Annotated in this window: 386 protein-coding genes, 1 tRNA gene, 5 pseudogenes and 4 riboswitches (2 of these 396 running past the window's edge); of the genes and pseudogenes, 153 read left to right on the forward strand and 239 right to left on the reverse strand. The window is 60.5% G+C overall.

All coding sequences use genetic code 11. The annotated features are described in order from the left end of the window. Both ACSQ36_RS27070 and ACSQ36_RS27075 read right to left on the reverse strand, forming a co-directional pair. Positions 1–1,166, reverse strand: the 5' portion of a protein-coding gene (locus ACSQ36_RS27070) for a sigma 54-interacting transcriptional regulator (RefSeq protein ID WP_436184339.1). It extends 217 nt beyond the left edge of the window; the window shows 1,166 of its 1,383 coding nt (coding positions 1–1,166); its start codon is at positions 1,164–1,166; its stop codon lies off the left edge, out of view. 416 nt (positions 1,167–1,582) lie between these two features. Next, positions 1,583–2,410, reverse strand: a complete 828-nt coding sequence (locus ACSQ36_RS27075) for an NAD(P)H-binding protein (protein WP_436184340.1) — start codon at positions 2,408–2,410, stop codon at positions 1,583–1,585. 155 nt (positions 2,411–2,565) lie between these two features. On the opposite strand from ACSQ36_RS27075, the gene ACSQ36_RS27080 reads away from it, so the two are divergent. The 5 genes from ACSQ36_RS27080 (at position 2,566) to ACSQ36_RS27100 (ending at position 7,151) form a co-directional block, all read left to right on the forward strand. Beyond that, positions 2,566–3,558: an AraC family transcriptional regulator gene (locus ACSQ36_RS27080; protein ID WP_436184341.1), complete on the forward strand. Its 993-nt coding sequence runs from the start codon at positions 2,566–2,568 to the stop codon at positions 3,556–3,558. Between the two features lie 196 nt (positions 3,559–3,754). After that, the gene (locus ACSQ36_RS27085; protein WP_436184342.1) at positions 3,755–4,180 is read left to right on the forward strand and encodes a phasin family protein; all 426 of its coding nucleotides are present in this window, start codon (positions 3,755–3,757) and stop codon (positions 4,178–4,180) included. Between the two features lie 252 nt (positions 4,181–4,432). Next, complete coding sequence (locus ACSQ36_RS27090) at positions 4,433–5,032, forward strand: carboxymuconolactone decarboxylase family protein (protein WP_436184343.1); 600 nt, start codon at positions 4,433–4,435, stop codon at positions 5,030–5,032. 234 nt (positions 5,033–5,266) lie between these two features. Continuing rightward, complete coding sequence (locus ACSQ36_RS27095) at positions 5,267–6,118, forward strand: helix-turn-helix domain-containing protein (RefSeq protein ID WP_436184344.1); 852 nt, start codon at positions 5,267–5,269, stop codon at positions 6,116–6,118. A 55-nt stretch (positions 6,119–6,173) separates the two neighbouring features. Next, on the forward strand, positions 6,174–7,151 hold the full coding sequence (locus ACSQ36_RS27100; RefSeq protein WP_436184345.1) for an aldo/keto reductase: 978 nt from the start codon (positions 6,174–6,176) through the stop codon (positions 7,149–7,151). A gap of 195 nt (positions 7,152–7,346) precedes the next feature. Here ACSQ36_RS27100 and ACSQ36_RS27105 read toward each other — a convergent pair whose 3' ends face one another. The 5 genes from ACSQ36_RS27105 to ACSQ36_RS27125 all read right to left on the reverse strand — a co-directional run bounded on the left by ACSQ36_RS27105 (position 7,347) and on the right by ACSQ36_RS27125 (position 9,105). Then, positions 7,347–7,895 carry a hypothetical protein gene (locus ACSQ36_RS27105; protein WP_436184346.1) on the reverse strand — a complete coding sequence of 183 codons (549 nt, stop codon included), beginning with the start codon at positions 7,893–7,895 and terminating at the stop codon, positions 7,347–7,349. Positions 7,896–8,111: 216 nt separating this feature from the next. Next, the gene (locus ACSQ36_RS27110) at positions 8,112–8,375 is read right to left on the reverse strand and encodes a glycosyl hydrolase family 65 protein (RefSeq protein ID WP_436184347.1); all 264 of its coding nucleotides are present in this window, start codon (positions 8,373–8,375) and stop codon (positions 8,112–8,114) included. Next, a complete protein-coding gene (locus tag ACSQ36_RS27115) occupies positions 8,299–8,550 on the reverse strand; it encodes a GH36-type glycosyl hydrolase domain-containing protein (RefSeq protein WP_436184348.1) in 252 nt (83 codons plus the stop codon). The genes ACSQ36_RS27110 and ACSQ36_RS27115 overlap by 77 nt, the downstream gene beginning before the upstream one ends. Beyond that, a complete protein-coding gene (locus ACSQ36_RS27120) occupies positions 8,547–8,723 on the reverse strand; it encodes a hypothetical protein (protein WP_436184349.1) in 177 nt (58 codons plus the stop codon). Before ACSQ36_RS27120 ends, ACSQ36_RS27115 begins: the two co-directional genes overlap by 4 nt. A gap of 61 nt (positions 8,724–8,784) precedes the next feature. Further along, positions 8,785–9,105, reverse strand: a complete 321-nt coding sequence (locus ACSQ36_RS27125; RefSeq protein ID WP_213765318.1) for a hypothetical protein — start codon at positions 9,103–9,105, stop codon at positions 8,785–8,787. Between the two features lie 462 nt (positions 9,106–9,567). Here ACSQ36_RS27125 and ACSQ36_RS27130 point away from each other — a divergent pair, with 462 nt between their 5' ends. After that, positions 9,568–9,804, forward strand: coding sequence for a hypothetical protein (locus tag ACSQ36_RS27130; RefSeq protein ID WP_436184350.1), 237 nt, complete (start codon positions 9,568–9,570; stop codon positions 9,802–9,804). A 176-nt stretch (positions 9,805–9,980) separates the two neighbouring features. After that, positions 9,981–10,889 (forward strand): cation diffusion facilitator family transporter, encoded by a 909-nt coding sequence (locus ACSQ36_RS27135; RefSeq protein ID WP_436184351.1) that lies wholly within the window; start codon positions 9,981–9,983, stop codon positions 10,887–10,889. An 85-nt stretch (positions 10,890–10,974) separates the two neighbouring features. Here the strand turns inward: ACSQ36_RS27135 and ACSQ36_RS27140 are convergent, their stop codons facing one another. The 4 genes from ACSQ36_RS27140 to ACSQ36_RS27155 form a co-directional block, all read right to left on the reverse strand. Continuing rightward, positions 10,975–11,445, reverse strand: coding sequence for a hypothetical protein (locus ACSQ36_RS27140; RefSeq protein WP_436184352.1), 471 nt, complete (start codon positions 11,443–11,445; stop codon positions 10,975–10,977). Positions 11,446–11,791: 346 nt separating this feature from the next. Next, positions 11,792–11,893 (reverse strand): DUF3077 domain-containing protein, encoded by a 102-nt coding sequence (locus ACSQ36_RS27145; RefSeq protein ID WP_436184353.1) that lies wholly within the window; start codon positions 11,891–11,893, stop codon positions 11,792–11,794. Positions 11,894–11,984: 91 nt separating this feature from the next. Beyond that, positions 11,985–12,107 (reverse strand): hypothetical protein, encoded by a 123-nt coding sequence (locus tag ACSQ36_RS27150; RefSeq protein ID WP_436184354.1) that lies wholly within the window; start codon positions 12,105–12,107, stop codon positions 11,985–11,987. Further along, the gene (locus ACSQ36_RS27155; protein WP_436184355.1) at positions 12,104–12,778 is read right to left on the reverse strand and encodes an HAD family hydrolase; all 675 of its coding nucleotides are present in this window, start codon (positions 12,776–12,778) and stop codon (positions 12,104–12,106) included. Before ACSQ36_RS27155 ends, ACSQ36_RS27150 begins: the two co-directional genes overlap by 4 nt. Before the next feature lie 509 nt (positions 12,779–13,287). Here ACSQ36_RS27155 and ACSQ36_RS27160 point away from each other — a divergent pair. Further along, positions 13,288–13,947 (forward strand): BON domain-containing protein, encoded by a 660-nt coding sequence (locus ACSQ36_RS27160; RefSeq protein ID WP_436184356.1) that lies wholly within the window; start codon positions 13,288–13,290, stop codon positions 13,945–13,947. A 108-nt stretch (positions 13,948–14,055) separates the two neighbouring features. Beyond that, positions 14,056–14,829 (forward strand): Crp/Fnr family transcriptional regulator, encoded by a 774-nt coding sequence (locus tag ACSQ36_RS27165; protein WP_436184357.1) that lies wholly within the window; start codon positions 14,056–14,058, stop codon positions 14,827–14,829. A gap of 78 nt (positions 14,830–14,907) precedes the next feature. On the opposite strand, the gene ACSQ36_RS27170 is transcribed toward ACSQ36_RS27165, so the two are convergent. From ACSQ36_RS27170 to ACSQ36_RS27195, 6 genes are all read right to left on the reverse strand, one after another. After that, positions 14,908–18,120, reverse strand: coding sequence for an HAD family hydrolase (locus ACSQ36_RS27170; protein ID WP_436184358.1), 3,213 nt, complete (start codon positions 18,118–18,120; stop codon positions 14,908–14,910). 171 nt (positions 18,121–18,291) lie between these two features. Then, a complete protein-coding gene (locus ACSQ36_RS27175) occupies positions 18,292–19,089 on the reverse strand; it encodes a PRC-barrel domain-containing protein (protein WP_436184359.1) in 798 nt (265 codons plus the stop codon). A 164-nt stretch (positions 19,090–19,253) separates the two neighbouring features. Beyond that, complete coding sequence (locus ACSQ36_RS27180) at positions 19,254–19,688, reverse strand: thioredoxin family protein (protein WP_436184360.1); 435 nt, start codon at positions 19,686–19,688, stop codon at positions 19,254–19,256. Positions 19,689–19,959: 271 nt separating this feature from the next. Next, positions 19,960–20,943, reverse strand: coding sequence for a zinc-dependent alcohol dehydrogenase family protein (locus ACSQ36_RS27185; RefSeq protein WP_436184361.1), 984 nt, complete (start codon positions 20,941–20,943; stop codon positions 19,960–19,962). A gap of 346 nt (positions 20,944–21,289) precedes the next feature. Beyond that, positions 21,290–21,571, reverse strand: coding sequence for a hypothetical protein (locus ACSQ36_RS27190; protein WP_436184362.1), 282 nt, complete (start codon positions 21,569–21,571; stop codon positions 21,290–21,292). Between the two features lie 613 nt (positions 21,572–22,184). After that, positions 22,185–26,618, reverse strand: a complete 4,434-nt coding sequence (locus ACSQ36_RS27195) for a chemotaxis protein CheB (protein ID WP_436184363.1) — start codon at positions 26,616–26,618, stop codon at positions 22,185–22,187. 560 nt (positions 26,619–27,178) lie between these two features. On the opposite strand from ACSQ36_RS27195, the gene ACSQ36_RS27200 reads away from it, so the two are divergent. Then, positions 27,179–27,685: a universal stress protein gene (locus tag ACSQ36_RS27200; protein ID WP_436184364.1), complete on the forward strand. Its 507-nt coding sequence runs from the start codon at positions 27,179–27,181 to the stop codon at positions 27,683–27,685. 40 nt (positions 27,686–27,725) lie between these two features. Beyond that, a complete protein-coding gene (locus tag ACSQ36_RS27205) occupies positions 27,726–28,598 on the forward strand; it encodes a slipin family protein (protein WP_436184365.1) in 873 nt (290 codons plus the stop codon). On the opposite strand, the gene ACSQ36_RS27210 is transcribed toward ACSQ36_RS27205, so the two are convergent. Genes ACSQ36_RS27210 through ACSQ36_RS27230 form a run of 5 tightly spaced genes read right to left on the reverse strand, consistent with a single transcriptional unit; the run spans position 28,582 to position 35,703 of the window. After that, positions 28,582–29,511, reverse strand: coding sequence for a carbamate kinase (locus tag ACSQ36_RS27210; RefSeq protein WP_436184366.1), 930 nt, complete (start codon positions 29,509–29,511; stop codon positions 28,582–28,584). The genes ACSQ36_RS27205 and ACSQ36_RS27210 overlap by 17 nt on opposite strands. Before the next feature lie 10 nt (positions 29,512–29,521). Next, the gene (locus tag ACSQ36_RS27215; RefSeq protein WP_213765454.1) at positions 29,522–30,526 is read right to left on the reverse strand and encodes an ornithine carbamoyltransferase; all 1,005 of its coding nucleotides are present in this window, start codon (positions 30,524–30,526) and stop codon (positions 29,522–29,524) included. A 29-nt stretch (positions 30,527–30,555) separates the two neighbouring features. After that, positions 30,556–31,779, reverse strand: a complete 1,224-nt coding sequence (locus ACSQ36_RS27220) for an arginine deiminase (RefSeq protein WP_436184367.1) — start codon at positions 31,777–31,779, stop codon at positions 30,556–30,558. Between the two features lie 30 nt (positions 31,780–31,809). Beyond that, a complete protein-coding gene (gene speC, locus ACSQ36_RS27225) occupies positions 31,810–34,146 on the reverse strand; it encodes an ornithine decarboxylase (protein ID WP_436184368.1) in 2,337 nt (778 codons plus the stop codon). A gap of 42 nt (positions 34,147–34,188) precedes the next feature. Further along, a complete protein-coding gene (locus ACSQ36_RS27230; RefSeq protein WP_436184369.1) occupies positions 34,189–35,703 on the reverse strand; it encodes a basic amino acid/polyamine antiporter in 1,515 nt (504 codons plus the stop codon). A gap of 205 nt (positions 35,704–35,908) precedes the next feature. Between ACSQ36_RS27230 and ACSQ36_RS27235 the strand changes: the two genes are divergently transcribed. From ACSQ36_RS27235 to ACSQ36_RS27245, 3 genes are all read left to right on the forward strand, one after another. Then, the gene (locus ACSQ36_RS27235; RefSeq protein WP_436184370.1) at positions 35,909–37,537 is read left to right on the forward strand and encodes an oleate hydratase; all 1,629 of its coding nucleotides are present in this window, start codon (positions 35,909–35,911) and stop codon (positions 37,535–37,537) included. Between the two features lie 167 nt (positions 37,538–37,704). Continuing rightward, the gene (locus ACSQ36_RS27240; protein WP_436184371.1) at positions 37,705–38,259 is read left to right on the forward strand and encodes a general stress protein; all 555 of its coding nucleotides are present in this window, start codon (positions 37,705–37,707) and stop codon (positions 38,257–38,259) included. Between the two features lie 84 nt (positions 38,260–38,343). Then, a complete protein-coding gene (locus ACSQ36_RS27245; protein WP_436184372.1) occupies positions 38,344–40,779 on the forward strand; it encodes an HAD-IC family P-type ATPase in 2,436 nt (811 codons plus the stop codon). 90 nt (positions 40,780–40,869) lie between these two features. Here ACSQ36_RS27245 and ACSQ36_RS27250 read toward each other — a convergent pair whose 3' ends face one another. Together ACSQ36_RS27250 and ACSQ36_RS27255 are read right to left on the reverse strand one after the other, a co-directional pair. Further along, entirely contained in the window at positions 40,870–44,646 is a 3,777-nt protein-coding gene (locus ACSQ36_RS27250; protein ID WP_436184373.1) for a chemotaxis protein CheB, read from the reverse strand. Between the two features lie 240 nt (positions 44,647–44,886). Continuing rightward, positions 44,887–46,434: a methyl-accepting chemotaxis protein gene (locus ACSQ36_RS27255; RefSeq protein ID WP_436184374.1), complete on the reverse strand. Its 1,548-nt coding sequence runs from the start codon at positions 46,432–46,434 to the stop codon at positions 44,887–44,889. A gap of 867 nt (positions 46,435–47,301) precedes the next feature. Between ACSQ36_RS27255 and nadC the strand changes: the two genes are divergently transcribed. The 3 genes from nadC to ACSQ36_RS27270 all read left to right on the forward strand — a co-directional run bounded on the left by nadC (position 47,302) and on the right by ACSQ36_RS27270 (position 51,438). Beyond that, the gene (nadC, locus tag ACSQ36_RS27260; RefSeq protein ID WP_436184375.1) at positions 47,302–48,138 is read left to right on the forward strand and encodes a carboxylating nicotinate-nucleotide diphosphorylase; all 837 of its coding nucleotides are present in this window, start codon (positions 47,302–47,304) and stop codon (positions 48,136–48,138) included. A 7-nt stretch (positions 48,139–48,145) separates the two neighbouring features. Continuing rightward, the gene (gene phnN, locus ACSQ36_RS27265; RefSeq protein WP_436184376.1) at positions 48,146–49,951 is read left to right on the forward strand and encodes a phosphonate metabolism protein/1,5-bisphosphokinase (PRPP-forming) PhnN; all 1,806 of its coding nucleotides are present in this window, start codon (positions 48,146–48,148) and stop codon (positions 49,949–49,951) included. 125 nt (positions 49,952–50,076) lie between these two features. After that, positions 50,077–51,438 carry an MFS transporter gene (locus tag ACSQ36_RS27270; protein ID WP_436184377.1) on the forward strand — a complete coding sequence of 454 codons (1,362 nt, stop codon included), beginning with the start codon at positions 50,077–50,079 and terminating at the stop codon, positions 51,436–51,438. Between the two features lie 92 nt (positions 51,439–51,530). Here ACSQ36_RS27270 and ACSQ36_RS27275 read toward each other — a convergent pair whose 3' ends face one another. Further along, positions 51,531–53,012, reverse strand: coding sequence for an HD domain-containing phosphohydrolase (locus ACSQ36_RS27275; RefSeq protein WP_436184378.1), 1,482 nt, complete (start codon positions 53,010–53,012; stop codon positions 51,531–51,533). A 185-nt stretch (positions 53,013–53,197) separates the two neighbouring features. Then, entirely contained in the window at positions 53,198–54,295 is a 1,098-nt protein-coding gene (locus ACSQ36_RS27280) for an IS5 family transposase (protein ID WP_436182245.1), read from the reverse strand. 211 nt (positions 54,296–54,506) lie between these two features. On the opposite strand from ACSQ36_RS27280, the gene ACSQ36_RS27285 reads away from it, so the two are divergent. The 4 genes from ACSQ36_RS27285 to ACSQ36_RS27300 all read left to right on the forward strand — a co-directional run bounded on the left by ACSQ36_RS27285 (position 54,507) and on the right by ACSQ36_RS27300 (position 63,857). Continuing rightward, a complete protein-coding gene (locus tag ACSQ36_RS27285) occupies positions 54,507–55,298 on the forward strand; it encodes an alpha/beta fold hydrolase (RefSeq protein ID WP_213765347.1) in 792 nt (263 codons plus the stop codon). A gap of 1,054 nt (positions 55,299–56,352) precedes the next feature. After that, positions 56,353–61,455 (forward strand): autotransporter outer membrane beta-barrel domain-containing protein, encoded by a 5,103-nt coding sequence (locus ACSQ36_RS27290; protein ID WP_436184379.1) that lies wholly within the window; start codon positions 56,353–56,355, stop codon positions 61,453–61,455. A 106-nt stretch (positions 61,456–61,561) separates the two neighbouring features. Continuing rightward, positions 61,562–62,491 (forward strand): LysR family transcriptional regulator, encoded by a 930-nt coding sequence (locus ACSQ36_RS27295; protein WP_436184380.1) that lies wholly within the window; start codon positions 61,562–61,564, stop codon positions 62,489–62,491. A 115-nt stretch (positions 62,492–62,606) separates the two neighbouring features. After that, entirely contained in the window at positions 62,607–63,857 is a 1,251-nt protein-coding gene (locus ACSQ36_RS27300) for a D-amino acid dehydrogenase (RefSeq protein WP_436184381.1), read from the forward strand. A 17-nt stretch (positions 63,858–63,874) separates the two neighbouring features. Here ACSQ36_RS27300 and ACSQ36_RS27305 read toward each other — a convergent pair whose 3' ends face one another. The 33 genes from ACSQ36_RS27305 to ACSQ36_RS27465 all read right to left on the reverse strand — a co-directional run bounded on the left by ACSQ36_RS27305 (position 63,875) and on the right by ACSQ36_RS27465 (position 99,081). Next, positions 63,875–65,275 carry an FAD-binding oxidoreductase gene (locus ACSQ36_RS27305; protein WP_436184382.1) on the reverse strand — a complete coding sequence of 467 codons (1,401 nt, stop codon included), beginning with the start codon at positions 65,273–65,275 and terminating at the stop codon, positions 63,875–63,877. A 163-nt stretch (positions 65,276–65,438) separates the two neighbouring features. Next, entirely contained in the window at positions 65,439–65,894 is a 456-nt protein-coding gene (locus tag ACSQ36_RS27310) for a GNAT family N-acetyltransferase (RefSeq protein ID WP_436184383.1), read from the reverse strand. Positions 65,895–66,095: 201 nt separating this feature from the next. Continuing rightward, complete coding sequence (locus ACSQ36_RS27315) at positions 66,096–66,995, reverse strand: NAD(P)-dependent oxidoreductase (protein ID WP_436184384.1); 900 nt, start codon at positions 66,993–66,995, stop codon at positions 66,096–66,098. A 54-nt stretch (positions 66,996–67,049) separates the two neighbouring features. Then, positions 67,050–68,393, reverse strand: coding sequence for an MmgE/PrpD family protein (locus tag ACSQ36_RS27320; protein WP_436184385.1), 1,344 nt, complete (start codon positions 68,391–68,393; stop codon positions 67,050–67,052). 34 nt (positions 68,394–68,427) lie between these two features. After that, entirely contained in the window at positions 68,428–69,207 is a 780-nt protein-coding gene (locus tag ACSQ36_RS27325) for a 3-hydroxybutyrate dehydrogenase (RefSeq protein WP_436184386.1), read from the reverse strand. 81 nt (positions 69,208–69,288) lie between these two features. Further along, positions 69,289–69,963: a GntR family transcriptional regulator gene (locus ACSQ36_RS27330; protein WP_436184387.1), complete on the reverse strand. Its 675-nt coding sequence runs from the start codon at positions 69,961–69,963 to the stop codon at positions 69,289–69,291. 97 nt (positions 69,964–70,060) lie between these two features. Continuing rightward, positions 70,061–70,834 carry a carboxymuconolactone decarboxylase family protein gene (locus ACSQ36_RS27335; RefSeq protein ID WP_436184388.1) on the reverse strand — a complete coding sequence of 258 codons (774 nt, stop codon included), beginning with the start codon at positions 70,832–70,834 and terminating at the stop codon, positions 70,061–70,063. Between the two features lie 4 nt (positions 70,835–70,838). Then, positions 70,839–71,228 (reverse strand): cupin domain-containing protein, encoded by a 390-nt coding sequence (locus ACSQ36_RS27340; protein WP_436184389.1) that lies wholly within the window; start codon positions 71,226–71,228, stop codon positions 70,839–70,841. Further along, positions 71,228–72,145 carry an NAD(P)-dependent oxidoreductase gene (locus ACSQ36_RS27345; protein ID WP_436184390.1) on the reverse strand — a complete coding sequence of 306 codons (918 nt, stop codon included), beginning with the start codon at positions 72,143–72,145 and terminating at the stop codon, positions 71,228–71,230. The genes ACSQ36_RS27340 and ACSQ36_RS27345 overlap by 1 nt, the downstream gene beginning before the upstream one ends. Positions 72,146–72,162: 17 nt before the next feature. After that, on the reverse strand, positions 72,163–73,506 hold the full coding sequence (locus tag ACSQ36_RS27350; RefSeq protein WP_213765361.1) for an MFS transporter: 1,344 nt from the start codon (positions 73,504–73,506) through the stop codon (positions 72,163–72,165). A gap of 74 nt (positions 73,507–73,580) precedes the next feature. After that, entirely contained in the window at positions 73,581–73,976 is a 396-nt protein-coding gene (locus ACSQ36_RS27355) for a carboxymuconolactone decarboxylase family protein (RefSeq protein WP_213765362.1), read from the reverse strand. A gap of 39 nt (positions 73,977–74,015) precedes the next feature. After that, complete coding sequence (locus ACSQ36_RS27360; protein WP_213765363.1) at positions 74,016–75,446, reverse strand: aldehyde dehydrogenase family protein; 1,431 nt, start codon at positions 75,444–75,446, stop codon at positions 74,016–74,018. 23 nt (positions 75,447–75,469) lie between these two features. Further along, the gene (locus ACSQ36_RS27365) at positions 75,470–76,354 is read right to left on the reverse strand and encodes an NAD(P)-dependent oxidoreductase (RefSeq protein ID WP_436184391.1); all 885 of its coding nucleotides are present in this window, start codon (positions 76,352–76,354) and stop codon (positions 75,470–75,472) included. Between the two features lie 124 nt (positions 76,355–76,478). Further along, positions 76,479–76,805 (reverse strand): NIPSNAP family protein, encoded by a 327-nt coding sequence (locus ACSQ36_RS27370; protein WP_436184392.1) that lies wholly within the window; start codon positions 76,803–76,805, stop codon positions 76,479–76,481. Between the two features lie 41 nt (positions 76,806–76,846). After that, positions 76,847–77,644 carry an N-acyl homoserine lactonase family protein gene (locus tag ACSQ36_RS27375; RefSeq protein ID WP_436184393.1) on the reverse strand — a complete coding sequence of 266 codons (798 nt, stop codon included), beginning with the start codon at positions 77,642–77,644 and terminating at the stop codon, positions 76,847–76,849. Positions 77,645–77,686: 42 nt separating this feature from the next. Next, on the reverse strand, positions 77,687–79,099 hold the full coding sequence (locus ACSQ36_RS27380; protein ID WP_436184957.1) for an MFS transporter: 1,413 nt from the start codon (positions 79,097–79,099) through the stop codon (positions 77,687–77,689). A gap of 1,206 nt (positions 79,100–80,305) precedes the next feature. Next, positions 80,306–80,887 (reverse strand): DUF3501 family protein, encoded by a 582-nt coding sequence (locus ACSQ36_RS27385; RefSeq protein WP_436184394.1) that lies wholly within the window; start codon positions 80,885–80,887, stop codon positions 80,306–80,308. Positions 80,888–80,911: 24 nt separating this feature from the next. Continuing rightward, on the reverse strand, positions 80,912–82,255 hold the full coding sequence (locus ACSQ36_RS27390) for a heterodisulfide reductase-related iron-sulfur binding cluster (protein ID WP_436184395.1): 1,344 nt from the start codon (positions 82,253–82,255) through the stop codon (positions 80,912–80,914). 209 nt (positions 82,256–82,464) lie between these two features. After that, positions 82,465–82,887 carry a rubrerythrin family protein gene (locus tag ACSQ36_RS27395; protein WP_047897154.1) on the reverse strand — a complete coding sequence of 141 codons (423 nt, stop codon included), beginning with the start codon at positions 82,885–82,887 and terminating at the stop codon, positions 82,465–82,467. Positions 82,888–83,083: 196 nt separating this feature from the next. After that, positions 83,084–85,150 (reverse strand): sigma-54-dependent Fis family transcriptional regulator, encoded by a 2,067-nt coding sequence (locus tag ACSQ36_RS27400; protein WP_436184396.1) that lies wholly within the window; start codon positions 85,148–85,150, stop codon positions 83,084–83,086. Positions 85,151–85,640: 490 nt separating this feature from the next. Beyond that, complete coding sequence (locus ACSQ36_RS27405; protein ID WP_436184397.1) at positions 85,641–87,278, reverse strand: molecular chaperone GroEL; 1,638 nt, start codon at positions 87,276–87,278, stop codon at positions 85,641–85,643. A 44-nt stretch (positions 87,279–87,322) separates the two neighbouring features. After that, positions 87,323–88,105 carry a metal-sulfur cluster assembly factor gene (locus tag ACSQ36_RS27410; protein ID WP_436184398.1) on the reverse strand — a complete coding sequence of 261 codons (783 nt, stop codon included), beginning with the start codon at positions 88,103–88,105 and terminating at the stop codon, positions 87,323–87,325. Further along, positions 88,102–89,121 (reverse strand): amidohydrolase family protein, encoded by a 1,020-nt coding sequence (locus ACSQ36_RS27415; RefSeq protein WP_436184399.1) that lies wholly within the window; start codon positions 89,119–89,121, stop codon positions 88,102–88,104. Before ACSQ36_RS27415 ends, ACSQ36_RS27410 begins: the two co-directional genes overlap by 4 nt. A 97-nt stretch (positions 89,122–89,218) precedes the next feature. Beyond that, positions 89,219–89,572 (reverse strand): MmoB/DmpM family protein, encoded by a 354-nt coding sequence (locus ACSQ36_RS27420; protein ID WP_213765373.1) that lies wholly within the window; start codon positions 89,570–89,572, stop codon positions 89,219–89,221. Positions 89,573–89,638: 66 nt separating this feature from the next. Further along, positions 89,639–90,724 carry a toluene hydroxylase gene (locus ACSQ36_RS27425; protein WP_213765374.1) on the reverse strand — a complete coding sequence of 362 codons (1,086 nt, stop codon included), beginning with the start codon at positions 90,722–90,724 and terminating at the stop codon, positions 89,639–89,641. A gap of 62 nt (positions 90,725–90,786) precedes the next feature. After that, on the reverse strand, positions 90,787–91,848 hold the full coding sequence (locus ACSQ36_RS27430) for an FAD-binding oxidoreductase (protein WP_436184958.1): 1,062 nt from the start codon (positions 91,846–91,848) through the stop codon (positions 90,787–90,789). A 102-nt stretch (positions 91,849–91,950) separates the two neighbouring features. Continuing rightward, the gene (locus ACSQ36_RS27435; protein WP_436184400.1) at positions 91,951–93,621 is read right to left on the reverse strand and encodes an aromatic/alkene/methane monooxygenase hydroxylase/oxygenase subunit alpha; all 1,671 of its coding nucleotides are present in this window, start codon (positions 93,619–93,621) and stop codon (positions 91,951–91,953) included. 605 nt (positions 93,622–94,226) lie between these two features. Then, entirely contained in the window at positions 94,227–94,430 is a 204-nt protein-coding gene (locus ACSQ36_RS27440; protein ID WP_436184401.1) for a hypothetical protein, read from the reverse strand. 40 nt (positions 94,431–94,470) lie between these two features. Beyond that, positions 94,471–95,562 (reverse strand): WD40 repeat domain-containing protein, encoded by a 1,092-nt coding sequence (locus ACSQ36_RS27445; protein WP_436184402.1) that lies wholly within the window; start codon positions 95,560–95,562, stop codon positions 94,471–94,473. Continuing rightward, positions 95,559–96,563: a CobW family GTP-binding protein gene (locus ACSQ36_RS27450; protein WP_436184403.1), complete on the reverse strand. Its 1,005-nt coding sequence runs from the start codon at positions 96,561–96,563 to the stop codon at positions 95,559–95,561. Before ACSQ36_RS27450 ends, ACSQ36_RS27445 begins: the two co-directional genes overlap by 4 nt. Then, positions 96,560–96,877 (reverse strand): hypothetical protein, encoded by a 318-nt coding sequence (locus ACSQ36_RS27455; RefSeq protein ID WP_436184404.1) that lies wholly within the window; start codon positions 96,875–96,877, stop codon positions 96,560–96,562. The genes ACSQ36_RS27450 and ACSQ36_RS27455 overlap by 4 nt, the downstream gene beginning before the upstream one ends. Before the next feature lie 26 nt (positions 96,878–96,903). Further along, on the reverse strand, positions 96,904–97,947 hold the full coding sequence (locus ACSQ36_RS27460; RefSeq protein WP_213765380.1) for an NAD(P)-dependent alcohol dehydrogenase: 1,044 nt from the start codon (positions 97,945–97,947) through the stop codon (positions 96,904–96,906). 630 nt (positions 97,948–98,577) lie between these two features. After that, the gene (locus tag ACSQ36_RS27465) at positions 98,578–99,081 is read right to left on the reverse strand and encodes a hypothetical protein (RefSeq protein WP_436184405.1); all 504 of its coding nucleotides are present in this window, start codon (positions 99,079–99,081) and stop codon (positions 98,578–98,580) included. A 284-nt stretch (positions 99,082–99,365) separates the two neighbouring features. Between ACSQ36_RS27465 and ACSQ36_RS27470 the strand changes: the two genes are divergently transcribed. Further along, positions 99,366–99,527, forward strand: a complete 162-nt coding sequence (locus ACSQ36_RS27470) for an IS4/Tn5 family transposase DNA-binding protein (RefSeq protein ID WP_213765382.1) — start codon at positions 99,366–99,368, stop codon at positions 99,525–99,527. A gap of 94 nt (positions 99,528–99,621) precedes the next feature. Here the strand turns inward: ACSQ36_RS27470 and ACSQ36_RS27475 are convergent, their stop codons facing one another. From ACSQ36_RS27475 to ACSQ36_RS27520, 10 genes are all read right to left on the reverse strand, one after another. After that, positions 99,622–101,265, reverse strand: coding sequence for an FGGY-family carbohydrate kinase (locus ACSQ36_RS27475; RefSeq protein WP_436184406.1), 1,644 nt, complete (start codon positions 101,263–101,265; stop codon positions 99,622–99,624). Between the two features lie 93 nt (positions 101,266–101,358). After that, positions 101,359–102,087, reverse strand: a complete 729-nt coding sequence (locus ACSQ36_RS27480) for an SDR family oxidoreductase (RefSeq protein WP_436184407.1) — start codon at positions 102,085–102,087, stop codon at positions 101,359–101,361. Positions 102,088–102,111: 24 nt separating this feature from the next. Beyond that, positions 102,112–103,392, reverse strand: a complete 1,281-nt coding sequence (locus ACSQ36_RS27485; RefSeq protein ID WP_436184408.1) for a sugar ABC transporter permease — start codon at positions 103,390–103,392, stop codon at positions 102,112–102,114. A gap of 15 nt (positions 103,393–103,407) precedes the next feature. Next, positions 103,408–104,211 carry an ATP-binding cassette domain-containing protein gene (locus ACSQ36_RS27490; protein WP_436184409.1) on the reverse strand — a complete coding sequence of 268 codons (804 nt, stop codon included), beginning with the start codon at positions 104,209–104,211 and terminating at the stop codon, positions 103,408–103,410. Positions 104,212–104,295: 84 nt separating this feature from the next. After that, complete coding sequence (locus ACSQ36_RS27495; RefSeq protein ID WP_213765387.1) at positions 104,296–105,360, reverse strand: ABC transporter substrate-binding protein; 1,065 nt, start codon at positions 105,358–105,360, stop codon at positions 104,296–104,298. A gap of 299 nt (positions 105,361–105,659) precedes the next feature. Beyond that, on the reverse strand, positions 105,660–106,664 hold the full coding sequence (locus tag ACSQ36_RS27500; RefSeq protein WP_436184410.1) for a helix-turn-helix domain-containing protein: 1,005 nt from the start codon (positions 106,662–106,664) through the stop codon (positions 105,660–105,662). 664 nt (positions 106,665–107,328) lie between these two features. Next, entirely contained in the window at positions 107,329–108,429 is a 1,101-nt protein-coding gene (locus tag ACSQ36_RS27505; protein WP_436184411.1) for a LysR family transcriptional regulator, read from the reverse strand. Positions 108,430–108,525: 96 nt separating this feature from the next. Further along, positions 108,526–108,666, reverse strand: a complete 141-nt coding sequence (locus tag ACSQ36_RS27510; protein ID WP_436184412.1) for a hypothetical protein — start codon at positions 108,664–108,666, stop codon at positions 108,526–108,528. A gap of 147 nt (positions 108,667–108,813) precedes the next feature. Beyond that, complete coding sequence (locus tag ACSQ36_RS27515) at positions 108,814–109,758, reverse strand: cupin (protein ID WP_436184413.1); 945 nt, start codon at positions 109,756–109,758, stop codon at positions 108,814–108,816. Between the two features lie 657 nt (positions 109,759–110,415). Further along, positions 110,416–111,189 (reverse strand): SDR family oxidoreductase, encoded by a 774-nt coding sequence (locus ACSQ36_RS27520; protein WP_436184414.1) that lies wholly within the window; start codon positions 111,187–111,189, stop codon positions 110,416–110,418. Between the two features lie 170 nt (positions 111,190–111,359). On the opposite strand from ACSQ36_RS27520, the gene ACSQ36_RS27525 reads away from it, so the two are divergent. The 4 genes from ACSQ36_RS27525 to ACSQ36_RS27540 all read left to right on the forward strand — a co-directional run bounded on the left by ACSQ36_RS27525 (position 111,360) and on the right by ACSQ36_RS27540 (position 118,542). Then, positions 111,360–112,268, forward strand: a complete 909-nt coding sequence (locus tag ACSQ36_RS27525) for a LysR family transcriptional regulator (RefSeq protein WP_436184959.1) — start codon at positions 111,360–111,362, stop codon at positions 112,266–112,268. A gap of 551 nt (positions 112,269–112,819) precedes the next feature. Beyond that, positions 112,820–115,384: a bifunctional diguanylate cyclase/phosphodiesterase gene (locus ACSQ36_RS27530; protein WP_436184415.1), complete on the forward strand. Its 2,565-nt coding sequence runs from the start codon at positions 112,820–112,822 to the stop codon at positions 115,382–115,384. Between the two features lie 1,297 nt (positions 115,385–116,681). After that, the gene (locus tag ACSQ36_RS27535; RefSeq protein WP_436184960.1) at positions 116,682–117,746 is read left to right on the forward strand and encodes a Dyp-type peroxidase; all 1,065 of its coding nucleotides are present in this window, start codon (positions 116,682–116,684) and stop codon (positions 117,744–117,746) included. Continuing rightward, a complete protein-coding gene (locus tag ACSQ36_RS27540) occupies positions 117,739–118,542 on the forward strand; it encodes a family 1 encapsulin nanocompartment shell protein (protein ID WP_213765393.1) in 804 nt (267 codons plus the stop codon). Before ACSQ36_RS27535 ends, ACSQ36_RS27540 begins: the two co-directional genes overlap by 8 nt. A 230-nt stretch (positions 118,543–118,772) precedes the next feature. On the opposite strand, the gene ACSQ36_RS27545 is transcribed toward ACSQ36_RS27540, so the two are convergent. Continuing rightward, a complete protein-coding gene (locus tag ACSQ36_RS27545; RefSeq protein WP_436184416.1) occupies positions 118,773–119,765 on the reverse strand; it encodes a LysR family transcriptional regulator in 993 nt (330 codons plus the stop codon). Between the two features lie 333 nt (positions 119,766–120,098). Between ACSQ36_RS27545 and ACSQ36_RS27550 the strand changes: the two genes are divergently transcribed. Next, positions 120,099–121,526, forward strand: coding sequence for a PLP-dependent aminotransferase family protein (locus tag ACSQ36_RS27550; RefSeq protein ID WP_436184417.1), 1,428 nt, complete (start codon positions 120,099–120,101; stop codon positions 121,524–121,526). A gap of 79 nt (positions 121,527–121,605) precedes the next feature. Here ACSQ36_RS27550 and ACSQ36_RS27555 read toward each other — a convergent pair. The 10 genes and pseudogenes from ACSQ36_RS27555 to ACSQ36_RS27600 form a co-directional block, all read right to left on the reverse strand. Beyond that, positions 121,606–121,805, reverse strand: a pseudogene (locus tag ACSQ36_RS27555) (MoaD/ThiS family protein). Between the two features lie 74 nt (positions 121,806–121,879). Next, a complete protein-coding gene (locus tag ACSQ36_RS27560; RefSeq protein ID WP_436184418.1) occupies positions 121,880–122,791 on the reverse strand; it encodes a bestrophin family protein in 912 nt (303 codons plus the stop codon). 37 nt (positions 122,792–122,828) lie between these two features. Beyond that, positions 122,829–123,836: a cytochrome d ubiquinol oxidase subunit II gene (gene cydB, locus ACSQ36_RS27565; RefSeq protein WP_213765398.1), complete on the reverse strand. Its 1,008-nt coding sequence runs from the start codon at positions 123,834–123,836 to the stop codon at positions 122,829–122,831. A 4-nt stretch (positions 123,837–123,840) separates the two neighbouring features. Then, the gene (locus ACSQ36_RS27570) at positions 123,841–125,229 is read right to left on the reverse strand and encodes a cytochrome ubiquinol oxidase subunit I (RefSeq protein WP_213765399.1); all 1,389 of its coding nucleotides are present in this window, start codon (positions 125,227–125,229) and stop codon (positions 123,841–123,843) included. Between the two features lie 254 nt (positions 125,230–125,483). Beyond that, positions 125,484–127,769: an FdhF/YdeP family oxidoreductase gene (locus ACSQ36_RS27575; protein ID WP_436184419.1), complete on the reverse strand. Its 2,286-nt coding sequence runs from the start codon at positions 127,767–127,769 to the stop codon at positions 125,484–125,486. A 95-nt stretch (positions 127,770–127,864) separates the two neighbouring features. Further along, a pseudogene (locus ACSQ36_RS27580) lies at positions 127,865–127,948 on the reverse strand (encapsulin); the annotation flags it as partial. Between the two features lie 713 nt (positions 127,949–128,661). Then, positions 128,662–129,399, reverse strand: a complete 738-nt coding sequence (locus ACSQ36_RS27585; RefSeq protein ID WP_436184420.1) for a TSUP family transporter — start codon at positions 129,397–129,399, stop codon at positions 128,662–128,664. A gap of 283 nt (positions 129,400–129,682) precedes the next feature. Beyond that, the gene (locus ACSQ36_RS27590; protein WP_213765402.1) at positions 129,683–130,192 is read right to left on the reverse strand and encodes a hypothetical protein; all 510 of its coding nucleotides are present in this window, start codon (positions 130,190–130,192) and stop codon (positions 129,683–129,685) included. A gap of 185 nt (positions 130,193–130,377) precedes the next feature. Then, positions 130,378–131,577 (reverse strand): porin, encoded by a 1,200-nt coding sequence (locus ACSQ36_RS27595; RefSeq protein ID WP_436184421.1) that lies wholly within the window; start codon positions 131,575–131,577, stop codon positions 130,378–130,380. A 356-nt stretch (positions 131,578–131,933) separates the two neighbouring features. Further along, entirely contained in the window at positions 131,934–132,638 is a 705-nt protein-coding gene (locus tag ACSQ36_RS27600; RefSeq protein ID WP_436184422.1) for an SDR family NAD(P)-dependent oxidoreductase, read from the reverse strand. A 183-nt stretch (positions 132,639–132,821) separates the two neighbouring features. On the opposite strand from ACSQ36_RS27600, the gene ACSQ36_RS27605 reads away from it, so the two are divergent. Beyond that, positions 132,822–133,751 (forward strand): LysR family transcriptional regulator, encoded by a 930-nt coding sequence (locus ACSQ36_RS27605; RefSeq protein WP_436184423.1) that lies wholly within the window; start codon positions 132,822–132,824, stop codon positions 133,749–133,751. 177 nt (positions 133,752–133,928) lie between these two features. Here ACSQ36_RS27605 and ACSQ36_RS27610 read toward each other — a convergent pair whose 3' ends face one another. After that, complete coding sequence (locus ACSQ36_RS27610; protein ID WP_213765406.1) at positions 133,929–134,318, reverse strand: surface-adhesin E family protein; 390 nt, start codon at positions 134,316–134,318, stop codon at positions 133,929–133,931. A gap of 426 nt (positions 134,319–134,744) precedes the next feature. Between ACSQ36_RS27610 and ACSQ36_RS27615 the strand changes: the two genes are divergently transcribed. Next, positions 134,745–135,338, forward strand: coding sequence for a hypothetical protein (locus ACSQ36_RS27615; RefSeq protein WP_436184424.1), 594 nt, complete (start codon positions 134,745–134,747; stop codon positions 135,336–135,338). 102 nt (positions 135,339–135,440) lie between these two features. Here the strand turns inward: ACSQ36_RS27615 and ACSQ36_RS27620 are convergent, their stop codons facing one another. Both ACSQ36_RS27620 and ACSQ36_RS27625 read right to left on the reverse strand, forming a co-directional pair. Continuing rightward, the gene (locus ACSQ36_RS27620) at positions 135,441–135,767 is read right to left on the reverse strand and encodes a DUF4148 domain-containing protein (protein ID WP_436184425.1); all 327 of its coding nucleotides are present in this window, start codon (positions 135,765–135,767) and stop codon (positions 135,441–135,443) included. Between the two features lie 192 nt (positions 135,768–135,959). After that, entirely contained in the window at positions 135,960–136,175 is a 216-nt protein-coding gene (locus ACSQ36_RS27625; protein WP_436184426.1) for a hypothetical protein, read from the reverse strand. Between the two features lie 208 nt (positions 136,176–136,383). On the opposite strand from ACSQ36_RS27625, the gene ACSQ36_RS27630 reads away from it, so the two are divergent. After that, on the forward strand, positions 136,384–137,214 hold the full coding sequence (locus ACSQ36_RS27630) for a glutathione S-transferase family protein (RefSeq protein WP_436184427.1): 831 nt from the start codon (positions 136,384–136,386) through the stop codon (positions 137,212–137,214). Between the two features lie 173 nt (positions 137,215–137,387). On the opposite strand, the gene ACSQ36_RS27635 is transcribed toward ACSQ36_RS27630, so the two are convergent. Together ACSQ36_RS27635 and ACSQ36_RS27640 are read right to left on the reverse strand one after the other, a co-directional pair. Continuing rightward, positions 137,388–138,137, reverse strand: a complete 750-nt coding sequence (locus tag ACSQ36_RS27635) for a YqcI/YcgG family protein (RefSeq protein WP_436184428.1) — start codon at positions 138,135–138,137, stop codon at positions 137,388–137,390. A 108-nt stretch (positions 138,138–138,245) separates the two neighbouring features. Continuing rightward, on the reverse strand, positions 138,246–139,184 hold the full coding sequence (locus tag ACSQ36_RS27640; protein ID WP_436184429.1) for a sterol desaturase family protein: 939 nt from the start codon (positions 139,182–139,184) through the stop codon (positions 138,246–138,248). 440 nt (positions 139,185–139,624) lie between these two features. Here ACSQ36_RS27640 and ACSQ36_RS27645 point away from each other — a divergent pair, with 440 nt between their 5' ends. Together ACSQ36_RS27645 and ACSQ36_RS27650 are read left to right on the forward strand one after the other, a co-directional pair. Further along, complete coding sequence (locus ACSQ36_RS27645; protein WP_213765410.1) at positions 139,625–140,068, forward strand: DUF2231 domain-containing protein; 444 nt, start codon at positions 139,625–139,627, stop codon at positions 140,066–140,068. Then, positions 140,061–141,380 carry a PQQ-dependent sugar dehydrogenase gene (locus tag ACSQ36_RS27650; RefSeq protein ID WP_436184430.1) on the forward strand — a complete coding sequence of 440 codons (1,320 nt, stop codon included), beginning with the start codon at positions 140,061–140,063 and terminating at the stop codon, positions 141,378–141,380. The genes ACSQ36_RS27645 and ACSQ36_RS27650 overlap by 8 nt, the downstream gene beginning before the upstream one ends. A 172-nt stretch (positions 141,381–141,552) precedes the next feature. Here ACSQ36_RS27650 and ACSQ36_RS27655 read toward each other — a convergent pair whose 3' ends face one another. Beyond that, positions 141,553–143,457, reverse strand: coding sequence for a thiamine pyrophosphate-dependent enzyme (locus tag ACSQ36_RS27655; RefSeq protein WP_436184431.1), 1,905 nt, complete (start codon positions 143,455–143,457; stop codon positions 141,553–141,555). 12 nt (positions 143,458–143,469) lie between these two features. On the opposite strand from ACSQ36_RS27655, the gene ACSQ36_RS27660 reads away from it, so the two are divergent. Beyond that, positions 143,470–143,637, forward strand: coding sequence for a hypothetical protein (locus ACSQ36_RS27660; protein ID WP_436184432.1), 168 nt, complete (start codon positions 143,470–143,472; stop codon positions 143,635–143,637). Between the two features lie 529 nt (positions 143,638–144,166). On the opposite strand, the gene ACSQ36_RS27665 is transcribed toward ACSQ36_RS27660, so the two are convergent. Together ACSQ36_RS27665 and ACSQ36_RS27670 are read right to left on the reverse strand one after the other, a co-directional pair. Next, a complete protein-coding gene (locus tag ACSQ36_RS27665) occupies positions 144,167–145,120 on the reverse strand; it encodes a DUF3298 domain-containing protein (RefSeq protein ID WP_436184433.1) in 954 nt (317 codons plus the stop codon). A gap of 246 nt (positions 145,121–145,366) precedes the next feature. Continuing rightward, on the reverse strand, positions 145,367–146,104 hold the full coding sequence (locus ACSQ36_RS27670; protein WP_436184434.1) for a hypothetical protein: 738 nt from the start codon (positions 146,102–146,104) through the stop codon (positions 145,367–145,369). Positions 146,105–146,423: 319 nt separating this feature from the next. Here ACSQ36_RS27670 and ACSQ36_RS27675 point away from each other — a divergent pair, with 319 nt between their 5' ends. Further along, positions 146,424–147,515, forward strand: a complete 1,092-nt coding sequence (locus tag ACSQ36_RS27675) for an alpha/beta fold hydrolase (protein WP_436184435.1) — start codon at positions 146,424–146,426, stop codon at positions 147,513–147,515. A 249-nt stretch (positions 147,516–147,764) separates the two neighbouring features. Further along, positions 147,765–149,315 (forward strand): methyl-accepting chemotaxis protein, encoded by a 1,551-nt coding sequence (locus ACSQ36_RS27680; protein WP_436184436.1) that lies wholly within the window; start codon positions 147,765–147,767, stop codon positions 149,313–149,315. 141 nt (positions 149,316–149,456) lie between these two features. Here the strand turns inward: ACSQ36_RS27680 and ACSQ36_RS27685 are convergent, their stop codons facing one another. After that, entirely contained in the window at positions 149,457–150,443 is a 987-nt protein-coding gene (locus ACSQ36_RS27685) for a DnaJ C-terminal domain-containing protein (RefSeq protein ID WP_436184437.1), read from the reverse strand. A 332-nt stretch (positions 150,444–150,775) separates the two neighbouring features. Here ACSQ36_RS27685 and ACSQ36_RS27690 point away from each other — a divergent pair, with 332 nt between their 5' ends. Further along, positions 150,776–151,921, forward strand: coding sequence for a fatty acid desaturase (locus tag ACSQ36_RS27690; protein ID WP_436184438.1), 1,146 nt, complete (start codon positions 150,776–150,778; stop codon positions 151,919–151,921). Positions 151,922–152,239: 318 nt separating this feature from the next. Next, positions 152,240–152,638 (forward strand): hypothetical protein, encoded by a 399-nt coding sequence (locus ACSQ36_RS27695; RefSeq protein ID WP_436184439.1) that lies wholly within the window; start codon positions 152,240–152,242, stop codon positions 152,636–152,638. 10 nt (positions 152,639–152,648) lie between these two features. Here the strand turns inward: ACSQ36_RS27695 and ACSQ36_RS27700 are convergent. From ACSQ36_RS27700 to ACSQ36_RS27710, 3 genes and pseudogenes are all read right to left on the reverse strand, one after another. Continuing rightward, positions 152,649–152,843: pseudogene (locus ACSQ36_RS27700) on the reverse strand (DNA-binding response regulator); the annotation flags it as partial. 31 nt (positions 152,844–152,874) lie between these two features. Then, positions 152,875–154,197: an ATP-binding protein gene (locus ACSQ36_RS27705; protein ID WP_436184440.1), complete on the reverse strand. Its 1,323-nt coding sequence runs from the start codon at positions 154,195–154,197 to the stop codon at positions 152,875–152,877. Positions 154,198–154,403: 206 nt separating this feature from the next. Beyond that, positions 154,404–154,718, reverse strand: coding sequence for a DUF4148 domain-containing protein (locus ACSQ36_RS27710; RefSeq protein ID WP_436184441.1), 315 nt, complete (start codon positions 154,716–154,718; stop codon positions 154,404–154,406). 417 nt (positions 154,719–155,135) lie between these two features. Here ACSQ36_RS27710 and ACSQ36_RS27715 point away from each other — a divergent pair, with 417 nt between their 5' ends. Continuing rightward, positions 155,136–155,321: a DUF3563 family protein gene (locus ACSQ36_RS27715; RefSeq protein ID WP_213765422.1), complete on the forward strand. Its 186-nt coding sequence runs from the start codon at positions 155,136–155,138 to the stop codon at positions 155,319–155,321. Positions 155,322–155,347: 26 nt separating this feature from the next. Next, positions 155,348–155,797: a TerB family tellurite resistance protein gene (locus ACSQ36_RS27720; RefSeq protein WP_213765423.1), complete on the forward strand. Its 450-nt coding sequence runs from the start codon at positions 155,348–155,350 to the stop codon at positions 155,795–155,797. A 325-nt stretch (positions 155,798–156,122) separates the two neighbouring features. Here ACSQ36_RS27720 and ACSQ36_RS27725 read toward each other — a convergent pair whose 3' ends face one another. The 14 genes and pseudogenes from ACSQ36_RS27725 to ACSQ36_RS27790 form a co-directional block, all read right to left on the reverse strand. Then, positions 156,123–156,818, reverse strand: coding sequence for a 4'-phosphopantetheinyl transferase family protein (locus ACSQ36_RS27725; RefSeq protein WP_436184442.1), 696 nt, complete (start codon positions 156,816–156,818; stop codon positions 156,123–156,125). 102 nt (positions 156,819–156,920) lie between these two features. Beyond that, positions 156,921–157,387: pseudogene (locus ACSQ36_RS27730) on the reverse strand (DDE-type integrase/transposase/recombinase); the annotation flags it as partial. A 42-nt stretch (positions 157,388–157,429) separates the two neighbouring features. After that, positions 157,430–157,762 carry an ExbD/TolR family protein gene (locus ACSQ36_RS27735; RefSeq protein ID WP_436184443.1) on the reverse strand — a complete coding sequence of 111 codons (333 nt, stop codon included), beginning with the start codon at positions 157,760–157,762 and terminating at the stop codon, positions 157,430–157,432. Between the two features lie 113 nt (positions 157,763–157,875). Next, complete coding sequence (locus ACSQ36_RS27740; RefSeq protein WP_213765425.1) at positions 157,876–158,697, reverse strand: class I SAM-dependent methyltransferase; 822 nt, start codon at positions 158,695–158,697, stop codon at positions 157,876–157,878. Positions 158,698–159,145: 448 nt separating this feature from the next. Then, positions 159,146–160,510, reverse strand: coding sequence for a DEAD/DEAH box helicase (locus tag ACSQ36_RS27745; RefSeq protein ID WP_436184444.1), 1,365 nt, complete (start codon positions 160,508–160,510; stop codon positions 159,146–159,148). Positions 160,511–160,652: 142 nt separating this feature from the next. Continuing rightward, positions 160,653–160,979: a DUF4387 domain-containing protein gene (locus ACSQ36_RS27750; protein WP_436184445.1), complete on the reverse strand. Its 327-nt coding sequence runs from the start codon at positions 160,977–160,979 to the stop codon at positions 160,653–160,655. Further along, positions 160,976–162,331, reverse strand: a complete 1,356-nt coding sequence (locus tag ACSQ36_RS27755; RefSeq protein ID WP_436184446.1) for an acyclic terpene utilization AtuA family protein — start codon at positions 162,329–162,331, stop codon at positions 160,976–160,978. The genes ACSQ36_RS27750 and ACSQ36_RS27755 overlap by 4 nt, the downstream gene beginning before the upstream one ends. A 69-nt stretch (positions 162,332–162,400) precedes the next feature. After that, positions 162,401–163,675, reverse strand: coding sequence for an alpha-hydroxy acid oxidase (locus tag ACSQ36_RS27760; protein ID WP_436184447.1), 1,275 nt, complete (start codon positions 163,673–163,675; stop codon positions 162,401–162,403). Continuing rightward, positions 163,588–164,262: an RraA family protein gene (locus ACSQ36_RS27765; RefSeq protein WP_436184448.1), complete on the reverse strand. Its 675-nt coding sequence runs from the start codon at positions 164,260–164,262 to the stop codon at positions 163,588–163,590. Before ACSQ36_RS27765 ends, ACSQ36_RS27760 begins: the two co-directional genes overlap by 88 nt. Before the next feature lie 10 nt (positions 164,263–164,272). Further along, complete coding sequence (locus tag ACSQ36_RS27770; protein WP_436184449.1) at positions 164,273–165,307, reverse strand: C-terminal binding protein; 1,035 nt, start codon at positions 165,305–165,307, stop codon at positions 164,273–164,275. Between the two features lie 16 nt (positions 165,308–165,323). Continuing rightward, positions 165,324–166,094, reverse strand: coding sequence for an amino acid ABC transporter ATP-binding protein (locus ACSQ36_RS27775; protein WP_436184450.1), 771 nt, complete (start codon positions 166,092–166,094; stop codon positions 165,324–165,326). Then, positions 166,091–166,900: an ABC transporter permease subunit gene (locus tag ACSQ36_RS27780; RefSeq protein ID WP_436184451.1), complete on the reverse strand. Its 810-nt coding sequence runs from the start codon at positions 166,898–166,900 to the stop codon at positions 166,091–166,093. The genes ACSQ36_RS27775 and ACSQ36_RS27780 overlap by 4 nt, the downstream gene beginning before the upstream one ends. Continuing rightward, positions 166,897–167,604 carry an amino acid ABC transporter permease gene (locus tag ACSQ36_RS27785; protein WP_436184452.1) on the reverse strand — a complete coding sequence of 236 codons (708 nt, stop codon included), beginning with the start codon at positions 167,602–167,604 and terminating at the stop codon, positions 166,897–166,899. The genes ACSQ36_RS27780 and ACSQ36_RS27785 overlap by 4 nt, the downstream gene beginning before the upstream one ends. A 39-nt stretch (positions 167,605–167,643) precedes the next feature. After that, positions 167,644–168,471 carry a transporter substrate-binding domain-containing protein gene (locus tag ACSQ36_RS27790; RefSeq protein ID WP_213765434.1) on the reverse strand — a complete coding sequence of 276 codons (828 nt, stop codon included), beginning with the start codon at positions 168,469–168,471 and terminating at the stop codon, positions 167,644–167,646. A 146-nt stretch (positions 168,472–168,617) separates the two neighbouring features. Here ACSQ36_RS27790 and ACSQ36_RS27795 point away from each other — a divergent pair, with 146 nt between their 5' ends. Continuing rightward, the gene (locus ACSQ36_RS27795) at positions 168,618–169,538 is read left to right on the forward strand and encodes a LysR substrate-binding domain-containing protein (protein ID WP_213765435.1); all 921 of its coding nucleotides are present in this window, start codon (positions 168,618–168,620) and stop codon (positions 169,536–169,538) included. A 145-nt stretch (positions 169,539–169,683) separates the two neighbouring features. On the opposite strand, the pseudogene ACSQ36_RS27800 reads toward ACSQ36_RS27795, so the two are convergent. The 6 genes and pseudogenes from ACSQ36_RS27800 to ACSQ36_RS27825 all read right to left on the reverse strand — a co-directional run bounded on the left by ACSQ36_RS27800 (position 169,684) and on the right by ACSQ36_RS27825 (position 175,387). After that, positions 169,684–170,658: pseudogene (locus ACSQ36_RS27800) on the reverse strand (LysR family transcriptional regulator). Between the two features lie 110 nt (positions 170,659–170,768). Beyond that, positions 170,769–171,083: a carboxymuconolactone decarboxylase family protein gene (locus tag ACSQ36_RS27805; RefSeq protein ID WP_436184961.1), complete on the reverse strand. Its 315-nt coding sequence runs from the start codon at positions 171,081–171,083 to the stop codon at positions 170,769–170,771. 103 nt (positions 171,084–171,186) lie between these two features. Further along, positions 171,187–171,957 carry a hypothetical protein gene (locus ACSQ36_RS27810; protein WP_436184453.1) on the reverse strand — a complete coding sequence of 257 codons (771 nt, stop codon included), beginning with the start codon at positions 171,955–171,957 and terminating at the stop codon, positions 171,187–171,189. A gap of 14 nt (positions 171,958–171,971) precedes the next feature. Then, positions 171,972–172,895 (reverse strand): substrate-binding domain-containing protein, encoded by a 924-nt coding sequence (locus ACSQ36_RS27815; protein ID WP_436184454.1) that lies wholly within the window; start codon positions 172,893–172,895, stop codon positions 171,972–171,974. A gap of 75 nt (positions 172,896–172,970) precedes the next feature. Then, the gene (locus tag ACSQ36_RS27820) at positions 172,971–173,384 is read right to left on the reverse strand and encodes a c-type cytochrome (protein WP_213765439.1); all 414 of its coding nucleotides are present in this window, start codon (positions 173,382–173,384) and stop codon (positions 172,971–172,973) included. A gap of 194 nt (positions 173,385–173,578) precedes the next feature. Then, on the reverse strand, positions 173,579–175,387 hold the full coding sequence (locus ACSQ36_RS27825; RefSeq protein WP_436184455.1) for a methanol/ethanol family PQQ-dependent dehydrogenase: 1,809 nt from the start codon (positions 175,385–175,387) through the stop codon (positions 173,579–173,581). 563 nt (positions 175,388–175,950) lie between these two features. Here ACSQ36_RS27825 and ACSQ36_RS27830 point away from each other — a divergent pair. From ACSQ36_RS27830 to ACSQ36_RS27870, 9 genes are all read left to right on the forward strand, one after another. After that, positions 175,951–176,343, forward strand: a complete 393-nt coding sequence (locus tag ACSQ36_RS27830; RefSeq protein WP_213765441.1) for a 4a-hydroxytetrahydrobiopterin dehydratase — start codon at positions 175,951–175,953, stop codon at positions 176,341–176,343. A 102-nt stretch (positions 176,344–176,445) separates the two neighbouring features. After that, the gene (locus tag ACSQ36_RS27835; RefSeq protein ID WP_436184456.1) at positions 176,446–177,561 is read left to right on the forward strand and encodes a beta-ribofuranosylaminobenzene 5'-phosphate synthase family protein; all 1,116 of its coding nucleotides are present in this window, start codon (positions 176,446–176,448) and stop codon (positions 177,559–177,561) included. A gap of 78 nt (positions 177,562–177,639) precedes the next feature. Continuing rightward, positions 177,640–178,566: an NAD(P)-dependent methylenetetrahydromethanopterin dehydrogenase gene (locus ACSQ36_RS27840; RefSeq protein ID WP_436184457.1), complete on the forward strand. Its 927-nt coding sequence runs from the start codon at positions 177,640–177,642 to the stop codon at positions 178,564–178,566. A gap of 14 nt (positions 178,567–178,580) precedes the next feature. After that, the gene (locus ACSQ36_RS27845) at positions 178,581–179,792 is read left to right on the forward strand and encodes an ATP-grasp domain-containing protein (protein WP_436184962.1); all 1,212 of its coding nucleotides are present in this window, start codon (positions 178,581–178,583) and stop codon (positions 179,790–179,792) included. Further along, on the forward strand, positions 179,755–180,795 hold the full coding sequence (mch, locus tag ACSQ36_RS27850) for a methenyltetrahydromethanopterin cyclohydrolase (RefSeq protein WP_436184458.1): 1,041 nt from the start codon (positions 179,755–179,757) through the stop codon (positions 180,793–180,795). Before ACSQ36_RS27845 ends, mch begins: the two co-directional genes overlap by 38 nt. Next, complete coding sequence (locus tag ACSQ36_RS27855) at positions 180,792–181,772, forward strand: ATP-grasp domain-containing protein (RefSeq protein WP_436184459.1); 981 nt, start codon at positions 180,792–180,794, stop codon at positions 181,770–181,772. Before mch ends, ACSQ36_RS27855 begins: the two co-directional genes overlap by 4 nt. Then, positions 181,759–182,673 carry a triphosphoribosyl-dephospho-CoA synthase gene (locus ACSQ36_RS27860; RefSeq protein WP_436184460.1) on the forward strand — a complete coding sequence of 305 codons (915 nt, stop codon included), beginning with the start codon at positions 181,759–181,761 and terminating at the stop codon, positions 182,671–182,673. The genes ACSQ36_RS27855 and ACSQ36_RS27860 overlap by 14 nt, the downstream gene beginning before the upstream one ends. Positions 182,674–182,856: 183 nt before the next feature. Beyond that, entirely contained in the window at positions 182,857–183,366 is a 510-nt protein-coding gene (gene fae, locus ACSQ36_RS27865; protein ID WP_213765447.1) for a formaldehyde-activating enzyme, read from the forward strand. A gap of 133 nt (positions 183,367–183,499) precedes the next feature. Continuing rightward, positions 183,500–183,919, forward strand: a complete 420-nt coding sequence (locus ACSQ36_RS27870; RefSeq protein WP_436184461.1) for a hypothetical protein — start codon at positions 183,500–183,502, stop codon at positions 183,917–183,919. Between the two features lie 66 nt (positions 183,920–183,985). Here ACSQ36_RS27870 and ACSQ36_RS27875 read toward each other — a convergent pair whose 3' ends face one another. Continuing rightward, entirely contained in the window at positions 183,986–184,522 is a 537-nt protein-coding gene (locus ACSQ36_RS27875) for a dihydroneopterin aldolase (RefSeq protein ID WP_436184462.1), read from the reverse strand. Between the two features lie 66 nt (positions 184,523–184,588). Beyond that, entirely contained in the window at positions 184,589–185,836 is a 1,248-nt protein-coding gene (locus ACSQ36_RS27880; RefSeq protein ID WP_436181453.1) for an ISL3 family transposase, read from the reverse strand. Between ACSQ36_RS27880 and ACSQ36_RS27885 the strand changes: the two genes are divergently transcribed. From ACSQ36_RS27885 to ACSQ36_RS27900, 4 genes are all read left to right on the forward strand, one after another. Then, entirely contained in the window at positions 185,835–186,257 is a 423-nt protein-coding gene (locus ACSQ36_RS27885) for a hypothetical protein (RefSeq protein WP_436181452.1), read from the forward strand. The two genes, ACSQ36_RS27880 and ACSQ36_RS27885, sit on opposite strands and share 2 nt — an antisense overlap. A 392-nt stretch (positions 186,258–186,649) precedes the next feature. Beyond that, on the forward strand, positions 186,650–188,737 hold the full coding sequence (locus tag ACSQ36_RS27890; RefSeq protein WP_436184463.1) for a sigma-54-dependent Fis family transcriptional regulator: 2,088 nt from the start codon (positions 186,650–186,652) through the stop codon (positions 188,735–188,737). Next, positions 188,734–189,387: a flavoprotein gene (locus ACSQ36_RS27895; RefSeq protein ID WP_436184464.1), complete on the forward strand. Its 654-nt coding sequence runs from the start codon at positions 188,734–188,736 to the stop codon at positions 189,385–189,387. Before ACSQ36_RS27890 ends, ACSQ36_RS27895 begins: the two co-directional genes overlap by 4 nt. After that, entirely contained in the window at positions 189,366–190,754 is a 1,389-nt protein-coding gene (locus ACSQ36_RS27900; RefSeq protein WP_436184465.1) for a DUF6513 domain-containing protein, read from the forward strand. The genes ACSQ36_RS27895 and ACSQ36_RS27900 overlap by 22 nt, the downstream gene beginning before the upstream one ends. A gap of 1,108 nt (positions 190,755–191,862) precedes the next feature. Here ACSQ36_RS27900 and fba read toward each other — a convergent pair. From fba to ACSQ36_RS27935, 7 genes are all read right to left on the reverse strand, one after another. After that, a complete protein-coding gene (fba, locus tag ACSQ36_RS27905) occupies positions 191,863–192,897 on the reverse strand; it encodes a class II fructose-bisphosphate aldolase (RefSeq protein WP_436184466.1) in 1,035 nt (344 codons plus the stop codon). A 52-nt stretch (positions 192,898–192,949) separates the two neighbouring features. Beyond that, positions 192,950–195,013: a transketolase gene (gene tkt, locus ACSQ36_RS27910; protein WP_436184467.1), complete on the reverse strand. Its 2,064-nt coding sequence runs from the start codon at positions 195,011–195,013 to the stop codon at positions 192,950–192,952. A 40-nt stretch (positions 195,014–195,053) separates the two neighbouring features. Next, on the reverse strand, positions 195,054–195,926 hold the full coding sequence (locus ACSQ36_RS27915; protein ID WP_436184468.1) for a phosphoribulokinase: 873 nt from the start codon (positions 195,924–195,926) through the stop codon (positions 195,054–195,056). Between the two features lie 46 nt (positions 195,927–195,972). Then, the gene (locus ACSQ36_RS27920; RefSeq protein WP_213765754.1) at positions 195,973–197,073 is read right to left on the reverse strand and encodes a class 1 fructose-bisphosphatase; all 1,101 of its coding nucleotides are present in this window, start codon (positions 197,071–197,073) and stop codon (positions 195,973–195,975) included. Between the two features lie 18 nt (positions 197,074–197,091). Beyond that, positions 197,092–197,985, reverse strand: coding sequence for a CbbX protein (gene cbbX / locus ACSQ36_RS27925; protein WP_436184963.1), 894 nt, complete (start codon positions 197,983–197,985; stop codon positions 197,092–197,094). A 68-nt stretch (positions 197,986–198,053) separates the two neighbouring features. After that, positions 198,054–198,491, reverse strand: coding sequence for a ribulose bisphosphate carboxylase small subunit (locus ACSQ36_RS27930; protein WP_213765752.1), 438 nt, complete (start codon positions 198,489–198,491; stop codon positions 198,054–198,056). Positions 198,492–198,532: 41 nt separating this feature from the next. Continuing rightward, positions 198,533–200,023, reverse strand: a complete 1,491-nt coding sequence (locus ACSQ36_RS27935) for a form I ribulose bisphosphate carboxylase large subunit (protein ID WP_213765751.1) — start codon at positions 200,021–200,023, stop codon at positions 198,533–198,535. Between the two features lie 418 nt (positions 200,024–200,441). Here ACSQ36_RS27935 and pqqA point away from each other — a divergent pair, with 418 nt between their 5' ends. The 3 genes from pqqA (at position 200,442) to ACSQ36_RS27950 (ending at position 201,989) form a co-directional block, all read left to right on the forward strand. After that, the gene (pqqA, locus tag ACSQ36_RS27940; protein ID WP_013342881.1) at positions 200,442–200,516 is read left to right on the forward strand and encodes a pyrroloquinoline quinone precursor peptide PqqA; all 75 of its coding nucleotides are present in this window, start codon (positions 200,442–200,444) and stop codon (positions 200,514–200,516) included. A 189-nt stretch (positions 200,517–200,705) separates the two neighbouring features. After that, on the forward strand, positions 200,706–201,272 hold the full coding sequence (locus tag ACSQ36_RS27945) for a DUF447 domain-containing protein (protein ID WP_436184469.1): 567 nt from the start codon (positions 200,706–200,708) through the stop codon (positions 201,270–201,272). An 18-nt stretch (positions 201,273–201,290) separates the two neighbouring features. After that, positions 201,291–201,989, forward strand: coding sequence for a (5-formylfuran-3-yl)methyl phosphate synthase (locus ACSQ36_RS27950; protein WP_436184470.1), 699 nt, complete (start codon positions 201,291–201,293; stop codon positions 201,987–201,989). A 75-nt stretch (positions 201,990–202,064) separates the two neighbouring features. Here ACSQ36_RS27950 and ACSQ36_RS27955 read toward each other — a convergent pair whose 3' ends face one another. The 3 genes from ACSQ36_RS27955 to ACSQ36_RS27965 form a co-directional block, all read right to left on the reverse strand. Next, positions 202,065–202,652, reverse strand: coding sequence for an amino acid kinase family protein (locus tag ACSQ36_RS27955; RefSeq protein ID WP_213765773.1), 588 nt, complete (start codon positions 202,650–202,652; stop codon positions 202,065–202,067). A 72-nt stretch (positions 202,653–202,724) separates the two neighbouring features. After that, positions 202,725–203,807: a hydantoinase/oxoprolinase family protein gene (locus tag ACSQ36_RS27960; RefSeq protein ID WP_436184471.1), complete on the reverse strand. Its 1,083-nt coding sequence runs from the start codon at positions 203,805–203,807 to the stop codon at positions 202,725–202,727. Continuing rightward, positions 203,804–204,847 (reverse strand): ATP-grasp domain-containing protein, encoded by a 1,044-nt coding sequence (locus ACSQ36_RS27965; RefSeq protein WP_436184472.1) that lies wholly within the window; start codon positions 204,845–204,847, stop codon positions 203,804–203,806. Before ACSQ36_RS27965 ends, ACSQ36_RS27960 begins: the two co-directional genes overlap by 4 nt. A 20-nt stretch (positions 204,848–204,867) precedes the next feature. On the opposite strand from ACSQ36_RS27965, the gene ACSQ36_RS27970 reads away from it, so the two are divergent. The 11 genes from ACSQ36_RS27970 (at position 204,868) to ACSQ36_RS28020 (ending at position 215,381) form a co-directional block, all read left to right on the forward strand. After that, on the forward strand, positions 204,868–205,650 hold the full coding sequence (locus ACSQ36_RS27970; protein ID WP_436184473.1) for a HisA/HisF-related TIM barrel protein: 783 nt from the start codon (positions 204,868–204,870) through the stop codon (positions 205,648–205,650). 281 nt (positions 205,651–205,931) lie between these two features. Further along, positions 205,932–207,326: a formylmethanofuran dehydrogenase gene (locus ACSQ36_RS27975; protein WP_436184474.1), complete on the forward strand. Its 1,395-nt coding sequence runs from the start codon at positions 205,932–205,934 to the stop codon at positions 207,324–207,326. Then, positions 207,323–209,020 carry a formylmethanofuran dehydrogenase subunit A gene (locus ACSQ36_RS27980; protein ID WP_436184475.1) on the forward strand — a complete coding sequence of 566 codons (1,698 nt, stop codon included), beginning with the start codon at positions 207,323–207,325 and terminating at the stop codon, positions 209,018–209,020. The genes ACSQ36_RS27975 and ACSQ36_RS27980 overlap by 4 nt, the downstream gene beginning before the upstream one ends. Positions 209,021–209,032: 12 nt before the next feature. Continuing rightward, positions 209,033–209,974 (forward strand): formylmethanofuran--tetrahydromethanopterin N-formyltransferase, encoded by a 942-nt coding sequence (gene fhcD, locus ACSQ36_RS27985; protein ID WP_436184476.1) that lies wholly within the window; start codon positions 209,033–209,035, stop codon positions 209,972–209,974. After that, positions 209,971–210,801, forward strand: coding sequence for a formylmethanofuran dehydrogenase subunit C (locus tag ACSQ36_RS27990; RefSeq protein WP_436184477.1), 831 nt, complete (start codon positions 209,971–209,973; stop codon positions 210,799–210,801). Before fhcD ends, ACSQ36_RS27990 begins: the two co-directional genes overlap by 4 nt. Positions 210,802–210,905: 104 nt before the next feature. Next, positions 210,906–211,472 carry a cytochrome b gene (locus tag ACSQ36_RS27995; RefSeq protein WP_436184478.1) on the forward strand — a complete coding sequence of 189 codons (567 nt, stop codon included), beginning with the start codon at positions 210,906–210,908 and terminating at the stop codon, positions 211,470–211,472. Between the two features lie 49 nt (positions 211,473–211,521). Beyond that, positions 211,522–212,442 carry a pyrroloquinoline quinone biosynthesis protein PqqB gene (gene pqqB, locus ACSQ36_RS28000; protein ID WP_436184479.1) on the forward strand — a complete coding sequence of 307 codons (921 nt, stop codon included), beginning with the start codon at positions 211,522–211,524 and terminating at the stop codon, positions 212,440–212,442. A 41-nt stretch (positions 212,443–212,483) separates the two neighbouring features. Then, positions 212,484–213,209 (forward strand): pyrroloquinoline-quinone synthase PqqC, encoded by a 726-nt coding sequence (pqqC, locus tag ACSQ36_RS28005; protein ID WP_436184964.1) that lies wholly within the window; start codon positions 212,484–212,486, stop codon positions 213,207–213,209. Then, on the forward strand, positions 213,206–213,481 hold the full coding sequence (gene pqqD, locus ACSQ36_RS28010) for a pyrroloquinoline quinone biosynthesis peptide chaperone PqqD (RefSeq protein ID WP_436184480.1): 276 nt from the start codon (positions 213,206–213,208) through the stop codon (positions 213,479–213,481). Before pqqC ends, pqqD begins: the two co-directional genes overlap by 4 nt. Continuing rightward, positions 213,478–214,686: a pyrroloquinoline quinone biosynthesis protein PqqE gene (gene pqqE, locus ACSQ36_RS28015; RefSeq protein WP_436184481.1), complete on the forward strand. Its 1,209-nt coding sequence runs from the start codon at positions 213,478–213,480 to the stop codon at positions 214,684–214,686. Before pqqD ends, pqqE begins: the two co-directional genes overlap by 4 nt. Further along, positions 214,683–215,381: a response regulator gene (locus ACSQ36_RS28020; protein WP_213765738.1), complete on the forward strand. Its 699-nt coding sequence runs from the start codon at positions 214,683–214,685 to the stop codon at positions 215,379–215,381. The genes pqqE and ACSQ36_RS28020 overlap by 4 nt, the downstream gene beginning before the upstream one ends. Here ACSQ36_RS28020 and ACSQ36_RS28025 read toward each other — a convergent pair. Continuing rightward, entirely contained in the window at positions 215,315–216,364 is a 1,050-nt protein-coding gene (locus ACSQ36_RS28025; RefSeq protein ID WP_436184482.1) for a histidine kinase, read from the reverse strand. The genes ACSQ36_RS28020 and ACSQ36_RS28025 overlap by 67 nt on opposite strands. 206 nt (positions 216,365–216,570) lie before the next feature. Between ACSQ36_RS28025 and ACSQ36_RS28030 the strand changes: the two genes are divergently transcribed. Further along, positions 216,571–218,880 carry a TonB-dependent receptor gene (locus tag ACSQ36_RS28030; protein ID WP_436184483.1) on the forward strand — a complete coding sequence of 770 codons (2,310 nt, stop codon included), beginning with the start codon at positions 216,571–216,573 and terminating at the stop codon, positions 218,878–218,880. A 63-nt stretch (positions 218,881–218,943) separates the two neighbouring features. Here ACSQ36_RS28030 and ACSQ36_RS28035 read toward each other — a convergent pair whose 3' ends face one another. The 8 genes from ACSQ36_RS28035 to ACSQ36_RS28070 all read right to left on the reverse strand — a co-directional run bounded on the left by ACSQ36_RS28035 (position 218,944) and on the right by ACSQ36_RS28070 (position 226,143). After that, positions 218,944–220,068: a cytochrome D1 domain-containing protein gene (locus ACSQ36_RS28035; protein WP_436184484.1), complete on the reverse strand. Its 1,125-nt coding sequence runs from the start codon at positions 220,066–220,068 to the stop codon at positions 218,944–218,946. A gap of 151 nt (positions 220,069–220,219) precedes the next feature. Then, on the reverse strand, positions 220,220–220,825 hold the full coding sequence (locus tag ACSQ36_RS28040; protein WP_436184485.1) for a DUF3280 domain-containing protein: 606 nt from the start codon (positions 220,823–220,825) through the stop codon (positions 220,220–220,222). Between the two features lie 11 nt (positions 220,826–220,836). Beyond that, positions 220,837–221,760, reverse strand: coding sequence for a vWA domain-containing protein (locus ACSQ36_RS28045; RefSeq protein WP_436184965.1), 924 nt, complete (start codon positions 221,758–221,760; stop codon positions 220,837–220,839). Positions 221,761–221,858: 98 nt separating this feature from the next. Continuing rightward, positions 221,859–222,404 carry a tetratricopeptide repeat protein gene (locus ACSQ36_RS28050; RefSeq protein ID WP_436184486.1) on the reverse strand — a complete coding sequence of 182 codons (546 nt, stop codon included), beginning with the start codon at positions 222,402–222,404 and terminating at the stop codon, positions 221,859–221,861. Beyond that, the gene (locus tag ACSQ36_RS28055) at positions 222,401–223,381 is read right to left on the reverse strand and encodes a vWA domain-containing protein (protein WP_436184487.1); all 981 of its coding nucleotides are present in this window, start codon (positions 223,379–223,381) and stop codon (positions 222,401–222,403) included. The genes ACSQ36_RS28050 and ACSQ36_RS28055 overlap by 4 nt, the downstream gene beginning before the upstream one ends. Further along, on the reverse strand, positions 223,378–224,196 hold the full coding sequence (locus ACSQ36_RS28060; RefSeq protein WP_436184488.1) for a calcium incorporation protein MxaA: 819 nt from the start codon (positions 224,194–224,196) through the stop codon (positions 223,378–223,380). The genes ACSQ36_RS28055 and ACSQ36_RS28060 overlap by 4 nt, the downstream gene beginning before the upstream one ends. Positions 224,197–224,246: 50 nt before the next feature. Beyond that, positions 224,247–225,110, reverse strand: a complete 864-nt coding sequence (locus ACSQ36_RS28065) for a DUF58 domain-containing protein (RefSeq protein ID WP_436184489.1) — start codon at positions 225,108–225,110, stop codon at positions 224,247–224,249. 13 nt (positions 225,111–225,123) lie between these two features. Continuing rightward, positions 225,124–226,143 carry an AAA family ATPase gene (locus ACSQ36_RS28070; protein ID WP_213765730.1) on the reverse strand — a complete coding sequence of 340 codons (1,020 nt, stop codon included), beginning with the start codon at positions 226,141–226,143 and terminating at the stop codon, positions 225,124–225,126. 381 nt (positions 226,144–226,524) lie between these two features. Between ACSQ36_RS28070 and ACSQ36_RS28075 the strand changes: the two genes are divergently transcribed. After that, on the forward strand, positions 226,525–226,785 hold the full coding sequence (locus tag ACSQ36_RS28075) for a hypothetical protein (RefSeq protein WP_436184490.1): 261 nt from the start codon (positions 226,525–226,527) through the stop codon (positions 226,783–226,785). Positions 226,786–227,086: 301 nt separating this feature from the next. Here ACSQ36_RS28075 and leuD read toward each other — a convergent pair whose 3' ends face one another. Both leuD and leuC read right to left on the reverse strand, forming a co-directional pair. Continuing rightward, positions 227,087–227,728 carry a 3-isopropylmalate dehydratase small subunit gene (gene leuD / locus ACSQ36_RS28080; protein ID WP_436184491.1) on the reverse strand — a complete coding sequence of 214 codons (642 nt, stop codon included), beginning with the start codon at positions 227,726–227,728 and terminating at the stop codon, positions 227,087–227,089. Next, on the reverse strand, positions 227,729–229,135 hold the full coding sequence (gene leuC, locus ACSQ36_RS28085; RefSeq protein WP_436184492.1) for a 3-isopropylmalate dehydratase large subunit: 1,407 nt from the start codon (positions 229,133–229,135) through the stop codon (positions 227,729–227,731). Between the two features lie 146 nt (positions 229,136–229,281). On the opposite strand from leuC, the gene ACSQ36_RS28090 reads away from it, so the two are divergent. Then, positions 229,282–230,199, forward strand: coding sequence for a LysR family transcriptional regulator (locus ACSQ36_RS28090; RefSeq protein WP_436184493.1), 918 nt, complete (start codon positions 229,282–229,284; stop codon positions 230,197–230,199). Positions 230,200–230,292: 93 nt separating this feature from the next. Here the strand turns inward: ACSQ36_RS28090 and ACSQ36_RS28095 are convergent, their stop codons facing one another. The 14 genes from ACSQ36_RS28095 to ACSQ36_RS28160 all read right to left on the reverse strand — a co-directional run bounded on the left by ACSQ36_RS28095 (position 230,293) and on the right by ACSQ36_RS28160 (position 246,490). Further along, positions 230,293–231,114, reverse strand: coding sequence for an IclR family transcriptional regulator domain-containing protein (locus tag ACSQ36_RS28095; protein ID WP_213765723.1), 822 nt, complete (start codon positions 231,112–231,114; stop codon positions 230,293–230,295). A gap of 92 nt (positions 231,115–231,206) precedes the next feature. After that, complete coding sequence (locus tag ACSQ36_RS28100; RefSeq protein ID WP_436184494.1) at positions 231,207–232,295, reverse strand: porin; 1,089 nt, start codon at positions 232,293–232,295, stop codon at positions 231,207–231,209. A gap of 127 nt (positions 232,296–232,422) precedes the next feature. Beyond that, positions 232,423–233,769, reverse strand: coding sequence for an MFS transporter (locus ACSQ36_RS28105; protein WP_213765721.1), 1,347 nt, complete (start codon positions 233,767–233,769; stop codon positions 232,423–232,425). A gap of 76 nt (positions 233,770–233,845) precedes the next feature. Beyond that, positions 233,846–234,979, reverse strand: a complete 1,134-nt coding sequence (locus tag ACSQ36_RS28110; RefSeq protein WP_213765769.1) for a CaiB/BaiF CoA transferase family protein — start codon at positions 234,977–234,979, stop codon at positions 233,846–233,848. 52 nt (positions 234,980–235,031) lie between these two features. Then, positions 235,032–235,808: a citryl-CoA lyase gene (locus ACSQ36_RS28115; RefSeq protein ID WP_213765720.1), complete on the reverse strand. Its 777-nt coding sequence runs from the start codon at positions 235,806–235,808 to the stop codon at positions 235,032–235,034. Between the two features lie 841 nt (positions 235,809–236,649). Then, the gene (locus tag ACSQ36_RS28120; RefSeq protein WP_213765768.1) at positions 236,650–237,705 is read right to left on the reverse strand and encodes an extracellular solute-binding protein; all 1,056 of its coding nucleotides are present in this window, start codon (positions 237,703–237,705) and stop codon (positions 236,650–236,652) included. A gap of 105 nt (positions 237,706–237,810) precedes the next feature. Then, on the reverse strand, positions 237,811–239,328 hold the full coding sequence (locus tag ACSQ36_RS28125) for an amidohydrolase family protein (RefSeq protein ID WP_213765719.1): 1,518 nt from the start codon (positions 239,326–239,328) through the stop codon (positions 237,811–237,813). Beyond that, positions 239,325–240,215 carry a phytanoyl-CoA dioxygenase family protein gene (locus tag ACSQ36_RS28130; RefSeq protein WP_436184495.1) on the reverse strand — a complete coding sequence of 297 codons (891 nt, stop codon included), beginning with the start codon at positions 240,213–240,215 and terminating at the stop codon, positions 239,325–239,327. Before ACSQ36_RS28130 ends, ACSQ36_RS28125 begins: the two co-directional genes overlap by 4 nt. Positions 240,216–240,240: 25 nt before the next feature. Beyond that, a complete protein-coding gene (locus ACSQ36_RS28135; protein WP_436184496.1) occupies positions 240,241–241,320 on the reverse strand; it encodes a ring-opening amidohydrolase in 1,080 nt (359 codons plus the stop codon). Further along, positions 241,317–242,180 carry an ABC transporter permease gene (locus ACSQ36_RS28140; protein WP_436184497.1) on the reverse strand — a complete coding sequence of 288 codons (864 nt, stop codon included), beginning with the start codon at positions 242,178–242,180 and terminating at the stop codon, positions 241,317–241,319. The genes ACSQ36_RS28135 and ACSQ36_RS28140 overlap by 4 nt, the downstream gene beginning before the upstream one ends. Beyond that, the gene (locus ACSQ36_RS28145; RefSeq protein WP_436184498.1) at positions 242,173–243,063 is read right to left on the reverse strand and encodes an ABC transporter permease; all 891 of its coding nucleotides are present in this window, start codon (positions 243,061–243,063) and stop codon (positions 242,173–242,175) included. The genes ACSQ36_RS28140 and ACSQ36_RS28145 overlap by 8 nt, the downstream gene beginning before the upstream one ends. 11 nt (positions 243,064–243,074) lie before the next feature. Beyond that, on the reverse strand, positions 243,075–244,175 hold the full coding sequence (locus ACSQ36_RS28150) for an ABC transporter ATP-binding protein (RefSeq protein WP_436184499.1): 1,101 nt from the start codon (positions 244,173–244,175) through the stop codon (positions 243,075–243,077). A 96-nt stretch (positions 244,176–244,271) separates the two neighbouring features. Beyond that, positions 244,272–245,762 carry a dihydropyrimidinase gene (hydA, locus tag ACSQ36_RS28155; protein WP_436184500.1) on the reverse strand — a complete coding sequence of 497 codons (1,491 nt, stop codon included), beginning with the start codon at positions 245,760–245,762 and terminating at the stop codon, positions 244,272–244,274. Further along, positions 245,759–246,490 (reverse strand): maleate cis-trans isomerase family protein, encoded by a 732-nt coding sequence (locus ACSQ36_RS28160; protein ID WP_436184966.1) that lies wholly within the window; start codon positions 246,488–246,490, stop codon positions 245,759–245,761. The genes hydA and ACSQ36_RS28160 overlap by 4 nt, the downstream gene beginning before the upstream one ends. Before the next feature lie 467 nt (positions 246,491–246,957). On the opposite strand from ACSQ36_RS28160, the gene ACSQ36_RS28165 reads away from it, so the two are divergent. After that, on the forward strand, positions 246,958–247,668 hold the full coding sequence (locus tag ACSQ36_RS28165) for a GntR family transcriptional regulator (protein ID WP_436184501.1): 711 nt from the start codon (positions 246,958–246,960) through the stop codon (positions 247,666–247,668). 243 nt (positions 247,669–247,911) lie between these two features. Here ACSQ36_RS28165 and ACSQ36_RS28170 read toward each other — a convergent pair whose 3' ends face one another. The 12 genes from ACSQ36_RS28170 to ACSQ36_RS28225 all read right to left on the reverse strand — a co-directional run bounded on the left by ACSQ36_RS28170 (position 247,912) and on the right by ACSQ36_RS28225 (position 260,389). Next, complete coding sequence (locus tag ACSQ36_RS28170; protein WP_436184502.1) at positions 247,912–248,259, reverse strand: DUF190 domain-containing protein; 348 nt, start codon at positions 248,257–248,259, stop codon at positions 247,912–247,914. A gap of 29 nt (positions 248,260–248,288) precedes the next feature. After that, positions 248,289–249,599, reverse strand: coding sequence for a voltage-gated chloride channel family protein (locus tag ACSQ36_RS28175; protein ID WP_436184503.1), 1,311 nt, complete (start codon positions 249,597–249,599; stop codon positions 248,289–248,291). Positions 249,600–249,675: 76 nt separating this feature from the next. Beyond that, a riboswitch (Fluoride riboswitch) is annotated at positions 249,676–249,742 on the reverse strand. A gap of 124 nt (positions 249,743–249,866) precedes the next feature. Next, positions 249,867–251,858 carry a proton-conducting transporter transmembrane domain-containing protein gene (locus ACSQ36_RS28180; RefSeq protein WP_436184504.1) on the reverse strand — a complete coding sequence of 664 codons (1,992 nt, stop codon included), beginning with the start codon at positions 251,856–251,858 and terminating at the stop codon, positions 249,867–249,869. After that, positions 251,848–252,669: an NADH-quinone oxidoreductase subunit NuoB gene (nuoB, locus tag ACSQ36_RS28185; RefSeq protein WP_436184505.1), complete on the reverse strand. Its 822-nt coding sequence runs from the start codon at positions 252,667–252,669 to the stop codon at positions 251,848–251,850. The genes ACSQ36_RS28180 and nuoB overlap by 11 nt, the downstream gene beginning before the upstream one ends. A 12-nt stretch (positions 252,670–252,681) precedes the next feature. Next, complete coding sequence (locus tag ACSQ36_RS28190) at positions 252,682–254,169, reverse strand: NADH-quinone oxidoreductase subunit C (RefSeq protein WP_436184506.1); 1,488 nt, start codon at positions 254,167–254,169, stop codon at positions 252,682–252,684. Beyond that, positions 254,166–255,641 (reverse strand): hydrogenase 4 subunit F, encoded by a 1,476-nt coding sequence (locus ACSQ36_RS28195; protein WP_436184507.1) that lies wholly within the window; start codon positions 255,639–255,641, stop codon positions 254,166–254,168. Before ACSQ36_RS28195 ends, ACSQ36_RS28190 begins: the two co-directional genes overlap by 4 nt. Before the next feature lie 2 nt (positions 255,642–255,643). Next, the gene (locus ACSQ36_RS28200; RefSeq protein ID WP_213765706.1) at positions 255,644–256,324 is read right to left on the reverse strand and encodes a hydrogenase; all 681 of its coding nucleotides are present in this window, start codon (positions 256,322–256,324) and stop codon (positions 255,644–255,646) included. Between the two features lie 19 nt (positions 256,325–256,343). Next, positions 256,344–257,291 (reverse strand): respiratory chain complex I subunit 1 family protein, encoded by a 948-nt coding sequence (locus ACSQ36_RS28205; protein ID WP_213765705.1) that lies wholly within the window; start codon positions 257,289–257,291, stop codon positions 256,344–256,346. 237 nt (positions 257,292–257,528) lie between these two features. Further along, a riboswitch (Fluoride riboswitch) is annotated at positions 257,529–257,599 on the reverse strand. Positions 257,600–257,647: 48 nt separating this feature from the next. Further along, on the reverse strand, positions 257,648–258,016 hold the full coding sequence (locus ACSQ36_RS28210) for a DUF190 domain-containing protein (protein ID WP_213765704.1): 369 nt from the start codon (positions 258,014–258,016) through the stop codon (positions 257,648–257,650). A 491-nt stretch (positions 258,017–258,507) separates the two neighbouring features. Continuing rightward, a complete protein-coding gene (locus ACSQ36_RS28215; RefSeq protein WP_213765703.1) occupies positions 258,508–259,185 on the reverse strand; it encodes an MgtC/SapB family protein in 678 nt (225 codons plus the stop codon). A gap of 25 nt (positions 259,186–259,210) precedes the next feature. Next, positions 259,211–259,660 carry an NUDIX hydrolase gene (locus ACSQ36_RS28220; RefSeq protein ID WP_436184967.1) on the reverse strand — a complete coding sequence of 150 codons (450 nt, stop codon included), beginning with the start codon at positions 259,658–259,660 and terminating at the stop codon, positions 259,211–259,213. Positions 259,661–259,966: 306 nt separating this feature from the next. Then, positions 259,967–260,389, reverse strand: coding sequence for a hypothetical protein (locus ACSQ36_RS28225; RefSeq protein WP_436181452.1), 423 nt, complete (start codon positions 260,387–260,389; stop codon positions 259,967–259,969). Here ACSQ36_RS28225 and ACSQ36_RS28230 point away from each other — a divergent pair. Further along, positions 260,388–261,635: an ISL3 family transposase gene (locus ACSQ36_RS28230; protein WP_436181453.1), complete on the forward strand. Its 1,248-nt coding sequence runs from the start codon at positions 260,388–260,390 to the stop codon at positions 261,633–261,635. The two genes, ACSQ36_RS28225 and ACSQ36_RS28230, sit on opposite strands and share 2 nt — an antisense overlap. Positions 261,636–261,660: 25 nt before the next feature. Beyond that, on the forward strand, positions 261,661–262,464 hold the full coding sequence (locus ACSQ36_RS28235; RefSeq protein WP_213765702.1) for an HAD-IIB family hydrolase: 804 nt from the start codon (positions 261,661–261,663) through the stop codon (positions 262,462–262,464). A gap of 135 nt (positions 262,465–262,599) precedes the next feature. Here the strand turns inward: ACSQ36_RS28235 and ACSQ36_RS28240 are convergent, their stop codons facing one another. The 11 genes from ACSQ36_RS28240 to ACSQ36_RS28290 all read right to left on the reverse strand — a co-directional run bounded on the left by ACSQ36_RS28240 (position 262,600) and on the right by ACSQ36_RS28290 (position 277,003). After that, positions 262,600–262,929, reverse strand: a complete 330-nt coding sequence (locus ACSQ36_RS28240; protein WP_436184508.1) for a DUF190 domain-containing protein — start codon at positions 262,927–262,929, stop codon at positions 262,600–262,602. 377 nt (positions 262,930–263,306) lie between these two features. Continuing rightward, positions 263,307–263,373, reverse strand: a riboswitch (Fluoride riboswitch). A 43-nt stretch (positions 263,374–263,416) separates the two neighbouring features. Further along, the gene (locus tag ACSQ36_RS28245) at positions 263,417–264,979 is read right to left on the reverse strand and encodes a MutS-related protein (RefSeq protein WP_436184509.1); all 1,563 of its coding nucleotides are present in this window, start codon (positions 264,977–264,979) and stop codon (positions 263,417–263,419) included. After that, complete coding sequence (locus ACSQ36_RS28250) at positions 264,976–266,511, reverse strand: MutS-related protein (protein WP_436184510.1); 1,536 nt, start codon at positions 266,509–266,511, stop codon at positions 264,976–264,978. Before ACSQ36_RS28250 ends, ACSQ36_RS28245 begins: the two co-directional genes overlap by 4 nt. Before the next feature lie 300 nt (positions 266,512–266,811). Then, positions 266,812–266,875, reverse strand: a riboswitch (Fluoride riboswitch). Positions 266,876–267,472: 597 nt separating this feature from the next. Continuing rightward, a tRNA-Sec gene (locus tag ACSQ36_RS28255) sits at positions 267,473–267,568 on the reverse strand. Between the two features lie 37 nt (positions 267,569–267,605). After that, entirely contained in the window at positions 267,606–269,519 is a 1,914-nt protein-coding gene (selB, locus tag ACSQ36_RS28260) for a selenocysteine-specific translation elongation factor (RefSeq protein WP_436184511.1), read from the reverse strand. After that, a complete protein-coding gene (gene selA, locus ACSQ36_RS28265; RefSeq protein WP_436184512.1) occupies positions 269,516–270,952 on the reverse strand; it encodes an L-seryl-tRNA(Sec) selenium transferase in 1,437 nt (478 codons plus the stop codon). Before selA ends, selB begins: the two co-directional genes overlap by 4 nt. A 13-nt stretch (positions 270,953–270,965) precedes the next feature. Next, positions 270,966–271,961, reverse strand: a complete 996-nt coding sequence (fdhE, locus tag ACSQ36_RS28270) for a formate dehydrogenase accessory protein FdhE (protein WP_436184513.1) — start codon at positions 271,959–271,961, stop codon at positions 270,966–270,968. 78 nt (positions 271,962–272,039) lie between these two features. Next, positions 272,040–272,696, reverse strand: coding sequence for a formate dehydrogenase subunit gamma (locus ACSQ36_RS28275; RefSeq protein WP_213765695.1), 657 nt, complete (start codon positions 272,694–272,696; stop codon positions 272,040–272,042). Continuing rightward, positions 272,683–273,615 carry a formate dehydrogenase subunit beta gene (gene fdxH / locus ACSQ36_RS28280; protein WP_436184514.1) on the reverse strand — a complete coding sequence of 311 codons (933 nt, stop codon included), beginning with the start codon at positions 273,613–273,615 and terminating at the stop codon, positions 272,683–272,685. Before fdxH ends, ACSQ36_RS28275 begins: the two co-directional genes overlap by 14 nt. Positions 273,616–273,624: 9 nt before the next feature. After that, complete coding sequence (fdnG, locus tag ACSQ36_RS28285) at positions 273,625–276,693, reverse strand: formate dehydrogenase-N subunit alpha (protein WP_436184515.1); 3,069 nt, start codon at positions 276,691–276,693, stop codon at positions 273,625–273,627. An 88-nt stretch (positions 276,694–276,781) separates the two neighbouring features. After that, positions 276,782–277,003, reverse strand: a complete 222-nt coding sequence (locus ACSQ36_RS28290) for a hypothetical protein (protein WP_436184516.1) — start codon at positions 277,001–277,003, stop codon at positions 276,782–276,784. Between ACSQ36_RS28290 and ACSQ36_RS28295 the strand changes: the two genes are divergently transcribed. Beyond that, positions 277,002–277,247 carry a beta-xylosidase gene (locus ACSQ36_RS28295; RefSeq protein ID WP_255631485.1) on the forward strand — a complete coding sequence of 82 codons (246 nt, stop codon included), beginning with the start codon at positions 277,002–277,004 and terminating at the stop codon, positions 277,245–277,247. The genes ACSQ36_RS28290 and ACSQ36_RS28295 overlap by 2 nt on opposite strands. 26 nt (positions 277,248–277,273) lie before the next feature. Here ACSQ36_RS28295 and ACSQ36_RS28300 read toward each other — a convergent pair whose 3' ends face one another. After that, entirely contained in the window at positions 277,274–278,401 is a 1,128-nt protein-coding gene (locus ACSQ36_RS28300; protein ID WP_436184517.1) for an aminotransferase, read from the reverse strand. Positions 278,402–278,576: 175 nt separating this feature from the next. On the opposite strand from ACSQ36_RS28300, the gene ACSQ36_RS28305 reads away from it, so the two are divergent. The 5 genes from ACSQ36_RS28305 to ACSQ36_RS28325 all read left to right on the forward strand — a co-directional run bounded on the left by ACSQ36_RS28305 (position 278,577) and on the right by ACSQ36_RS28325 (position 283,384). After that, complete coding sequence (locus tag ACSQ36_RS28305) at positions 278,577–279,737, forward strand: succinylglutamate desuccinylase/aspartoacylase family protein (protein WP_436184518.1); 1,161 nt, start codon at positions 278,577–278,579, stop codon at positions 279,735–279,737. Between the two features lie 90 nt (positions 279,738–279,827). Beyond that, entirely contained in the window at positions 279,828–280,628 is an 801-nt protein-coding gene (locus ACSQ36_RS28310; RefSeq protein WP_436184519.1) for an ABC transporter substrate-binding protein, read from the forward strand. 52 nt (positions 280,629–280,680) lie between these two features. Further along, the gene (locus ACSQ36_RS28315; protein ID WP_436184520.1) at positions 280,681–281,409 is read left to right on the forward strand and encodes a helix-turn-helix transcriptional regulator; all 729 of its coding nucleotides are present in this window, start codon (positions 280,681–280,683) and stop codon (positions 281,407–281,409) included. Beyond that, the gene (locus ACSQ36_RS28320; RefSeq protein ID WP_436184521.1) at positions 281,409–282,365 is read left to right on the forward strand and encodes a threonine/serine dehydratase; all 957 of its coding nucleotides are present in this window, start codon (positions 281,409–281,411) and stop codon (positions 282,363–282,365) included. The genes ACSQ36_RS28315 and ACSQ36_RS28320 overlap by 1 nt, the downstream gene beginning before the upstream one ends. Then, positions 282,362–283,384 carry an ornithine cyclodeaminase family protein gene (locus tag ACSQ36_RS28325; RefSeq protein ID WP_436184522.1) on the forward strand — a complete coding sequence of 341 codons (1,023 nt, stop codon included), beginning with the start codon at positions 282,362–282,364 and terminating at the stop codon, positions 283,382–283,384. The genes ACSQ36_RS28320 and ACSQ36_RS28325 overlap by 4 nt, the downstream gene beginning before the upstream one ends. Here the strand turns inward: ACSQ36_RS28325 and ACSQ36_RS28330 are convergent. From ACSQ36_RS28330 to iaaH, 6 genes are all read right to left on the reverse strand, one after another. Further along, positions 283,354–284,133, reverse strand: a complete 780-nt coding sequence (locus ACSQ36_RS28330) for an IclR family transcriptional regulator (protein ID WP_436184523.1) — start codon at positions 284,131–284,133, stop codon at positions 283,354–283,356. The genes ACSQ36_RS28325 and ACSQ36_RS28330 overlap by 31 nt on opposite strands. 88 nt (positions 284,134–284,221) lie before the next feature. Next, positions 284,222–284,986: an amino acid ABC transporter ATP-binding protein gene (locus ACSQ36_RS28335; RefSeq protein ID WP_436184524.1), complete on the reverse strand. Its 765-nt coding sequence runs from the start codon at positions 284,984–284,986 to the stop codon at positions 284,222–284,224. Next, complete coding sequence (locus tag ACSQ36_RS28340) at positions 284,983–285,633, reverse strand: amino acid ABC transporter permease (RefSeq protein ID WP_213765685.1); 651 nt, start codon at positions 285,631–285,633, stop codon at positions 284,983–284,985. Before ACSQ36_RS28340 ends, ACSQ36_RS28335 begins: the two co-directional genes overlap by 4 nt. 2 nt (positions 285,634–285,635) lie before the next feature. Further along, complete coding sequence (locus ACSQ36_RS28345; protein ID WP_436184525.1) at positions 285,636–286,361, reverse strand: amino acid ABC transporter permease; 726 nt, start codon at positions 286,359–286,361, stop codon at positions 285,636–285,638. Between the two features lie 60 nt (positions 286,362–286,421). After that, positions 286,422–287,255, reverse strand: a complete 834-nt coding sequence (locus ACSQ36_RS28350; protein WP_213765683.1) for a transporter substrate-binding domain-containing protein — start codon at positions 287,253–287,255, stop codon at positions 286,422–286,424. A gap of 676 nt (positions 287,256–287,931) precedes the next feature. After that, complete coding sequence (iaaH, locus tag ACSQ36_RS28355; protein ID WP_436184526.1) at positions 287,932–289,383, reverse strand: indoleacetamide hydrolase; 1,452 nt, start codon at positions 289,381–289,383, stop codon at positions 287,932–287,934. 358 nt (positions 289,384–289,741) lie between these two features. On the opposite strand from iaaH, the gene ACSQ36_RS28360 reads away from it, so the two are divergent. The 5 genes from ACSQ36_RS28360 to ACSQ36_RS28380 all read left to right on the forward strand — a co-directional run bounded on the left by ACSQ36_RS28360 (position 289,742) and on the right by ACSQ36_RS28380 (position 296,728). Continuing rightward, positions 289,742–290,656: a LysR family transcriptional regulator gene (locus tag ACSQ36_RS28360; protein ID WP_436184527.1), complete on the forward strand. Its 915-nt coding sequence runs from the start codon at positions 289,742–289,744 to the stop codon at positions 290,654–290,656. Between the two features lie 548 nt (positions 290,657–291,204). Then, complete coding sequence (locus ACSQ36_RS28365; RefSeq protein ID WP_213765680.1) at positions 291,205–292,533, forward strand: MFS transporter; 1,329 nt, start codon at positions 291,205–291,207, stop codon at positions 292,531–292,533. Between the two features lie 21 nt (positions 292,534–292,554). Beyond that, positions 292,555–293,577, forward strand: a complete 1,023-nt coding sequence (locus ACSQ36_RS28370; RefSeq protein WP_436184528.1) for an amidohydrolase family protein — start codon at positions 292,555–292,557, stop codon at positions 293,575–293,577. 11 nt (positions 293,578–293,588) lie between these two features. Then, positions 293,589–294,260: an RraA family protein gene (locus tag ACSQ36_RS28375; protein WP_436184529.1), complete on the forward strand. Its 672-nt coding sequence runs from the start codon at positions 293,589–293,591 to the stop codon at positions 294,258–294,260. Positions 294,261–295,550: 1,290 nt separating this feature from the next. Further along, positions 295,551–296,728, forward strand: a protein-coding gene (locus ACSQ36_RS28380) for an IS3 family transposase (protein ID WP_436182871.1) whose coding sequence is annotated in 2 segments (ribosomal slippage) — positions 295,551–295,818 and positions 295,818–296,728 — 1,179 coding nt in all. Because the reading frame shifts where the segments join, the coding sequence is not laid out codon by codon here. A 359-nt stretch (positions 296,729–297,087) separates the two neighbouring features. On the opposite strand, the gene ACSQ36_RS28385 is transcribed toward ACSQ36_RS28380, so the two are convergent. Beyond that, positions 297,088–298,083 (reverse strand): helix-turn-helix domain-containing protein, encoded by a 996-nt coding sequence (locus tag ACSQ36_RS28385; RefSeq protein ID WP_436184530.1) that lies wholly within the window; start codon positions 298,081–298,083, stop codon positions 297,088–297,090. 287 nt (positions 298,084–298,370) lie between these two features. On the opposite strand from ACSQ36_RS28385, the gene ACSQ36_RS28390 reads away from it, so the two are divergent. Together ACSQ36_RS28390 and ACSQ36_RS28395 are read left to right on the forward strand one after the other, a co-directional pair. After that, positions 298,371–299,156 carry an SDR family NAD(P)-dependent oxidoreductase gene (locus ACSQ36_RS28390; RefSeq protein ID WP_436184531.1) on the forward strand — a complete coding sequence of 262 codons (786 nt, stop codon included), beginning with the start codon at positions 298,371–298,373 and terminating at the stop codon, positions 299,154–299,156. A 56-nt stretch (positions 299,157–299,212) separates the two neighbouring features. Continuing rightward, positions 299,213–300,754, forward strand: a complete 1,542-nt coding sequence (locus ACSQ36_RS28395; RefSeq protein ID WP_436184532.1) for an amino acid permease — start codon at positions 299,213–299,215, stop codon at positions 300,752–300,754. Between the two features lie 50 nt (positions 300,755–300,804). Here the strand turns inward: ACSQ36_RS28395 and hisC are convergent, their stop codons facing one another. From hisC to ACSQ36_RS28410, 3 genes are read right to left on the reverse strand one after another with little or no spacing between them, the layout of a single operon-like run. Then, complete coding sequence (hisC, locus tag ACSQ36_RS28400; protein ID WP_436184533.1) at positions 300,805–301,929, reverse strand: histidinol-phosphate transaminase; 1,125 nt, start codon at positions 301,927–301,929, stop codon at positions 300,805–300,807. Between the two features lie 26 nt (positions 301,930–301,955). Then, complete coding sequence (locus tag ACSQ36_RS28405) at positions 301,956–303,347, reverse strand: FAD-binding oxidoreductase (RefSeq protein WP_436184534.1); 1,392 nt, start codon at positions 303,345–303,347, stop codon at positions 301,956–301,958. Continuing rightward, the gene (locus tag ACSQ36_RS28410) at positions 303,344–304,336 is read right to left on the reverse strand and encodes an isopenicillin N synthase family dioxygenase (protein WP_436184535.1); all 993 of its coding nucleotides are present in this window, start codon (positions 304,334–304,336) and stop codon (positions 303,344–303,346) included. The genes ACSQ36_RS28405 and ACSQ36_RS28410 overlap by 4 nt, the downstream gene beginning before the upstream one ends. 434 nt (positions 304,337–304,770) lie before the next feature. On the opposite strand from ACSQ36_RS28410, the gene ACSQ36_RS28415 reads away from it, so the two are divergent. From ACSQ36_RS28415 to hutC, 5 genes are all read left to right on the forward strand, one after another. Continuing rightward, the gene (locus ACSQ36_RS28415) at positions 304,771–305,598 is read left to right on the forward strand and encodes a transporter substrate-binding domain-containing protein (RefSeq protein ID WP_436184536.1); all 828 of its coding nucleotides are present in this window, start codon (positions 304,771–304,773) and stop codon (positions 305,596–305,598) included. 69 nt (positions 305,599–305,667) lie between these two features. Then, the gene (locus ACSQ36_RS28420) at positions 305,668–306,318 is read left to right on the forward strand and encodes an amino acid ABC transporter permease (RefSeq protein ID WP_436184537.1); all 651 of its coding nucleotides are present in this window, start codon (positions 305,668–305,670) and stop codon (positions 306,316–306,318) included. A gap of 4 nt (positions 306,319–306,322) precedes the next feature. Continuing rightward, a complete protein-coding gene (locus tag ACSQ36_RS28425; protein ID WP_089161660.1) occupies positions 306,323–306,991 on the forward strand; it encodes an amino acid ABC transporter permease in 669 nt (222 codons plus the stop codon). A gap of 36 nt (positions 306,992–307,027) precedes the next feature. Then, the gene (locus tag ACSQ36_RS28430; RefSeq protein WP_436184538.1) at positions 307,028–307,915 is read left to right on the forward strand and encodes an amino acid ABC transporter ATP-binding protein; all 888 of its coding nucleotides are present in this window, start codon (positions 307,028–307,030) and stop codon (positions 307,913–307,915) included. Between the two features lie 55 nt (positions 307,916–307,970). Then, the gene (gene hutC / locus ACSQ36_RS28435; RefSeq protein WP_436184539.1) at positions 307,971–308,732 is read left to right on the forward strand and encodes a histidine utilization repressor; all 762 of its coding nucleotides are present in this window, start codon (positions 307,971–307,973) and stop codon (positions 308,730–308,732) included. 36 nt (positions 308,733–308,768) lie between these two features. Here the strand turns inward: hutC and hutH are convergent, their stop codons facing one another. The 3 genes from hutH to ACSQ36_RS28450 all read right to left on the reverse strand — a co-directional run bounded on the left by hutH (position 308,769) and on the right by ACSQ36_RS28450 (position 312,191). Then, positions 308,769–310,298: a histidine ammonia-lyase gene (hutH, locus tag ACSQ36_RS28440; RefSeq protein WP_436184540.1), complete on the reverse strand. Its 1,530-nt coding sequence runs from the start codon at positions 310,296–310,298 to the stop codon at positions 308,769–308,771. A gap of 340 nt (positions 310,299–310,638) precedes the next feature. Further along, positions 310,639–311,277, reverse strand: coding sequence for a LysE family translocator (locus tag ACSQ36_RS28445; RefSeq protein WP_436184541.1), 639 nt, complete (start codon positions 311,275–311,277; stop codon positions 310,639–310,641). Between the two features lie 218 nt (positions 311,278–311,495). Continuing rightward, positions 311,496–312,191, reverse strand: coding sequence for a helix-turn-helix transcriptional regulator (locus tag ACSQ36_RS28450; protein WP_213765663.1), 696 nt, complete (start codon positions 312,189–312,191; stop codon positions 311,496–311,498). Positions 312,192–312,280: 89 nt separating this feature from the next. Here ACSQ36_RS28450 and ACSQ36_RS28455 point away from each other — a divergent pair, with 89 nt between their 5' ends. Next, entirely contained in the window at positions 312,281–312,445 is a 165-nt protein-coding gene (locus ACSQ36_RS28455) for a hypothetical protein (RefSeq protein WP_436184542.1), read from the forward strand. Further along, positions 312,442–312,567 (forward strand): DUF1330 domain-containing protein, encoded by a 126-nt coding sequence (locus ACSQ36_RS28460; protein ID WP_436184543.1) that lies wholly within the window; start codon positions 312,442–312,444, stop codon positions 312,565–312,567. Before ACSQ36_RS28455 ends, ACSQ36_RS28460 begins: the two co-directional genes overlap by 4 nt. On the opposite strand, the gene ACSQ36_RS28465 is transcribed toward ACSQ36_RS28460, so the two are convergent. Further along, positions 312,568–312,795, reverse strand: a complete 228-nt coding sequence (locus ACSQ36_RS28465; protein ID WP_436184544.1) for a hypothetical protein — start codon at positions 312,793–312,795, stop codon at positions 312,568–312,570. It abuts the gene before it with no gap. 343 nt (positions 312,796–313,138) lie between these two features. On the opposite strand from ACSQ36_RS28465, the gene ACSQ36_RS28470 reads away from it, so the two are divergent. Then, on the forward strand, positions 313,139–314,626 hold the full coding sequence (locus tag ACSQ36_RS28470; RefSeq protein WP_436184545.1) for a SulP family inorganic anion transporter: 1,488 nt from the start codon (positions 313,139–313,141) through the stop codon (positions 314,624–314,626). A 264-nt stretch (positions 314,627–314,890) separates the two neighbouring features. Next, positions 314,891–316,570 (forward strand): ABC-F family ATP-binding cassette domain-containing protein, encoded by a 1,680-nt coding sequence (locus ACSQ36_RS28475; RefSeq protein ID WP_436184546.1) that lies wholly within the window; start codon positions 314,891–314,893, stop codon positions 316,568–316,570. A 90-nt stretch (positions 316,571–316,660) separates the two neighbouring features. Here the strand turns inward: ACSQ36_RS28475 and ACSQ36_RS28480 are convergent, their stop codons facing one another. Genes ACSQ36_RS28480 through ACSQ36_RS28490 form a run of 3 tightly spaced genes read right to left on the reverse strand, consistent with a single transcriptional unit; the run spans position 316,661 to position 320,434 of the window. After that, a complete protein-coding gene (locus tag ACSQ36_RS28480) occupies positions 316,661–317,725 on the reverse strand; it encodes a serine hydrolase domain-containing protein (RefSeq protein WP_436184547.1) in 1,065 nt (354 codons plus the stop codon). Between the two features lie 22 nt (positions 317,726–317,747). Beyond that, on the reverse strand, positions 317,748–319,031 hold the full coding sequence (locus ACSQ36_RS28485) for an MFS transporter (protein WP_436184548.1): 1,284 nt from the start codon (positions 319,029–319,031) through the stop codon (positions 317,748–317,750). Further along, complete coding sequence (locus ACSQ36_RS28490) at positions 319,028–320,434, reverse strand: M20 family metallopeptidase (protein WP_436184549.1); 1,407 nt, start codon at positions 320,432–320,434, stop codon at positions 319,028–319,030. The genes ACSQ36_RS28485 and ACSQ36_RS28490 overlap by 4 nt, the downstream gene beginning before the upstream one ends. A gap of 152 nt (positions 320,435–320,586) precedes the next feature. Here ACSQ36_RS28490 and ACSQ36_RS28495 point away from each other — a divergent pair, with 152 nt between their 5' ends. Next, positions 320,587–321,492 (forward strand): LysR family transcriptional regulator, encoded by a 906-nt coding sequence (locus ACSQ36_RS28495; RefSeq protein WP_436184550.1) that lies wholly within the window; start codon positions 320,587–320,589, stop codon positions 321,490–321,492. Between the two features lie 8 nt (positions 321,493–321,500). Here the strand turns inward: ACSQ36_RS28495 and ACSQ36_RS28500 are convergent, their stop codons facing one another. From ACSQ36_RS28500 to glnT, 4 genes are read right to left on the reverse strand one after another with little or no spacing between them, the layout of a single operon-like run. Then, a complete protein-coding gene (locus tag ACSQ36_RS28500; RefSeq protein ID WP_213765657.1) occupies positions 321,501–322,859 on the reverse strand; it encodes an FMN-binding glutamate synthase family protein in 1,359 nt (452 codons plus the stop codon). Positions 322,860–322,886: 27 nt separating this feature from the next. Continuing rightward, complete coding sequence (locus ACSQ36_RS28505; RefSeq protein WP_414952990.1) at positions 322,887–323,576, reverse strand: protein glxC; 690 nt, start codon at positions 323,574–323,576, stop codon at positions 322,887–322,889. Beyond that, the gene (locus ACSQ36_RS28510; protein ID WP_213765655.1) at positions 323,564–324,472 is read right to left on the reverse strand and encodes a class II glutamine amidotransferase; all 909 of its coding nucleotides are present in this window, start codon (positions 324,470–324,472) and stop codon (positions 323,564–323,566) included. Before ACSQ36_RS28510 ends, ACSQ36_RS28505 begins: the two co-directional genes overlap by 13 nt. Positions 324,473–324,483: 11 nt before the next feature. Continuing rightward, complete coding sequence (glnT, locus tag ACSQ36_RS28515) at positions 324,484–325,884, reverse strand: type III glutamate--ammonia ligase (protein WP_436184551.1); 1,401 nt, start codon at positions 325,882–325,884, stop codon at positions 324,484–324,486. Positions 325,885–326,107: 223 nt separating this feature from the next. On the opposite strand from glnT, the gene ACSQ36_RS28520 reads away from it, so the two are divergent. From ACSQ36_RS28520 to ACSQ36_RS28545, 6 genes are all read left to right on the forward strand, one after another. Beyond that, on the forward strand, positions 326,108–326,710 hold the full coding sequence (locus ACSQ36_RS28520) for a helix-turn-helix domain-containing protein (RefSeq protein ID WP_436184552.1): 603 nt from the start codon (positions 326,108–326,110) through the stop codon (positions 326,708–326,710). Positions 326,711–327,101: 391 nt separating this feature from the next. Then, positions 327,102–328,289, forward strand: a complete 1,188-nt coding sequence (locus ACSQ36_RS28525; RefSeq protein WP_436184553.1) for an NAD(P)/FAD-dependent oxidoreductase — start codon at positions 327,102–327,104, stop codon at positions 328,287–328,289. A 28-nt stretch (positions 328,290–328,317) separates the two neighbouring features. Further along, a complete protein-coding gene (locus tag ACSQ36_RS28530; protein ID WP_436184554.1) occupies positions 328,318–329,097 on the forward strand; it encodes an electron transfer flavoprotein subunit beta/FixA family protein in 780 nt (259 codons plus the stop codon). A gap of 2 nt (positions 329,098–329,099) precedes the next feature. Further along, complete coding sequence (locus ACSQ36_RS28535; protein WP_436184555.1) at positions 329,100–330,032, forward strand: electron transfer flavoprotein subunit alpha/FixB family protein; 933 nt, start codon at positions 329,100–329,102, stop codon at positions 330,030–330,032. Then, entirely contained in the window at positions 330,029–330,634 is a 606-nt protein-coding gene (locus ACSQ36_RS28540; protein ID WP_436184556.1) for a HutD/Ves family protein, read from the forward strand. Before ACSQ36_RS28535 ends, ACSQ36_RS28540 begins: the two co-directional genes overlap by 4 nt. Beyond that, a complete protein-coding gene (locus tag ACSQ36_RS28545; protein WP_436184557.1) occupies positions 330,627–332,300 on the forward strand; it encodes an electron transfer flavoprotein-ubiquinone oxidoreductase in 1,674 nt (557 codons plus the stop codon). The genes ACSQ36_RS28540 and ACSQ36_RS28545 overlap by 8 nt, the downstream gene beginning before the upstream one ends. A 67-nt stretch (positions 332,301–332,367) precedes the next feature. Here ACSQ36_RS28545 and ACSQ36_RS28550 read toward each other — a convergent pair whose 3' ends face one another. Together ACSQ36_RS28550 and ACSQ36_RS28555 are read right to left on the reverse strand one after the other, a co-directional pair. After that, a complete protein-coding gene (locus ACSQ36_RS28550) occupies positions 332,368–332,730 on the reverse strand; it encodes a response regulator transcription factor (RefSeq protein ID WP_436184558.1) in 363 nt (120 codons plus the stop codon). A 174-nt stretch (positions 332,731–332,904) separates the two neighbouring features. Further along, positions 332,905–334,749: an ATP-binding protein gene (locus ACSQ36_RS28555; protein WP_436184559.1), complete on the reverse strand. Its 1,845-nt coding sequence runs from the start codon at positions 334,747–334,749 to the stop codon at positions 332,905–332,907. A gap of 865 nt (positions 334,750–335,614) precedes the next feature. Between ACSQ36_RS28555 and ACSQ36_RS28560 the strand changes: the two genes are divergently transcribed. The 8 genes from ACSQ36_RS28560 (at position 335,615) to ACSQ36_RS28595 (ending at position 345,540) form a co-directional block, all read left to right on the forward strand. Next, complete coding sequence (locus ACSQ36_RS28560; protein WP_346730541.1) at positions 335,615–336,079, forward strand: DUF3331 domain-containing protein; 465 nt, start codon at positions 335,615–335,617, stop codon at positions 336,077–336,079. Positions 336,080–336,280: 201 nt separating this feature from the next. Next, positions 336,281–336,967 (forward strand): gamma-glutamylcyclotransferase, encoded by a 687-nt coding sequence (locus ACSQ36_RS28565; RefSeq protein ID WP_436184560.1) that lies wholly within the window; start codon positions 336,281–336,283, stop codon positions 336,965–336,967. 48 nt (positions 336,968–337,015) lie between these two features. Further along, positions 337,016–338,014, forward strand: coding sequence for a LysR family transcriptional regulator (locus tag ACSQ36_RS28570; RefSeq protein ID WP_436184561.1), 999 nt, complete (start codon positions 337,016–337,018; stop codon positions 338,012–338,014). 272 nt (positions 338,015–338,286) lie between these two features. Beyond that, positions 338,287–339,075 (forward strand): alpha/beta hydrolase, encoded by a 789-nt coding sequence (locus ACSQ36_RS28575; RefSeq protein ID WP_436184562.1) that lies wholly within the window; start codon positions 338,287–338,289, stop codon positions 339,073–339,075. 193 nt (positions 339,076–339,268) lie between these two features. Next, the gene (locus ACSQ36_RS28580; RefSeq protein WP_436184563.1) at positions 339,269–340,456 is read left to right on the forward strand and encodes an efflux RND transporter periplasmic adaptor subunit; all 1,188 of its coding nucleotides are present in this window, start codon (positions 339,269–339,271) and stop codon (positions 340,454–340,456) included. A 21-nt stretch (positions 340,457–340,477) separates the two neighbouring features. Next, complete coding sequence (locus tag ACSQ36_RS28585; RefSeq protein WP_436184564.1) at positions 340,478–343,750, forward strand: efflux RND transporter permease subunit; 3,273 nt, start codon at positions 340,478–340,480, stop codon at positions 343,748–343,750. A gap of 10 nt (positions 343,751–343,760) precedes the next feature. After that, positions 343,761–345,272: an efflux transporter outer membrane subunit gene (locus ACSQ36_RS28590; protein ID WP_436184565.1), complete on the forward strand. Its 1,512-nt coding sequence runs from the start codon at positions 343,761–343,763 to the stop codon at positions 345,270–345,272. 88 nt (positions 345,273–345,360) lie between these two features. After that, positions 345,361–345,540 carry a hypothetical protein gene (locus tag ACSQ36_RS28595; RefSeq protein WP_436184566.1) on the forward strand — a complete coding sequence of 60 codons (180 nt, stop codon included), beginning with the start codon at positions 345,361–345,363 and terminating at the stop codon, positions 345,538–345,540. Positions 345,541–345,807: 267 nt separating this feature from the next. On the opposite strand, the gene ACSQ36_RS28600 is transcribed toward ACSQ36_RS28595, so the two are convergent. Next, positions 345,808–346,719, reverse strand: coding sequence for a LysR family transcriptional regulator (locus ACSQ36_RS28600; protein ID WP_436184567.1), 912 nt, complete (start codon positions 346,717–346,719; stop codon positions 345,808–345,810). Between the two features lie 342 nt (positions 346,720–347,061). On the opposite strand from ACSQ36_RS28600, the gene ACSQ36_RS28605 reads away from it, so the two are divergent. After that, on the forward strand, positions 347,062–347,523 hold the full coding sequence (locus tag ACSQ36_RS28605) for a hypothetical protein (protein WP_436184568.1): 462 nt from the start codon (positions 347,062–347,064) through the stop codon (positions 347,521–347,523). 140 nt (positions 347,524–347,663) lie between these two features. Here ACSQ36_RS28605 and rhaS read toward each other — a convergent pair whose 3' ends face one another. From rhaS to rhaM, 6 genes are all read right to left on the reverse strand, one after another. Further along, entirely contained in the window at positions 347,664–348,689 is a 1,026-nt protein-coding gene (gene rhaS, locus ACSQ36_RS28610) for a rhamnose ABC transporter substrate-binding protein (RefSeq protein WP_436184569.1), read from the reverse strand. Between the two features lie 80 nt (positions 348,690–348,769). Then, entirely contained in the window at positions 348,770–349,774 is a 1,005-nt protein-coding gene (locus ACSQ36_RS28615) for an ABC transporter permease (protein ID WP_213765636.1), read from the reverse strand. After that, entirely contained in the window at positions 349,767–350,807 is a 1,041-nt protein-coding gene (locus ACSQ36_RS28620) for an ABC transporter permease (RefSeq protein WP_213765759.1), read from the reverse strand. Before ACSQ36_RS28620 ends, ACSQ36_RS28615 begins: the two co-directional genes overlap by 8 nt. Then, positions 350,807–352,330 (reverse strand): sugar ABC transporter ATP-binding protein, encoded by a 1,524-nt coding sequence (locus ACSQ36_RS28625; protein ID WP_436184570.1) that lies wholly within the window; start codon positions 352,328–352,330, stop codon positions 350,807–350,809. Before ACSQ36_RS28625 ends, ACSQ36_RS28620 begins: the two co-directional genes overlap by 1 nt. Before the next feature lie 10 nt (positions 352,331–352,340). Beyond that, a complete protein-coding gene (locus ACSQ36_RS28630) occupies positions 352,341–353,231 on the reverse strand; it encodes an amidohydrolase family protein (RefSeq protein ID WP_213765634.1) in 891 nt (296 codons plus the stop codon). Between the two features lie 38 nt (positions 353,232–353,269). After that, on the reverse strand, positions 353,270–353,584 hold the full coding sequence (gene rhaM, locus ACSQ36_RS28635; protein WP_436184571.1) for an L-rhamnose mutarotase: 315 nt from the start codon (positions 353,582–353,584) through the stop codon (positions 353,270–353,272). A 147-nt stretch (positions 353,585–353,731) separates the two neighbouring features. On the opposite strand from rhaM, the gene ACSQ36_RS28640 reads away from it, so the two are divergent. Then, positions 353,732–354,682, forward strand: a complete 951-nt coding sequence (locus ACSQ36_RS28640; RefSeq protein ID WP_213765632.1) for a LysR family transcriptional regulator — start codon at positions 353,732–353,734, stop codon at positions 354,680–354,682. On the opposite strand, the gene ACSQ36_RS28645 is transcribed toward ACSQ36_RS28640, so the two are convergent. From ACSQ36_RS28645 to ACSQ36_RS28660, 4 genes are all read right to left on the reverse strand, one after another. Continuing rightward, positions 354,669–355,451: an SDR family NAD(P)-dependent oxidoreductase gene (locus ACSQ36_RS28645; protein WP_436184572.1), complete on the reverse strand. Its 783-nt coding sequence runs from the start codon at positions 355,449–355,451 to the stop codon at positions 354,669–354,671. The two genes, ACSQ36_RS28640 and ACSQ36_RS28645, sit on opposite strands and share 14 nt — an antisense overlap. Positions 355,452–355,476: 25 nt before the next feature. Then, entirely contained in the window at positions 355,477–356,655 is a 1,179-nt protein-coding gene (gene rhmD / locus ACSQ36_RS28650; RefSeq protein WP_165103356.1) for an L-rhamnonate dehydratase, read from the reverse strand. 61 nt (positions 356,656–356,716) lie between these two features. Next, on the reverse strand, positions 356,717–358,024 hold the full coding sequence (locus ACSQ36_RS28655; protein ID WP_436184573.1) for an MFS transporter: 1,308 nt from the start codon (positions 358,022–358,024) through the stop codon (positions 356,717–356,719). A 59-nt stretch (positions 358,025–358,083) separates the two neighbouring features. Further along, positions 358,084–358,836 (reverse strand): SDR family NAD(P)-dependent oxidoreductase, encoded by a 753-nt coding sequence (locus ACSQ36_RS28660; RefSeq protein ID WP_213765629.1) that lies wholly within the window; start codon positions 358,834–358,836, stop codon positions 358,084–358,086. A gap of 386 nt (positions 358,837–359,222) precedes the next feature. Between ACSQ36_RS28660 and ACSQ36_RS28665 the strand changes: the two genes are divergently transcribed. Beyond that, positions 359,223–359,492 carry a GlsB/YeaQ/YmgE family stress response membrane protein gene (locus ACSQ36_RS28665; protein ID WP_213765758.1) on the forward strand — a complete coding sequence of 90 codons (270 nt, stop codon included), beginning with the start codon at positions 359,223–359,225 and terminating at the stop codon, positions 359,490–359,492. Positions 359,493–359,845: 353 nt separating this feature from the next. Here ACSQ36_RS28665 and ACSQ36_RS28670 read toward each other — a convergent pair whose 3' ends face one another. The 4 genes from ACSQ36_RS28670 to ACSQ36_RS28685 form a co-directional block, all read right to left on the reverse strand. Beyond that, on the reverse strand, positions 359,846–360,889 hold the full coding sequence (locus tag ACSQ36_RS28670; RefSeq protein ID WP_213765628.1) for a substrate-binding domain-containing protein: 1,044 nt from the start codon (positions 360,887–360,889) through the stop codon (positions 359,846–359,848). A 144-nt stretch (positions 360,890–361,033) separates the two neighbouring features. Next, a complete protein-coding gene (locus ACSQ36_RS28675) occupies positions 361,034–362,305 on the reverse strand; it encodes an SfnB family sulfur acquisition oxidoreductase (RefSeq protein WP_436184574.1) in 1,272 nt (423 codons plus the stop codon). Between the two features lie 1,095 nt (positions 362,306–363,400). Next, positions 363,401–365,233, reverse strand: a complete 1,833-nt coding sequence (locus ACSQ36_RS28680; RefSeq protein ID WP_436184575.1) for an FUSC family protein — start codon at positions 365,231–365,233, stop codon at positions 363,401–363,403. Between the two features lie 208 nt (positions 365,234–365,441). Continuing rightward, the gene (locus ACSQ36_RS28685; RefSeq protein ID WP_436184576.1) at positions 365,442–365,879 is read right to left on the reverse strand and encodes a hypothetical protein; all 438 of its coding nucleotides are present in this window, start codon (positions 365,877–365,879) and stop codon (positions 365,442–365,444) included. Between the two features lie 883 nt (positions 365,880–366,762). On the opposite strand from ACSQ36_RS28685, the gene ACSQ36_RS28690 reads away from it, so the two are divergent. Continuing rightward, complete coding sequence (locus ACSQ36_RS28690; RefSeq protein WP_436184577.1) at positions 366,763–368,868, forward strand: phosphocholine-specific phospholipase C; 2,106 nt, start codon at positions 366,763–366,765, stop codon at positions 368,866–368,868. Between the two features lie 77 nt (positions 368,869–368,945). Here ACSQ36_RS28690 and ACSQ36_RS28695 read toward each other — a convergent pair whose 3' ends face one another. Continuing rightward, on the reverse strand, positions 368,946–370,613 hold the full coding sequence (locus ACSQ36_RS28695; protein ID WP_436184578.1) for a hypothetical protein: 1,668 nt from the start codon (positions 370,611–370,613) through the stop codon (positions 368,946–368,948). Between ACSQ36_RS28695 and ACSQ36_RS28700 the strand changes: the two genes are divergently transcribed. The 3 genes from ACSQ36_RS28700 to ACSQ36_RS28710 all read left to right on the forward strand — a co-directional run bounded on the left by ACSQ36_RS28700 (position 370,612) and on the right by ACSQ36_RS28710 (position 374,945). Next, positions 370,612–370,962, forward strand: a complete 351-nt coding sequence (locus ACSQ36_RS28700; RefSeq protein ID WP_436184579.1) for a hypothetical protein — start codon at positions 370,612–370,614, stop codon at positions 370,960–370,962. The two genes, ACSQ36_RS28695 and ACSQ36_RS28700, sit on opposite strands and share 2 nt — an antisense overlap. A 1,027-nt stretch (positions 370,963–371,989) precedes the next feature. Next, a complete protein-coding gene (locus ACSQ36_RS28705; protein WP_436184580.1) occupies positions 371,990–372,841 on the forward strand; it encodes a PA4780 family RIO1-like protein kinase in 852 nt (283 codons plus the stop codon). A 973-nt stretch (positions 372,842–373,814) separates the two neighbouring features. Further along, positions 373,815–374,945 (forward strand): IS110 family transposase, encoded by a 1,131-nt coding sequence (locus ACSQ36_RS28710; protein WP_436183738.1) that lies wholly within the window; start codon positions 373,815–373,817, stop codon positions 374,943–374,945. A 493-nt stretch (positions 374,946–375,438) separates the two neighbouring features. Here the strand turns inward: ACSQ36_RS28710 and ACSQ36_RS28715 are convergent, their stop codons facing one another. From ACSQ36_RS28715 to ACSQ36_RS28725, 3 genes are all read right to left on the reverse strand, one after another. Continuing rightward, a complete protein-coding gene (locus ACSQ36_RS28715; RefSeq protein WP_436184968.1) occupies positions 375,439–376,293 on the reverse strand; it encodes an NAD-dependent protein deacetylase in 855 nt (284 codons plus the stop codon). Positions 376,294–376,491: 198 nt separating this feature from the next. Continuing rightward, positions 376,492–376,821 carry a hypothetical protein gene (locus ACSQ36_RS28720; protein WP_436184581.1) on the reverse strand — a complete coding sequence of 110 codons (330 nt, stop codon included), beginning with the start codon at positions 376,819–376,821 and terminating at the stop codon, positions 376,492–376,494. A 128-nt stretch (positions 376,822–376,949) separates the two neighbouring features. Then, positions 376,950–378,260 carry an MFS transporter gene (locus ACSQ36_RS28725; protein ID WP_436184582.1) on the reverse strand — a complete coding sequence of 437 codons (1,311 nt, stop codon included), beginning with the start codon at positions 378,258–378,260 and terminating at the stop codon, positions 376,950–376,952. Positions 378,261–378,367: 107 nt separating this feature from the next. Here ACSQ36_RS28725 and ACSQ36_RS28730 point away from each other — a divergent pair, with 107 nt between their 5' ends. From ACSQ36_RS28730 to ACSQ36_RS28785, 12 genes are all read left to right on the forward strand, one after another. Next, positions 378,368–379,288: a LysR substrate-binding domain-containing protein gene (locus ACSQ36_RS28730; protein ID WP_436184583.1), complete on the forward strand. Its 921-nt coding sequence runs from the start codon at positions 378,368–378,370 to the stop codon at positions 379,286–379,288. Between the two features lie 118 nt (positions 379,289–379,406). After that, positions 379,407–380,942, forward strand: coding sequence for an FAD-dependent oxidoreductase (locus tag ACSQ36_RS28735; protein ID WP_436184584.1), 1,536 nt, complete (start codon positions 379,407–379,409; stop codon positions 380,940–380,942). Positions 380,943–380,949: 7 nt separating this feature from the next. After that, a complete protein-coding gene (locus ACSQ36_RS28740) occupies positions 380,950–381,567 on the forward strand; it encodes a UdgX family uracil-DNA binding protein (RefSeq protein WP_436184585.1) in 618 nt (205 codons plus the stop codon). A 15-nt stretch (positions 381,568–381,582) separates the two neighbouring features. After that, positions 381,583–381,954, forward strand: a complete 372-nt coding sequence (locus tag ACSQ36_RS28745) for a DUF3175 domain-containing protein (protein WP_213768796.1) — start codon at positions 381,583–381,585, stop codon at positions 381,952–381,954. A 182-nt stretch (positions 381,955–382,136) separates the two neighbouring features. Next, complete coding sequence (locus tag ACSQ36_RS28750; protein WP_436184586.1) at positions 382,137–382,607, forward strand: hypothetical protein; 471 nt, start codon at positions 382,137–382,139, stop codon at positions 382,605–382,607. A 172-nt stretch (positions 382,608–382,779) separates the two neighbouring features. Beyond that, a complete protein-coding gene (locus ACSQ36_RS28755) occupies positions 382,780–385,167 on the forward strand; it encodes a phosphoketolase family protein (protein WP_213768794.1) in 2,388 nt (795 codons plus the stop codon). A gap of 4 nt (positions 385,168–385,171) precedes the next feature. After that, entirely contained in the window at positions 385,172–386,314 is a 1,143-nt protein-coding gene (locus ACSQ36_RS28760) for an acetate/propionate family kinase (RefSeq protein WP_436184587.1), read from the forward strand. A 160-nt stretch (positions 386,315–386,474) separates the two neighbouring features. Beyond that, positions 386,475–387,464, forward strand: coding sequence for a cytochrome c oxidase subunit II (gene coxB / locus ACSQ36_RS28765; protein ID WP_436184588.1), 990 nt, complete (start codon positions 386,475–386,477; stop codon positions 387,462–387,464). A gap of 20 nt (positions 387,465–387,484) precedes the next feature. Beyond that, the gene (ctaD, locus tag ACSQ36_RS28770) at positions 387,485–389,455 is read left to right on the forward strand and encodes a cytochrome c oxidase subunit I (protein WP_436184589.1); all 1,971 of its coding nucleotides are present in this window, start codon (positions 387,485–387,487) and stop codon (positions 389,453–389,455) included. Then, positions 389,448–390,047 carry a cytochrome c oxidase subunit 3 gene (locus ACSQ36_RS28775; RefSeq protein WP_436184590.1) on the forward strand — a complete coding sequence of 200 codons (600 nt, stop codon included), beginning with the start codon at positions 389,448–389,450 and terminating at the stop codon, positions 390,045–390,047. The genes ctaD and ACSQ36_RS28775 overlap by 8 nt, the downstream gene beginning before the upstream one ends. Before the next feature lie 10 nt (positions 390,048–390,057). Next, positions 390,058–390,453: a hypothetical protein gene (locus ACSQ36_RS28780; RefSeq protein WP_436184591.1), complete on the forward strand. Its 396-nt coding sequence runs from the start codon at positions 390,058–390,060 to the stop codon at positions 390,451–390,453. 5 nt (positions 390,454–390,458) lie between these two features. After that, entirely contained in the window at positions 390,459–391,757 is a 1,299-nt protein-coding gene (locus tag ACSQ36_RS28785) for a c-type cytochrome (RefSeq protein ID WP_436184592.1), read from the forward strand. 34 nt (positions 391,758–391,791) lie between these two features. Here ACSQ36_RS28785 and ACSQ36_RS28790 read toward each other — a convergent pair whose 3' ends face one another. Further along, on the reverse strand, positions 391,792–395,979 hold the full coding sequence (locus tag ACSQ36_RS28790) for a CheR family methyltransferase (protein ID WP_436184593.1): 4,188 nt from the start codon (positions 395,977–395,979) through the stop codon (positions 391,792–391,794). Positions 395,980–396,333: 354 nt separating this feature from the next. Here ACSQ36_RS28790 and ACSQ36_RS28795 point away from each other — a divergent pair, with 354 nt between their 5' ends. The 3 genes from ACSQ36_RS28795 (at position 396,334) to ACSQ36_RS28805 (ending at position 400,210) form a co-directional block, all read left to right on the forward strand. Next, positions 396,334–398,652, forward strand: a complete 2,319-nt coding sequence (locus tag ACSQ36_RS28795; RefSeq protein ID WP_436184594.1) for an ATP-dependent DNA helicase — start codon at positions 396,334–396,336, stop codon at positions 398,650–398,652. Between the two features lie 82 nt (positions 398,653–398,734). Continuing rightward, positions 398,735–399,349: a recombinase family protein gene (locus ACSQ36_RS28800; RefSeq protein WP_436184595.1), complete on the forward strand. Its 615-nt coding sequence runs from the start codon at positions 398,735–398,737 to the stop codon at positions 399,347–399,349. Positions 399,350–399,472: 123 nt separating this feature from the next. After that, complete coding sequence (locus ACSQ36_RS28805) at positions 399,473–400,210, forward strand: 2OG-Fe(II) oxygenase (RefSeq protein ID WP_436184596.1); 738 nt, start codon at positions 399,473–399,475, stop codon at positions 400,208–400,210. Positions 400,211–400,243: 33 nt separating this feature from the next. Here the strand turns inward: ACSQ36_RS28805 and ribA are convergent, their stop codons facing one another. After that, positions 400,244–400,894, reverse strand: a complete 651-nt coding sequence (gene ribA / locus ACSQ36_RS28810; protein ID WP_213768786.1) for a GTP cyclohydrolase II — start codon at positions 400,892–400,894, stop codon at positions 400,244–400,246. Between the two features lie 319 nt (positions 400,895–401,213). Between ribA and ACSQ36_RS28815 the strand changes: the two genes are divergently transcribed. Beyond that, entirely contained in the window at positions 401,214–402,860 is a 1,647-nt protein-coding gene (locus ACSQ36_RS28815; protein WP_436184597.1) for an ABC transporter substrate-binding protein, read from the forward strand. A gap of 61 nt (positions 402,861–402,921) precedes the next feature. On the opposite strand, the gene ACSQ36_RS28820 is transcribed toward ACSQ36_RS28815, so the two are convergent. Next, positions 402,922–403,617 (reverse strand): NADPH-dependent F420 reductase, encoded by a 696-nt coding sequence (locus ACSQ36_RS28820; RefSeq protein WP_436184598.1) that lies wholly within the window; start codon positions 403,615–403,617, stop codon positions 402,922–402,924. A 294-nt stretch (positions 403,618–403,911) separates the two neighbouring features. On the opposite strand from ACSQ36_RS28820, the gene ahpC reads away from it, so the two are divergent. The 8 genes from ahpC to ACSQ36_RS28860 all read left to right on the forward strand — a co-directional run bounded on the left by ahpC (position 403,912) and on the right by ACSQ36_RS28860 (position 412,849). Beyond that, complete coding sequence (gene ahpC, locus ACSQ36_RS28825; RefSeq protein ID WP_213768783.1) at positions 403,912–404,475, forward strand: alkyl hydroperoxide reductase subunit C; 564 nt, start codon at positions 403,912–403,914, stop codon at positions 404,473–404,475. Positions 404,476–404,620: 145 nt separating this feature from the next. Continuing rightward, positions 404,621–406,210, forward strand: a complete 1,590-nt coding sequence (gene ahpF / locus ACSQ36_RS28830) for an alkyl hydroperoxide reductase subunit F (RefSeq protein ID WP_436184599.1) — start codon at positions 404,621–404,623, stop codon at positions 406,208–406,210. 272 nt (positions 406,211–406,482) lie between these two features. Further along, on the forward strand, positions 406,483–406,965 hold the full coding sequence (locus tag ACSQ36_RS28835; protein ID WP_213768781.1) for a hypothetical protein: 483 nt from the start codon (positions 406,483–406,485) through the stop codon (positions 406,963–406,965). 288 nt (positions 406,966–407,253) lie between these two features. Then, positions 407,254–408,330 (forward strand): LLM class flavin-dependent oxidoreductase, encoded by a 1,077-nt coding sequence (locus tag ACSQ36_RS28840; protein WP_436184600.1) that lies wholly within the window; start codon positions 407,254–407,256, stop codon positions 408,328–408,330. A 14-nt stretch (positions 408,331–408,344) separates the two neighbouring features. Beyond that, positions 408,345–408,941 (forward strand): cysteine dioxygenase, encoded by a 597-nt coding sequence (locus tag ACSQ36_RS28845; RefSeq protein WP_213768779.1) that lies wholly within the window; start codon positions 408,345–408,347, stop codon positions 408,939–408,941. After that, a complete protein-coding gene (locus ACSQ36_RS28850; RefSeq protein ID WP_436184601.1) occupies positions 408,938–410,539 on the forward strand; it encodes a rhodanese homology domain-containing protein in 1,602 nt (533 codons plus the stop codon). Before ACSQ36_RS28845 ends, ACSQ36_RS28850 begins: the two co-directional genes overlap by 4 nt. 131 nt (positions 410,540–410,670) lie before the next feature. Next, entirely contained in the window at positions 410,671–411,606 is a 936-nt protein-coding gene (locus ACSQ36_RS28855) for an ABC transporter substrate-binding protein (protein ID WP_436184602.1), read from the forward strand. A 25-nt stretch (positions 411,607–411,631) separates the two neighbouring features. After that, entirely contained in the window at positions 411,632–412,849 is a 1,218-nt protein-coding gene (locus tag ACSQ36_RS28860) for an acyl-CoA dehydrogenase family protein (RefSeq protein WP_436184603.1), read from the forward strand. Between the two features lie 780 nt (positions 412,850–413,629). Here ACSQ36_RS28860 and ACSQ36_RS28865 read toward each other — a convergent pair. Further along, positions 413,630–414,441, reverse strand: a protein-coding gene (locus ACSQ36_RS28865) for an IS5 family transposase (RefSeq protein ID WP_436180705.1) whose coding sequence is annotated in 2 segments (ribosomal slippage) — positions 413,630–414,093 and positions 414,093–414,441 — 813 coding nt in all. Because the reading frame shifts where the segments join, the coding sequence is not laid out codon by codon here. A 378-nt stretch (positions 414,442–414,819) separates the two neighbouring features. Here ACSQ36_RS28865 and ACSQ36_RS28870 point away from each other — a divergent pair. Continuing rightward, the gene (locus tag ACSQ36_RS28870) at positions 414,820–415,938 is read left to right on the forward strand and encodes an LLM class flavin-dependent oxidoreductase (RefSeq protein ID WP_436184604.1); all 1,119 of its coding nucleotides are present in this window, start codon (positions 414,820–414,822) and stop codon (positions 415,936–415,938) included. Positions 415,939–416,766: 828 nt separating this feature from the next. Here the strand turns inward: ACSQ36_RS28870 and ACSQ36_RS28875 are convergent. The 8 genes from ACSQ36_RS28875 to ACSQ36_RS28910 form a co-directional block, all read right to left on the reverse strand. After that, positions 416,767–417,261, reverse strand: coding sequence for an Lrp/AsnC family transcriptional regulator (locus ACSQ36_RS28875; protein WP_436184605.1), 495 nt, complete (start codon positions 417,259–417,261; stop codon positions 416,767–416,769). 44 nt (positions 417,262–417,305) lie between these two features. Next, the gene (locus ACSQ36_RS28880; protein ID WP_436184606.1) at positions 417,306–418,031 is read right to left on the reverse strand and encodes a haloacid dehalogenase type II; all 726 of its coding nucleotides are present in this window, start codon (positions 418,029–418,031) and stop codon (positions 417,306–417,308) included. 115 nt (positions 418,032–418,146) lie between these two features. Continuing rightward, positions 418,147–418,872, reverse strand: a complete 726-nt coding sequence (locus ACSQ36_RS28885) for a haloacid dehalogenase type II (protein ID WP_436184607.1) — start codon at positions 418,870–418,872, stop codon at positions 418,147–418,149. Between the two features lie 297 nt (positions 418,873–419,169). Beyond that, positions 419,170–420,156, reverse strand: a complete 987-nt coding sequence (locus ACSQ36_RS28890) for an NrtA/SsuA/CpmA family ABC transporter substrate-binding protein (RefSeq protein ID WP_213768963.1) — start codon at positions 420,154–420,156, stop codon at positions 419,170–419,172. Positions 420,157–420,249: 93 nt separating this feature from the next. Next, positions 420,250–420,960 carry an ABC transporter ATP-binding protein gene (locus tag ACSQ36_RS28895; RefSeq protein WP_436184608.1) on the reverse strand — a complete coding sequence of 237 codons (711 nt, stop codon included), beginning with the start codon at positions 420,958–420,960 and terminating at the stop codon, positions 420,250–420,252. Beyond that, complete coding sequence (locus tag ACSQ36_RS28900) at positions 420,960–421,829, reverse strand: ABC transporter permease subunit (RefSeq protein WP_255631835.1); 870 nt, start codon at positions 421,827–421,829, stop codon at positions 420,960–420,962. Before ACSQ36_RS28900 ends, ACSQ36_RS28895 begins: the two co-directional genes overlap by 1 nt. 169 nt (positions 421,830–421,998) lie before the next feature. Continuing rightward, positions 421,999–423,231 (reverse strand): sensor histidine kinase, encoded by a 1,233-nt coding sequence (locus ACSQ36_RS28905; RefSeq protein WP_436184609.1) that lies wholly within the window; start codon positions 423,229–423,231, stop codon positions 421,999–422,001. A 199-nt stretch (positions 423,232–423,430) separates the two neighbouring features. After that, a complete protein-coding gene (locus ACSQ36_RS28910) occupies positions 423,431–424,390 on the reverse strand; it encodes a LysR family transcriptional regulator (protein WP_213768966.1) in 960 nt (319 codons plus the stop codon). Positions 424,391–424,532: 142 nt separating this feature from the next. Here ACSQ36_RS28910 and ACSQ36_RS28915 point away from each other — a divergent pair, with 142 nt between their 5' ends. Both ACSQ36_RS28915 and ACSQ36_RS28920 read left to right on the forward strand, forming a co-directional pair. Next, positions 424,533–425,465: a dihydrodipicolinate synthase family protein gene (locus tag ACSQ36_RS28915; RefSeq protein WP_436184610.1), complete on the forward strand. Its 933-nt coding sequence runs from the start codon at positions 424,533–424,535 to the stop codon at positions 425,463–425,465. A gap of 81 nt (positions 425,466–425,546) precedes the next feature. Continuing rightward, entirely contained in the window at positions 425,547–427,130 is a 1,584-nt protein-coding gene (locus tag ACSQ36_RS28920) for an aldehyde dehydrogenase (NADP(+)) (protein ID WP_436184611.1), read from the forward strand. Between the two features lie 20 nt (positions 427,131–427,150). Here the strand turns inward: ACSQ36_RS28920 and ACSQ36_RS28925 are convergent, their stop codons facing one another. Together ACSQ36_RS28925 and ACSQ36_RS28930 are read right to left on the reverse strand one after the other, a co-directional pair. After that, positions 427,151–427,789: a TenA family transcriptional regulator gene (locus ACSQ36_RS28925; RefSeq protein ID WP_436184612.1), complete on the reverse strand. Its 639-nt coding sequence runs from the start codon at positions 427,787–427,789 to the stop codon at positions 427,151–427,153. Between the two features lie 101 nt (positions 427,790–427,890). Further along, positions 427,891–430,350, reverse strand: a complete 2,460-nt coding sequence (locus ACSQ36_RS28930; RefSeq protein ID WP_436184613.1) for a putative bifunctional diguanylate cyclase/phosphodiesterase — start codon at positions 430,348–430,350, stop codon at positions 427,891–427,893. 563 nt (positions 430,351–430,913) lie between these two features. On the opposite strand from ACSQ36_RS28930, the gene ACSQ36_RS28935 reads away from it, so the two are divergent. Both ACSQ36_RS28935 and ACSQ36_RS28940 read left to right on the forward strand, forming a co-directional pair. Continuing rightward, on the forward strand, positions 430,914–432,641 hold the full coding sequence (locus ACSQ36_RS28935; protein WP_436184614.1) for a hypothetical protein: 1,728 nt from the start codon (positions 430,914–430,916) through the stop codon (positions 432,639–432,641). Positions 432,642–432,784: 143 nt separating this feature from the next. Beyond that, entirely contained in the window at positions 432,785–433,867 is a 1,083-nt protein-coding gene (locus ACSQ36_RS28940; RefSeq protein ID WP_213768972.1) for a TAXI family TRAP transporter solute-binding subunit, read from the forward strand. Positions 433,868–433,939: 72 nt separating this feature from the next. Here ACSQ36_RS28940 and ACSQ36_RS28945 read toward each other — a convergent pair whose 3' ends face one another. From ACSQ36_RS28945 to ACSQ36_RS28960, 4 genes are read right to left on the reverse strand one after another with little or no spacing between them, the layout of a single operon-like run. Beyond that, the gene (locus ACSQ36_RS28945) at positions 433,940–436,672 is read right to left on the reverse strand and encodes an MGH1-like glycoside hydrolase domain-containing protein (RefSeq protein WP_436184615.1); all 2,733 of its coding nucleotides are present in this window, start codon (positions 436,670–436,672) and stop codon (positions 433,940–433,942) included. Positions 436,673–436,713: 41 nt separating this feature from the next. Next, positions 436,714–438,681, reverse strand: a complete 1,968-nt coding sequence (locus ACSQ36_RS28950) for an amylo-alpha-1,6-glucosidase (protein ID WP_436184616.1) — start codon at positions 438,679–438,681, stop codon at positions 436,714–436,716. Then, positions 438,678–439,154, reverse strand: coding sequence for a nuclear transport factor 2 family protein (locus tag ACSQ36_RS28955; RefSeq protein WP_213768975.1), 477 nt, complete (start codon positions 439,152–439,154; stop codon positions 438,678–438,680). Before ACSQ36_RS28955 ends, ACSQ36_RS28950 begins: the two co-directional genes overlap by 4 nt. Before the next feature lie 60 nt (positions 439,155–439,214). Beyond that, positions 439,215–440,495, reverse strand: a complete 1,281-nt coding sequence (locus ACSQ36_RS28960) for a DUF445 domain-containing protein (RefSeq protein WP_436184617.1) — start codon at positions 440,493–440,495, stop codon at positions 439,215–439,217. Positions 440,496–441,563: 1,068 nt separating this feature from the next. On the opposite strand from ACSQ36_RS28960, the gene ACSQ36_RS28965 reads away from it, so the two are divergent. Further along, positions 441,564–442,694, forward strand: coding sequence for an IS110 family transposase (locus ACSQ36_RS28965; RefSeq protein WP_436181324.1), 1,131 nt, complete (start codon positions 441,564–441,566; stop codon positions 442,692–442,694). Between the two features lie 608 nt (positions 442,695–443,302). Continuing rightward, positions 443,303–443,752 (forward strand): cyanase, encoded by a 450-nt coding sequence (gene cynS / locus ACSQ36_RS28970; RefSeq protein WP_436184618.1) that lies wholly within the window; start codon positions 443,303–443,305, stop codon positions 443,750–443,752. 6 nt (positions 443,753–443,758) lie between these two features. Here the strand turns inward: cynS and uvrA are convergent, their stop codons facing one another. Continuing rightward, positions 443,759–449,596 carry an excinuclease ABC subunit UvrA gene (gene uvrA, locus ACSQ36_RS28975; protein ID WP_436184619.1) on the reverse strand — a complete coding sequence of 1,946 codons (5,838 nt, stop codon included), beginning with the start codon at positions 449,594–449,596 and terminating at the stop codon, positions 443,759–443,761. Positions 449,597–450,072: 476 nt separating this feature from the next. Beyond that, positions 450,073–450,435 (reverse strand): translation initiation factor Sui1, encoded by a 363-nt coding sequence (locus ACSQ36_RS28980; RefSeq protein WP_436184620.1) that lies wholly within the window; start codon positions 450,433–450,435, stop codon positions 450,073–450,075. 343 nt (positions 450,436–450,778) lie between these two features. On the opposite strand from ACSQ36_RS28980, the gene ACSQ36_RS28985 reads away from it, so the two are divergent. The 3 genes from ACSQ36_RS28985 (at position 450,779) to ACSQ36_RS28995 (ending at position 454,959) form a co-directional block, all read left to right on the forward strand. Continuing rightward, positions 450,779–451,525 (forward strand): SDR family NAD(P)-dependent oxidoreductase, encoded by a 747-nt coding sequence (locus ACSQ36_RS28985; protein WP_436184621.1) that lies wholly within the window; start codon positions 450,779–450,781, stop codon positions 451,523–451,525. Positions 451,526–451,887: 362 nt separating this feature from the next. Next, on the forward strand, positions 451,888–452,742 hold the full coding sequence (locus ACSQ36_RS28990; RefSeq protein WP_436184622.1) for an SDR family NAD(P)-dependent oxidoreductase: 855 nt from the start codon (positions 451,888–451,890) through the stop codon (positions 452,740–452,742). Positions 452,743–453,345: 603 nt separating this feature from the next. Further along, positions 453,346–454,959, forward strand: coding sequence for an MFS transporter (locus ACSQ36_RS28995; protein ID WP_436184623.1), 1,614 nt, complete (start codon positions 453,346–453,348; stop codon positions 454,957–454,959). A gap of 105 nt (positions 454,960–455,064) precedes the next feature. Here the strand turns inward: ACSQ36_RS28995 and ACSQ36_RS29000 are convergent, their stop codons facing one another. Beyond that, positions 455,065–455,958: an alpha/beta fold hydrolase gene (locus ACSQ36_RS29000; protein ID WP_436184624.1), complete on the reverse strand. Its 894-nt coding sequence runs from the start codon at positions 455,956–455,958 to the stop codon at positions 455,065–455,067. Between the two features lie 273 nt (positions 455,959–456,231). On the opposite strand from ACSQ36_RS29000, the gene ACSQ36_RS29005 reads away from it, so the two are divergent. Together ACSQ36_RS29005 and ACSQ36_RS29010 are read left to right on the forward strand one after the other, a co-directional pair. Further along, a complete protein-coding gene (locus ACSQ36_RS29005; RefSeq protein ID WP_436184625.1) occupies positions 456,232–456,594 on the forward strand; it encodes a hypothetical protein in 363 nt (120 codons plus the stop codon). A 166-nt stretch (positions 456,595–456,760) separates the two neighbouring features. Then, positions 456,761–457,774, forward strand: a complete 1,014-nt coding sequence (locus tag ACSQ36_RS29010; RefSeq protein WP_436184626.1) for a GlxA family transcriptional regulator — start codon at positions 456,761–456,763, stop codon at positions 457,772–457,774. Here ACSQ36_RS29010 and ACSQ36_RS29015 read toward each other — a convergent pair. The 3 genes from ACSQ36_RS29015 to ACSQ36_RS29025 all read right to left on the reverse strand — a co-directional run. After that, positions 457,763–459,025 carry an NAD(P)/FAD-dependent oxidoreductase gene (locus ACSQ36_RS29015; protein ID WP_436184627.1) on the reverse strand — a complete coding sequence of 421 codons (1,263 nt, stop codon included), beginning with the start codon at positions 459,023–459,025 and terminating at the stop codon, positions 457,763–457,765. The two genes, ACSQ36_RS29010 and ACSQ36_RS29015, sit on opposite strands and share 12 nt — an antisense overlap. A 36-nt stretch (positions 459,026–459,061) precedes the next feature. Beyond that, positions 459,062–460,753: an NAD(P)/FAD-dependent oxidoreductase gene (locus tag ACSQ36_RS29020; RefSeq protein ID WP_436184628.1), complete on the reverse strand. Its 1,692-nt coding sequence runs from the start codon at positions 460,751–460,753 to the stop codon at positions 459,062–459,064. 61 nt (positions 460,754–460,814) lie between these two features. Continuing rightward, positions 460,815–461,373: the end of an MmgE/PrpD family protein gene (locus ACSQ36_RS29025; protein WP_436184629.1), read on the reverse strand. Its footprint extends 809 nt past the window's final position; 559 of the gene's 1,368 nt are visible here — the last part of the coding sequence; its start codon lies beyond the right edge, outside the window; its stop codon occupies positions 460,815–460,817.

Below are 461,373 nucleotides of genomic sequence, written 5' to 3' on the forward strand. Positions count from 1 at the left end.
GCGACATGCTCCGCCAGTTCAAGGTCGTGAGCGGTGATGAACTTGCCTTCGGACAAAACGATCGCGCGGCGGACGCGATTGATCAGTTCCCGAACGTTCCCGGGCCAGCCGTAGTTATGCAACGCTGCAATTGCGTCCGGAGCAAAGCCATGTATCCTGCGTGCGCGTTCACCTTTAAACCGTTCAAGTGCGTGCGTTGCAAGCGCGGTGATGTCTTTGCCTCTCACGCGAAGAGGCGGCTCCTTCACCTGAAGCACGCAAAGCCGGAAGAAAAGGTCTGCCCTGAACCTGCCCTCCTCCACGGCAGCTTGCATGTCCTGGTGCGTTGCCGTGATCACCCGGACGTTCACGTCGATAGACTCAAGGCCACCCAGGCGTTCGATCTTGCGTTCCTGGATAAAGCGCAGCAACGCGGCCTGACTCTCATGCGGCAGGTCGCCGATTTCGTCGAGGAATAGCGTTCCGCCATGCGCCTGCTCGACTCGCCCTATCTTGCGCTGCGTGGCACCTGTGAACGCTCCGCGTTCGTAGCCGAACAATTCCGAATGCAGGAGATCCGGTGGAACGGCGCCGCAGTTTACCGCCACGAAGGGCATATCACGGCGCGCCGATCGCGCATGAATCATCTGCGCGGTCAACTCCTTGCCGGTTCCTGACTCGCCTGAAATGAACACCGTTGCATCGGTAGCGGCCACCTTTCGAATGGCCCAATGAAGTTCCAGCATGGCCTCGGAAGAACCTAGCATGCCGCTGCTTGCCGCATCGTCAAGATCCGGCGGTTCCACCTCGGAACGAAGAACCTCCATACCAATGGCCTGCCCAACTACATTCACGATCCGCTCATGCGATGTCGGCAGCGTTACAAAGTCGAAGCAATGTGCCGCAATGACGTCTCGAACGGCCGTCCACTTTCGCGTCTCTTGCGACACCAGCGCAACCCATGCAACCAGTACGGATCGCGAGAGTTGTTCGACCCTTGCAATCCGGCCCTCGTGGACACCGTCTGTTAAATCGAGCAGCCCGGCCATGGGCCCACGCGCCAGCTTCGCCGCCGTGTTGGCACCCATGGCCGGTACGACAAGCCAGGCGCGCTCACCGAGGCGCCTTAGAAGTGATTCGTTTGGCTTACCTCCAATATATAGAAGCGTGCGATGTGCGCTGTCCATGTCGTAGGCGATTCTCTGGTAGACCCTTCTTTACATCTTTAGTGTCGACGGCTTTCAACACTCACCATCGATCGGCGGCATTTATCATCTGGATCGGTTGTCGACGAAAAGGGAGAACCCATAGCAACACGCGTGCCCCGTAGCAAAGCGCATGCGCGCTGGCAGGTAACAATTTGATCCACTGGATTTGTCGTCTTGTTGCCATCCTAGCGGGGCGAATTCACGACAGGTGAAACCAAAAGTTAAGTTGCGTTTCCGTCGATGAGAAAACGTCGCTATATGTAACCAGAGCACCTGGACATTAGATGAGCGTTAGACACGATGTAGACGCGGGCATCATCACGCCCATGAAGGTGTTGGGGAATTGTTCTAATGGATTTTCGCTCGCACCGGTGGACGGGACGAGTCAATTAACCTTACCCATTACCCCAGATTCCCGTTGCCGCCGTTTCTCGCACGTAGTCGCTGAAATCGCGCGGAGCGCGTCCGAGCGCGCGGATGATACCGTCCGTCACGGAGGCGTTTCGGCCGTCGAGTACATCCGTGAAGAGATAGCAGATGAGCTCGACAATTTGCGCCGGAAGCCGGGCTTCTTCAAGCGCAGCGGCGTACTCCGTCATGGACACCCGCGTGAAGCGGATCGGCCGCCCGGATGCTTGCGCAATCTGCGCGATCGCTTCAGCGAACGTCACCAGGCGCGGACCCGTGAGTTCGTAAAGTTGCCCTGCATGACCCTCCTGCGTCAGCGCGGCTATCGCAACATCGGCTATGTCCTCAACATCGACAAACGGCTCGCCAATATCCGCGACGGGCAATGCGAACTCGCCGTCGCGTATCGGCTCCAGGAAATGCGCCTCGCTGAAGTTCTGAGCGAACCAGCTCGCGCGCAGCAGCGTCCACTCGACGCCGGAACTGCGCACGATGTCTTCACAGCGTTGCGCTTCCGGCTCGCCCCGCCCGGAGAGCAGCACAAGGCGCCGCACGCCGCTTGACACCGCCAGGTCGGTGAATGACTGGATCGCGTTCGTTGCGCCAGCGACCGACAGATCCGGGTAGTAGCAAACGTAGACGGCCTTGATGCCTTCGAGCACCGGCACCCACGTTGACGGATCATTCCAGTCAAAGGGCCGCGTGGCGGACCGGGAACCGTGCCGCACGGGCAGATTGCGAGCCGCAAGACGCTCCGCTATCCGACGACCGGTCTTGCCTGTGCTTCCGAGCACCAGGATAGGTTCTGTATTCATGGACCACTCCTCCAGATAAACGCCGCATCGTGCGGTAACCGTGAATCCAGAGTAATGTCATAAAGTGCGACGAACAATGGCATTACGTCTTTGTTTCATGCTCATTCGTCCATTGGAATGGACGTGCCGATATCCCGCTGAATGACACTAATCCGATGATCGACCTGCCCGCACCCGAAGATCCGCTCGGCGAAGCGCTGCACTTCCTGCGCATGAGCGGCACCTTTTATTGCCGGTCCGAGTTCACCGCGCCGTGGGCCCTGGAACTGCCGGCGTTCGAGCAATGCCTGATGTTTCATGTCGTCACGGCAGGAGAGTGCCTGCTGGAAGTGGACGGTATCGAACCTCGCCTGCTGCGTCCCGGGCATCTCGCCCTTGTTTCCCACGGTGCGGGGCATCGCCTGATGAGCGGCGCGGGCGTCCCGGCGGGAAAACTCTTCGACCTGCCGCGCGACGCAATCAGCAACCGGTACGAAGTTCTCCGCCACGGAGAAGGCGGCGCGGCCACGACCATGATCTGCGCCGTCGTCCGTTTCGATCACCCGGCGGCGCATCAACTGATTCGTCTGTTGCCGCGGCTGATTTGCGTCGACACGTGGAAATCGCCGGAAACGGAATGGATCCAGAGCACGCTGCGATTCATCGCAGCGGAGGCGCAGCACCAGAACCCCGGAGGGGAAACGGTCATCACGCGGCTCGCCGACATTCTCGTGATCCAGGCTATCCGGTCCTGGATCGCCAACGACCGCCAGGCACAGACAGGATGGCTCGGCGCAATGCGCGACAAGCAGATCGGGCGAGCTATCGCGATGATTCATCGTGATCTGGCAAGCAACTGGACGGTGGCGTCGCTGGCAGACGCAGTCGGCATGTCACGCTCGGCGTTCTCCGCACGCTTCACGCAACTCGTCGGCGAACCGGCCATGCATTACGCCGCGCGATGGAAAATGCAGACGGCGCTCACGCGGCTGCGAGAGACGGATTCATCGCTGGCAGAATTGGCAAACGCCCTTGGATATGACTCTGAAGCCGCCTTCAACCGGGCATTCAAGCGAATCATGGGTGTTTCGCCCGGGGCGGCGCGACGCATTGCGCGAAACGGCGTCGCGCTTGCGGTACATGACGCCGTGAACCTTGCGATTGGCTAAGACCGTGCCGAATAGTGCCTGCCGCATGATCCTTTCTGACAGTCAGATAAGCCGAGACTGTCGTCCTGTGCGCGTTTTCCCTTGGATTCAGTAAAGATCGTTAGCCTGTACTATCGAAAGAGCGTTGGGCGCCACCCTCCACGCCTGAGGAGCGCTGACGTTTCCGCGAACGTGAACATATCTTAGGGAGAGGCACATGACGAAGCCCGAGTACAGCGACCCGTTCAGTCAGTTTTCCGCGATGTTCCAGCAGTACAAACTTCCGGGATTCGACGTACAGGCAATTCTGGATGCGCGCAGAAAAGACGTCGAAGCCCTGGCGGCCGCGAACCGCGTTGCATTCGGCGGCATGGAAGCCCTTCGAGATAAACAGATCGAGATCCTGCGCCGGGCCCTCAATGACTTCCAGGGTATCGCGCAGCAGTTTGCCACCTCTCCGGCCAAAGCATCGTCCAATCCGACCGAAGTCGTTCAAAAGGCACTGCACCAGGCGCTCGCCGATATGCAGGAAATCGCTCAGAAAACGCAGCAGGCTCAGACCGAAGCGTATGCGATTGTGACAAAGCGAATTGAAGAGGCGGCCAAGGAATTGAAGTCGTCGCTGGAGCAACCTAAGGAGTAGCCCAAGCGAGGTGCCAAGCCGGGCCTCACCGGGAACGTGACCGCCGTTCCCGGTTTTCTTCACTCTATCCGCTTCATTCGAGCTTCATTCAAGCTTCATTCAAGCTTCATTCCCCCTTCGAAAGAACTCCGCTGCTGGCCAACCGCGGACGTAGACCCGTCTTTATTACATCCGAGGTAATTGAACGTATTCGTGCGATCGCTAAGATGGCAGTCATCTGCTTGCGGTATCAGCGGTGAAAAAAAGCATCGCATGGAGATACGCACAGAGTCTCGTTCAACCAATGGAAAGGAGTTAGGAATGCATAGCTTTACACTTCACACGATCGAATCGGCGCCGGAAAAATCCAAACCGACATTGCATGCGCTGGAACAGAAGTTCGGCTTTTTGCCAAACGTGATGGCAACCATGGCGGGCAACCCCGTTCTCCTCAACGGCTTTGCCGGCAGCTTCGGAAGCTTTCACGGAGGAAGCCTCGACGAGTGCGAGAAGCAGGTCCTGCTGCTCACAAACGCGGTCACGATCAAGTGCCCGTGGACCGTTGCGGCTCACTCCACGTTCGCCCTTGAGGACGGCATGAGGGAGTCCGACGTCAAGGCGATCCGCGAGGGAAGACTGCCGGACGCCCCGAAATACGCGGCGCTGTCGGGCATGACCAAAGCCCTGATCGAAAAGCGAGGAAATGTGGCCGATGAAGATATCGAAAGGTTTACTTCCGCCGGATATTCGCCGCTTCAGATCTTCGAGGTAATCACCAGCATTGGTGTGTCCACCATGGCCGCCACTACGACAAATATGGCCGGTACGCCTGTCGAAGAGCGCTTTAAGGCTCAGGCATGGACACCTGCCTGACGAGAGGACCGTCACTGAGCGGAAACGATCGCGCAGGGTTCGGTTCGCACCGAACCCTGCGCGATTGCTTTAATTGCCGCAACCGCCGGCACGACCGGGTGCCGGCCTGTCGATTTGGCGAGTTAAGAGTATTCTTGTCTGCTGGATCGAGAGAGCGCGAACGTTGGCGATAGCCTTATGCCCCCGCGGTCGATCACGACTCATCACCTGAACCCTGTTGCGAACGAGAGACCAATGAATTCTGCGCGCCTCAACACCAGGCCGCCTGCCAACGAACTCGGTTTGCTGCTGCGCCAATGGCGCGATATGCGCGGCAGAAGTCAGTTTGAGTTATCTCTTGATGCGGGCGTGTCGCAACGGCACATCAGCTTTATTGAAAGCGGGCGCAGCGTTCCGAGTCGCCAGATGCTAATGGATATTGCCCAGGCGCTGGACATTCCCCTTCGTGAACGCAATACATTATTACTGGCAGCCGGCTACGCTCCCATCTATCAGGAAAGCGGGTGGGACGCGCTCGAAATGCAGAGTGTGACCAGTGCGCTAGGGCGCATTTTGCGTCAGCATGAACCTTTTCCCGCGGTGGTAATGGACCGCTATTGGAACGTGCTCATGACCAATGACTCTGCGCCACGGTTCTTCAATTGCTTCATCAACCTGTCTGCGCGCCAAGTCCCTCGCAACATGCTGCATCTCATGTTCGATCCTGCAGGCATGCGCCCGTTTATTGCCAATTGGGAAGACGTTGCGAAAAGCCTGATCCAGCGCGTTTATCGTGAATCCGTTGGACGCGTTGTCGACGAAAAAACCCAGGAATTACTCGCTGCGCTGCTCGCCTACCCCGACGTGCAGACCGGGTGGAAATCCCTTCGGTCCCTGAGCGGATCCGCCTCTACGCCCACCCTGCCCGTCATCCCCATCAGCTTCGTCAAAGATGACGAAGTGCTGAGTTATTTTTCCATGGTCACTACTGTTGGAACCCCGCAGACCGTCGCCGCGCAGGAATTGCGTATTGAATGTATGTTTCCGGCAGACGATCTCACAGAAACTCACCACGTCGCAATGCTTGGCAAGGTTGCAGCGGAGTAACGAAAGAATTACGTTCGCCATGCAAGACCCACTCGTTCATAGGAAGATATCTGCGATGAATTATCGAAAATTCGGTTCAACTGGCCTCGATGTTTCGCCACTCTGTCTCGGCTGCATGACCTATGGCACGCCCGATCGCGGCAATCACGCCTGGACACTCGACGAAGACAAAAGCCGTCCGCTGATCAAGCAGGCGCTGGATGCCGGCATCAATTTCTTCGATACCGCCAATGCCTATTCCGATGGAACATCGGAGGAAATTGTTGGCCGTGCGCTCAAGGAATTCGCCCACCGCGATGAGATCGTGATCGCCACCAAGGTCTTCAACCGCATGCGTCCCGGGCCAAACGGCGCGGGATTGTCACGCAAGGCGATCTTCGCTGAAATCGACAACAGCCTGCGGCGCCTGGGCACCGATTACGTCGACTTGTATCAGATACATCGTTGGGATAACACCGTGCCTATCGAGGAAACGCTTGAAGCACTGCACGACGTCGTCAAGATGGGGAAGGCGCGGTATATCGGCGCCTCGTCCATGCATGCATGGCAGTTTTATAAGGCGCTTCATGTGTCGCGGGAGCACGGCTGGGTCGAGTTCGTCAGCATGCAGAATCACGTGAACTTGCTGTACCGCGAGGAGGAGCGCGAGATGTTGCCGCTATGCGCCGATCAGGGCAAGGCCGTGATTCCGTGGAGCCCGCTCGCGCGCGGTCGACTCACGCGCGACTGGAACGAAACCACCGAGCGGCAAAACACGGACAATTACGGCGAAACCCTCTATAAAGCGACACTCGACGCCGATCGTAAAGTGATCGACGCGGTAGCAAATGTTGCCACGGCGCGGGGGGTATCGCGTGCCGTCGTGGCGCTGGCATGGGTCGCGCAGAAGAGCCCGATAACGGCACCGATCATTGGTGCATCGAAACCGAATCATCTGACTGACGCCGTCGCGGCATTGTCGCTGACGTTGACGACAGATGAGATTGCGGCGCTGGAAGCGCCGTATGTGCCGCATCGGGTCGCGGGGATCTGAAACGCGGCATGGGCATAGACCGGGTAGCATTTGCAGGCCGGTCCGTGCCATGCGGGACTGAAGGTCAAGTTCGCGACGAACGATTGATCATAAGGAGACCGCATGTTTTCGGGCAACCTGCCCCTCCCAATACGCCGGCGGCCGTGATCTTCAATCTCTCGCTTTGGTGAACCCGGGCCGCAGCGGGCAACCCATTTATTGCGGATAAACGCTCGCCAGAAATTCTCCAAACGTATCGAATACTGGCCTGTTTTCGAGCACTACGTCGACTGTGGGCAATTCTGCATTTTCCTCTTCGACAACCATAAAGCAGAACTCGGGTGCCGCTGACGACAGCGCTGACCGGGCATCGGCCAGGTTCCGCTCCGCATCGAGAAGCAAGCTTGCCTCTTCCGCGGCCAAGGGCCGTCCAGACGAAGGCGGACCTTTACGAATCATATGCACGGTCAGCTTTGCTTCGTTGAGCAATGCAGGGGGCACCAGGTGGAACTCGCAAAGTGAAAGCGTCCCCCGTGTCTCTGCAATCTCCAGCAAAAATTGCACGCCCTCATAACTCGCTGTATATCGTTTCGCTTCGCCCGCCGCCGTGAACCCGCTTTTCGTAAAGTGGTTCTTGAATTCGGTGACCGCCGTACTTTTAGCCTGGACGACGGCTGCGTTCAACCGCTCGGCGAATTGCCTTTGCAACGGCCCGACCTGAGCCTTCAATTTTGCGATTTCTTTAACGGTTCGAAGATCCATCATTTTTCTCTGTGGGTTGCCAGGCGGGTGTGCCGTTCTGGCGAAAGGCCATTGGAACGGGGTGCGGTTGCACCCGTTGCGTCAGGCCGGAAGTTCGACGTATCAGATACGCAAAACAGACTCATTCCATAAATTACGTAATGTACTCTTTGATCCCGAGAGCGATGGCCTTGACGCATTTGAGCGGCCAGAGCCTCCTCCGAATCATCGAGCGAATCATCAGGCGGGAGTCAGCGAAATCGCACTCGCGACCCGTGGCATCTCGATCTCGACGCTGTGCTCGCGCCCGTTGTCGATCAGGTGTATCTCTGCGTTGGCTTGCGACACGTCATCGATCGAGGACTGGTTGACTGAAATACGAAAGCGCGTCTTGCCGAAGCAGTAGCTCAACTCAAACGACTCCCAGCTAGCCGACAGCAGCGGCGTGACGCTCAAGCGGTCGCCCCTGACGTGCAGCCCAAGCACGCCGATACCATTCGCCATCCCAGCCATGCGCTTCAAGGTCGGTTCGCAGCACGGCCGCGTGGTCCTGGCAACGGCTTGCGAAGCCGGTATCGTTGTGAGCCCGTGCCGTTTCGGCGAATCTGAGCAGTACGTCGTGGAGGAAGAAGCCAAGCCACACGCCTTCACCGCAGCCCTGCGCCCCCACGCGGTTCATGCCGTCATCCAGTCGCCGCAGCCGATCAGCGGCAGCCCATGCGCGCCCTGTGTCAGACCATGTTCGATCGCTCGCACGCAATGTTCGTAGAAAGCTACGGCGAACTGACGCGCCGTGCGCTCGGTGTTCACCGGCGCACGGCGCGCATCGCCACGGGGTCTGGCGGAGACCAAGCAGGGGTTCTCCAGCAGGTTCCCCTATATGAACGGAAGCCCGATGAAACGGGGCGGCTATTTAGTCGAATGGACGGAAGAACACATCCCGCCGGGTTGGATCGGAGACAAACTTAAACAATGACATTCCGGCAGGTTTGGCTCGCAGGTCGCCATTTATGGCGGTGTGCACGGCCGTAAAGGTCTGCGCGACGGCATCGCTCAGTCCGTTTGTACCGGCGAGGATAGGCGCCCGGGCACAATAATCCCGGACAAACGTATTTCCCGATGCTTGCAACAGTGAAACCATGACTTCGAAGTCATTGCCGTGTATGCGATGGCTTAAAAGCAATTTCCCTTCCCCGTGCCCAGCTAGCAACTCTTCAACGATCTGGCGATTCATTTCTACTGACTTCTCCTTTGGCCGTCATACAGCGACGCTGCAAGACCGGCACCCGCGACTGATGCTGACGCAGTAGGTGCCTTCCTTAGGGGAACACAAATCGGGCGAACAAAGGCAATTCTTTTTAAGGACTTTATTCTTGCGCTAGTCACGTGTTCGTCATGGAAGTGCCAAAACGCGCCGGTTTTCGCATTTCAGAGGCATTTTAAGTACGAAAAAACGAAAAACAATGCGAATGGGCCGATCAGGAGGCGCTCTTGGCAAGTGTCTGCGCGGACCGGCTTTTTTGCCCGGTGCGCCAGACATGTGGGCCTGTATCAAACCTGAGTGACGCTGCGAGCTCTCCTGGCCGGAAATGGAAATTTCGCTTGTTGAACCCTCGTGCGCGCTCGTTGCAAGCTCTTGATAGAATTGATTCCGTCAATGGTTGTTTAACGATTGATCACACCATTGGAGTTCAATTTGGCAACGTACGAAGTCGATTTTTTCTATAGTTCGGCCGAAGCGCCGGAAACTTACAACCAGCACATGACTCACCACACGGTCTCCGGCGTGCCGGATTATCTTCTCGGTGAAGCCGCAGTGGCGCATATTACTGCCCGCTTGCTGCATGACAACCCTACCTTCAGGCGGATCCGCAATCTGAGAATCCTGAACACAGGCGTTGCGCCGAATTCAAGCAAGCCGACCGGCGAGTGACTCAAGTTGCTCAGTCAAGTGGCTCAGTCAAGCGGCTCAATCAATCGGCTCAGTCAAGCGCTCTTCCATCAAACGCTAAAACACGCTCTCCACCTGCACACTGACCAAGCCGCGCATTTTTAACGCTTGCATGCGACTGTCGTAGCATGATGGCTTACGAAGCGAGACGTGTGCCCATGTCCGAAAACCTGTCGAATCAAAAGCTGCGCCGGTTCGCCTCGATCGTGGCGCTCGCGGTCGCCCTCGCCCTGGTCGGTGTAAAGGCCTGGGCATGGCTTGCGACGGGCTCGATCTCGTTACTCACATCCGCGGCCGATGGTCTGGTCGATGTCGTCGCGTCCCTCGTCACCTTTGTGGGCGTGCGGTATGCGGGGCGTCCTGTCGACCGGGGTCATCGCTATGGACATGGCAAAGCGGAAGCCGTGGCGGCGCTCGTGCAAGCGTTGTTGCTCACGGGCGCGGCCGTGGGACTTGGGATTGAATCGGTCGAGCGCCTGTTCGTCCCGCAACCGCTCACCGACATGGGCTTCGGCTTGTGGGTGATCATTGCCAGCCTGGTTGCTGCAAGCGGGCTCGTCGCATTGCAAACCTACGTTGTCAAACGAACGGGGTCGACGGCCATCGCTGCAGACCGGGCGCACTACGTCACCGACGTCGCGGTGAATATTGCAGTGCTGGCCGCGCTGGCACTTGAACGGTTCCTTGCGTGGAACCGGGCCGACGCAGTAGGCGCGCTGGCCATATCCTGCTACATGCTATGGAATGCACGGGACATGGCCCTGCAAGCGTTGAACCAGTTACTCGATCGGGAACTCGATACGTCTGACCGGGAGCGGGTCCGGTCCGCTGTGCTCGGTTGCGAAGGTGTTCGGGGCGTTCATGACATCCGGACCCGAAATGGCGGAGACCGGGTGTTCGTGGAATTCCACGTTGAAGTGGATGGCGCAATGTCGGTTGAACAGGGTCACAGCATCGGTGACCACGCGGAGGACGCCGTGAGATCGATATTCCAGGCAGCAGATGTGGTTGCGCATCTGGAACCCGCCGGTATCGATGATCGGCGCCTGGACGATTTGATCAAGTGATCAAGTAATCAAGCGGGCAGTGCGCGACGTGAGACGTCAACCCGCGATCCGCGACCCATTGCAGTACGCTCTCGCCTTCCAGGTACTACTCAGGGGCTGTTCCCTTCCCTGGGGCAGCGCCAGCAGCAAATTGTCGAAACTCCCTTTCTGCGCTCATGATCAAAGCGGCGCATGGGACATACATCCATGCGGGATCCCCGTCGGTCGTGTACATCCCGCGGCACAGGCCTTTGACGCGAATCGTCGAGCTGCCGATGCCATCGCCTATCGGGGTACGCGACGCCCATAAATAAAGAACACCTGATTCATGCGGCTCCGCTGTTTCAATGACGGTTTTGTTCGATCGAGTAATGTTCGTCACCGAGTGCTGCGTAACGAATTCCAGCGTCCTTTGCCACATTGCGTCGCATGCCGCCTGCCCCACGCAGTCTATTGATGCGTCATCGCGAGCCTCATCTAAAGCAATCTCGTAACGATGACTGTCCATGGGTGATCCGCTCATCGTGCAAGCTTCGAGACTCGCGACTGCCATCACCGATAAAAGTCTTCGTTTCATAGTCTTCCCGGGCATTGTCGAGCCAATCGTTAAACGCCAGGTCTCAAATCTTCGTAGCAGATACCGCTGAATCCATTCATTGGTTTACGCCTGTTGAGCCGGGTCGCTTGAAACATCGATTCGTCCAGATCAAGAACGGAACCGGCACCGGTGACGATGGTCTGCCGATAAGCCGGCGGCTCCGGCAGCAAGACGGTTAGCGCTGTTATGTTCGAGCCAGGAGTCGCAGCAGTTCATGCAGCCGTATTTCAATAAGTAGTTCAAAATAATCTGCCACGCATTTTTTAGAACGACGCGTATTTCTCTTTCGGTTCCAATTCCCGTTGCGGCGCGAAACCCCGCTCGGTTAGAAACCGCTCGCTTTTTTCATTGCATCACGCACTGGCACCCGAGCGTTGATCTGTATCAACTTTGTCGGGTGTTTGCCGTCTTGCGGCAGGAAGATCATCGACTATCGGAATTCATTGCAACCAAAAGCGCCCGTACACGGCTTAGCTCGAAGGCCTTATATGCTCGGGCAAAGCCCCGTGTCCGACACATCAAGGGCGACGTTGAGTCGTGATCCCTCCTTCGCGTAGCGGATCGTATCCGGCTTCCTGGATGATCCAGTCGCAGTCGTCCGTTGAAGTCAACACGCCCGCGAGGGTTGCAGCGGCGGTCATGGCGCGCGCCGGCAAAGCCGCCCACGCGCAAGTTCTTCAACGGAAATTTCGTCGAGGCTGGTCACAACCAGGCTCGCCCCTGCAGCCCGGAGCGAGGCTGCATCATGAAGCCGGGCAACGCCTAGCCCTGTCATTCCACCGGCACACGCGGCTTCGATACCCGCTGGCGAATCCTCCACCACGAAGCAGTTTCCAGGTGCGGCCGGCAAATCCGCAGCGGCCAGGAGGAAGATTTCCGGGTTTGGCTTGCCTTGCTTTAAATCCCGGCCGCAGACATTCGATGCGAAGACATCGAGGAGGTTATGGTCCGCGTCCAGTCGAACGCGCTTCATCATCTCATTAGCGTTCTTCGACGACGACGCAACGGCCATGGGCCACCCTAACGCCATGACGGCCCGAACGAAGCGCAGCGCATCGGGGAACGCCTTCACTGCCCCGGCGTGTATCAGTTCCTCCAGTCGTCTTTGCTTGCGCTCAGCGTAGCCTGCGGCCTGCTGATCAGCATCGGGCCGCCCCAGCGCCTGCAAGGCCGCGAGAGCGCCGGCGAAGCGAGGTTTGCCAGCGACCTGGGACTGGTACATAGCCGTGGTGAACCGAGCTTCATCGGCCGGGTCTCCCAGCGCTTCACGCCACGCGCGTTCATGAGGCGAGGCAAGCAGGACCCCGTCCACGTCAAAGATTCCCGCCGATAAGATCCGGGGCCCTGGTGAGGCGGAGATCGGCTGTGTGCTATGGGTCATGCTCGAACCATGCCGAAGGCGCACGTGGCGGAATCCGATGCGTTGTCAGCGCCAACCGTATCGTGACTAACATACCGAGTTGAACGCATATCCAAGCTCCATAAGATCGGCTCAAAAATCCCAGTATCCGACGTAAACGCCAACGAAGGCAGATTCGGAAAATACTCAGAGCGAGTCAATCGCCTTCGGAAAAATAGTGATGGAAAAAATCTGTGCGTCCGGGCAATCACCGCCATCGACAGACGCACATCGCGCACATCAAGCTGAGTAGTTTCCGAGTCTATCGGACCCGCTTTCAACCTCCTATCATCGGAAGCATCAAGATCAAACCATCTATCGTTGCGCAAGGGCCTGCCCGGAAGAGCGTGTCCGCCGGCAGGACGCGCTTCCCGCCTGCCGTTCTCCTTGCGCACCTATTGCTTGCTCATCCCGGAGACATCATGGCAGTCATTTATAACGACAGCGAATTACAACAGGCCGTTCTTTCCGAGCTTGCCTGGGAACCCAGCGTGATCGCTGCACATATTGGTGTCACGGCGATCGCGGGCATCGTGACGTTGATGGGGCATGTAGAAACATTCGCGGAAAAACACGCTGCCGAGGCCGCTGCCCTACGCGTCAAGGGAGTCGAGGCGGTGGTGGATAATGTCGAGGTGCGGCTTGCCTTCGATGCAAAGCGCAGCGACGACGACATAGCAGCGGCAATCGTGAATAGGCTTGCATGGGATGTCTCGGTTCCGCGAGACACGGTTGGGGTGAAGGTGGAGGACGGCTGGATCACGCTTAGCGGGAAAGTGGACTGGCACTTCCAGAGAGAGGCTGCCGTGCAGGACGTTCGACGGCTACTCGGCGTAACCGGCGTGACGAACCAGATTACGCTCAGGGCCCCCATCAACGTCTTACAGGTGCGTGGCGACCTCATGCACGCGCTGAATCGTTCGTGGTCCGACGCACGCAACATTACGGTAACGGCAAACGGCGCAACAGTGCGACTGACCGGGACCGTGCGCACGCCGCACGACCGGGATCTGGCAGTCGCAATCGCCTGGTCCGCTCCCGGCGCATCCGCCGTGGAGAACGACCTGACCATTGCACTGTAAAGAAGTCGCCGGCTGCATGCGAACCGGGAATATCGCGTAAAAATATATCGTATTCCTAACTGTATAGAAGTTTCTTGCGGATATTCTATCCGGGATCAGGAGCCGATCATGCTTGCCGTTCAACTCAACCCTGCAACACATCCCGCACCGGCCGCGTCGGGCCAGCAGTCCCGCAGCCAATCAGCCGCTTTTCCGCACTACCTGCCGAGCCGCGTCGACCACGCGGCTCCTGCTGTTCCGGTAGCGAAGGGCGCTACTCTGCTGGATCTCACGCGTTTGCAATCGATCCTATGCACGACGCGCAAGGTCAAGCGCGGGAGTGCACTGTACCGTACGCATGATCCATTCGATAGTATCTATACGGTGCGCACCGGTTGCTTCAAGACTGTTATCACTCACCGCGACGGCAAGGAACAGGTAACCGGATTTCAGTTCATGGGGGAGGTGCTTGGCCTTGACGGCCTCTGCACCGAGCGCCACAACTGCGACGCAATTGCGCTCGAAGACAGCGAAGTATCGGTCATCCGTTTTGCGCTTCTGGCTTCGCTGTGTCACCAGGTCAGTTCAATCCAGCACCACTTTTACAGCGTGCTGAGCGGCGAAATTGTCCGGGAGTCCGCTCACATGATGATGCTTGGAACAATGTCCGCGGAACAGCGCGTAGCAGCGTTTCTTCTCGACCTGTCGGACCGGATGAAGGCGCGAGGGTACTCGCCGGTCGACTTTAACCTCCGCATGACGCGGGAAGAAATGGGCAACTACATGGGAATCAAACTGGAAACGGTGAGCCGGATGTTCTCGAAGTTGAAAAAACAAGGTCTCGTCGATACCCACGGCAAGCAGATCAGAATCGTCAACCGTCTCGGTCTGTCACGCGTATAGCACCTTACCGGATACGAGATTCCGCCGGCCGAGTTTGCGTGAACCGGAAACTGCGAGCGGGCTTTTCCATCTGGAAGCTCACTGGGCCGCCTCCGCCGTTGCACAGTCCGTTGCCGCTGCGGTCAATGGAAACTCCCGCGTCGTGCCGCTTTGCAGCTCATACTTTTCTTCTCCAACGAGCAGAGCGATAGGGGCAGCAACGCTGGTATGGACATGCAGCGTCAGCGTCTCGTGGTCGAGCCTTAGATCGATCGAGTGCCCCCGGTAGCGAATGCGCAACTCCAGGTACTCAATATCAAGCGGCAATTGCGGTTTGAACCGCAAGAGGTCATCCTTGATCTCGATACCGGTCCAGACGCGCTGCACGATATCGACCGTTCCGGCCATTGCCCCGAGGTGAACGCCTTCGGCGGTGGTGCCATCCTGGATGTCACCCACGTCGCTTTGCAGCGCCTGAGCGAAGAATTGCATGGATCGTGGCCGATCCGATCTCGCGAGCACCCATGCGTTGACGACCCGGCTCAACGTAGAGCCATCCGATGACCGGTCCGTATAGTAGTCGACGTTCCGCGGAATAGTGATGCTCGGAAACGGGTATCCAAGGCGCAGGAATAGTTCAGTGAGCTCTTCGGCGGAAAACAGGTAGAACAGCATCAGCGTATCGGGCTGTTTCGAAAGCTTGTAGCCGTTGGCGCTGTCACCCTCGCCTTCAAGGATCAAGTCGAGCCGCTGAATATTCGAATAACGAACACGGTAGGCATCCCAGTCAAGTTCGCGTAATTTTTCATAGCCCTCAAACTGGCTGATGATCCCTTCATCATGAAATGGAATGAGCATTTTCCGGCTGATGTCGTCCCAGCGGTCTATTTCGCTGGCCGTCAAGTCAAGGTCGATCATCAGCTCGGCGCGAAGCATCTCGGGCAACAGATCGAGCACGTCCCGGGCTCGCCGCAGCACCCATACCGCCATGACGTTCGTGTAGGCATTGTTGTTGACGCCGGGCGCCGTGGACCCAGGATAACCATCGTGGAACTCGTCCGGCCCAAGCACACCGTGGATCTCGAAACGCCCACGCGCCGGGTTGAACTTCGCGATGCTCGACCAGAACCTGGCAATATCGAGGATCAATTCCGCGCCGTGTGCATAGAGGAATTCGACGTCGTGCGTCACCTGGAAGTATTGCCAGACGTTATACGCAATTGCACTGCCTACATGACGCTGCAAGTAAGAGTTGTCAGGCACCCAATGCTGCGAGCGCGGGTTGAGATTGAAAGCCTGGGTTTCCTCGCTGCCATCGCTTCCGCTCTGCCAGGGGAACATGGCGCCCGCATAGCCAGCCGCGGAGGCAGCCGCGCGAGCCTCCCCAAGGCGTCGGTAGCGGTACATGAGCAGCGACCGCGTGATTTCCGGCAAGCGATAGTTGAAGAACGGAAAAATGAATAACTCGTCCCAAAAGATATGCCCCTGGTACCCTTCTCCCGTCCAACCCCTCGCCGGTACGCCGATATCAAGGCCGATGGAATTCGGCGACACGGCCTGCAAAAGATGAAACATGTTCAAGCGCAACAACATGGACACGTTCAACTTGAAGCTTGGGTCCGCCGGCTCAATGCGCACGTCGAAACGCCGCCACAGGTGCTTCCACGTCAACGCGTGACCGGCCGCGAGTTCATCGAAAGATCCTGCTCTCGCAATCGCCTTGCGCGCTTCAAATCCGCACTCCGAAATAGCCGGGTCGCGCGACGAATAGAGCGCGGCAATTTTATTGACGACAAGCGACTCGCCCTGGGCCAGATCCACGCAAAATTCCTGGCCAATGTACCCCGACTCTTCGATCACTCGCCGTGGCAGGTCCAACACCTTGCCGTGGTGCACCGCCCGAGTACGCGACGCTTGAGTCACATTCACATGCGACTGACTCGTGCGTATGGTCATGGCGATGCCATCCATCCCGACGACTTCCGCCGTTAGCGGTTCGATATGCTTGTTGCTGAAATTGCGGTATAGCTTGGCACCGCTGTTGACAACGCGTGCGTCGATGGCCGAGCGCACGGTGACCGGCGCCGACCAATCGTGGGCGGTCAGCGTAAGCTCCAGCGCTCCCAGGTGCATATCCCTCATTGAGATAAAGCGACGCTCGTCAAGCGTGCTCCTGCGCCCTTTGGCGTCCTCGAATGATATCGACCTCAAGAGCATGCCGCGACGAAGATCAAGCTCCTGACGGTAGGACGAGACTGTCACGGCTCGTATGTCGAACCAGTCCTCTGCGCCAATGCGAAACTTGAGTTCCAGCCAGTTGGGGAGATTAACGAGGTCTTCGTTTTCAACCACTCTTCCGGCAATGCCGGTGTGCAACCGGTTATACCCGCACGCGAGGTACGTCCCCGGATAATGCACGTCGTCGGCCATGCTCCATGGCGCGGCCGCACGAGTTGCGAAGTAGCCGTTGCCCAAGGTACACAAAGTTTCCCTGACGCCTTCATGAGCGGGCTCGAAACCCGTGAATACCAGTGACCATTCGGGAGGCGGCGCAGCCGTTGCCTGAACCTGAGACGAGTCAGTGACAACGACATCAGCACCCGCGTCGCGCAGTTCCTGCGTGCGCCCACCTCGATCAACGCCGATGACGCACCCGAACCGGGCAGCATGACCAGCATTTATTCCTTCGATCCACTGACTGACTACGGCCACTCTTGAAATGTCTGCGCCAAGGCGTCGCACTGCATCTCGCCAGGGATCTGGTTCCGGCGTGGAATTCGGGGCGCCGCCATCAGCTTCCAGGCAGTCCACCTGCACGTCGAAAAGCTGGGTAATACCCGCCGCTTCCAGCACTGCCGAGCAATTGCCGGCAAAGGATACGACGGCGGTCCTGATACTCAGCGCGCGCAGTTTGCGCACCAACTCGATAGAGGCGTCGTAAAGCTCGACGCCGTCTGCTTTCAAATTCTGACGGAAGTAATGGCTTTCCAGCGGACCCAATGAGCGCTTGCTTTCGACTTCGGGCCCGTCATCCGGTGAGCCGATCGGCAAATGGATCTCGTGCGCCGCAAGGAACCCCGCAATGCCGTCCTCTTGCGACTTGCCCTCCACATAGCGCGCGTAGTCCGCATCAATGTCAAAGGGAATGGACGGCACACCCGCATGGGCCTCCTGCTGCGCAAGCACGTCCTCCAGAACCTGCTTCCACGCACAAGCATGCAAGTGTGCTGTCTTTGCCAGTACACCATCCAGATCGAACAGGACGGCGTCGTAATCCCGCGGCGACAGCGTGACGACCGGATAGGAAATCATACGGATCCGATGACGCAAATCGCCGACGGTCCCGGCGATTTCACCGGACCGCTAGCCTTGTGCCGCACCGAACCTGTTCCCTGAAACGAATGATCGCTCAACATTTTCACGAGATCGAGTCTCATCCGTCGTTCGTAGGAAGTCATGTCAGGCGTCGCGTCAAGGGTCACCTCACCGCGAAGCACTGTTGCCTTTCGTCCAGTATCCGTCTTTGCTATGAAACGTGTGCAGCGCCGTTTCGTAGGTACGGCTCAGCGGCACCAGATCATCGTAGTCCGGGCACTTCTTGATCGCTTCACGTGTGAGGTCGGTGACAATGCTGGACCCGAACCAATCGACAGAATCAACCCACTCAGTCGCCAAAAGCACGGTCTTTCCTCCGGGCCACCAGTTTCGAGTGTCCACTGTCAGATAGCGAATGATCCACGACTCGTCATCGAAGATAAAACCCGACACGTGACCTATGCTCCCGTCACGCGCCTCGATGTGGTAACCCGTCACAGCCTCGGTACTTCGCAGATGCACATCCTTCGATAGCGCGTCGGCCTCAAGTTCGTCCGGCTCGAATGGTTCCGGCTGGGTACCCGGGCCAATCTGCATTGGACCGAGCACCGGGAAACCGCCCATGCCCCACGAGTCGCGCCCGCCCCAGTACTCCGGATAGCCGTAGTAGCGGAGATAGTCCTGCTCATGCCGGCGAGACACGGGTTGATGCGTATTGATGCCCGGACTGTTCTTCACCTGCTCGCGCGTCAGATCCACCGACACGCTGCCCGCGCCCGGGTCGGTATGTTTGACGGAATAGGGTGAGATCAATACGCGATGACCCTTGAGCCAGGTTCCCGTATCGACAACGAGATATCGGACGCCCCATGCCTCGTCATCAAAATAGACTTCATCGACGCTACCCAACACGCCATCGCTTGCAGCGACCTCGCTACCTTTAAGACTTTCTATGCTTCTCAACATGTTCAATACTCCCCATATTTAGAGCTGGCAACAAGCCTGGTCCCAGGTTGCCGAAACGATCAGAATAAGCTTCGCGCGTCCCCGACACTTCGTGGATCGTCTACCGCCGAGCCTCGATGATCTTCAGACAACAGTAATCTTCCAGGGCCGGCAGGACACTTTTTCTAGGTCGTCTTCCGGAGATGCGGCTGCAGCCAAAGATCGAGCTGTCCCGCGGTCATCGCGCCGCAGTGGCGTTCTATCTCTCTTCCATTCCTGAGGAGCACAAGCGTGGGGACACATTCAATTCCGTAGCGTCGAGCGAGCGATGTTTCCTGGTCCGTTTCCACTCTCGCGAACAATGCCCGCCCGGCGAGCTTACGCGCGCCGGCGGAAAAATGGGGCGACATCGTCTTCGATACGCTGCACCATCGCGCCCAGAAATGAATGACGACAGGCAGGTCGGACGCACCAACATATTGATCGAACGTGGCCGCGGTGAGTGAAATCAGTCCACCGCCTGAGGATCGTTTGTGGACTGCGATTTGTGCAGGGGCACCCACGATCGATTGGGTTGAAAACCCTTTCGGAACGGGGCCATTTCCATAAAGCCTGTTCATATTCCACTCCGCAATTCATCATTACGACGGCTCGCCCCTGGTCGCTCGCACTCGGGCGGCGTTCCCGGTTGCTGGTCCCGGGTTGATGTCAGTTCGTCTTAACAACAATATTCCGAACACGCACGTTCGGCTTGCGTCAGATCAAGGTCACTTGCGGTTAATTTGTTCGACTAATGCGCTCTCGCAGGCTTAGGCCTTATTAGCCAAGGCGGTTTCAAGGGTCAAATTGAGCTGAGTAGTACCCGCCGTTTAATGTCTTGAGACACTCCGCTCAGGGGACGAGAACCGCGGCGCCTTCAAAGCGGCCTGCGCGTAGATCGGCTAGTGCCTGGTTAGCCTCTTGCAATCGATATCGAGTGGTCTTGGTGACAATGCCGATCTGTGGCGCCAGACGCAGGAAATCGATCCCGTCCTGGCGCGTCAGGTTGGCAACCGATAGCAACTGCCGCTCTTCCCATAGCAAGCTATAGGGGAACGCGGGAATGTCGCTCATATGAATGCCCGCGCACACCACGCGTCCGCCTTTGCGGACGGCTTTCAAGGCGCACGGCACCAAGCCGCCTATGGGTGCAAAGATGATGGCGGCGTCGAGCGCTTGTGGCGGCGTTTCGTCCGATCCACCCGCCCAGGTTGCACCAAGGCTACGGGCGAACGCTTGTGTCGCCAGGTCTCCGGGACGCGTGAAAGCAAAAATCGAACGGCCCTGCCATTCAGCGACCTGGGCCAGAATGTGCGCAGCCGCCCCGAAGCCGTAAAGGCCCAGGTTCTTGCCGTCGCCCGCAATGGTCAACGAGCGCCAGCCAATGAGTCCCGCACAGAGCAAAGGGGCAATCGACTCGTCGGTGCCGGACTCGCCGAGTGGAAACGCAAAGCGTGAGTCCGCAATCGTCGCGGTGGCGAAACCGCCGTCGCGCGTGTACCCGGTGAATAATGGCTGGTCGCACAGGTTCTCCCGGTGCGCGATGCAGAACGGGCAGACACCACAGGTGTGACCCAACCAAGGAATACCGACTCTCTCACCCAGTTGCAGACCTTCGACGTCTACCCCGAGAGCATCGATGCGCCCAACAATCTCGTGGCCGGGAATGATGGGAACTTGTGGATGCGCCAACTCACCGTCGACAACATGAAGGTCCGTGCGGCAAACACCGCACGCGCCCACCTTCACGCGAATCTGGTTCGGACCAGGTTCCCGGTCGGCGAACTCGGTCCATTCAAGCGCACCACCAATCTTGTTCAGCACCATTGCATGCATCGATCTCTCCGTTTGCATGACCTTGAGCAACGTGGCCTGGTTGCATGTTTGACGGCTATTTAAAGCCTGAGGCTGGCAATGCGCAGCACTTAACGACTCGTGAAATCCAGCACCAGCGGCTCCAATTATTCTCAGGGAGATCTGATAATCATCTACGTTATTCTAATGATTAAATCCAGGCACCCTGATTTCCGGCTCAGGTCAGCCACACCGCGTATTCTGCGCAGGCCCCCCCCCCCGGAGCGTCGCTCGACGCCATTGAAAATGCGCGGATAGCGCTAAGCGCACCGCTTTTAAGCCGTCAGGTCTCTTCGATCTTCTCGATGTGACCGGTAAAATTCCTGCCTCAACCATGAGCAAAAGAGTCTCCCAGTATCTCGTCGCGCTCGGCGGAATCCGATAACAAAAAATCGCGTCGTGCTTCATCAATTACCCGACGAACGTAGCCGGTGCGCGGGTCTTGACCTTCGTGCTTTATATCCCAGTTCCGCTCCTCAGCATCGGGCAAATGGGCTATCGGCAACGGAACGGACGTCTCCGAATGCTCTCCGGGCACGGGCGCTCTTTGATTCAAGCGTCCAAGCACCTCCTGACGAATTTGTTCCGCGGTAAAAGTTTGCTTTTCCATGACAGCCTCCTGAGATCCACACGCCGCGCTATGTTGTGCCTCAGCCGCTCGGCGTAAATCTGAGAAATCACGCCCCCGCGAACTTCTACGCGCTCATGTTCACAATAGCGCCGAGCACACGGCAAAGGCAGACTCGGAAACTACTCAGGCAGATGTTCCAAGTCGCTCGTGGATGAACGGTTTTCGAGTGCAGATTTGACTGCTGAATAATTCTTTGGAGGAAGGGGTGAATAAAACGCCTTGCGTGGGTGGGTGGTTTTCACACGATTTGGTCTTCACTAACTGAGTAGTTTCCGATCCTGCCAGGCAATGTTTTACGGAGTACATTGACTAGATGAAACTGATCCGATCATCACGGATAATTTTCGCCCCTTTCGTCGACGGACGTGCTGCCTCATAGCGTACGAACGCGTCACCCTATAGTCATAACACTAGGAGTATTGCCATGGCACTACCAATCTGGGGCGTTTTGGGTGGCATGACAGCGCTATTCTTTGCAGCACTTTTTTTGCGTGGGCAGAAAATGCTGGAACCTCGGAGAGTAGCGCTTAAGCGTAGCGGCCCGAAATAAGACCGGCAGACGGGTTTTCGCTCGCGCCGGAGGCGAGCCTTTCTATCCGGTGGAAGGCGGTTCATCGACACCATTGGTCTGCGCCAGTTGCGCCGCAAGCGCGAGGCGCGTCAACGCCGGCAATGACCTCGAGCCTGTTTTTTTCATGATCAACGCCCGGTGATTCTCGACCGTACGCTGACTAATGCCGAGGTCCGCCGCAATGATTTTGCTAGGGCATCCCGCAAGCACGAGATCCATTATCTGGTGTTGTCTTGGCGTCAGGCCCGAGATGTGATTCGCCGCCGCCTCACGCCAGGCAAGCAGTTTTTGCGAGTTCACCGACTGTTCAAACGCGCGTCCCACGCTTTCGAGCAACTCGGCTGTGCCTATCGGCTTTTCAATGAAATCCGAGGCGCCTTCCTTCATGGCCTGTACCGCCACGCTAACGTCACTATTGCCCGTGATCATGATGGCCGGCAAGCGGTCGCCCCTGCCATGCAATAGCTTGAGCAGATCGACTCCTTTCATACCGGGCAAATAGGCATCGACCAGAAGACATGCCTCCCTCCCCGGTTTATAGGCTTCCAGAAAAGCCTCACAAGACCCGTAATCCTCAACGGTGCGGCCGTCGTCTTCAAGGGTCTGACGAATTTCCGTGCGGATATGCGGGTCGTCATCGACTATGTACACGACGGACGACGCCTGTCCCGCCGGCCGCGCCACGGGCACTAAAGCCTGCGGCGCCACTGAATGGAGCGAAGTGTCCATGAGACCTTCGATCGCCTTGATGAGATCATTAACCTTCACCGGCTTGTTCAGGTGCAGGCATTTACCCTGGGCAACGTCGCGCAGTGTCTCCAGCGATATGTCACCCGTCAAGATGATCGCCGGGACTTCCCAACGAGCGATTTTTCGAACGCTGGCAACAACCTGGAGGCCGTTCATGCCGCCCGGCAGGTTGTAGTCCGCCAGGATAAGGTTGGGTTGAATGACGTGCTGAAACACGAGTTCCAATCCCTCGACACCGTCCGATGCTGTCCTTACGTTATAACCCTCTGCCTTGAGTATTAATCCGATCAGGTCGCGTACTTCAGGGTCGTCCTCTATAACGAGTATCGAGCCGTTGCGCGCGTGCGACTCGGGCCTTGAAACTTCGGTTATACGCTCATCATCGTGCTTCGGAGGCGCACTCGTTTCGAGCGGTCCAAGCATGACTTCTATCGCGAACACGGAGCCCTTGCCGGGCTGAGAACGTACCGTAATTTGATCGCCAAGAAGATCGGCCAGACGATTCGCTATTGACAGACCAAGACCCAAGCCCCGGCTGCGCTCACGCGCTGCGTTGTTCAACTGATGGTACTCGTCGAATATTGCCTTTAGCTCATCGTTCGGAATGCCAATGCCTGTGTCCCAGATTTCGATGCGCAGTTTATCGCCTCGGCGGCGGCAACCTAACAACACGCGCCCCCGCTTGGTGTACTTGAAGGCATTGGACAGCAGGTTACGAATCACCTGCATCAGCAAATGCGGATCGCTTCTAATCAAGAGACGACAGGGAGCAACCCGGAAGGTGAGGTCCGACGGCAACGTACGATCGTTAAACTCGTCCCTCATTTGATCAAGGAGCTCGCCAATCGGAAAACTGACCAGCTCCGCATGAACGGTTCCGGCTTCGATCTGGTTGATGTCCAGCAATGCGTTCAACATGCCGGACATTGAGCTCAGGATATGCTCGAGACGTTCGACCATCTTCTTCGCGACGTCGCTTTCAACCGCATTCGCGAGGGAACCTTGCAGCAGCACAAGCGCTTGCAGGGGCTGGCGCAAGTCGTGACTCGCCGCAGCCAGGAATCGTGACTTCGCATTATTGGCCTGGTCTGCAAGCTGTTTGGCTTTCCTCAACGAGGTCTTTACCAACTTGCGTTCGGTGATGTCCGTAAATGTAATGACAACGCCCTCCACGCGGTTGTCCTCGGTTCTGTACGGCAAGATCCGACGAATAAACCAGATACCGGTTTGCGCCTGAATTTCACGTTCGGACGGAACAGACGTCGCCTGTACGGTTCGTGTGTCGGCAATAAGATCATCATCCGCGGCCAGTGAACTGAGATCCCGCAGGGGACGGCCTATGTCACCTGGGAGAACGTTGAACAGCGATCTCGTCGCAGGGGTAAAGAAGCGGATATTGAGCTGCATATCCAGGAAAAGCGTTGCTACCTCGGTGCTATACAAGACATTCTGAAGATCGTTGGACGTCGTGCGCTGCCGTTCCAGCGTCTCCTGTAGCTGGCTGTTGAGTGCCGTCAGCTCCTCGTTCAACGCTTGCAATTCCTCTTTTGACGTCAGCAGTTCTTCGTTAGTCGATTGGTATTCTTCGTTAACCGACAACGCCTCCTCGTTGACCACCTTATGGTCCTCGCTGATTATCTCGAGGCTTCGAATCGCATTGGCGAGTTCCGCTTTCGTCGCATCGAGCTCGCTCTCGAGCTCTGCAACTCGAGGCACGTCCTCAGGCGCGATAGCAATGGCCTTCCTGTCATGGTGATCCTGATGCGGGTCGTCGACAAAGGAAACCAGGAACATTTCCTCGCCATCACTCGAGACAGGCTGGACGTCCAGCTTGAAACCCACCACGCTGCCGTTTTGCATCGTCGTGCCCCCCGCCACCACAACACGTGTATTTCCCTGCTTCGCACGCTGAATGGCGAGCCTGAGCCTGCTGCGCACATCCTGCGGGGCCATTGCGAGGATGTCCTGAGTAGGAGGACCTGACGCGACGTGCAGATACCGGTCGGTGGGTCCGACGGAATAGATGCACTCATGATCCTTGCTGATCAGGACGGTGGCAGGCGCATGCGACTGTATGACCAGCCGCCTGCATAACTCTGCCATTGCGGATTGGCGCGAAACGGCGTGGCCCTGCTCTTGCCGGGACGCAATGCGAACAGCGTTGGCCGAGTTCATCGAAAAGCCGACGTCGTGCGACCTGCCGTGACCGGTATGCCGATAAATGCGCTCTGACTTCGAAAGAATCTCGAAGCGGCCGTCGGGTTTTCCAACCGTCTCAGCACTTCCTAGCAGGAGAATTCCGCCGTCGCGTAATGCGAAGTGGAAAAGGGACACGGCCTTTATCTGTGCTTCGGGATTCAGGTAAATAAGCAGGTTGCGGCACGAGACCATGTCAAGCCGGGAAAATGGCGGGTCCACAAGCACATCATGGACAGTGAACACCACCATCGAGCGCAGATCGGGCGATACCCTGTAGTTGCTGCCTTCCTTGAGGAAAAAATTGCCAAGTCGAATGGGCGAAACATCTGCCTCGATGGTTTCTGGATATAGACCTTCGCGAGCCTTCGCAAGCGCATCGGGGTCGGCATCCGAGGCAAAGACCTGCAGCTTGATGCTGCGCCTCGAGGCCGCAATCTCCTCGCGAAAAAGCATGGCAAGCGAATAGGTTTCCTCTCCTGTGCTGCACCCCGCGATCCAGATGCGGATATCCTGACCCGGTGCTTGGAGGCGGACGAGCTCGGGCACAACGGTTTTCGCGAGCAGATCAAAAACCTTTGGATCGCGAAAAAATTGGGTGACGTTAATGAGAATGTCTTTAGCGAGAAGTTCGAGTTCGACAGGGTCGTTAGCAAGAACCTCAGTGTAGGCAGCCATGTTGCGCGTCTCGACTGCAGCCATTGCGCGGCGGCGCTCTATTCGACGCTCCAGCGTACCGCGCTTGTAAAGCGTGAAATCGTGATCGGTTCTCGCGCGCAACAACTCAATAATCGCAGCCAGCCAGACCGGCCCGGCGCCTTGGCTCGAACTCTTGTCAACCGCGTCGCGGCCTGGAATTCGTCGCCGGTGTTCAATGAGCGCTTCCGGAATTTTTGCTAGCGGCAGCACCAGGTCCACTGCGCCAGTGGCAATCGCGCTCAGTGGCATTCCGTCAGATCCCGCTTCGTGCGGATCCTGGGCAATGATCATTCCGCCTTGCTCCTTGATCGCCTTCAGACCGAGACTGCCATCCGCGCCAGTTCCGGACAGGACAACGCACGCTGCCTGTGGGCCGTACTCTTTCGCGAGTGAATGAAGCAGGAAGTCAAAGGGTAACCTCGCGCCGTGACGTGCTTGTGGAATGGAACTGCGTAACATTCCGCCGGCAACGGATAAATAGGTACCCGGGGCAATAATATAAAGGTGCTCCCGCTCGATCAACATACCGTCTGCCGCTTGCACGACGGTCATCCGTGTATGACCGGCAAGCAAACTCACTAATAAGCTTTCGTGAGCCGGATCGAGGTGCTGGACGAAGATCCATGCTGCGGCGGTGGTTGGCGGCAACGCTTCGACAAGCTTACGGCATGCGTCGAGTCCGCCCGCCGATGCGCCGACACCGACGACAAAAAGGCCGTCGCCTGGAGAGGCGGAATCAACGTCTGAAAGTGGCTTGCGCTTCGACCTGGGTCGAGAGAGGCCAGCCTGACGGACGAGACTTGCAGGCATTTTGTGTATCCGGAGAGAATTGCATCGAAGCGGCCAGCGCTCCTCGAGTCTTCCCGGCTTACAAATGCAAGCCGGTCAGCGGGCGTAGTGGGTAGATGCAGGGCATTCGACGGTTGCCCCAGAGGCACGCCGCAGCAGGTTCGCTTGTAAGTAGCGGTTAATGCGTTCTTTAGTATGAAGATCGAAGAATAATGAGGCCAATGGGGAAATTAATCGGGTTCCCCACGAGTTTCCCTTTAGTTTCCCTTTAGCTAGCGCACGAATCAGGCCCGAACGGTTTATTCAGGGAATTTATGCGCGTTTTATCCACGTAACAGCGTGTGCATTCGATTTAACAATCGTACTCGCCTATCTAAGCGCTGTCGCGTTTTCGGACCTCAAAGGAGAATTCCCGTTAAACGAATCCAGTGCACCGCCGCCGCTCCGAAAGGCGTCTTCTGAGTAGTTTCCGAGGCTGGCGCTGCGGCGCATGAAAGCGCTACCCTCGCCTAAGGAAACATCAGCGCAATGCCCGCATTCATTGAACGCCGCGGCTTGTGTACTACTCAAGTGAGAACACCGTGTATAAGCGCATCCTGGTCGCAATCGATGGAAGCGAGACGTCCGTCCTGGCGCTCGACGCAGCCCTGGCAATCGCGCGTGAAGTCGATGCCGAATTGCAGCCCGTCTATATCATCGACGCACCTTTGATGGCTTACGACGCCCCCGGCTACGACCCTTCGCTCCTGCGCAATGCGTTGATCAAAGAAGGAACCCGGGTAACGAATGAGGCGCTCGCGAAAATGCATCTGCAAAAGACCCGCGGCGTCGCGCGGATCGCCGAAGTCGACCTGTATGGCGACGGCATTGCACAACGCCTGCTGGTTGCAGCGGACGAGCTGAAAGCCGATCTTGTGGTGATGGGTACCCACGGGCGCCGAGGTTTCCAGCGGCTCTTGCTGGGAAGCGTTGCAGAGCGTTTCGTCCGAATGGCGACGTGTCCGGTCCTGCTGGTTCCTGCTCCCCATCCGGCTACCCTCACCGCCGCAGCGCCTGCCGCAGCAGAATCCATCGACAATCCGGCCTGATCGAGTAGACCTGGCCGACAGCCTTTCAGGAAGTGCCATCATGAATCCCATCACCCTTTTCCTTGCGTTGGTACTGGTACTTGCCGGGCTGGCTACCGGTGAATTTGTGAGCGTGTGGCTGGCTCCGCTGTTCTTTATCGCAGCCGTGCTGGTGTTCCTGTCCGTGAAGGTCGCGAACGTCTGGGAAAAATTCGTGGTGCTACGCGTTGGCAAGTTGCAGGGAGTCAGGGGACCCGGGTTCTTCATGATCATCCCGGTTATCGACAACGTAGTTGCGGTCATCGATGAACGGATCCAGACCACCTCGTTCAATGCCGAGCAAGCGCTCACGAAAGACACGGTACCCGTGAACGTCGACGCGATCATCTTCTGGCACATCCACGACGCACAAAAGGCGGCATTGGCTATCACGGACTATCGGCAGGCGATTGATCGGGTAGCACAAACGTCGCTACGGGAAATGATCGGGTCATCCATGCTCGCGGCACTGCTGTCGGACCGGCGAGCAGCGGACGCCCAACTGCGTGACGAGATCGGCGCCAAGACGGCGGAATGGGGCGTGACGGTCGGCTCCGTCGAGATTCGCGATGTGGCAATCCCGGTGGCATTGCAGGATGCGATGTCGCGCCAGGCGCAGGCCGAACGCGAAAAACAAGCCCGCGTTATCCTGGGTTCGGCAGAAGCGGAAATTGCGGCCAAGTTCGTCGAGGCGGCAAAGGTGTACGAGTCGCAACCGGGTGCGCTGCAGTTGCGCGCGATGAATATCATCTATGAAACGACCAAGGAGCGCGGGGCGACCATCCTCATGCCGACCTCGATGGTCGACAGCCTGAATCCGCCGCTCGCGCTTGCGATTGCCGGACGTGATCTGCCCGGTGCCGAGGTCAAGCCGCTCATCAAGACGGCTGCGTAGCTACTGCTTCTTCAATGCCGGTCGCCGTTGCATCGATCGATGTCCCGGCATTGCCGGCGATCATCGCTTCGATGTCGCTCAACGCACCGATGACCGCCCGGCGACCCGTGCGGTTGGCGAAGTCGCAAGCCGCCTCCACCTTTGGCGCCATGGATCCAGCCGAGAACGCCAGCTCGCCAAGCGCTCCAGGATTCGCCCGCGCGACCAAGCGTAACGACGGCTTGCCCCAGTCGAGATAAACCCCTTGCACGTCGGTCGCGATCACGAACAGATCCGCCTTCAGTTCCGCTGCAAGCAACGCTGCGCTGCGGTCCTTGTCGACTACTGCCTCTACGCCCTGATGCCGTCCTTCTGCGTCAGCGACTACCGGAATCCCGCCGCCCCCGGCGCAGATCACCACGCAACTGTGTTCGAGCAACCAGCGCACAGGCTCTATCTCGAGCATGCGCACCGGCTTTGGACTCGGTACGACACGCTGCAACTTGTCGCCTTGCGCCGCCACGGTCCAGCCCTTTCCCTGCGATGCCACCGCCGCGTCGGCGACCGTGTACCTGGGTCCGATCGGTTTGTCGGGGTGTTCGAAAGCCGGGTCGGACGCGCTCACTTCGACCATGGTCAGCAAGGTCACGCAAGCCCGCCCCGCAGGCAGCAGGTTGCGCATTTCCTGCTCGATCATGTAACCGATCATGCCTTCCGTTTCCGCATCGAGCACGTCCAGCGGGAAGCTCCCCGCCTGCAGCGCGAGCATGCCAACCTGCGGTCCGTTGCCATGCACGATCACGAGATCGTTGCCGGCTGCGGCCTTCGCGAGTTGTGTGGCTGCTATCCGCACGTTGTTGCGCTGCGCTTCGGCGCTGATCGCCTCACCGTGCTTGAGCAGCGCGTTGCCGCCCAATGCGATTACCATCAGCATTGCGTTCTCCTCACTCGGCCAGCGTGGCGACGAGAACAGCCTTGATCGTATGAAGGCGGTTTTCTGCCTGCTCGAAAACAATCGATGCGTCCGACTCGAATACGTCGTCTGTCACTTCCACCCCATTCAGCAAGCCGTATTTATCGCCGATCTGCTTGCCGATCTCCGTCTTGGTGTCGTGAAGCGCGGGCAGGCAATGCATGAACTTCACGCGCGGATTGCCGCTGGCCGCAAGCAAGGCCGCATTCACCTGGAAGGGCAGTAACTCCTCGATCCGTTCGCCCCACTTTTCGAACGGCTCACCCATCGATACCCAGACGTCGGTATAGATGAAATCGACACCCTTCACCGCTTCCGCCGGTGTTTCCGTCAGCGTCAAACGCCCTCCGCTAGCCGCCGCGAACGTGCGGCATTGCGCGATCAGGTCATCGTGCGGCCACAACCGGCGCGGCGCACACAGGCGTACGTCCATGCCGAGTTTCGTGCCCACGATCATCAACGAATTGCCCGTGTTGTTATGGGCATCGCCTATATAGCAATAGCTGATTTCGTGGATCGGCTTGTCGCTGAATTCATGCATGGTCAGCACGTCGGCTAGCATTTGCGTCGGGTGGAACTCGTCAGTGAGCCCGTTATACACCGGCACTCCCGCGTACTTGGCGAGTTCGTCCACAATCTCCTGACCGTAGCCCCGGTATTCGATCGCGTCGTACATGCGGCCAAGTACGCGGGCGGTATCTTTCATCGACTCTTTATGCCCGATCTGGGACGCGCCCGGATCGATATAGGTGACATGAGCGCCCTGATCGTGAGCCGCGACTTCGAATGCGCAACGCGTGCGCGTCGAGGTCTTTTCGAAGATCAGCGCAATGTTCTTGCCCACCAGACGCGCGATTTCCGTGCCGGCATATTTGGCGCGTTTAAGATCCCGCGACAGATCGAGCAGGTAGCGAATCTGACGCGGCGTGTATTCGATCAGCGTCAGGAAACTGCGGTTATGTACATTGAACACGATGAGATCCGGTAGAGAATTGGGTGAGTGATTCAGGCGTCGATCGCGTCACGCTCGACCGGGCAACTGAGGCAATGCGTACCGCCACGCCCGCGTCCAAGTTCACCGCCCGGGATCTCGATGACCTCGACGCCCGCCTGCCGCATCTTGCGATTGGTATAAGTGTTACGGTCATACGCGACCACCACGCGCCGGTCGAGCGCCAGCACGTTGTTGCCGTCATCCCATTGTTCACGCTGGGTTTCATACGCATCGCCGCCGGTTGTCAGGATGCGCAGTGACCCCACCCCGAGGGCATTGCTCACGACCGTCAGGAACTTGGCGTCATGGCGCTCGTAGTGGATCTCACTGGGTGCGTCACCCGGATACAGGCTGGTGCAACGGATTTCATCGGCGACCTCGGGATAGATGCTGACGAAGTCGATATCGAGAAACGAGAACACCGTGTCCAGGTGCATCGAAGCGCGCCGCTTCGGGAACTCGCACGCGATCACCCGCTTGGCGCCACCGCCCGCAAACAGATGCCGCGCGACCTGAGTGACCGCTTGCGGACTCGAGCGCTCGCCCATGCCGATCAGCACCACGCCATTGCCAATGGACATGACGTCACCGCCTTCCATTGTCTCCACGCCGAAGTTGCGATCCGGGTCGCCCCACCACGTATTCACCTGGCCGGCGAAGCGCGGATGAAAGCGGTACACGGCGGCGACCAGCAATGCTTCCTTGCGGCGCGCCGGCCAGTACATGGGGTGAACCGTGACACCGCCGTAGATCCACGCGCTGGTGTCGCGCTGGAAGATCAGGTTGACGAGCGGCTGGATCACAAAGTCCGATTGCTCCAGATAGCCGCCAAAAAGGCCGCGGGCGTCGAAAGGCATCTCGGCTTTTGCCACGCCACCGACCAGCACCTCGGCCAGTTGTTGCGCCGGCATCTGTTCGAGCCAAGCGCGCAATTCTTTCAGCATCCCGGTGCCGACTTCTTCTTCCACAATACGTCGATCGAGAATCCAGTCGCGCGCGACCGGGTCGCCGCATATTGTTGCAAGCAGATCGTGAAACTCCAGTACTTCGATACCCCGCTCGCGCATCACTCCCGTGAAAACGTCGTGGTCTTCGATCGCCTTGTCGACCCAGATGACATCGTCGAACAAAAGGGCTGCCGCGTTGGCGGGAGTCAACCGCCGGTGTGCAAGACCAGGACGGCAGACCATCACCGTGCGCAGCTTGCCCGCTTCCGAGTGAACGCCCAGAGCCATCAGTGATTCCCCCTCATGTCTTCACGCTCTTTATGAATTAACGACGTAGGTATAGAGTCGCACGCTGCCGTCGGCTTCCTTCTTTCGATAAATTCCCTGGATCTCATTCTCGAAACCAGGGAAACGGTTCCCGCCTTCCTCGAACATCCGGAAGTAATCGAGCGTCGGCATCGCGCGCTCGGTGTAGCGCTCGCCGGATACGACCACCGCGATGCCCGGCGGATAGACAAGGCCGAGTGTTGCCGCGATTCGTCCCTCGATCTGGTCGATCGGCAACAACTCCACGTTGTTGCGCACGAGTTCGTGCATGGCGGCTTGCGGGGTCATCGCCATCTCGGGAAAGTGCGCTGCGCGGAACTGCTCGCGTTGCAGGCGGCTCGCATCGCGCTCACGATAGAACGCATGCATGTCGACGCAAAGATCACGCAGGCCGATTCCCGCGTAACGCTCGCTATGCGCGGCGACAAAGGTGGGAATGACATCGTCGAGAAGCGCGTTCTCGTCGTGCAATTGCTTGAAGCGCACCAGTGCCGAAAGGAGCGTGCCCGCCTTGCTCGACTCAAGCCCCGGGGTCAGCAGGAACAGGATGCTGTTGAGGTCATTCTTCTCCGGCACGATGCGCCGTTCGCGCAGGAACTCGGCGAGCACCGCCGCCGGAACGCCGTGTTCCGCGTACTCACCGGTGCTTCGATCGAACCCGGGCGTGATGAGCGTCAGCTTGTTCGGGTCCGTCATCGCATAGCCCGGAGCGAGGTGGCCGAAGCCATGCCATTTTGCGTCCGGCGCAAGCTCCCAGTAACGCGGGTTGCTCGCGAGTTCGTCCGTCGACAGGTCTTCCCAGCGTTGCATGCCGTTCGTTGCCGCCACCTTGTCCGGTACGAACGGATCGAAGAACCAGCGCCGCGCGGGGGCCGTCTCCGTTGCTTCGTAGTCGTGTTTCAGCGCGCGGATCTTCTTGCGCATCTCGATCCCGAGCTTGATCGTGTCGTCCCACAGCACTTCGCCGGAGCGGCCCTTCATCATTTGCGCGCCTACATCGAGCGAGGCGAACAACGGATAGAACGGCGACGTGGACGAGTGCTGCATGAAGGTCTCGTTGAAACGCCGGTGACTGACCTGGCGGCGCTGGCCGTCAAGGTGCGCGTCCTTCACGTGGATCTGCGACGCCTGCGAGAAGCCAGCGAGTTGCTTGTGCGTCGACTGCGTGGCAAGGATGCCGGGCGCGTTGGCATCCAGTCCTTCGATGCCCATCGCGAAACGTCCCTTGAACAACGGATGGAACTTCATGAAGCCGGCCCAGGCTTCGTCGAAGAGAATGTATTCGCACAGGTGCCCGATCTTCTCGATCAGCATTTGCGCGTTGTAGATCGTGCCGTCGTAGGTGCATTGCTCGATCACCGCAACGCGAAACGGCCGCTCGCGCTGCCACGCCTTGGGGTCGGTGACGAGCTTGTTATAACGAATGCCGTCGCGGATGCGGTCCTCGTCGAGTGCGTCGAAATCGATTGGGCCGATCATCCCGTGCGCATTGCGTTGCGTCTGCAAATAGACGGGGATGCCCCCGCCGAGGAGCAGCGCGCCGTGATGCGCCGCCTTGTGGTTGTTGCGGTCGAAGAGCACCAGGTCACCCGGCGTCACGAGCGCGGTCAATGCGATCTTGTTGGACGTGGACGTACCGTTCAACACGAAGTAAGTCCGCTCCGCGCCGAAGATCCGCGCCGCCGCTTTTTGCGCAGCGAGCGCGGGGCCTTCATGAACCAGCAGGTCCCCCAGTTCGACGACAGAGTTATCCAGGTCGTTACGGAAGACCGCTTCGCCCAGATGCTTGACGAACGCGCGGCCGATCGGACTCTTCTGGTAAAACACGCCGCCGTTGTGGCCCGGACAGGTCCACATCTGGTTCGCCTGCTCCGCATAGTCGACCATCGCGCCGAAGAACGGCGTCTTGAGCGAGTCCGCGTACGTCCGCAAATGGCTCACCAGATTACGGGCAACGAACTCGGGCGTATCCTCTTCGATGAACACATAACCCGTCACATGCCCGAGCACCGTAACCGGAATTTCCGCGAGCAGATGACGCTCGACCAGGATGAAGATGGGTACGTCGAGACCCCGCTCTCGTACAAAGCGCACGAAAGCCTCAACATCCGTCTCCGACTCGGTCAGCGACCATTCCACGATCACGCAGCCAACTGCGGCCTCGCTGCGGATAGCGGAGGACGCTTCCGCCACCGTGACGGTAACCGTGGTGACGTACCCCAGGCGTTCGAGTTCATCGACGAGCCGCTGAAAGCGTGAGGACGGCAACGCGGGTGGCAAGGGCAACGCACAGCAAAACAGGAAGCCGAACATCTGGTCATACAGCATCTTGATCCTTGTATTGGGAATCGTATCGAGTCGTTCGCGACCTCAACTGATCTTCACCATGCCCCGGCTGAACAAGACGACAGCCACACCTGCCACTATGACCAGCACGCCCGCGACCGATGCCTCACGTCCCGTGAACACCCGCTCGCCGGCCGCATGTTCGCGCCGTGCCCACCAGAAAACGGGAAAGCCGAGTGCAAAGAGAATGGTGGACATCAGGAGGAACTGCAGTCCCGCGGCATAGACGAGCCAGAGGGAATAGACCGTCGCAAGCACGCCGGTCCAGATCGATTCTTTCGAGGTCTCGCCGGTGGTCGGTGCGAACTTCGACTGCGTCGCGAAGCGCCACAGGAAAACGGTGCTGGCCAGATACGGCGGCAGAATCATGATTCCGGTGATCGAGATCAGCCACATCCAGGCGTCGTTGGCGAACAGCACCACGAAGATCACGAGCTGCATGACCGCACTCGATACCCATAGCGACGGCGCGGCGGCATGGTGACGGTTTTCTTCAGCGAGAAACTTCGGGAATACACCGTCTTTCGCGCCTTCGAACGGCAACTCTGCGACAAGGATGGTCCAGGCAAGCCAGCAGCTCAAAAGCGACACGAGCAGCGAGACGACGATAAACACCGCGCCCCAGTCGCCCACCGCCGCCTTCAGCACATAAGCTGCCGACGGTGAAGCGAGCCCCGCCAGCTGCGCCTGATGCATCACGCCGAACGGCAGCGCCGACAACAGGAAATAGAGGATCGTGCAGACCGTCAGGCCGAGAAAAGTCGCGATCCCCACTTGCGAGGTTTTGCTGGCGCGGTCCGACACCACCACCGCACCCTCGATGCCGATGAACACCCATAAGGTAACCAGCATGGTGCTCTTGACTTGCGCGAGGAGGCTGCCCAAATGCTCCTGGGCGCCCCAGAAGTCGTAGAAGAACATGCCGCCCTTGATCGCCACCGCCATCGCACACAAGGCCACTGTGATGGTGCCAATATTCAAGACACTCGATATCACGCTCAGGACTGCTGCACGCTTTACGCCATAGAGCACGACAAAATGCATGACCCAGATCAGCAGCGACGCGCCGACAATCGACGGCCAGGTGTTACCCGCTGCGAACACAGGAAAGAAATAGCCGACCGTCTTCATGATCAGCACGGCGAATGCAACGTTGCCGAAAGCGGCGGACAGCCAGTAGCCCCAGGCCATCTCGAAGCCCGCTAAGGAGCCGAAGCCTTCTTTCGCATACGAGTAGATGCCCGCCTTCAGATCGGGGCGTTTATCGGCTAGCGTGCGGAACGTATTCGACAGAAAGAACATGCCGACAAGCGTGATCATCCATGCAATCACGATTGCCGCCAGTCCTGCGCCCTGGGCCATGTTCTGCGGCAGATTGAAGGCACCGCCGCCAATCATCGAGGCGATCACAACACCCGTGAGAAGCGGCAAGCTGAGCTTGCGGCTACCGGGCTGGGTGGTGGGCTGAATGGCGGATTGACCAACGACCGCATCGGCGGAAACGGGCTTGAGCGGCAAACTGCTGTGCGTCTGGTCCATGAGGCGTTTTCTCCCTGCTGCTTGTGTGCCGTCGGTGTTGCGTCTGTGCGCCCTTGCAAGGCTTTTCGACGTTTGACCTGATTCAGCATAGGGACTGCATGGCCCCGCTCGTTGATCTGTATCAACCCCGGTTTAAGTGGGAAGGCTACCTTGCAAAGCAGTGCTTTCGTGCCCATCGCTTAACAAATCCAACCCGGGTGATCCCATGCAACGTGCAGATACGGATACGGATACGGATACGGACCCTGCCATGCCGTTCTCCTCCGAAGACAGCAAGTTTTATCTGGTGGGAGGCGGCATTGCATCGCTGGCCGCGGCCGCCTTCCTGATTCGCGATGCCGACGTTCCGGGTCGCAATATCACGATACTCGAAGCGCTTGGCGTAGCAGGCGGAAGTCTGGACGCAGCGGGCTCGGCCCAGGACGGTTATGTCCTGCGCGGCGGCCGCATGCTCGAGAGCAAGTACGTGTGTACGTTTGACCTGTTCTCATCGATCCCTACGCTCGATGAAAGCAAGACGGTCACGCAGGAAATCGTGGACTGGAATGAAACGATGAAGACGGCGTCGAAGTCTCGTCTGGTGCGCGACGGTCATCGGATTGACAAGCCCGAGTTCGGGCTCACTGAAAGAGACATCCTCACGCTCGAACGCCTCGCGATCGAACCAGAGCGCATGCTCGGCCGCAGCCGCGTAGCGGACCACTTCGCCCCGGCCTTCTTCAAGACCCACTTCTGGCTGATGTGGTGCACGACCTTCGCGTTCCAGCCATGGCATAGCGCGGTTGAATTCAAGCGCTACCTGCTGCGCTTCGTGCACATGGTGTCGGGGTTCAACCAGTTGCACGGAATCATGCGCACGGTTTACAACCAATACGACTCGATGGTCCGGCCGCTGAGCAAATGGCTCGACGAGCGCGGCGTCCAGTTCCAGTTCGGCACGCGTGTGAGCAATCTGGTGCTCAACGAAGCCAATGGTGAAACGCGCGTGGAGGGAATCGTCTGCGAGCGCGAGGGGCGCAGTGAATCAATCCCGGTTGGGCCGCGCGATGCGGTGATTGTCACGCTAGGTTCAATGACCGAAGGCTCGACCCTCGGCGGTATGGATCGCGCGGCCGTGCTGGACGGCAGCAGCGCCGGCACCGGTTCCTGGGCGCTCTGGAACAGAATCGCGCTGAACCGCCCCGCTTTCGGCCGCCCGACAACCTTCGCCGATCACGTCGATGAATCGAAGTGGCTGTCGTTCACGACCACCTTGCATGATCCTGCGTTCTTCAACCTGGTCCGGGATTTCACCGGCAATGTCCCTGGAGAAGGTGGGCTCATCACCTTCGCGGATTCGAACTGGCTCATGTCGATCGTCCTGCCGCATCAACCGCATTTTATCGGCCAGCCGAACGACGTGCAGGTGTTCTGGGGATACGGCCTCTATATCGATCGCCCCGGCGACTTCGTGAAGAAACCGATGGCCGAGTGCACTGGCCGCGAGATCATGACCGAGGTACTAGGGCATCTGCGCGCTGACAACACTGCTTCTGTTCTCGATCACGCCGTGTGCATCCCCTGCCTGATGCCCTTCATTACCAGTCAGTTCATGCCGCGCGAACACGGCGACCGACCGGAAGTCGTGCCGCAGGGATCGGTGAATCTGGCTTTTACCGGCCAGTTTTGCGAATTGCCGGATGACGTTGTCTTCACCGTCGAGTATTCGATTCGCTCGGCGCAGGCAGCGGTCTATCGCCTGCTTGACGTCGAGCGGACGCCGCCGGCCGTCTACCAGGGCAAGTTCGATCCGCGCGTCCTGTTCAAGGCGTTCGAGGCCCTTCACGACCTGTAGAGGTCAGGCAACGCGTTTATCACCGTACCCCGCACGGCACGCACTGAGTAGTTTCCGAGCCTGCGCATGCACGGGCTATGTAGGTACCATCGAAACACACTGGCGCAGAAGGGTTTGCACCCGCGAACCTTTTTGCGCCTTGTTCAACGCGTTAAAAGGAGAAGCAAATGACCGGCAACGACGTTCTGATCGCCACGTTCAATGACCACACCGAAGCCGATGCGGCTGTCCGAAAGCTCATTGAAAACGGCTTCGACATGAAACATTTCAGTGTGGTCGGCAAGGGCTATCACACTGAAGAAAAAGTGGTCGGTTTCTACAATACCGGCGACCGCATGAAGATATGGGGCAAGTACGGTGCGTTCTGGGGAGCGCTATGGGGCGCCCTGTTCGGCGGCGTCTTCCTGACGTTGCCGATCATCGGGCCGGTCGTCGTAGTCGGCTATCTTGCGTCCATCGTGGTATCCGCTCTCGAAGGCGCGGTGGTGGTAGGCGGTGTCAGTGCCCTGGGCGCCGCGCTCTTCAACGCGGGCGTTCCGAAGGATCACGTGATCCATTACGAGACCGCGCTCCAGGCCAATGGATTTATTGTCATGGCGAACGGCCCGGCCGAAGAAATGGCGCGCGCCCGTGCAATCCTGCAAGCGCATCAGCCTGCACGGTTGGACCTTCACGAAGGCGCTGCACCTGCCAACGAAGCGCCGGCCACGGCAGCCCTCTGATCTAACTCGACCGCGTAATTCGATCCGCATCGGCACGCCGACCTGACATAGTCCGCATTCGCTCGCGGACGCTTGGAGCATCTAATGATTCAGTCGTCGACCAACTCGCAAGCCGGCGACAATCCCGGTCCTTCGGAGGGACATGACTCAAGCGCGGTGGTCGACGACCACCGCCCGGTCCCGCCGCCCGGGCCCGAGGACCATGCCGCCGCCGTGCCATCCGGCCTCACGACTGAGGAGGCCGAGCGTCGTCTGAAGACCGAAGGCGCGAATGCGATTGCCGATGTTCGCCAGAGTCCCCTCTGGATGGCGGCCAAGAAATTATGGGCGCCCGTGCCCTGGATGCTTGAAGTCGCCATTGTTTTTCAAGTGGCGCTGAAAGACTATGTTGGAGCGAGCATTGTCCTGTTGCTCCTGCTCTTCAACGCGGGGCTTGGCCTCTTTCAGGAGAGCCAGGCTCAAGCGACGGTCGACGCGCTCCGCTCGCGTCTTGCGTTGCTGGCCGCAGTCCGTCGCGACGGCAAATGGAAGACCGTGCCCGCTGCCGGCCTGGTGACTAACGATATCGTCAAGCTTTCGCTCGGGACGGTTGTCCCAGCCGACGTCGATCTGATCGACGGTTCCGTGTTGCTGGACCAGTCGATGCTGACCGGCGAGTCGGTGGCAATCGAATCGGGCGCGGGTGCTCATGCGTTCGCGGGCGCACTCGTGCGACGTGGCGAAGCCCTTGGAAAGGTGGTTGCAACAGGCGAACGCACCAAGTTTGGACGGACGGCGGAACTCGTTCGCACCGCCACGGCGGAGAGCTCGCAACAGAAAACCGTATTGCGAGTCGTGCGTAACCTTGTACTGTTCAACGGAGCCGTGACCGTTCTGCTGGGCGTGTATTCGTTCTTCGTCTCCATGCCGATCAGTGAGATGGTGCCTCTGCTTCTGGTCGCGATCCTGTCTTCAATTCCTGTCGCGTTGCCGTCGATGTTCACCTTGGCCGCGGCTGTCGGCGCCCGGTCTCTCGCGAGCAGGGGTGTTCTCTCAACGCGCCTCTCGGCAGTTGACGAAGCAGCCGGTATCGACGTTCTCTGCTCCGATAAAACCGGTACCCTGACGCGCAACGAACTTGCGGTCATATCGATCAGCCCGATGCCTCCATTCGACGAAGCTCACGTGCTCGCCCTCGCCGCGCTTGCGAGCTCGGACGGTGGCCAGGACGCGGTCGACGCCGCCATTCGCGGCGCGTCCTCAGCCAAGGCGATCCCGGACGCGCCGGCGTTGGTCAAGTTCGTGCCGTTCGATCCGGCCTTGAAGCGCTCCGAGGCCACGCTGCGCACGCCGGACGGCGCGCCGCTGCACGTTGTAAAGGGAGCCTTTGCGACCATCTCTTCGTTGACACCTTCTTGTGCGGCCGCTGCAACGGAAGCGGAGAAACTTGAGGCGAAGGGATTACGGGTGTTGGCCGTGGCCTCGGGCCCACCCGGAGCCCTCGTCATGGCTGGAATAATCGGGCTCAGCGACCCGCCGCGCGACGACTCTGCCGCGCTGATCACTCAGCTCGGCGGGCTCGGTGTGAGAACGGTCATGGTGACGGGCGACGCTCGCAAGACTGCCGAAACCGTCGCAGCCCTGGTCGGCATTACCGGGAAAACCTGGGCCACTACACCGTTGCCCGAAGACATCGATGCAGAGTCTTACTCGATCTACACAGGTGTCCTGCCAGAAGACAAATACCAGCTCGTCAAAGTGCTGCAGAAGCACGGCCATATCGTCGGGATGTGCGGCGACGGAGCGAACGACGCGCCGGCGCTGCGCCAGGCGCAAATGGGTATCGCGGTGTTGAGCGCCACCGACGTGGCGAAGTCGGCGGCAGGTGTCGTGCTGACCGAGGCGGGTCTGGGTGGCATCGTCGCCCTGATCGAAGAAGGCCGCACCACCTTCCAGCGCATCCTGACCTATACGTTACGCTCGATCATCCACAAGATCGTGCAGGTTCTCTTTCTCGCGGCCGGCCTGCTCATGACCGGTCACGCGATACTGACGCCCGCACTCATGGTGCTCATGATGGTGACGGGCGACTTTCTCGCCATGTCGTCATCCACCGATAATGTGCGGCCCTCGCCGCGCCCGAACATCTGGCACATCCGCAACCTGACGCTGGCGGGCATTGCAATGGGCATGATCGATCTGCTCTTCTGCGTAGGAACCCTCGCGACCGGCAAGTTCGTACTGGGTCTCGATACAGACGCACTGCGAACCGTTGCCGTCGTCACGTTGGTGTTCAGCGGACAGGCCGTGTTTTACGTCGCACGGGAACGACAGCGTATGTGGAGCTCCGCGCCCGGACGATGGCTGGTCGCGTCCTCGGTCGCAGACGTGGCGATCATTACGGCGCTTGCGTCAAATGGACTGCTCATGACGGCGTTGCCGCTGCAGCTCATTGCCGGCGTGTTAGGCGCCGCTGTCGTGCTGGCCGTCGTTCTGGATAGCGCAAAGATTGTGCTCTTTCGCCGCTTGGCCGTTACTTGATCCTTGAACGCGGGCAAGTCGTTGCTGCGTACGTTCCTTGCTTCAACGCGCTCGCCGCCAGCGCACCAGGAGCTGCGCGGCGGCGGCTACTCAGCGACTGCGTCTATCGCGGCACAACGCGACCAGGGCGCTCAACTGGCTGAGGTCGGCCGGCTTGATCAGGTGGTGGTCGAAACCCGCTTGCGTAGCTCGCTGAAGATGCTCCTCCTCACCGTACCCGCTATGGGCAATCAGCAAGGTGTCGTGTTGACCCGGCATCGAACGTATCCGGCGAGCGACCTCGTAGCCATCCATTTCAGGCAGGCCGATATCGAGCAACACCACCTCAGGTTTGAATTGTTCGACACAGAGAAGCGCGGATGGACCGTCGCGCGCGGTCTGCACCTCGTGTCCGTCGATCCTTAGCAAAGCAGCGCTGCTCTCCAGCGCATCAAGGTTGTCGTCCACCACAAGCACGCGCATCGCGCCGAGCGACGGTGCGCAATGAAGCGCCACATGCACCGGCTCCTCAGCCACCGTGCCGCGCGGCATGGCGGGCAGGCGCACCACGAACTTGCTGCCCCGGTCGGGCCCTTCGCTGTATGCGCGCACATCGCCGCCATGCAATCCGACCAGACGATGCACCAGCGCGAGGCCAAGACCGAGACCCGCGGCCTTGCGATCCAGCGAGCGTTCGGCCTGCACAAAGATATCGAAGATGGTCGGAATGAGTTCGGCCGTCATGCCAATGCCGCTGTCGACCACGGTCAGGACCGCGTCGTCGAGATAGCGCTCAATCGAAATCCGGATATGACCGCCGTGCGGCGTGTATTTGATCGCGTTGCCCAGCAGGTTGGTCACGACCTGCTCGACCCGCATCGCGTCACCGTTGATGGGTAGCACGCCGGTTGGAAAAGCCAACGTGATTTCATGCGCATAAGCCTCGAATTCCGGACGCATGGCCTCGATCGCTCGACGCACCGTCTCGACGAGATCAATCGACTCGGTCTTGAGAATGATGATGCCCCGCGTGATTCGCGACACATCCAGCAGATCCTCGACCAGACGGATCTCGTGGTCGAGTTGCCGCTGTGCGCCCAAGCGTGCAACCTTCTGCGTTTCCTTGTCGGCGCTGTCCCGCTCCCAGACCTGCAGGCCGTTGCGAATGGCTGCGAGCGGATTGCGCAACTCATGCGCGAGCATCGCGAGGAACTCGTCTTTTTGTTGGTCCGCCGATTGCAAGCGGCCGAATGCCTGGTGCTGCTGGGTTACATCGGAGATGGTAAGCAGGATCAACGCCTGCGCGGGCCATGCAATGCGCATGGCGTTCAGTTGCATTGTCCTTAGCCCGATGCCCGGGAATTCGTGCGTGATCTGATAGTCGCGAACGCTGGTCCTTTGCGGCACGAGTTCCTCAAGCAGCTCACGCAGCGCCGGAATATTCCACTGCTCATTACCCAGGTCATACAGCTTCGTTCCGATGGTCTTGTCGGGCGATGTCTGGAAGGTCTGGTAAAACGCGCGGTTCGCCAAAGTGATCTTCAGGTCCGCCTCGAGCACGAGCAAGGGTTCGGACATGGTCTCGACAATTGCTTGCGAGAAGTCGCGCGCGCGTTCGACCTCGTCGTTCGCGGTCTTGAGCTCATGGTTGCGATACCGCAGCTCGTCATTGGTCGTCGTCAACTCTTCGTTGACGGACTGCAGCTCTTCCTTGGCGGTCTCGAGTTCTTCGTTGGTGCTCTGGAATTCCTCATTGCTCGACAGCAGTTCCTCTTCGCTTGCCCGCAGGTCCTCCCGTGCTCGCTCATGTTCCTCGAGTATTGCCAGTAAATGCCGGTGGCTGCCCTCGAGTTCGGCGTCCAGCCTCGCGATTTCAAGGTCTTTCTCGCTTTGGGCTTCGCGCTCGGGCTGCCCCTTGACTTGCCGCAAAGCCTGCGCCACAAAGTTTGTCAGCGGTGCGCGCCCCGGCTTGGGCGATAGTCTTACGCCTTCGGCAGGCGCTTCGAAGAAGATCAGATACCAACGTCCCGGCACGCCGGCGATCTGTACCGGATGCACCTCGAGCGTCACGCTTGCAGCGGTGTTCAAACGCAGACTCGCCTTGCGGATAACGGTGGCCTCGCGGCGTGCCCGTCTGACTGCCTCGTCGATCGCGAGGAAAATTTCCGGCCGTGCGAGCCGCTTGAGACTGCTGCTGGGCGGTCCGTTCGGATTGGCCAGATACGCCGAGGTATCGCCGCGAAACTCGAGAACATTCAGTTCATCGTCGCATAGCACGCTCGGCGGCGTGTACCGTTCCAAAGTCATGCGATTGACCTCGTTACGCAGCAACTCGGCACGCGTCGGGACCTCGCGACCGCCGTTCGAGGGTCTGGTGGAAACAAACGATTGCGGCATTACCGTCGACGCAGGCAGGCCCATCCTCGGACGTCCGGGACTGGGGTTCTTGCTATAGAGCTTGCTCGACACGCTGGGAATCACGCTGAATAGCTCAGAGGACGCACCCACCGATTCCGACGGTCCCAGCATAAGTACGCCATCGGGCGCCAGCGCGTAATGAAACAGCGGCATGACCGTCCGCTGCAGCACGGGATCCAGGTAGATCAGCAGGTTGCGGCAGCTGATCAGGTCGATCCTCGAAAACGGCGGATCGGTCGCCACGTTGTGGCGGGCGAACGTGCAGAGGCTCCTGACCGACTTGCTGACACAGTAGTGGTCACCATCGCGCACAAAGAACCGCTCAAGCCGCTCGGGAGACACATTGCGTGCGATGTTCTCGATATAGCGGCCCGCGCGTGCAGTTTCCAGCGCATCGACGCTGACATCGGAACCGAAGACCTGAATCTTGGTATCGGCGAGACGATCGCCCAGATACTCCACGAGGCAGATGGCGATCGAGTACGCCTCCTCTCCACTCGCGCAACCGGGTACCCAGATGCGGATGCCTGGCGGTGCATCATGGTCGCTGATCAGGCGCGGAAAGACGGTTCGGAGCAGGTCGTCGAAGGTTGCCGGATCGCGGAAAAATTCGGTCACGCGAATCAGCAGGTCACGGCCCAGTGCGAGCGTTTCAGCGGCATCGGACCCGAGCAGGGCAACATAGTCCGAGACCGAGGTCATTTCGCGCAATGCCATCCGGCGCGATAACCTGCGTTGGACCGTGCCGCGCTTGTAGTAGGTGAAGTCGATGTTGCAGGCGTTGCGCAACAGGCGAAACAGAGGGCGCAGGCTCTGGTCCCCGGGGTCCGTTGCCGGCCCCATGGATTCGAGCTCGTCCAGTGCGCGGCTGGAAAAGCGCCCGACGCGCGCGATTTCGCGTGCGATCTCACGCGGTGCAAGCACGCTGTCGACACAACCGAGTCCCATGGCCGCGAGCGGCATGCTGCTGTGGCGCGCCGACGCCGTGTCCTGTGCGAACGTAATGCCGCCCCCGCCTTGAATAGCCTGTAGGCCGAGCGCGCCATCCGAGCCGTTACCGGAAAGAATCACGCCGATCGCATTGACGCCCAGGTCGCTCGCGAGCGAATCGAACAGGTCGTCGATCGGCATGGGCGGGCCCAGGGTCTCTCCCCGCGGTTGCAGCCTGATACGGCGCTGCGCGATCGACATGCTCTTGTTGGGCGGGATCACGTAGACATGGTCTGTTTCAATGGCCATGCCGTCGGTCGCTTCAATGACCGGCATTGAAGTGTGTTTCGACAGGATTTCCGGAAGCAGGCTGGGCCGAAACGGTGCGAGATGCTGGACGACCAGGAAGGCCATTCCGCACGACGGCGCGATTGCACCGAGCAACTCCGAGATGGCCTCGAGTCCGCCTGCGGAAGCGCCAATTCCCACCACCGTGAACGATTGAGTGGTTGCTTCGTCTGCTGTGGCACGGGTTGTCACTGTTACTCCTGTGACGAAGTGCGGTCGAATTCCATTCGCCGGCTCTTGTCGCGTGACAAGGAGCGAAAAACGAAGCTGGCCATCCAACGTAATTTTTTGAAGGGCGAAGAAGCTGATCCGGCGATTCACAGGGCGTGAACCGCCGCAAAGCGAAGACTGGCTGGCCGTTCCCCAATTATGCACCAGTCTGCTTAACCGGGCGCTTATGGGGCCATTGTTTACGGAGCGCGGAGGATAAACTCAGTCGACCTGAAAAGCAGCCACGCTCTCTACAAGTCCATGAGCTTGCTCGCGCATTGACACTGCAGCCGCTGCCGCCTGCTCCACAAGCGCCGCGTTTCGCTGCGTTACTTCGTCCATCTGGGTAACGGCCCGATTGACTTGTTCGATCCCGTCGCTTTGCTCCTCGGAGGCCGACGCGATCTCCTTCATGATCGCGGTGACGCGTTGAACCGAAACCAGTATCTCTTTCATGCACTGGCCGGCGTTATCGACGAGCGTGGCGCCGCTCTGAACGCGACCATTCGAATGCTCGATCAATCTCTTGATGTCTTTGGAGGCGGTCGATGAACGCTGCGCGAGATTCCGGACTTCGGATGCAACAACCGCGAATCCCCTGCCATGTTCACCGGCCCGCGCGGCCTCGACAGCCGCGTTGAGTGCGAGGATATTGGTTTGGAACGCGATCCCTTCGATCATCCCAAGGATCTCCCCAATCTGTTTCGTACTGCTGGTGATCTCATCCATGGTCGCGACGACTTCCGAAACGACGTCGTTACCGCGATTTGCGATGGAAAAGGCATCGCCGGCGAGCACCGAAGCTTGTCGCGCGTTGTCGGCATTCTGTCTCACCGCCGACGTAAGCTCCTCCATGCTTGCAGCAGTTTCCTCCAACGACGCGGCCTGCTCCTCGGTTCTTCTTGACAGGTCAGCGTTGCCCGACGATATCTCATCTGTTGACGTTCCAATGGAATTCGCCGCGCCGATAATCGCGACCACCGCCTGACGCAGTTGCGCCTGCATCTCTTGAAGCTTGAACAGAAGGCTGCCCCGATCGCCGGCTTGCAGGTCTATGTGCTGCGCGAGGTTACCCCCTGCTGTAGCGCCCACGACCTGCGCTGCATACTCCGGCGAGCCACCTAGCGAACGGTTTAGCCTTCGGTTCACAAGGTACACAACACCAGACAGCATGGCCGCGATGATGGCGACGAGCACGACCAACTGGCGCAGCGATGCGTTGAATGCCTCGTCGATGTCATCCAGGTAAGCACCCGTCACGAACGACCAATCCCAGGGCTTAAAGGTGGCGATGTGGCTGCGCTTTCGAACGGGTTCTTTCGAACCGAGCCGGGGCGTAGCATAGTCAACGAACCCATCGCCAGACCCCTTCGCAATCGCAGCCATCGCGCGGTACACGTACTTCCCGTTGGAATCCTGATAGTCGCCAAAGTACTTGCCCTCGGTTTCCGGCTTGGAAGGGTTCATGACGGCATGACAGTCTGAATCGACGATGGATACGTATCCATCAGCGCCATAACGGATCGCTCGCAATTGAGCGAGTGCCTGCTTCTTCGCTTCAGGCGTCGACAAGGTTCCGTCAGCGGCCAGCGCCGCATAACGGCGCGTGATGCTCATTGCAATATCTCCAGCGTCCTTCAACGAATGCTGTCTTTCTTCCAGACGGACCTCGCGAGTCTGGTAAGCCCCGAAACCCGCCACGGAGATGAGGCAAATCAGGGAGAGCGCCAAAGGAATCCACAACTGTTGCTGAAATGTAAGGCGTTTCATGAGGTCTTTATAGAGTCGTGTACTAAGCGTTGTACGGCACGAAACCCGGATACTTGATAGTTCTCGCCGAGTTCTTCGATGTTTTGCAGATTCCCGCCCTGCTGCAGAGCGCGCTTCACCCCCTCCATGTCCTGCGCTCGCCGACAGTCCGTTGTCCAGGTTGGTTGAATAAAGTCATATCGAGTGTACACATTGAATTTTTCCTGAAGAAGATCATTTCCATGCGCGCAACTTCAAATGGGGTATTCCCTTAAATGAGGCATTTAATAAGGGTTTTCACCAAACTAAAGCACACATGCACCAACAAAAATATACTTAGATATCTTGCCAAATTATAATGTGAACACTAGACTTTCAGAAATCAAACGCAACCTGATGCCGCGCTTCGGAGGAGTCGACCAGATGACAAAGACCTTGCGTATCGGGCAGATCCTTCCGCCGCTGTTACGGCCTGCCCATGCTGCGCGAATGGAACCTCGAACGCCTGGCGCCGGGCGCGTTGCTCGCCGGTCCTTACTGATAGCTATCGACACAAACGCGACACCGGACCAGCAAGCTTTGAGTTCGTCACGGCCGCCGCCGTCGGTTCAACCTGCCCAGTGTCCGGGCCGGGCATAGCTTTTGAGCGTGGACGTTGTAATCGCAGGCGGAAACGACAGGTACATCAACGCCAGTAAGACTGACTGACCACGCTGCCATGCTAGCGTTTTAAATCTTATCTATTTCGTAGTCCGATATTTTTTGTGTTCGATTTAAGGGGCATCCCTTTCCGACGCCCTTGTCGATCAAAAAAGAAAAAGCCGTGAGTCCTGACGCCCGGACCGATACAGCAGCAACAATTGTTTTTTCATACACTAGGAGATGGACATGTACGACGTATTTCAAACGGATCGCCTGATTGACACGTGGCTGACCGAGGACATTGGGTATTGTGACCTCACCGCACAGGTCATGATTGAAGCGAACGAAACGGGAGCATTCTTCATGAATGCACGCGAGGATCTGATCGTGGCGGGTATCGACGTCGCAGCACGGGTGTTCAAGCGCTACGATTCAACGCTCGACGTAGTCGTACGCGTCAAGGACGGTGACCACGTAAAGAAAGGGGCTGTGCTTCTTGACGTACGGGGAAATGCGCGAAGCGTACTGACCGCTGAGCGAACGGCGCTTAACATCCTGCAGCGTATGTCGGGCATTGCCAACCTCACCGCGGAGTATGTCAAGGCAGTCGCGGGAACGCGCGCACGATTGATCGACACACGCAAGACCACACCCGGTTTGCGCATGCTGGAGAAGCATGCGGTGACCTGCGGCGGGGGCTTGAACCACCGCCTCGGACTTGATAACGGCGTGATGATTAAAGACAATCACATTGCGGTTTGTGGCGGAATCATGAAGGCTGTGCAACGTGCGCGCCGCCAATTGCCGGTGTTGACGAAGCTCGAAGTGGAATGCGACCGCATCGAGCAAGTCGAGGAAGCGCTGGAAGCCGGCGTTGACGTGATCATGCTCGACAACATGTCCGTCGAGGAAATGACGAAGGCCGTGAAGCTGGTCAATGGCCGTACGAAGCTTGAAGCGTCTGGCGGTATCAGCCTCGCAACCATCGGGGAAATATCGAAAACGGGCGTCGACTATATCTCCACGAGCAAGATAAACCAGGCTTCGGTGTGCGTTGACATCGGTCTGGACGAGGCGGAGTAATAACCTCATGTCCGACGGAATTTTCTTTTTTGTGGTCGGCCCGAGTGGCGCCGGCAAAGACTCTCTCATTGACGGCGCGCGTGAAGTTCTCAGCGATTTCGTCTTTGCGCGTCGGGTAGTCACCCGGCCTCACGGCTCGCCGGGTGAAGATCACGAAGCGCTTAATGAAACCGAGTTCGCGCGTCTCGACTGCCAAGGAGAATTCCTTATTACCTGGTCGGCACACGGACTGAGGTACGGGTTGCGTCGTGATCTCCTCAATGCACTTTCGCAGGGGCATCACGTCATCGCGAATGGGTCACGAGCAATGATCGACGCGCTTTCAACTCGCGTGCCGCGGCTGGTGGTAGTCGAAGTGAGCGCGCCCGCTTCCGTGCTCGCCGCAAGAATTCTTGCGCGAGGCAGGGAAACCCCAGAGGAGGTTTTAAAACGCGTGGCTCGTCAGGTCGAACCAACCTCTGCTGACGTTGAAACATTGAAGGTATTAAATGACGGAACGCTTGAGCAGGGGATAGAACGTTTCGTCGCAGCGCTTGGCCGTGCCACGCAACCTGCTCCGCCCAGCATGCGCGCCCTGAAGGCAAAGATCGCAGGCGAAGCACTGAACGAAGCTCAATATAGCGCTGTGCTCGACGACATTCTTGCACTGCGTTATTCGGACCGGGATATCAACGCGTTCCTTTTACACGCGTCGCAAAACCTGTCTGACGCCGAAGTACTCGCGTTGGCAAAGGTGCGTTGCAAGCTGACGCCGCGCATCGTTTGGGACGAGCCAATGCTCGTTGACAAGCATTCAATGGGAGGCGTCCCGGGTAGCCGGATCACCTTGATCGTAGTCCCTATTGTGGCGGCGTTCGGGCTTGCAATGCCAAAGACGTCATCGAGAGCAATCACCTCCGCCGCAGGTACTGCCGACGCAATGGAAACCGTCGCCCGTGTCGATCTCACCAGCGCAGAGGTACGTCGTTGCGTCAGTGAAGCGCGCGCTTGCATTGCATGGAACGGACGGTTGAATCACTCGTTGATTGACGATCGGATCAATGCATTTACCCGACCACTGGGCCTCGATTCAAACCGCTGGTCCGTTGCATCAATTCTATCCAAGAAGTGGTCGGCAGGATCCACGCACGTCATCATCGATCTTCCTTACGGTCCGCACGCCAAGCTAAAGGACGAACTCGAAGCACGCGCGTTAGGTGAGCTTTTCGAGTATGTCGCAGCGGGCCTGGGGTTGCACGTCAAGGCCATGGTCACCGATGGCAGCAGCCCGATCGGGCGTGGCATCGGACCTGCGCTCGAGGTACGGGACGTCAAGCTGGTGCTGGACAACGACCCCGATGCACCCGCCGACCTGCGCGAAAAAGCCCTTCGTTTCGCGGCAGAGATTCTTGCTTGGGCACCGGCCGTAGGCACCGTTTCAAAGGGCCGGCAGATCGCGGAGACGCTGCTTTCTTCCGGCCAGGCTCGAAGTGCGTTCGAACGCATTGTCGATAGCCAGGGCCGGCGAGTACCGCCGGTTTTGCCGGCCAGGTTTGCACAAACGGTTGTGGCGCAGCAGGGCGGCGTCGTCTCCAGCATTGATGGCTGGGCCATCGCGGGAATTGCGCGAACAGCCGGCGCTCCGACGGATCCGGGTGCCGGCGTAGATCTTCTTGCCGCGGTGGGTCAGCAAGTCGAGCCCGGGGACGGACTATTTCGTATTCATGGCGCTGACGAAGGGCTTGTCTCGGCAGCAGCTTTGTTGGCCCAAACAACGTGCACGCATGACATCTGCGTTGACAGCATGAATAGCACGCCCCTTCCCTCCGCTTGAGGCATGACGACCGGAAGGCGATTGGGGAAGAGATTGGGGAATCGATTGAAAAGCAATTGGCAAGACCGCATCGGTAGCAGTGATTCCATAACAGCGCGTGGTTAATTATCCTTGGAGCAGTGAGAATGCCAAAAAGAAACGGCAATTTGCGGTGGGGGATTGTTTCGTTGCTGATCGCTCCCATCACCTTCGTCATGACGCTGGACCGCGCCGCGATGACGATCGCCGCCCCCACGATCCAGAAAGAGCTCGGACTGTCACTTGTCGAGATGTCAGTGATCCTGACTATCTATTTCTGGACGTACGCATTGGGACAGATCCCTGCGGGAAGGCTGGCCGAGCGTCATGGATCGAGGAAGGTCCTGTTTGGAACGAGCGCTCTTTGGTCCTTGATGATGATAGTGACGCCGTTCGGCGTGGGCTTTAACTGGCTGGTCGGCTGCCGCGCTCTGCTCGGAGGTGCGCAATCCGCTGACTGGTCAAGCGGCGTGCTCGCGGTGAAACGCTGGTTCCCCAAGAATGAACGCGCGAAGGGTAACTCCTTTCTCCTGGCGGGGCTCTATCTTGGACCCATCATTTCCGCACCACTTACTGCCTGGATGATCTTGCAGTTCGGCTGGCACTCCGTCTTTTATGTGTTCGGTGCAATAGGCCTCGTACTGGGAATCGCGTGGTGGTTCGGTTATCGCGATGTGCCCGCGCGGCATCCCCTGATTACCGCTGAGGAAGCAACCTATATTGCTGCGGGACAGTCGGAACCGGAGGCTGTCGCCAAAGGATTATTTCTGAAGTGTCTCCGGCATCCGCGGTTCTGGCTTTTCGGTATCCAGTACTTTTTGTTGGTCCTGATCCAGAGTTTCTACACGACCTGGCTACCAACCTATCTCATGCGCGCACGTGGACTCTCGCTTAAGTCCATGGGGTTTGCGGCGTCGCTTCCATGGATCGCCGTATTCGTGGCGGTGTTCGTGGCGGGGATCGTATGCGACAAAATATTGAAGCGTACTCAATCGGTCTGGGCCGCTCGCGCTCCGGTCGCCATGGTGGGATTTCTTGTTAGCGCTATCGCCCTCTGTCTGGCTTCATATGCCGTGAACATTGCGGCCGTCGTTGGTTTCCTGTGCTTATCATTCGCTGCGGTGGGTTTTGTGCAAGTCGTCGTCTGGTCGGCAGCCCAGGACCTGGCGCGGGATTTTACCGGCGTGATGTCTGGCTGGACTAATCTGTGGGGAGCCGCATCGAACGTCGCGGGACCCGTTACCGTCGCTTTCATGGTGAAGCTCACCGGTAACTGGGGTAGCGCCTTGATAGTCATCGCACTGGCGGCCGCGTTAGGCACGGTGCTCTGGTTGTTTGTGCATCCTGAGAAGCCGCTGTTTGACACCCAGCAAGTCCCGGTTGCAGAGCCGTCTAAAGAGCTCATCAAGCAGGTGGCAAGCAGCAGCGACTTGAACCGTGATTTGACTTCGGATGAAGTGCGTCCCTGATGTCTGTTGCCCCCGGGTTGCAAGTCAGCTGCTTCCCGGGGCGATACTCGTTGACCGGCACCGACGTCAGCGCGGTCGAAGAAGTCGCCTAATCAAATCAAATTAAGCGTCGACGCCTTCAAGGTAGCCGCCGCACGCGTCGAGCAATCGAGCTTGCGGAACACGCTTTCGACGTGCGTGCGCACCGTACTGGGACTTAGCTCAAGCGCCTTTGCCACCTCCTTGTTACTGGCGCCCAGGCTAATGTGACGAAGCACCTCCGATTCCCGAGGCGACAGAAGCGGTGCCTGGGCCGAGCGGGGTTTACTGCAAATTACGCCGCCGTCATACGCGTCATATTCATTCGAGATTAGCGCACTGACAATATCGGCATTGAATCGCCCTGCCAACGCCTGCTCGCGGAGCAAGGTTGCGGCATCTTCAGCGGAGTGTGCCTCCCGCCAGGGACGCTTCGAGCGCAACGCGACCCAGGCGGCGGCCGCACCGAGCACCTGGCCTTCACGCGCAATGCCACCGCCTTCTGCGCCCCGGAAATAGCCTGAACCGTCCAGCCGCTCATAGGCAAGCGAAGCAATCTCCGATTCGCGAGCGAGGGCACCGATCTGCTTGCCTGCGCGTGCGGTCCAGTAGGGGACCAGCCGCACTTTCTCCCAGGCTCCCGTGGGCAAACGGCCCGGTGTGTTCCATACCGAGTTCGGCACCGCCGCGCGTCCCATGCCGTGAATCAAGCCTGCGAGATACACGCGGCGCTGTGTCTCCTCGTCAAGGCCCAGGCGCGCGCAGCAAACCGCTGACGCGTTCGCCACGCGCCGTGAATAGCCCGCCATCCAGGGCAGCTTCAGGTCGATCACGTCAGCAATGATTTCCGGCGCGCTCGTTTGCTGCATCGGTTGAGTGTTCAAGGGTTCATCGCGCGCCGACGTACTCCACTGGTCAAGCTCGTTCAGCCATTTTGGCGCGCGAGACAATGCCAGTTGCGCAAGCGCTTGCGGATACTGATGACCGGCCTTCCGGGTTATCAGCACCTTTGCCTGCTCCACCCCGTAGATACGGCTGAAAATCTCGATATCGCCAGCCAGCGCGACGAGAAACACGGCGTCGGGCACGTTGCCGCCCTGCGTCTGATGCGGGAAACCGCAGCCATCCCAACTTTCGAAAATGTGCCGCAGCGCCACCTGGGTTGCTCCCGCTAGCCCGAGCATGCGCGCGACTTCGCCCGATACTTCGCAGTGAATCTGCGCCAGCGGCGTAATGGCCGCACCGAGCCGTCCCGATGCTTCGTCGTCGCCGGCCCATCCGGGCCGCATCGCAAGCATGTCCGCCCTGCTGCCGACGTCGTCGCCCAGCCACTCCGAGAAACCCGCTGCGTTTGCCGTGCAGCCCGACCACCGCAGCAGCGACACCTCCATGGCAACACCGCACTGCGTCTCGTCGTGGCCGGCGTCGGCGGCGAGCCGTCCCGCAATCCAGCCGGTACGCATCGAATGATCGGTTGGCTGCCCCATGCTGAGGTCGCCGATAAACGCAAGCGCCTTGATGGCGTCCAGCACCCGGATAGCAGAGTCGTCTTGCATCAGTTTCGCCTCATTTTTCTCTTTTCTCTTTTCGCTTAGCAGGCTGCGGAAATACAGGCCGACTTTACTGAGCCATGAGCGTGATCAGAATTTTCAGCGGGGGATTTCTCATAGTTTGGAATATGGACCGGTTAATTTCGGTTTTCGGACTTGTTTATGACGTTCTCTTGCGCATTTTTGGTTCACTACGGCTGCAACGCACGGAGTTGTCCCAAGGTGCGCATGCGCACGAGGTTGTACGCGGCCATCGTCAGCACGAACATCTGATCGACCTTCTTCAAGCCGCGCACCATCACCTGGCGCATACCGCCGATGCTCTTGGCCCAGCCGAAACCCTGTTCGATGAGCTTGCGCTTTTGCTGTGACACCGCATAGCCCGCACTCCCGGCGATTGACTCGGGCACTGCCGACTGGCGGCCTGACTTGTTTTGTGCCACGTGAGGCGTGATGTTCATTTCCTGGCAAGCCTTGATGAACTCTGCGGCGTCATAGCCTTTGTCTGCCCCCAGCGTGATCTCGCGCGTTGGATCGCCAAGCGCCTGGCGGGCATCGTTGATCAGTACTTTGGCCGCTTCGCGCTCGGCATAGCCATCGGCCAGCGTCACCACGGCACTGGCGATCAGCCCATGGCGGTTGTCGCTCAACGTGTGGCCCATGTAGCGTAGCTCGCTTGCCGTTTTGCCCTTGCGATACAGCCGCGAATCCGGGTCGCTCTTCGATTCATGCGTCTCGTTGCTACGCGTCTCGCCCTTGAAGTTCCCACCGTCTTCGCTATCCTGATCATCGTCTTTACGCACAAAGCTTTTATGGCCGGCCCATGCTTGAATTAACGTGCCATCGACGCTGAAGTGCTCACCGGAAAGCCAGCACTTCTTCTCGGCAATGCCCACAACCTCGTTGAAGAACTCAATGACCGCGTCATGCTTGATCAGGCGCTCGCGGTTCTTGGTGAAGACGGTGGGCACCCACACGGCATCGTCCATCGACAGCCCGATAAACCAACGAAACAGCAGGTTATATTGAACCTGCTCCATCAACTGGCGCTCCGAGCGAATGCTATAGAGCACTTGCAACAGCATCGCGCGCAGCAGCTTCTCCGGGGCAATGCTGGGCCGCCCACCTTTGATATCAGCCTCGTACATCCCGGCAAACAAGCGGTCCATCTTGGCCAACGCTGCGTTGGCCATCTTGCGAATCGAGCGCAGCGGATGATCTGCTGGAACAAAGTCCTCCAGCTTACGCAAGGTGAATAGATTCTCGGTAAAGGTATCGGCGCCGCGCATCGCTTCTCTCAGTTGGGGGGCTTTACTAACAACGTTTGAACTGACCTTTTGGGTGACTTCGGAGTGAGGTATTTCCGCAGCCTGTTAGTGCGCTCGTTGGATCGGCGCAGGCTCGGTCATTTGACCGATACAAGAGATCACCCAATCAGCGCATTCTCCAATCCGCAACTGATTTCCTTCCTAACCCGATTTCTTCAAGAGGATTCACATTATGAACACCCTGCTCAAAAAATGCCTGGCCGCTTCGCTGCTGCTTGGAGGCCTGTTGTCGCTTACCGCGTTCACCCCAGCCAGCGCCGCGTCTTCATCTGATGACCTGAAGGGCAAAAACGTGGTGCTGGTGCACGGCGCGTTCGCCGATGGATCGAGCTGGGATAAGGTTATCCCGATTCTTCAGGCAAAAGGCTTGCACGTGGTGGCGGTGCAAAATTCGCTCAGGTCGCTCGATGACGATGCAGCGGCGACGAAGCGGGTGATCGAACAACAGGACGGCCCCGTCATACTGGTCGGCCATTCCTGGGCCGGTTCAGTCATTACGCAAGCCGGCAATGACGACAAGGTGAAAGCGCTGGTGTACGTTGCCGCTTTTGCGCCCGACAAGGACCAGTCGATCAACGACATCTTGAAGGGGAAACCGGCGCCATCGTGGGCGTCCGCGCTGCAGAAAGATTCCGCCGGATATCTGACACTTTCTACCGATGCAATCATTCACGACTTCGCCCAGGATCTGCCTGTTGCACAAGCCCGTCTCGTAGCCGCGACTCAAGGTCCCTGGTTCGCGGGCTGCACCGATGACAAGGTGTCGGAGGCCGCCTGGCATAACAAGCCATCGTGGTTCGTATTGACGGAAAAGGACCGCATGATTCCGCCGGCTTTGCAGGCCGCAATGGCGCAGCAGATCGGTGCGACTGTTGTCAAGGTTGATGCGAGCCATGTCGCGATGCTGTCAAAGCCAGCGGAGGTTGCTGCGGCGATTATTGCTGCGGCGCGGGCGGTGCAGTAAGTTGGTGTGGGAGGGTTTTGGGGTAGTGGTCGGGGGTTATGGCGGGGTGCTGCTTTCGGTGTTAGTGGTCGGGGTCGATGCCGGGTTACTGCTTTCAGTGTTAGCGGTCTGCAAGAGTCGGATTTTCTCTTTATCACTATTAGCCACTGTGCGTGGCGGCACGTCATTTCTTTGTCCAAAGCGACAAAGAAACGAAGCAAAGAAAGCGCTTTAACCGCTCTACCCTAAGTGTCCACAGCGTGCAGTTTCTATTCATAGGTGCCCCAAAAGCACGGTGCTCGCCAGAGCCACCGATGTGTGAAACCCTCCTTCTCCGAACACCGATACCCACACGCTTCGCCACCAGTGATTGAACCTGCAGAAGGTTCACCCCGCGCTATCCGCGTAAGACCTCCCTCCAAATATGTATCCATGTCGAACTTCACCGCTCCCCGGAAACAGGAGCGGTGAAGTTCCCTCGATATTTCGTCTTCCAGGAAGTGGATTTTATGCAACCCGCTCCTCCTGATTTTGTTCGCTGATCCGGCGGTCGAGATACTGGATTGGTGAGCTTTAGTCCAAGCGTCAAATGCAGCCGTTTTCGATTATCCCGTAAGAGGACTTCCTTCGGGAGCGTAAAAGACTTCAATATAGTCAAAACTCGCCGCCTTTATTTCGGCATGCGTGACGTAACGCATGCCATCAAATCGCTCGTTTTTGAAACTGTTAAACCAGATTTCAGTAGGGCGTTGACAAATTTATGCAAAAACTGGCAACTGTTTCATGCGAGCTAACGGCAATGCTCATTGCCTCGCCTTTCTCGTCATGATGCAGTACATTTGAAAAACTATTTTTTCTTGAAGGTAGGCCAGCCTGACTGTTTGCGCTTGACTTAACACTCTATGACCAGCGGCACGAGGTAGGTTTTATTTCGCATAACGAATAAATATGTTTCCGTGGAAAAGCGCTGAAATATAAAAATACTTACTTTCCCTGATTGCTTCGTAGTGCCGGAATATTCTGAACAGTGGCCGCTTTGATCTATGAAGGTGTAGTGGTTTTACATGGGGCGGAAATGAAAAAAACGAATTCCTCAAGAAAAATATTAGTTCTTCGGTTACGTTATCCATTGATAAAAGCGGCGATCAAAGCGCTGCTTATCGGAGTTCCGTTTGTATTAGGCTCAACTGCCTCAAGAAGTCTCTACGCCACCACCATCAATAGTTCAACCAATCCTGTTGTCTTACAAACGCTCGACCCCACCACCGCTATCTTCGTTGCACCAGTAACAACCACGGTCACCGTTAGCGGCACCGCTATTTCCGGTGATACTTCGAAAGACTGGCAATTGACCAACAACGGCTCGATTACAGCAAACGGTAATGGCAATACGGCGGGGATTTTGCTCAGCTCGGCTACGGTCAATGCAGCCCTGATAGATAACTTCGGCACCATCAAAGGTGCCGGTCCGAACTCGGCTGGCATCTTTCTGCCGAATGGCGGTACGGTTACCAACCACAACGGAGCGAATATTGGCTCTGCGGGCTTCTATGGCATCTCTTACAGTGGAGGCCCTGCCACTGCATTGATCAACGTGGTAAACGATGGCGCTATTTCTGGCTCTTCAGGTGGGTTGGTACTTGCTGGCGGGTCTGTCACGCAAAGTGCCACCGGGACCATTAGTAGCACCAGCGGCGTTGGTATTTTGAATAACAGCGGGTCAATCACCATTAACAATGCCGGCGCTATCAGCGGCTCTGCCTATGGTGCACTGTTACGCGGTACAGGGGTCGAGACCCTGGTGAACAGCGGCACCATTTCAGGCGGCAGCAGCGGCGTCGCACTGCAAAGCAGCGGAGGAGGAACGCTGACCAATTCCGGAACAATTACTGGTACAGGCGGCACTGCCATCAGTATTAGTGGTAGTAACACCCAGGTTATTTTGCAAACCGGCAGCGTGTTGAACGGCGCGGTTACCAGCACAGGCGCGGGCAACACGCTCGTGTTACAAGGCAATGGTACCGCGAGCAACGCGTTTAGCGGCTTTACCACCGTCTCTGCCCTGAACAGTGGCACCTGGACATTGAGCGGTAACGTGGGAACAACGGCCCCCAGTGCAGCGGCGTTAAACGTGCAAAACGGTACGCTGGTCATTACGGGTCAAGTGACGAATGCCGGGGCGGGAGCCGGGTCGAGCATTTCAAGCGGCGGCACGTTACAGATTGGTAACGGCGGCACCACGGGTAGTGTCAGTGGCAATGTGCTGGTCGATAGCAGCGGTCAATTGCGTTTTAACCGTTCCGATAACCTGACTTATGGCAACGTTATCAGTGGTTCCGGCGGCCTTACCCAAGCCGGATCTGGCACATTGATCCTGACTGGCAACAACACCTATACGGGTGTCACCACATTGAATGGGGCGCTGCAAATCGGCAATGGTGGTACCAGCGGCAGTATTACTGGAGACGTGAGCAATCAAGGTCAAAGCCTGACCTTTAATCGTTCAGACACGCTAGTTTACGGCGGAGCGATCTCCGGGACAGGACGGCTAATACAATCCGGTACCGGCACGCTTATCGTGACTGGCAACAGCGCCTATTCAGGCTCTTTGGCAATAACTTCAGGTACATTGCAAATAGGCAATGGCGGCACCAGCGGTAGCGTCACCCCTTCAGGCGGTGTCGGCAATAGTGGCATTCTGGCCTTTGATCGCTCGGATGCATTGAGCTTTGGTAGCAGCATCAGCGGTACAGGGTCACTGAAGCAAAATGGCAGTGGCACCACAACCCTCACCGGCAACAATACCTACACCGGTGGCACTACGATCAGCGCAGGCGCCTTGCAACTGGGCAATGGTGGCACCGCCGGTTCGATTCTCGGCAATATCACCAACAACGCAGCGTTAGCGTTTAACCGCTCGGATGCGGTGACTTATGCGGGCGTAGTCAGCGGCATCGGTTCGCTCACGCAAGCCGGCACCGGCACCACCACCCTCACGGGCAACAATACCTACACCGGCGGCACCACCGTCAACGCGGGCACGCTCCAACTGACCGGCACCGGCGCTATCGGCAGTGGTGCAGTCAATATCGCCAGTGTCGGCATGCTCGCTTTAACCCCCGTCAGTGGCAACTACGCGTTCAATAACGCGCTTACCGGCACTGGCTTGCTCGCCGTGTCGCTTGGCAGCGCCACCAATACGTTCGACTTCGGCACTGGCGCGGGCAGCACCTTTACCGGCAATGTCACGCTCAATCAAAGCACCTTTAATCTCTCTGCCAATAACACCGCCGCTCTCACGAACGCCACCCTGCAACTGAATACTGGCAACACCACGACAGTGGGCGCGGGCGTGCAAACCATTGGCAACCTGGCGCTTAACGGTAATACGCTCGCCTTCGCAAACCTGCTCTCCGGCACCATCCGCACCGGCGCACTCACTTTAAATAGCGGCACCGTGCGCATCGATCCAGGCAGTGCGGTCGACCCCACCGGGAACCTGCTCACGCAAGACGATGGCGCCAACACGCAACTGATTAGCGCAACCAGTGTCACCGGTAGTACCGCAGGATTGACGCTCACCGATCTGGCGGGCAACCCGCTCGCCACCTCGGCCGAGAATATTACCCAAGGCGGCAACACGGTTGCTGTCGGCACTTACAGTTTTACGCTCAGTACCGGCGCCAACACTGGCTTGTATGCGGGTTACGGCCTTAGCCAGCTTGCTTTGCAAGCCGGCCAGACCCTCACGCTCGCTGGCGACACCCCCAACCCCGCCGGGGGCGCCGACATGAAGGCGCAGATCACCGGTAGCGGCAATCTCACAATCGATGCCACAAACAGCATCACTCTGATCAATGCCGCCAATGACTACACCGGCACCACCACTGTTAGCGGCGGCACGCTGGTGCTTGGCAGCGACAACGCACTGGGCAACACATCTTTACTCGCCCTCAATGCGGGCACGACGGCTGATATCAATGGCAAGACGCAGACGATCGGCGCGCTCGGTGGCGCAGGCACGCTTAACATCGATGCCGGTAATCTGACGATTAACAATGGCGGCGTCTTCAGCGGCGCCATCAGCGGCAGCAGTGGCGCATTGAATGCGAACGGTGGCACGCTGATTCTCACCGGTGACAATACTTTTACCGGTGGCACGACGATCAGCGCCGGGACCTTGCAGATTGGCAATGGTGGAACCACGGGCAGCTATGTTGGTGACATCACGGACAACGCAGCACTCACGTTTAACCGCAGTGATACTACGACCTATGCCGGAGCGGTCAGCGGCACCGGTTCAGTGACTCAAGCGGGCAATGGCACGACTATCCTGACCGGCGCCAACACCTACACCGGTGGCACCACTATCAGCGCCGGTACCCTGCAACTGGGCAACGGCGGCACCACCGGCTCAGTCTCGGGCGACATCACCGATAACGCCGCCTTGATCTTCAATCATTCGGATAGCTTAATTTTCGATTCCGTCATCAGCGGCACCGGATCAGTCACCCAGGACGGCACCGGCAAACTGGTCTTCAATGGCATCCAGACTTACAGTGGCAATACCAACGTCAATACTGGCACGCTCGCCATCGGCGACGCTGCGCACACCAACGCCAATTTAGCGGGCAGCGGCCTGGTCACGGTCGGCGCAGCGGGTGCGTTGGGCGGCTATGGCACGGTCACCGGGTCGGTGATTAATGATGGTTTGATTGGCGTAGGCAATGCGCTGCCCGCTTTCGCCAATGGCCCCGATGCGAGCTTTACGGTTGCCGGCAACCTCGACAATCATGGCATCGTGACGATGGCTAATGGCACAGCGGGCGACCGCATGACGGTAGGCGGCACGTATACCTCCAACGGCGGCAAGCTCATGATCGATACTGTGTTGAACGAAGGCGGCGCCGCATCGAACTCCGATTTACTGATTGCTGGCGCCACTGCCGTCGGTGCCAAGGGCGCCACGCAACTCACGGTGAACAATATCGGCGGTGCCGGAGCGGCGGGCGTCGATAACGGCATCATGGTGGTTCAGGTTCAGGATCCCACGCACTCGGCCGCTGGCGCGTTCATGCTGAGTGGACGGGTAGTGGCAGGTCCGTATGAATATCAGCTCTTTCAGGGGGGTGAGCAAAGTGCGGACGGCAACTGGTATCTGCGCTCTGAAGCTCCCACGCCGCCCACACCGCCTTCGCCTCCAACGCCCCCTAGCCCACCGCAACCGCTCTTCCGCCCCGAAGTGGCCGCTTATCTGGCGAACCAGCATGTGGCCGGGGAAATGTTCGTGCATAGTCTGGATGACCGCGCGAGCGGAACCTCGCAAAGCGCGGTGAACGGCGATGGCTCAGGTCGTCCCGGTTCAGTCTGGCTGCACATGGAGGGGCGTAACGAAGGCAGCGATAGCAGTGACGGCACCTTCCACGTGAACACCGATTCGTTCCTGATGCAAGGCGGTGCAGAAGTCGCCCAGAAAAAGCTCACACCCGGCGCTGATCTGCTTCATCTCGGGCTGATGGCAACTTACGAGACCGCCCAAAGCAACGCAGAAGCCGCTGGCAACCCGGCGACTGCGCGCGGCAACGTCGCGGGCTATAGCGTTGGCGCCTATGCCACCTGGTATCAGAACGATGAAAGTCGGCTTGGCGTTTATGCTGATACGTCGTTGCAATACGGCTGGTTTAACAATAGCGTTTCAGGCGAAGACTTGCCCACGGTGAATTACAACGCGCGCGGCTGGGCGATCTCGGGTGAGTTGGGTTATGCGTTTACGCCGCTCAACAACTGGGTGCTCGAACCCCAAGGCCAGTTGATCTACGTCGACTATCAGGAAGACTCACTGACCGAGCCCAATGGCACGCATGTGAATGGCGCCGATTCCAGCGGTGTGATTACCCGGCTTGGACTGCGGCTGCAACGCACCTTCCAGCGCAGCGCCAACAAGAAAATGCAGTTCTACGCCACGGCGAACTGGTGGCACACGAGTACCGATAGCTCGATCTCGTTTAATCAGATACCGGCAGGTAGTCTTTATCCAGCGAATCGCTATGAGGTAAAGCTCGGGCTCAATGGCGATCTTGGCAAGGACTGGAGCGCCTGGAGCAACGTGAGTGGCGCATGGGGCGCGCAGAATTATCACGCGTATGTCGTGCGCGCAGGGGTCAAGTATGCGTGGTGATAAGGGCGGCTTATATAACTCGCAGGCGGCTCTGCCCGAGGGCCTTGTTCCAAACGATCAGTATGTGTCGTAAGCTGCATGGCGATGTCAATCCAGGGAGACTCAGGTGCGTTTGCGACATATCGAAATCTTCAGTGCGATCATGCTCACCGGCTCGACAAACGGCGCGGCCCAGCTTCTGCACATCTCGCAGCCCGCCGTCAGCAAAATGCTGCAGCACGCCGAGCAGTCCGCCGGTTTCGCGCTGTTCCTGCGCAGCAAAGGCAAACTTGTACCCACCCCCGAGGCGCTGCGGCTGCGCGAAGAACTCGGCCCGTTCGATGAACAACTCAAGCGGATCCGGCGTCTTGTCACGAGCTTGGCGCACGGCGCTGACCGACCGTTGCGGGTAGCAGCTACGCCGGCGCTTGCACACTACGCGTTGCCGCAGGTCATGGCGCGCTGGTGCCGCGCGTTCCCGCAGTCCAAGTGCGAACTGAGCGTCGCACACACCCGCGAGATCGAACACGCGCTGCTGTTCGACGAGATCGAACTCGGGCTGACCATGCGGCCCGTCTCCCATCCCAACCTGGTTGCCACGCCCGTGTGCGAAAGTACGCTGTGCGCCATTGCACCGGCCGGCTGGTGGGCGGACACCCTGCTCGACCAGCCGCTGACAGCAGACGATCTGGCAGGGCAACCGCTGATCACCATCGATCCAGACGACTACCTTGGGGCGATCCTCTCCGCGTGGCTCGATGTGGCGGCCCAGCCCCCAGTCAGCAATTTGTCGGTGCAGACTTATCCGCTTGCGAAGTCGCTGGTGCAGCAGCGCATCGGCATCGCGATAGTCGATTCGTTCACGGCGAGTTATCCCCAGCCTCATCCGGACATCCAGATCCGGCCGCTCGCGATTAACGAAACCCTGCAGGTGTACGCAGTGACCGAACACTCGCGACCGCCGCCGCAATCAGCGGAGCGGCTCATCCAGTTCCTGCGTGACGACGCGCCCGGTGCATCGACCAGGACATCGACCGGCGAGTCGTCGCGGAGTTAGATGCCGTCGCGAGCGCTATAACCGGCGGCTATAGCGCGAGCGCTGGTCGGTATTGGACGCCGTTTGCGAGCCGCAGAACAATGTCCTCCAGCTCAACCAACCATCGACCTATCCCATGCATGTGCTCGTACTTGGAGCCGGCGTCACCGGTCTGGCCACGGCCTGGTATCTGCGGGAGGACGGCCACACCGTCACCGTCGTAGAACGCAATGAGGACGTTGCACTCGAATCCAGCTTTGCTAACGGCGGACAGCTTTCGTACAGCTATGTCGCACCGCTCGCCGGTCCGGGGGTACTGTCAAAGCTGCCGTCCTGGCTGTTGCGCCGTGACTCGCCGATCCGCTTTCGACCGCGCCTCGACCCGGACCAGTGGCGTTGGCTTGCGCAGTTTGTCTGTGCTTGCACGCAGCGTAAAAGCGAGTTGTCTACCCGGAGATTGTTGGCGCTCTCGTTCCTGAGCCGTGACTTGATGCAGCAACTTCGGGCCAGCGAGCCAGGCTTGCACTTCAGCCATTCGAATGCCGGCAAGCTGGTGGTGCACCGCAAGCGCGCCTCGTTCGACGCCGCATTGCGCCTGCTCGATTACCAACGCTCGCTCGGCTGCGAACAGCAAGCGCTCGATACCCACGAGTGTGTGCAGAAAGAACCGGCACTGGCGCATCTCGCCGCGCAGTTGCAAGGAGGCATTTTCACGCCCAGCGAAGACAGCGGCGACTGCTATCAGTTTTGTGTCGAGATGAGCCGTCTGCTCCGAGCACGCGGCGTGGAATTCCGGCTCGGTACGACGGTCACGGCCTTGCGTCGCGCGAAGGCTCGCGCCCAACGGGTCGAGGCAGTGGCCAACGACAAGACCATCGATGCTGATCAAATCGTGCTGGCAGCCGGCATCGCCAGTGCCGCGCTGCTCAAGCCGCTAGGTCTGCGAGTTCCGCTTTATCCGTTGAAGGGCTATAGCCTGACCACCCAGGTCGACCCGCACGGCCACGCGCCGCACATCAGCATCACCGACTTTGAACGCAAGATCGTCTATGCCCGGCTCGGCGACCGGCTGAGGATCGCCGGCATGGCGGACGTCACCGGTCGTCAAGCGGATGTCGATCCGTCTCGCGTCGCGACGCTACGCGCTGAATCGGCTGCGGCGTTTCCGAGCGCCGGTAATTTCGATGAAGCCACCGTCTGGTGCGGCCTTCGGCCCGCCACGCCGCACAGCACCCCGATCATCGATTCAACGCAATACGAAAACCTCTGGCTCAACCTCGGACAAGGTGCACTTGGTTTTACACTCGCGCTCGCAAGCGGCCGATCGATTGCAGATCTGATCGCACGGCGCCCTCCGGCAGTGCCGCTCGACGGTTTTACGCTGTAAGCGCTCTCATTGCCACGCTAAAAAATCTTGCCGGGGTTCAGGATGCGCGCGGGGTCCAGTGCATGCTTTATCGCGCGCATCGACGCTACATCCGCCTCCGAACGCGTCAGGTGCAGGAAGTGTTTCTTCTTGATGCCGATCCCATGCTCTGCGGAAATGGATCCCCGGAAGTTTCTCGTCACGTCGTAGATGACCTGGTCGATTGCATCGTGATCGTGCTTCGGCAGGCGAGGCACGTCCACCACGATATGGATATTCCCATCGCCAAGATGGCCGTAGATCATGATCGTGGCGTCCGGCCATTGGGCGCGCAGTTGCGCCTCGCAGCGTGACGCGGCCTCGCCCACTTGCGCAATGGAAAAGCTCACGTCGTAAGCCGCGTGATTCGGGATGAAGCGCTGATATTCGCCGGGTGCATCGCGGATTGCCCAGAACGCCTGCGCATGCGCCTCGGTCGAAGCCAGCGCGGCGTCGGTCACTACGCCCTCCTCCAGCATCGCCGCCAGGAACTCTTCGAACGCGTCACCGTGCCGGACGGGATCGGTTCCAACACTTTCCAGCAACACATAGAACGGATGCGGCGAGTCAAGCGGGGCACGCAAATTGTCCAGGTTGGCAAGCACGGTATCGTGATAACCCGCCCACATGACCTCGAACGCCGATACACCTGGAGCCAGCCCTGCCTGAGCGCGCCGCAGCAGCGTGGTGACGGCGTCGAAACTGGGCAGTCCACACCACGCTGTGGCCGTTGCCGTGGGCTTTGGACGCAGACGCAGCACCGCGCGGGTGATGACCGCGAGCGTCCCTTCGCTGCCGATCAGCAAGTTGCGCAGATCGTAGCCGCCGTTGTCCTTGATCATCTTGTTGAGGCCGCCCACGACCGCGCCGCTCGCCAGCACGGCCTCTATGCCCAGCACCTGGTCGCGCATCATGCCGTACTTGATGACCCGATTGCCGCCCGCGTTGGTGGCGAGGTTGCCGCCAATGGAACAACTGCCGCGCGCGCCGAGGTCAAGAGGGAAATAGAAGCCGGCCGCGCTGGCCGCGTCCTGAACCCCTTGCAGCGGCGTGCCGGCCTGAACCGTCATGGTGCCCGACACCGCGTCGATCTCCACGATCTGGTTCATGCGATCAAGACTTAGCGCGACCTCGTCGCCGCGTAGATTGGCGCCGCCTACCAATCCTGTCAGTCCGCCTTGCGTGACGACCGGCTGCGAGTAGCGAGTACAAATCTCGAGCGCAGCCACGACCTCGCGGGTGTCGCGCGGCCTGATGAGCGCCAGCGGCACCGCGCTCGGCAGTCCGCTCCAGTCCTCGACACGGCGATCGCCAAACTCACTCGGCAACGCCACAACCTGTGCGCCGAGCGCTTCCCGTAACGCGCTGACTGCTTCGCCTGGTGTTGCGTTTGCTTCCATCTCCTGTCTCCTCGATGCACGGCTTCAATCGCGCCGCCGCACTCTATATTCTGATCACCCAATCGTATAACCGCCAAGGAACACTACACCGCCGATTTTAGTTTGATGCACAGTTCCGGCCGAGATGAAGTTGATAGGGCGAATTGACTCACGAAACCAAGCCTCAGGCCGCGATGTGTTTCTGCATGAACACACTCAGTGGGTCGTTCGTGTAATCGCCAAACGGTCCCCGGCGCTCATAGCCGGCTGAGGCATAGAAAGCCAGCGCCTCATGTTGGTACGGCCCGGTTTCAAGCTTGAGTAACTTGCAGCCAGAGCCTGTTGCCCCTGACTCGAGCAGAGCCAGGAGGTTTTTGGCGACGCCTTGCCCCCGGCCGCGAGGACTGACATACATGCGTTTGAGTTCGCCAAATTCAGGGCAGAGGACAATCGCCCCACAGCCGATTGCCTGGCCCGTACTATCCCTCGCAACGGCAAACAAGACGTCGGGTTGCTTCAACGACGTCAAGTCCAGGGCGTGCCTGCTCTCTGGCGGGTACAGGGTATCCTGGTAAGCGTCCAGCTCGGCAATGAGGGCGATTACGTCAGGCTGATCGGGTGATTCGAAGGCTATAGCCATGGCTGAAGAAGGGGAAATTTGACGAAAAGGAAGTTAAAGTACGCCACGCTTCGGAAATTTGTTTTAAGTGAGCATACAGGGCATCATCGGCCCGTTAGCCGACATACTCAGCTTCCCCGCAGTCCTCGACCAAGCAAGAGCCCCGCGTTGCGAAGGCGCAAACGGCTCTTCCAATGCACGCAAGAATATCTACGGCACCGTCTAACCAGCGATACCCTTGCCATCCGACCAGCTCTCGACATACTTGACGAGTTCAGTCATGTCGCGAGCCTTGCCGTCCTGCATTGCCGCGTAATTCCATACCTGACGTGCGGTGTTACCTAACCACATCGGCACGCCGAGCGCCTGGCACTCTTCCACCGCGAGTCCGATGTCCTTGCAGACGCTGCCGATCGGAAAGCCGAAATCGAACGTGCGCGGCAACACCTGCTTCGGGAATTTATCGAGCGTCGCGCCGTTCTTGCCGCTGCCCGCATTGAACACTGACATCATCACGTCCGGGTCGAGCCCGCCCTTCACCCCGGCTACGAACGCTTCAGAGGTAATCGCAAACGCCGTCGACGAAAGCATGTTGTTCAGCAGCTTGAGCAATTGTGCCTGACCTGCCTTTTCCCCTACGATGAACACCTTCCCGAAGATATTGAATAGTTCGCTTACCTGAGCAATCGCTTCCGGCTTGCCCGCGGCCATGACGGCGAGTGTGCCTTTTTGCGCGCCGGCCGCGCCGCCGCTGATGGGGGCATCGACGGTTTCGATGCCTTTTTCAAGCAGTCCCGCCGCCACTTCCTGTTCCGTGCGTGAGCCGACGGTGGACAGGTCTACCAGGATCCTGATCGTCTTGCCCTCTACCAAACCGTCCGCACCCAATGCGACTTCCTTGAAGATAGCGGGCGTAGGCAGGCTGGTGAAAACGACGTGCGCGCTATCGGCCACTTCGCGCGCGCTACTCGCCACCTGCGCGCCGATCGCTGACAACTCCGCCAGGGCGCGCTCGTCGCGATCGTAGATCACCAGGGAATGACCGTGCTCGATCAAGCGACGCGCCATGGGACGCCCCATGACGCCGACACCCACAAAGCCCAACTTCATATGTTCCGACATGATGCTTCCTTGACAGTGATGAATGGTGTACTTGCCACATGCGCGCTTATAGACTTACAAACAGGCGAGTTGCATGGGCAAGGACGAATCAGGTGCGCTTTCCAGCGACCATAGGGCGTCGATCAATGGGTTCGGCTTGCAACCAGAGCCGCCGTATTCAGCTAGCTCCTTGAGCTTGTTTTCCAGGTCAGTGTCCGCGAGCGGTGCTTGCAGGCTGCCGCGCGCTGCATCGATACGGCGCGACATCGTCTCGCCCGAGCGCAACGTGAGCGTCACCTGCGCTGCTTCGACGGAATACGCGGGGTCATCGACGAAATCCAGACGGCTGGCGAAGGCCCGCAACAGTGGATCAGCTACAGCGGCATCGGTAAATTCAGCGAGACCTGCGCGACCTCGGGCAAGCGCGACCGCGACGCTGTGTTGCGCGCTGACCTGGGCTTCGCGGCCAAGCGTGATGTTCGGCCGGTCGGTTCGTGCGCGCAGCAGCGGGTGACCTCTCAGCGTGACGCGCTCGACATCGGCGAAAGAGAAGTCCGGTCTCGCCGATAACCCCAGGCACGCCTCAATCACCGGATTAAGCACGACGCCGCACGGGTAAGGCTTGTACGTATTCGATAAGAGCGCCCATTCGCGGCCGATTGTGGCGAATGCTGCGTCCACGCTGGCGTCGGTGGCTTCGCTCAGCACGCGCAGGAAACCGCGCTCGCCTTCGATAGGCCGCTCGGGTCCGGCCAACCCCTCTTGCGCGAGCAGCGCCGAGAGCAGGCCGTTACGGGCGGCATTGCCCACGCTGATGCTCTTCGACATGCTGCCCAGCGTTTCAACCAGCCCGGACGATTGCGCCGATGCATGGCCAAAGGCCCAGCCGATTTTCGCAGCGTCCAGATTCAGGACTTTCGCAATGGCCGCCGCCGCGCCGAACACACCGCAGGTGGAGGTGATGTGCCAGCCTCGCTGATAATGCCCCGGCGACACCGCATTGCCCAACCGGCACTCGATTTCCACGCCGAGTACGAACGCCAGCAACCATTGCCGGCCGCTCAGCAGTGACTCCTGAGCGAGCGCGAACAACGGCGCGGCCACCGGCGCAGTAGGGTGAATGATGGTGAGCAAGTGGGTATCGTCGAAATCGAAGACGTTCGCGCTCATCGCGTTCAGCGCGGCCGCATTCAGGATGTCGGTCTTCTCCCCGCGTCCGACGAGCCCCGCTTCATGCCCCGAACTGAAACGGCCGTACACGTTCACGGCTTTACTGATGCCCGGGTCCGAGCACCCCGCAAGCGCCACTGCGAAGTAATTCACCAGCGCGCGCTTCGCCTCGTGGCGCACCTTCGGCGGAACGTCTTCCCACTGCGTCTGCGCGACGAACGAGGCCAGCGTACGCGTGATGTCTTTCATGAATGTCTCCTCCCTCCGTACCGAGACGGGGCGTTCAGCCGGCGAGCCAGCCGCCTTCCATCGGCATCATGGCCCCTGTTATCTGACTGCCCGCGTCTGAACAAAGGAACACGACCAGTTCTGCTACATGTGACGCGCTGACGAATTCGCCGGTGGGTTGCTTGCCGGCGAGGAACTGCTTCACAGCGTCACTATGGCCAAGCCCTTTCTCCTCCATCAACTGCGCAATCCTGCTTTCGATATTCGGCGTTTTCACGGTGCCCGGGCAGATCGCATTGCACGTAATACCCTGATGAACCGTCTCGACTGCCACCGCGCGCGTCAACCCGAGCAGCGCTGTCTTGGTCGTCACATAGTCCACACGGTTCGGCGTGGCGCGCGACCCATACACCGACGTCATGTTGAAAATTCGACCCCAGCCACGTGCACGCATGCCGGGCAGGACCAGCTGAATAGCTTGAAACGCGGCCGTCAGGTTGACTGCCAGCGCTTGGTTCCATCGGTCCGCGGGAAAATCCTCGATCGACGCAAAGTGCCGGACAACTGCGTTATTGATCAATATATCGATACCGCCCATACGTTCGCACGCCGTGTCCATCAGGGTCGAGACAGCGTGAGGATCGGTCAGGTCCGCTTGAACATAGGTAGCCTTGACGCCGTAATCCTGCTCGATCCGGGCTATGGAATCGCGTACGCTCTCCGGCGCTTCAAGCCCATGCAGAACGACGTTACAACCCGAACGGGCGAGACCTTCAGCCATCGCAAATCCGAGCCCATTTGACGACCCGGTGACCAGTGCGGACTTTCCTTTCATAAAAAGTAATCCTAATCAAATGAGAACCTTCCCGCCTGAGCTTTGCGACGACGACCCGGGCGCGAACGCCCGGGCAAACGCCTAGGCGCTCGCGGTTTCCTCCAGCATCCGCCTGGCCGCCTTCTCTGCATTCGCCACATGCAAGCGCGCGGCGGCCTCGGCCGCCTGCGCATCTCGCGCCTTCAGCGCCTTGAACAGCTTGTCGATTTCCTTGAGACTCGACGGCAGCCGGTCGGGGTGCATCAGCGACGTCGCGCGGAGCAGGTTCACCCGCGAATAAAGACTGGTCAGGATTTCTTTCACCAGAGCGTTGCCGCAATTGTCGAGCAACACGTCATACAGATCCGTCTTCGCTGCCAGCACGCCGGCCTGGTCGCCCGTCATGGCCTTCACCTTCAGCGCCTTCACCGCTTCACCAAACTGCACGATCGCGGCATCGCTCGCTATCCGCGCAAACTCACCCGCCGCAAACCCTTCAAGGAGACCGCGTATGGCATACAACTCCGACGCTTCGCTCTTAGAAATGACCGCGACCATAGGTCCTTTGTGCGGCACGCTGCAAACCAGCTTCTCGGCTTCGAGCCTGCGCAATGCTTCCCGAATCGACGTGCGGCTCACACCAAGTGTCTCGCACAACTCGCGTTCCACCAGACGCGCGCCCGGTGCAAAACGCCCGGACATGATGGCCTGGCGAAGGACAGTCTCGACCTGATGCCGTAATGTTTCCGGTCGTATCAAATCCATATCGGATGGCATGATTGTATTCCCGTCGGACGATTTACCAGTGAGCCATGATACTCGAAGTCCCAACTGAAACCGCCATTACGCAAGACTTTGCGCGGTCGGACGTTACCTACGCGTTGTTGTGTTCGAACTCATCCAAAGCAGCTTCAAGGATCGGCGCGGTCAGTACGGCGCCGTGTATGCCGATGGTGCTTACAATTTCCAGCACTTCCATGATCTCCTCGGCCGTCGCGCCGTAACGAAGTGCGTTGCGCATGTGAAGTTTCAGGCCCGGCACGTAGAGGTGTGTCGCGGCGGCATCGAATGCGCAGTACATGAACTCCTTGACCTTGGGTTCCAGTACGCCCTCACGCCACGGCACGGAAGAAAATGCCACGTAGGTTTCAAACAGATCAGGATCGAGTTCGAGGAAACCTTCCCACGATGAATGCCAATACCCGCGATTCTCGATGAAGCTTTCCTTCAGCGCGGCACGGCGGGCATCGAGCGGCGCCGGACCCTGGCGTTTGCCCTCTTCTTCGAGCACTTCGATCAGCACGGGGACGCCCACGTTCGCAGCGTGGATACCCACGGTGCTCGCGAGCTGGATCACTTCGACCAATTCCGCACGCGTTGCACCCGCGCGAAGTGCCGCGCGCACGTGCTGCGCCACGCCCGGCGCGTAAAGGTGAGTCGCAGCCGCGCAGGCGGTAATCGCGACAAACGCTTTCACCTTGTCCTCAAGATGATTCTTCTTCGACGGCACAGCCGAGAACGCCACGTAAGCCTCGAAGAAGCTGGCGTCGAGGCGCAACAGGCTCTCCCAGCCATCGCTCCATGTGCCGTGCACCTGCATGAAGGCATCCTTCGCTTGCTGCTGCCGCTGTGTCAGGGGAACGGTCATGACGTCAGCCCACCGCGTTCTGGTACACCGCTTCGGCAACCTCTTCTTCCCAGATCGTCTTCCCGAGCGAGGTCGCCGTATGAACCATGTAGCTGTTGCGTCCTGCGCCGTGCCAATGACGCTCATTAGCGGGGATCCACACCACGTCGCCTGTGCGGATCGCCTGCGGCTCACCGCCATCGACGCACACGAACCCGCTGCCCGATGTCACCTGCAGGATCTGCCCCTGCTCATGCGTGTGCCAGAAGGTACGCGCGCCCGGCGAGAAGAATACGTTCGCGATGGTGACTTTGTCGGTCGTCGGCATGATCGAATCTGCCCACACGACGCCGCTGAACGTAGCCGAGCGTTGCTCCGATACCGCACCTTCGGCCCTGCCGCGAAACACTTTCATTACTGTTCTCCTGTTGAAGAATTTTTGGCATCCTTGAGACGTACGCCGCCCGACACGTCGCCGATCGCATCGACTACTCGGTTGCTGATCACGTCGCCGTAACCCAGCGCGGTGGCCAGCCCGAAACTCGCCAGCGGACCCGACGAATTCAGCGAGGACACGCCCAGCTCGCGCACGCGGTCGATATAAAGCACGACGTCCTTCGTCATTAGCCTGCTGGTCAAACCGCCCTCCAGGTAGTCACCATCAACAATCTTCGGAAAGCGGTTCTGAGTGGCGAAGTTCACGCCGCTGCTGCTGTTGAGGACGTCGAGCAAACGATGGAGATCGAGCCCCGCCTTCTTGCCCGCGACCATCACCTCGGCGGTCGCCGACAAACTCACCGCGTTCAGGAAGTTGTTGAGCAGCTTGGTCGTATGGCCCGCGCCGCTCTCGCCCATGGTGATTGTCTTGGTGGCGATCGGCTTGAAGACCCACTGGATTGCTTCGATCGCGGCGGCGTCGCCGCCAACCATCAGCGTGAGCGTGCCCTTCTCCGCTGCAGCGGCGCCACCGGAAATACCGGCATCGATGTACTGCACGCCACGCTGCTTGAACAGCGCGTTAAGTCGAATAGTAGAGCTTGCAGCGGCCGTGCTCAGGTCGACCACGGTCTGTCCTTCGCGGCACGAGGCGAGAATGCCGTCCGGTCCCTCCACCACCGCTTCAACCACTTTGCTATCCGGCAGCGACAGCAGCACGACGTCGGCGAACCGGGTCACTTCCGCGATCGACGTCGCCGCCCGTGCGCCAGCTGCCAAAGCGCGTTCGGGGGCGGTATCGAAGCCCAGCACTTCAATGCCCGCCCCGACCAGACGGCGAGTCATGCGGCCGCCCATGTTGCCCAAACCGATGAAGCCAATGCGTTGTGTATTCATGAGTCTCTACCGTAAGTTCAAAAGTCGACGTGCTTCGTTTCCGGTCCCATCAGCGCGCCGACCGTCCCAATCACGCCGCCAATGCACAGCAGGACCACTGGCGTGAGCCGCAACGGCATGAACGCACCCAGCCAGTTCATATAAAACGCATAAAACGACGGGATGATCACCGAGAGGCTGAAGCCCACGCCAAAACCAGTGGCGCGAACATCGGTGACGAACCGCTCGTTGATGTAAGTCACGATCACGCCCCATGGCGAAGTGACCAGCACCGAGAGCAGCATGACCAGCAGCATGATGACCGGCAAAGACAGGCCGTCCACATTGGAAAGCACATAGAGAATGACGGCGCCCACAGTCGCGATCAGCGGACCCACCACCACGAAAAACGTGCGCCGCCCGATTTTCTGGCCGAGCATGCCCGAGCCGATATAGCTGAAAAACAGCACGAAATAGGACAGCAGCAACGTAAGCGACATCTGGAAACCGGACAGGTGCAGCGTGTGCACAAGCAGCCCCGTCGGCATGAAGATCGTAATGATGTTCTGCGTGAGCCAGAAGCCCGACATCATCAGCAGGACCTGCAGCAGGTTGCGTCCGCTCTTGCCGCGAAGCAGATCGGAAAGCGGCAGTTTCTCCGGCTTCTTTTCGCCGGTCTCGCTCTCCCAGATCTCCGACTCCGAGACTTTATGAACGTAGTACAGCGCGAGAACGCCCGCCAATACCGAGCCAATGACGAACGGAATGCGCCAGCCCCACTGCACATACGGCGAATGCAGGCCGTTGAGCGGAAACACGGCGAACATCACCATGGCAACCAGGTTGATCGTCACGTAGGCCGCGGGGAAACCGGCAATGATCAGTCCGCCGACGAAGCCGCGCTGCTCCTTCTTCGAGTATTCGATGGCAAGCGGCATCGCACCCGTGTAGCCACCGCCGAGGAAAATACCGTCGATAAACCGCAGGATCACGAGCAGCCAGTAGGAGCCGATGCCAAGCGTTTCATAGCCCGGCAGCAGCGCGATCAGCAACGTGACGACGCCAAATCCGGAGACCGAGAGAATCGACGCCCGGCGACGCCCTACCCGGTCCGCGACCATGCCGAACAGCAGCGCGCCAATCGGGCGGCCCAACAAGGTGGTGATGAAAACGAGGGAAGCGAGGATTGCCTCCATGCCGGGCGCGAGATGCGGCGGCTGGAAGAAGAACAGCACCGGGGCGAGCACGACGACCGGCAGGTAAATGTCGAACATGTCGATGAATTCGGAGAAGAACGCGCCCTTGATGGCGTTCCTGCGTTTCTCATCGACGGACTGCCCGGTAGCCGCCCTTGCTGCGCCGTGTGTCGTGACTGCTTCCATGCTCGTCTCCATTGATGTCGTGTTGCATCGCTCGCGGATGCTTATTGAACGTTGGCCCCCGGGAATGCCGGACCTCAGCCTTTGGCGGCGTCGGCTTCGTAGGCCTTGATCGCATCGGTCGCGACCCGGAAGGCCGCGAGCGCGAGGGGTGCGCCGCAGTACACGGCGGCCTGCATCAGCACCGCGCGAATCTCCTCCTTCGTGACGCCGTTCTTGAGCGCGCCTTTCACGTGCACGGACAGCTCGTGATGCTGGCTCATGGCGGTCAGCATGCCGATGTTGAGCATGCTCCGGGTCTTGAACGTCAAGGTCGGATCGCCCCAGATCTCGCCCCATGCGTATTCAGTGACGAGCTTTTGCATCGGCCGGTTGAAGTCGTCCGCGTTCGCCCAGGACTTCTCGACATGCGGTGCGCCGAGCACTTCCTTGCGGTTCTCGAAGCCCTTGTCAAACAGTGCGTTATTTTCCATTGCTTGTCATCCTCTGGTGTTACGTCATTTCCGGGTGCGTCAGGCGTGACCGTAGCCGACCATCGCCTTGATCTCAAGGTATTCGCGCAGGCCCGCTTCGCCCCATTCGCGGCCATTTCCCGAGCGCTTGTAGCCACCGAAGGGCGCGTTAAAGTCGGCTGCGGGATAGTTCAGGTGAACGCCGCCCGCGCGGAGCTGGCGGCCGATTTTCCGGGCGCGTTCAATATCGCCGGACTGGACATACGCCGCCAAACCGTACTCCGTTCCATTAGCAATCCTGACCGCTTCGTCCTCGGTGTCATAACCCATGATGGACAACACCGGTCCGAAGATCTCCTCGCGCGCAATGGTCATGTCGGGCGTGACGTCCGCGAAGATTGTCGGTTTGACGTAGTACCCCTTCGATAACCCGTCCGGCCGCCCCGTTCCTCCGGTAACGAGCCGCGCGCCTTCGTCAATACCCTTCTGGATCAGCACCTGCACGCGCTCGAACTGGTTGCGGTTGACAAGCGGTCCGAGCTGCGTGGTCTCGCTGTCCGTTGCACCCACGCTATAGCCCGATGCCGCGGCTTTCGCGATCTGTGCTGCGTCGTTCATCATGTGACGCGGCACGAGCATGCGGGTGGGGATCGAACAGGATTGTCCGGAATTGGTGAAGCACGCGGCCACGCCGCGCGTGACGGCATCGTCCAGGTTCACGTCATCGAGCAGGATGTTCGCGGACTTGCCACCGAGCTCCTGCGCCACACGCTTGACCGTCTCCGCCGCCATCTTTGCGACCAGAATTCCGGCGCGTGTCGAGCCGGTGAACGACACCATGTCGATATCCGGATGCGACGCGATCGCTGCGCCCACCCCCGGTCCGTCGCCATTCACCACGTTGAGCACGCCCGGAGGAACCCCGGCTTCATGCGCGACTTCGGCGAACAACAGCGCGCTCAGCGGCGAGTATTCGCTCGGCTTGAGCACCATCGTGCAACCTGCAGCCAGTGCAGGCGCGATCTTCACCACGATCTGGTTGATCGGCCAGTTCCAGGGCGTGATGAGTCCGCAAACACCTATGGGTTCGAGACGCACGCGCGTGGTGCCGCGCTGTTCCTCGAACTCAAAATTCTCCAGCACGCCGATCAATGCATTCAGATGCGCGGGACCGCGCGCTGCCTGACCTTTCCGCGCAAACGCGATCGGTGAGCCCATCTCGATGCGCATTGCTTCGGCGAATTCATCGTATCGCCGCTCATAGACCTGAACGATCCGCCTGAGCAAGTCGATACGCTCTTGCACCGACGTTGCCGAGTAAGCGGCAAATGCTTTACGAGCGGCAGCGACTGCACGATCAACATCGACCGCATTGCCCAACGCCAGCCGATCGATCCTGCTTTCAGTTGCCGGATCGATCAGGTCGAACCAGGCCGGCGAGACCGGATCAGTCCATTGTCCATCGATATAAAACTGAGCCGCACGAGACATGTTCGTCCTCTCCGTTTGCGGGTTCATTCGTCGTTCACCAGCAGCCGATACATCTCGGTGTGATCCGTGACGGGCGTCGAACGTTGCGACACCTCGTCCCAAACCGACGTGCATGTCATGCCGAGCTTCATCGGATAGCCCACTGCTTCGGACAATGCGCGTGCGATTTTCAGGTCCTTGTTCATCAACTGCAACGCAAAACCGGATGCATAGGAGCCCGACAACATGAACTGCTTGACCTTGTTTTCCGAGGTATTGCTGCGTCCCGTCGATGCATTCAACACGTCTGTCATGGAAGCCGGGTCAATCCCGAAACGCTCTGCAATATGCAGCGCCTCCACCGTCGCCATCAATCCGGCCGCCGAGACGTAATTGTTCAGCGCCTTAGCTGCGTGTCCCGAGCCTGCCGTGCCGATATGCAGCACGCTCTTGCCCATGGCCTCGAGCACCGGCCGGCAAGTGTCCAGCACGGCTGCGTCGCCACCGGCGAGGATCGCGAGCGTGCCCTCCTTCGCCTTCTTCACACCGCCGGAAACGGGCGCATCGAGATAGTCGAGTCCCATCTTCTCCAGCGTCGCGCCCAGCTTGCGCGAGCGCTCCGGCTCCGATGAACTCATGTCGATTACAACCGCGCCTTTGGGCAGGAGACGCGCCCACGCCTTCGCGTCGCCATCGAGCAGCACGCTCTCCACGATTGCCGAATTCGGCAGCATGGTGATCAGTGCATCGAGCGATGCGGCGTTGCCGGCATCCAGCCGCGCCGCGCCAACTTCCTTCGCCAGCGCATCGGCACGGGACACGTCAGCATCGGCGAGAAAGAGTTCAAAGCCGGCCTTCGCCAGACACTGCACCATGGGCGTGCCCATCATTCCCAGTCCGATAAAACCAATTCGTTGCGGTCGCATCATCTGTCCTGCCTTCGTGACTAAAGCTCAAATCCGACGAGCGGCGATCCCCGCCGCGTCCATGGAATAAGTCTATACGATTGTATGACAATCAGTCGATAGACAATTAATCCGGGTTTTCCCTGCCTCACTTCAATGCCGAGAAAGCCGTGGGCGTGAGAAACACGTTCTCGATTCGCTCGACGATCATCTTCTCCGCCTCGCTCGCCGCGCGCCTGGCGATCCAGTCCGCGTCGGCCTGGAATGCGTTCCACTTGGTCTCACGTTCGGCGAGGCTTTGCCACTTCAGCAGGTAGGTAAGCGCATGATTGCTGGGCCCGATCAGCGTGGTCCAGAAGCCGATCTGTTCGATGCCATATTTTTCGAAAAAGCCCAGCGTCGTGGTGCTGAACCGTTCCTGAAGCGCCGGCAGACGGCCCGGCAGGCAGTGATAAACGCGCATCTCTACAATCATGGTCTTGCTCTCCGTCAGGTAAGAATCAGAGTGAGGGCTATTCAACGCGGCGCCACATCCAGGCGTGCGATCCAGCCTTCGGTTTCGCGGTCATGCGGTGCATAGACCTTGAGTACTTCGGGATCGTGACCCGGCACGACATGATCGGGCGAGTCCGCCAGGTGCATGACGGTCTTGAAACCCTCCAGCATGTCGCCAACGTTATAGACGATCGGGTACGGCCGGTTTTCGCGTATGTTTGCGTAGAAATGAGAGGCGTCGGAGGCGAGCACGACCCAGCCGCGCTCCGTGTGAACGCGTACCACCTGCAGGCCGTTTGAATGACCGCCGACCCAGTGCACGCTCAAGCCGGGCGTGAGTTGCGAATCGCCGTCGTGAAACTCCACGCGACCCTCGAACACCCGGCCGACCATCGCCTTGACGTCTTCCGGTTCGAATGGATGACTCAGTGCGTGATGACACATGCAGCGACCCGTGCAATAAGCCATCTCCTTGTCCTGCACGTGATAACGCGCCTTCGGAAAGAGCGCACGGTTGCCCGCGTGGTCGTAGTGCATGTGCGTGAGGATGACGTCGTCTACCGATTCCGGCCTGATGCCAATCCGTTTCAGACCGGCTTCAACCGGGTTGGTGATGGTGCGTCCGCGCTGTTGCGCCATGCTGGTGTCGAACCCCGTATCCACGATGAATGTGCGGGACTCGCCAACGACCGCCCATACGAAATAATCGAGTGGCATGGGGACGTCGTGCGGATCGCCGCCAATGAAGTTCTCGGTGGAACGGCGCGCGTGGTGCGCGTACTTCACGGCGAAGATGCGATAGTTTTCAGGCGTTGACATGAGCGGGGATTCCTTTCTTTGCGGATGGCTTTCGAACGGAGGCTATTTGAGCGCGCTGGCCGGGCTCGTGTCCGCTTCGGGCGGGGTTTCGACTGTCGCTGCCCCCGCAATCTCTTCGAGCGAACGATTCTTGGTTTCCGGGCCAATGGCCGCCACGATCACCGCTTGCAGCAGCAAGGTGCCGGCAATCATGGACACCACGCCGACTATGCCGAACGATGCAAACGCCATGGCGACGAGATAGGGAACCAGGATGTTGAAGCCGCGGCCGATCGTGTTGCACAGCCCCGAGCCGCGCAAGCGGACTTCCGTGGGGAAGAGTTCGGGCACATAGCTCGCCACGCTGAATGACGACAGCACGTAGATGCACGCGGTTATTGCAAAGCCGCAGGCCGTGATCATCGTCTGCGTTTGCGCGAACGGATATGCAACGGCGAATGCGATTCCGATCAGGGAGAACGCGACAATGCCCCACTTCCTGCCCAGGCGTTCGGCGAGTCCGAAGGCGATCAGCGAGCCCAACGGGCCGCCCGCGAACATCAATGTGGTCAGGCCCAGCGAGTTGGAGACGCTATGTCCCTGTTTCACCAGGAAGGTCGGAATCCAGCTGACGAATGCGTAATTGACCGTGAACAGTCCGATCAGCACGGTGATGCCGGTGATCGTGCGTTTGATCAGCCGGCGTGAAAAGAGATCGGCCAGACGCGCCGGCGTCTCGGGCGCGGTGTCACGCGAAAGAAGGTCCACGGACACGTGCGGATAGTCCGGTGAGCCCGCGCTCACCCCGCAAGCGGTCTCGATCCGTGTCACGATCTCCTCGGCTTCCGTGGTGCGTCCACGCGATGCCAGCCAGCGCGGCGACTCCATCATCGACTTGCGCAGGAACCAGACGATCAGTGCGCCGACGCCTGCAATGGCGAACATCCACCGCCAGCCGTAATGGGGAATGATCAGCCATCCGATGAACGTGGAGAAGAACAGCGACGTATTGATGATCAGGTTCAGAATAGTGCCGAAGCGTCCGCGCCATGTGGCTGGTATGAATTCGCTGAGCGTGCCGTAGCCCACCACGATCTCCGCGCCCATGCCAAGGCCCATTACCAGTCTGAAGAAGATAAGCCAGTAGATATTCGGCGACAAAGCTGCGGCGATCGATGCAAAGCCGTACACGCCGAGGTTGAACTGGTAGGAGAAGCGCCGTCCGAAACGGTCGCCGAGCAGGCCCGACAGCCAGGCGCCTGCCATCATGCCGATGAAGGTTGCGGAGACGAAACCTGCGTTGAGTTGCAGTGTTGATTCGCCGCTGTGGATCATCGCGGCGAGCACCGAGCCGGCGATGTAGATGTCGAACGAATCGAAGAACATGCCAGCGGCAACGAGGCCGAGCAGCCGCCAGTGAAAGCGCGAGAGCGGCAATCGGTCGAGACGATATCCAATACTGGCTTCGGCTAGCATCAACGTTTGTCTCCTGGGGTTTGCTGCGGAGCAGCCCACTTTTTTGGATTCGGGTTTTTAACTTATTATATGTCTATCATACAATCCGTCAAGAATATGATCAGGGGTGGGGGCTGCGCTTGGGCGGGGGTGGGGCCGCGCTTGGTCGGGGGTGGGGCCGCGCTTGGTCGGGGGTGGGTTGCAGGGGTGGTGGTCGGAGTCTATGCCGGGTTGCTAGGTTCTGGGGTTAGCGATTCTGGGTCTATGCCGGGTTGCTGCTTTCAGCGTTAGTGGTCTGCGAGAGTTGGATTTTCTCTTTATCACTGTTAGCCACTGTGCGTGGCGGCACGTCATTTCTTTGTCCAAAGCGACAAAGAAACGAAGCAAAGAAAACGCTTTTAAACCACGCTACCCTAAGTGTCCACAGCGTGCAGTTTTCATTCATGGGTGCCCCAAAAGCACGGTGCTCGCCAGAGCCACGGATGTGTGAACCCCTCCTTCTCGCGAATCCTGACACGAACACGCTTCGCCCCGTACGCTCTCGGGCAAGCACGAATTGCCGAGGAACCCGCACGGCCTCACGCGTATTCGCTGCCGCGTTTCTTGGAGCGTTGGCCAAGCGTGCACTGTTTTTTTTGGTGGGCTATACGGCCGAACGCATACTTACGGCTTCATGTTTGGTGGGCTATTGCGCAGCATGCACAATTCTTTTCGCCGGCTAAGACCTCATACATCCGCGCGGCCCCGTTTCTTGGTGGGTTACCGACATGGTTCGTCATGCGTACAATTGGTGGGTGGTCGTCCGCGGATAGCGCGGGGTGCCCCTTGGGCAGGTTCAATCACTGGTGGCGAAGCGTGTGGGTATCGGTGTTCGGAGAAGGAGGGGTTCACACATCCGTGGCTCTGGCGAGCACCGTGCTTTTGGGGCACCTATGAATCAAAACTGCACGCTGTGGACACTTAGGGTAGCGTGGTTGAAAGCGTTTTCTTTGCTTCGTTTCTTTGTCGCTTTGGACAAAGAAATGACGTGCCGCCACGCACAGTGGCTAATAGTGATAAAGAGAATATCCGACTCTCGCAGACCGCTAACGCTGAAAGCACCAACCCGGCATAGACCCTGACCACTAACCCCAGAACCGACACACCCCGGCATAGACCCCGGACCACTACCACCGCAACCACCGCCCCACCATCAACCCCGCCCCTAAGCGCGCACACCCCTCCCTTTCATGTCAAATCCTTCAACAACGAAGCCCGCGCCCGCGACTCTATCGTCTGCGTAGGCACCATATAATTCGGATGATCGCATCCAATCTGCAATGCGGCTCCGTCCCGCAAACGCGCCTTCATCGCGGGCGTGAATTCAAACCTGACAAAATGCACCGCCGAGGTCTTCTCTTCATTCTCCCGTTCCAGATCCTCATCAGCAATTGCATACACCGGCGGTTCACCCGCGACCTGAATAAACACATGATCCTCAATGCCAATCAACCGCGCCAACGCCGCATGCCGCTCGATTTCGTTCGCATATTCAATCTGCATCGTCGCTTTCAGATTGCTGCCGTCCGGCACAAGCGGCAGATAGGCATCCAGTTCAGCCTGAATACCCTCCTCTTCGAAGATCTTTTCAATGTGAAGCATTTCCTGGATCTGATAGCGGATCGTCAACTCATCTTCGAACAGGAACGTGACATGATTGCCTAGCGGCACAGTGCGCTCTTTCTTATGCTCAATCACCTGATTGCGCATCGTAATGCGCGACTTCGAATAGTTCTCGAGCGACAACAGCGAATGGCGAGTGATGCTCATCGGATGTCCTTGCAGTGCGAAATATCAGAGACCATAGGCCTTGCGCAACAGCGTCAGCGGATGCGCAAGCTCCGCCTTCGGCAAGCCATTTTCATCAAGCCCCTGTTCGATATGATGGCCGGCCAGCGCACAATCCGACGAAATGTAGTCGGGCTGCGACTGTGCCATCGCCTTGAATACCGGCGTGCCAATCTGCATCGCCGTGCGATGAAACTCCTTTTTCACGCCGAACGTGCCGGCATGCCCGGAACAGCGCTCGACTACGTTCACCTGCGTATCCGGCACCAGCCCCAAGGTTTCTGCTGTCTTGCGGCCAATATTCTGCACCCGCGCATGGCACGGCACGTGATACGACACCCGGCCCAACCCGGTCTTGAAGTCAGTCTTCAGGAGTCCATCCCGATGACGCGACACAAAGTATTCGAACGGGTCCCAAAAGGCTGCGCTGACGGCGCGCACATCGGCATCGTCGGGAAACATCAGCGGCAGTTCGTGCTTATACATCAGCACGCAGCTCGGAATCGCGCCGATGATCGCATAACCCTCGCGCGCATATTTCGCGAGCACCGGCAGGTTCTTTTCTTTCTTGTCAGCGACGCCCTGCAGGTTGCCCTGCTCCAGCAGCGGCATGCCGCAACACGCTTCACTGGCAACGAGTTCGTAAGGCACTTCATTGTGAGCGAGCACGGCAAGCAGATCGTGACCGATGCCCGGTTCGTTGAAATTCACATAACACGTGGCGTAAATCGCGACCTTACCGGGCGTACGCTCTCCAGTGACCGCCTGTGACTGTGACACCTTCGATTTTTTCGCTGCACTGCGGAATTTACGCGCCGCAAAATCAGGCAACCATGCGTCCTTGTCTACGCCAAGCGCCTTTTCCATCAGGCCGCGCGCTGCGGCAGTGTGATTGACCGCATTCACCGTCTGCGTAATGACAGGAATGCCCGCGAAATGACCTAGCGCATCGGTATTCGACAGAAACTTGTCGCGTAGCTTCACGTCACCGCGTTTGTAGTCGACCGCTTTGGCGCGCAGCATCAAATGCGGAAAATCGACATTCCACGGATGCGGAGGCACGTAGGGACACTTCGTCATATAGCACAGGTCGCACAGGTAACACTGGTCGACCACCTTGCCGAATTCGTGTTTGTCGACTTCGTGTGCTTCGCCTGTATCGGTTGCATCAACCAGGTCGAATAGCGTGGGAAACGCACCGCACAACGACACACAACGCCGGCACCCCGCACAGATATCGAAGACGCGCGCCAGTTCCTGATCGAGCGCGTCCTGGTCGTAGAACCCGTCCGAGAGCCAGTCGAGCGGATACCGCGTGGGCGCTTCGAGACTGCCTTCTTTATGGGGCATGACATCATGCTCCTGTTGTGATTTTCTACTTTTGTGCGTTGACGTCGGATAGGTGCGAGAGGTGCCGCGGGGATGCAGACCCGCGGCGCCATGCCCTACGCATCGCGCAGGCACGAGCGGCAACCTGCGAAACGACATCGCATGCCTGGCCACACCCGCGAGCGCGATAGGTACCAGGAACGCCGGCGCTGCCGCCGACGCGCCTCTCGTCAGTCGACTAGCGCATCGAGCGCTTTGGTATAGCGATTTGCGTGGCTACGCTCCGCCTTGGCCAGCGTTTCGAACCAGTTGGCGATTTCATCGAAACCTTCTTCGCGCGCCGTCTTCGCCATGCCCGGATACATATCGGTGTATTCGTGCGTTTCACCGGCAACCGCCGCTTGCAGGTTCAGACGCGACGACCCGAACGGCAAGCCGGTGGCAGGATCTCCCACCGCCTCCAGATATTCGAGGTGGCCGTGCGCATGACCCGTTTCACCTTCCGCTGTCGAGCGGAATAGCGCTGCCACATCGTTCTGACCCTCGACATCCGCTTTGCCCGCGAAATATAGATAACGACGATTCGCCTGAGATTCGCCAGCGAACGCTGCTTTCAGATTTTCTTCAGTCTTCGAACCCTTCAGTTGCGACATCTGAGCCTCCTTGCAAGCCTGTATTGGGGATGCGCGGTTGTAATATAGGTCGTCTCGATGACTCGCCATGCAGTCGCGCGAAGCTGCACGGTCCCATTTAAATCTAGCAGGTGAATCGGGGTTCCCGATTGGAGTTTTCAATCCCGCCGATAGCCATTTGCCGCCCGTTAGCCGTCCGTTTACAACCCGGGAGCCGTCATTCCATGGCTGGTTTGAAAATGCTTTCCAATTGATAGATTTCCAGCTTTCTATACAACGTGCTGCGGGAAACGCCGAGCGAACGGGCAGCCTGGGCGAGATTGCCATGAGCGCCATGCACTGCACGAGCAATGGCTGCGCGCTCTGTTTCTTCCAGACTGGTTGACTGAAGCGGCACCGGTTCCTCCATGCCGACGGTCACCGTTTCGGCAAGCAGTTCCGCAGGCAATTCGTCGAGCCCTACCTCCTCTTCGCGTGACGTCAACAGTAAGTTTTCAATGATGTTTCGCATCTCCCTGACGTTGCCCGGCCAGGAATAAGCGCGCAGCACAGCCATGACTTCGGGGTTCAGCCGCCGTAACGGAACCGCGTGGCGGAGCGCCAGTCGCCGGTTGAAATGTTCGACCAGGAGATCAATGTCGATATCCCGCTCGCGCAGCGGCGGGATTCGTATGCGGGTGACGCTGATGCGGTAGTAGAGGTCACCACGGAATCGGCCGGATTTTACTTCGTCATGCAGATTACGATTGGTCATCGCCAACAGGCGTACATCGACACGCCGTGGCTGCGTGTCTCCTAATCGATAGACAACGCCCTCCTCAAGCGCGCGCAACAGGACGGGTTGCAGTTCGAGCGGCAACTCGCCGATTTCATCGAGACACAGGGTGCCGCCGTGGGCCAGTTCGAACCGGCCGGGTCGCCCCTCTGCAGTCGCTCCCGTAAATGCGCCATGCACGTGGCCAAATAACTCGCTGCCAATCAGCTCCTTCGACGCCGCCCCGCAGTTGTACGCGACGAAAGATCCGCCACCACCTTCCTCTCCGTGGATTGCGCGCGCGAACAGTTCCTTGCCGACTCCGGTCTCGCCCTCGATCAACACCGGTACGCGTCTGCGGGCAAGCTGGCGGCCTCGATTGACGGCGGCGAGCATGACAGCGCTCTGCCCGAGTATCTGGGCGAAACAATTGCGTTGCGGGTCCGCCTCGCTTCCGGCCTCACTACCCGTCTCACCGCCAGCCGTTGCGCTTCCTGGCACGTTGATGCGCTCGGCTGTCCGCTTGCCGGGGGAGCGCGACCGGATCGCGGGAACAACGAGCATTGCGCCGATCGTGCTGCCTTCAACGACAACCGGGTTGAACCATTCGGCACGCAAGCCTTGCGGGAGGTGCCGGGCCCAGTCTGCCACCGCGGAACTTTCGTCCATGCCGGGGAACCGCTCTCCTATGCCGACGGGAAGCGGCACGCGGCCGGTAGTGTGTACGAGCCGGCCGCGCCGGTCGATGGCGATCATCCCCGCTGCGTCGGACGATGAGAGCCGTTGCAGGCAAAAGGCCAATAGGCGCATATGCTGACGGGCGGACTGCTCGGCCAGCACCATTTCAATCTGCCGCGCCGCCGTAATCGCCAATGTCAGGTTATTGATCTGATAAGTCGAAGGCGGACCGGAAATATCGAGTACACCTATGATCGCACCGGTTCCGGGTTCGCAAATCGGCGCCGCCGCGCAACTCCAGGACTTGATCCCTTCGCAGAAGTGTTCCGAACCATGAATATAGGTTGGCTCACCGGTAGCGAGCGCGGTGCCGATGCCGTTGGTGCCCGCCATCGCTTCACGCCAGTCGCCGCCCGTCGTCAAGTGAATCTTCTCCCCGGCCGTCAATGTGCGCAGGTCACCTGCCGCCTTGAGAATTACACCGTCCTGGTTGCTCAGAAGCAGTATGGAGTGTGAATCCGCGAACAGATCCCCGGTCGCGGCGAAAAGGCGATCGGCGGCCGCCAGCAACTCCCGATGACGCCAACGCAAAGCGTCGACAGCGTCGCCGTGTACCGCGAACGGCGCGAGGCTCGCAGAAGGATTAACGCCGGACGCGAGACTACGTTGCCAGGATGCAATAAGAGCCGAGGGAACCGCTACTGATGACTCGCCCGCCAGAAAACGCTCCCATGCGCGCATGGTGTCGCGGTCAGAGTGGAGGACGTCGGCGCGCTGCGCCTGAGCCATCAGTCCATGCATCACAGACTGATCGCCAGGACTCGATGCATTCTCAATTTGGTGTCTCGCCACAAGTCTCCTCCGATGCGATTGGTCAACGCGAAACCCTTCTAAGGCGGGCTTCGTCGCGACTCGCTTTTCTGGTATTGCGGCTGGCGCTTCTCGCTATTCAATTCTGTAAGCTGGCAGCAACACCACGGACTAGTATATGCCTAGCTTTTGATCAGGTCCGCTCGGGAAAACACGGCCCGGCCAACATGACCAACTATTCTTTTGCAGGACACATAGCAGGCACAGACTGAGACCTCGCAGCGCTATTCTTGGCGGAAATGACTCAACGGTCATCGACGTAATAGCCCGCTATTACAAAGCGTGCTCAGTCCCGCCACGCGCTCACATAAAGCGGACTTGATGCGTTGTAAGCCAGTCCAAGCCGGAAACCGGGCCAACCAGCAATGCGCGTTTGCCAAATTATTTTAAGTTAATTTCGCGATCTGATTCGCATTCCGAATTATTTTAAATTCTGTACCCGGTATCCGCATGGCAACCGGGTACAGAACGATTATTTCCGGCCGAACAATTCGGCGCCACCGCCAAGCGCAGGGCCAGCCGTGGGATCGATCGTCTCCGGCTTCTTGGCAATCAAGGTCTGGGTGGTCAGGATCAATCCCGCAACCGATGCGGCATTGCGCACCGCGCTATAGCTGACCTTCACCGGATCGATAATGCCCGCCTCTATCAGGTTCACGAAGGCGCCCGTGCGTGCGTCGAGTCCCATGCCCGGTCTCGATCGCACCGCCTCGGCCACGATCGCCTCGCCGTTCAGGCCGCAGTTCGTCGCGATGTGAAACAGCGGTTTCGTCAGGGCCCGCTGCAGCAGTCTCGCGCCCTGCTGGACACTGCCCTGGGTTCGTGAAACGATCCCTTCAAGTTCGGACGACACCCGCAGCAACGCCATTCCTCCTCCGGGTACCACTCCCTCGGCAATAGCCGCGCGCGCCGCGTTGATCGCATCCTCGATCAAATGAAGCCGGCGCTTCTGTTCAACCGGTGTGGCCCCGCCGGCGAGGATCATTGCGGTACCCCCGGATAGCTTGGCGAGGCGCACCTGGAACTTGTCCCGTTCAACATTTTCCGGCGCCATCTCGTACTGGCGTGCCACCTGCTGGCGACGCGCAACGACGCCGACCGGATCGCCGCCACCGGCCGTAATGATGGTCTGGTTTGCTGAAATGCGTACTTGCCGGGCGCTGCCGAGATCCCGCAGTTCCGCGGTCTCGAGTTTTCCACCGAGGTCGCGGGCGATCACCCGGCCTCCCGTAACGATAGCGATATCCTCCAGCATCGCCTTGCGCCAATGCCCGTATTCAGGCGGATGGATAGCCGCCACGGGGACCCCGCCGTTGTCTCGCCAGGCGAGCAGGCTCACCACACAGGCGGGCGCAACCTCTTCGGCAATGATCAACAGCGGGCGCTTGCTGTCGGCTATGAGCGCCTGGATGGCCGCCACCTCTTCCACCGACTGCAGCCGCTGATCGGTCATCAGAATGAGCGGGTTATCGAGCACCACCTGCATTCTTTCGAGGTCCGTGACCATGTGATGAGACAGGTAGCCACGATCGAAGGCCATGCCATCGACCACTTCCAGGCGCGTTTCGACCGTCGTTCCATATTCGACGTCGACGATGCCATCAGGACCGACCCGCTCCAGCGCTTCGGCCACCATTGCGCCCGTGACCTCGTCGTTGGCGGCCACGATGGCAACGGCACGCACCTCCTCGCTTCCGCGCAGCGGAGTTGCTGTGCGTTTGAGCGCCGCGATTACTTCGGTCACAGCGGCCTCCAGGCCCTGGACCAGCTCGACCGGGTTGGCCCCGTCCGCGAGACAGGCAAGGCCGTCCTGCACCAGTGCATCGGCCAGGACGGTCGCCGTCGTGGTGCCGTCGCCGGCGACTTCATTGGTCTGCTTCGATACCTCCCTGACGACCTGCGCGCCGATGTTTTCGAACACGTCCTCCAGTTCGATCTCATTGGCGATGCTCACGCCGTCGCGGGAGATGATCGGCGTGCCGATCGGCCGGTCGATGATCGCATTCATCCCACGGGGGCCGAGCGTGCCGCGTACCGCCTTGGCAAGCTTGGCTACTCCGCGGCCGAGCGCCATGCGGGCCTCATCGTCGTGCAACATGATATTCGGCATGATTGCGTGTCTCCTTTTATGATTGGTTCGGATGACAAACCATTTTAAGTTGATCTGGCCACACCGATGGAACGAACGAAATGCACCGGTTTGACCTCGACTTGAGGTACGCATTCCGCGCCGTATCGGGTGGCCAGCAAACCGCGGCACAGCGCACTGTTGAATTCGGCGTTGACGCCAACCCGTCGCAAGGCGCGCAGGTAAGCATGGATCTGGCCGGCATCGAGCAATTCGCCATCGTGGTCGACGAAGGCCAGTTCATCAGCATGCGATCCAACGACCGGGCGTCGTTCCAGATAGCGAACGACCAGGCGATGGCCCGCGGCATCGCAAGGCAGCGCGGCAAGTTCCGCCACGCTCAGGCGCAGCAGCACCGCTGACTCATGCCCGTGATCCAGCAGATACGTCAGGAGCGCTTCCTGCCTTCGCTGGAAGGCCTTGACCATGAAGGTCCGGCGAACTTCCTCCAGTTCACCGCTGGCCTCACTGCCGAAAGTAGCCTGGAACGACAGCCCGGCCGCGACTCCGCGATTGATCTCGTCGGCATACATGTGCTCGCCGAGCCCCACCGTGACCTTCTTGACCCACGGCAAGGCCGCGACGGCAATACGCATGTCGTCAGCCATCAGGAACGCGAAATTCGCGGCGCACCAATAGGTCGGCAATCTGAAATCGATGCGAACCTCTCCGCCGTTATCGACCTCTACGCGGGTGACGAACCCCAGTTCCGTCACCGATTCGTCGAGCTCGGGGTCGATAACAGATCCGAGCCGCGCCCACACCTCCGCGGCCCGCTCAATCGTCGCTTCGGCTCGCATGATGGTCATACCGTGGCCGTCTGACGCGTGTCAGCCAGCAGCTTCTTCTGCGCTTCTATATCGACTCCATACAACCGCGCCGCGTTGAGTCCAAGGATTTTCTTCTTCGCTGTCAGGGACAGTTGAACGCCGGTCTCCTTGCTGACGGATTCAGGCAGCTCAAACGCCATGAACTTCTCGATCAGCCACTTCGGCGACCAGATACCGTAGTCGCTGCCATACAGGATCTTGTCTTCGCCGATCCAGAAAAGCAGCTCCGAAATCACATGAGCGAAATATTCCGGGCGCGTGTGAATGAACGGCAGCACCACCGCGAGGCCGCCATACACGTTGGTTTCCTGGGTCGCGATCCAGCAGAAATCGTCCAGGCGCGGCAAGCCGCAGTGCTCGACAATGAAGTTCAGGTTCTGGAAGCTCGTCGCTGCATCGTCGACGTCAGCAACATCGAAGGCGTCGCGGTTGAGCGGCAGGATTGTCGGGCCCTTATGGACGTGGATGTTCTTGATGCCCAGCTTTTCGCAGCGTTCGAAGTATCTCTGTACGCCCGGGTCCGACAGTTTGTAACCCTTGCTGTCGCCGCGCCATTCAGCGGTATAGAGCTTGACGCCCTGGATCTTGTAGCGCTCGGACAACTCGTCCAGGCGATCGAGCCCGGCCTCGCCGTCGCGTGGGTCGAACGCGCCGTTGACGATAAACCGATGCGGGTATTTCCCCTTCAACACATAGTTGGATTCGGTGGTGTTGAAGCCGTTCTTGTAGAAGTCCGTCAGGTACGTCGGCTGACAGATCGCCATGTCGTCGTACCCTGTGACGAACAGGTCGTTGTACATGGCTTCCTCGCCGTACTTGTCGAACTTCTCCTTGGGCCACAAATACTCTTTGGGACTCAGGTTTGAATGATAGGCATAGAAGCAGTCGATGAACTGCTGGCCATGCACATTCTTCAGGTTGGCCTTGCTGCCGTCCCAAAGATGAACGTGCCCGTCGATAATGAAGATCTCTTCACCGTCCGTGGTTCGATACATGACATTGTCTCCATGGTTGTGCGAAAAGCGACCGGCAACATGTCACGCAAAGGTCATGCAATGCCGGTCGCGAGTGGCGGTACGGTAGGGCCAGGGGTCACTCATAAGCCATGGCGTCATCCATATTGCCGAACAGCACGACGGTGTCGTCATCGACCATCACCATCCGCCCGTAATGGGTCGAGGTGGAAATCTCGAACAGATGCGGGGTCATTTCGCGGCCAAGCGATTCACTGATCTCACTCATCTTGAACTCGATCTTCCCCTGCCCGTCTATACGGATCATCGCGGGCAGGTAGGTCACCTTGATGCCGGGCTTTTGCGCCATTAAATCCGCAATAGCGCGTGCCTCGACGCTATCGTTCATGGTGACGCCGCACTGATGAGAAATGGTCTGCTCGAAACGAACGTCCTTCATCGACTTGAAGATGTTGTCGGTATGCACTGACATCGTGTACTCCTCTTCCCGGTTAGCTCGGATTACAAACTGATTGACAAAGGATCACCAAGGGATGATTCAGGCCCGGATCGACAGTGGAAAATGAATGCCGATCTCGCGAGCGATCATTTCGGCACGCTCTATCGAACTATTCAGGCTGTCGTTGAATTGCACCACCTTCACATGCGGAATCGACCAGATCGGTTGCAGGTGCTTCGCCGCTTCGGATGCCAGGGCGCCGTGCTTTTCCAGCCACTCGCCGAACAATTTTCGATTGGCGTCCCCATGCTTCGGGTCGTTGGCAAGCATGTGAAACAGCTCGACCGCGTTAGCCAGGTTGCGCTCATAGTCGCCCTCGGCCGCGGAAACTACCGTCGGCGTCAGGAAGTCGTTTTGCGACGCGGCCATCTGCATGATGAAACCGCTGCGAAACAGGTCTGCCACCAGAGGCTCGAAGACCACGTTCACCGCGAAGTACTTTTCGAGGAAGTCGGTTGCGCCGCCAATAGCCTCCACTGCCCGGCGCGTTTCCTGCCAGATCGGATCGTTCAGCCAGTGTGACTTGCCGGCGTCGAGGTCGAGATTCGGCGCGTCCAGTGCGACTTCTCCCAGGTACAGCGTCAGGTCCTGCGCAAAGCGCAGCTTGTACGATGCATTCGTGAGGATGGCGCTGTTGATCATCTGCGTCACGCCGTAGCGCTGCGCGTGCATAGTCGCGGTACCCAGACCAAACTCTGCATGCTTGTAGGCGCCAAGATGCTGCTCCAGCACCTTGAGCCACGCCTTGTCGAAACGCTTTACCGCCCCCGAGCGCCGGGCATTGCTGATAGCGCTGCTGATCATGCCGATGATCGTCGACTGGCGTTGATAATGAGTACGCTCCCATTCCTCATCGACCGCGCGGAACTTGTGCCAGTCCGTGCATTTGGCGGCGGTCCATGTTTCGGAATAGGTCGGCGTGCCGTCGGCGAACGAGATGATCCAGTCCTGCAGCAAGTAGCGCTTCGGGTCCGGCTGAACGTCGACGGTCATGTCCTCGTAGTGGGACGCCTTGCGGCCCTTGGGCTCGAAGTAGTTGTACTTGCGACTGTCCCAGCCAGCGAACTGGGCCGCGCCGGCCGCGCCTGATGCAAGCGGTGCCGGTTGCTCTATCGTGGTGCTCATGTCGATCCTCCTTCGTCTTTCAGTTATCGGAACTTCGGGTCTGCAGCCCTGCGACGGGCCGGTCAGCGGACGGCCTGGGTAAATTTGTCGAAATAAAGCCGCTCGGGTGAAACGCCGGCCATTTGCAGTACGGGCATCACCGCGTCGATCATGGGTGTCGGACCACATGTATAAGCGTCGATCTCGCCGGCAAGCGCTTCCTCGCGCAAGGTCCGTCCGAGCACCTCGTGAATGAAGCCGGTCTCGCCGGTCCAGTCGTCGCCGGCTTCAGCATGCGAAAGCGCCGGGATAAAGCGGAAGTCCGGTAGTTTCGCTCCGAGCTCGGCGAAGTCGTCGAGATAAAACAAGTCGCCACGGGTACGGGCGCCGTAGAAGAAACGTACCGGCCTTTGCTCGCCGCTCTGGACAAGATCGTTGAGGATCGACCACAAGGGAGACATTCCAGAACCGCCGCCCACCAGCACCATGGGCCCCGGCTGCTCCTCTCGCCGGAAACAGGTGCCGTACGGCCCCTTCGCCACCAGCCGGTCACCGGGCTTGAGGCCGTCGTCGAGCTGAGAAGAGAAAGCACCAGTGGGGTATTTCTTGATAATGAACGCGAGGCTCGTCTGGCCCCCTGGCTCGCTTGGTACGCTCGCCATGGAGAACGACCGCGTGATGTCCAGTCCCGGAATGGTCAGGTCAACGTACTGGCCGGCCCAGAACCGCAGGGGCTGGTCCAGTTCCACTTCGAGCAGCCTGATGTCGTGCGTCAGCGCGCTGATCTTCGTCAGCGTTGCCCCGAATTCCTTCACCGCAATTGAGCGGCGCATCAGGTCTTCGTCGTAGTTCAGCAGTTCCACCGTCAGGTCACTGAAGGCGAGCGTCCTGCACAGCAAGATGTGATTCGTCTCACGCTCATAGTCGGGCAGCGCGAAGGTTGAGTACTTCTTCAACTCGACGTCGCCCTCGATCAACAGGGACTTGCAACTGCTGCATTGTCCTTCCTTGCATCCGTGCATCACCGAGATGCCCTGGCGGAACGCGGCATCCAGCACGGTCTCACCCTCCGCGACCTCCATCTCGACGCCGACAGGCTCGAATCGCACTATATGAACCGTCTGGTAGTCGATTGTTTCCGGCATGGCATCCCTCTTCCATTGCGTATCGGTCGTGCTGCTCATCGTGCCCTCCTGATTCGTCCGGGAGCTTTATTCACTCAATGACTCCCGGACGACATCGCTTCGTCAGTTCACCGGATTGATCTTGAATCCAGCTCGATACTCAGCGATGTGCTTCTCGCGCTGCTCCGCCGTCATTCCCCGCAGCAGAACGATCGGGCTCTGGATGATGTTGCCGCGAACATGGTCGAGCGTCCACATGTTGCGGTCGTCGAACCGCAGATGCGGTTGCGGCACCAGCGTCTTGCCGTCGCTGCGCACAAAACCGAGATCCTTGATGCAATCGGCCAGATCCCAGCCGTGGTAGCACTCCTCCCACTCGCGGCGTCCGCTGAAGCGCCCCATGGCCGGCGTCGGCCGCCCTTCGTATTCCGAGGCGAACGCTACCTTGTGGGTCCAGTGGCACAACTCCGAGCAATAGGTGTACAGCTGCCCGTCCACTTCGTCGACCACGAAGTCTTCCCGGATCAGGCACGGCACCAGGCAACTCCAGCAGCGGTGCGGGTACACATAACCGTTCTCCTGGTCGAACAGCATGTTGGTTTCGCCAGGCACGCTCTTCTTCGCGTACCACTTCCAGTAGTCGCCGAACTCGGCGTACCAGCCCGGGTACTTGTGCTCGAACCACTCGAAGTCCTTTTCGGTCTGCGCCTCGATACGCCAGAAGTTGACCGGCCAGCCCACGGAGAAGAACTGTGCGACCTTATGGACGTAATTCTTCTTGACCAGCCGGTCCCAGGCAGCCGCAACGTCATCGTGGTGAATCTTGATGCCGTATTTCTCCAGCGGCAGCATGTACGTACGGTAGTAATCCTCATAGATCCACCGGTGCCACAACTCGGCGTACGATTCCTTGTTCTTGTCCCGGTCGGTGGTGCCGTATTCAATGAATGTACCGATTGCCGCATCGACAATGGCGTGGTTTTGCCAGAAGGCGTAGCGAAGGTCACGCTCCAGCAAAAGATGATTGTCCGGATCATTGATGACCGACATCACCAGCGAATGGCCATTGCCGATATGCCGGCTTTCGTCGGACTGCACCGAGAGGAACACGGTCGGCAACGCATAGTCGCCGTTGCGCGCGGCTTCCGACGGCATGGCGACAAACAGCGTGTTGGTGAACGCCGTTTCCGCGACCACTTGCAGGAACACGTTCGCCGCGGTGACGGCGTCACCCGTGAGGAACCCTTCGGCAAACTGACGACCGATAGTGGTCGCATAGCACTTGCCGAATGCCGCCTCCGTTATATCGAACCCGGCCGGGTCGATATAGTTCTCCATGTACCACTTCTTGAGGTTCATCTGGATGGTCGAGTGGCGGAACTCGTCGACCATCTGCATGGTGAAGCCTGTGCGCAGTTCTTCACCGGGTGCGAGGCGGCCGAGCATCGCCATCGAACGCGCCGCCGAGATTTCCGGGAACGGAATGATCGCGAGGAACAACTTCATCCACTCGACCCAACGCGGCTGGACGTTGCGGAACATGTCGCCGCGCAACGCCGCGTCAAGCGCACCGTAGACGCGGTTATCCTTCTCCTCCTGCATCGGAAAATAGGAGCGCAGCACCTGTTTCATCGGGTCGCGTGGCGCCTTGCTGATCTTGTAGTCCGTCGGGAAGGTCATCGCTTCCTGAACGTAACTGGGCGTCCAGCCGAGATCGGCGACACGGCGTGCCGCCTCGCCGATGCTGATCCCGCGCTGAGACGTGATCTTGTTGAGGGTTAATCCATCAGACATTGAGCTCTCCTTTTTCATTTCACGAGTCACCGTCGTATTTCAACGTCGTGTTTCATCGTCATAGGGCGGCGTTACGGGCAGGGGCCGATTGATGCCACGGCCAGAGTCAACAATCAACAACACGGGCCAGAGGTCACGGTCGCGAACAAAAATTGGTGCGTGAATGCTGAACAGACTGGTGTTCCGGTCTAGTCTTCACGATCCATGCCTCCTGTCTTTTTTCTTGTACTTCGGATCATCGACACTTGGGTCTTGATCTGTACTCGTAGAGCGATTAGCGTGCCAACGAGGCTCATGTTCCGCCTCATAAGGCTGTGCGGTACATAGAGTCATTTGCGCAAGACGCCGGCGCCGAATTCTGTTTTGTTATGCGACATTCGCATTCAGCGGATCTGTCCGATATTGGGACGCTGCTGGCCGCCACGTGCTGGTGTTCAAAAGATGTCCGGCAACGAAGCAGAAGCACTGTGCAATCCTCCTATCAATCAGGATGCCGAATCATTTATATGAATACAGAAAAGACGGTCTTGGTTGCAGCCTTCGCCATTCACCTGCCGCGACATCGACGCCAGATCGACTACCCTTGAGCCTCGATACACGACCACCTACAACCCCAGGCCTCCACGCTTGTCGCCCGTATAGATCACGCTCTGCGTTTCATCACCATTAGGCTTCCTTTCGGCGATGAAACGCGCGGCGAGGACCAGGGCCCCCATCGCAAAGTCCTTGCCGTAAGCTGCGATCATTTCGTCGCCGATCGCTCCAAGCCGCTCGAAGAACTGATCCTTTGAGAGGTGTTCACTGGTCATGGTTGTCTCCGTCTTTATGTAATGAGTGTTGCCCGCCCCTTCACAGCGGACTGCCAAAATGAAACAGCGCCTCCGGCAACGACACCAGGCCAATCTCACCGGCCTCCGTGCCCATTGCCAGCCGTCCACCATCGGGCGACCAGGCGATGGCACTGACAGGACTGCCGTCAGCCCCTTTGACGAATAGAACATCAGTGCCGCCCGGCTGGCACAGCAGTACCGCGCCATTGTGGTAACCAACGGCAATCAACGGATGGGTGGGATGGCAAGCCACCTGAGTGACCGGGGTCTTGCCCGCAATGCCGCATTCCCGCGGCTGGCCGTCGCTGCCGGGCGGGTCGAATCGCCAGCAAACGGCCCGCAAACCACCGCTCGTGACCAACACCCGGCCGTCCACCGAAAACGATAGCGACCGGGGTTGCCCGGGATAACCGCCCATCTCTATGTCGTCGCCGTCCGGCAACCGCCATCCGTGCAGAGCGTTCTCCTCCATGCCGCTCACGACATAGCGGCCGTCGCGACTCCATGCAACGCTTCGGTGATAGCCGGGCCATCCCAACAAGCGGGGAACATGGGTGTCCATCGGCCATAACGTGACTCCGCCGTGATGTGCGATCGCCAACTGATCGCCGGTGGTGTTGAAAGCAAGAGCGGTTGCCGAACCCGCTAGCGCGAGGCTCGCCGGCTTGGCTCCCATCCAGTGAACCCGGCGGCCGGTTGCATAGGCCCGACCGCCCGCGCTCGTTGCCACGAGATCGATCCACTCACCGTTGACATCGACGAGGATATCGCTCGTGCCGTCCGCCTTCAGATGGACCAGCCGGCCGTCGTCCCCACCGCTGAGAAAACCTCCTTCAGGATCGGCGGCAAGTGCCAGGCAGGTGCCGTCATGCACACTGAAGCGAGCCACTGGCGCCGGGGGTTCCCGCGCCTGCACGAACTCGACGCCACCACTCTGCCGTGGCTTGAGCGCCGGCCCGCCGGGCCACTCACCCACCGCGAGCGCCACCGTGCCGTCACCCAGCGCAAAGCCCGCATGGCGTCCCGCAACGTCCCACGCAAGCGCGACAACGGGAGCCTCCGTCACCCAACGGGCCCCAAGCAATTCGATCAAAGACGGCGGCGCATTCATGGGTCGGTCTTGCAGTGCCCGATACTCTCCCGCAATCCACGCCTGTCGAGATTGCGGCCGATAAACACCAGCCTGCTATCGCGTACTTCGTCCAGTCGCCACGGCCGGTCGAAATCCGTATCCATGGTCATATGTACCCCCTGGAACACGAAGCGGCGATCCGATCCCGCCAGGTCAACGATCCCCTTGGCTCTCAACAGATCCTGGCCTTGCTCGACCACCAGTTGCTGCAGCCACGAAAGGAAGCGGCTGCGTTCCAGAGGCTTCTCGACGCGCAGCGACACGCAATCTATGCCATGGCTATGACGTCCGGGACCAACGGATATATGGCGAAAGGGCCGTTCATCAGGGGCCGGCTCATCTGTATCCTCGACTGAGTTGGCGAGATGCAGGCGCTTGAGATCGAACGCACCTCGATCGAGTAGTGAAGCCAATGGCACCGCGCAGCGGACACTGCGCACCAACTCCGCTGTCGGGTTGATTCCGCATATGGCCGCCTCTGCCGAGGCCAGACCCGTTGCATCGACAAGATCGGTCTTGTTAAGCAGTACGATATCTGCCTGCGCCAGTTGCTCCGCGGCCTCACGGCTGTCGGCGAGACACGCTTTCAGGTGCAACGCATCGGCCACGCAGATCACGCTGTCGAGCCGGGTGCGCTGACGGATGAGATCGTCGACAAAGAATGTCTGAACCACCGGTGCGGGGTCCGCCAATCCCGACATCTCGATCAGGATCCCGTCGAAGCCGCCCTTGCGCTTGATTAGTCCCGAGACTACGCGAATCAGGTCGCCGCGCACCTTGCAGCATACGCAGCCGTTATTGAGCTCGATTACCTCGTCTTCAGCGCCCACCACCAGGCCACCGTCGATACCGAGTTCGCCGTATTCGTTGACGATCACCGCGTAACGCCGGCCGTGCTGCTCGCGCAGTATGCGATTGAGCAGCGTGGTTTTGCCTGCGCCGAGAAACCCGGTAAGAACAGCGACCGGAATTCGATTCATTGAAGATCTCCGGGTTTCCTGCCGGACTCGGTTGTGTCGAAATTCGCCAGCTCGTTCTCAAGCCAGTCACGCTCGGCTTCAATAGCCAGCAACTCGTTTTCCGATGCGTCCAGCCGCGCCCGCAATTGCACAATGTCGTGCGTCCGCTCGGGCGTGGCGCCTTCGCGCTTCTCGCACGCCAGCGCGCATGCCAACTCGATCTCGGCGCCCGCGCAGCGATTTTCGCCGCGCAAGTAACGGGAATTCACCTCGGTCAATGCAATGACCAGGCGCACGCGTTCGGGAATCGGCATTGGATTTTGCTGCGGCGCCACGGCGCTCTCCCTGGTCGGATCCATCGTTATGGAATCAGCACCGCGCGGCCCCTTACCTTGCCATGATGCAGGTCCTTGAGCGCCTGGTTCGCCTCGCTCAAACGGTATTCCTTCGTCGCCAGATGAACGAGTCCGCGATCGGCCAGCGCCATCAACTCGACCAGCTCGGGATAGGTGCCCACCAGATTGCCGACAATGGTTTTCTCGCTGGTGATCATGTCGATAGTCGGCAACTCGATCTTCCCGCCATAACCGACGATGTAATAGAACCCCGCGTTGCGCGTCATGGCAAGGCCGTTGGCGACCGCGTCGCCTTCGCCGACAAAGTCGATGACTGCCTCCGCGCCATTACCGCTGGTCAACTCGAGCACGCTTTGCACTTCGTCGCCGCCGCCCTTGACCGTATGATCCGCACCGCATTCCTTAGCCAGTTGCAACGCGGTTTCCGAGCGGTCGACCACGATGATTTCGGCAGCGCAAAGGGCCTTCAATACCTGGATGCCGATATGCCCCAGGCCTCCGGCGCCAATCACGACGGCGAACTGGCCGGGTAGCAAGTGGCGCGACGCCTTCTTGGCAGCACGGTAAGCGGTTAATCCGGCATCGGTATAGGGCGCGACATCCTTGGGCGCCAGCGACTTGGGCAGCTTGATCAGCGACCGTTCGCCGGTCAGGAGGTATTCGGCATAACCGCCATTGGCATTGATGCCCGGGAAACTGCTGTCGGTTGAATGCATGTCGTCGCCGCGCCGGCACGCCAGGCAGTAACCGCTTGTCACGAGCGGATGGCAGATCACCGCGTCGCCCACCTTGACGCTCTCGACGGCGGAGCCGACTGCCTCGACCCAGCCGGCGTTTTCGTGGCCCATGATGTAGGGCAAGACCACGTCGACCTTGCTGCGCCAAATGCCTTCGACAACGTGCAGGTCCGTGCGGCAGACACCCGCACCGCCAATCCGCACGATCACGTCGGTGGGCCGCCCGATCTTCGGATCAGGGACCTCCTCATAACGCACGAACTCGTCACGGCTCAATGATTCATCGTACTGATGCAGCACGGCAGCTTTCACGTTTCGTCTCCTTATCGTGGCTTGCATGGGAACTTGCCGGCCTTGGATGTTGCGGGCAGGCATGCCAGTTCTTCCAACGCGTTTTTATCGCTTTCGTTTATGCAATCTCCATGCCGATGAGACGCACTCCTTCAGAACGGGCCCTTGGCGCCTGACAGACAAAAGGAATTGGGTGGATTGGTAGCGGCCCCGGCCGATTTGGGAATTCGACCACTGTCGCAGAATCGGACGCTTGATCGCGCGGCGGCGACCGTACCTGTCGCGAAATGAGACATATGCACTGCGAGGATTTTCTCCGGCCTCTCGTCGACTGGCATCCTCGCGGGAGGGTTTAGCGCATTGCGTTATACACAAGCCAACTGAGTCTTGAAGAATCAATGATTTATGAACGGCCGTTTTGGAGACCTTCAGCCTGGCTTCTGTCCGACCTTTGCACGGAACGCCTTTGGTTATGGGCTTCCCAGCGCGTTGCTCAATGAATAGGCGAAAGTTGTGTATAACGCAGTGAGCCCTCCGGAACCATCGTAAAGACCGTGGACCCTGGGCTCCAAATCCCAGGCGGCGAGCGGAATCAGAAACCCTTGCGCAGCAAAAGAACCCCACACGCCACGTTTCACGCAATTGCCCTGCTTATTGAGCTGCCGGAGCAGCGCTGATCAGGTCGACCAAAACGCGTGTGCCCGGAATGACCGAAGCGGACGCCTCAGGCGGATTTGTCTGTACGATAAACGAGGCGCCGGTTGTATCGACCAAAGTGATAAAGCCGTTTTGGTTATCGACGTGCGCTACGCGCGCGATGGTCTGGTCGCCGTTGGGCGAAGGCGGAACAACAGGCGGGGATGAATCCAGTACAGTGAGACGAACCGTTCGGTTTGCACTGCCGACTACTTTGGTACCGGCCTTCAGTTTATCGAGGCCCTGCACATTCGCGCCGACCTGGAATGACTCCCTGATCCCCGCGTCGTTAATAACGGTAACGGTACGCGTATTTGTGTTTACTGACTGAACCTTGCCGCTAACTTGAACCGTAGTGGTTGCATTGAAAATGGTAGCCGAAAAAGCATTCGATAACGCCATCGTATAAGCGATTGCAACAATGGCTTGCTTAAGGATTTTTATAGAAATGAACTTCATAATGACGCTCCTGCTGGACAAATGAGAACGGCTCGTGCGATGCACGTTGTAACCGCATAAGCGCTTTAAAATGCTTGCCGAGTTTGTCTTTGGAGAGGTTCCCTGTCAACCCATCTCGTTACACAGAAGTCGCAAACTCGTACCGAAGCACGTAAGACAGGTACGTTGCAGGAATTGCGATGCCAGGGGTTGTGAAAACGATGACGGACTCGCATTTACTCTCGAATTTCGGGTACACGTAAACGACAAGTCGGGGGTCTAGGGTAGAAGAGGAATTTGAAGCGTTGGATCTAGGCGATCCGAGACTGGATCAACGAGCGAAGGCATTGTTGAAGCGCCTGGCGGCGAAGCCGAGCAAGAGCATTCGGGGCGCTTGCGATAGCTGGGGTGAAACGTCGGAGCCTATTGTTTTCCGGGCAATCCGAAAATTGATTGGAGCGAGGTAATGGCGCCGCATTGGCAATGCACGGCGGCCCAGATGCGAAGCTGCGAGGTGGTGCTATGCATTGCCGGCACGAATCGTGGGTCTAACGCGTGAGCCTATCGGATTTCCCTGGCCACGCTCTGCAACTGCTTGAAAGCGCGATACCGCGCCTCGTGCAGTGCCGCTATGTTGCCTGCGTCCGGCTCGTAGGTCTTGCTGATGTGCGACATCGTGGTCATCGCCGAGCGCACGTTGTCGAACAGGCCGCCGGCCACGCCGCCCAGCATCGCGGCGCCCAGCAGGACGGGCTCTTCCGCCTGCGTGGCAAGCACGGGCTTTCCCGTTGCGTCGGCGAGCAGTTGCCGAACGAGATCGAGCCGCCCCGCGCCGCCGCTGATGACCACCCGCTCGATCGGGGCGCCGGCCAGGGTCTGCGCTTCGATGATCTGGCGAAGGCCGTAACCGATACTGCAAATGCCCGCAACGTAAAGCGCGACCAGGCTATTCAGGTCATTCTCCATTCCAAGGCCCGCAATCACGGCTCGCGCCTGGGGGTCGGCCAGCGGCGCACGGTTGCCCAGGAACTCCGGAACAATATGCAAGCCCTTGGCCAGCAACACGGCCCCCGACAAACTGTCTGCCGTCTCCACCGCGAGACCGGCGAGCATGACGGCCAGGGATTGGCCCGCTTGCTCCGCTTGTTCTCGGGCATCGGGCGTCGCGGGATGCATCGAAAGGAGTTGTTCGATCGCGGCGCCCGCCACCGATTGCCCACCCTCGTTGAGCCATGCATCCGGCACCATCGCCGAAAAATAAGGTCCCCACACGCCGGGTACGAAGACCGGACTCCGGGTCGTGGTCATCGTGCACGATGAGGTGCCGAAGACGTACGCGAGGTTGGACTCGGGGTCACCATCGGCGCCAACCGTGCCTATTCCGCCGGCATGGGCATCGATCACGCCTGTTGCGACCGGCGTACCGGCTCGCAGGCCGAGCTCGGCGGCCGCATGCGCTGTTAGCCCGCTCCCCAACGGCGTTCCCGGGTCGACAACAGACTGGCCGATGCGCGCAAACGCCTCGTCCGCCAGCACACCGAGACCGACGCTGCGGAAGTAACTTTCGTCCCAGCGCCGTTCGTGCGCCAGATAGGTCCATTTGCAGGTGACCGTGCAGGTGGAGCGGGACAGATCCCCGGTCGCGCGCCAGGTCAGGAAGTCGGTCAGATCGAAGAACTGCCATGCCGCCGCGAAGACGCTCGGCTTGTTCTCAAGGAGCCACAGCAGTTTCGGTGTCTCCATTTCCGGCGAGATCTTGCCGCCGACAAATTTCAGCACCTCGTGGCCCGTGGCGTTGATGCGCTCCGCCTGCGCCACGGCGCGGTGATCCATCCAGACGATGATGTCGCGTTCGGCCTGGTCGGAGGGCCCCACGGGCAACGGCTGCCCGCCCTCACCCAGCACGACGAGCGAGCAGGTGGCGTCGAACCCGATACCCGCGACCTGATCGGGCGATACCGCGGCCTGCGACAGCGCGTCCTTCACGGATTGGCAGACGGCGTTCCAGATCTCGCTGCTCGACTGTTCGACGATGGAGCCGGTTGCGTGGAACAAGGTGATGTCACGTTTTGCCGAGGCCATCATGCGGCCGGCAAGGTCGAAGATTCCGGCCCGGGCGCTCCCCGTGCCCACGTCCACGCCGACGACATAACGCACACCACGCGTGCTATCTGTCGCTAGGGAAGTCGGGGTTTCTAAGGTCATAGCTCACTGCCTGCTCAATGCCGTTATGGAAGGCGTTTCTGATAGAAGGCGAACTGCATCGGGTACAAACCGGACTCGCCCCTGTCACGCGTTTCAGAGATCAACGCTGTTTGGAAGGATCACGAGATCGCGGATGGTCACGTTGCGCGGCCGCGTCAACATGAAGAGTACCGCGTCGGCGACCTCCTTGGGCTGCATCAGGCTGCCCGAGGCGAGCGCTTCGTCCATCTTCGCCTTCGGCCAGTCGTCAAGCAGCGCTGTTACGACCGGGCCTGGGGCCACTGCGCCCACCCGCACGCCATGTTTGGAGAGCTGGCGCCGGATCGTGTGGACGAAGGCCTGCACCGCGAATTTGGAGGCGGTGTAGACCGGCTCCCACACGACGGGGACGATGCCCGCGATGGAACTGGTGAAAATAATGTCGCCCGATTTCTGCGCGACCATGTGCGGCAGCACGGCGTGGACCGATCGGAACGCGGCGTTGATGTTGAGGTTCAACATGCGATCCCACTCGTCCGGATTTCCGTCCAGCACGTCACCGCCCACGTACGCGCCGGCATTGGCATGGAAGATATCGAGGCCGCCGGCGAGGTCGAGGATCTTTGGCAACAGTGCGGAAACTTCCGCCGGCTGCAACAAATCCACGGTCAGTGGCAACGCGTTTGGCCCCAGTTCCGTGCAGAGTTGGGCGAGCCTGTCCTCGGCGCGGTCGATCAGAACGACCTTCGCACCTTCCGCCAGCAGTGTGCGCGCGCACTCAAGGCCGATACCCGATGCTGCGCCCGTGATGGCGGCGACCTTTCCCTTCATCATGTCAGTCATTTTGTAATCCTAAGTTACTGTAAATTACGCACGGCCATGCGAGACGCGAGACTGCCGGGCGAGCGAGTCGACGATCACCGCGATCGCCAGCACCGCGCCGGTAATCATGAAGCGCAGCGACGACGACAGGTTCAGCAGCGTCAGGCCGCTGGCAATCGACTGGATCACGATAATCCCCAGCACCGCCGAATACGCACTGCCGCGGCCGCCGAAGAGGCTGGTCCCGCCGATCACCGCCGCTGCAATGGCGTTCAGGTTCACGTCGCCGCTGCCGGCCTGCTGGCTGGCCGAGGCAAGGCGTGCCGCAGTCAGCACGCCGCCGAGCGCGGCGAAACTGGCGCACAGCACAAAGGCGCTGGTGTAGATGGCACTGACATTGATGCCTGCGCGCCGCGCGGCCTCGTGATTGCCACCGACCGCGTTCATCGACCGGCCCCATCGCGTCCTCTTGAGCGCATAGTCCATCGCGACCGCGAGGCCAAGGAATACACCGAACATCAGAGGCACGCCTCGTCCCTGGTTAAGGTAGGCAACTACAAGCTCCAAAAGCACGGTGATGGCAAGGCTGCGCACGAGCAAGCTACCCACCGAGGGCGCAGAGAGATTGGACGCCCGGCGGCGCTCACGCGTGCGCAACCCGAGCAGCATCATCACGGCGCCCGGCGCCAGCGCGAGGAGATATGAAACGGCGGCGGGGATGATGATGAGTTGGCCGAGGTTCACCAGCGTCGAGTCGTAGGGCAAGTTGATCGACCCGGTGGCGCCCAGGACGTATAACTGCATCCCTAGAATCGCGAGCAGCCCTGCCAGCGTCGCGACGAAGCTCGGCATGCCGAGCCGGTTGAGCAGCAGCGCGTATAGGGCGCCGACCAGCGCGCCCACCGCGATGGCGACGACAATGGCGAGCAACACCGGCCAGCCGTGATTGACCCAGAGCATACCTACCAGGGCCGACGCGAAGCCGCTCATCGAACCCACTGACAGGTCGATCTGCCCGACCATCAGCACGCAGACAATGCCCAGCGAGATCACGCCGACCGTCGAGCAGTCGAACAGCAAATTCACCAGGTTGTTGGCCGAGAGGAACACCGGGTTCAGGCTGGTGAACACGGTCCAGATGATGATCAGGCCCGCGATGACCGGCAAAGATCCCAGGTCGCCCGAGCGCACCCGTTCGACGAAGGCGGAAACGGCGCCGCCGACTCCGGCGGCGTGCTTGACGCGGACATCGCCCCGGTCGAGCAGCGTGGACGGCGGCGGGTCTTGCGTTTCGCGTTGCGGGGCGCCTTGCATTTCATTGCTCATGATCGTTCCTTGGGTCTAGGCGCTCTGTTCGGCCTGGCGGCGGCCGGCGCGGCGCGACACCGCGTTCTCGGTGGCGCCGGTGATCGCCGCGACCAGCTCTTGATTCGAGGAGTCGGGATAGAAAACGCCGTTATTGCGGCCGAGCCGCAGCACTACGATCCGGTCCGCCACGGCGCGCACGTCCTCCATGTTGTGGCTGATCATGATCACCGCGTGACCGCGGTCGCGCACCCGCTCGATCAGGTTCAGCACCTCGGCGGTCTGGGCCACGCCCAGCGCCGCCGTCGGCTCATCGAGCATGATCAGCTTTGGGTCGAGCAGCAGCGAGCGGGCGATCGCCACGGTCTGGCGCTGGCCGCCCGATAACGAGGCGACCACGTCGCGCACGCTCGGAATGCGGGCTGACAGCTCGTTCAGCAGCGTCCAGGCCTTGACCTCCATGGCGACCTCGTCGAGACGCAGCGGATTCAGCTCGCGCCCGAGGTAGATGTTCGCGACGACATCGAGGTTTTCGCACAGAGCAAGGTCCTGGAACACCGTGGCAATGCCGAGATCGAGCGCCGCGGCCGGATTGGACAGCGTGACCTCCTTGCCGCCGAAAGTGATCGTGCCGGTGCTGGGTTGATGGACGCCGGCGAGCACCTTCACCAGCGTCGATTTCCCCGCCCCGTTGTCGCCCACCAGGGCGACCACTTCGCCGGCGTGCACGTCGAGCTCGATGTCCGTCAGGGCTGAGACCGCTCCGAAGTGCTTCGAGACGCCGCGCAGGCTCAGCACCAGTTCGCCGCGCGTGGACCGGGTTGTGGAGTTGTCAGTCATGGGACGGATACCTCGTTAAAAGTGGATGGACTCGGCACGAGCCGGATCCCGTCCAGCATCGCTGCCGGACCAGTTCGCGCGCGTTCAGTTCGTGATGCCCAGTTTCTTGCACCCGTCGGCGTAGCGGTCGGTGCACAGCTCCTTGGCGCTCGCGAACCCCTTGTCGACGACCTCCGCCTTGAGGTTCTTCGCCGTGATGACCGCCGGCTTGAAGAGCTGCGACGGCGTGTTGAAGAGCGTCGTTTCAGCCTTCGGGGATTGGCCCGACAGGAAGCCGACAGCCACCTTCGCCGCTGCGGCCGCGACGATCTCGCTCGGCTTCAGGATCGTGTTGTACTCGTCGCCTGCGATGATCAACTGGAGTCCCGCGAGCGTCGCGTCATTGCCGGTCACTGGCGGCACCGGGTTGACGCCGGCTGCCTTGAAGGCCGCGACGGCCCCGCCGCCCGTGCCGTCGTTGGCGGCCACGACACCGACAATCTGCGACCCGAAGCGTGTGATCTGCCCGCTGACCCACTGCTGGGCCTTCGGCGGCGCCCAGTCCGGCGTGTCGTACTCAGCCAGCGTCTTGTAGCCGCTGCCCGCCAAGCCGGCGTGGATGCCCTTCTTGATCAGCCCCGCAGCCGCGTCGGTCGGCGAACCGTTGACCTCGAGCACACCGCCCTTGGCTGTCGGTACGCCCGTGTCTTTCAGGTGCTGGACGAGCGACTGCGCGATGGACTTGCCAATGCCTTCGTTGTCGAACGACACGTAGTAGTTGGCCGGCGTTGAAGGCACGGGCCGGTCATAGGCGATCACCTTGATACCCTGGCCCTGCGCCATATGAACCAAAGACGCGGCAGCAGTGGAGTCCACCGGGTCGAGGACGATCACCTTCGCACCTTGCGCGATCACCGAGTTGAACTGCTGCTGCTGCGTCGCGACGTCGGCATTGGCGTTCTGGTAGAGCACCTTGCAGTCGGGACAGAGCTTGGCCATCTCGGCCTTGAAGCCGGGAAAGTCGTGCTGTTCATAGCGCGTCGATGCCTGGTCAGGCATCAGAAAGGCGACCGTGCCACTGGGTGCGGCCAGCGCCGCCGTGCTGCTTATCAAGTTCAAGCTCAGGCTCAGCACGCTGGCGCCGATCAGTTGGTTCGAAAGTCTGGTCATCGAATGTCTCCGTTTTTTTAAAAAATTCCGGCGCAGATGCTGCCGTGCTTGGGCTTCGGGTGAGGCTTCTAAGTGCAGAGCGTGCGCGTGCGCTTCTACTTCCTTAGCGCAGATACAGGGCACTCGTTGCGTGGTAATTAATATACTTGGTACTACACAATACATCCGTTCAGTCCACGCAAAAACGTTGGCTACGTCATGGAAGAACCTGTTAAATCCTTGGCAAACTACAAAGACGAGCTTGCGTCGCGCGATGCTGCGTTGGCGCCGCTTTCAGCGATCACCGGCGAAAACACGCGCTAGCCGAACGCTTCCAGGGCGTGCTCAGCGTCAGGCGATTCAGTCGCGCTGGCAGCGTTGAGCTGTTGATATGCCCTCCATCGCGACGGCGACATGTCCTTGAGCAACAGGAACTGGCGATTAAAATTCGAGAGATTATTAAAGCCGACCTGATAGCAGATATCGGTGATAGTCAGTTCGCCCGACATCAGCAATTGGCATGCGAGGTTAATGCGCAGCCGGTTTACGTACTGCACAAATGGCACGCCGGTATGGCGGCGGAAATATCGCGAAAAGGCGCTGGCGCTTTGTCCCGCGAGTTCGGCCAGCTCCGTTTCGCGCAACTCCTGCGACAGGTTCTTGCCAATATAAGAAAGCACATGATTGATGCGCGTCTCGGCATAGCGAGCCGGGTCCGCACGATAAGCGGCGCTCGCGAGCTTGACTTGTTCTGCGCTGTGCACGAGCAAGTCGAGCAACTCAAGAAACAACGTGACGCGCCGCATGCCTTGCGCGCCCAGCATCTCGCGCATGATCGGTTCGGCGGCTGCGCCCGTTTTCGGTGTGAACAGCACACCCCAACGCGATGCATCGAGTAAGGACTCCACGCACTTGAGTTCCGGGAAGACCTTGATGGCGTTAGCGACGACCTCGGCATCGAATTGGAGGATAAGACAGCGTTCATCCACACGCTCGCCCGGCGACACATTGCTGACCCAGTTATGCGGCAGATTCGTCCCTGTCATCACGAGATTGCCGGGCGCGAAATTGCCGATGTAATCGCCTACGAAGTATTTGCCCGTCGTCGATGTAATGACCTGAATTTCGTATTCGGGATGGAAGTGCCAGCGCACCGTGCGATACGGATAACCATGCGACCAGACCTTGAACGACTCATCGCGCGGGACGGCGACCAGTTCCAGGTCCGGCTGGACAATGTTGGCGCGTCGGGCGTCCGTGCGCGCCGCGCGGCAATAGCCGCAGGTTCCGCATCGACACGCCGTGGCACTCGGAATGGTGTCCATCTGTCCTCCTCCTGACCCGCTTTTTTTTGGAGCGTTCGCATAAACCGCATTGCGCCACGCCATGTGTGCAAGTTAGCCCTGTCGCCGATATTTCACCACTGAAATTGAAACCGAAAACTGATACTAATTTGCATTCGGGTAAGTCCGTAGGGCGTCGAGAGTCAACTTTTGTGCAACGCAGCAGCTTGACGAGCGGTTCGCGTTGTCCCGGTCGATGGGGTGTTGGAGTGTGTTCGGTGGGTCTGTTGCCGGCACTCATGGCCGCGCAAAATAAGGCGCATACGCTTGAGGCGGCAACGCCTGCGAGCGTCGCGCGAACGCGCGCCGACTGCGCGAGAGCGGGCATGGAAACTCATGTTGATGATCGTGCGGTGAATGACCCGACACCCTGGCTGACTCAAGTTCGGCCTAAGCCGGCAGGCAGTCGCTCATTGACCTTTGGGGTGGCCGCCATGCTCTGCTGAACTGCCATTCACCACGCATCGTCCGCGAGCGTCTGGTTCCCGCTTCAACGAAGGTCCTCCGCCCCCGAAGAGCCATCGGCCAAGTCCGTTTTAACGACGGCCTCCGAGCATGCAACGGTCGCTCAAGCAACGGACAAGTGCCGAATCAACAGAGATAATCACCTTCTTCGAGACGTGAATACACGAGGCGTTCGCCCGACTCACGTCCGTGGAATCCCGGAAGAGACGGCGCCCCGTGCATCCCAGTACGGCAGCTCGCCGAACTTCTCGGCAAAGAAATCTATGAACGAGCGGACTTTCGACGAAACGGTCTTCTTCCTGGGATAGACGGCCCATATGGAGGCTTCTTGCGGCGTGGGTTGAACGTCCCAAGCCGGGCACACGTTCGTGAGACGACCCTCATCGAGTGGTTCATACGCGAGCCATGTGGGCAAGACAGCGACGCCAAGGCCACTCTCTGTTGCCGACATCAGCGCATCAATATCGTTGAGGGTGAGGCGTCCAGTGACCAAGGTCTTTTGCCAATCCGCAGGCGGACCGCCCCGCTCCCTGGCATACCAGGAATGACTCGCGGATCGCGAGAACAGTAAGCATGTGTGGGCCTTTAATGCAGCAGGAGCGGTCGGCATTCCGTTTGCTTTAATGTATGCAGGCGCCGCACACGCCACGTGCCTCTGCGCGGCAAGGCGGCGACCCATCAATGACGAGTCTTCCAGTTCACCTATCCGAATGCCGAGATCGATCTGCGACTCGATAAGATTGAGTACATCGTCGGTGAGGATTGCATCCACGTCGATATCTCTAAACCGCTCCATGAATTCGCCAAGGTGAGGCATCACATGCTTTCGACCGAAAGACAACGGCATTGTCACGCGCAATACGCCAGAGGGACTGAGATTGAGCGACGAAGTCGCCTCTCTCGCATCTTTCAATTGCGTCAACACCTCTGAAATTTTCGCATAGAAGACCTTGCCCCCTTCGGTTAGAGACAAACCTCTGGTCGATCTGTTGAACAGCGCAATTCGGAGATCCGCCTCAAGTTCGCCAAGGTGTCGTGAAGCGGTTGATGTCTTGATGGATAGTTCCTGGGCAGCACGGGTAAGACTGCCCAACTCGGCCGCACGCACGAATGTCCGAACCGCTGCAAAATAATCCATTGAAGAAATCCAAGGTAAGGATACGGGGACGAGCGACGCCTTCACTGCGGCGAAACCTTCTTGCCGATGAGGGCATGCGACCCAATGATATCCGTATCCCTTACCAGGACTAAAGCTCGATGCGGCCGCCCCCCGATCGCTCATTGCGTTGCTCGTCGCTGCATGGCGATGAATGACCGGGAATAATCAGCAAGGCAGATAAGCAAAACAAGAAGGATGTTCCGCACCCTTTGAACCCGATCACGCCTGCTGCGCCCCGGCGCAAAACGCGACCACCGTGAGCATATGAAGTCTCGACGTCGACAGATCGGCACCGTTCACAGCCGATTTATCGATGATGTTGTTGTACAACGGCGTTCCGAGCCCGATGCTGATCCCCACGCGGCGTCTTCCAAAGCAAGTGCCGAACGCACGTCGGTTCTACTGTGAACCATCCCGCCAGCGCACTGCGGCCCGCCGCGGCTTGGGCGCGCGGGCGAGCCTTCATGCCCCCCAGCAACGAGGGGTCCAATGCGACTGCGAGCCGCGTTACTTCGCGAAGCGGATGTCAAGAGCACGGAGATAGGTTTGCAGGCCGGCATCCTGGATAGGAATCAGTCTTGCGTCCTCTCCGGACTCGTTGATGTGTGCGTGCCAATACCCGGGCGGCGTAACGAAGGCCAGGCCCGGAGCCCAGTCAACGCGCGTGGCATCGGCGATGTTGCCCTCGGTGTCCAACTCCGTGCCGACGAGCGAGTAGCATCCTTTAGGGCAGTCGATAATGAAATCGAGCGCAATTGACTGATGGCGGTGTGGCTTTTGAATCGAATTCCCTGGCAGCAGACCGAACATGGCCCAAAGAACGTGCGTCACGGTGCGGGTTTGGGGAAAGTGCACATTGGCCAGCAGCACGGATATCCGGCTGCGAAGGCCCGCATTAGCTTCATTCGCAATTTTTTGAAGCTCGGCCTCGGCGCGATCAGCGGGATACAAAGTCGGTTCAAATCGCGGAGAAACGGAGTCAACGCCCAAATAGGTCATCAACGGTGCGTCGCTCACGTAGTACATCGCCACGTCTTCGCTGGCGGTAATGGCGGATTCGAGACCACCGGGCAAGGAAAAAAAGGCGCCTTTCGTGAATGGAATCTTGTGCTCGCCTTGTACAGCCGAGCCCGACCCGCGAATAACATAGAAAATTTGCGAGGTAGCCAATGGGTCGAGACGAAGACAGTCCCCTGCGAGGACTCGCACAAAGTTCGCGATAAGTCCGGGGCCCGTTGCGGGCGCCGGGCACCCGAGTTCGCCAGAGAGGTCCAAAGGCACGATGCGCGTCGGCCCATCCGAATAGAGTTCAGCCGGAAATGTTTTGAATGGGACGCGCGAAATCAGTTTCGCGCCAATCGGATTCGCTGCCTTCGTGTATTCAAAGTATTGCGCATCGGCGGTGACGCTCGTGTCGTCCGCCAGGGTCGCCGCATCAGTATGATCAAGCATGGTCTGCTCCTGTGAAGTGACTGGATTCGCTTCGCTGTGTTGTTTAAGTCGCGAAGCAGTGACCGAAATTTACGGCTGGAGCCGCCGCTTCGGTAGACCCGTTGGCGCAAATGAGTTTTCAGGTTTGGGGGGCAACCCGGACCCGAGAGTTGTGCTTTCAGAAAGAACGCGGCAAACGACCGACAACGAAAAAGCATGCGAACGATCGCCCTTCTCGTTGAGGCGTGCTGACACATTGCCAAGGGACTTTCTCAGTCCTTCCAGTTGTTTAAGCACGGATCGCGGAAACGAGCGAACGACTCGTCACCGTGGAGGAGCGGACGTTCAATCACTAGGGGATGAGCAGCGGAAAGTGGCCGACGGCTACCTGCGGGCACTGATGCCGGAAAGCTGCCCTTCACCGACATGCGCGGCCTGAAAGGCGCGCGCTTTTGGCGAACGTTGGGAACCGCGGCTCTCGTTCATTCGTCGGGCCATCGATTACCATAATTGAATGGCGTATTCTCCAGTTGCAGCGGACATCCGGACGCATTCGCAACGCTCGACTTAAGACTATCGGGACTAGTACCGAGCGGACGCCCGCAAACAAAAAGACAGTTGAGCGGCTTGAGGCGCGGGACAGCGCCCGGCTCGCGCACTGGTGGAATTACCGCGCGTTCATTTCGTCGTATAGCCGCCGTTGACCAAGATGGTCTGCCCAGTGATCCACCATCCATCGCTCACCAGATGACGAATGAAGGGCACCACGTCTTCGATATCGGTGAGACCCGTGTTAGAGAATTTCGACAGCGCCGCGGCCGTCCTGTGATACGCCACGGCATCGGCACCTTCCGCGGGATAAAAGAAAGGCGTATCCATGGGACCCGGCCCAACGGCCGTCACCGATATGCCGCGTTCGCCGAACTCCTTTGCCGCTGCGCGAGTGAAGTGCTCGACGGGCGCCTTGGTGCCCGCGTACGCTGCATAGAAGGGCGTGAACGCGCCAAGCAGTGAGGTTACAAGCGTCACGACCTTACCGTTGTCGTTGACGTGCTTGCCAGCCTCGCGCAGGAAAAAGAACGCGGCTTTAGAATTTACGGCACTCATCGCATCGTATTCGGCTTCGCTGATTTCCGTGAACGGCTTCTTCAGAACCTTGCCCACCGTGTTGATCGCGATATCCGGCCGTCCCACGGCGGCAACGACCTCAGAAAACAACTGTTCCATCGCCTTCGCCTGCGTGAGATCCGCTTGGAACGCGACGCCTTCCGCGCCGGCTGCCTTGATCGCGGCGATCGTGTTGTCCGCGTCGGACTTGGAGTTTGCGCTGTTGTAGTGAATCGCTACCGCTCTTGCGCCGTGCCTGGCCAGATCGCGCGCGACCAACCCGCCAAGATTCTTTGCCCCACCCGCAATCAGAACAGTTTTGCCCGCAATGCTGTGGTCTGCCATGACATTTCTCCGTTCTCGCGGTTGCGAATTGCAGCCGCGTCTTCAGCTAATGGTACAGTGCAGAAAAATCGTATAAAGCACCTTATCCTGACAGCACTAGACAGAATTCCCGACTAATTCACGAGCGACGGTTGCGCATCATTGCGCATGAGCGCCTGGGCTGTTCGAGCATGGACCGTATCGATCTCTTTCGAATCTTCGCGCGGGTTGTCGAGTGCGCCAACTTCACGCGCGCCGCGGATACCTTAGGCATGCCGCGCTCCTCGGTGTCAGCCGCGGTCCAGGAACTCGAGGGCCGACTCGGCACGCGCTTGCTACACCGGACGACACGGAAGGTCTCGACCACGCATGACGGCTCTGCACTCTACGAACGCTGCTTGCCTCTGATCGCGGATATGGAGGACACCGAGAACCTTTTTCGCCTTGCAAGCGGTACGCCTGGCGGCAAACTACGGGTCGACATGCCCGGTCGCATCGGCCGCTTGATCGTCGCGCCCGCGTTGCCCGATTTTCTGGACCGCTATCCCCAGATAGATATCGAGATCGGCGTGACGGATCGGGCCGTTGATCTTGTCGAGGAGCGTGTCGACTGCGCGTTACGCGTGGGTGCGCTAAGCGACTCGGAGTTGTTTGCGCGGGCGGTGGGGGATTTGCCTCTCATCAACGTGGCCAGCCCGGCATATCTCGCACGCCATGGCGTGCCGCAGAGCCCCGGCGACCTTGATGATCACTGGATGGTCGGCTATACGTCGCCGTCCAACGCACGGGTTGCTCCATGGGAATGGATGGAAAACGGCGCGCGGCAAACGATGCCGCTCAAGAAACGGGTGGGCGTGAATAACGTGGAGGCGTACATCGCGTGCTGTCTCTCGGGCATCGGCCTGATTCAGATTCCCGCCTATGACGTGCAAGCGTATCTGCGCGCGGGTGAACTTGTCGAGGTCTTGCCTTTATATCGGGCGGCGTCCATGCCGATGACGCTGCTTTATCCTCATCGGCAGCATCTGTCCCGGCGCTTCCACGTGTTCGCCGATTGGCTCGAAGCGTTGCTCAAGGCGACTTGTATCCGATCCGCCTAGATATCGGGCAACGGCGGCGCAAGCGCGTCGGCATCCGCGATCACCACGCTACGACGCGCAACGCACTGCTGGCTTGTTCCTGTGACCGTTGTAGCTTGATTGCGGTGGTGCAGGGTTGATGACCCAAAGTAGGTCATGAAGAGGCAGTCGTACCTGCCTGAGCGCCGCCGTTCGCATGGACTGCAATGAACGCCGGTCCAACGCCCCCCGGTAACGAGCGTTCGACAATCGTGCTATTGCGAGAACTCGTCTTGGCCCTCTCAGGCTGAGTCACAGACTGACCGGTCTCCTTCATGGCTGCTATTAAGCCCGCTCTTCAGCGGTTAAAAAATTTAAATTTGTTTCTGCTGCCGATATGCTGAACTAAAGTTCAGGAATCTTCATACCCCGTACGAACCGGTCCAGGCGTCCTGCCGGCCATGCAGGCAAATCGCAAGAAATGTGAAGCAACTACATACCTGTGCCCCAATTTATCGAAAATATTGGCGTTAATCCGGCATATCTGTGAGCGAAGCAATAGCGATCATGGACTCAAAACGAGGGGCAAAGTGATGTCAGCACAACCATCGAATATGCCGGAATTGACGGAAGCCCTGTCGCGCACACTTGCGGTGGCCGAGTTTTCTCCCGACGGTATCCTGGTGGCAGCGAACGGCAATTATCGAACGCTCCTTGGATACGAAGATGACGCGATACTCGGGCGTACTCACCGCTCGTTCTGTGACCCGTCATACGCCGCCTCGAACGCATACACCGAATTCTGGCAATCTCTGGTGAACGGTCACCCGCTGATCGGCGCCATTTGCGAGCGTCAGCGGCGTGACGGCAGCCCATGCTGGCTCGGCGCGACATTTACGCCCCTATTCGATTCACAGCAGCGAGTGCATCGCATCGTCAAGGTCGCACTCGACATAACTGAACGCCAGCAACAATGGCTTAGCCAGAACGAGCATGCGCGGCAACTCGCCCTGGTCGCCGATACGACTGACTCAGGCGTCGTCATCGTCGACAACGACGGGAGCATCCACTACGTCAATGCCGGGTTCATCAGGATGTTCGGCTGGGGCCCGGATGAAATCGCCGGCCGTACACCGGCTGCTCTGCTGGGATCACGCCTTTCTGAAGCGTTTATCCAGCCATTCCGGGCAGAACTGATGGCGGGAACCACGGTACGCCGCGAGGAGATCCTGACGGGCAAGAACGGCCAGCGATCCTGGGTAAATGTCGTGGTAAATCCGATCCGGGATCTGGACGGGAACCTGAGCAAGACCATTTCAGTTCTTACCGACATCACTCACGTCAAGATGTATGAAGTATTACAGCAGCGCGCCCTGGAGGCGATGGCCCGCGAAGAGCCATTGCAGCAGGTGCTCAACATGGTGTGCCTCGAAATCGAGCGCATTCTGCCGGACGTAACAGCATCAATTCAGATGCTCGATGATCAAGGCCATCTGCAGCCGTTGGCCAGCCCCAGTCTCCCGCCTGAATATTGGCAACTGTTCGAGAACTGCAAAATAGGACCCGAAGCGGGATCTTGCGGGACCGCTGCATACCGGGGAGAACCGGTCTGGACCCCCGACATTGCAACCGATCCGCTATGGGACGAGTGGCGGCATATGGTGTTGCCAATGGGCTACACGGCCTGCTGGTCAACGCCTATCCTGTCGAGCGATCGCCAGGTCATGGGCACCTTCGCTTTCTACTATCGGAAGGCCGTGGAGCCCGATTCCTTCCAGCAGCAAGTCATTACGGCTTGCGTTCATCTGTGCATGGTGGCGTTCGAGCGGGAGCGCGCGCGACAGCGCATTCAGCAACTGGCCTTTTACGACAGCCTGACCGGCCTGCCTAATCGCCGGATGTTGTTAGAAAGATCCAACCACGAAATTACCAAGTCGATCGGAAAATCCGAGCAGTTAGCGGTCCTCTTCATTGACCTGGATCGCTTCAAGCAGATCAATGATTCGATGGGACGCGCGGCAGGAGACGAACTCCTGCGGGAAATGGCGAATCGAATCCGAACGCAGTTTCCGGCTTCAGATCTCATCAGCAGGCTCTCGGGCGATGAATTCGTGGCCGTGCTACCCAGGTGTAGTGACGGGGTACTCCTGGCAGCGGTAACGCAATTGCAGGAAACGCTATCGCAACCGTGCAGGCTGGCCGAGACACGCCTGATGCCGTCTGCCACGATCGGAATTGCCGTCTTCCCGGCCGATGGCCGCAATATGGAAGCTCTTCTGCAGTGTGCCGAAATGGCGATGTACCAGGCAAAGACTGCCGGGAGAGGTCAATATGGTTTTTTCAATGGTCAAATGAGCCTGCTTGCTCAGAAGAAAATTTCACTTGAAGCGGCACTACGCGACGCTATTCGGACCGGAAGCCTGTGCTTGCACTATCAACCGCAGGTCAGCCTCGAAGATCGGCACCTCTACGGCGTAGAGGCGCTTGCCCGATGGTTTCACCCCGAACTGGGCATGATCCCACCTTCTCAATTTATACCGCTTGCGGAGGAATGCGGCCTGACCGCGGAACTGGGGCGCTGGGTCTTGCATGAAGCTTGCCGGCAGTTGGGCGAGTGGCAATCTCGGGGGCTGACGGTACCATCGGTATCGATCAACCTCTCCCCGACCAGTTTTCGCGACCTGGATTTACCACAAACAATTGCACGAACCCTCGAGGATCACGCTCTCCCCGCTGAGAAACTCACTTTGGAAGTGACCGAGGGCGTGCTGCTTGAGGCCAACTCCGGGGTGCTCAAAACCATCAAGGAAGTGACTGCCTTGGGAGTACGGTTGTCCGTGGATGATTTCGGCACGGGCTACTCCAGCCTCAGCTACCTACGCCGTCTCCCCGTCAGCGAACTCAAGCTGGACCGCAGTTTTGTCGCGGACCTGGCACACGACAAGGCAGCCAGCGCATTGAGCGCCGCAATCATGGGAATCGGCCAAAGCCTTAACCTGACCTTGATAGCCGAAGGCGTAGAAACAGAGGAGCAGTCCCGGATTCTGGCGGAGCAAGGATATGGCATTGCTCAAGGCTATCTATTCTCACCGGCTCTGCCACCAAAGGAATTCGAGCACTGGCTTGAACAAGTGACCGGGTCGATCACAGCAGCATGATACTTGCCATGTCCGCTGGCAAGCGTGGACCCATGTCGGTAGATGGCTGAACTGAGACGGTTCCAAGACCTGTGGCTACAATAAGAGCAATGACAAAGTCGATCACTCGAGCACCCTTCGCAGGGCAGTTGACTCAGACATGCACTCGTTGACAATCCTCGTGCGTTCGTCGTCCGCCTATGCCGGTGAATACCGAAAGATACTGAGCTACCATGAGATACCGCCCTCTCCCATTGCGAAAGACGAACTCTTTGTCTCAGGGAACCGTCACCGGTTGAGGTCGAGAACGTCGTACTCGATCATGGCGGCAAGATGTTTCGCCAAACGCTTCTCCGGTGACACGCGCGGCTTGTCGACGAATGATCAGAAGAAGAAAATCAACGCCGGAGCCAGTATCACTAGCCTATAGGAGGGATGCCGTGTCGCCAAAAAGCAGTGAGCCCGATAAAACGTTTTTCAAAGGCCTGTTATGGTTCGTTGCATTGTGGTTGCTTGGATTCGCCGGGACAGCGCTACTCGTGCTCCCGTTCCATCTTATGGTCGCGGCAGCAATGCATCACTAGCTTGAGCACCTTTTGAGCGCCATGATCCGGGCGCCATGAAATAAACGAACCAGCGTGTTGGTAGCGGCAAGAGCAAGCTTAAACGATGTGCGAACGCAATCGGTCGGGGATCATCCTTCTTTCGGAACCAGATTTCCTTCCTAAATTAATTCGGCATGCGAATTATTTACTTGAAAACATTTCATCTTCCAATAAATAGGCTCGAAGAATTTTTGGGTCTACCGGATGCCACGAGCCGCCGAGTACACCGCCGCGCGAAAGAAAGCCCGCCAATCATAGGGCGACCAATCAAGGGAGACCGCTGAGTAAGCCGATGGTAACGATGTAGCACGAGAATAAAAAGCCGCCAAACCCGATATAAAGTATCGGCGGAGCTCTGGCGATGCACCCTTTCACCCTTTCGCAGGGTGTCGTTTGACACGTTGTGGACCGGCGCGAACGTGACACGAGCATGTCGTCGGGGCGACTGACTGCCAAAGCAGCCCTGTCCCGCGAACCGGATGTATGCTTCTATAGGCTCGATGAGTTTCTAGCGGCGGCCCCTTTCCATAAGGTGACTGCGCGGTATAACATCCGTGAACGCAGCAGCACACCGGCTTCATTTATTCGGATAAAAGCTTTGCGCCCGCGTTAAGCCGGGACCGCAGAGGCGGAAAGAGGTTCGTTCCGCTGTTGCCGGAATCCGTAACGGCTTATCAATATTCAATCCGATGCCTAAAGACATTCCAGCAGACATTCCGGCAGACATTCCAGAACCACAAACCGTTTGTAATGCCGTCACCCGTAGTGCAATTTTCATCGTCGCGACATTCGCGGGTGGCCACGACCCGGCAGACACAGTGCGAGCGTGGTGCGCGGATATCGCCGCCCTCGTGCGCTCGGTCGGCAAGCGTGTCCCTTCCGGCAACCTGTCGTGCGTGTGCGGCTTCGGCTCCGACGCCTGGGACACGCTGTTCGGCGCCCCGCGCCCCGCAGGGCTGCACCCGTTTCGCGAATTCGGCGAGGGCGAACGCCGCGCCGTGGGTACGCCCGGGGATATCCTGCTCCACATCCGAGCAGACCAGATGGATCTCTGCTTCGAGCTCGCCACGCAGCTGGTAGGACGGCTCGGCGACGCGGTCTCGGTCGTGGATGAAGTGCACGGTTTTCGCTACTTCGACATGCGCAGCATGGTGGGCTTCGTCGACGGTACCGAAAATCCGACGGGCCGCGAGGCCGTCGATTTCACGCTGATCCGCGACGAGGATCCGGAGTTCACGGGCGGCAGTTATGTCCTCGTGCAGAAGTACCTGCACGACATGACCGGCTGGAACGCGCTTTCCGTCGAGACCCAGGAGCGCATTATCGGCCGCACGAAATTATCCGATATCGAGCTCGACGCCGCGGTCAAACCATCGTCGTCGCACAGCTCGCTGACCACGATCGTAGAGAACGGCGAGGAAGTGAAAATCCTTCGCGACAACATGCCCTTCGGCCGGCCCGGCGCCGGCGAGTTCGGCACCTACTTCATCGGTTATGCCCGTTCGCCCGAGCCGATCGAGCAAATGCTCGAGAACATGTTTGTCGGACGGCCGCCGGGCAACTACGACCGGCTGCTCGACTATAGCCGCGCGGTCACGGGTGGCCTCTTCTTCGTTCCGTCGGCTACCCTGCTTGAGGCGCTGGCAGAACGCGATCCAGAGTCCGCTGCCGCTGCCGTTGCCGAACAGCAGCAACCCGATACGTCTTCCTCCGCCGAGCCGCGCCATGACGGCTCACTGAATATTGGCTCTCTCAAGGGAATCTCCCAACATGAATAACCTGCATCGCGAGCTTGCCCCAATTTCCCGTGCCGCCTGGTCGCAAATCGAAGAGGAAGTGGCCCGCACTTTCAGGCGCAGCGTCGCCGGCCGTCGTGTGGTCGACGTCAAGGGTCCCGGCGGCACGGAACTCTCCGGCGTCGGCACGGGGCATCAGATCGCGATCAGCGCGCCGCAGCAAGGTGTCGTGGCGAAACTGTCCGAGGTGAAGGCCCTCGTTCAGTTGACCGTGCCGTTCGAGCTGCAGCGCGATGCGATCGACAGTGTCGTGCGCGGCGCAAAAGATGCCGACTGGCAGCCCGCGAAGGACGCGGCAAAGGAGCTCGCTTATGCAGAGGATCGTGCGATCTTCGACGGGTATCAGGCTGCGGGTATTGGCGGGATTCGCGAAGGTTCGTCAAATCCAGCGCTCGCGCTACCGGCCGACGTCAGCGATTATCCCAACACGATCAGCAACGCGCTCGAACAGCTGCGGCTTGCCGGCGTCGACGGCCCCTACTCCGTGCTGCTCGGCGCCGACGCATACACCGCGCTCGGGGAGGCACGCGATCAGGGTTATCCGGTTATCGAGCACATCAAGCGGATCGTGAACGGCGAGATCATCTGGGCGCCCGCACTCGCAGGCGGCAGCGTGCTGTCCATGCGCGGCGGCGACTTCGAGTTGCATCTTGGCGAAGACGTGTCAATAGGCTACACGAGCCATACCGACACGGTAGTGCGCCTCTATCTATGCGAAACACTGACATTTTTAATGCTGACGAGCGAGGCGTCGGTGTCAGTAACGCAAGCGGAATAAGTGGAAAGCAGCCGGATGCCCTGGTAACGGCCTGGCTCTTCCCCACGGGCATTGCAAACGAGATTGCCCAGCTCGCGTTCGGACTCGTACCCGGCGCGATCGCAGTGGCGGTTGCGCCGTCGTTCGGCCTCGACGCTCGCGAGGCGGCCGGCCAATTGCTCAAGCGCGGGCTCAACGGCCGGGAAGACAAAGCCTGACACGCTCCCGGCGCCACGGCCATCGTTACGGGTTCAGGCCCGCAACGATGGCTTCAGCAGTACGGAAACATCATCGTCGGGAAGTACTTCATCAAAGCGGCTTGTCACTCCGCCACAGTCGACGTGTACTCTCTCCAGGATTTCCGAAGCGCACTTTTTCAGCATCGCCACGATCATCCGTACACGTGGCGGCACCGGACGTTGCGCCTGGATCAGCACATTCAGATCGAAGGGCAGCACCTCGAATTGCGGCAGTATGCGCACCAGCCGGCCGTCTGCGAGCGCGTCGACGCAAGCAGGCTCCTCCAGGACACCGATGCCCGCACCCGAGAGGATCATTTCATACATGGGCCGCCAATGACTGGTCTTGACCGCGGTATGGATCGGCACGCTTTCCACGATGGTTGCCACTTGCCGGAGCGGCAACTGGTCCGTGCCGAACATGCCCTGGACCCGAATGAACGGGTGTTTTACCAGGTCAGACGGCTCGGAGATGGGACCGTGCTGGCTCAGACAGCCCGGCGCAGCAACCACGATACGTCCAACCTGACCGAGCTGACGGGCGATGAACGCTCCTTCTCCGAGCGGCCCAAGACGAAAGGAAATGTCTACACCCTCCGTCACGAGATCGACGATCCTGTCGTTCAGGACCAGTTCCAGATTCAGTTGAGGATAGGCTGCGCGCACAAGCGTCAACGCCTGCGGCACGACCGTCTCGCCGAAGCAGTGGGGCGCCGCGATACGAATCGTGCCCCTGAGGACCTGCTCGTCGTTCGACACTTCGGCAAGCGCCTGTTCCACGGCGTGCAGGATCCTCTTGCTACGCTCGTAGAAGGTGAGGCCGTCGGGTGTGCAATTGAAAGCGCGTGCACTACGGAGCAACAACCGGCAGCCGAGGTACTTCTCGAGTCGCTCAATGCGTTCGCTCGCGGCAGGCTGCCCCATATTGAGGTCTCTCGCTGCACCGGAGATACTGCCGCGCTCAACCACCCTGACGTAAATGCGCATGGCTTCTAGCAGATTCATCGCGCCCAACCTGCCTTTGCGCCGAACGCGCCTGATTCGAGCGCCGAACGCGGCTGCTGGTACACGCTTGCGCTTCCCTTCGGTCTTGCCTCTTGCATGCTTTGGCTCCAATGATTGCGCATCGCCACATCCCTGCATTGGGACTTGGCACTGCGCATTCCATGGAGGAAAGAGTAAGACCGGAGCATCGGTCCCAGAGTGCACAGATCGGGTCGGCTCGCGTCAGTACAGTTCTGCTACGGTCCCGGCACCGGGCGGGCGGCCGGTACACTGGCCCAAGCGACACTTACCTAAGCGACACTTACCCAAGCGAAGCGCCACGGGAATCGTCCGATGAATCTCTATGAGAAGCTTGCAGACGACATCGAGAGGTCGATCCGGCAAGGCGTATACCGTCATGGCGAACGCCTCCCGTCGGTCAGGCAGACCAGCCAGCAGCATCGAATCAGCGTCACGACAGCGATCCACGCGTATTTGCTGCTCGAAAGCCGTGGCCTGGTGACGAGCCGGCCCCAATCCGGCTACTTCGTTAACTTCCGCAACGACGAGGGCGAGCGGAAGACGCTCGAGCTCCGGCCGTCGAAACCGATCCCGATTTCGTCGCCGGTTGACGTCAGCCGCCTGGTGCTCTCGACGCTGCGCTCGATCGGTGTCGACGATGCGGTGCCGCTTGGTTCGCCCTATCCCGACCCCTGCCTGTTTCCATTCGAAAAACTCAACCGCTACGCCTACGACGCGGGCCGGGGTAAGGCGCTGTGGGGCGTGACGGACGCGCTGCCGCCCGGCAATGCGAAGCTCGTGCGCCAGATCGCGCGCCGCTACCTGGAGAACGGCATGGCGGTTGATCCGAACGAGATCATCATCACGGTCGGCGCGACCGAGGCCATCAATCTCTGCCTTCAGGCAGTCGCGAAGCCCGGCGACGTGATCGCCGTCGAGTCACCAACGTTCTACGCGATGCTCCATGCGATCGAACGGATGGGCATGAGGGCCATCGAGGTATCGACTCATCCGGAGCACGGCATCGATATTGACGCGCTCGCGGCTATCGTGGAGTCGCAGACTGTCACTGCCTGCATGGTCATGCCGAACTTCCAGAATCCGCTGGGCTTCAAGATGCCCGACGAACGCAAGCGCGAACTGGTCCAGTTCTTGACGAAGCGGGACATTCCGGTCATCGAGAACGGTGTCTACAATGAGCTGCACTATGACGGCACACACCCGAGCACGCTGAAGTCCTTCGACACGAAGGGGCTGGTACTTCACTGCGCTTCGTTCTCAAAGAGCCTGACGTCAGCCTACCGGATTGGCTGGGCGTTGCCGGGGCGTTATCGCGATCAGGTCGAGAAACTCAAGTTCCTGAACACGTTGACCTCTCCGTCGATTCCGCAGTTGGCGATTGCGGAATTCCTCGAACGCGATGGTTTCGAGCACCACTTGCGAAGGGTACGCAAGGCGTATGCGCTGCAGGCCAATCTCATGAAGGCGATCGTTTCGCGTTTCTTTCCCGAGGGTACGCGCATGTCCAACCCCGCGGGCGGATACGTGCTGTGGGTCGAATTGCCGCCTAAAGTCGACGCCATGCGGCTCTATAAGCTTGCGCTCGAGCAAGGCATCACCATCGGACCGGGATACATGTTCTCGGTCTCGGAGACGACCTATCGGAATTTCATCCGCCTCAATTACAGCAGCCCCTGGTCGAGCGAAATCGAGCAGGCGGTGATTACCGTCGGCAAGCTCGTGACGATGTGCGCCCGCTAGCGGCACGCTCGCCGCTGCCTGAGCGGTGCGAGCGTGCGGACGTGTGAACCCGTATGAACACGCGTGCTTCAGGTCAACCTCAGCCTCCCGTGACGGGCGCAAAGAACGCGATTTCGCTGTCCTCGCGCACGACAAACGTCTCGTTGACCATCTCATGGTTGACGGCTGTACGGAGCGGCCGGTCTACGCGCGGTGCCTCGAAGCATCGATGTCCACAATCTCCTGCGAGACGCCGAATTGTTCGCGAGCGCCGGCGAACTACCTGATGGTGAGTTTCATTCGTGTGTTCCTGTCGCCGTAAGCGCTGCGGCGGCTTTGTGGCGAATCTCGCCGGATACATCCAGGGAGAAACCTTACGTCAGTTGATACGGGCGCACCGGTACGACCTCATCTGGAATTTCACATCCACACAGCTCGAGAATCGATCGTTCGATGGTGCAAGTCATTGCGTCCAGTGCCAGCGCATTAGGCGCGACGGTGAACGGCTCGGCAACTTCACTGGCAATCGCTTCGAGCGCAATAAGCGTATAAGAAATGAAAACGCAGAGAAGCGGCGTAAAGAACTCCGTCGAATCGACGAGACCGAACGGCAGCAACACGCAATAGGCATAGACGGTGCGGTGAAGCAACACACTGTAGGCAAACGGAATAGGCGTGGATGCAATCCGTTCGCAGCTTCCAATCGCGCGTCCCAATTCATTGATCTGCGCGTCGAACATCCAGAGCTTCGTGTCCGTTGCCAATGCTTGATCCTGCAGATCGGCGAAGTCGCGACGGATGTCATTGAGAAGCGCAATCGGCTTGTAGCAAGTGTGCTGCAATGCCCGGGTTCGCGTGCGGCCGACAAAGCGAAGGAGATCCGGAGTCGGGTCGGTCCCGCGCAGTTGATGTTTCAACGCATAGACGCACGCAATCAGCGTATGGGCCATATGAAGCTTGTCAGCGCCGCACGGGACGTAACACAGCATCTGCGACGTCAGCGCGCGCGTGGAGATCAACAGGTTGCCCCACAGATGCCGCGCCTCGTTGAAGCGCTCGTAGCTCGCGTTATTCCGGAACGCAAGGAAGATGGCGAGAGCAAGACCGAATAGCGTGAAGGGTGCTGTATTGAGCGGAATTTTCTCGCCGAAAATTCGGCCTTGCGTCAGCACGGCGAGGCTGCTGACAGCCCCCATGAACACCAGTTGGGGAATGATCGACTGCAATACGGAACCGTTCCAGACAAATAGCAACCGGAACCAATTTTCCCCTGGCCTCACGATCATGATGTGCTCTTGTAGTGTGCTGACTGCGCCGTCACCATCAGTGATAACCTGCGTCCCCTTCCCTCACCTTGCCCCGGAATACGCGGTACTGCATGACGTTGTAGACAAGGATGACCGGCAGCACGATCACAGTGCCGACCAGCGTAAATAGCTGGCTCGAGTGGCTCGACGACGCCTGCCAGATTGTCAGGGATGGCGGAACGATGTTCGGCCAGATGCTGATGAGCAAGCCGCTGAAGCCGAGAAAACAGAGCGCGAGGGTGAGAATGAAGGGGGTCGCTTCGTGCTGCAACCGAAGCGAGCGGAAGATGCCCCATACACAAGCTATGACAAGGATTGGCACCGGCAGGAACCAGCCGAGATTGCCGCTTCCAAACCAGCGAAGCGCAACCGCAGGCAATCCGATCACCGTCCAGAGACTCACGATGACAATCGCTCCGAGCAGCACGCTCACGAGCGGCCTCATGACCTGCCGCATTTTGCGCTGCAGTTCACCGTCCGTCTTCAGGATGAGCCAGCCGCAGCCGAGCGTCGCATAGGTGAAGAGCACGCCGATTCCGCAGAACAGGCTGAACGGCGAGAGCCAGTCGAACGGACCGCCGGCGAAACGGCTATCGACAATCTTGATGCCTTGCAGCAGCGAGCCCAGCACGATTCCCTGGCAGAGCGCCGCGAGCGCGGAACCACCCATGAAAGCGAGATCCCACGCGTGCTGGGTCCTGACGGCCTTGGTACGCAACTCGAAGGCAGCGCCGCGGAAGATCAGGCCCACGACCATCAGGATGAGCGGGAGATAGTTCGCCGGCAGGAGCGTCGAATAGACCACCGGGAACGCCCCGTAAAGCCCGGCGCCGCCGAGCACGAGGAACGTCTCGTTACCGTCCCAGACCGGTGCGATGGTATTAAGCATTACTTGACGATCGCCTTTCTCCTCGAAGAACGGAAACAGCAGCCCGATGCCGAGATCGAATCCGTCGAGCATCACATAGATGAAAACGCCCAGTCCGATGATCGCGGCCCACACGACAGGAAGATCGATTTGCATGGCGTTACTCTCCTTCGAGTGCTTCGAGCGCTCGATTGAGCAATATCGGATGCTTGCCGGCCTTGCGGCCGTCAATATGCTCCTCCGGCCCGCGTTTCATCATCTTCAACATGTAGTAGACGCCCATGCCGAACACGAGGAAATACACCAGCACAAAGATCAGCAATGAAACGCCGGCTTGCTGGGCACTGATGGGTGAGAGGGAGTCCGCGGTACGCAGAACGCCGTAAACCGTCCAGGGCTGGCGGCCGACCTCCGTCGTTATCCACCCGGCCAATAGCGCCACGATTCCAGAAGGCCCCATGCACAGCACGAAACGCTGATACCACCGCGTTTCGTAGAGACGGCCGCGCACTCTGAGCAGTAGCCCGAGCAGCGCAGTCAATAGCATCAACATGCCGAGACCCGCCATGATGCGAAACGTCCAGAACACGATCGGCGAATACGGGCGATCCCCCGGCGGAAACTCTTTCAGGCCGCGAATCTCGCCGTCCCAACTGTGGGTCAGGATCAGGCTGCCCAGATGGGGTATCTGGATCGTGTATCGCGTCACTTCCGCGTTCATGTCGGGCAGGCCGACCAGATTGAGTGCGGTGCCGCCGTGCTCGGTTTCCCACAGGCCTTCGATTGCCGCGATCTTGGCCGGCTGGTATTTTCGCGTGTTGAGTCCGTGTGCATCGCCAACAAAAATCTGTATGGGCGTCAGCAAAAGCAGGATCCACAGCGCCATCGAAAAACTACGCTTGACGGGTTTGTCGCGCCGGCCATGCAACAGATGCCACGCACCGCAAGCGGCGACAATGAAGGCCGCGACGATGAATGCGGCGATCGTCATATGCGCGAGTCGATACGGAAACGACGGGTTGAAAATAACTTTCATCCAGTCGACCGGTACGATACGACCATTCTCGATGGCGAATCCTTGCGGCGTCTGCATGAAGCTGTTCGACGCGAGAATCCAGAAAGTGGAAATGAGCGTGCCCACCGCAACCATCAGCGTGGCGAAGAAGTGCGCGCGGGGACTGACGCGTTGCCAGCCAAACAGCATGACGCCGAGAAACCCGGCCTCAAGAAAGAACGCCGTCAGCACTTCATAGGTCAGCAGCGGCCCGGTGATGTTGCCGGCTATCGTGGAGAATCCGCTCCAGTTGGTGCCGAACTCATAGGCCATCACCACACCGGAGACCACCCCCATTCCAAAGCCGACCGCGAAGATCTTCGACCAGAACAGAAACATGTCCTTGTAGGCTGTGTCGCCGGTCAGCAACCAGCGCCATTCCAGCACGGCCAGGAAACTGGCCAAACCGATGCTGATGGCGGGGAAAATAATATGAAATGAGACCGTGAACGCAAACTGCAACCTGGCAAGGTGGAATGCATCGAAGATTTCCATGATTGATCAACGGCTCCAGGTGATAACGGAATTTGCGCAAAAACGGGCGCCCTGTGGCGGCAGGCTCACTACGCGGTTCACCCAACGCGATCACTTAACGTCTGCTGAAAATGGATTGAACGGGAATCGCAAGTGTGTGCGTCAATGATGCGCGTCAATGCCGGGCGCGACATTACCGCTGGATGCCTCTGGCAAAGGCAACGTTCAAAGGCAACGTCCAAAGACAACATTCACCCGGCATCCTGCGCCTAAAGTCACGTTTCTGCTGAGCGCAAAACATGCACCGGCACAGACTTGTACGAAGGCGTGCCACTCTCTTTGTCAAGGTAGTCGAGTGGCACCAGCACGTTGGCTTCCGGGTAGTACGCGCCGACCGAGCCCTTCGCGATGTTGTAGGCGATCGCGGTAATGTTCTCCAGGCGAAGCTGTCTGCCCGACGACGTAATCGTTTCGATGTCGACCAGATCACCGTGTTCGAGTCCTTGCTCGGCAAGATCGTCTTCGTTCATGAACAACACGTCACGCCGGCCGAACACGCCCCGGTAACGATCGTCCAAAGCGTAGATGGTGGTGTTGTACTGGTCATGGCTGCGCAGCGTGATGAGACGGAGCACGTTTTCAGCGCCGAGGACGTCGGCGTCTTCCTGCACTCCGCCGTACACTGAGAATATCGCTTTTCCTGACGGCGTGGGCCACACGCGTTCGGTCGGAGGAAGTGGCATACGGAATCCCCCTGGCGTTCTGATCCGTTCATTGAAGGCCTCGAATCCCGGCACGGTTTGTTCGATCAGGTCCCGAACCTTGTCGTAGTCGGCGATCAATTCCTTCCATGCCACCTTGCTGTCCGGCAACGTGGCCGTGGCAATGCCGGCGACGATCGCCGGCTCGGAACGCAAGTGTTCGGACGCAGGCGTCAGCTTGCCCGAAGAGGCGTGGACCATCGACATGGAATCCTCGACCGTAATGGATTGCTGGCCGCTCGCCTGGATATCCAGTTCCGTGCGGCCCAGAACAGGCAGCACGTAGGTTTCTTTGGCCACTAGCAGATGCGAACGATTGAGCTTGGTACCGAGGTGGACGCTCAGATCGAGCTTGCCCATGGCGGGAAAGGACTGCCCGGAATCGGGTAACGCGACAGCGAAGTTTCCGCCCAGGCAAATCAGGGCCTTGGCCGTGCCGGCGATCATCGCCTGCATCGCCTGGACGGCGTCGTGCCCGTGCGCTGCGGGCGGCTCGAACCCGAATACCTCTTCAATCTGTTTGAGGAAGGTGGCGGACGGTTTTTCCGTGATACCGACCGTGCGATTGCCCTGCACGTTGGAATGTCCGCGCAAAGGACAAATGCCTGCGCCGGGTTTGCCGATGTTGCCGCGCAATAACAACAGGTCAGCAATCAGACGGACGGTCGCGGTCCCTTTGTTATGCTGGGTTACGCCCATTCCGTAGGTGACAATTGTCGCATTCGATTTTGCATAGGCAATGGCAACCTGCTCCAGATCTTCACGGCTGAGTCCGCTTGCCTTTTCAATATCCGCCCATGACGTCGCGTCCAGATCGGCAGCTAACGCTTCGAAACCTTGCGTATGCGTGGCGATAAACTCGTGGTCGAGGACGGTGTTGCCCTGTTCTGCATCCATCGCCAGGAGCGCTTTCATGATGCCCTTGAGGGCGGCCGCATCTCCTCCGGCGTCGACCTGAAAATAGGTCGACGCAATCCGGGTCGATCCGAAGGTCGCCATTTCGATCATGCTCTGTGGATCAGCGAAGCGCTCAAGCGCGCGCTCGCGCAGAGGATTGAACACGATGATCGGGACGTTGCGCCGCGAGCATTCGTGGAGTGTTCCCATCATCCGCGGGTGATTCGTCCCGGGATTGTGGCCGATCGAGAGGATCAGTTCGGTCGCGTCGAAGTCATCCAGCGATACCGTGCCTTTGCCGATCCCGATCGACCGGGGCAATCCGACGCTGGTCGGCTCGTGACACATGTTCGAGCAGTCGGGGAAATTGTTCGTCCCATATTCGCGCGCGAACAACTGAAAGAGGTAGGCTGCCTCGTTCGACGCCCTGCCTGACGTATAGAACTCGGCCTCGTCGGGAGAGGACAACCCGCGAAGGACTTCACCGATGCGAGCGAACGCGTCGTCCCAGGCGACCGCCCGGAACTTGTCCGTGGTGCGGTCGTAGACGAGAGGATGCGTCAGTCGGCCGAGATCCTCCAGTTCGAAATCGGATCGTTGTAGCAGCGACGACACCGTGTTGTTTTCGAAAAACTCCGGACCCACCCGCTTGGTCGTCGCTTCCCATGTGACGGCCTTGGCGCCGTTTTCGCAGAACTGGAACGTGGATTTGTGTTCCTTGTCAGGCCAGGCGCACCCCGGGCAATCGAAGCCGTCAGGCTGATTGGTCCGCAGCAGCGTAATGGGCGCCTTTATGCTTTCCATTTGCAGCCGTACGGCTTGAGCCGTCGCCCGGAGCGCTCCCCAGCCTCCGGCGGGTCCGTCATACGGCCGGATTCCCGGAACTTCGCGTCGCGTGGTCATATGAGACTCCATGAACAGCCCCAGGAGACCTGGAGGCTGTCTTGCTTCGGGGTTACGCCGCATCACGGCGTAAGGCTTACGCTGCCGCCTGCGGGCCTGAAGGTGCGCGCCACTTCCTCTTCGATCTGCGACCAGGCGGCACGGGAGATTGGGGCGAACTCGCGGCGCAGGTTATTCACGTTGCGAGGTTCCTTTGAGAGAACCAATATTCAGCGAGGCGTCGCGGTGCGCTTCAGCCGAAGAAACTAGCGACGGAATGCGTACATGACCCACTCGAATGCAAACCGAACCTGAGCATGATCGGCATAACGAAATCCCAGATACATCGTTGGATTCTATGGATTGATCGTGAATAAGGGAACATTGGTTTTTCCGATGATAAGTATTGGCGAAATGCCACCAAGGGCGTCCCGCAAGTGACCGGCTGCGTGGGCATATCGGAGGCTGCGTGGGCATATCGGAGGCTGCGAGCCGGCTATCAATATCGATGAAGACAATGTACCGTTCATGCGGAGCGCTATGGCGGACGTGCGATTCGGCAAGTCAACGAAACGCGTGCGTCATGGGCCAGGCTCGCGGACTGTCCGTTCATGGTGCCGACAATTAAAATCAAGCGGTATAGGCCATCACGTGTCTTCGCACGAGACTCCCCCGTGGCTTGCCTCCAGACGCCTTACTATCGTGCGACCCCGCGTTTGCTTCCAGCTTGAGGTTAGGATAGTAGAAATTTGTAGAAGTCAAAATACCATCTCGACCGATACAAGGAATCATCGGGAGCGACCAACGCGCCGACGGCGCTTGGCAGATCGATCTCTCCAGGCAGACAGAACGACTGCAATGGCCGGCATTGAGACACTGGCTTCGCAGGGTAGACAGTCTCCGGACCTGGACCTTACAAAATGCCTGATTTCCAGATCATTTGAAACGCAGCGGCAAGTACAAAAAGCAGCACCAAAATCCGGAACGCGCCAGGCGGCAGTTTGTCTCGAAGCGGGCGCACAAGCATGATGCCGATAATGACAGGAACACTTGCCGCAGTCGAAATAGCGATGTCGGTCAAGCTCGTATGAGCGCCTCCGCTAAACGTGAGGATCAGGGTAAGGATCGACACAACGAGAATGATCGCGATCTGTTTCGTAAATGCCTTGCCGGTTGCCCCTGTCGCGATCAGATACATCGCAAGCAAAGGGCCGGGCACGGACGCGATACTTTCCATCACGGCCGCGCCAAATCCAAACACAAAACCAGCGGGCCTGGCCAACCCAGGCGAAAGCGTGAGCTTCGGCGCCGCGAGCAGCAACAGCGCGGCAAGCATCAGCAGACTACCGGCGGCGGCTTGCGCGCGATGCGGTGCGAGTGAAATCAGGACCGTCACGCCAACGATATTTCCCAAGACCGTGCCAATGAGCGGCGCCGCAATTCGGCGAACCGTTGGTAGCATCTCGCCGCCTTCCAGCGCTTGCGGGATATTGCCGAGAATGATCGGCATCGACAGAAGAAGTACTGCCTGCTTGATCGGCAAGAATTGACTCAATATTGGCATTGCGACAAGCGGCACGCCGATACTGACGATCCCTTTGACCATGCCGCCAAGCAAGAGCGCAACAACGACCCCGAGTATTTCGGGCATATTGAGCGCATGAAGGCTAGCGCCGAGAACGCCGTCAGTGAGATTGATTTGGACCGCCGTGAGAATGACCGCCGTGAGAATGAGACATGCCTTGGCCGCCCTGCAATATGAACGACCGAATCATAGGGTTCAGCGTTGGAGAGGCCACGCATTTCTAAGGCGGCTATTTTAGCGCCGGCTGCACGGCTTCACTGTTTGTGTGATTCAGCTCGCAATGGCGCAAACGTGTGGGATATATGACCGTGTCGCCATACACCCATGCGCTCGCTCATTTACTTCCGCCCTACGCGGAAAATCCCGTCGGCGGCCGCGGTCGAAAGCCCACAATCACGGCGTTGGCATCCTCGAAGAACACATCCGGGAAGATCGTCGAGATTTGGGCAAGCGCGACGCGGGCCGCTGTGAGCATCATCGAAAGTTGCTGATCGGATGCCGACTCGCCGAACAGCAGGCGCTGCACGAGCGCGACGCCGCCGTACCTCGCAAAGAGGCGCAAAACATAGCCAAGGGAGGAATTGGTCAGCATTTCGGCGCCGTATGTGTCGGCAAGCGCGGTGAGGATGGCGAGCTCCACCTTGTTCGGCCGGCGGGGCACACGACGCTCTGCCGGACGCGTCCCACTTGCTGGCATGCCGCCGCTAGAAGGCGAGACACGGGCGACAATCTGGCTCTCCGCATCGAGTGCTTGCACCCCCGACCTCTGCCCGGCCCTGAATGCCGAAATGGCTGCATCCATACGAAGCACGAGACGAGCGGTCTCCTGACAGGCTTGATAGGGCGTGGGTTCGGACATGGGCAAAACTCAAGTCGACGGTGCCCAACTTTACACTGGAAATGCACCGCCCGTCGCACCGCGAGGGCGAGCTTGCTCAATGATCGAGCCGATCATGTCGCGAACCGGTCCAGACCTGGAATCCGCCGCATGACCGGCTCGTGTGCGGCGCATCGCGCACATTTTCGCGCACATTTACCGCACGATCAGAACTTGTGACGGATACCGACGATCAACGCCGTCTGCACGTCGCTCGACGAATTGCTCAGGTTGGCGATTGCCGCGACTGCCGTTTTCCCGGTCGAATCCTTGCCGCTCGCGTGCTGGTAGATGCCGACCAGATACAGATCCGTACGCACGGAGAGCGCATAGTTCGCCGCGAGATTGACCTGGCTGTAGGCGGCCCCGGAAATGCTGCCGATCGAGCTGCCGCGCGTATAGGTATAGGCGGCGCCCAACTGCAAGGCCGGTGTCACCAGATAGGCCAGGTTGATTTCCCCGAGGTTGAAGGTCGCGGTGCCCGTCAGTTTCTGCGGGTTGAGCCCGGCGCCTGCCTCTGCGCCGATGTCCTTGAACTGGACGTTGCTGTACACGCCGCCAATGGTCGCATTACCGATCTTGTACGCGGCGCCCGCCGAGACGACCTGCCATGTATGCGCCGATGCAAACCCGCTATACACCGGGCTGGACATATTGGTCGCTGAGGTCGACGTCGGCGAGTTCGCGTTGGGATTCGAACCAAAGACCGAGAAGTTCGGGTCGCGCGCGTTTTCGTATGACACGCCGAGAGCCAGCGGGCCGTTGTCGTAGCCCGCGCCCAACGCATATATCTGGTCCTGCGTGAATTCGCCCGCCTTGCCGCCGAAGCTGTAGAAGCCGCCGAAGGTCAGGCCGTTATAGCTGGGACTGGCGTACTTGACCGAGTTATTGATCCGGTTGGTGTTGTCGAGGTTGTCCATGTCGCCCGGATGCGCGCCGTATATGCTGCCCCACTCTTTGAGTGTCACCAGCTTTTCGGCGTTGCCCGACTCGAAGCTGCCGACATAGTCGCCGAGCAGGTCGTACTGGCGGCCAAGCGTCACCGTGCCCATGGAACCCTTCAAACCCACGTAAGCCTTGCGGCCGAACTCCGCACCGCCCTGGCCCAGCGTGCCGTTATCCACGTTGAAGCCGCCTTCCAGGCGAAAGATCGCCTTCAATCCGCCGCCCAGGTCTTCCGAGCCGATCAAGCCCCAACGATCGCCCTGCAGATTGCCGGAACCCAACTCATACTGGCGGCTACCTTTTGAATTCGAATTGAACACGAAGCCATTGTCGAGGAGCCCATAGAGAGTCACCGAACTTTGAGCGTGTGCAACGCCGTACACGGACATGCATGCGGCAATTCCCAGGATTTGTTTCTTCATCGCCCCACCCCAAAGATGTCGTGAAATAAATAAACCAACTTGAAAACCAGGTCCTATCAGCAGGATTGCGAAGGATCGTAAGTGCGCAATTTTTGCGAAGTAAGACCAGTTTCCAAGATCACGATCGATATTGAAGATCATCATTTCGAGGACACGGATTTGTGCTACGACGGGATCAGCAACGCCCGGTCCGCGCACGAACAGTTGTCCATAGATGATTTCCGGGGTGATCGGCTGACTGGATAGCGATCGTCTGGAATGCTCTTCTCAAGCGAAATTTTTCCAGCATTGCCGCGAGCATCCCGGCCCCAGGCAAATTGGCATGGGAGTGTGCGACTTTGGAAATACGCCGCCGTTCACCAGGGAACGACTCTTCCGAGGTAGTCCAGGTAATGCAATCCGGAACGCCCTTGGTAAGCCTCGATCGTGCTCACCAAGTTCGGGATGCTTTCTTCGATACCAAGACGCGCTTCAGGACCGCCCATGTCCGTTCGTACCCATCCGGGCGCCATCAGTAACAAGGTTCTCGCGTCGCTTCGGTGGCGCGCGGCAAAGCTGCGCATCAACATGTTGAGGGCGGCCTTGCTGCCCCGGTAGACCTCATAATTTCCGTTGTCGTTGTTTGTGAGGCTGCCCTGCCCGGACGACATGACGCCAATCGTTCCGGTCGGCTGCACGAGGTCCTGAAACGTCTCGATCACTCTCATTGGACTCAACGAGTTGGTCACCATGACGCGCACAAATTCCTCTGTCGAGACATCTGCAATCGTTTCACGATCGTCGTTTTTGACACCGGCATTCACGAAAAGCACATCGAGTCGTCGACCCTCAAGACGACCGCGTAACGCGGCGACCTGCTCCGGAATCGTGATGTCGACGGTTTCAACTTCGAGTGCTCCGTCCGAAGCTTTTGCGATTTGACGAAGTTTTTCTGTGGAGCCTTCCCTTCCGGTGGCTATTACTCGCCAGCCGCGCGTGAGGTATTCCTCGACCATTGCGAATCCGAGGCCACGGGATGCACCGATAAGGAAGACGGTTTTCTGCGGTGATAAGTCTTGCATTGATAGCTCCCTGTAAGTAAAACCTGACTGAACGTGACATTGCGTGACGTTGACGAACCACGCCCTTGGACGTGAGTCAGTCCGGGGAATATATCGATGCGGGAGGCATGGCGGAAGACGCAACGATTGCACGTATAACCTGCATCAAACGCCATGCCTGAACGGTGCGTGCTACGATCGCACATGCCCGAACCCGATTTGAATCTACTCATTGCGCTTGACGTATTGCTTGCCGATGGCAGCGTGGTTGGCGCTGCGCGTCGGCTGGGATTGAGTGCCTCGGCAATGAGTCGAACGTTGACCCGGCTGCGCGAGGCGATCGGTGACCCATTACTGGTTCGCGCGGGGCGCGGTATGGTGTTGACGCCCCATGCAGAGGCACTTCGTCGACGCACACAAAACGCGGTTCACGAGGCACGTTCCGTACTGAGTCCCTCAACGACCGAGCCGGATTTCCCAACGTTGCAGCGAACCTTTACCATTCGCGCCAACGATGGCTTTGTGGAAGCCTTCGGCGCTCCGCTTATCGCTGCGGCCACGGCAATCGCGCCGCTCGTGCGTTTGCGCTTCGCGCCCAAACCTGAGAAGACAGCAGCGCATTTGCGAGAGGGTTCAGCCGACCTTGAGATCGGTGTCCTGGGCGAAATGGGGCCGGAAGTCCGCGTGCAGGCTCTATTCCGGGATCGCTTTCTCGCTGTTGTCAGAAAGGGCCATCCGCTCGAATTAGAGCGTGAGGTAACAGCAGAACGGTATGCCTCCTTCGGCCACGTTGTTGCTTCGCGCCACGGGCGCGCCAGTGGACCGGTCGATGAGGCGTTGGCTGCTTTAGGGTTGGAAAGAACGATCGTCGCCATGGTTCCCAGCTTCCACGCCGCGCTGGCGGTGGCGCGAGCCTCGGATTTGATCGCTCTCGTGCCTGGGTCTTTTCTGGGCAATCAACCTGAACATCAAGAGTCGGCCCTGTCCGGCAGCATCTACGCTTTCGAGCTTCCCGTGACGACCGAAAAAATTACGGTTTCTCAGATGTGGCATCCACGTTTAGAGGTCGACCCTGTTCATCGCTGGCTCCGGCAACTGGTGCTAACGGTATGTCGGCAAAGAGTGCCGCTGTGAAGCGGCAGCCACCAGCCGTATGCACGCCCGTTTGCGGTCGCTCGGGAACGAGCTGAACACGGATTGCCCACGCTCACACGTGAATACGGTGGCGGCTATCGAGTTCGTAAGAGCCAATTGACCGTTGACCGGGGTAGAACGGTCATTAGCCGGTTGCACCCTAGGGTCATCGAACCCTCAGCCCTTACTGCACACCGCACGCAATATGAAATCTCCGCCCGTGCCCGGGACGACAACCGCTGGAGCATCGTGCTCCGGAGGCAGAGAAGCGAGGACATTACCTTGCGCATCGTAAAAAATCAGTGCGTTCACGAGGAGTGTTCTAGCCTGACAGTCCGCAACGTATTGCGTCTTGATCGCCTTGGCGGGACGTCCGAGTTGCACGTCCGTCTCTACCGCCAAGACCGTCTGAGTCCAGGCGTTGACGGTGTCACCACTGCGAGCAACAGAGTCTTTGTCGACGCTAACGAGCTCCCCCGAGTTCGCGAAGACCTGGACCCAGTTCGATGCAATCGCCGAGGCCGACGATAAAAGCAGAAATGCGCCGAGCGCAAGCATTCTATTCATGTTTGATCTTTGTAATTTTGATAATTTTGAGTACCTGCCGGTTGGCGGCAAAAGCACTCCGCTTCCGAGGTGCACAGGTCGTTCATGCTGACGAGCCGACCGCCGTCTGCTCACCCATAGCGGCTGTTCGAGCCATTGCTGAAAGTCGTGGTTTCAAATGGCAGCTTTCGACAACATCGGGCATGCGGGATCGGGCAATGGCGGCATGACCCCCAAGCGCGTCACTGACGGCTTGGCTAAACGAAGCACGCATATTACCCGAGCATCGGCTTACGATAACCTTCGTTTGTGAACGCCCTGGCAGGCAAGGAACGGCTACTTCCGGATCGCTCGTGATCCACGCGAATCCGAATCTATGGAACGCTAACCTGCGTACCCTCCGAATATGAAGAGCGTGCGAGCTGGATTATTCTTTGAAGCCGGTTCATGCATCAGCATTCCAACGGCGGTGACCATCATGACGGTGCCTGGTGCGCGACAAAGCGTTGGACTGGTGACCCTGGCGTATCGTCGCCGCATCTCGCGGTTATCTGTCAGCGGGAGGGGGGCAGCGATCTGTATCGCGACTTCGCTCGCCCTGGCGGAGTTCGCGAGGACGGCTTCACCATCATCTGGGACAAGGGGCTCAAGAAGGGAGGAGTCCGGATCAACACCGAATTTCGCAAGGAAATTGCCAATCGGCCGGAACGCGATGAATGGTACAAGTCGACTGCCCCTGACTTGGCGCGTATCGAAGTTCCCATCCTCGTTTGCGGCAGTTTTTCTGATCATGCGCTGCACACACGAGGGTCGATCGAGGCCTTCCGCCGTGTGGATTCCGCGCTCAAATCGCTCTATACGCAGCGCGACGGAAAATGGTGTGCGTTCTATGGTCAAGAAGCCACGGCAACACGCGGGCGGTTCTTTGATCACACGCTCAAGGGCCTCGACAACGGCTGGGTGAAGGAACCCGCACTGCGTCTGGCGATCTACGGTAACGGCCCCGAACCGATAGCCGTTGTAGGTGAGCAGAACTGTTAACCCGCCGGATTCAATCCGGCAGGTGGGTATAACGGCCTGCTGTTGTATGCAAGACGCACAGCCCGGCTGCACGCCTCAAAACATGCATATCGAGCAGATAGATCAGGGATGGTCATACATCGAACGCCAGGCGGCCGGCGACACCGGCGCAATCGCCGCCCCCGATCCTGAAGTGCTCTCGGCAACACCACCGAAGCCGGCAGAAGCGGCGCCGTTTTGCGCAGACACTTTTTGCTCTGCGGTTAGCGTAGCGACCGGATATGACGCATTCGAATCGGGGAACGCGGCGTGTGATGGGGTCGCTTGTTCGAACTGCACCAATTGTCCGCTCACGTCTGCACGAGTGACCGGTTGGCTCGACTGAGCGAATGAGAAAGCCGGGAACGCGAATACCGCGGTGACGCAAACAGCTTGAATGAGCGACTTCATAATAAACCTCCAGATTTTTTCGCAGACGTGTGTCTGCCGTGAAGACAAGTGTAGTGGGCATCACGTGATTTATTAAATGTGTATGACACAATGACTCATTGCTAATTTAAGCGTTAACCCTTATTCGAAAGAAAACGATCGGGCAACCGCAAGAAAGGTCTGGAGGATGCTACTGGGTGCCCTCGTTTCGCATCACCCGGGCTGTGGCACACGATGTGGCCTGGAGATGTTTGCGCGGCGCCGATCGCTGGTCATGCCGCGTCGCAAGTCAGCATTCCAGTTCGGCCCGTGGACGCCTTCTATACCCGGGTCGCCGTAGCCGGCGTTCTGTTGCAATTGCCGCGGGTCCACGCCGCGCACTGCAAATTGGGTGCACGCGGTGGACGTGCGCGTACTCAAGCCGGTCATCGACCCCCTACTCCTTCGCCAAAGTTCCGGAAGCCTTTGCTCACTTGAAGCATGGCGCGTTCGGCAAGCTCGTCGTCCAGGTTCGCAATCAGTAAGCAACCCGGCGCGAGCACGGAAAGCGCGAAAACCCCCATGCCACATGCTCCTCGCCCGGTCCAACGCGGCGCGGTTTGCCGAAGACAGATCGCGGAACGACCCCGCTAAACGTATGCGCGACATGGCTGTCCGGGGCTATAGGCGTAGCCACGATTATCGCTTTGAAAGCGACAGAGCGACTACCCAGCCGGTGTTTATTGCGGCCAGCAATCCCGACATACTTTGTCCTAACGGCGCATCACAAAGGCACCGGCCAATCCAGCTCTATCTGATCACTTTTTTTATAAGGAAGGCTTATCAAATGAAACTCTACATCGCTGAAGCAACCTGCTCCCTGGCTGTTCAAACTGTCGCCAACGAGTTGGGCCTATCACCGGAACTCGTTCACTTCGACGTTTTCGGCAAGTCCACGACGGATGACACCCGCTTCTCGGATGTCAACTCGCTTCTCTACGTCCCGGTCCTTGTGCTCGATAACGAGCGGCGTGACCAGCTGACGGAAACCACGGTCATCTCGTCGTATCTCGCCGACCAGCATCCCGAGTCAGGGCTGATTCCTGCTCGCGGCACACTGGAACGCGTCAAGATGGACCAGTTGCTGACCTTTATCGCGACCGAGATTGCGCAGAAGCATATTCCGTTAATGCGCAAACTGATGACGGCGGAAGGCATCGAGTTTACAACCAACAAACTACTCGCGGCCTACGGCGTTCTGGACGCACGTCTGGCCGACGGCCGCGCATACCTCACGGGTGAACAGTTCACTGTTGCAGACGCATACGTATGGGCAACGATGTGGAACGAGCGCTCTGGCGTGAAGCTTGACCATCTGAAGCATCTGATGGCGTACATTGCCCGAATCGGTGCGCGCCCGTCTGCGCAGAAGGCACTGAGGGACGAAGCCGAATTGGTCGCGCGCCATAAAGAACAGCTTGCCGCGTAGTCTCTGATCCGTCGTCTTCTCAACGGGCTCGGGGCCGCGGTGACGCCTACGGAACACGGTTCCGTTCCGATTCTCGACGGTTTAGGCCGACTGACTGTATGACCGCGTAAACGCCTTTACCTCACGCGGACACTCGAACGTCGGCTTTACCATGGAGAGCCGATCGCAGCGCGTCAGCGGCTGGCGAATGGGCAACGTCCGGTCACTGGCGCGTTGTCGTCGGGCAGACAATACTGCTTCCACTCCCGATTACGTGGATCGCCGTAAAAGCCGATGTCCGGATGTACCGGCATCGCGTCGTACTCCAACATCCGCGCATGGATCTGGCGGCGGACTTCAGCGCCGATTGGCTTGCCGGTCGTCAAGTCGGTAAACAGCTCGCGCGGCTGGAACAGCAGCACGATCCCGCTACCGACCACACGGCTGCGCCGCTGGTGATAGGTCGGAGCGGTACCGACAACGAACATCTTGCGGCCACCGAACGAGAACTCCCACAACGGATCATCCGGATCGGTGGGCCGCATCGGCACGTCGTCCGCCTCGTGCAACTGCAGCAGCAGGGTCCAGAAGCGCCGCAGGAATTCGGTGTGCGACGTGAGCGCGGGGTCCGGCGCGCAGAACATCGCGAGACTATGCCGCGTGAGCGCCGCATCGTGTCCGAGTTCGACAAAACGCTGCATTGTCGCGCGCGCAATCTCAGGACGCTCGCCGTCGAACGCGTAGAACATCTCACCGCGCCGCTCGGCCGCCTGGCCGAAGAAGCACGGGTAATCCGGCTGCTCGAGCGTCTTGCGGTAGCTGTGATACGCATCGCGCCACCACGCGGGCAGAGCGCCGGAATTCGACGCTTCGATGTTCAGGATGCGTGCGGTCCACTGGGTGGACGCCGCTTTCGATTGTTCAACTGCGGGTGACATCGCCATAGGCTTGCTCCGGACGAAGTTAGGTGTGCTGGCAAGATCGTGCACGTCCGCATGACGTGCGCTGGAAGGTCGGCGGCTGCCGGACCGTCGCACAGCCGGGCCGCGCGCTCATTGGGCTGGCCGACGCCGCTTGCGCGCGAGCTGGATCATTCGATGCACGCCGGCCGCATGCTGCTGCCACCAGTTGCCGGTTGCGATGATCGGATCCGCAGTCGGGTCTCCGGTCTCGCGGGCGTCGTGGGTAAAATTCGCGGTGCCGAACAGCATGTCCCACCATGGGAACACCGTGCCGAAATTGCAGCTCTTGCGCCGCGCGATCTCCGGGCAGTGATGCGCGCGGTGGAATTGCGGCGAGATCAGCAGTCTCTCGCCCGGCCATCCGTAGCGAGCGCGCGTATTCGCGTGCGCAAAGCTGCCAACGAAACGAAAGCCGAGAATCACGAACGGAAATTGCAGCGCCGGCATCCCGATCGCTATCGCGACGACGAAAAGCCACACGTACGTGATGATGTCCTCGAGCAGGTGCGAGCGATCGTCGGACCAGAATGTCATCTGCAACTCGGCATGATGCAGAGTGTGCAACCCGTACCACCAGCCGAAACGATGCGAGATCCGATGGCGCCAGTAATCGGCACAGTCGAGTATCACGAAGCCGACCAGGAACCCGGCGAGTGGCATTCCCGCGGCATCGGCGATGCGCGTGAGCAAAGACGGCACCGGCCACCGGTGCGCGAGCAGCCAGCCATCAACTAGCGCCTTCACGAGCCCGTACTCGAAGTAAGCGGCGAGCGGGAACAGGACGATCCGGACGATGAACGTATAGACGATGTCGGTCGTCATCGGTTGACGGACCGGCCAGCGCAGCAGCGGCCAGCGCCGTTCGAGCGGGGTACAGAACAGATAGCTGAGGACGACCTGCAGCACGCCGCATCCGGCGAACAGCAGCCACGCCCAGCCAGTCGATCTCTGCGCCGCCGATCCAAACAGACCGGCGATGCACGACACCAACGCACCGGTGCCGGAGCAGGCAAACAACGCAGGCAACACGAGCAACTCCATTGCGTTCGAACTAGAGGCCCGGTGTCGATGCTTGTAGGCCGAACAGGCGCGAGACCGTCCGGCAGCGAACGACGTACGTTGCAAAAAACGGTCCGACCCCGGGACGCTATAAGGACCTTGTGTCAAACACACCGTCAAGCACACTATAGTCCGCGCTACCTGACAAGCCGGTGGCGTTCCGATGACGGCCCTGCCACAAATGGCATTCGTTCTGTATGGCCTACGACGCCGCTGCGGGGCGCATCCCGGAATCGGGCATGTCCTATGCGTAGGGCAGTTAGCTCGTGCTTCGAATGCCGAGGCTTGCGAAATACTTTCACGGCGGGCTTATCGAATCGTTCAGGACTGCATGCCGCGTGAGTCCAGGTCCGACCGGCCGCTACCATGCGCCGTTTATCGAACATTACCTTTAGAAAGGGACTTATTCCATGACTCCAGCTAGCCCGATATATCGGTCAAGATGGGCCACGGCGGTCTTCGATTTGTTCAATCCGATCCCCTATGGCCTCTTCGTCGGCACATTGATCTTCGACATCATCTACGTCATCACCGCCAATGTTTTCTGGGCAAAAGGGGCTGCGTGGCTTGTCACGGCGGGACTGTTTTTTGCAATTATTCCGCGCCTGATCAATCTCGGCCATGTATGGCTTGCGTCGCGTGACACGGTAACGCGTGCCGAGAAACTCGACTTCTGGTTGAACCTGCTGGGCATAGTCGCGGCAATAGTCAACGCGTTCGTCCATAGCCGCGATGCGTACGGAATTGTTCCGGAGAACGTGATTCTCTCGGTGATCACCGTGGCATTGCTTAGCGTCGGACAAATCGCGCTCGCGTTCGACAAGTTCGGTTTCAGGGAGACGACTCGTGAATAAATCCATCTTGAGTAGCGTTGTTGTAATTACTAGCGCGACCCTGATTGCCGGATGCAGCGAGCGGGCCAGGTATGACCCCTCGGATCAGGCCGGAGCCAATCCGCCGTTGCCAAGCGCGCAAAGTTTCTTCACGCCTCCGATGCAGGTACCGAAGTACGTGGGCTGGCAGAAGGGCGAAACGCCGAAGGTGGCGCAAGGCCTGACAATCCAGGAAATCGCCTCCGGACTCGAACATCCGCGCCAGGTCTATTGCCTCCCGAATGGCGACATTCTGGTGGCTGAATCGAATAGCCCGAATGCTGAACCCGTTACCTCGCCCAAGCAACTGATCGCCGGCATGGTGACGGGTCGCTCGGGTAAAAAAGGCAAAGGCGGCAACCGCATTACATTGCTGCGAAAGCGTACCGACGGCAGCGGGGAATGGGACAAATATGTGTTCATCGATCACCTGCATTCACCGTTCGGCATGCAGCTGATTGGCGACACACTCTATGTCGCCGACACGGACGCAATCCTGAAGTACCCGTACAAATCCGGCGAGACAAGCATGCCGGCCCAAGGCGTCGAACTCGCCGACCTTCCGGACAAGGTCAACCATCACTGGACCAAGGCGTTGCTCGCGAGCCCCGACGGCAAGAAGCTGTATGTCGGCGTCGGCTCGAACAGCAATGCCAGCGAGAACGGTCTCGATGTCGAATACCGGCGCGCAAATGTACTGGAAGTCGATGTGGCGACGGGCGCGAGCCGCATTTATGCGGCGGGGATACGCAACCCGACCGGGCTGCAATGGGAACCGAAAACGGGACAACTGTGGGCGGTTGCGAATGAGCGCGACGAGATCGGCGCGGATCTCGTGCCCGATTATCTGACCTCGGTGAAGGATGGCGGCTTTTATGGCTGGCCGTACAGCTACTACGGCCAGCATGTCGACCGGCGGGTCCAGCCGCAACGCCCCGACCTGGTCGCGAAGGCGATCAAGCCGGATTATGCAATTGGCTCCCACGTCGCTCCGCTCGGACTGCTGTTCTATACCGGCAGCAACCTGCCGGCGCAGTATCAAGGCGGGGCCTTTATCGGCGAGCATGGCAGTTGGGATCGTTCGCCGCTGAGCGGTTATGCGGTCGCGTACGTCGCGTTCGAGAATGGCAAGCCTGTAGGAGCGCCAAAGCCTGTTGTCACCGGCTTCGCATCGGACGACGAAAAGGAACTGCGTGGTGCACCGGTCGGGCTGGCCCAGGACCAGGACGGCGCGTTGATCATTGCCGACGATGTGGGCAATACCGTCTGGCGCGTGACAAAGACAGGAGGTTAAGGCGCAAGCACGTCGATGTGACGAGGGGGCACGCGCCTCCGATCGGGTCTCATACAACCCTTTCCTTCCAGGCTTCGAGGCTTCGAGGCTGACCACTTTTTACACGGCGCTACCCGCTTCGCGGTAGGGACGTTGGGTGCCGGCCACGCACGCCTGTGCTTCGCGCGCAGCGTCAAACCGCCAGATGGCTCGGCATGGTAATAGGTTCCGCAGGATCGACATGGACTTCGAGCAGCGCAGCGTGCGGCGAGCGCAGCATCGCATCGATCGCAGGTCTCAGCCCGGCGGGGCTTGTACAGCGCGTACCTTCCGCGCCGCAGGCATTCGCAATCTGCGCGTAGTCGATAGCACCGAGCTCACATCCGTAGGGAGCGTTACCCAGTTCCTTCTGTTCGAACACCACCTCCGCCAGCATGTCGTTGCGCAGAACGATCACCTTGACCGGCAGGCCGTTCTTTACGGCTGTCGACATTTCCGCCATGAGCATTGCAAATCCGCCGTCGCCGACAATCGCCACCACCTGGCGAGCGGGATTCGCAAGCTGAGCCGCGATCGCAAACGGAAGCCCTGGCGCCATCGTGGCGAGCATGCCGGTCGCGACAAGTTGCTGATTGCGACGCAAGGTCAGGAACCGCGCGGAGAAGTGCGTGTTCGCCCCGCAATCCAGACAGATGATTGCGTCGGGCGCCAAGGCATCACTGATGGCGCGAACGACGCTTTGCGGCCTCAGCGGTGTCCGTTCGGTGGCGGCCACGCGATCCAGCAAAGCATTCCACTGCACGACGCGGCCTTGCGTCTCGCGTAGAAAGGCATCGTCTTTCTGACGCAGCAGTGGAAGCAGCGCGCGCAGCGTCTCCTTCGTGTCGCCGACGAGACCCACTTCCACCGGGAAACGCAGTCCTATGCGCTCGGCCTTGATGTCCAGTTGCACACCGCGTGCGGCACCCGGCTTCGGATACGAATCCACCCATGGCATCGTCGTGCCGATAATCAGCACGGTATCGCACCCATGCATCGCTTCCTCCGACGGCACCGTGCCGAGGTGCCCGATGCCACCTGTGGAGAACGGTGAATCGTCCGGCAGCGCGGTTCGCCCGAGCAGCGCTTTGGCGACGGGCGCGTTGAGCCGGCTCGCGACCTGTTCCAGTTCGGCAGTTGCGCCAAGCGCGCCCTGACCTGCCATGATCGCCACACGGCTGCCGGCGTTGATCAGGTCGGCTGCGGCCTGCAACTCATGGCGCGACGGCGTGGGCGTCGGGCGGCTCCATGCGGTCGAGGTCCGCAGGCCGTGATTTTCGGTGGATGCCTTGTCTTCGGAGAAATGCATGTCCTGCACGTCTTTCGATACCGTCAGATGCGCGACGCCACGCGAGCCGAGCGCGGTGCGGCAGGCGATGTCGGTCACCGTCAGGGCATGGCGGGGACCGGTCACCACGGTGTTATAGAGCGCGACGTCCTGCATCAGCGCAGAGGTATCGACGCTCTGCTGAAAGCGCGTTCCGAGCAGGTCGTGGAAGGTCAGGCCAGTGAGGGCGAGAACCGGCGCGCCGTCGAAGTGAGCGTCGTAGAGCCCGTTCATCAGGTGTACCGCGCCGGGTCCGGTCGTCGCGACGCAGACGCCCAGACGCCCCGTTGACTTGGCCCATCCCGATGCCATGAACGCGGCAGCTTCTTCATGCCGCACGCCGATAAAACGGATTTTGTCCTGGCGCTTGCGCAGCGCTTCGATAATCGGATTGATGCCGTCGCCGACCATGCCGAAGACATGATCGACATCCCAGGCCAGCAAGGTTTCGACAATCACGTCGGCCGTTGTTGCGTCGCTGCCCGGCTGAAACGACGGTTGTCGCCCGAGTGTCGCGGGCTGCCCTGCGGGAGATGCCGTCGTCTGTGCCGCGACGGCCCTGGCGGCGAGCAGGCCGGCGCCACCCGCGGCAGCCGCGCGCAGCATCGCGCGGCGTTGGGGGGACTGCAGTGCCTCGTCGGTGGCGCGCCGGTGGAGGTCTTGCGAGTCGTGCTCGTCTCGCTCGGTCGTCACGCGGCCTGTTTTCGAAGCCGAAGGTGGAGTTGAAGTCACGACGTACTCCCGATGACACGCAGCCAGATCTGCACGGTCCACGCCTCGCGCACTGGTGTTGGCATCGGCGACGCGCCGGTCGCTTCACGCAACCTGACGATGGGTGAGCAAGCCGCGATCCTGATGCGTTCGGATGACTGTTACGGCATGAGGCATCGGGAATGTTCCCGCCGCATCTGATTGTGTAGTCGCGTATTCTGGATGTATCGGCGTCGGTCCTACCCCTGTTTCTAATCCTGTTTGATGGTGGGTTTTCGGGGTAGCGATGGAATCGGGTAAGCGCATTATTACCTGCTGGACGCCTATAGACGGGATTCCCGTTTTGACGCCATCAAGGCTCCGATTGCCGGCAGATTTCGGCCGAAAGTTAACCAATTAACTTCCGTGCTCTCTCCCACCCTCTTCAAGCGAAAGACGAGCATGGGACGTCCAAACTCGTAGAGATAGGTACGGCTTGCTCGGCTGGTCATCGGCCTTTGCGGTCGTTGGCGAGCTTGTCGCGGCCTTCGCGAATGTCGGCGTAGTTGAACTGGCGCTATCGGCCAAGTAGAGTCACCCGGGCAGACGTCGCGAGAGTCCGCTCGGAGGCCGACAACGGACTTCCGTCGAAATTGTTTTGATCTGCCGCATCGGGTCATTCCAGACCGTTCGTGAAGTTCATGAGCGAGCGCATCGGCCAGCGAGATCCTGCCGGGCCGCATTTAGAGCATCACCGCGGTATCGGCGCTCCTGGCGCAAGCAACCGATGCAAATCGGTCCAGGGTACGGTCACTTCGAGAATGCCGGATGCCATTGCATCTGCCTCACCTGGGTTGAACGAAATAAGAAGGCCTTCCTTGGTGAAGGACCATGCAGTCGGATCTCGCACGTCCTTGCTGATTCCGTCAGCAAAGAAGGGGGTGACGTTCAATTCCCGCGAGGCACGATCACGTAAGAATGCCTCCCATCCGCTATCCGGTGTGAACAAGTCCTCCGTCTTGAGGCGATGCAGGGCTGGCTTGAGCAAGTAGGAAATGTTGCTCATGGTCACGGAAGCCGCTCCCGCAGCGCATTGCTCAGTGTGGAACATTTCGACGTTAATGAAATCCGGCGTCGCTGACTGAACCCTGAAACCCACGAACTGATCGCTGGAAGTCTCGGTGTCTCCGAAACACCAATTTGCTCGCGCTGTCGCCGCCGATCGGACTATCGCAGCATTCCATTGTTCTGCTATCGGGGAAATCGGATGATCGATTCTTGGCAGGCCCGTGTGCTGTTCCAAAGGCTTGCCGGTGTCTTCTTGTTTCCCGATTGACGTGTAATGGTCAATTCGGCTGAACACGAAGGGACCAATGGAAGTGGCGGCGCCGCGCAGGTCATCGAGCAGGTCAGCGTATTGCCGTCGCAGACAGGAAGTGGGGCTTTCATCCCTCTTGTTATCAAGACACAGGACTTTCACGACTTTGAGCCACTGTTGCTGCCCGGTGCGCAGGATCATTTTTCCCGGGTCGGAAAGTAATGGCAGGGCCGCATCGTAGCGCTGCGCCATCGCTTCGTCTTGAGCCGATAGCTTCGGATCGGCGCAAACCGTTTTCTCGAAACGGGTTCTGGCGTTGCCGCAGTCAAAGCTTGCTGCCGCCGCGATTGATGGTGCCAAACAGGCAACGGACAGGCTGACGATCATTAAGTAACGTCCCTGCCGGGCCTGGTGTCGCTGGTTCGTGAAGCGACCTATTAATGTTTGTCGAGTGGCAATCAAGCGCCGATGGACCCATCGCTGCACTGAACAGTAAGGGCTGGAATGCGGACACTCAACACGCGACATCTGCAGCATAATGGTCGGCCGTAGGTGGATAGAGTGATGCGGCGGCCGGCAAAGTTGTGCGCCTCCGGATTATTGACACGCGTTGGCGATGTCGGCACGGCAGGACTATTGATCGTCGCTCAGACCACTCGGAACGCCATAGTGCGAACCATCGTATTCCATTGTAAAGCTGGCCCGTCTGGCGGCCTTGTCCTTGCTTGCACATTGTTCCCCGGCCACCGTCTTGGTCGTGTCGACTGTCTTTTCGCTGACAAGCAGCGTTGCATAACCGCCCTGGCCGGCTGGGCCGACCGATATTGCGCGGGACGTATCGGAGAACTGGCCGGCGCAGTTGCCGTCCCAATCTCCCTTGCTTTGTCCCGTCGTTAGATTGCTGAGCACCCGCCTAAGCTTGCCGTCGTCAATGACATAAAGACTGAGCGTCGTATCCGCGAAGGGATCCACTCGCGACGAGTTTTGAAAGCTCTTCCTTACGCCAAAGGCAAGTTCCTGAGGCGTAAGCCGCCAAGGCGCGGTATCGAGAGCAATGCTCTGCAAGCCCATCGCGTCGGACGTAATGGCGGCGGGTTCGTAACTGTGAGCGATGACCGCTCCCGTCTTGCTGTCCGCCACCAGCACCTCGAGATCATAGACCGTCTCATCGGTTGTCCCGCCTTTCTGGGGCAACGGCAACACGGCAAGCGTTTGTGCCGGATTTGCGGGCCAAACCTTGCAAGCGGCATTGTCGGCGTCGACAGCGCGACCGGGTTGCAGCGTGTGAGCCCACTCAGTAAAGCGTTCTTTGCAGTCCGCGTGTGCGAGAAGGGGCAAGCATAAGAAAGCCGATGCAACGAGAGTGCGCATGGGTATGTGGTCGGAGGTTGTGGTGAACGTGAGCGATGCGCTGCCGCGGGAATTCTACAAGATCAGGCAGACTTGGGGGCGGGATACGCCGCAGTGACGCTGCTGTTCATGGAAGCGTCAATCACGATTGACTGATTTGACTGATACCAACCCCGAACGGCCCATCGGATTGATCAACACCGGTCGTTCCACGCCGGGTTCCGATAACGCCGCGTTTTCTTTCCGCGTACCATTGCGCCTCGTCGCCGTTGAGCTATCTTCGTCGTCGCTGCCTTGCATGCTTACGATATTCTTTCCATACAATCGACAGGACCCCGCCATGATCCGATTCGCATCCCTGCTGGCCACAGCAGGAATATGCGTACTGACCGGCCTCGTGCCGGCCCGCGCTGCGACAACTGAACCTGCTTCCGAGCAGGCAGCCGATTTCACCGAGCACGACTTCCATTTCTCCGATGGCGCTACGTTGCCGGATATTCATATCCACTACGTAACCTTGGGCACGCCGCGGCGCAACGCGCACGGCGAGATCAATAATGCAGTGTTGCTGATGCACGGCACCACCGGCACCGGCCGGGCATTCCTCGCGCCGGCAATGCGCCGGGAACTCTTCGCCCCGGGCGAGCCGCTCGACACGAGCCGGTACTTTATCGTGATCCCCGACGGCCTGGGCCGGGGCGGTTCGAGCAAGCCGAGCGACGGCATGCACGCAAGATTCCCGCATTACGGCTATGGCGACGTCGTCGAGGCAAACCATCGTCTGCTCGTCGAGGGTTTGAACATCCATCATCTGCGCCTGGTGCTCGGTACGTCGATGGGAGGCATGCAGACCTGGATGTGGGGCGAGCGGTACCCCGAGATGGCGGATGCGTTGATGCCGATTGCCAGCCAACCGATCGCGATGGCCGGCCGCAATTGGCTCTGGCGGCAGATGATCGTCGGCGCTATTCGCAACGACCCGGGCTGGCAGGGTGGCGACTATAGCGTGCCGCCGACCCAGTGGACCCGCGTGATGCCAGTCTTCACGATCATCACCAACAACCCGGCACGCATGCAAAGCGAGGCCCCCAATCGCGACGCCGCCACGCAGATGTATGAAAACCTGGTCGGCACCGCCGGGAAGACCGACGCCAACGACGTGCTGTACTGGTTCGAATCGTCATGGGACTACAACCCCGCGCCTGAGTTGTCAAAGATTCGCGCACGGCTCTTTGCCGTCAATTTTGCCGACGACCTGATCAACGCCGCGGACCTCGGTGTGATGCAGCGTGAGATGAAGGCCGTGCCCAACGGAGGCTTCGTCGAAATGCCGGAGACTGCGCACTCGTACGGCCATCAGACTCTCGCTCACCCTGACGTGTGGAAGCCGTACCTGGCACAGTTGCTGAACGACACGGCCAACAAGCATTGATCCGAAGGCGCCGGCAGGACCATCCCGCGTCGTGCGGTGCCAAGCGCAATCCGGCCACCCGTTGCAGGCCCAATAATGGGCCCTGCAACGGCCTGTAATACGCCTCCACGCTGTCTCGCTCCGTCTAACGGCTCAAGTTCAAATTTCCCCCTTCATATTTCCGCTCGACTGCCGTAAACCCTATCGACCGCGCGTACTTTCCTGGTGCGACATTTTTCCCGTTCTACTTGCTGTGCCTTTGAGGCATCTATGTTCTCGACCATCACGATCCGCGCCCGCCTCGCCCTTGCGATGGGCTTCCTCGGCTTGCTCATGACGATTGGCGCCGTGCTCGGCGTGGCTGGCATTGCCTTGAGCAATGCTGATCAGAAGGAGCTGTACTCCAACGAACTCGCGTCGGCGATTGCGATCGGCAAGTTCAATTTCTTCTATGCTCGCGGTCGGCTGGTGCTTGACCGGGTCGCGGCTCAGCCTGATCGCCCGGACATTGCGACCCTTGAAGGGCATGCACGCGAGCAATTCGCGATCGGCGACAAGGCCTGGCAAAGCTACCGTGCGCTGTCCGCCGAACCGCAAGAGGAGCAGCTGGCCGAAGCGGTCGAAGCCAAGCGGGCGCTTGCGATGAACGGACCGGTCGCCGCGGTGTTCGCCGCGATCGACCGGCGTGACACCACGCAACTCGCCGATCTGATCTCGAACCAGATGACGGCGCCATTCAACGAGATCACGGACCGTTCGGGGGAACTCGAAAGGATGCAGGCGGATCAGGCGCGCAGCCGATATGAAACAGCGCAGGACCGCTTCCACACGATTCTCTCCATCGCCGCACTCGGTCTTCTGATCGGGCTGTCGATGGCCGCATTCGCGTGGCATGCACTGCGCAAGTCGATTGCCGGCCCACTCGATGAGGCCACGCGCCACTTCCGCGCCATTGCCGATGGTGACCTCAGCCGGCATATCGAGGTACGTTCGCGCGACGAAATGGGCCAGATGATGGAAGACCTGCGCATGATGCAGTCCCGCCTTCGGGACGCGATGGTCGCCGTGCGCGATGGCGCGCAATCCATTTCCACCGCAACCTCGCAGATCTCGGCAGGCAACACCGATCTGTCGCAGCGAACCGAAGAACAAGCCGCTTCGCTCGAAGAAACCGCCTCGAGCATGGCCGAGCTCACGTCGACCGTGCGCCAAAACGCCGACAACGCGCGTCAGGCGAGCGAGCTCGCGCGGGTCGCAGCAGGCGTTGCGCATGAAGGCAGCGACGTTGTCTCGAAGGTCGTCACGACGATGGGCGAAATCAACGCGAGCTCGAGGCAAATTGCCGACATCATTGGCGTGATCGAGGGCATCGCCTTCCAGACAAATATCCTCGCGTTGAACGCGGCCGTTGAAGCGGCGCGAGCGGGCGAACAAGGCCGCGGTTTTGCGGTGGTGGCGGCAGAAGTGCGCACGCTGGCCCAACGCAGTGCCTCGGCGGCCAAGGAAATCAAGACGCTGATCAGCGAATCGGTCAACCGGGTGGGTAACGGAACCGAGCTGGTCGGTCGAGCGGGAACGACCATGACGGAGATCAACGACGCGGTGCGCCGGGTGACCGACATCATGGCCGGGATTGCGGCCGCGTCCGAAGAACAGAGCGACGGGATAGAGCAGGTCAACAAGGCCGTCTCGCAGATGGATGAAGTCACGCAGCGCAACGCAGCACTTGTTGAACAGGCCGCGGCCGCAGCCGTCTCGCTCGAGGAACAGGCCACGCGCATGAGCGATGTGGTGGGGGTGTTCCAGTTGCCTGCGCACTAGGTCCATCGTTTGCTGTGTTTATTCGCGGGCTGATGCATCCATTCAGCCCGGGCGCAAACAACAAGATCCATTTTTTTGGACGGCCTTCCACTCCACCAACGTGTGTCAATCCGCTACTCGCGACCCGAAAAGATGATTGTCTTACGCGCGTGGCGGAATGGCTTGCGTTGCCCGACGCTCTGCGTCCGCAAAGATCTCGCGTAGCCTTTGCCGCTCGTTGTCGGTCAGATGTGAAACCGCTGCCGGCATCGTGAGCGTCAGTTGCAGTGTCAGGTCGCCGCGCGAGCCGTTGCGGTCCGTGAGCCCATGCCTGAGCAGACGGATCGTGCTGCCCGGGTGCGCGTTCGGCGGAATCGTCAGCCGCAGCGCGCGGCCCAGGATTTGCGCTTCGATGCTGCCGCCGAGCGTGGCCGTCACGAAATCAACCTGAACCTCGCAAGCGAGATTCAGCCCGTTGCGACGAAAGGCCGAGCCGCACGCAATCACGACCGAGAAGGTAGCGTCGCCCGGAGAACCGCCATTGGGCCCGGGATGGCCCGCGCCTTCGACGACGAGACGCTGACCGTCCCACGCACCCGGGGGAATCCTGACTGTCTCGGACTTCCGGTAGGTCGTGGCAGCCCTGCCGAGACACGTTGGACACCCTTCGCTCGCCAGTGGGCGCCCGGCCCCCATACAGGCGGTGCAGCGCGTTCCCGAGACCGACTGGCCGCTGCCGCCGCAGCGCGCGCACGGCGAGACTCTTTCCTGACATTGGGGACACGGCCCGTCTACCGGGTAGCTCACTTCGACTTCGCCACCATGGATCGCCGCTTCGAGCGGCACAAAGAGTCTGACCAGACAGTTCGCGCCGCGCGCCGGCGGGCCGCGGTATTCGCGTGACGGGGCGGCTTTGCCGCGGCTCCCGGCCGACGCCGCCATCGGGCTGGATGCCCGCGGCTCACGCTTGCCGATCAGAACCTCGAACGCCTCCTGAACGCGCTTGAATATCGGCTCAACGATTGATTCGTGCCCCTTGTTGCGGTCGGGATGGTACTTTGCCCTCAGCCGTCGGTATGCACGCGTGATGTCCGTCGGCGACGCAGTGTCCGGCAGTTCCAGTCGCCTGTAATATTCTTCGAGGCTCACGCGTTTCCCCCGGTTTCTTTTTTGAAAGCGTAAGTCTATCAAGACGGAAACGAAAGGACTGCTGTTGATGACAGGAGCGTGTCAGTGCCGACGTACTCCTCAATGCCGCGCACACCCGCTCGCTACCTATAGCGCTGCTGCCATCTGAAATCGCATCGATCAGCCGACCGGCGTAATGACCTGCCGTCAGCGTCAGCGGCGCGGCGACATGCTGAATTTTCCCCCTCGACAATTAGCGTCGAATTATCTTCTCATCAACAGGACCGGCCTAATTCCCTGCTCATAGAGACGGCCTAAATTGCCTCCGTGATCAACAGCCCCTGTTCGAGAAAATGGCCGAATACTTTGACGAAGCGCATGCGCGGGAAATCGCATCGCTGGACGCAACCTTCGCAGCGCGTACGGAATGGCCTACGTGGCTGTTGATCGTGCTGATTCATGGCGGGTGGCTCGCGGTCGTGCTGTGCGTGCATAGCGGGCTGCTGTCGATGATGGCCGCGACGCCGTTACTCATCGTGTTGTGCACGTGGCACATGTCGCTTCAGCACGAACTGCTCCACGGTCATCCGACGCGGTCCGCCCTCGTCAACAAGTTGCTCGGCAGTATCCCGCTTGCGATCTGGTATCCGTACGCGATCTATCGCGACACGCACATCGCGCATCATCGCGATGAGAGTCTCACCGAGCCGAACGTTGATCCGGAGAGCAACTACGTGCTCCCCGAACAATGGATGAATGCACCGGCATGGCAACGTGCGTTATGGCGCATGCGCAAGAGTTTCGCTGGCCGCCTGATTGCCGGTCCGCCGCTGAGCGTCGTGACATTGCTCGCGGGGGCTGTTAATGAATGGCGACGCGGCGACCGGCGTTATGCGTCTACGTGGATCATCCACGCGGCGCTCGTAACCGTGTTGCTTGCGTGGCTGCAGTTCTTCGCTGGCATAGCGTGGTGGCACTACCTGCTGGCGGTGACATGGCCTGCGCTCTCTCTGGCGATGATTCGATCGCTGTACGAGCATCGTGCCGTTCGCGAGCCGAAGCACCGGACGGTCATCAACGAAACAGGACTGCTGATGCGGCTTCTGTATCTGAACAATAACTACCACCTCGTGCATCATGATCTGCCGCATCTGCCGTGGTATCACCTGCCTCATGCGTATCGGATTCGGCGCGATGCTTACGCGACGAAGAACGGCGGCTTCGTGATCCGAGGGGGATATTGGGAACTGCTCAAACGTTTTGCGGTGCATGAAACGGATTTTCCGGTGCATCCACGACTGGTCGGTACCGTTGCAGAACGTCGCGCGCCGCAGCGCGCCGAGCCGCCTGAAGTAGTCGCGTCCGAGGGTACGAGCAAGCTCGCCGTCCCGCTTCGGCCAGACGGGGACGATGGGCTCGTTGTAGCGTTTGCCAAAGATCGTGAGCCGCCACGCAAGGCACTCCGCGGCGGCGGGATAACCACCGGCCATGCTGCCTGAATGAGGCCTGGCTAACCTGACGGTAGCTCCCAGCTCACGCTCGCAAGCTCGTTCGAACAGTCGCATAATCGAACCGCCGCCCCGGCGTCAAGCCCTTGCACTGCGATCTTCGCCAAAGACGGGGGCCCCTTCGGCCCGTAGTAAGCGCCAGCCTCAGCCGCGTGTGATCGCTTGCCGGTCAGGTTGACTTCACGCTCTGATCGGGAGTCAAATAATCAACGTATTGCGTATCCGTAATTTCCATCTAATTTTCGACTGGCATTCTGCGCACCATGCCTGAATGTTCCATATGTTCTGCCTGCCAAAAAGGGGATAGTGATGAAACTCAGATGGACCGCTATGGTGATCGCAATAAGCACGAGCATTTTGATGTCCGGATGCGCCACGCCTGTTGAACGAGCCAACGAGAAAAATGACCTGCTGGCGGCGGCGGGCTTTCATATCGTCCCCGTGACGACCGATCAACAACGCTTGCAGTTGGAGACGTTGCCACCGAATCGCGTCGTCCAGAAGACGAAGAACGGAAAGGTTATCTTTCTCTACGCGGACCCGTATGCATGCGGCTGCCTTTATATTGGCGACGAGAATGCGTGGGATAGCTACAAGCGGGAACAGCTCCAGCAAAACTTGATTAACCAGGAGCGCATGAACGCGGAGATGAATGAGAATGCGGCATGGAACTGGAGCATGTGGGGTCCGGGCTGGTGGGCGTACTGACGCGCCACTAGTCGACCGCATTGCGGTCCACTTCCTTACCCCAGCCGTATAAGCGGTCTTCCAGTTGATCGCCCGGCAGGATCATTGCGGGGCGCTCGAGAAACGCCAGCATCAACGCTAATTCCCACGCCGATAGCATCGACGTCACGCCATTGCAGCATAGCGTGCGCCTGTCGAGATCGAGATTGAGGGAATCGTCGCCGAGGCAGAAGAAAATCAGAAGCGAATGAAGTCGTTCACGAGGCCGACGATGCTGACGGAAATCCGATCGACGCGACGATTCCCGACGGCCCGTCATGGCGATTCCGAAGACTCGCCGCGCCGCCATATTTATTCGTGATCGCCTTGACGATCGACAGTCCAAGGCCGCTGCCCTCGATTTGCGTATTCGCTCGAAAGAAGCGGTCGAACACCCGTGGCAGCAGTTCTTCCGCAATCCCGGGCCCTGTGTCGGTCACCTCGATCCACACCATGTCCGCGCGTACCTGCACGCTCAGATCGACCTTGCCGCCATCCTGCGTGTAGCGGACCGCATTGCTGACCAGGTTGCGCACGGCGATGCCCACATCGGCTTCGACCGCGCACACAAACGCATGGTCCATTTCGTCAGCGCCGATGTCGATGTCGCGCTTCATCGCGATTGGCAATACTTCGGCCACTGCGTTGACGACCACGGCGGCCACGTCCACGCGCGTCAGCGCATCGGCTTGCAAGGCCGCATCGGCACGCGCAAGCCTGAGCAGTTGCGCGATCAGACCACCACTGCGTGCGATGCCACTGCGCAGTTCGCGAAAGCGCTCCCGGTTGTCGGCAACGATAAGCGGCTGCAGATTGTCCGCCTGCAATTGAAGCGCGGTGAGCGGTGTGCGCAGTTCATGCGCGGCGTCGGAAATGAACTTTCGTTCCGACTCGATCGATTGTGCGAGCCGATCGAACATCAGATTGATCGAGTCGATGAAAGGACGTATTTCGATCGGCACGCCCGATCTCGACAAGTGCTGAAAATGACTGACGTCGATCTCCTGCACTTGCGCACCCAAACGATTCAACTTGCGCAACGAGCGACGCACGACAAGCAGCACGGCAATCCACACCAGCGGCACGAGTACGATCATCGGCCAGAGCGTATTGAATGCACGTTCCTGGGCAAGCTCGCGCCGCACAGCCGAGCGTTGTGCGACCTGAATCACCATCGACGGATCACGCAGCGTGTAGATGCGCCACTCCTCGCCGCCAACGGCTGTGGTCACGAAACCCGCCGGCGCCTCGCGCGGCAGCGCCAGGGACGGTTCGGTCGACCGGTAAGGCGTGGTCTGATCGCCCTTCCAGATCGTTATGAAAATGTCGCCCTCCGGTTGCGAGCCGCGCGCGGGAATGGCCGGCAGCGAATCCGCGAAGCCGCTGCGCATGCGCACGGCGACCTGTTCGAGCCGAAGGTCGAGCAACGCGCTCATGCCCGCTTTCGACAACTGATACGAACTGACGCCCTGCACCACGCCGACGATGCTAGCCAGCACGCAAAGTGCGAGGACAAGCTGGTTTCTTAGAGACTTGATCATGGAGACGCAGAAAAAGTGTTTCGTACAACGGGTGATGCATGGACACCGGGACACTCAGTGCAAGAGACGGGCTTTTTTTGTAAAAGCGATTCTACCCCCGCGACCGGGCGCTTTCTGGCGTCGAACGACGGCAAAGGCGCGCAGCCTTTGCTGCGCGCCCACCGTTTGCAACGAGCGATAGAGAAATGCTCTGGTTTGACAATCGCTCAGTGCTTGATATAGATCGACTTCAAGCCGACGTTGTTCAACAAATAAATCCCGGTATCGCTTTGCGATGCGCCGTCGGCGACACCGCCATAACCGGCGGATGCGTCGTCTTGCTGGCCGGCGCTTGTGTCGGCAGCCTGAATTCCCGCGGTGCAATGCGTATGGTCGCCGGCGGTGTTGTAGCTGGCCTGTTCGAATGGCGCGAGTTGAGCCTGCACTTGCGCGCGAGTCATCAGCTCATTCGACTGGGCGAACGAAGCAATCGGGAATGCAAGAGAAACGGCAACGGCAACGGTTCGGATCAGCGATTTCATGATATTTCCCTCCAGATGTGTTTTTTGCTCATTCGGTGAGTCAGGTGTTCTCTGCCATGGACTTCACTTTAAAGAAGAAGAATTAGCGAAGAATGAGCAACCGTTTGAACGGGAGTCAGCGGGTCGGATGAAGGCCCACGAAATAGCCGTCACCGGCGACAGCACAGCCGAGATCAGGGAAAGTGCGACGGCGGTTGTATGAAACAGGCGGTGGATTACAACGTGATTCATTCTCGGAGTGCTGAGCATGCAGCTCATTTTTTCCTAATTCATGGCGCCTACGATTCGTTCGTCGATGCACAGGTTCAAGTTCGAACCGCCAGTCAGACGCGAAAAAACGCGTTTGGCACGCATAGGACTGAAGCGACGATGCGGACCGCCGGCCCGACATGCGTCGCGCCACTCAAGGAGCGCATCATGTTTTCTGCACTTTCCGCAAAACTGGGGTCGTTGTTCGCGCCTTCTCACTACGAGAAGTGCGAAAAGTATCTGGGGTCATCGTCCGATCTCGTGGACCTCGAACGCCGCATGCGTCATCTCGAACGCGGAGGCTATCCGTTCAATCTGCATTCGAACGTCATGCCGCGCGACAACGAACGGTGAACGATCAACCGACAAGGAGAACAGACATGCGTCACTATCAATGCGACAGCCCTGAAGCCGCAGCACGCATCGTCGCGGCCTGCTTACTGTCAGACGGACACGTAGGCGCGGACGAGATCGAAGCGCTCGATCGCCACGGCATCGAACAACGATTGTCGTTGCGCCCGCGTCAGTTCCTGGCCGTCGTGCAGACGCTGTGCGAAGACCTGACTTGCGCCGCCTACCTGAATTGGGGCGACACGTGCAGGCTCGATCCCGTCATCGTCGCGCAGCTCGCGGCCGACGTGCAGGACGGGAAAATGCGGCATGAAATCATCTGGCTATGCAAGGAAGCCATTCATGCGGACAAGCATATCTCAGAGGGAGAAGCCGGATTTCTTCGCCTGCTGCGCGCTGCGTGGGAATTGCCGGGCCACGCGGATTGGGCGCGTCCACGCGAGGTGATCAGACTCGGGCGTGCATCGCGAGTGAAATGACTGAAATTTCGCGAGATCCGCGTTCACGGTGATGGCACATCGTGAATAGAAAGAGCGAAAATATCGGCTCCACGCCGAGCCGAACTGCTCCCCCCGGGCGCGTCGTGCCACTACGCGCTGGACCAAGGCACAGGCCGCTGACGCCCGATAGTCCGGGGTCTGGCAGCGGCCGCTACATTCGCCGCTGACCGGCCGCCACGACTCCTTTACCAATGACCCTCAACTCTCGGCAGCACACCAATAACCCCTATTTAATTAGTTATCCGATACATCTACTCGCAGGCGACGAGTAACCCGAACGACTGGGCGCCACGTCCTCCTTCTATCATGCGAGGGTTTTCGCCGACCACGCCACGCATGCGGAATAAGCTTCTGGCGCGGCGATCCAGCGCGCAGCAATCTCGCGCATGTCATCCGGAATCGCATTGCGTAGCGTCACCAGCGTGCTGTCGCGCGGCAGCACCGCCAGATGCTGTAAGCCGCGCGTGATGCCCACGCCCGTCGTTTTGACGAGCGCTTCCTTGGCGACCCACGCGTCGTAAAACGCGGCGCTCTGCGCTGCGGTATCGAGGCGCTCGATCCATGCCGCTTCGCGTGCGTCGAGCGTCAATGCCGCGATCGAACGCCAGTCGAATCTATCGCTGTGATGCTCGATATCGACCCCGACACGCCGCTTGAGCGACATCGCGATGAGCCCATGTGCGCCCGCATGCGATACGTTGAAGTCAAGCATGCTGGAATCGGCCAGATGCGGGCGACGGTTTGCATCTAACGAGAACCGGACCGCGTGTGCCGCCATGCCGAGATACCGCGCAAGTTGCTCGCGCAGCGCCACGCGCACGGACGCGAACCGAAGCGCATCTTCGTGGCGGCGAAAGTTGCCGGCTCTCACGTGTTCGTCGTCGCTGAGCGCTGCAAAGGCGGCATCCTCCAGCGACGCGTCAAAAGCGAAATCGACCCGCCACAACGAAACATCGGACGGGCCGTCATGCGGTAGCGGAACAGGTTCGATGGAATGCATCGCGGGTTCGGGCCTCACACGTGAGGGTTGCAAGGAATAGGCGCGACTGGCTTTGTCAACTTGCCGAGAGTGAGACGGCACGGCGGTAGATACGTCTACTGGTCAGAAAGCGGTCGATGGATTTTGGCCGAGTTCGGCGAATTCACGCCAAGCAATGAACCGGGCGGCGAGTTGTTTGCGACAAAGTGAAGCGCGCGGCATATGCCGCTTGAGCGCGAAATGTTACCGGATCTGCCCGAAGCACGACAGAAATTTCTGCGTGCGTTTCAGGTCGCGAAAGCCGCGCATGTGCCGCTCGCGCTCGCGTGTTGGTCGGTTGGTGGCTATTCTCGGCGCGGTTGTTCAGCCGAGCTGGCGCTTTGACGAACACGTGCGTCACGTTCGCAAACTCCGGGATCTCGGCTGTAGCAGCCGGATAGCTGCGCAACTGATCGGTGACGATCTTGCGCGGCACCGGGCTCGAACGCAGCACGCTTGAAGAAGCGTTTGGCGGCGGCCTTGTCGCGCCGCTTTTGCAACAGGATGTCGAGTTCGGCGCCATGCTCGTCGACCGCACGCCACAGCAGGTACGTTCGCCGCGTAGCGCCACGCCCGCGCTCAGCGGCGCGTGCTCAAGCGACAATACCTGCCGATGCTGTGGGAGCGGAGCATGGAACGTTCTGGTCGGCCTGAAGCGACAACGCGACATCAGGATCGGCTTGCTTGAGCGCTTTCAATTGGGTTTCGACGAGAGGCAGCGCCACCGCGCGTTTATCGAAGAATACGGCGCCCCTGGCATCGATGCCGACCGTCACCGGTCGCTTCTGCTCGGGTGGCGCAGTCGCTGCAGTCTTGGGAAGATTGACGCGCACCGCATTGTTGAGCAGCGGTGCGGTGATGATGAACGTCACCAGCAACACCAGCATCACGTCGACCAATGGAGTGATGTTGATTTCACTGAGCACTTCGCTGTCGTCACTGGTCGTCGAAAAAGCGATTGTGCAATTCTCCTTTAGAACATTTGATCATGGCGCCGGCTACGTTCGAGCCGGCGCAGGTTCGCCACGCGTGGCGACGCTTACGCCGAACTGTCCGACCGTCCCGACACCTCCCGCGAACGCCGCGCGATCAAGGCATGTCCCTCGACGATTTCCTCTATCGCGCCGTCCTCACGCGCGTACCTGGCCAGCTCCGCGCGAATCTCCGCGGCCAGTTCCTGCTGCGCCTGTATCCCGCCATGCCAGGCTTTCCCGAACGAAAGCGCTCGATCGACGAAATGCTCCAGTGGCGTGATTCGCTGCTCTATCACCGCAATACGCTCCAGGTGATCGAACGCCGAATCCAGCAAGACCGTTTCGTCGGAAGCGGCCGACTTTCGTTCGGCCCGCGCAGGGTCATCATTGCCATAGCGATCAAGAATGCGCTCGAAAACCGGGTACCAGACGTTCTGAGGGACTGTCGGAACGCTGGTGTGATAAAGGGCCACCGCCCCCCCGCTCTCGATCAGCCCGTCCAGCACGCGGAGCGTCTCGACACGATCAGTCCAGTGGAACGAACGGCCGAACGTCGTGAGCCTGAAATGGCCAAGACGACGATCCAGGTCGTAGGAACTGCCTCGAACGAATTGAATGACAACGCCGGCGCGCGCGGCGTTTTCGGCCGCGACCCGGAGCATTTCCGCTGACGGGTCGAGCGCGGTCACCGCGCGCGCATACGGCGCCAAATCGATCGCGAGGAAACCTGGACCGGTGCCGAGATCGAGAACGTCGGCATTGCGGTCGAGACCGATCAGGTCGGCCACCCGCCGGCTAAGCAGCGCCGGATAGCTGGACCGGCCTGTCGTGTAGTACCGCGCCGCATTGTTGAAGCGGTCCGGATAAAAAGCTTTCTGTTCAGACATGTCGGTGAACGGTTGAGTCGTGCCGCGAACGGACGCAGGGTGTATGGCAGGCAGCGTGTCGTACTTGCGACCCGCGACGCCTGAATGGAGTATTGAGAACGTTACACAAACCCCATGCCATCCGCGACCAATGGCGTGCCGCCAGTGCGGAGGAGCGCCAATGCTTCTGTGGCGCCGACGCAGCCTCATCCGTGGTCGGCACACATATCATGCGTGGTGAGCGTGACTCCCACCTGCTTGCTGCAATCGGCGCAACCTGCTGTTGCCACACTGCTGCGATCTCAGCAAACCATGTGACGCAAGCATGCGGCCGCAGGCCGGGAGGAGCTACAAGCTGGGATTGTCGCGCTCTCCCTGCCGGTTTCACTCCTTCCCGATTCCCCGATTCCCCGATTATCAAACCCGCGCGATTGAGGCTTGGGTCGCCTTCGCCAGCGCGACCACCTCACTACCCACGTGAAGGTCGAATTCGTGGACGCAACGGGGACACGCTTGTGCCTTTACCCGCATCCACAGCGCGTTGCACCGCAGGCTTGCGTTTGTTCTCGCCACTTTGCGGGCGCGGTTGTTTGCTGAGCACCTGCATAGCGCCCGGCGCAGCTTGCGGCATTTTGGGCTTCTTAGGCTTCTTGGGTTTCTTGATTATCTGTCCCGTCGCGCTGGTTTGCGGCACGCGGTGTTCGGCTTCAAAACCCGGCTCTTCTTCACGGGGCAGCGTTTGCCGGATCAGCGCTTCGATCGCGGCCAGTTGCGGCGCTTCATCGGCACATACAAGGGACACTGCTACACCGCTGGCGCCCGCGCGGCCGGTGCGGCCAATACGATGCACATAGTCTTGCGCCACGATCGGCAGATCAACGTTGATCACCAGCGGCAGGTCGTCGATATCCAGCCCGCGCGCAGCCACATCGGTGGCTACCAGCATACGTACTTCGCCCGTCTTGAAGCGCTCCAGCGCACGCAGGCGCGCGGGTTGCGGTTTGTCGCCGTGGATGGTGTCGACCGCATAGCCCGCTTCGTCCAGCATGGCCGCCAGATAATCCACGCCATTGCGGGTTTTGACGAACACCAGCGCGTGCTCCCAGTTGTTCTGAGCCACAAGGTGCATGAAGAGCTCAGGCTTGTTCTTTTTATCCACCGGCACCACCCACTGCTTGATCTTGCTGGCCGTGGCATTGGGCAAGCCGACACTGATGTTGACCGGGCCGCGGAGAACGGCCGCCGCCATGGCGCGGATATCATCGGTAAACGTGGCAGAGAACAGCAGGGTCTGGCGCTGAGCCGGCAAGGCAGCAAAGACGGCGTTGAGTTCGCGCTCAAAGCCCAGATCCAGCATGCGGTCGGCTTCATCCAGCACGAGCGTTTGCAGTTGATCAAACTGCACTGCGTTCTGGCGATTGAGATCCAGCAAACGGCCCGGCGTGGCAACAAGCACATCCACGCCTTTGCGCAACTTCATCATCTGCGGGTTGATACTCACACCGCCGTAGGCGGCCAGAAATCGTAAGTCGAGGCCTTTGCCGTAATCGATAAAGCTTTGCAGCACTTGTTCGGCCAGTTCGCGCGTGGGCACCAGCACCAAAACGCGCGCGCGGTTGCTGGACACCGCCGGGCCGTGTTGCACCAGCCGTTGCAATAGCGGCAGCGCAAAACCCGCCGTTTTGCCAGTACCGGTCTGTGCCTCGGCCATGACGTCCTTGCCACTGAGCACAGCAGGAATCGCCTTGGCCTGCACTGGCGTAGGTGTCTGGTAATTGAGGTCCTGCAGATTACGCAGCAAGGGATCGATCAGGCCAAGCGAGGCAAAAGACATTCACGTATTCCGGGCTAAAACCGCATTTTAGCCGTGACCGCGCTGATTGCAACGCACAGACAACAGAGCTGAGAAGCGTGCGTACACTTCAGAGCGTGGTGTTGCACGCATAAAGCGGTAGTGTCGGTCCTCCAGGCGTTAATTACCGAGACAACGGAATCGCGAGGTCGAGCAGCGGCGCGTGTTGCTGGCAGCCGTACATGTCGGATTCGCCGAGACGTCCCTGGGGCAGTTGCCGGCGCATCGTCACCTTGATCGCCTGCCCACGCGGCACCGCGAAGATCGACGTGATCGCGCTTTCTGTCACGCCGAATAATTCGGCCATTGTGGCCTTGTTGAAGCGCCCTGACTTCCAGACGGTGTCGAAATGGGCCGCATCCTCGAACATCACGTCAAACGTGAGCAGAAAGGGACCGGCGTTCTTGCTGCGTATCACCGTTGCGAGTGACGAAAGCGGAACGGACGTCATGGCGTGAGCACCTCGTGTTGGATTGGAAACAGCGCTGTTGGAGATGCCGCTTTCAACAGATGGTAGGCAGAAAACTCATACACCGGCCCCGCGTCGATTTCCGACGGCGAGTGCGGAAACGCGAGGTTTCCCGCCGTGTTGTATTGCCCCGGATAGCTCACATGCAGGAGCGTACCGCTGATGAAGTGCGCCGCGGCATGCGCGAGCGACTGCTCGTGCGCGACCGCGTCTATGACGAGCCCGAGTTCATGGCTCGCCGGCTTGCGCACGGTCTCGAGGCCACGCATCACCCCATCTCGCCCGTAGACGTGAAATTGGACATCGAGGTCCGGTGCGTCGAAGTAGGCGAGCGCCGCGGACTTCGCATCGGCAAGCAGCGTGTCGATGCGCGCAATCATCGTCGGGCAGCGTACGCCCGCCACCGTGACCGTGCGATAGCCCCGCCGGCGCGCACCTTCGAGCTTGACCCAGTAGTCGTCCGAGCCGATGAAGCGCGAGCCGGTGACGCGCACTTCGCGCTCGCTGATCTGCGTGAAGTCGCACGCCGACAGATCGAGTTCATGGCCGGGACCCGCCTGCAGGAACGGATTTTCGCGCTCGTACAGGGTATGGGCCGCCACCGAGGTCAGCGATGCACGACGCCTGAGGCTCCCCGGTTCGAGCGTGAAGCCCTCGGCGTCGATGGTACCCATCATCACGTCCGTGCCGTGAGGCTCGGCGGAGAAGGCGCCGCATTCGAGGATTTTCCCCATGTGAATGGCGAGCCCCGGATCAGCGCCTTTCCAGATCGGAAACGCGGCAATCACGGAATCGTCGCAGGCGCGCCCGGCGATGATCACATCCGCGCCATGTTCGAGCGCATCGACGATCGGCTCGTGTCCCATCTGTGCGACGATCGCATCGCTTGAGCGCGCCTCGTCGGCGCTCAGTTCCCAGCCAGCCTCGAAGTCACGCACCTCGCCGCAGTCAATGGAATCCGCGACCACGCTCGTCGGGATATCCGCGTAGATCCATGCAAGCCGCACGCTCAGCGCATGCGCTGCGACGATCTCGCGCACGATCCGCACCACTTCATCCACGTGAGTGCGCGTGCCCGCACCGCCCGCGCTGCCGACGATCACCGGAATGCCCGCCTTGCGTCCCGCCAGGATCATCTGCGTGAGTTCGCGGCGGATGCTGATCTCCGACACCAAAGCCTCGCCGGAGCCAAGATAATGCGGTCCCGGATCGGTCGATCCCGCGTCGACGGCAATGACATCGGGCTGCATCGACATCGCGCGTTCGAACGCATCGTCGGCGAATCCATAACCGAGCGTGCAAGTGGGCGTAAGCACCCGGATTGGCTTGTTCATGCGTTGCCTCTTCGTAAGTGAACCAGCAGGAGCGCTGCGCCGCCTCGCCTCGCCGGCGCGCGCGGCGAATCAGTCGCGCAACAGTTCCAGGTTCCGGACTTCGTCGATCCGGTTAATGCCGAGCAACCCCATGTTCGTGCTGACTTCGCGCTTGAGCATCGCGAGTGCGTGCGCAACGCCCGCCGCGTCCGCCGCGGCGGCCGCCATCAGAAACGGGCGCCCCACGAACACGAAACGGGCACCGCAGCGGATCGCTTTCAGTACGTCCGAGCCGCGCCGCACCCCACCGTCGTACATCAGCACGAGCGTGTCGACGCGTGCAGCGATCGCTTCGAGCGCGTCGAGCGAACCGATCGCGCAATCCACCTGACGGCCGCCGTGATTCGACACGATGATGCCGTCGACACCCGCGCGCTCGGCCACCACCGCGTCCTCGGCCGACAGCACGCCCTTCAACACCAGCCGCCCCGCCCAGCGCCGCCGGATGTGATCGATATGGGCCCAGCTGAGCGCACCGCGTCGTCCGATGTCACGCACCAGCGTGCGCGAGAACACCGGCGGCCCCGCCACGGCGTCCATGTTCTCGAAACGCAGCGGCCGGTTCGTGAGCAGGCTCGGACCCAGCACGCGCCAGCACCACGATGGCCGGCTCAGCGCCTGCCATGCGAGTTGCGCGCTCGGTTTGACTGGCGAGCGGAAACCCTGCTTCTCCGCGTGTTCGTGCTGACCGTGTACGGCTGTATCGACGTTGATCACCAGCGTGTCGAAACCGGCCTTCGCAACGCGGTCGAGCATGGGATCGATACGCGCCTGATCGCCGGGGAGATACGCCTGAAACCAGCTCGCGGGTCCCGCCGCGCGCACCACTTCGAGCGGCGTCAGCGACGCGCCGCTCAGGATGAACGGCACGCCGGCGTGCGCGGCGGCGCGTGCCAGCACCTCGTCCGCGTGCGCCGCCGCCATCCGGCTGAAGCCCATCGGCGCGATGCCGAACGGGCTCGCATACTCGACGCCGAAAAGGGTCGTGCGCAAGTCGCGCCGTTCGATGTCGACCAGCACGCGCGGCAGGAACGCGCGCGTCTCGAAACCACGCAGATTGCGTCGGTGCGCGGCGCCATCCTCAGACCAGCCGGACACGTACGCATACATCGCGGCAGGCAGCCTGCGTTTCGCCACGCTCGCGAAATCGTTCAGGCACAGCACGTCGCGCAGGCACGCGGGCAGCTTCGTCGCCTCGGCCACGCGCGCATGCATCGCTACAGCGGGTCGTCCGCCGGCGCCTGCGCCTGAGGCAGCGAGAACATCTTGCTGATCGACACGCCCCTGCGAATTCCATCGATCCATTGCGCCTCCTTGAGCAAATGCGCTTGTGCCGCCTTGAGCACTTCGCCGGCGATCGCAAGCGGCACGATCACGACGCCGTCGTCGTCGCCAAGCACGATGTCGCCCGGATTGACGGGTACGCCCGCCACCGCGATCGTGGTGTCCACGTTGCCGCCAAAGCCGTGATGCGGACCCCGCGGCACGATCGAGCGGCAGAACATCGGAAATTGCAGGCGCCGCATGTCGGCCACATCGCGGATCGCGCCGTCGATCACCGCGCCGCCGAGGCCTCGCTGCATCGATTCCTCGGTCATCACGCCGCCCCACACGGCGACGTCTTCAGCGCCGCCCGCATCGACGACCAGCACCTCGCCGGGTCGCGCACTACCGATCAGATTGCAGATCGGACCGCAGTCGCCGACCATCGTCACGACCGTGCGCGCCTGGCCGCATAGCCGCGCGCCCAGAAAAATCGGCTTGATCGGCGAGACCATGACCTGCGTGCGGTTCATGCAGTCGGAGGCCACCGCCGCCGGGATCTGGCGCCAGTGCGCCAATACTTCAGGAGCCAGCAAGGGGAAACTGATTTCGATCTGGTGATAAGCCATGGAGGTCGCTTTATCGAGGGGTTGAGGACGCGGCGTCTTGCCAGCCCGGATTGACGTTGTTGCGCAGTCGGCCGTGTACCAGATAGTCGACGAGCATCTCGGCGGAAAACGTGCGCATGTCGAGGTAGCCGGCTTCCGAATAGAACGCGGCATGCGGCGTGATCACCAGCCGGCCCGCAAGCCACGGTTCATTCGCGCGCCATGCGTCGAGCAGCGGTGGCGCCGGCACCGGCGGTTCTTGCGGCAGGACGTCGAGGCCCGCTGCCGCGAGGTGTCCCGCGCGCAGCGCGCGATACACCGCGTCGACATCCACCAGCTTGCCGCGCGCGATGTTGATGAGGATGCCGCCGGGCTTCATCGCCTGCAGTTGCGCATCGCCGATCATGTTGCGCGTCTCGTCGCTCAGCGGGACGTGCAGGCTCAAGACGTCGGCGCGCGCGAGCAGCGTGTCCAGCGACTTGACGCGTTCGTAGCCAAGCCCGAGCTCATGCCCTTCCGGCACGTGGGGATCGAAATAGACCACGTGCATGTCGTGGGACGCGACCCGTCGGGCGATCGCGGTGCCGATGCGGCCCATGCCGATTGCACCGAACGTACTGCCCCGCAGACGCCGCACCACCGGCACGTTCTCGGCTACGAACCCGCGTTCGAGATCGGCCTTCAGGCGCGCCTCGTAGGTGCCGAGGCCGCGTGCGAGGAACAGCATCATGGCGATCGCGTGATCGGCCACTTCCGTCGTGCCGTAGTTCGGGACGTTCGACACCGGGATGCCGCGCTCGCGGCAAGCCTGGACATCGACGTTGTCAAAACCCACGCCCACCCGCACGATCATCCGGCAGCGCGCGAGCCGGCCGACCAGATCGCGTGTGATCTTCATGCGGTGCCACACGAGAATCGCGTCGCATGATGCCCAGGCGTCGTCCGGGATGCTGGCCGGATCGGTTTCGTCGTACACCTGATAATCGATGAGCGCGCCCGTCACGCTTCGTTCAACGTCGAGATCGCGCAGATGCGCGTCGGGTACCAGTACCTTGAGTGGCGACACATGTCCTCCGGTTGAATTACGCCGCGGTGCGCGACAGGACTTTCCCGAGAAAGCTCCTGAGACGCAGATCGCCTGGCGCATGAAAGATGTCGGCTGGCGGCCCCGACTCCACGATCGTGCCGCGGTCGGTAAAGAACACCACGTCGGCGACTTCTTCGGCGAAGCGCATCTCGTGCGTAACGAGCACGCAGGTCATGCCATCGCGGCTCAGATCGCGGATCACCGCCAGCACTTCGCTGACCATTTCCGGATCGAGCGCGGCGGTCACCTCGTCGAAGAGAATGATGGCCGGTTGCATCGCGAGCGCCCGCGCGATCGCGACGCGCTGCTGCTGGCCGCCGGAAAGCTGCGCGGGATAGGCGCTTTCCTTGCCGGTCAGATGCACCCGCGCCAGCAGTTCGAGAGCGCGCGTCCTGACCTCGTCGCGCGACTCGCGCAACACCTGAACCGGCGCCATCATGATGTTTTCCAGTACCGTGCGATGCGGGAACAGGTTGTATTGCTGGAACACCATCGACACCTGGTGGCGCAAGGGAACGAGGTCGCGCTCGCGGCGTAGCTGCTCGACGGCGAATGCGCCGACGCGAATGGTGCCGCGATCGACCGGTATCAGGCCGTTCAGGCAGCGTAGCAGCGTCGATTTTCCGGAACCCGACGGGCCGATGATGCAGGCGGTCTCCCCCTGGCGGATCGACATCGAAACCCCTTTGAGCACCTCGGTGCCGCCGAACGACTTGTGCACATCCACGAGTTCGATCAACGGGGCCTTCTGCTGGATCACGTTCATGACTTTTCTCGCATCTGGCGTTCGAGGCGGCGGCTCAGTGTCGCAATCGGAAAGGCGAACAGGAAGAACAGTAGCAGTACATAAAGTTGTACCGCCGTGGCATAGCGCGAACCGTCGCTCGCCGTGATGGTATTGGCCACCGAGAGCACGTCCGACGTACCCGTGACGACCGCGAGACTGCTGCCGATGAAAAGCATCGCGAACACCGTCATCATGTTCGGCAGGATCAACGGAATCGCCTGCGGCACCACCACGTACCGCAGGATCTGGTTCTTGCGGTAACCCAGGGCGCGCGCCGATTCCCATTGCCCGCTCGGAATGGCGTCGATACCGCCTCTCAGCACTTCGGCCACGTTCGCCGTGACCGGTAAGGAGAGGCCAACCACTGCTTTCACGAACGGCGAGAATGGAATGACGATGCCGAACACCGGTATGTAGAACGGCAGCAGATACAGCATCGCGTAGAGTGCGATCAGCCACGGCGTATTGCGCAGCAGATTGACGACGCCGACCGACAGCGCCCGCATGAACCGCACATTGGCGATCGTGCCCGCGCACAGAAGCACCCCCGTCATGAGAGACACGATGATCGCCGCCACGCTCATCAGGACGTTGGCGCTGAACCCGCCGCCGAAGCCATGAAAGCCGGGCGCGCCGGTGAGCAGCATGCCGCTGCGCGCGGCCAGCAAGCCGAACGCTTCGCCTGTCGTCCGGCCGTACGAGGCGACGAGCGCAGCCAGCAGCAATAACGGCACGCCTACCATGCCGTAGACGAACGCGCGGGTCTCGGGCTTCATCGTGTTCATATTCCGTACCCCGGAATGCGCAGCGCGTTGCCGATGCGCCCCGCCACAATCGACGCAAACGACGCCAGAAGCAGATAGATGACCCATACCGTCAGCATCACTTCGAGATTGCGGAAGTTCTCGAGCGAGATCTGTGTTGCGTAGTACATCACGTCGGCCACCGCGACGAACGCCGCCTGCGATGATGTCTTGATGAGACTGACGATATTATTCGTCATCGGGACGGTGGACAGGCGCATCGCGATTGGCAACTGGATATGCCAGAAGGTCCGCAGGCGCGTGTAGCCAAGACTGCGTGCGGCTTCCACGGTCGCGTGCGGCACCGAGTGCAGACCCGAACGCACGATCTCGACCGCAATACCGCCGTTATAGAGCGCAAGCGACAGCACCATGCACGTGAAGCCGCTGAACACCGGGATCTGTTGGCCGGTCGCGAGGTTGTGCACCGAGAGTCCCAGTTCGGAGAGCGTGAAGTACAGCACGAAGAGTTGCACGAGCGGCGGCGTGTTTCGCAACAGCTCCACGACGACCGTCGTTAGCGTTTCCAGCACCGGCACGCGGAAGAAGATCATCGCCGCGCCCACGATGCCAATGACATACATCAACGCGATCGCGCACACGCACATGGCCACCGTCGTGCCGATGCCGCGCAACAGCCACGTCTGGTAGAGCGGATCTGCGAGCCAGCTTAAATCGAGCGTCATGGATTTACCGTCGCACGCCTTCTGATCGGGCTCACCGGCTTACTTGGCCGATGCCTGCGTCTGCTGTTCGACCACGAATTTACTCGTGCCCATGTTGTAGCTCTTCTCGGCGTTGACGAGGACACCGGCGGCCTCCGCTTTCTTGATGGCGCCATTGAGCGCCGCGAGGAAGGCCGGTTCATTCTTGCGTACACCACCGACGATGGGCACAAAGTCGTAAGCGTCCAGCGCGATCTTGTCCTTGTCTTTCCAGCCCGGTTCGGACACCTTCAGCGTCAGGTTCGGGCCGTCGTAAGCGATCGCCTCGCAGCGGTCATCCTCGAAGGCCTTGTACATTTGCGCCGTGCCCGTGAAGAGCACGGTGTCCGCACCGAGCTTTTCCTGCAGCGCGCGGTTGTACATGTTGCCCTGACTGCCGCACACCTTGCGGCCCTTCAGGTCATCCCACTTCGCGATGGTGGTGTTCTTCGGCGCGAGCAGCACCATGCCCGCCATCATGTAGTACGGGTCGGTGAAGTCGATCACCTTCGCGCGGTCGGGGTTTTTCCCGAGCGTCGCGAAGATCACGTCGATGCGCCCCGCGTTCAGCAGTTCGATCCGGTTCGATGCCACCACCGGCACGAATTCGATCGCGGTGTCCGAGCCGAACAGATCCTTCGCGACGTATTTGGCGAGGTCCACCTCGAAGCCGATCTCCTGACCCTTGTTGTCGAGATAGCCGAACGGGACGTAATCGTTTCGAATGCCGACGATCAGCTTGCCGCGTGCCTTGACCGTCGCCAACTGGTCGGCGTGCGCCGCCCCCGCCAGGCAACTGCACATGACCGCGAACATCACGAGACGGACCCACCACGACGGCTTCGACATTAACTTCTCCCGGACAGATGAGGTGTATTCGGCGTCCCATGCGGCAGGCGGCATGTAGCGTGCTGCTATTTTTCATCGCGTGACTATCAGCGTCAAATAGGACAAAATTCACTTCTTATAAGCTGACCTTATCCGGAGAAGGCGCCGTGAATGTCCGTCAACTGGAGTCGTTTCAGGCCGTGATGACCGCTGGAAGCCTCACCGCGGCTGCCGGCATGCTGAGCGTTTCGCAGCCGGCAATCAGTCAACTGATCGCGCAGCTCGAGCGAAGTTGCGGATTTTCCTTGTTCACCCGGGCCGGCACGAAGATGCGGCCCACGCGCGAAGCGGACGTGCTGTTTGCTGAAGTGCAGCGCATGTTCATTGGAGTGGGACGCGTCGCGAATATCGCCAAGGCCTTGCGCGATCAAACCTGGGGCGCGCTGAGTGTCGCCTCGTTTCCGGTACTGACGCGGCGCGTGCTGCCGGACGTGGTCACGCGTTTTTGCGCGGAGCGGCCGGACGTGAAATTCAGCATCGAGAGCATGCGCTCCCGCTCGCTTGTCGACGCCGTGGCAACACAACAAGTCGATTTGGGATTCAGCGTGCTGCCAGGGGACCGGCCGGAAGTGGAAAGCACCTACCTCTGCACCATGCGCGGCGTGTGCATTCTGCCGACCGGTCACCGCCTTGCCAAGCGGCGCCTGATTCGCGCAAAAGATCTGGATGGCGAAGCATTCGTCGCCCTCGGACCGCAGGACCATTCGCGTTTCCTGATCGACAAGATTTTCGAGGAGGCGGACGTGGAGCGCCGTATCCAGATCGAGGTCGGACAGTCAGAGACCGCCTGCGCCTTCGTCGCCAACGGCGTGGGCGTGGCAGTGGTCGACCCGATCAGCGTGTACAACAATGCAGGCGGCAAGTTCGCGGTATGCGCATTTGAGCCGAAGATGGAATTCGACATCTGGTTGATTCGCTCGAAGACGGCGCGGCCGTTCGCACTGATCGAAACGTTCTCGACATACGCATGCGCGCATATCCTGAAGCTGAAGGATGAAGCAATCGACATGTTGCACAGGCGCGGTTGACGGCACGCGCTTCAGGGCACGCGCTTCAGGGCCTTCATCCGATCCGCTGTTCTGTGCATCTGTCTGCGCCGGTACGGGCCACAGAGCGTATTCCGGCAAGTGAGGGCTTCATGTCAGCCACCGCGTTTCGACGCGCGGCGCAAGATTATTTTCCCGGCAGCGCCCCGGCCGCCGTCTCCCCCGCCCGCAACGCGAATCCTGCGTATTCGCGCTCGAGAAACGGCGCGGCATGTTCGAGCAGGAAGCGCCGGAACGCGATGCAAGTCGGCGACAACCGCTTCGAACGAAGGTGAACGATTTGCCACGTGCGGTCGACTGGCGTGCCATTGACGTCGAGCAACACAAGCTCTTGCGAACGCAACTCGAGCGCGAGCGTATGCAACGAGATCAGGCTCACGCCCATGCCGGCCATCACAGCCTGCTTGATCGATTCGTTGCTGCCCAGCGTCACGCTGCGCGCCGGCGTGAACAAGTGTTGCTTGAACATTTGCTCGGACACCGCGCGCGTTCCCGACCCCGGTTCGCGCAGCAGGAACGTATCGCCCGCCAGCTCCTGCAGGTCGAACCGGCGCGCGTCCCGCAGCGGATGATCGACAGGCCCGATCAATACGTGGGGATGATAAGCCAATGGCTCCGCCGTCGTGCCGAGCTCGGGCGGCGGGCGGCCCATGATGGCAAGGTCGGTGGCATTATCCTGTAGCTGGCGCAGCAGGACCTCGCGATTTCCCACCGAAAAGCGCACGTCCACGCGCGGATACTGCCGCGAATAGGCAGCAAGTAGTTTCGGTGCGAAATAGGTGGCAGAACTTACGATACTCACTGAGATCGAACCACTGTCGGCCATCGACAGCGAAGACATCGCGTCTTCGGCGTCCTTGATTTCTCCGAGAATCCGGCTCGCATGGTGCGACAATCGTTCGCCGGCTTCGGTCAATGTGAGCTTGCGGGCAACGCGCTCGAACAGCGGCAGCCCGACAGCTTCCTCCAGTTGCCGGATCTGCATGGAGATCGCCGGCTACGTCAGGTGCAATTCCTCGGCGGCACGCGCAAAGCTCGGATACCGGCAAGCGATCACGAATATCTGCAACTGTCGCAAGGTCAGCGAGCGAATAAAGTTCACTGTAGACGGCCATCCTGCAAACCAGCTTTATGCGGCTCGCTTGACCATCGAGCTTCATCAAACCTCTGAAGCCAAGCGAGTAAACGTGTCTGGCACCCATGTGCGCAGGTTCACTTAGCCGTCTTCTGCTGCTGCCCGAATGCGTCGAATGCCCGTGCCGAATAAACTATTGCCGCACCCGCATTCAACGCGATGGCCACCGAAAGGGCAGCCGCGACCTCTTCCTTGCTGGCTCCCGCCCGCGCCGCGGCGGCACTGTGCACCGTGATGCAGCCATCGCAGCGCGTAGTGACTGCCACCGCCAGCGCGATCAGTTCGCGAGTCTTGGCGTCGAGCACGCCATCTTTTGCCGCCGCGCCGTCGAGCGCTTCGAATCCGGCCAGCATCGCGGGCGCGTTTGCGCCCAGTTCGCCTATTGCGTCCATTAGCCTGGGCGCGTAGCTTTGGGTATCGATCAACATGGACTGGCTCCAATGTGAATGGTTGTGTGGTCGGCGACCCGCAGCCATCCGCGAAGAAAGAACCGTGTCAGCGGCTCGCACGAGGAGCGTTCACGGCCTTGTCCGGTGTCTTCTTGCCGGGCAGCGGGGACAAGGCGCGCAACGCGCCCTGATAACTCAGCGTTTCACTCTGTACAGGATGCGCGAAATCATCGTTCGAACCCGGTACGTCCGTGCGGATGAGCAGCACCTGACCCGGTACCGCTTCCGACATGACAAAGGTATAGCGTTTGCCGATGTACTGAGGAAAGCGTGCGCTATTCGGATCCCCCAGATAGGGCTGGATCACGATCTGCTTCGCCCGGACCTTCTGGCCTTGCGCGTCGCCGGTCACCGGCGTGATCGGCGGGCTGGCCGCCAGCGCCAGGCGTACGCGGCGCTGGAAATAGCGGCGCTGTCCTCCCGTCAACTGCTCCATCTCCGCAATGTCACGCTCGAGGAAATACAGGATCACGGGATTGCACGGCAGGCCTTCACCGGGCACCTCGACCTTGCCGCCATGGTCGCTCACCAGCGCGTCGCCGTTGGCGTTGTCGGCGCTGACTACCAGGACCTTGACCGTATCCTTCTCCCTCGCCGGCGGTCCGGTGCGCTCGACGGCGTAGTCCAGTTCGGTTTGCGGCTGAATACCCTTCAGGTGCGTCGACAGGAAAAGAAGCCGCTCGGCCGGCGCGATCTCGGGACTGGCGCTACTTGCCGGGCTTGCCGCGCTGGAAGCATCCGCCGCAAATGCATGGCCGGAAGCAGCCAGCAAGACACTGGCCGCGGCGGCGACCCAACTTGCCCGCAGTCTTGCCATGCGCGTCCACGCTCTCATTTCGCGTTGGCCTGTGCGGCCGGGGGCTCGCTGATAGCGAGCAACGGGACCTCATAACTCGTCAGTATCTTGTCGATCTTGCCCTGGTTCGCCCCGATCCACTGGTCGACCTTCGTCTTCCACGCGCCTTCGCCATAACGCACGCCCATCGATATTTCATAGTCGAAACGTACTCCCGGCGTTGGAGGGAAGGCCACCAACCTGAGCTTGTCGCCGGCTTGCTTCGCGAAATAACCGGCAATGGGTCCCCACAAGAAAACGACATCCACGTTACCCGCCGACATGTCGCGCTGGATCATCTCGCCCGGGAATTCCGCGGGGTCGCCGCTTTGCACCTTATACGACACCGCTTGCTCGATCAGGTTGTTGCCAAGGAGCCAATCGACAGCGGGCGTATTGGAAAAGATCCCGAGACGCAGTTTATGCAACTGGTCGGGCGGTAGCTTGAGGAGATCGGACGGCGTCTTGATCGATGAAAATTCGGGGCGGTTCGGAAAGACCATCGCGTAAGTGGAGTGGAGCCAGGGACGCGTGGTCGACGTCATGTCGTATCCCTTCGGCACGCCGATCACCACGTCGCACTTGTAGTCTTCCGTGTCGGGTATCTTCTCGCGCAGCGTGTGCCGGATGAAGCCCATGCGCTGCGGAAAGTACGTGTATTCGATCTTGTAGCCGAAGTCGCTCGCCATCTGAGCCGCGATCTTGTTTTCGAAACCCTCTGCCTTGTCATTCGAGAGCGGCATGTTGTTGGGGTCCGCGCATACACGCAGCACGCCGTCGGCTCCGTCGTTGTGCGGCAGCGCGGGACCGTCGGCATGGGCGGTACCGAACCCAAGCGCGATGCAAGCTGCTGCGAGCGCTGTGCGCACGAACGCGCCAAGCCTGGAGTAAGCGACACAAGCGACATAAGCGTCAGACATCAGTCCCCTCCGGTAAAGCGTGTACAGGCGCCAACGTCAGCGACGCTCGGGCAGCGTGAATGTTCAGCGTGGATGTTATTTGGCATCGATCGCCTGCAAGTCACCCGGCTTGATCTTGCCGTCGGAACGCCCCTTCAGATACGCAAAAAGGTTCTGCCAATTCTTCTGCATCATGTTGCTGGAACTGAAGTCGGGCATACCCTTATCGAGACGTCCGCCGAACACGGTCCGGTGAAACTCCGTCGGATCGAGGGTCTTGAACGCATCGATCAGCGACGGCCCCACCATGCCCTGCTGCTGCGCGCCGTGACAACGTTCACAGTCGAGCGCCCGCCAGGTCCGCCAACCTTGCAACGTGTTGTTATCAACCTTGTTGCCATCGACAACCTGGTAAGCAACCGGCTTCATCTGCGCTGGATCGGTCTGGGCGTATGAAACGGGTAACGTCACCAGGGCTATCGCCAGCGGCAAGAGTATTCGGCCTTTCATTGCGCGTGTCTCCTTCGGTGTGAACGTGCTGCGCCATACGTCTTGCACGCATTGGTGCCGGGTTGGAACCATTGGTGCCGGATCCCGGGACCCGGCCGGCCGCCTCTGTCATGCAGGGGCGGCCGGCGCGTGTCGTCAAGCTCTCTTGATGAATCGTGACGACTGGCTGGAAGAGGCTGAAGCTCCGGCCCCTGTCAACTCGGGATGGCAAACACGAACAGCGTGCCGCCAAGCGCCGTGTACTTCGCAAGTTCGCGATAACCGCCGACCGCGCCCAGACCTTCCGTGGACTTCTCAAGGCCTGCCGCCATGCCGATACCCGCCCATCCGCCAATGCCCGAATAGACGCCGACAAACTGCTTGCCCTGATACTCATACGTGAACACGTTGCCAATGATTCCGGACGGTGTCTTGAACTTCCAAAGCTCCTTGCCATCCGAGATGCGCACGGCCTTCAGGTAGCCTTCGAGCGTGCCATAGAAGGCAATGCCGCCCGCGGTCGCCAATGCACCCGACCATACCGAGAACTTCTCCGGCTTGGACCACGCGATCCGGCCCTTGCTGGCGTCCCAGGCAATGAAGTTACCCATCGCACCCTTCTCGTTCGGACCCGGATACATCGACAACGTGGCCCCCACGTAAGGCTGGCCGGAAACGTATTCGACTTCAAACGGTTCGTAATCCATACATACGTGATTGGTCGGGACGAGGAACAGGTTGCTCTTCGGATCGTAGGCCGCCGGTTGCTGGTCCTTCGAGCCCAGCGCCGCCGGACAGATGCCCTTCACGTTGTGGTCGGGACCGGCCGCCTGAGTCGAGTAAGCCGCGTTGCGAATCGGCAAACCGCTCTTCACGTCCACGCGATCAGCCCAGTTGACTGCCGGGTCGAACTTGTCGGCAACCAGCAACTGCCCTGTTTCGCGATTGAGCGTGTAGCCGAAGCCGTTACGGTCGAAGTGGACGATTGCCGGCACTTTCTTGCCGTTCATAGGCAGGTCGGCAAGGATCATTTCGTTCACGCCGTCATAGTCCCATTCGTCGTGAGGCGTCATCTGGTAGACCCATTTCGCCTGTCCCGTGTTCAGGTCGCGGGCGAAGATGGACATCGACCATTTGTTGTCGCCGGGTCGTTGCGTCGGGTTCCAGGTGCCGGGGTTTCCCGTGCCGTAGTAGACAAGATTCAGCTTCGGGTCCCATGCATACCAGCCCCAGGTCGTGCCGCCGCCGGTCTTCCACTGGTCGCCCTTCCAGGTCTTGAGCGAGGAGTCCGCGCCAACTGGCACCATCTTGCCGTCGGCCCACGTCATGGTCTTGTCGGGGTCGATCAGCATCTCGTTGTCCGGACCCGTGCTGTAGGCAGTCCAGACCGGCTTGCCGGTCTTGATGTCGTAGGCAATGAGCCGCCCGCGTACGCCGAACTCGCCGCCTGAAATGCCGGTGAGCACCTTGTCGCCGAATACATGCGGCGCGTTGGTGTTGGTCTCGCCCGCCTTGGCGTTACCGTTCTGTGCGGTCCATTTCACGTCGCCGGTCTTTGCGTCCAGCGCAACGAGCTTCGTGTCGGCTTGCTGAAGAAAGATCTTGCCGTCACCGTAGGCAAGCCCGCGGTTTACCGTGTCGCAACACATCACCGACACCACCTGCGCGTCCTGCTTCGGTTCGTATTGCCAGATGAACGTCTGGTCCTTCAGGTTGATCGCAATGACCTTGTTGGGAAATGGCGAGTGGATATACATCGTGTCGCCGATGACAAGCGGCGAACCCTCGTGACCGCGCAACACGCCGGTCGACATGGTCCAGGCAACCTGCAGCTTCGCCACGTTGCTTTCATTGATCTGCTTGAGCGGGCTATAGCGGTGATTGGAATAATCACCCGCTTGTGCTGCCCAGTTCGATGAGTTCTTGATCAGGGCGTCGAGCTGCGAATCGGCCTGTGCAACAAAAGAGCTGAGGGCCGTTACCGCAACCACCGCCAGTCCGAGAACCAGGGTGCGTAATTTCATGTCTCCTCCAGAATGTGTTGCCGTCCGACTCAGGGATGACCCGACCACCTATGCCCCGGGCGCGCCTTCACCGGTGCGGGCAGCGAGTTGAACCTCCGCCCGGTCAATGCCGGGCTTGCTGTTTGCGAAGACGAATTGCATATTCCATGCCGGAATTACGTGTGCCGTCGAACAGGCCGGCGGAGATGGACGAAGATTGACGGGGCGCGGCACGGGTTGCGGCGGCGGCGGCGCGGAGAGAAAATCCTGAGGAGACGGATAGCGTCACGATGGCGCGAGGGTGAGACGCTTCATTCGGATTACGACACATACTGTGTCAAATCCGCGATACACGCGATACACGATACACACCCCTGTCTCCCTGTCTGAAAGGCGCTGCAGCTCAGTGTTCCCGGGGAGGCAGGCGGTGCGCTGCAGCAACGCGCGCGGCGCGCGGGGCGTTGTTCATTTGCGAGGCTGGGTCTTCGCGCGGGCTGTTACACAGGCTGGCGCGGTGTTTGCACGGCTTTGCAAGTTGAACTTCGGTTGAGGTTCTCTATGAACGAGTGTAGGGAGGTATCGCCATGGCCAGCACACAGCCCGAGAGGGTCTACTCCGACAATGAAATCCAGCAGCGTCTCACCGGCGCGCTCCAGCACTGGTACATGGAGGACGGCTGGCTGCGCCGCAAGTACAAGACGGAGGGATGGAAGGGCACGCTGATGGTGGTGAATACCGTCGGGCATCTCGCGGAAGCGGCGTGGCACCACCCGGACCTGACGGTGTCGTATGCATTCGTGGTCGTGAAACTGAAGACGCATTCGGCCAAAGGCATCACCGACAAGGATTTCGCGCTCGCGACCAAGATCGAGGAAGTGATCCAGTGGCAACCGGGACTGGAAGGGGGGCCGCTGGAGGGCACCCCTCGCGACGACCAGCGTTTCCGCTATATCAAGTACGACGCACCGAAGGCCTGAGCGGGTCCGTGAATCCGTTGGTACGGCTCTTGCCTTGAAGGCCACGCACCCGGCTTCACCGCCACGGCTTTGACCACGACATCGAACCCAGGGACACTCACGATGCAGCTTCGCCTGGATCAGCAATCGGACCATGAATCGGACCATGAATCGGACCGTGAATCGGACCATGAATCGGACCATTCGACGGATACCGCCGCGCCGCTTTCCACCGTGACGGTCGATGCCCCCGCTCGTCTGCACCTGGGTTTTCTCGACCCGAGCGGGTCGCTCGGGCGCGCATTCGGCAGCGTCGGATTGACAATAGACGCACCCGGTACGCGGATCACCGCACGCTACGCCGACGAGACGCGGGTACTCGGCGCACACACCGACGCACAGCGCGAGCGCATCACGCACTATCTGGGCTTGCTGCATGACGCCTACGGCGGACGGCCGGTCCTGATCGACGTCCGGCGCGCCCCTCGCGCGCACGCGGGCCTCGGCTCGGGCACGCAGCTCGCGCTGGCGGTCGGCACCGCGTTCGTCAGATTGCTGGGACGGCCTGTGCCCACCGCCGATCTCGCACGGCTGCTCGGACGCGGCGCGCGCTCGGGTATCGGCATGCTCGGTTTTGATCACGGCGGGTTGATCGTGGACAGCGGCCCCGGCGCCGGCCATGCATCCCACCCGCCTCGCCGCGTGCCATCGATCCTGACACGCCTGCCGTTTCCCGACGCCTGGCGCATCCTGCTCGTCGACGACACCCGTCAGGAGGGCCTTCACGGCGACGAGGAACGGCAAGCGCTCGCGACCCTCGCGCCATTCCCGGAAGAGCTTGCCGCACACCTGTGTCACCTCGTGCTCATGCTCGTGCTGCCCGGCATCGCGGAACATGATTTCGATGCGTTCGCGAGAGGTATCGGCGAATTGCAGCAGACTATCGGCGACTATTTCGCGCCCGCTCAAGGCGGTATTTTCTCGAGCCCCGCGGTGGCGGCGGCACTCGACGCGGCTGCCCTCGCCACGGAACATCGCGCGGGCATCGGCCAGACATCGTGGGGACCTACCGGTTTCGCGTTCGTGCACAGCGCCCAGGATGCCGAGCGGGCGCTCGCCGCCGCGACGGACGCCGCGCGCGGCATCCCCGGCATCGTGTGTTCGGTGGCGGCGGGGAACAATCGCGGCGCGTCCATTCATGCCGGTGGCCTGCAACGCTGCAAAAGCGATCTCCCTTAAGCGCCGCGGGTATCGATCCACGGACCCAGGGGCCAAAGGCCCATTGAACCGCCATCAACCGGAAACGAGTCCATCGCCATGTCCGAAGCCACAGAAAGGCCCTACATCCTGCACATGTTGACGGCCACGCCGCAGATGAGTCCCTTCGATGTCAACATGGCCGCCGATGCCGGTTACCAGGTCATTGTTCCCTACTGCAATGTCCGGGCGGAGAACGTCGTCACGCTGACCCAGGATGCGATTTTTTCACGCGGTCCCAAAGGCGTGTCGCGCACGGGGATGTTCATCGGCGGACGCGACGTCATGCTCGCCGCCGACATGCTCGACACCGCGCGCCATGCGATGGTCCCGCCCTTCGAAGTCTCGGTATTTGCCGATCCGAGCGGCTCGTACACGACCGCCGCCGCGCTCGTCGCGCTCGTCGAACGTCACCTGAAAGCGGGCCACGGCGCGGAACTCGGCGGCAAGCGCGTGCTGATTCTCGGGGGCACCGGCGCGGTGGGTCGCGTGGCCGCCGCCATGGCCGCGTCGCTGGGTGCGCAAGTCCTGATAGCGAGCCATTCGGACATCGCCCGCGCGACCCAGGTGAGTGACGAAGTCAACCAGCGCTTTGACATCGCGACCACCGGCGTCTCGGTTCACACGCGTGACGAATTGCATCACGCGCTCGCGGCCGCCGAGGTCGTGATGGCGACCGCGGTGGCAGGTGTTCAGGTCATGAGCGCCGCCGACGTCAGGGTCGCAAAACACTTGCTGATCGCGGCCGATGTCAATGCCGTGCCGCCCGAAGGCATCGCGGGCGTGCATGTCATGGACGATGGCAAGCCGCTCGTGGGCGCGGTGCGTGAAGACGCGCTCGCCATAGGCGCGCTTGCGATCGGCAACGTCAAATACCAGGTCGAGCATCGCCTGTTCATCCGGATGCGCACCGGCGGCAAGCCGGTCTATCTCGGCTTTCCCGAAGCCTTCGACGAAGCCCGCGCGATCGTCGGCGGCATCGCCTGATGCATCGTTCGTCCATGACGCCCGGCATCCGTTGCGCGCGAGCATCGACCATCGCCGCCGTCGGGTTGTCGGCGCGCATGCTGGCGCAGTCCGCGCGGCGCGCGGGGCTGAACGTGGCCGCGCTGGATATCTTCGGCGACCGCGACACGCGGCGTTATGCGCCGCTATGGTTCGATATCGGCGGCGAGGGTTTGTCGATCGACCCTCAACGGCTCTTCGACGCGCTTGAGCGTACGGCGCGGCTGCCACGCATGCTCGGCTTCGTGACGAGCAGCGGACTCGAGCCGCTGATGCAGGAATTGTGCAGCGCACGGCGATTGCCGCGCCTGATAGGGAACAGCGCCGAAGCAACCGCGGCCGTGCGCGAGCCGCGCCGGTTTTTTGCGCTGCTCGATCGCCTGGGCATCGCCCATCCGGAGGTCTCCCACCTACCTCCCCCGGATCCCGCCGGCTGGCTCTTCAAACGCGCCGACGGCTGCGGCGGGATGCATATTGAAGCACTTGATTCGATGTCGAACAAACCGGCGGCCGACGGCTATTTCCAGCGCCTGGCCGCAGGACGTTCGATGTCCGCGCTGTTTGTCGCCGCACGGCGAAAAGCGTCCGTCATCGGCTTTGCAGAGCAGCTCAGCCAAGCCGCGGGCAACCGGCCGTTCCTGCACACCGGGTCGATCGGTCCCGCCGAGGTCTCGCCGCCCGTCATGGACTTCGTCACGACGGCAATCGGCGCGATCGTGGCGAACACGGGCCTCGCAGGGCTGAACAGCATCGACTTCCTGCTGGACGGCGACACTGTCCAGGTCCTCGAGATCAATGCGCGCCCTTCATCGACGATGACACTCTACGAGACCGCCGCGCCCGAAGCATGGCCGCGTGGTTTGATCGCGTGTCATCTCGATGCGTGTCTAGATGGCCGCTTACCTCCGCCCTCATCCCCCTTCCCCGCTGCAACGCGCTCAAAAGCCGGTCAGCGCGTGGTGTTCGCGCCGCGCAACCTGGTTATCTCCGGTCCCTTCAGCAATGCCTGCCTGGCCGACCCTGCGTGCCATGACGTGCCGCATCCCGGCGCACAAATCGGCGCGGGCGAGCCGGTCTGCACGTTAGTCGTCACGCAGTCCTCCACCTCCGCCGTCCGCGACGAACTCGAGCGCCGCGAAGCGCTCGTTTTACAACGGATCAAAACCTGCCATGAGCACACTGATGCCGTCATCTCTTCCTCCGCCTGAGGTCAGCGTCAACGCGCTGAGCGAGCGGCTCGCCAGCCGGCTTGTCGACCATGCCGCGCGGCTGCGCCTGGCCGTTTCGCGCACGCCCGACGGCACGGTGATCGTCGACGCGGGTATCGACGCCACGGGCGGCATCGAAGCGGGCGTGCTGATCGCGCGGCTGTGCATGGGCGGTCTCGGGCGGGTTGCGGTACGCACGAGTCTCGACGCCAATCCGCTCTGGCCGAGCATGATCGAGGTCCATACGTCGTCACCCGTGCTCGCCTGCCTTGGCAGCCAATACGCGGGTTGGAGCTTGTCGGCGACGAAGGAACAAACCAGCGGCAAAAAGTTCTTCTCGCTCGGATCAGGCCCGGCGCGCGCGTTGGCGGGCAAGGAAACGCTCTTCGATGAACTCGGCTATCGCGACCGCCACGATCGCGGCGCGCTCGTGCTGGAAGTGGACCGCTTGCCGCCGCCAGTCGTGATCGACAAGATCCTGCGCGACTGCGCATTGGCGCCCGACAAACTCACGCTCATTGTCACGCCGACACACTCTGTCGCGGGAACGGTGCAGGTCGTCGCACGCGTGGTCGAGGTTGCACTGCACAAGACGCATGTGCTCGGCGTGGACCTCGGCGAGATCATCGAGGGCAGCGGCTCGGCGCCTTTACCGCCGCCCGCGCCGGACGCGATCCAGGCGATGGGCCGCACCAACGACGCCATTCTCTACGGCGGCCGTGTGCACCTGAGCGTGAAAAGCGACGCCGTCGCACAACGGCTCGCCGCGGAATTACCGTCATCGAATGCGCGCGATTACGGGCGTCCTTTCGCCGATATCTTCACATCGTTCAACTACGACTTTTATCAGATCGACCCCGCGTTGTTCGCGCCCGCCGAAGTGTGGGTCAGCAGCCTCGAAAGCGGCACGACCTATCACGGCGGCAAGCTCGACATGGCGCTGCTCGACACCCAGTGGAGCAGCACGTCAGCGCCGCAATCCGGCGCAGGGCAGCCGCCATGAGCATCGGACTTCGGGTCGCCATCATGACCGACGAAACCGGCTGGCACACCGGACGCCTGAAGAAAGCGTTCCTCGCGCGTGACGTAAACGCGCGCTGCGTGGATCTGGCGCAATGCCGGATCGACACCACGTGGGCGGCTCACGGTCTCGCGATCCCGGGCTTCGGGCACGACCTGCCCGATGCGGTATTCGTACGCGGCATCGCGGGCGGAACGTTCGAGCAGGTCACGCTGCGGCTCGGCATCCTGCACGCGCTGCGCGAATGCGGCGTGCCCGTCTACAACGACGCGCGCGCGATCGAGCGCAGCGTCGATAAATCGATGACCAGTTTTCTACTCAACCTGCATGGCGTGCCGACGCCCGCCACGTGGGCAGGTGAATCGGCAGCCTTCGCGCAGCGGGTATTGATGCGTGAGGCGGCCGCCAACCGCCGGGTCGTGCTCAAGCCGCTGTTTGGATCGCAGGGCAAGGGGTTGAGACGGCTAGGAGCCAACCGTCGTGACGGAACGCTCGCGCCGTTGCCGTCATTGCGGGCATCCGGGCAAGTCGCTTATCTGCAGCGCTATGTGGAAACCGCGCGGCCGGGCTTCGACTGGCGCGTTCTCGTGATCGGCGGCAGGGCGGTCGCGGCCATGCGGCGCGTGGGGGGCAAAGGCTGGATTCATAACTTCGCGCAAGGGGCGAAATGCGAGCGCGCGCCGCTCGACCCCGTCCTCGCCGATACCGCCGAGCGAGCGACCCGCGCACTCGGCCTCGACTATGCGGGCGTCGACCTGATTCCTTCTCCGCGCGCGTCCGGTAACGGCGACGATGAAAAACGGCCGCTGGTGCTCGAAGTCAACGGCGTGGCGGCATGGCGAGGTTTGCAATCGGTGACGGATCTCGACATAGCCGCCGCGCTCGCTGACGATCTGCTTGAGCGCAGGCTCGCTGCGCACGCGCCGGCGGCTCTCAAGACCCGCAATGTCTTGCGATAGCGCCTTCACCCTCGCCAAGGCAAGAGCGGCCTTTTTACGGGCTTGCCGGCTCGATGTAGAAACCGCGAAGCCCGGCAACGTCAGCGTCGGCTACCCGGGCCACGGCATGACGGCCGCCCAGTTCATCGCGAGCGCGGACGCCGCGGCGAATGCGCTGTTCGCGCCCGGCGCGAGGGTCGGCATGCGCATGCTCGACGCGGTCAGCCGCACGCGCGAGGCGGCCGGCTGCAATACCAACCTCGGCATCGTGTTGCTGGTCTCGCCACTTGCCGCCGCGCTCGAGATCCACGCGGATGACCCTCGCGCCGACGCCGGCCTCTCTGCCGGCGCATGGCGCACTGCAACGCAACGGGTGCTGGCAACGCTCGATCTCGACGATACCCGCGCCGCTTATCGCGCAATCGCGCTCGCGAATCCCGGCGGCCTGGGCGACGCGCCCGAACAATCGGTCCATGACTTGCCGAGCGTCGATCTTCGCACCGCGATGACGCTGGCTTCCGGACGCGACAGCATCGCGCGCCAGTATGCGAATGGATTTCGCGACGTGTTCGAAACGGGCCTCGGGACCATGCGCCGCGCTCAACGTTCAGGACATTCGCAACCGGCCACGGCGCTCACGCTTGACGTGTTCCTTGCCTTCCTGAGCGGCTGGCCCGATTCACACATTGTGCGCAAGCACGGCCTGCCCGTGGCGCAGAGTGTCACGCGAGAGGCACGCAAGCGTCAGGACGCGATGCATCGCGCGCTGGCTCACGGCGAGGTCGCGAAGGAACTGCTTGCCCTCGGCGAGTGGGACGCCGAACTCAAGGCGCAGGGCATCAACCCCGGCACGAGCGCGGATCTCACGGTCGCCACGTTGTTCGTCGCCGGCGTCGCCGACGGCATCCTGGACGAGACCTGAGCGCACCTGAGCGCACCTGAGCACGCGGCTGCGCCCGACACTGCGGCGACAAGCCTGCCATTGGCACGGAACATGATAGGAACAGCCATGGTTCTCAACCAGCACCGGGCGTCGTCGATCCGCGCCGTTCGCGTGCCGCCCGCCAAGCGGGCACATTCAATATCCAATCACTGGAGGAACAGCATGGCCAAAATCAACCGCGTCATGGTAGGCGAGTCGCTAGTCGGCGACGGCAACGAGGTCGCTCATATCGACTTGCTGATTGGACCGCGCGGTTCTGCTGTCGAAACCGCGTTTTGCCACGCCCTGACCAATAACAAGGACGGCTTCACGTCGCTGCTGGCGGTCGTCGCGCCCAATCTCATCACCCGTCCGAATACGGTGATGTTCAATAAGGTGACCATCAAGGGTGCGAAGCAGGCCGTGCAGATGTTCGGTCCTGCCCAGCATGCTGTCGCGCTCGCAGTCGCGGATAGCGTTGAAGACGGCACGATTCCGAAGGACGAAGCCGACGACGTCTTTATATGCGTGGGCGTATTCATTCACTGGGAAGCCGACGACGACAAGAAGATCCAGGAATACAACTACAAGGCTACCCGTGAAGCGATCCAGCGCGCGGTTGCCGGTGAACCAAGCGCTGCCGACGTGGTTGCGAAGAAATCTTCCGTCGCGCATCCATTTGCGGCGGCCTGAAGCGCGGCGCAGCTCCATGGCGTTGTGTCAAAAACGAGCAGGTCTGGAAGGAGCCGCCAAAGTCATTCGTGACATGCGGCCCGCCCCACTCCTTCATTCAACCGAGAAATTACCCTTTTGGAGAGGACCCGGCATGACCTCCAGATGTCGCAGGCGGCTGCTGATTGCCTGCCTCGTGCTTGCTCCGTCGCTTGCATGGGCGACAGACCCGTCGACCGATCCCGTGGCCCCAGGCGCCGGCAATCCGGCGCAAGGCCACGATTACCCCACTCAGGGGCGCGTGGAATACGTGCTCGGCTGCATGGATGACAACGGTCACGACTTCGCCAACGTGTACAAATGCTCTTGCGCGATCGACCATATTGCGGCGGTTCTTCCCTACGACGACTACGTCGAGCAAATGACGTTCTCGAAATATTCGACGCTCGGCGGCGAGGGCGGCAACGAGTTTCGCGTAGATCGGGCTAAAGCCCAAACGAAGAACTTCCGTACGATCCAGACCGAAGCTTTCCACGCATGTGGCGTGACAAAGTCCGCCGCCAGGACCCCGTGAAGCGTGCGGCAGCGGTCTGCACATGCGGCGCGTGGCCTCTTTCGGGGCCATTAAGCGTACTGACGATCAGTTCGGGATAAGCCCTTTTCCAAGGAAAGCGCAGGTCACGGCTTGCGCACTGACCGGCTCACGCCTGCGTTCGATTAAAACCCCGACCGATTCCACATCGGGAAACTTTGCGGGCTTCGCAAGCGACACCCGAACCCAATGCGCCCCGAAATCGGCAATCACCAGTTGAGCAATTTTCTCGGCAAGACGTTCGAGCAACTGCACGCCATGCGAAGCCAGCAATTTATGCAGCGCGTCGTGGACAGCTGCATAATTTACCGTGTCCTCGATACGATCCGTCGCACAGGCGCGGATCGACGGCACGCCTATCGTGAGATTGATCCGCACCGGTTGCGGGTCCCGCAGTTCACTTACATCAATACCAATCACCGTTTCCCCGGTGAAACCCTTGATGTAGACCATGTCCATGGGCAGGTCGCCGGCGGCTTGCGGCGGGGTATCGGCGGCGCGATAGTGAGGAATCACATCCATTTCTGCGCTCTGAAGCGTGCCCGGCGAAGGTCGTGTGGGTCGAAGCGCATCGAAAAGCTCCATGAATAATCTCCGTTACCGATTGCCGGAAAAGTGCCGTTGACCTGCCGTTAATAAATAAATGGTTCGTCAGTAAAAAGTGTGGGTGGATGGAGGCTCGGGAAGCTTGCCAAGTGCATGATAGAGCGCGATTTCTGTGGCTCGGAAGGTTCGGAAGCCGTACGCTTTTCTCATAGTGACTTTGGCCTTATTGTTCAGCCCCTCGATAACGCCGCTGGAGAACTGCTTTCTGGCACGGAAGTAGTTGAGGATCAGATCCCGGTGCGAGCGCACGGTCCGGGCAAACTTCTTCATCGGCTCGATGCGTGAGCGCATCACCTGCTTGCACCACTGGTCGAGGAACTTGCCCGCCCAGACAGGAGAGATGTAGTCCCAGAGTTGCTGGAATTCTTCTTTGAGCAGATAGGCACGTACGCTACGTAAGTTGTACTGGAGTAGGTCACGCAGGCGAACGCGTTGTTTGCCAGTAAGGTTCTCGCGTCGCGCAAGCAGGCACCAGCGGGATTTTTTGAGAACAGGCTCATAGCCATCACGCGACATGCGCCTGGCCTCATCGGCTCGCACCTCATCGATCGCTTTGTTCATCTTGGCAACGATGTGGAAACGGTCGAGGATATTCAGGGCGTTCGGGCAATGACGCGCTATCATTTCGAGATAGGGCTTCCACATGTCGGAACACACGAATTCGACCTTCTCGCACAGCGGCTTGCCGATCATCGCAAAGAACTTCGCGAAGCTCTCCTTAGTACGTTCCTGTCCGACCCAGAGCAGTCGCGTGCGGCCGGCCTCGATCTGGTAGACGAGCGTGAGGTACTGGTGCCCTCGGCCATACTGGATCTCGTCAACGCCGAAAGCGCGAATCGTCCCGAGCTCACGATGATTCAGCCCCCAGTCGACTACCCATTCCACGGCATTGAAGACCTTCTCCCAGCTGGTGCGGAAACTCAGCGCGGTTTCTTTCCACGACAGCTTACGAGCCCACTGGGCCAGAAAAAGCATGTATGCCTTGGTCAACGTATGCTTGCCGATAGCCCACGGTACCGTCTCAACCTTTACGCCACACCGACGGCAATCGACACGACGCATCGAATACAGCAGAATGACGGCAAAACCCCAGATTGGGATGAACTCGAAGCGACGTTCTCCGAGCGTATCGTAGCCGCTTGCGCGCTCGTTGCAGCACGAACAAACTGGTTTGGATCCCTTACGTGGGCGCACGTCAATCTCAATGGTCTGCGTCCTGTCGCACAGCCGCGCCCCTTCATAAACGAAACCGGGGAAATGATGACAGGAATTGAGCAAGCGGGTCAAAAGCATGGCTAGCAAGCGAAAAATCGTCGGTAATACCGCCATTGTCACACCCGAATCAAGCGCTCTTGAACGACTCGTTCCCGACCTGCAAAACTGGCCCAAGTCTTGGAGCTTTGAGCAACAGGACATTCCGTTCGGACAGGATCTCGTCAAGATATTCACACCGTATCTCCTGCATCTTCTGGACAGCGGTTACAGCCGAAAAACCCTGCACCAGCATCGGGACTTCATCTGGATGCTCGGTGGTCGTCTCGTTGAAGAGCGGCAGCTTTACCGCGAACTCAGGAGGCTGGACGCCCGCTCAATACTGTTACGGTATATCGACGAGCAAGACGGTGGCCCACTCCTGGATGACCGCTCTGAGCGCGAGCAAGGCCTCTTCGATGCCACCTGCCGAAAGCTATGTTGTTTCCTCAACGCCGCCTGAATCCATCGATTTCACCCACAGATTCCCCCGACGATCCAAATAAATAGCCGTGGCAGTGTGTGCCGCGAAATCGAAACAGCCTGTGAGCGTGCTGTATCGCCTGGCTTGGGGCTTGCAGGCGGGCGCTGACGCACGCGCCGTTGCCACAATTGCACCAAGCCACAAGCAAAAATCGGGCGCACCGGCATGCACTGACGCGACTACTTATTGAACCCTGGCGTCATCGGAGGTAAAGTTTCGCGAATGCGGATCTGTTCATAAAACGTCAATACGTACCGCTTCGCGCATCTGCGGGCACAGAAAACGCAGCGCGGGGGAACACCATAGATACGGCGCCGCAGTGGCCTGCGAACTCTCGCAGGCACGAACCGGACGCCCCGGAGACAAGTCCCATGTCGTCGTTCGCAGACAGTAACGTGCACGTCCGGGAAGTACTGAACATCGTCAATAACCAACTGCCGACTCGCCCGACAAGCGACTCGGTCGCTCAATCATGGACGCGTTGCCTGAAGGAGTTCAGGCTCGATCCGGCGCGTTTTGTCATGCCGCCGGTACTGACGCAGCCGGAGCTCACCGCGCGGCGCGAAGCGGCCAGCGACCTGATCGCGTGCTCGAAGCTTGAGATGACGACGCTCTACCAACAGCTCGCGGACCCTGAACTCGCCGTCGTGCTCGTCGATGCCGACGGTGTGATCGTGCATCAGGTGGCCTCGGTGCCGTTCGGGGAAGCAATCGCCGCCGACGGGCTGCGCGTAGGTGCGTTATGGAGCGAGCGTGAAGCCGGCACCAACGGCATGGGGACCTGCCTCGCCGAGCGCGAATGCATAGCGGTCTATCAGCATGAGCATTTCTATCCGCGCTATACGTCGCTGACTTGCTCGGCGGCGCCCATCTTCAACGATCGCGGCGAAGTGGCCGGCGTGCTCGACGTAACCAGCCGTTCCAAGCTGCTGCAGCAGCACTCGCTGGTGCTGGTGGGCATGTCGAGACAGATGATCGAGAATCGCCTGATCGACGCGCGATACCGGCACGCGAACATGATCCACTTTCACAGCCGGCCGGAATTTGTTGGCACGCTGCATGCCGGGAAGCTCGCCGTCAGCGATGACGGTGTCGTGCTCGCGGCCAGCCGCAGCGCACTGTTCCAGCTCGATTTCCGCTCGCATGCGCAGTTGTGCGGCAAACGAATCGAGGAAGCGTTCAACGTGTCGCTCGAGGACATGATCGCCCGCAGTATCCGCGGCTCGTTTCACCCGGTCACCGTCTATAGCGCCAACGCAAACAACCGGTTTTTCCTGATCGCCCAGACGCCGCGCGATGCGGCGACCGGCATGACCCGCATTTTCATGAACGACCCGACGAGCCGCGTGTTGTCCGCCGCCGCACGCGCCCGGCCCGTGTCAACGGCCAGGGAAACACCCGGCCAGGCCGGGCGGCTGGAAAAGCTCTCGCACCTGGAGTTCGGCGATCCGCGCATGGCGTCGCAGATCCAGCTCGCTGTGCGGGTGATCCAGCGCAAGATCCCGATCATCCTGCGCGGTCAGACCGGCACCGGCAAGGAAGTCTTTGCCAACGCACTCCATGGCATCAGCCCGAATAGCAGCGGCAGCTTTGTTGCGGTGAACTGCGCGTCGTTACCGGAGAACCTGATCGAGAGCGAATTGTTCGGGTATCGGGCCGGCGCTTTCACCGGCGCGCAGCGCGAAGGACGGCGTGGCAAGATCGTGCAGGCGAACGGAGGGACGCTGTTTCTCGATGAAATCGGCGACATGCCGATGGCGTTGCAAGCGCGCCTTCTGCGTGTGCTGGAGGAGCACGAAGTCACCCCGCTCGGCGCGGAAACGACAGTAAAGGTGGATTTCCAGTTGATCAGTGCAAGCCACCGCAACCTGCTGGAGCTGGTGCAGAGCGGCGCGTTCCGCGAAGACTTGTATTACCGGCTCAATGGTATCGAGATCAACTTGCCGCCGCTGCGCGAACGGGCCGACGCGCTCGCGTTGATTCACCATCTGCTTGCCAGCGAATCGGACTCGGACGAGCCGCCGTCGCTTAGCGCCGAAGCGCGGCATGCGCTATTGAACTATGCGTGGCCCGGCAACATCCGCCAGTTGCGCCACGTGCTGCAAATGGCGATAGCGTTGTGCGATGGACCGGAGATCGACTGCTCGCATCTCCCGGCCGAGGTCGTGCAATACGCGGGCGCAACACCGGCCGCACGCCTGGGACTGGCGACCGGCATGAGCGGCACGCCCGTGACCGGCCCGTTCCCGCATGACGCAGACGAAGCCGATACCTCCGAGCTCAACGCGATCCAGGTCAAGGAGCGCGAGACCGTGCTGGAGCTACTCGATGAACATCGCTGGAACGTCAGTAGCGTGGCGAAAGGGCTCGGTATCAGCCGCAACACGCTGTACCGGAAGATGCACCGCCTGCATATCCGGTTATCGCATGACGGGTCCGCCGCACCGTCGAACTCATGAGCGTGCCTTCGGCTTCCGATCGAGGTTTGGGTTCGGGTTCGGGTTCGGGTTCGCCCGCGCCCGGACCCGCGCGCAGGCTTGATCAGTTCAAACCCGATGCGGGTTTTGCGTGGTGCGTGACTGGCTCGGGGCACATGATCGAGGAATCCATCGAGCTTGCCTGCAGGCTGCCGGGCGTGGACTTGTTTTTGTCGTCGGCAGGAGAGGAAGTGTTGCCGCTTTATGGATGGCCGCTGCCGAAGTTGCGCGAGCATTTTCGGGTGTTGCGCGACAACAGTGCCAGCGGCGTACCGGTCGGCATGCTTTATGAAGGCAAATATCATACGGTCGTGATCGCGCCCGCGACGAGCAACACGGTCGCCAAGTGTGCGCTGGGAATTTCCGACACGCTGCCCACCAACATGTATGCGCAAGCGGGCAAGCAATGCATACCGGGCATTGTTTTCGCATGTGACACAGCGCCGAGCGTGATCACCCAGAGCCCGCATGAGTGGGTCGAGGTGCGCCCGCGCAGCGTCGAGCTCCGGCATGTGGAGCAACTGGCGCTGATCGAATACACGACGGTGGCGCGCTCGCTCGATGAGCTGAAGGCAGCGCTCGATCAACGGCTGTCGACGCTCGGACTCGCATGGACCACATCGTCTTCCTGACTGGCAGGCTTGCCGAACGCAGTTTGCAACAGGTGCTTGAGGACATGGCGCCGACGCCGTTCACCTGGGAGATCCGTGAGATCGGACTTCAGGTGGCGGCGCTGATGACCGCCGACATGATTCGCCGGCGCGTACCCTTGCCGCTTGCGGCCACGCGGATGATCGTGCCGGGGCGATGCCGGGGCGATCTCGACGCGTTGAGCGGGCATTTCGGCGTGCCGGTCGAACGGGGTCCGGAGGAGGTCAAGGATTTGCCGCAGTTCTTCGGGCGTGAGGCGCGCCACTTCGACCTGTCCCGGTACGAGACGGAGATTTTCGCGGAGATCGTCGATGCGCCGCGACTCGACATCGACGGCATTGTTGAGCGGGCTCGCGTGTATGCGGCTCAGGGCGCCAATGTGATCGATATCGGCTGCCTGCCTGAGACACCCTTTCCACACCTGGAAGACGCGGTGCGTGCGCTTAAGGCACGCGGGTATCGAGTGAGCGTGGATTCCATGCGCACCGAGGAGCTTGTGCGGGGCGGCCGCGCGGGTGCGGATTACCTGATGAGTCTTAATCTGGATACCTTATGGATTGCTGATGAGGTGCCCTCCGTGCCAATTCTGGTGGCACGGGATCCGGGCGATCCAGGCTCGCTCGATGCAGCGATCGATGCGCTTCTGGCTGCGAAGCGACCGTTTCTTGCCGATCCCATTCTTGATCCGATTCCGTTTGGGCTGGCTCGATCCATTGCGCGTTATGTCGGGTTGCGGTCTCGCTATCCGGAGATCGGCATCATGATGGGCATTGGCAATGTAACGGAGTTGATCGAAGCCGATACGAGCGGGATCAATGCGGTGTTGCTGGGCATGGCTGCAGAATTGCGGGTTAGCGCGGTGCTGACTACATCGGTCAGTTTGCATGCGCGGCGCGCTGTCAAGGAGGCTGACGTGGCGCGGCGGATCATGCATGTGGCACGCGACGCGCAGGTCTTGCCGAAGGGGATTTGCAGCGACTTGTCGGCGTTGCATGCCAAGCGGCCCTTTCCTTACGATCCCGCGGAAATTGCGTTGATTGCTGAGGCGGTGCGTGATCCGAATTTTCGGGTTCAGGTCGCGGCTGATGGCATTCACGTTTATAACCGCGATGGTCATGCCGTCGAGGGGGATCCGTTCGCACTTTATCCGGGGCTTGGGCTGGAGTCCGATGGGGGGCATGCGTTTTACATGGGCGTGCAGTTGGCCCGCGCGGAGATTGCGTGGAAGCTGGGGAAACGGTTCGATCAGGACCAGGAGTTGGACTGGGGATGCCAGGTGGAGGTGGAAAGATCCACTTCGGATCTTGATTGCTGGGCGGCGCCGGGGAGTACTCGGAAGCGTTCGTGAATGAGGGGTTTCGCTGGTGTTTGAGGTGGTGGTTTTTTGGGGTTTGGGCTGGTTGGTCAGGTTCTGGGGTTTGGGGTTAGCGGTCGGTCGGGGTCTATGCCGGGTTGGTCGGTTCTGGGGGTAGTGGTCGGAGTCAATGCCGGGTTGGTGCTTTCGGCCGTGGTGGTCTGCGAGAGTCGGATTTTCTCTTTATCACTGTTAGCCACTGTGCGTGGCGGCACGTCATTTCTTTGTCCAAAGCGACAAAGAAACGAAGCAAAGAAAACGCTTTAACCGCTCTACCCTAAGTGTCCACAGCGTGCAGTTTTCATTCATAGGTGCCCCAAAAGCACGGTGCTCGCCAGAGCCACGGATGTGTGAAACCCTCCTTCTCCGAACACGGATACCCACACGCTTCGCCACCAGTGATTGAACCTGCCCAAGGAGCACCCCGCGCTATCCGCGGACGACCAACCACCAATTTGTACGCACGACGGACCACGCCGCCAACCCGCCAAGTAATAAAGCCCCAAAATATGTAAAGCCGCAACCGACGAAAATAACCGCGTAAGCACGCGGTCAGCTCACCAAAAACTGAAGCACTAAACACGCATCGAGCTGCTAGGCACCAAGTTGTGAGCCACGAATATGGCCGCACGAACCAGGCCGCGAACCCATCAAAAAAACACGGCCGGCAGAACGCGTGAGGCCGTGCTGGTCCCTTGGCAACTTGTGCTTGCCCGAGAGCGTACGGGGCGAAGCGTGTTCATGTCAGGATTCGCGAGAAGGAGGGGTTCAACCATCCTCCGCTCTGGCGAGCACCGTGCTTTTGGGGCACCTATGAATCAAAACTGCACGCTGTGGACACTTAGGGTAGCTGGTTGTAAAAGCGTTTTCTTTGCTTCGTTTCTTTGTCGCTTTGGACAAAGAAATGACGTGCCGCCACGCACAGTGGCTAACAGTGATAAAGAGAAAATCCGACTCTCGCAGACCACCACGGCCGAAAGCACCAACCCGGCATCAACCCCGACCGCTAACACCAGAACCTAGCACCCCGGCATAGACCCCGACCGATAACCCCAAACCACAAGCCACAAACCCCAGAACCTGCCCAAACAAGCGCCAGCGACTAATACTTCCGTGCCATCACATCCAACCCTAGCGGCTTGATCCTGTCGGCCTGCCCGGCGCATCCAAACGCCTCGAACCGTGCCACGCATAGATCCCTCGCCGCAGCCGTCGCTGCCTTCAACGCATGACGCGGATCGAACTCACCCTTCGCCATTGCCAGCGACCTTCGCATCGCCCCGGTCATCACCAACCTGATATCCGTATCGATATTCACCTTGCGCACGCCATTTGCAATCCCGCGCTGAATCTCTTCCACCGGCACGCCATAAGTCACCGGTATCTCACCACCGTACTCACGAATAATCGACAACCATTCCTGCGGCACCGACGACGATCCATGCATCACCAAATGCGTATCCGGAATCAACCGGTGAATCGCAACTATCCGGTCAATCGCCAAAATCTCCCCATCCGGCTGACGACTAAACTTGTACGCGCCATGCGACGTCCCAATGGCAATAGCAAGCGCATCCACGCCCGTCGCCCCGACAAATGCCCTTGCCTGCTCGGGATCGGTCAACAAATCGTCACGCGACAACCGGCCCTCCGCTCCCACGCCATCCTCCTCGCCGGCCTGCCCCGTTTCGAGCGAACCAAGACATCCAAGCTCACCTTCCACCGAAACCCCCACCGCATGCGCCGCCTCCACTACCCGCCGGCTAACCTCCACGTTGTAAACGTAATCGGCAGGCGTCTTCTGGTCAGGCATCAACGAACCATCCATCATCACGGACGTGAAGCCCGACCGGATCGCCTGCTGGCACACCGATGGACTCGCCCCATGATCCTGGTGCAGTACGACCGGCAGGTCTGGATGCGCCTCGATCGCAGCCAACACAAGATGACGCAGGTACGGCTCCCCGGCATATTTGCGTGCCCCCGCCGACGCCTGCAAAATCACGGGACTGCGCGTTGCCTCTGCAGCCTGCATGATCGACTGGATCTGCTCCATGTTATTCACGTTGAACGCAGGCACGCCATAGCCATGTTCCGCTGCATGATCCAGCAACTGACGCAATGCGATAAATGACATTTCGGACTCCGTTATATCAAGGCTATCAATAACCCCCTGAAAACCGATGCGCTCAGCAAGCAACCCTGCTTGCCTCTTCGACGACTGCCTCGACCGTCAGCCCGAAATGCTCGAACAATGCTTCGGCCGGCGCGGATTCGCCAAAACAATCGATTCCCACCACCCCGCCGTCCAGCCCGACATACTGCCGCCAGAAAGCACTCACTCCCGCTTCGACCGCCACACGGGGTACGTCCCGCGGTAGCACCCTGTCACGCCACGCTCGCGATTGACGGTCGAACACGGTAGTAGATGGCATCGACACCACCCGGGCAAACACTCCTTGCGCATGCAGCGGCTCAATCGCCGCCAGCGCAAGCGCGACCTCCGATCCGGTCGCAATCAGCACCACCCGCTTCGACACACGGCCCGCCGGCGCCGCCCAGTCGCGCAGCACATACCCGCCATTGGCAATGGCATCGATCTGTTCTTCATCGCGCGAAACAAACGGCAAGCTCTGACGGCTCAACAATAAACAGGAAGGACGATCGCGGTCGATCGCGCACACCCAGGCCTGCGCCGTCTCCACGGTGTCGCACGGACGCCATACATCCAAACCTGGAATCAGTCGAAGGCTGGCTGCATGCTCTATCGACTGATGCGTCGGACCATCTTCACCGAGGCCAATGGAGTCGTGCGTAAACACAAACACCGTACGAACTTTCATCAGCGCGGCCATGCGCAGCGCGTTACGCGAGTAGTCGGAGAATGTGAGGAAGGTGCCGCCGAAAGGCAGATATCCGCGATGCAACGCCATGCCGTTAAGCGCCGCACTCATGCCGAATTCACGCACGCCAAAGTGCACGTAGTTACCGCCCTGGACACCGTCGCGCCCGCCTTGCACTGTCACGGCCTCCTTCCAGCGCGTGAGGTTTGAACCGGTGAGATCCGCCGATCCCCCCAACAGTTCGGGCAACGCACGAGCCAGCCCTTCTATCGCCTGCTGCGACGCCTTGCGCGTCGCTATCGACTGACCCGCGCGGTTGGCGTCGTGCACGAGCGCCAGCGCAGCCGCGCGCCAATGCGAAGGCAGTGCTCCGCGCGTACGCCGTTCGAACTCGGCCGCTTCACGGGGAAACTGCCGCCGGTATGCACCGAACCGACCGGTCCAGTCGGCTTCAACCGTCTCCCCACGCTCGCGAGCGTCCCACCGGTTCCGGATCGCCGCCGGGATCTCGAAGGGCGGATAAGGCCAGTCAAGTGCACGCCGGGTGGCTGCGACCTCCTCGGCACCAAGCGGCGCGCCGTGCACGTCGTGGGTCCCGGCCATCGACGGCGAGCCCTTTCCAATGACCGTCTTGCAACAGATCAGCGTCGGCTTTCCGGCAGTACGCGCATGGTGCAATGCGCGATCAACGGCATCGACGTCATGGCCGTCCACCTCGCGCACCACGTGCCAGCCATAGGCCTCGAAGCGCGCGGGAGTATCGTCGGCAAACCAGTGGGCCACGTGGCCGTCGATCGAAATGCCGTTGTCGTCGTAGAGCACTGTCAGCTTGTTCAGTCCGAGCGTACCCGCCAGCGAAGCCGCCTCGTGTGAAATGCCTTCCATCAGGCAACCATCACCAACAAAAACATAAGTTCGATGATCCACAATCACATGCCCTGGCCGGTTGAACTCCCTCGCGAGCAGCGCCTCGGCAAGCGCCATGCCGACCGCGTTCGCAAATCCCTGGCCCAAAGGTCCGGTTGTCGTTTCAACGCCCGGCGTCAGCCCCACCTCGGGATGCCCCGGCGTCTTGCTGTGCAGTTGCCGGAAGCGCTTCAGTTCATCGAGCGGCAGGTCGTAGCCGCTCAGATGCAGGAGTCCATATAACAACATGGAGCCATGCCCGTTCGATAACACGAAACGATCACGGTCGGCCCAGTCAGGATTGCGAGGGTTGTGTTTCAGGTGCCGGCTCCACAATGCAACGGCGATCTCCGCCATTCCCATCGGCATGCCAGGATGACCGGATTTGGCCTGGCCGACCGCATCGATGGCAAGAAAACGGAGCGCGTTCGCCATCAACCGGGTTTCATCGCGAACGCCCGGGGGCGCGCTTGCTTCAGCAGATACTTCAGTGACGGCATTCATCGGATGCCTCCTCCAGTTAAAAAACGATAAGACCAAACCCTCAGGCGCGAGCGCGCCGATCGAGCAACTGCAGGATCAGCGGCGTGAAGATGAGCTGCATCGCGAGTCCCATCTTTCCGCCCGGCACGACGATCACATTCGGACGCGACATGAACGAGTCGTGCAGCATGGTGAGCAAATACGGGAAATCGATTCCCTTGGGGCGAGCGAACCGGATGACGACAAAACTTTCGTCCGCGTGCGGAATCTCGCGTGCGGTGAACGGGTTGGACGTATCCACGGTGGGCACCCGCTGGAAGTTGACATGCGTGCGCGAAAACTGCGGGCAGATGTAGTTCACATAGTCCGGCATGCGCCTGAGGATGGTGTCGACCACCGCCTCGTGCGAATAGCCCCGCAAGGTCTGATCACGATGCAGCTTCTGAATCCACTCCAGATTGATGATCGGCACCACGCCCACAAGCAGGTCCGCATGACGCGCAACATCGGACTTGTCGGTCACAGCCGCACCGTGCAGCCCTTCATAGAACATCAGGTCCGTGCCGGCAGCAATGTCTTCCCAGGGCGTAAACGTGCCGGCGTCCTGCTGGTAGAGCGCAGCTTCCGCATCATCGTGGACATAGTGGCGAACCTGTCCGGTCCCCGTATCCCCATAGTTTGCGAAAAGTTGCGCAAGCTCTTCAAGCAGGTTGGCCTCGGGGCCGAAATGGCTGAAGTTGCGCACACCGTCACACTCGCTTTGCCTGAGCGCCTCGCGCATGCCCAGGCGATCGTGTCGATGAAACGCATCGCCCTCTACAATCTGCGCGTTGATCCGCTCTCGCCTGAAAATGTGGGTGAAGCTCTTCATGACGGTTGTCGTGCCCGCGCCGCTGGAGCCGGTCACCGCGATAACCGGATGTTTGACTGACATGGTGTGTCTCCTGGTTCTCGTAATCGAATTCGATCAGGCGACGCGCTCAGGCCGGCGCTTCAGGCAGGAACAACGACCGCTTGTTAAAAAGCGGCGACGTGTAGGGCTTGTCTTCGCCACGGTCATAGTCGGCGTGATAGCGGGCAATGCGCGCCACTTCATTCTTCGATCCCAGGATCACCGGCACACGTTCGTGCAACGCCCGGGGTTGCACGTCGAGAATCCGCTCGCGCCCCGTGGTCGACATGCCGTCCGCCTGCTCGATCAGGAAACTCATCGGACTGGCTTCATACAGGAGCCGCAAGCGCCCTTGCATGGCCGGCGTCTTGAAGTCGCGTGGGTACATGAAGACGCCGCCGCGCATCAGGATGCGGTGGACCTCGGCGACCATCGAAGCGATCCAGCGCATGTTGAAATCCCGTTCACGGCAACCGCTGCGTCCATCCTTGCATTCCTGTACATAGCGGCGCACGGGCGGTTCCCAGAAACGCTCGTTCGACGCGTTGATCGCGAACTCACAGGTGTCCTCCGGAATGCGGATATCCGAATGCGTGAGCACGAAATTTCCGACCTCGCGATCAAGCGTGAAGCCATGCGTGCCATTACCAACCGATATGACGAGCATGGTCGACGGACCGTATACCGCATAGCCGGCTGCCACCTGTTCGTGCCCCGGCCGCAGGAATGCGGCGTCGATCGCTTCGGGGCCTGACTTCAACCCGTCGGGCGCCCGCAACACCGAGAAGATCGATCCGACCACACCGTTGATATCGATATTCGAGGAACCGTCCAGCGGATCGAACGCCAGCAGATATTCCCCGCGCGGATACGCAGGCGGAATCGTGTACACGTCTTCCATCTCTTCGGACAGCATGCCCGCCAGCAGACCGTCCCATTCGCAGTGCTGCAGGAAGATGTCATTGGTCGCAATATCGAGTTTCTTCTGTTCCTCGCCATGCGTGTTGATGGTCGCGGCCGAGCCGTAGTTGCCGCCCAATGCCCCCTTGGTCAGTTGCGCCGAGATGGTCTTGATCGAAGCCGCTACGTCGATCAGCAGCGCCGACAATCCGCTGGCCTGAACAGGCGATGGCTTGCGATCGAGGGTATCGATCAGGAACTTTGAAAGTGTGGTCCGTCCATCCAGCATGGCGCACTCCTGGGAGGTTTAAGCAGGTCCGGGCGACGGCGCGTCGAACACACGGCTCGCGCGAATATCGGTGGCGCACAGCAGGGTCAGCGCGGCGGTATCGGATGGGCCGCCGCCTTGCATCGCCTCGGCGAACAGACGGCTGGCCTGGCGCAATCGCGCGCGGTCGAGCGCGTTGCGCACCGAGCGCGCGTTCGCGAAATTCGGCTGGCGGATGCGCCGCACAAGATAGTCTTCGAACGCGGTACGCGCCTCGGCGTCGAGCCGGTAGTGCATCCGTGCGAGCATGCCTTCGGCAATCGCGATCAGTTCCGCGGCGTCGTAGTCGGGGAACGTGACGTGATGCGCAATCCGCGAGCGAAACCCCGGATTACTCTGGAAGAAGGTTTCCATGCGCGACTCATAGCCCGCCAGAATGACTACCAGATCCGAACGCTGGTTCTCCATGGTCTGCAACAGGATCTCAATAGCTTCCTGCCCGTAATCGCGCTCGTTTTCCGGCCGATACAAGTAATACGCTTCATCGATAAACAGAACGCCGCCCATGGCGCGCTTGAGCACGTCGCGTGTCTTGGGCGCCGTGTGCCCGATGTACTGGCCAACAAGGTCGTCTCGCGTAACCGACACCAGATGCTTGCGGCGGATATAACCCAGCCTGAACAATACTTCCGCCATGCGCAGCGCGACCGTTGTCTTGCCAGTGCCCGGATTGCCGGAGAAACACATATGCAAAGTGGGTGCGCCGCTCGCGATCCCCAGCGTTTCGCGCGCCCGCTCGACCAGCAGTTGCGCCGCTATTTCGCCTATACGCGTCTTCACCGGAGCAAGCCCGACCAGATCGCGATCGAGTTCCGCCAGCACCTCGCCCACCGCCGACTCGCGGAACAGCGCGACGAGATCGACGCTCGGCATGTCCGGCTGAACGGGCGATTTTTCAGGCGATTCGTGAACCGGCAGATCGGCTGCGGCTAACGTCATCGTCATCTCTCCAGTGGCGCAGGTACTTGGCGGCTCGAGGGCGGCCGGTCATTCGAATAAGCCTTCATCGCGTAGTGCTGAACGCGGCCGTGGACGTCCTGGCGCTCCAGGCGGAAGCCCGGTTCATCCTGTGGCCGATTGACGATGAACGACAGCCGCATGGTCTCGAATCCCCGCACTGAATCGAACGCGTTGACCTTGATGTAATGCTGCGGATATGTCGTTCGGCAAGCGTTGACTTCCTGCATCGCGCCGGCGGGGTCTTTCAGGTCGAACATCGGCAAGCCCCACATTTCCCAGTAGGTATTGCGCGGATGCGGGTCGTCAGTGAACTCGACCGAGCAGGCCCAGCCCTGCTGCAGGGCGTAGTCGATCTGCAAGCCGATCTCCTCGTCGGTGAGGTCAGGAAGGAATGAAAACGTGCCTTGTGTGATTTGCATGACTAACCTCTTTTCAGTCAGTTTCCTAAAAGCTCAGGGCCTCAGGCCGGCGTTGGCGTGGCGGCAAAATCCGGCGTGTCGGTCGACGCATAGTTGAACGTCACATCGCGCCATGTATCGAGCGCCTGCTTGAGCGGCGTACACCAGCGCGCCGCGCTCTCAAGTATTTCCGGCCCCTCGTGCGCGATGTCGCGGCCTTCGTTGCGCGCCTTCACCATGACTTCGAGCGCGACGCGGTTGGCGACAGCGCCTGCCTGGATGCCGGCGGGGTGACCGATCGTGCCACCACCGAACTGCAGGATGCAGTCATCGCCGAACAGGTCCAGCAACTGGTGCATCTGCCCGGCGTGAATGCCGCCGGAAGCCACCGGCATGATTTTGCGCAATCCAGCCCAAGGCTGATCGAAAAATATGCCGCGCGACAAGTCCACCGGATTGTGCGACTCACGCAACACGTTGTAATAGCCCTGTACCGAAAGCGGATCACCTTCAAGCTTGCCGACCGCCGTACCGGCATGTGCATGATCCACGCCTGCCATGCGCAGCCATTTCGCGATCACGCGAAACGAAATGCCGTGACTGCGCTGTCGCGTATAAGTGCCATGTCCAGCTCGATGCAGGTGCAGGATCATGTCGTTCCTGCGAGCCCAGCGCGCCATGGACTGGATAGCGGTCCAGCCGATCACCAGGTCGATCATCACAATGCACGAGCCCAGCTCCTTCGCGAATTCCGCGCGTTCATACATGTCCTCCATGGTCCCGGCCGTGACGTTGAGGTAGTGTCCCTTGACCTCGCCGGTAGCGGCTTGCGCGCGGTTCACGGCTTCCATGGAAAACAGGAACCGGTCGCGCCAGTGCATGAACGGCTGTGAGTTGATGTTCTCATCGTCCTTCAAAAAATCGAGCCCGCCTCTCAGACCTTCATACACCACGCGTCCGTAGTTCTTGCCGGAGAGCCCCAGCTTCGGTTTCACCGTGGCGCCGAGCAACGGACGGCCGTACTTGTCGAGCCGCTCGCGTTCGACCACGATGCCCGTCGGCGGCCCCTGAAAAGTCTTGAGATAAGCAACAGGCATGCGCATGTCCTCGAGCCGCAGCGCTTTCAACGGCTTGAAGCCAAACACGTTGCCGATGATCGATGCCGTCAGGTTCGCGACCGAGCCTTCCTCGAACAGGTCGAGGTCATACGCGATATACGCGAAATACTGCGGCTCCGCGCTGCTCGAAGCCGGTACGGCGTCCACGCGGTACGCCTTGGCGCGATACATATCGCAGGCGGTAAGCCGGTCGGTCCAGACCACGGTCCAGGTTGCCGTCGACGATTCCCCCGCCACCGCCGCCGCCGCTTCCTCGGGCTCGACGCCGGGTTGCGGCGTGATCCGGAAGAGAGCGATCACATCGGTGTCCTTCGGTACGTAGTCGGGCTGCCAGTAACCCATCTCGCGATACTTCATGACGCCCGCCGAGTAGCGGGAACGCGGGGCCGGCGCATTGGATGCCGGCTCGACGGCGGCCTTGGTGAAGTCGTTCATTTCGTTTGCCTCGAAAGAGAAAACCGCGCTGCGGAAGCTTCAAAGCGCTCGTGACCAGATAGCTGAACAGATGAACGAACTGGCCTGCGCCGTGATTGCAATGTAAGCGTGAGCCGGCCCGAGGGGAATTCACGATTTTCTTCGTCAGGGTTAAGCGATCCGTTAACGTGGGGTACTCCCTACATCCGTGTGTCGGAACGACATGGGACACTTTGCTGCGGTTCCGCGACAGTCAGACGCATTCGTCATTGCGCCATCCAGCCCGCGTGTTCCGTATGTGCTCCGAACACGACGCGCGTGTTTTGGCACGCTGCTTGCGTGAGGGTGCCTGCTGGTGCTGCTTGCCGTTGCGAAAGCTGCTGGAAAGGCGACGACGGGTGGTACTGGCGTTCCGTTGGATAACTTGATGGAGACGACTATGCAGTGGACGACACCGAGCTACACCGATATGCGTTTTGGTTTCGAAATCACGATGTATATCGCAACGCGTTAAGCGCCGGGCGCCGCCGTCGGCCCATGGTCCTTGCATGGGCAACTGACGTGCGGCTTGGCGTGATCGTCCTGGCGTGCTGCCGGCTGAACCGGGCTCACGTCGCAAGTGACACAGGTAACGATTACGCTTGAGTTGAAATGTGCCAATCCGCCGGCTCCCAGTGCGTCGCCATGACCAGCGTTCCCCGCCATGATCCACGAAACGATCGTCACGACCGCGGCGCGCGATGGCCGGCCCCACATTGCACCCATGGGCGTTCGCTTCGAGGACGGTCTGGTGATTCTTGCGCCGTTTCGCCCCTCCACCACGCTGGACAATATCGTTGCCACGCGCGCGGCCGTGATCAACTTCACGACCGACGTGCGCGTGTTTGCAGGCTGCGTGACAGGTTACTCGCGGGACTGGCCGACACGGGCCGCCGCGCGCGTGAACAGCGTGCTGCTGGAGGATTCGCTCGCTCACACGGAGCTTGAACTCGAGACATTCCGGGACGACCCGCAGCGTCCGGTGCTGCGGATGAGAAGTGTGCATGGCGAGACGCATGCGCCGTTCACGGGGTTCAATCGGGCGCAGGCTGCCGTCGTGGAGGGCGCGATTCTCGTGAGCCGTCTGTTCATGTTGCCTGCAGAAAAGGTCGACCATGAAGTGGCGTACTTGCAAATCGCCATCGATAAAACCGCCGGTGAGCACGAGCGTATTGCGTGGGACTGGATCATGGCGGCCATTGCACGGCATCGCTCGGGCGCGGCGCGCTGAATTATTCCGGAGGTTTTCATGACTGCATTGCTCGCGAGCGTCCGCTCGTCCGAAGAAGCGCTGGATGCAGCGCTTGCGGGCGCCGAACTGATTGATCTGAAGGAACCGGGCGCCGGGGCGTTGGGCGGTGTGTCGCTGGACGAGATCACACGGATCGTGGCCCGGCTGCGATCGACCTTCCCGGTCAAGCCGATCAGCGCAACTATCGGCGATATCGCGACCGAGGCGATCGATGAGATCGCCACGCGCGTGATCGAGGTGAGCAATACGGGGGTGGATTATGTGAAGGTCGGCGTGACACCCGGGGCAGCGGCGCGGGATTGCCTGATTGAGCTGGCGAACTTGCCGGCGGCAGTCGTGCCGGTGCTGTTGTGCGATGCGGGCATGGACGTGGAGCTGGCTCGCTTTGCAGCAGCGTTGGGCTTTGCGGGAATTGTCTTCGATACCGCCATCAAGAACGGCCGCACGCTCTTCGATTGCATCGATAAAAACACGCTCGCAGCTTGCTTGCGAGCGGCCGGCGAGAACGGTTCAATGACCGGGTTGGCGGGGTCGCTCGGTTGGGCGCAACTGCCGGAGATTCGCGAACTGGCGCCGGATATAGCGGGGTTTCGCACCGCACTGTGCGAGGGAGGGCGTGCGGGGCGGCTGGACCCCGCAAGAGTCGCCCAATGGGCCGATGCACTGCATCGGAGTGCGGTCGCGGACCCGCATTAAGCTTCGCCTGGAAGATATCGCGAATTGGGTTTCGTCGGCATTCGGGGTTCTGTTTTGAGGTTGATTTTCGCCAGATCAAGCCACCGGAATATGCAACAACCTCTCCCTCATCAAACCGGCGTCGCCCTTATTGAACATCTCCACGACATAGTTGGCATCCGCCACATGCTTGACAAAGCGCGCATCTACTACCCCTCTCGACGATAAAGCCTCGAGCGGAGTGGCGTCGACCGCGCACGACTTCACCACCATCAGCCGCTCAGCGTTCAGCGTAGTCGACAGCCACGCGGCGAGGCTATCCGATGTCGTGTCCCAGTTGGTCATTTCATCAGGTGTATCGCGCATCAGGTCGGTCGGCACCCACACGGCCACGCGCCCATCGCGCAATGCGCGCCGGATGCGGATCTCGTTCGACGCCAACACGAGTTCCGGCAAAACCCCCTGCATCAATATGGCGTACTGCGCCATCGCAAGCAGGCACATGTTGTGAGCGGCCAGGTCGCCAAAATGCCACTCACTCTGGTACTGGCGAACCGTGTCCGCGAAATCCCCGCCGCCCGGCACGATCACGACCCGCCCGCCGCCTACTTCCCAAAGCTGGGTAAGCCATTCGCGCAACGACGGGTCGTGACTCAGGCTACCCCCGATTTTCACCACCCACATGACATGCCCCTCGCTCTGGTTTGACTCGCCCACACACACCGTCACCGTCGTACGCTTTACACCACGCCCACATCAAGCCGCAGCCGCAGGCTCGTGCAACACCTGTAATGACAGCAACGCTACCGTCACGCCCGGCGCGCAGGTCGCTATCCATTCCAGCACATCCCGACTCGCGCCGGGCGCATCGACCAGGCCCGTGAAATCGATAAAATCCCGTCCTTGCCGCCGCGCCATCGCATTGGTCAGAAACCGCCCGCACCCCGCGCCCACCAGCGGCGCGCGTTCGAGCGCCGGATGCGCATCAGTCACGCGGGCCAGGTTCTCCGCCAGGATCTGCATCTGCTCGTCACGCCAGGTTTGCGCGAATTCCCGCCATTCGTTGTCGCCAGCGTCGCGAGCGTCAAGGCCAATCATCCGTGCAATCCGGGCACGGCTCGCAGCCTCGGTCTTCGGTCTGTTATCGGCGCTCGGATACTGATCGTGTGCCGGCCATAATTCCCCCGTCAACCGATAGATATCCGCGGTCGTCGCGAACCATTCATTCATCACGTTGACCCGCGCATCACGAAAAACAATCCGATGCGATACCCCGCACAACGGCGTGCGCACTACGCCCTGGTACACCAGCTCGCCGTTGGCAAGCCGGCTCGCGTCGTTACTGCCGCGCGCCGCGACGCGCCCGGCGACAATCGGCACGATATCCGTAGTGGTACTGCCTATATCGACGAGCAGCGCATCGCTGACACGGCTCGCGACCCATTGCGCGGTGGCGCGCCAGTTCGCCGATGCCACGTCGCGCCAGCCATCGGCGCACGCGCCGGGCGCCAGCCAGCCAGCCGCGCCCGCGAAAAATCGCGTGTCCGGTCCAAGCCGCCGCGCAAGCGTATCCACGAGAACGCTGACGCCCTCGGCGCGATCGGCGAAGAGATCGACCATCTCGCCTGTCATGGTGACTGCATGGCAGGCACCCGCCTCGCGAGCACCCGGCCAGCGTTCGAATACGGAATCAAGCACCTGCTCCAGGTGCCCGAGCCCTTGCCACAACGGACAAGCCCATTGCGCGATATCGAGCAACTGGCCGGACGCCGCCACCACCGACACCTTGACGTGGGCGCCGCCCACATCCCAGCCGAAGACCACCCCGGCGGTTTTCATGAACGTGCTCCCGATGCACACGCGTGCGTACTGGCGCCACATTCGTACGGCACGCCATGCGCCTTGAGCAGATCGCCGGCCAGGTTGCGCCCGAGCCGCGCCGACAACCCCGCATACGCCGCCGTCAACCGCGGATTGACTTCGATCACCACCGGCCCTCTCTGCGAATGCCACACCAGATCGATCCCGACAAATCCGCGCAAGCCAGGCAACGCCGCCACGACCTGCCGCGCCAGTGCGTCGAGTGCGCGCCCCTGCGCGCCGTGCCGGTCGATCTGATCGACCTCCACGCCGCTGAACTCGACCACGTGCGCCTTCTTTCCCGGCGCGGTCACGCCGGGCAGGCCAATCAACTGTCGATTGATGCTGGCCAGTTCCACATCGTGCTCGCCGCAGACGAGCGACAGGCTCAACGGCTCGCCATCGACCCATTCCTGAAGGACGGGATTGCGGCCGGCCGCCGCGCGCGACTCGTACTCGGTGCAGGCATCGGTGAAATCGTCGTAGACGAACGTGTCCAGACCGCCCGCGCCGTCGTCGGGCTTCACGACCCAGCGCGCGCGCGGGTTGCCGGTATCAGCAATCTCGCCGGGTTCGAGCGCGGGCGTCACCGCAATCCCGTGCGCTTCCATGCATGCCGCTGTCGCGCTCTTGCTCGACGCAATTCTGATGGCTTCCTTCGAGCATCCCAGCCAGCGCGCCGAGCCAACGGAGTCATGCAGACGCAGCAGCAAGCCGTCGCATTCGGGCGCTATGATCCACGCCCGATCATGCTGCCGGGCGACACGCGCCACAAAAGCCGTGATCGATTCGCCGGGCAGCGCCTTGCAATGGCTGCGCGCCGGATCGACAGTTTCGAAACGCGAACTGGCGAACGTCACCTCCACGCTGTCGAGTTCGAGGAGGTCTTTCACCAGGGCATCGCGCATCGCGCGGCCTTCCACGACGAGGGCGCTAAGATCGAGCAGACTGGCCTCGCCGGCAAGTGCCGGATCGATGCCGCCGCCGGTGAGATACTCGTACACGAATAACTTGGTCAAGGGTCCCTTCCATGCAGGTGATGCAGGTGATACCAGTACTCGATCTGCTTGATGGCTTCGCGGTACGCGCGGTGCGTGGCGAGCGCGCCCGCTACAGGCCGATCGAGTCCTCACTGTGCGCGACCAGCGAGCCGCTCGCCGTCGCCCATGCGCTGTTGGCCGCGACCGGCGCCCGCAGGCTCTACGTCGCAGACCTCGGCGCGATCCTGCAGCAAGGCGATCACGCCGGCCACCTTGCAGCGCTGCTTGACGCGCTCGACCGGCACGACCAGACGCCTCACCAAGTGTGCGGCCACAACGTCGAAATCTGGCTCGACGCGGGCTTCACCGATTTCCCTTCGATGCAAACGTTCTTCGATCGCATTGACTCTATCCGTCGTATCCATGGCATTCGGCCACCTCACCGCGCCACGCTCGTGCCCGTCTTCGGCACCGAGACCCTGCACACTACCCATGCCCTGCACGAGGCCGAAGCCGCCGGTCTTGCGCCCGTGCTCTCACTCGATCACCGCGCCGGCCGGCTTATATCGGAGCCGTCGGCAGGACAGCCGGGACCCGACACATCATGGTGGCCATCGCGCGTGATCGTCATGACGCTCGACCACGTGGGCTCCTATGAAGGCCCCGACCTCGACACCTTCACGGCCATTCGGGCGCAAGCCGGTGATCGTGAGCTGATCGGCGCCGGCGGTATCCGCCATGCCGCCGACTTATCCGCCGCCGCCGGCAGCGGCGCCGCTGCGTGGCTCGTCGCCTCCGCCCTCCATGACCGGCGGCTCGATCTTCCGTCCGCCAAACCCTGAGCCGAATACACAATATCCATGCCAACCGGCACGTCGGGCCTTGGCCTGTAATCGTTTGGCAAGGAACCGTAATAGCCATGCGCAGCGGGTGACAGTGTGTTCCAGCGGCGCACATACTGTGCTGCGCAGCGGGGGTCATAGGGACTTGGCTGCGGCGCAATGAGCGGGCGCAGTCCCGCTCTGTCCCCCATGCCCGCTGCATCTGCGCAGAGACCCGCTTGCGGTGCAGCCGTCGGACATTGCGCTTCAAAAACCGGCATGGACTTTGCACTAATGGCTTCATGCATCTTTCGTCCGCCCCTTCGTCGAGTGTCGCTCAGCCAAGCGTACGCACCGCGGCCTCATCGCCGCTGTCCGCTGCTGCGCCCTCGCCTGAGCCCGGCGTGCGCGACTGGACCTGCCCGTTCTGTCCCCTGCTCTGCGACGACATCACGACCATCGTGCACGGCGACGGCACGCTCGATGCACCCGATGTCGATTGCCCGCGGCTCGCCCGCGCGTTGACGTGGTCCAGTGTGCCCGGTGCAAGCCAGCCCGCTATCGATGATCAGGATGCCGACCTGGAATCGGCCCTGCAGCGCGCCGCCGATATCCTGAAACGCGCATCCCGCCCGCTCTTTGGCGGACTGGCGACCGATGTCGCGGGTGCCCGCGCGCTCTACCCGCTGGCGGCCGGCTGCGGCGCGATCCTCGATCATCTGCACGGCGATGCCATGGCCGCATCGACGGCCGCCTTGCAGGACCGTGGCGGGTTTTTCACTACGCTCTCCGAAGTGCGTACGCGCGCGGACCTCCTGATCATTTTTGATTGCCAGCCATCGCTGCGTTATCCGCGTTTTTACGAGCGCATGCTGGGTGGCACGGATCACGCGCGCGACCTGATATTCGTGGGCTGCGAAGTGGATCCTGCGGCGGATATCGTTGAAAACACCAGCACGCATTCAATCCTCAAGGACGCCGATCCGTACGACATCCTGGCGATCTGGTCCGCGCTGACACAAGGCCGCACCGAGGCATCGATCCACGACGGCACCGGCAACGCCATCGCTCACGCGCTTGCGGATCTGGCCGGGCGTGTAAGCGCCGCACGTTATGCGGTGGTTGTGTATGAACCGGCCGCATTGCCCGGTCCGCATCCGGCGTTGCTGATCGAAGCGGTGAACCGGATCGTCAAGGCGGCGAACCGGACCACGCGCGCCGGTGCACTCGCGCTTGGCGGTGACGATGGCGCGCTGAGCGTCAACCAGGCCGTCACGTGGCTATCGGGGTTGCCACTGCGTACCCGCGTGTCGATGCCCACGCGCCTTGCTGATCAGCCCCAGCTCGATCACGATCCGCAGCGCTACCGGACGCAACGGCTTCTGTCAGCTCATGAAGTCGATGCGCTGTTATGGGTCGCGAGCTTCCAGCCTGAGCCGCTGCCACCCGGTCTCGCCGATAACGTCCCGGCCATCGTGCTCGGCCATCCCGCGATGCGATCGATGCTCGCCACACGCACCGCGCCGACCGTATTCATCGCTGTGGCGACACCCGGCGTAGATAGCGGCGGCCACCTGTTTCGCGTTGACGGTTCGGTGGTCGCGCCGCTGAGCGCCGCACGCGCGACGGCACTGCCAACGGTCGCGGCCATCGCGGCACGATTGTCCGGCTTGCTCGACTCAAGGAGCCCGCCATGAGCCTGACGCGGCTAAAAGGCGGCACGCTCTACGATCCGGCCAACGGCATCAACGGCGAACGCCGCGACCTGACCATGCGCGACGGCCGGCTGATCGCGGCCGAACCCGGCGCTCCCGTCGATCAGGAATTCGACGCCACCGGCATGATCGTGATGGCGGGCGGTATCGACCTGCACTCGCACATTGGCGGGGGCAAGACCAATCTCTCGCGCCTGCTGCTGCCGGAGGATCATCGCGGCAGCGGCGCAGGCGGCGAACCGCCCGAACAAGCCATCAACGGCCGCTACTTGCGGCTGCCGTCATGCGGTACTTGCGCGCCCGGCACGCTCGCTACCGGGTATCGATACGCGGAGATGGGATACACGGCCGCCTTCGAGCCCGCGATGATGCCGTCCAACGCGCGCCACACGCATCTGGAAATGGGCGACACGCCGATCATCGATCACGGCGCGTACGTGATGCTGGGCAACGACGAGCTGTTCCTGCAGCTTCTGGCCGAACGCGACAGCTTCGAGCGCCTGCGCGATTACGTCGGCTGGACGATGCACGCAAGCAAGGCGCTCGGGGTGAAGGTGGTCAATCCCGGCGGCATTTCCGCGTTCAAGTTCAACCAGCGCTCGCTGAACGTGGACGAGCCGCATGTGCATTACGGCATCACGCCGCGCGACGTGCTGCGCACGTTGTCGCGCGCACTGACCGAACTGGGGGTGCCGCATCCGCTGCACGTGCATGCGAGCAACCTTGGCGTGCCGGGCAACATCGATTCGACGATCGCCACCATGGACGCCGCCGACGGCCTGCCCATTCATCTGACGCATATCCAGTTTCATAGCTATGGCGTGGAAGGACCGCGCAAGTTTTCATCGGGTGCGCGCACCATTGCCGACGCCGTTAATGCGCGACCGAACGTGTCGATCGATGTCGGCCAGATCATTTTCGGGCAGACCGTCACAGCGTCGGGCGACACCATGATGCAGTTCAAGAATGCGCCGCTCGCGACGCCGAAGAAGTGGATAGTCGGTGACATCGAATGCGACGCGGGCTGCGGAATCGTGCCATTCAAATACCGCGAGCAGAGCTACGTGAACGCACTGCAATGGATCATCGGGCTCGAGATTTTCCTGGCTGTCGGCGACCCCTGGCGCGTGTCGATGACCACCGATCACCCGAACGGCGGACCGTTCACGAGTTATCCGCACCTGATCCGCTTACTGATGGACAAGGGCTTTCGCGACGAGCAACTGGCGAAGCTGAACCCCGAAGCGCAGGTCGCGAGCGCGCTGCCGGAACTCACACGCGAGTTCTCGCTGTACGACATTGCGATCATCACGCGCGCGGGTCCCGCGCGCTTGCTCGGCCTGAAGGATCGCGGCCACCTGGGCGTAGGCGCGGCGGCGGACATCGCGGTGTATCGGGATCACGTGGACAAGGAACAGATGTTTACATCGCCGGCGTATGTGTTCAAGGACGGACAACTGGTCGCGCGCGACGGCGTGCTGGTCGCCACGCCCACGGGTGGCATCCACTACGTGTCGCCCGATTTTGATCGCGGTATCGAAAAGACCTTGCGAGCGTATAGCGCGGCAAACCTGGTCGGCAACCCGGTCCACGCGGCCATCAGCGACGACGAAATCTGCACCTGCTGCCGTGGTGGCAGGCTCTTGCCGGTTGCGTGCCTGAGCGCCGGCGCGTGAGACGTGAACACCATGCAGATCAACGACACCCTCATCGACGACACCTTCGCGGAAGCCTTCCCGATGAAAGCGACGCGGCTCGTCATCACCGCGCACACGCCGGTCTGGGCGAGCCATGCGGCGCAGTCGCTGACGGGCTTCGCCACATCGGTCATCGGCTGCGGTTGCGAAGCGGGGATCGAACGCGAACTCGGGCCGCATGAAACGCCGGACGGCCGGCCGGGCGTCGCGGTGCTGCTGTTCGCGGTATCGACGAAAGAACTGGCGAAGCAGGTCGAGCGGCGTGTCGGGCAATGTGTGCTGACATGCCCGACTACGGCGGTCTTTAGCGGTATCGATCCGGCTACAAGCCGCGCGCCTCTCTCCGATAACGCCCCGCTCGGCAGCAGCCTGCGTTTCTTCGGCGACGGCTGGCAGATCAGCAAGATGCTCGGCGAGACGCGCTACTGGCGCGTGCCCGTGATGGATGGCGAGTTCGTCGCCGAAGAAAGCACCGTCACGGTAAAGGCAGTCGGTGGCGGCAATTTGTTGCTGCTCGCAACCGACGCTGACGCGGCGTTGCGGGTGGCCGAAAGCGCGGTTCACGCGATGCGCCGCTTGCCCAACGTGATCATGCCCTTCCCCGGCGGAGTCGTGCGCTCAGGCTCCAAAGTCGGCTCGAAATATGCTGCGGCACCGGCATCGACGAACGACGCCTTTTGTCCGACGCTCGTCGGCTTGTCGCCGAAAAGCGAACTGGATAGCGAAGTCGGCTGCGTGCTCGAAATCGTGATCGACGGCCTGACCGACAGCGACGTCGGCGCGGCCATGACGGCAGGGATCGCGGCCGCGGCCGGGCTTGGGCGAGCGTGTGGCGTGCTGCGGATATCGGCGGGAAACTACGGCGGCAAACTCGGCCCCTATCACTTCCATCTTCGCGAGCTTGCGGCCGGCGTTGAAGGGAGACGCGCATGAGCACAACGTTGTTGCGGCTCAGGAGTGCGCCCGGATTTCGTGTGGATGCTGCCGGGCTGCTGCCTGCCGCGCTCGCCGCGCTTCCGGTGGCGGAGCTCGGGCGCATCGTGCTGCCGGCGGGTAACGAGCGTTGCGCGGCCGGCGACCTGTTCGATATTTCGCGTACGGAAGGGGACGCTACGGAAGATGGCGCGGCGCTCGTGATCGAAGGCGATGTGCCATGGCTCGACCGTCTGGGCGCGCATCTCGCTGAGGGTCGTATCGATGTCCACGGTTCCAGCGGCAACCACACGGGCTTTCGCATGGCAGGCGGCGAATTGCGCATTGATGGCGACACCGGCGACTTCACCGGCTGCCAGATGAGCGGCGGCCGCCTGACAGTAGGCGCAAACAGCGGCGACTTTGCGGCCGGCTCGCTGCCCGGAGACATGGAAGGCATGACCGGCGGCACGCTGACTATCCACGGCAATACCGGCGCGCGGCTCGGCGACCGCATGCGCCGCGGCCTCGTGCTGGTCGGCGGAGACGCGGGCGAGTGCGCGGCATCGCGGCTCGTGGCGGGCACGATCGGCATCGCGGGGAAGCTCGGGCCGCACTTCGGCTACGGCATGCGGCGCGGCACGCTACTACTGGTTCAAGCGCCAGCCAGTTTGCCGCCGACATTCACAGGAGGCGGCCAGGGATTCAATGTCTTCTGGTCGCTTCTCGTGCGGTCGCTTGCCGCCGAGATGGCACCCTTTTCGACGCTGAAAGCCAGCTCGCTGCCGCGCCGGTATACCGGTGATCTCGCAGTGGACGGACGCGGGGAAGTGCTACTCGTCGGATAAAGCCAAATCGGCGTAGGGTAGAGCAACCCGTTGAGGAACGACGTTGAGCAACGAATGAGCTGCAGCCGACAAGCGGCCCACACCGCAACCTGAAGGAGGCGACCATGAACATCGCGCATTCATCCGCCGCTCCGCTCGAGGCAAGCGCCGGCGTGCCGCGTTATTCACCCGCGCAAATCGCCCTGCATTGGGTGATCGGGCTGGCGATCATCGTCATGCTCGGCATTGGCCTCTATATGGTCGGGCTGCCGAAAGGCCTCGCTTTCAAGTCGAGCCTGATCAACTTCCACAAGTCGCTTGGGATGACCGTTTTCCTGCTTGTGCTGATTCGCATCGTGGTTCGCCTGGTTGCAGGCCGGCCTCCGCTTCCTCCGATGCAAGCGTGGCAACGCGCCGCCGCGAGCACGACGCAGGGTCTTTTATACGTGGCAATGATCGTCATGCCGCTGACGGGTTACGTCGGCTCGTCATTCAACAAGTTCGGCACGCGCTTCTGGGGCATCCCGCTGCCAATGTGGGGCTGGGACGACCCGGCCCTGAGAAAGATTTTCTTCACGGTGCACACGGTCTCGGCCTGGATCCTGATCGGATTGATCCTGCTGCATGTGGCCGGTGCGCTCAAACATCAGTTAATAGACCGCGACCGTCTGATGCAAAGGATGTTGCCATGACAAGGCTCAACCGACTTTTTAAAGAGGGACGCCGCCAGCGTCACGCCGCATGAAAATCAAGGTACTCGGTTCATCGGCGGGCGGTGGTTTTCCGCAATGGAACTGCAACTGCCGTAACTGCGATGGCGTGCGCAACGGAACGCTAAAGGCACAGCGGCGCACGCAGTCGTCCATTGCCGTGAGCGCGAACGGCCAGGACTGGCTGCTGGTCAATGCATCGCCGGACCTGCTGGCGCAAATCGCGGCCCATCCCGAACTGCAGCCGGCGCGACGCGTGCGTGACAGCGGCATTGCAGCAGTCATCACCATCGACGCGCAGATCGATCACGTGACCGGCCTGCTGATGCTGCGTGAACGCGATACCCCGTTGCCGCTCTACGTCACCGATGCCGTCCTGCACGACCTGAGCACGGGCTTGCCGGTTGTATCGATACTCGCGCATTACTGCGGCGTCGAACGCCATGCCATTCCACTCGATGGAGCGTCGTTTGCGGTTCCCGCGCTGCCGGGCATCCGCATTGAAGCGCTGCCGCTTTCGAGCAAGGCGCCGCCCTATTCGCCGCATCGCGAAGCGCCGCAACGCGGTGACAATATCGGGCTGACTTTCATTGATGAACACTCAGGCAAGCGTGCGTTCTATGCGCCGGGCCTTGGTGCGCTGGAACCGCACGTCCTCGAAGCGATGAATGCTGCCGACTTGCTGCTGGTCGACGGCACGCTCTGGACGCCGGACGAAATGATCGAACTCGGGCTTTCCAGAAAGACCGCCGCCGACATGGGCCATCTCGCGCAAACCGGCACGGGCGGCATGATCGACGTGCTTGATTCGATCGAACGCGCCGGCGTGCGCAAGGTCCTCATCCACATCAACAACACGAATCCGATCCTGATTGAAGACGGTCCCGAACGGCGACGACTCGCGGAACACGGCATTGAAGTTGCATTCGATGGGATGGCATTCGAACTTTAAGCAACGCTTACAGGAGGACGCAAGTGAACGGCCCCGCTCCGATGACCAGCAACCACGCTATGGACAACAACACGGACCACACGACAGCCTGGACTCGCGAAGAGTTCGAAGCCCAGCTTCGCGCGAAGGGCACCGCGTATCACATTCATCATCCGTTCAATGTGAAGATGAACGAGGGCGGCTGTTCACGCGACCAGATTCGCGGCTGGGTCGCGAACCGCTTTTATTACCAGATCAACATTCCACTGAAGGACGCGGCCGTGATGTCGAACTGCCCCGATCGCGAGACGCGCCGGCGCTGGGTGCTGCGCATCCTCGATCACGACGGCTACGGCAACGACGAAGGCGGCATCGAGACATGGGCTCGGCTGGGCGACGCGGTGGGTCTCTCACGCGACGAACTCTGGTCGCTCGAACACGTGACGCCGGGCGTGAAATTCGCCGTCGATGCCTACGTCAACTTCGCGCGCCGCGCGCCGTGGCAGGAGGCGGTGTGTTCGTCCCTGACCGAGATCTTTGCCCCGCAGATCCACAAGGACCGGCTTGCCACGTGGCCGTCCTGTTATCCGTGGATCGAACTCGATGGACTGACGTATTTCCGCTCGCGTATCTCGCTCGCCCAGCGCGATGTTGAACACGGTTTGCAGGTCACACTCGATTACTTCAAGACCCGTGAACAACAGGAACGCGCGCTCGAAATACTGCAGTTCAAGCTCGACATCTTGTGGTCAATGCTCGATGCCATCGAAAAGGCCTTCCCCCAATGACATCGCCACTGCTCAAGCTCAAGGGAATTTTCCGGCTGCAATGGGAACCGGCGCAGGAAGCGCACGTGCTGCTGTATCCCGAAGGCATGGTGAAGCTCAATCAAAGCGCGGGCGAGATACTCAAGCGCTGCGACGGCACGCGCGATATCGACATGTTGATCAAGGACCTGCAGCAGGCCTTCAATGCGCAAGGCATTGACGAAGAAGTCCGTTTGTTTGTCGCCGAAGCCGAGCGCCGCGGCTGGCTGGAAAGCGCGGAGGCTGCAACATGACCGATATGAGCGACATGAGCAAGATCGCGCCGCCGCTGTGGTTGCTGGCCGAGCTGACATACCGATGCCCGCTGCATTGCGCGTTCTGCTACAACCCCGTGAACTACACCGACCACGCCAGCGAACTGTCGACCGATCAATGGCTCGGCGTGTTGCGCGAAGCACGTGCGCTCGGCGCCGCGCAACTGGGCTTCTCGGGAGGCGAACCACTTCTGCGCGACGACCTGGAAGTGCTCGTACGTGAAGGACGCCAGCTCGGTTTTTACACGAACCTGATCACGTCGGGCATCGGTCTGACGGACAAGCGTCTCGACGCATTGAAAGACGCCGGACTCGATCACATCCAGTTGTCGTTCCAGGACTCGACCCAGGAACTCAACGACTTCCTGAGCAGCACGCGCACCTTCGACCTGAAGAATCGCGTGGCGAAATCGATCAAGGCGCATGGCTTTCCGATGGTGCTCAATTGCGTGCTGCATCGATACAACCTGCCTCACGTCGACAAGATCATCGACATGGCGCTCGCCATGGGCGCCGAATACCTGGAACTCGCGAACACGCAGTACTACGGCTGGGCGCATGCGAACCGTGCCCAACTGATGCCGACCGCTGAACAGTTGAAGGAAGCGGAAGCCGTGGTTGAGCGCTACAGAAATGAAATCGGCGATCGCTGCAAGATCTTCTTCGTCGTGCCGGACTACTTCGAAACCCGGCCGAAGAAATGCATGAACGGCTGGGGCTCGGTGTTCCTCGGCATCGCTCCGGACGGCGCCGCACTGCCCTGCCACACGGCTCGTTCGCTGCCCGGTCTCACCTTCCCGAACGTGAAACAGGCATCGATCCGCGAGATCTGGTACGACAGCGACGCGTTCAATCGCTTTCGCGGCTTCGCCTGGATGAAGGAACCGTGCCGCAGTTGCGAGGAAAAAACCATCGATGCAGGCGGTTGCCGCTGCCAGGCCTACCTGCTGACCGGCGACCCGGCCAACGCCGATCCGGTCTGCGATAAATCGCCCCACCACGAAGCCGTGATCAACGTGGTGCGCCAGGCGGCCGCTCAATCCGCTCAATCCGTTCAACGGGAGCCGGACGAGCAGCCGATCCTGTTTCGCAACGACAGCAATTCGCGCCGGCTGGCGGCGGCGTCCGACGATCACAACCCAGACCATCGCAACGTCACCGATCTCGCGGGAGTCCACAAATGACCATCGCCAACATCAGTGTCCTCCTGGTCGATGACCACGCCGTGGTGCGCGAAGGTTACCGGCGCCTGCTCGAACTGAGTCCCGACGTGAGCGTGGCCGGTGAAGCCGCCGACGCCGCGCAGGCGTACCAGCGTTTCTGTGCATTGCGTCCGGACGTTGTCGTGATGGATCTGGCGCTGCCGGGCGCGAGTGGCATTGAAGCGATGCGGCGCATGCTCGCCCGCGAACCCGACGCCCATGTGCTGATCTTCAGCGTGCACGAGGAAACCATCTTCGTGCGCCGCGCGCTCGATGCCGGCGCGCGAGGCTATGTGACCAAGGCAAGCGCGCCCGATGTCCTGGTCGAAGCGGTCCGCGCGGTCGCCGGGCGAGCACGCTACCTGAGCGCGGACGTGTCGCATGCATTGGCGCTCAGGGCCGCGTTCCAGGAGGGCCCCCCGGGACGCCATTTATCGGCGAGGGAATTCGAGGTGCTGCGGCTGCTGGTGCAGGGCTATACGCTGCCTAGCATCGCGGAAAGACTGGGCTTGAGCCAGAAGACCGTTGCCAACCATCAGTCGGTGATCCGGCAGAAGTTCGGCGCGGACAATGGCGTGCAGCTTGCGCAGATGGCAAACCGCCTGGGCCTTCATTTCACCGATTTCGCCAACTCGGCGGGTTCGCTAGGTTCGTTCAGTTCGGGCAATCCGGCCTGAACCGGCACGCGCGCGCAGAACAAAAAACCGCTGCCCGGCTGGCTGGCAACATGGAACTCGCCGCCAATCGCCTCGACGCGCTCGCGCATGCCGATCAATCCAAGGCCCGCACGCGGTTTTGTCAGGTCGATGCCCGGACCGTCGTCGGTCATGGTGACCACGATCTCGTCTCGTTGCTTACGTTCGCCATGCGGATCATCCGCAGTCCGAACCAGATAGATCTCCACTCGCGATGTGCGCGCGAACTTCGATACGTTGGTCAGCCCTTCCTGCACCAGCCTGTAGAGCGTGATATTCAGCACGTCCGCCAGATCCGAGAAGTCACCGTCGACCGTCAGGGCAAACGACGCCTGTGGCAGGCGCTCACGCCAGCTTTCAACGCAATGTTCCAGTGCGCTCGGCAAGCCGAATTCATCGAGTCCGATGGGCCGCAAGCGCCGGATCATTCCCCCTATCTGCCGATACACCGTGCTCGCGCTCTGCATGACCGCCAGCGACAAGCGATGGACTTCAGGCTCGCCTTGCGCTGACAGATCACGGATACGTCCCGCATCCAGCGCAATGGCGTTCAGGTACTGACCGAGTTCGTCGTGCAATTCGCGCGCGAGATGGCGGCGCTCGTTTTCCTGTGCCCCGATGCTTTCGCTGGCGAGACGCCGGTTGTCGGCGAGGAGCCTTTCAGCTCGCTCTTCAAGCACACGGCGATGCAGCAATTCCTGTTGTGATTCCCGATAGCGGCGCCAGGCAAACCACGCCAGGCCCAAGGCCAGCACGACCAGCGTGGGCGGATATTCGTCCATCTGGAAGCGTTCGAACCGGCGCGTGAGGGAATACGTCAACTCGCCGACGTCAAAGCGCATGCACAGCACGGCAGCGAGCACCGTGACCGCCAGCACGCACGCGAGATCGTGCCACACACTCGAGTGCGTGCTCGGACGAGATGCGGGCGCTGGCGCGGAGGAGGTCGGGGAATCGGGTGGCATGGCGCTCTCATTCTACTCAGCGCGCGCGCTCGCGTCGCGTGCGAACCGAGCGGGTTGGGAATGCTTCCCCCTGTAATCGGGAAGACCTCCCGGTTGCACGACGCGCATCTTGTGGGACGCTTTCAGTATGGCAACGGCGCGGATATTTTCTGCGTCGAACGTTATACCGAAGTCATACCGATAACAACACCCTGCAGGAGACAATCATGAGCCAGGCCCCGCATCACCGTCCTCGCAAGCCTCCATTCGCGCTGCGCGTGTGCTTGGGCAGCGCGCTTGCAGGCCTCAGCGCCACGGCCTGGGCACAAGATGCAGCCTCGCCGCCGGTAGCTGCGTCCGAGCCGAACCTGATCCAGCTGGCGCCGATAGTCGTGGTAGGCACCACGCCGCTGCTGGGCATTGGCACGCCGCTTGAGAAGGTGCCGGCCAATGTCCAGACCATCAAGGGCAGCGCGATCGACGCGCAGCATGGGGCGGTGCTCACCGACTACTTCGAGAAGAATGTGGGCAGCGTCGACATCAACGAAGCCCAGGGCAATCCGTCCCAGACCGACATCAACTATCGCGGCTTCACCGCGTCACCGCTGCTCGGTACGCCGCAGGGTTTGTCCGTGTTCCTCGACGGCGTGCGCATCAACGAGCCGTTTGGCGACGTGGTGAACTGGGACCTGATCCCGCAAGCCGCGATCAACACGATCCAGGTGATCCCCGGTTCCAACCCCACCTTCGGCCTTAACACGCTCGGCGGCGCCATTGCTGTCACGACGAAAAACGGCCGCAGCAATCCGGGCGGCGAGGCCGAAATTTCGGCAGGGTCGTGGGGCCGCAAGACGGCGCAGATAGAGCAAGGCGGCGTGATCGGCCAGAATCTCGACTATTACTTCACCGCGAACACGACCAACGACGACGGCTGGGCCGACCACAACTCCAGCCGCCTGCGCCAGGCGTTCGGCAAGCTGCGCTACACCGACGCGGACACCACGATTTCACTGTCCATGGGGGGCGCCGACAACGATCTGCAGGGCTCGCAGACCATCCCCCGCTCCTTCCTCGATAACTACAAGCAGGCCTACACATTCCCGGACCAGAACCAGAATCAGGTTGGCTACCTGACGCTGTCGGGTGAGCATTATTTCAGCCCCAACCTGCAGATCAGCGGCAACGTGTATTACCGGCACTACCGGAACGTGAACACCAGCAGTAACACTAACGACGACTTCGGCGAGGTCGATGACGACGGCAACGTCAACACCGTCCAGGCGACCAACGAACAGTCCGTGATCGTTACGGACAGCTACGGTGCGAGCCTGCAAATGACGCTGCTCAACAAGCTGGCCGGGATGGAGAACCAGTTCGTCGCAGGCATGGCGGGCGACTTCGCCAACTCCCATTTCACGCAGGCTTCACAAGACGCCGAGTTCACCGACTCAAGGGCGACCATAGGTATTGGTCCCTATGAGTCTCAAACCGATGCAAAGACGCGCAACGCGAACTATGGCGTGTATTTCGAGGATACGTTGTCGATCACGGAGCAGTGGTCCATGACACTGGCCGGACGTTATAACTGGTCCAAGTCCGTCATCGGCGATGAAAGCGGTGTACAGCCGCTGCTCGACGGCAGCCATACGTTCTCCCGCTTCAATCCGGCGGTCGGCATCAACTGGAACCCGACCCCCACGTTCACCGCCTACGCCACGTACAACGAAGGCATGCGCTCGCCGACCGCGATCGAACTCGCCTGTGCCGATCCGGCCTCACCCTGTTCCCTGCCGAACGATTTCATTGCGGACCCGTCGTTGCAACCGGTGATTTCAAAGACCTACGAGATCGGCGCGCGTGGTCAGCTCGGACATGCAACCTCATGGAGCGCGGCACTCTACCGGACCACGCTCGACAACGACATCCAGTTCGTCAGCAGCAACGGCGCGGCCAGTACGCTCGGCTTTTTCCAGAACGTGGGCAAGACGCGCCGGCAGGGACTCGAGCTGGCCGGACGCACGCAGTTCGGGCCACTGGCCGTGGCCGCGAGCTACAGCTACGTCGACGCGACGTATCAATCGACGTGGACCGAAAGCAGTTCCAGCAATTCGAGCGCCGACGCCAACGGCAATATCACTGTCAAGCCAGGCGACCGCATTCCCGGCATTCCGCAGAACACGATCAAGTTGCGGCTCGACTATGCGGCGACGCCGAAATGGAATGTAGGGACCAACCTCACGTATCGCGGCAGCATTTTTGCTCGCGGCGACGAAGACAACCAGGATGTGAACGGGTCGGTAGCGGGCTATTTCCTGATCGACCTCGACACCACCTACAACATCACGAAGCAGTTACAGGTGTTCGCCAGCATCACGAACCTGCTCAACAAACGTTATGCGAGTTTCGCGATCCTTGGCGAGAATGACTTCGATGGTCCGAACCATACCTTCAACGGCGCCAATCCGGCCAATGAGCAGTTCCTTGGCATCGGCGCGCCGCGGGGAGCCTGGGTGGGACTGAGGTATGCGTGGAAGTAAGTTTTGTTCCGCACCGGGGATCATCTGTCTCAGCTGATCCCCGGTGCGAACGAGACTGGCGTGCTACTCGATCGACCCCGCGCTGTGCGGATACGTCACGATGCCCCACGCGAGCGGCAGTCCCTCGATCTGCTTGACCGGCTGGTAGCTGGTGGCGTCGAAGACATACACCGCGTTCGACCGGCCGCATGCCAGCATCAGCTTCGAGCCGTCAGGCGTGAAGCTGAAGTGCCAGCAACGCAGGCCCACCGGCACATCGGTTATGTGATCGAAGGTCTTGGCATCGAATACCTGCAACACCTTGCCGCGCGCCGCCGCGACCATCAGGCGCTTGCCGGCAGGGTCGAACGCGACACCGTAGGGACCAAGCTGGGTATCGACAGTCTTGAGCACCTTGAAGCTGTGGGCATCGAGCACAACGAACTTGTTGGTGTTCTCAAGGGTGACCACGTATTGCTTGCCATCCGGAGAACGCTTGATGCCGCGCGGGCGCGATCCATGGTCCAGCTTGAGCGTGCGCAGCGGCGCGCCCGTGCCAACGTGATACACCGAGACCGTATCGTCCCCCTCGTTCGTCACCAGCATTTCCCGGCCATCGCCGGAAAACTCCACACCCTCCGTCTCGTGCCCGCTCTTCACCGAGCGGATCACCCGCAGAGTCTTCAGGTCGACAATCGCGATCTCCGCCGGCGGCTCATTCGCGTTGTCATCGCCCTTTCCTGCGCCCGGAGGACCGCCTTTATCGGCTCCTGGCGCTCCTCCTGATGCACCCGGCGCTCCCGGTGCCCCCGACACGCCCGGAGGCGGCCCGCCGTCCTCTCCCGGCTCGTAGGTCACGTAGGCATAGTTGCCATGCACCCGGACAAACTCCGGATTCTTGCCGATCTTCACCCGCCGCAAAATCTTGCCCGTGGCTGTATCGACTTCTGACAAATCACCTGGTTTCTTGTTCGCCAGCAGCAGCCGGCGGCCGTCAGCAGTCAGGCTCAAGCCACGGGGGCCATCGTCGCCGAACGCGAATGTCTTCGCGAGTGTCATCTGGTCGAGGTCGATCACGCCGACCCCCGCCGTCTCGCTCGTCACATAAGCTGTCGGCGGCGCCGCCCACGCCGGACTTGCGCCGAACGTGATGCCAGTGGTCACCACCGATGCGAGCGCCAGATACGCCGTCGCCTTTTTCAAATGCATGTTCGTCTCCGTCTATTGTTCTGGTCGGTGCACCGGATGTCTTCGGACATCGCGGACCCAAAGGCCAACTTAGCCCATCATGGCGGTACTTGACAACGTATCGGGGCGGGAGATTCTCCCGAAAGCGTCTTTCGACCGCGCGCCCCCGGGTCTAGCGAGTTGCATCAGGGTCGTCGGCGAGACGGTCGACCAGCGCCTTGACGCCGCGACGCCATGACAAATCCGTGTTGCCGCGAATATCGACCGAGCGCTCGAACACGGTCTTGCCCGACGCCACGTCTTCCACGCGAAGATTGATGTTGATGATCAAGTTGCTGACTTTCTGCACCCAGCACACCCCGACACGCTCAACGCCGAGTTTGCGTCCGACTTGCCGCTCGCAGCCGTTGCACGCGTTCATGTCCTGCGCCGCCGTAAGTTGCGCAATCATGGCGCTCGCGGGCGCGTTATCTGCGACACGAAAAAGCTGACGGTCGCGCAACTGGGCGCGCAGGTCATCGCTGATCAAGACAACGCGGGCCTGTTGCGTGCGGTTGGTCTCGGCGTCGTTGTAAGAGGCGTTATCGTCGATGAGCGTGCAGTCGATAACAGCAATCGACCGTGTCGCAGCCATTGCCTGCGATCCGGCAGCGACTATCGCAAGACATAGCGCGACACTGCGCAGAACACTCAATGTGCGCCGCTGTCCGCCATGTAAAACGCTTCGCAGCGGCAGCATGGCCATAGGTATCCACGAGTCGATGATTCGATTCTCCATGCCGCAGCCCTTTACATAGTTATCCGGATCACATGATCCTGGCCAGTCAACGCTCGCTTCGCGCCAGCATGTGAAGCTGAACTGCTCACCGTCTGGCGCCGTCTTAAACACAAGCCTCGCAAACCCCACGCAGGTAAAAATCGCCAGGTTAGCAGCAGTAACGCAAGCAACGCCGGACACCAGTTAAGATTGGTCGCCGCAGGCTCCCGGTGCATCAACTGCGGATCGAGCATGGCGCGGGTCAACGCCTCGGCGCCAAACAGCCGCTGATACTTAAAGCCAATCCGTGACGCAACCGACGCAAGGTACTCCCCCTGCAGTTGCGACAACTCCTCGTGGGTTTCCACGGTAGTCGGCTTGCCCGGTATGGTCGGGACCTGAATCACATCATCGGCATGCCAGAATCCCACCCTGTTGCCGTTGGCATCGGTCTTGGGAATGTTGGCGGGCTGGTCCCCGCCCACGCCAATTAGCCAGCCATGAACCTTGCCGCTGGCCACTTCGCGCACCCGGTCATTTGATGGCAACACGGGTGGCGCTTCCTGGCCATCGGTCACAAAGATCACCGCGGTATCCAGCCCGACTTCCTGCGCCGTTCGCACCGCCGAGTAGATGCCGCCCTCAGCCACGCGGCTCCAGTTTGTCCAGCGCATGCGCCCATCGATTTCATTTAGCGACGACAGCAGCGTGTCGAAATTGCGGCAGACTTCAACGGGCGGCAACAACAGCAAAGTACGTTGTCCGGTAAACACGCTCCATCCGACCTTCGATCCGCAGGGCAATTTTCCCAACGTTTCACGTGTGGCGGCACGGGCGAAATCAAGCCGGCTGGATGGCGCATCGTTCGAGCCCACGTCCTCGGTGTCCATACTTTGCGTGATATCGAAGGTGACGATGTAACGCGCGGTATCGCGCGGCAAAATGACGGGGGGCATTGCGAGCGCGGCGACCAGCAACAGCAGCGCGAGCACGACCGGCCACTGTTGCCGGCTGAAAAGATTTCGGGCAAAACGTCGCCCATGTGGACCGGTTTTCACGGCAGATCCTCAGCCTGAGCGCCGCGCAACTTGACGTCGTGCTGCTCCTTGACATCCGGCTCGTCGGCGCTCTCGGTCTCTTCGGGAGCGCGCCATAACGCGCGTTCGAGGTTGTAGCGCGCATCCCAGTCGCCGGGCGTCACGCGCAGCAACTGGCGGTATCGTTGCTTCGCCTGTTCCAGCAGGGGCAACGATTTGACAGGACCGGGATTTCCCTCGCCGGTCGCCTGACGCAAATACATATTGCCCAGGTTGAAAAGCGCAGCCTGCGCCAGGTCGCTGCCGGCGTCGTCTTGTATCAGCGCCTCATAGAGTTTCTGCGCGTCAGCGTATGCGCCCGCTTTCGACAGTGCCATCGCACGGGCCAATCGAGCCTCGGGTAGATCGGCCAGATGGGACGGCACACTGGTGATGATGCGTGCTTCGGCGACAGCCTGGCGCACATCTTCAGCATGTTTCATTCGTAATCCGTCATCCGCCGCCACCGCCGCACAACCCAGCGCAACAAGTCCAAACGCGATGTGAGTCCAGGAGCGTCTCATGTCCAACTCCTGACCTGAACCAGATTCAACGCGAGCAGGAAAGCGCAGAAGAGCAGCGCGGCCGCAAACCAATAGGCACTGTGATCCTGTCGCGGCAACTGCTCGACAAACGACACCTGATATTTTTGTTGCCGGTTGATATCGGTCATGGCGGCGGCCATCGCATCCGCATCGCTGGCCTGATAGAGGTGATACGGGGATTTCAACGTGACAAAAAACCGGTGCAGCTCGGCCTCGGCGGAGGTATCGTCGGCGGCGATCGCCCGCAGATCAGGGCTGTATACGCCACTGCGCAGGTAGATGAAATACAGGTCGATCTGATTGCGTGCGAGACCTTCCGCTATATCGCGACGCGCTTGTGCGTCGAGTCTTGCGCCGCCGTCCGAGACAAGTACGATCGCCCGGTGGCTGTCGTAACGACGTCCGTCAAATTGTCCAATCGCTGCACGCAAACCGCGATCGAGCTGCGTGTCTGCCATGCCGCGGCCAATTCCCGTGCCGGCTATCGCGGCTTGAATAATTTCATGATTCGCCGTGAACTGAATGACCGGTATAGCGCTGATGCCGAACATCATGAACGCGAACCGGTCGTTCGGACGGTCATCGACGAAACGGGTTATCGCCCGACGAGCGACTTCATTCTTCGACATGCCCCGCGAATCGATCGGCTGCCGCCCCATCGCGTCATCCATGCTGGAACTTCGGTCCATCAGGATGAGAATTTCTGCACCGGTGCCGGTGTGCAAGACGTGCATGTTGGAACGGCCCGGGCTTGCCAGACCAATGACTATGCAAAGTATCGCCAGCACCGCGCAGCCTCGCCATAATGTCCCGACCGCACGCCCTAGCGGGTCGACCGGCAGCCATCCTATATACGAAAAGCTCAGCGTATCACCGCGTCGGCGCAGCAACGCAAGGCAGGCGAGCGGCATGAGAACAAGCACGTAGGGATGAGCGAAGTCGATAGGTGAAGTCATTGCTGCTGACGCCTCTCCGCGCGATAGAGCGCGCGGCTCAAGTCGAGCAAGGGGAAGCTTTCATCGGCTGAACGCGACGCAAAGAAACGCTCACCCGAGTGCTGGTAGAAGAGTTCGAGCTGCGGTTGCAGCGCTTGCAAATGCGGCGCTCTTGCAAGCAGGCCCGGCAGTGAACCGGCATGCACGACCTGCCCTGCCGTCTCGTTTAATGCACGATGCAGACACAGCCACCCGTGCGCGTTTTTATCGGATTGGGATGAATCGAAGCGCTGCATTTCCATGTACGCCCGGGCAAACGGCAAGCGCGCCGCTTCGCGTGTGTTACGCCATTTCCACCAGCCGAACCATGCGACAAGCGTCAATGTAAGGAAGCAAAGCGCCCACATGGCCTGCCTGCGCAGCGGCGCAATGGCGGGTAACGGCGCTGGCCGGTCGGGACGCAGTGGTAGAAGGTCGCCCGTGCCAAATGCCGTATTTGGCGTGAGCGGACTCACGCTTAGCGGCCATTCCGGTACCTGTAGCGAACCCAGTGTCAGGGCGGGGAGTGAAATGGTGGTGAGCGTTTGCGGCGCGTTCACGATCTGATAGTCGATGACCATCCATCGCCGCCCTTCCCCATCCGTTTCAATGCGCGGATGGCGGCGCTCGAACCAGATGCCGATGCGCCCCGTCGATGGCGTCGCGGCGGCGCTAGAACCGTCGTTGCCCAAAGGGAGCAGGATGCGTTGCGAAAGCACATCGCCTACCGTGTAGCCGAACGCGCGCGGTTGCTCAAAAGTGGCCGGCGCAGGCGCCGCCCTGGCAGCATGCGTCATGCTTAGGATTACTGCTGTTATAACCAGAATCAGAGGACGCGCGAATAGGCTCATGCGACTGCTTCCAGGAAGTATCGCGACAACGCTTCGGCCTCGAATGCGCCCTGAACGTAGAACGGCCGTATCCCGCGTTTATCGAAAATCCGCTCGATTTCGGCACGCCGCCGCACGACGGCGTCGCGCCAATCCCGACGCGTTTTACCCTGCAGCCACACTGTTCGGCGCTCTCCCGTTTCGGCGTCGTCAACAGCTAGCAGCCCGCCATGCTCCGGTGGTTCGACTTCCGCGGAGTCCCATATAACCATAGGGATGACGTAGGCATGGGTCAATGTATCCAGAATCTTCGGCAGCCGTTTCAGCGGCCAATGAAAATCCGAGACGATAAAGACAATCCCCTGCCTCCCGGCAAGTTTCGCGACCGATTTTTCCAGTCCATCGATACCTCCCGCCACGCCGGGCGATTGCGCGGCACGGCGCACTGTGGCCGCCATCACGTCGCCGACACCCTGACCATAGCGCGCCGGTGAATAGAGATCTTCACGCTCGGCGGCATCGAACGCGAGCATGCCGACCTGATCGCCCGCACGGAACGCGCTGTAACCCAGCGCGCCTATAAAATCCGCCGCAACGTCGAGCTTGGATTTGAGCCGCCCGAAGTGCATCGACGCTGATACGTCGATCAATACGTACACCGGTACGGCCACGCGTTGCAGATAAACGCGAACGAGCCACTCGGCGGGAATAGCCCGCAAGCTCGCGCGTAAATCAATACGGCGTGGATCTGGATGATCGAAAAGACGCGCGTGCATGGCGAATGCCTGACCCGCGCCGAAACTGGAACCGGGATGCGATCCGGGTCGCGAACCGCCGGCGCGCATTGGCAACCGGTAGTGAAATTCTGGCATTGGGCTCATCGCATTCATGACGTTACGGCACCGCGACTCTCGCCATGATCTGCGCAATTAGCGCTTCCGCAAGTTCCTGTCGGCGCAGTTCGTAGATTGGCGTGAAGAACACGCGATGCCCGAGCGCGGGCAACAACACGGCATGAATATCCTCCGGTATCAGATGCGAGCGCCCGGCCAGCCACGCGACCACACGCGCTGCCCGCAAGAGTGCGCTCATGCCGCGCGGACTCGCACCCACGAGGATGAGCCGCTCCATGTCAACGCCGTCCAGGGCAATATCGAATTGCAGCGGGTTCTCGGTCGCGCGCCAGATGTCGAGCACGTAGCGCTCGATCGTTGCGCTGGCGCTCACGTTGCGTTGAATGCTGGCGCCGATGTCGTTCAGCTCTGCCCATCGGACCACGCCAGGCGTCACCCGCTCGAGCAATGCGTCGACGTCGTGGAAAACGGGATCAAAAACCAGCGCGCGTCTTACTTCGGAATCTGACGGCGTCGGCATATTCAGCTCGAAGAGAAACCGGTCCCGCGCAGCCGATGCCAGCTCGAACGTCTCCTCGCGTTCAACCTTGTTACGATCCGCGAACACCGTCATGTGAGGAAAGTGGTATTCACGGTCGAACGCGGAAACGGAACGCTCGGCCATCGCGCGAAGCAGGAGCGACTGGACCTGCGGCCGCGCCCGGTTGATCTCGTTGAAGAAGAACGTCGTCAGGCTTTCACCGTGGCGCAGCAAGGGACCGGGATCAATACGAGGCCTTCCGTCTGCGTCTACATACGTGTGATAGATAAGGTCGCCCGGCATCATGTCGATGGTGCCTTCCACGCGCCCGAAGCCTCCGCCGATGGCCCGCGAAAATGCGCGCAGCACGGTCGTTTTGCCGACCCCGACGCCGCCTTCCAGCAACACGTGACCGCGCGCAAACAGCGCAACGTTAATCAGGCGGATAATTTCATGCTGGCCTGCGACGGCGGCGGTGACGCTCAACTCCACCCGCAATGCACTCTCGCGCCAATCCTGAAGTTGCTCCTCGAAAGCCATCGGCCCGGTCTCCTGTTGCACGGCAGCACTGTGTAGGAAACAATGCGCCGGAGCGAGAGAACGCAAGAGTCGTACCGAGTTTAAACACGCGCGGGCTCATGTTCAAAGGCTTGCCGGCGAAGGTTTTAATCAGCAATGGCATGAACGGCTGAGAAACACACTGTCACAGCCGGCGGTACACGTTGTGCCTGCGATTCAACGTAACTAATCGCGCAGGCCCATAAGGTCCGGGCACAACGGAGGCTTTGTGCCGTCATGCTTTTCCTTCTGTGCATAATGGGCGCTCACTCTATTCCGGGTTCAGCGCGTGCCTGTACCCGATGGCGGCTCTCGCGGTCGAAATCGCGCGCCGCAATAAGCAATAACGATCAAGATCGTTCGATGCTTGCCCGCTATCTCCGCGGCTTGCTTGACCGTTTTGTCATGGGTTTTCGCTGGGGCAAACAGGGCCGCAAACACGGCAGCAAGCGCGACCAGGCAATTCTGGTGACTGCGGCAATGCTCGGTGCGGTGATCATCGCTCGCGCAGGCGACGATCCAGAACTTTCGGATGAGATCCGAATTACCAATGAAGTTGGCCGCCGATCTTCGCATCGGCGCTGTAGAGGAACTCAATTAGCTTCCGGAAAATTAACCATATAACTTCCGTGCTCTCTCCGACCCTCTTCGAGCGAAAGACGAGCATGGGATGTCCAAACTCGTAGAGATAGGTACGGCTTTGCTCGGCAGGTCATCGGCCTAAGCGGATTTGGTCCATCGACGATGATATGCCGGCTTGCTGCTGCAGACCGGCCATTCGCCAACGACGATAGCGAGCGTCCGCTACGGCCGTCGATGATCGACGATCCCTCCATCGATGATAATGTCGAGAGGCGTTTTCACGTACCTCGCTCGCGTCAGCGTTATCGTGCTTTACGTGTAGCTCCACTTTCTTGATCCCACGTCATGCCAACCAAGGTTCAGCAGCGAAGTGGGCCTTTTCGAACGCCTTTATTCGCTCGCTGTAGCTAGCCAATATCTGCTCGATTTCATCAAGGCCCGACAGCAGAGAATTCTTGCGGGAGGCGTCGAGGTCAAACGAATAACTCTTCCCACCCTGGCAAACCACCCGCTGCTCCGGGAGGTCGATTGTCATGGGAGTCGGTTCGTCTACCCGGGCCAGCTCGCTGAACAACTCTTCGACAAGTTCTGCCGGCAGCCTTATTGGAAGTAAGCCGTTTTTGAAGCAGTTGCCGTAGAAAATATCACCGTAACTGGGTGCGATGATGGCTTTGATCCCCCAGTCGGCCAACGCCCAGACAGCGTGCTCGCGGCTCGATCCGCATCCGAAGTTGGCGCGGCACAACATGATTTGTGCACCATGATAACGGGGCTGATTAAGTGGGAAGTCCGGCCGCTTGGTCCGTTTCGTTATGTCGTCACCAGGCACGCCCACGTCGGCACATCGCCAGTTGTCGAACAGGTAATCGCCAAATCCGACGCGACTGGTCAACGCCATGTACTGCTTCGGCAAGATCGCGTCGGTATCGACGTCGGCCCGGTCGATAGGCACCGCGTAGCTATTCAGTATGACGAATGGTTTCATTCAGAGCTCCGCTGGGTCGATGAAATGTCCGGCGATAGCTGCTCCAGCCGCCATAGCTGGGCTCACCAGATGGCTGCGGCCACCACGCCCTTGTCTTCCTTCGAAATTTCGATTCGAGGTTGAAGCGCAGCGTTCGCCCTCACCAAGACTGTCGTTATTCATCCCAAGGCACATGGAGCAGCCCGGTTCGCGCCACTCAAATCCTGCCTCGACAAAAATCCGGTCCAGACCTTCTGCTTCCGCCTGGTACTTGACGTTCCCAGAACCGGGTACGACCAATGCCTGCCGGATCGTGGATGCGACCTTCCGGCCCTTCACGACATCGGCGGCAATGCGCAGATCCTCGATGCGCGCATTGGTGCACGAGCCGATGAAAATCTTATCGAGCCTGATTTCCCGAATCCGCGTTCCTGCATCCAGTCCCATGTAGTCCAGTGCGCGCGTTGCTGCGGCTCGCTGCTCGTGCGTTGACTCGGCAGCCGGGTCGGGCACGCATCCATTGATACTCGTGACCATGGCGGGCGTCGTTCCCCACGTCACCTGGGGCCGCAGGTCGCTCACGTCGAACACCGCCGTCTTGTCGAATTCGGCCGAGGGATCGCTGTGCAATGTCGACCATAGCTGCGTTGCGTCATCCCACTCCGTACCAACCGGGCTGGACGGGCGTCCGTCGAGATAATCGATCACCTTCTTGTCGACACCGATCAGGGCACAGCGAGCGCCCGCTTCCACTGCCATGTTGCACAATGTCATGCGGCTTTCCATGCTGAATCCGGATACCGTCTCACCTGAAAATTCCAATGCAAACCCCGTGGCAAAATCGGTTTTATACCGGCCGATAAACGCCAGTGCGACGTCTTTCGCGTAAGTACCGCGCGGTAGTTCGCCCCGGATTTGCACGTTCAGTGTCTTGGGCCGGCGCAGAACCAGACATTGCGTTGCGAGAATCTGCTCCACATCCGATGTGCCGATACCCAGCGCCAGCGCACCGAATGCACCGTGCGTCGTGGTGTGGGAATCGCCACACGCGATCGTCATGCCAGGCAGGGTCTCGCCCAACTCCGGCGCGACGACGTGCAGGATTCCTTGCCTGCGGTCCGTCAGCTCAAAAAAACGTAAGGCGTATTCGATGCAATTCTGCTGTAGCGCAACGAATTGTCGCTTGGCCGATTCGTTGTGCATCCCCGCAAGGCGATTTGTTGTGGGAATATTATGGTCTGCGGTCGCCAATACCGATAAAGCGCGCCACGGTTGGCGCGAGGCGGCACGTAAGCCGTCGAATGCCTGAGGACTCGTCACTTCGTTCAACAGGTGCCGGTCGACATACAGCAAAAAATAATCGTCATCCAGTTGTGAAACGACGTGCCGCTGCCAAATCTTTTCAAGCAGGGTTTGGGGGTAAGCCATGGTTATCCGTCATCGAAAGCGTGGGAGATGCTTGACGATGAGAATAGCAAGCCGGGGATCGGATTGAATTGACCGTTCGCGACAACTGCCATCACGGGCCGGCAAAGCTCTTCGGCCCGAGTTTTATGTGAAGGATCTGTCAGACCATGCGTTTCGATATTGAAACTTTGCGCCTCTTTATTTTTGTCATTGAAGGAGGAAGCATTTCCGCCGCTTCCGAACGGGGGAATATCGTAGTGTCCGCTGTCAGCCGCCGCATCTCGGACCTCGAGCGGGACGCCGGAACGCCGTTGCTGCATCGCCGTAGCCGCGGCGTCGAGCCGACGCCCGCAGGCAACGCGCTATACCGGCGAGCGAAGATCGTGATGGACCATTTGCAGCAGATCGAATGTGAGATGGGTCAGTATGGAGACGGGGTGCGAGGGCTGGTGCGGCTGTCCGTCAACCTGACGGCGATGGCGCATTATTTGCCGAAGGAACTGAAGTCGTTTGTCAATCGCTTCCCCAATGTTCAGATCGGGCTTGTCGAGCGTCTCAGTGAGCAGGTATCGCGGGATCTACTCAGCGGTGATGCGGATATAGGCATAGGCGCGGCATCCTACATCGATGGAAGCCTGTCGGAACGGCCGTTCCGCACTGATCGACTAGTCCTGATCACACCCGCGGACCACCCCTTAGGTCGACGTAAAAGCGTGAAATTCGCAGAGACCCTCGATTACGAGCACGTCGGCATGCAAGACGGCGCCTCCATTCTGGCCCTTGCTATCCAAGCGGCCAAGGCGCTTGGGCGTCCTATGCGTCTTGCCATCCAGGTCACCAACTTCGAGGCGATTCGCAATATGGTCATTGCCGGACTGGGCATTGCGATCATCCCGGAAATCGCACTTGCCGACCGGGATCATTCCGACTACGCGAAGGTGAGGCTCGACGAACCGTGGGCCGGGCGGCAGCTCAAGCTCTTGTTCAAACCAACGGCGCCTTTGCCGATAGCGGCCATGCACCTTCTCGACCACCTTTGTACGAAAGGCGGCAAGCCAGAGATAGGCCCGGATCCAATGGAATGAACGCCCACGATAAAGATTCAACACCCATGGCACTCGGCGCCAGCTGAGTTGGCCGGCTATACGACTTGGTTGTCAATGGAGCTACGTCGCGCGTTAGGACGAGCGGATCGAATGGACAAGAGCAGGCGCCCGGCGAATGGCCCATTCGATATGCGCGCGAGCCTCCCTCAAGACCGGTAGGCGCGTGGCAATCAAGTCATCGGTCGTGGTGCGGTCCGTCTCCGAGGAGCAATTAATCGCAGCGATCACGTTACCCTGAGGATCGCAGACCGGCACCGCGATCGATACGACGCCCATTTCGATCTCGTCCTGCTGAGTGGCAAAACCGTTGGTCAGCGCCTTCGCGAATTCGCGGGCGAGGTCGTCGCGCTGGACCAGGGTCCTGGCCGTATATTGCGGAAAAGGCGCGCGGGTCAAGAGGCGCTGCTGTTCTTCGAGCGGCTGATTGGCGAGCAGGATCCGCCCGAGCGACGTGCAGAAGGCAGGTAGCCGATATCCCACGGACGCCCGTCGCGTAATGCTGCGCTTGCTGGGTACATGGCCAAGATAGACCACGTCGTCGCCATCGAGGACCGCGAAGGACACGGAATCGCGATACTCGTCCGCGACTTCCTGCAGGTATGGGTTGACCAGATCCTTGAAGTTCATCGAGCGCAGATACGCCACCCCAAGCGACAACACTTTCGGCAACAGCAGGAAACGCTTGCCCTGCATTCCCACGTACCCGAGCGAGTGCAAGGTGAGCAGCGCGCGCCGGGCGGTGGCGACGTTCATCTGCGCGGCTTGGGCGACCTCGCTCAACGTCATTTCCGGCTGATCTTCGGTAAAGGCCTGGATCACCGAGAGGCCGCGCGCAAGCGCGGCCACGAAATCCCGATGAGTCTCATCAATGCGTTCAGACGGCGTTTGAGTCATGAAAGAAGGTAGGCGGTCATCGACAGGGCTCAACTATACTGTTTTTCGCCCTGCGAAAAACAGTTCGGCGGCAAAACCCTGGCAGAGACGCGTCAGAACCGATGCCGGATGCCCAGGCTGACGATGGTCTGGTTGCCGCCGCTCGAAGGCGTTGCCGTGAACAGCGTAGCCTGGACGTCGCCGCCATGCACGTGCTCATAGTTGAGCAGGGCATAGAGGTCAGTTCGCTTCGAGAGGAAATAGTCAGCCGAGACCATGTATTGCCCCCAGCGGGTTTCATTCAGCTTCGAGTAGGCGTAGCCGCCGAGCACCGATACCGCCGGCGTCAGCCAATAGGTAACGCCTCCCTCCCAGGTGCTCAGCACGGCGGTTGAATTACCGCCCTTCATGTCGGTGAGCGAATACACGCCATGCAGCAACGCGGGACCGAACTTGTAGCTGCCTCCTGCCGCGAAAGTCGAAATCCGGTTGAGCGCAACCGTTCCGCTTTGCGGCGTGCCGAACAGGTCGGGAACGCCGATCGTCGCGGCCGGCGTGATGGTCGTATTGTTCACGCTCGTGTACGCGGCGGCGAGATTCAGATTGTCGCTGCTGTACGAGATGCCGTAACTTTGCGCGCTGCCTGCCGCCAGATGGCCGGGCTGGCCGCCCGGCGCGTAGAGCACGCCCACCTTCAACCCGTCGAACGTCGGGGTCTGGTAGGCAATGACGTTATTGAGCCGTTCCCCTCCGAGGCGATCGTAGTCTCCCAAATGGAAACCGTACGTACCGACGTTGAACAGGTTGGTCATCGAGTACAGGTAGATCAGGAAGTCGTATTGCCGTCCCAACGTGATCGTGCCGGCGGGCGTCGTGAGTCCGACGAAAGCCTGGCGTCCGAACTCCAGGCCGCCCTGACCGAATGCCCCGTTGTTCAGCGCGAAGCCATTTTCCAACGTAAAGATGGCCTGGTAGCCGCCGCCCAGGTCTTCCGTACCCTTGATGCCCCAGCGGCTGCCCTGCACGTTGCCGGAGGTTTGCGTGAAAGCACTGTGGCCGCCTTCGTTGCTCACGTAGTTGAGGCTTTCGTCAATCAAACCGTACAGCGTCACATTGCTTTGCGCGTAGGCGGTGCCCATGCTGACCAGCGAGCATGTGATGGCAGCCGACGACAGCAACGCCGCCTTGATGGAAGTTTTCATTATCGGTCTCCGGGAGGTTTTTCTTTTAGCTATGAAATACGAATAGATTTAAAGGATTACTAAATAATTAACAACAACTTGTAATTCGCTTGCGCCGGCTACCCCGGCGCGCGCGACGAAACCTGGCTCAATCAGGTCGTCCGGTGGACGCCATTGCGCGGGGAATCGAAAGAATCAGGCAGCAGCACACCAGCAGGCATCCGCCCAGCACGTAGGTGCCGCTGTTGACGTCGCCGGTCACGTTCTTCGCCATGTTGGTGATCATTGCGCCGGTGATGCCGGACAAGCTGCCAATGGAGTTGATCATCGCGAGGCCCGCCGCCGCCGCTGCGCCCGACAGCAGGCGGCCGGCGAAGGTCCAGAAGATCGGCATGATGCTTATGATCCCGGATGCGGCGATCGAAATGAGTAGGATCGACACCGAGAGCTGGTGCGTGAATATCGCGCTGAGAATCAATGCGATACCGGCCAGCAGCGCTGGAATGGCGGCATGCAGCCGCCGCTCCCCGGTGCGGTTCGAATGCATGGCGTTCGCGACCATCACAATGCTGGCGGCGACATACGGCACGGCGGCAAGCAAACCGATATGAAAAGCGTCCTTGAGCCCTGCGGCACTGATGATGGACGGCAGCCAGAACGACAAGCCATAGAAGCCGGTGTTCATGGTGAGCAAGATGCCGCACAGGAGCCATACGCCCCGGCTTTTCAATGCGGCGCGAAAGTCGTGGGTCTTCGTCACGTTCTCCGACGAGATGTTGCGCTTCAACAGCGATTTCTCTTCGGGCGTGAGCCAGCGGGCATCGTCGATAGTTTCCGTCAGCGTGAGCAGTACCAGCACCCCAAGGATGATGGCGGGCAGACCTTCAACGATCAGCATCCACTGCCAGCCGCGAAAGCCGAGCGTCTCGTGCATGTTCTGCAGCACCCAGCCCGAGACCGGTCCGCCGATACACAAGCTCAGCGGCAGCGCCACCATGAAGCCGGCCATGACGCGGTTCTGCTTGTGCGATGGGAACCAGCTGTTCAGATAGAGAACCACGCCAGGAAAGAAGCCCGCTTCGCACACGCCCAGCAGGAAACGCAGCCCGTAGAACATGGTCGCCGAACCGGTATGGAAGAACTGCCCCAGCGGCCCGATGTACATCAGCAGGATGGAGACGAGGCCCCAGGTCACCATGATCCGGGCAATCCAGCGGCGCGCTCCCACGCGGTGCAGCACGATGTTGCTCGGCATTTCGAACAGGACGTAGCCCCAGAACAGCATGCTCGCGCCCAACGCGTACACGTTGTCGCTGAGATGCAGGTCGCCGAGCATCTGCAGCTTCGCGAAGCCGATGTTGACCCGGTCGAGGTACGACACCATGTAGCAAAGAAAGAATAGCGGCACACAGCGCCAGAACACCTTGTCGTACGTTGCTTTCTCCAGGTCCTGCGAAAGCTGGCTCATGCCGGCTTTTTCCACGCTCAACGCCATGACAGTCTCCTGATTGTTGTTCCCGCGCCGCCCGGCAATGTGTTCCGGGCCCATCTCTGGCGAGCACGGCGATGTCTCACGCGCGCAGAGGCCCGAGGATTTCTTCGTTGTGTTCGCCGAGTACCGGCGGCGGCACGATCGAAAGCGAGCGCTCGCCGTTATAGCTAACCGGGCTGCGCACGGTCTTGTACTCGCCCATCGTCGCGTGGCGCGCGCTCACCAGTAATTCCAGGTGCTTGGCCTGCGGGTCTTCCAGCGCTTCGCTTGCGTCGTACATGGGCGCGTGCGGTACATCCTGCGCGAGCAGGAGGCTGCACCATTCGTCACGCTCACGCTCGACGAATATTCCCGTTAGGACGTCGATCATCGCATCCTGGTTGTCGATGCGGCCCTCGCGCGTCGAGAAACGCGGGTCGTCCAGCAAGCCCGGGACGCCGATCACCAAGGCCAACCCCTGCCAGAATTTTTCCGGCGACGACATATGCAGCGCGAGCCATTTGCCGTCCCGGCATTTCATGACATATGACTGCGAGACCATCGGCCGGCTGTAGGGTCCCATGACCTCGTTCGCCGAATAGTAGTGCGTGAATGCGTCCATGTTGAAATGCGTCATGGCCTCGAGCATCGACACTTCCACGCTCAGGCCCGTTCCCGTGCGCGCGCGCTCCTGCAATGCCCCGAGAATGCCGTAGGCGGCGTAGAAGCCCGTGATCGAATCGGCGATTGCCGGTCCGACCACGCGCGGGTTCTCCGGATTGACGAGCAGTCCGAGGAATCCGCTCGCGGCTTGCGCGACCGTATCGTACGCAGGACGTCCCGCTGACGGCCCCGACTGGCCGAAGCCGCTGATCGAGCAGTAGATCAGGCGAGGGTTGATTGCGCGAAGACGCGCTTCGTCCACGTTCAGGCGCGCTGCCGCGCCGGGCCGGAAATTCTGGATGTACACGTCCGCAGTACGGATCAGCTCGTCGAAAGTGGCAAGATCGCCGGCATCCTTCGTATTGAGCGTGACGCTGCGCTTGTTACGGTTGTAGGTCTGGAAGTGCGGGCTGTAGAGGCCGCCGCGAAAGGCCCGGAAAGGATCGCCCGAGCCGGGCTGCTCGACCTTGATGACGTCGGCGCCGAGATCGCCAAGCAGCATCCCCGTGGCCGGCCCGGTAATGAAGGTGCCTTGTTCGATGACACGAATGTTCTGCAATACCTTGATCACTTCGATTGCTCCATGTGCGGCAACCGCCGCGTTGTGTTCCGGGAGTGCTTGTTCAGCCGACGTATTCGATCGCGCTTTCGCCGGCATGGGCCAGCGCGAAGCCGATCGGCTCCATGCTCTCCTCCAGCAGATGCGCGACGAGGCTCACGCTCCGCGCGACGAGCGGCACGCCTTTCAAGGCCTTGAGCGGAAAACCGACGTCGAGCAGCACGGCTGGAATCGCGCCCGACACGTTGATCGGCAATGCCCGGCCATAGATTTTCGGCACCGCGGCAGCGATCTCGCGCAGCACCCGCACGTTCGCGCCCGCGGTGCCGTGTTCGTCCGCCATGGCGAGCAAGCGCGTGGCGCGGGGATCTTCCTGCTGGTGCAGCGGATGCCCAAAGCCGGGTAACGGCGCCCGCCGCGCCCGCAGTGCCGAGATTTCACGCTCGACCACCTGTTCGAGCGTGCCCTCTTGCGGCGTTTTCGCGAGCAATCCGGCGAACAGCTTGCCCGCCTCTTCGGAACTGCCGAGGACGACCGACCCGCATCCCAGCAGGCCGGCTGCCACCGCGCCCTGCAAAGCCTCGGGGGCTGCGGCGAATGTCATGCGGGCGGCTTGTATGGACGGCACCAGCCCGTGTTCCGAAATCGACACCAGGGATGCGTCGAGGAACAGGCGCTGGACGTCCGTGGGCGGCTGGCCAGTCAGGAGCAGACAAAAGAAGTCGGTCAGGCTCATGTGGCCTATCAACTCCTTGCAGAGATCCCGGTTACGGACCGTGATGCTGTCAGGCGTTGCGGTAGAAATCGACGTGCGTAGCTGACTGGGTTTTCCGATTTGCATGGCGACCTTTGAAGATGCGATGGATAGCGATGTTTCAGCTGAAATAATTTCGGCTAACGCGCATTATTTCGGTAGACGAAACTGTAACGAAGCTCCGAGCTGATCGCCAATAGGTGGTTTCACCTAGCGAATATATTTTCGCACAGCGAAAATAATGCTGACCCATGCATGGTCCACACTTCCAGGAGCGCCGACGCAGTGAATCTGTAAACAACCAGTTCAACCGTTTTTCATTGTGATGGGAGCAACGGACACGCAAGCTCGAATAACTCGGAAGGGTCGGAAGGGTCGGAGGCGCTCGTTCGTTGAAGCCGGTAGCAGACGTTCGTCCCTGGCGTTAATGAATGGCTGGTCTTAAGCGATGAGCGGGCATAGCAAGGTTAACCGGCGAACGACCGCTCCGGCCGAACAGCAATCTTCCGAAGATCCAATCGTCGGCGCTTGCAAGGAACCCAACGAGGCCAAACGTCCCTGAAGTCGCCCTGCCCCGACGCCATGCGGCGAGTATCGCCGCGATAACCCGCGTTATCGCCGCAACCGGGCTTACGCCCCCCTCTTGAGAAAACGTCAGCTAGAGCAGTTCGCCCGTACCAGCCGCTCGACGATGCACTCCTCACTGCTATTGTGTAGTTATCCGAATAAAACTGTATTCATGTGAAATATGAGCTTGCGTCAGATGTCTATTCCAAGGGTTGCGTACGGCACGTCGGTTACGCGAAAACATTAGATGCAGTCGCGAGCATCGTCGAGGAAGACCGACGCCCGAAACCACAATAATTGCGTTGTCCGTCTTGTCTTCCCGCACCAACAGGCGCCCCGGAAAGACGCTAGCCGGTCCAAATTAGACCTTTACCTCCCGATTGAAGCGATCGATATACCCCTGACGCAAAGGCGCAAGTTTGACCCAGTCGATGGATTTGAAAGTGTCAAGTTCCGCAGCATTCCGAGCGTAATGCTGCAATCCTTTCGAATATGGGACCTGCGTATTGGTGGGTACAAGATAGTACGGCGCGTCGGCGAGTTTGCCTTGCACGCCGGCATCCAGCGCCGCGTTGATATACGCTGCCGCCAGCGCGGGTTCCTTGCTGTTCTTAACGACGTGCATCGACGTGAGCACGATGCCCCAGCCTGTATCGGGACGCGCCAGTTCGACCGGCACGCCTTTCGCCTGCAAATCGCCGACGTTGTTGCTGTAGTGCGCGCAAATATCAACCTGTCCTTGCTGAATCAGCGTCGCCAGTTGGCCAGGGCTCGACGCTACCGCACCAATGTTCGGCAGCAGCTCGCGCAGGTAGGCGAAAGCAGGTTCCATATTGGTTTCACTGCCGCCGCGCATCTTCGCAACCTCGGTGAGCCATACCGGACCCACAGCCGAGCCAAATCCCACTACCCCCACGCGGCCTTTATATTCGGGCTTGAGGAGGTCGTTCCATGACGTGGGTGCGACTTTTATTTTTTCCGTATTGTAAGCAATGCCGACGACCTGAGCCGACACATAGACACCGAGACCATGCGGATCGACAAATTTCGCAGGAAGGTATTTCAGGTTCGGTAACAGCGCGGCCGGAATCGGTTCGATGAGCCCCTCCTGAACAGCGACCGCGAACGAGCCTTCGTCGGCGACGATAACATCGAATGGGGGGTTATTGCGGGCCGCGGCAGTTTTCGCGATGATCTCCAACGGCATGGTGGGCATCAAATTTACAGAACCGCCGCTCGCCTTCTCGAATGCAGGAATGAGGAAGCTGCGATGCGCTGTTTCCCATGCACCGGGAAAGGTCGCCGCAGCGATCCGGTCCGCCGCAAAGCTGCGGCGTGTACCGGCCGCACCGACCAGGGCCGCCGCGCCAACAGCTTTCAACACGGCGCGCCGTGACCGACTATATGTAGTGTTCATGCTGGATGCTCCTTTACGTTGTGAGGTAAATTGCGCGGCCCGGCGCACAGGCCGGCGCCTTATCCTGAGAGTGATGCGGCATCCGCCGGGTCGCCTGAATTGCATCTAGCGATCGAAGCGTGCCGGGTAGACCGCCGTATCAATGCCCGTTGCGCAGCAGCGGTCCCAGATACGCCGGTACGACGGAAACATTTGTTCGACCTTGGTTTCGCGGTCGGCGATGAGGGGCGCAAGTGCTGCCCACTCAGCCGCGATTTCCTCCAGCAGCGAGGTTTCGTCGACACGTGTCAGCCGGCCGTGCTCGAGCACCGGCTCGCCGTCGACAAAAACACTTGCCAGATTCGCTCCGGTTTCGTTGAAAACGAGTTGCCTCAATGGATCGTTTAGTGGAACGAACGGAATTGAATCGGTACGCCACAAGCTCAGATCCGCTCGCATCCCAGGACGTATCTGGCCGATCATGTCGTCGAGTCCCAGCGCCTTGGCGCCCGCCGCCGTGGCCGCATGAAAGGCGTCGTCCGCGCCGACCCAGTGCGTATAGTCGTCGCCCCGCATCTTGTGGATCAGGGCCATCGCGTGCATGACTTTCAGCATGTTGGCGTTTTCAATCGAGCCGCAGCCGTCGCTACCGAGGCTCACATTGACTCCGGCCTTGAGCATCGCGGGGACGGGTGCGATGCCCGAGCCCAGCTTCAGGTTGCTTTGCGGATTGTGCTGCACCGACGCCCCGCTCGAAGCCAGGAGGTCGATATCGCGCGGGGTCAGCCATACACCATGAATCAGACTGGTTGCAGGCTTCAGAAAGCCGATGCGATGCAGATACTCCACCATCGAACTGCCGTAGAACGCTTGCCCGGTGACCACCTGCATCCGCGTTTCCTGCACGTGAATGATCAACGGCAAGTCGTGCCGATCGGCGAGTTCGCGCACGCTCATCAAGAAGTCTTGCGTGCAACGTTGCGGCGCGCTCGGCGTCGCCAGGTAGCCAACGCGATGCTGGCGCGGATGGCGCGCGCGCGCCAGCGATTCGGCGTAGCTCAGGTACTCTGCGGCAGGCGTGGGCTGGGTCGCATCCAGATTGGCCAGCAGTACCGGGTCGAACTCTTCGTCGACGAATGGCAGTGCCCTGAAAAAAGGTTTGTCGAAAAGCGTGATGCCGACAAGCGCCCGGATGCCGAGATCCTCATATGCCTGGTACGCCGCTTCCACGAGCTCGGGCTGCAGCACCGGACTGGCGTTCATGTCGTCGCAGATCGTGGTGGTGCCGGAGCGCAGCGCATCGATCGCGCCGATCAACGTGCGCAGATAAACTTGCCGCGGCGTGAACGGAATGGGCTCCAGCGGCCGCACGTTGTTCATCCACAATTCGAGCGGTACATTGTCGTACCGTCCCTTATGAAAACCTTCATGGCTGTGCGTGTGTCCGTTGATCCAGCCTGGCGTGGCGAGCAGCGCGCGGCCATCAACCACTATGCCGCGCGGAGCTTGCGTTTGCGTCGCCACGACCTTGTCGATCCGAGTGCCGGCGATATGGATGTCCCAGCGCTGCTGCACTGGATCCTGCTGACGCAACCGATCCGGCGAACTGAGTATCCGGCAGCCCACGATAGTGCGTTCGTTCATGCTTTTTCCCCGCTGCTCTTGGCACGGAAGAACTTCTTGTCGAACCGCTGCTGCTGATCGTATATCTTGCCTGCACCGTAGGTTGCCGACGGATACGGCATGCGCAGGGCGACCGCTTCCATGCGTGGCGTATAAGTCGATTGACCACGCACCATGCGCTGGTTAAATTCGTCCCATTGCACGCCGTAGAACAGTGGCCACGCATCCGCGGCAGCGTATTCGAAGAACAGGATCCTTCGATCATGCACGCCATGATTGAATCCGGATCCGTGCACGGTGAACGGGTGGTGAATGGAGACCATGCCAGCCTCGCCGACCGCATGTTCAGCACGGTCGAGATCCAGTTCGGCGGGATCGATTGCACCGAAGAAGATACCGTCACTATGGTGATCGTGAAGCGGGCCACGATGCGACTCCGGCAGAAAGCGAATCGGACCGTTCACTTCAGCGCACGGGTCCAGGCAGATCGCGACAATCGCCATGCCCGGGTAGGTATGCGGAATGAACGCCCAGTCCTGATGCCACTCCAGCGCCGAACCCACTGCAGGCGCCTTGATGTTGATCTTGCTGTGGTGGAGACGGATGTCCGGGCCGATCACCGCTGCGACCGCATCGAGGATGAAGTCCGCCCGCGCCAGCTTCCAGTAGAACGGGTCGATGTCCTGAGGCCGGCGGATACGTTGCACGCGCCGCCGCCCTTGTGCGTCGACTTCCGGCTCCCAGTCAAGCAGCGCGGACTTCTCGGCGTCGTCAGGAGCCCACGCCAGCACGCGGTCGGTTACGGCACGCAGTTCTTCCAGCCAGTCCTGTGGAATCCAGTCGTGCAGCACAACAAATCCCTTCTCATGAAACGGCTGCCTGACCTGCAAATCGATATCGGTGATCATGTGCCATGCCTCGTGAAGAGCCGCATCAGCGATGCGCGCAAGTTTCGAACACCGTCGCAAGCATTCCGCCGCCGGGTACGCATTGATACTCCGCGCCACCGCCGATAAAGATTCGCGGCGAGCCGAGCGCGGCGCCGAATACGCCGCTCATCGCCGCGCGAAAGTGCCTGAACGCATGGATGTCGCTGTCGCTGCCCATCGTGGTCCGGGAGCCGCGCACGCGTCCGTCGGGCGGCGGGTCACCCTTGAAGAACCCGGCGAGCAACCGCTCGTGCCGCACGGCCGCGAGCGCCTGAAGGTCGAGCATGTCCGACATCTGGGTGCTCGCGACCTGCAACCCGCCACGCCATGCGGTGCTGTTGCCAAGCACCAGCGCGTGAATGCGGCCGTCTGTGTCGCCTGCGGTGACGGCAACCCGCTTCACATGCCGGCTCGCCACCGGCCCCGCGCTGGTCCAGCGAATCTCCGGCCACTCGATCTCGTTCAATGCCAGTCCTGCGCCCAGCGCCGCGGCTGCGCGAATCGCCGGCTTGGACGCGTGAGCAGTGCGTGCAACCAAAGCCGCGTCCGGCGGTGCCGACAAAACCAGTGCCGCGCTCATCCATGGTGAAAGCAGATGTACGTAGGCAACGTCGGACTCATCGAGCCCGGCGTCGTGGCGCGCGCGTTCGACGACATCGCGCGCGCTCAGTGCGTGCGCTTCATAGCCGATCTGGGTGGCATCGAGCGGTTCGGAAACGGCCGTGCCGATTGCCAGTGCCGCCGTCGTCGGCATGCCCTCACCCGCGCCTTGCAGCTCCTGCGTTTCGTTATCCACGCAGGCGAATACAACCATGTGCGGTGTCAGTATCCCTTCGCAGCCGCCCGAGACTACGCACATCGGTGCACGGTCGTCCGCCCCCCGGGGCGCGGGCAGATGCGCCGACAGCGAACGCAGCGCAAGAGGCCGGCTCCAGTCGTTATCGAGCCCGTTGCCTTCTGTCTTGATGAAGACTGCGCGAATGCTGTCCGCTCGCAGCGGGCCCAGTTCGAGATCGCGTGCAAGGCCCGAACAATCTTCCGGATGCGCCATCTCGTAGACGAGGACGTGCGCGCGTCGCGTCATCGGAAATGCCTCGAGATACCTGTCATGCGCTCCATGACCACCATCAGTACAAGCGTCACCGCTATCAACACGCCCGATACCGCGGCCGCGCGTACGTCCAGGTTATCCTCGATGATGTGCCACATCCGGATCGGCAGCATTTCACTGCGCGCATCCGACAAAAATAGCGACACTGCAACGTTATCGAAAGAGTTCATGAACGCGATGAATGTGCCTGCTACCACGCCGCGCGCAATCAGCGGCAAGGTCACCGTGAAAAACATATAGCGTTGCGAGGCCCCCAGACTGCCCGCGCTTTGATGCAAGGCCGGGTCGATCTGCACGAGGCTCGCGATGGTCGTGCGCACAATGTACGGCGCGGTAATCGCTATGTGGCCTATCACCAGCGTCCAGAACGACAACCCTATGCCGGCCTGATTGAACAACATCAACAGGGCGAGTCCCAGTGCGAGACTCGGCAACATCAACGGCGACAGAAAGGCTGACTCGAGCACACGCGCCCAGGACTCGCGCCGGCGAGCGAGAGAAAGCGCCGCCGGGACCGCCGCCGCCACCGATATGCAGCACGCGAGCGCCGCCACCTGGAACGACAACGTGAAGGCTTCGAGAATTTCCGGCGAGTTGCTCCATAACGCCTCGTACCACCGGGTCGAGTATCCAGGCGGTGGAAATTTCAGCGAATACGCACTGGTAAAAGAGGTGATCAGAACGATCACCGTCGGCGAGATCAGTTGCAGCGCCGCGATCGCGCCAAGCCCTCCGAACACCAGTTCGAACGAACGGCGCTCCAGCGACCGGCCCGGCGATTTCGGCCGGCCAGCGGCCTTCGCGATGCTCGTTTCTCGTTGGATTTCACCCATGAATGAACCCCTTGCTGCGACGGCCGAACACGTTGATCAGAACAACCACGATAGCCACGGACGCGAGCAGCAGGACTGCCACCGTTGCAGCGAACGGATAGTTGCTGGCCTCGATCGCCTGCTGGTACATGTAGAACGGCATGAACACATGCTGGCCGCCGCCTACCAGCGTCTGCGTCACGAATGCGCTGACGCTCGACGCGAAAACCAGCGTGCAGCCGGCCAGCAAACCTGGCATCGACAATGGCAGTGTTATCCGGAAGAACGTGCGCCAACTGCCCGCGCCCAACGCGAGCGATGCTTGACGCAGATTCGGGTCGATGTTCATCAGCGACGTGATGAGTGGCAGCACCATCAGCGGCAACTCGATCTGCGCAAGTGCGACGACCACCGCGCCCTGCGTGAACAGGAGTCTGAGCGGCGCATCGATCAGGCCCGCATGCAGCAGCAGCGTGTTGACAATTCCCTCGCGCCCGAGAATAACGACCCAGGCGAACGTCCTGACCACTGCGCTCGTCAAAAGCGGCAACACGATGACAAGCATCAGCGGCCCTTGCCAGCGCGCTGGCGCACCCGTGTAGAGACTCGCGAGCGGAATGCCCAGCAGCAACGAAAGCGCCGTGACCTTCACACCCAGCCACAGCGTTTGAACCAGCACGTTGACGTTGAAACTGTCGGTGAAGAACTTGCTGTACTGGCCGAACCCGAAATGGATCAACGCCGGGTCGTTGTGCAAACTGACATAGACGAGCAACAGCAGCGGGCCGAGCACGAATACAATGAAGAAGAGGCCAAGCGGCAGCGCCAGCGAAAGCGGCGAAAGGGCAACCGGCTGTGTATCGACGGCAATTGGCATGGCGATGGATGGCGAGGCGGCCGTCATGATGTCCCCGTTCAGGCCGCAAACACGCTGGCGGGGGAATCCGAGCGCAGGCTCACGCCGACCCGTTGCCCAACGGCAAAGCGCGGCGCTTCCGCTCGCCGCGGTTGTGTGATTTTTATCGGCTGGCCATCCGCCAGTGACAGCTCGTACAGCACCGAAGCGCCGAGCGGCAGGGCCATCTCGACGGTAGCATCGAGCGATGTCTGCGACGGCATGCCCATCACCAGATGCTCGGGCCTCGCGGCAAGCACCACCCCGCCGCTACGGGAGCAAGGCGTGGCGCGTTGCAGCATCATCTGGCCGCCTGTCGCGCAGGCCACCGAGAAGCGGCCGTCCGCATCCCGGGCGAGCCTGCCCGGCAGCAGATTCGCCGTGCCAACAAAGGTCGCGACAAATAGCGACGACGGCGTGTCGTAAATCGCCTCGGGCGAATCGAACTGCTCGACCCGGCCGGCGTTCATGACCGCGAGCCGGTCCGCCATCGACATCGCCTCTTCCTGATCATGCGTGACCAACAACGTGGTGATGCCGAGTTCTCGCTGGATACGTTTTATCTCGATCTGCATATCGAGCCGCAGATTCTTGTCGAGCGCGGCGAACGGCTCGTCGAGCAGCAGCACCTTGGGACGGACCGCGAGTGTGCGGGCGAGCGCGACCCGCTGCTGCTGGCCACCCGACAGCTCGCGCGGATAGCGCTTGCTGTAGGCCGTCATCTTGACCATCTCCAGCATCGCCGCGACCGTCCTCGCGCATTCCGATTTCGGTACGCCCCGGGCACGCATACCATAGGCGACATTGTCTTCAACCGACATGTGCGGAAACAGCGCATAGCTTTGAAACACGATACCCGCGCCGCGCTCGCTGGTGGAAAGACGGTCGACCGTGTCCGCACCAATGCGCACCGAGCCGTGGCTTTGCCTGAGCAAGCCGGCAAGAATCCGCAGCAACGTGCTCTTGCCGCAGCCGGATGGCCCCAGCAGCGCGACCAGTTCGCCACCCTCGATCGAGAGATTGAGATCCTCTATGACGGACGTCGCGCCGAATCGGTGCTGGATATTTTCCAGCGCGACGGCAACGCCCTGACGCACGCGGGTGCTCGTCTCTGCCGTCATGTCGAAACCTTGAGATGAAAGTGGCACGTCGGGTGCGCCGCGCGAATGCCTGAATACATGGCCGATCTCCTGTGAGGTCCGGTGAGGTCCTGTGCGTCAGGGCTGGAACCGATACGCTGCTGGCATCGCGAATCCGGACAGAACCTTGTGCGGCCCGCTGCGCGGTTCGAGCGAATGTCGCGGCCGCGCGAGTTGCGGCCTCAGCGCCTTCAAAAACAGGCCCCGCCCATATGCACCCGTGGGCCGGGCACCGTCCCAGACCACTTCGCCACGCGAAAGCGTGCAGGCGGGCCACGCCCTCATCCGCCAGCCCTCATACGGCGTGTAGTCGACGTTGTGATGCAGATGGTCGTTGCTCAGCACGAACTCGTGCTCCGTATCCCAGATCACCAGGTCGGCGTCGCTGCCAATCGCGATCGATCCTTTTGCCGGATAGAGCCCGTAAAGCTTCGCCGCATTTGTCGCCGTCAGCGCGACAAATGCATGAATGTCGATGCATCCGCTCAGCACGCCGTCCGACATCAGCAACGGCATGCGGGTTTCGATCCCCGGCATACCGTTCGGCACGCGATCGAACGACGGGTTGTCGCCCGCTGTCAACTTGCCGCCAGGGCCCGCGTATGTGAACGGCGCATGGTCCGATGACACCAACTGGAACGTACCGTTATTCAAGCCATCCCAGACCGCCTGGCGGTTCGCCTCGTCGCGTGGCGGCGGGCTGCAGATGCACTGGTATCCGCGCGCGCCATCGTCGAGCATGTCATCGGTGAGCAGCAGATAATGCGGGCAAGTCTCGGCAAACACTGACAGTCCCCGCCCTTGCGCCCAGCGAATCTGGTCGATCGCCTCCGCACCCGACACGTGAACGATCAGGATCGGCGTATCGACGAGCTCGGCGAGACTGATTGCCCGATGCGTCGCCTCGCGTTCGACCAGCATGGGCCGTGAAAGCGCGTGCCCGATAGGCGCGGTGATGCCCTGCTCGAGCAGCGCCTCGGTAAGCCACGCGATGCAGTCGGCGTTCTCCGCATGGATCATGGTCATCGCGCCATGTTTGCGGGCTGTGGCCAGGACCTCGATCATCTGCCGGTCATCGAGCTTGAGCGCGTCGTACGTCATATAGATCTTGAACGACGTGTAGCCCTCTTCGATCAGTTGCGGCAATTCTTCGTGAATAACGTGCGGCGTCGGATCGGTCACGATCAGGTGAAACGCATAGTCGATCACCGCCCGGCCCTCGGCGCGCCGGTGATAGTCGTCAATCGCCGCGCGAAGCGACTGGCCCTTCTGCTGGCACGCGAATGGGATGACGGTTGTGGTTCCGCCGCATGCAGCCGATACCGTGCCGCTCGTAAAATCGTCGGCCATCACCGAGTCGTCGCCTGTCGGCTGGTCGAGGTGGCAGTGTCCGTCCACGCCGCCCGGCGTGACCAGCCGCCCGTTCGCGTCTATCTCCTGCAAGCCGGCGGCGAGCTTCACGCCGAGCGCCGCAATGCGTCCGCCGATGATGCCGATGTCCGCGTGAAAGCGGTCCACAGCAGTGGCGATGTCCGCGCGGCGGATGACGAGGTCGAAGGTTTCATTCATCGCGTCAGGTCCGCGAACAGGCGGCCCCATCCTTTGACGCGAGCGGTATCGACGCGTGCGAGTTGCAACGATTTCCACACTGCCGTCGATATCGAGTCGTAGATCGGGATGCCGAGTTCGGATTCGAGTTCGGCTGCGAGCGGCGCGCCCGCCAGATTGGTGCACAAGATAGCGATCGCATCGGGCTTCGACGCCGCAACCTCACGCACCATCGTATGGATCTGGCTCGCGCTGACTTCCGAAAAGGAAAAATTGTCCTGCAGCTTCAAATGCCGCTCCGCGACGCATTCGAATCCGGAGCTGGCATAGTTTCGGACGATCCGTTCCTGCACATCGTCGCGATACGGCGTGACGAGACCAAAGTGGCGCACTCCCGTGCGCTCGAAAATCTCGTTGAGCGCAAGGACCGACGTGCATGCGGCAATGCCGGTGCGCTCAGTGATCAGGCGGCACAAACGCTCGTCGGCATCGAAACCCAGCCACCCTGCGGACGTCCCATTCCACGCGATCACGTCGAGGCGGGCATCGGCAAGCAAGTCGACGGCCGCCAGAATTTCCTTGTCATTGAATTGATCGAGCGCGCGATCGGTGAGCCCGATTTCGGTCACGCGAAAACGTCCAAAGTGCGCGCTGACCTCGGACAGTCCAGCCAGCATCGCAGCCGTCACGGGCTCAAGCGTGGTGTTGGACGATGGCGTCAGCATGCCGAGCAAAGTCCGTTTTGTCATGATGGAATCAGACATCGTTTTGTGAATCTCCTTTCGCCCTCGCCGTTTCAATATCCGCCTGTTGGATTGATCGGTGGTGAGGAGCGCCAATCACATTGGCGCAAGCTTCATGCCAGAATGTAGAGTCTATTGCATGCAATTATTTTAGTGATCGTATGCAATGCTGGACAAGCGATTTGCCCTAAGCGGGATAGGTTTCCTGCCCGGTGCTCACAACATGTGCATGGACTCACGAAGTACTGTATCTGTGCAAAGTGGCACCGCTAGAACGATTTTCAGCACTGCTGCGGTGCGATGCAAGGCTGCTGCCTGTCTTCATGTGCTCTTCGTTATCGGAAGTTGCTTTAAATCCCGCTCAAGCCACTTTATAATGAAGCTGATGCTGTACCTATGTCCGCTTATTACTTTGTATACAAACTGTATACAAACCGAACCGATTGATTTCAGGTTATCGACAGGAGAGATTTTTGGCTGCGCCCTTTCTCGAGCCCGCTGAGGCGGCGCGATCCGGCAAGACTTATAGCAATGAAGAAATCTACGCACGGCTGCACAAAGCCGTGCAGGAGCAGCGGCTGGCGCCGGGTACGCGTCTTATCGAGGATCGGCTGGCGGAACTGGCAGGCGTTAGCCGCACCAAGATTCGCGAGGTCTTGGGCAGGCTGGCGCACGAGGGACTCGTCACGTTGGTTCCTAACCGTGGCGCATTTATCGCCAGTCCTAGTGTCAAACAGGCACGGGATGTGTTCGTGACGCGCCGCATGGTCGAACCGGATATGGTACGCATGCTATGCAATACGATCACGACGGCGCAGATTCGCGCGTTGCGCCGGCATAGCCGGCTAGAAAAAGAAGCGCGCGCAAAGGATGACCGTCCGACGATCATCCGGCTGTCCGGCGAATTTCACACGCTCATCGCGGAGATGGCTGACAACGAGATCCTGCTGCGACTGATGCGCGAATTGACGTCGCTCACCTGCCTGATCATCACGCTCTACGACAAGCCGAACGTGCCCGCATGCCCGCACACCGAACACGTCCATCTTATCGATGCCATCGAGGCGGGCGACGCCGAACTCGCGGCGTCCTGCATGACTGAACATCTGGCGCATGTCGCAGAGACCTTGAAGCTGGACGCGCCTCAGAACGACACTCCGAATCTCGAGTCACTGTTCGACTAAGGGCTTTCCGACGTGCAGGGAATAAGCTTGACGTAACGCGCGTGGGGAAAGGCATCGTCAACGCACCGAAGGCCGCAAACCAGACGGGCGAGATGCTGCCATAGACAGAATTCACGGCCGTGGACACAGCATCCAGGCCATGACCTGGGTCACGCGCACCGCAAACCCGAGCACTGTGAACTGCCCTGCCAACCGCATCCTGGTCTGTGGTTTCATGGTCGACTCCGCCCGCGTGACCGTTGGTCACGTCGCCTGCATCGGTAGTTCGCACGGCAAGAAAATTGCCCTCACGTTGTCCAGTCCCTTGCCATGCGTACGCCAGAAGTCGCGCACTTTGGCATCCAGGTCGATGAGTTCGATGCAGTGCGGGAAACGGTGATGCGCAATCTCGATGTGTTCGTGATGCAGCCGGTCACCTTTAAGGTAACCCGCATGGACGCGATGCAAGAGCGCCTGTTCGATACCCGCTTCCTTCGCATGGCGAAGTAAGTGCAAGGCAAGGCTCGGTCGCGACACCCGATGCCAGAAGCGTGTCGGACGAGCCCTTTCGGAATGGTGGAAATACAGGCGAAGTGAAATCAGCTGAGTCATGGTGATGGGCAGGAAAGTGTTCGAAGCGTTCAGGATTGCGCGGAGACGGTCGCGGCCTTGCGGCGCGCGCGGCGCCAGGCCGGGATATCGGCCAAGCGCATGCCGGCTGGAATGAGCGGATGTTTTGCGTGGCCGACCCGTTGCGCGCGGTAAATTCCCGTGTGACCGGAAAAGAGGTAACTGACCACGCACGCCAAGGCGGCATACACGCCGATCTGAGGACCAAAGAGTTCGATTGCCATCACCGTCGACGCGATCGGGGTGTTCGCCGCACCGGCGAACACGGCGACAAAGCCGAGCCCCGCGAGCACCGGTATCGGCAACGCCAGGATGTGACCCAGTGCGTTGCCAAGCGTGGCGCCAATATAGAAGAGCGGAGTCACCTCGCCGCCCTTGAATCCTGACGCAAGCGTGACCACGGTGAAGCCGAATTTGCCGGCAAAGTCATAGACCGGCAATGGACCGTTGAAGGCCTGCACGATGGTCGGTATCCCGAGACCCAGGTACTGCGGAACGTTCAGGACGGTGGCAAGGATCGCCACCACGGCACCACCAACTACGGGCCGAAAAGGCGCATAGGCGATCTTGCGTTTGATGAGGGCGGACAACGCATGCGTCGAGTCGGCAAAGAGCATCCCCACTACACCGAATGCGATACCGGCAATGATCGCGGATCCAAACCCGAGGGCCGTGACGGGCGGCACGAACGGGATCGAATACACGGTGTGGTGAATGCCCCATAGACGGCATACCGCGTCGGCCACGACAGACGCGGCGAGACACGCCAGCAACGCGTCATAGCGCAGGCGGCCGATCGCAAGCACCTCAAGGCCGAAGATCGCGCCGGCGAGAGGCGTGCCGAAGACCGACGAAAAGCCCGCTGCGATGCCGGCCATCAGCAGGATGCGACGGTCCTCTCGACCTAGATCGAAGAGGTGCGTGACCCGGTCAGCCAGCGCCCCGCCCATCTGGACCGCTGTGCCCTCGCGGCCCGCGGAGCCGCCGAACAAGTGAGTGATCACGGTGGCCACCAACACGAGCGGCGCCATGCGCTTGGGCACGATCTTCTGCGGATCGTGAATCTCGTCGATCAGCAGGTTGTTGCCGCCCTCGACGCTCTTGCCGACGCGGTGATAGATCCAGCCGGTCAGGAACCCCGCGAACGGCAGCAACCAGACGAGCCACGGATGATCCAGGCGTGTATCGGTGGCGCGGTCCAATGCAAAGAGAAAAAGTGCGGAGGCGGACCCGGCCAAGGCGCCGAGCACGGAGGAAAGCAGCAGCCAACGCGCCAGATACGGCACCATGGCGATCTGTTCGACAGACTTGAGACGTTTCATGATTTTTAGGTTTGACAGAACATCAAACCTGGGCGACAGGGCGTCGCACGGACGACCTACGACCTCCTGCACCCAGGAACTCGTAGGCATCATCAGCCGAAGGATCGGCGGTTGTTTGGAGGAATGCCATCTCCAGAAACACGGATTTTACGGATTAAATTTGCGCAACGCAACAACGGCGTGCGCCAAGAGGCGCATGACATACGGTCACAACAGCGCGTTCGCCAGTATTCTGCAAGGGGACGCACCCTGCCCTTCGCAGGCGATCTATACCAGCGTCAAGGCCAGTATCGCGACAAGCAATCCGCCGATCAGTGCGAGATAGAAATTCAGGTTACCGGACTGCAATGCACGCAACTTCTCGGCGGACCACGTCACGATCCGCGTCGCAGGCGCGAACAGATGCCGCTCGAACAGATCGGTCACGCCCTCGGAGAAAACCAGCCGCTTGATAAAGTACTCGCGCTGTTCGTGTTCGCGCTCGGTGCTCATCGTCGGTTGATATACGAAGCTATAGAACGTGCGCATCGCGTTCGAGAATGTCAGCGGCGTGGTCATCGCCTCGCGACCATCCGGGGTCATGCCACCGAACCAGACCGCCGTGCGCCGCACCGGGCGCGTTTTCGTGAGCCTCAGGAGTGCGAGCGGCAGAAGCGCCAGCAACGGCATCACAATGATGAGCTTCGACGGCGAGATAAAAGCGAACTTGTCGGTCAACGGTACCAGCAGCCATCCGGCGACCATTGCCTGGGGACTGTTGACTTGGAACAGCGTCTGGGCACCGCTCGCCAGCGCGTTGAGCCAGAGCGGTGCACCGACGGCCACTGCGAGCACGCATAGTCCCAGCGTCCCGACGACTGCCGCATTCCGTCGCGGCACCGGCCGCGCGTAGTCGACATCCGGCATGCCCAGGAGCCCCAACCCGAACAGCTTCACGAACGTAGCAAGCGCCACCGCTGCCGCGAGTGCGAGGCCCGCTCCAGCCAGTACGAGCACGAGGCGTCCTGTGAAGGCCGAGAGATGAAAGCCTTGAAACACCGTTTGGAAGACATACCATTCACTGACGAATCCCGCTTGCGGTGGAACCGAGGCGAGGCTCATCACGGCAAAGGCCGCGCCGAGCCCTAGCATGAAACCGCTATTTTTGAGCCACCCGCGCGGCACGATATCGTAGGTGCCGGTCGACGCCTGGATGCCGTCGGCGACCAGAAAGAGCGCACCTTTGGCGAGCGAGTGGCCGGCGAGGTGAAGCAGCGCGACGGTCCAAGCGAGTCCCGCGAGGTCGCCCAGTTGGTCACTGCGAAAGAGTTGCGTCACGCCGAGCATCGCCACCGCGACCGACGCGTTCTCCGCCGACGAGTAGCTAAGCAACGCTCTCCAGTCGTCCTGCTGGAACGCGAACAAAATCGCCAGCACCGCGCTGACCACGCCGATTGCAATCGCGACGACACCCAATCCGAATGCGGTGCCGCTATCGCTCACGACGCCCAGCCAGCTATTCCAGCCACGGCTCAGCGCAAAATAGGCAACGTTCAAGACGACACCGGAAAACAGCACGCCGGTCGCACCACTGCCGCTCGAGTACGCACGCGGAAACCACTCATAGAAGGGGATGAGGCCGAGCTTCGCGCCGAAGCCGACAAGCAGCGCGACGCCGGCCACCCACGACAGAAGCGCTGACGCGTGGGGAGCATGAGCACTGAACGCGTCGAAGCTGATGCCGCCCGCCGCGTGGTCCAGCAGCAGGATCGCGAGGACGAGCGCGATCGCCCCAACCTCGAGCAGCGCAAGCATGAGCAGCACGGAGTTGCCATTGGTGTCGCGTGCGCGCTCGCCTGCGAGCATCACCGCTCCGCCCAGGCTCATCACCTCCCAGGCGACGAGCATCGAGATGCCGTCTTGCAGGCCGAACACGCCCAACGCACCCAACAAGCTCAGCGATGCACCCATCCACCACGTCCCTGTGCGACCCGAGAGCGGCGAGCCCAGCCAGCAGGCGAAGGTGGCCGGTACCAGACCAAAGCCCAATAGCCATAGCGCTGACGGCTCAAGCTTGAACGCGATTCGCTGCGACGCGAGCGCGAACGGAAATTCGACGCGCGGCGTCGCAGTAGGCAAAGCGAGCAGACACGCAACGACTCCCAGTACGCAACCGGCGGTCAGCGAATATCTGACCAACACGCGAACCGGGCGCAGCGGCGAAAGGATGGCGGCGGCAAACCACAGTGTGCTCGCGGCCAGAATCAGATCAGCGCTCAAGCTGTCCTCCTCGCATCCGTTGCTCGGCACGGCCGAGGAGCAACAGCAGCGCGTGAATGATCGCAGCCGGGTTCGGCGGGCAACCCGGCAGATAGATGTCGACCGGCAAGACGCCATCAAGCCCGTTGCCGCACGCGTAATTGCCGCCCGTGACACCACCCGACACCGCGCACGTGCCCGTTGCGATGACCCACTTCGGGTCCGGCATCGCCTCATAGGTCTGCAGCAGCGGCGCGCGCATCGCGTGCGTCACGGGGCCGGTGACGAGCAGGACATCGGCCGAGCGCGGGGACGCCGTGAAAAAGATGCCGAGCCGATGCAGGTTGTAGAACGGATTGTTCAACGCCTGCAATTCCGATTCGCAGCCATTGCACGATCCTGCGTCGACGTGGCGGATATGGAGGCTACGCCGAAACGGTCGGCGCGTTCGCTCGGAGAGATCCCTGGCTTGATCCCTGGCTGCATCGGACGCGAGCGCCTCGGCCCACACCAGGTCGTCGCGCTGCCTCACACCGAGCGCCCAATCTTCAGACGGTGTAAAAGCGCCTGTCGGACACGCTTCAGTACAGAGCTGGCAGACAATGCAGCGGCCCCAGTCCACCTCTGGACGCGCATTCTCACCAAGCTCCGGCGAAAACGTGATGGCATGCGTCACGCACGCCTGCACGCATGCGTCGCACCCCTCCTGGCATTTGGCCGCGTCATACCGCGGCATGCCAAGCACGCCTTGCTGGCCGTGCGCGTCACCCTTGAGCGGCCAGCCGGTACTGGCGCTGCCGCTGGTCAAGCCGAACCAGGTCCATAGAGACATAACCGCTCCGTCCTATCGTGCACAACCCGAAATGGTCAAACCGAAACTTGCCTCGTTGATCGCATAGTCCATCATGTTGCTGTCATGCACGGTGAAGGGAAAAACCCGCCAGTTCGAAAACGAAGGCGACTTGATCTTCGCGCGCGCAATGCGTGACCGGTCGTCGAAGTGCAGCGCGTAGAGTACGCTCCCACGCGACGATTCCGCCCACCCGAGCCCCTCCGCGTTCGGCACGCGACGACAAGGCTCAAGCAGCGGTCCCGCAGGAACGCCGCGCATGATGGCGTCGTCGAGCAGTCCCAGACTCGCCCGGAGTTCCGCGATACGCACCTTCATCCGTGCATACGCATCGCCCTCGCTACGGGTCGCGACAGCGGGCGGCAGTTCACCGTACGCGGCATACGGATGATCCCGCCTGAGATCACGATCGATGCCTGACGCCCGCTCGATCGGCCCGGTAGCGCCTTGATCAAAGGCGAGCTGCTGACTGAGCGGCGCGGTGGAAATAAGACGGTCGAGATGACTGGTGGTCCGCTCGATGAGATCGACGTACCGGTCCAGTTCGCCTCGGAGCGTCGCGACGCCCTGGGAAATCGCAACCAGATCGAGATCGCGGCGTACGCCACCCGGCCAGACAATGCTGCGCAATAGTCGGCTACCCGATGCAAGCGCATTCATTTGCTTCGCCCGCTCCTCCAGCAGCTTGCCCTGGGCCTCGCCAACCTTCAGCGTCGTCGTATGGCACAAGTGGCCGAGGTAGTGCAAGTGGTTGTAGGTACGCTCGAGTTCCGCCGCGATGACACGAAGCCACCGTGCGCGCGGCGGCGGGATGCACCCCGAGGCGTCCTCGACGGCCTGCGCATAAGCAAGCGCATGCGCGACAGTGTCCACGCCCGACACACGCTCGGCCAGCAGAACGCCTCGTTCAATGTCGATCCCCTCGAATTGTTTCTCCATCCCGCGGTGCTTGAGGAACAGGTTCGGGTGATAGTGAAGAATGCCTTCGCCGACGTAGTAGAAAATGAACTGGGCGGACTCGACGACATCCGCTCGCACGGGACCGAACGGCAATCGCTGGACGTGCTTGCCGGACATCTGCGGCAGCGTCGATGCTGCAAGCGCGCCCGCTACGCTTGCACGCGACGTATCTGCCGGTTCGAGCGGCCCACGCGCTGTCAGCGGCAAAAACGTGGTTACCAGGCGCTCCGGCTCCGGGTGGCCGGCAAACGCAACACCACTCATTTCCATGATCTCGCGCTCGTGCCAGCCGAGCAGCGGAAACTTATTGGCAAGACTCTGGACCGGTGCTTCGCCGGCATCGACGCGCCAGCCCATGAACTCCCGCCGGCCGGGCACGGTTGCGATATAACGCAGTTCCGGCCGATCCGGTCTCGGAAACCACGCATACGCAACCTGCATGCGCCCTCCATGATCAAGAAGATCGGCGGCGGCCGCGTTGAGTTCGGCAGGCGTTACGGTCTTGAGCGTGCAGTTGTTCATCGCGCAGCTCCTCCCAGATCAGCGGCAACCCGTTCGAAGAAGCGCCACAGGTCTTGCGGCCACCACATGCCGAGGATCAACACCGGCACCAGGGCGAGCCACATCGGAACCGTCATCCAGGCGCTCACGCTCACCGTGCTATTCGTCCCGCCCGTGTCTGCCGTTGGCCGGGTTTCAAAGTACATGGCTCGGAAGTGGTTGAGAAAGCCGATGAAGATAACAATCAGCAGCAGCAACATCACGATCACGGCCCAGGCGTTCGAGCTCGCCATGCCAGCGCGCATCAATGTCAGTTCGCTCAGGAACAGGCCGAACGGTGGTGCACCCGTAATCGCCACGGCACCGGCCAGCCACAGCGCGCCCGTGACCGGAAAACGGGTCCACACATTGCGTATTTCGCCCATGTCCTTGGTGCCGAATACGCGCATGACGTTGCCGGCGCCAAAGAACATGAGCGACTTGTTCAGTGAATGGTTGAGCATGTGATACAGCACTGCGGCGATCGCCAGCGGGCCGCCGAATCCGAATCCGAGCGCCAGCACGCCCATGTGCTCGACGCTGGAATAGGCCATCAGCCGCTTGATGCCCTGCTGCTTCACGATGAAGAGCGCGGCGACGAACAGCGAAAACGCGCCGAACGCGACCAGCACCGTGCGCGGCAGCAGCGAGGAACTCTCGGCATCCGTGATGGTCAGGAACCGCGCGATGCCCAGCATCGCCGTATTCAAAAGCGCACCGGAGAGCATGGCGGACACTGGTGCGGGACCCTCGCTGTGTGCGTCGGGCAGCCAGGTATGCATCGGCGCGAGGCCCGCTTTCGTGCCATAGCCCACCAGCACGAGCAGGAACGCCATCTGGGTGAGAGCAGGACTCATCTGTGGGGCCGCATGGCGCAGCGCGTCCCAGGTCATGTCGTAGGTCGGGCCAATGACGAGACTTCCCGCCCAGTAGAGGAGCACGGTCCCGAGCAGCGCAAGGCTGATGCCCGCCGACACTACGATGATGTATTTCCATGCCGCTTCGATCGCTTCCCGGCCGCGCTCGAAGCCGACGAGGAATGTGCTGACGAGCGTGGTCAGCTCGATCGCGATCCAGTAGACACCGATATTGTTCATGATCGGTCCGCAGATCATCGTTGCCGCGAACAGAGCAAAGAGCGCATAGAAGTTCGGCAAGCGTTCGCGTTCCTCGGCGAGCAAGCGCATGTAGCCAACGGCGTAGATCGAAGCGAGGCAATACACCAGCGCGGTGCAGACCAGCGTCCAGACGGCCAAAGCGTCGACCACCACGTAGTCGTGCAGGAAGCGATACCCGTCCTTGACGTTGCACGCCAGCGAAAACGCCGCGAGCACGCAGACGAACGACGCGATCAGGTTCGCATACTCAGCGGCGCGCGCATGCCGGAACGCGGCGCAAATCACTGCAGCAACGAGGGGTGAAACAACGATCACGATGCTCCACGTTTCGATCATGGTCACCCCACCAGCCGCGTGAGTTCACGGCTGCTCGTGCTGCCGACGTGCTCGACCAGATAGCGGACCAACACACCGAAGCTCACGACGATGACGAGCAGATCGAAGAGCAACACCAGTTCGATCAACATCGGCATGCCGGGCACGAGGATTTGCGAGCCGAGGAAAATGCCGTTCTCCAGGATCAGCAAGCCAAGCACCTGGCTGATCGCCTCATGACGCACTGCCAGCATCAGGAAGCCAATGAGCTTCATCGAAAGCATCACCGTGAGCGCCAGCACGACCACGGTGCCGCCGAAACCCAGCGCGTTGCCCAGATGGTTCGATACGACAAAAGCAAAGAGCACCAGAAGCGCGCCGAGCACGATGCTTGAGCTCGGCTGCAGGATGACATGCAACTCGCGCTCGACTTTCAGCCGAACGATGATTCGCCAGATCAGATAAGGCAGCACCAGTCCCCGGAAGAACGCAGTCAGGATTGCGATCAGGTACAGCTCGTGATAGTTGCCGTAGTAACCCACGGCTCCGGAGAGCGCCGCGATCAGCCACGACTCGGCCATGAACGCGAGCAGGTAGTCTTTCAACCAGCGCGAACCCAGCATCACGAACGCAAGCAGGAGGCTGCCGATCGCCAGCAGGCTGAACAGGGATGCGGCAAGCGGACTCAGATGGGCGAGCAGCATGATGTGTCACCTAAGGGGGTCACCTAAGCTGGTTGGCGGCGATCGCAAGCACCGCCAGCATGAACGATGCAGCAAGCGGCTCCTGATAACGGAAGAAGCGCAAGCGGGATTGCGCCGTCTCGACCAGCACCACGACGAGTGCAATCATCAGCATGCGCAGGAAAAGCCCGATCGCGGCACCCAGTACACCTAAGGCCGTACCCCGTTGCGAAAGTCCCCACGGCAACGTCAGCACATTGCAAAAGATGGTGTAAAGAATGAACTGCTTCATCATCGACGCCCACTTGAGCAGCGCGAGAAGTGAACCCGAATACTCGAGGATGCGCGCCTCTTCGATCATGTACACCTCGATGTGCGTGCTCGAATGGATCGGCAGACGGTCTGTTTCCACGAGCAGCAAAACAAAGAAGGCGAACACGAGAAAAAGGTGTGCCGGACTCCAGTACACGGAGGGTTGTGCCACCAGCAGGTGGTTCACGACGAACGGCAGCATGGCTTTGGCGAGGAGCGTAATACCGACCAGCACGAGGATGAGCGTCGGCTCCGCGAGGATGCCAAGCATCACCGAGCGGCTCGAGCCAATGCCGCCATAAGCGCTACCTGAATCAAGCCCCGCGAGTACAACAACAAACGACCCGAGCGTCAGGATGAGGCCTCCGCCCAGGATGTCGCCCATATCGGATAGCGGCAGCGGAAAGTCGGTGAGCACCGGGATGAGGATCGGTACCGTGAGCATGCAGGTGAACGCCACGACGGGCGCAGCCCAGTAGATCCACGAGGCGGTTTCGGGTACCACGAGTTGCTTGTGGAAGAGCTTCCACAGATCCCGATACGGTTGGAAGATGCCAGGGCCCCGTGCGCGTTGCACACGCTCTTCCCATTGCAGGATGACGCCCTGCAGCAGCGGGGACACTGCGATGACGGTTACGACCTGGGCCACCTGGAGAGCGATGTCGCGTGTGCTCATGCGCCCTCCGCTGAAACGAAGGGCTCGCTTGCACTGCGATGTGGACGCGTCTCAACGCACGCGCGGATCGCCAGACAATGACGCGACCAGACGCGGTGGCGAAGGCAGGAACGACTGCAACACGGCGACTCGCTGATACATCCCATATTCTTGTGTTCTTGTAGGCAACAATATGCCCGGGATGCTCAAACAAGAAGAGCCGGCGTAAAAATGCCTACCGGCCCCGAAGCGCCCGGGGACCATGTAGGCATCATTAGCCGCTAAGCTGCTAGCGGCGGTTAGGGAGGAATGCCATCTCCGCCAGATTCAAACTTGAGTATAGGTGACGCGCCGATGTGTGCAAGGTCGGCGTCCAACTATCTAGGCGAGCGGCCGTAGAGCGAAAAATGCTTCGACGGCTTAGGCGGTAAATCATCGCCGATGATTCCGAACTCGATGGGAAAGCGCGTATAGAACACGTGCACGTTTTCGGCACGCACGACATTCAGAATGTGCTCGGCCTCGTCCTCCGTCACAGCAAGAATGATCTGCAGCGGCTGATCGGTGAGTTTCAGCATGTGCGCCGCGTGATGCGCACCCGCGTGGCCGATGCCTTCTGCGCAGCTGATGACGGTCGCACCGCGGATCCCAAGTTGGCGAACCTCGTGTAACAGCCACTCGCATACGGTCTGGTGGCCATGCTTGCGGTTCTGCTCGGTATAGAACGTCAGTTGATAGCCGTTCATCACCCACCTCCCGTGGCGCAATGGGCGCCTCCCGCCGCGAGAGGTCCGCTGTGCGGTGCTACGACACGCTACCAGACTGACAAGGGCCCCTGCCACTATTCATTCTAGTTCATAGGTCCGGTGACGCACGATTGTGCAGTGCGATATTGGGCGTACAGCGCGAGCGATACCGCGCGAGCAATAACGAGAGGTATCGCAGCTTCGGCGAAATCCGGTGCGTGTCAGCGTCGACACGTATCGGAAATGTGTTGAACAAAAGCAATATTGAAAGCGCTGGCCTCGGTGATCGGGGTGATCGGGGTGCCATGCTGATTCATCCTGCAACAACTCCATTCCCGGTTTGGGGTTGAGCGGCCACAAGTGAACTTCGGCTCAAGCAAAACGACCGTCTCAACGCTTGGGGGCACCGGACATTGTTATGCCGCTGCCGCTCACGTTAGCTCGCCGATTAGCGCTCCATATTCATATGTACGCGTCATGGCCTTCCACCTTCAACTGCCATTCCTGCATTCACGGACACCCGACATTGCTGCCAGCCGTGTACGGATCGTCTCGAACTCACTGGCTGCCGCTCGCGATAGCCCAATCTGTACGTGGTCGAGTTCAGGGTCGTCTTCAGATTGCTGGACGATGAACTGCTTGACTCGAACGCTTCCCTTACCCAGAGCGTTGTGAACACTGTCGAGTGATACGCTGCCGCGCTCGACCAGGAGGGTTATGTTGCGCTCCTGTTTGACCGCAATGAATCGACGCTCCAGCGGCTTCACTCCGGCAAGAATGATAAAGATGATGACCGTCGCGCCGACGGCTGCGGTGTACATGCCGCCACCGACCGCCAGACCGATTCCTGCGACCGACCAGAGGCTGGCGGCGGTGGTCAACCCGCGCACGATTTCGCCACGCAGCAGGATCGACCCCGCTCCCAGGAACCCAATGCCCGATACCACCTGGGCGGCGACCCGGGAAGGATCGAGCACGACGTTCTTCGCTCCCAGCACATCGGCAAATCCGAACGCAGAAACCAGCATCATCAACGCCGCACCGACACATACAAGCATGTGCGTGCGCAAACCTGCCGCCCAGTTCATTCTTTCGCGCTCAAAGCCGATGACGCTGCCGAGTAGAGCCGCCAGGAGGAGGCGAGATAGAAGCTCGATATTGCCGATCACGAATTACCCCTTTGATAGCTTGGCTTTAGGCCCGTTGTGAAGCCGTGTCGGCGACATCAGCGGCGGTTGGCCCGTTCCGTTTGTCGGTGACCGCTGACAGCGTTTCACCGTGAGTCTCGTGCGTGCAAAAGAGATCGACGATTTCCCGGGTCGGTATGCTGGTGATGAGCGTCGATATTTTTATCGGGCTGAACCATCTACACCTCGAAATTTCGTTACGCGGTTCGGGGGACGCGTCCTGAGGAAGATCGACGAAGAAAACGAGATGTCGTTTGCTGAGACCACCAAACTGGAACAGGTACGTGAACGCTGTACCAACGAGCGAAGTCTCTTCTTCCAGCTCGCGCCGGGCGGCGTCCAGCGGCGACTCGGAACACTTTATGGTGCCACCGGGCAACGACCACCGTGACCGCGTGCGCGCGACCAAAAGTACCTTGCCGTCCCGACTGCATATGATGGTCGCCCTGGCTTTCATTCTCTCCCCTCCCCTATAGGACGCGCGGCTGCTGTGTTTTAAAGGCGGATTATGGACCATGCGCGGGCGTCCGATCAGCGGCAGGCAGAGGCCGGCCCATGTCCGGTCGCCGGATCGATTGTCGAACGCGTTCGTTGACAGAGGTACAGCGGGCATTGGGCGGCTTGGCGAGTCGTTCAGCTCGCCTTCAGCTTTCGTCATAATAAACAATCCAGAAATGGGAAGAACGGTCCTCGCGTCGACCTTCATAATCGGTGTCATTTATTTTAGGATCGTCGGGGGAATCTGTGGGTGAAATCGATGGATTCAGGCGGCGTTGAGGAAACAACATAGCTTTCGGCAGGTGGCATCGAAGAGGCCTTGCTCGCGCTCAGAGCGGTCATCCAGGAGTGGGCCACCGTCTTGCTCGTCGATATACCGTAACAGTATTGAGCGGGCGTCCAGCCTCCTGAGTTCGCGGTAAAGCTGCCGCTCTTCAACGAGACGACCACCGAGCATCCAGATGAAGTCCCGATGCTGGTGCAGGGTTTTTCGGCTGTAACCGCTGTCCAGAAGATGCAGGAGATACGGTGTGAATATCTTGACGAGATCCTGTCCGAACGGAATGTCCTGTTGCTCAAAGCTCCAAGACTTGGGCCAGTTTTGCAGGTCGGGAACGAGTCGTTCAAGAGCGCTTGATTCGGGTGTGACAATGGCGGTATTACCGACGATTTTTCGCTTGCTAGCCATGCTTTTGACCCGCTTGCTCAATTCCTGTCATCATTTCCCCGGTTTCGTTTATGAAGGGGCGCGGCTGTGCGACAGGACGCAGACCATTGAGATTGACGTGCGCCCACGTAAGGGATCCAAACCAGTTTGTTCGTGCTGCAACGAGCGCGCAAGCGGCTACGATACGCTCGGAGAACGTCGCTTCGAGTTCATCCCAATCTGGGGTTTTGCCGTCATTCTGCTGTATTCGATGCGTCGTGTCGATTGCCGTCGGTGTGGCGTAAAGGTTGAGACGGTACCGTGGGCTATCGGCAAGCATACGTTGACCAAGGCATACATGCTTTTTCTGGCCCAGTGGGCTCGTAAGCTGTCGTGGAAAGAAACCGCGCTGAGTTTCCGCACCAGCTGGGAGAAGGTCTTCAATGCCGTGGAATGGGTAGTCGACTGGGGGCTGAATCATCGTGAGCTCGGGACGATTCGCGCTTTCGGCGTTGACGAGATCCAGTATGGCCGAGGGCACCAGTACCTCACGCTCGTCTACCAGATCGAGGCCGGCCGCACGCGACTGCTCTGGGTCGGACAGGAACGTACTAAGGAGAGCTTCGCGAAGTTCTTTGCGATGATCGGCAAGCCGCTGTGCGAGAAGGTCGAATTCGTGTGTTCCGACATGTGGAAGCCCTATCTCGAAATGATAGCGCGTCATTGCCCGAACGCCCTGAATATCCTCGACCGTTTCCACATCGTTGCCAAGATGAACAAAGCGATCGATGAGGTGCGAGCCGATGAGGCCAGGCGCATGTCGCGTGATGGCTATGAGCCTGTTCTCAAAAAATCCCGCTGGTGCCTGCTTGCGCGACGCGAGAACCTTACTGGCAAACAACGCGTTCGCCTGCGTGACCTACTCCAGTACAACTTACGTAGCGTACGTGCCTATCTGCTCAAAGAAGAATTCCAGCAACTCTGGGACTACATCTCTCCTGTCTGGGCGGGCAAGTTCCTCGACCAGTGGTGCAAGCAGGTGATGCGCTCACGCATCGAGCCGATGAAGAAGTTTGCCCGGACCGTGCGCTCGCACCGGGATCTGATCCTCAACTACTTCCGTGCCAGAAAGCAGTTCTCCAGCGGCGTTATCGAGGGGCTGAACAATAAGGCCAAAGTCACTATGAGAAAAGCGTACGGCTTCCGAACCTTCCGAGCCACAGAAATCGCGCTCTATCATGCACTTGGCAAGCTTCCCGAGCCTCCATCCACCCACACTTTTTACTGACGAACCTTATTTTATGAAGAAGAACATGCAGCAATTGTCGTTAGCTCCAGGCGATCAATTCTCCACCGTCCAATTCGTACTCACCGACATGGACGAGACATTGACCTATAAGGGACGCCTGGCCGCAACCACATACATGGCTCTCGAACGGTTGCAAGCTCAGGGCATTCGGGTGGTACCTGTTACCGCCGCTCCCGCTGGTTGGTGCGATCAGATGGCGCGGATGTGGCCAGTCGATGGCGTTATTGCAGAGAATGGCGGCCTTTTTCTCAGACGAAGCGGCAACGGACACAGCGTCGAGCGGAAATACTGGCATGCGCATGAGAGTTTTGCAGACATGCGCAAGCAGCTCCAAACCATCTCCGGAATTGTCGAAAAGGCAGTGCCTCAGGCACGACAGGCGGACGACCAGGCCTTTCGGTTGACCAGTCTTGCATACCGGCGTTCCGGGACCGATTTGGATGACCGCATCGTCGAAGCGCTCATTGACGCGGGGGCTAATGCAACCCTCAATAACCTTTGGGTGCTGGGCTGGATTGGTGGCTACGACAAGTTGTCGATGTCGCTACGGGTGCTTGCTGAGACATTTGGGATTGGCGCAGAAGTCGCAACTGAGTTGGTCGCTTATTCCGGCGACTCAACTAATGATGCGCCGATGTTCAGCTTTTTCAAACATACGGTCGGAGTGAGCACCGTAGTTGATTACCTACCGCAACTGCCAACGCCGCCCGCATGGATCACCCGCGGTCCGGGCGGCGCCGGATTCGTCGAGTTCGCGGACGCGATCCTTGGGGCACGCCTGAACGTGCCCAGCGGAACCTCCGCGTGAAGCATTTGTTCGTTTTCGTCACCGTAGCGGACAGATCACGACCGTTTGATGTGGCTGAGTCCTTCATCGGGATCTCGATGATGGCGTTGACCTCATGGGGTACCTTCTCGCCAGTCGGAATAGCATTGAAGCCCATTACGCGCCTCCCTTTGCACCAAGCACTTCGTACTCGATAGGACACCGGGTATAGAAAAGTGGAACACCGCCCTGCTTGAGGCGGTCGAGCAACGCATCGACGTTCGCGTCCTCGGCCGCCACAGTGACCGCCACCGGCTGGTCGACCAGTTCGAAGAAACGCGCTGCATGATATTTGCCATGTGCATCGATAGCTTCGGTCACTTCGATCACAGAAGCACCATGAATATTGGCCCTCTTCGCTTCGTCCAGGATCCAATCGACCATCGTCATATGATTCTTGCGATGGCTCTGGTTAGCTGCGAACACCGTTAGCTGACTGCCTTTCATGGGTAACTCCGATTGGCTCAAGGGAGAAATAAGAACCAACGCTGCGCGCAGGCACGCCGCAGCGAAATGCGTAGGGACAGCGGTATAGGCAGGAGCATCTTTCGCGCTGCACACAGAGCGCGCCATGTGCTGGGCCGCAACGGAGGCGAGGCGTGCCCGCGCGCCGCTTGCGGACAGTGGCCAAGGTCGCGCCGGCTGCATCCGGACGAACCGGCCGTGCGCGATTGGCGTCGGACAATGCGTTGCAATCCGATACGGCGGACTGTGGACGCGCGAACTTGTGAAACTATAGGGATATGCATATGAACCCGATTCGAGCGATGTCAAATCTGGGCAGCAGGACCGCGCGAACACACGCCTACAGCTTCCTGACCCAGGAACTTGTAGGCATCATCAGCCGGCCTGGCCGGCGGTTCGCGGAGGAATGCCATCTCCGTCAATCGAGTTTAACACTCGTAATTGACCACTGCGCGTGGGATACGCGTCCTTACGGGTCCGATTCTTCAACTTTCGACAGACTGACGGAGATGGGCTCAGCATGTGCTTCCGATTCGTCTTTAGAGAGGAATATTCGCCTGTACAGATCTTCCCCATAGCTGGTTTGCAAGGGTTCAGCCTCCGTCAACTTGAATGTACGCTCGCCGTCCGCACGGCGCTCCGCTCTCAGGAACATCATGCTCTGCGCCTTCTGCTCATGCAGCCCGTGAGCCAGCGCGTACAGATGCGTCACCAGTACAATTTTTACGCGCTTTCGCAACAACGCCGCGATGATCTGGCGTGCGATCTCGGAACCTTCGCGCTCGTTGGTTGCCGCGAATGACTCGTTGCACAGCAGCAGCGAGTGTTCACGAATGTGATCGACGATTTCGCTCATCCGCTTGAGTTCCTCATCGAGCTTTCCGCTCTTCATCGACGCGTCTTCCTCGCGCTTGTAATGCGTAAAGATCCCGTCGCATACGTTCGCCGAAAACGATGCCGCCGCTACGAACATTCCGCATTGCATCATGACCTGCGCCTGCCCGACGCCGCGTAAGAACGTCGACTTGCCGCCTTGATTTGCACCGGTGATGACAACGAGGCCGCGGCCATCCCCAGTTACGTCGTTGCCGACAGGGGCATGCGCGGTGCGCAGTGCCAGGCTGGCGTCGTACAGCCCATCAAAGGCGAGCCTCCTGTCAGTGCGTTCGCGTGGCACGGGAACGCACACGGCCAGGCGCAGGCGCGTCAGTTGGTGGTGCAGATTGACGCATCCGATGTAGAAAGCCAGTTCAGTGCGCAGCATCGTGAAAAAGCTGAGTATGTGTTCCGCTGACTGGGCAAGTGCATTCGCGACGAGATTGATGCCGCGTGCCTCCAGGTCCGACACTGCTCTGGCGCCGGCCTCATCCCGGTCCGCGATGTGAAACGTCAACGAGCGCGGCCGTTTTGCGAATAACCGCCTCAGAAGATTGGGATCCTTCTCGTGAGGTTTCCGAAGCACGTAGTGGATTCCCTTGTTGCCCTGGCCCAGTCCCGCACTGATCAGCACGCCGTGGTTGAACCTGAGCTCCTTGAGGCAACGCTGAATTGTCACGAAATACTCGTCCGTTAACTCCCGCTGGATCATTGAAAAAAATTGAGTGAACCCTTCCGATCGAAACTGCGCCGCCTGCGTGTCGGCGAGATCTCGTATCTTCTTCAACACGCCCACGAATTGCTGAATCAGGTCACGTGCGCCGTGCAGCACCGAACCGGGTGACCCAGAAAACACCCCGTAGTAGCACTTTCGCTTCGTTTCAATCCCCTCGATCGCGATAGCGTATATCTGCCTCACTACCGCTTCGAAGACGATGCAATCGCTAACGATTGCCTGACGATAAGTAATTTCGTCCAGATTGATGGAACTCGCTGGGACCACTCGTTTGGTCACGTCGCAGACAAACGCATCGCCCTGCGCCATGGCCTGATAGAGCGCGTTCAACTCCAGGTCCTGTACGAGCGCCGCCTCATTCCACACTGCCTCCTGGCACATATCCAGGTCCCGGTCCCGGTATAAAAGATGGGCCTTCATAGTCCGAGCCGCTCCGTCAGATGATCATAGGTCAGGCCATAAAGCGCTGCGACCGACACTGCATACGCCCGGCCATCGGCGGGCCTTCTTCTCACCCGGAAGGTGCGGGAAGCCGGGTCTTCGGGCTTGACTTCGCTCACCATGCTCACTGCCCGTTCGTCGAGATGAGCGAGCTCTTCGATAAAGGTCACGCAAACGCACAAGGCATCGCGTTCCAGTATCTCGCCGATGATTTTCTTGCTCAGGAACAGCGCGTCGGTCAGCGTTGTAGAACTGAATATTTCGTTCATGATGATGACGCTTCGTGACGTGGCATGCGCCAGGATTTGATGGACACGCATCAGGTCGTCCTGGAGCTTGCCGCGCAGATCTTTCGTATTCTCTTCGCGCTCGAAGTGCGTAAACAACTGGTCGCACAGAAAAAGCGCAGCGTTCCGGCCTGGTACCGGACAACCTATCTTCGCCAGGTAGTGCAGTTGGCCGAAGGTGCGGGCAAAGGTCGTTTTTCCACCGTTGTTGGGACCCGATACGACAATCAGGCGTTCTTCGCCATCGAGATGGCAATCGTTACAGACCACGTGTGATTTTTCGATCATGAGCTTGTACGCGAGCGCCAGATCGAACGTCTCGTCGCAGTGCATCGCTTTGCTGGTTGACGACATCCGTGGATAGCAAAAGCTCAAACCCGCTGATTTGCAGATGCTGACGTAGTCGCGGTACGCCAGATAAAACTGAACTTCACGATCGAACGTCTGGATCGTGGCGTCGAGATAGTCCGCGTTGTTCGCGCAATACGTAGCGAGTTCGACGAACACCTGAGGGTGCAACTGCGCGACGAAATCCAGTACACGGGCTTCCACATGGTTCATGTCCAGCCAGTCGCGCAGCTCTGCGCTGTGATCCTTAACCGTGCCTTGCTTGAACTTTCCGAAGATACTCAGGACGTCGGCACTCTGATCGATCTCTGCATCATAGTGAAGCACCGTGACCGAGCTCCCCTTGACGCGAATGCAATATCGGATCGCCGCCAGACTCTCCTTGATATGGACCGCATCATGCATGAGCGACCGAAAGCGAGCTGATGCAACATACCCGCTCAGCGTTCGATGGAACTCTCGCAGACCTTTCGATCCGGGCGCCGCCAGCGGCAAATCATGGGCAAAAGTATCGAGTGTCTTGCAATACACCGCGATCGCTTCGAGGCGCCACCACTCACTTTGCATCCGGTAGTGAAGCTTCTCCGCCTGTGCCAGATGCTGGCGCATCTTGCGCATGCCCGCAGCGAAGGCGTTGATGCTGTCGAGCACGGCTGCATTGTCGAGATCCTGCATGACCTCATGCCGGTAGGTGATCGCTTCCTCGCGCGTCAGTTCGGTATGGAAGAATGGTTTCAGGTTGTAATCGTCCCGTCCCAGCGTGACCGCCGAGACGATCTGATCGAGATTGAGGTCGCCGAAAAACGGCGGCTCCGGCGTATCGTCGTGCCTTGGGCCGTCTTCCGGCTTTTCGAACAGGATGCTGTGAAAGACCACGCGTATCCCCTTCTTGTTTGAAGACTACATCCCCCCCGCAGATCAACGCGGCCTATACTCCGGGCAACGCGCACCCTTGCGCCCGTATCGAGCGGAATGTCCTAAGAGAGGCCCGTAGGCCGATAGTCGAGAGATAGCCGACCCATCATGCTTCCTTTCGACGAGCAGCCTGCGCAATCAAATCGGATTGCGAAGAGACCGGACGGACGGTGATGGAACTGGGATCGTGCGCCGAGCTAACGACGGAGCATGTTTTAAGGCAAGTGAAGCCGTTGGACGCGCGCCCACAGTGCCATACCCAGGCCTGTAGGCATCATCAGCCCGTTGCGGGCGGTTACGGAGGAATGCCATCTCCGACGTCAATTCAAAGTCTACGCCTCGCAAGATGCAGGGGCAACCCCTTGCCAAGCAGTGGTCGGACACCTGTTTATTCCGTGAGGGGTGTCCGGGTCGCCGTATCCATTCCATGTGGTTTATCCGCGCGACCGGCATCTCAGTTAGCGTTTGCGCATCTTCATCGATTGGCTCGCGGAGATGTTCGGCGAGCTGGATTTCGCTGGACAGGTTTCATAGCGAGAGAAACGATCGCTTGTCGCACTGCTCTTACCTCGAGGGTTTGCGATCTCACCATTCGCTCAAGCTCGATGCGTTGTTTGCTGCTCGATTCTATCGGTCTCGCCGTCCTCGTGACTCGCTCCATCGTCGGTACAAAGAGCATGACAATGGCAAGACACATTGGCTCCCTTGATTCAGAGGCACTACACCAGGTGCAGTTCGCAGCGTATGCTCTTGAGCCCACCAGTAATGGCATGGAGACCAATGCCACAACATACTTATGGGAGCGGGCGCCAGATATAAAAAAATGTATTTTTTGCCGTCTTTTATTGAACCGATTAACTTCCATTCGGAAGTTTTATGATTACCGCTACAGCGTCGATTGAGAGCGTCTGATTGCCTTGACTGGCGGAAGGCAGCAGGAGTCGAACCGACCAGAGAGCGTCTGACGCCCTCTACTGGGTTTGAAGCCCAGCCGCACCACCGGATGCGTATGCCTTCCTTCGATAAAACATTAACCACCTACCGCTGTCGATCAGTCAGAGCAGATCCAGCCAGCGGCTGTCCGTGCGCATGACATGCAGGTCACGGTGAAAGCGAGTATACCCAACCCGATCGAAGAACTCCAAAACCTGGATCGCGCGTTTGCGGCCTAGCGCCGTGATATCGCGGAAAGGCGCGGCCGCGAGTTGGCCATCGCTCCTGCTCGCTTCAAGCGCCGCCATGGTTGCCAGCTCGCGAATCGCCTCCCGATGATAGAAAAGATCGCGTACGACCTGGAACACTTCGCCCTGACGCGCAAGCTTGCGCATCAACTGGCGCACGCGCTCCTCAGGCAAACCGTGCGCGGCCGCAAGATCGCGGACCCACGGCGGATTGAAGCGGCCGGCCTGCACTGCCGGCAACAACTTGCCGGCAAGCGCCTGCTCTGCATCGTCCAGCGTGACCGCGTGGCCCGGCAGATGCAGCCATGGCCCGCTCTTCACGATATCGCCGCGCGAAGAAGTGTCGTCGATCAACGCGCGCCACAACGCATCGTCTGCCAGCGGTGCGACCATCCTCCGTAAGCGCGATGAATCCGGACCTTGTTCATCGGGCGAACGCGCATGGAATTGCTCCAGCACAGCAACCACGCGAGCCGTCAACGCGCGCCATGCAGCATCCGCGACCAGCAGGGCGTCGTCGCCGGATAAAGCGACCTCATGCGTCCCGGCGGGAAGTCGCAGCGCCGCTGCCGGCATGCCGGTCAGATGCTCCAGCAACGAGCGCGAAAGACCATGCGGCGCCCGGTCCAGCAATGCGTCGAGCGCGCCCGTGTCGAGCATCGCCTGCATTGCATCGAGCCAGGCCAGCCGCTCAGGCGTTCGACGTTTGCGCGCGGGACCAAACGGATCGAGCACATGGCCCCCGCCTATCGTCCGGTTCGCCTGCGCGTTTCTCACGATAAACCGGTCCCCCGGCACCGAACACATCGGCCGCTCGAACACGAGTTGTACGCGCGCGGTATGCCCCGGAGCCAGCGACTCGCCATCAAGCAACGCCACGTGCGCGACCTGATGCTGCGTTCCCAGATGCACATGCAGCGGCGCCCAATGCTGCAACGTGACAGCGGCGTCGGATAACAGGTTCAGCGTGACATCAATACGCTCCGACGCCCGCGTCAAACGCGGGTCGACGATCCAGTCGCCGCGATCGATTGCAGCCTTCTCGATGCCTGCGAGATTCAGCGCGCAGCGCTCGCCCGCGCGCCCCGCGGTAGCCGCGCGGTTCTGTGCGTGGATGCTGCGCACGCGCACGGGTTCGCCTTCGGGCGCAAGCAGCATGGTGTCGCCGGCATTCACGCGTCCCGAGACCACCGTGCCCGTCACAATCGTGCCTTGCCCGGTCAGCGTGAATACGCGATCGATGGCCAGCCGGAACAGCCCGTCATCGCGACGCAGCCGCCAGGCCGCAGCCGCTGCTCGCAAGTGCGCGTTCAATGCGGCCACGCCGGGGTCATCGACGAGCGTCGCGTTGGTGTCGAAGACAGGTGCATTCTTCAACGTGCCGCCGCTCAGGAATGCCTGTATTTCCTCATGCACCTCAAGCAAGCGCTGCGCTTCAACACGATCGATCTTGGTCAGCGCAATGGCGCCCTGCTTTACGCCGAGCAACTGCAGGATCGCCAGATGCTCACGTGTTTGCGGCATCACGCCATCGTCGGCGGCAATCACGAGCAACGCGTAGTCGATACCGCTCGCCCCCGCCGTCATCGTGTGGACAAGTTTCTCGTGTCCCGGTACGTCGATCAGGCCGAGCACATCGCCGTTATCAAGCGGTACATACGCATAACCCAGTTCGATCGAAATGCCACGCGCTTTCTCTTCTTTCAGCCGGTCAGTGTCCACCCCGGAAAGCGCGCGTACGAGCGTGGTCTTGCCATGATCGATATGTCCTGCCGTCCCAACGATCATTGCGCACCGCCCCGACCCGACAACTGCGCGACGAGTTCCGCCTCATCGGCCGCTTCGAGGCAACGCAGATCAAGACACAGGGCATCGTCGGCTATACGCCCGATGACCGGTCGTGACATTCCTCGCAGGACTTTTTCAAGCGCAAGCAACTGCCGGCCACCGCGTTTGCCATCCGCCATCCTGACAACGAGGCCGTAGCTCGGCAGCACGTCGACGGGCAACGCGCCGCTGCCGATCTGGCTGAACATCGGTTCGACGGCGACCTCGTAGCGCTCACCCGTCATTCGCTGCAAGACAGGTTGCAGACGTTCGGCCGCGGCGCGCATGACGTCGGCGGGACGCGTGAGCAAGCGCAAGGTGGTCAAGCGCTCCGCCAGCATTTCCGGCGCGCGATACAACTGCAGGACGGGCTCGAGCGCGGCGAGCGTGAGTTTGCCCACGCGCAGCGCCCGCTTGAGCGGATGTTTCTTGATCTTCGCAATCAGGTCCCGGCGGCCGACGATCAAGCCCGCTTGCGGGCCGCCAAGCAGCTTGTCGCCGCTGAACGTGACGAGATCCGCGCCCGCGAGAATGGTTTCAAGCACGGTGGCTTCACGCGGCAAGCCCCATTGCGTGAGATCGACCAGCGTACCGCTGCCCAGATCGACCGCTACGGGCACGCCGCGCGCCCGGGAGAGCGGCGCCAGCTCCGCGACGCTGACCTCCTTGGTGAAGCCGCTAATGGCGTAGTTGCTCGTATGCACTTTCATCATCAGCGCCGTTCGCGGGCCGATCGCTTCGTCGTAATCCTTCAGATGCGTACGATTCGTGGTACCGACCTCGCGCAGCTTCGCGCCGGCGCGGCTCATGATGTCGGGAATACGGAACGCACCGCCGATTTCCACCAGTTCCCCGCGCGACACGATCACTTCTTTCCTTGGAGCCAACGCAGACAACGTCAGCAGCACCGCCGCCGCGTTGTTGTTGACCACGGTCGCCGCTTCAGCACCGGTCAGTTCGCAGATGATTTCATCGATCAGGTCGTCACGGTCGCCGCGCTTGCCGGTGTCGAGATCGAATTCAAGGTTCGACGGCTGCGTGAGCGCCTTGACCACCGCGCTGATGGCCTCGTCAGGCAACAACGCGCGGCCGAGATTGGTATGCAGCACCGTGCCGGTCAGGTTGAACACGCTGCGGAACTTCGCCCGCGCGCGTTCCCGCAGGCCTTGGCCGACAGAGAGCGCAAGTTGCGGCACCTCGAGTGAAGCAACCAGCGCCTGACCCGCCTGCGCCGCCACGCGCCAGTTGTCCAAAGCGCCGCGCAATCCCGCCAGCACCTGCGAGCGGCCGAACGCTTCAGTCAGCGCCAGGAAATCCGCCGACGTCATGACCTGCTCCACCGAAGGCACACCTGCCATCAGCGCCCGTAATTCGACGCTCGTTACATCGCTCACAAGCCGATCCTTTTTAATTGGACTTGTTGGGTTGGTCCGTTTTTTCGTCGACTTGTTCCGGCCAGAGCCACGGATGTGGTGAAGCACGCCGATACCCCTCCTCGCCCATCAGCAAGTCCAGCGTCAGGCTGGCCAGATCGTCGGCAAAGGGTTCGAAATCGTAGTCCTTGTCCTGATAGCCGATCTTGCGATACGTATGGCATTCGTCGCACGATTCAGCCTTCAACGGGGCCTTCTTCGATTCGGCTTCCTTCGTCGGCGTATCGGCGTCCGGGCTTCCCAGCGCGTGATAGGCGATGCCTTTCGTCGAATCGCAATTCGAGCATTTCGAGCGGACCATATGCCACTCGGTCGCGCACAAACCGCATTGCAGAAAGCGGTAATTGTCATACGCGCCGCCCACTCGCACGGTGCTCGCCACGGGATGCGACCCGCAGACCGGGCATAGTCCAAGCGTTTCCAGATACGGCACATCGCGCTTGTCGATGTCTGCGGCGAGATCGGTCCAGACCACTTGCAGCGCAGCCGATATGAACGGCGCGCTTGCCGGATCGACTTCGGCGAAGCGTTGCGCGAAGATCGCGTCGGCTTGCGCTTCGAGCGACTCTGAATCGAGCGATCTTAGTCTTGCGATCAATTGCTCAAGCGCGGGCGTAAGCGGGCCGGCAGCTTGCAGTTTATTCAACAGGCTAAGCAAAACATCTCGCCAGGCGGGATCACGCACGCCCGAGAGCGCGGGAATCAAGGGCATGGAATGCGCTTGCGCGCTTGCAATCAATTCGGCGCTCGGAGGCTTCGCCTTGAAGCTCGCGATAGTCTCCTGCTGCGCGTCCGCCAGCGCGGCCATCAGGCGCAGATAACCTGCTATGGGATTGCTGCGTTCGGCGAGTTGCCTTAGCCGCGCCGCGCGCGCGAGAAACACGCTCGCACGCTCAGGCGTGCGGATGCGGGGAATAGCCGACTGATCGAGCGACTCTATTTCGCCCGCTTCCAGGATGCGTTGGACCACGATTTTCGACCTCTTGAAACTGAAGGGCCGCCGCGTTTTTCTCGGGTGAAGAACGCCGGCGGCCCGCATACGTCGGACTCACTTTCCGATCGTTTCCTTGAACCATCGCGGATGATGCTTTTTCGCCCAGCCGTACGTCACGGTGCCACGCGTCATGGCGCCGATCGACCCTTTGATCCACAGCGCAGCATAAATATGCACCACGATTCCGACGATCAGCACGAACGCGGCAGCGGCATGAACTACGGCCGCGAGGCGAATGATCTCGATCGGAAAATAGATCGAGAAATAGCGTCGCCAGATCACTATGCCGCTTGCAAGCAACGCTAGCAGACAGATGACCATTGTGAAAAACAGCAGCTTCTGTCCTGCATTGTACTTACCAATGGCGGGCAGTTTTTCTTCACGATTGTTAAGCACGTCGTCAATCTGACGCATCCACTGAAGGTCGCTCTTGTCCAGATAGTTGTGATGCCAGAACCGCAGCGCAAGAATCAGGAACGAGAGAAACATCACGCAGCCAATAAACGGATGCAGGATGCGCGTCCATTGCCCGCCCCCTAAAAGCGCATACAACCACGACATGGCCGGATGAAACATGGCCAGCCCCGACAACGCCAGCAGGATGAACGTGATGGCGGTAATCCAGTGGTTCGTGCGCTCGTTCGGCGTATAGCGGACGATCAGCCCATTACCCCTTACGTCGCGGGGGATAGCGTCATTATCGTGTTTCATCGGATGGCTCCCGTGAACGGCGTGCTTCCTCGGCCTCATGTTGCGCTTCGGCTTCCTCCGCCTCCGACACCTCGTTCGGACCGACTCGCGTGTAGTGGAAGAATCCCGCCAGCGCGGCGACCACAATCCCGGCAAGCGCCAGCGGTTTCGCCAGCCCCTTCCACAGATAAACCATCGCACTGATCTTCGGATTCTGCGGCAAGCCGTGATAAAGATTGGCTTTATCGGCGTGATGAAGCACGTACATCACGTGCGTGCCGCCCACGCCGGCCGGGTCATACAGCCCGGCATTCTCGAAGCCGCGTTCCTTCAGATCCGCAATGCGGTCGGCCGCCTGCTGCTTCATGTCTTCCTTGGTGCCGAACATGATCGCGCCGGTCGGGCAGGTCTTCACGCAAGCCGGTTCCTGTCCAACCGCGACCCGGTCTGAACAGAGCGTGCATTTATACGCGCGATTGTCCTGCTTAGAGATTCGCGGCACGTTGAACGGGCAACCCGTCACGCAGTAGCCGCACCCAATGCAGTTCTCCTCGTGAAAATCCACGATCCCGTTCGTATATTGCACGATCGCACCCGGCGACGGACACGCCTTGAGACACCCCGGGTCCTCGCAATGCATGCAGCCGTCCTTGCGGATCAGCCACTCGAGATCGCCTTCAGTGTTCTCGTATTCCGAGAACCGCATGACCGTCCACGAGTGTTCGGTCAGGTCGCGCGGATTGTCGTAGACGCCGATTGAATCCCCTACTTCATCGCGCAAGTCATTCCATTCCATGCAAGCCGTCTGACAGGCCTTGCAGCCGATGCACTTCGATACATCGATCAGCTTCGCGACCGTCCCCGTGACCGGTACGCGAACCTGCGGTTCAGGCAGCGTCGTGGCGGAGAGACGTTTGATATCCAGTGATTGCAGTGCCATCTCTTCTCCTTATGCCTTTTCGACCTTGACGAGGAACGACTTGAATTCCGGTGTCTGCGAATTCCCGTCGCCCACGGAAGGCGTCAGCGTATTGACGAGATAGCCTGGCTTCGTCAGTCCCTTGAAGCCCCAATGCAACGGCAGTCCGACTGTCTGTACCTTTTTCCCCTCGATCATCAAAGGTTTGATCCGCTTCGTCACCACCGCCACCGCCACGATGTATCCGCGATTGGACGACACTTTCACGCGATCCCCCGCGACCACGCCCACCTCCTTCGCCAGATCCTCGCCAATCTCCACGAACTGCTGCGGCTGAATGATCGCGTTGAGGCGCGCGTGCTTGGTCCAGTAATGGAAATGCTCGGTCAGCCGATAAGTGGTCGCCGTATGCGGGAAATTCTCGTGCGTGCCGAATGCGGCCCGGTCGTCCGGGAACACACGCGCCGCCGGATTGCTGACAACCGCCTTGTTGTGCGGATGCATCGGGTTGTAGCCCAGCGGATTTTCGAACGGCTCGTAGTGTTCCGGGAAAGGCCCTTCAACCAGACCGTCGCGCGAGAAAAATCGCGCCACGCCTTCCGGATTCATGATGAACGGATTCATGCCGTTCTCCGGCGGTTCGTCCACCTTGAAGTCGGGAATATCCGCACCTGTCCATGCTTTTCCGTTCCAGGCAATCAGCTTGCGGGTGGGATCGAACGGCTTGCCGCTGACGTCGCATGACGCGCGGTTGTACAAGATCCGCCGATTCGCCGGCCATGCCCACGCCCAGTTCAACGTGTTGCCGATACCGGTCGGGTCCGAGTTGTCGCGGCGGCCCATTTGATTGCCCGCTTCCGTCCACGCTCCGCAGAAAATCCAGCATCCGCTGGCCGTGCTGCCGTCGTCGCGAAGTTGCGCGAAGCTCGACAACTGCTCGCCTTGCCTGGCGAGGACCTTGGTTTTGTCGGTGACATCGGTCACGTCCGCCAGCGCCTTGCCGTTGAACTCCATCGCGATTTCTTCGGGCGTCGGGCTCTCCGGATCGGCGTACGGCCAGCTCATGTTGAGAATAGGATCGGGATATTTTCCGCCCTGCTCCTTATAAGCGGTCCGCATGCGCAGCCACAGCCCGGACATGATCTCAAGATCGCTCTTCGATTCCCCCGGGCCTTCCGCGCCTTGCCAATGCCACTGCAGCACGCGGCTGGAACTCACCAGCGAGCCGCGTTCTTCCGCAAAACACGTGGTCGGCAAGCGGAATACTTCCGTCTGGATCTTCGATGCATCGACGTCGTTGAACTCGCCGAAGTTCTTCCAGAACTCCGACGTTTCGGTCGCGAGCGGGTCCATGATGACGAGCCACTTCAGCTTGGCGAGACTCGCGCCAATCTTAGACTTGTTCGGCGCCGCCGCGAGCGGGTTGAAGCCCTGCGCGATGTAGCCATTCATCTTGCCCTGGTTCATCAGCTCGAACACTTGCAGCATGTCGTAGGACTTGTCGAGCTTGGGCAGATAATCGTATCCGAAGTTGTTATCGGCGGTTGCGTTGGCGCCCCACCACGACTTCATGAAACTCACATGGAACGCGCGGTAATTGCGCCAGTAGCTCAACTGGTTCGGACGCAGCGGTTGCGTCGCGCGCTCCTTGATGTAGTTCTCGAAGTCCTGCTCACCTTCCATGGGCAGCGTCATGTAGCCCGGCAGAAGATTCGACATCAGGCCAAGATCGGTCAGCCCCTGGATGTTCGAGTGGCCGCGCAACGCATTCATGCCGCCGCCCGCAATGCCGATATTGCCCAGCAGCAATTGCACCATCGCGCCCGTGCGGATGATCTGCGAGCCCACCGAGTGATGCGTCCAGCCGAGCGCGTACAGGATCGTGCCGGCGCGTCCCGGTACGGCGGTCGATGCCAGCATCTCGCAGACCTTCAGGAATTTCTCCTTGGGCGTGCCGCAAATCTTCTCCACTTGCTCGGGCGTATAACGCGAGTAGTGCTGCTTCATCAGGTTGTACACGCAGCGCGGATGCTGCAGCGTGGGATCGATCCTGGCGTAACCGTCGTCGCCGCGTTCGTAGTCCCAGGTCGCTTTGTCGTAGCTGTGTTTTTCCGCGTCATAGCCGGAATACAAACCGTCGGTGAACGCGAAATCCTCGCGGACAATAAACGGAAAGTCCGTGTAGTTCCTGACGTACTCGTGCTGGATCTTGTCGTTGGTCAGCAGGTAATTGATCACGCCGCCCAGGAACACAATGTCCGAGCCAGTCCGGATCTGCGCGTAATAATCCGCGACCGAAGCTGTCCGCGTAAAGCGCGGATCGACAACAATCAACCTTGCCTTGCGGTGTGCCTTGGCTTCCGTGACCCACTTGAAACCGCACGGGTGCGCCTCGGCTGCATTGCCGCCCATGACCAGAATCACATCCGCGTTCTTGATGTCGACCCAATGGTTCGTCATCGCTCCACGGCCAAACGTCGGGGCAAGACCTGCCACCGTCGGGCCGTGTCAGACACGTGCTTGATTATCGAATGCGAGCATGCCAAGACTGCGGACAGTCTTGTGCGTCAGGTAACCCACTTCATTGCTACCGGCCGATGCTGCGAGCATGCCGGTGGTCAGCCATCGGTTGACCTTCTTGCCGTCTTCCGTCGTCTCGACAAAGTTGGCGTCGCGGTCCTCCTTCATCAGTTTGGCGATGCGATCGAGCGCATCTTCCCACGACATGCGTTTCCATTCATTCGATCCGGCCGCGCGATATTCCGGGTACTTCAGGCGGCTTGAGCTATGAATGAAGTCGATCAGGCTTGCGCCCTTGGGGCAGAGCGTGCCGCGATTAACCGGGTGATCCGGATCGCCCTCAATATGGATAATGCTGGACTTGGCATTTTTGGCGTTGTCGCCAAGACCGTACATCAGGATGCCGCAACCTACCGAGCAGTAAGGGCAGGTATTGCGGGTTTCAGTGGTGCGCGACAGCTTGTATTGACGGACTTCTGCTAACGCTGGCGCCGGTGAGAAACCCATGAGGGCCAAACTCGATCCGGCAAGCGTACTTGCTGAAACCTTCAGGAACTGTCGCCGGGACATTTGTAACATCGTGCGCCTCGGCGTTTTTAGGGACCGACATAATTATAAGGTCGGGCCAGGAATTACGCAGCGGAGAGCGTACGGCCGTTCGCATCGGCTAATTACGCCGGAAATAAGGGGCTAATTGACCTTGGCGTGGAGGCAGGGCGGGCATTATTCCTGCGCAGGAGCGTGAACCCTCATCTTTATTACGCGCCATGATTCGATTATTTTTTACCGGCTCCGCTAACAATACCTGCAAAAAATCCGCTAAGCGGCGCTTGCCGAGCTCGGGCGCGTTAGCGTTAGTCTTAGTGGCCGGCACCACGCTAATGGCCATGACGACTTCCGCAATGGCGCAGATTCCGCAGAACAACGGCAGCTCTCAGCAGGAAAACCGGACCTCTTCGATGGGGTCGAGCCCTGACCCCTCCGCCTCCGCCGTTCATGAATCGAACAAGCCGCAATCGAAGGACGCGGCGGCCCAGGTGCGCGGCGCAACCGCCGGCAAAGGACACAAAGCCGAAGGCGCCGGCGGGTTCAATAACGGCTTATATGGAACCGGTGCGGGCAGCAATAAGTAGCTTGAGTAGCTTGCGCCCGCACTTGATCACCGACGTCCGATGTCCTCAAGGAAGCTGGAAACCTTGACCAACCCTTCTTGAAGGACATTGAGCGGGTTGGCGAAACCGACCCGGACATATCCTTCCATATCAAACGCGCTGCCCGGCGTGAACATCACGCCCGTTGCTTCGATCAGCGCAATGCAAAATTCGGTCGACGACATGTCGACATCGACCTTGAGCAGGCAAACCGTCGCGGCCTTGGGCTTGATATACGACACCAGCGGCTCCTTGCCGATCCAGTCGTCGAGAACCGCGAGATTAGTGCGTGTAATTGCGTGGTTGCGCGCAAGGATCTTGTTCCTGGCCTCAAGCGCAATGGACGCAAGATAATCGTCGATCATCCCCACGCTGATGGTGTTGTAGTCACGATGAATACACACCGCGCGAATCAGTTCGACCGGCCCCGCAATCCATCCCAGCCGCAATCCGGCCAGCGACCACGTCTTCGACATGCTGCCGGTACTGATACCCCGCTCATAAAGATCGGCGACAGACGCGGTGAATCCTGAGCCTTCCTGGTCCGTGCCCCGATAAACCTCGTCGCACAAGAGGTACGCGCCGCACGACTGGGCGATGGTGACCACCTCCTTGAGAAAGGCTTCATCCATCAACGAGCCCGTCGGGTTGTTCGGGTTGTTGATGGCGATGAGCTTCGTCTTCTGGTTTGCCAGTTTTCGAAGCTCGTCGAGATCAGGCAGGAAACCGTTCTCTTCGCGCAGCTTCATGGTCTGCACGTCGGCACCATAACTTTCGGGAATCGAATAGTGCTGCTGGTACGTCGGCAACACCGCGATCACCCGGTCGTCGGGCTCGATCAGGGTTTCATACACCAGCGCATTGCCGCCAATGGCGCCGTGCGTCACGACAATATTCTTCGGCGTCTGCCGCTCATACAACGCCGCAATATTGGCCCGCAACCGGTCCGATCCTTCGATCGCGCCATAGGTCAGCTTCATGGGAAGAAGCTCGTCAAGCAGGCTGTCACGCTTGCCGGTCAGTTCGAGTAATTGCGCCACCGTCAGCGATTCGACGCAGGTTTCAGCCAGGTTATAGCGCGCCTCGTGCTCGTACCGGTCCATCCAGCGTTCGACAAGAAAGTCCTTGATCTTCATTGAAATCTCCGTGAATCGGCTACCCGCAACAATAGCCGACATGATGGGCGAAAAAATACAACCGGGCCAGGTCATCCCTGCTGAACCGGTCAACATCGACGTCGTTCATTTTTTCGTTTGACCGATTATATTTTAAAGTCTATCTTAGACTAATAAGTACATTTTGGAAACCGACATGACGCTATCGACTGAGCATTCCGAGTTGCCCGCCTTGTCGCCGGGCGCCTCGCATCGCCTGTTGAAACACACCTTCAAGGGCGTTGGGTCGGTTGGGTCGGAACTCAGCGCCTATATACAGGCGGGTTTGCATGCCGATGAGTTGCCCGGAATGCTGGTGATCCAGCATCTGCTCGACGCACTGGTCAAGCTGGATAACGCGGGCCGCATCCGCGGACGGATCGTCGTGCGGCCGTTCGCCAACCCCATTGGTTTGGGTCAACGCGTGTTCGGCGCGCATACAGGACGCTTCAATCTCGACAACGGCGAAAACTTCAACCGCCGTTTTCCCGATCTCACCAGCCGAGTGGAAACAGCATTGGCTACCCGCGATATCGGCCATAACGACGTCAAGAGCGCGAAGGCTTTGTTCGCCGATGTAGCGGCAGAACTAACGCCGCTCGACCCCGTTGCCGCCATGAAAGCGGCGCTGCTGACCGAAGCGTTGCAACACGACATCGTGCTGGACCTGCATTGCGACACGGACGGCATCCTGCATCTGTACAGCAATCGCAGCCAGCACACGCAAGCCGTCGCGCTGGCTCGCTGCATGCAGATCAAGGCGGTTTTTCTGGAAGACCGCGCAGGCGGAACGCCCTTCGATGAAGCCATCACGCAATGCTGGTCGGTGCTTCAACAAGCGGGCGTAGTAGACGAAGCACACACCGCGTTTTGCACGTCGGTCGAACTTCGCGGGCAGGCCGACGTGTCGGACGCTTTTGCGCATGCCGATGCCCAAGGCATCCTGCATTACCTCGCTTTGCGCGGCCTGGTGGAGCTGGATCCAAACAATGACGACGGTTTTCATCCGCTCGCCGAACACGATGTCATGGTGTTCCCGCTCGAAGGCGTGTCGCATGTGCCGGCACCGGCCGGAGGTCTCGTCGCTTATAAGAAGCGCCCCGGCGATACGGTAAAAACCGGCGAGCTTATCGCCGAGATCATTCCGCTGCTTGGTGCAATCGGCGCCGCGCGTCATCCGGTATTCAGCGATGTCGATGGCCTGCTGATCGTGCAGCAATACATGAAGCTCGTGCGCCCCGGCCAGCGGGTTGCTCTGCTCGCAGGCAAAGAAGCGCTGCCTCATCGCAAGACCGGTCAACTGCTTAACGACTTTTAGTTGCGTCCAGGCGCGGGTTTCAACCACGTCGCGCCAACTACGTTTTCCCTAGCCCTTTTCATTCTTTAAAACGCGGAAGTGAGGATAGCCATGAGGCAAAATGCGTTAAGTGCCGTGCTCGCGGTTGCGCTATGCGCGGCGGTGTCCATGTCAGTAGCGGTGCAGGTTCAGGCGAAGGAGATTTCGACCATCCGCTTCGGTGTGGAGGCGGCTTACCCGCCGTTTGAATCGAAGGCGGCGGACGGTCAGTTGCAAGGCTTCGACATCGATCTCGGCAATGCGCTTTGCGCGCAATTGAAAGCGAAATGCGTGTGGGTGGAGAATGCGTTCGACGGGCTGATTCCCGCGTTGCAAGCACGCAAGTTCGACGCGATAGACTCCGCGATGAACATCAACGCGAAACGCAGCGAGCAAATCGATTTCACCCAGCCGCTGTACCGGACGCCCGCCCAACTGGTGGCAAGTGCGGGCAGTACCTTGCAGCCCACGGCGGCGTCGCTGGCATCGCATAAGGTGGGCGTGCTGCAAGGATCGATTCAGGAGCAATACGCCAAGCAAACGTGGGCCACGAAAGGCGTGGACGTGGTCAGCTATCAAACCCAGGACCTCGTCTATGCCGACCTGGCCGCGGGACGCCTGGATGCCACCTTCGTCGACGCGACCGCCGCGAGTCTTGGCTTCCTGAATCAACCTGCGGGCAAAGGGTTTGCTTTTGCCGGGCCAGCGGTCAAGGATGCAACAGTCATTGGCACAGGGGTAGGTATTGGTGTGCGCAAGGGTGACAAGGAACTCGTTGACGCGCTCAACAGCGCGTTTCTGGAGCTGAAGCGCAACGGCACTTACCAGAAGTTGTTGAAGAAATACTTTACGGTCGATCTGGCGGTCGACTAAGCCGCACGTGCGGAACATCGCACGACTGTTCCGCACGAATCGACATTGAATCATGACTAAAGCACGTAATTTGAAGATCATCTCCGGAAAAGCCGCTGAGCTCGAGGTGAATCCGTCGTCCAAGCCGCCGTCCAGGCGGGCGATCAAGCGCAGCGAACCACAACCGTCAGCCGAGCTGCTGGCGCGCTACAGCGCAATCGCCGACGGCATCGTCTTGCTGTTTCCGCCGTATACGGAAGTCGTCATCCACGATCTCAACACGCAAACCGTGGTGCACGTGGCGAACAATCAGTCCAAACGCGAACTGGGCGACGAATCTTCGCTCGACGACATCGAATTCGATCCAGACGAAAGCGTGATCGGTCCGTATGAAAAACTCGGCTGGGACGGCCGCAAGATCCGCTCGGTGAGTATTGTCGTGCGCAGCGATGCAGGTCACGCGATTGGCGTCATGTGCATCAATTTTCATATTGCGGCGCTGGAGCAAGCCAGGCAGGCGCTTGACCTGCTCCTCTCCACCACTCCTCTGCAACCGCAGCCCGAGAAGCTGTTCCAGGACGACTGGCAGGAGCGCGTCAATATCTTTCTCAACCACTGGCTGCAGGAACGCAAGCTCGCGCTGTCCATGCTCACGCGCGAGCACAAGCGCGCGCTCATAGAAGCTCTACATGAGGAAGGCGCGTTCAAGGGCAAGAGCGCGGCTAATTACGTGGCGAAGGTGCTGTCGATCGGCCGCGCCACGGTGTTCAATTATCTGAAGGAACTGAGGGGCAACGAGTGATGAATGATCTGTTTCAACGCATTGAGGAAGCGCATCGCGCCATTCGACCGCAAGTGAGCGTAACACCACTTGCGTTCAGTCCGATGTTGTCAAAGGTGACCGGATGCGACGTCTACCTGAAGTGCGAGCATCTGCAGCATACGGGCTCGTTCAAGTTTCGCGGCGCGACCAACAAGCTGCGCCTGTTGGACGCAGACGCCCGCCGCAATGGTGTGCTCACGGTGTCGAGCGGCAATCATGGTCAGGGCGTGGCGCTCGCCGGCAAGCTTGCGGGCGTGCCCGTCACGGTCTATGCGTCCGCATCCGCAGCGGCGATCAAGCTCGACGCTATTCGTGCGCTGGGCGCCGAGGTAATCACGCTGAACGACACAACGCTGGCCGTCGAACTTGAAGCCGCCCGGCAGGCAAAGGTCCGCGGCATGGCGTTCGTATCGCCTTATAACGATCTCGACGTCATAGCCGGTCAAGGCACGATCGGCATGGAACTGCATGAGCAGGCTACCGATCTGGCCGCGGTGTTCGCCTCAGTCGGTGGCGGTGGGCTAATTTCCGGCATCGGCACAGCGATCAAGACGCTGCTTCCAGGAACCGACGTGATCGGCTGCTGGCCCGCGAATTCGACCGCCTTGTACAGCTCGTTCCAGGCTGGTAAAATCATAGACGTTGAGGAAAGCGAAACAATCTCAGACGGCACCGCGGGCGGTGTGGAACCCGACTCCGTGACCTTCGATATTGGCCGGGAAGTCATTACCGGTACAGCGCTGGTGACAGAAGAAGAGATCAGGGCTGCCATGAAACTGCTCGCGCAAACCGACCGCTGGATGGTGGAAGGCGCCGCCGGTGTCGCGCTGGCGTCAATGCTGAAACTTAGCGCGCAGTATCAGGGCCGTGCGGTGGCTGTGGTGCTTTGCGGACGCAACATCATGCTGAATAAATTCATCGAGGCCGTTAAGTGAAAATCTGGACGAAAGACGAAATCATTGCGCGCTTCAATATGGAACGCGCGGTGCGGATGATAGAGGAAGGTTTCATCGCTTATTCGCGCAAGACCGTCCAGGTGCCGCCGGTCCAGAACTTCCAGTTCGATGCTGCCAATGGCGATTGTTGTGTGAAGTCCGCTTATGTCGACGGTGCAGCAGCTTTCGCGGTCAAGGTATCTACCGGCTTCTACGATAACGCCAGGCAAGGCTTGCCAAGCAACAACGGCCTGATCGTGCTTTTTTCCGCCACGACAGGCGAACCGGTCGCCCTGTTGCAGGATGAAGGCTGGCTCACCTGCGTGCGTACCGCGCTCGCCGGACAGCTCGCCGCACGATTGCTCGCACCGCGCGAGGTGCAGGGGATTGGCATTATCGGCAGCGGCGAGCAAGCGCGGTTGCAGCTTGAATATTTGCAACCGGTGACCGGTTGCCGGGACGTATTCGTATGGGGGCCGAGCGCGAAAAACCGCGAACAATACGTGGAGGAAATGTCGGCACTGGGCTTCAACGTGCGTGCGATGGACTCCGCTGAAGCCGTCGCGGCGAACGCTAACCTGATAGTGACTACAACACCATCGCGCGAACCGCTGCTGCGCTCAGACTGGATCCGCAACGGTACGCATATCACGGCGGTCGGTGCGGACAGCACGGGCAAGCAGGAACTCGATCCGGTAATCGTTGGGCGGGCCGGGGTGATTGTGGTGGATTCGATCGATCAGTGCAGCAAATACGGCGAAATCTCGCATGCGTTATCCGCCGGGCTGATTCATGCGAAGCAGTTGCTTGAGCTCGGCACGTTGCTGGACGCGGGCAAGCGTGCTCGCGATGATACCGACCCTGCCCAGATCACTGTAGCTGACCTGACCGGCGTTGCGGTGCAAGACGTGCAGATTGCGGCTAGCGTGAGTCAACGTCAACGCATTGACCTATCGCGAATTCAGCACGGCCACGCCTCTTGCCACGATCAACCCACCGCGCTGAAACCCGTTCCGTAATAGGGCTGCGATAAGGTCTTCGCCGACCGTATAAGGTCCTCAAGCATGGCCGCTCGCTTGTTCTGATCAGTGTCGCGGCTGGTCATGAAACACAGTGCGGCAACGGCTTGCCCGTTCTTGTCTCGCACGGGCGCCGCCATGCAATATCGAAACGTGTGGGACAGGCCTTCCGTGCAGAAAAACCCTTGTTGCGCGGCACGCTCGACATCGCCCAGGAATTCCGGCACTTCGATTCGCTTGCCGTTGTCGAGCACGAAGTCTTCCTCTGGAATCAGCGCGAGAATCTGATCCGCGCTCAAGTGACCGAGTAGCAAGCGACCAGAAGCAGTCCACGGAATGGGGACCTTCACGCCTATATCCGAACTGATGTTGAACGGGCGCGAGCTGTTTTCCGACAGCACCACGGTGTACTTGTTACCCTCCAGCATGCAGAGCTGCGCGGTCTCGTCGTGGCTCCGGACAAGGCCAAGGATAGCCAGGTGCGCCCGGCTGATCAGGTCATTGTGCACCGCATAGTCCGACCCGTAATAGTGCATCTCCCGGCCGAAGAACACGCTGCCGTCCGCACCCGCTTCCAGCCAGCCGGCCTCGGTCAGGATCGTCACGAGTTCGTAGATGCTGGAACGCGGCGCACCGGTTGCTTCAATCAGCTCGCGCATGGTCATGGGACGTCGCACGCTGTGCAATTGCTTGAGGATGGAGACGACCCGGTCTACTCCCCTCGCCCTTGAAGATTCCTGTACAGACATGACTCGAACTCCGTCGGCAATATGATTCGCTCTTTCGATCTTCGACCGACGCGAGCTTAGCGCGTGGACGGCGGCAGATCGGTCGCACTCAATGGTCGAGTACCCGATGCAGGAACTGCTGCGTGCGTTCGTTCTGCGGATTCACGAAGATCTGCTCGGGCGCGCCCTGCTCGGCAATCACGCCCTTGTCCATGAACACCACGCGATCCGCCGTCTTGCGCGCGAAACCCATTTCATGCGTGACGACCACCATGGTCATGCCGTCGCGTGCCAAGCCTCGCATGACCTCGGTGACCTCGCCGACCAGTTCCGGATCGAGTGCGGAGGTGGCTTCATCGAAGAACATGATGCCCGGTTCCACGGCCAGCGCGCGTGCAATGGCTACCCGTTGCTGCTGGCCGCCCGACAACTGGCTCGGATAGTGATCGGCGCGGTCGGCGAGACCTACGCGGTCCAGTGCGTCCATTGCGCGCTTGCGGGCGTCCGCCGGATTCATCTTGCGTGCCTTGATCAAGGCCAGCGAGACATTTCCCAATGCATTCTTGTGCGGGAACAAATTGAACTGCTGAAACACCATGCCTACGTGACCACGAATTTCGCGTGCGCGGCGCGCGTCGTGGAGTGGTACTTCGTTGACCCAGACTTCGCCGGCGTCAGCGGTTTCAAGACCGCTCATGATTCGCAGGACGGTGCTCTTGCCCGAACCGGAAGCGCCAATGAGGACAAGCACTTCGCCCTGGCGCACCTCGAGGTTGATCTGCTTGAGCACCTGTGTCGCACCAAACGACTTGGTGACGCCGCTCAGGTTGATGATGGGCTTGATGAGGGGCTTGGACGCGATGGCGGTGTTCATGACAACAGGCTCCTTCTTCGATCATGGCGGCGCACCCACCGCGACAGGGGGAAGCACACAATGAAATACAGCGCGGCAACCAGACCATAGATTTCCACCGGCTTGCCGATCCGGTCGACAATCGCCTGGCCTTGATGCATCAACTCCGACATGCCGATCATGCTGACAATCGACGTGTCCTTGATGAGGGAAAGATACTGTCCGATCAACGGCGGCAGCACGATCTTTCCGGTCTGCGGCAGGATCACCGAAAAGAACGCCTGCGTCTTGCTCAGTCCGAGGATCTGCGAGACTTCCCATTGCCCCTTCTGAACCGATTCAATACCCGAGCGAAAAACCTCTGCAATATAAGCGCCTTGATAGACGCTCAGCCCGATCACGCCAGCTGCGAATACGTCGATGGCATAACCAAAGTACGACACGCCAAAGTAGATGAACATCAGCGTGATCAGGACCGGCGTGCCGCGAAACAGCTCGGTGTAGAGCCGGGCAAGCCGTGGCGTACCCCAAGGCCCGAAGGTCCGCAACACGGCCGCCAGCAGCCCGACAAGCGTGCCGCCCACAATGGCCGCTACAGAAAGAATAAGCGTTGTCAGCAGGCCCTGAAGCAGGATGGGTAGACTGGACATCAACAGGTCGATTGTCACGGTCACTCTCCTGTTCCAGCGCTCACACGGCGCCTGAAAAGCAATGGCCGGCGTGCACGTTTTGCCAGCACGAGCGGCGGGTGAAACAGCCGCGCCCCGACCACCCCGGCGATCCACGACAGGAAGTTGCTCAGCACCAGATATGCAATCAGCGTAATCGTGAACGTCTGGATGTACAGCAACGTACGCGCGTTGATCACTGTCGCCATGCCGGTCAGTTCCGGCAATGCGATAGCCGACAGCAGCGAAGTCCCGAGCAGGAGCTGGATCAGGTTGTTGACGATCGCGGGATAAACGGCGCGCGCGGCCTGCGGCATGACCACCTCAATGAAGATCTGCGAACGCTCCAGCCCGAGAACGGATGCGGCCTCCAACTGCCCGCGCGGCACGGACTGAATGCCCGCCCTGAACACTTCGGCAAGGTACGCACCCACGTTCACGCCGAGCGCAATCACACCAGCGGAATACGCATTGAGCGTGATGCCCATTGACGGCAGGCCGAAGAAAACAATGAAGATCTGCAGCAGCACCGGCGTGTTGCGAATCACCTCGATATAACAACTCGATATTGCCCGCAGCAGGGTGACGCGCGACGTGCTGGCCAGCGCGGCCAGCAGGCCGAGCAGCATCGCAACGACGAAGGCCAGCAACGTGACCTGAAGCGTCAGCCACGCCGCCCGGACAAAATCGTTCAGATAGCCCGACAGGGTCACCCATTGATAGCTCATTGCTCCTCCATCTTCTGCCTTGCGCGATGCATGCGGCGTTAGCGCTTCAGTACTGCGGCATCAGTACTGCGGATTCAGCGGGAAACGCGGATCGGCGCCGAACCACTTCTTGTAGAGCTGGGCGTTCAGTTTCGACGCGTTGACCTGGAACAGGAACAGGTTCAGGTAATCGAGCCAGACCTGATCGCCCGCCTTCACACCGAACGCGTTGTATTCAAGTGGAACCAGCGCTTCGTCGGTCACGGTCAACTCGGGGTCGAGCGAAGCCTGATACGCAAGGAAGTTGTTGTCTTCGATCATCGCGTCGGCCTGGCCTTGCTTGACCGCGAGAATAGCTGCTTGCGAACTGTCGAATTCCTGGATCTTCACCTGCATGTTCAGCGCCCGTACTTCGTCGCCGTTCGTCGATCCCTTGACGGTGGCGATCGTGCGGTTGGACATGTCATTGATCGACTTGATGCCGCTGCTCTTCTTGACGAGCAGCGCCTCGCTGGCCACAACGTAGGGATTGGTGAAGCCGATCTCCTTGGCCCGCTCCAGATTGCGCGTGAAATTGCAGAAGACCACGTCGACCTTGCTGGTTTGCAAGTTTGGAATACGGTTGGCGCTCGTCGTATTGACCACTTCCAGCTTCACGCCCATTTGCTTGGCCAGCTCTTTCGCGAGGTCGACGTCGTAGCCGTCGGGCGCACCATCCTTGTTATAAAAACCGAAGGGCGCAAAGCTCAGGCAGTCGCCGACGCGCAGCGTGCCGCGCTGCAAGACCGCCTTCAGCGTGGACTCTGCCGCATCATCCTGAGTTGGGGTGGCAACCTTCGTGCAACCGGCCAGCGTCAACAGACCAGCCACCGCAAATAAACAGGCGATACGTGCGCTTTCTTTGACAAGTCTCATTTGGGTCTCAGCCTTGAAAGTGAAAATGTCAGTTCAGGGACAGACGGCGGCGCCCAGAGAAGACCCTGGATTCAACGCCCTCACCATGCCAGCGCATGGGCCTGCATAAAACGAGGTTGTGTACGGCCCTGCCCGAGTGAAAGCGAGGCCAGGCCAGATAGAACGGGTTAAACCGATTGTCTGATATACCGGAATCATGTCCGGCACAGCAGATGACCGAAGTCTTTCACAGAAAAAAACACGTGGCAATGGGGAATGCCGCTGATCCGAAGCAGCGGTTTTGAGCATCTGGATTCCGTCTTGCATTTTGCTTACCGGCGCGAGCGGTGCGGATAATTCGCAGCGCGGTATGTGCGCGGAACTTGAGTGGCGCGATCCAGGCGATGCTCAGCGTTTCGGTTGGCCGCAGTTAAAGGCCGCAGCAACGCAATGGTCACGCGTTTGATCGACGGATGCAGGCGTTACGTCGCCGATGCGATGGCTGGCGGTGTCTTCAAGAAGGTCCGTTTTATCTCGGCGGGTGCCGGTACAGGAAAACTGCATCCCAGCCAATATGCTTGGCACTTCTACCTTTTTTAATTGCGGATCGGCTCGGGCTGATGGCGCGGCTCACGGCCAGGTCGGAATGGGCTGGTCTATCGACATTGGCATCTAACCGGCGTTGTCGATACGCCTGCTACATCGGCGCAGGCAGCGAACCCAGCACCTGTTCGAACGCCACGCCTATTGCAAGCAAACGGCGATCGCTGCCGGTGGGCCCGTCGAGTTCAATGCCTACGGGCAAGCCTTCGTGCGTCATCCCGGCCGGCAGCGACAAGCCCGGAATTCCCGCGACGCTGGCCGGATCAGTATTGCGCAGGAATGCAGCCATTTCATCCATCGGCTCACCGCCGTTGATCGACACTTGCGAAGATCCGTTCAACGCATCGATCGGCACAGCCGGCAGAAGCGTGGTCGGAAACAGCAGCGCATCAAGCGTGTGCCTGGAGAACGTTGTTGCATACAGGTGTTGAAGTTGTGGCCGCAATGTACTCATAGCCACGTCGTATTGCGGGCCGAACGTATCGGCGAGAATGGCTTCATACGCGGCGCGTACGTCGGGGCTGGCAATTCGCGCGGCCACTTCAGCGACGGTCTTGACCGGCGCATTATTGGCTATGAGCCACGCGGGAAGATCCTCAAGCGGTTCGTGCAATGCCACGGCAAAGCTGATCTGCTCACTCAACACGAACAGATCCGGCATGTCGATATGAACGAGTGTCACGCCCGCCGCTTTCAGCCGGTCGAGGGCACCGCGTGCGATGATTTCCAGCCCGTGATCCAGTCCGGCCCAGCAGCATGCAGGAAGGCCGATGCGCAAGTCTCCCAGCGCCACGCCAGGAAGCGGACCGTCGCCGGCCACGACGCCATCCAGCAGCGCGATATCGGCGACGGTGCGTGCCATCGGGCCAACGGTATCGCGTGTGTGGCTGATCGGCACAACCGCGTTTGTATCGTGATAACGGCGCTGATCGCCGCCATTGCCCACCGAAGGACGGAAGCCCGCGATACCGGTCAACGCGGCCGGAATGCGGGTCGAACCGCCCGTATCCGTGCCGAGCCCCGCCGGCACGATACGCGCGGCCACCGCCGCCGCTGTGCCACCGGACGAGCCGCCGGGAATCATCCTGGGGTTATAAGGATTCCGAACGGGTCCTGCGTGGGTGCTCAGATTCGTGCTGGTGATGCCGAGCGCCAGTTCGTGCATATTGGCCTTGCCGAGCAGGATCGCACCGGCGTCGAGCAGTTTTTGCACGGAGGGCGCATGGGTCGACGGGATGAAATTTTCCAGCGCCGGCGTGCCCGCCGACGTCTGCATGCCCGCCGTGTTGATGTTGTCCTTCACCACGACGGGCAGACCAGCGAGAGGAAGCCGGCGTTTCTCATCGGCTGAAAGAGCATCGATACGCTGTGCCGCTACCAGTGCGCCCTCCGTATTGAGCGCGGTCAGCGCATTGAGCGTGGAAACTGCCGCCGCGCGAGCCAGCAAGGTGGCGACGTAGTCGGTGGCCTTGAGGCGCCCCGACTGGATCGCGCTGACGGCTTGAGTCGCCGTGAGCGCGAGTTGTTCATCGACCGTCCATGACATGCTTTCAGTCTCCTGGAGTATGGCGTCAAGACGCCTTTACGCGTGCAATAATTTTTCTTGGAGGCCCTGAAACGAGACCGGCATTCGTGACTTTATAGTCAATAAGCCAGCAAGAAACTCCGATCAACGCACGCAGGGCAACATCGACGGCCGCGGTCAGCCGGTCCTCTTCATGCACGAGCTTATGAGCGCGTGGTCAATAACTCAAGCGCCTATTTTTTGCTTTGCGCCGTTCGGCGCGTCGACGCGAAACCGGATGAAACCGCGAGGTTTTGATAACCTCTGCCGGTCCGTGACGCCTGATACTGCTTTCATCACGCGTGGCATTCGCGATCAGCGCTCTTTCAATCACACAACAATGAACCTCCGACACTTGCAGGCCTTTGTCGTCCTCGCGGAAGAACTCAACTTCAGCCGCGCGGCGGAGCGGCTGCACGTCGCGCAGCCGGCGCTAAGCCAGCAGATCCGCGCGCTTGAGGCACGTATGGGGACGCAGTTGGTAGACCGTGGCAGCCGGCCGCTGCGACTCACGGAGGCCGGCAGTTATCTGTGTATCGAGGCGCGCCAGATCCTCGCTTCCTTCGATCAGGCCGCGCTTGGTACCCGCGAGATCGGCCTGGGCATGCGTGGCTGGCTCGGCATCGGCTTCACCCGCTCAGCGATGTACAGCGTGTTGCCGCCCGCACTGAAGTCGTTTCATCGGGATTACCCCAAGGTCGAACTGAAGCTCTTCGAAATGCTCACTGAAGAGCAAGCCGATGCGCTGCATGAGACGCGCATTCACATTGGCATCGGCCGGCAGGTTCCGCCCATAGCGGGATGTACTACGTTGCCGCTGCTGCGCGAACGCCTGATGGCCGTGCTGCCGCCGGACCATCCGCTTGCGGGAGAAAAGAAAGTACGGATCACGCAGCTTGCCAACACGCCCCTCGTGCTTTATCCAAAGCACCCGAATGCGCAGTTCTCGCGCTTTGTCGAATCGCTCTATCGCAATGCCGGCATTACGCCGCACATCGCGCATCAGGCTTACGAGATCCAGACGGCTATTGCGCTGGTGGCGGCGGGACTCGGTGTGACATTCGTGGGTGAATCGGTTGCGCGACATGGACGCTCGGATGTCGTGTACCGGCGCCTGACCGGGCCGCTGGCGTCGCAGACCACGACGCTTGCGGCGAGCTTTCGCAGCGACGACAGCTCGCCTCATCTGCAAGCGTTTCTTACCTGTTTGTCGCCGGTGGGGAAAGACTTGCCGCATGACCTGCCGGAACTATAAGCAAATTATTATAAAAGGATAAAAACACGGTCTTGGACGTACGGCACGGCGGTTCGTACCATGACTTGTCGAATCGTGGGTTCGCAGGAACACGGTCATCCCGGACGTGCTTGCGCTGATGTCCGCCATTTGTTGCCAGGCGCCATCGCTATGTAATTCAACCGTAAGTACGCGCATCGTGCCAGATCGTCCGGCGTTGGAATAATGGCTTTCGGATAGCGCCGTCTACCACCGATGTCCGGTTCGCTGCCGGGACCTCACTTTCTCGCTCCTTTACTTTTTACTTATAAGGTCCTGTCGCTCTTTGGTCGGCATCGGCCAAGGCCGTTAGCAATGCTCAACGACCGCCGAGTAATGCCGTCGCCGTTCAATCGGCGTTGGGGCGTTTGTGCCCGTTGCATAGGCTGCCGCCTGAAAGGGATTCACGGCTAGGCGAACACGTGAGCACCGGCCGCTGATCGGACACTCGGATCAGCGCGGAATCACGGTAGCAAAAGCAAACCACAACGACGCCCGATCCAACGGGCGCTCTACAGCAGGAGACATTGATGACCGATCCGATCGAAAGCGCAACCATGCGCCGAGTCTATGGCCGCCTCATGCCGTTGCTCTTCGCCATGATGTTCTTCAACTATCTTGACCGGATAAACATCGGCTTTGCCGCACTCGACATGAACAAGCAGCTCGGCTTCAGCCCAGCGGTGTTCGGCTTCGCCGGGAGCATTTTCTTCTTCGGCTACATGCTTCTCGAAGTGCCCAGCAACCTGCTGCTCCATCGCGTTGGCGCCCGGCGCTGGATCGCCCGCATCCTGCTGACGTGGGGAGCGGTTGCCGCCGCGACCGCCTTCGTGTCCAACGAGTACAGCTTCTATGTACTGCGCTTCCTGCTGGGCGTCATGGAGGCCGGGTTCCTTCCCGGCGTGGCCGTCTACCTGACGAAGTGGTTCCCGCAGCGTTACCGCGCGCGTGCGGTGGGGGGATACATCATCGCCGGCTCGTTCTCTGCGGTGCTCGGCGGCCCGATTTCGACGGCGCTCATGACCTATGCGAATGGACCGCTCGGTCTGCAGGGATGGCAATGGATGTTCATCATGGAAGGTGTCCCTGCCATGCTCCTTGGTCTCCTGACGCTGCGCCTGATGACCGAACGCCCTGCTGATGCCGCATGGCTGAGCGACGCGCAAAAGCAGTGGCTCGAGTCCACGCTGACGAAAGAACGCGAGGCCCTGGGCGCAGACAAGCATTTTTCGATGTTGCGCGTAGCCAGCGACATCCGCGTGTGGAGCCTCGCGTGTTTGTTCGGCTGCGCGCTCGTGGGTGTTTATGGCCTGTTCCTGTGGTTACCGCAGATCGTCAAGAGCCTCGGCAACCTGAGCAACCTCGAGGTGGGTTTCTTGTCCGCCGCCCCGCCGCTTCTCGGTGTCCTCGGCACGCTGCTGATCAGCCGCAGTTCCGACCGGACCGGCGACCGGAAGAAGCATCTCGCGTTTGTATACGGAATGAGCGCGCTCGCTATTGCGGGCAGTGCCTACGCACCGAATCCGGTGATTGCCTATGCGCTTCTTTGCGTGACCGGGCTATTCATCTATGCCGGCAACCCGTTGTTCTGGAGCCTCGCCTCTTCGTTCAGGACCGGCGCTGCCGGCGCTGCGACGATCGCGCTCATCAACACCGTCGCTCAGTTCGGCGGGCTTGTCGGCCCCTGGAGCATCGGGCTCGTCCGCAGTGCCACGGGCAACTTCAAGCTGGCGCTCCTGACGATCGCGGCCTTCCTGGTGGTGGCAACCATCATCGCGCTGGTCATGCGGGTCACGCCTGCAGAAGACGAGACCGACGCATTGCCGGCAGGCGACTCCCGCGCCGGACACCTTCACTGAACCTTGATCTGGAAACCCGCAATGATCATCGACTGTCACGGTCACTATACGACCTCCCCGCGCGAACATGAAGCCTGGCGCGCCGCCCAGATAGCGGCGCTCAAAGACGGTACATCCCCCCCGCCGCGTCCCGTCATCACTGATGAGCAGATTCGCGACAGCATTGAATCAGGGCAGTTGCGCATTCAACGGGAGCGCGGCACGGATCTGACAATCTTTTCGCCACGGGCGGCCGGCATGGGTCATCACCTGGCCGGCTCCGATGCCAACGCGCACTGGTCGCAGGAAAGCAATGACCTGATTCATCGCGTTTGCCAGATGTTTCCGCGCAACTTCGTGGGTGTCTGCCAGTTGCCGCAAGCGCCCGGGGTATCGCCCGAGAACTGCATTCCCGAGTTGCGCCGCTGCGTCGAGCAGCTTGGTTTTATAGGCTGCAATCTCAACCCGGACCCGTCCGGCGGTTACTGGACCGGACCACCGCTCACGGATCGCGCGTGGTATCCGCTCTACGAAACGATGGTGGAACTCGACGTGCCCGCCATGATCCACGTGTCGTCGTCGTGCAACCCCAACTTCCATGCGACCGGCGCGCATTACATCAACGGCGACACGTCGGCGTTCATGCAATTGCTCACGGCGGACCTGTTCGCCGATTTTCCGGCCTTGCGCTTCATCATTCCCCACGGCGGGGGCGCCGTGCCTTATCACTGGGGGCGTTATCGCGGGCTCGCTCAGGACATGAAGCGTCCGTTGCTCAAGGATTACCTGCTCAAGAACGTATTCTTCGATACCTGCGTGTACCACCAGCCCGGCACCGACCTGCTGGCGAAAGTGATTCCCGTCGAGAACATCCTGTTTGCGTCGGAGACGATCGGCGCGGTTCAAGGCATCGACCCCGAGACCGGCCACTACTACGACGATACCCGCCGTTATATTGACGCGATCCCGTGGCTCACGCCGGCCGATCGCCAGCGCATCTATGAAGACAACGCGCGTGCGGTGTACGGACGTTTGTCAAACCAGCTTAATCATCAGTTTTCCTAAAGGAGATGATCGTGACCAATCCACCCGGATGGCGCCGTAACGAGTCGGCCACGCAAGCCAGCCCCGAGATACTGGAGACACTGCGCGGCCTTGCTGTCTCGCTACTCAGTGACAACATGGCGCGTGTCAGCGGGACGGTCGGGCTCGTGCCGTATCACCGTGCCAGGCCCATGGCCGGGACGGCGGTGACCGTGCGCACCCGTCCCGGCGACAACCTCGCCATTCATCGCGCATTCGATTTTTGCCGGCCCGGCGACGTGCTGGTGATCGACGGCGGCGGGGATATTACGCAAGCGCTAATGGGTGAAATCATGGCGACCTATGCCGAAAGCCTCGGCGTGCAGGGTCTGGTAATCGACGGCGCAATCCGCGATGTGGGCGCCATTCGCCAACACGACTTCCCGGTCTATGCGCGTGCCGCGACACATCGTGGCCCATATAAGAACGGTCCTGGCGAGGTCAATGTGACGGTCACTGTCGGCGGCATGGTGGTGCAGCCCGGCGACATCATCGTAGGCGATGAAGACGGTGTCCTTGCGATAGCACCCGGGGACGTGGCGGCGGTCATCGAAGGGGCGAAGCGGCAGGCGAACAAGGAAGCGGCTGCGTTACGTTCCATCGCCGAGGGTCATTTCGATCGCGAGTGGATCGGTCCGCAGGAGACGAAGATGATGGGGGGCTAGTGTCGGGGTGGTCGGTTCTGGGGTTAGGGGTCAGGGGTCAGGGGTCAGGGGTCAGGGGTCAGGGGTCAGGGGTCAGGGGTCAGGGGTCAGGGGTCAGGGGTCAGGGGTCAGGGGTCAGGGGTCAGGGGTCAGGGGTCAGGGGTCAGGGGTCAGGGGTCAGGGGTCAGGGGTCAGGGGTCAGGGGTCAGGGGTCAGGGGTCAGGGGTCAGGGGTCAGGGGTCAGGGGTCAGGGGTCAGGGGTCAGGGGTCAGGGGTCAGGGGTCAGGGGTCAGGGGTCAGGGGTCAGGGGTCAGGGGTCAGGGGTCAGGGGTCAGGGGTCAGGGGTCAGGGGTCAGGGGTCAGGGGTCAGGGGTCAGGGGTCAGGGGTCAGGGGTCAGGGGTCAGGGGTCAGGGGTCAGGGGTCAGGGGTCAGGGGTCAGGGGTCAGGGGTCAGGGGTCAGGGGTCAGGGGTCAGGGGTCAGGGGTCAGGGGTCAGGGGTCAATGCCGGGTTGGTGCTTTCGGCGTTAGTGGTCGGGGTCAGTGCCAGGTTGCTGCTTTCAGTGTTAGTGGTCGGGGTCAGTGCCGGGTTGCTGCTTTCAGTGTTAGCGGTCGGGGTCAGTGCCGGGTTGCTGCTTTCAGTGTTAGTGGTCGGGGTCAGTGCCGGGTTGCTGCTTTCAGTGTTAGTGGTGTGCGTGAGTCGGATTTTCTCTTTATCACTATTAGCCACTGTGCGTGGCGGCACGTCATTTCTTTGTCCAAAGCGACAAAGAAACGAAGCAAAGAAAACGCTTTAACCGCTCTACCCTAAGTGTCCACAGCGTGCAGTTTTCATTCATAGGTGCCCCAAAAGCACGGTGCTCGCCAGAACCACCGATGTGTGAGACCCTCCTTCTCGCGAATCCTGACACGAACACGCTTCGCCCCGTACGCTCTCGGGCAAGCACAATTGCTATGGAACCCGCACGGCCTTACGCGTTTTTTGGGGGTGGCCGCTTGGTCGGCTCGCTTTTTTCGTGGTCACAGCTTGATCCACAGCAGCTCGACGTGACGCGTATTTACTGCCTCAATCTTTGATGAGTTGGCTACGCGGCCTACACCGTTATTTTCGTCAGTTACGGCCTTACATACTTTGGGGCTTTATTACTTGGTAGGTTGGCGGCGTGGTTCGAGACGCGTACACATTTGGAGGTTGGTCGTCCGCGGATAGCGCGGGGTGCCCCTTGGGCAGGTTCAATCACTGTGTGGTGGTCTAATTTCCTCGGACAAGTCGATAGGAGGACAATCCTGAAATCGATGAGGAATTGAGCTAGATGACAAGAAGGCGCCGACAATTTGACGCCAGCTTCAAGCTGGAAGTGGTGAGGATGATACGAGACCAAGGGCTATCGCTGAGCGAGGTTTGCCGGTCGATGGAACTTGGTGAGACAGCTGTGCGTCGCTGGGTGGCGCAGTACGATGCCGAGTCCAGCGGAGGGGCCGGTGTGGGCAAGCCACTGACGGCCGAGCAGCAGCGTATTCGCCAGCTTGAGATGGAGAACCGGCAACTGCGCGAGGACAATACGCTGCTAAAAAAAGCATCGGCCTTCTTTGCACGGGAACTGAGGTGAGTTACCGCGTGGTAGCCCACTTGCAACAGGAGGCCGTATCGGTCAGTGACGCCTGTCGGGTTTTGCAGGTGAGCCGCTCTGGCTACTACGCGCACCGGCGTGCCAGGCCGAGCGTAAAGCGTCTGCAAGAACAGACTCACGTCAAGGCGGTATTCGCCGCCAGCGGCGCGAGCTACGGCAGCCGGCGCGTGATGCATGCGCTGCGTGAGCAAGGGCTACGTATCGGGCGCCATCGGGTGCGTACGCTGATGCGCGAAGCGAGCCTGCGCACGAGCTGGAAGCGCAAGTTCGTGTCGACCACCGACAGCAGACATACGTTACCTGTGGCCGCGAATGTGCTCGACCGTCAGTTTGACGTGGCCGAGCCCAATCGCGCGTGGGTTTCGGATATCACATATATCCGTACGGCCCAAGGCTGGCTGTATCTGGCGGTCGTGCTGGACCTGTACTCACGCAAGGTGGTTGGCTGGTCCATGGCGCCCACTATGCCAGCCGGGCTAGTGATATCGGCCTTGAACATGGCGCTGCAGCAGCGCTGCCCAGCACCGGGACTGGTACTGCATTCCGACCGGGGTAGCCAATACGCGAGTGATGAATACCAAGCCTTACTTAAGCAGCATCATGTGATTTGCAGTATGAGCCGCAAGGGAAATTGCTGGGACAATTCAGTGATGGAGAGATTCTTCCTGAACCTGAAGATGGAGCGTGTTTGGCAGCGCCGATACGCCAACCACGAAGAGGCACGGCGCGATATCAACCAGTACATCGTCAGTTTCTACAATGCCGTGCGCTTGCACTCGACTTTGGGTTATCTGTCGCCCGCTGCCTATGAGGCAAAACTGACAGTAAAAGAACCTATCGGTCTGTCCGAAATAACTTGACCACTACACTGGTGGCGAAGCGTGTGGGTATCGGTGTTCGGAGAAGGAGGGGTTCACACATCCGTGGCTCTGGCGAGCACCGTGCTTTTGGGGCACCTATGAATAGAAACTGCACGCTGTGGACACTTAGGGTAGCGTGGTTGAAAGCGTTTTCTTTGCTTCGTTTCTTTGTCGCTTTGGACAAAGAAATGACGTGCCGCCACGCACAGTGGCTAATAGTGATAAAGAGAATATCCGACTCTCGCAGACCACTAACACTGAAAGCAGCAACCCGGCACTGACCCCGACCGCTAACCCCGGAACCGACCAACCCAGCATCAACCCCCGACCACTAGCCCCAGAACCGACCAACCCCAACATCAACCCCGCCCCCCAACATCGCCCCGCCCCACCCCGCCCCGCAACCTCCTCAACGTCTCCGACGGCAACTCACCAAACTGCTCACGATAATCATTCGAGAAATGGCCGAAGTGCCAGAAGCCCCAACGAGTTGCCGCGTCAGTGACCGACCCGGCACGCAGCAAGTCCTTCCGAACGCGATCAAGCCTGACAGCACGCAGATACGACGCCGGATTGGTACCAAGAATTTCATCGAATGCATACTGAACCGTGCGCCGGCTGACACCCAGCCGCAAACACAAGTCAGCAACCGACAACGGACAATCCGCCGACGCCTCCACCAGTTCGCGCACGGCGCCAACCAGCTTCCAGTTGCGCAACGGTCCCGTACGCATGTCGACTTCGCCAACATCGAGCAGCAAATCAGATAGCCCCACAATCACCGACCGTTCGAAACTCGCGCACACGCTCGCGTCGGCGAGTGACGAAGGTGAGGACGTGACCGTGTCCAGCAGACCCGCCAGCGTGCTCCTGAACGCCTGCAACCGGACGGGATCGGCATTGAGCACCCCCGGTTGATTGCCAAGCGCTTGCTGGACGTGGTCCATGGCAAGCCGAAGCAGCGGGTCGGACAGCTCCAGCGGCGCGATCTCCAGATTCACGACCACATGTTTGTCGGGCGATAAAAACTCGAATCCTCCAGGCCCGGAGAAAACATGCAGCCCGTCAAGATGACTCACCTGACCGCATAACAACGCGTGGCCTTCGAGCTGGAACGGAATGCCCACGGCGATCCGCGAAACATCCACGCAACCGCGCTGGTACACCGTCCGGTTCATGCGTTCGACGAGAATACGCACCGCGCCCGCATGCACGGAACTGACCGAGCCGTCGAAAGCGCCCCGCGAGATCTGGCAGTAAGTCTGGTTCCAGCTTTCAAGCAGCCGGGCCTGCTCGTCAATGCTCCGGCAGCAATGGATATCGACGGCCGGACGCACCGGTTGGACCGCTTGCATAAAATCTCCTTGGCGGACGGTACGCGTCAAAAAAGTGTAAACGACCAAAAAACCATCAAAATTCCTTGCCCGTCATTCTGACCATTCTGGCCCACGCCGAGCGCCACGGTAAGCGCCGCGCGCGTGCGCGCCCATCGCTGAAAACCCTGCCCGGAGCGCCTTTGAGTCTCGGCACGATACCGTTTGCGATTTTTTCGCGGTCCATCCCGCTCCATTGCCAATTTCGGATAGTGCGTAAATTGTGTCGAGCCTAGCCTAAATAAAGGATAAACAACGAGAGGTCAGGAATGGGCAAATCCGAGTCTGTTGGCGGAAAACTCGCAGGCAAGATCGCAATCGTATCGGGCGGCGCCACCGGCTGCGGCGGCGCGGCCTCCGTGCTGTTCGCCAAGGAGGGCGCGCAGGTCGCGGTCGTCGATATCAACGCGGACGCCGGCACGCAGGTCGTGGCGCAAATTCGCGAGAACGGCGGCGTGGCGGAGTTCTTCAAGGCGGATGTCGCGAAGACCGATCAGGTAGAAACCGCCGTAGCGCGGATCGCCGAGCGCTTCGGCACGATCGATGTGCTGTTCAATCACGCGGGCAGCATCGTCGTCAAACCGTTCCTCGATACCACCGACGAAGACTACCAGTGGCTCATGGACGTCAACGTCAAGAGCATGTTCACGATGACCCGCGCAGTACTGCCGCATATGCTTGAGGCGGGCGGCGGCTCGATTGTCTGCACGGCATCGATCTCGTCGACAGCAGCCACGCCGCTCGAAGTGCTTTATTGCACGACCAAGGGCGCGTGCGCGATGTTCGCGCGGGCGATTGCCGTGGAGTATCGCGAGCGTGGAATTCGTTGCAATGCGGTGTGCCCAGGGTTCATCGATACCCCGCACGGGCAGCGTGAAATTGCCGCGCTCGCGCAATACGGTTTCGATGCAAGCGAAGCGGCGCTCTCGCTTCAGCAGGGCCGTCTTTGCGCGCCCGAGGAAGTGGCCAAGGCGGCGCTCTTTCTCGCCAGCGACGACGCCAGTTTCATCAACGGTGCGCATCTCTACGTCGATAACTGCTTTACCGCCGCGTGAGTTAGCGGCTCCATCCAACGTCTACCCAGCAGCCTCAGCCATAAGGATCGACCATCATGGACATCAATACGGCAGTTCCGCCACCCGCGAGCGCGGATAGCGACGTTTCATTGCTGCACAAAATGGGGTATGCGCAGGAACTCTCCCGCCGCATGGGTGCGTTCTCGAACTTCGCCGTATCGTTCTCGCTTATCTGCATCCTGTCTGGCGGGATCACCTCGTTCCAGCTTGGACTCAGCGCGGCCGGCGGTGCCTCGATCGGACTGGGCTGGCCGCTCGGCTCCGTCTTCGCGCTGGTCGTTGCGGCCGCGATGGCGCAGATCGCCTCGTCTTATCCGACGGCCGGCGGCCTGTATCACTGGAGCTCGATCCTGGGCGGCAAGACCTGGGGCTGGCTCACCGCCTGGTTCAATTTGCTGGGCCTCGTGTTCGTGGTTGCCGCCATTAACTTCGGTACGTGGGACCCGTTCTTTCGCACCCTCATCGCGCCGATGTTCGGCGTCAAGCCCGAGTCGCTCGGCTGGTGGCATCAGACCATATTTCTGACGTTGATCACCGCGTCGCAGGCTTTCCTGAATCACCGTGGTATCCGGATCGCCAGCAAGATCACCGATGTGTCGGGCTACCTGATCTTTGTCGTCACGGTGATCCTGGTTGCGTCGCTGGTGATCTATTCACCGGTCAAGGTGGACTTTTCGCGGCTCGTGACCTTCAAGAATTTCACCGGCGTGGATGGCGGACAATGGCCCGCGCAAACCATGGCAATGGCCTTCCTCTCGGGGCTGCTGCTGACCGCCTATACGATCACCGGTTTCGATGCGTCCGCGCACACGTCCGAGGAAACTCACGATGCCGCGCGCAACGTGCCGCGTGGGATCGTCAAGTCGGTGCTGTGGTCGACCTTGTTCGGATATGTGCTGGTCTGCTCGTTCGTGCTCGTAATGCCGGACATTGGCGCGGCGATCAAGCAGGGCACCGGATTCTTTGAAGCGATCCTCGCGCCGATTCCGGGACCGCTGCGGATCGTGATCGAGTTGCTGCTGTTTTTTATTAACTACGTGTGCGGACTGGCCGCGGTGACATCGACATCGCGAATGATGTTTGCGTTCGCACGTGACGGTGGCCTGCCTGGGTCGAAGTTCCTGCGCAAGGTCAATGCACACCGGACGCCGGGTACTGCGATCTGGGTGTCGGCAGTGCTCGCCATTGTCATCACTTTATACGGCGATGCCTTCTCGGTGTTGAGCGCAGGCAGCGCGGTGTTTCTGTTCATCTCCTACGCCATGCCGGTCGCGGCAGGGATCTTCGCCGAAGGCAAGACGTGGACCGAGAAAGGCCCCTTCCAGTTGGGAATGTGGTCGAAGCCGTTTGCTGTTGCAGCGGTTATCGGTGCGTTGATTCTTGCTTACGTGGGCATACAACCGCCGAATGAAAAAGTGATTTATGTGATTGTCGGCTTGCTCGCGGTGCTGATGCTGATCTGGTACGGCGCAGGTGTGCGCAAGAGTTTTGCCGGGCCGCCAGTAGGCAATCTGTCAAAGGAACGGCGGGAGAAGATTGTCGGGCTTGAAGCGCAGCTGGAAGAGAACGTGGAGTAAGTTTTCGCTCGCGCCGGTGAACGGATTAACGTTCCACCGGCGCGAAGCCATCACATCGTCCGGCGCCTTTCGAACGACCTGATAAACAAAGCGTTATCCGCAGCGTTCCCAACGCTGACTCGCATGCAGTTTTCATAACCCGGTTCGCGCCAGGGCTTCACAATTACCCCATCCTCCAGCATCTTTCCAGCAAGCTCGGCGGCATCTTCACCGCAATCAAAGAACAGGAAATTCGCGCGTGAACGTGCCGGATTTACACCCAGCCCGACCAACGCAGCGCTCATCCAGTCACGACCGGCGCGGGCATCAGCAACACTGGCCGCAACATGCGCCTGATCGCCAAACGCCACGGCTGCCGCCTGCTGTGCAATCTGGTTGATATTGAATGGCGTACGCACGCGGTTCATCAGTCCGGCGAGTTCAGGCGCCGACGCCACGCCGTATCCCACCCGCAACCCCGCCAATCCATAAGCCTTCGAAAAAGTGCGCAGTAACAGCCACGGCAAACCTGACTCACGCAGCACAGCGAGACTGTCCGGGTAACCGTCTTCGTCGGAGGCGTATTCGAAATAGGCCTCGTCCCACAGCACCAGCGTCTCCGGCGACACCGCGCTCAATAACCGACGCATTTCAGCAGTATCCATCGCGCAGCCGACCGGATTACTAGGATTACTAATAATCAACATGCGCGTGCGCGGCAAAATGGCAGCGATCAGCGCATCGACATCGAATTCGAAATCCGCACGCATCGGTACTGTGATCACCTTCGCGCCAACACTCTGCGGATAGATGATGTGCAAGCCAAACGACGGGATCACGGTGATCACTTCGTCACCGGGCGCGAGGAACGTGTGGGCTGCAATGGCGAGCAAATCCTCGGAGCCGTTGCCGAACAACAAGTGCTCCGGATCGACCGCGAGCCGCTCGGCAATCAGCGTACGCAACGCGCTGCACGAAGGATCGGGATAAAGCGCGAGCGTGCTGACCGTAGTGAACTCGGCAAGATGCGCAAGCACAGCCGCGCTCGCGCCACGTGGATTTTCATTGCTGCCGAGCTTGGCGACATGCGAGACGCCATAACGCTCACGCACGAATTCCGCCGATAACCCCGCGTTGTAAGCAGGCAGGCCGCGCACTTCAGCACGCAGGTTTTCTATAAAAGCGGTCACGCTCATTGAGTTCCTTGTTCGTTTCGAGCGTTTTAATCGCCCGCGGCAGGCAGCACCTTGCCGGGATTGAGGATGCCGTGCGGATCGAGAGCATGCTTGATCGCCTGCATGCAAGCGAGTTCGGCGGGACTGCGCGAGTAGCCCAGGAACGGCCGCTTGAGCACACCAATGCCGTGTTCCGCCGATATGGACCCGCTATAGTCGCGAACCATGCCGTACAGCGCGTGGTCGACCTCTTCCACCGTCACGCCAGGAATCGAACGGGCATCGAGCGTGACATGCAGGTTCGAGTCGCCGATGTGACCGAAATACAAACCGTAGTGCGTCGGCCAGCGCGCAGTAAAGTCCTTGCGGCAGGCATCGACGAAATGACCGATCTCGCCTATGGGCAGGCTTACATCGAAATTGATCGGCTCGATCTGCACCGGCAACTCGGCCGTCGCCTCGCGAATCGCCCACAACGCCTGAGTCTCCGCCTGCGACTGTGCGACAACCGCATCCATCACGACGCCCGCCTCAAGCTGCGCATTGAGTGCCGCTGCGAACCGCTCGCCGTGATCGTCGGAGAACCCGGCCTGTTCGATCAATGCGTAAAGCGGATACGCCTGACCAAGCGGCGATTGCCGGGAGCGTGTCAGCGCGACACCAAAATCATAGAATTCCGGCCACATGATTTCAAACGCGCCGATTTCATCGCCGAAGGTGGCTTGCAGTGAGCGCAGCAACGCAACTGCGCCGTCGTAATCTTTCAGTGCGCACAGCGCCGTATTGCGAGCGGCGCGGCGTGGTTTCAAACGTAATACTGCACGCGTGATCACTCCGAGCGTTCCCTCCGAACCGATGAACAGATTGCGCAGGTCATAGCCCGTATTGTTCTTGACCATCTTGTTCATTGAACTGAGTACGCTGCCGTCGGCCAGCACGGTTTCAAGTCCGAGCACCTGGTCGCGGGCCGTGCCGGACTGCAGCACGCGCACGCCGCCCGCGTTCGTAGCGAGGTTGCCACCGATCTGACACGAGCCGCGCGCGCCGAGGTCGAGCGCAAATTCAAAACCCGCTTCCTGCGCGGCGTCCTGCACGGCTTGCAATGTGGTACCGGCAAGCACCGTCATGGTCGCCGCCGCACGATCAACCTCTTCGATACCCACCAGCCGTTCGAGCGACAGGCAGATATCGCCGCCGGAAGGAATAGCGCCGCCCGCCAGTCCAGTCATGCCGCCCTGCGGTACGACGCTCTGACGCGCTTCGTTGCACAGGCGCAGGACGGTGGCGACTTCGTCGGTCGAACGCGGCAGCACGACCGCTAGCGGCGGCACCGGTGAGCGGCCACTCCAGTCGCCGAGATAGCGTGGTTCGATGGCATCGCCGAACCGCACGGACCCGGCGCCGAGTGCATCAATCAGCGTTTGTACTATTGCTTTCATCGTTTGCCCAGTCCTTCGCGCGCTTCTTTCTGCTTCTTTCTATAACCCATGGAATCGTTGATCCGCCCCAGGATGTAATCGCCCGCAGCCACCGGCTCATACAGCGGCTGCACGCCCTCAAGACCAAGATCGCGCGGGTCCACGCTTGCGCCATAAGTCGGATCGTAGAAGGTCGCGATCGAATATCGCTCCTGTCCGGAGCGATTGATTACGCGATGCAGCGTCGAACGAAAGCGATCGTTCGACCAGCGCGCAAGCAGGTCGCCGACGTTCACCACCAGCGTTCCCGGAATGGGCGGCGCGTCAATCCAGCTATCGGTTGCAAGCTCCTTCACCTGCAAGCCGCCCACGTTGTCCTGCCACAGCAACGTGATGCACCCGTAGTCCGTATGCGGCGCCACACCGAACTGATCCGCGTCCGACTTGGGCGCTTGCGGCGGGTAATAGACCATCTGCGTGCGCTGCATGCGCTTCGTGTATTTACTCACAAAAAACATTTCGTCGATATCCAGGCTCACCGCGACCGCGCGCAACAAATCTGCGCCGCACGCACCGATCGCTTCGTAGTACGCATAAAGTGCCGGTTGCAGCGAAGGCATGAAGTCAGGCCAATTGTTCGGGCCACGCAGCGCTTCACCGGCAAGCACACTCGGATCGTCCTCCGGCAACTCCAGGCCGATGCTGAAAAACTCCTTGTAGTCAGGTTTGGTGGCCTGATACATGACTGCGTCTCCAAGCGCGTTAAAGCCGCGATGCCGATGATTCACCGCGGCGCGCCGCTTCACTTCCGGCGGATACGCAAAGAATTCGCGCGCCGCTTTCACCGCGCCTTCGAGCACATCGGTCGGCACGCCGTGATTGCTGACGTAGAAGAAACCGATGCTCCTGCATGCGTCGCGGATCGCGGCGGCGGCGTCGCGCAATCCGGCGGGATCCAACGCACGAACGGCCGCCAGATCGACGACGGGGATGTGAGAAGTCGAGGTCATCCAGGTTGCTCCGAAGTTTCATCGCCGTCTATACCGTGCAGGCCTCCGCACGTTGCGACGGGCATCACGTCAAACCAGCGCAAGATGCGCCGCCAACCCAAAAACCGTGCTACCGCGCGCCATCATGCAATGTCTGCGCGCGACCCGTCATGACCGGCGCCGCGCTGCCCCGACCAAGCCGCAAGCGTCTGCGGATAAGCCATGAGCGCCTGCCCGAAAGCAGATCAAGTGTCTGTATATACCGCCAATTAGCCAAATGCAACCCGGCGTTTTCGCGGAGTCCGTAAGCCTTGAAATGGTGCGGTGAGAAGTATTTTTGACGCGCTTGGCAATGCCAATTGACGGTATATACTGACTCGCACTACATGCAGGCCGACGCACCGGTTCGCACCTTTGCCCAAGCCGGGTGCACTTTTAATCAGGGGAGTTCAACAATGAATTTTTTCTCGAAGTGGAAGGGTCGTCTGCTCGTGGCCGCACTGGTCGCGACAGCGGTTTCGGCGCACGCGGAAGACCAGTTGGCGAAGGTCAAGAAGGCCGGCGAACTGGTGGTCGGAACCGAAATGCAGTTCGCACCATTCGACTTCCTGGAAAACGGTCAGCAACAAGGCTTTAATAAGGACTTCTTCGCCGAGTTGTCGAAGGAACTGGGTGTGAAAGTACGCTCCATCGACCTGCCGTGGCCAAGCGTGCTGCCTGGCCTCGAAGCCGGCAAGTTCGATATTGTCAGCGGCCCGGTGACGATCACCAAGGCGCGCATGGAGCGTTATGAGTTCACCCTGCCGATTGCCGACGGCACGGTTGCGTTGCTCAAACGCGCGAACGACACCAGCATCAAGACAAACGCCGACGTCGCCGGCAAAGCAGTCGGCGGCGGCAAGGGTTCGGCGCAGCTCGATCAGTTGAAGCAGTACGTCGCCACACTGCCGGGCAAGACGAGCGTGCGTGAATACATCGACAACAACCAGGCCTATGCGGACCTCGCTGCCGGCCGGATTGTCGCCGTGGGCAATTCGTTGCCGAACATCGCTTATGTGGCGCGTCAGCGTCCGGACACCTTCGCGGTCGTGCAACCGCCGTTCGGCACGAAGGTGTATTTCGCTTATCTCGGCCGCAAGGACGCGGACAGCAAGCCGCTTCTCGACGCGATCAATCAGGCGATCGTCAAGATGCACGGCGATGGCCGTCTCGCTGCTTTGCAGAAGAAGTGGTTCGGCGTAGTCATGGACACGCCCACCACCATGCCTTCGCCTAATTATTGAATTGCTGAATCAGCAATCCATTGATGCCCTGCAAGGCGCTTTAGCGCCTTGCTCCTTGCCGGACAGCCCATGTTCAGCCTTCACGCGTTGCTCGATGCCCTTCCCTATCTGATCAAGGCCGCGCAAGCCACGGTCCTGATTTCGCTCGTCGGGCTCGTGGTCGGCTTCATTGTCGCTATCGCCGTGTGCAGCGCCCGGCTCTCGAAGAACCGCTTCGTCTCGAAGCTGGGCGGCGCGTATGTCGGCTTTTTCCGCGGCGTGCCGCTGCTCGTGCAGCTTCTGCTGACCTACTATTTCCTGCCCTTCATCGGCATCAACGTGCCGCCGCTCGTGGCCGCCGCTGCCGCCGTGTCGCTATGCGAAGCCGCTTATCTCGCCGAGATCCTGCGGGGCGGATTCATCGGCATTCCGCATGGGCAACTCGAAGCGGCGCAGTTGCTCGGTTTATCGCGGCTGCATGCCGTGCTGCGTATCCAGGTGCCTCAGGCGCTGCGCACGACAATGCCCTCGCTCGTCAATGAGATGGTCATGCTGGTGAAATCGTCGTCGCTGATTTCAGTCGTAGGTGTCGCCGATATCACGCGCACCGCGCAGAATATTGCCGCCAGCACGTACCGGCCGCTGGAGGCGTATGTTGCCGCCGGGCTGGTGTACCTGGTCATCAACGGGACGTTGTCGCTGGCCGGACATCGCGCAGAACGCCGCATGGAACGGGCATAAGCACATGGCCATTCAATTCGATCCCACGGTCCTGACCGACTCCCTTCCCGCCCTCGCCGAAGGGTTCGCGACAACCATCGCCGTGTGGATTGGCGGCGTGCTGATCGGCATGGCGATCGGTTTCGCCATCGCCTTGCTGCAGATCTTCTGCGGCAAATGGGTGCGCGGATTCTTGCGTGCTTACATAGAGGTGTTCCGGGGAACGCCGTTTCTCGTGCAGCTTTTCGTGCTGTATTACGGCGGGCCTTCGCTTGGACTTTCCCTTGAACCGCTGACGGCCGGTATTGTCGGACTCGGACTCTATGGCAGCGCGTATTTCGCGGAAGCGTTCCGCTCCGGCTTTACGTCGGTGCCGCGCGGTCACATAGAAGCCGCTGAATGCCTGGGTTTTACGCGGCTGCAAGTCATCATGCGCGTACAGTTGCCGCAGATGCTGGTCATCATCGTGCCGGCGCTGACCAACCTGATCATTGTGCTGAGCAAGGAAACCGCGGTGCTGTCGGTCGTCACCGTGCCGGAGCTGACGTTCGTGCTGACCGGTATCGGTTCGGAACGGTTTGCGTTCGTCGAGACCTTGCTCGCACTGTGCGTGTGTTATCTCGTGCTCGTGGAAGTGGCGTCGCGAGCCGGACAGTGGGTCGAGATCCGCGTAGGCCGCTTCCTCACGCGGTGAACGCGCGTTGGCCCCCATCAAACTGAGCGCTGAATCATGAAGAACCCGAATTCTGGCAACACGCTACCGCCCGCCGAATATCTTGTCGATGCGCGGCATGTCGGCAAGCATTTCGGCGCGCTGAAAGTGCTCGATGACGTCTCGCTTGCCGTGCGCAAGTCGGAGGTGACCTGCATCATCGGACCATCGGGTTCGGGGAAAAGCACCCTGCTGCGTTCGCTTGCGTTCCTCGAGGAATACAGCGAAGGCGAGATCTATATCGAAGGCGAATTGATCGGTTATGTCACCGATCGCAATGGCCAGCGCGTGCGGGCGCCGCAAGCCGAGATCAACCGCGTGCGGCGCAACGTGGGCATGGTGTTCCAGCAGTTCAACCTATGGCCTCATATGACGGCCGTTGAAAACGTGGCCGAGGCGCTGGTGCGCGTACGCAAGCTGCCCAAGGCCGAGGCTCGCAAGCGGGCGCTGGCCATGCTCGACAAGGTCGGTCTCGCCGACCGCGCGGACAATCATCCGGCGCGGCTCTCCGGCGGGCAGCAGCAACGTGTGGCGATTGCCCGCGCGCTGGCAATGGAGCCGCACATCATGCTTTTCGACGAACCCACCTCCGCACTCGATCCCGAACTGGTCGGCGAAGTGCTGCAAGTGATGAAGAACCTCGCGAACGACGGTATGACGATGGTGATCGTCACGCATGAAATGGGCTTCGCCGCGCAGGTCGCCGATACCGTCGTCTTCATCGATCATGGCAAAATCGAGGCGCAAGGATCGCCCGAGGACGTGTTTCACAACGCGCAACAGCCGAGGCTTAAGCAGTTTCTGCAGAACTATCTCGACCGGAACGCGTTCTGGACGCGACGTGAAGAACCATCGGCGAGTGCGGTTCACGTGAGTACCGAACCAGCGGGATATAACGAAAACTGAGCGAAACCTGAGCGAAAACTGAGCCATATAAAACTGAGCCATACCTGAGCGAGACATGAATACAACCAGCCTTTCGAATCCGGCATCCGCCACCGCACCGCTCGCGCGCTACGAGCGTGTGAAGGAACATATCCGCACGCGCATCCTCTCCGGCGAATGGCGGCCCGGTGACCGGATTCCGTCGGAGATGACGCTGGTCGGCGAGCTGGGCGTGTCGCGCATGACGATCAACCGCGCGTTGCGCGAACTCACGGAGCAAGGCGTGCTGACGCGCTTCTCAGGCGTGGGGACGTTTATAGCGGAAGAAAAGCCGCAGTCGACGCTGCTGATGATCGCGCACATAGGCGATGAAATTCGCGCTCGCGGACACGAGTACGGTTATACGATCGTGCACGCCGCACGCGAGGCGGCCGCCAGTGATGTATCGGCGGCACTCGGACTCGCGCCGGGCGCGTCGGTATTTCATGTGGTGTGCGTGCATCGCGAGAACGGCGTGCCGGTTCAACTTGAAGATCGGTACGTGAACCCCGACGTCGCGCCGCTTTTTCTCGAACAGGATTTCGCAACGGTGCGGCCCTCGGAGTATCTGTTCAATACCGTGCCGGCGCACGAGGTCGAGCACGTGGTTGACGCGGTACTGCCCTCACGCGCAGATGCGAAACTGCTTGAGATCGGTCCGGACCAGCCGTGCCTCACACTCGTGCGGCGGACCTGGGCGAACAACGTAGCGGTGACGTTCGCGCGCTTCGTGCATCCGGGCACGCGGTATCGGCTGGGGTGCAGGTTCAGCGCCGACAACATGCAGCGGCAGAGTTGATCGCCGCTGCCGTCGCACGCGCTTAAGCTTTTAAGTTCAAGCCACCCCTTCCGATGCAAAATGCAGTGGGCAGAATGCGGCAATCGTTCCGCTCGTTACCTGCTTCGCCACGGCCACTATGTCCGGTGCAAAGTAGTGATCGAGCGCATAATGTTCGATCTCCGAACGAATCGATTTCATGACCGGTTGTAGGCGCGGACTCGTTTGATGCGGCGCGCGCAGATCCACGCCTTGCGCCGCCGCGAGCAACTCGATAGCGAGAATATGCGCGACGTTCTCCGCAATATATCCAAGCTTGCGGGCGGCAAACGTCGCCATGGAGACGTGATCTTCCTGATTCGCCGATGTCGGCAATGAGTCAACCGATGCCGGATGCGCGTAGGTCTTGTTCTCCGACGCCAGCGCCGCAGCAGTCACATGCGCGATCATAAAGCCCGAATTCACGCCGCCATCGCGCACGAGAAATGGTGGCAAACCGGAGAGCGTCGCATCGATCAGCAACGCGATCCGGCGCTCCGCTAATGCACCGATTTCCGCAGCGGCAATGGCGAGGTTATCGGCGGCGAACGCAACGGGTTCCGCGTGGAAATTTCCTCCTGACAGCACTTCGCCGGTGTCCGGGAAGATCAGCGGATTGTCCGATACAGCATTCGCTTCGATCAACAATACATCGGCTGCATGACGCAACTGGTCGAGGCACGCGCCCATGACTTGAGGCTGGCAACGCAGGCTGTACGGGTCCTGTACCTTGTCGCAATCCGCATGCGAGATGTTGATACCGGAGCCTTCGAGCAACACACGATACGCCGCCGCCGCATCGATCTGTCCGGCGTGACCGCGCAGTGAATGAATGCGTGCATCGAAGGGTTTCACCGAACCTTCAGCGGCATCGACCGCTAACGCGCCCGACACCAGCCCCGTGCGGTACAGGTCTTCGATCGCGAACATGTTGTACAACGCGAGCGCCGTGGAAGCCTGCGTGCCGTTAAGCAACGCGAGCCCTTCCTTAGCCTGCAGAATGAGCGGTTCAAGACCGGCGGCTTTCAGTCCATCGAGTGCAGGAGCCTGCCTGCCCTCGATAAACACCTCGCCAATACCCAGCAACACGCCAGACATATGCGCGAGCGGTGCGAGGTCGCCCGATGCGCCGACAGAACCTTTTACGGGAATAACCGGCAGGATATCCGCATTGAATAACGTGATCATGGCGTCCATCACAACACGCCTGATCCCCGAGTGACCGCGTCCAAGGCTCGACAGTTTGAGCGCCATCAGCAGGCGAACGACAGGCGGCGCCATTGGTTCACCCACACCTACGGCATGCGACAACACGAGATTGCGTTGCAGCAGTTCAAGCTGATCGGCGGGAATGTGGGTGTTCGCCAACCGCCCGAAACCCGTGTTGATCCCGTAGGCCGGCAGACCCTTCGCAGCGATGTCTTCCACCGCTTTCGCGCATGCGTCGATGGCAGCGTGACTTGCCGGATCCAGTGTCAGCTGGACGCGTTCCCGCGCGATGCGGCGAAGTTGGGGCAGTGTCAGTTTGCCGGGGGTGAGCTTGATCATCGGTCGTCCTTTTGGCTTTGGCTTTCGTCTTGTCTATACAAGAGAATAGCCTCGAGTCTAGGACAACAAAATCGGTATATACAAGCGTTTTTTTAGGGTCCGGATGAGAGAAGATGTTTTTCGCAGCAGGCGGCGGTATTGCTGGATAAAGGTGAAATCCTGCGGAGAATCCAGCTTACAGGTCAATTATATTAGTGTTACCCCTGATTTTTTGGTGACGCTTGGCAGCAATGGACCGGTAATAAACCACAGCCGTCGATCTGTCTATACCGCCGAGCCAACTTAGCTCAGGTCTCGCTGATATCGCTATTCGTCTCGAGCGGCTGTTGCTGCATAGCGGTCAGATGCCCGCTTTATGCGCAGTGAAAATCAATCGGAGGCCTAGCGCGGTAATTGCGCCCGCAGCAAAACGATCGATCCATTTCTTGGCGCGCAGGTAAAGCTCGCGCGGACGGCGGCTGGAGAAACACAAGGCGACGACGGTGTACCACCCTGCTTCTATAGCAAAGATCATGGGAGGCAGGATGAGATAACACCAGAGCGGCGGATGTTGCGGCAACAGGGCTGCGAAGATACTGCCGTACCAGATCGCGGTCTTCGGGTTGCTGAGTTGCGTAGTGAGACCGATCCAGAATGATTTACGCGGATCATGGTTCTGCATGCAACGCCCATCGTCCACGACCAACGGACTGGACGCCCCACGCCAGATCTTCGAGGCGATATAGATCAGGTAGAGTCCCCCGGCAACCTTCAAGCCGACATACAGCCATTCAACCGCCGACAGGAGCGTATAAAGCCCGGCGAGTGCAATGCCGCTGAAGAAAACGCCGCCCACGCCCATGCCGAGTGCGGTCGCCAGTCCGTCCGTGCGAGATAAGCCGATCGCGTTGCGCGCGACCAGCACGAAGCTCGGACCCGGGCTCATTGCGCCCATTAATAGCGCGGCAAGTATGGCGGCAACGGCGGCTAAGGCGGTCATCGGTGTTCTCCTGGAGGTAGGGTTATGGAATGCGTTTTCCAGAAAAATAACACGCGTGAACCGGCTCCGCATTTGCAAATTAAGAGGATTGTTAAACACCGGTCATAACTTGCATATACGGTGCGCAAAGCGCAGATTGAGCGGTGCGGGCGATCATCGCGAGGGATAGGTAGTCGAAGGTCTGCACAATGACCACGCTTAAGCGAATTACAGCGTGACTACCAAGGCGTCGACTTCGCCAGATGCGTCCGGTACCGGCTCAACAGCACCGCCCTTGCCCCTGGATACTGCTCGCCGGTTTCATCGGCTGACGTGATCCTGTCCGTGCGAAAACTACGGAAATCCTGGCGCTTTTCGCACCATGCGCCAAGAATTCGGACATTGTCGAGGAAGCCCAGCGCGACGGGCCAGACGATACGATCCGATGGCTCTCCCTGCCCATCCAGATAAGCAATCCGCAGTTTGCACTGGCCACGAATGGCCGCGCGCAGGCGAGTGAGCGGCACGGCATTGACGGGAAAGTCCGGCACCGGAGGACCGGACAAAACAGTCGGGGCGCGCATTGCATCCTTGCCCGACGCGTTCAATACGGCATCAATCTTGGCCAGCGCCTGAGCGGCGGCCTTACGCAAAACATCATCGCCGCGCTGGTCCACATACCGCAGGCCCAGCACCACGGCGTCGATCTCGTCTTCGCTCAACATCAGCGGCGGCAGGAACAACCCCGGTCTGAGCACGTACCCTATGCCGGCTTCGCCATGTATCGGCGCGCCCTGTTCAATCAGCGTCGCGATATCGCGATACAGCGTGCGCTCGGACACGGCCAGGTCCGACGCGAGTTCGGACGCAGTCACCGGCACACGCTTCGCGCGAAGCCTCTCCAGCAAGGTCAATAAACGTGCGGTTCGGGACACCCTGTCTCCTGACAGTATCTGACAGGAGCTAAACGTACCATGACTTCACCCGGCCATCCCGCGCCGCCAACGATTTCCCCTGGGACCCTATGCCCGCCTACGTCATTTTCATCCGCGAGAAAACACGCGACGCCGATCAGTTGGTGCGTTACAAAGAAAAAGCGCAAGCCGTCTTCGCGAATCATCCCGTGACATTCGCGCTTACAACGGCCGTCATCAAGTGCTCGAAGGTCCAGACGCGGAAGGCGTTTTGATCCTCGAATTCCCCTCATTCGATGCCGCCCGCGCGTGGTACCAGGACCCGGTGTACCAGGATGCGTCGATGCACCGGTTCGTGGGTTCGGATTATCGATGCATCCTGGTCGAAGGCATGTGATCACCGTGCCGGGACTGCGTTGAACGTCACCTGCCTGACCGCGCTAGATTGCAGATTCCATTTGGCGACTATTGCCGCATAGGTCCCGTTCGCGATCAATTTATTCAGCGCGCCAGGCACGGCATCGCGTAACGTCGGATTCGACTTCGCAAACGCGATGCCTTCGGGCGACGTCGCTGTCGCTAACGGACATGCAGACTCGGAGTCCATCCACATTTTTGATGACATTCACGCGATCGCGTGGACTACGGTAAACTTAATGGATGGTCCGCGCGAGAATTCGCCCATACAGGTCTACATCGACTTCTTTTCTAACACGTACCCATGTAGCTTTCCGAGAACCTCCTGACCGTTCATAACGGCTTCCCACTTGGGGGTTCCCGGGCACAGGTGCGCTCGCTTGTTCGATATTCGAACAACACGCTTTATCTTTCGACTTTTACCGACGCTACGCCTTTGACGCGTGGCGCTGTCATTCGCACTTTGAGCCCGAGGGCTTCCAGCGCCACATTCAGCACTTCGCGCCGTTCACAGGCGCAGTGTATTTTTTATCTGACTGCGAACACAATTGATGAAGATTCAATCACTCCGAGCGCAGTGGACATCGAACCTCCCGGGTAACGTGCTTGCGGGCCTCACCTCGTCGTTTGCCCTCGTCCCCGAATGCATTGCCTTTGCGTTGGTCGCGCAAGTGAATCCTCTTATGGGGCTTTACGGCGCTTTCATCATTTGTACACTGACCGCCATCTTTGGTGGCCGCCCTGGAATGATCTCGGGCGCCGCTGGCTCGATGGCCGTCGTTATCGTCGCGCTTGTCGTAGAGCACGGCGTCCAATACCTCCTAGCCACCGTCGTCCTGAGCGGCGCGCTGATGATGCTTTTCGGGCTATTGCGTCTGGGCAAGCTGATTCGAATGGTGCCGCATCCGGTGATGATCGGATTTGTGAACGGCTTGGCCATTATCATCGCCATGGCGCAACTGGAGCATTTCAAGCGCGCGACTCCTCAAGGTCAGGTATGGCTGCAAGGGACATCGTTGGTGGTCATGTGTGCGTTGGTTGCACTGACGATGTTGATCGTCTATCTCCTACCCCGAATCACCAGGGCCGTACCGCCGGCTCTGGTCGCCATCGTAAGCGTCGGGTTGCTCAGTCAGATCATGCATTTGCCCACGCGGACATTAGGCGACATGGCCCATATTGCAGGCGCCGTCCCGAGCTTTCATCTGCCGCAAATACCGGTCGACTTCGAGACTTTTCGGATTGTCTTTCCCTACGCGCTGCTCATGGCGATAGTGGGTTTGCTGGAAACGCTGCTCACTTTCAATCTCACCGATGAGATCACCGAGACCAGTGGACGGCCAAATCGCGAGTGCCTCGCGCTCGGCGTTTCAAATGTTGTTTCGGGCCTGTTCGGCGGCATGGGCGGTTGCGCGATGATCGGTCAAACCATGATCAACCTGAGTTCGGGAGGACGCAGCCGCCTGTCAGGAGCGACGAGCGGCATCATGATCCTTCTGTTCATCCTCTTCTTATCCCCGCTCATCGAACGGATCCCCTTGGCCGCACTGGTCGGGGTGATGTTCGTTGTCGCACAACAGACCTTTGCATGGGGATCACTTCGGGTACTGGGTAAAGTTCCCCGCAACGATGCGCTGGTGATCATCGCCGTGACGGTCATTACCGTTTTCACCGACCTGGCAATTGCCGTATTGTGCGGCATCGTCATAGCAGCATTGAACTTCGCCTGGCAGCATGCACGCGAAATACGCGCCGAGCTGAAAAACAGCAATGATGGTGCGCGGACATATGTCTTGCACGGCACATTGTTCTTCGCGTCTACCGCAAATTTCCAGGACCTTTTCCATCCCCAAACCGATGCGGAAGAAGTCATAGTTGATTGCCAGCATTTGCACGTGGCTGATCACTCTGCAATAGTTGCTTTCGAAACGCTGAAGGACCGCTATCAAAAGGCAGGAAGGCGTTTGCGATTCGCGAACCTGTCGACGCGCAATCAACATATTCTCGAACGTGCGGGTGTTTCCCTTATCAACGTCTGACGCCGATCGAATCGCAAACTGTGCGGCCGATGAACGGCGACCGACTCCGCTCAATCAGGGGCAGACCGGGTTCGGCCAGCAGCCGTCACGCACCGTCTGTTCGCTGGCCCCGCAGCCGGAATGCCCGGTGCGCCAGTACCCGCCTCGCTTTGTGGCCGGTGTGCGCCGCAAAGCGCAAGCGGCTCTTCACTCGTGCGGCCAGAAAAGAGACAGCCCTGTACGTCGGGTCGGCTATCATGCGTATCCTCTTCGAAGTAGCTCCTTATGATTTCCGTCCGTAATGTCACGCTGCGCCGCGGCGTCAATGTCGTACTCGACAGCGCATCCGTCACCTTCACCCCCGGCGAAAAGATTGGCCTTGTCGGCCGCAATGGCGCCGGCAAGTCGTCCTTCTTCGGCCTTCTCAACGGCACGCTGCACGAAGATGGCGGCGAGTTCTCGATTCCCGCTGCATGGAAGATGGGCCAGGTCGCGCAGGACATGCCGGAGACCGAGCAGAGCGCGACCGATTTCGTAGTCGACGGTGACACGGTGCTGCTGGCCGCGCAGGCCGAAGTAGCGGCCGCTGAGGCCGGCGACGATGGCATGCGCATGGCGCACGCCTACATGGAGCTGCACGACGCTGGTGCACACGACGCCCCCGCACGCGCCGAAGCGCTGATCCAGGGCCTTGGCTTCAGTGCTGAGCAGCTTAGCCAGCCGGTCAACAGTTTCTCCGGCGGCTGGCGCATGCGACTGCAACTGGCGCGCGCGCTCATGTGCCCATCCGACTTGCTGCTGCTCGACGAACCGACCAATCACCTCGACCTCGACGCGCTGGTCTGGCTGGAAGCGTGGCTCAAGCGCTATCAGGGAACCATGGTCGTGATCAGCCACGATCGCGAATTCCTCGACGCGGTGACGCAGGTCACGGTGCACGTCGACAACGCCAAGCTTGTGCGTTACGGCGGCAACTACAGCAAGTTCGAAGACATGCGCGCTGAGCAGATGCTGTTGCAGCAGGCATCGATGGCCAAGCAGGCGGACAAGATCGCCCACCTGCAGAAATTCATCGACCGATTCAAGGCCACGGCCTCGAAAGCGAAGCAGGCGCAGAGCCGGGTCAAGGCACTCGAGCGCATGGAGAGAATCGCACCGGTGCTTGCCGACGCAGACTTTACCTTCGAGTTCAAGGAACCGCTCAACGTCCCGAACCCGCTGTTGTCGATGCTGGACGCGAGCTTCGGCTACCCCGCGCCGGACGACGCACCCACAGGCACGCCGCCCACGGTCATCGTGCGGGGCATCAACCGATCCGTGCTGGCCGGGCAGCGCATCGGCATTCTCGGTGCCAACGGTCAAGGCAAGTCCACGCTGGTGAAGACGATCGCGCACGAGCTGGCGCCAATTGCCGGCGAAATCAGCGAAGGCAAGGGTCTGAACATCGGCTACTTCGCCCAGCAGGAACTCGACGTGCTGCGTCCTCTCGACACGCCGTTGGAACACATGATCCGCCTTGCCAAGGACACGCCGGCGAACATGCGTGGTCCCGGCCAGAGTGGCACCGAACAATCGCTTCGCACCTTCCTCGGCACCTTCAATTTCAGTGGTGACATGGTCCATCAGAAGGTCGGCACGATGAGCGGCGGCGAAAAGGCGCGGCTCGTGTTGTGCATGATCGTGTGGCAGCGTCCCAACCTGCTGCTGCTCGACGAGCCGACCAACCACCTCGACCTGGCCACACGCGAAGCGCTAGGCATGGCACTCAACGAATTCGAAGGCACGGTGTTGCTGGTCAGTCACGACCGGTCCCTGCTGCGCGCGGTATGTGACGAGTTCTGGCTCGTCACCAAGGGTGGCGTCGAGCCCTTCGACGGCGATCTGGACGATTACCAGCAGTTCCTGCGCGACGAAGCCCGTCGCATGCGCGAGCAGGCTGTTGGGGAGCAGAAGGTCATCGCCTGAGTTATGCCCCCGGCAGGTCCAGTTATTAAGTGAGCGCGGCAAGCCGGACCGCATCGCCACGTTCGCCCGTGGCTCACTCACCTCTCGCGCTCACCGCCCCACTGCCCCATCCACCGCCTTCAACACCAGCCCGAAAAACTCATCGGCGTGAGCGGAATTCAGCCAGCGGACCACCACCGCCATCTTTCGCTCTGGTTCAATCCATGTGAACGAACTACCCGCGCCAATTGCAAAGTAGCTCGACGCCGGCACGCTCGGAAACACGCGGCGTTCGTGATTGAGCCAGACCAGATAACCGTAATACGGCGCTAGCGCACAAGGCGTTTTCATGCGCGCGAGCCATTCACTCGAGATGATCCGGTGCCCGTCGACTATCCCGTCATCGACAAAAAGACGCGCCACCTTGATCTGATCATTCGCGCTGATCGACAGTCCGCCGCCCCAGTGCGTTCCGCCCGGAACTGACTGCATGCGTTGCCCGTTGAGTTCAATCCAGGCATTGTCATATCCCACCCATTGCCAGTCTTCACTCGCGCCAAGCGGCTGCATGATCGCCTCGCGGAACACCTCGGGCAACGGCCGGCCGAACAAGTGCAGCAGCGCCAGTGAGAACTGGTTGATGCGGACGTCGTTGTATTCCCAGTACGTTCCAGGTGCCTGCACCCGCCGAAGATCGCCCTTCTTGCCATCGGGCGCGCGTCCGAACGTGACCGCGCGAAAATGGTCCGCCTGATCCGTCAGTCCAAAATACTCGCCTCGCCATTCACTGGTCTGCTGAAGCAGATGCGCCCAAGTGATGCGGGCATTGTGCTCATCATCGAAACCGATACCCGGTACGCGTCTATGCACCGGCTCGCTCACATCCGGCAGCAAGCCGCGATCAAACGCCACGCCCGCCAGCAAGGCCAGATAAGTCTTGGCGATGCTGAACGTCAGGTCGGCGCGATCAGGTTCGCCCCAAGTTGTGAGCACTTTGCCATCGATGGAAATCGCGCCGGAAACAGGACCGCGATCGTGCACGGGACCCAGCAGCCGGTTCCACGGCGGCGGGTCGTTCACATGCACGCCCCAGGCGCCATCCACATTGCGGTCCCACAGGCTTTCATGATCTATCGAGAACTGTACGGCTTGCTGCAAATCCTTCATGTCGGTCATGTCCAGTAGTTCATCCAACGGTTTAATGCACTTTCAGGCGCGTTCGCGCCCACAGCAGCGTGAAGAGACTGATGATGGCCGCGAGCATCAGATAAAGGCCGGGCGCCAGATTATTGCCCGTGACCGCGATCAGCGAAGCCACCGCAAGCGGCGTGAAACCGCCGAACACCGTGGTGCCCACGTTATAGCCCACCGCCATGCCGGTAGTCCGCGTACGGACGGGAAACAGGTCCGACATCAACGCGGGAATGGGCGCGAAATAGATGGCCTTGAGTACCGCGACCCAAACAACCGCGGCCAGTAACGTAAGCAGCGAGGGATGCGCGTTCATGAACATGAACGCCGGGTAGATGGTCACGAAAAACACCGATCCTGCGCCAAGCATGATGCGGGTGCGCCCCACTTTGTCGGACCAATGGCCGACCATCGGCGTCAGCACCATGACGATAAAACCCGCCGCCAGCGTCGCGATAAATCCATACGACGGCGCAAGCCCCAGCTGCCTGCTCGCATACGTCGGCATGTAGAGCAGCATATAGTTTGCCGTAGTCGTCAGCACCAGCGAACCGATGCACACCAGCACTCGTTCCTTCTGCGTAGCCATCACTTCGCGAATGGGCGAAGCGGACCGTTCGGTACGTTCGAACTCGGGGGTTTCATCGACATGCCGGCGGATATACCAACCCACCGGCCCGATCAAGAGGCCGAACAGGAACGGGATGCGCCAGCCCCAGCCTTCGAGTTGCGCCGGCGTGAGCGTGCTCGTCAGCACCGCGCCGAACGCCGATGCAACCAGTACGCTCGCGCCCTGGCTCGCGAACTGCCAACTCGCCATGAAACCGCTGCGCGCGGGCGCATGCTCGGTGAGGAAAGCCGTGGAACTGCCGAACTCACCGCCCGCCGAGAATCCCTGCAAGAGCCGCGATGCAAAGATGCCGATGGGCGCCAGCACGCCAATGGTCGCGTAGCCGGGCATCAGCGCGACCATGCCGGTCCCGAGCGTCATCATGGCGATGGAGAGTGTCAACGACGCCTTGCGGCCCTTGCGGTCGCTGTACGACCCCAGCACGAATGCACCCACCGGCCGCGCAAGATACGAGAGAGCAAAAGTACCGAGCGTCAGCAACAACGACACCGTTTTATCGGTGGTCGGAAAGAACAGTTTCGATAACGTCGACGCGAAATAACCATAGACCACGAGATCGTAGAACTCGAGCGCATTGCCTATGGATGTTGCGGCAATCAGCTTGTAGATGCTGGCGTGTCTTCGTGCTTCAGGCAAGACGGTGGTGGCGTCGGTGCTCATCGGGCAGACCTCGGCACAAAGGCGGCGTGGTCAGGTTCACCCAGATCCCAGAACAGACCCGCCATGATGCACAACCCCTCACGCACGACCGGACCAAGCAAATGCTCGTCGGGTGCATGCTGCGAGCAGCCAGGATACGAATGCGGCACCCATAGCGTGGGCATGCCGAGGACCTCCGCGAAAGCGTCGTTGGGCAGCGTGCCGCCCACGTTTGGCAGGAGCACGGGTGCCCGCCCCGTGGTCTGCTTGAGCGAGCGCTCGGCCCATTTCACCCAGGCGTTGTCGGGGTCCACGCGCGTGGCGGGCGAGCCCCGATCCACCTCGATGCTGACCCTCTCGAAGCCCCGTTCATCCAGATGGCGACGCACGATCTGCTCGAGGTTTTTCCAGTCCGTTCCGACCACGAAGCGGATCTGCATGTACGCGAACGCGTGCGGCGGGATTGCATTGACCGGCTTCTCGGGATTGCCGGTCCGGAACGCCAGCACCTCCATGTTGTTCCAGCCGAATACGCGTTCAGCCGGCGTGAGGTCGGGTTCGCCGTAACCTGTGTCGACTTCCGGCTCGCCCGGATTGCCGCCGACGGTAATGCCCTCCAGCGCGCGCCGCACCGCTTGCGGCACCTCCGGCGGTCTGAGACCTTCAACGAGGATGCGCCCGTTGGCATCGACCATCGACGCAATCGCGCTGGCCAGCACCACGCCGGGATTGCGCAACAAACCACCCCAGTTGCCCGAATGATGGCCACCTTCGCGCAGGTTCACATCAAGCTTGAAATTCACCAAGCCGCGTGAACCGAGGAAGATCGTCGGGTGCGCGGCGCCCAGACGCGGGCCATCGGAGGCAATCAATACGTCGGCGCTCAATTCGTCGCGAAGCAGCTCGCATACGGCATGCAGGCCAGGCGAGCCCACCTCTTCACCGGTTTCAACCAGCAGCTTCAAGTTGAAGCCGAGCCGACCGTCCCGTGCGTCCAGCACGGCCTTGAGCGCGGCCAGGTTGATGCTGTGCTGGCCTTTGTTGTCGGCGGTGCCGCGTCCGTACCAGTGATCGCCGGCGACAGTGACTTGCCACGGCGACATGCCATCGCGCCATTGCGCGTCGTAGCCCCGTACGACGTCGCCATGCCCATAGGTCAGGATCGTCGGCAAGTCATCGCTTTCGTGACGATGAGCAATCAGGAACGGCCCCGCGCCCTTCGCGGGATTGTCGACCAACCGGGACGTGAAACCGAGTTCGGCCAGCGCTGGCGCGATCTCTTCGTCGAGATACGCACTTAGCAACGGGCCGCTTTCCGGCTCCTGGCTTTCGGTGCGCATCGCCACGCGGCGACGCAAGTCTTCGAGAAAAATGCCGGAATCGTACAGATCGGCTGCAGCTTGAATAGCGGACTCGCGTGTCACTTCTTTATCTCCGATGAAGCACGCCAAAGGCGTTGGGTCTTCTAATCCGGGAAATCGATGACGCGATCTTGATACCGCCGATATTTATGGACAATGACAATATTTGGCAGATTCCGTTGCCGAAAAGGCAAAGCTCCCACGAGGCATGCGTCATGCAAACCACTGCGCTACGTTATTTCCTTGAGGTCGCCCGAAGCGGGTCGCTAAGCCGAGCGTCCGAGCGGCTGTTCGTCGCCGTATCGGCACTAAGCCGGCAGATTGCAAAGCTGGAGGACGAGATGGGCGTGCCGTTGTTCGAGCGGCGGCCGCGAGGCATGGTGCTGAGTGAAGCGGGACGCCTCCTGGCCGCGCATGCGCATCGCAGCCTGATGGAGCAGGATCGCGTGACCGAGGAGATTCGCGGCCTGACGACGGATCATCGCGCCACGATCCGCGTGTCGAGTTCCGAAGGGGTTGCCCGGGATTTCCTGCCGCAGGTATTCGTGCACTTCCTGAAGACCTGGCCGGCGGCGCATTTTCAACTCGATGTGGACACGCCGACACAAGCCACGCAGCGAGTGCGTGACGGCACCGCTGACATTGCCGTGTGTTTCAGCGTCGCACCGGAAAAGGACGTCAACGTGCATTACGCGCAGCGCGCACCGATCTTTGCGCTGGTCACGCACGACCATCCGTTGGCGCAACGGCAATCCGTCTCGCTTGCCGACCTGAAACTGTGGCCGCTAGCGATCTATGACGAGGGCGTAACCGTCAGACAATTATTCGATATCGCCTGCAGCCTTGAAGGCCTGACCTTCGAGCCCGTGTTCGTGAGTAACTATGGCAGCGCACTGCAGACCTTCGTGCAGCAGACGAAGGCGGTCACGCTGGTCGGGTACCTGACGGTTCGCAGCCGCCTCAAGCCGGACAATCTGGCGGCTGTGCCTATCAGCAACCCGGAGTTGCATCAGCGGACACTTCAGGTTCAGACCATGGCCGGGCGTACGCTACCCAAGGCTGTGGCCGCGTTTCTTGAACTGCTGATAACGGCTATTCAAGATCCTTCGTGCCTCGACTGATTTTTTATTTAGGTCAACCCCGGAATCCACGACGTACCGGCTAACGGCACCCGCGCCATGGCCGCGGCTTCGACCGTCAGCGCCACCAGATCCTCAGGTTCCAGATGATGGACATTCTGCTTGCCGCAAGCCCGTGCGATCGTCGTCAGTTCCATGTTCAGCGTCTTCAGGTAATTGCGTACCCGGCGCGAGCCTTCTTCCGGCTGCACGCGCTGTTCAAGCAACGCATCCTGGGTCGTGACACCGACCGGGCATTTACCGGTATGACAATGATGGCAAAAACCCGCCGATGTACCCAGCGCCGCATAATCCGCCGCGGCTGAATGCAGACCGCCATGCTGGAAATACGTATCGCTGTTGCAACCCAGCGCCATCAACATGCCTTGCCCGATCGCCACGGCATCCGCACCCATCGCCAGGGCCTTCGCAATGTCCGCACCGGTGCGAATCCCGCCCGACACGATCAACTGCACTTGCCCCTTCATGTTCAGGTCCTCAAGCGCGTCCACCGCCTGACGGACAGCCGCCAGCGTCGGAATGCCGACGTTCTCGATAAAACATGTCTGGGTCGCGGCTGTGCCGCCCTGCATGCCATCGACCACGACCACGTCGGCGCCCGCATGGACGGCAAGCTTCACGTCGTTGAAGGTGCGCGTGGCACCCACCTTCACGTAGATCGGCTTTTCCCAATCGGTGATCTCGCGCAGTTCCTGGATCTTGATCAAGAGGTCGTCGGGACCGGTCCAGTCGGGATGACGGCTCGCCGAACGCTGGTCGATACCCGCCGGGAGCGTGCGCATGGCAGCCACGCGCGGGTTGACCTTCTGCCCAAGCAACATGCCGCCGCCGCCCGGCTTCGCACCCTGCCCGATCACCACTTCTATTGCATCGGCGCGGCGCACGTCGTCGGGATTCCAGCCGTAGCGCGACGGCAGGCACTGATAAACCAGCGTCTTGGACGAGCGGCGCTCTTCCTGCGTCATCCCGCCATCGCCGGTCGTGGTCGATGTTCCTGCCGCGGTCGCGGCTTGCCCGAGCGCTTCTTTCACGTTCGCCGAAAGCGCGCCGAAACTCATTCCTGCAATCGTGATCGGGATATCAAGCACGATGGGCTTCTTCGCGAAGCGTGTACCGAGCACGGTCCTTGTCACGCATTTCTCGCGATAGCCCTCAAGCGGATAACGCGAAAGCGATGCGCCGAGAAACAGCAGGTCGTCGAAATGCGGCACTCGGCGCTTGGCGCCAAGGCCACGGATTTCGTACAGGCCGCGCTGTGCCGCCGTGTGGATATAGTCGATCGTGCTGCGGTCATAACCTGCTGACTCTTCTTGCTGCAGCCGGGCAAAATGAACCGGTTTGGCTTCCATGGGGACCTTCTCAGAAGAACGGAAATGTCAATATTCCTGGTTCGCGTCGGCGTTCCAGTGGTAGAGGGTGCGCGCCGAAGCAATGCGTTTGAACGACATCGGATCGTGATTCAGTCCCGCGGCTTTCAGCAGGTCGCGAACGGCCGAGACATCGGCGTCGGTCATCTCTTCGTACTGCGCGTCGGCGCCGAGCGACTTCACCGAACCGCGTACGTAGAGCACCGCTTCGTAGAGGGAGTCGCCAAGCGCGTCGCCCGCGTCGCCGCAAATCACCATGCGGCCCGCCTGCGCCATGAACGCCGAGAAGCTGCCGACCGACCCGCCGACCACAATGTCGCCGCCTTTAAGCGAGATTCCACAGCGCAGACCGGCATCGCCATCGATCACAAGCAGGCCGCCATGCGCCGATGCCCCCGCGCCATTCGACGCAAAACCCTTCACGTGAACCTTGCCGCTCATCATGTTTTCCGCGACGCCCGTGCCCGCGCTACCGTCCACGATGATCGTCGCGTGTTTGTTCATACCGCCTGCGTAGTAACCCGCGTGTCCGTCGATCAGCACCTGAACCGGGGCATCGACGCCGACCGCCAGATTGTGGGCGCCGTTCGGCGACACGACCGTCACCTGCCGCCCTTCGAGCGTCTCGGGCGCACCATGAAGAAACTGGTTGACCTCGCGGACCGTCGCTTTCTCCAGGTCAAAGATCACGCTTTCCATACGTACATCTCCTCGGGTGCAGGCTCAAACACTTTGGCATGCTTGATATCGGGCAAATGCGCGAGCGACCTGAATTCCGATGCGATCGCGACGTAGTCATCGGTCTCGGCCACGACCGCTGGCTTGCAGGCAAACGGATCGCGAATCAACGCCAGTTCTGTCGATGTGCCCATCAGGAAGGTGTAGAAACCGTCCAGTTCCTCGAAGCCCTTTTGCAGCGCTACCGGCAATTCATCCCCTTCGCGCAGCCGCCATTCAAGAAAACGGCAGGCGGCTTCGGTGTCGTTGTCGGTATCGAAGTGAATGCCTTGCGGTTCGAGCATGCGGCGTACGCCATAGGGGTTCGATAGCGAGCCGTTATGCACCAGGCAGAAATCCTCGCCGGCCGTGAACGGATGCGCGCGATCGGGCGTGACCGCCGACTCCGTGGCCATGCGTGTATGACCCACGAGATGCGAGCCCTTCAGATTCGCGAAGTCGTAACGTGCTGCCACCTGTGCCGGCGTGCCGATGTCCTTGTACAAATCGATGGAACGTCCCGTGGAAAGCAGGTACACCAACGGAAACGCTGAGCGCAGCCAGGTCTTCACGGCTTCCGGATCACCCTGCAGGGTCAGGATCGCGTGATTGCCTTGCGCGTCCACCTGCGCGTCCACATTCATCGCGCCGTTCAATGCAGCCGTCAGCCCGCTCCAGTCGAAGCGATCGCCCTCCGGGGTGAACCCCGAATACAGGCTGAGTTTTCGCCTGGCCGCATCCAGCGGCTGGCTGAACACCGCCAGGCCTGCCGAGTCCGGGCCGCGCTCGGTCATGCCAATCAGCATGGGCACCATCAACGCCCCAAGCTGCTCGCGCAGTGCCGGTGTTTTCACCAGCAAACCTACGATTCCGCACATCGTGCTTCTCCTCAGAAAAATTCCAGATAATTCTTCATTTCCCAATCCGACACATGCCGCATGTATTCAAGCCATTCCATCCGCTTGAGCTTGAGGAATTCATCGGCGACAGGACCGAGCGCGTCGCAGATCAGACGGTCGCTTTCAAGTGCGTCCAGCGCATGCTCAAGGTTCTGCGGCAACACGCCGATGCCATGTTCCTTCAGCTTGGCCGGCGACCACTCATAGAGGTTTTCATTGGCCGGGGCACCGGGCGACAACTCGCGCTCGACCCCGTCGAGACCCGCCGCGATCACGGCGGCCGTCGCCAGATACGGATTGCACGCGCCGTCGGGCAGGCGCAGTTCAATGCGCTCACCCGGCATGCGCACCATGGTCGAGCGATTGTTGTCGCCGTAGCTGATATACGCGGGCGCCCAGGTTGCGCCGGTCAGCGAACGGCCAACGACCAGCCGCTTGTATGAGTTCACGGTCGGGTTGCATAGCGCGGTGAGCGCCGGTGCATGGGCGAGCAAACCCGCCGTGAAGTGATACGCAAGCTTCGACAAGCCCATGCCCGACGGATCGCTTTTGTCTGAGAAAAGATTGCTTACGCCATCGCCGATGGACATGTGCATGTGCATGCCGTTGCCCGGCCGGTTCGCGAACGGCTTGGGCATGAACGAGCAGATCAGGCCCATCTCGTTCGCGATCTCGGAGGCTGCCATCTTGAAGAACACGTAGTGATCGCAGGAGGTCAGGCAATTCGTGTACGTATAGTTGATTTCGAACTGGCCGTTCGCGTCCTCGTGATCGATCTGGTAGACATCGATTCCCGCCGCGCGCATGGACTCGGTGAGCTTTTCCAGGAACGCGCGCGTGCGCGACAAACCCTTGTAGTCGTAGCAGGGTTTGGCGAGCGTATCGCTGGCATCGCATGGCTCGATAACGCCCGTCGCCGAACGCTTGAGCAACGAGAACTCTGGTTCAAGCCCTGTAAACAAGGTCCATTTGCGCTCCGTCAGCCGCGCTATCTGCTTTTTCAACGTCACGCGCGCGTCGTAGGCCCAGGGTTCGCCCTTGACATGACCCTCGCAGACAATGCGCGCCGTACCGCTTTGCCAGGGCACGGTGGTGAGGGTCGAGAGATCGCCCACGGCCATGAAATCGGGCCCGTTCGGCTCGATGCCAACGCCCCAGATTGCAAAACCCGCGAACCCGGCACCCGCGGTGAGGATGCTGTTGAGGTGCGCGACCGGCACCGACTTGGCCTTGGCCACGCCGTGAATATCGACGAACTGCGCCAGCACGTATTTCACGCCTTGTTGCACGAGCCAGCTTTGCGCGTCCTGCGCGGATTCAAAGCACGGGGTCTTGCCAAGCTCGGTGCCAAGCTCCGCGACCGGCGCGTTGCCGCCATCGTTCAGGTTCATCGTGACTCCTTGCATCGTCTATCGTTGGTTGAAAAAGCCATGCCTCTTTTGCATGGCCCGACTACGACCCGCTCGAAAATCACCCGTCCCGGCGCTCTGCCAAGCAAGTTCGTAGTATGTGCAGAAATTTATTGATATGCAACAATAATTCCTACCATGAAACATATGACGCGTACCTACCCCAACTGATCTGCTAACCTGCCGTTTTCTCATGAGGCGTGCAATGCAAACCGAGGATGACCGCAAGAATCCGCTTGAGCATTACCTTGGCGCGACCATCCGCGAACTTCGCCAGCGCCATGGCTTGACCATTGCCCAGGTTTGCGAACAGGCCGGCATCAGCCGCGGCATGCTGTCGAAGATCGAAAATGCGCAGACGTCGACCGGACTCGATGTTCTCAACCGAATCGCCCAGGCCCTCGGCGTGTCAATGTCGGCCCTGTTTCGCAATTACGACGTCCCCGACGGTGGTGCCCAGTTCGTCAAAAAAGGGGCCGGCATGGAAGTGGTCCGTAAGGGAACGAAACGCGGCCATACTTATCATTTGCTTGCTTATGACCAGGGTCCCAGGAAAATCTTCGAACCGTTCCTCATCACGATGGATGACGAGGCCGAACGATTTCCGATCTTCGAGCATCCCGGCACCGAATTTATCCACATGCTGAAAGGGGTGATTGAATACCGGCACGGCCAGCAAACCTATGTCCTGCATCCGGGCGATACCCTCACGTTCCAGGGCGATGTTCCGCACGGTCCGGAGAAGCTCATCAAGATGCCCATCCAGTTTCTGTCGATCATCCTGTACCCGCCGACGGCCACCGAATGAAGGCTCGGAACACGCCTCGACATAGCCATGCAACGATCATGCCAAGTTTCCCTTTGAGAACTAAAAGTTCATGACAGGAAACCATCTGGCGACCATGAAAGGTGGCACGGATGGAAGTGCGGGAAACGCGACCGCCTTAAGGCGGTGCGCTGTCTGCCTTGCTTGGTGCGTCGACGCACGCTGCCGGGCGCGCCCTTATAAAGTTCATCACAAACGCTTATGCAAAGTGCGCAACGAAGCTGAACACGCTCCGGTTTCCTGTCGCTACGGTTAGTGGCTCCGTCTGAAGTCTGCATCAATCCGCGCGCTCTGCATAAGTTTGCTTAATACAAAGCGGCTTAGCATTTCCCCTCCCTACAATCCGTTCATCGATCTTCTTTCAGGAAGTGCCATGAGCCATTACGACTTTATCGTGATCGGCGCCGGAGTTATCGGCGCGTCGGTTGCCCATCATCTCGCCGCGCTGGGCGCCAAAAGCGTGCTGGTCGTGGATCGCAGCACGATCGGAGCGGGCACGACGTCGCAGTCGTCGGGGCTGTTGCGCACGCACTATTCCGTGCGGCAGAACGTGGAACTCGCGCGTTCGTCGTGGCACGCGTTCAACAACTTCGCGGCTTACGTGGAGGACGATGAAGCCTCGTGCGGTCTCGTGAAATGCGGTTATATGATCTGCGCGCCCGAAGGCGACAAGCTTGCGCCACTGCAGGCTTCGCTCGATGCGCAGCAAGGCATGGGCATCGAGGTACAACTGCTCTCAAAGGCTGAAGCCCGCGAGCGTTTGCCAATCGCTCAATTCGACGATGCCGCGTTGATCGGCTACGAACCCGAGGCGGGTTTCGCCGATGCTTATCTGGTCGCGACGGGCTTCGCGCGCTCGGCTCGCCGGCGCGGCGTGAAGATCATGGAGAACACGACCGTGACCGGCCTCGTGCGCGATGGCCGTCGGGTGACCGGCATCGAAACATCGGCCGGCACCTTCAGTTGCGGGGCGCTGATCAGCACGCAGAACATCTGGACACCCGAGCTCGCCGGGTGGATCGGCGTGCCGCTGCCCGTCAAACCGGAACGCCATACGGTGCTCGCCCTGGAGTGCGACGCCGCGCCCTATACATTCAGCATGCCGGCCTTCAAGGATCTCGGCTCGCCGGGCATGCTGTATTTCCGCAGCTACGGTGGCCGCCAGATGCTCGTGTCCGAAGGCGTGGTGGGTGAAACGCTGAACGCCCCGGAGACCGAGCAAGGCGATATCTCGCTCGACTATGTCGGCGAGGTCGGTGCCCAGGTTGCAGAACGTTTTCCCGCGTACGAAATGGCTGGGCTCGCGTCATCGTGGACCGGGGTGTACGACGTCACGCCGGACTGGAACCCCGTACTCGGGCCGGTCGGGGACATAGAAGGATTGACGGTCGGGTTTGGTTTCTCCGGACACGGCTTCAAGTTGTCGCCGGGAATCGGCAAGCTTCTCGCGCAGCACGCGTTGGGCCAAGCCACCGATGTCGCGCTCTCACCGTACGCGCTCGATCGTTTCGCGAGCGGCGCGTTGCTGGTCGGCAAATACGGTTCGGGCGCGGTGTCCTGATCCCTTCGACGGTAACCCTGAAATGACCATGAAAATTCTCGTCCCCGTGAAACGGGTCGTCGATGCCAACGTGCGCGTTCGCATCGGCTCCGCCGGCAGCGTCGATACGGCAGGCCTGAAAATGTCGCTTAACCCGTTCGACGAATGCGCTGTCGAGCGGGCCCTGCGTCTGCGCGAAGACGGCGTGGCGTCGAGCGTGACCGTGCTCACCTGCGGCCTGCCTGTTTGTCAGGATGTGCTGCGCACCGCATTGGCGATGGGTGCGGACAACGCAGTGCTGATCGATACAGCCGATGCTTCGCTGGACTCGCTCGCCATAGCACGCCTGCTGCAGGCATTCATGATCGCCGAGGCTGATACCAATACCGACACCTTCGGTCTCGTGCTGTGCGGCAAGCAGGCGATCGATGACGACATCGGCGGCGTTGCGGCCATGCTCGCCGGGTTGCTCGGCTGGCCACAGGCACTCAATGCATCCGCGATCGAAGCGGCAGGACGCGGCTGGCTGGTCACCTGCGGCGACGACGCCGGCACGACCACCTGGCGCCTTGACGGGCCGGCCGTGGTCAGTGCGGACCTGCGCTTGGCCGAGCCTCGCCGCGTCACGTTGCCGAGCATCGTGAAGGCTAAACAAAAGCCGCTGCGCACGCTTGATGCCGCAACGCTCAACGTCGCTCTCGGCACACAAATCCGCATCGTGGAGATAGCCGAGCCGGCGGTCCGCCAGCCCGGCATCAAAGTCGCCGATACCGCCGCGCTGCTTGGCGCCATCGGCAGCGAGCGGCTGTTTCAGAACGTGGGAGCATGACCATGAGAAGTCTTGTCGTAGGGGAATGGGAAGACGGCGCGATCGCCGATGCGACCTTGCGTGTAATCAGCGCGGCGAGTGAGCGTGGCGTACCGGTTGATGTGCTCACCTTTTCGCCTGCCATGGCGAATGCGGCTGCGTGCATTAACGGCGTCGGGCGCGTGTTGCTGGCATCGGACGACATACCCAATCCCGAAACACTTGCCGCGCTTCTTCAGCATATTGCTTCGGATTACTCGATTATTTCTGCGAGCCACCGCACAGCGGGACGCGCGGCCCTTCCCCGAGCCGCTGCGTTGACCGGCAACGCGTTTGTTGCGGACATCACGCGCGTTGTGACGGCACAGCGTTTCGTGCGCGGTCTCTACGCAGGCAGCGTGGTCGCGACAATCGAGAGTACGAGCGCCACGCTCTTTGCCACCATCCGGACATCATCGTTCACGCCTGCTTGCGCGACCGGCGGCGCAGCTTTAATCGTAGCGCTCGATGCCATCACGCCGTTCACCGCAACCGTACTGACAGATCGGCAGGCCTCGGCGCAAGACGGGCGCGATCTGTCGAGCGCCCGCGTCGTAGTGGCGGGCGGACGAGGGCTGGCGTCGAAGGAAAACATGGACACGCTCGGCGTGTTGGCCCGCAACATGGGCGCCGCGCTCGGTGCGTCGCGTGCGGCAGTGGATGCAGGTTATGCGCCCAACGCCGCGCAGGTCGGGCAAACCGGCAAGACCGTGGCGCCTGATATCTACCTCGCGTTCGGCATCTCCGGCGCAATCCAGCATCTGGCCGGGATGAAGGATTCGCAGATTATCGTAGCCGTGAACAAGGACCCTGATGCGCCGATTTTTTCGGTCGCGGACTACGGCATCGTAGGCGATCTTTTCGATGTCATGGGCGAACTCGATGCTCACGCGCGCGCAACAGGAGACGTCACATGAACGCAGTTTTCTCTGAAGAACGTTTCGAAGAACAAGCGTCGGTGCGCTTCTTCGATTGCTCGCGGATCGCGCCGGAGGCGTGGGCGAACGGTGCGGGCACGACCCGCACCATCGCACGCGGATTGGAGGGCGCATGGCGCGTGAGCCTCGCGGAATTGAGCGGTGCGGCGAAGTTCTCGCAGTTCGCGGGCTTCGATCGCACCCTGACCCTGCTCGACGATGAGACTGTCGATCTTCATTCGCAAGACGGCCAGTTAAACGCACGCGCAGGACAGCCAGTGCATTTTTCAGGTGACTTGCATGTATGGGTCACATTGCCCGCGCGTCCCGTCAACGTATTGAACGTCATGACGCGCCGCGACACCTGCGGCTCCCGCGTAAGCGTAGCGACGCATTCGGCGCGCATCACGTCCGCGTCATCGCAGATCCTGTTTTGCGTAGCCGGACAATGGTCGATCAAAAGCGCGTTGTTGCGCGACGTCTCGCTGCGTCCGCTCACGGGCATCTGGCTCGATGGCTTGCACGAAGACATCGATATGAAACCGTACGGTCCAAGTGCACAGCTTGTGTCGATTGCGATAGATCACGTACGCCATGGATAACCAAGCGCTCATCAAACAACACGGTCCCCGTGAATCCATGGAGTACGACGTCGTGATCGTGGGCGGCGGTCCTGCGGGGCTATCGGCGGCTATCCGGCTGAAGCAGCTTGCGCAGGAAAAAGGCGTCGAACTCGGCGTCTGCGTGCTGGAGAAAGGCTCCGAGATCGGTGCGCACATTCTCTCGGGTGCGGTGATGGACCCACGGGGTTTAAGCGAATTGCTCCCCGACTGGAAGACCCAGGGCGCGCCGCTCGATGTGGAAGTCACCGAGGACCGCTTCCTGTTTCTGTCGAAGGACAGCGCAAAGCAGGTGCCTAACTGGCTGCTTCCCGACAACTTCAAGAACCACGGCAACTATGTCGTGAGCCTGGCGAACGTCACGCGCTGGCTGGGGCAACAGGCTGAAGCACTGGGCGTTGAAATATTCCCGGGCTTTCCTGCGGCCGAAGTGCTCTACACCGAAGACGGCGCCGTGCGCGGCGTGGCGACGGGCAACATGGGCGTGGGCAAGGACGGTGAGCCGACCAGCAACTTCCAGCTCGGCATGGAATTGCACGCCAAATACACGCTGTTCTGCGAAGGCGCACGCGGCAATCTGGGCCGTCAACTCACCGATAAATTCAAGCTCGGGCGCGACGCCGATCCGCAAGTCTATGGCCTCGGCATCAAGGAACTGTGGCAGATCGATCCCGCGAAACACAAGCCGGGCCTCGTGATTCACACGGCTGGCTGGCCGCTGGAAAACGATACCTACGGCGGCTCGTTCCTCTATCACATGGACGATAACCAGGTGATGGTGGGCTTTGTCGTCGGGCTGGGGTATTCGAATCCGTACCTGTCGCCGTTTGAGGAATTCCAGCGCTACAAGACGCATCCGGCTATCCGCACGTTCCTCGAAGGCGGCAAGCGGGTGTCGTATGGCGCGCGGGCGATCACGGCCGGTGGGTTGATGTCATTGCCAAAGCTGGTGTTCCCGGGCGGAGCGCTGGCCGGCGACGATGCCGGGTTCCTGAACGCATCGCGGATTAAGGGCAGTCATGCCGCGATCAAGTCCGGCAAGATGGCTGCTGAAGCCGCGTTCGACGCCGTGCAAGCCGGTCGTCAAGCCGATGAACTGAGCGCCTACCCCGAAGCGTTCGATAGCTCGTGGCTTAAGACGGAGCTATATCGGGCGCGTAATTTCAAGCAGTGGATGAGCAAGGGCCTGTACCTGGGCACGTTCATGGTCGGGCTCGAGCAGAAGGTATCGGGCGGCAATGTGCCCTGGACGCTGCATCATCAGCACGCGGATAACGAAACGCTTAAACCTGCATCGCAATGCAAGCCGATCGTGTATCCGAAGCCGGATGGGAAGCTGACGTTCGACCGGTTGGCGTCGGTGTTTATATCGAATACAAATCACGAGGAAAACCAACCGGCGCATTTGACGCTGAAGGATGCATCGGTGCCGGTGGATGTGAATTTAAGAACGTATGCGGGACCGGAAGGACGGTATTGCCCGGCACAGGTATACGAGTTTGTGAAGAACGATGACGGCAGCGAGCGCTTGCAGATCAACGCGCAGAACTGCGTGCACTGCAAGACTTGCGATATCAAAGACCCGACGCAGAATATTGTGTGGGTACCGCCAGAAGGCGGCGGTGGGCCGAATTATCCGAATATGTGAAGAGCCTAGGGGTTTGCGCGGCTCTGCTTGCCAGGCGTTAGCGGTCCACAGTCGGTCCACAGCCGGCCTACGGCACGCCGACCGCGACCGAGAGCCAGTGCGTCATCACCGACGGCTGGTAGGGCTTCTGCAGGAGCACCAGGGCACCGTTTTCAACGGCCCTGGCCTGCAGGGAAGGCGTTGGATACGCGCTGATAAAGATGGTCACGGGCGCCTGGCCCTGCGCCACGAGACGCTCGTGCATTTCAACCCCTGACATGCCTGTCATGCGGATATCGGAAATCAGGCATGACGTGTCCACCGCCTCTCCCGATGCGAGAAACTCCTCTGCCGACTCGAACATGCGGGCTTCCCAACCCATCGAACGCACCAGGCTCCCTAGTGCGCGGCGAACAGCCTGGTCGTCGTCGACAATTGATATGACAGGCATTTTCTGCAAGACGCGGCCCTCGACCTCTCTCTCAAGGGATAACGGGCGGTGAAATTGCGCTCGTCCTTCTTGTGGTCTAAAGCCTACATTACAAACCCGGCCTTCGCGATGATACGAATGTATAACCGGGTTTAGCCGTGCAACGCTCTCCCAGTGGACCTCCGCTCTTCTTCTCTAGCCGACAGTGACGGAGGCCGGAAGCATGGCTGCGGGAAGGGAAAAGCTGAAGGTCGCCCCACCGTCCGGATTGTTGGCCGCCCAGATTTGGCCCCCATGTGATTCGATGATCGAACTGCAGATGGCCAGCCCCATCCCCATGCCCGTGCTTCGGGTTGTGAAGAAGGCATCGAAGAGGCGCGGCAGGTTCTGCTCGGAGATACCGGGACCGCTGTCGCGAACGGAGACCACCACATTGCCTTCGGGATCGGTTGTCGTGGCGATGACCATTTCGCGCTTGCCCGGGACCGCTGACATCGACTGCATGCCGTTGATGATGATGTTGATGAGCACCTGCTGGAGCTGCACGCGGTCGGCCAGCACCGGGGGCAGCACGGGCGCGGGCAGCAGCACGAGCGAGCCCTCGTGGCGCTCCACTTCCGCCCGGATCAGCGCAGTGGATTCCCGGACGAGTTCGTTCATCTCGACCGCGGCGCGCGCGGGTGGCGAACCCTTCATGAGCATCCTCACGCGATGAACGATGTCGGCAGCACGATTGCCCTCATCGGTCATCTGCGTGACACACCCCTCGATCTCTTCCATATTGGGCGGTTGCCGCCGCAACCAGCGCAGGCACGCTTCTCCATTCGTGACAATGGCCGCCAGCGGCTGACCAACCTCATGGGCAATGGACGCGCTCAGCTCGCCAAGCGCCGAGATGCGGCTCGCGCGCGCGAGATCATTCTGGGCCTGCTGCAGTTGCGCTTCGGTTTGCCTCATGGCGGTTATGTCCATGACAGCACCGATGAACTGGCGTTTGTCCGCCTCGCCTTGCGCACCATGAGCGACGACATGCAGATACTTGATATGGCCATCGGGGAAAAGCAGCCGTAGCTGGATATCGAAATCGTCTGCCGTATTGCTGAGCTGGCTGAGCATCTGTTCGAAGATAGGCAGGTCTTCGGGATGCACGCGACGCCGCACCGTCTCCAGGGTCGGCGCGCTCGCCGGGTCATGCTCGAAAATCTCGAATGCCTGCTCCGACCAGAATATCTCCCCGGTCGCCACGTTCCACCCGAAGCTCCCGGTACGGCTCAGCTTTTGCGCTTCCGCAAGATATTGCGCCTGGCTTTTACGCAGCAACTCCTCGGCGCGCTTGCGCTGCGTGATGTCATTGTTCGTTTCGAGCGTTGCGACCGGCGCGCCATTTTCATCGTGCTGCAAGGTCCACCGGCTAGCCACGGTGACCTCGGTGCCGTCGCGCTTGGTGTGGACCAGTTCACCCTCCCAATGCCCCTCTTGCAGGAGCATCTGACCAATCTCTTCACGCGGTGCGGGGAATACAGTCTTGAGCAATTCGTGGGCGAGCTTGCCGGTCGCTTCAGCCTTGCTCCAGCCATACAGCACCTCCGCGGCGTGGTTCCAGTAGGCGATGACCTCGTCCTTGTCACGCACGAATACCGTGTCATGGGTCAGGTCAAGCAGGCGTGCCTGAGCACGCTGGGTCTGCTCCATGCGCCGCGAGCGCCGCACAAGCGAGGTAATGGCAAGCGACGTGACGAAGAAAGCCATCAGGGGAAAATAGTCCTGAAGCTTCTGGATCCGGAAACTGAAAATGGGCGGAGTAAAGAGCACGTTCAGCAACGACGCGCCCACAACGGAAAAGATAGCTGAAGAAACGAAGCTGTCCAGAAGCGACAACAGCACAATGGCGATCAACAGGCTGAAGCCCGTAGTGGCCAGATTCAGCTGGAAGTAGAAACAGACGGCAGCAATGATACCTAGCGCTACACAGCCGCCAATCCACAGCCGCACCAGATAACCGGGCGCGCTGCTCTTGTATGACGAACCGATTGTTCCCACTACGTCCCTCCCTACGGCGAGACCGCTGCGCCAAAGCGGCGCGTAGCATCGGCACGCTGGAACCATGTCTCGAAGGTTGTGCGTGCTGCCGATTCTTTACGTGAGCGAAAGCTGACAGCCACTTTTCGATGCTTCCGTTTTCCTTGTCATCATATACGTCCGTATAAGGGCGGTGAAGATCCGACTAAGCGGTTCCCCTCAAAGCGCTCGATCTTTTGCGAAGCGTACCCAGATTGTGAGCTATACCGCCGTATATCGCGATTACGCTTTTCGAGGCATCGTCCTACCCGACCGTAGAATAGCTTCCCCCACCCGCGCTCACTACGCTTAAGTCATCGCGTTCTTGCGCTCGCCGGATGACAGCGAAGCACCCTCCCCGCGCACAAGCAGCCTCATTGACCGTGCAGAACAGCGATTCGGCATGCCGGCACTTTTGCCCGCGCGTTGCCGCGCCCGACCGTTTTCCCTTTAACCGCATCTTCTGCCTCAAAGGAATTCACCGTGCCGCATATTCTGCATACCTGGCTCTTCATTGGCGCTAACGCCTACGTCGAATACACCTTCGTTTCGTGGCTCAACAGAAGTGTCTACCGGCGCACCGTAGACCTGTCGGCCATCTGCATCCAATAGGCGTTTCGCGTCACGCCCCGTTGTTCGATAACCGCTCCGACTCTTACCCGATGAGAGGAAGATGATGTTGAACGCTGAACGCTATCGTGTGCCTGCCGAGCTCCTGTCCGAGACCGGCACGACCTACCCTTCCCCCGCCCTGCAAACACTGGCATCCACCGCCCCATCTTCAGCCGCTCCGGGCAGATCCGCGCAGCCGCGGCGGGAGAGTGACCGCAGGGAGAGTGACAGCATCGTGCCGACGGATTCAGACCCGTGGTCCCGGATGCTGCTCGCGTTGCTGCAATTTTCCGACCCGCCCGACGAGTTCCCCGAGGAGCTCGTACGCCCTCGGTTCCCGCGGCCTGCAGTGAGCTCACGGGCGGGCCGCCGCGAGCTTCGTACCTTCACCGTGACAGTACTCGAACAACTGGCGAACTCGCTCGTGGCCTTGTCGTGGCACGACCCTACGCTCTGTAACTATGAAGAACAAATCTGGTCGCAGACTCTCTCGCGCCGGTCCGGACGCTGCGCGCTCTCCGGCATGCACATCAGCAAGGGCGACTCGGTGTACAGGCCCAAAACGCGAGGCGGCGTGGCACCCCTGAACGGCGACGCAATGATTCTCGCGTCGGCGCTGCGCAAGATTCGCGACGGCTTACCCGAGCCGCAACCGGTGCTGCCAGCGGCTGCGGTCAGGCCCAGGGTCATAAAGAGGTAGAAGCAGAGGTAGAAGCAAAGGCAGAGGCAGAGGCGCAGTTGGATTGTCGCTCCAGAATCGCCAAAGCGTCTCCCGCATCAGTATTTATTCGGCAAGGGACCGCGGTCATACTCGGGTCAAGCTTGGGTGAATGGCTGATCGTACTTTCCTGATGCCGCCGTATGACACCCGGGCATTTCCAACCTTGACCGGGCAATGGCGATGCTGACACGACAGGCGATTCACTCAGGTGCTTATCTCGAGAACTTCGAGTCCCTGCCGAATCTTTGGACGCAGGAGCGAATCGAGCGCTCTCTCACCGACACCATGAAGCTGCGCCCCAAGGACGCGGAGGACGTGTGGATTTTCGCGTACGGCTCGCTCATGTGGAACCCGTTGGTGGACTTCGATAAACGCCAGGTCGCGACGCTGCACGACTGGCATCGCAGTTTCTGCCTTCGGATGGTCGCTGGTCGCGCCAGTCCCGAGATGCCCGGGCGGATGCTCGCGCTCGAGGCCGGAGGGCATGCCCACGGCGTGGCTTTGAGGCTGCCCCGGGCGACGACCGATGAAGAGCTGCGAGTCGTGTGGATTCGCGAGATGGTATTGGGTTCCTACGCGCCAACGTGGGCACCCGTCACGCTTGACGACGGCACCGAGACCCACGCGATTGCGTTTGTGGCTGACACACATCGCGAGCAATACGAAGCTGATTCGCGTGTGTCGACGGTGGCACCGCTCGTGGCAACTACCGCGGGCAAGTTTGGCAGCAACGCCGAGTATGTGTTCAAGCTACATGCCGCGCTTAAGCAGTGCAGCCTCCACGACCCGTACATAGAAGCGCTCGCCGGTGAGATTCAGCTCCTCTCCCGCCGGGCGCCAGGTGAACTGTCAGGCGCCCCTGAATGACGCGTCGCGGGCGCCCAGGCCGGTGCCCCTTGCAGAGACTCAAACACAATGGACAAACTTCAGGCGATGCAGGTCTTCACCCGCGTGGTCGACACCAACAGCTTCTCTGGTGCCGCTGACTCCCTGCACATGACGCGCTCGTCAGTCACCACCATCATCCAGAACCTCGAGGCCTACCTCAAGGTACGGCTTCTGAACCGGACCACCCGCCGCATCAGCGTGACGCCGGATGGCGCCGCGTATTACGAACGCTGCTCGCGGATTCTCGCGGAGGTCGAAGACTCGGAGAGCTCGTTCTCCACAACGGCCAGCCCCAGGGGCAAACTCAAGGTGGATATGCCAGGCTCGATCGGCCGGCTTATCGTCGTACCCGCGCTGGATGACTTCCACGCCCGGTACCCTGACATCGACCTGATGCTCGGCGTGGGCGACAAGGCCGTGGACCTCGTGCAGGATAGTGTGGACTGCGCGATTCGCATGGGCCCGATGCAGGACTCCACGCTCGTTGCACGGCGGGTAGGGGTCTCGGAATTCGTGACCGTCGCAAGCCCCGACTATCTTGCGCGCAACGGCGAACCCAAGACACTCGCCGACCTTGATCGTCATATTGCGGTGAACTACTTCTCCAGCCGCAACGGCCGCATTGTAGAGATGGATTTTGTGGTCGACGGCAAGCCGGTCGAAATCCAGATTCGCTCAAGGCTCGCGGCCAACGACGGCGACGCGTACCTGCAATGCGGCTTGAAAGGACTCGGCATTATCCAGGTGCCGCACTTCCTGGCGCTTCCCCATCTCCAGTCCGGCACGCTGATCGAGGTGCTGGAGAAATGGCGGCCCATGCCCTTTCCTATTTCTGCGGTGTATCCGCAGAACCGCCATCTCTCGCCGCAAGTGCGGGTCTTTGTAGAGTGGATCGCGGAGCTCTTCGAGCAGTGCAAGATCCTGCGAGCCGACAACCCCCTGCCCCCGGGCCTCGCACAGTACCTGAAGCCGCGTCACCCTGCGCGAGTCGCCACGCCACGCAGTGAGGATGCAACGGCAGTGTGACCGGCGTCCGGCAGGCCCGCGCCGCTGACACCAGAGCGCGAGTCGATTCTTCGCAAGGCAAGGCAAGGCAAGCACGGTTCAACGACTGCGTGCGCGATGCCCGACGGACCTGTCACGCCCGAACCTTTAGCTCCCCTTTGATAACAGAATTCGCTACGACCGAATTGTCTTGTCGAAAGTGAGACGTTTATCTCAACGAGGGTTATGTGGACAATCCGGTCTGCGAATAACGCTCACATCCCCCTCTAATTGAGAATGTCCACTCACCTCACATGAAAGCGAAGCTGGAATTATCCGACATCGGAATCGCGGGTCACGCGCAGCACATTACATTGCGCAGCTACCGGCCGATAACATCCGGCGCGCTTCCCATCGTGTTGTATTTCCACGGAGGGTGCTTCGTCAAGGGAAGCCTCGACGACGCCAACGAACCCGCTTCGTTTCTCGCGGCCAGCACGCCGGCATGGGTTATTGCCGTGGGGTATTCGCTCGCACCCGCCTTCCCGTTTCCGGCCGCAACCGAGGATGCGTATCTCGCACTGGCGTGGGCCGCATCCAACGCACGTTCGTACGGCGCAGACGCCACGCGTCTTGCTGCGGTCGGCTATGACGCGGGAGGAAACATTGCGGCCGGCCTCGCCGCCATCGCACGCGACCGCGGTGTCCACAGGCTGGCGGCGCAAGCGCTTCTGGCGCCGCTGCTCGACCCGAGCATGACCCGGCTGATCGATAGCAAGGCCACCTCCTCGAACGATGATTTCGATGCCGAGGCATGCGCGCGCTTTTATCGCGCCTATCTTCCCACCGCTTCGCAGCGTATCCATCCTTATGCAGCGCCACTCGAATCACGACGCCTCGGCACATTGCCGCCCACGTTGATCGCCAGCGCGGAAGCATCCCTGGTTCGTGCAGACGGCGAGACCTACGCAAGAGAGCTGATTGCGGCGGGCGTGCCGGTAGAGATGACACGGCATGGCGGCACCACCCATGGCGAACTCGTCTCGCACGCACCGGCACTGGCCGATGTTGCGGAGTTCTTGCGCAAGCGCCTCATCCCGTAGTGACATGAGCGAAATTGTCGCCCTGGTGGATACAAAGAAACCACTGAAGCCTACTTTATAACCTCAAGCCCGGAAGCCATACTTCCGTCAACGCTACACACGCATCCGAGTCGCAGTGTTGTGACGGCTATGAGCCGAGCTGAATCCCGATGCGTTTTCCCGGATCACTTTGTATCTATAAGGAATACTACTTATGCTAACCCATCGCAAAAAACAGCTTACTGCCGCGCTCGGTGCCATTGCTTTAGTTGGCGCAATAGCAGGCGTTGGCTTCACCCACGGAATCAATTCAGGGCCGGTCGCTGCAGCTCAAGCGGCTGACACCCCGGCGCCGGCGGCCGAAGTCGATGTCGCCGCGGTTCTCTCCGAGACGATTACCGACTGGCAAAGCTATTCCGGCCGCCTGGAAGCGATCGACCATGTCGATGTGCGCCCGCTCGTGCCCGGCACTATCGTCGCCGTGCATTTCAAAGACGGCGCACTTGTGAAGAAGGGCGACCCGCTCTTTACGATCGATCCGCGCCCGTACGTTGCGGAAGTCGACCGCACAGCCGCGCAGCTAGCCGCTGCTCAGGCGCGGGCCACCTATACCGCGACTGACGCGGCGCGCGCTGACCGGCTGCTGGCGGATAACGCAATCGCCAGGCGTGACTACGACGAGAAACAAAACGCCTCGCGCGAAGCCGCGGCCGGTGTGAAAGCAGCAAAGGCGGCGCTTGAAGCCGCGCAAGTCAATCTCAGCTACACCACGGTGAACGCGCCCGTCTCCGGGCGCGTTTCGCGTGCCGAACTGACGGTGGGTAACGTGGTGTCGGCAGGCGCCAACGCCCCGCTGCTGACCACGCTCGTCTCCGTGTCGCCGATCTACGCATCGTTCGATGTCGATGAACAAACGTACTTGCAATATCTCGGCCGTGACCGCAATGCAAAAGTGCCGGTCTCCCTGGGTCTTGCGAACGAAGACGGCTATTCGCGCCAGGGCACGGTCACATCAGTCGACAACCGGTTGGATACCTCGTCAGGCACCATCCGCGTGCGCGCCAGCATCGACAACACCGACGGCTCGCTCGTTCCCGGCCTCTATGCACGCGTGAAGGTTGGCGGCGGTGAAGCGCACCCGGCCATCCTGATCGACGACGCGGCGGTCGGCACGGACCAGGCGAAGAAATACGTGCTGGTGGTCGATGGCGCGGGCAAGGTGCAATACCGTGAAGTCCGCCTGGGCGGCCTGCACGACAACCTTCGCGTGGTCATCTCGGGCTTGAAACCGGGTGAGCGCATTGTCGTGAACGGTCTTCAGCGCGCCCGGCCGAACGACACCGTGCGGGCCAACCTGGTCAACATGGCCGACGCCGCGAAGTCAGCCGCGTCAGCGACATAACAGGCTACGGAGAAGCTCATCATGAACATCTCAAAGTATTTCATCGACCGGCCCATCTTTGCGGGCGTGCTGTCGGTGGTGATCTTGCTGGCCGGCATTATCGCGCTGACGAAATTGCCAACGGCGGAGTACCCGGAAGTCGTGCCGCCTTCAGTGGTCGTCCGTGCGCAGTATCCGGGAGCCAACCCGAAGGTCATCGCGGAAACGGTTGCTTCGCCGATTGAAGAACAGATCAACGGCGTCGAAAACATGCTGTACATGCAGTCGCAGGCGAACAGCGACGGCAACATGACCACGACCGTTACGTTCAAGCTCGGCACGGACCCGGACAAGGCGCAGCAGCTCGTTCAGAACCGCGTCTCGCAGGCCATGCCGCGTTTGCCGGAAGACGTTCAGCGACTCGGGGTGACTACCGTCAAGTCGTCACCGACGCTGACCATGGGCGTGAACGTCGGCTCGCCCAACGGCCGCTACGATCTGAACTACCTGCGCAACTACGCGCTCATCAACATCAAGGACCGCCTCGCACAGGTTCCCGGTGTGGGTGAAGTCGTGATGTGGGGTGGTGGCGACTATTCGATGCGCGTCTGGCTCGACCCAACCAAGGTGGCCAGCCAGAACATGACCGCTACGGACATCGTCAAGGCGATCCGCGAGCAGAACGTCCAGGTTGCAGCGGGTATTGTCGGCGGCGCACCGATGACCACGAACGTGCCGCTGCAACTCAGCGTAAACGCGCAAGGCCGCCTGAAGACCGAAGACGAGTTCCGCAAGATTATCCTGAAGACATCGCCCGATGGTGCGGTGACGCATCTCAGCGATGTTGCCCGCGTGGAAATGGGCGCGGCGGACTATGCGCTGCGCGCGAGCCTCGACGGCAAGCCCGCCGTGCAGATCATTATCTTCCAGCAGCCGAACGCGAACTCTCTGCAGATCTCGACCGACGTGAGACGGATCACGGCGGAACTGCAAAAGGATATGCCGGACGACGTCAAGGCCGAGATCGTCTACGACCCGACGCAGTTCGTGCGCGAAAGTATCGACGCGGTGATCCACACGCTCTTCGAGGCGATCGTGCTCGTGGTGATCGTGGTGATCGTGTTCTTGCAGACGTGGCGCGCGTCGCTGATTCCGCTGCTCGCAGTGCCGGTGTCGATTGTCGGCACGTTCTCGCTGATGCTCGCGTTCGGCTTCTCGATCAACGCACTATCGCTCTTCGGGATGGTGCTTGCTATCGGGATCGTGGTCGACGACGCCATTGTGGTGGTCGAGAACGTGGAGCGGAACATTGCTGCCGGGCTCACGCCTCTGGAGGCATCGTATGAAGCAATGCGTGAAGTCAGCGGACCGATTGTCGCTATCGCGCTCACGCTGATTGCAGTCTTCGTGCCGCTCGCCTTCATGTCAGGCCTGACCGGTCAGTTCTATAAGCAGTTCGCGATGACCATCGCGATTTCAACGGTCATCTCCGCGTTCAATTCGCTCACGTTGTCGCCCGCGCTGTCCGCGCTGCTGCTGAAAAGCCACCACGCGCCGAAGGACTGGCTCACGCGGTTCATGGACCGCATCCTCGGACCGTTCTTCAACGTGTTCAACAAGGTCTTCAATCGCGGCTCGGAAGCCTACGGGCGTGGCGTGGGCGGCGTCATCAACCGCAAGTTTGCAATGATGGTGGTGTATGGCGTACTGCTCGGTGGCACGGTCCTTCTCGGCAAGATCGTGCCCGGTGGTTTCGTTCCCGCACAGGACAAGGATTACCTCGTGAGTATCCTGCAGTTGCCGAGCGGCGCATCACTCGACCGCACGGCGAAGGTCGTTCATCAGATGGGCGAGATTGCCCGCAAGCAACCGGGTGTCGAGCATACGCCGGAATTTCCAGGCCTCAACGTGACCGGCCTGATGAACTCATCGAGCAGCGGTCTCGTGTTTCCGGTGATGAGTCCATCCAAGCATCGCGGCAAGGACGAATCAGCGAATGCCATTGTCGGCAACCTGAACAAGGAATACGGCGGCATCAAGGACGCCATGATTGCGACGTTCCCGCCTCCGCCGGTTTCCGGCCTGGGCACGATCGGCGGCTTCAAGCTGCAGATCGAGGACCGCGGCGCGCTGGGTTACGAAGCGCTGAACAAGGCTACGCAAGCATTCCTCGCGGCCGCTGCGAAAGCGCCGGAACTTGGACCGTCGTTTTCAAGCTATCAGATCAACGTGCCGCAACTGAATGTGGAACTGGATCGTGAGAAAGCCAAGCAGCTCGGCGTCAGCGTGACCGACGTGTTCGACACCATGCAGATCTACCTCGGCTCGCTGTATGTGAACGACTTCAACAAGTTCGGCCGGGTCTATCAGGTGCGCGCTCAAGCCGATGCGCCGTTCCGCGCAACGGCCGACAGCATCCTCGAGTTGAAGACGCGCAATGCCGCCGGCGACATGGTGCCGTTGTCGTCTCTCGTGAAGGTCACGCCGACCTTCGGCCCGGAAACCGTGATTCGCTACAACGGCTTCCTTGCAGCCGACATCAACGGTGGTCCGGCACCCGGCTATTCTTCCGGGCAGGCCATGGCCGCAGTCGAGCGCATTGCCGCACAGACGCTGCCGCGCGGCATCAAGTTCGAGTGGACCGACCTCACGTATCAGCAGATCCTCGCCGGCAATGCAGCGCTGTGGGTGTTCCCGATCAGCGTGCTGCTCGTGTTCCTGGTGCTCGCTGCAATGTACGAGAGCCTGACGTTGCCGCTCGCAATCCTGCTGATCGTGCCAATGAGTATTCTGTCGGCGCTGTTCGGCGTGTGGCTAACACAAGGCGATAACAACATCTTCACGCAGATCGGCCTGATGGTACTCGTGGGGTTATCGGCGAAGAACGCGATCCTGATTGTCGAGTTCGCGCGCGAGCTGGAAATACAAGGCCGCACGATTGTCCAGGCTGCCATAGAAGCATGCCGCTTGAGGTTACGTCCGATTCTCATGACGTCGATCGCTTTCATCATGGGCGTGATTCCTCTCGTGGTGTCGACGGGCGCGGGTTCGGAAATGCGTCGCGCCATGGGCATTGCCGTGTTCTTCGGCATGCTGGGCGTCACCCTGTTCGGTCTTCTGCTGACTCCCGTTTTCTACGTGCTTCTGCGTAAGCTCGCCGGGGGCAAGCAACTCAAGGACAAGCATGGCAAGCGCCCGCATATCTATGGCCCCCACGATCGTGGTCCTGACGGCGGCGGCACGGGCGGCTCGCATGGCACGGCTGTGACGCCAACGCCCCTGCCCGAGATTCCCGAACCCGCACTGCAGGACTAAGGAGACCATCATGCATAGATTTCTTTCGATGAAAAAAGCCTTCACCGGCTCGGTCCTGCTGGGCGCGTTGCTGGTCCTCGCCGGCTGTTCGCTGGCTCCGACGTACGAGGTGCCGTCGACGCCTGCAATCGCGACGTTCAAGGAAGCGCCGCAAGCAGAATTGAAACCGGATGAGCGCGGTACGTGGAAGGTCGCGCAGCCGTCTGAAGAGGCAGCGCGCGGTCAATGGTGGACTGTCTTCCAGGACCCGAAGCTGAACGACCTGGAAGAGCAGGCGCTGGCGGCAAACCAGAACCTCGCAGCGGCGGCCGCACGCGTGAAGGAAGCCCGTGCGATGAACCAGGCGGCACGCGCGGGGTTCTTCCCGACGCTGGACGCCGGCTTCGGCCCAACGCGGCAGAAGGTGTCCGCCGCGTCGCTCTTCGAGCCGGACGGCACCAACGTGCCGCAGCAGACCCTCTGGCGCGCCCAGGCGAGCGTGTCGTATGAGGTGGACCTGTTCGGTCGCGTCACGTCGACGGTCGATGCGTCGAAGGCCGACATGCAGCAGAGTGAAGCCCTCTTCCGCTCGGTGCAGTTGGCGCTTCAGGCGGACGTCGCGCAGAACTACTTCGCGCTGCGTGAGCTGGACGCAGAGAGCCAGGTGTTTGCGTCGGCGGTCGACTTGCGGGAGCAGGCACTCAAGCTGGTTCAGCGCCGCTACACCGAAGGGGAGATTACCGAACTCGATGTGTCACGTGCGCAGTCCGAGTTGGCAACGGCCCGCTCGGACGCGATGACGGTCCAGCGCTTGCGGGCGACATCCGAACACAGCCTCGCCGTGCTGCTTGGCAAGGCCCCTGCGGAGTTCTCGATGGCCGCTGATCCGCTCAAGCCGGTGACCCTGCGTATACCGCCTGGTTTGCCGTCGTCGCTGCTTGAGCGTCGACCGGATATCGCCGCCGCCGAGCGTGCGATGGCCGCGGCGAATGCCAGGGTTGGTGTGGCGAAGGCCGCGTTCTTCCCGTCCCTCACGCTCACGGGCGCGGGCGGTTTCGAGTCAGCGACAATCGGTGATCTGTTCAAATGGAGCAGCCGTGCGTTCCTGCTTGGGCCGCTTGCGGGCACGTCGCTCAACATCCCGATCTTCGATGGCGGCCGCCGCAAGGGCAACCTCGCGAACGCGCGCGCCGTCTATGACGAGGACGTGGCGAACTACCGTCAGCAGGTGCTGACTGCGTTCCACGAAGTGGAAGACAACCTGTCCGATATGCGCATTCTCGAGGACCAGACAAAGACGCAAGCAGAAGCCGTCAATGCCTCGGCTCGCGCGGCGCAGTTATCGCGGACGCAGTACACGGAAGGTGCGGTCAACTACCTCGACGTAATAGACGCCGAGCGTACGGTGCTGCAGTCCCGTCGCGCCGCGGTGCAGTTACAGGGCGTACAGGCTGCGGCGACGGTCAACCTTATCCGCGCGCTGGGTGGCGGATGGGGCGATGCAATGCCCGCCACAGATGTTTCGCCGCTCGCGCAGAAGTAGTAGCGGACGTGATGTCATTGAGCAGACCGAGCGCCCATCCGGAGTATCGGATGGGCGCGCGGTCACTTGAAGTATCGGGAGTAGAGAGATGAAGATTCAAATGCCTCACCAGAGCCTGACAACGCCGCTTCACTGGCTTCATCGTGCGATCTGCCGACAGGTGAGAAGCCGGGTTCGCCTCGGCTCCCTTGCGCTGGCGCAGGCACGCGTCCTGAAGGTCGCCATTGCGCTCTTTGTGGCCATCACAAACGCAATCGGGCGTACATGACCGCTTTATTTACGCAGAGTGCGTCCGCGAATCGGACAAAGTTCAAGTGGGGATAGCTGTGTACCGCCGCAATTTAATCGGGACTCCGCTTGATGAGAGCGAAGCCCCTGGCCCAGGGTGTGGCAACATCGAGGAGATAGGGTTGGGCATAGATTACCCGCGGCGCGTTGCGCGTTAAAGCCCTTATCGACGAAAAGTCTTTTCGCTCTTTTTGAACAGAGATTGCACCCTCTTGATCATGCTGCGCGAGCGCTTGCAACAGCGGTCTTATCCCGCGGTTTGCTGCAGCGTTTCCGCCAGATGATTCACGACCGCGCGGGTCTTGGCTGCCATCTTCTGGCCGAGAGAAATGATCGCGTGCACAGGTGGTCCATCAACGTCTGCTTCCGGAAGCAAATGAACCAGCTTGCCCGACTTGACGTACGGCAAAGCCACCCGGTCCAGGATCTGCGTGATCCCGAAACCGGTCACCGAAGCTTCCACCAGGGCCTGACCATCGGCAAGCACAAGTATGGGCACGGGGGACAGTTCGCGCACGGTGTCGCCGTCCCGGACCGTCCACCCACGCAAACGCCCGGTTGGTCCCCGGAAGACTATAGCGTCGTGGCTGGCCAGATCCGCCAGCGTCTTCACGCCGCCGCTACGCTGCAGGTATTCAGGAGACGCGTAAAGTCCGAGCCGCAAATCACACAGCTTGCGTACGGTCAGCTCGCTGTCCTCCGGGAGCGCACCTATGCGCACGACAACGTCCCAGCCCTCGCCAATGGGGTCGGACATCCGGTCGGTCAGCGCTATCTCGAGCGTAAGCTTGGGATGCTTCGCGCGAAGATCGATGAAGCTCGGCAGCAGCAGTCGCCCGAAACCCGCAGGCAAGTCTATTTTCACGCGGCCCACAGGCTCGGAGCGCCTTGAAGCAAGTTGCTGCTCGGCTTCGCGAAGGCCGCACAGTGCTTGCTGTGCGGCAAGCAGGTAGGTCTCGCCGTCTTCGGTCAGCCGCACGGCGCGTGTCGTGCGCTGGAAGAGCCGGGTGCCGAGTCGTGCCTCGAGCCGCTGCACGGCCTTACCGACGTTGGACTTGCTGCTGCCGATCTCTTCGGCAGCGCGGGTAAAGCTGCCGCTCTGCGCGACCGCCACAAAAACCGCGATCTCGGCCATGGGTGCATCGACGCGCTCACTCATCACTTAACCCGCTTAGAAAAGTTGGAAAATAATAACCTGATTAGTGGCAGACATCTTTCCGGTTGCTCAAGATAAAAGGGCCGCCTCACCCTGAGACGGCCCCTCAACTCGTGCAGCGTGGAATCTGTCAGGCCTTCACCGCTACATCGACAACAGCTTTCTTTTCGGAATTTGCGTTTGCATCCGGTTCGTCGTCCTGCGCGGGCGTGCGGCTCAGAAAGGCAAACGTAGCGAACGCGGAGAGCAGCGTGATAACAATCAGTACATGCAGCAGGCTCGTGAACGCGTCCGCGTAGCTTGTCGAGAGCGCGTGACGGCTGACTTCAGGCGGAAATCCGTCGCATGACCGGTCCGGACTTCGCTGTCTCGCTGCGTATCTCACAGTGGAAGGTTCAGGACTTCAAGGCGAAGAACTTCAACACGCCGGCGGAACTCGAAGAATTCGCGCGCATCATGGTCGATGCAGGCGTGGACGTGTTTCACTGCTCGACGCGCCGCTTCTGGGACACCGAGTTCGAGTCGGACCAGAACCTGGCTGCCTGGACGAAGAAGCTCTCGGACAAGCCGACTATCACGGTTGGCTCCGTCGGTATGACGGGCGAGCACATTGACACGCTCATGGGAGAAGGCAGTAACGTGGCTTCGCTTGACCATTTGCTGCAACTGATGGACCGCTGTGATTTTGACCTCGTTGCGGTCGGACGCGGCATGCTGGTCGATGCCGACTGGGCCAACAAGGTCCGCGAAGGCCGTATCGATCAGTTGAACAACTGGAACCCGGACGTACTGAAGTCGTTGGCGTAAAGCGCTATACGAATTGCAGCCTTCGCAGATTCAATCCTGCCGGCGTAAACCGCAGACGGGTACCCAATCCACGATTGGGCACCCGTCTTTAACTACGCCCTTCTTCCCACCCACACTTTCGTTCTTCGGCAGACTTCGCTCTAGAAATTGAAGTTATCGATATTCGAAGAATCAAACGTGGTCGGCGGTCCAAGCACGACTTCGCCACTCTTGCCCACCGTGCGCTTGCCAAGCTTGCCTGCGTCGAAGCTGTCGCCTTCCTTGCCCGTGATCGTGCCTGAAGCAAGGTTAGCCGCCGCGTACGCCGCGAGGTAGCCGAGTTGACCCGGATCCCACAACTGGAACGCCTTCACCGTGCCGTTCTTGATGAACGCGCGCATCTGGTTCGGCGTGCCGAGTCCGGTGACCATGACCTTGCCCTTGGCCGGCGACGTCGAGATATAGCGCGCCGCCGCTGCAATGCCCACGGTCGTGGGGGAAATGATGCCCTTCAGGTTCGGATACGCCTGCAACAAGCCCTGCGTTTCGACGAACGACTTCTGGTCGTCGTCGTTACCGTAGGCAATCTTCACCAGCTTCATCTTCGAATATTCCGGCTTCTTCAGCTCCTCCTCCATCCACTTGATCCAGGTGTTCTGGTTCGTGGCGTTTGGCGTAGCCGAGAGGATCGCGAACTCACCCTCGCCTCCTATCAGCTTCGACATCAACTGCACCTGCCCCCGTCCGATCCCTTCCGAGTTCGCCTGATTGACGAAAATCTGGCGGCCGTCGGGCGCGGTATCCGAGTCGAACGTGACGACCTTCACGCCTTGCGCCATCGCTTTCTTCAGGTACGGAACGACCGCGTTGGCATCGTTCGCGGCAATCACGATCGCATCCTGGCGCTGCGTGATCAGCGTGTTGATGTACTGAACTTGCGACGATGCACCCGCGTCCGATGGCCCGACGACCTTGCCCTGGCCGCCCATCTCCTTGATCGCCGCCAGACCGCCGTCGTCAGCAATCACTTCGTACGGGTTGTTGATCTGCTTGGGCAGGAACGCTATTTTCAGGTCTTTTTTCAAGTCCGCGGCGCTCGCGCTGACCGGAATCAACGCCGCCGCGGACACCGCGATCAGCGCGGCGCATAACGCCGGACCGCGGATGGACTGGAAGGGTTTGAACATGCTTGTGTCTCCTGATGTCGCGCGCTGCTCCGGTTCAGTGAATGGCCGGAGTCTTCACGCTGGTTTTAAAAAGCCAAGCTTCAGATAAGCGTCTGCGTCATCAAGCGCTTTTCGCGCATGACACGCCAACGTGCAACAAGATTCGGAATCAGCACTGACGACAACAACAAACCACCCGTCACAATGGTCAGCGTCTCGCTCGACACATCCGAGAGCGTCAACGCATTGCGCAACACGCCAATGATCAGCAACGACAGAAGTACGCCGATCATGGACCCGCGTCCGCCGAAAATACTCACGCCGCCGAACAGCACGGCCGCGATCACCGACAGTTCGAAGCCCTCGCCGTTGTCACCGCGAGCGCTGGTGAAGCGCAACGTGTAGACCACGCCCGCGAGCGCGCTCATCGCGCCGGACAGCATGAAAAGCTTGAGCTTCGTCCGCGCCACGTCGATGCCGGAAAACTGCGCGGCAACAGGATTCGCGCCGATCGCATAGAGGCTGCGTCCGAACGGCGTAGCTTGCAGCAGCACAGTGAAAACGACAGCGCCAATGATGACAAGGACAAACGGCATGGGCAGGAACGCCGCCACGGTATCCATCCCGAACGCTGTATAGGACGCGGGAAAATCCGCGACGGCCTGATCGCCGAGCAACACATACGCCAGGCCGCGAAACAACGCCAGGGTGCCGATGGTCACGGCCAGCGAGGGAAGATTGAAGCGCACGATCACCAGCCCGTTGAACAGGCCGGCAAGCGTTCCCGCGACCAATACAATGGCGATCACGAGCGGCATGGGCAGGCCCATGTGCCACAGCACGCCCATCAGCGCACTCGATGCACCGAGCACGGACGCCACCGACAAATCGATTTCAGCCGCGACAATGATCAATGTCATCGGCAAGGCGATCAGTGCGATCTCGGTGAAGTCGGCGAGCATGTTCGAGAGGTTGGCGCTCGAGAGGAACATGGGCGACAACACGCGCCCGAGGATCAGTCCCAGCACGAGCACGACCACCAGCATGGTTTCCCACGAGAGATGCCGGCGCCGGGTCATCGTCAATGCGGAATCGGGTTTAGCCATGATCGCGTTTCCTCATCATGCGGCGCGCGACCGAGCGCGCCAGCAATGTGTCGAGCGTGATCGCCGCGACAATCAGCGCTCCTTGAATGGCCTGCTGCCAGAACGGCGATACGCGCAACACCACCAGCGCAATGTTGATCACGCCAAGCACAAGCGCACCGAGCGTCGCGCCGAGGATCGTGCCCACGCCACCCGTGATCGCCACGCTGCCCACCACGGCTGCGGCCACCACCTGCAATTCGATACCCTTCGCCGTGCTCGCTTCGACCGTGCCGAAACGCGCCAGCCAAAGCACACCAGCAAGGCCCGCAATTGCGCCGGACAACAGGAAGCCGATCATCACGCGGCGCTCTACGCGAATACCCGCAAGCCGTGCGGCTTCCGGGTTCGACCCGATCGCATAATGCTCGCGTCCACCGCGATATTGCTTGAGATAGACGCCCATCGCGAACAGCACGACCACCGCTATCAGCACGAGGTTCGGCAAACCGAGCAGCGAACCCGTCGCAATGCGCGAGAACGCATCCGGAAGGCTGGTCGCGTTGATCTGGCCGCCGTGGACCCAGGCGTAATCGGCGCCGCGCACTATGTACAACGTCGACAAGGTCGCCACCAGCGAAGGCACGCGCCCGAACGTGATCAGCGTGCCGTTCACCGCGCCAATCGCAAGGCCAATGGTTATCCCCGCGAGCATCGCGACCGCGATCGGCATATGCGGGAACGTCACGAAGAGACTGCCGACCGAATACGCGCTGACACCGACAACGGACGCTACCGACAGATCGATATGCCGCATCAGCATCACGACGGTCATGCCCGCGGTGAGCAAGCCGATAATCGATACATTGAGCAGTACGTCGCGCAGATTCTGCAGGTTCAGGAACTCGGGTTTCACCGCAGCGGTAGCGGCGATCAGCGCAATGAGCACGACAAACAAGGTCGCCTCGCGGCTGCGAACGAGGTCCGCCAGCAGATTGCGGCGTTTGGTTTTGGGCGCGTGCACGGCGGGCATGGCGGGGGAATGTCGTGTCATCATGCCGCCTTCCCCAACATGGACGACGATGCGCCGAGCGCGGCGCTCATCACGCGCTCTTCGTTTGCATCGGCGCGGGCGATGTCGGCGCTGATACGCCCTTCGTGCATGACAAGAATGCGGTCGGCCATGCCGAGCACTTCGGGCAGCTCGCTTGAAATCATCAGGACTGCCATGCCTTCGCGCACCAGTTCGGCGAGCGTTCTATACACCTCCGCCTTTGCGCCGACATCGATACCGCGAGTCGGTTCGTCGATGATCAGCACTTTAGGCCCTGTAGCCAGCCACTTTCCGAGTACGACCTTCTGCTGGTTGCCGCCCGACAGCGTGCCTACCGGCGCGTCCAGATCGCCCGCTTTGAGCCGCAGGCGTTTGCCCCAGTCGGCCGCGAGCGCATTTTCACTGCGTGACGAGATCAGCCCGTGTTTGACCAGGCGTCCCAGCACCGTCAACGAAGCGTTGCGCGCAATGCTCAGTTCCAGCGCAAGACCTTGCGCACGGCGGTCCTCCGGCACCAGCGCGAGCCCCGCGCGGACTGCCGCTTGCGGCCGGCCGAGCTGCAAGGGCTTGCCCGCGATATGAACCTCGCCTGCATCCACCGGGTCGATGCCGAAGATCGCCCGCGCCACTTCGCTGCGCCCTGCGCCAACCAGCCCCGCCAGGGCCACGATCTCGCCTGCGCGAACCTCGAACGAGATGTTCTTGAACACGCCGTCGCGCGTCAGGTTACGGACCGACAGACGAACCTCACCGGGCGCGACATCGGCTTTCGGATAGAAGGTATCGAGGTCGCGTCCCACCATCTTGCTGACGATCGAATCAATGGTCATGTCGGCGGTCATGGCGTCGAAAACCTTCAGGCCGTCGCGCATGATCGTCAGGCGCTGCGTCAGCGCGAATACTTCATCCAGCCGGTGCGTGATGAAAAGAATGGCGGCGTCGCGTTCACGCAATGCGCGCACGATCGAGAACAAGCGCTCCACTTCAGTCAGGGACAACGCCGCTGTCGGCTCGTCCATGATCAGCACATTCGCGTTCAGGGAAAGCGCTTTGGCGATCTCGACTACTTGCTGATCGGCGATGGACAAACCGCGCACCAGGCGTTCTGCGCGCAGATTGACGCCAAGCGATTGCAACAGCGCGTCCACTTCGCGATTCATTTCGTCATAGCGAATCCGGCCGATCCGGTCGCGCGGCTGACGTCCCATGTAGATGTTCTCCGCGATGGACAGATCCGCGAACAACGTAGGTTCCTGATAGATCACAGCGAGACCCGCGTCGCGCGCTTCAGCGGGATTCGCGAACGTACGCGCTTGCCCGTCGACCAGCAATTCGCCCGAGTCCGGCTGGTAAACACCCGCAAGCAGCTTGACGAGGGTCGACTTGCCTGCGCCGTTCTCGCCGAGCAACGCATGCACTTCACCCGGCCACATCGCGAGGCTGCCGTCACCGAGCGCACGCACGCGGCCAAACGACTTGCTCGCGTGCCTTAGCTCAAGCCGAGGCGGATTGTTATTGCCCATACTGTCTCCTTCAGATGCGATAAATACGTTCTGCGTTGCTTTTGAAAAGCGCGTCTTTTTCTATATCGCTCAGGTCTTTTATGATCGACGCATACGCGTTCCACAACCCTTCATACGTGGCGAACAAACGGTCGACCGGAAAATTCGACGCGAACATCGCGCGCTCGCAACCGAAGGTGTCGATCGTCTCCAGCACATACGGGCGGAAACTTTCGACGCTCCATTGATGATCGAACATGGCGAGCCCGCTGATCTTCACCGCTACATTCGGACATGCAGCGAGCGCACGCAGTCCGTCACGCCATGCACGAAACCCCTCCACCGACGAACGATCCACAAACATGCCGGCATGATTCACGATGAACTGCGTATCGGGATGCTCCTGTGCAAGTTCAGCCGCTTCTTTCATCTGCGATGGGTAGAGCTGCAGATCGAATGACATCGAATATTTCTTCAGCAAGGCGAAGTTCTTGCGCCATTGCGGTTCACGCATGTAGTGCCGGCCCACGTAGTCATAAAGTGGATTCGCATGAACGTTGAGTATCTGCCGAATACCACGCGTATTGGCGAATGCAGCGTGCCCTTCGAGCACTTCCTGAGCGTTGTCCGCCGACAGATCCGCGCCCGCCACGATCGCGTTTGGTAACCCGTGGCCCTCGTTATCGGCGACGTGTTGCAGCCAGCGTGTTTCTTCGACCGGATCGGCGGGATCGTGGTTGGCATCCACATGCACGAGTTTCAGCACCTGGACCGGCCCGGCGTCCCGCAGCAAATCGCCGATCAGATAGTCATGCTTCAGATCGCGCGCATCGCCGACGAACGACTTGCCCGGGTTCGCCAACCATGGATAGTGATGCGTCTTCAGATCCCAAAGGTGAATGTGCGGATCGACAACCTGCATGGATATGTCCTCGTGCCGCAAAGGATGAAGCAAAAGCGTCAGGGTAGATGGAAGACCGGCACGAGCGCGGCTTGCACCGGCGAGCGGTCAGGGTTTGTTTCCATCAGGTCGGCCATGCTGTCCCACCATTTGCGCATGATGGGCAGATCGGGCAAGGCGTCCATGGTGTGGCCACGCTCACGCTTGAGCGTGGCGAACAGGTGCCCGGTGGGTTCGTCGAGGAAAATCCAGTAATCGCGGACTCCGGCGTGATTTAACGCCTCGGCCAGCTCGGGCCATATGTCGCGATGACGCCGCTCGTATTCATCGCGCCGGCCCGGTTTGAGGGTCATCCTGAACGCAATCGTCTCCATTGCGGCTTGCCTTTTATGGTGTTGAAACCAGTTGAATCCCGGCTTTTGCGTTACGACTATAATTCGCCGACCGATAACATGACAATCCGAAGTCAGGATCAGCCGATCGCAAAACCGAATCGCTTAATGAACACACGAGGACGCCCGATGACCCAGAACGTCTCCCAGATTGCCCTCGTCAACCGCCTGAAATTCAAGCATCTCGCGCTGCTTGTTGCCCTCGATGACGCTCGCAACCTGCATCAGGCCGCCGAGACGATCAATGTCGCCCAGCCAAGCGCCAGCCGCATGCTGAGCGACATAGAAGAAGCGTTCGGCTTCCTTCTGTTCGAACGCAACGCGCGCGGCATGCAGCCCACGCCGCTCGGTGTCGCCACGCTCGCCTATGCGCGCCGGTCGCTTGCCGACCTTACGCGCTTCGCCGCCGACCTCGAAAGCAAGCGGCGCGGTGGTCATGGTCAGTTGACCGTCGGCGCGATCATGGGCGCGGCGCCCGACGTGCTCGCCATGGCCATCGCTGAACTGAAAAGCGAACGGCCGCTGCTCAACGTTCGTATTCTTGGCGAAACGAGCGACCAGGTGGTGCAATTGTTGCATCGCCGCGAAGTGGATCTCGCGCTCGGCCGTCTCACCACGCCGCTCCAGCATAACGACTTCGACTTCGAACCCCTCTCGCGCGAGGCCATGCGGCTGGTTGTGCGCGCCGCGCATCCGCTCGCCCATGAAACCACGCTCTCGCTCGACGCGCTGATCTCCTGGCCCTGGATCCTGCAACCGATCACCAGCCCGGCGCGCGCGTTGTTCGAAGAAGAGCTTGCGCGGGCCGGACTTGCTTCGCCCTCCAACGTGGTCGAGTGCGCGTCGATTTTCGCCACGCTTCAGCTTCTGCAGAACAGCGACGCCGTCGCCATGCTGCCGGAGTCCGTCGTACGCGATTACCTGCGAGCGCATTTGCTGATCGAACTGCCCGTCGAGATCGGCAAAAGCCTCGCGGGCTTCGGCTTGTTGCGGCGCAAACATGAAACGCTCAGCGAACCTGCTGAATACTGCATCGCTTTACTACGCAAATACTCGGCCGGCTCGTTCACTGAAGGTTGACGAACAGGCCGCCATCCACCAGGAGCGATGCCCCCGTAACGTAACGCGCGCGATCCGATGCGAGAAACGTCACGCACTGCGCGACGTCGTCGGGTTCGCCCAGGCGTCCCAACGGAATGCGTTTTTCGAAGTACGCGCGCTTCTCGGTATCGGCGAGATCTTCCGCGTTCAGGTCCGTTGCGATCGTGCCGGGCATCACCGAATTGCAGCGGATGCCGTAAGGCCCGAGCGCAATCGCGCATGATTGCATCAACGAATGAACGCCCGCCTTGGTCGGCGTGTAATGCGTCTGCATGCCCCCACCAACAAGCGCGCTGATCGAACTCGTCGCGACGATCGCGCCGCCAGCACCTTGCAGTTTCATCTGGTTCGCAACGGCTTGAGTCACATAAAACGCGCCGTTCAGATTGACGCCGATGGTCGCCTCGTACACCGACGCCGGCATGTCGAGGAACGAGTGAAATGGACAGATGCCGGCGTTGCTGGCGAGAACGTCGACATGACCGAACGCGTCTACTGCCTGTTTCACAAGCTCCAGTCCCGTCTCGCGTTGCGCCACGTTTCCTTCGACTGCGATCACTCGCCGGCCAAGCGCCTCTATCTCGACGATCACCTCTTGCACGGCCGACAACCTTCCATACGAGCGGTCGTTATCGCCCCAGTAGTTCAGTACGACGTCCGCGCCTTCCTTCGCGCACGCCACGGCGATCGCGCGGCCAATGCCTCGCGATCCGCCCGTGACAATCACCACTTTGTTGTCGAGCAGCACGGTTAAACCTCAGCGTTTCAATGTTTCAGTGTGTATAAGGACGCACAAGGGTGCATTCCGGATTGAGCCGTACGCCAAAACCCGGCGTCTCCGGCACCTTCATCCGGCCATTCACGGGCACGGGTTCATCGAGCAGCAACGGATTGAACATGGGCACGACTTCGTCGGCTTTCGGCGCCATCATCAGGAACTCCGCGAACGGCGAATTGTGCCGCGTCACCACGAAGTGATAGCTATAAACCGATGAACCATGCGGCACGACCAGCACGTTATGGGCATCAGCGAGTGCGGAGATCTTGATCAGTTCCGTGATGCCGCCGCACCAACCCACATCCGGCTGAACCAGATCGGCACAGCCCATTTCAAACAGCATGCGAAAACCCCAGCGCGTGGCCTCGTGTTCGCCGGTCGTCACCATCATGCCGCGCGGCACCGAGCGCCGCAGTTCGGCGTAACCCCAATAGTCGTCGGGCGGCAACGCTTCTTCAAGCCACTTCAGGCCGTATTCCTTCGCCGCGTGTGCGAGGCGCGTTGCGTAGTTCAGGTCGAGGCTCATCCAGCAATCGAACATCAGCCAGAAATCATCGCCTACTTTCGCGCGCATATCGGCTAGCTTTGCGATGTTCTTCGCGAGCCCTTCCTCGCCTTCCGCGGGTCCGTGCTGCAACGGCATCTTGCCGCCGATAAAACCCATTTCCTTCGCCAGGTCAGGACGTGCGCCGGTTGCATAGAACTGCAGTTCGTCGCGTACAGGTCCGCCTAAAAGATGAAACACCGGCTCCTTGCGAACCTTCGCGAGCAGATCCCACAAGGCAAGATCGACACCCGAAATAGCATTCAGCACAATGCCTTTGCGCCCGTAATAGAGCGTGGCGAAATACATCTGGTCCCACATTTTTTCGATGTCGGTTACCCGTTGCCCTTCAAGAAACCGCGCCAGATGTTTCTCCACGATAAACGCCCCGATCTCACCGCCGGTGGTGACCGCGAAGCCGACCGTGCCGTCGCTCGCTTCAATTTCGACAACCAGCGAGCCGAGTACATTGATGCCGAACGACTGGCGGCTTTGCCGATACTCGGGGTAACGCGCCATGGGCGTGGAGATATGGTCGTCGATCCAGTGATCGGCGCCCTGGTCGTGATAATCGGCGCCGCCGCCGCGAACGGTGAACGCGCGAACGTGGCGGATGGTAGGCATGGACATGATCGGACTCCGTTAAGGTTCTAATATTCAGGACGCTTTGGCACGCTTGTCGTGGGGCTTGTCATACGGATACGCGGGGATACGCGGGCGCATGTGCAGGCCGCACGAACACGATGATTGCCAATGCTGCAAGCACGGCGACGAATCCGAGCAACACGAGGCCGGCACTCGTCGATACATACGCGCGTTCCGCCGCCGTGCGCACCATCGGCGCAACGAAACCGCCGAGGCCGCCGAGCGAATTGATCAGCGCGATGGCTCCGGCCGCAGCGGCGCCAGTCAGGTAATGCGTGGGAAAGGTCCAGAACAGCGGTTGTGCTGCGATCAGGCCGCTCGCCGCGAAACACAACGCGATCAGCGAGATCACAGGTTGTCCTGCGAGTCCCGATATCGCGATACCCGCACCGGCCATGACCAGCATCAGCACGGCGAGCCATCGATGCTGACCATGACGATCCGCATACCGCGGCACCACCCACGTAACAAGCACCGCACATAACCACGGGATGGCCGTGACGAAACCGACCTTCGCACCCACGTTCGCGCCAAGCAATGCGGCCACTTGTTGCGGCAGATAAAAGATCACGCCATACACGGACATCTGAATCAGGAAATACACCGCCGACAGGATCAGCACCCGCGGATCAATCAATGCGGCAAGCACACCGCGAGGTCCGTGCGCCGACGCTGCCTGTGCATCGTGGGAGAGTCGCGAGAGCAGCAACTCACGTTGGGTGGTATTTAACCAGCGGGCCTTGGATGGATCGTTGTCGAGATACCAGAATGCCCCTATGCCGACGATGGATGCAAGAACGCCTTCCACCAGGAAGAGCCACTGCCAGCCTGCAAAACCGAACGCGCCATGCAGGTCGAGCAACGCGCCGGACAATGGGCTGCCAAAGATGAAGGCGAGCGGCGCGCCGAAATAGAACACGCCTAGCGCCCTCGCTCGCGCCGATTGAGGAAACCAGCGCGTGAGGTAATACACAATGCCCGGGAAGAAACCTGCCTCAGCCACACCCAGCGCGAAGCGCAGGACATAGAACATGGTGGCCGTATGCGCGAACGCCATCGCTGCGGAAACAAGCCCCCATGTCACCATGATCCGGCACATCCAGAGCTTTGCCCCCACACGATGCAGCAGCAGATTGCTCGGCACTTCAAACAGCGCGTAGCCGACGAAAAACACGCCCGCTCCGAACGCAAAGGCCGCATTCGACAGACCCGTATCGTGCTGCAGCGCTTTTTGCGCGAAGCCGATATTTGCCCGGTCGAGAAACGCCAGCATGTACATCAGCAACAGGAACGGCAGCAGCCGACGCATCACGCGCGCGACGACGGCGTCCTCCGCGGTAGCGGTATCGCTCATGCGTGTCTCCAGATATTTTTATGTAGCGGGCGCGCTTGTAGGGGCACCCGGGAGCGGCTTCAGTACGTCGCGCGACCACCGGACAGATCGAACACCGACGCCGTGCTGAAAGCGCAGTCTTCCGAGCTGAGCCACAGAATCAGGGAGGCCGCTTCTTCCGGCAGGAGGAAACGATTCATCGGAATCTTCGACAACATGTAGTCGATATGCTGCTGCGACATGGAATCAAAGATCTCGGTCTTCGCAGCCGCCGGCGTCACGGCGTTCACCAGGATGCCACGCGTGGCGAGCTCTTTGCCGAGCGACTTCGTAAGCCCGATCAGGCCAGCTTTCGAAGCGCTATAGTGCGACGCATTCGGATTGCCTTCCTTGCCTGCCACCGACGCAATATTCACGATCCGGCCATAGCCTTCCTTCAGCATGTGCGGCACGACGGCGCGGCAGGTGAGATACGGGCCGATCAGGTTCACATCGATCACACGGCGCCATACGTCCGGCGCCAGCTCCCAAGTCGTGCCATTGCCGCCGGTGATGCCCGCGCAATTGATCAGCACATCAATCTTTCGATGTGCTTCCAGCGTCTGCTGCGTGGCTTGCTCAACCGATGCCTCTTCCGTCAGTTCGACCACGGCGACGCTGACCTTACCGGCCTTCGCGAGCTCACCGCGGGCTCGCTCAAGGCGTTCCGCGTCGATGTCCCATAGTGCGACTTCAGCGCCCGAAGCGAGCGCGCGTTGCGCCACTGCATAGCCAATACCGCGTGCGCCACCGGTGATCACCACGGTCCGTCCGGCCAGATCGATCTGGTTCATCGTGTCTCCTTTTGTCTTTAGGATGATTGTTTGTTTCGACACCGGGTTTCGGCGCCTGCTTAAAGCCGCTGATGACTGAACTATAGGGGCGTGCTCATAGCAAAACAATCCGACTATTCGATGGTCCGATAGCAAAAGTGGATCACAAACTGGTAGAGGGACCGTTCGGGTACGGGTTTAGCCCGATGACGCCTGCCGACGTTAAGCGCCAAGCTGGTGAATCGGTCGTTCTTGCCGCATGGTTCTGGCAGGCATGCGGTTTGCATCAGCCGAGATGTCCATTGATTCAAGGGGAACATGGAAACCGCAGCAATGACACCTCCCCGAAGTATCGTTATCACCATGCCGGTAGCCCGCTACGCGGATTTCACCTGACGGAGAAAGCTATGGAACCTGTTTCGCACGGAATCATCTTCTGGCTGATCATTGGCGCAATTGCCGGCGCACTCGCTGGCCGGATCGTTGATGGAGGCGGCTTCGGAATTATTGTGGACATCATCGTCGGCATTGTCGGCGCGTTCATTGGCGGCTGGCTGGGCGGCGTGCTCGGCCTGCATCTGGGCGGCGGCATCATAGGGTCGCTGATCACTGCGTTGATTGGCGCCGTGATCCTGCTGCTCATCCTGCGGCTCTTTAGTCGCGGGCGAACCGTCTAGCCGCGATCACGGGTGGCCGGTGCTTTAATTAGGCCGGGCGGTAGCCACCACGTTCGTTTGAACAAAATCCCGCGCAGGCGACTCGCCTGCGCGGGATTTTTATGTTGGCGCAAGGATAGCCAGCGGGTTGCCCAGTTCCAGGAGCTGATCGCGGAAAAAGCCCGACGCCCTCATCGAGCAGCTTGGCGCTGCTGACCGTGCTCGAACCGTGGCTCAAGAAAACCCGCGCTCTTTACCGTAGACAAACCCACACAGATCGACATCCTCACCGAACTTCATTGCGTGGGTCACGAATTAAATCCGCGTCGAGGAATAGATGATATAGATCATCAGGATAGCGAATCAACTATTCTTTAATCACGAATCTCGGGAATCCAGCCCGCCTTGGCCACATCTGCCCGCCTGAAATCCACAAACCGGGACTCAAGATCCGCAATCGTGCGGATATCATTCTTGACGAGGTCGTCGCGCGTGATCAATGCGGGTTTTATTTCAATCCTGTGCCCCGGGTCCTGGCCCGCCACCAGCAGCGCTGCCGCTCGCACCGAAACTTCTCCCACTACGGCCGGATTAGTCGCGGCAGTGGCGACCCATGGACTCCCGGGCGCCCGGATCGCCTCTATATCAGCCGTCGATATATCGGCGCTATAAATCCGGACCTTCGAGGCAATGCCCGCCTCGTCGGCCGCCAGCTTTGCGCCGCGAGCGAACTCGTCATAGGGCGCGAACACCACCCGCACATCTGGATGCGCCCGATAAGCCGCCGCAGCCTGGTTGGCAACGGACTGTGCGATCGGATTATCCACTGTGCCGAAGCGCGCCTCCTCCCGGACCTTCGGATGCGCGGTCTTGAACGCCTTCCAGACCGCGTCGCGCCGGTCAAGCGGAGCAAAACCCGGCACATAGACGTACGCGGCGGCAAACGCATCGCCGTTATCTTTCACTGCCTGATCGAGCAACAATGTCGCGAGATCGTGGTCACTCTGCTCGATCTGTGGAACCTTCGGATTGCCGAGGTCAACGTCAAATGCCACCACCTTGATGCCTTTATCGAGCGCCACCTGCACCACGTCCTTCAAGGACTCCGGCAAACCATGATTCACGATAATGGCGGAAACGCCCAGGTTGATCGCTTGCTGGATCTGATCACGTTGCTGGGCAGCGTCCTGACGGCCCTCGTAAATGCGCAGGTCGATGCCAAGCGCCTTGGCCTGCTTTTGCGCACCCGCCTCATAAGCCTGAAAGAAATCGCCGGTCGAAAGATAGTTGACCAACGCGATCCTGACGCCGCCTTTATTGAAAGGCGCGGGAGCATTGGGTAAGCCGCCTGCTGCATAGGCGGTGATGCTGCCAGCAAGCAATGCGGCAGCGAACAAACGGCCGATAGGTTTAAGCATGAAGGATGGCTTCCGTTTCCGTGGAGTGAGAGCGTGGGGACAACGCCAAACTGAAAACGCGCAGCGGCAAGGCGCCGCCGCACGGCTTGGCTGATTACGCGAGGGCCGCGCTGTTTATGGCGCTGTTTTATGGACAACCCGGTTTCAGTTCCACGGGTGGCGCGCCGGCTTGACGCCATTCAGGTAGTAGTTGCCCACGAGGTGATATTTCCAGCGCACGGGATCGTGCAGCGTATGCGTGCGCGCATTGCGCCAGTGGCGGTCGAGGTTATGCGCAGCAAGCGTCGACTGCGTTCCCGCCAGTTCGAACAGCTTTTCGCTGGCGAGCAATGCGATCTCGGTGGTCAATACCTTTGCTTCGCCGACCGCCACCGATGCACGGGCGATATCGTCTTCGTCTGGCGCATGCGCTTGTGTTGCAATGGCGTCCAGCGTACGCGCCGCGCGCTCAAGCAACGCCTCGGCCGCGTGCAACTGAATGTGAAGATGACCCACCTCGCGGACCACAAGCGGATCGTCGCTTGCGCGCTCCACGCCGCTATCGATCCACGGACGCGAGCGCTCGCGTACGAATTTCAGCGTGTCGTCGACAGCAGCCCGTCCGATACCCGCATCGATAGCCGCCTGGATGATCTGGGAAATCGGGCCATTGAGCGTCGGCTGGTCCGATACGCGAAATGCCGGAAACACGTGGGATGCTGCAACCCGCACTTGGTCCGCGATAACCGTGCCGCTTGCTGTGGTGCGTTGGCCGAAGCCCGACCAGTCGTCGATAACCTGCAAGCCCGCCGTACCTGCTGGAATGTAGGCGAGCCAGCCACGGCGTTCGTCGTCGAGACCGAGGACCGGCACGTAGTGCGCGAACAGCGCACCGGTTGAATAGAACTTCGTGCCGTGGACGACATACTCGTCACCCTCGGCCGTGACGCGTGTCTTCAGGTCGAGGACGTGCTTTGTTCCCTTCTCCGAAAAGCCGTTGCCGAGACGCTTGCCCTTCAATATCTCGCCGAAGAAGAATTGCTTCTGCTCGTGGGTTCCTGTTAGCGCGATGACGTCGACGAGGCCCAGATGGTTCTGGGGCAGCTGTGCCAGCGACGGATCGGCGGCGGCGATGATCTTGATGACTTCGGTCAGTGTCACATAGGACACGCCGGCGCCACCGTACTCTTTGGGAACGGTGATCGCCCATAAGCCGGCTTGCGAAAACCAGTCGATTTCCTCATGGGGTAAGCGTCGCTCGCGATCGCGCTCGCTGGCATGTTCGGCCAGGCGAGCGGCCACTTCGTGGGCGCGCGCAATGGCTTCGGCATCGTCACGGATGATATGCGCGGGTGCTTTCTCTGAGGATCCGTCTGAAGATCCGCCTGGATGGATTGATGCAGGACGCGTCGCTGTATTTTCCGGAATGGCTGACATGCTTACCCTTTTATGTGTCGGATCGACATCAATCTAGCAGCGCCATGAGCGGGTTCAAACCGAACGATAACGCTAAGGACATCAAGGGGTCGCTTCTAGGCTTAGCTCTATCAGTTCTTAGGGTTTTGCTCGCGCCGGTGGACGGGTTTTGGGTTTCTGGAGCGTTGGGCGGGGGTAGTGGGTGGGGTGCGAGGTTTTGGGGTTAGCGGTCGGGGTTGATGCCGGGTTGCTGCTTTCAGTGTTAGTGGTCTGCGTGAGTCGGATTTTCTCTTTATCACTATTAGCCACTGTGCGTGGCGGCACGTCATTTCTTTGTCCAAAGCGACAAAGAAACGAAGCAAAGAAAACGCTTTCAACCACGCTACCCTAAGTGTCCACAGCGTGCAGTTTCTATTCATAGGTGCCCCAAAAGCACGGTGCTCGCCAGAGCGACGGATGTTTGAACCCCTCCTTCTCGCGAATCCTGACACGAACACGCTTCGCCCCGTACGCTCTCGGGCAAGCACGATTGCCAAGGACTCCAAATGGCCTAACACGTATTTACGGTCGCGGTATTTTGGTTGGCTGCCTGGTCTACGTGGTCGTATTCGTGGATCGCAGCCTGATCCGTAGCAGCTTGACGTGAATTACCGCTTCGAGTTTTAGTGAATTGACTACCTGCTCCATACGATTATTTTCGTTGGTTACTGCCTTAAGCCCCTTTGGGGTTTTGATACGTCGTGGGTTGGCGGCGTGGTTCGACGAAAATACAAATTGATGGTTGGTCGTCCGCGGATAGCGCGGGGTGCCCCTTGGGCAGGTTCAATCACTGGTGGCGAAGCGTGTGGGTATCCGTGTTCGGAGAAAGAGGGGTTCACACATCCTTCGCTCTGGCGAGCACCGTGCTTTTGGGGCACCTATGAATCAAAACTGCACGCTGTGGACACTTAGGGTAGCGTGGTTTGAAAGCGTTTTCTTTGCTTCGTTTCTTTGTCGCTTTGGACAAAGAAATGACGTGCCGCCACGCACAGTGGCTAACAGTGATAAAGAGAAAATCCAACTCTTGCAGACCACTAACACCGAAAGCACCAACCCGGCACTGACCCCGACCGACCGCTAACGCGCAGCAACAACCCCCCGTGCAATTGCCGCTTCCGAGTCCTGCATACCCCGCCGCCCGGACCGCGCCGCAAACAACACCATCGCTCCGGCGAGGCGCGCACGGGCTTCATCGGTTGGTGCAACCGCCCCCCCTCGCGCCCTCTCCCGCGCCAGTTCTCGCGCCGCCTGAACGCACGCAAACAACGGCCCGACCGCAAGCTCCATCTGCGTGTTCCACGCGAACACCCGCTGCGTTTGCAACGGCCGCAACGCGACCCGCAACTCATGCCAGCGCCGGTCGAGCGCGCGCATGGCCGTCAGCGGATGGAGCTCAAGCCCATCAACACTCGTAGCGCAAACACGCAAGACCTCATCGAGGGCATCAAGCACACCGGTCACCTTGACATCGACGTGATGCGACGTGCGCAGCGGCATCATCGATACCGCCACGGCTATCGACACAATGCAGCCAACGAACACTTCCTCCACCCGCATCTCAATCAGCGGTCCAATGGCAAAGCCCAACTCGCCATAGATCAGCCCAACCAGCACGGTAATGAAAAACACACCCTGCCCATACAAGGTCAGGATGAAGTACGCCCAGCCGAACACGCACGCAGCCATCGCGGCAACCAGCAGCCACGGCGCGCCATGAAGCGCGCCCACGAGCGCTGCACTGACAGCCACGCCCGCAAGCGTGCCAAGCACGCGCTCACCGGTCTTGCGGATCGTATCGCCGCGCGAACGCGTCCCAAGAAACACCACGAAGGTCGTAATGACGGCCCAGAACCATCGCTCCGGCGACACCGAATGACCGATCAGCATGGCGATCAGCGCAGCCGTCGTCGCCCGGCAGGCGGGCAGCCAGGAAAGCGCATCGCGCCAAACGAGCGCAGCGCCAACCGGCCGCTTCACGCCTGTCTTCGCTGCGCGCGCAGTAGACGCCACCGCGTCACGGCCTGCACGCGATAACCGCCGAAGGGCAATCCGCAAACGAACATCGCTTCGATCAAGCCGGCTGGCATCCACAGCATGCTGGCCTGCCGCAACCTCGACGTCGATCAGGCACGCCCGCAGCCGCTGCGCGCCCGGGAGGTCGAACAAGCCAAGCTGCTCTTCAACCGCGAGCGCCGCTTCGTTTAACAGCGACAAATGACGTATCGCGCCAGGCGCATCAGCGCGACGATCGGCGAGCACGGCCGTGGCACGCTGCATCACCGCGCTCATCGCGCGGCGCAGCGTGGCCTCGGGCCGGGTCGGCACCAGCACCCGACCGGTGAACGCCACGCAAGCAAACGCGATCGTCGATAACCCGAGCATCGCAAACACGTGCGCGAGCGTCGGATGTAGGTACAACCCTAGGTAGAACGAAACAACTGCCGTCATCGCGCCGCCAAGCGCGCGCGGACCGCATGCCTGAACCAGCATCGCCGCGAACAGCACGGCAAGGAATGCGGCATCTGCCACGAGCGGCCAGGCCGCCAGCGTGCTTGCCGCGATCAGGCTCGCGGACCCCGCACCATAGATAACAGCAAGTGACCCGAACCAGGCACGCGGCGTGGCATCGCGGAGAAACAGCGGCACGACCATCGCGAACAGCAACGCAAAAGCGGCGAGCGTCGGCGGCCGATGCGTATGAACCGTCCAGCCGATCGTCATTACGCCCGTCAGCACGCAGGCAATCACACTGCGAAGCGCAGTGTGAAAACGCAGAAGTCCGGGATCGGCGCCGAGCAGGCGGGTGAGCAGACGAGAGGGAGGGGAGACGGCGCCACGGGTGGTGGCCCGGTGGTTGCGCGCGCGATGGAAACCTCGCGCGAGGGAGCATAGGGATGCTGCAATGGACATGTGTAATACCCGGGACAAGTGTCGGTAGCGGCTCGTGGCCGGTTCCGATACGACGAGTCCACCTCGCGGCGAACCCTCCTGTTTGGTGCGTCAGGCAAAACGTTGGACCGGGATCGCCAGACCAACGCAATGCATGCGACGCACGCGAAGCATGTTGCCGCCTCGCGTATACCCGCATATTACCGTGTCAAAATTCCTGGACCGGGGTTTACCCGATTTGCGCGGGTCGCCGCATTTCATTGACGGCGCCGCACGCCTCCGCTACGACTTGCGCAAGCTCGGCAAGCTGGGTATCAGCGGTCGAGGTTGCCTCGGCCAGCGACAGGACCGCCGCTTCGAGGTCCGCGGCGGCGCCTTCGTTATCGGAGAAAAATTTCAGCGGCAAGGCCGCAAGCGCTTCGGCATTCGCCGACGCCTGGTCGGTCAGCGCGCACAGCCGCACCAGGTTCTCGCACAAGGATTCAAGGGCGTCAGCCGCATAACGGCAAAGGGCGGCATCGCTTGCGGGATCCTGGGCCATCCCGTTCAGCGTGGCTTGCGACTTCTCGACTTCACGTGCGAGCGCGTAACTCCGGTCACGTGCGGCCGCGAGGCGCACCGCGTAGTCGCTTAATTGCAAGACCCGCTGCGCCGTATCGGTAAACATTGTGTCCTCCTGTGTCGTCCGGTCGACCAGATGCGTTTTTGGATCAACTGAATCTGGTGCGACCGGACCGCAACAATGTTGTTATGGTCCGGCCGGCGTTCCTCGTCGAGCACACAGGAGCCGCCGTTGCGGGACTTCGGATAACAGCCAGTGACAGTCGATTGGCTGCCTCTGCCCACTTCTTTACGGCATGTAAATCGTAAGCTTTAACGAATTTTTCATAACCATCTGCCTTTCCATAACGGCGGCATGGACAAACCTTGGGCACTGTCGAAACGACCGGCAAATCCTGATAGCCACGCGGCTTACTCCCTCCCTATTGATTAATACTCCCTACCTTATTCAAACAGTTTAATTACGTTTTAATTACGATGCGGATGTTATTTCGATTATTTAATAAATCCTACACGTGTAATTTCTATCCTCTGGCATGTCCTTTCCCGACGCCATCCGCATGCGCATGGCGCCGTCACGCAAACCGTCCAGAGGACGCTTGTGCTCAGCAGATTACTTGGTCTCGACTGGCTGTGCGGCGCCGTGCTTGCATGCACGATGCTCGCCGCATGCGGTGAGCACGATCAACCCGCAGCATCCACGCCGCAGCAATCCTCAGCTTCCCCGTCTTCATCACCCGCTTCTTCGCCTTCTTCCCTTCAGCAAGCCGATGCGTCCGCCTTGACCGGATCATCAGATATACAACGCTGGGCTCTGCAGCAAACCCAGCCGGCAACAGAGACACCCAGTCTTACCCAAGCCGCCCCGCCCGCCGCCGCTTCCGATCCCTTGTTGCCCCCGGTTATTCACGAGGCCGAGTAACACAAGGCGACACGAAAGCGGCCGGCGGGCCCGATCAAGCCTTCCCCACCACGACCGACAGAGACCCATGAACTTAAAAAGCCGACGTGACTTTCTCAGGGCCGCCGCACAGGCAGCCGGTTCCGCCACCGCACTAGGTATCGTGCCGGCTGGCATCCGCAATGCACTCGCCATACCCGCCAATAACCAGCACGGCAGCATCCAGGACGTCGAGCATATCGTCGTGCTGATGCAGGAAAACCGCTCCTTCGACCATTACTTCGGCACGCTCCAGGGCGTGCGCGGTTTTGGCGATACCCGCCCGGTGCTGCTTCCCAACGGCCAGCCGGTCTTCAACCAGCCTATTGCTGCGGGACTCGGTGAAGTGCTGCCGTTCCGCCCCAGCGCGCCCGACCTCGGCAACCAGTTCATCCAGGATCTGCCGCACGACTGGACCTCGGGAAAAGGCGCTTACGACCAGGGCCGTTACGATCAGTGGGTGCCATACAAAGGTACGACCACGATGGCGTATCTGACCCGCCAGGACATTCCGTTCCACTATCAGCTCGCCGACGCCTTCACCATTTGCGACGCGTACCACTGCTCGATCAACTCATCGACGGACCCGAACCGCTATTACATGTGGACCGGCTGGGTGGGTAACGACGGCAAGGGCGGCGGCCCGGTGATCGACAATGCCGAACTCGGTTATAGCTGGTCGTCGTATCCGGAAGTGCTCGAGAGCGCGAACATCTCGTGGAAGATCTATCAGGACATCGGCATCGGGCTCGATGCAAACGGCTCGTGGGGCTGGACCAGCGACGCGTACATTGGCAACTATGGCGACAACTCGCTGCTCTACCTGAATCAGTATCGCAATGCGCAGCCCGGCAGTCCGCTGTATAACAAGGCGCGCACCGGCACGAACGCGGCAGCCGGCGACGGTTATTTCGACATCCTCAAGCGCGACGTGCAGAACAACGCGCTGCCGCAGGTTTCATGGATCGTCGCGCCCGAAGCGTTCTCCGAGCATCCGAACTGGCCGGCCAACTATGGCGCGTGGTACGTCGACCAGGTGCTGCAGATCCTGACGTCGAATCCGGCGGTGTGGAGCAAGACGGTGCTGCTGATCAACTACGACGAAAACGACGGTTTCTTCGACCACGTCGTGCCGCCGTTCCCACCCTCCTCCCCCGCTAACGGCAAATCCACGGTCAGCACCGTCAACGAGATCTTCCCGGGCAGCAGCAGCTATCAGGCGGGTCCCTACGGCCTTGGATCACGGGTGCCGATGCTGGTGGTCTCGCCCTGGTCGAAAGGCGGTTACGTGTGCTCGGAACTGTTCGACCATACCTCGGTGATTCAATTTATCGAAACGCGTTTTGGTTCGCGCGCAAACGTTACCGAATCGAACATCACGCCGTGGCGCAGGGCGATCTGCGGCGACCTGACATCCGCGTTCAATTTCAAGAACCCGAACGCCGCATTGCCGACCTTGCCGGATACGAGCGGCTACGCCCCCACGCAACAGATTCGTCATCCTGACTATGTGCCGGTGCCGCCCGCGGTTCAGGCCGTCCCGAAACAGGAGCCCGGCGTGCGCCCCACCCGCGCGTTGCCCTACGAGTTCTTTGTTCACGCACAGACGAATACGGGCAAAGGCGTCACCTTCGACTTCATCAACACGGGCGATGCCGGCGCGACCTTCCTCCTGTACACGGCCAACAGTCAGACCGCGCCGAGCTGCTATACCGTCGAAGCCGGCAAACGCCTGCAGGATCAGTTCCCGCTGACCGCAACCAATACGTACGACTTCATCGTGTACGGTCCGAACGGGTTCCTGCGCCGCTTCACTGGCACGGCTGTCCAGCAAAGCTGGTGGAATGACAAGCAGGCGCTGCCGGAAGTCGCCGAGGGTTACGACGTCGCCAACGGCAACCTGCAGTTGCGCCTGAAGAACCAGGGCACGACGAGCTGCACGTTCAGCGTAGCGAACGCCTATACGCCCGGCACGGTCATCACGCGCCAGGTGCGTGGCGGCGACACCGAAAGCCTTTATCTGGACCTGCGCGGGTCGTATGGCTGGTACGACCTGAGCGTCACCATCGCCTCGGACACCAGCTTCGTGCGGCGTCTTGCAGGACACGTGGAAACCGGCAAGAGCAGCATGTCCGACCCGGCACTCGGAAGCTGAAATCGGCGGTATCAATAAAAAACGCTGCTGCGAGTGAACCCGCAGCAGCGTTTTTTCATTCGGTACACAACCAAGCCTCAGGTACCCAGATACCCCAGCGGCACCGTCGAGTTCGATTGCGCAACGCTCGCGTTCTTCGACACCACGTACATCGGCATCTCAGTCAGGTTCAGGGTGACCACGCCGTTGCTGTAAGCCACTGTCGACGCGTTGCCCATCCAGTCCAGCACCTGCACCGTGCCGCTCGTTCCCGCCGCGTCGACGCTCAGGTTGTAGCTCACGCTATAGCTCTGGCTGAAGCCGGTGCTCGCGCTCCATACCGCGTTGTTGTGGGTCCACAGTGCGGTGATCGGAATGCCCGTGCCGCGCTGCTGGAATCCATAGGCATAGACACCCGACGGCGTGCCGTTCACCGGCCCGAGCGTGGTCGTGCCGTCAAGCACACGCGTCATTGCCGCGATCGCCAGCGCGGCCGGCTTCGGACTGATGTTCGTCGCACCGTACGCGCCCTGCGGGTCCGCCAGGTCGAAGAAGGTGCCGTAACCCGGTTCGGCCGGATAATCCGCACCGTAGAACACGTAGGTCTGGTCGGCGCCTTCGCCAAGCATGATGATGTGCGTGCGCGCCACCACCGCGCCCTGCGCGAACAGAACATTCGAGGTCGGATAATTGGGACCGTACGACGTACCGAGGTCGTAGCTGATCCCTGTTTCCGTCACGAACAGCTTCATCCCCGGCTTGTAGTCCTTCTGCATTTCCTGGCGCAGGCCGCGCATCTCGTTCATCAGCGCGTTAGCGGCATTCGCGGGACTCGGGTCGGTCGCAAGACGCTCGGGCGGATGCGACGGCGACGTGCCTGCATCGTAATAACCGTGCGTCGCGATACCGTCCAGATACTGGGCCAGACCCAGCGGCGCCATGGTTTGCAGGCGCTGCGTGGTGAGCGCCGGAAACGCGTCGGTGGGACCCATCACGACGGCATTCGGATCAGTCGCGTGGAGGCCTGTATAAACCAGTTTGTATAGCTGTACGAAATTTGCGTTCGTATCCAGCCAGAACTGGTTCGGCTCCCAGGTCACCTGATAGTAATTTTTTGCCATTGCGGGCAGGTATTTCTGCCGCATCGCTTCAGTTTCCGTACCGACCTGGCTCATGTACGTCTGGTACCCCGCCTGGTCGGTGGGCAGATAGGAGCTGTCGTTGAAGGCGGCGGTCGGGCTGTCCCACGCGGGAATCCCGTCGAGCCGAACGAGCCGCATGATCTGGCCTGACGCATAACCGGTGTCGGTTGTGGTGGCGCTCGGAGTCCAGGTGTTCGGTCCGTTCGGCTCCGTGGCCGACAGTTCGCGGTCATCGATGGTCGACGTGATACCCAGCGCATTGAGCATCGCGGTCCAGCCGTTGAACCCTTGCATGCCGAATCGATGCTGTTCCTGGTGTGTATAGGTCGGGGTGGGCACGCTCGCGGTCACATTGGGCAGCACCCCAAAGGTTGCAATCCCGGTCGGGCGCGTACCAGCCGTCTGGACGGCGCCGCCCGCTTTGGCCAGCGTCGCCGATACCGCGAAGTAACCGGCCAGCGTCGACGTGCAACTGAGCGTCGTGGTGCTGGAGCCGGCCGGTGCGGGGAAACTGCCGCTGGCTACTGTGTTGCCGAGGCTGTCATTGACGGACCACGCGAGTGTGTCAGCGGCCGACGGGCTGGCGGTAATCGCGAGCGGAAACGTGCTGCCCGAGGCAAACATGCGCGTGCCGTCGGTGCTCGGCGTGTCGGCTGTAATGACGCCGCTGGAGGACGAACTGGTTGCAGTAACCGGCGACGCGCACGTCATGCGCAGCGCGGCGCTCGCGACCACGGAAGGTGACACGACAGCAGCGGGGCTTGCCGCCCCCGAAGAACCCGTGGTGCCGGCAGCAGTGCTTGCCGTCGTACCGGCTGTCGTACCTGCCGTCGTTCCCGACGTGGCAGCGGCCGTCCCGCCGGATCCGCTGGAAGAGCCGGTTGTCGCCGCGGTGGAACTGGAGCTGGCGGGATCGCTGGACCCTCCACCGCCGCATGCCGCCAACGCTAGCACAACTGAATATATTGAATAACTGAGTAAAGGATGTGTTTTCATTTGAATGGCTGCCTGATCGTAGCGATGGACCTGAACCGGGCAAACCTTCTCCCCCAAGCGCCCTGGAGGAACTCGGTAACGATTGAATCGGGAGGAAAGGCTGGCAGGGTCGCTGGCAAAATCCGCCAAAACGCCGCGACTGAAAAAGACGTATGTTCTGCCTACTTGTCGGAATGAATGTTACACAGACGAAACGTTTTGAGACAGTAAAAAAGACGTAACACGTTGTAACGTCTGATTATTAATCGGTAATTTCGAATATCGTCTAATTAAACAGGACCAATAAAAGCGCTTTAAATGGTTGTGCTGATATGGATAGCAATGTATTAAGGGATTGATTAGACAAATACTAAAATGCCCTTTCAGAGTTGCGTATCAAAATAGAAGCGTTTTTCGATCCGTCCTCGATACGCGTATTGAACCCCGATTCGCAATGCTGCAAAGGGGCGGCGATGGCGGAATCGGCCGGGTGTACTCCGGGATATCGGCTCGCACGACGGAATAAACAATTCGCACGGAAAAGCTTTTGGAAATCCGGTTTAAATTCCTAAGCTGGCAATGTGCTTAGCCTGCAAACAGGGCGTCCGCTGGCGTGCCCGCTATGTGAGTGAGGAGTGAAGGGGTTGGGGGACATGCGTTGGCTTTGTTTGCAAAGCCAACGCGGCTGATTCGGGCGGCTGATTCGGGCGGCTGATTCGGGCGGCTGATTCGGCGGCTGATTCGAGCAATCGGCCAGCACAATCGCCCAACGCAATCGGCCAGGGAACCGCAAGACAAAGAGCAAGCTGGAGCAGACGCCGTGCGGGCGCTTTCAGCGCAGGGTTGGCGGGATGAATGAGCCGGCGAAAACCGGTCCCTCCCGAGCGTGCGCAACCCGCGCGCAACCGTTTCTGCCCGGGCAAATCCGCGTTGCCTTTATAATCCGCCATGATTCCAATTTTCTGCCCCCCCGCCTGCCATCCTCTTTGCGGCTTCCGCGAAGTCCTCCCCTATGCGGTGGCCGTATGAAAACCCCCAAAAGGCTGCTACCGCTGCTGGAAGAAGGCCTGATCGACGAAGTGATCGGCCAGTTGATGAGCGGCAAGGAAGCGACCGTTTATGTCGTGCGCAGTGGTGACTCCACGCGTTGCGCGAAGGTCTATAAAGACGCGAAGCAGCGCAGTTTCCGGCAGGCAGCTTCTTACCGGGAAGGCCGCACGGTGAAAAACAGCCGGCAAGCGCGCGCGATGGAAAAAGGCACGCGCTACGGCCGCCAGATGCAGGAAGAAGCATGGCAAAACGCCGAAGTCGACGCACTGTTCCGCCTCGCCAATGCCGGCGTGCGTGTGCCGCAACCTTACATCTGCACGGATGGCGTGTTGCTGATGGAACTGGTGGTCGATGCCCAGGGCGACGTCGCGCCGCGTCTGAATGACGTGGACATGAGCCACGCACGTGCGCTCGAGCTGCACGAACTGCTGCTGAGTCAGGTCGTGCGCATGTTGTGCGCCGGCATGATTCACGGCGATCTGTCCGAATACAACATCCTGCTGGCTGCCGATGGTCCGGTGATCATCGACTTGCCACAGGCCGTGGATGCCGCCGGCAATAACGAAGCGGCAGCCATGCTGCAACGTGACGTCGATAACCTCGCGACCTACTTTGGGCAGTTCGCGCCCGAATTGCTGAAGGCGAGTTACGGTAAGGAAATGTGGGCGCTATACGAAGCGGGCCTGCTCACTATTGATACAAAGCTCACGGGTCACGTGGAAGTCGACACCACTCCGGTGGATATTGAAGCTGTCATGCAGGAAATTGAAGACATCAGGCTTGAAGAGGAAGCGCGGGTGAGACGCGAGCAGGAACTCGATAGTTAGTTTTTCGCTCGCGCCGGTGGACGGGGTTTTGGGGTTAGTGGGCCGGGTTGATGGCGAGGTTGTGGGGATAGTGGTCGGGGTTGGTGCCGGGTTGCTGCTTTCAGCGTTAGCGGTCTGCCTGACTCGGATATTCTCTTTATCACTATTAGCCACTGTGCGTGGCGGCACGTCATTTCTTTGTCCAAAGCGACAAAGAAACGAAGCAAAGAAAACGCTTTTAAACCACGCTACCCTAAGTGTCCACAGCGTGCAGTTTCTATTCATGGGTGCCCCAAAAGCACGGTGCTCGCCAGAGCCACCGATGTGTGAAACCCTCCTTCTCCGAACACCGATACCCACACGCTTCGCCACCAGTGATTGAACCTGCCCAAGGAGCACCCCGCGCTATCCGCGGACATCCCTCCAAATGTGTACGCACGACGGACCACGCCGCCAACCTACCAAGTAGTAAAGCCCCAACAATGCTTAAGGCCGTAACCGATGAAAATAACCGCGTAGGCGCGTAACCAACTCACAAAAAACCGAAGTAGTAGATGAGCATCAAGCGGTGATCCACGAATATGACCGCGCAGACCAGCAGCTAATCCGTCAAAAAACCGCAGCCATATATACATGTGATGCCGCGCCGGTTCCTGGGCAATGGTGCTTGCCCGAGAGCGTACGGGGCGAAGCGTGTTCGTGTCAGGATTCGCGAGAAGGAGGGGTTCAAACATCGGTGGTTCTGGCGAGCACCGTGCTTTTGGGGCACCCATGAATCAAAACTGCACGCTGTGGACACTTAGGGTAGAGCGGTTAAAGCGTTTTCTTTGCTTCGTTTCTTTGTCGCTTTGGACAAAGTTAGTATGACTTCCGTGAGCAGTAAGGGCTGGCCCCCGTGACAGAGCTAAAACACGCGGGTTAGCATAGCGCCAGAGCCGTAACAGTGAGGGCGAACCCGTCACTCATAGGTTTTGTTTCCAACACGGAGGCCAGCATGCAAAACGATATCACGTTATTTGTCGGACTGGATGTTCACAAAGACTCGATTACAGTTGCCTACGCGCTGGGCAGCGGCGAAGTCGAAGTGCTCGGCAAGATCGGCACGCGCTCTCGCGATATTGATCAGTTATGCAAAAAGCTTCAATCCAAGGCTCGCCACGTAAAAATCGTTTATGAAGCCGGTCCTCTGGGCTATGACCTGCAGCGCCGCCTCGCTGCCAAAGGCTTCGAGTGCATGGTGTGCGCCCCCTCGCTGATCCCGCGCAAAGCCGGCGATCGCGTGAAGACCGACCGCCGCGACGCGCTCAAGCTCGTGCGCTCACTGCGCGCGGGCGACCTCAGCGCAGTGCATGTGCCCACCGTCGAAGACGAAGCGTTTCGCGATCTTGCGCGTGTCTGGGCCAGTACGCGCGATGCCCTCAAACGCGCCCGCCAAGCGTTAAAATCGTTCCTGCTCGCCCACGCCGTGCGATACGCGGGCACGGCGAACTGGGGACCGGCGCATCGACGCTGGATCAGCAAGTTCTCGTTCGGCAACGCATGGCAGGACCTCGCCTTCACCGAGTTGCGCCGCGCGATCGAAGACCGGTTTGCGCAGTGCGAGCGGCTTGAGTCGGCCTTGCGCGAAGCGGTGCCGCAGTGGCGCTTTTATCCCGCCGTGCTCGCCCTGCAAACCATGCGCGGCATCAAGTTCACCACCGCCGTTGGCTTGCTCTCGGAGATCGTCGATGTGACGCGCTTTGCCCATCCTCGGCAGTTGATGGCGTGGCTGGGCATAACGCCTTCAGAATACTCGTCGGGGGGCAGCCGGCGCCAGGGCAGCATCACCAAGACGGGCAATTCGCTTGCGCGAAAGTTGCTGATCGAGGCCGCCTGGAGTTATCGGCATACGGCCCGCGTGAGTCCCGAAATTCAGCAGCGTCATGAGGGCGTGCCCAAGGTGATTATCGATCGCGCCTGGGACGCGCAGTTGCGTCTGTGTGGGCGCTTTAGAAGAATGGTGGCGAAGGGCAAACTCAAAAACGTGGCGGTCGTCGCGATCGCTCGCGAACTCGCCGGGTTTATCTGGGACATCGCCCGTCTGGGCATGGAGCAGGCGATCAACAAGTCCAGAGCGGCTGTCTAAACCAGCAAAAAACAGTTTTGCAATCATCGAAAAGGCAGTTTCCTGAAGGCGGCGTAGCCCGGCATCAGAGTTACCCGCGGCATTTCTTTGCAACGGCTTATCAACGGTTCACGCCGACTTGCGCACAAAGTTAGCGGCAGGCTCACGAGACGGATCACTGTAATGCGGTAACCAACCCGCGAATATCAGATTGATTCACCGTCGAGTGTTACTGCTACGCCGCCCTCAGGAAATTGTAGGAAGAGAAAAGATGACCACAGCTAAAAACACCTGTTGACACGGAAAGTCATATCAGAAATGACGTGCCGCCACGCACAGTGGCTAACAGTGATAAAGAGAAAATCCGACTCACGCAGACCACCACGGCTGAAAGCACCAACCCGGCATAGACCCCGACCGCTAACCCCAGACCCGACCACCCAACATCAACCGCCAACCACCATCCCCACCCCACCAAAACCCCAAAAACCCGTCCACCGGCGCGAGCGAAAAACTAACGGTTGAGGTCGCTCGCCAGCGCATCGAGCGTCGCCCCGCACGGTGCTTCGACCTTCAGTTGCAATAGCGCGTCAGCGCGCGTCTTTCCAAGATTGACCGCCGCTATCGGCTTGCCCGCGCGCGCGGCCCACTCGCAAAAGCGAAATCCCGAATACACCATCAGCGACGAACCAAGCACGAGCATGGCATCGGCTTGCTCTAGCGCGGCCGCCGCCGCGTCCACGCGGGTCCGTGGCACCCCTTCGCCGAAAAACACCACGTCCGGCTTGAGCAAGCCGCCGCAGCGCGTGCAGCCCGGTACATGAAAGGCGGCGAAATCATAGCCTTCGAGTTGCGCATCGCCGTCCGCCACCGGCAACGCAGCCAGGCCGACGAAGCCCGGGTTATCGGCTATAAGTCGTGGCTGGAGCGCCCCCCGCGAAGTCTCGTCGCCGCATTCCATACACCGCACCCGGCCGATATTGCCGTGCAATTCGATCACGTCCGTATTGCCCGCGCTCGTGTGCAGTCCATCGACGTTCTGCGTGACAAGCCTTTCGAACAACCCCAGGCGCTCAAGCCGGGCAACCGCGAGATGCGCTGCATTCGGTGCGGCACCCGCGACCAATGGCCAGCCGATCATGCTGCGTGCCCAATAGCGTTTGCGCGCAAACTCCGAGCCCATAAAGTCTTTCAGCAAAATAGGCGCTCGACCGGTACGCTGCCCTTCAGTGTCCCGGTAGCAAGGTATTCCGGATTCCGTACTAATTCCAGCACCGGACAAAACGAACAGCCGCGGATGCCGTTCGACAAAATCGTAGAGTGGGTTCGAAAGCGTTCGAGACGCGTAGTCCGGCAGATTTTTCATCATCGGAATAGTAGCGGCAACACGCTTTTTCTGCTGGAGCGCGAATCGGTCCGGCGGGTTTGCACCAAAGCGATGATTCGGATCGTCGAAATACAGTCCAAAACCTGTAGACGAATGCCCACGCTCCTTCCGTACCTTGACATTCCGGCCGTCTGTTTCAACCATATCGAGTGGTTAGCAAAGCACTGACGTCATGAACCATCAAGCGCGCGCGAGCACCGACCTCCTTAACTCGACCTTCGCGGCGCTCGCCGATCCGACCCAGGGGCAATCCTTGCGTGGCGCGCCCGAGGAGAGGCATCGGTATCGATATCGGAACTTGCAGAGCCGTTCGACATGACGCCCGCCGTTGCGTCCAGGCATCTCCGGGTGCTTGAGCATGCCGGGTTGATCGTGCGCGATCGTGACGCGCAACGCCGCCCGTACCGGCTCGCCGCAGCGGCCTTTTTTGCTCATCAACCGTAGCTGGACGGCGTCGCCAATTCCTTGCCGCAGCAGCATGCGCCACGAGCCCGTTCGGCTAACCGACATCTTGAAAGATGCGAGCGAATGGTTCGATTTGTATCGGCGATTATGGGAAGCCAGCGAAGGCGGTAGGACACGATCAACCACCCTCCTCAAACCGACCAGGCCCGCAACCAAACCCATTCCGAAACCCTTCACGACACCCGCGCCGCCGGCTTCACTAACTTCCTCACTGACTTCACCGGTTTCGGAAACAGCGGATAAGCAACCAGCCCGCAGACAGCCGCAACGATCCAGACAACGCCCCATGATCCGATCGCGAGCAAATGCGGAATGCACAGCGGCGTCAGGAACAAGCCGAGATAAACGACCGTGTTGACCATCCCGAGCGCCGTGCCCGCGCGATCCTTTCCGGCCAGCGTCGCGAGTTCCGTGTAGGCCACCCCATGCCACGCGGACACGCAGATTCCGGCGAACGCGATCAGCACCATCAGCAACGCTTCCGGCAACCTGTGACCCGACCCCACCGCAGCGCCCAGCACCACGAACGACGCCACCGCGACCAGCGTCGATCCGCGCAAATACGCCCGCCGGTTGCCGCGTTTATCGGTGAAACGGCCGCTTGCAACGCGCATGATCATCGCGCCGAGTTGGACGGTGACCATCGTCGCGGTAATACCCGCTATGCCGACATGCCCGAAGTCATGCAAAAACACGGTGGCGAAAGTCACCACCGCGAACTGTGGAACGCACAAGATGCCGATGCCGGCCACGACACGCCAAATCATCCCGTCACGCAGCGGACCGACCGCGGGCACGGCCGGCATAGGCGAACTCGCATTCGAACCGGCATGCGCTCCGACAGCCACCTTCGGCGGCTCATGCAGCCAAAGCCAGGTGAGCACACCCGAGACCGCGCACATGGCCGCCAGCACGCCGTAGACCGGGCGGAATCCTCCAGTGGAGGCAAGCCAGGGCAGGATCAACGCGCCCAGGCCACCGCCAAGCGGCACGGCGGTCTGGCGAATGCTCATGGCCAGACCACGTTCGCCTTCCTGGAACCAACTCATGACCGCACGCCCGCTGGATCCATTCACGCTCCCGCCGACCAGACCGACCAGGCACATCGACATCACCAGCCACAACAAACCCGGAACGGCCGCATGCGACGGCACGACAAACAGCATCATGGAAAGCAACGCGGCAGCGGTGGCGGCCAACCCGGTCAGCAAGATAGGGCGGTCTCCCCAGCGATCGGTCGCCACACCCCACGGCAATTCCGAGAGCGCAGCACCCAGCCCCATGGCCCCAAGCGCCAACCCGAGCGCCGCGTTGCCGAGGTGATAATCGGCGCGCAGCCAGACGGCGGTCGTTGGAATGCCCGCGGCGGCAGCCGAAAAGCTGACGTTCGCGGCCACGCCGACACCGAGCACTTTCCATCGGTGCGACGCGTCCAGTTCGCGCCGCACTGCTGCCGGCAAGGGGATTGCGCATTGAGTTTCCATGCTTTTCTCTCTTGAATGCTTTCGATGAACCCAGTGTCGCGGTTTATCATCATCCTGAATATCAAGTAATATCGAAATAATGATTCGATAAAACAGGATGATCAACCATGTCGCAAACCAATTTCGATGTCGCTTCACTGCGGACCTTCGTGGCCGGCATGGAGCTGGGAAGCTTCGCGAAGGCGGCGGACCGCGTCGGGCGCTCGACCTCGGCCGTCAGCGCGCAGATCAAGAAACTGGAGGAGCAGTCGGGCGCGCCGCTTTTCAAGAAAGCCGGGCGCAACCTGGCGTTGACCGAAGCGGGCGAAACCATGCTGCGGTTCGCCCGCAGGCTGGTCGATCTCAACGACGAAGCCGCTGCCGCCGTGCGCGGTCCCGACCTCGAAGGCTGGATCAGGCTCGGGCTGCAGGAGGATTTCGGCGAAGTCATGTTGCCCGACGTCCTGGGCCGGTTCTCGCGGGCGCATCCGAAAGTGCGGATCGAGGCACGGGTCGCGCGCAACACGGAACTGCTCAGCCGGATCGATTCGAACGACCTCGACCTTGCCCTGATCTGGGACGACTCGGTTTCGTTAAGCCATGAACTTCCAGGCAGCGACCGGCACGAGATGATCGCCGAGCCCGCGATGTGCTGGATCGGTTCATCGACCTTGCCATGGAATCCTGATCCAGCAGAACCGCTGCCGCTGGTCGCGTTCGATCGCGCCTGCCTGTTTTTCAGCGCCGCCACGGAGGCGCTCGACCGCGCGAATATCCGTTGGCGGGTGGCGTTCACGAGTCCGAGCCTCTCCGGCCTGTGGGCCGCCGCGGCAGCAGGCCTTGGACTGACCGTGCGCACGCGCTATGGCTTGCCCGCTTCCGTCAGCGCGTTCGAAGGCCGGGATCTGGGATTGCCGGCGCTGCCGACGGTGCCGTTGTCGCTCGTGCGCGCATCGGCCACGTCCACGCCGCCGGTGCAGCAACTCGCGACGCTCATTCTTCAATCCGTACGCGGCGGGTCGGCATCGCTCGGCCGGATCGCAGCGTGAGCGACGCTTCGTTCAAGGGATTCACAGGAAAAAGAAAGTAGAAGGTCATTCACGCATCGCCCAAACTCGACGGCCCGCTTTTTGCTAAAGGCTGAAGAACGATTGACGGGAGTGCGACATGGCTGGTTCCATGCAACAAGCAGCAAGATTCGACGATCTTCGAGAGGACCGCGGCACGCGCGTCAGCATTGCCGGCACCCCCATCCTGCTGGTCCGGCAAGGGGCGCAGGTCCATGCGTTTTCAGCGGATTGCCCGCATGCAGGCGCGCCGCTCGAGCAGGGCGCGATATGCAATGGACGCATTGTTTGTCCGTGGCATAAAGGGACGTTCGCGGTCGCCGACGGCAGCCTGATCGAGCCGCCGCCGCTAACCGCTTTGCAACGCTATCCGGTAGTCATTGAAAACGGCAACGTACTTGTTTCACCGCACGCGCAAACCGGGCCCGCGCACACGCCGGCCGCAGACACGCGCACGATGGCCGTGATCGGCGCGGGTGCAGCGGGCGCGGCCGCCTGCGCCACGCTGCGCGAAGCCGGCTTCGATGGCCGTCTTGTGCTGATCGGACCCGAGCACGGCATGCCCTACGATCGCACGGCGCTCAGCAAGTTCGTGCTTGCCGGCGACATGCCGCCGGAGAAGATCCCCCCGCTTTTGCCCGACGATTTCCTTTCGACACAGCGCATTGAACGGGTTGAAGCGTACGTCGTGAAACTCGATGCCGGCACGAAGCAAATCGACCTGTCCAACAATCTCACCTTGGATTACGACGCCGCGCTGATCTGCACAGGGGGTATCCCCAAGCCGATGGATGTACCCGGTTCGAACTTGCCCGGCGTTTTCCTGCTGCGGTCGCGAGACGATGCAGAGATGATTCTTGCCTCACTCGAAGGCGCGAGGAAAGCGCTGATCGTGGGGGCGAGTTTCATCGGGCTGGAGGTGGCTTCGTCGTTGAGAAAACGAGGGATGGACGTCACGGTCGCCGCGCCGGGAAAGGTGCCGCTGAGCTCGCAATTCGGCGATGAACTAGGCCGGATGTTTCAACGACTGCACGAGAAAAATGGCGTGGTCTTCCGCATGCAATCCAAAGTCACAGCGTTCCTGGGCGATGACATCGTGAGCGCAGCGGAATTCGATAGCGGCGAGAAATTGCCCGTGGATGTCGTGATCATCGGCACCGGCGTGCGCCCCGCTACCGGCTTTCTGCAAGGCGTCGAGCTAGCGGATGACGGCGGCATTCCCGTGGATTCATCGATGCGTGCGGTGCCCGGCCTTTACGCCGCCGGTGACATCGCGCAATTCCCCCTGCCGCGCTCGGACAAAACGCTGCGCATAGAACACTGGCGCGTCGCCCAGCAACACGCACGTGTCGCTGCGCTGAACATGGCCGGCGGCGACGAGCATTACACGGGCGTGCCGTATTTCTGGACCTATCACTTCGGCAAACGCCTCGAATATCTCGGCCATGCGAGCGAGCACGACGAAGTCGTGATCGATGGCGATCTCGATGCTCAGGCGTTCATCGCCTATTTGATGAAGGATGGCCAAGTTGCAGCGGCGGTAGCATGCGACCGCGAAGCCCCCGCCGCGCGGCTGGCGGAAGCCATGCGCTCCACTTTGACGCTGGCGCAAGCGCGCAGTGCCGCTGCCGGTTGATGCAGTCATGGCGACCCGGCCCATAGGCATTCGTCCGGACCAGCAACCGGAGCATCTCGATCAATGCCGCCGCTGCGTGTTGTGGGAGGCGGCCACGCAAGCTGTCCCAGGTGCGGGTCCACGGCATGCGCCGCTGATGCTCGTGGGCGAACAACCCGGCGATCAGGAAGACCTGCAGGGCAAGCCGTTTGTCGGCCCTGCGGGTGCATTGCTGGATAGAGCGCTCGATGAAGCCGGCGTGGACCGCGGCCAGGTGTACGTGACCAACGCGGTCAAGCATTTCAAGTGGGAACCGCGTGGCAAGCGACGCTTGCACAAGACCCCGGCGCAACGCGAAGTGGAGGCGTGCCACTACTGGATCGAACGGGAGTTGGCGGAACACGATCCCAAGGTTGTCGTTGCGTTAGGTGCGACCGCGTTGAAGTCCGTACTGCAAAAATCGACCGTGAAATTGCAGGCGTCGATGGGGGGCGCGATCGAACACGAAGGGCGTCTGGTCATCGCGACCTTTCATCCATCGTATGCGCTTCGATCCCCCGATGCCGCGACGCGCGAGAGTGCGTATCGCGCGATCGTCGAGGCTTTCAAACATGCCCATCAATTGATTCAGAAGTACCCTAAATAGCCCGGGAGGGAAGACATGGCGACCGCATCCAGCAGCAACGGCAAGCGCAAGACCACGCGTCAGAAACATGCACGCGCAAAGCCAAAACCGAAGCAGCATTCAAGCCGTTCGAACCCCAAGCGCTGGTCCCGCCACGTGGTGGAAACGAGCGATGCAATGGACATCGAGCATGCGATTTTCAAGGAAGGCAGCGCCCAGGAGATCGCCGATTCGCTGAAGAAATCGTCCACGCGCAGCAACCGGCGCAAGGGCACGCCGTTCCAGTCCGCCATGTCGATGCTGAATTTCTACATCAATCGCGCCGGACGAAACTTGCCGAAATCGCGTCGGACCATCCTGGATAATGCCAAGAAACGCCTGCGCGAAGCGTTCGGGCGAAAACCATGATTGGGTGAAAACATCGGCGGAATACACCTGTGGAATGCGCCTTGCTACTGTACAAAACCACTGCGCTTCAGGCACGCCCAGGCGATGCGCATTGCCGGTCACCAAGGAGGCGCCATGCCCGACAACATCGATCTCAATCCCCGAGACCAAACTCCGCCAGGCACGCCTGGATCGCAAAGCTGATGGCAAAACGTGCCGCCCCGGCGAACGGATTGTTCGCCGCCGCCGAGGCCACGCTGATCGGCCTCTACGACGGCGGCGTGCTCTCTCCGGCGGTGCTACAACGCGTCGTAGCCGGCTTCGCAAACAGCGCAATCGACTGGAACTCCCCGCCCCGGCTTCGTACTGTCGACAATAAGTCGCTGCACGAAGTGGTCGCCATGACCATGATGCCGGGACGAACCTTACGCAATGCATCGAAGGAATTTTTTGCGGTGATCGGGCATATTGGTAGTATCAGTACTGAAGAACATGAGGACCCTGAGGAGCCCGATGATCCGCCTGAAGGCGAGCCCGACAGCGATCTGATCAACCAGTTATCAGGCGGTCGTCGCGGCAGAAGAGCGGCTAAAACCGCGCGCAAGACAGCACCGGCCGTCGGGTTCAACCCGCTCCTGCATGCAAGCTCCCCGCGTACAAACCGCCAGTCATAGCATTGCCTTTGATCCATGTCATGGTCGTGACTGACCGTGATTCCGCCGCACGCGGCACAATGCAGAATGCCTTGGCGCCCGCATGCCTTAGTCTTAGTAGGAGCGACCCGCAAGAGTGACCCGCCGAATCGAGTGACACCGCCTTCCAACCACCGGATACAACGGACACGATATGGATACACAGGCAACTCCCCGCTCCCTTCCCCTTTCCCCCGATGAATTGCGCAAGATCGACGCTTACTGGCGCGCCTGCAATTATCTGTCGGTAGGCATGATCTATTTACGCGCCAACCCGCTCTTGCGCGAACCGCTCAAGGCGGAGCACATCAAGCAGCGCTTGCTCGGACATTGGGGTTCGGACCCCGGTCAGTCGTTCACCTGGGTGCACCTGAACCGCCTGATCATGAAGGACGACCTGAACGTCATGTATGTCTCGGGGCCGGGGCATGGCGCACCTGCAACCTTGTCGAACTCATATCTGGAAGGTTATTACTCCGAGGTTTATCCGGATCGCAGCGCCGACGAAACCGGCATGCTGCGCCTGTTCCGCGCTTTCTCGTCGCCCGGGGGCATTGGTTCGCATTGCACCCCTGAAACGCCGGGGTCAATACACGAAGGCGGCGAGCTGGGTTACAGCCTTTCGCACGGCTTCGGAGCGGCATTCGATAACCCCGACCTGATCGTGGCGGTGATGGTGGGTGACGGCGAAGCCGAGACCGGCCCGCTCGCCACCTCGTGGCATTCGAACAAGTTCCTGAACCCGGTGGTCGACGGCGCGGTGCTGCCCATCCTGCACTTGAACGGCTACAAGATCGCGAACCCGACTATCCTCGCGCGCATTCCGCAAGAAGAACTCGAAGCGCTGATGACCGGCTACGGATACAAACCGCACTTTGTCTCGGGCAACGACCCCGCCGTCATGCACCAACTGATGGCCGAGACGCTGGCGACTTGCATCGGCGAGATTCGTGCGATCCAGGCTCATGCGCGTTCGACCGGTGACACCACGCGTCCGCGCTGGCCGATGATCGTCTTGCGCTCGCCGAAAGGCTGGACCGGTCCGAAGGAAGTCGACGGCCACAAGGTCGAAGATTTCTGGCGCGCGCACCAGGTGCCGGTGCTCGATCCGGTGACCAACGCGAAGAGCCTCAAGATTGTGGAAGCGTGGATGCGCAGCTACAAACCTGAAGAACTCTTCGACGAAAACGGCACGCTGATTGAAGAACTTCGCGCAATTGCGCCGAAGGGCGACCGCCGCATCAGCGCGAATCCGCATGCGAACGGCGGCCGGCTCAGGCGCTCGCTGGACCTGCCCGACATCCGAGACTACGCGTTCAAGGTGAAAGGTCCAGCCAGCACGTACCAGTCGCCCACGTTCGTACTCGCGACCTGGCTGCGCGATGTGATCAAGCGCAACATGAGCACCTTCAAGCTGTTCGGTCCCGATGAAACCGCCAGCAACAAACTCGACGGCGTGTATGAAGCGTCGGGCAAACGCTGGCTCGCCGAGATCAAGCCGGAAGACAGCGATGGCGGCGCGTTATCGGTTGACGGCCGCGTAATGGAAATGCTCAGCGAGCACACGCTGGAAGGCTGGTTCGAAGGTTACGTGCTGACGGGCCGGCACGGGTTATTCGCGACCTACGAAGCATTCGTGCACGTGATTGATTCCATGTTCAACCAGCACGCCAAGTGGCTGGAAAAATCGAAGCTCGAACTTGACTGGCGTGCGCCGGTGCCTTCTGTGAACCTGTTGATTACCTCGCTGGTATGGCGTCAGGATCACAATGGTTTCACGCACCAGGACCCCGGTTTCCTCGATGTCGTCACGAACAAGAGTCCCGAAGTCGTGCGCATTTACCTGCCGCCCGATGCAAATTGCCTGCTAAGCGTAATGGACCATTGCCTGCGTTCGCGCGACTATATCAACGTGATCGTCGCGGACAAGCAGCCGCACTTGCAGTACCTTGACATGGAAACTGCGCTTGCGCATTGCACCAAGGGTATCGGCATCTGGGACTGGGCATCGACGGACCAGAACAGCGAACCGGACGTGGTGATGGCTTGCGCCGGAGACATCGCCACCATGGAATCGCTCGCCGCCGTCGAGATCCTGAAGGAACATTTCCCCGACCTCAAGATCCGCTTCGTCAACGTGGTGGACCTGTTCCGGCTGATGCCCGACACCGATCATCCGCACGGTCTGTCCAGTCGCGATTTCGATTCCATTTTTTCGCGCGAAAAGCCGGTCATCTTCAACTTCCACTCGTATCCGTCGCTCGTTCACAAGCTCACGTATAACCGCACGAATCACGAGAACATGCATGTGCATGGTTATCGGGAGCGCGGCAACATCAATACGCCGTTCGAGTTGGCGATCATCAACCAGGTCGACCGCTTTTCGCTGTGTATCGACGTGATCGATCGCGTGCCGCGGCTTCGCGATACCGGCGCTCACACGAAGAACTGGCTCAAGGACCAGATCAACGCGAGCATTATCTACGCCCATGCGGAAGGTATTGACCGCGATGAAATCCGTAACTGGGTTTGGAAAGGCTGAGACCATGACCCTTGGAATCCTGGTGCTGAACAGCGGTTCGTCATCGCTTAAATTCGGTGTGTATCTGCCGGGCAAAAAGTCGGACACTACGTCGAACGGCGACGACGAAATCCCGTGGCTGAGCGGCAGCGCGAAGGGCATCGGCCGCGATGACGGCTCGCTGACCATGCGTTCATCGGATGGCGCGATCGATGTCACGCAAAGCCACGTGATGGAGTCGCAGCACGACGCGTTGCAGCGCGTGTCCGACGCGCTGCATGCGCATCTCGACCAGCCGCTGGCCGCGGTGGGGCATCGGGTAGTGCATGGCGGTCCGCACCTGACCGACCATGCGCTCATCACGCCCGAGGTGAAACAGACCCTGCGCGATGCGGTGCAATTCGCGCCGTTGCATCTGCCGCAAGCGCTGGAGTTGCTGGAGCAGGCGCAGCAGATCTTCAACGACGTGCCGCATTTCGCCTGCCTCGACACCGCGTTCCACCGGACCATGCCCGCGCGTGCCACCCACCTGGCGCTGCCGAAGCACTACGCTGGCGAAGGGGTCGTTCGATACGGCTTCCACGGCCTGTCGTACGAGTCGATCGTCGCAACGCTCGGCAACGACCTTCCCGCACGCCTCGTGGTCGCGCATCTGGGCAGCGGCGCAAGCCTGTGCGCCATCCGCGACGGCCGTTCAATCGATACGACCATGGGTCTCACGCCGACGGGCGGCATTCCCATGGCAACGCGCACCGGCGACCTCGACCCCGGTGTGCTGGTCTATCTGATGCGTACCGGTTCGCTAGATGCCGACGCGCTGGAACATCTGATCAATCACGAAAGCGGCCTCAAGGGTCTCTCCGATTCGAACGATGACATGCAGGCGCTTCTGCAACGCAGCGACGCCGACGCGGAACTGGCCATCGATATCTTCTGTACTGCTGTGCGCAAAACCATCGGCGCGTATGCCGCCTTGATGGGGGGGCTCGACCGCGTGGTCTTCACTGGCGGGATTGGCGAGCACGCCGCGACCGTGCGTGAACGCATTTGCGACGGACTCGAATTTCTCGATGTTCAGTTCGACGTGATCGAGACGCAGGAAGAGCGGCAGATTGCGCGTCATTGCCGTACGTTGCTCAGGCGGGCGATCAGGCAGGCGACGGGCTGAAAGCGACTCGTCAGGGTACGTCGATTGCTGCCGGGTTCGTCGATTCACACTCGATACCCCCGCCCGGAGCACTCGATGTCAGATCCCTGCCGCCACGGTTGCAAGCCTTCGTCCTCGTCGTCGTCGTCATCGTCGTCACCCACGCCCAAGCTGAGCTGAGATGCCGCTCGCCGGAATGGCATCTCAGGTGCACGTCAGCGACGGCGCACCGCTCAACTACTTCCTTCACGCGGCCGGGCCGGCTGCTGGACCGACGCTTCGGCTCGACTGGGTTTTCACTGCAATCTGCGTTGCGGTCTGCGTGATTGTCGGCGGCTTGCTGAGCGCTGCTATCCTGCGGCGGCGTCCGGAAGTCCCGCCGCGGCAACTCGCTCACGGGACGAGCGGGTTACGCTGGATCGTGATCGGCGTCGGTCTCTCCGTACCCGTGCTCATCGCCATGCTGGTCTATGCGCTGTTCACGCTCGATCAAGTTGCAACACCAGCCGACACTCCCGCGCTCACGATCACGGTGACCGCTTACGACTGGTGGTGGAAGGTCGCCTACGACGACGCGCCCACCGCCTCCGCGCGTTTCGTCACCGCCAACGAGATCCACATTCCCACCGGCGAACCGGTGCGGTTCAAGCTGAAAAGCGCCGACGTGATCCACACCTTCTGGGTACCGAGGCTCGCGGGCAAGACCCAGGCGATTCCAGGCCAGACCAACGAACAATGGCTTCAGGCCGATGCCCCCGGCGTGTATCGCGGGCAATGCTCGCAGTTTTGCGGCGCACAGCATGCACATATGGCGTTCGAAGTGGTGGCCGAGAGCCGCGCCAATTTCGCCGCATGGAGCGCGCAACAAGCGCGCGTGCCGGACATGCCGAACGATGCTGCAGTGACCGCGGGCAAAGCGCTATTCCTCGATAAATGCGCGGGTTGTCACGTGATCCGCGGCACGGATGCACAAGGCGCGCAGGCACCCGATCTGACCCATCTGAACTCGCGGCGGCTGATCGCGGCCGGCACGCTGTTGAACAACGCACAGAATCAGCTCGCGTGGATCACGGGTGCCCAGCGCATCAAGCCCGACTCGCTGATGCCTTCCATTGCGCTGAAACGCGACGAAGCGGCGAGTTTGTCCGCGTATCTCGCGACACTCAAATAGTCATCGAGGAGCGACGCTTCATGAGCAACCTGCCTGCCGATGCACGTGTTCCAGAGAGCGGCCGTGTGCCGCCCGGGAGCGCCAGGCAAAAGCGCCTCGCCGAGATCTGGGAAGCTCCGCCGGGCTGGCGAGGATGGTTATCGACGGTCGATCACAAGAGCATCGGCCTGCGGTACCTGGTCACCGCCTTTGTGTTCCTGCTGATGGGCGGCGTGGAAGCGTTGATCATGCGCGTGCAACTTGCACGCCCCAACGCCACCGTGCTCACACCCGAGCAATACAGCCAGCTGTTCACCATGCACGGCGTGACGATGATCTTCCTCTACGCGCTGCCCGTGCTGTCCGGATTTTCCAACTATTTGTGGCCGCTGATTCTGGGTGCGCGCGACATGGCGTTCCCGCGCCTCAACGCGCTTTCCTACTGGTTGTTCCTGTTCGCGGGCATCTTTCTCTATTCGAGTTTTCCGTTTGGACAGGCGCCCAATGCCGGCTGGTTCAACTACGTGCCGCTCTCGGGGCTCGAATACAACACCGGGCCGAATATCGATATCTACGCGCTCGGCATGGTCTTGCTCGGCGCGTCGACCACGGTGGGCTCGGCGAACTTCGTGGTCACGCTCATCCGCATGCGCGCGCCGGGCATGTCCATTGACCGCGTGCCGGTGCTGGTATGGGGCACGCTCACCGCATCCGGCGGCAACCTGCTTGCGGTGCCGGCGGTGAGCCTTGCGTTCTTCCTGCTCTGGCTCGACCGCCAGTTCGGCACCCATTTCTTCGATGTCCTTAACGGCGGCCGGCCGCTGCTCTGGCAACACCTGTTCTGGATGTTCGCCCATCCGTGGGTCTACGCGGTCGTGCTGCCCGCCATGGGCATTGTTTCGGATGCGCTGCCGGTCTTTTGCCGCCGGCCGCTGGTCGGCTATACGCCGGTCGCCCTGTCGACGGTCGCTACCATGGTGATTGGTTTCATCGTGTGGATTCATCACATGTTCGCCACCGGCATTCCCGCGCTGGCGCTCGCGTTCTTTGGCTCTGCCAGCATGGTGATCTCGATCCCGAGCGCGGTCGCCACCTTCGCATGGATCGCGACAATCTGGACCGGGCGCCCCGTGTTCAAGGTGCCATTCCTCTATTTCGCGGGCTTTGTGCTGCTGTTCGTGATTGGCGGGGTTTCAGGCGTGATGACGGCCGCCGTGCCGCTCGACTGGCAACTCAACGATACCTACTTCGTCGTCGCACACCTGCATTACGTGTTGCTCGGCATCAACGTGTTTCCGGTTATGGGCGGCGTGGTCTTCTGGTTTCCGAAATTCACCGGCCGCCTGATGAGCGAGCGCTTCGGCAAGCTGACATTCTGGGTCTCGTTCGTCGGCTTCAACCTCGGCTTCTTCCCGATGCATATAGCCGGCCTTCTCGGCATGCCGCGGCGCATCTACACGTATTCCGGCGACATGGGCTGGAATACGGTCAACATGATCACGTCGATAGGCTCGTTCGTGTTCGCGGCCGGCGTGCTGATGTTTCTCGCGGACGTGCTATGGAGCTATAAACGCGGTCCCGTTGCCGGCGACAATCCATGGGATGCCTCGACGCTCGAATGGTCCGTTTCGTCACCACCGCCGCCCTACAACTTCGCGACCATTCCGGTGGTGGAAAGCCGCCATCCGCTCTGGGAAGAACGGCTCTTTCACGACGATCCATCCCGGGCGCGAACGCAACTCGACGAGGGACTGATCCTCGATCATGGCCGCGAGGCGCTGGCCACCCGCGCGCTCGACGGACGCCCCGACGCCATCCTCAAGATGCCCGGCGACTCGTACGCCCCCTTCCTGGTCGGCTTGTTCTCCACGCTGATCTTCGCCGCGATGCTGCTGCACGTGTGGTGGCTCGCGCTTCTGATGCTGGCGGGTTTCGCCGTCTCGCTGGCCGCATGGATGTGGCCCGAAGCACCTTTGGGCCAACGTGAACCCCAAGGAGAAACACTTGGCTGATGTCATCGACATGAAGCGTCCTCTGCCTGTTGGCGGCAAAGGACAAAGCGCGGGTGGCTGGTGGGGCATGTGGACGCTGATCGGGACCGAGTCGGCGCTGTTTGGTTACCTGATCTTCAGCTACCTGTACCTGTACTCGCAAGGCGGCGGCAAATGGCCGCCGGACGGATTGCCGAAGATGGGCCCGGCGCTTTTCAATACGGCCGTGCTGCTGACCAGCAGCGTGTTTGTCGTGTTGTCCGAGCGTGCGGTCAAACAGGAGCGCCGCCGCATGGCGATGCTGTGGATGAGCGTGGCGATCGTGCTCGGGGTGCTGTTCGTCGGCGTGCAGCTCAATGAGTGGCACGACCATCCGTACGGACCCTCGGCGCATCTCTACGGCTCGCTCTATTTCACCATCACCGGCTTCCACATGCTGCATGTGGTGGCCGGGCTCGTCGTGCTGATCCTGCTGCTTGCCTGGACCGCGCTCGGGTTTTTCGACGATCGCCGCCATACCGTCCTGAGCATCGGCGCCATGTACTGGCATTTCGTGGATATCGTCTGGCTGTTTATTTTCACGACGCTTTATATCAGCCCCTACGTGCTCTAGGAGACACGCCGTGACGGCACGCCGCGAACGCATCCTGTATGCCCTGCAGCAGATCTACGCGCTGCTCGGTGCACCGCTCGCGTGGATCGTGCAGATCTGCGTATGCGAAGCGCTCGCGGCGCAGGCTTGTTACCCGGCGCAGGACCCGCTCGCGCATCCAGACCTGCACGCGTTGGGCGCTTACATTGGCGCAGTGAGCCTGGTGTGTCTGGCGGTGGCGCTGGGCGGCCTCACAGCCGCGTGGCGGGGTTGGCGGACCCTTCGCCAGGGAGCGGGCACTAACCCCGACCGCAGGGCCGGGAGATTCCTGTTTCGCGTTGCCATCCTGTCCAGCCCGATGTTCGTTCTCGGACTGCTCGTGACCGCAATGGCCGCGTTGATCGTCTCGCCTTGCAAACCGTGGTGACGCCGATGAAACGTGCCACCGCCCTTCTCGCTTGCCTCGTTGCATTGACGGAACAAGCGCACGCACAGCCGACCGCTCAGACGGCTCAGACGGCTCAACCCGATCAAACGTTGATCGCACGCGGCGAATACCTGGCCCGAGCCGGCGATTGCGCCGGCTGCCATACCGCACCTCAAGGCGGCGCGCCGTTCGCGGGCGGGTTGGGCATGGCGTCGCCGTTCGGCACAATCGTCAGCAGCAACATCACGCCCGACAAGCAATACGGGATCGGCGAGTACACCTACGACGACTTCGCGCGGACGCTGCGCAAAGGGGTCGCGCGCGGCGGCAAGCATCTGTATCCAGCGATGCCGTACCCGTCGTTTTCGAAAATCGACGACAACGACATGCAAGCGCTATACGCCTACTTCATGCATGGCGTGCAAGCGGTCTCGAAGCCGCCGCCGCCCACTCGCCTGCCGTTTCCTTTTAACCAGCGCTGGGCGCTGGTGTTCTGGAACCTCGCCTTCGCGCCGAACGAAGCGTATGCGCCGCATCCGGAACACGACGCCCAATGGAACCGCGGCGCTTATCTCGTGCAGTCGCTGGGACACTGCGGCGCATGCCACACGCCGCGTGGTCCTGCGTACGAGGAACGCGGTTATACTGAGTTGTCCGAACAGTATCTGACGGGCGGCGTGAACGATCACTGGTTCGCACCGAACCTGACCGGCGACAGCGGCTCAGGCCTCGGCCGCGTGCGCGAACAGGAGATCGCGGCGTTTCTCAAGTCAGGGCATGGCGGCGGACTGGTCACGTTCGGCAGCATGGTCCAGGTGGTGGAAGACAGCACCCAGTACATGAACGACGACGATCTGAACGCAATCGCGCATTACCTGAAGAGCTTGCCGCCGCGGCGCGCATCGGGGGCTTACGTGCCACAGTCCCTCGCTGCACGGCAGACTACCGCCGCCACACGCACGGGCAACATCGAACGTCCTGGCGCCGGTATCTATCTGTCCTTCTGCGCAAAGTGCCATGGAGCAGAGGGAGAAGGCACGCCGCAAAAGTATCCGAAGCTCGCGGGCAACCCCGCCGTATTGAGCGCCGATACCACCTCGCTAACGCGGCTGATGGTCGAAGGAGGCAATTCTCCCGCCACGAAACAAGGGCCGCCGCGCAAGAACATGCCAGCTTACTCGGACAAGCTGACCAACACGGAAATGGCACAAGTGCTGACGTTCATCCGCACGACGTGGGGCAATAACGCGTCGCCCATCACGACACGCGACGTAACGCAGTTGCGCGCCGACATTCACAAATAGCGCGCTTGAAGCAGTCCACCTTACCCATCAGTCATCAGCCATGTTCATGCCTGCCGCCATGTGCGCCGCGCCAGAAGAACACCTGCTCGGCGGCGGCAATCAGCGCGTCAAGAGAAACCGGCTTGGTCAACGTCAAGTCGAAGCCCGCCCCGCGTGCACGCTGGTCGCCGGCGCCTGCCGTGTAGCCTGTCAGCGCAATGGCGGGCAATTGGGCCAAGCGGGGATTCGCCCGCACCTGGCCAATGAATTCGTAACCGTCCACGCCGGACATGCTGATGTCGCAGACCAGCAGGTCCACGTGGTTGCGTTCGAGCAGCGCGAGGGCGTCCTCGCTGTCGTGTGCGGTAGCGACCAGCGCACCTTCGAGTTCCAGCAAAGCCGCGAATGCACTCGCGGTCTCGGAGTCGTCGTCGACGACCAGCATACGCACGCCCGCCAGCGATCCGCTGCGCGCGTCCGGCAGATGCTTGCCCACGGGGCGGCCATCGACCAGCGGCAGCCAGACGCTCATCCGCGTGCCGTGCCCCGCCCCGTCCGAATGGGCGAGCACGCGTCCCGCATGCATCTCCACGAGTTGCCTGACCAGCGCGAGGCCAATGCCCATGCCTCCGCCGGTCTTGCGGCGGGCTTCGCTTCCCTGGGAGAACATCTCGAAGATATGCGGCAACAGCGATGCATCGATCCCCAGCCCGGTATCCGTTACGTCAATGCGCAACTCGTCCCCCTCGCACGTGAGGCGAACGCAAACCGAGCCGCCCCGCGGCGTAAACTTCAGCGCGTTGCTCAACAGGTTCCACACGATCTGGTCGAAGCGTACGGGGTCCACCTTGGTCCAGACCGGTTGATCCAGACCCTCGAACGACAGTGCAACGCCCCTTGATGCCGCGTCAGCCTCGATCGCATCGGCAATGGTCCGCAGCATGGCCGCGACGTCGCCCGTCGCCAGGTTCAGCGCCAGCTTGCCGGTACGCACGCGCGACAAATCCAGCAAGTCGTCGATGATCTTCGCCTGACCCAGCACGGCCCGCTGGATCGCGTCCGCCGCGAGCTGGATGGCCGGTACGCCGCGCGCCTCGGGGATGCGCGGCAACATCTCCGCCTTCACGTGAATCAGGTTGAGCGGGTGCTTCAATTCATGCGACAGCACGGCCAGGAAATCGTCCTTGAGCCGGTTCGCCGCCTCCGCCTGCGCCCGCACCGCACGCTCCTCCGCGAGTTGCGACTGCCGCGCGTCTTCCTGTGTCTTGCGGTCCGTGAGGTCCCTCACTATCTTCGCGTAGCCCGTGAATTTCGGATCGGACAATGGTGTCACCACGCCGCTGCAATACACCTTGCGGCCGCCCTTTGCGACATGCCAGCGATCGTCGTCAGCCCGCCCGTCGCGTTGCGCGGCCTCGCGTTCAAGCGCCGGCAGGCGCGCTTGCTGATCCGCCACCGTAAAGATCACGTCGATGTTCTGCCCGATCGCTTCCCCTGCCGTATAACCGAAAACGCGCTCGGCGCCGGCATTCCAGCTGACGATGCGGCCTTCGAGGTCCTGCACGAGGATCGCGAAGTCGTTCGTCGTCTGCGCCGCGAGTCTCAGGCGCTCTTCGCCCGCCCGCACGTCCGCTTCCGCGCGGCGGCGCGCCGTTGTTTCAACAAGACTGAGCACCGCGCCGTCAATCCGATCGTCCGCCGTCCGGTAGGGCAGCACACGCGCGAAGAACCAGCGGCCGTCGGAGGTGGCGACTTCGCGCTCGGTCAGGCGCAATGACTGGAACGTCGCACTCACGTCATCGGCCAGCTCGGGATAGACGAGCCGGTGCGTGATGTCGAACAACGAGCGCCCGACATCCGCGCCGATCAGGTTGAACACCGTGGCGGCGCTCGGCGTATAGCGTTTGATGCACATCGCGCGATCGACGAAGATAGTGGCAATGTCCGTAGAGGTAATCAGGTTCTGCAGGTCGTCATTGGCCTTGCCGGTTTCCTCTATCTTCGCCTGCAGTTCCGCGTTGACCGTGATGAGTTCCTCGTTCACCGACTGCAACTCTTCCTTGCTGGTTTCGAGTTCCTCCGTCGCCGATCTCAACTCCTCGTTGATCGCCTGCAATTCCTCATTCGACGCCTTCAGCTCTTCCGTCGACGTCTCGTACTGCTCTATCGTGGTCTGCAGTTGCTCCTTGCTCGACTGCAGCTCTTGTTCGAGTTGCTGCATCACGGTGTCATTACCCGTCTGATGCTCCACGACCACCTTGCTTTCCGTCATCGCTTCCTGGACCTCGTCGAACAGCACGAGGAGGAAGTCAGCGTCGGTGGCGGCGTCATGGAACGGGCGGACGGTCATGTTGACGTATGAAGGGTGACCGTCGCGCTGCAGCTTGACGCGCCGGGCCTCCACGCTATTGCCCGTCTGCGCGGCCTGGAACAGCGCGGTACGCAGGTCGAGCCGCAGTTCGGGCAGCACGACGGCAATCATGTTGCTTGAGGGTTCGCCTCCGACATACCGCAGGAAACGTCCCGCGTTGTCCGACATATGCACGATCTTCGAGTCGCGGTTCACAATCACGCTAGGCGCCGCGTATTGCTCGAGCACACGCTGGTGTAACGCACTGAACGAGAAATTGCGGCGCCCCGGGAGTAGTGCGGACCCCGCCTCTTCGTCGCGCGCGTAACGCCCTTGCATCAATAGCAAGGGGGACCCCATCGACGGTCGGTTCGACGGCTTTACCGCTTTCGCCCGGTAGATCCGGTTCTTCTTGTCGACCACACTGAACAGGTCTTCCACCGAGTCCGCCGACTCCGAACTGCCCAGGAACAGATACCCGTTGGGGCACAACGCGTAGTGGAACATCTCCAGCACCTGGTTCTGCACGCCGCGGTCGAGATAGATCAGGAGATTGCGGCAGGAAACCAGGTCGAGCCGCGAAAACGGCGGATCGCGCAGTACGTTGTGCATCGCGAACAGTATTTTCTCGCGTACGCTTTTCACCACCTCGTAGCGCGAATCGGTCTTGACAAAAAATTGCCGCAGCATAGAGGGGCGGACGTCGGTCATGATCGACTCGGGATACAGTCCGGCTCGTGCGCGCGCAACCGCGCTTTCGTCGATGTCCGTGGCGAACACCTGGATACTGGCTGAGGAATGCAACGCATCGCGTTGCTCGGACAAGAGCATTGCAAGCGAATACGCTTCCTCGCCCGACGAGCATCCCGCGACCCACGCGCGAACCTGGTCGCCTTCGGCCCGGTTGTGAAACAAGGCCGGCAGCACGCCGCGCTCGAGCGAGTCGAACGCTTCCCTGTCGCGGAAAAAACCGGTCACGCCAATCAGCATGTCCTTGAGCAAGGCCGCGGTTTCGCGTGGGTTTTCCCGCAACAGGTCGCGGTAGGCAATGAGGTCCGGCACGCCGTTGACCTGCAGGCGCCGCTCGATCCGGCGCAGCATGGTCGCCCGCTTGTAGAAACGGAAGTCGTGGCCGGTGCGGGTGCGCAACGTCGCCAAAATGGCCTGCAACGCAAGTTCGGCCTCACTCTGGCGGCCGGCCCGGTCGGCCGGACCAGGCGTTGCCGGTTCCAGTTCGGGCAGGGCGATGCGCTTGGCGTTGTTCCATATGTCGAGCAGCCGTTGCGGCATCTCGACCACGGGCAGCACAAGGTCAACCTGGTCTGTCAGGATCGCGTTCTGCGGCATCTCCGCGTATTCGGCGTCGTTCGGCTCCTGCGCGAGCGTCACGCCCCCCTTTTCCTTCACGCTGGCAATGCCGACCGCACCGTCGCTGCCCGTGCCGGACATCACGATGCACATCGCGCGCTGGCCATGCGCATCGGCCAGACTCCGGAAAAACCGGTCGATGGAGACCGGCCGCCCCGCCGTGGGCTCGGCATTACGCGCGTTCAGGTAACCGTCCGCCATCGTCAGGTTCTTGCCCGGTGCGATGACATAGACATTGTTCGCTTCTATCTGCGTCGGCCCGTTGACCTGCGACACGCGCATGCGGGTCACGTTCTGCAGCACCTTGTCCGCACTGCTGACATGCTTCGCCGACAAGTGCAGGACCACGACAAACGCCATGCCCATGTCGGCTGGCGCGTTCTCGAAGAAGCGCAGCAGCGCCTGGACGCCCCCTGCGGAAGCACCGATCCCGACAACAGGGAAACCCAGCGAACTCGGGCTATGAGCCTCGCCCGGTGCGTCCTCTCCCGCCGGCGGCACCGTTGATGTTGTAGTTTCGCTCACTCCAGGGGCCTCGGTTCGGGGTGCTTTGACAGATTAAAGATACCACTACGCGTCCGAACGAACGCGCTTTACAGCGGCCGTGCGAAGCGTCACGCAGCACCCACGCGCTCGTGCTGCGCCGGGAGATTCGATCATGGGTTTTTATCTGCGGGAATACAGGCGGCGCTCATTATATTCACGCGGCATTTCTTCGGGACATGCGAGTCCGTAATTTATTGTGTACGTTGCATGCCTGCCGTCCCAGCGGCGTGAGCATTACCTTCACCCGTTCCAGGCTGCGGCCACCAGCGTTCCACGCGATGTTTCCGGCCGATCGCATCGTGATAATATTTACTGTATATCCATACAGTAAATATGCCCGACCAGCCCGTCTACACCATCGCGGTACGCGCATTGTGCGAGTTCACCGCCAAGCGCGGCGACCTCGACCTGCGCTTCACGCCTTCGCCCACCGCGCAACAGGGCATGGCCGGGCATAGGCTCGTCACCGCCCGTCGCGGCGAGCGTTATCAATCCGAGTTGAGCCTCTCCGATACCTTCGGTCCCCTGCTTGTACGCGGACGCGCAGACGGTTACGACCCGGGCCTGAACCAGCTGGAAGAGATCAAGACGTACCGCGGCAAGCTCAGCGCCATCCCTGACAACCATCGGCATCTGCACTGGGCGCAAGCGCGCATCTACGGCTGGCTGTGCTGCAAAACGCTAAACCTGCAGGAGATCCGCGTTGCCCTCGTCTACTTCAATATTGCCAGCGAGAAGGAGACCGTCTTCACCGAACTGCAATCCGCCGACGCACTCTGCGACCACTTTCGCGAGCACTGCGCGCGTTTTCTGGATTGGGCGCAACAGGAACTCGAACATCGCGCCAAACTGGACGGCGCGCTGGCGGAAATGGCTTTCCCTTATCCGTCGTTGCATCCCGGACAACGGGAACTGGCGGCGGCAATCTACCGTTGCGCGCTGCACGGACGCAGTCTGCTGGCGCAAGCGCCAACCGGTATAGGCAAGACGCTGGGCAGCTTGTTTGCGCTGTTGAAAGCATGGCCTGCTGCACAGATCGACAAGATATTTTTTCTCACCGCGAAGAGTTCAGGCCGCCAGCTTGCTATCGATGCCCTCACCACGCTCGGCCGCGGCGCACCGCTGCGCGTGCTCGAACTGGTCGCGCGGGACAAAGCTTGCGAGCATCCCGACCGAGCCTGCCACGGCGAATCCTGCCCGCTCGCGCGCGGCTTTTATGACCGCTTGCCCGCCGCACGACAGGCCGCGCTCAAGGCGGCGCAACTCGACCGTCGGGTATTGCGCGAGGTTGCCCTTGAGCACAACGTCTGTCCGTACTATCTGAGCCACGAACTGGCGCAATGGAGCGACATCATTGTCGGTGATTACAACTATTACTTCGATACCCACGCCATGCTGTATTCCCTCTCGGTGTCGAGGGAATGGCGCGTCGGCGTCCTGGTGGACGAAGCGCACAACCTGGTTGAACGCGCCCGCGCCATGTATTCGGCGACGCTGGATGAAGCGCGTTTTCGCAACGTGCGCCGCACCGCGCCGCCCCCGCTGAAGCGCGCGCTCGACAGGATCGCCCAGGAATGGAAAATCATTTCGAGCGAGCAGGCAACCGATTATGACGTGCACGCCGACCTGCCCGGACACTTCATTGAAGCGCTGGAAAACATGATCGCGGTAGTGGGGGAATTGACGGAGTTGGTGGGCGCGCAACCCGCGGGGCCCGATCGCCTCGATCCCGACATGCTGCGCTTTTACTTCGATGCCATCCATTTCGTGCGAATTGCCGAGCGCTTCGACACCCACTCTCTCTTCGATACCACCCTGTCCCCGCACTCTTCCACGCGGCGCGACACCGTTCTGTGCCTGCGCAACCGCGTGCCGGGGCCGCATCTGAAGTCGCGTTTTTCCCGCGCTCATTCGGTCGCGCTGTTCTCAGCGACGCTCACGCCCATGCATTTCCATGGCGACATGCTGGGCCTTCCCGAAACCTGCCTGCAAATAAATGTGGAATCGCCCTTTCACGCGGACCAGTTGCAGGTGCGGGTCATAGCGAATGTTTCCACACGGTTTCATGATCGAAAGCAGTCCGTACCATTCCTCGTCGATCTCATCGCAGCTCAATACCGGCGCACGCCCGGCAACTACCTGAGTTTCTTCAGCAGCTTCGACTACCTCGATCAGGTCGCCGGCGCGCTGTTTCGCGAGCACCCGGACATTCCGGTGTGGACGCAATCGCGTTCAATGAGCGAAGCGGACCAGCAAGCTTTTCTCGCGCGTTTCACACCAACAGGCCGTGGTATCGGCTTCGCCGTGCTCGGCGGAACGTTCGGCGAGGGTATCGACCTGACCGGCACGCGGTTGATTGGCGCGTTCATCGCGACGCTTGGACTGCCGCAACTCAATCCGGTCAACCAGCAGATGAGAGTGCACATGGACGAGGAGTTCGGCGCCGGGTACGACTACACGTATCTGTTTCCCGGGCTGCAAAAAGTGGTACAGGCTGCAGGGCGCGTGATTCGAGGACAGACCGATGAAGGGGTGCTGTATCTCATCGACGACCGCTTTGCCCGCGCCGACGTGCGCCGCCTGCTGCCTTCGTGGTGGCGAGTGGAAATCGTCCGGCACACCACGGAGGCGCGTCGCCCGACAGTTTGCTAACATGGCCCAAGCCGCTGACCGGCGTGGCCGGCGCCGTTGCCGGCGGGCCGTGCAAGGCATTATTGGAGTTGGAGCGCGCCTCGTGACCCTCATTGTGTACGTCAATACCGCCGGCAATCAGGACGGCCGCGACAACGACCTGTTCCAGATCGACGAAGCCGGTTTCCTGGTCGACATGGGGTACGTGCTGGTCGATCACTGCAGTCATGCCGTGAACGCCACGTCGCGCCCCGCGCTCCAGCGAGCCATCCGCCGCGTCAAGCCCGGCGACACGCTGGTGGTCACGCGCCTCGGATACCTGGGAAGCAGCATCAGCGACGCCGTGTCAACACTTACCACGCTGGCGGCAAAAGGGGCGCACGCCATCTGCCTCGACGTAGGCAAAGCCGATCTTTGCGTGAGTGGCGAAGGCTCACCAATCCGCGTGCTCCAGCTTGCCGCCGAACTGGAGCGCGATGCCAAACGCGCCCGCGCACTCGACGCGGCCGCGATCGCCAAGAAGGACGGCATGCATCAGGGACGTCCCGCCTCGTTGTCCGATTCACAGCGGCAACAAGCGCTGAAGGCGCTTGCCGCAGGCAGCACCGTGACGGCAATCGCACGGGTGCTCAGCACGTCGCGGCAGACGATCATCCGCCTGCGCGACGCGGCATCGCGCGATTCCGCCGCAGTGGAATCACCGTCAGTGGAGCACTAGGGGCGCGCGAGCGGGAAGGCTTCAGTATTTTCATCAGAGGATTGTGTACATCACTAATATGAACGCAACATCCGGAGTGTTTTGAAACCCCAGGCAGCGGACATTGGGGGAATCGAAACCTGCATGGAGAAACTGCCAATGGATGCCCTGGCGACGAATATAGAAGCTCGCGTGAACGCCGTCGACTGGCATGCGGTGCAAGAGGAACTGGATGAATTCGGCTGCGCAACGGTCGAGCGCCTGCTCACGCCCGCGGAATGTGATGCGTTGAAAGCGCTTTATGTGCGCGACGAGTTATATAGAAGCCGCGTGGTCATGGCGCGCCACGGCTTCGGGCGCGGCGAGTACAAGTACTACGCTTATCCGCTGCCTGAGGTGATCGGTACGTTACGCAGCGCGACGTATCCGCATCTTGTCGGAATCGCTAATCGATGGAACGAGATCATGCGTATCGACACCCGATATCCGCCGGACCACGCCGCTTTTATCGATCGATGCCACGCGGCCGGCCAGCTTCGCCCCACACCGCTGATCCTGCAATACGCGCAAGGCGACTACAACTGCCTTCATCAGGACCTGTACGGCGAGCACGTATTTCCGCTTCAGCTCGCGGTTCTGCTGTCGGTACCGGGACGTGACTTTACGGGCGGGGAGTTTGTGATGACCGAGCAGCGGCCGCGCATGCAGTCGCGGGCCGAAGTCGTGCCGCTGGCGCAAGGGGACGCTGTGATTTTTGCCGTGCATAACCGGCCGGTGAACGGAACGCGCGGGGCGTATCGCGTGAATCTCAGGCATGGCGTGAGCCGGCTGAGATCGGGGCACCGGCATACGGTCGGCATCATTTTCCACGACGCAACCTGAAACCCGGGGGACTACCTATACCCCCGCAGTCAACTATTCATTTTCATCAAAGTAGTGGCCGAAGCGGACCTGCTTCGTCTTGATGTAGCGTTCGTTTTCCTCCCGCACGGGAATGGCCAGCGCCACTCGTTCGCAGACCGGGATATCGTGCTTGAGCAGCGTGTCGAACTTCGACGGATTGTTGCTCATCAAGCGCACCGACCGCACGTCGAGCGCACGCAGGATCGCGGCGGCCGAATCATATTCCCGCGCGTCGTCGGGCAAACCGAGATGCAGGTTGGCGTCGACCGTGTCGTACCCCTGCTCTTGCAGCGCATACGCGCGGATCTTGTTCGCCAGCCCGATGCCGCGCCCTTCATGACCGCGCAGATACAGCAAGATACCGCGATTTTCAGCCGCGATATAACGCATGGCGAGGTCCAATTGCTCGCCGCAATCACACCGATACGAGCCGAATACATCGCCCGTGACACACTCGGAATGCAGCCGGCACAGCACGGATTCGCCATGGCTGACATCGCCCATGACAAGCGTCAGATGCTCGGCGCCCGTGCTTTTCACGCGATACACATGCGACTCAAACACGCCGTAACGCGTGGGAATCGTGGCCTTCGCCACGAGTTCGACGCATTCTTCGTGGGTTGCTACGGCAGTGGCTGCCGGTGAATCAGAAACGTTTTTCATGTTCTCTTGTACTGCCTAGGAGGGCGTGGGCCGCATACCGGTATTTAATCGGTAACTTTAGCAAGAAGCTGGAAGAAAGCGGGAGCGCCCGGTCCGACATGTTAAAACGCCCGGGAAATATTTGCAGCCCGCAGGCTGGAAGGACCTGTGGCCGTCCGATGAACCGGGTGAAACCGCCCCAGGTCCCGACGACGGTTTTCGACATATCAAAAGAAGAACGTATCGCTTCGTCAAAAATTCCGTGGTTGGTAAAGTACATGACTACTTAGGCGCGCCCGCGTGCCTCCGGGCAGCGCCCGTCAACCCTTACCGACCTTACATGCCATATCAAAGCCCGAATCAAAGCTCGACAGCCAGCTCGTTCTTCGCGCTGGCCCGCACTGCGGTTTGCACGCTTGCCGCCCTTGGGGCGCTCACCGGCACGGCCCAAGCGGCGGGCAAAACCCTGGTGTTCTGTTCGGAAGGCAGTCCCGCGGGCTTCGATTCCGCGCAATACACCACCAGCACCGACTTCGACGCCGGCGCGCACGCAGTCTACGACACCCTGGTCGAATTCGAGCGCGGTTCGCTCACCCTGGTGCCCGGTCTGGCCGAGTCATGGGACGAATCGGCCGATGCGAAGACCTTCACGTTTCATTTGCGGCACGGCGTCAAGTTCCAGACCACGCCCTGGTTCAAGCCCACGCGCGACTTCGATGCGGACGACGTCATCTTCACGTTCAAACGCATGATCGATCCGGACAATCCGTTCCAGAAAGCGCATCCGGTCAGCTTCCCGTATCTCAGCGATCTCGGTTACGACAAGAACATTGCATCGATTGAAAAACTCGATGACTACACGGTGCGCTTCACGCTGCACACCTCCGACGTAGTGTTCGTACGCAATATAGCGATGGAGTTCGCCTCCATCGTGTCGGCGCAATACGCCGACCAGTTGCTGAAGGCCGGCAAGGCGGAGGACCTGAACCAGAAGCCCGTGGGCACCGGGCCGTTCGTGTTCCGTGATTATCAGAAAGACGCGATCATCCGCTACGACGCGAATCCGGACTTCTGGAACAAGAAGGACGTGCATATCGCAAAACTGGTGTTCGCCATCACGCCGGACGCGGCTGTGCGCATGCAAAAGCTCGCGAGCGGCGAATGCCAGATGACCGCCTTCCCGCGCCCCGCCGATATCCAGACCGCGCGCAGCAATCCGAACCTCACGGTGCTGTCAGGCGTAGGTTTCAACGTAGCTTATGTCGGCTACAACACCACCCACAAACCGCTCGATAACGTGCTGGTGCGCCGCGCGCTGGACATGGCCGTCGACAAACCGGCCATCCTGAAGAGCGTCTACGAAGGGGCTGCGACCGTGGCCTCGAATCCGATGCCGCCGTCACAATGGTCGTATAACAAGGCGCTGAAAGATGCGCCGTATGATCCCGCGAAGGCGCGTGAACTGCTGAAGCAGGCGGGTTTTCCGAACGGCTTTTCGATCACGTTATGGGCCATGCCCGTGCAGCGCGGCTATAACCCCAACGCGCGCCTGATGGCGCAATTGATTCAATCGGATTGGGCGAAGATTGGCGTGAAAGCGAACATCGTGACCTACGAATGGGCCGAATATAACAAGCGCGCGAAAGAAGGCGGCGAGCACGACGCCATCCTTTACGGCTGGATGGGCGATAACGGCGACCCGGACAACTGGCTCGGCACGACCCTCGGCTGCGACGCGGTGCATGGCAGCAACGTGGCGAAGTGGTGCGACAAGCAGTTCGACGACCTGATCGGGAAAGCGCGGCTGATCACCGACCAGCCGGCCCGCACCAGGCTGTATGAGCAGGCGCAGGTCGTGTTCAAGGATCAGGTTCCGTACACGCCGATCGCCCACGCCAACGCGTTTCAGTTGATGACGAAGGACGTCAAGGGCTACGAGATCAGCCCGCTGGGCGGTCATCGTTTCGACGGCATCTCGCTCGACTGACAACGCGCCCCGGCTTCAAGGCGACGGGCTTTGAATTTGAAAGGCTCGTCGCCGTGTTGCTTCATGCGGGGTGATCGAAGCTGCCGGGGCTCTTGTCCGTCGCGCTCCATTGCGGCTTGCGAGCCTTCTCTGCCTTCTGCAAACCGGCCTTCAGGCCTTCGCGGTCGAAATCCTTCGTGTAGACCGGCGTGCCCGGCTGGTGACGCCAGGAGTCGTCAATACCGCCGTTATCTACCGGATCGAAGCCGATCTCGTTGACCAGTTGCATTACGACGGCTTTGGCATCGGCGTTATCGCCCGAGACCGGCAACGCCACGCGTCCCGACGTGCCCTCAGGCTTGCCGAGATCGCGCAAATGCGCCGCGTAGATGTTGTTGAACACCTTGATGACCGGACGCCCGATCTGCTGCGAGACCCACGCACTTTCCATCATGCCGGACTCGATCCCGTCGATACGGCCATCGCGCTCGCGCGGATAGTAATTGCCGGTGTCGATCACGACCGTGGTCTCCGGCACGTCGTCGAACAAGCCGGCCGGCAGATTCAGCACTTTCTTTTCGGGAATCGTGACCACGATCACGGCCGCGCCGCGTACCACGTCGGTAAGCTCGGCGGCCGTTGCCCCGGTTTCGGCCGCGACTTCGGCCAGCGTATCCGGCCCCCGCGAGTTGCCGATCAGGACCTCATGCCCATGCTCGACCCAGCGCAGCGCCAGTACGCGGCCAATATTACCCGCGCCAATGATGCCGATTTTCATACACCCTCCTGTTGATTCCGTTAGCTAAAAGCGGGATGTGCGCAACGCCCATGCCCGTCGTGTTCGTTGAACCTGCCTGCGATCCCGGATTCCGGCGATCTTGATATTGGCAGCAGGTTCCAGGTAACGATAAAATGCGGCCCCGTTAATGCGGCGGCCTCACTCAGCCGTATTAACCCTGATAGCCTCACCACATCGGCCCCATTAAATCATTCGATTTTCCATATTGGGCGCCTCCCGTCATACTTCGTTCACTTCCTTACCACTTAACCACTTAACACAAGGACATACGCAATGCCGATCATCAACAGCCAGGTCAAACCGTTCAAAGCCAATGCTTACCACAACGGCGACTTCGTCACCGTGACCGAAGAAAGCCTGAAGGGCAAATGGTCCGTCCTGGTGTTCTACCCGGCTGACTTCACGTTTGTTTGCCCGACGGAACTCGGCGATCTGGCCGACCGTTACGCAGAATTCAAGAAGCTGGGCGTCGAAATCTACAGTGTGTCGACCGACACCCATTTCACGCACAAGGCATGGCACGACACGTCGGACACGATCGCCAAGATCCAGTATCCGATGATTGCCGATCCGACGCTGGTGATCTCGCGCGCCTTCGACGTGTTGATCGAAGAAGAAGGCCTGGCGCTGCGCGGCACGTTCGTGATCAACCCGGAAGGCGAGATCAAGCTGTGCGAAATCCACGACAACGGCATCGGCCGTGACGCTGGCGAACTGCTGCGCAAGGTGCAGGCCGCGCAATACGTCGCCTCGCATCCGGGCGAAGTCTGCCCCGCCAAGTGGACGCCGGGCGCTGAAACGCTGACGCCGTCGCTTGACCTCGTCGGCAAGATCTAAGCTTTAAATCCTCGCTGCTTTTGCTTTAAATCCTCGTTGTAAAGCGCTGTACAGTCCGGGCCGCTCGCGGCCCGGATGACGCTCGCCTCGCATTCCCTTGCGTTAATAGTTAATAAAAACCCTCGTCACACGGACTCGAATCGCCATGCTGGAAGCCAACCTCAAGACTCAGTTGAAAGCGTATCTGGAAAAGGTCAGCCGGCCGATCGAGATCGTCGCTTCACTCGACAACTCGCCGAAATCCGTCGAGCTGCAAGGCCTGCTGCATGAAATCGCCACGCTGTCGGACCGCATTGCGGTGATCGAGAAGCGCGACGATGCCGAGCGCAAGCCGTCGTTTTCCATCGGCGAACCGGGCAAACCTACGGGTATCCGTTTCGCGGGTATTCCGATGGGCCATGAATTCACGTCGCTGGTCCTGGCGCTGCTCCAGACCGGCGGCCATCCGGTCAAACTCGACGACGCGGTGATCGAACAGATCCGCGCGCTCGATGGCGACTATGAGTTTGAAACGTATATCTCGCTGTCGTGCCAGAACTGCCCGGAAGTCGTGCAGGCGCTGAACGTGATGGCGCTTATCAATCCGCGTATCCGCCAGGTCACCATCGACGGCGCGTTGTTTCAGGACGAAGTCGAGCAGCGCCAGATCATGGCCGTCCCCACCGTCTACATGAACGGTGAAGTGTTCGGGCAAGGCCGAACCGGCGTGAAGGAAATCCTCGCGAAGCTCGATAGCAACGCCGGCGCCCGCGCCGCGAAGGAACTCGAAAAGAAAGGCGTATTCGATGTGCTGATCGTCGGCGGAGGACCGGCCGGCGCGGCGGCGGCCATCTACTCGGCGCGCAAGGGCATTTCGACCGGCGTGGCCGCTGAGCGCTTTGGCGGACAAGTGCTGGATACGCTCGCCATCGAAAATTTTGTCTCGGTGCAAGCGACCGAAGGGCCGCAGTTCGCAACCGCGCTCGAGCAGCACGTCAAGAGCTATGACGTCGACATCATGGACGTGCAGCGTGCCGAAGCGCTCGTGCCGGGCAAGATTCATGAAGTGCGCCTCGCCAACGGCGCGGTGCTGAAAGCGAAGACGATCGTGCTTGCCACGGGCGCTCGCTGGCGCGAAATCAACGTGCCGGGTGAGAAGCAATATCGCAACCACGGCGTGGCGTATTGCCCGCATTGCGATGGCCCGTTGTTCAAGGGTAAGCGTGTTGCGGTGATCGGCGGCGGCAATTCTGGCGTTGAAGCAGCGATCGATCTGGCTGGACTGGTCAGCGCGGTGACGCTGCTCGAATTCGGTACGGAGTTGCGTGCCGACGCCGTGCTGCAACGCAAGCTGCGCAGCCTCAAGAACGTGAGCATCATCACGCAGGCTCAGACCACGGAAGTCACCGGCGACGGCAAGAAGGTCAACGGTCTTTCGTACAAGGACCTGAGTTCGGGCGAAGCGAAGCACATCGAACTGGAAGGTGTATTCGTGCAGATCGGGCTGGTGCCGAATACGGAATGGCTCAAGGGCACGGTCGAGTTGTCGCGTCACGGTGAGATCGTGGTCGATGCGCGCGGCGCGACATCGGTGCCCGGTGTATTCGCGGCCGGCGATGTCACCACAGTGCCGTTCAAGCAGATCGTAATCGCGGTCGGCGAAGGCGCCAAAGCGTCGCTCAGCGCATTCGATTACCTGATCCGGAATTCGGAGACGGAAACGGTTGAGGCCGAAGCCGAGGAAGTTGTGGTCTGACGCGGTTGCGCCGAGCAGTTCACCTTACGGATAGCTGTTTAAGCCTCAATCCGATTGCTGCAGTCAAACGCCCGATAATCACTATCATGTTGATTATCGGGCGTTTTTTCGTCTTTTTTGCGGCTTTCATCGTGTAAAAAATACCGTTAATCAGGCAGTGCTTAAAAAACCTAAAGAATTGCCCCGAGTTGCCGTAGATACCGGAAGAGTGCACATCTGCGGCCATCGGACTGCACTTGCCGATGAACAAATCATCTCGAGGTCATGACGGTATGGGAATTCTCGGAAACACCTTCAGCACCCTCTTTCGCGGCCACGGGCGATCGCACCCCGGCATGGCGCAAAAGCTCGAACGCGCGCTTCGGCGGGAAGGCGATTTGAAACGCGAACTGACCCAATTGCAGCTTAGGATGTCGGCGGATGCGCCAGGCATCGACGTCAAGGTGGACCTGATGAAATTCGACGTCGCACAAGAAAAAGCCGCGGTTGCGAGTTTGACAGCGGCATTGCTCAGCGCGCAGGAAGACCTGGAACTCGAGAAGGCGAACCGGTCGGCTGCGGTTCATCTCTTGAAGAAACATGGCGTGATCGACGGCGTGGCGTACGCGAGTTTTACGCGCGAGCAACGGGTCGAATTGATCGCGGTGGCAATGGACGAAGTTGCTGGGAAAGAGACGACCAGCCGGTGGCGGGCAAGGTCGCCGGCTAGTGCGAAGTCGGGGTCGGGGTCGTCGGGGAAGAGTAAGGAGTTGTAAGGTCTGGCCGACGGGGGTTTCAATATGGCAAAGATTGAGTAGGCGCGCCCTGCGCCTGCGCTCAATACCCTGCCAATTTCCTCAGCCTTATGCACGACTCGACCGAGTCGTGCTGCGTGATATCGCGATCCCCTCGTGTCTCCACAGAGAAGCTCACCCCATATGTTTAGCTCGTTTTGATATTTAAGATCTGCGTCAGCCGATGTTAGCCTTTGAAGCTATCGGCAGCGTCCTGAAGCGTCTCTTCACGCACTGCCTTACAGTGTGAATCAACGAGGAGCGTCTTTCGTGAGCGTCGAATTCATCGGCATGATCCAGCAGCAAAAAGTATCGGAGACGCATTTGGCGAGCGGTCCGGCAATCGATATCGACTACCTCCGCGACTTCGCCCAGGCGCACGAAAAAGCCGGCTTCGACCGCATTCTCGTGCCCTATCAGTCGACCAGCCCCGACGCCATGCTGACCGTCGGCTACGCGGCCGGCGTCACGCAGCGCATTCACTTCATGCTCGCGCATCGCCCGGGATTCGTCGCACCAACTCTCGCCGCACGCCAGCTCGCCACGCTCGATCAGCTAAGCGGCGGCCGGCTCGCGGTCCACTTCATCTCGGGCGGCAGCGACGTCGAACAACGCCGCGACGGCGACTTTCTCTCGCACGACGAACGCTACGCCCGCACCGACGAATATCTACAGATCCTGCGACGCGTGTGGACCGAATCCGAACCCTTCGATCACGAAGGCCGCTATTACCGCTTCGAAAAAGCATTCTCAGAAGTAAAGCCCAAGCAAGCCCCGTATGTACCGATCTATTTCGGCGGCGCATCGGCACCGGCTATCGAAGTCGCGGGCAAGCACGCGGACGTCTACGCGCTGTGGGGCGAATCGAAGGAACAGGTGCGCGAACAGGTCACCCGCGTTCGCGCCGAAGCAGCAAAACATGGGCGCAACGTGCGCTTCTCCGTATCGTTCCGGCCAATTCTTGCGGCAACGGAAAAGGCCGCGTGGGAACGTGCTGAACATATTCTTGCTGAAACGCGGCGGCTGCGTGCCGAGCAAGGTCTTGGCGAAGCAACACCGCAGCAAAGCGAAGGCGCGCGCCGCCTGCTGGCCGCAGCGGGCGATGGCGTGCGCGCCGATGATCGCCTGTGGACTGGCGTGGCGAAGGAGATTGGCGGCCGTTCGAATTCGACGGCGCTCGTTGGCACCCCGGCACAAGTGGCGCAAACGCTGGCCGAATATCATGCGCTTGGCGTAACCACGTTCCTGATTCGCGGCTTCGATCCGCTGGAAGACACGCTCGATTACGGTCGCGAGTTGATCCCGGCCACGCGTGAACTGACCTCGCATATTGCACACGCGGCCTGAAGCTGTACTAAACGATGAGCCACGAAAAACTGCGCGGATTCATAAGCGAGATTGCGCAACTCGTCGATAAAAATTTACCCGAAGCGCACCTGCTCGAACAAGGTGCGGTTTCGCTGAGCAAACTGATAGCCGAAGACGACTGGCTGCCCGATGCCTACGCGCAACCGTCGCCTGATCGCTACCAGCAATTCCTGCTCTACGCCGATGCCCGTCAACGTTTCTCGGTCGTCAGCTTCGTGTGGGGACCGGGTCAGCAAACGCCCGTCCACGATCACACGGTGTGGGGTCTCGTCGGCGTATTGCGCGGCGCGGAAGTTGCACGCTCGTATGCACGCAGCGACCACGGAGCGCTCGTCACATCGGGCGCAGACCAGTTACTCGAACGTGGCGCAGTGGCGGCGGTGTCGCCCTCCATCGGCGATATTCATCGCGTGAGCAATGCGTTCGACGACCGTGTGTCCATCAGCATTCATGTGTACGGTGCGAACATCGGCGGCATCTCGCGACACGTCTATCCCCTTGATGGTCCGCCGAAACCGTTTGTCTCCGGTTATACAAACGATACGCTTCCCAACCTCTGGAACCTCTCGAAGGAACGACTCGACTCATGAGCGCCATCCCCCAGCGCAGCTTCAACGACGTGCGCGACACCCTGCTTTCAAAGCGCGAAATAGCCTTCCTCGATGTCCGCGAAGAAGATCCGCACGCGCAACGTCACCCTTTGTTTGCAGCCAACCTGTCGCTGTCGAAGATCGAACTCGACGCCTTTACCAAGCTGCCGCGCAAGAGCGTGCCGATCGTTCTGCTCGATGACGGCGAAGGTCTCGCGCAACGCGCTGCACGACGGTTCGAAGAACTCGGCTATACCGATGTTGCGTTGTTCGAAGGCGGCCTGAAAGGCTGGGAACGCGCAGGCGGCGAAGTGTTCCGCGATGTCAACGTCCCCAGCAAGGCGTTCGGCGAATTCGTGGAAGCGAAGCGGCATACGCCGGCGTTATCGGCTGAAGCAGTCGATGCGTTGCTGAAAAGCGGCGAGGACATGGTCGTGCTGGACGCGCGCCGCTACGACGAATATCAGACGATGAATATCCCCGGCAGCATCAGCGTACCGGGCGCTGAACTTGTGTTGCGTGCCCGTGCACTCGCGCCCGATCCCAAGACACGCGTGATCGTGAATTGCGCGGGGCGTACGCGCAGCATCATCGGCACACAGTCGTTGGTGAATGCAGGGATTCCGAACCCGGTGGCCGCGTTGCGCAACGGCACGATCGGCTGGTTGCTCGCGGGCCAGTTGCTCGCTCATGGCAGCGCGCGGCAGTTCGCCGCCGACGACGGCCGCACCGACGCCGCCTCGCGTGAATCGTCCCGCGCCGTAGCCGATCGCGCGGGCGTGAAACGCACGACACTAGCGGAGGCGCAACGCTGGGCGGACGATGCGGAACGCACGACCTATCGTTTCGATGTCCGCACGCCGGCCGAATACGAACACGCGCATGCAGCAGGTTTTCAGGGCGCACCGGGCGGCCAGCTCGTGCAGGAAACGGAGATGTTCGCGCCGGTCCGAGGCGCTCGCGTGGCCCTCTTCGACGATGACGGCGTACGCGCCAATATGACGGCGTCATGGCTCGCGCAGATGAACATCGACGTGTATGTAGTCGATGACGTAATCGACGGCGCGACAAGCGCCGATCTGACCGAACAAGGCCCATGGCGCGCCGCGAAACCGCTGCCCGCCGCCACGCCCACGATCACCGCGAGCGACCTCGCCGCCTTGCTCGACGATCCCGCGAGCCAGACCATCGTGCTCGACTTCACGGCGAGCGGCAACCATGTGAAGGGACACATTCCCGGCGCATGGTGGACCGTGCGCTCGCGGCTTGCGCTCGACCTGCCTGCATTGCCGGATGCGAAGCAATACGTGGTCACGTGCGGATCGAGCGCGCTTGCCGCGTTCGCCGGACCTGAAGTGGCGGCGCTCACATCGAAGCCCGTGCTGTTGCTCGAAGGCGGTACCGCTGCCTGGACCGCGGCAGGCTTGCCGCTTGCGAAGGGCGAGACGCATCTGGCGTCGCCGCGTATCGACCGGTACCGGCGTCCATATGAAGGCACCGACGCTCCGCACGAAGCAATGAACGCGTACCTTGAGTGGGAGTACGGCCTTGTCGCGCAACTCGAACGTGACGGCACGCATGGCTTCTTCGTGATCTGAAACATCAGACATGACGCGGCTCGGCCCGATCCGCGTCATTCCAATTCCGGCGATTAGCAAAGCAGAACAATGCGTTTGTCTAATGCCGCGGCGAATCGTATCGTGAATGCTTTTTCCTGCATGGACGATTCATGAAACGACGCAGCCTCCTGTTGATCGCCGCGCTGACTGCATTCACCGCGCTGCGTCCTCTTGCTTCGGCAGCCGAACCTGTTCTGAAGGTTGGCGACCAGCAGTTGCAGACACGCGGCATTCTCGAAGCATCCGGACAGTTGAAAGACGTGCCGTACAAGATCGAGTGGTTCAACTTTCCCGCCGCGCAACCGCTTGGTGAGGCCTTGAACGCAGGCGCAATCGATATAGGCGGTCTTGGCGACGCGCCGCTGATCTTCGCTTACGCCGCCGGTGCGCGCGTGCGAGCGGTGGCGGCAACGCGCTCGCAACCCGTCGACCTCGCGATCCTCGTGCCAGCCGGGTCACCCATCAAGAACGCAGCCGATTTAAAAGGCAAACGCATTGCGACCACACGCGGTTCCATCGGCCATTTTCTGGCCATCGCGACGCTGGAACGTGCGGGCATCAAGCTCTCTGACGTGACCCTTGAGTTCATGCAACCCGCAGATGCCAAGTCAGCGCTGGAGTCGGGCAACGTCGATGCATGGTCTACATGGGACCCGTATGTCGCGCTCGGTGAATTGCGCGATAACAACCGCAGCGTGGCGAATGGTGTGGGACTTTCATCGGGGCTGAGCTTTCAGGCGGCTACCGACGAATCGATCAAGACCAAACGCGCGCAAATCGATGACTTCGTGCGTCGCGTAGCCGCTGGTCAACAATGGGCGTTGTCGCATCCCGACGAGGTCGCGGCTATCCAGTCGCGCGTCACGCACCTGCCCGCCGATGTGCTGAAGGTCGTCTACCAGCGAGCGCAGTTAAAGCCGATCGCGATCGACAGCAAGGTGATCGCCGAGCAGCAACACACTGCCGACCTCTACGTTCGTGCAGGCGTGATCAAGACGACGCTGGACGTAACACCAAGTTTCGACGCCCAGTTCACGGCGCACTAAGAATATTTTATCAACGGACCTTCCGATGACCGTACGGCATCCACCCACAGCCTTGCAGGACCCGATCGCGCTTGACGCCCTCGCCGATCTCGACAGCGCCGCTGCCGATCAATGGCTCGCCGCGCTCACTCAGGATTTCGCTGCGAGCGCGGGCGCGCTGGATCGTGATGCGATCTTTCCCGACGACAACCTCGCGCGTTTGCGAAGCGCCGGCTTGCTCGCGCTGACGGTGCCGAAAGCGCTCGGCGGCCGTCAGGCGACGCTCCCGCAAGTGCTCAAGGTAGTGCGCGCGGTTGCACGGGGTGAACCGTCGACGGCGCTGATCCTTGTGATGCAGTGTCTTTATCATCTGCGCTTGCAGGCCAATCCGAACTGGCCGCAAGCGCTAAAGGAACAGGTGGCGCGCGATGCGGTGGAACACGGCGCGCTCATCAACTCGCTGCGTGTGGAGCCCGAATTGGGCTCCCCCTCGCGCGGCGGTTTGCCCGGCACGATCGGGCGTCTGACCGATAGCGGCGACGCGTGGATTCTCAACGGCAGCAAGATCTATTCGACGGGCAGTCCGGGCCTGACATGGTTCGCTGTTTGGGGCCGCACGGACGAAAGTTCGCCGCGTGTGGGGACGTTCCTCGTACATCGTGATACACCGGGTATCCGTTTCGGTGAGCCGTGGAACCACCTCGGTATGCGTGCAACCGGCAGTCACGAAGTGATCTTCGAGAACGTGCGTGTTCCCGTGGCTCACGCAGTCGACCTGAATTCTCCCGAGATTGCCGCGAGCGGCATGGACCCGGTCACCACGTTGTGGATGAACGTGCTGCTTTCGTCGATCTACGATGCTGTCGCCCGGTCTGCGCGTGACTGGTTTGCTTCCTGGGCTGCGGATCGCAAGCCTGCCAACTTAGGTGCACCGCTTTCGAGCCTGGGCAGTTTCCAGCAGACGCTTGGCCGTATCGATGCATTGCTGCTCAACAATCGCGTGCTGCTGGATGCGGGTTCGCATGGCAACATTCCGCTGCATGAAGCACCCGCTATCACGTATCTCGTTACGCAGAACGCGATCACTGCTGTTGAACTCGCGGTCGAGGCAAGCGGCAATCCGGGGTTGAGCCGTAACAATGCGCTCGAACGTCATCATCGGGATGTGTTGTGTTCGCGGATTCATACGCCGCAGAATGACGCGCTGCTCGGCGCGCTTGGGCGGGTGGGGTTTAGCACGCACGAAGCCGCGTCTTTGTCTTGAGGGTGGGGGGGGTGGGCGGGGTTGGGCGGTTGCTAGATTCCGGATTAGCGGTTCTGGTTAATGCCGGGTTGCTGCTTTCAGCGTTAGTGGTCTGCGAGAGTCGGATTTTCTCTTTATCACTATTAGCCACTGTGCGTGGCGGCACGTCATTTCTTTGTCCAAAGCGACAAAGAAACGAAGCAAAGAAAGCGCTTTAACCGCTCTACCCTAAGTGTCCACAGCGTGCAGTTTCTATTCATAGGTGCCCCAAAAGCACGGTGCTCGCCAGAGCGAAGGATGTTTGAACCCCTCCTTCTCGCGAATCCTGACACGAACACGCTTCGCCCCGTACGCTCTCGGGCAAGCACAATTGCTAAGGAACCCGCACGGCCTTACGGGTATTTACGGCTACGGTTTTTTGACGGCTTAGCTCCTGGTCTGTGCGACCGTATTCATAGGCCACAGCTTCTTGCGTGTTTGTGTTTACTGCTTCAGTTTTTGTGAATTGGCTGCGCGTTCTGTACAGCTATTTTCGTCGGTTATGGCCGCCCGCATCTTCGCGGCCCCATTTCTTGGCGGGTTGGCGGCGTGGTCCGTCATGCGTACAAAGTTGGAGGGAGATCGTCCGCGGATAGCGCGGGGTGCCCCTTGGGCAGGTTCAATCACTGGTGGCGAAGCGTGTGGGTATCGGTGTTCGGAGAAGGAGGGTTTCACACATCCGTGGCTCTGGCGAGCACCGTGCTTTTGGGGCACCTATGAATAGAAACTGCACGCTGTGGACACTTAGAGACTGTTGCAGAATTAAGTTTGCATATTTTTTAGCCGGGTCCAGCAAGTTAAAGCACACGCGAGCGTGAGGAAGGCTTCGTGTATGTGCGCATATTTCTCGTAGCGCATCTTCAGGCGGCGATAGGAGTGCAGCCAAGCGATCGTACGCTCGACAGGCCAACGTGTTTTGCCTAGACCACTGCCATGGGGTGAGCGCAGTTTCGCGAGTTCAGGAGTGATGCCGCGTTTGCGAAAGCGTCGCCGATGTGGCTCAGAGCTATAGCCTCGGTCGCCCTGAACAATTTTGGGCTTACGCAAGGGCCGTCCTGGCTTGCCTCGAATTGGCGGAATGGCTTCGACCAGTGGGTCAAGCTGAGTGACGTCATGGCGGTTTGCGCCCGTCAGGATGACGCCGAGCGGGATGCCTTGCGCATCGACGATGATATGGTGTTTGCTGCCGAGTTTGCGCCGGTCCGTGGGGTTTGGGCCTGTTTTTTTCCCGCGTACAACGCGCGAATGGAGGAGCTGTCGACCAGTACTCTGGCCATATCGAGTTGGCCTCGACGGCGCAGTTCGGCCAGCATCGTTTCGTGCATGCGTTGCCATACGCCCGCTTTATGCCACTGGTCCAGGCGCCTCCAGCAAGTGGAGCCCGACCCGCAGCCCATTTCCTGCGGCAGCAAATTCCACGCGAGGCCTGCGCGCAGCACGAACACGATGCCTGTGAGCACGGCGCGATCAGGTATTGGCTTGCGTCCTGCATACCGGCGATTGCGCGGCGCAGCTTTGGGCAGCAGCGGTTCGATGAGTGCCCATAATTGGTCGTCTATAAGTTCCTTAGCCATGGCTTCCTGTCAGGGAAAACAAGACAGAAGTTAACACCAGAGCCAAAAAGTTAACAGCCCCTTTTTGTAATTCTGCAACAGTCTCTTAGGGTAGAGCGGTTAAAGCGTTTTCTTTGCTTCGTTTCTTTGTCGCTTTGGACAAAGAAATGACGTGCCGCCACGCACAGTGGCTAATAGTGATAAAGAGAAAATCCGACTCTCGCAGACCACCACGGCCGAAAGCAGCAACCCGGCATCAACCCCGACCGCTAACCCCAGAACCGACCAACCCAGCATTGACCCCGACCACTAACCCCGAACCCCGCCCCAACCACTAACCCCAAAACCACCAAAACCCGTCCACCGCCGCGAGCAAAAAACCCAAGGAGTTATTTTACTATGAGCGTTGAATTCATCGGCTACGTGAGCCATCAGGAATCAAGCGAAATCCACTTACCGCATGGACCCGCGGTCAATCCGCCGTACATAGCCGCAGTCGCGCAAGCGCACGAATATGGTGGTTTCGACCGCGTGCTAATCGCTCACTCAAGTGCGTCCCCAGACGGTTTCCAGATCGCGTCGTTCGTCGCGCAACAAACCAAGCGCTTGGGCATCCTGCTTGCGCATCGGCCGGGCTTTGTCGCGCCGACACTCGCCGCCCGTCAGCTCGCCACGCTCGATCACTTCAGCGCAGGCCGCACCGCCGTGCACATCATCTCCGGCGGCGACGATACCGAACAACAACGCGACGGCGACTTCCTCGAGCACGACGACCGCTACAAGCGCACCGATGAATATCTCGATGTCGTGAAGCGGTCATGGACCAGCGAAACGCCATTTGATCATGAGGGTGAATTCTATCGGGTGAAAGGTCACCGATCGCTGGTTCGTCCCCTGCAGAAACCGCATCTACCGGTGTATTTCGGCGGTTCGTCGGAAGCCGCAATCCAGGTCGCGGGCAAGCACGCCGACGTTTTTGCGCTGTGGGGCGAGTCGCTGGCCCAGGTCGCCGAAACCATCGCCCGGGTGCGCGCCGCCGCCAAGCCGTATGGCCGTGAAAACGCAATCCGCTTTAGCCTTTCGCTGCGCCCGATCATCGCTTCGACCGAAGATGCCGCATGGGCACGCGCGGAATCGATCCTCGCACGCGCGACAGAAGCAGTGAAAAGTAATCCTAACTTCACGCGACGACCGAGCGAACCTAAGAACGTTGGTTCGCAACGTCTACTTGCCGAAGCGGCAAAGGGAACCGTGGTGGACAAGCGTCTGTGGACCGGTATCGCCGCGTTGACAAAAGCGGCGGGCAACTCCACGTCGCTGGTCGGTACGCCCGAACAAGTAACGGAAGCGTTGATCGAGTATTACCGCCTGGGCATCTCGACGTTCCTGATCCGCGGCTTCGATCCGCTGGAAGATGCGCTGGGTTACGGCCGCGATCTGTTGCCGCTGGTACACGCGGCAGTGGCAAAGGAGGACAGCGAAGCGAGCAAGAAGGAACTCGAAGCAGTTCGGGCCTGAACCGGCCAATGTGAACGGCGGCGACATCGGGCAACGCCCATGTGTTTCTTTACTACCGTTGCGGCGCCGCCGACCCGTTGCAATTCCACTGTCGCGCGGTCGTGGACAATAAATACCGCCGCAAGGTCGTCAACCGCCGTCGTCGCAAGACGTCTGGGCACAGCGAACGTTGTTCCTATGCCCTGAACGCTAACCCAAGAAGAAATCAAGTGATAAAGACGCGTGAGGCCACCTCGGTTCCTGGGCACATCGTGCTTGCCCGAGAGCACTGGTGGCGAAGCGTGTTCATGTTAGGAGATGAACGCTAACCCACCAAGAAATCGAGTGGTAAAGACGCGTGAGGCCGCCCCGGTTCCTGGGCACCTCGTGCTTGCCCGAGAGCACTGGTGGCGAAGCGTGTTCATGTCAGGATGAACGCTAACCGACCAAGAAATCAAGCGGTAAGGACGCGTGAGGCCGCCCCGGTTCATAGGCACCTCGTGCTTGCCCGAGAGCGTACGGGGCGAAGCGTGTTCGTGTCAGGATTCGCGAGAAGGAGGGTTTCACACATCCGTGGCTCTGGCGAGCACCGTGCTTTTGGGGCACCTATGAATGAAAACTGCACGCTGTGGACACTTAGGGTAGCGTGGTTTGAAAGCGCTTTCTTTGCTTCGTTTCTTTGTCGCTTTGGACAAAGAAATGACGTGCCGCCACGCACAGTGGCTAATAGTGATAAAGAGAAAATCCGACTCAGGCAGACCACTAAGGCCGAAAGCAGCAACCCGGCATAGACTCCGACCACTAACACTAAAAGCACCAACCCAGCACTGACCCCAACACCCCCCCACCTCACAGTTCGTCCGACAGCAGTCGGCCCAACGCCACGGTGTGCTTCACAAATGGCGATTTGATAACGATATAGCTAAAGTACTTCTCGATACCAATGTTGAGATCCAGCAGCCTTTCCACCACCTCCTGATAGTGGCCGATATCCCCGACGAGAAATTTCAACAGATAGTCATACCCTCCACTGACCAGATGACATTCGATGATCTCGTCGATCTCCCGGACGTTCGCCTCAAACCGTATGAAATCCTCGCGTCGATGGTCTTGCAACATCACTTCGGTAAACACCGTCACCGTAGCAGTCAGCTTCGCAAGATTGAGACGCGCGCCGTATCCCGAGATGACGCCCGACGATTCGAGCCGTTTGACCCGCTGAAGACATGGACTCGGCGATAACCCGACTGCGTTGGCCAGATTTGAATTCGTTATATTGCCGTTCTTCTGCAGTTCCGCCAGGATCTTGATGTCGATCCGATCCAGTTTCTGTCGAGTGGTCATGTCGTGCTCTCGCGTCCGGTGATTTCGCAGGCGGGTCTATCCGGTCACCCTCTGCTTAGCTCTTCGTGGTGCGCCTTCACCAGTTGCGCCATGCTCGTGAACTTGAACTCAACCGACGGCTCACTGACGGTGCGCATGGTGGCGCCGAAGCCCCGCTGCTCGAACCGGCGATAGATCCAGCAAGATTTTATGCCAAGCTCAGCCGCCGGTTCGTGATCGTGAAATATGCTGTCGGCAATGTGCAGCGTCTCTTCCTTGCGCACGCCAAGGGAAGGGAGAATATCAAACATGTAGTCGAAGTTGCGATGAGACGGTTTATAAGAACCGACATCTTCCGCGGTGATGACCGCGTCGAAGTCTACCTGCAGCATCGAGCGGCTGTCGGCAAAACTTTCATTGTCAACGTTCGACAGGATGATCAGCTTGAAGTACTTCTTGAGATATTGAAGCGTACTCGCGGAGTCGGGGAACGCAGGCCACTGCCCCACTGACCGTCCGTATGCTACAGCCTCGTCCATCGTATAATGAACGCCCCATTCCTCCGCGAGCCGCTTGAAGACGACGGCGAGCAGATCCCGATAAGGCATCTCCGGCGTGTAGCGCTGCTGGGAGGATTCGTGACGCGCATGCGCCTCAAGCACCTCGTCACGCGTCAACGGCTTCTCAAGGCGGTTGATCAGAGGCATGAGACTCGCCGTTATACCGCGCTCCCAGTCGATCAGCGTGCCGTAACAATCGAAGGTGAGCGCCTTGAAATCGGTAAGCCGCACGTGAACCTCCCAAGAAATAAATCGCGTTGGACTGCGCGGCCCTTCATGCGGCCCCGGCCTGCCGCGCAACGTCCTGCGCGTTCGAATCAACGAGGCGGCGGACGCTATCAAGGCGTTACTTTTGCAGCAAGGCTTCCTGATGCGCTTTCACCAGGCCAGCCATGTTGTTAAAGCGGAAGTCCACCTTAGGCTGCTGGCCCGGATTCATTGTGGCACCGAAGCCTTCCTGATCGTGGCGGCGATAAATCCAGCACGACGCCAGGCCGAATTCGTTTGCAGGCTTGTGATCGTGGAACAGGCTCTCGGCGGTATGCAGGATTGTTTCTTTCCTGATCCCCCGGTCGCCAAGCTTGTCCAGCATGTAGTCGAAATTACGTGCTGACGGCTTGTACGAACCGACGTCTTCGGCCGTGATGATCGCGTCGAACTCGACCTGCAGTTTCGCATTGCTGTAGGTGAAGCTTTCGTTATCGATGTTCGAGAGCACAACGAGCTTGTAATGCTTCTTGAGGTATTGCAAGGCGCTTGCCGAATCTTCGAAAGCCGGCCAATTCTGCACCGACTTTCCGTACGCTACGCAGTCGCCCAGCGTGAACGGCACCTGCCATTCTTCGGCCAGTCGTTTATAGACAATAGGCAGCAGTTCCTGATACCGCTTGGCAGGCGTGTATTTCTGCTGCGAGGATTCATGGCGTGCGTGAGCCTCAAGGACCTGATCGCGCGTCAGCGGCTGCTTGACGCGCTCAAGAAGGGAACGCAGGCCTTCGAAAATCCCGGTCTCCCAATCGATCAAGGTGCCATAGCAGTCAAAGGTCAACGTATCGAAGTCGGTGAGTCTCATAACAGTTTGCCCTCAGTTGTTCACAGGATGAGCTCACAGTGTATTGACTCATGGCAGCAGCCGTAACTGATGTCGAGATCAGCATCAGCATGCGGTTTCGTCCGATGGCGCCCCGACAGCAGATTCTGCTGCCGGGGCCCCATCTCGCGGATTCCGGTCTCTGATCCTGCTCATCGCGCAGGGTATACGCCCTGATTTCTGTCGGTCCGAGTCTTCCTGAACCCACCCTGCTTGAAGGACAAGATACCGCGTCGGAGGCGCTACAGCATGCCCCGCTCAATGCCGCACGACAACCCTTCAAACCTTCGCGAGATAGTCCGACACGTTGATCTTCTGCGGCAGGACGCTGCGCGCCGCCAACCAGTCCGCCGCTTTCTGCAGCTCCTGCACGAAGGCTTTGTCGCTGACGCCGTGCATGTTGAACTTGCGCTTCATGCTGCTGAGCGTATCGCGGACTTCGTCGCTGTAATGACCCTGCTGCTGGGCGATCGTCTCGGCTTCGAGCGAGTTGTCCGATGCCCATTTCGCTTCCTGTCCGTATGCGGCGTTGACTGCCTTCACCAGATCGGCGTTGTCTTCGGCGAACTTGCGCGTGGTCACATAGGAATTGAAATCGATCTGGAAATCCAGGTCCCGACCTTCGAGGAAAATGTTGTGGCCTTTGTAGTTCGCACGCGCAATGTCCACGCCGGGGCTCCACATCGACCATGCATCGATCTTGCCTTGCGAGAACGCGGGCGCCGCGTCGGGCGGATTCAGATAAACGATCTTCACCGCATCGCGTGGCACCTTGTGTTTTTCGAGTGCGGCCACAAGCAGGAATTCGCCGAGTCCTGAACGATTCACCGCTACCGTCTTGCCCACCAGATCTTCCACCCGGTTGATACCCGATCCGTCCTTCGCAATGATCGCCGTGCTGCGCGGATCAACGACGCAAAACTGCGTGAACACGAGTGGCGAACCCGCGATCATTGCCGCCAACGCGGGTGTCGTGCTGCCGCCGAAGCTGAAGTCCGCGCTGCCGCCGGTGACCGCTGCGAGCGATGGCGCGTGATTGGGGAAGGGTCCGATCCACTCCACTTTGATACCGTCTTTCGCGAGGGTTTTTTCGAATTCGCCGCGGACCTTTGCGAGCATCGGCAAGCCGCCGAGTCCCCAGCCAAGGCGAACCGTGTCGGTTTTCCGGCTGCCGCAAGCGGCAAGGCCGGTGGCCAACGCCGATGCAGCCACGGTGGTTTGGAGGAAGCGGCGGCGCGACCAGATAGAAGAACTTGGATTTGACATGGCGGAATTAGGTCGAACAGATGAACGGAATCGTGCCCGCCGTTGAAGGCGGGCGAGAGGCAAGACAAATTGAATGGGATGAGACGCTGGGGACTAGTGAGTTGCCGTATCGGCGTCCACGCCAAGTTGCGCGAGCAATGTCTCCCGCAGTGCGGGCCTGGCGGCATCCGTCACACGATACTCGGCGGCAATCGCGCCGCTCCGCATGATCAGCGCGCGATCCGCGAGCGCAATCGCTTCATCTACATCGTGCGTAACGAGCAATACACCCGGCTGATGCCGTTCGATCAAATGCTTCACCAGACGCTGCATCTTGATGCGCGTCAACGCGTCGAGCGCGGCAAACGGTTCGTCGAGCAGCAACAGTTGCGGCTCCTGCACAAGCGCACGCGCCAGCGCCACCCGCTGCGCCTGGCCACCGGACAGGTTACGCGGCCAGTCTTCCAGGCGTTCGCCCAGCCCCACTTCTGCCAGCGCCGCTTGCGCGGCCGCAAGGCTTTTCGGACCCGGCGCAAGCCCAAGCGCGACGTTGCGAGAGAGCGTCTCCCACGGCAACAAACGCGGCTCCTGAAACACGATAGCCGGCAAACGCGGCCCGTCGATCGAACCACCGTCGATAGGATCAAGCCCCGACAACGCCCGCAGCAAAGTGGTCTTGCCGCAGCCGCTTTCGCCCAGCAAAGCGACGAATTCGCCCCGCTCGATCCGCAGGTTCAAACTATCGATAACGATTCGTTCTCCGTACAAACGCCGCAGATTACGCACGACAACCGCCGGTCCCGACGACTTCAAAGTTGCACTCATCAGCGGGACACCTTCGCAAAATTCACGTGCCATGAGAGCAACCGGCGCTCGAGGAAACGCGCCAGCGAATCCGCCAGCACGCCGATCGCGGCATAGATCACGATGGTCATCACGATCACATCGGTACGCAGGAATTCGCGTGCGTCCATCGCGAGAAAGCCAATGCCCGTGCTGGTCGCAATGGTCTCCGCCACCACCAGCGCGAGCCACGCCGTGGCCAGCGCATAACGCACGCCGGCAAGCACCGAGGGCAACGCGCCGGGCAGCACGATGCGCCGGATCAGCGTCCAGTTCGACAGCCCGAGCACGCGGCCGAGTTCGATCAGTTTGGGATCGACCTGACGAATCCCGAGAACGGTATTGATGTAGATCGGGAACATGACGCCGAGAGACACCAGAAAGATCTTGCCTGCCTCGCCCACGCCGAACCACACGATCACCAGCGGCAACACTGCAAGAAATGGAATGGCGCGCAGCATCTGGATGTTGCGATCGAGAAATGCCTCAGCCACTTTGGAAAAGCCCACGGCCGTGCCGAGCACGAACCCGATCGAGCCGCCAATGACGAAACCGGTTGCGGCGCGCAGCAGACTCACCGCCATGTCGCCGATCAGACGCCCTTCTTTCACGAGTTCGAATGCGGTGAGAGCGACCTTCGACGGCGCGGGCAGCACGTTCGGCGACAGCGCGCCGAGACGCGCGAACAACTCCCACACGATCAGCAGCAGAACCGGCATGCTCCACGACACATAACGCAGCCATGGAGACACCGGACCCGCATGATTGGGTTTCTGCGCGACGGTGGGATTTGCGTCGGGATCAAGATGCGAATGGAGAACGGATGCCCGGCGGGCGAATACGTCTGCCATCGGTTGAAGACTCCTTTTGTCCGGGTGGCTCGCCGCGCCCGGGCACGGCAACGAGCATCAGCAAATGCTAGCCACACGATGTTAAACAAAAGGAAAAATACTGGAACCACATAAAACTTCTATGCTTAGCAGCGGTGCCGGGAAACATCAATCAGATACGTGCCCAGCCTCACCCCACCGAAGCCCCGCCCTCGATTTCAAGCACCAGCGGAAAACGCACTTCGAACACGCTGCCGCGGCCCTTGTACGATTCAAAGCGGATCACGCCCTGCAGTTCGCGCGCCAGTTCCTTCACGATCGCCAGTCCCAATCCGGTGCCGGGAATTTCGTCGGAAGCCGCGCGTTCGAATTCCTCGAACACCCGTTCGCGATCCTCCTCGCTGATTCCCATGCCCGTGTCCGACACACGCAGCGTCCAGTGTTTCGCGCCCGACGTAATGAACGCCAGCTCCACCTCGCCCGTCGTGGTGTATTTGATTGCGTTCGACAACAGGTTCAGCGCAATCTGCTTCATCTTCAGCCGGTTGGACGTGATCATGCTCAATGCTGGATCGACGCGCCCCTTGAGCGTCAACCCCTTCACCCTGGCAGACGCCCGGCAAAGCAGCGTGAGTTCGTCGAAGAGTTCGGTCAGGTCGAAACGCTCGACCGTCAGGATGGAATCATCGCCGAGCACTTTCGAGTATTCGCCCATTTCATCGACGAGCGTGGCCATGTCGCTGACTTGCCGTTTCGCGAGCGCGATCGCCCGGTCGTTTTTCGCCTGCGAGCGGCCGATCAATTGCAGCACGGTGGCGAATACGTTCAGGAAGTTGCGCAGGTCGTGAGCGACACGCCGGGCAACCTGCATGCGCGTTTCGTAAAGGTCGCTGATCAACCGTTGCCGCAAGGTCAGTTCCTGATTCGCTCGCTCCAGCATGCCGGTGTATTCATCGAGTTTCCGGTCGCGTTCGCCCACCGCTTCGCGAACGGAAGTGAGCGTAACGAAACTGAGCGTCTGGTCGGTGATCAGGCGCGCGCGTTCCTCGCGCTTGCGGTCGAACGAGGGATGCTTCTGCGCGAAATCACCAATGGCCGCAAGCAAAACCTGGCGCAACAGGTCAAGCTCGCGGACCAGTTCATCTATACGATACCCCTGCTGCCAGCGCCACTTTCCGTGTTCGCGCGCGTCGCGTTCGATCGCGTGCTCCTGCGAATCCATATCCTGCGATTCGAGCACCAGACAGATTTCATCGAAAATGCGCGGGACATGATCGGCAAGCTGCCGGTAAGTGAGATGGTCGGAATGCTCTACCTCGGCGTCGCCAAAGACGAGTTGCATCCAGTGGTCGGTAAGCTGCTTCTGCTGCCCACGCAAGGCGCTGGCAAGGCCCTTCAAGGCGCCACTGGTAATTTGGCTCATGCCCGGGATCCGTAAGGCCGTAGCGCGCCTGATCGGCGCCTGGAGTCATGCTGATGCCCGCAAGCAGTGGATAATGCCCGCCGGAACGCCCGGTCCGGGTATTGGACGCGAGTGACTAAAGTATAAGACGACGCAATACCGGCGTGGTCGGATTGGTTTGCGCGCCCATGCCAGGCCGGCCAGCGTCAGTTCCCCAGCGTCAGTCTCCGCTTGCTGCCGCGAGCGGCATCGACTCACTCGCGTCCATCAAGCGCTGAACAAACTGACGTGCCGACGGCGACAATACCCCCACCTTGCGCGTCACGATCCCGAACGTTTGCGACTTCGACTTGAATCCGATCGGCAGCGTGCGCAGCATGCGATGTTTGCAAAACAGCCTGGCAACGCCCGCCGGCAGCACTGACACCAGGTCGGCACTACATTGCAGCAGCGCGACCGTCACGAACGTCGACGCCGTCGAGATCGCGCTCACGGGCACCTGCGCCCCCGCCAGATCCATCTCGCGCTGCAACAGCGCCTGCATCGGCATGGCGCTCGGGTACGTGACCCAGCGATGCCCACCCAGATCGGCAAACGTCAGCTCACCGGCCGCAAACGGCGGATGATCGTAGCCCACTACCACCGACAAAGGCTCGTCGCCAAGCGGCTGATAGAGATATCGCGACGGTTCATCGCTGACAATCGAGCGGCCAACGACGAGGTCCAGCCGCCCTTCGTCAAGCAGCGCCAGCATCCGCGCGCTCGTGTCCTCCACGATTTCTATCGACAAGCCCGGATTGCACGCTTGCAACTCGTTCAGGATCGGCACGACCAGCTCCGGCACCGATCCCATGATCGCGCCAACCGCCAGGCGGCCGCCCGTGCCCGAGCGGATATCGGCGACTTCCTGGCACAGCGAGGTCAGGTCGGCCGCCAGCAGCCGCGCGTAACGGATGACGCAAAAACCGAACTGGTTCGGCACCAGCCCCTTCTTCGCGCGCTCGAACAATGGCGCTTCCAGCATCGACTCAAGCTCGGCGAGCGCCTTGCTCGCCGCCGATTGCGTCATGGACATCGCGCTCGACGCCTTATGCAGCGACTTGTGGTCATCGAGCGCGATCAGTAGCTGCAACTGCCTCATGCGCAAGCGGCCCATTAATACATCCAGCGTGGATTTCATCGCGCGTTCGTCAAACCTTGGAGGGGGTAGGTCAAATAAGTAAGGGTGAGTCGCAAAAGCGATCACGAGATGGAAAGGTTTCACTATACAGCGCCTTCTGCCAGCCCCTATAGTTCCCTCAAATACACAATGGAGACTTCCGATGTCCAATCCGACTCACCGCGCGACCTACCGCGGCGTGTTCCCGGTTGCCCCGACCGTTTTCGACGCCTCCGGACGCCTCGACCTGGACGGCCAGCGACGCGCAATCGACTTCATGATCGATGCCGGATCGCACGGCCTGTGCATCCTCGCCAACTTCTCCGAACAATTCGCGCTCACCGACGACGAACGCGCCGCCGTGCAGAAAGCCGTGCTGGAACACGTGGCCGGCCGCGTGCCGGTGATCGTGACCACCACGCACTTCAGCAGCGATGTCTGCGCAGCCCGCAGCCGCGCAGCGCAGGACGCGGGCGCCGCGATGGTCATGGTCATGCCGCCCTATCACGGCGCGACCATCCGCGTGGGCGAACGCGGGATCTACGAGTTCTTCAATCGCGTATCAGACGCCATCGACATCCCGATCATGATCCAGGACGCACCGGTCGCCGGCACGCCGCTCTCCGCAGCATTTTTGGCGAAGCTGGCGAAGGAAATCGCGAACGTGTCGTACTTCAAGATCGAAACGGCGCAAGCGGCATCGAAGCTGCGCGAGCTGATCGAACTCGGCGGCGATGCAATCATCGGCCCGTGGGACGGCGAGGAAGCCATCACGCTGATTCCGGATTTCGATGCCGGCGCGACCGGCGCGATGACCGGCGGCGGTTATCCGGACGGCATTCGCAAGATTGTCGATGCCTACACATCCGGCGACACGGACGGCGCTGCAGCGCTGTATGAGCAGTGGCTGCCGCTCATCAACTACGAGAACCGCCAGTGCGGTCTCGCCGCCTGCAAGGCGCTCATGATGGAAGGCGGCGTGATCCGCTCCGACACCACGCGCCATCCGTTTGCCGCGATGCATCCATCGACCCGCGCCGGCCTGCTGAAAGTCGCGCGCCGCCTCGATCCGCTCGTGCTGAGCTGGGGCAAGTAAGGCACGTAACGCGGGACAAGCAGCGCGGGGCAAGCAACGCAATCCGGACACTTTAATTACACCAACAGGATTCAAACCATCATGGAAATTTCCGGCGATCTGCTGATCGGCAAACACACCCTTCGCGGCACGAACGGCTCGATCAAGGGCATCGATGCAGCCACGGGCGAGCCGCTCGCGCCCGCCTTCGGCGGCGCTTCGCTCGATCAACTGGAACAAGCCTGCGCGCTCGCCTGGCAAGCGTCCGACATCTATCGCGAACTGCCGCTTGAAACCCGCGCCAAATTCCTGGAAACGATCGCGCAGAACATCCTCGATATCGGCGATGTCCTGATCGAGCGCTGCGTGACCGAAAGTGGCCTGCCGCGCGGACGCATTGAAGGCGAACGCGGCCGGACCGTCGGCCAGTTGCGCATGTTCGCAGCCGTCGTGCGCGAAGGCGATTTCCTCGGCGTGCGTATCGACCCGGCGCAGCCGGAGCGCAAGCCGCTGCCGCGCGTCGACCTGCGACTGCGTTATGTGCCGCTCGGTCCCGTCGCCGTATTCGGTGCGAGCAATTTCCCGCTGGCGTTCTCAGTCGCGGGTGGCGACACCGCATCGGCGCTGGCCGCCGGTTGTCCGGTGATCGCGAAAGCTCATTCGGCCCATCCGGGTACGTCGGCGCTGGTCGGACGCGCCGTGCAGAAAGCGGTCGCGGACTGCGGTTTGCCGGAAGGCACGTTCTCCCTGCTCTTCGATAGCGGCCGCGACATCGGCCAGGGTCTCGTTTCGGACCGGCGCATCAAGGCGGTCGGGTTCACCGGTTCGCGCGGCGGCGGCACGGCGTTGATGAAGCTCGCGGCGGCACGTCGCGAACCGATCCCGGTCTACGCCGAAATGAGCAGCATCAACCCGGTTTTGCTGTTCCCGCACGCGCTGAAAAATCGCGGCGCGGCGATCGGCAAGGCCTTCGCCGGCTCGCTTGCGCTCGGCGCCGGCCAGTTCTGCACGAATCCTGGCCTGGTGCTTGCCATCGATGGTCCTGAGCTCGATGCGTTCATCGAAGCAACGGCTGCCGCCCTGGGCGAAATACCCGCCGCCACGATGCTCACGCCGGGTATTCACAAGGCTTACGAATCGGCTGTGAACAAAACAGCGGAGCACGGCGAGGTCAAGACGCTCGCGCGAGGCTGCGCGGCAAAAGGCGTGACGCAGGGGCAAGCAGCGTTGTTCTCGACCACCGCTGCAGCGTTCCGCGCTAACCCGGAATTGCACGAGGAGATTTTCGGCGCGGCTTCACTGATCGTGCGATGCCCGGACCTGGCCACAGTGCTCGAGTTGGTGGAGCAATTGGAAGGCCAGTTGACCGCGGCCTTGCACATCGACGAAGCGGATCATGACGATGCCCGCCGTTTCCTGCCGGCGCTCGAACGTCGCACCGGCCGGATTCTCGTGAATGGTTTCGGTACGGGCGTAGAGGTTGGACATGCCATGGTCCACGGCGGCCCCTTCCCCTCCACCGCCGACGGCCGATCGACTTCCGTAGGCAGTCTCGCCATCGACCGCTTCCTGCGGCCAGTGAGCTACCAGGACATGCCCGACGGCCTGCTGCCGGACGCGCTGAAAACCGCCAATCCGCTCGGACTGAACCGGCGGCTGGACGGCAAGCTGCAGTTATCGAAGTAAGGATGTAAAGCGGCTCGCGGTTACGCTTCGAGGCAACAGTTCAGGCTGACCTCGAAGTATTCATAGCTGCGCTGGATGCCGCGTTTGACATCGCGGATGTCGGCCATGCGCGGCGTGCCGCCCAGCAACGTGGCGACTATATCGAGTGCTTCCCACGGATGCGCGTCGTCGTAATGCGCGTGCATCCTGAGCCAGCGCATGGTTGCCTTGCGGATTGATTCAGGGTAGCTGTGCGCGAGCGTGTCGCGGCTGCAGAGCAGTCTCGACCATTCTCCGGTCACGCCTTCAACGGCGAAATTGGTCGCCGCTATCGACGCATGCAGCGGGTCCGCATTGCTGCTTTTCCAACACCAGTGGCTCAGTGCAAATGCAAGCGCGGGCGCTTCGCCGGCTTGCAGATCCTCGCGCGAAACATCGTGGGCCGCCGCCCAGTCGACCCAATAATCGGCGTGATTCTGCTCGACGCGAATATTGCGCGTGAGATACCGCCGCGCCATGCGCGAGCCGACCGTTTCTTCGGGTCCGATCTTCTGCAGGTTCATGCCCATGTACTGCGGAAACTGATTGATCACCGGCCAGCCGTTGATCAGGAACGCACGCATTTCACGCAGGCCGAGCTCTCCGTCGCGCAAGGATCGAAAAAGAGGATGAGACGTCACACGGCTTTTTGCAGCGCCGGTTTCCAACAAAACTTCCTGCAACCAAAGTGGGTAGCTTGCTGTGTTCTTGAGGTCGCCCTCTCTGGTAAACCCACCCCCCATCACGCCTCCTTAGCTAGTGTCTGAACGGCCGGCTCTGTCCAAAGCATTGGCCTTCCTATGTAAAACCCTTGCGCATAGTCCACCCCGAGCCCATGCAGCGCTCGCAGGATTCCTTCGCTTTCCACATATTCCGCGATGGTCCGGCATTTCATTGAATGGCCCATCTCGTTGATGGCCGCGACCATCTCGCGGCTCACCGGATCGAGCACCATGTCGGTCACGAAGCTGCCGTCGATCTTCAAATACTCAACCGGCAGATGCTTCAGGTAACCGAACGACGACATGCCGGCGCCGAAATCATCGAGCGCGAAATGACAGCCGAGCGCATTCAGCTCATGCATGAACCGCGCCGCCGACGCCAGGTTGGCAATCGCGGTCGTTTCTGTAATTTCGAAGCAGATCATGCCAGGGGAGACGCCTGTGCGCTGGAATTGCTCGCGCACGAAACCGAGGAAACGTTCGTCGCCCACCGAGGCGCCCGACAGGTTGATCGCATATTCCTTGAAACGCTTATGGCGGGTACACGAAAGCATATCGAAGGCGTTGCGGATCACCCATCTGTCGATAGCCGTCATCAGGCCATATCGCTCGGCGGCAGGAATGAACAACGTCGGCGCGATCACGCCGTTGGGCACGCCCGGGTCGAGCATGCGCAGCAGCAATTCGGCGCGCTGCCCTTCCGTGGAGGCGGGCACGCCGTCGCCCACGGCCACGATAGGTTGCACGTAGAGGCAGAAGTCATCGTGTTCGAGCGCGTGCTTGAGCCGTCGCCCCCACGATACTTCGCTCGCGTGGCGCGCCAGTTCGCGGTCGCCCAGGTCCGCCAGTTGCACCCGGTCGCGGCCGCGTTCCTTCGCCATGTAGCAGGCGATATCGGCGAGCCGCATGGCCTCTTCCACGCTCATTTCCGTATTACGCAGATCGACCACGCCGACGCTCACGCTGGTGGTGAACGGCTGCGCCTCCCAGTTGAAGACAAAGTCATTCAGGCATGCGCGCAGGCGTTCGGCGACCGCCTGGATGCCCGGGGTATCGTAACCCTGCAGCAGCACGCCGAACTCGTCGCCGCCCAGCCGCGCGAGCGTGTCGTCCGGTTGCAGGCTCGATTCGAAGCGCAACGCGACTTCACGCAGCATGGCGTCGCCGGCCGCGTGACCGCAGGTGTCGTTGACCACCTTGAAGCGGTCGAGATCGAGAAACAGCAGCGCCGATGCCGCCGGCAGCCACGACGCCACCTCGCTCCATCGCGTACCCAGCGCGTGTTGCAGGCGCCGCTCGAATTCGGCGCGGTTCACGAGCGCCGTGAGCCCGTCATGCGTGGCTTGCCAGGCCAGGCTTTCGATATATTCGTACTCGCGCGTCATGTTGCGCAGGATCAGCACGAAGCCGGATTCTGCATCCGCCGTGGTGGGACTCGCGCCGGCGGCGCTGATCCGCGACGTCACCGCCTGCACGCGGATCTCGGCGCCGTCACGCCGTTTCAGCAGCATTTCGGCGGCTTCGCCGTCGGGGCGCGTACCCGCCCGGGCATCCTCGATCGGGTTGAGCGGCTGGCGGCTATCGGCGTGCAGCAAACTGAAGGTCTGGACCAATGGCCGCCCGAGACAGTCGTCCGCCAGACGTCCGGCGATCCGCTCGGCCGCCGGGTTGATGAATTCGATATGCCCCGACGGCCCCGTCGCGATCACGGCCTCGCCGATCGAACCAAGCGTCGCCTTGGCGCGCGCCTCGCTCTGCTTGAGCGCGGCTTCAATGCGCCCCCGCTGCCTGATCAGCCGCCGCACATGCACCGTTGAAAGGCACACGAGCAGCAGCGCGGCGACCAGGTCGACGGTCAGCAGCAATGACGCTGTCTTGCGGAATGCCGTACTCAATACCTGCGAGAAACCCCATGACAGCGGCGCAATGGTCGCGTTGATGGTCCATATCTGCGATTTGTAGGCACTGACGAGGGCCATGGGCAACCCACCGGCCTGGACCCGTGCATGCAACTCGTTGCCGACCCGCTCCAGCTTCGCCAGTTCGGCGTCGCCGCGTGACCAGTAACCGACCGCCTCGCTGAAATAGCTGACGTGGCGAAACATCTTGAAGGTCCAGATGACGTCGCTGACGTCGTCCGGATCCACGCCGCTCGCGATCAGCGCCGCGCGCGCGGTAGCCGTATCGGGCTTGCTCTGGTCGAGCGCCAGACGGGCCGTGTGCATGTTGCGCGGGCCTTCCATGGCGGTCAGATATTGCTTGTAGCTGCTTTCGGAGCCGGTTTCGGCGTACAGGTTCAGATAGAAAGCCGCGTCTTTCTGGCCCTTCGACCAGATGCTTTCCCCGCCGATGTAAGCACGCACCGACGACATGATGTCGATACTGAAAATGGCGAGCGAAACGAGGACAAGAATGACGACCAGGAACGGCCAGGTGATCCGTATGAGCTGCGCATTCTCCCCCTTAGACGGCATGTCCATCGGTATGTCCCTTCTCCAGACCCGATGCACGGATGACCTGCCGAGGTCAGGCCGCGAGCATCGGATGGTGAGTCATTTGTATTTTTGACGGCTCGTGGGGTGCGGCGCCCAGCGGCTCGCCGCGCGCATACATCCTACCAAATCGCCAGTCTGTCTCAAATTTATTACTCAGTGTGCTAATCAGCGTGGACACCCGAAAATAATTGGGCTCCAGTTGTTGTTTTCGCCTGCGCGGCGGCCGGTTTCGGCGCGCCCCGAAGCGCCTTATTCGGACAGAACCTAGGCGCCTGCCGACGAAACCACCGGCCGCTTTTACCTGTTCGCCCACGCCTTGACCGGCGCGGCCAAAGCAGGCATTTGAGCGGCGTGGCGCAGGCGTCGCGTGGCTGTTCGCGGCCGTGTTGACGTCGCCTCGGAGATGTCACATATTGGTTCCGGCTCCCTCGGCGACTGTCCAGCATAGGGAGTCCGAAGCATTTTCATCATACGAGTGACCGTTTTGTCCGATCAAACCGGACACGCAAGCGGGAAGGACAACCCTTGTGTCCCGGGAGGTTTTTCGCATGGCCCGTCTCTTCTTTCCCTCATCATCCGATTCCGTGACCTGCAAGCGTTGCGGCAACGACATTCCGAGCGATGCGGATACCTGTCCGCATTGCGGCGCCGATCATGGCCCGGGCTTCGGCGCCGCGAAGACGGCCGCGCTCTCGACGGGCCTGCGCCTGCCCTTCGGCGCGCGCCGCGAAGCCCTCAACGTGCCATCGCCCTACCCGAGCGTACCGGAAGAGTCCGAACTGACCGGCGCCGGCGAGCAACGCTGGGATAGGTCGAAGACCGTCACGCTGGGCGCCGTGGCGCTGGCGCTGGTAGCCGGCGGCGTCATCTATTCGCAGCACGGCAGCAGCGGTGACGATGCCACCCGTTCCGACCTGCCGGCCGGGCATAGCGCGTACGGCGCCGTCGATATGAAAACCGCGCACGATGCACCTGCGCGACTGGCTGCTCCGGCGGCCGCGGTGCCCCCGGCGAGGTCCGCAGCAGCGGCGACCATGACGACCACCAGGCAGGCGCAAACGGCGGCAGCGCCCTCCGTTGCCGCCCGCGAAGCCTTGCCCACTGACACCTCCTCCAGTCGCGCAGCGGCCGCGCTCGCCAGCGCGACCGATAACTTGCAGGCCGCGCGTGACGCCATCGCGCGCGGCGACCTGACCACGGCGCGCCGGCGGTTCTCGAAGATCCCGGCGTCGCAACTGAACGCCGCCAATGTGCAGCGGACCCAGGCGGACCTCACCGGCCTCGAACACGCACGCGACGAGATGCTGCAAGTCGCACGCGGTTGCGAAGCGACCGGCTCGTGGTTGTGCGTGCGCCAGAATGCCCGCGACGTGCTGACCATCGATGCCAGCAATGTGGAAGCACAAACGCTCGTCGAACACGCCATCGCCCGGTCGGGTTGGCTCAATAAACCCCCGCCCGTGACAGCAGCGGTGCATGGCGCCCCCCACAACAATACGCAAACGGCTGCAGCGGCGCCCACCGCTCCTGTGCCCATGTTCGTGCCCGGTCCACGCGTTGCGGCCGCGCCTCCGCCAGCGTCGACGCACAGGCCCACCGTCACCGTCTCGGCCGCCCAGCACGCACGCGCGGTCGCCGCGATGGGCGTGCCTGCGCCTATCGTGGCGCCCGTGCCGGCTGCACCGGCCGCACCCGTGGTCGTCACGACCATGCGCACGCCTGCCGCCGCGCAGGCTGTTCCAGAGCCGGCGCGCATAAGTACGGGCTCGCAGGCTCCGCTTACATCGTCGCCGTATACCCCGCCGCCGACGCTGCAACAGGCCGCGCCGCCTCGTCCGCCAGCACCCGCGTTTGTCCCCATGCCGGACGGACCAAACGCCGCGCCGCCAGCGGTGCGCAGCGCCCCAGCGAACGCCACTGCGCGTGCACCGGCGCAGCCGGAACCCGAGCCTGCGGCCGCTATTCAAGCTCCAGGCAATCCCGCGTCGCCTTCCTTGCACACAGTCGCGCCAATCGCCGAAGCCGTTCCGGTGCGGGCGGGCATTGTGTCGCCTCCCGTCGCGGCGAACAGCGCACCGCCGGCGATGCAAAGCAATACGCGTCCGGCATCGCCCACGGCCAACCGCACGCTCGCGTCAGGAGACAATGCGGCAAGCGCAGCGCAGCCGCGGGCGCCCGGCTTCAATGCCACCAATCCCGATGACGAAGAGCGCGCGATCCTGGAGTCGGGCTGGGCCAGGAGCCAATCACCGGCGCAGCGCCCGCCACCGCAGTAGACGCCACGCAGCAAGGCAGGAGACAGGAGGCAAGGAACAGGAGACTTTGAGGAGGTTGAAGGCCGCGCCGGGAGACGCAGGCCGCCGTGGTCTATCCGTGTAATGAAAGTTGGCCAACACATTAAAACGACTCACACGACATCATGCACAAGACTTTTCTCATGCTGTTCGCCCTTTTCGGGCTCGCCGGCCTCGTTGCGGAGGCTCATGCGCAAGCCGACTACAAGATCGTCACCGGGCCGGAACGCGGCACTTACATCCAGATAGGCCAGGACCTGGCGAAGTGGGTAGCAGACCCGATCGGCATGGACCTCGATGTGCTCGCGTCGAAAGGCTCCGCCGAAAACGTGCAGCGCATGCGTTACGAGCCGGGCGTGAAATTCGCGCTCGTGCAGTCGGACGTGTACCAGGCTTACCTCGATATGGCGAAAGCCGGCAACGCTGAAGCGGGCAAGGTCATCCAGCCGCTGCGGCTCATCATGCCGTTGTATAATGAAGAGATTTACTTCGTTGTACGATCAGATTCTCCGCTTAACTACATCCATGAGATCAAGGACAAGAACATTAGCGTCGGGCTGATTGGCAGCGGCACGGCGCAATCGGCGACCACGCTTTACAGGCTGATGTTCAACGAGCCGATTCCTGACCAGAACGCGCAGCACTACAGCAACGAGGACGCGCTCGCGAAGCTGATCGTGCGCAAACTCGATGTGGCGGTCATTGTCGCGGGGCAGCCGGCCAAGCTGTTTCAGGACCTGAACCCTGACCTGCTGAGCCAGATCAAGTTGCTCAAGCTCGATCCTTCAGTCCCCGAAACCGCGCGTGCTGAACAGACCTATTTCCCGGCGACCATCCGTACGTCGAGTTATCCTAACTGGATCAAGGAAGACTCGCCTACCTTGACCGTGAAGGCGTTTCTCGTCACCTACGATTACAACCTGCGCGGCACCGTCGGCGCGATGACACAATTCGCCGACTCGCTCTGCACGCACTTCGATGAACTGCAGGCCAACGGCCATCCGAAATGGAAGCAGGTGAAGATCGAATTACCGCCGCTCAGCCGAGGCTGGAAATACTACCCGCCGATAGAAAAGCGCTTGCGGGCATGCATCCGCAAGATGGCGTCAACAGGCACCGGCGACGCGGTAACGCCCGTGACGCAACGCGCGCCGAAGCGCTCATGCACTGATGCCGAGAAGGTGTTGATGCTGTGCAATGACGAATGATGCGAACGCCGCCGTAGGATAGGCGGCAGCAGGCGGGCCGAGGTGGGCAGAACCCGCCGCCCGCCTGCTTCGTTACTTCGTCGCCAGTTCCACTTCGGGCTGAACCTCGCCGCCGACCGGCAGGTTCTGCGCCACGGTAGTCACGCGCGGCTGCAGCAGCAACGCGACCAGCCCGCTCCAGCCCGTCTGATGCGACGCGCCTACACCGCGTCCTGTATCGCCATGAAAGTATTCATGGAACAGCACCAGGTCATCCGAGCGCGGGTCCGCCTGCAGTTGCGGATACGCGGCCATGACCGGACGCACGCCGTCCTTGTTCTTCAGGAACAGGCGCGTCAGGCGTCGCGCCAGTTCGTCGGCTATGTCGCTCAGCGACAGTTTCTGGCCCGATCCGGTCGGATATTCCACGCGGAAATCATCGCCGTAATAACGATGGAATTCGTATAGCGACTCGATCAGCAGATAGTTGACCGGCATCCAGATCGGCCCGCGCCAGTTCGAGTTACCGCCGAACACGCGCGAGTCCGATTCCGCCGGCAGATACTCCACGCAGAAGCGGTCGCCGTTGTGCTCAAGCACAAATGGATTGTCCCGATGCACCCGCGACAACGCCCGCACTCCGTAGTCGGACAGGAACTCGCTTTCGTCGAGCATGCGCCGGAGCAGCGCCTTCATGCGATGTCCGCGCAGCACCGACAGCAGCAGGCTATTGCCCTTGCCCGGCTCGTTCCAGCGTGACACCAGCTTGGCCAGATCAGGCCGGTGCTCGAGGAACCATGTCAGCCGGTCCCGCAGCCCCGGCAACTGGCCGTGCAGATGCTCTTCCAGCACATGCACCGCGAACAGCGGAATCAAGCCGACGATAGAGCGAATCCGCATCGGCACGCTCGTGCCGTCGGGGAGTTGCAGCACGTCGTAGAAGAACTCGTCGCGTTCATCCCAGAGGCCGGTGTCGCAGGTATCGCTGCAACCGACCGCCTCGGCGATGTACAGGAAATGCTCGAAGAACTTCACGCCGATATCGACGAACACGTGATTCGCCACCGCCAGTTCCAGCGCAATGCGCATCAGGTCGAGCGCATACGCGGCCATCCATGCGGTGCCATCCGACTGGTCGATACGGCCGCCCGTGGGCAGCGGTGCCGAGCGGTCGAAGATGCCGACATTGTCCAGCCCGAGAAAACCACCCTGGAAAATGTTGCGGCCGTCCGCGTCCTTGCGGTTCACCCACCACGAGAAGTTCAGCAGCAACTTGTGGAACACGAGTTCCAGGAAGTCGCGGTCCGTCTTGCCCGTGATCGCACGATCGATTTCATAGACGCGCCATGTCGCCCATGCGTGCACCGGCGGGTTGGCGTCGCTGAACGCCCATTCGTAGGCCGGCAGTTGCCCGTTCGGATGCTGGTAGCGATCCTTCACCAGCAGCAGCAATTGTTTCTTCGCGAACGCCGGGTCGATCAGCGCGAACGCGGCTGCATGAAAGGCGAGATCCCACGACGCGTACCACGGGTATTCCCACTTGTCCGGCATCGAGACAATGTCCGCGTTGCACAGATGCCGCCAGTCGGCATTGCGGCCACGCTTGCGGGCCGCCGGCGGCGCTGGTTGCAACGGGTCGCCGTCCATCCAGCGGGTGACATCGAATTGGTAATACTGCTTCGACCACAGCATGCCCGCCAGCGCCTGACGTTGCACGAGCCGCTGGTCGGCGTCATCGATTTCGTGCTGCAAGCCCGCATAAAAGGCATCGGCTTCGGCGATCCGGCGGGCGAACAGCGCGTCGATATCGAGCGCTTGCCGCTCACGGTCTGCCTCCGACTCCGGACGCCAGCGCATGGTTACGACCGTGCGGCTGTTCGGGGCGAACTCCAGATGCACATGTGCGGCGGCGCGCGTGCCGGTATCGCGCCGGATGGCGTTTTCTTCGCCCTGCACGATGTAGTCGTTGAAGCCGTCCTTGAACGGTCCTGGCCCTTCTGAGTTGAACAGGCGCCTGACGTTGGTTTCGTTCTCGCAGAACAGCCAGTTGACCGTGGCGTCGCCACGGGCTTCGGCCGTCACGACCAGCGGCTCATGGCCGTCGCTTTGAGCGATCACGCGGCTGCCCTTCGCGTCGGAGTGCAAGGTGAGCGAAGGTTTCTTCGATGGCTGCCACGACCACGTGTTGCGCGCCCAGATCTGCGGCAGAAGGTCGAGCGATGCGGGGCAATCCCCGCGATTCTCGACCGTCACGCGCATCACGATATCTTCAGGCGTATTTTTCGCATATTCGACATGGACATCGAAGTATGAATTGTCTTCGAACACGCCCGTGTCGAGCACTTCGTACTCCGGCATGTCCGCGCCGCGGCGGCCGTTTTCCGCAACGAGGTCATCGTACGGAAACGCCGCGTGCGGGTATTTGTACAGCATGCGCATATAGGAATGCGTCGGCGTGCCGTCGAGGTAGAAGTACAGCTCCTTCACGTCCTCGCCGTGGTTGCCCTGCGCGTTCGTCAGCCCGAACAAGCGTTCCTTGAGAATCGGGTCGCGGCCGTTCCACATTGCGAGCGAGACGCACCAGTTGAGGTGATCGTCGCCGAATCCGGCAATGCCGTCTTCGCCCCAGCGGTAGGCGCGGCTGCGCGCATGATCGTGCGGAAAATAGTCCCAGGCGGTGCCGTTTTCGCTGTAGTCCTCGCGCACCGTGCCCCACTGCCGCTCACTGAGATACGGTCCCCAGCGTTGCCAGCGCGAACAGTCGGTGGAATGGAGCCGGGCTCCTTCTATGGTGTCGAGTGACTTGGTGGCGCGCAGTGGCGGCATGGGACGTCCTTGACTAAAAGCGTGACGGAAAGACCGATAATCTAGCGCGTTTGCGGCATCTCGGCAGAATCGGCTGGGTCGGCGGGTTGGCTATCAAGCAGACGTTCGAGGCGCATGAGTTCGCCGAGCGACCACGCCTGGAATGGCGTGCCGCCGGGCGTATGCGGTGCATCGCCGTCCGCGACTTCGGAAATGTGGTCCAGTCCCGCATGATGCAGGTGGTTGCGCAGCGGCCTGAGAAAACGCTCGCGGGCCACGGCTTTGGATGCTTGATCATCGCCATGAACCCGCAGCCACGCGTCGACAAACGGCCCCATGAGCCACGGCCAGACTGTGCCCTGATGGTACGCACCGTCGCGTTCCAGCGGCGTGCCGGTGTAACGGCCCTTGTAGGCAGGGTCGTTCGGTGACAGGGTCCTAAGCCCCAGCGGCGTGAGCAAAAGCTGCTCGCACTGATCGACGATCGCGCGAGCCGTTGCGCTATTGTCGATCACCGCGAACGGCAGCCCGCCCACGGCAAAAAGCTGGTTCGGACGGATCGAACGGTCGAGCTTGCCCGGCTCGTGATCGGCGTCGACCACGTCGTAGAGCGCACCGCTGGCGGGATTAATGAAACGTTGCTGAAAAGCCTGAGTTGCACGCGTGGCCGGCTCCGTCCAGCGTGGGTTCCATGCCGCCGCTATGCGCAGCGCGTTGATCCACAACGCCTGCACTTCCACCGGCTTGCCGATGCGCGGCGTCACCACCCAGTCGCCCACCTTCGCGTCCATCCACGTCAGTTGCACGCCGGGAACGCCTGCCCGCAGCAGTCCATCTTCAGGATCGGCGGCGATCTGGAAACGCGTGCCGCTGGAGTAACCATCGAGAATGCCATCGACGGCTTGTTGCAACCGGTTCTGCGTTTCCCGTTGAGCGTGGCCCGTGCAAAGATAATCGTGCACGGCGATCACGAACCATAACGATGCATCCACCGAGTTGTATTCCGGCGCACCGCTGTCCGGAAAACGATTCGGCAACATGCCTTCAGAGAGGGTTCCGGCCCATTCGAGCAGGATCGATTCGGCGTCGCTGGATCGGCCGGATGCGATCAGCAGACCGCGCATGGCGATGAAGGTGTCGCGGCCCCAGTCGGTAAACCATGGGAAGCCGGCGAGGATTGTGCTGCCCTCGTTTCGCGCCACGATGTAGGCATCGGCGGAACGATGCAGCGGCGTCAGGAAGGCCGCGCGGCGCGTGCGTTCGATGTCGGCGAGCTGCTTCACGGTATCGGCGGCGTTCGTCTTCGCGCCCTCGTTCGCGCTCAACACGAGCACCGCTTCGCCAAGCGATAAATCGAACGAAAAGATCCCGGGCGTGGCGAGGTCTTCGTTGAAATCCATGCCGCGTTCGCGCTCGACGGTGTAGCAGAAATTACGATACCAGTCGGGCGCATGAACGTAGGATCCATTCGATGCCGCGACCACTGCCGGCACGTCGCCATACGCTTGCCAGCGAACCTGATCGCCCGTCGCCGTGTACGAGAAATTAAACGCCGGGTTCTCGTGATGCAGCGTGTGATAGTCGCGGCCGGAAAGCAACGGCCGAACTTTCAGCGTGAAGGCCTCGCCGTCGAGCCGCCAGCGCAGCACCGTCTGCGCGCCCTGCTTCGCGACGAATAGTTCGGCGGTCAGGATATGGTTCTCGCCGACCTGGAAGCGCCACGTGGGCCAAGGGTCGGTATCGAAGGAAAGCAGACTCTCCGATGGGTCCGGCCAGACCGCACCGGCGCCATAACGCTGCATGGACAGCGGAATGCGTGCCTGCCCCGACGCATCTTCCAGCCAGGCCTCCACGCCGTTCACCAGCACCATGCGCCCCGCCGGCGGTTGCGTGGCGGTGAGAAGCAGTGCGTGATATCTGCGGGTCCGTTCGGTGCCGGCTGTGCCCGATGCAAAACCGCCCAGCGCATCGGCTTCGAGCCATTCGTCGTTGAGACACCCTTCGCTAGCAGGACATTCGAGGCGGGTCATTTTTTGGGTTGCTGCCGGTATGCGCGAAGACCCTTGCTCGCCTGCGCCCGGATCTTGTTCTGCATGAACGACGACCAGCCGAGCAGCAAGCCCTTGAGGCCGAGCGCCTGGCGGCTCCAGGTCCAGAGGTCGAAGCTGTCGTGATGTTCGACGATCAGTCCATCGCGAATCGCAAACCGCGCGTTGATACGATTGACCACCTTGCGCCCCGTCTGGGTGAAACGATAGGTCGCGACCCATTTCGCCGTCGCCGTCTGCCCGACGGTCTGGATGTCGCTGAAGGTCAGCGAAAATTCCGTGGCGCGAGAGATCAGCATGCGCCACATATCCGAGGCTTCGCGGCCTCGCAGCACGCCGAACACGGGATCGCTGAACTGCACGTCGGGCGCGTAGCACGCGGCCATCGCTTCGGCGTCGGAGCGCTGAAAGGCTTCGTAGAAGCGCTGGATCAACGCGGCGTTCGGGTCCGTCATATTCGGTCTCTTCAAGAGGGAAATTAGCTGACCGCGGCTACAAGGTTTTGATTCTGCAGCTTAAACCATGAACATGGAGACTGCGTGAATGATCAGACCAACCGCACCGCCCACCAGCGTGCCGTTCACCCGGATGAATTGCAAGTCGCGGCCCACGCTCAGTTCCACGTCGCGCACGAGCGTGGCGTCGTCCCAGTTGCGCACCGTTGCGGCAATGTGCTTTGCAATACCGTCGCGTAAATCCGGCGCCAGTGACTTGAGCGCGTCGCGCATGTGCTCGTTGATCGATTCACGCAGCGCCGGGTCGTTGCTCAGCGCGGCCGCAAACGACGCCGATGCGCCCGTCACCTTTTTGTGCAGCGACGAATCTGCTTGCGCTAGATCGCGGCGCAGCCAGTCCTTGAATTCGTCCCACAGTCCGTTCACATAGGTACGCAATTCCGGGCGTTCGAGCCATTCGCGCTTGTGCTGGTCGATACGCGCCCGGAAGGCCGGGTCCGTTTTCAGACGTTCGATGAACCCTTCCACCGAGCGGTCGAAGGCCTGACGGCGCTCGTGTTCCGGGTTTTCGCTGATGTCGTGCAGCCACTTGTTTGCGCCGCGCACCAGGCCGCCCGCGAACTTGTTGCCGAGGTCTTCCGCGCTCAGGCCCACGAAACCGAGCATGCCGATCAATTTCGGATATTCCTCGCCGGCCACGTCCAGGATCTTGGCCGCGAGGATTGCTTGTACTTCCTCGCGGTCGAGCCATTGTGCGAGTTCGCGCAGGCCCTCGTCGAGCAGCATTTGATGGCGGCGATCCGCCGTCAGCGTGGACAGCAATCCGCCCACTGCGCCCGCCAGGTCGAATTGTTCAGCGCGGCGGCGCAGGGCTTCGTGGAGCATCGTTTTGACGCGTTCATCGTCGATGAAATCGAGCATCTGGGCCGCCGCCGCGACGGCTTTTGCGCCCAGCAGCGCTGCGTTCGCCGGTTCGGCCAGCCAGACCGCTAGGCGGCCGGCGGGATCGAAGGCGTTCACGCGGGCGACCAGCGCGTCGGTGCCGAGGAATTTGTCGCGGACGAATTCGGCGAGATTGTCCGCCACGCGGGCCTTGTTTGCCGGCAGGATGGCGGTGTGCGGGATTGGCAGCCCGAGCGGGTGGCGGAATAGCGCGACGACCGCGAACCAGTCGGCCAGCGCGCCGACCATGGCGGCTTCGGCGAAGGCCGAGACCCACGCCCAGGCGCCGGCGTCGTGGTGGCTCTTGGCGAGCAAGAATAGCGCGGCTGCCGCGATTAGGAGACCGGCGGCGAACCATTTCATCTTCTTTAGTGCGAGTGCTTTGTCCTGCGTGGCCATCTTGATCCGGGGGTTTCTTGGTGGAATGAGGCCGTCAGCATAACAGTGACACCGGGGCCTGGTGTATGGCGGGGAGGGTTTTGGGGGGGCGTGGGTGGTCAGGTTATGGGGTTGGTGGTTGGGGTCTATGCTGGGGTGGTCGGTTCTGGGGTTAGTGGTCGGGGTCTATGCCGGGTTGCTGCTTTCGGCCGTGGTGGTCTGCGAGAGTCGGATTTTCTCTTTATCACTATTAGCCACTGTGCGTGGCGGCACGTCATTTCTTTGTCCAAAGCGACAAAGAAACGAAGCAAAGAAAACGCTTTCAAACCACGCTACCCTAAGTGTCCACAGCGTGCAGTTTTGATTCATAGGTGCCCCAAAAGCACGGTGCTCGCCAGAGCCACGGATGTGTGAACCCCTCCTTCTCCGAACACCGATACCCACACGCTTCGCCACCAGTGATTGAACCTGCCCAAGGGACACCCCGCGCTATCCGCGGACAACCTCCCTCCAATGTGTACGCGCCTCGAACCTCGTCGCCAACCCTGTTGGAAACGAGGCCGCGAAGATGCGGGTGGCCGTAACCGACGAAAATAGCTGTACAGAACGCGCAGCCAATTCACAAAAACTGAAGCAGTAAACACGAACACGCATCAAGCTGTGACCTATGAATACGGTCGCACAGACCAAGTAGCTAACCTGTCAAAAAACCGCAGCCGTAAATATCTGTAAGGCCGTGCGGGTTCATTGGCAATTGTGCTTGCCCGAGAGCGTACGGGGCGAAGCGTGTTCGTGTCAGGATTCGCGAGAAGGAGGGGTTCATACATCCGTGGCTCTGGCGAGCACCGTGCTTTTGGGGCACCTATGAATAGAAACTGCACGCTGTGGACACTTAGGGTAGCGTGGTTTAAAAGCGCTTTCTTTGCTTCGTTTCTTTGTCGCTTTGGACAAAGTTAGTATGACTTCCGTGAGCAGTAAGGGCTGGCCCCCGTGACAGAGCTAAAACACGCGGGTTAGCATAGCGCCAGAGCCGTAACAGTGAGGGCGAACCCGTCACTCATAGGTTTTGTTTCCAACACGGAGGCCAGCATGCAAAACGATATCACGTTATTTGTCGGACTGGATGTTCACAAAGACTCGATTACAGTTGCCTACGCGCTGGGCAGCGGCGAAGTCGAAGTGCTCGGCAAGATCGGCACGCGCTCTCGCGATATTGATCAGTTATGCAAAAAGCTTCAATCCAAGGCTCGCCACGTAAAAATCGTTTATGAAGCCGGTCCTCTGGGCTATGACCTGCAGCGCCGCCTCGCTGCCAAAGGCTTCGAGTGCATGGTGTGCGCCCCCTCGCTGATCCCGCGCAAAGCCGGCGATCGCGTGAAGACCGACCGCCGCGACGCGCTCAAGCTCGTGCGCTCACTGCGCGCGGGCGACCTCAGCGCAGTGCATGTGCCCACCGTCGAAGACGAAGCGTTTCGCGATCTTGCGCGTGTCTGGGCCAGTACGCGCGATGCCCTCAAACGCGCCCGCCAAGCGTTAAAATCGTTCCTGCTCGCCCACGCCGTGCGATACGCGGGCACGGCGAACTGGGGGCCGGCGCATCGACGCTGGATCAGCAAGTTCTCGTTCGGCAACGCATGGCAGGACCTCGCCTTCACCGAGTTGCGCCGCGCGATCGAAGACCGGTTTACGCAGTGCGAGCGGCTTGAGTCGGCCTTGCGCGAAGCGGTGCCGCAGTGGCGCTTTTATCCCGCCGTGCTCGCCCTGCAAACCATGCGCGGCATCAAGTTCACCACCGCCGTTGGCTTGCTCTCGGAGATCGTCGATGTGACGCGCTTTGCCCATCCTCGGCAGTTGATGGCGTGGCTGGGCATAACGCCTTCAGAATACTCGTCGGGGGGCAGCCGGCGCCAGGGCAGCATCACCAAGACGGGCAATTCGCTTGCGCGAAAGTTGCTGATCGAGGCCGCCTGGAGTTATCGGCATACGGCCCGCGTGAGTCCCGAAATTCAGCAGCGTCATGAGGGCGTGCCCAAGGTGATTATCGATCGCGCCTGGGACGCGCAGTTGCGTCTGTGTGGGCGCTTTAGAAGAATGGTGGCGAAGGGCAAACTCAAAAACGTGGCGGTCGTCGCGATCGCTCGCGAACTCGCCGGGTTTATCTGGGACATCGCCCGTCTGGGCATGGAGCAGGCGATCAACAAGTCCAGAGCGGCTGTCTAAACCAGCAAAAAACAGTTTTGCAATCATCGAAAAGGCAGTTTCCTGAAGGCGGCGTAGCCCGGCATCAGAGTTACCCGCGGCATTTCTTTGCAACGGCTTATCAACGGTTCACGCCGACTTGCGCACAAAGTTAGCGGCAGGCTCACGAGACGGATCACTGTAATGCGGTAACCAACCCGCGAATATCAGATTGATTCACCGTCGAGTGTTACTGCTACGCCGCCCTCAGGAAATTGTAGGAAGAGAAAAGATGACCACAGCTAAAAACACCTGTTGACACGGAAAGTCATATCAGAAATGACGTGCCGCCACGCACAGTGGCTAATAGTGATAAAGAGAAAATCCGACTCAGGCAGACCACCACGGCCGAAAGCAGCAACCCAGCATTGACTCCGACCGCTAACCCCAAAACCGACCAACCCAGCACTGACCCCGCCGCTACCCCAGAACCCAGCCCCCCGACCTTGCCCCCTGCCCACAAACCCAAACCCAAAACCCACCGTCCACCGGCGCGAGCGAACCGAGCTTCGCGCAGTTTTTTTGTCCGCCAGCCAGCCCCGCGATTAGCCAATACACTCGCTTGAAACCACCCTCAAGGAGCAACCCGAATGATTTCCGATCGCAGCGAAGTGACTCACATGATTCTCGCCGCCAAGGTGAGCAAAGGACTGAAATGGGCCGACGTGGCGGAGAAAGTCGGCTTGAGCAAGGAATGGGTAACGGCCGGTTGCCTCGGGCAGATGACGTTCTCCAAAGCACAGGCCGAAGTCGTAGGCGCCCTCTTCAACCTCTCCGATGAAGCCGTCGCCTGGCTGCAGATTGTGCCCTATAAAGGCTCGCTGCCGACCGCCGTCCCCACCGATCCTCTCATCTACCGATGGTACGAAATAGTGAGCGTTTACGGGAGCACGATCAAGGAACTGATCCACGAGGAATTCGGCGACGGAATCATGAGCGCCATCGATTTCTCAATGGATATCCAACGCGAACCCGATCCCAAAGGGGACCGGGTCAACGTGGTTTTATCGGGCAAGTTCCTGCCCTACAAGAGTTACTGAACCGAGTTACTGAACCGCCTCGGCCGCCACGGCCCCGCGCTCGAGCACCGGCCGCAGCGCGGCGCCCGTGTGACTGCGCGGATTCTTCGAGAGCGTGTCCGGATCGGTCGCGGCCACGATCGATCCGCCTTCCGTGCCGCCTTCCGGCCCCAGATCGATCACCCAGTCGGCTTCGGCGATCACGTCCAGATCGTGCTCGATCACCACCACCGAATGCCCGCCATCGACCAACCGGTGCAGCACGCGGATCAGCTTCGCGACGTCGGCCATATGAAGGCCCACGGTCGGCTCATCGAGCACATACAGCGTATGCGGCGCCTTCTGCCCACGCCTGCCGATGTCGTCCCTTACCTTCGACAACTCCGTCACCAGCTTGATCCGCTGAGCCTCCCCGCCTGACAACGTGGGCGATGGCTGCCCAAGCGTCAGATAACCCAGCCCCACATCCTTCATGAGTTGCAGCGGATGCGAGATGCTTGTCATCGCGGAGAAGAACTCGACAGCCTCGTCAATCTCCATGGTCAGCACTTCGCCGATGTTCTTGCCGCGCCACGTCACCGCCAGCGTTTCCGGATTGAAACGCTGACCGTGGCAGACATCGCACGGTACTTTGACGTCGGGCAGGAAGCTCATGGCAATGGTGCGCACGCCCTGGCCCTCACAGGCCGGGCAGCGGCCATCGCCCGTGTTGAACGAAAAGCGCGACGGCGTATAACCCCGCGCGCGGGCTTCCAGAGTGTCAGCGAACAGCTTGCGGATGGTGTCCCACATGCCGATATACGTCGCCGGGCACGAGCGCGGCGTCTTGCCAATCGGCGTCTGGTCGACTTCGAGCACACGGTCGATGGTCTCGAAGCCGGTCACCTCCGTGCACCCCTGCCAGCGATGCGCAACGTCGAACTTCACACGCGGCGCTTCCCGCGACAACACGCTCGACCGATTGCGCGCGGGCATGTCGGCTTGCGCGGTCTTGCGTGCGCGGCGCGTAGCCGGCGACGACAGAACCGAGCGGCCCACGGCATCGAGCAGGTTGGTCATCAGCACGTCACGAGCGAGCGTGGACTTGCCGGAACCGCTCACGCCCGTGATGGCAATCAGACGGCCGAGCGGCATGCTCGCGGTGACGTTGCGCAGGTTGTGCAGCGTCGCTCCGTGAACCGTAAGCCAGTTCTCGGGCGTTGCGGCCCGCTTCGCGGTCGCCGTTTTTACATCACGACGCGCCTGCAACGGATGCTGGATCGGGTTCGCCAGATACTGGCCCGTGAGCGAATCCGGCTGCGCCGCGAGATCGGCCACACTGCCTTGCGCTACCACCGTGCCGCCGCGTTTCCCCGCTCCCGGACCGATATCGATGATGTGATCCGCACGGCGAATGGTGTCCTCGTCGTGCTCCACCACCACCAGCGTGTTGCCCTTGTCGCCGAGTTTCTTCAGTGCGTCCAGCAGGATCTTGTTGTCACGCGGATGCAGACCAATAGTCGGTTCATCCAGCACATAACACACGCCCTGCAAGTTGCTGCCGAGCTGCGCGGCAAGGCGAATGCGCTGCGCTTCGCCACCCGACAACGTGGGCGCCGCGCGATCCAGGCTCAGATAACCAAGACCGACTTCTTCGAGGAACAACAAGCGGCCTTCGATTTCACTGACTACGTCGCGGGCGATATCGGCATCGCGGCCCTTGAGCTTCAGCTTCTTGACCCAGCCACGCGTCGCGCTGACCGTCCAGCGGCCGACTTCCGTTATCGGTTGATCGCCGAACGTCACCGCCCGCGCGACTTCATTCAGGCGCGTGCCGCTGCAATCCGGGCAAGGCTGATCGCCGACATCGTCCGGTTCCTGTTGCGCCGATGGAATCGTCTGCTCACGCCCACGACCATCATCGGAGAGCACGGTGTCGTCGTAGACTTCGCGCTGCTCGCGCGTGAGCGTGACGCCGGTGCCCACGCAGGTGTTGCACCAGCCGTGCTTGCTGTTGTACGAGAACATGCGCGGGTCAAGTTCGGGATAACTCGTGCCGCAGACCGGACACGCGCGTTTGGTCGAGAATACCCGGATCTCGCCAACGTGCTTCGTCCCCTTCTTGCCGCCGTTCAACGCACCATGCAAGTCGTCGAGCGGCGCAAGCAGATGCATCACGCCCTTGCCGAGTTCGAGCGTCTCCAGAAGCATGGCTTTCAGCGTCGCTTCATCGTTCGCGTTGACGATCAGATCGCCGACCGGCAACTCGATGGTGTGCTCCTTGAAGCGATCGATCTTCGGCCACGGATCGACGGAAAGGAACTCGCCGTCCACGCGCAAATGCGTATGCCCGCGTGTCTTCGCCCACTTCGCGAGGTCCGTGTAAATCCCCTTGCGGTTCACCACGAGCGGTGCGAGCAAGCCGATATGCTGGCCTTTGAAATCCCGCATGATCTGCGCGACGATCGATTCGGGACTCTGCGCCGTGACGGGCGCGCCATCGTGGATGCAATGCTGGATACCAAGCTTCACGTATAGAAGCCGCAGGAAATGCCAGACTTCGGACGTGGTCGCGACCGTGCTCTTACGGCCGCCACGCGATAAACGCTGCTCGATGGCCACTGTCGGCGGAATACCGTAGACGGCGTCCACTTCAGGACGCCCTGCCGGTTGCACGATCGAACGCGCATACGCATTCAACGATTCCAGATACCGGCGCTGGCCTTCATGGAAGAGGATATCGAACGCTAACGTTGACTTGCCCGAACCCGATACGCCCGTGATCACGTTGAACTTGCCGTGCGGGATATCGACGTCGAGCGACTTCAGGTTGTGCTCGCGCGCGTTGACAATCCGCACCACGTCTTCGCCCTGCAACGCGCGCCGCGCTGCTGCGATTTCCGCAGCCAGTTGCAGCGGAACGCCCGCTGCGCGCTTCTGCGCTGCGCCCGGCGCCATCGACTCTTCGTAGTCGAGCAGCGCCTTACCGGTGTGCGATTGTTCGCATGCCGAAACATCGTCCGGTGTGCCGACACAGACAACCAGACCGCCCGCATCGCCGCCCTCTGGACCAAGATCGATGATCCAGTCGGCAGCGCGGATCACGTCAAGGTTGTGCTCGATCACGATCAGCGAATGACCGCGTTCCAGCAGGCGTCTCAATGCCTGCATCAGCTTGGCGATATCGTCGAAATGGAGGCCCGTCGTGGGCTCGTCGAACATGAACAAGCGGCCCGGCAGGTTGCCGCTCGCCTGTGCCGTTTCCGCCAGGAAACCCGCCAGCTTCAGGCGCTGCGCTTCACCGCCCGAGAGCGTGGGAACCGGTTGCCCAAGCTTCACATATTCCAGTCCAACATCGACAATCGGCTGCAACACCCGCAGCACTTCCTTGTCTTTCGCAAAGCACGCAACGGCTTCACTCACGGTCAGGTCGAGTACATCCGCCACGCTGAGCGACTTGCCGTCGCGTTCGATCTGCACATCCAGGATTTCCGCCCGATACCGCCGTCCATCGCAATCCGGGCAGCGCAGATAGACGTCGCTCAGGAACTGCATCTCGACGTGTTCGAAGCCCGAACCGCCGCAGGTCGGGCAACGGCCATCGCCGGAATTAAAACTGAACATGCCGGCGCTATAACCGCGTTGCGCGGCCAGTGGCGCCTTGGCAAACAGCTTGCGAATCTCGTCGAACGCGCCAACATAACTCGCTGGATTCGAACGCGCCGTGCGGCCGATCGGCGATTGATCCACAAAGATCACTTCACTCAAGGCGTCCGCGCCTTTTAATGCACGGAATGCGCCCGGCGATTCCGTCGCCTTGCCAAAATGACGCTGCAACGCTGGAGCGAGCACGTCCTGGATCAGCGTCGATTTACCCGACCCCGATACACCCGTCACGCACACCAGCCGCTGCAACGGAATCTCGACCGTGACATCGCGCAGGTTGTGTTCGGTCGCGCCTTCGAGCACGAGCCGCGGCGTCTTTGCATCGACCGCGCGGCGCTGCCAGTTCGACGCGTGCGCCACATGCTTGCGGCCGCCGAGGTACGCACCCGTCAGCGTGTCGCTATGCTCGATTTCGTTCGGCGGCCCATCATAGACGATCTCGCCGCCGCGTTCGCCCGGTCCCGGACCCATATCGATAAGACGATCCGCCGCGAGCATCACCGACGGATCGTGCTCCACCACCACGAGCGTATTGCCCGCGTCGCGCAACCGGTGCATCGCTTCGACAATGCGATTCAAATCACGCGGATGCAAGCCGATGCTCGGTTCATCGAGCACGAACAGCGTGTTCACCAGCGACGTGCCGAGCGCGGTCGTCAGGTTGATCCGCTGTACTTCGCCACCGGACAACGTACGGCTCTGGCGATCCAGCGTGAGGTAACCGAGGCCGACATCGCAGAGATATTTCAGGCGCGTGCGCACCTCGTTGTGCAGGAGCTTGAGCGCGTCGTCGAGCAGCGTGCTTGGCAAGGTCAGCGAGTCGAAGAACCGGCGAATGCGGTCGATCGGCATCAGCATCAGATCGTGCAGGGTGAGACCCGGCAGCGCTTCGAGTTGCGCCCGCGTCCACTCCACGCCTGCCGGCAGGAAACGATCGGCCGGCTTCAGCACGGCGTCCGCTTGCTCCTTCGTGCCGAGGCGCCACAGCAGCGCTTCTGTCTTGAGCCGCGCGCCTTCGCACGTCGGACATTTCGTATAGCTGCGATATTTCGACAGCAACACGCGGATGTGCATCTTGTACGCTTTCGATTCGAGGTAATCGAAGAAACGCTGCACGCCGTACCACTGGTTTTGCCACTTGCCGGACCAGTCGGGCGAACCGTTGATCACCCAGTCGCGCTCCTTTTGCGTGAGTTCGCTCCAGGGCACACCAAGGCGAATACCCGCTTTCGCGCCATAGCGCAGCAGGTCGTCCTGATTCTCTTTCCATGCGGGCGTTTGCAGCGTCTTGACCGCGCCGCCGCGCAAGGTCTTGCGTTCATCGGGAATCACGAGGCCGAGATCAACGCCGATCACCCGGCCGAAGCCGCGACACGTTTCACACGCGCCATACGCCGAGTTGAACGAGAACAACGCGGGTTGCGGATCGGCGTAGCGGATGTCGCTTTCCGGGCTGTGCAGGCCAGTGGAGAAGCGCCAGGTTGGCACCTCCACGGGCTTGTCCGCGTCGTCCGCGCCCGGCTCCGGCAGCACGTAGACATTCACGCGCCCCGTGCCACGCAGCAACGCACCTTCGATAGCCTCCAGCGCCCGCGACCGCTCCGTCTTCTGCAAGCGGAACCGGTCTGCGACCACGTCGAGCATTTGCCGGCCGTCCACATGCCGCTTTGCCTGCACACGCGTGTAGCCGCTGGCGGAAAGCCACTGTGCGACTTCGTCGTCGCTGGCGGACTCAGGCAGTTCCACCGGGAACGTGATCGCGATCCGCGGATCACTCACCTTCGTGCGTTCGAGCAATTCGACGTAGATGGTCTCCGGCGTGTCGTGCCGGACCTGATGCGAGGTCTTTTTATCGAAGAGCTCGGCGGCGCGTGCGTAGAACAGTTTCAGGTGATCGTTCAGCTCGGTCATCGTACCGACGGTCGAGCGCGAACTGCGCACCGGATTGGTCTGGTCGATGGCAATTGCCGGCGGCACGCCGTCCACGCGATCCACCTGCGGACGGTCCATGCGGTCGAGGAATTGCCGGGCATACGCGCTGAATGTCTCGACGTAGCGACGCTGGCCTTCGGCATAGAGCGTATCGAACACGAGGCTCGATTTGCCCGAGCCCGAAGGACCGGTCACCACGGTCATCTGCCCCGTGTAAAGGTCCAGATCGATGTTCTTGAGATTGTGCTGGCGAGCGCCGCGAATGCGGATTGCGTTGTTGGATGCCAATTTTTCCTAACCGGTTCAATGAGTTAGATCGTCCGCCAGTGCGCTTGGGCGAAGCGTGGCTCGCCTTGGGAAGCCATCGCTCGACACGCATTAGCGAGATAACGGCCGATGAAGTCGACACTGTACACCCATACAGTGTTTTCGGCAGAAGGGGAACCGGCAACATGGTCACAGCCAAACGAAACCTGTTCCGATTTTTTTCGACAAACAAACCCATCTCCGCGTCACGCTAAATAAGTAGGGTTACTGAACAACTGCTTTCAAATCGAAGCCAGCGATATGCCCGGCCGATCCTGAACCGGGCTAGCAAGCCCTGCACCGTCAAGAGTACGACTACCGCCATGAGATAGAACATTGGGTACAAGGGACCGGTCTGCGATGTCGTCAATTCCCAGTGGCTACGCGTTTTGACACACCCTGGGCCGCCCGCGATCATGCGGTCCGTGGTACTCAAGCACCTCCGCGCATTGAAGCGATTAGCCCCCGGCCCGCTTCGCGCTGTGGCCGTACTTTTTGAGCACTTCGATAACCCGCTCGCAATGGTCACCCTGCACTTCAATCACGCCATCCTTGACCGTTCCACCCGAACCGCAGGCCGTGCGCAACTGCTTGCCTAGCGAGGCCAAGGCAAGAGGATCGAGCGCCAGCCCTTTAACGATCGTCACGCTTTTCCCGCCCCGCCCCTTTGTCTCGCGAGTCACCCGCACCACGCCATCGCCTGGCGGCAGCCTCTTGGTAACCGTCTCGCAGACACATTCCGCGAGCGCCTGCCTGCATTCGGGACACATCCGACCGCCGTCGGTAGAATAAACAAGGCCGCCTTTTGCACTACTTTTCATAAATAATTGGCTTGCTCGAAGACACCCAGGTCGGGAATCGGGCCGAGTTTAGCAGGTGCGCTTTAGCAACCCCCCTCTGCCCAAGTCCGGTCTCATTTTCGTATTTCCCGCATCGATCCTTCATCGGTCGCTCGCCGCCTCTCCCCGGAAACAACGGCTTACAGGAGACGACAGTCGTACGGTCCGGGGAGCGTTACTCTCAGGAAGGAGGCCGACTTCGGCGAAAACGCCATAAAGGAGGCAAACTAGGATGCCTTGCGGCAACGCCTTGCTCGGCAAAACCACGCCTCGCAGACGCTGCCGCAGCAGGCTCTGCCAAAACCGCGCAAGAGAGGAGCTCTTCATGCCTGCACATTTACCCAATTTGAACGATCGTGTCGCCCTGGTGACCGGCGGCTCGCGTGGAATCGGACGCGCCATATCGATCGCGCTTGCCTCCGCCGGCGCAGCGGTCGCCGTCAACTATCGGCAACGCGAGAACGAAGCTGCCGGCGTCGTCGCGGAAATTGAACGCGCAGGCGGCCGTGCGATCGCGGTACGCGCTGACGTATCGGTCGGAGACGACGTCAAAGCGATGTTCCATGAGGTGGAGAACCGCCTCGGTCTTATCGACGTGCTCGTGAACAACGCGGGCACCGGTACGATTGTCGACATCGACGATCTCACGGAAGCAGAGTTCGATCGAACGCTCGCCGTCAATCTGAAGTCGGCGTTTCTCTGCACGCAGGCGGTGCTGCCCGGCATGCGCGCGAGGCGCTGGGGCCGCATCGTCAACCTCTCGTCGGCGGCTGCCCGCGGCGCGGGCCTGCTTGGCGTTCACTACAACGCATCGAAAGCCGGCCTCGAGGGTCTGACGCGCGGCTATGCGGCAAGGCTTGCCCGCGAAGGAATTACCGTCAACGCCGTTGCACCGGGGCCGATCGACACCGACATGGCTGGGCCGCTGAAGGCGTCCAACGTCGCGGAAAAACTGCCCGTGGGGCGCTTGGGCGAAGCGAGCGAAGTTGCGCAGGCGTTACTGATGGTCATCGGCAACGCATTCATGACGGGCCAAACGATTCCCGTCAACGGAGGCGCAAGCTTCATATAGATCCTTGGCCGCGTCGCGTCGCGCGCGGGCAGGATCCGATGCGCGAGCATCGCACACGCCCGGTGCGCTGATCGTGGGAGAAATCGACATGCGCAAGACACGACGTCGCAGCTCCGCGGACGTCCCCGGTGCTCCGGTTCACGCCACGATCCCGCCTCGCTGCAAAGGCCGGCCAGGAACCCCGTGGCCCGGATCATCTTGCAGATGGCTTTCGACAGCCGCAAGGTGACCCCTCGACGCACATCCTTTGCAAGTCCGTGATAAAAATCACCATGCGCGTTGCCGCGTGCTTTGCCGCGGGTCTCTCCGCATGATTGATTTGAATCGTCGCCTCCACGGCGGCCAACGACCAGGAATCTTGCATGACACTTTCTACCCTTGCTCCAGAGTCAGTTGCGGTCATCACCGGCGGCGCTTCCGGTATCGGACTCGCCGCCGCCATGCGCTTTGCCGCGCGCGGCTTGCGCATCTGCATCGCGGACACCGACGACCAACGGCTCGCCACCGCTGCCGACGCCATTGCCCTCGTGAGCGCGAACGGCGCCGACGACGTGCTGGCAGTCAAGACCGACGTGAGCCGCATCGACGATCTGGAGCGGCTGCGCCAGCAGGTCGACGAGCGTTTCGGCGGCACCGACATCCTGATGAACAACGCGGGCGTGCAGGTCGGCAGCACGGTCTTCGGGCCGGCGCAAAACTGGGAACGCGTGCTCGGCGTCAACCTGATGGGCCCCGTCCTCGGCACCCGGACCTTCGTCCCTTCGATGATCGAACGTAAGCGCCCCGGCATCGTGATCAACACAGGGTCGAAGCAGGGCATCACCACGCCGCCGGGCGATCCTGCCTACAACGTGTCGAAGGCGGGCCTGAAGGCGTTCACGGAAGCACTGCAGCACGAGCTGCGCAATACCCCCGGCTGCAGGATCAGCGCGCACCTGCTGATTCCGGGCTTCGTGTACACGGGCCTCACCGCCCGGGGACGCACGGAGAAACCGGCGGCCGCGTGGACCTCGGAGCAGACAGCGGATTTCATGATCGAACGGCTGGAGGCGGGCGACTTCTACATCCTCTGTCCCGACAACGACGTACCCCGCGCAACTGACGAACGGCGCATCCTCTGGGCGGCGCAGGACATCATCGAGAACCGGCCGCCGCTCTCGCGCTGGCACCCGGACTACGCAAAGGCGTTCGAAGCCTTCAGCCAAAAGAAGAGCTGAACGGCCGCGCCGCGTTTCGCATAACGGATCGATCCGCGCTGCACTGCGCGCGCATTTGCCGCGAAGATGCGCAGGCATCGAAAACGGGGCCGGCCGGCCGATCCGCTCTCTCTTTATGGGGGACGTGATGAACACGCGCGCGACGCGCGACGCGGACCCCGAACACGACGAGCACGACGCGCAGGGGCGCGCTTCACGAGCCGCTGACAGCGTACTACCCGGACGATTTTCCGGAACCGATCCGCTCGCCGAAACTGTGCATAGGGGACCCGCGTCGGCGGTTGCGCAGACAGATATTGCCAATATGGTTAGTGCGCCTGTGGGACACGAAATGGTTTAAGAGGCGGTGGTTGCGCCTCAATTGTCGCGCCAATCGCTTTGCGGATATCTAGCCGTGACACGTGACGCCCTGCTGCTCTCCAACAGTTGACGATTCAACCGCGACATGCAGTCAGTTCTTCATTATTCGTGTTTCCCGACAGATGAATTCGCATTGTCTTTCTTTATCCATAAAACCAACACCCCTAGGATTGATGCCTTCCGGGACCGGAAGGCATCTATTGCGCCGCTCCTGTATAGCGTGAACCTTAGGGAATCTTATCGATGCACCAGCACTCCACGCATGCTTCCCCGACAGTGCCGCGGTCCACACGCGCTAAAACCCTTGTTCTCATCGCGGTCATTCTGGCCTGCATTAGCCTGCCTTTAAGTCTTTCGGCGGGGCCGGCCGCCCAAACGTTCATTGGTCGTGACCTTGCGGGAGGGACGGTTGCTCTTTCGTGGATCACCAATGCCTTCATGCTCGCCTGCGGCAGTACCCTGATGGTGGCAGGTGCGCTGGCCGATCACTATGGCCGCAAGAAAATCTTCTTCATCGGCATGTTGGTCATGACGCTCGTTTCGCTTGCGATGCCGCTCGCACCAAGCGTCTTGTGGCTTGACTTCCTTCGCGTGCCGCATGGTCTTGCGGCTGCCTGTGCTTATGCCGGCGGCGTGTCAATGCTGGCCCAGGAATTCGAAGGTCCGGCGCGCGTCAGGATTTTCAGCCTTATCGGAATCGCGTTTGGCGCGGGCCTCGCTTTCGGCCCGACTCTGGCGGGCATTCTGATCGCTCTTTTCAACTGGCACGCGGTCTTCCTCAGTAGTGCGCTGATCAGTTTTATCGCACTGATATTGTGCGTTTTCTACATGACGGACAGCAAGAATCCTTCGGCCCATGGCCTCGACTGGGCAGGCGCCGGCACCTTCACCCTCATGCTGACGCTCTTCACCTTCGCCGTGGTTGAAGCCCCGGTGTATGGGTGGACAGGACCGCTTGTCCTGGGACTCTTTGTGGCAAGCGGTCTCGTGCTGGTCCTTTTTGTTGTGATAGAGACGAAAGTCTTGAATCCCATGCTTGATCTCAGCCTCTTTCGCTATCCGCGCTTCGTGGGCGCGCAACTTCTACCGCTCGCGACAGCGTATTCATATATTGCGTTGCTCGTTATTCTGCCACTGCGTTTCATCGGGATTGAAGGGCTGAGTGCCCTGGATGCCGGAATACTGATGCTCTATTTTTCGGCGCCGTTGCTCTTTGTCCCGTTCCTTTCAGCGATGCTTACCCGATTTATTCCGGTTGGCATCCTCTCGGGTGTCGGCATGCTCATCTCGGTCGCAGGGCTCTTTCTACTCACCCAGGTGCCGCTCGGAGATCATGGCATCCTGATGCGCGTGGATCTGCTCCTGATCGGCCTGGGCGCCGCCATTCCATGGGGGTTGATGGATAACCTTGCCGTCAGTGTCGTCCCTAGCGACAAAGCCGGGATGGCTGTCGGTATCTTCGGCGCTTTGCGCGTCTCGATTGACAGCACGGCCATGGCCATTGTTGGTTCATTGCTGGCGTTTTTCGCCCGGCAAACCCTGACCGACATCAGGCCTGATCAGAGTCCGGACACCCTGGCATCCGGTGCGGCGCAACTCGCCGCCGGAACGCTGGAGAAAGCCGGCTCGATTCTTTTGGGCTTCGATCACGCGCACCTGCTCCTGGCCTATGATCTCGCGTTCAAGAAGCTTCTTTGGGTGGCGATTATCCTGACCTTGGGCGCAGCCGTTCTGGTCTTTGCGCTGCTTGGGAGGGTTCGCTCCGACCACGGAGAAGTCGCTGCAGGAGAAAAGGAAGAGGAAGCGCGTCGGGGAGTCTCTGCGTCGTTAGCACAAGAATCGCCGGCTCTGGATTAGTAGCTTCCTGATTCATTAATGCCCTGACGCCGAGGCACGCATAACCGATGCGTGCACTCCGCTCCCAAGAGCGTGCAAGGGGTCGGTCACCTCATGCGCGAGGCGTCAACCCGCCCACGCGTTGATATCAAGTACCGCGCTGACGAATGCGTCTGGCGCCTCCTGCGGAAGATTATGGCCTGCGTTCGGCACGACGCGGTTCTCATGGCGTCCAGTGAACCGCTTTAAGCCCACCGGTCTTCCCCCCGGCGGCACGACGCCATCAGCGTCGCCTTCGAGTGTGATCGTGGGAACGGTGATCGACGGCATGGCGGACAAGCGGCGCTCCATATCGTCGAACTGTGGATCGCCATCGACCAGTCCGGCACGGTGCCGATACGAATGGATGACAACATCGACGAAATCCGGATTGTCGAACGCAGCGGCCGAGCGGGCGTAAGTGTCGTCGTCGAAGCCCCAGCTCGGCGACCATAACGACCACAACAGGCGGCAGAACGCGCGCCGGTTTTCGGTCAGTCCAGCCCGGCCACGCTCACCATGAAAGTAATATTGGTACCAGAGCCGATGTTCTTTCTCCGGGTCGTCTGGCCGCATGGCGGTGGCTATGTTCTGAATGTTGTAGCCATTGACCGAGACCAGCCCCCGCGCTCTCGACGGATACAGCGCCGCCACAATGCATGCTGCCCGGCCGCCCCAGTCATATCCGCCCAGCACAGCCTGTTCAATCTCAAGTGCATCGAGCAGCGCTAACAGGTCCGCCCCCAGCGCTGCCTGCTGACCCGAACGAAGTGTTGCCGGCGCCAGGAAACGCGTAGGCCCATATCCCCGAAGATAAGGTGCGATAACGCGAGCACCCTGGGACATCAGGTGTGGCGTCACATCCTCGTACGCGTGGATATCGTAGGGAAAACCGTGTAGCAGGATGACCGGCCATCCGTCGACATCACCTTGTTCGTCATAGGCGATGTCAAGCAGGTTGGTTGCAATTCTTTTAAGCATGAAGCCCCCCTTTCGCATGAAGTTGTCCAGCCGGTCGCAGCGGATTGCCGTCGGAACAATGAGTCTGACAGCATCCAGCCGACTTGCCCGGTCACGTGGCTACGCAAGAGCAACAATAATGCGTTTCAAGCGACCTCAAATCCCCAGACAAACCGATCGTCATTGGCAGCGACCGTATCGGCGTCCACAGCGCGGCGAACAGCACGGGCATCACCCATGGAACACGAACCTCCACGCGCCTTGCGGTGATATCGATCCTCTAGAGCCGTGCCCGTGGGTCTACAACTGATTTGGGCGCATCATAGCGAGGCACTGTTGTCCAATGTCGATGTCGACTGGACGTTGCCGCGCGGCCCGATGTACCGCTTCAACTGGTCGGAGGGCGCCGGACGGACGCAAACCTCGCTGGCCGCAGTCCCGGTGCGCGGGTCGGTTCATCGTTACCGCCTTTCGATCATCATTGCGTCCGACGAGACCGCTACGCGACTTGCCGCCACGCCATCGCCGAACTTCGACGAGGTTTGCCGGATCATGTTGCCCGCTCTGCCGGACGGCACACAGCTGTCAGCGATGCGATGGTCGTCGGTGTACCGCGTCAGTCACCGGATCGCCTCGACTTATCGGGCTGGACGATGAACCGGGCATCGCGAGAGGCCCCGCTCGGCATGTGCACCCACTGCCCGAGAGCCATAGCCATACCAGAAAAAGACGGCCGTTTTATTGAAGGCGTACGATACTTGAAGGAGTCTCCGCACAGTACCGCCCGCGCGAGCGTTGCTCGCAGATATGCCTTCAGTGAACCATGAATTCTGACAGCCTCGACACGCTAAACCCGCTCCACATGTCCGAATCGCAGACGGTCGCCGTTATGCGGCGCTTCGTGTTCCTGCTGGTGGAAGGACTGTCCATGATGAGCCTGTCGTCCGCCATCGAGCCCTTGCGCTCGGCTAATCGCCTCGCCGCCCAGCCGCTGTATGCATGGGAGATGGCGAGTCTCGACGGAACCCCCGTACAGGCCTCGAACGGCATTGAACTGCAGGCTCGCCCGCTCACCGAAGCCATGCTCCACGCGGACTATGTGTTCGTGTGCGGCGGCCTGCGGCTCGACCCCGAACTCGAACCCCGCTATCTGCGCGCGCTGCGCACCGCGGCGCGCAGCAAGGCTGTGATCGGGTCGTTATCGACGGGCAGTTATCTGCTGGCCCGCGCGGGATTGCTCGATGGTTACCAATGCACCATCCACTGGGAAAACCTGCCGGCGTTCGCGGAGGAATTTCGCGACTTGCTGTGCTCGGGAAAGATCTACGAGATCGATAGAAACCGGATGACCTGCTCAGGCGGCATCGCGGCAATGGACATGATGCTGCACTTGATCTCCGAACAACATGGCGCCGAACTCGCGGTGCGCGTGGCAAACCAGTTTCATCATGAACGCATCCGCGACGGCCGCGACGATCAGCGCGGCTGGCGCGACCACAATCACGCCAGCCTGCCAAGAGGCATCCGGCGAGCGATCGACCTGATGCGGGCGAACGTGGAAGCACCGCTGCCGATTGCGCAGATCGGCACGACTATCGGCATGACATCGCGGCAACTCGAACGCCTGTTCCTGCGTCACCTGAACGCCACGCCCGCACGCTATTACGTGCAGTTGCGGCTCGAACGCGCGCATGAATTGCTGGCCTATTCAAGCGTGCCGGTGGCAGACATCGCGCTCGCTACGGGCTTTGCCTCGCCCTCGCATCTGGCGCGCTGGGTGCGTCGTGTCTATCAGGCGAGTCCGTCGGACCTGCGGGGCGCGCAGTCACGATCCTAGCGGCGCGAGAACGTCTTGCTCAGGTTCGTTGCAACGTGGCGAAGCCAGCGGCGAAGGGAGCGGTGAAGGGAACGGCACCCAGCCCTGTAACGCCCGCCAGTCCGGTTCAAGATTCGCAAATCGCGAAAGCGCAAAGCTCGAAAGATCCGCGAAGCTGCATGTGCCGTCGATCACGAGATCGCGGATAGCGTGGCCGCTAGCCGGCGATAACCCGAATCCCACGCTCGACAACGTCGCCAGGGTGAGGTTATCGAATTGAGCGGGCTGGTCGATGATCGGCCGGCCGTCGGGCGTATTCTCTATGAAGCCCGCCCAGCTGCGAATCACGCGCGCATGCGCGACCTTCGGGAACAACGCAGCCACGCGGGCCGCGATGCTGCATTGCAAAGGCGTGGAATGAGGCCGCTGGCGGTTCACGTCGGCGAGATCGATCCACTCGTGCGGACCGCCGCCATAGGCAAGATTGCCGCGCAGCGTTTGCCGTCCATACAGGCCATTACCGTCGACGCCACCTATGCTCATGGGCGGCAGCGGTTCCGTCACGATCATCTCGGCGCGCGCGCTCGCAAGCGGGACATCCACGCCGAGTTGCGCGGCAAGCTCGCCGGTGTGCGGTCCGGCGGCAAGCACCAGATGATCGCAGGCAATGTGGCCACGATTTGTATTCACCCCGGTGACGTGGTCGCCGTTCGTCGTGAAGCCGGTCACGTTCGTATGCTGCAGCAAGCGCCCGCCGCGGTCCTGCATCGCCCATGCGTAAGCCTGCAGCGTCCGGTGTGGATTCGCGTGGCCGCCGAAGTGATAGAAATAACCGCCGAAGACGTTGTCGCCCGCGAACGGCACGAGTTCGCGGACCTGCCTCGGATCTAGAACGTCTGAGCGCAGACCGTGAAACGCGCCGTTATCGAGCGCCCGGCGATAAAGCAGGAACTGATGCGCGTCGAGCGCAATGCGAATGCGGTTGGGGCGAAATTCAGTAGGATAACCAAGCAACTCGTCCATCATCGGCCAGAGCCGCTGCTCTTCCAGGAACAGCGGGCTGTGATGATGCGAGCAGCCGCCGCCGTTGCGGCCGGACGCGCCCCAGCCAATCAGGCCGGCGTCGAGCACAAGCGTGTCGACGCCGGCCATGGCCAGCCACCATGCTGCGCTCAGGCCCGTGACGCCTCCTCCGACGATGACTACCGAGGCGCCTGCCGGTACGTCGTCGCTGGGACCGGAATAGTTGGTCAGGTGGTGTTGCGCTGTCATTGTGCTTGTCCTCGTGCTTGCGCGTTTTTTTGAAGCCTACTCGCTCGCCACGGCTGCGCCGCGCTCGCGTCCTGCCGCCGTATAAAGCGGCACGGGCCGCCAGAACGGCACCCATTGCGAGGCCATCCCAAACCAGCTATCCCAGTGCTCGCGAAGTTCGGGCACTTCTTCCAGGGTCGCAAGCTGACGCAGCGGCAGCGGGCGCACCGGCGAGCGGAATGTGGCGAGTGGCAGGGCCGCCAGCGCGATGCCCGAGCCGATGGACATCAGCGCCGCGACCTGCTCCCGGCACCGGCGCCCCTGGCATGGACCCATGCAGGCGCGCGTGAGACGTTTGACGATATCGGGATTCGGCGGGCCATCGCCGGCCAGTTGTGCGAGCGTGTGCGGGTGCTCATGCTCCTTCTTGCTTTCCCAACCGATGTACCGCGGTGGGCGAACCAGCAGGATCTCGGCGGCCGTTACCTCCTCGCATTGGCAGACATAAGGCTCGCCATCCGCTTCGATCACCGACGCACGCACCCACGCGCAGCGCTCGTGTGCGGGATCGATGTGAACCGCATCGGGCACGACGGGCGCTTCTTCAGCAACGTCCTGATCACTCACGCCCAGCGCGCTCAATGCGGCCGCCGCTGCGATGCGCCCTTCGCGCCTCGCGATCGAGGGCGTTACGCTTTTATCGGCCCATGTTCCCGCGCAATCGCCTGCTGCGAGAATGAACGGCAACGACGTGCGCTGTGCTTCATCGACCCGCGCAACGTGCCCGCCGCGCTCCGCGATGAACGCGGTATCGCAGCCGGCTGCCTCCAGTAATTCGATAGCCGGTACTGTCGCAATCCCGAGCAACACCGTGTCGCAAGCCAGGCGCTTCAGTTCGTCCTTCCGATGCCGCCCGTCAGCGTCCACTGCCGCGAGCGTCACGGCCTCGACCTCGCCCTCGCCTGATCCAGTACCACCGCCCTCCGCCCGCTCGATCACATGGCGCGTGAGCACCTGCGTTCCCTGAGCGATCAGGCGGGCGAGCAGCGCGGCGTCGCCCGTCACGGTTTCGCCTTGCTCGATCACCGCCGCGATGCGCACGCCTTTATCGGAGAGTGCATTGGCTATCTGCAACGCAGCGGTACTGCTGCCCACCAGCACGGCCACGCGTGCGCTGAGCGCGTCGTAAGTCACTGCAAGCCGATACGCCGCGCTCGCGCCCATCACGCCCGGGCGCTCCCACCCCGCGAATGCGAGCCCCATGTCACGGCTGCCCGACGCGACGATCACCTGCTTGAAACGCAGCAAATAAGCCCGTTCCTCATCTGCCAGACCCGCGACGCGGCCATCGATCCACGCGGCTGTCGGACGTTGCGGAAACAGTCCCCATGCCACCGTACCGAGGCGCACATCGACGCCGGCTTCCAGCGCATCGGCGAGTTCAGGCGTGCTCTCGAGCAGCGCTTCGAGCATGGCGTTCCGGTTTGCCACAACCGCGCCGATACGACCGCCGAAGTGCAGCGGAATCTCTTCGCCCATCGTCTCTAACGGCACCGGGTTTTCGTCGATCAACGTCACCCGCACGCCCCGGTTCGATGCAGCCAGCGCAGCAGCAAGCCCCGCCGGTCCCGCGCCGATCACGAGCAGATCGGTTTCGTCGGCGATAGGCGGCTGCTTGCCTGCGACCGACGCCGGATCGTATTCCACACGGCTGGAAGGTTCAGCAGGATGCCGCACGGGTTGGTCCACGAGTTGTCCTCGATCGATGAAGGGTTGTCCGATTATCAGGTGATGCGCGCAGCGCGCCAGATCACAAAACCGACCTGATCGCTTCCACGAGCGACGTTTCCGGCTGGGTCAGCACGAGATCGAGAAGCGGGCTCAGGGCGTGCGCCGGTTCGCTCAGCGCGAACACTTCCCTTTCTATCCGCGCCGTCCGGTCCGGGCTCATGCGCACCTCGGAAAAGGCGCGAAACTTCGCACGCAACGCATCGCGCGGCAACGGCCGTTCAGGGTCGCCTTGCGATTGCATCGGGCCGGAATCGAGCCTCCTGCCATCGCGTGTGTGCACGATGACACGGGCCCAACGCTGCACGGGGAAAAGCGCGCTGAACGAAGCGGAATCACCCAGCTTCATGCGCGGAATCAGACCACGCAGACGAGCGTCGGCGAGACCTTTCGACCCGATCGTTTCCGCGTCCACGCGTCCATCCAGCAAAGCTGCCGCGACTGGAAAGAGCACGCCGTACTGGGCTTCCTCGGTCGTGACCGGAACAGATGCGCACAGGCGGGTCGCCTCGTGAAACGTCTCGATCTCGACGCTTTCAATCGCATCCGCCGCGAAGACATTCGTCTCGCGCAAATGCAGC

This window comes from Caballeronia sp. LjRoot34, assembly GCF_964253815.1.
In the GTDB taxonomy this organism is placed as follows: domain Bacteria; phylum Pseudomonadota; class Gammaproteobacteria; order Burkholderiales; family Burkholderiaceae; genus Caballeronia.

What these genes read in the sequence shown, in the direction of transcription:
- ACSQ36_RS27090 (WP_436184343.1), top strand. Translation starts at nt 4,433, where the DNA reads ATGGAGATACGCACAGAGTCTCGTTCAACCAATGGAAAGGAGTTAGGA.
- ACSQ36_RS27175 (WP_436184359.1), bottom strand. Translation starts at nt 19,089, where the DNA reads ATGTTGAGAAGCATAGAAAGTCTTAAAGGTAGCGAGGTCGCTGCAAGC.
- ACSQ36_RS28320 (WP_436184521.1), top strand. Translation starts at nt 281,409, where the DNA reads ATGAATGATCTGTTTCAACGCATTGAGGAAGCGCATCGCGCCATTCGA.
- ACSQ36_RS27990 (WP_436184477.1), top strand. Translation starts at nt 209,971, where the DNA reads ATGAGCACAACGTTGTTGCGGCTCAGGAGTGCGCCCGGATTTCGTGTG.
- ACSQ36_RS27420 (WP_213765373.1), bottom strand. Translation starts at nt 89,572, where the DNA reads ATGTCAGTGCATACCGACAACATCTTCAAGTCGATGAAGGACGTTCGT.
- ACSQ36_RS27680 (WP_436184436.1), top strand. Translation starts at nt 147,765, where the DNA reads ATGTTCTCGACCATCACGATCCGCGCCCGCCTCGCCCTTGCGATGGGC.
- ACSQ36_RS28480 (WP_436184547.1), bottom strand. Translation starts at nt 317,725, where the DNA reads ATGACCGACATGAAGGATTTGCAGCAAGCCGTACAGTTCTCGATAGAT.
- ACSQ36_RS27740 (WP_213765425.1), bottom strand. Translation starts at nt 158,697, where the DNA reads ATGTCTGAACAGAAAGCTTTTTATCCGGACCGCTTCAACAATGCGGCG.
- selB (WP_436184511.1), bottom strand. Translation starts at nt 269,519, where the DNA reads ATGATCGTTGGGACGGCAGGACATATCGATCATGGCAAGACCACGCTC.
- ACSQ36_RS28630 (WP_213765634.1), bottom strand. Translation starts at nt 353,231, where the DNA reads ATGCAGGTTGTCGATCCGCACATTCACCTTTGGGATCTGAAGACGCAT.
- ACSQ36_RS28690 (WP_436184577.1), top strand. Translation starts at nt 366,763, where the DNA reads ATGAACTTAAAAAGCCGACGTGACTTTCTCAGGGCCGCCGCACAGGCA.
- ACSQ36_RS27350 (WP_213765361.1), bottom strand. Translation starts at nt 73,506, where the DNA reads ATGGAAGCAGTCACGACACACGGCGCAGCAAGGGCGGCTACCGGGCAG.
- hutC (WP_436184539.1), top strand. Translation starts at nt 307,971, where the DNA reads ATGAATACAACCAGCCTTTCGAATCCGGCATCCGCCACCGCACCGCTC.
- ACSQ36_RS27630 (WP_436184427.1), top strand. Translation starts at nt 136,384, where the DNA reads ATGCGCGACATGGCTGTCCGGGGCTATAGGCGTAGCCACGATTATCGC.
- leuC (WP_436184492.1), bottom strand. Translation starts at nt 229,135, where the DNA reads ATGGCTTACCCCCAAACCCTGCTTGAAAAGATTTGGCAGCGGCACGTC.
- ACSQ36_RS27935 (WP_213765751.1), bottom strand. Translation starts at nt 200,023, where the DNA reads ATGAACGACTTCACCAAGGCCGCCGTCGAGCCGGCATCCAATGCGCCG.
- ACSQ36_RS27255 (WP_436184374.1), bottom strand. Translation starts at nt 46,434, where the DNA reads ATGAAACGCCTTACATTTCAGCAACAGTTGTGGATTCCTTTGGCGCTC.
- ACSQ36_RS27450 (WP_436184403.1), bottom strand. Translation starts at nt 96,563, where the DNA reads ATGAATCGAATTCCGGTCGCTGTTCTTACCGGGTTTCTCGGCGCAGGC.
- ahpC (WP_213768783.1), top strand. Translation starts at nt 403,912, where the DNA reads ATGCCGATCATCAACAGCCAGGTCAAACCGTTCAAAGCCAATGCTTAC.
- ACSQ36_RS28530 (WP_436184554.1), top strand. Translation starts at nt 328,318, where the DNA reads ATGAAAATTCTCGTCCCCGTGAAACGGGTCGTCGATGCCAACGTGCGC.
- ACSQ36_RS27160 (WP_436184356.1), top strand. Translation starts at nt 13,288, where the DNA reads ATGGCAGTCATTTATAACGACAGCGAATTACAACAGGCCGTTCTTTCC.
- ACSQ36_RS27100 (WP_436184345.1), top strand. Translation starts at nt 6,174, where the DNA reads ATGAATTATCGAAAATTCGGTTCAACTGGCCTCGATGTTTCGCCACTC.
- ACSQ36_RS28885 (WP_436184607.1), bottom strand. Translation starts at nt 418,872, where the DNA reads ATGAGACTCACCGACTTCGATACGTTGACCTTTGACTGCTATGGCACC.
- ACSQ36_RS27895 (WP_436184464.1), top strand. Translation starts at nt 188,734, where the DNA reads ATGAGCGTGCCTTCGGCTTCCGATCGAGGTTTGGGTTCGGGTTCGGGT.
- nadC (WP_436184375.1), top strand. Translation starts at nt 47,302, where the DNA reads ATGTACGACGTATTTCAAACGGATCGCCTGATTGACACGTGGCTGACC.
- ACSQ36_RS27495 (WP_213765387.1), bottom strand. Translation starts at nt 105,360, where the DNA reads ATGACCAGACTTTCGAACCAACTGATCGGCGCCAGCGTGCTGAGCCTG.
- ACSQ36_RS27115 (WP_436184348.1), bottom strand. Translation starts at nt 8,550, where the DNA reads ATGAACCGCGTGGGGGCGCAGGGCTGCGGTGAAGGCGTGTGGCTTGGC.
- ACSQ36_RS27915 (WP_436184468.1), bottom strand. Translation starts at nt 195,926, where the DNA reads ATGTCAGTCAAACATCCGGTTATCGCGGTGACCGGCTCCAGCGGCGCG.
- ACSQ36_RS28470 (WP_436184545.1), top strand. Translation starts at nt 313,139, where the DNA reads ATGAAGATTCAATCACTCCGAGCGCAGTGGACATCGAACCTCCCGGGT.
- ACSQ36_RS27245 (WP_436184372.1), top strand. Translation starts at nt 38,344, where the DNA reads ATGATTCAGTCGTCGACCAACTCGCAAGCCGGCGACAATCCCGGTCCT.
- ACSQ36_RS27085 (WP_436184342.1), top strand. Translation starts at nt 3,755, where the DNA reads ATGACGAAGCCCGAGTACAGCGACCCGTTCAGTCAGTTTTCCGCGATG.
- hisC (WP_436184533.1), bottom strand. Translation starts at nt 301,929, where the DNA reads ATGAGCGTGACCGCTTTTATAGAAAACCTGCGTGCTGAAGTGCGCGGC.
- ACSQ36_RS27860 (WP_436184460.1), top strand. Translation starts at nt 181,759, where the DNA reads ATGTCTTGCGATAGCGCCTTCACCCTCGCCAAGGCAAGAGCGGCCTTT.
- ACSQ36_RS28590 (WP_436184565.1), top strand. Translation starts at nt 343,761, where the DNA reads ATGCATAGATTTCTTTCGATGAAAAAAGCCTTCACCGGCTCGGTCCTG.
- ACSQ36_RS27280 (WP_436182245.1), bottom strand. Translation starts at nt 54,295, where the DNA reads ATGCGCGGCGCCGATACCTTTACCGAGAATCTATTCACCTTGCGTAAG.
- ACSQ36_RS28915 (WP_436184610.1), top strand. Translation starts at nt 424,533, where the DNA reads ATGTCCAATCCGACTCACCGCGCGACCTACCGCGGCGTGTTCCCGGTT.
- ACSQ36_RS28120 (WP_213765768.1), bottom strand. Translation starts at nt 237,705, where the DNA reads ATGAACACTACATATAGTCGGTCACGGCGCGCCGTGTTGAAAGCTGTT.
- ACSQ36_RS28680 (WP_436184575.1), bottom strand. Translation starts at nt 365,233, where the DNA reads ATGTCCATTGCAGCATCCCTATGCTCCCTCGCGCGAGGTTTCCATCGC.
- ACSQ36_RS28200 (WP_213765706.1), bottom strand. Translation starts at nt 256,324, where the DNA reads ATGCTGCTCGCCCATCTGAGTCCGCTTGCCGCATCCCTGTTCAGCCTG.
- ACSQ36_RS27570 (WP_213765399.1), bottom strand. Translation starts at nt 125,229, where the DNA reads ATGGAAATCTTCGATGCATTCCACCTTGCCAGGTTGCAGTTTGCGTTC.
- ACSQ36_RS27720 (WP_213765423.1), top strand. Translation starts at nt 155,348, where the DNA reads ATGCGTCACTATCAATGCGACAGCCCTGAAGCCGCAGCACGCATCGTC.
- ACSQ36_RS28620 (WP_213765759.1), bottom strand. Translation starts at nt 350,807, where the DNA reads ATGACACGACATTCCCCCGCCATGCCCGCCGTGCACGCGCCCAAAACC.
- ACSQ36_RS27745 (WP_436184444.1), bottom strand. Translation starts at nt 160,510, where the DNA reads ATGTCTTTTGCCTCGCTTGGCCTGATCGATCCCTTGCTGCGTAATCTG.
- ACSQ36_RS28700 (WP_436184579.1), top strand. Translation starts at nt 370,612, where the DNA reads ATGCGCGTGCCGTCGGTGCTCGGCGTGTCGGCTGTAATGACGCCGCTG.
- ACSQ36_RS27810 (WP_436184453.1), bottom strand. Translation starts at nt 171,957, where the DNA reads ATGGCAAGACTGCGGGCAAGTTGGGTCGCCGCCGCGGCCAGTGTCTTG.
- ACSQ36_RS27885 (WP_436181452.1), top strand. Translation starts at nt 185,835, where the DNA reads ATGGCTAGCAAGCGAAAAATCGTCGGTAATACCGCCATTGTCACACCC.
- ACSQ36_RS28750 (WP_436184586.1), top strand. Translation starts at nt 382,137, where the DNA reads ATGGCAAAACGTGCCGCCCCGGCGAACGGATTGTTCGCCGCCGCCGAG.
- ACSQ36_RS28505 (WP_414952990.1), bottom strand. Translation starts at nt 323,576, where the DNA reads ATGGAAAGCGTGATCTTTGACCTGGAGAAAGCGACGGTCCGCGAGGTC.
- ACSQ36_RS28160 (WP_436184966.1), bottom strand. Translation starts at nt 246,490, where the DNA reads ATGACAAAACGGACTTTGCTCGGCATGCTGACGCCATCGTCCAACACC.
- ACSQ36_RS28525 (WP_436184553.1), top strand. Translation starts at nt 327,102, where the DNA reads ATGAGCCATTACGACTTTATCGTGATCGGCGCCGGAGTTATCGGCGCG.
- ACSQ36_RS27110 (WP_436184347.1), bottom strand. Translation starts at nt 8,375, where the DNA reads ATGGCGAATGGTATCGGCGTGCTTGGGCTGCACGTCAGGGGCGACCGC.
- ACSQ36_RS28330 (WP_436184523.1), bottom strand. Translation starts at nt 284,133, where the DNA reads ATGTCTGTACAGGAATCTTCAAGGGCGAGGGGAGTAGACCGGGTCGTC.
- ACSQ36_RS28820 (WP_436184598.1), bottom strand. Translation starts at nt 403,617, where the DNA reads ATGAAAATCGGCATCATTGGCGCGGGTAATATTGGCCGCGTACTGGCG.
- ACSQ36_RS28805 (WP_436184596.1), top strand. Translation starts at nt 399,473, where the DNA reads ATGGAGAAACTGCCAATGGATGCCCTGGCGACGAATATAGAAGCTCGC.
- ACSQ36_RS27330 (WP_436184387.1), bottom strand. Translation starts at nt 69,963, where the DNA reads ATGCCATCCGATATGGATTTGATACGACCGGAAACATTACGGCATCAG.
- ACSQ36_RS28030 (WP_436184483.1), top strand. Translation starts at nt 216,571, where the DNA reads ATGAGCCAGGCCCCGCATCACCGTCCTCGCAAGCCTCCATTCGCGCTG.
- ACSQ36_RS27550 (WP_436184417.1), top strand. Translation starts at nt 120,099, where the DNA reads ATGAATCTCTATGAGAAGCTTGCAGACGACATCGAGAGGTCGATCCGG.
- cynS (WP_436184618.1), top strand. Translation starts at nt 443,303, where the DNA reads ATGATTTCCGATCGCAGCGAAGTGACTCACATGATTCTCGCCGCCAAG.
- ACSQ36_RS27945 (WP_436184469.1), top strand. Translation starts at nt 200,706, where the DNA reads ATGATCCACGAAACGATCGTCACGACCGCGGCGCGCGATGGCCGGCCC.
- ACSQ36_RS28405 (WP_436184534.1), bottom strand. Translation starts at nt 303,347, where the DNA reads ATGAAAGCAATAGTACAAACGCTGATTGATGCACTCGGCGCCGGGTCC.
- ACSQ36_RS28025 (WP_436184482.1), bottom strand. Translation starts at nt 216,364, where the DNA reads ATGCCACCCGATTCCCCGACCTCCTCCGCGCCAGCGCCCGCATCTCGT.
- ACSQ36_RS28205 (WP_213765705.1), bottom strand. Translation starts at nt 257,291, where the DNA reads ATGAGCACACGCGACATCGCTCTCCAGGTGGCCCAGGTCGTAACCGTC.
- ACSQ36_RS28845 (WP_213768779.1), top strand. Translation starts at nt 408,345, where the DNA reads ATGAGCCACGAAAAACTGCGCGGATTCATAAGCGAGATTGCGCAACTC.
- ACSQ36_RS27500 (WP_436184410.1), bottom strand. Translation starts at nt 106,664, where the DNA reads ATGGACACCATTCCGAGTGCCACGGCGTGTCGATGCGGAACCTGCGGC.
- ACSQ36_RS27485 (WP_436184408.1), bottom strand. Translation starts at nt 103,392, where the DNA reads ATGAGCAATGAAATGCAAGGCGCCCCGCAACGCGAAACGCAAGACCCG.
- ACSQ36_RS28760 (WP_436184587.1), top strand. Translation starts at nt 385,172, where the DNA reads ATGACCCTTGGAATCCTGGTGCTGAACAGCGGTTCGTCATCGCTTAAA.
- ACSQ36_RS27805 (WP_436184961.1), bottom strand. Translation starts at nt 171,083, where the DNA reads ATGGACGCAATAGGCGAACTGGGCGCAAACGCGCCCGCGATGCTGGCC.
- ACSQ36_RS28130 (WP_436184495.1), bottom strand. Translation starts at nt 240,215, where the DNA reads ATGATCACCGATATCGATTTGCAGGTCAGGCAGCCGTTTCATGAGAAG.
- ACSQ36_RS28170 (WP_436184502.1), bottom strand. Translation starts at nt 248,259, where the DNA reads ATGACTCAGCTGATTTCACTTCGCCTGTATTTCCACCATTCCGAAAGG.
- ACSQ36_RS28420 (WP_436184537.1), top strand. Translation starts at nt 305,668, where the DNA reads ATGTTCAGCCTTCACGCGTTGCTCGATGCCCTTCCCTATCTGATCAAG.
- ACSQ36_RS27440 (WP_436184401.1), bottom strand. Translation starts at nt 94,430, where the DNA reads ATGACCAGTGAACACCTCTCAAAGGATCAGTTCTTCGAGCGGCTTGGA.
- coxB (WP_436184588.1), top strand. Translation starts at nt 386,475, where the DNA reads ATGCCGCTCGCCGGAATGGCATCTCAGGTGCACGTCAGCGACGGCGCA.
- ACSQ36_RS27930 (WP_213765752.1), bottom strand. Translation starts at nt 198,491, where the DNA reads ATGCAAATCACACAAGGCACGTTTTCATTCCTTCCTGACCTCACCGAC.
- ACSQ36_RS27210 (WP_436184366.1), bottom strand. Translation starts at nt 29,511, where the DNA reads ATGCTGATGGTAATCGCATTGGGCGGCAACGCGCTGCTCAAGCACGGT.
- ACSQ36_RS28225 (WP_436181452.1), bottom strand. Translation starts at nt 260,389, where the DNA reads ATGGCTAGCAAGCGAAAAATCGTCGGTAATACCGCCATTGTCACACCC.
- ACSQ36_RS27620 (WP_436184425.1), bottom strand. Translation starts at nt 135,767, where the DNA reads ATGAAGTCGCTCATTCAAGCTGTTTGCGTCACCGCGGTATTCGCGTTC.
- ACSQ36_RS27790 (WP_213765434.1), bottom strand. Translation starts at nt 168,471, where the DNA reads ATGTCGAAGCCGTCGTGGTGGGTCCGTCTCGTGATGTTCGCGGTCATG.
- ACSQ36_RS27545 (WP_436184416.1), bottom strand. Translation starts at nt 119,765, where the DNA reads ATGAATCTGCTAGAAGCCATGCGCATTTACGTCAGGGTGGTTGAGCGC.
- ACSQ36_RS27380 (WP_436184957.1), bottom strand. Translation starts at nt 79,099, where the DNA reads ATGCTAGCCGAAGCCAGTATTGGATATCGTCTCGACCGATTGCCGCTC.
- ACSQ36_RS27195 (WP_436184363.1), bottom strand. Translation starts at nt 26,618, where the DNA reads ATGCCTGCAAGTCTCGTCCGTCAGGCTGGCCTCTCTCGACCCAGGTCG.
- ACSQ36_RS27840 (WP_436184457.1), top strand. Translation starts at nt 177,640, where the DNA reads ATGTCCGAAGCCACAGAAAGGCCCTACATCCTGCACATGTTGACGGCC.
- ACSQ36_RS27310 (WP_436184383.1), bottom strand. Translation starts at nt 65,894, where the DNA reads ATGGCTATAGCCTTCGAATCACCCGATCAGCCTGACGTAATCGCCCTC.
- ACSQ36_RS27955 (WP_213765773.1), bottom strand. Translation starts at nt 202,652, where the DNA reads ATGTGGGTGGTGAAAATCGGGGGTAGCCTGAGTCACGACCCGTCGTTG.
- ACSQ36_RS27690 (WP_436184438.1), top strand. Translation starts at nt 150,776, where the DNA reads ATGGCCGAATACTTTGACGAAGCGCATGCGCGGGAAATCGCATCGCTG.
- ACSQ36_RS27170 (WP_436184358.1), bottom strand. Translation starts at nt 18,120, where the DNA reads ATGATTTCCTATCCGGTCGTCACGCTGTCGCCGCGGGATTACGACGCC.
- ACSQ36_RS28960 (WP_436184617.1), bottom strand. Translation starts at nt 440,495, where the DNA reads ATGGCCACGCAGGACAAAGCACTCGCACTAAAGAAGATGAAATGGTTC.
- ACSQ36_RS28095 (WP_213765723.1), bottom strand. Translation starts at nt 231,114, where the DNA reads ATGACTCAAACGCCGTCTGAACGCATTGATGAGACTCATCGGGATTTC.
- ACSQ36_RS28485 (WP_436184548.1), bottom strand. Translation starts at nt 319,031, where the DNA reads ATGAGCACCGACGCCACCACCGTCTTGCCTGAAGCACGAAGACACGCC.
- ACSQ36_RS28535 (WP_436184555.1), top strand. Translation starts at nt 329,100, where the DNA reads ATGAGAAGTCTTGTCGTAGGGGAATGGGAAGACGGCGCGATCGCCGAT.
- ACSQ36_RS28835 (WP_213768781.1), top strand. Translation starts at nt 406,483, where the DNA reads ATGGGAATTCTCGGAAACACCTTCAGCACCCTCTTTCGCGGCCACGGG.
- ACSQ36_RS27480 (WP_436184407.1), bottom strand. Translation starts at nt 102,087, where the DNA reads ATGACTGACATGATGAAGGGAAAGGTCGCCGCCATCACGGGCGCAGCA.
- ACSQ36_RS28605 (WP_436184568.1), top strand. Translation starts at nt 347,062, where the DNA reads ATGACCGGTCCGGACTTCGCTGTCTCGCTGCGTATCTCACAGTGGAAG.
- ACSQ36_RS28710 (WP_436183738.1), top strand. Translation starts at nt 373,815, where the DNA reads ATGCAAAACGATATCACGTTATTTGTCGGACTGGATGTTCACAAAGAC.
- ACSQ36_RS27780 (WP_436184451.1), bottom strand. Translation starts at nt 166,900, where the DNA reads ATGAACACGATGAAGCCCGAGACCCGCGCGTTCGTCTACGGCATGGTA.
- ACSQ36_RS28230 (WP_436181453.1), top strand. Translation starts at nt 260,388, where the DNA reads ATGCTTTTGACCCGCTTGCTCAATTCCTGTCATCATTTCCCCGGTTTC.
- ACSQ36_RS28235 (WP_213765702.1), top strand. Translation starts at nt 261,661, where the DNA reads ATGCAGCAATTGTCGTTAGCTCCAGGCGATCAATTCTCCACCGTCCAA.
- ACSQ36_RS27520 (WP_436184414.1), bottom strand. Translation starts at nt 111,189, where the DNA reads ATGGCAGACCACAGCATTGCGGGCAAAACTGTTCTGATTGCGGGTGGG.
- ACSQ36_RS28860 (WP_436184603.1), top strand. Translation starts at nt 411,632, where the DNA reads ATGACCGTACGGCATCCACCCACAGCCTTGCAGGACCCGATCGCGCTT.
- ACSQ36_RS28065 (WP_436184489.1), bottom strand. Translation starts at nt 225,110, where the DNA reads ATGAGCCCAATGCCAGAATTTCACTACCGGTTGCCAATGCGCGCCGGC.
- ACSQ36_RS28190 (WP_436184506.1), bottom strand. Translation starts at nt 254,169, where the DNA reads ATGAACAACTGCACGCTCAAGACCGTAACGCCTGCCGAACTCAACGCG.
- ACSQ36_RS27950 (WP_436184470.1), top strand. Translation starts at nt 201,291, where the DNA reads ATGACTGCATTGCTCGCGAGCGTCCGCTCGTCCGAAGAAGCGCTGGAT.
- ACSQ36_RS28965 (WP_436181324.1), top strand. Translation starts at nt 441,564, where the DNA reads ATGCAAAACGATATCACGTTATTTGTCGGACTGGATGTTCACAAAGAC.
- ACSQ36_RS27900 (WP_436184465.1), top strand. Translation starts at nt 189,366, where the DNA reads ATGGACCACATCGTCTTCCTGACTGGCAGGCTTGCCGAACGCAGTTTG.
- ACSQ36_RS27150 (WP_436184354.1), bottom strand. Translation starts at nt 12,107, where the DNA reads ATGACCGCCGCTGCAACCCTCGCGGGCGTGTTGACTTCAACGGACGAC.
- ACSQ36_RS27205 (WP_436184365.1), top strand. Translation starts at nt 27,726, where the DNA reads ATGAATCCCATCACCCTTTTCCTTGCGTTGGTACTGGTACTTGCCGGG.
- ACSQ36_RS27665 (WP_436184433.1), bottom strand. Translation starts at nt 145,120, where the DNA reads ATGATCGTCAGCCTGTCCGTTGCCTGTTTGGCACCATCAATCGCGGCG.
- ACSQ36_RS27390 (WP_436184395.1), bottom strand. Translation starts at nt 82,255, where the DNA reads ATGCCCCATAAAGAAGGCAGTCTCGAAGCGCCCACGCGGTATCCGCTC.
- ACSQ36_RS27385 (WP_436184394.1), bottom strand. Translation starts at nt 80,887, where the DNA reads ATGAGCATCACTCGCCATTCGCTGTTGTCGCTCGAGAACTATTCGAAG.
- ACSQ36_RS28070 (WP_213765730.1), bottom strand. Translation starts at nt 226,143, where the DNA reads ATGGCTTTCGAGGAGCAACTTCAGGATTGGCGCGAGAGTGCATTGCGG.
- pqqB (WP_436184479.1), top strand. Translation starts at nt 211,522, where the DNA reads ATGAAAATCAAGGTACTCGGTTCATCGGCGGGCGGTGGTTTTCCGCAA.
- ACSQ36_RS27190 (WP_436184362.1), bottom strand. Translation starts at nt 21,571, where the DNA reads ATGGAAAAGCAAACTTTTACCGCGGAACAAATTCGTCAGGAGGTGCTT.
- ACSQ36_RS27365 (WP_436184391.1), bottom strand. Translation starts at nt 76,354, where the DNA reads ATGATGCGACCGCAACGAATTGGTTTTATCGGACTGGGAATGATGGGC.
- ACSQ36_RS27870 (WP_436184461.1), top strand. Translation starts at nt 183,500, where the DNA reads ATGACCTCCAGATGTCGCAGGCGGCTGCTGATTGCCTGCCTCGTGCTT.
- ACSQ36_RS28540 (WP_436184556.1), top strand. Translation starts at nt 330,029, where the DNA reads ATGAACGCAGTTTTCTCTGAAGAACGTTTCGAAGAACAAGCGTCGGTG.
- ACSQ36_RS28870 (WP_436184604.1), top strand. Translation starts at nt 414,820, where the DNA reads ATGAGCGTTGAATTCATCGGCTACGTGAGCCATCAGGAATCAAGCGAA.
- cydB (WP_213765398.1), bottom strand. Translation starts at nt 123,836, where the DNA reads ATGCAAATCGATCTTCCTGTCGTGTGGGCCGCGATCATCGGACTGGGC.
- ACSQ36_RS27610 (WP_213765406.1), bottom strand. Translation starts at nt 134,318, where the DNA reads ATGAATAGAATGCTTGCGCTCGGCGCATTTCTGCTTTTATCGTCGGCC.
- ACSQ36_RS27335 (WP_436184388.1), bottom strand. Translation starts at nt 70,834, where the DNA reads ATGACCGTTCCCCTGACACAGCGGCAGCAGCAAGCGAAGGATGCCTTC.
- ACSQ36_RS27835 (WP_436184456.1), top strand. Translation starts at nt 176,446, where the DNA reads ATGCAGCTTCGCCTGGATCAGCAATCGGACCATGAATCGGACCATGAA.
- fba (WP_436184466.1), bottom strand. Translation starts at nt 192,897, where the DNA reads ATGTCATTTATCGCATTGCGTCAGTTGCTGGATCATGCAGCGGAACAT.
- phnN (WP_436184376.1), top strand. Translation starts at nt 48,146, where the DNA reads ATGTCCGACGGAATTTTCTTTTTTGTGGTCGGCCCGAGTGGCGCCGGC.
- ACSQ36_RS28730 (WP_436184583.1), top strand. Translation starts at nt 378,368, where the DNA reads ATGTCGCAAACCAATTTCGATGTCGCTTCACTGCGGACCTTCGTGGCC.
- ACSQ36_RS28995 (WP_436184623.1), top strand. Translation starts at nt 453,346, where the DNA reads ATGCACCAGCACTCCACGCATGCTTCCCCGACAGTGCCGCGGTCCACA.
- ACSQ36_RS27320 (WP_436184385.1), bottom strand. Translation starts at nt 68,393, where the DNA reads ATGAAAGACATCACGCGTACGCTGGCCTCGTTCGTCGCGCAGACGCAG.
- ACSQ36_RS28415 (WP_436184536.1), top strand. Translation starts at nt 304,771, where the DNA reads ATGAATTTTTTCTCGAAGTGGAAGGGTCGTCTGCTCGTGGCCGCACTG.
- ACSQ36_RS28595 (WP_436184566.1), top strand. Translation starts at nt 345,361, where the DNA reads ATGAAGATTCAAATGCCTCACCAGAGCCTGACAACGCCGCTTCACTGG.
- ACSQ36_RS28300 (WP_436184517.1), bottom strand. Translation starts at nt 278,401, where the DNA reads ATGAAGATCAAGGACTTTCTTGTCGAACGCTGGATGGACCGGTACGAG.
- ACSQ36_RS28020 (WP_213765738.1), top strand. Translation starts at nt 214,683, where the DNA reads ATGACCATCGCCAACATCAGTGTCCTCCTGGTCGATGACCACGCCGTG.
- ACSQ36_RS27625 (WP_436184426.1), bottom strand. Translation starts at nt 136,175, where the DNA reads ATGACCGGCTTGAGTACGCGCACGTCCACCGCGTGCACCCAATTTGCA.
- ACSQ36_RS27600 (WP_436184422.1), bottom strand. Translation starts at nt 132,638, where the DNA reads ATGCAAGACTTATCACCGCAGAAAACCGTCTTCCTTATCGGTGCATCC.
- ACSQ36_RS27710 (WP_436184441.1), bottom strand. Translation starts at nt 154,718, where the DNA reads ATGAAATCGCTGATCCGAACCGTTGCCGTTGCCGTTTCTCTTGCATTC.
- ACSQ36_RS28370 (WP_436184528.1), top strand. Translation starts at nt 292,555, where the DNA reads ATGATCATCGACTGTCACGGTCACTATACGACCTCCCCGCGCGAACAT.
- ACSQ36_RS28315 (WP_436184520.1), top strand. Translation starts at nt 280,681, where the DNA reads ATGACTAAAGCACGTAATTTGAAGATCATCTCCGGAAAAGCCGCTGAG.
- ACSQ36_RS28350 (WP_213765683.1), bottom strand. Translation starts at nt 287,255, where the DNA reads ATGAGACTTGTCAAAGAAAGCGCACGTATCGCCTGTTTATTTGCGGTG.
- speC (WP_436184368.1), bottom strand. Translation starts at nt 34,146, where the DNA reads ATGCTGTATGACCAGATGTTCGGCTTCCTGTTTTGCTGTGCGTTGCCC.
- ACSQ36_RS28795 (WP_436184594.1), top strand. Translation starts at nt 396,334, where the DNA reads ATGCCCGACCAGCCCGTCTACACCATCGCGGTACGCGCATTGTGCGAG.
- fdxH (WP_436184514.1), bottom strand. Translation starts at nt 273,615, where the DNA reads ATGGCACTGCAATCACTGGATATCAAACGTCTCTCCGCCACGACGCTG.
- ACSQ36_RS27660 (WP_436184432.1), top strand. Translation starts at nt 143,470, where the DNA reads ATGACACGCAGCCAGATCTGCACGGTCCACGCCTCGCGCACTGGTGTT.
- ACSQ36_RS28985 (WP_436184621.1), top strand. Translation starts at nt 450,779, where the DNA reads ATGCCTGCACATTTACCCAATTTGAACGATCGTGTCGCCCTGGTGACC.
- ACSQ36_RS28090 (WP_436184493.1), top strand. Translation starts at nt 229,282, where the DNA reads ATGCGTTTCGATATTGAAACTTTGCGCCTCTTTATTTTTGTCATTGAA.
- ACSQ36_RS28585 (WP_436184564.1), top strand. Translation starts at nt 340,478, where the DNA reads ATGAACATCTCAAAGTATTTCATCGACCGGCCCATCTTTGCGGGCGTG.
- ACSQ36_RS27675 (WP_436184435.1), top strand. Translation starts at nt 146,424, where the DNA reads ATGATCCGATTCGCATCCCTGCTGGCCACAGCAGGAATATGCGTACTG.
- hydA (WP_436184500.1), bottom strand. Translation starts at nt 245,762, where the DNA reads ATGAATGAAACCTTCGACCTCGTCATCCGCCGCGCGGACATCGCCACT.
- ACSQ36_RS28050 (WP_436184486.1), bottom strand. Translation starts at nt 222,404, where the DNA reads ATGAGACGCTCCTGGACTCACATCGCGTTTGGACTTGTTGCGCTGGGT.
- ACSQ36_RS27235 (WP_436184370.1), top strand. Translation starts at nt 35,909, where the DNA reads ATGCAACGTGCAGATACGGATACGGATACGGATACGGACCCTGCCATG.
- ACSQ36_RS27445 (WP_436184402.1), bottom strand. Translation starts at nt 95,562, where the DNA reads ATGAATGCGCCGCCGTCTTTGATCGAATTGCTTGGGGCCCGTTGGGTG.
- ACSQ36_RS27325 (WP_436184386.1), bottom strand. Translation starts at nt 69,207, where the DNA reads ATGAAAGGAAAGTCCGCACTGGTCACCGGGTCGTCAAATGGGCTCGGA.
- ACSQ36_RS27855 (WP_436184459.1), top strand. Translation starts at nt 180,792, where the DNA reads ATGAGCATCGGACTTCGGGTCGCCATCATGACCGACGAAACCGGCTGG.
- ACSQ36_RS27635 (WP_436184428.1), bottom strand. Translation starts at nt 138,137, where the DNA reads ATGGCGATGTCACCCGCAGTTGAACAATCGAAAGCGGCGTCCACCCAG.
- ACSQ36_RS28345 (WP_436184525.1), bottom strand. Translation starts at nt 286,361, where the DNA reads ATGAGCTATCAATGGGTGACCCTGTCGGGCTATCTGAACGATTTTGTC.
- ACSQ36_RS28135 (WP_436184496.1), bottom strand. Translation starts at nt 241,320, where the DNA reads ATGACGCGACGCGCGCACGTCCTCGTCTACGAGATGGCGCATCCGGAA.
- ACSQ36_RS27825 (WP_436184455.1), bottom strand. Translation starts at nt 175,387, where the DNA reads ATGAAATTACGCACCCTGGTTCTCGGACTGGCGGTGGTTGCGGTAACG.
- ACSQ36_RS28465 (WP_436184544.1), bottom strand. Translation starts at nt 312,795, where the DNA reads ATGTCATCAAAAATGTGGATGGACTCCGAGTCTGCATGTCCGTTAGCG.
- ACSQ36_RS28390 (WP_436184531.1), top strand. Translation starts at nt 298,371, where the DNA reads ATGGGCAAATCCGAGTCTGTTGGCGGAAAACTCGCAGGCAAGATCGCA.
- nuoB (WP_436184505.1), bottom strand. Translation starts at nt 252,669, where the DNA reads ATGTCTCTATGGACCTGGTTCGGCTTGACCAGCGGCAGCGCCAGTACC.
- ACSQ36_RS28910 (WP_213768966.1), bottom strand. Translation starts at nt 424,390, where the DNA reads ATGAAATCCACGCTGGATGTATTAATGGGCCGCTTGCGCATGAGGCAG.
- ACSQ36_RS27145 (WP_436184353.1), bottom strand. Translation starts at nt 11,893, where the DNA reads ATGATCTTCCTGCCGCAAGACGGCAAACACCCGACAAAGTTGATACAG.
- ACSQ36_RS27355 (WP_213765362.1), bottom strand. Translation starts at nt 73,976, where the DNA reads ATGGAAAATAACGCACTGTTTGACAAGGGCTTCGAGAACCGCAAGGAA.
- ACSQ36_RS28295 (WP_255631485.1), top strand. Translation starts at nt 277,002, where the DNA reads ATGACGACTTCCGCAATGGCGCAGATTCCGCAGAACAACGGCAGCTCT.
- ACSQ36_RS27585 (WP_436184420.1), bottom strand. Translation starts at nt 129,399, where the DNA reads ATGCCCGAAATACTCGGGGTCGTTGTTGCGCTCTTGCTTGGCGGCATG.
- ACSQ36_RS28335 (WP_436184524.1), bottom strand. Translation starts at nt 284,986, where the DNA reads ATGAACACCGCCATCGCGTCCAAGCCCCTCATCAAGCCCATCATCAAC.
- ACSQ36_RS27275 (WP_436184378.1), bottom strand. Translation starts at nt 53,012, where the DNA reads ATGCAAGACGACTCTGCTATCCGGGTGCTGGACGCCATCAAGGCGCTT.
- ACSQ36_RS28705 (WP_436184580.1), top strand. Translation starts at nt 371,990, where the DNA reads ATGAAAACCCCCAAAAGGCTGCTACCGCTGCTGGAAGAAGGCCTGATC.
- ACSQ36_RS28060 (WP_436184488.1), bottom strand. Translation starts at nt 224,196, where the DNA reads ATGACGCATGCTGCCAGGGCGGCGCCTGCGCCGGCCACTTTTGAGCAA.
- ACSQ36_RS27165 (WP_436184357.1), top strand. Translation starts at nt 14,056, where the DNA reads ATGCTTGCCGTTCAACTCAACCCTGCAACACATCCCGCACCGGCCGCG.
- ACSQ36_RS28035 (WP_436184484.1), bottom strand. Translation starts at nt 220,068, where the DNA reads ATGCATTTGAAAAAGGCGACGGCGTATCTGGCGCTCGCATCGGTGGTG.
- ACSQ36_RS28930 (WP_436184613.1), bottom strand. Translation starts at nt 430,350, where the DNA reads ATGGACATGCCGTCTAAGGGGGAGAATGCGCAGCTCATACGGATCACC.
- ACSQ36_RS27750 (WP_436184445.1), bottom strand. Translation starts at nt 160,979, where the DNA reads ATGACGTCCGTTCCGCTTTCGTCACTCGCAACGGTGATACGCAGCAAG.
- ACSQ36_RS27605 (WP_436184423.1), top strand. Translation starts at nt 132,822, where the DNA reads ATGCCCGAACCCGATTTGAATCTACTCATTGCGCTTGACGTATTGCTT.
- ACSQ36_RS28745 (WP_213768796.1), top strand. Translation starts at nt 381,583, where the DNA reads ATGGCGACCGCATCCAGCAGCAACGGCAAGCGCAAGACCACGCGTCAG.
- pqqE (WP_436184481.1), top strand. Translation starts at nt 213,478, where the DNA reads ATGACCGATATGAGCGACATGAGCAAGATCGCGCCGCCGCTGTGGTTG.
- ACSQ36_RS27075 (WP_436184340.1), bottom strand. Translation starts at nt 2,410, where the DNA reads ATGAATACAGAACCTATCCTGGTGCTCGGAAGCACAGGCAAGACCGGT.
- cbbX (WP_436184963.1), bottom strand. Translation starts at nt 197,985, where the DNA reads ATGCCGAGCGTCGATCTCGTCGCGCTGTTCCGCGAGTCGGCGGTGGGC.
- ACSQ36_RS28905 (WP_436184609.1), bottom strand. Translation starts at nt 423,231, where the DNA reads ATGAGCCAAATTACCAGTGGCGCCTTGAAGGGCCTTGCCAGCGCCTTG.
- ACSQ36_RS27435 (WP_436184400.1), bottom strand. Translation starts at nt 93,621, where the DNA reads ATGTCTGATGGATTAACCCTCAACAAGATCACGTCTCAGCGCGGGATC.
- ACSQ36_RS28625 (WP_436184570.1), bottom strand. Translation starts at nt 352,330, where the DNA reads ATGGGCAATAACAATCCGCCTCGGCTTGAGCTAAGGCACGCGAGCAAG.
- ACSQ36_RS28040 (WP_436184485.1), bottom strand. Translation starts at nt 220,825, where the DNA reads ATGGAGAATCGAATCATCGACTCGTGGATACCTATGGCCATGCTGCCG.
- ACSQ36_RS27415 (WP_436184399.1), bottom strand. Translation starts at nt 89,121, where the DNA reads ATGTATCGAACCACGGACGGTGAAGAGATCTTCATTATCGACGGGCAC.
- ACSQ36_RS28475 (WP_436184546.1), top strand. Translation starts at nt 314,891, where the DNA reads ATGATTTCCGTCCGTAATGTCACGCTGCGCCGCGGCGTCAATGTCGTA.
- ACSQ36_RS28600 (WP_436184567.1), bottom strand. Translation starts at nt 346,719, where the DNA reads ATGAGTGAGCGCGTCGATGCACCCATGGCCGAGATCGCGGTTTTTGTG.
- pqqD (WP_436184480.1), top strand. Translation starts at nt 213,206, where the DNA reads ATGACATCGCCACTGCTCAAGCTCAAGGGAATTTTCCGGCTGCAATGG.
- ACSQ36_RS28575 (WP_436184562.1), top strand. Translation starts at nt 338,287, where the DNA reads ATGAAAGCGAAGCTGGAATTATCCGACATCGGAATCGCGGGTCACGCG.
- ACSQ36_RS27980 (WP_436184475.1), top strand. Translation starts at nt 207,323, where the DNA reads ATGAGCCTGACGCGGCTAAAAGGCGGCACGCTCTACGATCCGGCCAAC.
- ACSQ36_RS28410 (WP_436184535.1), bottom strand. Translation starts at nt 304,336, where the DNA reads ATGACCTCGACTTCTCACATCCCCGTCGTCGATCTGGCGGCCGTTCGT.
- ACSQ36_RS28895 (WP_436184608.1), bottom strand. Translation starts at nt 420,960, where the DNA reads ATGAGTGCAACTTTGAAGTCGTCGGGACCGGCGGTTGTCGTGCGTAAT.
- ACSQ36_RS28755 (WP_213768794.1), top strand. Translation starts at nt 382,780, where the DNA reads ATGGATACACAGGCAACTCCCCGCTCCCTTCCCCTTTCCCCCGATGAA.
- ACSQ36_RS28290 (WP_436184516.1), bottom strand. Translation starts at nt 277,003, where the DNA reads ATGGCCATTAGCGTGGTGCCGGCCACTAAGACTAACGCTAACGCGCCC.
- ACSQ36_RS28140 (WP_436184497.1), bottom strand. Translation starts at nt 242,180, where the DNA reads ATGGGTGAAATCCAACGAGAAACGAGCATCGCGAAGGCCGCTGGCCGG.
- ACSQ36_RS28220 (WP_436184967.1), bottom strand. Translation starts at nt 259,660, where the DNA reads ATGAAAGCCAGGGCGACCATCATATGCAGTCGGGACGGCAAGGTACTT.
- ACSQ36_RS27140 (WP_436184352.1), bottom strand. Translation starts at nt 11,445, where the DNA reads ATGAAACGAAGACTTTTATCGGTGATGGCAGTCGCGAGTCTCGAAGCT.
- ACSQ36_RS28890 (WP_213768963.1), bottom strand. Translation starts at nt 420,156, where the DNA reads ATGTCAAATCCAAGTTCTTCTATCTGGTCGCGCCGCCGCTTCCTCCAA.
- ACSQ36_RS27490 (WP_436184409.1), bottom strand. Translation starts at nt 104,211, where the DNA reads ATGACTGACAACTCCACAACCCGGTCCACGCGCGGCGAACTGGTGCTG.
- ACSQ36_RS27725 (WP_436184442.1), bottom strand. Translation starts at nt 156,818, where the DNA reads ATGCATTCCATCGAACCTGTTCCGCTACCGCATGACGGCCCGTCCGAT.
- ACSQ36_RS28075 (WP_436184490.1), top strand. Translation starts at nt 226,525, where the DNA reads ATGCTTGCCCGCTATCTCCGCGGCTTGCTTGACCGTTTTGTCATGGGT.
- ACSQ36_RS27180 (WP_436184360.1), bottom strand. Translation starts at nt 19,688, where the DNA reads ATGAACAGGCTTTATGGAAATGGCCCCGTTCCGAAAGGGTTTTCAACC.
- ACSQ36_RS28210 (WP_213765704.1), bottom strand. Translation starts at nt 258,016, where the DNA reads ATGAACGGCTATCAACTGACGTTCTATACCGAGCAGAACCGCAAGCAT.
- ACSQ36_RS27270 (WP_436184377.1), top strand. Translation starts at nt 50,077, where the DNA reads ATGCCAAAAAGAAACGGCAATTTGCGGTGGGGGATTGTTTCGTTGCTG.
- ACSQ36_RS27960 (WP_436184471.1), bottom strand. Translation starts at nt 203,807, where the DNA reads ATGAAAACCGCCGGGGTGGTCTTCGGCTGGGATGTGGGCGGCGCCCAC.
- ACSQ36_RS28990 (WP_436184622.1), top strand. Translation starts at nt 451,888, where the DNA reads ATGACACTTTCTACCCTTGCTCCAGAGTCAGTTGCGGTCATCACCGGC.
- fae (WP_213765447.1), top strand. Translation starts at nt 182,857, where the DNA reads ATGGCCAAAATCAACCGCGTCATGGTAGGCGAGTCGCTAGTCGGCGAC.
- ACSQ36_RS28660 (WP_213765629.1), bottom strand. Translation starts at nt 358,836, where the DNA reads ATGAACCAGATCGATCTGGCCGGACGGACCGTGGTGATCACCGGTGGC.
- ACSQ36_RS27125 (WP_213765318.1), bottom strand. Translation starts at nt 9,105, where the DNA reads ATGAATCGCCAGATCGTTGAAGAGTTGCTAGCTGGGCACGGGGAAGGG.
- ACSQ36_RS27875 (WP_436184462.1), bottom strand. Translation starts at nt 184,522, where the DNA reads ATGGAGCTTTTCGATGCGCTTCGACCCACACGACCTTCGCCGGGCACG.
- ACSQ36_RS27425 (WP_213765374.1), bottom strand. Translation starts at nt 90,724, where the DNA reads ATGAGCACCACGATAGAGCAACCGGCACCGCTTGCATCAGGCGCGGCC.
- ACSQ36_RS27505 (WP_436184411.1), bottom strand. Translation starts at nt 108,429, where the DNA reads ATGAGCGATCGGGGGGCGGCCGCATCGAGCTTTAGTCCTGGTAAGGGA.
- ACSQ36_RS27395 (WP_047897154.1), bottom strand. Translation starts at nt 82,887, where the DNA reads ATGTCGCAACTGAAGGGTTCGAAGACTGAAGAAAATCTGAAAGCAGCG.
- ACSQ36_RS27345 (WP_436184390.1), bottom strand. Translation starts at nt 72,145, where the DNA reads ATGAATACACAACGCATTGGCTTCATCGGTTTGGGCAACATGGGCGGC.
- ACSQ36_RS28245 (WP_436184509.1), bottom strand. Translation starts at nt 264,979, where the DNA reads ATGAAGGCCCATCTTTTATACCGGGACCGGGACCTGGATATGTGCCAG.
- ACSQ36_RS27515 (WP_436184413.1), bottom strand. Translation starts at nt 109,758, where the DNA reads ATGCTTGATCATACTGATGCGGCGACCCTGGCGGACGACACGAGCGTC.
- ACSQ36_RS28150 (WP_436184499.1), bottom strand. Translation starts at nt 244,175, where the DNA reads ATGACGGCAGAGACGAGCACCCGCGTGCGTCAGGGCGTTGCCGTCGCG.
- ACSQ36_RS28145 (WP_436184498.1), bottom strand. Translation starts at nt 243,063, where the DNA reads ATGACGGCCGCCTCGCCATCCATCGCCATGCCAATTGCCGTCGATACA.
- ACSQ36_RS27615 (WP_436184424.1), top strand. Translation starts at nt 134,745, where the DNA reads ATGCATCAGCATTCCAACGGCGGTGACCATCATGACGGTGCCTGGTGC.
- mch (WP_436184458.1), top strand. Translation starts at nt 179,755, where the DNA reads ATGAGCACACTGATGCCGTCATCTCTTCCTCCGCCTGAGGTCAGCGTC.
- ACSQ36_RS27785 (WP_436184452.1), bottom strand. Translation starts at nt 167,604, where the DNA reads ATGACGCTCGATTTAAGCTGGCTCGCAGATCCGCTCTACCAGACGTGG.
- ACSQ36_RS27340 (WP_436184389.1), bottom strand. Translation starts at nt 71,228, where the DNA reads ATGAAAGTGTTTCGCGGCAGGGCCGAAGGTGCGGTATCGGAGCAACGC.
- rhaS (WP_436184569.1), bottom strand. Translation starts at nt 348,689, where the DNA reads ATGTTCAAACCCTTCCAGTCCATCCGCGGTCCGGCGTTATGCGCCGCG.
- ACSQ36_RS27590 (WP_213765402.1), bottom strand. Translation starts at nt 130,192, where the DNA reads ATGTCCGAACCCACGCCCTATCAAGCCTGTCAGGAGACCGCTCGTCTC.
- tkt (WP_436184467.1), bottom strand. Translation starts at nt 195,013, where the DNA reads ATGAATGCCGTCACTGAAGTATCTGCTGAAGCAAGCGCGCCCCCGGGC.
- ACSQ36_RS28715 (WP_436184968.1), bottom strand. Translation starts at nt 376,293, where the DNA reads ATGATGAAAAATCTGCCGGACTACGCGTCTCGAACGCTTTCGAACCCA.
- ACSQ36_RS27560 (WP_436184418.1), bottom strand. Translation starts at nt 122,791, where the DNA reads ATGATCGTGAGGCCAGGGGAAAATTGGTTCCGGTTGCTATTTGTCTGG.
- ACSQ36_RS27595 (WP_436184421.1), bottom strand. Translation starts at nt 131,577, where the DNA reads ATGAAGAAACAAATCCTGGGAATTGCCGCATGCATGTCCGTGTACGGC.
- rhmD (WP_165103356.1), bottom strand. Translation starts at nt 356,655, where the DNA reads ATGTCCATGCCTACCATCCGCCACGTTCGCGCGTTCACCGTTCGCGGC.
- ACSQ36_RS27530 (WP_436184415.1), top strand. Translation starts at nt 112,820, where the DNA reads ATGTCAGCACAACCATCGAATATGCCGGAATTGACGGAAGCCCTGTCG.
- ACSQ36_RS27715 (WP_213765422.1), top strand. Translation starts at nt 155,136, where the DNA reads ATGTTTTCTGCACTTTCCGCAAAACTGGGGTCGTTGTTCGCGCCTTCT.
- ctaD (WP_436184589.1), top strand. Translation starts at nt 387,485, where the DNA reads ATGAGCAACCTGCCTGCCGATGCACGTGTTCCAGAGAGCGGCCGTGTG.
- ACSQ36_RS28055 (WP_436184487.1), bottom strand. Translation starts at nt 223,381, where the DNA reads ATGACTTCACCTATCGACTTCGCTCATCCCTACGTGCTTGTTCTCATG.
- fhcD (WP_436184476.1), top strand. Translation starts at nt 209,033, where the DNA reads ATGCAGATCAACGACACCCTCATCGACGACACCTTCGCGGAAGCCTTC.
- ACSQ36_RS27815 (WP_436184454.1), bottom strand. Translation starts at nt 172,895, where the DNA reads ATGTCTGACGCTTATGTCGCTTGTGTCGCTTACTCCAGGCTTGGCGCG.
- ACSQ36_RS28425 (WP_089161660.1), top strand. Translation starts at nt 306,323, where the DNA reads ATGGCCATTCAATTCGATCCCACGGTCCTGACCGACTCCCTTCCCGCC.
- ACSQ36_RS27300 (WP_436184381.1), top strand. Translation starts at nt 62,607, where the DNA reads ATGCATGTGCTCGTACTTGGAGCCGGCGTCACCGGTCTGGCCACGGCC.
- ACSQ36_RS28615 (WP_213765636.1), bottom strand. Translation starts at nt 349,774, where the DNA reads ATGGCTAAACCCGATTCCGCATTGACGATGACCCGGCGCCGGCATCTC.
- ACSQ36_RS28815 (WP_436184597.1), top strand. Translation starts at nt 401,214, where the DNA reads ATGCCATATCAAAGCCCGAATCAAAGCTCGACAGCCAGCTCGTTCTTC.
- ACSQ36_RS28950 (WP_436184616.1), bottom strand. Translation starts at nt 438,681, where the DNA reads ATGACCCGCCTCGAATGTCCTGCTAGCGAAGGGTGTCTCAACGACGAA.
- ACSQ36_RS27285 (WP_213765347.1), top strand. Translation starts at nt 54,507, where the DNA reads ATGAACACCCTGCTCAAAAAATGCCTGGCCGCTTCGCTGCTGCTTGGA.
- ACSQ36_RS28045 (WP_436184965.1), bottom strand. Translation starts at nt 221,760, where the DNA reads ATGCCCCCCGTCATTTTGCCGCGCGATACCGCGCGTTACATCGTCACC.
- ACSQ36_RS27105 (WP_436184346.1), bottom strand. Translation starts at nt 7,895, where the DNA reads ATGATGGATCTTCGAACCGTTAAAGAAATCGCAAAATTGAAGGCTCAG.
- ACSQ36_RS27315 (WP_436184384.1), bottom strand. Translation starts at nt 66,995, where the DNA reads ATGTCGGAACATATGAAGTTGGGCTTTGTGGGTGTCGGCGTCATGGGG.
- ACSQ36_RS27370 (WP_436184392.1), bottom strand. Translation starts at nt 76,805, where the DNA reads ATGATTGTAGAGATGCGCGTTTATCACTGCCTGCCGGGCCGTCTGCCG.
- ACSQ36_RS27765 (WP_436184448.1), bottom strand. Translation starts at nt 164,262, where the DNA reads ATGGCTTATCACCAGATCGAAATCAGTTTCCCCTTGCTGGCTCCTGAA.
- ACSQ36_RS29000 (WP_436184624.1), bottom strand. Translation starts at nt 455,958, where the DNA reads ATGCTTAAAAGAATTGCAACCAACCTGCTTGACATCGCCTATGACGAA.
- ACSQ36_RS27135 (WP_436184351.1), top strand. Translation starts at nt 9,981, where the DNA reads ATGTCCGAAAACCTGTCGAATCAAAAGCTGCGCCGGTTCGCCTCGATC.
- ACSQ36_RS28720 (WP_436184581.1), bottom strand. Translation starts at nt 376,821, where the DNA reads ATGTCGGTTAGCCGAACGGGCTCGTGGCGCATGCTGCTGCGGCAAGGA.
- ACSQ36_RS28695 (WP_436184578.1), bottom strand. Translation starts at nt 370,613, where the DNA reads ATGTTTGCCTCGGGCAGCACGTTTCCGCTCGCGATTACCGCCAGCCCG.
- glnT (WP_436184551.1), bottom strand. Translation starts at nt 325,884, where the DNA reads ATGAACCTGAACGATGGCGGCAACGCGCCGGTCGCGGAGCTTGGCACC.
- ACSQ36_RS28935 (WP_436184614.1), top strand. Translation starts at nt 430,914, where the DNA reads ATGGCCCGTCTCTTCTTTCCCTCATCATCCGATTCCGTGACCTGCAAG.
- ACSQ36_RS28685 (WP_436184576.1), bottom strand. Translation starts at nt 365,879, where the DNA reads ATGTTTACCGATACGGCGCAGCGGGTCTTGCAATTAAGCGACTACGCG.
- ACSQ36_RS27230 (WP_436184369.1), bottom strand. Translation starts at nt 35,703, where the DNA reads ATGGACCAGACGCACAGCAGTTTGCCGCTCAAGCCCGTTTCCGCCGAT.
- ACSQ36_RS28545 (WP_436184557.1), top strand. Translation starts at nt 330,627, where the DNA reads ATGGATAACCAAGCGCTCATCAAACAACACGGTCCCCGTGAATCCATG.
- ACSQ36_RS28115 (WP_213765720.1), bottom strand. Translation starts at nt 235,808, where the DNA reads ATGCAAATCGGAAAACCCAGTCAGCTACGCACGTCGATTTCTACCGCA.
- ACSQ36_RS27430 (WP_436184958.1), bottom strand. Translation starts at nt 91,848, where the DNA reads ATGCCGGAAACAATCGACTACCAGACGGTTCATATAGTGCGATTCGAG.
- ACSQ36_RS28655 (WP_436184573.1), bottom strand. Translation starts at nt 358,024, where the DNA reads ATGAGCGATACCGCTACCGCGGAGGACGCCGTCGTCGCGCGCGTGATG.
- ACSQ36_RS28855 (WP_436184602.1), top strand. Translation starts at nt 410,671, where the DNA reads ATGAAACGACGCAGCCTCCTGTTGATCGCCGCGCTGACTGCATTCACC.
- ACSQ36_RS28900 (WP_255631835.1), bottom strand. Translation starts at nt 421,829, where the DNA reads ATGGCAGACGTATTCGCCCGCCGGGCATCCGTTCTCCATTCGCATCTT.
- ACSQ36_RS28850 (WP_436184601.1), top strand. Translation starts at nt 408,938, where the DNA reads ATGAGCGCCATCCCCCAGCGCAGCTTCAACGACGTGCGCGACACCCTG.
- ACSQ36_RS28510 (WP_213765655.1), bottom strand. Translation starts at nt 324,472, where the DNA reads ATGTGCGGAATCGTAGGTTTGCTGGTGAAAACACCGGCACTGCGCGAG.
- ACSQ36_RS27575 (WP_436184419.1), bottom strand. Translation starts at nt 127,769, where the DNA reads ATGACCACGCGACGCGAAGTTCCGGGAATCCGGCCGTATGACGGACCC.
- iaaH (WP_436184526.1), bottom strand. Translation starts at nt 289,383, where the DNA reads ATGTCATGGACGGTCGATGAACAACTCGCGCTCACGGCGACTCAAGCC.
- ACSQ36_RS28240 (WP_436184508.1), bottom strand. Translation starts at nt 262,929, where the DNA reads ATGAAAGGCAGTCAGCTAACGGTGTTCGCAGCTAACCAGAGCCATCGC.
- ACSQ36_RS27775 (WP_436184450.1), bottom strand. Translation starts at nt 166,094, where the DNA reads ATGAACGTGATCCAGCAGAAGGCCCCGTTGATCGAACTCGTGGATGTG.
- ACSQ36_RS28785 (WP_436184592.1), top strand. Translation starts at nt 390,459, where the DNA reads ATGAAACGTGCCACCGCCCTTCTCGCTTGCCTCGTTGCATTGACGGAA.
- ACSQ36_RS27095 (WP_436184344.1), top strand. Translation starts at nt 5,267, where the DNA reads ATGAATTCTGCGCGCCTCAACACCAGGCCGCCTGCCAACGAACTCGGT.
- ACSQ36_RS28365 (WP_213765680.1), top strand. Translation starts at nt 291,205, where the DNA reads ATGACCGATCCGATCGAAAGCGCAACCATGCGCCGAGTCTATGGCCGC.
- leuD (WP_436184491.1), bottom strand. Translation starts at nt 227,728, where the DNA reads ATGAAACCATTCGTCATACTGAATAGCTACGCGGTGCCTATCGACCGG.
- ACSQ36_RS28275 (WP_213765695.1), bottom strand. Translation starts at nt 272,696, where the DNA reads ATGAAACACGATAATGACGCTATCCCCCGCGACGTAAGGGGTAATGGG.
- ACSQ36_RS28495 (WP_436184550.1), top strand. Translation starts at nt 320,587, where the DNA reads ATGCAAACCACTGCGCTACGTTATTTCCTTGAGGTCGCCCGAAGCGGG.
- ACSQ36_RS28980 (WP_436184620.1), bottom strand. Translation starts at nt 450,435, where the DNA reads ATGAAAAGTAGTGCAAAAGGCGGCCTTGTTTATTCTACCGACGGCGGT.
- ACSQ36_RS27890 (WP_436184463.1), top strand. Translation starts at nt 186,650, where the DNA reads ATGTCGTCGTTCGCAGACAGTAACGTGCACGTCCGGGAAGTACTGAAC.
- ACSQ36_RS28430 (WP_436184538.1), top strand. Translation starts at nt 307,028, where the DNA reads ATGAAGAACCCGAATTCTGGCAACACGCTACCGCCCGCCGAATATCTT.
- ACSQ36_RS28100 (WP_436184494.1), bottom strand. Translation starts at nt 232,295, where the DNA reads ATGAAAACTTCCATCAAGGCGGCGTTGCTGTCGTCGGCTGCCATCACA.
- ACSQ36_RS27185 (WP_436184361.1), bottom strand. Translation starts at nt 20,943, where the DNA reads ATGCATGCAATGGTGCTGAACAAGATTGGTGGTGCGCTTGAATGGACC.
- ACSQ36_RS28875 (WP_436184605.1), bottom strand. Translation starts at nt 417,261, where the DNA reads ATGACCACTCGACAGAAACTGGATCGGATCGACATCAAGATCCTGGCG.
- ACSQ36_RS27525 (WP_436184959.1), top strand. Translation starts at nt 111,360, where the DNA reads ATGGACCGTATCGATCTCTTTCGAATCTTCGCGCGGGTTGTCGAGTGC.
- ACSQ36_RS27670 (WP_436184434.1), bottom strand. Translation starts at nt 146,104, where the DNA reads ATGCGCACTCTCGTTGCATCGGCTTTCTTATGCTTGCCCCTTCTCGCA.
- ACSQ36_RS27410 (WP_436184398.1), bottom strand. Translation starts at nt 88,105, where the DNA reads ATGACCATCATGCGAGCCGAAGCGACGATTGAGCGGGCCGCGGAGGTG.
- ACSQ36_RS28580 (WP_436184563.1), top strand. Translation starts at nt 339,269, where the DNA reads ATGCTAACCCATCGCAAAAAACAGCTTACTGCCGCGCTCGGTGCCATT.
- ACSQ36_RS28570 (WP_436184561.1), top strand. Translation starts at nt 337,016, where the DNA reads ATGGACAAACTTCAGGCGATGCAGGTCTTCACCCGCGTGGTCGACACC.
- ACSQ36_RS28725 (WP_436184582.1), bottom strand. Translation starts at nt 378,260, where the DNA reads ATGGAAACTCAATGCGCAATCCCCTTGCCGGCAGCAGTGCGGCGCGAA.
- ACSQ36_RS27755 (WP_436184446.1), bottom strand. Translation starts at nt 162,331, where the DNA reads ATGAACAAGCCAATCCGGGTGCTTACGCCCACTTGCACGCTCGGTTAT.
- ACSQ36_RS27705 (WP_436184440.1), bottom strand. Translation starts at nt 154,197, where the DNA reads ATGATCAAGTCTCTAAGAAACCAGCTTGTCCTCGCACTTTGCGTGCTG.
- ACSQ36_RS27290 (WP_436184379.1), top strand. Translation starts at nt 56,353, where the DNA reads ATGAAAAAAACGAATTCCTCAAGAAAAATATTAGTTCTTCGGTTACGT.
- ACSQ36_RS28670 (WP_213765628.1), bottom strand. Translation starts at nt 360,889, where the DNA reads ATGCTTAAACCTATCGGCCGTTTGTTCGCTGCCGCATTGCTTGCTGGC.
- ACSQ36_RS27475 (WP_436184406.1), bottom strand. Translation starts at nt 101,265, where the DNA reads ATGACCTTAGAAACCCCGACTTCCCTAGCGACAGATAGCACGCGTGGT.
- ACSQ36_RS28735 (WP_436184584.1), top strand. Translation starts at nt 379,407, where the DNA reads ATGGCTGGTTCCATGCAACAAGCAGCAAGATTCGACGATCTTCGAGAG.
- ACSQ36_RS27540 (WP_213765393.1), top strand. Translation starts at nt 117,739, where the DNA reads ATGAATAACCTGCATCGCGAGCTTGCCCCAATTTCCCGTGCCGCCTGG.
- ACSQ36_RS28455 (WP_436184542.1), top strand. Translation starts at nt 312,281, where the DNA reads ATGCCCGCCTACGTCATTTTCATCCGCGAGAAAACACGCGACGCCGAT.
- ACSQ36_RS28125 (WP_213765719.1), bottom strand. Translation starts at nt 239,328, where the DNA reads ATGAACGAACGCACTATCGTGGGCTGCCGGATACTCAGTTCGCCGGAT.
- ACSQ36_RS27920 (WP_213765754.1), bottom strand. Translation starts at nt 197,073, where the DNA reads ATGCTGGATGGACGGACCACACTTTCAAAGTTCCTGATCGATACCCTC.
- ACSQ36_RS27995 (WP_436184478.1), top strand. Translation starts at nt 210,906, where the DNA reads ATGAACATCGCGCATTCATCCGCCGCTCCGCTCGAGGCAAGCGCCGGC.
- ACSQ36_RS28395 (WP_436184532.1), top strand. Translation starts at nt 299,213, where the DNA reads ATGGACATCAATACGGCAGTTCCGCCACCCGCGAGCGCGGATAGCGAC.
- pqqC (WP_436184964.1), top strand. Translation starts at nt 212,484, where the DNA reads ATGACCAGCAACCACGCTATGGACAACAACACGGACCACACGACAGCC.
- ACSQ36_RS27375 (WP_436184393.1), bottom strand. Translation starts at nt 77,644, where the DNA reads ATGTCAACGCCTGAAAACTATCGCATCTTCGCCGTGAAGTACGCGCAC.
- ACSQ36_RS28310 (WP_436184519.1), top strand. Translation starts at nt 279,828, where the DNA reads ATGAGGCAAAATGCGTTAAGTGCCGTGCTCGCGGTTGCGCTATGCGCG.
- ACSQ36_RS28520 (WP_436184552.1), top strand. Translation starts at nt 326,108, where the DNA reads ATGCAAACCGAGGATGACCGCAAGAATCCGCTTGAGCATTACCTTGGC.
- ACSQ36_RS28360 (WP_436184527.1), top strand. Translation starts at nt 289,742, where the DNA reads ATGAACCTCCGACACTTGCAGGCCTTTGTCGTCCTCGCGGAAGAACTC.
- hutH (WP_436184540.1), bottom strand. Translation starts at nt 310,298, where the DNA reads ATGATCAAGCTCACCCCCGGCAAACTGACACTGCCCCAACTTCGCCGC.
- ACSQ36_RS28740 (WP_436184585.1), top strand. Translation starts at nt 380,950, where the DNA reads ATGGCGACCCGGCCCATAGGCATTCGTCCGGACCAGCAACCGGAGCAT.
- ACSQ36_RS28550 (WP_436184558.1), bottom strand. Translation starts at nt 332,730, where the DNA reads ATGCCTGTCATATCAATTGTCGACGACGACCAGGCTGTTCGCCGCGCA.
- ACSQ36_RS28195 (WP_436184507.1), bottom strand. Translation starts at nt 255,641, where the DNA reads ATGATCGAAACGTGGAGCATCGTGATCGTTGTTTCACCCCTCGTTGCT.
- ACSQ36_RS27240 (WP_436184371.1), top strand. Translation starts at nt 37,705, where the DNA reads ATGACCGGCAACGACGTTCTGATCGCCACGTTCAATGACCACACCGAA.
- ACSQ36_RS28640 (WP_213765632.1), top strand. Translation starts at nt 353,732, where the DNA reads ATGACCCAGAACGTCTCCCAGATTGCCCTCGTCAACCGCCTGAAATTC.
- ACSQ36_RS27830 (WP_213765441.1), top strand. Translation starts at nt 175,951, where the DNA reads ATGGCCAGCACACAGCCCGAGAGGGTCTACTCCGACAATGAAATCCAG.
- ACSQ36_RS27845 (WP_436184962.1), top strand. Translation starts at nt 178,581, where the DNA reads ATGACGCCCGGCATCCGTTGCGCGCGAGCATCGACCATCGCCGCCGTC.
- ribA (WP_213768786.1), bottom strand. Translation starts at nt 400,894, where the DNA reads ATGAAAAACGTTTCTGATTCACCGGCAGCCACTGCCGTAGCAACCCAC.
- ahpF (WP_436184599.1), top strand. Translation starts at nt 404,621, where the DNA reads ATGCTGGAAGCCAACCTCAAGACTCAGTTGAAAGCGTATCTGGAAAAG.
- ACSQ36_RS28945 (WP_436184615.1), bottom strand. Translation starts at nt 436,672, where the DNA reads ATGCCGCCACTGCGCGCCACCAAGTCACTCGACACCATAGAAGGAGCC.
- ACSQ36_RS27760 (WP_436184447.1), bottom strand. Translation starts at nt 163,675, where the DNA reads ATGGATCGATGGAATTCGCAGGGGCGTGTCGATCAGCAAGATGTTCTC.
- ACSQ36_RS27880 (WP_436181453.1), bottom strand. Translation starts at nt 185,836, where the DNA reads ATGCTTTTGACCCGCTTGCTCAATTCCTGTCATCATTTCCCCGGTTTC.
- ACSQ36_RS28920 (WP_436184611.1), top strand. Translation starts at nt 425,547, where the DNA reads ATGGAAATTTCCGGCGATCTGCTGATCGGCAAACACACCCTTCGCGGC.
- ACSQ36_RS27405 (WP_436184397.1), bottom strand. Translation starts at nt 87,278, where the DNA reads ATGCCGAATATCATGTTGCACGACGATGAGGCCCGCATGGCGCTCGGC.
- ACSQ36_RS28500 (WP_213765657.1), bottom strand. Translation starts at nt 322,859, where the DNA reads ATGGAAGCCAAACCGGTTCATTTTGCCCGGCTGCAGCAAGAAGAGTCA.
- ACSQ36_RS27360 (WP_213765363.1), bottom strand. Translation starts at nt 75,446, where the DNA reads ATGTCTCGTGCGGCTCAGTTTTATATCGATGGACAATGGACTGATCCG.
- ACSQ36_RS28955 (WP_213768975.1), bottom strand. Translation starts at nt 439,154, where the DNA reads ATGACGGACCCGAACGCCGCGTTGATCCAGCGCTTCTACGAAGCCTTT.
- ACSQ36_RS28385 (WP_436184530.1), bottom strand. Translation starts at nt 298,083, where the DNA reads ATGCAAGCGGTCCAACCGGTGCGTCCGGCCGTCGATATCCATTGCTGC.
- ACSQ36_RS27080 (WP_436184341.1), top strand. Translation starts at nt 2,566, where the DNA reads ATGATCGACCTGCCCGCACCCGAAGATCCGCTCGGCGAAGCGCTGCAC.
- ACSQ36_RS27220 (WP_436184367.1), bottom strand. Translation starts at nt 31,779, where the DNA reads ATGGCTCTGGGCGTTCACTCGGAAGCGGGCAAGCTGCGCACGGTGATG.
- ACSQ36_RS28940 (WP_213768972.1), top strand. Translation starts at nt 432,785, where the DNA reads ATGCACAAGACTTTTCTCATGCTGTTCGCCCTTTTCGGGCTCGCCGGC.
- ACSQ36_RS28675 (WP_436184574.1), bottom strand. Translation starts at nt 362,305, where the DNA reads ATGTCAGCCATTCCGGAAAATACAGCGACGCGTCCTGCATCAATCCAT.
- ACSQ36_RS28105 (WP_213765721.1), bottom strand. Translation starts at nt 233,769, where the DNA reads ATGGCGTTGAGCGTGGAAAAAGCCGGCATGAGCCAGCTTTCGCAGGAC.
- ACSQ36_RS28565 (WP_436184560.1), top strand. Translation starts at nt 336,281, where the DNA reads ATGCTGACACGACAGGCGATTCACTCAGGTGCTTATCTCGAGAACTTC.
- ACSQ36_RS29010 (WP_436184626.1), top strand. Translation starts at nt 456,761, where the DNA reads ATGAATTCTGACAGCCTCGACACGCTAAACCCGCTCCACATGTCCGAA.
- rhaM (WP_436184571.1), bottom strand. Translation starts at nt 353,584, where the DNA reads ATGGAGACGATTGCGTTCAGGATGACCCTCAAACCGGGCCGGCGCGAT.
- ACSQ36_RS29015 (WP_436184627.1), bottom strand. Translation starts at nt 459,025, where the DNA reads ATGACAGCGCAACACCACCTGACCAACTATTCCGGTCCCAGCGACGAC.
- ACSQ36_RS27305 (WP_436184382.1), bottom strand. Translation starts at nt 65,275, where the DNA reads ATGGAAGCAAACGCAACACCAGGCGAAGCAGTCAGCGCGTTACGGGAA.
- ACSQ36_RS28665 (WP_213765758.1), top strand. Translation starts at nt 359,223, where the DNA reads ATGGAACCTGTTTCGCACGGAATCATCTTCTGGCTGATCATTGGCGCA.
- ACSQ36_RS27820 (WP_213765439.1), bottom strand. Translation starts at nt 173,384, where the DNA reads ATGAAAGGCCGAATACTCTTGCCGCTGGCGATAGCCCTGGTGACGTTA.
- ACSQ36_RS27695 (WP_436184439.1), top strand. Translation starts at nt 152,240, where the DNA reads ATGAAACTCAGATGGACCGCTATGGTGATCGCAATAAGCACGAGCATT.
- ACSQ36_RS28175 (WP_436184503.1), bottom strand. Translation starts at nt 249,599, where the DNA reads ATGAAACGTCTCAAGTCTGTCGAACAGATCGCCATGGTGCCGTATCTG.
- ACSQ36_RS27970 (WP_436184473.1), top strand. Translation starts at nt 204,868, where the DNA reads ATGCAGGTGATACCAGTACTCGATCTGCTTGATGGCTTCGCGGTACGC.
- ACSQ36_RS28305 (WP_436184518.1), top strand. Translation starts at nt 278,577, where the DNA reads ATGACGCTATCGACTGAGCATTCCGAGTTGCCCGCCTTGTCGCCGGGC.
- ACSQ36_RS28445 (WP_436184541.1), bottom strand. Translation starts at nt 311,277, where the DNA reads ATGACCGCCTTAGCCGCCGTTGCCGCCATACTTGCCGCGCTATTAATG.
- ACSQ36_RS27465 (WP_436184405.1), bottom strand. Translation starts at nt 99,081, where the DNA reads ATGAAGTTCATTTCTATAAAAATCCTTAAGCAAGCCATTGTTGCAATC.
- ACSQ36_RS27975 (WP_436184474.1), top strand. Translation starts at nt 205,932, where the DNA reads ATGCATCTTTCGTCCGCCCCTTCGTCGAGTGTCGCTCAGCCAAGCGTA.
- ACSQ36_RS27645 (WP_213765410.1), top strand. Translation starts at nt 139,625, where the DNA reads ATGACTCCAGCTAGCCCGATATATCGGTCAAGATGGGCCACGGCGGTC.